365 protein-coding genes, 1 tRNA gene, 6 pseudogenes, 1 riboswitch and 1 other annotated feature (2 of these 374 cut by a window edge) are annotated in these 461,373 nt (G+C 40.3%); of the genes and pseudogenes, 80 read left to right on the top strand and 292 right to left on the bottom strand.

Annotated elements, in window-relative coordinates:
- The 24 genes from BrL25_RS16335 to BrL25_RS16220 form a co-directional block, all read right to left on the bottom strand.
- Positions 1-421, bottom strand: partial view of an ABC transporter substrate-binding protein gene (locus BrL25_RS16335; RefSeq protein WP_018671265.1) — the 5' end (the start) only. Its footprint begins 584 nt before the window's first position; 421 of the gene's 1,005 nt are visible here — the first part of the coding sequence; it begins with the start codon at positions 419-421; the stop codon falls past the left edge of the window.
- A gap of 228 nt (positions 422-649) precedes the next feature.
- The gene (locus BrL25_RS16330; RefSeq protein ID WP_018671266.1) at positions 650-2,206 is read right to left on the bottom strand and encodes a YcdB/YcdC domain-containing protein; all 1,557 of its coding nucleotides are present in this window, start codon (positions 2,204-2,206) and stop codon (positions 650-652) included.
- The gene (locus BrL25_RS16325; protein ID WP_018671267.1) at positions 2,187-2,732 is read right to left on the bottom strand and encodes an RNA polymerase sigma factor; all 546 of its coding nucleotides are present in this window, start codon (positions 2,730-2,732) and stop codon (positions 2,187-2,189) included. The genes BrL25_RS16330 and BrL25_RS16325 overlap by 20 nt, the downstream gene beginning before the upstream one ends.
- 194 nt (positions 2,733-2,926) lie before the next feature.
- Positions 2,927-4,120 carry a hypothetical protein gene (locus BrL25_RS16320; protein ID WP_018671268.1) on the bottom strand — a complete coding sequence of 398 codons (1,194 nt, stop codon included), beginning with the start codon at positions 4,118-4,120 and terminating at the stop codon, positions 2,927-2,929.
- Positions 4,121-4,717: 597 nt separating this feature from the next.
- Positions 4,718-5,236 (bottom strand): SecY-interacting protein Syd, encoded by a 519-nt coding sequence (locus tag BrL25_RS16315; protein ID WP_026315126.1) that lies wholly within the window; start codon positions 5,234-5,236, stop codon positions 4,718-4,720.
- Positions 5,237-5,368: 132 nt separating this feature from the next.
- Complete coding sequence (locus BrL25_RS16310; RefSeq protein ID WP_051088586.1) at positions 5,369-5,710, bottom strand: SMI1/KNR4 family protein; 342 nt, start codon at positions 5,708-5,710, stop codon at positions 5,369-5,371.
- 334 nt (positions 5,711-6,044) lie between these two features.
- Entirely contained in the window at positions 6,045-6,608 is a 564-nt protein-coding gene (locus BrL25_RS16305) for a hypothetical protein (RefSeq protein WP_018671270.1), read from the bottom strand.
- A gap of 27 nt (positions 6,609-6,635) precedes the next feature.
- On the bottom strand, positions 6,636-12,671 hold the full coding sequence (locus BrL25_RS16300; RefSeq protein ID WP_018671271.1) for an RHS repeat-associated core domain-containing protein: 6,036 nt from the start codon (positions 12,669-12,671) through the stop codon (positions 6,636-6,638).
- Between the two features lie 42 nt (positions 12,672-12,713).
- Positions 12,714-13,142, bottom strand: a complete 429-nt coding sequence (locus BrL25_RS16295; RefSeq protein WP_018671272.1) for a DUF4280 domain-containing protein — start codon at positions 13,140-13,142, stop codon at positions 12,714-12,716.
- Positions 13,130-13,687 carry a hypothetical protein gene (locus tag BrL25_RS16290; protein WP_018671273.1) on the bottom strand — a complete coding sequence of 186 codons (558 nt, stop codon included), beginning with the start codon at positions 13,685-13,687 and terminating at the stop codon, positions 13,130-13,132. The genes BrL25_RS16295 and BrL25_RS16290 overlap by 13 nt, the downstream gene beginning before the upstream one ends.
- Positions 13,659-14,933 carry a pentapeptide repeat-containing protein gene (locus BrL25_RS16285; protein ID WP_018671274.1) on the bottom strand — a complete coding sequence of 425 codons (1,275 nt, stop codon included), beginning with the start codon at positions 14,931-14,933 and terminating at the stop codon, positions 13,659-13,661. The genes BrL25_RS16290 and BrL25_RS16285 overlap by 29 nt, the downstream gene beginning before the upstream one ends.
- Positions 14,934-14,968: 35 nt before the next feature.
- Positions 14,969-16,393, bottom strand: coding sequence for a contractile injection system protein, VgrG/Pvc8 family (locus BrL25_RS16280; protein WP_018671275.1), 1,425 nt, complete (start codon positions 16,391-16,393; stop codon positions 14,969-14,971).
- Positions 16,390-17,082: a hypothetical protein gene (locus BrL25_RS16275; protein WP_236847702.1), complete on the bottom strand. Its 693-nt coding sequence runs from the start codon at positions 17,080-17,082 to the stop codon at positions 16,390-16,392. The genes BrL25_RS16280 and BrL25_RS16275 overlap by 4 nt, the downstream gene beginning before the upstream one ends.
- A 31-nt stretch (positions 17,083-17,113) precedes the next feature.
- On the bottom strand, positions 17,114-17,890 hold the full coding sequence (locus tag BrL25_RS16270) for a hypothetical protein (RefSeq protein ID WP_018671277.1): 777 nt from the start codon (positions 17,888-17,890) through the stop codon (positions 17,114-17,116).
- A gap of 89 nt (positions 17,891-17,979) precedes the next feature.
- Positions 17,980-20,628 (bottom strand): acetate and sugar kinases/Hsc70/actin family protein, encoded by a 2,649-nt coding sequence (locus BrL25_RS16265; protein ID WP_018671278.1) that lies wholly within the window; start codon positions 20,626-20,628, stop codon positions 17,980-17,982.
- Positions 20,629-20,654: 26 nt separating this feature from the next.
- Positions 20,655-21,350: a hypothetical protein gene (locus tag BrL25_RS16260; protein ID WP_035312038.1), complete on the bottom strand. Its 696-nt coding sequence runs from the start codon at positions 21,348-21,350 to the stop codon at positions 20,655-20,657.
- Positions 21,341-22,627: a hypothetical protein gene (locus BrL25_RS16255; RefSeq protein WP_018671280.1), complete on the bottom strand. Its 1,287-nt coding sequence runs from the start codon at positions 22,625-22,627 to the stop codon at positions 21,341-21,343. Before BrL25_RS16255 ends, BrL25_RS16260 begins: the two co-directional genes overlap by 10 nt.
- Positions 22,628-22,657: 30 nt before the next feature.
- On the bottom strand, positions 22,658-24,628 hold the full coding sequence (locus BrL25_RS16250) for a PP2C family protein-serine/threonine phosphatase (RefSeq protein WP_018671281.1): 1,971 nt from the start codon (positions 24,626-24,628) through the stop codon (positions 22,658-22,660).
- 51 nt (positions 24,629-24,679) lie between these two features.
- Positions 24,680-25,528 (bottom strand): PP2C family protein-serine/threonine phosphatase, encoded by an 849-nt coding sequence (locus BrL25_RS16245; protein WP_018671282.1) that lies wholly within the window; start codon positions 25,526-25,528, stop codon positions 24,680-24,682.
- Positions 25,529-25,538: 10 nt separating this feature from the next.
- Complete coding sequence (locus BrL25_RS16240) at positions 25,539-26,054, bottom strand: FHA domain-containing protein (RefSeq protein ID WP_018671283.1); 516 nt, start codon at positions 26,052-26,054, stop codon at positions 25,539-25,541.
- Positions 26,055-26,088: 34 nt separating this feature from the next.
- The gene (locus tag BrL25_RS16235; protein WP_018671284.1) at positions 26,089-26,649 is read right to left on the bottom strand and encodes an FHA domain-containing protein; all 561 of its coding nucleotides are present in this window, start codon (positions 26,647-26,649) and stop codon (positions 26,089-26,091) included.
- Positions 26,650-26,785: 136 nt separating this feature from the next.
- On the bottom strand, positions 26,786-27,232 hold the full coding sequence (locus tag BrL25_RS16230; RefSeq protein ID WP_018671285.1) for a DnaJ domain-containing protein: 447 nt from the start codon (positions 27,230-27,232) through the stop codon (positions 26,786-26,788).
- Positions 27,233-27,325: 93 nt separating this feature from the next.
- Entirely contained in the window at positions 27,326-27,751 is a 426-nt protein-coding gene (locus tag BrL25_RS16225) for a hypothetical protein (RefSeq protein ID WP_018671286.1), read from the bottom strand.
- Between the two features lie 125 nt (positions 27,752-27,876).
- Entirely contained in the window at positions 27,877-30,045 is a 2,169-nt protein-coding gene (locus BrL25_RS16220) for a hypothetical protein (RefSeq protein ID WP_018671287.1), read from the bottom strand.
- Positions 30,046-30,526: 481 nt separating this feature from the next.
- Here BrL25_RS16220 and BrL25_RS16215 point away from each other — a divergent pair, with 481 nt between their 5' ends.
- Positions 30,527-32,563: a vWA domain-containing protein gene (locus BrL25_RS16215; protein WP_018671288.1), complete on the top strand. Its 2,037-nt coding sequence runs from the start codon at positions 30,527-30,529 to the stop codon at positions 32,561-32,563.
- Here BrL25_RS16215 and BrL25_RS16210 read toward each other — a convergent pair.
- Positions 32,560-33,531 carry a serine/threonine protein kinase gene (locus BrL25_RS16210; RefSeq protein ID WP_018671289.1) on the bottom strand — a complete coding sequence of 324 codons (972 nt, stop codon included), beginning with the start codon at positions 33,529-33,531 and terminating at the stop codon, positions 32,560-32,562. The genes BrL25_RS16215 and BrL25_RS16210 overlap by 4 nt on opposite strands.
- Positions 33,532-33,571: 40 nt before the next feature.
- Positions 33,572-33,940 carry a thioredoxin family protein gene (locus BrL25_RS16205; RefSeq protein ID WP_018671290.1) on the bottom strand — a complete coding sequence of 123 codons (369 nt, stop codon included), beginning with the start codon at positions 33,938-33,940 and terminating at the stop codon, positions 33,572-33,574.
- Positions 33,941-34,289: 349 nt separating this feature from the next.
- Here BrL25_RS16205 and BrL25_RS16200 point away from each other — a divergent pair, with 349 nt between their 5' ends.
- Positions 34,290-35,666 (top strand): zinc ribbon domain-containing protein, encoded by a 1,377-nt coding sequence (locus BrL25_RS16200; protein WP_018671291.1) that lies wholly within the window; start codon positions 34,290-34,292, stop codon positions 35,664-35,666.
- 118 nt (positions 35,667-35,784) lie between these two features.
- On the opposite strand, the gene murJ is transcribed toward BrL25_RS16200, so the two are convergent.
- Positions 35,785-37,311: a murein biosynthesis integral membrane protein MurJ gene (gene murJ / locus BrL25_RS16195; protein WP_018671292.1), complete on the bottom strand. Its 1,527-nt coding sequence runs from the start codon at positions 37,309-37,311 to the stop codon at positions 35,785-35,787.
- A gap of 130 nt (positions 37,312-37,441) precedes the next feature.
- On the opposite strand from murJ, the gene BrL25_RS16190 reads away from it, so the two are divergent.
- The 3 genes from BrL25_RS16190 to BrL25_RS16180 are packed head-to-tail and all read left to right on the top strand — an operon-like array spanning position 37,442 to position 41,209.
- Positions 37,442-38,722, top strand: a complete 1,281-nt coding sequence (locus tag BrL25_RS16190; protein WP_018671293.1) for an O-antigen ligase family protein — start codon at positions 37,442-37,444, stop codon at positions 38,720-38,722.
- Between the two features lie 20 nt (positions 38,723-38,742).
- A complete protein-coding gene (locus BrL25_RS16185; protein WP_018671294.1) occupies positions 38,743-40,389 on the top strand; it encodes a hypothetical protein in 1,647 nt (548 codons plus the stop codon).
- On the top strand, positions 40,376-41,209 hold the full coding sequence (locus BrL25_RS16180) for a hypothetical protein (protein ID WP_018671295.1): 834 nt from the start codon (positions 40,376-40,378) through the stop codon (positions 41,207-41,209). The genes BrL25_RS16185 and BrL25_RS16180 overlap by 14 nt, the downstream gene beginning before the upstream one ends.
- 142 nt (positions 41,210-41,351) lie before the next feature.
- On the opposite strand, the gene BrL25_RS16175 is transcribed toward BrL25_RS16180, so the two are convergent.
- Positions 41,352-42,893 (bottom strand): glycosyltransferase family 4 protein, encoded by a 1,542-nt coding sequence (locus BrL25_RS16175; RefSeq protein ID WP_018671296.1) that lies wholly within the window; start codon positions 42,891-42,893, stop codon positions 41,352-41,354.
- 173 nt (positions 42,894-43,066) lie between these two features.
- On the opposite strand from BrL25_RS16175, the gene BrL25_RS16170 reads away from it, so the two are divergent.
- A complete protein-coding gene (locus BrL25_RS16170) occupies positions 43,067-44,209 on the top strand; it encodes a glycosyltransferase (protein WP_018671297.1) in 1,143 nt (380 codons plus the stop codon).
- A gap of 193 nt (positions 44,210-44,402) precedes the next feature.
- Entirely contained in the window at positions 44,403-45,230 is an 828-nt protein-coding gene (locus BrL25_RS16165) for a M55 family metallopeptidase (protein ID WP_026315130.1), read from the top strand.
- 111 nt (positions 45,231-45,341) lie between these two features.
- Here the strand turns inward: BrL25_RS16165 and BrL25_RS16160 are convergent, their stop codons facing one another.
- The 3 genes from BrL25_RS16160 to BrL25_RS16150 form a co-directional block, all read right to left on the bottom strand.
- Complete coding sequence (locus BrL25_RS16160; protein ID WP_018671299.1) at positions 45,342-46,640, bottom strand: nucleotide sugar dehydrogenase; 1,299 nt, start codon at positions 46,638-46,640, stop codon at positions 45,342-45,344.
- A gap of 296 nt (positions 46,641-46,936) precedes the next feature.
- Positions 46,937-47,347 carry a DUF350 domain-containing protein gene (locus tag BrL25_RS16155; RefSeq protein ID WP_018671300.1) on the bottom strand — a complete coding sequence of 137 codons (411 nt, stop codon included), beginning with the start codon at positions 47,345-47,347 and terminating at the stop codon, positions 46,937-46,939.
- 18 nt (positions 47,348-47,365) lie between these two features.
- Complete coding sequence (locus BrL25_RS16150; RefSeq protein WP_018671301.1) at positions 47,366-49,723, bottom strand: endonuclease MutS2; 2,358 nt, start codon at positions 49,721-49,723, stop codon at positions 47,366-47,368.
- A gap of 202 nt (positions 49,724-49,925) precedes the next feature.
- Between BrL25_RS16150 and BrL25_RS16145 the strand changes: the two genes are divergently transcribed.
- Complete coding sequence (locus tag BrL25_RS16145) at positions 49,926-50,279, top strand: phage holin family protein (protein ID WP_018671302.1); 354 nt, start codon at positions 49,926-49,928, stop codon at positions 50,277-50,279.
- Between the two features lie 170 nt (positions 50,280-50,449).
- Here BrL25_RS16145 and zapA read toward each other — a convergent pair whose 3' ends face one another.
- The 5 genes from zapA to BrL25_RS16120 all read right to left on the bottom strand — a co-directional run bounded on the left by zapA (position 50,450) and on the right by BrL25_RS16120 (position 56,273).
- Positions 50,450-50,740, bottom strand: a complete 291-nt coding sequence (gene zapA / locus BrL25_RS16140) for a cell division protein ZapA (RefSeq protein WP_003335012.1) — start codon at positions 50,738-50,740, stop codon at positions 50,450-50,452.
- A gap of 96 nt (positions 50,741-50,836) precedes the next feature.
- On the bottom strand, positions 50,837-53,278 hold the full coding sequence (gene pheT / locus BrL25_RS16135) for a phenylalanine--tRNA ligase subunit beta (protein WP_018671303.1): 2,442 nt from the start codon (positions 53,276-53,278) through the stop codon (positions 50,837-50,839).
- Between the two features lie 32 nt (positions 53,279-53,310).
- Positions 53,311-54,345 carry a phenylalanine--tRNA ligase subunit alpha gene (gene pheS, locus BrL25_RS16130; RefSeq protein WP_018671304.1) on the bottom strand — a complete coding sequence of 345 codons (1,035 nt, stop codon included), beginning with the start codon at positions 54,343-54,345 and terminating at the stop codon, positions 53,311-53,313.
- Positions 54,346-54,787: 442 nt separating this feature from the next.
- Positions 54,788-55,615: a TrmH family RNA methyltransferase gene (locus tag BrL25_RS16125; protein WP_018671305.1), complete on the bottom strand. Its 828-nt coding sequence runs from the start codon at positions 55,613-55,615 to the stop codon at positions 54,788-54,790.
- A gap of 4 nt (positions 55,616-55,619) precedes the next feature.
- Complete coding sequence (locus BrL25_RS16120) at positions 55,620-56,273, bottom strand: potassium channel family protein (RefSeq protein ID WP_003335016.1); 654 nt, start codon at positions 56,271-56,273, stop codon at positions 55,620-55,622.
- A 133-nt stretch (positions 56,274-56,406) separates the two neighbouring features.
- On the opposite strand from BrL25_RS16120, the gene sspI reads away from it, so the two are divergent.
- A complete protein-coding gene (gene sspI / locus BrL25_RS16115) occupies positions 56,407-56,643 on the top strand; it encodes a small acid-soluble spore protein SspI (RefSeq protein ID WP_018671306.1) in 237 nt (78 codons plus the stop codon).
- A gap of 134 nt (positions 56,644-56,777) precedes the next feature.
- On the opposite strand, the gene BrL25_RS16110 is transcribed toward sspI, so the two are convergent.
- From BrL25_RS16110 to BrL25_RS16085, 6 genes are all read right to left on the bottom strand, one after another.
- On the bottom strand, positions 56,778-57,860 hold the full coding sequence (locus tag BrL25_RS16110) for a M42 family metallopeptidase (RefSeq protein ID WP_018671307.1): 1,083 nt from the start codon (positions 57,858-57,860) through the stop codon (positions 56,778-56,780).
- 32 nt (positions 57,861-57,892) lie between these two features.
- Positions 57,893-58,273 carry a DUF1294 domain-containing protein gene (locus BrL25_RS16105; RefSeq protein ID WP_018671308.1) on the bottom strand — a complete coding sequence of 127 codons (381 nt, stop codon included), beginning with the start codon at positions 58,271-58,273 and terminating at the stop codon, positions 57,893-57,895.
- Positions 58,270-58,896 (bottom strand): DedA family protein, encoded by a 627-nt coding sequence (locus BrL25_RS16100; protein ID WP_018671309.1) that lies wholly within the window; start codon positions 58,894-58,896, stop codon positions 58,270-58,272. The genes BrL25_RS16105 and BrL25_RS16100 overlap by 4 nt, the downstream gene beginning before the upstream one ends.
- 231 nt (positions 58,897-59,127) lie before the next feature.
- Positions 59,128-60,903, bottom strand: coding sequence for a B12-binding domain-containing radical SAM protein (locus tag BrL25_RS16095; RefSeq protein WP_018671310.1), 1,776 nt, complete (start codon positions 60,901-60,903; stop codon positions 59,128-59,130).
- Between the two features lie 34 nt (positions 60,904-60,937).
- Positions 60,938-61,450: a MogA/MoaB family molybdenum cofactor biosynthesis protein gene (locus BrL25_RS16090; RefSeq protein ID WP_018671311.1), complete on the bottom strand. Its 513-nt coding sequence runs from the start codon at positions 61,448-61,450 to the stop codon at positions 60,938-60,940.
- Positions 61,451-61,663: 213 nt separating this feature from the next.
- Positions 61,664-62,365, bottom strand: a complete 702-nt coding sequence (locus BrL25_RS16085) for a pirin family protein (RefSeq protein WP_018671312.1) — start codon at positions 62,363-62,365, stop codon at positions 61,664-61,666.
- Positions 62,366-62,620: 255 nt separating this feature from the next.
- Between BrL25_RS16085 and BrL25_RS16080 the strand changes: the two genes are divergently transcribed.
- Positions 62,621-62,992, top strand: a complete 372-nt coding sequence (locus BrL25_RS16080) for a hypothetical protein (RefSeq protein WP_018671313.1) — start codon at positions 62,621-62,623, stop codon at positions 62,990-62,992.
- Here BrL25_RS16080 and BrL25_RS24870 read toward each other — a convergent pair.
- Complete coding sequence (locus tag BrL25_RS24870) at positions 62,989-63,147, bottom strand: hypothetical protein (RefSeq protein ID WP_018671314.1); 159 nt, start codon at positions 63,145-63,147, stop codon at positions 62,989-62,991. The two genes, BrL25_RS16080 and BrL25_RS24870, sit on opposite strands and share 4 nt — an antisense overlap.
- Before the next feature lie 125 nt (positions 63,148-63,272).
- Here BrL25_RS24870 and BrL25_RS16075 point away from each other — a divergent pair, with 125 nt between their 5' ends.
- The gene (locus tag BrL25_RS16075; protein WP_018671315.1) at positions 63,273-64,619 is read left to right on the top strand and encodes a TrkH family potassium uptake protein; all 1,347 of its coding nucleotides are present in this window, start codon (positions 63,273-63,275) and stop codon (positions 64,617-64,619) included.
- 67 nt (positions 64,620-64,686) lie between these two features.
- On the opposite strand, the gene leuB is transcribed toward BrL25_RS16075, so the two are convergent.
- The 7 genes from leuB to BrL25_RS16040 form a co-directional block, all read right to left on the bottom strand.
- The gene (gene leuB, locus BrL25_RS16070; protein ID WP_018671316.1) at positions 64,687-65,784 is read right to left on the bottom strand and encodes a 3-isopropylmalate dehydrogenase; all 1,098 of its coding nucleotides are present in this window, start codon (positions 65,782-65,784) and stop codon (positions 64,687-64,689) included.
- A 110-nt stretch (positions 65,785-65,894) separates the two neighbouring features.
- Entirely contained in the window at positions 65,895-67,430 is a 1,536-nt protein-coding gene (locus BrL25_RS16065) for a 2-isopropylmalate synthase (RefSeq protein WP_018671317.1), read from the bottom strand.
- Positions 67,431-67,510: 80 nt separating this feature from the next.
- On the bottom strand, positions 67,511-68,533 hold the full coding sequence (gene ilvC / locus BrL25_RS16060; protein ID WP_018671318.1) for a ketol-acid reductoisomerase: 1,023 nt from the start codon (positions 68,531-68,533) through the stop codon (positions 67,511-67,513).
- A gap of 73 nt (positions 68,534-68,606) precedes the next feature.
- Positions 68,607-69,107 carry an acetolactate synthase small subunit gene (gene ilvN, locus BrL25_RS16055; protein ID WP_018671319.1) on the bottom strand — a complete coding sequence of 167 codons (501 nt, stop codon included), beginning with the start codon at positions 69,105-69,107 and terminating at the stop codon, positions 68,607-68,609.
- A gap of 1 nt (position 69,108) precedes the next feature.
- A complete protein-coding gene (gene ilvB, locus BrL25_RS16050; RefSeq protein ID WP_018671320.1) occupies positions 69,109-70,833 on the bottom strand; it encodes a biosynthetic-type acetolactate synthase large subunit in 1,725 nt (574 codons plus the stop codon).
- A gap of 859 nt (positions 70,834-71,692) precedes the next feature.
- Positions 71,693-72,868, bottom strand: coding sequence for a sulfate adenylyltransferase (sat, locus tag BrL25_RS16045; RefSeq protein WP_035312042.1), 1,176 nt, complete (start codon positions 72,866-72,868; stop codon positions 71,693-71,695).
- 50 nt (positions 72,869-72,918) lie between these two features.
- Positions 72,919-73,611 (bottom strand): phosphoadenylyl-sulfate reductase, encoded by a 693-nt coding sequence (locus BrL25_RS16040; protein WP_018671323.1) that lies wholly within the window; start codon positions 73,609-73,611, stop codon positions 72,919-72,921.
- 300 nt (positions 73,612-73,911) lie between these two features.
- Between BrL25_RS16040 and BrL25_RS16035 the strand changes: the two genes are divergently transcribed.
- Both BrL25_RS16035 and BrL25_RS16030 read left to right on the top strand, forming a co-directional pair.
- Positions 73,912-75,537: a nitrite/sulfite reductase gene (locus BrL25_RS16035; RefSeq protein ID WP_018671324.1), complete on the top strand. Its 1,626-nt coding sequence runs from the start codon at positions 73,912-73,914 to the stop codon at positions 75,535-75,537.
- A 97-nt stretch (positions 75,538-75,634) separates the two neighbouring features.
- Positions 75,635-75,841 carry a DUF3906 family protein gene (locus BrL25_RS16030; protein WP_018671325.1) on the top strand — a complete coding sequence of 69 codons (207 nt, stop codon included), beginning with the start codon at positions 75,635-75,637 and terminating at the stop codon, positions 75,839-75,841.
- A 162-nt stretch (positions 75,842-76,003) separates the two neighbouring features.
- On the opposite strand, the gene BrL25_RS16025 is transcribed toward BrL25_RS16030, so the two are convergent.
- The 8 genes from BrL25_RS16025 to BrL25_RS15990 all read right to left on the bottom strand — a co-directional run bounded on the left by BrL25_RS16025 (position 76,004) and on the right by BrL25_RS15990 (position 84,604).
- Positions 76,004-77,170 carry an aminotransferase class I/II-fold pyridoxal phosphate-dependent enzyme gene (locus BrL25_RS16025; RefSeq protein WP_018671326.1) on the bottom strand — a complete coding sequence of 389 codons (1,167 nt, stop codon included), beginning with the start codon at positions 77,168-77,170 and terminating at the stop codon, positions 76,004-76,006.
- Positions 77,167-78,330, bottom strand: coding sequence for an aminotransferase class I/II-fold pyridoxal phosphate-dependent enzyme (locus tag BrL25_RS16020; RefSeq protein ID WP_018671327.1), 1,164 nt, complete (start codon positions 78,328-78,330; stop codon positions 77,167-77,169). The genes BrL25_RS16025 and BrL25_RS16020 overlap by 4 nt, the downstream gene beginning before the upstream one ends.
- Before the next feature lie 99 nt (positions 78,331-78,429).
- A riboswitch (SAM riboswitch) is annotated at positions 78,430-78,538 on the bottom strand.
- A gap of 128 nt (positions 78,539-78,666) precedes the next feature.
- On the bottom strand, positions 78,667-79,026 hold the full coding sequence (gene rplT, locus BrL25_RS16015; protein WP_018671328.1) for a 50S ribosomal protein L20: 360 nt from the start codon (positions 79,024-79,026) through the stop codon (positions 78,667-78,669).
- Between the two features lie 100 nt (positions 79,027-79,126).
- Positions 79,127-79,324, bottom strand: coding sequence for a 50S ribosomal protein L35 (rpmI, locus tag BrL25_RS16010; protein ID WP_003335042.1), 198 nt, complete (start codon positions 79,322-79,324; stop codon positions 79,127-79,129).
- Between the two features lie 24 nt (positions 79,325-79,348).
- Positions 79,349-79,858, bottom strand: a complete 510-nt coding sequence (gene infC, locus BrL25_RS16005; protein ID WP_003335043.1) for a translation initiation factor IF-3 — start codon at positions 79,856-79,858, stop codon at positions 79,349-79,351.
- Positions 79,859-80,203: 345 nt separating this feature from the next.
- Complete coding sequence (thrS, locus tag BrL25_RS16000; RefSeq protein ID WP_018671329.1) at positions 80,204-82,117, bottom strand: threonine--tRNA ligase; 1,914 nt, start codon at positions 82,115-82,117, stop codon at positions 80,204-80,206.
- Positions 82,118-82,196: 79 nt separating this feature from the next.
- Positions 82,197-82,441 (bottom strand) — a binding site (T-box leader).
- A 10-nt stretch (positions 82,442-82,451) separates the two neighbouring features.
- Positions 82,452-83,369 carry a putative sporulation protein YtxC gene (gene ytxC / locus BrL25_RS15995; RefSeq protein ID WP_018671330.1) on the bottom strand — a complete coding sequence of 306 codons (918 nt, stop codon included), beginning with the start codon at positions 83,367-83,369 and terminating at the stop codon, positions 82,452-82,454.
- 182 nt (positions 83,370-83,551) lie between these two features.
- Positions 83,552-84,604 (bottom strand): FAD:protein FMN transferase, encoded by a 1,053-nt coding sequence (locus tag BrL25_RS15990; RefSeq protein ID WP_018671331.1) that lies wholly within the window; start codon positions 84,602-84,604, stop codon positions 83,552-83,554.
- 255 nt (positions 84,605-84,859) lie between these two features.
- On the opposite strand from BrL25_RS15990, the gene BrL25_RS15985 reads away from it, so the two are divergent.
- Genes BrL25_RS15985 through BrL25_RS15945 form a run of 9 tightly spaced genes read left to right on the top strand, consistent with a single transcriptional unit; the run spans position 84,860 to position 93,908 of the window.
- Positions 84,860-85,246, top strand: coding sequence for a NusG domain II-containing protein (locus BrL25_RS15985; RefSeq protein WP_018671332.1), 387 nt, complete (start codon positions 84,860-84,862; stop codon positions 85,244-85,246).
- Complete coding sequence (locus BrL25_RS15980) at positions 85,230-85,796, top strand: Gx transporter family protein (RefSeq protein WP_018671333.1); 567 nt, start codon at positions 85,230-85,232, stop codon at positions 85,794-85,796. Before BrL25_RS15985 ends, BrL25_RS15980 begins: the two co-directional genes overlap by 17 nt.
- 30 nt (positions 85,797-85,826) lie before the next feature.
- The gene (locus tag BrL25_RS15975; protein ID WP_018671334.1) at positions 85,827-86,663 is read left to right on the top strand and encodes an ATP-binding cassette domain-containing protein; all 837 of its coding nucleotides are present in this window, start codon (positions 85,827-85,829) and stop codon (positions 86,661-86,663) included.
- Complete coding sequence (locus tag BrL25_RS15970) at positions 86,639-87,538, top strand: ATP-binding cassette domain-containing protein (RefSeq protein ID WP_018671335.1); 900 nt, start codon at positions 86,639-86,641, stop codon at positions 87,536-87,538. The genes BrL25_RS15975 and BrL25_RS15970 overlap by 25 nt, the downstream gene beginning before the upstream one ends.
- A complete protein-coding gene (locus BrL25_RS15965) occupies positions 87,532-88,362 on the top strand; it encodes an energy-coupling factor transporter transmembrane component T family protein (protein WP_018671336.1) in 831 nt (276 codons plus the stop codon). The genes BrL25_RS15970 and BrL25_RS15965 overlap by 7 nt, the downstream gene beginning before the upstream one ends.
- Entirely contained in the window at positions 88,346-90,277 is a 1,932-nt protein-coding gene (locus tag BrL25_RS15960; protein ID WP_018671337.1) for a peptidase U32 family protein, read from the top strand. The genes BrL25_RS15965 and BrL25_RS15960 overlap by 17 nt, the downstream gene beginning before the upstream one ends.
- Before the next feature lie 28 nt (positions 90,278-90,305).
- Complete coding sequence (locus BrL25_RS15955) at positions 90,306-91,580, top strand: aspartate aminotransferase family protein (protein ID WP_018671338.1); 1,275 nt, start codon at positions 90,306-90,308, stop codon at positions 91,578-91,580.
- Positions 91,581-91,606: 26 nt separating this feature from the next.
- The gene (locus BrL25_RS15950; protein WP_018671339.1) at positions 91,607-93,061 is read left to right on the top strand and encodes a menaquinone biosynthesis decarboxylase; all 1,455 of its coding nucleotides are present in this window, start codon (positions 91,607-91,609) and stop codon (positions 93,059-93,061) included.
- Positions 93,036-93,908 carry a UbiA-like polyprenyltransferase gene (locus BrL25_RS15945; RefSeq protein WP_018671340.1) on the top strand — a complete coding sequence of 291 codons (873 nt, stop codon included), beginning with the start codon at positions 93,036-93,038 and terminating at the stop codon, positions 93,906-93,908. The genes BrL25_RS15950 and BrL25_RS15945 overlap by 26 nt, the downstream gene beginning before the upstream one ends.
- 104 nt (positions 93,909-94,012) lie before the next feature.
- On the opposite strand, the gene BrL25_RS15940 is transcribed toward BrL25_RS15945, so the two are convergent.
- The 7 genes from BrL25_RS15940 to BrL25_RS15910 form a co-directional block, all read right to left on the bottom strand.
- Positions 94,013-94,273 carry a hypothetical protein gene (locus tag BrL25_RS15940; protein ID WP_018671341.1) on the bottom strand — a complete coding sequence of 87 codons (261 nt, stop codon included), beginning with the start codon at positions 94,271-94,273 and terminating at the stop codon, positions 94,013-94,015.
- Positions 94,270-95,250 carry a polyprenyl synthetase family protein gene (locus tag BrL25_RS15935; RefSeq protein WP_018671342.1) on the bottom strand — a complete coding sequence of 327 codons (981 nt, stop codon included), beginning with the start codon at positions 95,248-95,250 and terminating at the stop codon, positions 94,270-94,272. The genes BrL25_RS15940 and BrL25_RS15935 overlap by 4 nt, the downstream gene beginning before the upstream one ends.
- Positions 95,237-95,674, bottom strand: coding sequence for a hypothetical protein (locus BrL25_RS15930; RefSeq protein WP_018671343.1), 438 nt, complete (start codon positions 95,672-95,674; stop codon positions 95,237-95,239). Before BrL25_RS15930 ends, BrL25_RS15935 begins: the two co-directional genes overlap by 14 nt.
- Positions 95,675-95,803: 129 nt before the next feature.
- Entirely contained in the window at positions 95,804-97,684 is a 1,881-nt protein-coding gene (locus BrL25_RS15925) for an FAD-dependent oxidoreductase (protein WP_018671344.1), read from the bottom strand.
- Between the two features lie 79 nt (positions 97,685-97,763).
- Positions 97,764-98,636 (bottom strand): hypothetical protein, encoded by an 873-nt coding sequence (locus BrL25_RS15920; protein WP_018671345.1) that lies wholly within the window; start codon positions 98,634-98,636, stop codon positions 97,764-97,766.
- 362 nt (positions 98,637-98,998) lie between these two features.
- Positions 98,999-100,105, bottom strand: a complete 1,107-nt coding sequence (mqnC, locus tag BrL25_RS15915) for a cyclic dehypoxanthinyl futalosine synthase (RefSeq protein WP_018671346.1) — start codon at positions 100,103-100,105, stop codon at positions 98,999-99,001.
- A gap of 82 nt (positions 100,106-100,187) precedes the next feature.
- Entirely contained in the window at positions 100,188-100,406 is a 219-nt protein-coding gene (locus BrL25_RS15910; RefSeq protein ID WP_018671347.1) for a hypothetical protein, read from the bottom strand.
- 253 nt (positions 100,407-100,659) lie between these two features.
- Between BrL25_RS15910 and BrL25_RS15905 the strand changes: the two genes are divergently transcribed.
- Entirely contained in the window at positions 100,660-101,235 is a 576-nt protein-coding gene (locus BrL25_RS15905; protein WP_018671348.1) for a YqaA family protein, read from the top strand.
- 189 nt (positions 101,236-101,424) lie between these two features.
- Here the strand turns inward: BrL25_RS15905 and ald are convergent, their stop codons facing one another.
- Together ald and BrL25_RS15895 are read right to left on the bottom strand one after the other, a co-directional pair.
- The gene (gene ald, locus BrL25_RS15900) at positions 101,425-102,549 is read right to left on the bottom strand and encodes an alanine dehydrogenase (RefSeq protein ID WP_018671349.1); all 1,125 of its coding nucleotides are present in this window, start codon (positions 102,547-102,549) and stop codon (positions 101,425-101,427) included.
- Positions 102,550-102,805: 256 nt separating this feature from the next.
- Positions 102,806-104,215: an amino acid permease gene (locus BrL25_RS15895; protein WP_018671350.1), complete on the bottom strand. Its 1,410-nt coding sequence runs from the start codon at positions 104,213-104,215 to the stop codon at positions 102,806-102,808.
- A gap of 183 nt (positions 104,216-104,398) precedes the next feature.
- Here BrL25_RS15895 and BrL25_RS15890 point away from each other — a divergent pair, with 183 nt between their 5' ends.
- A complete protein-coding gene (locus BrL25_RS15890; RefSeq protein WP_018671351.1) occupies positions 104,399-104,821 on the top strand; it encodes a cell wall hydrolase in 423 nt (140 codons plus the stop codon).
- An 18-nt stretch (positions 104,822-104,839) separates the two neighbouring features.
- The gene (gene gerQ / locus BrL25_RS15885) at positions 104,840-105,313 is read left to right on the top strand and encodes a spore coat protein GerQ (protein ID WP_018671352.1); all 474 of its coding nucleotides are present in this window, start codon (positions 104,840-104,842) and stop codon (positions 105,311-105,313) included.
- A gap of 161 nt (positions 105,314-105,474) precedes the next feature.
- Here gerQ and BrL25_RS15880 read toward each other — a convergent pair whose 3' ends face one another.
- The 21 genes from BrL25_RS15880 to BrL25_RS15780 all read right to left on the bottom strand — a co-directional run bounded on the left by BrL25_RS15880 (position 105,475) and on the right by BrL25_RS15780 (position 130,597).
- Positions 105,475-105,933, bottom strand: a complete 459-nt coding sequence (locus BrL25_RS15880; RefSeq protein ID WP_018671353.1) for a DUF420 domain-containing protein — start codon at positions 105,931-105,933, stop codon at positions 105,475-105,477.
- 33 nt (positions 105,934-105,966) lie between these two features.
- Positions 105,967-106,872 carry a cytochrome c oxidase assembly protein gene (locus tag BrL25_RS15875; protein ID WP_018671354.1) on the bottom strand — a complete coding sequence of 302 codons (906 nt, stop codon included), beginning with the start codon at positions 106,870-106,872 and terminating at the stop codon, positions 105,967-105,969.
- 316 nt (positions 106,873-107,188) lie between these two features.
- On the bottom strand, positions 107,189-107,503 hold the full coding sequence (locus BrL25_RS15870; RefSeq protein ID WP_018671355.1) for a cytochrome C oxidase subunit IV family protein: 315 nt from the start codon (positions 107,501-107,503) through the stop codon (positions 107,189-107,191).
- A gap of 1 nt (position 107,504) precedes the next feature.
- The gene (locus BrL25_RS15865) at positions 107,505-108,131 is read right to left on the bottom strand and encodes a cytochrome (ubi)quinol oxidase subunit III (RefSeq protein ID WP_018671356.1); all 627 of its coding nucleotides are present in this window, start codon (positions 108,129-108,131) and stop codon (positions 107,505-107,507) included.
- Entirely contained in the window at positions 108,131-109,978 is a 1,848-nt protein-coding gene (ctaD, locus tag BrL25_RS15860; RefSeq protein ID WP_018671357.1) for a cytochrome c oxidase subunit I, read from the bottom strand. Before ctaD ends, BrL25_RS15865 begins: the two co-directional genes overlap by 1 nt.
- Before the next feature lie 36 nt (positions 109,979-110,014).
- Positions 110,015-111,034, bottom strand: a complete 1,020-nt coding sequence (gene coxB, locus BrL25_RS15855) for a cytochrome c oxidase subunit II (protein WP_018671358.1) — start codon at positions 111,032-111,034, stop codon at positions 110,015-110,017.
- 561 nt (positions 111,035-111,595) lie between these two features.
- Positions 111,596-112,123, bottom strand: a complete 528-nt coding sequence (locus tag BrL25_RS15850; protein ID WP_018671359.1) for an ACT domain-containing protein — start codon at positions 112,121-112,123, stop codon at positions 111,596-111,598.
- Positions 112,124-112,229: 106 nt separating this feature from the next.
- Positions 112,230-112,544 (bottom strand): hypothetical protein, encoded by a 315-nt coding sequence (locus BrL25_RS15845; RefSeq protein WP_099327268.1) that lies wholly within the window; start codon positions 112,542-112,544, stop codon positions 112,230-112,232.
- A gap of 124 nt (positions 112,545-112,668) precedes the next feature.
- A complete protein-coding gene (locus tag BrL25_RS15840; protein ID WP_018671361.1) occupies positions 112,669-113,133 on the bottom strand; it encodes a DUF1284 domain-containing protein in 465 nt (154 codons plus the stop codon).
- A 270-nt stretch (positions 113,134-113,403) separates the two neighbouring features.
- Positions 113,404-114,828 (bottom strand): aldehyde dehydrogenase family protein, encoded by a 1,425-nt coding sequence (locus BrL25_RS15835; RefSeq protein ID WP_018671362.1) that lies wholly within the window; start codon positions 114,826-114,828, stop codon positions 113,404-113,406.
- Position 114,829: 1 nt separating this feature from the next.
- A complete protein-coding gene (gene gabT, locus BrL25_RS15830; RefSeq protein WP_018671363.1) occupies positions 114,830-116,194 on the bottom strand; it encodes a 4-aminobutyrate--2-oxoglutarate transaminase in 1,365 nt (454 codons plus the stop codon).
- 203 nt (positions 116,195-116,397) lie between these two features.
- The gene (locus BrL25_RS15825; protein ID WP_018671364.1) at positions 116,398-117,813 is read right to left on the bottom strand and encodes a sigma-54 interaction domain-containing protein; all 1,416 of its coding nucleotides are present in this window, start codon (positions 117,811-117,813) and stop codon (positions 116,398-116,400) included.
- Positions 117,814-117,858: 45 nt separating this feature from the next.
- The gene (locus tag BrL25_RS15820) at positions 117,859-119,322 is read right to left on the bottom strand and encodes an aminoacyl-histidine dipeptidase (protein ID WP_018671365.1); all 1,464 of its coding nucleotides are present in this window, start codon (positions 119,320-119,322) and stop codon (positions 117,859-117,861) included.
- Between the two features lie 116 nt (positions 119,323-119,438).
- Positions 119,439-121,238: a M3 family oligoendopeptidase gene (locus BrL25_RS15815; RefSeq protein ID WP_018671366.1), complete on the bottom strand. Its 1,800-nt coding sequence runs from the start codon at positions 121,236-121,238 to the stop codon at positions 119,439-119,441.
- Positions 121,239-121,474: 236 nt separating this feature from the next.
- The gene (locus BrL25_RS15810; protein WP_018671367.1) at positions 121,475-122,719 is read right to left on the bottom strand and encodes an MFS transporter; all 1,245 of its coding nucleotides are present in this window, start codon (positions 122,717-122,719) and stop codon (positions 121,475-121,477) included.
- An 11-nt stretch (positions 122,720-122,730) separates the two neighbouring features.
- Entirely contained in the window at positions 122,731-124,095 is a 1,365-nt protein-coding gene (locus BrL25_RS15805; protein ID WP_018671368.1) for an ATP-grasp domain-containing protein, read from the bottom strand.
- Complete coding sequence (locus BrL25_RS15800; protein WP_018671369.1) at positions 124,092-125,228, bottom strand: KamA family radical SAM protein; 1,137 nt, start codon at positions 125,226-125,228, stop codon at positions 124,092-124,094. The genes BrL25_RS15805 and BrL25_RS15800 overlap by 4 nt, the downstream gene beginning before the upstream one ends.
- 139 nt (positions 125,229-125,367) lie before the next feature.
- The gene (locus BrL25_RS15795; RefSeq protein WP_018671370.1) at positions 125,368-126,513 is read right to left on the bottom strand and encodes a mannitol-1-phosphate 5-dehydrogenase; all 1,146 of its coding nucleotides are present in this window, start codon (positions 126,511-126,513) and stop codon (positions 125,368-125,370) included.
- Between the two features lies 1 nt (position 126,514).
- Positions 126,515-126,937, bottom strand: coding sequence for a PTS mannitol transporter subunit IIA (locus BrL25_RS15790; protein WP_018671371.1), 423 nt, complete (start codon positions 126,935-126,937; stop codon positions 126,515-126,517).
- The gene (locus BrL25_RS15785) at positions 126,934-129,102 is read right to left on the bottom strand and encodes a BglG family transcription antiterminator (RefSeq protein ID WP_018671372.1); all 2,169 of its coding nucleotides are present in this window, start codon (positions 129,100-129,102) and stop codon (positions 126,934-126,936) included. Before BrL25_RS15785 ends, BrL25_RS15790 begins: the two co-directional genes overlap by 4 nt.
- Positions 129,103-129,136: 34 nt before the next feature.
- Positions 129,137-130,597, bottom strand: a complete 1,461-nt coding sequence (locus tag BrL25_RS15780) for a PTS mannitol transporter subunit IIBC (RefSeq protein WP_018671373.1) — start codon at positions 130,595-130,597, stop codon at positions 129,137-129,139.
- Between the two features lie 441 nt (positions 130,598-131,038).
- On the opposite strand from BrL25_RS15780, the gene BrL25_RS15775 reads away from it, so the two are divergent.
- Positions 131,039-132,250 carry a GNAT family N-acetyltransferase gene (locus tag BrL25_RS15775; RefSeq protein ID WP_018671374.1) on the top strand — a complete coding sequence of 404 codons (1,212 nt, stop codon included), beginning with the start codon at positions 131,039-131,041 and terminating at the stop codon, positions 132,248-132,250.
- A 64-nt stretch (positions 132,251-132,314) separates the two neighbouring features.
- Here the strand turns inward: BrL25_RS15775 and pflA are convergent, their stop codons facing one another.
- The 5 genes from pflA to BrL25_RS15750 all read right to left on the bottom strand — a co-directional run bounded on the left by pflA (position 132,315) and on the right by BrL25_RS15750 (position 139,684).
- Positions 132,315-133,055, bottom strand: coding sequence for a pyruvate formate-lyase-activating protein (gene pflA, locus BrL25_RS15770; protein ID WP_018671375.1), 741 nt, complete (start codon positions 133,053-133,055; stop codon positions 132,315-132,317).
- 141 nt (positions 133,056-133,196) lie between these two features.
- Positions 133,197-135,461, bottom strand: a complete 2,265-nt coding sequence (pflB, locus tag BrL25_RS15765) for a formate C-acetyltransferase (protein WP_018671376.1) — start codon at positions 135,459-135,461, stop codon at positions 133,197-133,199.
- Between the two features lie 367 nt (positions 135,462-135,828).
- Complete coding sequence (locus BrL25_RS15760; protein ID WP_018671377.1) at positions 135,829-136,149, bottom strand: nitrite reductase (NAD(P)H) small subunit; 321 nt, start codon at positions 136,147-136,149, stop codon at positions 135,829-135,831.
- 49 nt (positions 136,150-136,198) lie between these two features.
- The gene (nirB, locus tag BrL25_RS15755) at positions 136,199-138,634 is read right to left on the bottom strand and encodes a nitrite reductase large subunit NirB (RefSeq protein WP_018671378.1); all 2,436 of its coding nucleotides are present in this window, start codon (positions 138,632-138,634) and stop codon (positions 136,199-136,201) included.
- A gap of 267 nt (positions 138,635-138,901) precedes the next feature.
- Positions 138,902-139,684, bottom strand: a complete 783-nt coding sequence (locus BrL25_RS15750) for a Cof-type HAD-IIB family hydrolase (RefSeq protein ID WP_018671379.1) — start codon at positions 139,682-139,684, stop codon at positions 138,902-138,904.
- A gap of 145 nt (positions 139,685-139,829) precedes the next feature.
- On the opposite strand from BrL25_RS15750, the gene yunB reads away from it, so the two are divergent.
- Positions 139,830-140,534, top strand: coding sequence for a sporulation protein YunB (yunB, locus tag BrL25_RS15745; protein ID WP_018671380.1), 705 nt, complete (start codon positions 139,830-139,832; stop codon positions 140,532-140,534).
- Positions 140,535-140,553: 19 nt separating this feature from the next.
- Here yunB and BrL25_RS15740 read toward each other — a convergent pair whose 3' ends face one another.
- Positions 140,554-141,117, bottom strand: coding sequence for a DUF402 domain-containing protein (locus BrL25_RS15740; RefSeq protein ID WP_018671381.1), 564 nt, complete (start codon positions 141,115-141,117; stop codon positions 140,554-140,556).
- Positions 141,118-141,486: 369 nt separating this feature from the next.
- Here BrL25_RS15740 and BrL25_RS15735 point away from each other — a divergent pair, with 369 nt between their 5' ends.
- The 8 genes from BrL25_RS15735 to BrL25_RS15700 all read left to right on the top strand — a co-directional run bounded on the left by BrL25_RS15735 (position 141,487) and on the right by BrL25_RS15700 (position 152,111).
- Positions 141,487-143,268: a flavocytochrome c gene (locus BrL25_RS15735; protein ID WP_018671382.1), complete on the top strand. Its 1,782-nt coding sequence runs from the start codon at positions 141,487-141,489 to the stop codon at positions 143,266-143,268.
- Positions 143,269-143,554: 286 nt separating this feature from the next.
- Positions 143,555-144,565, top strand: coding sequence for a FecCD family ABC transporter permease (locus BrL25_RS15730; RefSeq protein ID WP_018671383.1), 1,011 nt, complete (start codon positions 143,555-143,557; stop codon positions 144,563-144,565).
- Positions 144,558-145,616: a FecCD family ABC transporter permease gene (locus BrL25_RS15725; protein ID WP_018671384.1), complete on the top strand. Its 1,059-nt coding sequence runs from the start codon at positions 144,558-144,560 to the stop codon at positions 145,614-145,616. Before BrL25_RS15730 ends, BrL25_RS15725 begins: the two co-directional genes overlap by 8 nt.
- Positions 145,617-145,746: 130 nt before the next feature.
- On the top strand, positions 145,747-146,742 hold the full coding sequence (locus BrL25_RS15720; RefSeq protein ID WP_018671385.1) for an ABC transporter substrate-binding protein: 996 nt from the start codon (positions 145,747-145,749) through the stop codon (positions 146,740-146,742).
- A 408-nt stretch (positions 146,743-147,150) separates the two neighbouring features.
- Positions 147,151-148,725 carry a spore germination protein gene (locus BrL25_RS15715; protein WP_018671386.1) on the top strand — a complete coding sequence of 525 codons (1,575 nt, stop codon included), beginning with the start codon at positions 147,151-147,153 and terminating at the stop codon, positions 148,723-148,725.
- Positions 148,726-148,765: 40 nt separating this feature from the next.
- Entirely contained in the window at positions 148,766-149,878 is a 1,113-nt protein-coding gene (locus tag BrL25_RS15710; protein WP_018671387.1) for a GerAB/ArcD/ProY family transporter, read from the top strand.
- The gene (locus BrL25_RS15705) at positions 149,853-151,118 is read left to right on the top strand and encodes a Ger(x)C family spore germination protein (protein WP_018671388.1); all 1,266 of its coding nucleotides are present in this window, start codon (positions 149,853-149,855) and stop codon (positions 151,116-151,118) included. Before BrL25_RS15710 ends, BrL25_RS15705 begins: the two co-directional genes overlap by 26 nt.
- A 132-nt stretch (positions 151,119-151,250) precedes the next feature.
- Positions 151,251-152,111: a DUF2087 domain-containing protein gene (locus tag BrL25_RS15700; protein ID WP_018671389.1), complete on the top strand. Its 861-nt coding sequence runs from the start codon at positions 151,251-151,253 to the stop codon at positions 152,109-152,111.
- Positions 152,112-152,190: 79 nt separating this feature from the next.
- On the opposite strand, the gene BrL25_RS15695 is transcribed toward BrL25_RS15700, so the two are convergent.
- Together BrL25_RS15695 and BrL25_RS15690 are read right to left on the bottom strand one after the other, a co-directional pair.
- The gene (locus BrL25_RS15695) at positions 152,191-153,138 is read right to left on the bottom strand and encodes a nucleoside hydrolase (RefSeq protein WP_018671390.1); all 948 of its coding nucleotides are present in this window, start codon (positions 153,136-153,138) and stop codon (positions 152,191-152,193) included.
- Complete coding sequence (locus BrL25_RS15690; protein ID WP_018671391.1) at positions 153,135-154,112, bottom strand: nucleoside hydrolase; 978 nt, start codon at positions 154,110-154,112, stop codon at positions 153,135-153,137. The genes BrL25_RS15695 and BrL25_RS15690 overlap by 4 nt, the downstream gene beginning before the upstream one ends.
- Before the next feature lie 237 nt (positions 154,113-154,349).
- Between BrL25_RS15690 and BrL25_RS15685 the strand changes: the two genes are divergently transcribed.
- The gene (locus BrL25_RS15685; protein ID WP_018671392.1) at positions 154,350-154,931 is read left to right on the top strand and encodes a biotin transporter BioY; all 582 of its coding nucleotides are present in this window, start codon (positions 154,350-154,352) and stop codon (positions 154,929-154,931) included.
- A gap of 100 nt (positions 154,932-155,031) precedes the next feature.
- Here the strand turns inward: BrL25_RS15685 and BrL25_RS15680 are convergent, their stop codons facing one another.
- Both BrL25_RS15680 and BrL25_RS15675 read right to left on the bottom strand, forming a co-directional pair.
- Entirely contained in the window at positions 155,032-157,326 is a 2,295-nt protein-coding gene (locus BrL25_RS15680; protein WP_018671393.1) for a thiamine pyrophosphate-dependent enzyme, read from the bottom strand.
- Between the two features lie 17 nt (positions 157,327-157,343).
- A complete protein-coding gene (locus BrL25_RS15675; RefSeq protein WP_018671394.1) occupies positions 157,344-158,366 on the bottom strand; it encodes a 2-oxoacid:acceptor oxidoreductase family protein in 1,023 nt (340 codons plus the stop codon).
- A gap of 316 nt (positions 158,367-158,682) precedes the next feature.
- Between BrL25_RS15675 and BrL25_RS15670 the strand changes: the two genes are divergently transcribed.
- The gene (locus tag BrL25_RS15670; protein ID WP_026315135.1) at positions 158,683-159,792 is read left to right on the top strand and encodes an acyltransferase; all 1,110 of its coding nucleotides are present in this window, start codon (positions 158,683-158,685) and stop codon (positions 159,790-159,792) included.
- A 320-nt stretch (positions 159,793-160,112) separates the two neighbouring features.
- On the opposite strand, the gene cls is transcribed toward BrL25_RS15670, so the two are convergent.
- The gene (gene cls / locus BrL25_RS15665) at positions 160,113-161,558 is read right to left on the bottom strand and encodes a cardiolipin synthase (protein WP_018671397.1); all 1,446 of its coding nucleotides are present in this window, start codon (positions 161,556-161,558) and stop codon (positions 160,113-160,115) included.
- An 875-nt stretch (positions 161,559-162,433) separates the two neighbouring features.
- Positions 162,434-163,297: a LysR family transcriptional regulator gene (locus BrL25_RS15660; RefSeq protein ID WP_018671398.1), complete on the bottom strand. Its 864-nt coding sequence runs from the start codon at positions 163,295-163,297 to the stop codon at positions 162,434-162,436.
- Between the two features lie 145 nt (positions 163,298-163,442).
- Between BrL25_RS15660 and BrL25_RS15655 the strand changes: the two genes are divergently transcribed.
- Positions 163,443-164,399 (top strand): DMT family transporter, encoded by a 957-nt coding sequence (locus BrL25_RS15655; RefSeq protein WP_018671399.1) that lies wholly within the window; start codon positions 163,443-163,445, stop codon positions 164,397-164,399.
- A gap of 119 nt (positions 164,400-164,518) precedes the next feature.
- Here the strand turns inward: BrL25_RS15655 and BrL25_RS15650 are convergent, their stop codons facing one another.
- Entirely contained in the window at positions 164,519-165,460 is a 942-nt protein-coding gene (locus BrL25_RS15650; protein ID WP_018671400.1) for an alpha/beta hydrolase, read from the bottom strand.
- A gap of 154 nt (positions 165,461-165,614) precedes the next feature.
- Between BrL25_RS15650 and BrL25_RS15645 the strand changes: the two genes are divergently transcribed.
- The gene (locus BrL25_RS15645) at positions 165,615-166,010 is read left to right on the top strand and encodes a hypothetical protein (protein WP_018671401.1); all 396 of its coding nucleotides are present in this window, start codon (positions 165,615-165,617) and stop codon (positions 166,008-166,010) included.
- Between the two features lie 40 nt (positions 166,011-166,050).
- Here BrL25_RS15645 and BrL25_RS15640 read toward each other — a convergent pair whose 3' ends face one another.
- The 4 genes from BrL25_RS15640 to BrL25_RS15625 all read right to left on the bottom strand — a co-directional run bounded on the left by BrL25_RS15640 (position 166,051) and on the right by BrL25_RS15625 (position 168,862).
- The gene (locus BrL25_RS15640; RefSeq protein WP_018671402.1) at positions 166,051-166,812 is read right to left on the bottom strand and encodes a hypothetical protein; all 762 of its coding nucleotides are present in this window, start codon (positions 166,810-166,812) and stop codon (positions 166,051-166,053) included.
- Between the two features lie 131 nt (positions 166,813-166,943).
- Positions 166,944-167,147 (bottom strand): aspartyl-phosphate phosphatase Spo0E family protein, encoded by a 204-nt coding sequence (locus BrL25_RS15635; protein ID WP_018671403.1) that lies wholly within the window; start codon positions 167,145-167,147, stop codon positions 166,944-166,946.
- 177 nt (positions 167,148-167,324) lie between these two features.
- Positions 167,325-167,546 (bottom strand): hypothetical protein, encoded by a 222-nt coding sequence (locus BrL25_RS15630; protein ID WP_018671404.1) that lies wholly within the window; start codon positions 167,544-167,546, stop codon positions 167,325-167,327.
- Positions 167,543-168,862, bottom strand: coding sequence for a helix-turn-helix domain-containing protein (locus BrL25_RS15625; protein ID WP_018671405.1), 1,320 nt, complete (start codon positions 168,860-168,862; stop codon positions 167,543-167,545). Before BrL25_RS15625 ends, BrL25_RS15630 begins: the two co-directional genes overlap by 4 nt.
- Positions 168,863-169,076: 214 nt before the next feature.
- On the opposite strand from BrL25_RS15625, the gene BrL25_RS15620 reads away from it, so the two are divergent.
- Complete coding sequence (locus tag BrL25_RS15620) at positions 169,077-169,331, top strand: YciI family protein (protein ID WP_018671406.1); 255 nt, start codon at positions 169,077-169,079, stop codon at positions 169,329-169,331.
- 205 nt (positions 169,332-169,536) lie between these two features.
- Here the strand turns inward: BrL25_RS15620 and BrL25_RS15615 are convergent, their stop codons facing one another.
- Positions 169,537-170,016, bottom strand: coding sequence for a MarR family winged helix-turn-helix transcriptional regulator (locus BrL25_RS15615; RefSeq protein ID WP_018671407.1), 480 nt, complete (start codon positions 170,014-170,016; stop codon positions 169,537-169,539).
- A gap of 203 nt (positions 170,017-170,219) precedes the next feature.
- Between BrL25_RS15615 and BrL25_RS15610 the strand changes: the two genes are divergently transcribed.
- Positions 170,220-171,674, top strand: coding sequence for an NADP-dependent glyceraldehyde-3-phosphate dehydrogenase (locus tag BrL25_RS15610; RefSeq protein WP_018671408.1), 1,455 nt, complete (start codon positions 170,220-170,222; stop codon positions 171,672-171,674).
- A 116-nt stretch (positions 171,675-171,790) separates the two neighbouring features.
- Here BrL25_RS15610 and BrL25_RS15605 read toward each other — a convergent pair whose 3' ends face one another.
- The 18 genes and pseudogenes from BrL25_RS15605 to BrL25_RS15530 all read right to left on the bottom strand — a co-directional run bounded on the left by BrL25_RS15605 (position 171,791) and on the right by BrL25_RS15530 (position 187,988).
- Positions 171,791-172,621: an aldo/keto reductase gene (locus BrL25_RS15605; protein ID WP_018671409.1), complete on the bottom strand. Its 831-nt coding sequence runs from the start codon at positions 172,619-172,621 to the stop codon at positions 171,791-171,793.
- A 218-nt stretch (positions 172,622-172,839) separates the two neighbouring features.
- Positions 172,840-173,730, bottom strand: a pseudogene (locus BrL25_RS15600) (IS3 family transposase); the annotation flags it as partial.
- A 17-nt stretch (positions 173,731-173,747) separates the two neighbouring features.
- Entirely contained in the window at positions 173,748-174,185 is a 438-nt protein-coding gene (locus tag BrL25_RS25735; protein WP_104033844.1) for an HTH domain-containing protein, read from the bottom strand.
- A 143-nt stretch (positions 174,186-174,328) separates the two neighbouring features.
- Positions 174,329-174,925 carry a hypothetical protein gene (locus tag BrL25_RS15595; RefSeq protein WP_018673878.1) on the bottom strand — a complete coding sequence of 199 codons (597 nt, stop codon included), beginning with the start codon at positions 174,923-174,925 and terminating at the stop codon, positions 174,329-174,331.
- A gap of 263 nt (positions 174,926-175,188) precedes the next feature.
- A pseudogene (locus tag BrL25_RS15590) lies at positions 175,189-175,482 on the bottom strand (phage tail protein); the annotation flags it as partial.
- Between the two features lie 336 nt (positions 175,483-175,818).
- Positions 175,819-176,058 (bottom strand): hypothetical protein, encoded by a 240-nt coding sequence (locus BrL25_RS15585; protein WP_018673876.1) that lies wholly within the window; start codon positions 176,056-176,058, stop codon positions 175,819-175,821.
- Between the two features lie 256 nt (positions 176,059-176,314).
- Complete coding sequence (locus BrL25_RS15580) at positions 176,315-176,914, bottom strand: undecaprenyl-diphosphatase (protein ID WP_018673875.1); 600 nt, start codon at positions 176,912-176,914, stop codon at positions 176,315-176,317.
- Between the two features lie 89 nt (positions 176,915-177,003).
- On the bottom strand, positions 177,004-177,738 hold the full coding sequence (locus tag BrL25_RS15575) for an ABC transporter permease (RefSeq protein ID WP_018673874.1): 735 nt from the start codon (positions 177,736-177,738) through the stop codon (positions 177,004-177,006).
- Positions 177,731-178,651, bottom strand: a complete 921-nt coding sequence (locus BrL25_RS15570) for an ABC transporter ATP-binding protein (RefSeq protein WP_018673873.1) — start codon at positions 178,649-178,651, stop codon at positions 177,731-177,733. Before BrL25_RS15570 ends, BrL25_RS15575 begins: the two co-directional genes overlap by 8 nt.
- Before the next feature lie 90 nt (positions 178,652-178,741).
- A complete protein-coding gene (locus BrL25_RS15565; RefSeq protein WP_018673872.1) occupies positions 178,742-179,779 on the bottom strand; it encodes a sensor histidine kinase in 1,038 nt (345 codons plus the stop codon).
- Entirely contained in the window at positions 179,769-180,482 is a 714-nt protein-coding gene (locus BrL25_RS15560) for a response regulator transcription factor (RefSeq protein ID WP_018673871.1), read from the bottom strand. The genes BrL25_RS15565 and BrL25_RS15560 overlap by 11 nt, the downstream gene beginning before the upstream one ends.
- A 161-nt stretch (positions 180,483-180,643) precedes the next feature.
- Positions 180,644-180,781 (bottom strand): hypothetical protein, encoded by a 138-nt coding sequence (locus BrL25_RS25220; protein WP_018673870.1) that lies wholly within the window; start codon positions 180,779-180,781, stop codon positions 180,644-180,646.
- Positions 180,782-180,795: 14 nt separating this feature from the next.
- Positions 180,796-182,079, bottom strand: a complete 1,284-nt coding sequence (locus BrL25_RS15555) for a helix-turn-helix domain-containing protein (protein WP_018673869.1) — start codon at positions 182,077-182,079, stop codon at positions 180,796-180,798.
- A gap of 242 nt (positions 182,080-182,321) precedes the next feature.
- On the bottom strand, positions 182,322-183,068 hold the full coding sequence (locus BrL25_RS15550) for a hypothetical protein (protein ID WP_018673868.1): 747 nt from the start codon (positions 183,066-183,068) through the stop codon (positions 182,322-182,324).
- Between the two features lie 435 nt (positions 183,069-183,503).
- Positions 183,504-184,661: a hypothetical protein gene (locus BrL25_RS15545; protein WP_018673867.1), complete on the bottom strand. Its 1,158-nt coding sequence runs from the start codon at positions 184,659-184,661 to the stop codon at positions 183,504-183,506.
- A gap of 395 nt (positions 184,662-185,056) precedes the next feature.
- Positions 185,057-186,088 carry an acyltransferase family protein gene (locus tag BrL25_RS15540; protein WP_026315342.1) on the bottom strand — a complete coding sequence of 344 codons (1,032 nt, stop codon included), beginning with the start codon at positions 186,086-186,088 and terminating at the stop codon, positions 185,057-185,059.
- Between the two features lie 165 nt (positions 186,089-186,253).
- Positions 186,254-187,483: a cation:proton antiporter gene (locus BrL25_RS15535; protein ID WP_018673865.1), complete on the bottom strand. Its 1,230-nt coding sequence runs from the start codon at positions 187,481-187,483 to the stop codon at positions 186,254-186,256.
- A gap of 7 nt (positions 187,484-187,490) precedes the next feature.
- On the bottom strand, positions 187,491-187,988 hold the full coding sequence (locus tag BrL25_RS15530; RefSeq protein WP_018673864.1) for a cation:proton antiporter regulatory subunit: 498 nt from the start codon (positions 187,986-187,988) through the stop codon (positions 187,491-187,493).
- Positions 187,989-188,304: 316 nt separating this feature from the next.
- On the opposite strand from BrL25_RS15530, the gene BrL25_RS15525 reads away from it, so the two are divergent.
- Together BrL25_RS15525 and BrL25_RS15520 are read left to right on the top strand one after the other, a co-directional pair.
- The gene (locus BrL25_RS15525) at positions 188,305-190,323 is read left to right on the top strand and encodes a methyl-accepting chemotaxis protein (protein WP_018673863.1); all 2,019 of its coding nucleotides are present in this window, start codon (positions 188,305-188,307) and stop codon (positions 190,321-190,323) included.
- A 208-nt stretch (positions 190,324-190,531) separates the two neighbouring features.
- Positions 190,532-190,870: a TM2 domain-containing protein gene (locus BrL25_RS15520; protein WP_018673862.1), complete on the top strand. Its 339-nt coding sequence runs from the start codon at positions 190,532-190,534 to the stop codon at positions 190,868-190,870.
- Positions 190,871-191,016: 146 nt separating this feature from the next.
- Here BrL25_RS15520 and BrL25_RS15515 read toward each other — a convergent pair whose 3' ends face one another.
- Entirely contained in the window at positions 191,017-192,366 is a 1,350-nt protein-coding gene (locus BrL25_RS15515; RefSeq protein WP_018673861.1) for a methyl-accepting chemotaxis protein, read from the bottom strand.
- Positions 192,367-192,645: 279 nt separating this feature from the next.
- Between BrL25_RS15515 and BrL25_RS15510 the strand changes: the two genes are divergently transcribed.
- Together BrL25_RS15510 and BrL25_RS15505 are read left to right on the top strand one after the other, a co-directional pair.
- Positions 192,646-192,721 (top strand) — tRNA-Ala (locus BrL25_RS15510).
- A 756-nt stretch (positions 192,722-193,477) separates the two neighbouring features.
- Positions 193,478-194,203, top strand: a complete 726-nt coding sequence (locus tag BrL25_RS15505) for a copper amine oxidase N-terminal domain-containing protein (protein WP_018673860.1) — start codon at positions 193,478-193,480, stop codon at positions 194,201-194,203.
- Between the two features lie 177 nt (positions 194,204-194,380).
- On the opposite strand, the gene BrL25_RS15500 is transcribed toward BrL25_RS15505, so the two are convergent.
- Together BrL25_RS15500 and BrL25_RS15495 are read right to left on the bottom strand one after the other, a co-directional pair.
- A complete protein-coding gene (locus BrL25_RS15500) occupies positions 194,381-194,932 on the bottom strand; it encodes a GNAT family N-acetyltransferase (RefSeq protein WP_018673859.1) in 552 nt (183 codons plus the stop codon).
- A 313-nt stretch (positions 194,933-195,245) separates the two neighbouring features.
- Positions 195,246-197,267 (bottom strand): serine hydrolase domain-containing protein, encoded by a 2,022-nt coding sequence (locus BrL25_RS15495; RefSeq protein WP_018673858.1) that lies wholly within the window; start codon positions 197,265-197,267, stop codon positions 195,246-195,248.
- 542 nt (positions 197,268-197,809) lie between these two features.
- Here BrL25_RS15495 and BrL25_RS15490 point away from each other — a divergent pair.
- A complete protein-coding gene (locus BrL25_RS15490; RefSeq protein ID WP_018673857.1) occupies positions 197,810-198,160 on the top strand; it encodes a BLB8/JUQZ-1 family protein in 351 nt (116 codons plus the stop codon).
- A gap of 528 nt (positions 198,161-198,688) precedes the next feature.
- On the opposite strand, the gene BrL25_RS15480 is transcribed toward BrL25_RS15490, so the two are convergent.
- The 4 genes from BrL25_RS15480 to BrL25_RS15465 form a co-directional block, all read right to left on the bottom strand.
- Positions 198,689-199,084 carry a hypothetical protein gene (locus BrL25_RS15480; protein WP_018673855.1) on the bottom strand — a complete coding sequence of 132 codons (396 nt, stop codon included), beginning with the start codon at positions 199,082-199,084 and terminating at the stop codon, positions 198,689-198,691.
- A 29-nt stretch (positions 199,085-199,113) separates the two neighbouring features.
- A complete protein-coding gene (locus BrL25_RS15475) occupies positions 199,114-199,320 on the bottom strand; it encodes a helix-turn-helix transcriptional regulator (protein WP_018673854.1) in 207 nt (68 codons plus the stop codon).
- A gap of 222 nt (positions 199,321-199,542) precedes the next feature.
- The gene (locus tag BrL25_RS15470) at positions 199,543-200,580 is read right to left on the bottom strand and encodes a methyltransferase (RefSeq protein WP_018673853.1); all 1,038 of its coding nucleotides are present in this window, start codon (positions 200,578-200,580) and stop codon (positions 199,543-199,545) included.
- 211 nt (positions 200,581-200,791) lie between these two features.
- Positions 200,792-201,814 carry an aminoglycoside adenylyltransferase domain-containing protein gene (locus BrL25_RS15465; protein WP_099327336.1) on the bottom strand — a complete coding sequence of 341 codons (1,023 nt, stop codon included), beginning with the start codon at positions 201,812-201,814 and terminating at the stop codon, positions 200,792-200,794.
- Positions 201,815-201,856: 42 nt separating this feature from the next.
- Between BrL25_RS15465 and BrL25_RS15460 the strand changes: the two genes are divergently transcribed.
- Together BrL25_RS15460 and BrL25_RS15455 are read left to right on the top strand one after the other, a co-directional pair.
- A complete protein-coding gene (locus BrL25_RS15460; RefSeq protein WP_018673851.1) occupies positions 201,857-202,477 on the top strand; it encodes a YdcF family protein in 621 nt (206 codons plus the stop codon).
- A 493-nt stretch (positions 202,478-202,970) separates the two neighbouring features.
- Positions 202,971-203,690 (top strand): thioesterase II family protein, encoded by a 720-nt coding sequence (locus BrL25_RS15455; RefSeq protein WP_018673849.1) that lies wholly within the window; start codon positions 202,971-202,973, stop codon positions 203,688-203,690.
- A gap of 115 nt (positions 203,691-203,805) precedes the next feature.
- Here the strand turns inward: BrL25_RS15455 and BrL25_RS15450 are convergent, their stop codons facing one another.
- From BrL25_RS15450 to treR, 13 genes are all read right to left on the bottom strand, one after another.
- Positions 203,806-209,049 carry an SDR family NAD(P)-dependent oxidoreductase gene (locus tag BrL25_RS15450; protein ID WP_018673848.1) on the bottom strand — a complete coding sequence of 1,748 codons (5,244 nt, stop codon included), beginning with the start codon at positions 209,047-209,049 and terminating at the stop codon, positions 203,806-203,808.
- A gap of 87 nt (positions 209,050-209,136) precedes the next feature.
- The gene (locus BrL25_RS15445) at positions 209,137-210,150 is read right to left on the bottom strand and encodes an aldo/keto reductase (protein WP_018673847.1); all 1,014 of its coding nucleotides are present in this window, start codon (positions 210,148-210,150) and stop codon (positions 209,137-209,139) included.
- Positions 210,151-210,284: 134 nt separating this feature from the next.
- The gene (locus tag BrL25_RS15440; protein WP_018673846.1) at positions 210,285-211,766 is read right to left on the bottom strand and encodes a hypothetical protein; all 1,482 of its coding nucleotides are present in this window, start codon (positions 211,764-211,766) and stop codon (positions 210,285-210,287) included.
- Positions 211,767-211,785: 19 nt separating this feature from the next.
- Positions 211,786-212,508, bottom strand: a complete 723-nt coding sequence (locus BrL25_RS15435) for an ABC transporter ATP-binding protein (protein ID WP_018673845.1) — start codon at positions 212,506-212,508, stop codon at positions 211,786-211,788.
- 62 nt (positions 212,509-212,570) lie between these two features.
- The gene (locus BrL25_RS15430) at positions 212,571-220,046 is read right to left on the bottom strand and encodes a non-ribosomal peptide synthetase (protein ID WP_018673844.1); all 7,476 of its coding nucleotides are present in this window, start codon (positions 220,044-220,046) and stop codon (positions 212,571-212,573) included.
- 27 nt (positions 220,047-220,073) lie between these two features.
- Positions 220,074-233,861, bottom strand: coding sequence for a non-ribosomal peptide synthetase (locus BrL25_RS15425; protein WP_236848047.1), 13,788 nt, complete (start codon positions 233,859-233,861; stop codon positions 220,074-220,076).
- A gap of 29 nt (positions 233,862-233,890) precedes the next feature.
- On the bottom strand, positions 233,891-247,744 hold the full coding sequence (locus tag BrL25_RS15420) for a non-ribosomal peptide synthetase (protein WP_099327267.1): 13,854 nt from the start codon (positions 247,742-247,744) through the stop codon (positions 233,891-233,893).
- Between the two features lie 28 nt (positions 247,745-247,772).
- On the bottom strand, positions 247,773-255,365 hold the full coding sequence (locus BrL25_RS15415; protein WP_018674291.1) for a non-ribosomal peptide synthetase: 7,593 nt from the start codon (positions 255,363-255,365) through the stop codon (positions 247,773-247,775).
- Positions 255,366-255,367: 2 nt separating this feature from the next.
- The gene (locus tag BrL25_RS15410; RefSeq protein ID WP_018674292.1) at positions 255,368-257,293 is read right to left on the bottom strand and encodes a non-ribosomal peptide synthetase; all 1,926 of its coding nucleotides are present in this window, start codon (positions 257,291-257,293) and stop codon (positions 255,368-255,370) included.
- A gap of 684 nt (positions 257,294-257,977) precedes the next feature.
- Positions 257,978-260,176 carry a DNA topoisomerase III gene (locus tag BrL25_RS15405; RefSeq protein WP_018674293.1) on the bottom strand — a complete coding sequence of 733 codons (2,199 nt, stop codon included), beginning with the start codon at positions 260,174-260,176 and terminating at the stop codon, positions 257,978-257,980.
- Positions 260,177-260,356: 180 nt separating this feature from the next.
- On the bottom strand, positions 260,357-262,036 hold the full coding sequence (gene treC, locus BrL25_RS15400) for an alpha,alpha-phosphotrehalase (RefSeq protein ID WP_018674294.1): 1,680 nt from the start codon (positions 262,034-262,036) through the stop codon (positions 260,357-260,359).
- Between the two features lie 74 nt (positions 262,037-262,110).
- Entirely contained in the window at positions 262,111-263,553 is a 1,443-nt protein-coding gene (gene treP, locus BrL25_RS15395; protein ID WP_018674295.1) for a PTS system trehalose-specific EIIBC component, read from the bottom strand.
- Positions 263,554-263,996: 443 nt separating this feature from the next.
- Positions 263,997-264,707: a trehalose operon repressor gene (gene treR / locus BrL25_RS15390; protein ID WP_018674296.1), complete on the bottom strand. Its 711-nt coding sequence runs from the start codon at positions 264,705-264,707 to the stop codon at positions 263,997-263,999.
- 260 nt (positions 264,708-264,967) lie between these two features.
- Here treR and BrL25_RS15385 point away from each other — a divergent pair, with 260 nt between their 5' ends.
- Positions 264,968-265,276: a helix-turn-helix domain-containing protein gene (locus BrL25_RS15385; RefSeq protein WP_099327266.1), complete on the top strand. Its 309-nt coding sequence runs from the start codon at positions 264,968-264,970 to the stop codon at positions 265,274-265,276.
- Between the two features lie 760 nt (positions 265,277-266,036).
- On the opposite strand, the gene BrL25_RS26545 is transcribed toward BrL25_RS15385, so the two are convergent.
- The 16 genes and pseudogenes from BrL25_RS26545 to nrdR form a co-directional block, all read right to left on the bottom strand.
- Positions 266,037-266,381, bottom strand: coding sequence for a DUF1036 domain-containing protein (locus BrL25_RS26545; protein WP_018674425.1), 345 nt, complete (start codon positions 266,379-266,381; stop codon positions 266,037-266,039).
- Positions 266,382-266,792: 411 nt separating this feature from the next.
- Positions 266,793-268,217 carry an IS4 family transposase gene (locus tag BrL25_RS15375; protein WP_099327265.1) on the bottom strand — a complete coding sequence of 475 codons (1,425 nt, stop codon included), beginning with the start codon at positions 268,215-268,217 and terminating at the stop codon, positions 266,793-266,795.
- A gap of 128 nt (positions 268,218-268,345) precedes the next feature.
- Positions 268,346-269,535 (bottom strand): annotated as a pseudogene (locus BrL25_RS15370) (IS3 family transposase).
- Positions 269,536-269,720: 185 nt separating this feature from the next.
- The gene (locus tag BrL25_RS15365; RefSeq protein ID WP_236848046.1) at positions 269,721-271,214 is read right to left on the bottom strand and encodes a collagen-like protein; all 1,494 of its coding nucleotides are present in this window, start codon (positions 271,212-271,214) and stop codon (positions 269,721-269,723) included.
- A gap of 288 nt (positions 271,215-271,502) precedes the next feature.
- Positions 271,503-271,871: a GH25 family lysozyme gene (locus BrL25_RS26155; RefSeq protein ID WP_018671412.1), complete on the bottom strand. Its 369-nt coding sequence runs from the start codon at positions 271,869-271,871 to the stop codon at positions 271,503-271,505.
- Positions 271,837-272,491 (bottom strand): annotated as a pseudogene (locus BrL25_RS26400) (GH25 family lysozyme). Before BrL25_RS26400 ends, BrL25_RS26155 begins: the two are co-directional and overlap by 35 nt.
- Positions 272,492-272,716: 225 nt before the next feature.
- The gene (locus BrL25_RS15345) at positions 272,717-274,186 is read right to left on the bottom strand and encodes a lytic polysaccharide monooxygenase (protein WP_018671414.1); all 1,470 of its coding nucleotides are present in this window, start codon (positions 274,184-274,186) and stop codon (positions 272,717-272,719) included.
- 356 nt (positions 274,187-274,542) lie between these two features.
- Positions 274,543-275,271: a lytic polysaccharide monooxygenase gene (locus tag BrL25_RS15340; RefSeq protein WP_051088588.1), complete on the bottom strand. Its 729-nt coding sequence runs from the start codon at positions 275,269-275,271 to the stop codon at positions 274,543-274,545.
- A gap of 240 nt (positions 275,272-275,511) precedes the next feature.
- Positions 275,512-276,342, bottom strand: a complete 831-nt coding sequence (locus tag BrL25_RS15335) for a hypothetical protein (RefSeq protein WP_018671416.1) — start codon at positions 276,340-276,342, stop codon at positions 275,512-275,514.
- 45 nt (positions 276,343-276,387) lie between these two features.
- Positions 276,388-278,001: a helix-turn-helix domain-containing protein gene (locus tag BrL25_RS15330; protein WP_018671417.1), complete on the bottom strand. Its 1,614-nt coding sequence runs from the start codon at positions 277,999-278,001 to the stop codon at positions 276,388-276,390.
- A gap of 106 nt (positions 278,002-278,107) precedes the next feature.
- The gene (locus tag BrL25_RS15325) at positions 278,108-279,127 is read right to left on the bottom strand and encodes an ABC transporter substrate-binding protein (protein WP_018671418.1); all 1,020 of its coding nucleotides are present in this window, start codon (positions 279,125-279,127) and stop codon (positions 278,108-278,110) included.
- 306 nt (positions 279,128-279,433) lie between these two features.
- A complete protein-coding gene (locus BrL25_RS15320) occupies positions 279,434-280,387 on the bottom strand; it encodes an L-threonine 3-dehydrogenase (RefSeq protein ID WP_018671419.1) in 954 nt (317 codons plus the stop codon).
- A 45-nt stretch (positions 280,388-280,432) separates the two neighbouring features.
- Positions 280,433-281,623: a glycine C-acetyltransferase gene (locus BrL25_RS15315; RefSeq protein WP_018671420.1), complete on the bottom strand. Its 1,191-nt coding sequence runs from the start codon at positions 281,621-281,623 to the stop codon at positions 280,433-280,435.
- Positions 281,624-282,195: 572 nt separating this feature from the next.
- Entirely contained in the window at positions 282,196-283,137 is a 942-nt protein-coding gene (gene dnaI / locus BrL25_RS15310; protein WP_018671422.1) for a primosomal protein DnaI, read from the bottom strand.
- Positions 283,138-284,643 carry a DnaD domain protein gene (locus tag BrL25_RS15305; protein WP_018671423.1) on the bottom strand — a complete coding sequence of 502 codons (1,506 nt, stop codon included), beginning with the start codon at positions 284,641-284,643 and terminating at the stop codon, positions 283,138-283,140. It abuts the gene before it with no gap.
- 100 nt (positions 284,644-284,743) lie between these two features.
- Positions 284,744-285,232, bottom strand: coding sequence for a transcriptional regulator NrdR (gene nrdR / locus BrL25_RS15300; RefSeq protein ID WP_026315139.1), 489 nt, complete (start codon positions 285,230-285,232; stop codon positions 284,744-284,746).
- Positions 285,233-285,451: 219 nt separating this feature from the next.
- Between nrdR and BrL25_RS15290 the strand changes: the two genes are divergently transcribed.
- Positions 285,452-286,585 (top strand): HD-GYP domain-containing protein, encoded by a 1,134-nt coding sequence (locus BrL25_RS15290; RefSeq protein ID WP_018671426.1) that lies wholly within the window; start codon positions 285,452-285,454, stop codon positions 286,583-286,585.
- 83 nt (positions 286,586-286,668) lie between these two features.
- Here BrL25_RS15290 and BrL25_RS15285 read toward each other — a convergent pair whose 3' ends face one another.
- Entirely contained in the window at positions 286,669-288,912 is a 2,244-nt protein-coding gene (locus BrL25_RS15285) for an S-layer homology domain-containing protein (RefSeq protein WP_018671427.1), read from the bottom strand.
- Positions 288,913-289,140: 228 nt separating this feature from the next.
- Positions 289,141-290,184, bottom strand: a complete 1,044-nt coding sequence (locus BrL25_RS15280) for a glyceraldehyde-3-phosphate dehydrogenase (RefSeq protein ID WP_018671428.1) — start codon at positions 290,182-290,184, stop codon at positions 289,141-289,143.
- A 232-nt stretch (positions 290,185-290,416) separates the two neighbouring features.
- On the opposite strand from BrL25_RS15280, the pseudogene BrL25_RS25720 reads away from it, so the two are divergent.
- Positions 290,417-290,548: pseudogene (locus BrL25_RS25720) on the top strand (helix-turn-helix domain-containing protein); the annotation flags it as partial.
- Positions 290,549-290,860: 312 nt separating this feature from the next.
- Here BrL25_RS25720 and BrL25_RS15270 read toward each other — a convergent pair.
- The 5 genes from BrL25_RS15270 to polA are packed head-to-tail and all read right to left on the bottom strand — an operon-like array spanning position 290,861 to position 296,130.
- Positions 290,861-291,337, bottom strand: a complete 477-nt coding sequence (locus BrL25_RS15270; RefSeq protein ID WP_018671430.1) for a hypothetical protein — start codon at positions 291,335-291,337, stop codon at positions 290,861-290,863.
- Positions 291,338-291,397: 60 nt separating this feature from the next.
- Positions 291,398-291,973 carry a lytic transglycosylase domain-containing protein gene (locus BrL25_RS15265; RefSeq protein WP_018671431.1) on the bottom strand — a complete coding sequence of 192 codons (576 nt, stop codon included), beginning with the start codon at positions 291,971-291,973 and terminating at the stop codon, positions 291,398-291,400.
- Positions 291,970-292,572: a dephospho-CoA kinase gene (gene coaE / locus BrL25_RS15260; protein WP_018671432.1), complete on the bottom strand. Its 603-nt coding sequence runs from the start codon at positions 292,570-292,572 to the stop codon at positions 291,970-291,972. Before coaE ends, BrL25_RS15265 begins: the two co-directional genes overlap by 4 nt.
- A gap of 27 nt (positions 292,573-292,599) precedes the next feature.
- Entirely contained in the window at positions 292,600-293,424 is an 825-nt protein-coding gene (mutM, locus tag BrL25_RS15255) for a DNA-formamidopyrimidine glycosylase (RefSeq protein ID WP_018671433.1), read from the bottom strand.
- Between the two features lie 12 nt (positions 293,425-293,436).
- The gene (gene polA, locus BrL25_RS15250; protein WP_018671434.1) at positions 293,437-296,130 is read right to left on the bottom strand and encodes a DNA polymerase I; all 2,694 of its coding nucleotides are present in this window, start codon (positions 296,128-296,130) and stop codon (positions 293,437-293,439) included.
- A gap of 252 nt (positions 296,131-296,382) precedes the next feature.
- Here polA and BrL25_RS15245 point away from each other — a divergent pair, with 252 nt between their 5' ends.
- Together BrL25_RS15245 and BrL25_RS26270 are read left to right on the top strand one after the other, a co-directional pair.
- Positions 296,383-297,291: a DMT family transporter gene (locus tag BrL25_RS15245; RefSeq protein ID WP_018671435.1), complete on the top strand. Its 909-nt coding sequence runs from the start codon at positions 296,383-296,385 to the stop codon at positions 297,289-297,291.
- A complete protein-coding gene (locus BrL25_RS26270; protein WP_018671436.1) occupies positions 297,278-297,403 on the top strand; it encodes a hypothetical protein in 126 nt (41 codons plus the stop codon). The genes BrL25_RS15245 and BrL25_RS26270 overlap by 14 nt, the downstream gene beginning before the upstream one ends.
- 47 nt (positions 297,404-297,450) lie before the next feature.
- On the opposite strand, the gene BrL25_RS15240 is transcribed toward BrL25_RS26270, so the two are convergent.
- From BrL25_RS15240 to citZ, 7 genes are all read right to left on the bottom strand, one after another.
- Positions 297,451-298,317, bottom strand: coding sequence for a YitT family protein (locus BrL25_RS15240; RefSeq protein ID WP_018671437.1), 867 nt, complete (start codon positions 298,315-298,317; stop codon positions 297,451-297,453).
- Positions 298,318-298,468: 151 nt separating this feature from the next.
- Entirely contained in the window at positions 298,469-299,413 is a 945-nt protein-coding gene (locus BrL25_RS15235) for a VanW family protein (protein ID WP_026315140.1), read from the bottom strand.
- 161 nt (positions 299,414-299,574) lie between these two features.
- Positions 299,575-301,353 (bottom strand): two-component system histidine kinase PnpS, encoded by a 1,779-nt coding sequence (gene pnpS / locus BrL25_RS15230; protein ID WP_018671439.1) that lies wholly within the window; start codon positions 301,351-301,353, stop codon positions 299,575-299,577.
- 17 nt (positions 301,354-301,370) lie between these two features.
- Entirely contained in the window at positions 301,371-302,069 is a 699-nt protein-coding gene (locus BrL25_RS15225) for a response regulator transcription factor (RefSeq protein ID WP_018671440.1), read from the bottom strand.
- Between the two features lie 238 nt (positions 302,070-302,307).
- The gene (gene mdh / locus BrL25_RS15220; protein WP_018671441.1) at positions 302,308-303,246 is read right to left on the bottom strand and encodes a malate dehydrogenase; all 939 of its coding nucleotides are present in this window, start codon (positions 303,244-303,246) and stop codon (positions 302,308-302,310) included.
- Between the two features lie 28 nt (positions 303,247-303,274).
- Complete coding sequence (gene icd, locus BrL25_RS15215; protein ID WP_018671442.1) at positions 303,275-304,558, bottom strand: NADP-dependent isocitrate dehydrogenase; 1,284 nt, start codon at positions 304,556-304,558, stop codon at positions 303,275-303,277.
- Positions 304,559-304,684: 126 nt separating this feature from the next.
- Positions 304,685-305,797 carry a citrate synthase gene (gene citZ / locus BrL25_RS15210; RefSeq protein WP_018671443.1) on the bottom strand — a complete coding sequence of 371 codons (1,113 nt, stop codon included), beginning with the start codon at positions 305,795-305,797 and terminating at the stop codon, positions 304,685-304,687.
- Between the two features lie 333 nt (positions 305,798-306,130).
- Here citZ and ytvI point away from each other — a divergent pair, with 333 nt between their 5' ends.
- Complete coding sequence (gene ytvI, locus BrL25_RS15205; protein WP_026315141.1) at positions 306,131-307,285, top strand: sporulation integral membrane protein YtvI; 1,155 nt, start codon at positions 306,131-306,133, stop codon at positions 307,283-307,285.
- Positions 307,286-307,490: 205 nt separating this feature from the next.
- Here ytvI and BrL25_RS15200 read toward each other — a convergent pair whose 3' ends face one another.
- From BrL25_RS15200 to BrL25_RS15155, 10 genes are all read right to left on the bottom strand, one after another.
- Positions 307,491-307,895: an FxsA family protein gene (locus BrL25_RS15200; RefSeq protein WP_018671445.1), complete on the bottom strand. Its 405-nt coding sequence runs from the start codon at positions 307,893-307,895 to the stop codon at positions 307,491-307,493.
- A 39-nt stretch (positions 307,896-307,934) separates the two neighbouring features.
- Positions 307,935-308,375 carry an acyl-CoA thioesterase gene (locus BrL25_RS15195; RefSeq protein ID WP_018671446.1) on the bottom strand — a complete coding sequence of 147 codons (441 nt, stop codon included), beginning with the start codon at positions 308,373-308,375 and terminating at the stop codon, positions 307,935-307,937.
- A gap of 106 nt (positions 308,376-308,481) precedes the next feature.
- Positions 308,482-310,236 (bottom strand): pyruvate kinase, encoded by a 1,755-nt coding sequence (pyk, locus tag BrL25_RS15190; RefSeq protein ID WP_018671447.1) that lies wholly within the window; start codon positions 310,234-310,236, stop codon positions 308,482-308,484.
- A 119-nt stretch (positions 310,237-310,355) separates the two neighbouring features.
- Positions 310,356-311,315 carry a 6-phosphofructokinase gene (gene pfkA / locus BrL25_RS15185; protein ID WP_018671448.1) on the bottom strand — a complete coding sequence of 320 codons (960 nt, stop codon included), beginning with the start codon at positions 311,313-311,315 and terminating at the stop codon, positions 310,356-310,358.
- 393 nt (positions 311,316-311,708) lie between these two features.
- Positions 311,709-312,668 (bottom strand): acetyl-CoA carboxylase carboxyl transferase subunit alpha, encoded by a 960-nt coding sequence (gene accA / locus BrL25_RS15180; protein WP_018671449.1) that lies wholly within the window; start codon positions 312,666-312,668, stop codon positions 311,709-311,711.
- Positions 312,669-313,553 carry an acetyl-CoA carboxylase, carboxyltransferase subunit beta gene (gene accD, locus BrL25_RS15175; RefSeq protein WP_018671450.1) on the bottom strand — a complete coding sequence of 295 codons (885 nt, stop codon included), beginning with the start codon at positions 313,551-313,553 and terminating at the stop codon, positions 312,669-312,671.
- Between the two features lie 20 nt (positions 313,554-313,573).
- On the bottom strand, positions 313,574-313,756 hold the full coding sequence (locus BrL25_RS15170) for a hypothetical protein (RefSeq protein WP_003335246.1): 183 nt from the start codon (positions 313,754-313,756) through the stop codon (positions 313,574-313,576).
- 73 nt (positions 313,757-313,829) lie between these two features.
- Complete coding sequence (locus BrL25_RS15165) at positions 313,830-314,501, bottom strand: FadR/GntR family transcriptional regulator (protein WP_018671451.1); 672 nt, start codon at positions 314,499-314,501, stop codon at positions 313,830-313,832.
- A gap of 70 nt (positions 314,502-314,571) precedes the next feature.
- Positions 314,572-315,813 (bottom strand): NADP-dependent malic enzyme, encoded by a 1,242-nt coding sequence (gene ystJ, locus BrL25_RS15160; protein WP_018671452.1) that lies wholly within the window; start codon positions 315,811-315,813, stop codon positions 314,572-314,574.
- 147 nt (positions 315,814-315,960) lie between these two features.
- A complete protein-coding gene (locus BrL25_RS15155; protein ID WP_018671453.1) occupies positions 315,961-319,419 on the bottom strand; it encodes a DNA polymerase III subunit alpha in 3,459 nt (1,152 codons plus the stop codon).
- A gap of 190 nt (positions 319,420-319,609) precedes the next feature.
- On the opposite strand from BrL25_RS15155, the gene BrL25_RS15150 reads away from it, so the two are divergent.
- Together BrL25_RS15150 and BrL25_RS15145 are read left to right on the top strand one after the other, a co-directional pair.
- Positions 319,610-319,921, top strand: coding sequence for a YtpI family protein (locus BrL25_RS15150; RefSeq protein WP_018671454.1), 312 nt, complete (start codon positions 319,610-319,612; stop codon positions 319,919-319,921).
- 308 nt (positions 319,922-320,229) lie between these two features.
- Complete coding sequence (locus BrL25_RS15145; protein ID WP_018671455.1) at positions 320,230-320,604, top strand: helix-turn-helix domain-containing protein; 375 nt, start codon at positions 320,230-320,232, stop codon at positions 320,602-320,604.
- Between the two features lie 141 nt (positions 320,605-320,745).
- On the opposite strand, the gene BrL25_RS15140 is transcribed toward BrL25_RS15145, so the two are convergent.
- From BrL25_RS15140 to mscL, 3 genes are all read right to left on the bottom strand, one after another.
- Positions 320,746-322,056, bottom strand: coding sequence for a DRTGG domain-containing protein (locus BrL25_RS15140; RefSeq protein WP_018671456.1), 1,311 nt, complete (start codon positions 322,054-322,056; stop codon positions 320,746-320,748).
- Between the two features lie 292 nt (positions 322,057-322,348).
- A complete protein-coding gene (locus BrL25_RS15135) occupies positions 322,349-322,690 on the bottom strand; it encodes a YlbF/YmcA family competence regulator (RefSeq protein ID WP_018671457.1) in 342 nt (113 codons plus the stop codon).
- A 99-nt stretch (positions 322,691-322,789) separates the two neighbouring features.
- A complete protein-coding gene (gene mscL, locus BrL25_RS15130) occupies positions 322,790-323,251 on the bottom strand; it encodes a large conductance mechanosensitive channel protein MscL (RefSeq protein ID WP_018671458.1) in 462 nt (153 codons plus the stop codon).
- A 363-nt stretch (positions 323,252-323,614) separates the two neighbouring features.
- Between mscL and nhaC the strand changes: the two genes are divergently transcribed.
- Positions 323,615-325,030 carry a Na+/H+ antiporter NhaC gene (gene nhaC / locus BrL25_RS15125; protein WP_018671459.1) on the top strand — a complete coding sequence of 472 codons (1,416 nt, stop codon included), beginning with the start codon at positions 323,615-323,617 and terminating at the stop codon, positions 325,028-325,030.
- Positions 325,031-325,216: 186 nt separating this feature from the next.
- Here the strand turns inward: nhaC and BrL25_RS15120 are convergent, their stop codons facing one another.
- Entirely contained in the window at positions 325,217-326,374 is a 1,158-nt protein-coding gene (locus BrL25_RS15120; RefSeq protein ID WP_018671460.1) for a DUF445 domain-containing protein, read from the bottom strand.
- Between the two features lie 80 nt (positions 326,375-326,454).
- Here BrL25_RS15120 and BrL25_RS15115 point away from each other — a divergent pair, with 80 nt between their 5' ends.
- The 7 genes from BrL25_RS15115 to BrL25_RS15085 all read left to right on the top strand — a co-directional run bounded on the left by BrL25_RS15115 (position 326,455) and on the right by BrL25_RS15085 (position 335,255).
- Positions 326,455-327,876, top strand: a complete 1,422-nt coding sequence (locus BrL25_RS15115) for a YheC/YheD family endospore coat-associated protein (protein ID WP_018671461.1) — start codon at positions 326,455-326,457, stop codon at positions 327,874-327,876.
- Between the two features lie 19 nt (positions 327,877-327,895).
- Positions 327,896-328,996, top strand: a complete 1,101-nt coding sequence (locus tag BrL25_RS15110; RefSeq protein WP_018671462.1) for a YheC/YheD family endospore coat-associated protein — start codon at positions 327,896-327,898, stop codon at positions 328,994-328,996.
- A 6-nt stretch (positions 328,997-329,002) separates the two neighbouring features.
- On the top strand, positions 329,003-330,376 hold the full coding sequence (locus tag BrL25_RS15105) for a YheC/YheD family endospore coat-associated protein (RefSeq protein WP_018671463.1): 1,374 nt from the start codon (positions 329,003-329,005) through the stop codon (positions 330,374-330,376).
- Positions 330,377-330,404: 28 nt separating this feature from the next.
- Positions 330,405-331,688: a YheC/YheD family endospore coat-associated protein gene (locus BrL25_RS15100; RefSeq protein WP_018671464.1), complete on the top strand. Its 1,284-nt coding sequence runs from the start codon at positions 330,405-330,407 to the stop codon at positions 331,686-331,688.
- A gap of 341 nt (positions 331,689-332,029) precedes the next feature.
- The gene (locus BrL25_RS15095) at positions 332,030-333,529 is read left to right on the top strand and encodes a potassium/proton antiporter (RefSeq protein ID WP_018671465.1); all 1,500 of its coding nucleotides are present in this window, start codon (positions 332,030-332,032) and stop codon (positions 333,527-333,529) included.
- Positions 333,530-333,623: 94 nt separating this feature from the next.
- Positions 333,624-334,712, top strand: a complete 1,089-nt coding sequence (locus tag BrL25_RS15090) for a hypothetical protein (RefSeq protein WP_018671466.1) — start codon at positions 333,624-333,626, stop codon at positions 334,710-334,712.
- Positions 334,713-334,793: 81 nt separating this feature from the next.
- On the top strand, positions 334,794-335,255 hold the full coding sequence (locus BrL25_RS15085) for a hypothetical protein (RefSeq protein WP_018671467.1): 462 nt from the start codon (positions 334,794-334,796) through the stop codon (positions 335,253-335,255).
- Between the two features lie 8 nt (positions 335,256-335,263).
- On the opposite strand, the gene BrL25_RS15080 is transcribed toward BrL25_RS15085, so the two are convergent.
- From BrL25_RS15080 to trhA, 11 genes are all read right to left on the bottom strand, one after another.
- On the bottom strand, positions 335,264-335,653 hold the full coding sequence (locus BrL25_RS15080; RefSeq protein WP_018671468.1) for a hypothetical protein: 390 nt from the start codon (positions 335,651-335,653) through the stop codon (positions 335,264-335,266).
- Positions 335,650-336,204, bottom strand: a complete 555-nt coding sequence (locus tag BrL25_RS15075) for a hypothetical protein (RefSeq protein WP_018671469.1) — start codon at positions 336,202-336,204, stop codon at positions 335,650-335,652. Before BrL25_RS15075 ends, BrL25_RS15080 begins: the two co-directional genes overlap by 4 nt.
- Before the next feature lie 12 nt (positions 336,205-336,216).
- A complete protein-coding gene (locus tag BrL25_RS15070; RefSeq protein ID WP_018671470.1) occupies positions 336,217-336,543 on the bottom strand; it encodes a hypothetical protein in 327 nt (108 codons plus the stop codon).
- Positions 336,544-336,717: 174 nt separating this feature from the next.
- Positions 336,718-337,770 carry a YeiH family protein gene (locus BrL25_RS15065; protein WP_018671471.1) on the bottom strand — a complete coding sequence of 351 codons (1,053 nt, stop codon included), beginning with the start codon at positions 337,768-337,770 and terminating at the stop codon, positions 336,718-336,720.
- Positions 337,771-337,961: 191 nt separating this feature from the next.
- A complete protein-coding gene (locus BrL25_RS24865) occupies positions 337,962-338,153 on the bottom strand; it encodes a hypothetical protein (protein ID WP_018671472.1) in 192 nt (63 codons plus the stop codon).
- 377 nt (positions 338,154-338,530) lie between these two features.
- Positions 338,531-340,024 carry a sensor histidine kinase gene (locus BrL25_RS15055; protein WP_018671473.1) on the bottom strand — a complete coding sequence of 498 codons (1,494 nt, stop codon included), beginning with the start codon at positions 340,022-340,024 and terminating at the stop codon, positions 338,531-338,533.
- Complete coding sequence (locus tag BrL25_RS15050) at positions 340,005-340,709, bottom strand: response regulator transcription factor (RefSeq protein WP_018671474.1); 705 nt, start codon at positions 340,707-340,709, stop codon at positions 340,005-340,007. Before BrL25_RS15050 ends, BrL25_RS15055 begins: the two co-directional genes overlap by 20 nt.
- A gap of 65 nt (positions 340,710-340,774) precedes the next feature.
- Positions 340,775-341,380 carry a class I SAM-dependent methyltransferase gene (locus tag BrL25_RS15045; protein WP_018671475.1) on the bottom strand — a complete coding sequence of 202 codons (606 nt, stop codon included), beginning with the start codon at positions 341,378-341,380 and terminating at the stop codon, positions 340,775-340,777.
- Between the two features lie 108 nt (positions 341,381-341,488).
- Positions 341,489-342,634 (bottom strand): TolC family protein, encoded by a 1,146-nt coding sequence (locus BrL25_RS15040; protein ID WP_018671476.1) that lies wholly within the window; start codon positions 342,632-342,634, stop codon positions 341,489-341,491.
- A gap of 368 nt (positions 342,635-343,002) precedes the next feature.
- Positions 343,003-344,526 (bottom strand): degradosome RNA helicase CshA, encoded by a 1,524-nt coding sequence (cshA, locus tag BrL25_RS15035; RefSeq protein WP_018671477.1) that lies wholly within the window; start codon positions 344,524-344,526, stop codon positions 343,003-343,005.
- A gap of 395 nt (positions 344,527-344,921) precedes the next feature.
- The gene (trhA, locus tag BrL25_RS15030) at positions 344,922-345,572 is read right to left on the bottom strand and encodes a PAQR family membrane homeostasis protein TrhA (protein WP_018671478.1); all 651 of its coding nucleotides are present in this window, start codon (positions 345,570-345,572) and stop codon (positions 344,922-344,924) included.
- A gap of 216 nt (positions 345,573-345,788) precedes the next feature.
- Between trhA and BrL25_RS15025 the strand changes: the two genes are divergently transcribed.
- The gene (locus BrL25_RS15025; protein WP_018671479.1) at positions 345,789-346,166 is read left to right on the top strand and encodes a DUF423 domain-containing protein; all 378 of its coding nucleotides are present in this window, start codon (positions 345,789-345,791) and stop codon (positions 346,164-346,166) included.
- A gap of 58 nt (positions 346,167-346,224) precedes the next feature.
- Positions 346,225-346,512 carry an ArsR/SmtB family transcription factor gene (locus BrL25_RS15020; protein WP_026315144.1) on the top strand — a complete coding sequence of 96 codons (288 nt, stop codon included), beginning with the start codon at positions 346,225-346,227 and terminating at the stop codon, positions 346,510-346,512.
- A gap of 130 nt (positions 346,513-346,642) precedes the next feature.
- Here BrL25_RS15020 and BrL25_RS15015 read toward each other — a convergent pair whose 3' ends face one another.
- The 15 genes from BrL25_RS15015 to BrL25_RS14945 form a co-directional block, all read right to left on the bottom strand.
- A complete protein-coding gene (locus BrL25_RS15015) occupies positions 346,643-349,459 on the bottom strand; it encodes an S-layer homology domain-containing protein (protein WP_018671481.1) in 2,817 nt (938 codons plus the stop codon).
- Positions 349,460-349,662: 203 nt separating this feature from the next.
- Complete coding sequence (locus tag BrL25_RS15010) at positions 349,663-350,511, bottom strand: sugar phosphate isomerase/epimerase family protein (RefSeq protein WP_018671482.1); 849 nt, start codon at positions 350,509-350,511, stop codon at positions 349,663-349,665.
- 5 nt (positions 350,512-350,516) lie between these two features.
- Entirely contained in the window at positions 350,517-351,500 is a 984-nt protein-coding gene (locus BrL25_RS15005; RefSeq protein ID WP_018671483.1) for a DUF6005 family protein, read from the bottom strand.
- Positions 351,501-351,545: 45 nt separating this feature from the next.
- Entirely contained in the window at positions 351,546-351,833 is a 288-nt protein-coding gene (gene asbD / locus BrL25_RS15000; protein ID WP_018671484.1) for a petrobactin biosynthesis protein AsbD, read from the bottom strand.
- Positions 351,823-353,073: an AMP-binding protein gene (locus tag BrL25_RS14995; protein ID WP_018671485.1), complete on the bottom strand. Its 1,251-nt coding sequence runs from the start codon at positions 353,071-353,073 to the stop codon at positions 351,823-351,825. Before BrL25_RS14995 ends, asbD begins: the two co-directional genes overlap by 11 nt.
- Before the next feature lie 6 nt (positions 353,074-353,079).
- Positions 353,080-354,927, bottom strand: coding sequence for an IucA/IucC family protein (locus BrL25_RS14990; protein WP_018671486.1), 1,848 nt, complete (start codon positions 354,925-354,927; stop codon positions 353,080-353,082).
- A gap of 40 nt (positions 354,928-354,967) precedes the next feature.
- On the bottom strand, positions 354,968-356,767 hold the full coding sequence (locus tag BrL25_RS14985) for an IucA/IucC family protein (protein WP_018671487.1): 1,800 nt from the start codon (positions 356,765-356,767) through the stop codon (positions 354,968-354,970).
- 221 nt (positions 356,768-356,988) lie between these two features.
- Complete coding sequence (gene ptsP, locus BrL25_RS14980; RefSeq protein WP_018671488.1) at positions 356,989-358,716, bottom strand: phosphoenolpyruvate--protein phosphotransferase; 1,728 nt, start codon at positions 358,714-358,716, stop codon at positions 356,989-356,991.
- 17 nt (positions 358,717-358,733) lie between these two features.
- Positions 358,734-358,994: an HPr family phosphocarrier protein gene (locus BrL25_RS14975; RefSeq protein WP_018671489.1), complete on the bottom strand. Its 261-nt coding sequence runs from the start codon at positions 358,992-358,994 to the stop codon at positions 358,734-358,736.
- Between the two features lie 31 nt (positions 358,995-359,025).
- The gene (locus BrL25_RS14970; RefSeq protein WP_018671490.1) at positions 359,026-360,900 is read right to left on the bottom strand and encodes a PTS fructose transporter subunit IIABC; all 1,875 of its coding nucleotides are present in this window, start codon (positions 360,898-360,900) and stop codon (positions 359,026-359,028) included.
- Between the two features lie 18 nt (positions 360,901-360,918).
- Positions 360,919-361,830, bottom strand: coding sequence for a 1-phosphofructokinase (gene pfkB, locus BrL25_RS14965; RefSeq protein WP_018671491.1), 912 nt, complete (start codon positions 361,828-361,830; stop codon positions 360,919-360,921).
- A complete protein-coding gene (locus BrL25_RS14960; protein WP_018671492.1) occupies positions 361,827-362,582 on the bottom strand; it encodes a DeoR/GlpR family DNA-binding transcription regulator in 756 nt (251 codons plus the stop codon). The genes pfkB and BrL25_RS14960 overlap by 4 nt, the downstream gene beginning before the upstream one ends.
- Before the next feature lie 514 nt (positions 362,583-363,096).
- Positions 363,097-364,359, bottom strand: a complete 1,263-nt coding sequence (locus BrL25_RS14955) for a PTS ascorbate transporter subunit IIC (protein WP_018671493.1) — start codon at positions 364,357-364,359, stop codon at positions 363,097-363,099.
- Between the two features lie 63 nt (positions 364,360-364,422).
- Positions 364,423-364,689, bottom strand: a complete 267-nt coding sequence (locus BrL25_RS14950; protein ID WP_018671494.1) for a PTS sugar transporter subunit IIB — start codon at positions 364,687-364,689, stop codon at positions 364,423-364,425.
- A gap of 32 nt (positions 364,690-364,721) precedes the next feature.
- Entirely contained in the window at positions 364,722-365,174 is a 453-nt protein-coding gene (locus BrL25_RS14945) for a PTS sugar transporter subunit IIA (protein WP_018671495.1), read from the bottom strand.
- Between the two features lie 403 nt (positions 365,175-365,577).
- Here BrL25_RS14945 and BrL25_RS14940 point away from each other — a divergent pair, with 403 nt between their 5' ends.
- On the top strand, positions 365,578-368,151 hold the full coding sequence (locus BrL25_RS14940; RefSeq protein WP_018671496.1) for a glycosyl hydrolase family 18 protein: 2,574 nt from the start codon (positions 365,578-365,580) through the stop codon (positions 368,149-368,151).
- Positions 368,152-368,516: 365 nt separating this feature from the next.
- On the opposite strand, the gene BrL25_RS14935 is transcribed toward BrL25_RS14940, so the two are convergent.
- The 4 genes from BrL25_RS14935 to BrL25_RS14920 all read right to left on the bottom strand — a co-directional run bounded on the left by BrL25_RS14935 (position 368,517) and on the right by BrL25_RS14920 (position 373,237).
- The gene (locus BrL25_RS14935; RefSeq protein ID WP_018671497.1) at positions 368,517-369,575 is read right to left on the bottom strand and encodes a hypothetical protein; all 1,059 of its coding nucleotides are present in this window, start codon (positions 369,573-369,575) and stop codon (positions 368,517-368,519) included.
- A gap of 157 nt (positions 369,576-369,732) precedes the next feature.
- A complete protein-coding gene (locus BrL25_RS14930) occupies positions 369,733-370,260 on the bottom strand; it encodes a hypothetical protein (RefSeq protein ID WP_018671498.1) in 528 nt (175 codons plus the stop codon).
- 699 nt (positions 370,261-370,959) lie between these two features.
- On the bottom strand, positions 370,960-372,201 hold the full coding sequence (locus tag BrL25_RS14925) for a helix-turn-helix domain-containing protein (protein WP_236847718.1): 1,242 nt from the start codon (positions 372,199-372,201) through the stop codon (positions 370,960-370,962).
- Between the two features lie 376 nt (positions 372,202-372,577).
- Positions 372,578-373,237: a DJ-1/PfpI family protein gene (locus BrL25_RS14920; RefSeq protein ID WP_018671501.1), complete on the bottom strand. Its 660-nt coding sequence runs from the start codon at positions 373,235-373,237 to the stop codon at positions 372,578-372,580.
- A 149-nt stretch (positions 373,238-373,386) separates the two neighbouring features.
- On the opposite strand from BrL25_RS14920, the gene BrL25_RS14915 reads away from it, so the two are divergent.
- On the top strand, positions 373,387-374,283 hold the full coding sequence (locus BrL25_RS14915; protein WP_018671502.1) for a LysR family transcriptional regulator: 897 nt from the start codon (positions 373,387-373,389) through the stop codon (positions 374,281-374,283).
- Positions 374,284-374,423: 140 nt separating this feature from the next.
- Here BrL25_RS14915 and BrL25_RS14910 read toward each other — a convergent pair whose 3' ends face one another.
- From BrL25_RS14910 to BrL25_RS14850, 13 genes are all read right to left on the bottom strand, one after another.
- Positions 374,424-374,969, bottom strand: a complete 546-nt coding sequence (locus BrL25_RS14910; RefSeq protein ID WP_018671503.1) for a GNAT family N-acetyltransferase — start codon at positions 374,967-374,969, stop codon at positions 374,424-374,426.
- 131 nt (positions 374,970-375,100) lie between these two features.
- Positions 375,101-375,580: a DMT family transporter gene (locus BrL25_RS14905; protein WP_018671504.1), complete on the bottom strand. Its 480-nt coding sequence runs from the start codon at positions 375,578-375,580 to the stop codon at positions 375,101-375,103.
- A gap of 37 nt (positions 375,581-375,617) precedes the next feature.
- Positions 375,618-376,316 (bottom strand): Crp/Fnr family transcriptional regulator, encoded by a 699-nt coding sequence (locus BrL25_RS14900; protein ID WP_018671505.1) that lies wholly within the window; start codon positions 376,314-376,316, stop codon positions 375,618-375,620.
- A 53-nt stretch (positions 376,317-376,369) separates the two neighbouring features.
- Positions 376,370-376,795, bottom strand: coding sequence for a DMT family transporter (locus BrL25_RS14895; RefSeq protein WP_018671506.1), 426 nt, complete (start codon positions 376,793-376,795; stop codon positions 376,370-376,372).
- A 256-nt stretch (positions 376,796-377,051) separates the two neighbouring features.
- A complete protein-coding gene (locus BrL25_RS14890; RefSeq protein WP_018671507.1) occupies positions 377,052-378,413 on the bottom strand; it encodes an FAD-binding oxidoreductase in 1,362 nt (453 codons plus the stop codon).
- Between the two features lie 149 nt (positions 378,414-378,562).
- Entirely contained in the window at positions 378,563-379,636 is a 1,074-nt protein-coding gene (locus tag BrL25_RS14885) for an HD-GYP domain-containing protein (RefSeq protein ID WP_018671508.1), read from the bottom strand.
- A gap of 337 nt (positions 379,637-379,973) precedes the next feature.
- Positions 379,974-381,425 (bottom strand): BglG family transcription antiterminator, encoded by a 1,452-nt coding sequence (locus BrL25_RS14880; RefSeq protein ID WP_018671509.1) that lies wholly within the window; start codon positions 381,423-381,425, stop codon positions 379,974-379,976.
- 291 nt (positions 381,426-381,716) lie between these two features.
- Entirely contained in the window at positions 381,717-382,928 is a 1,212-nt protein-coding gene (locus tag BrL25_RS14875; RefSeq protein WP_018671510.1) for an ABC transporter permease, read from the bottom strand.
- Positions 382,925-383,647 (bottom strand): ABC transporter ATP-binding protein, encoded by a 723-nt coding sequence (locus tag BrL25_RS14870; RefSeq protein WP_026315147.1) that lies wholly within the window; start codon positions 383,645-383,647, stop codon positions 382,925-382,927. The genes BrL25_RS14875 and BrL25_RS14870 overlap by 4 nt, the downstream gene beginning before the upstream one ends.
- 1 nt (position 383,648) lies before the next feature.
- Positions 383,649-385,247 carry an RND family efflux transporter gene (locus BrL25_RS14865; protein ID WP_018671512.1) on the bottom strand — a complete coding sequence of 533 codons (1,599 nt, stop codon included), beginning with the start codon at positions 385,245-385,247 and terminating at the stop codon, positions 383,649-383,651.
- Positions 385,248-385,487: 240 nt separating this feature from the next.
- On the bottom strand, positions 385,488-386,912 hold the full coding sequence (locus BrL25_RS14860) for a HAMP domain-containing sensor histidine kinase (RefSeq protein ID WP_026315148.1): 1,425 nt from the start codon (positions 386,910-386,912) through the stop codon (positions 385,488-385,490).
- On the bottom strand, positions 386,902-387,588 hold the full coding sequence (locus tag BrL25_RS14855; protein WP_018671514.1) for a response regulator transcription factor: 687 nt from the start codon (positions 387,586-387,588) through the stop codon (positions 386,902-386,904). The genes BrL25_RS14860 and BrL25_RS14855 overlap by 11 nt, the downstream gene beginning before the upstream one ends.
- A gap of 338 nt (positions 387,589-387,926) precedes the next feature.
- On the bottom strand, positions 387,927-389,012 hold the full coding sequence (locus tag BrL25_RS14850; protein WP_018671515.1) for a hypothetical protein: 1,086 nt from the start codon (positions 389,010-389,012) through the stop codon (positions 387,927-387,929).
- Between the two features lie 333 nt (positions 389,013-389,345).
- Between BrL25_RS14850 and BrL25_RS14845 the strand changes: the two genes are divergently transcribed.
- The gene (locus tag BrL25_RS14845) at positions 389,346-389,687 is read left to right on the top strand and encodes a YxeA family protein (protein WP_018671516.1); all 342 of its coding nucleotides are present in this window, start codon (positions 389,346-389,348) and stop codon (positions 389,685-389,687) included.
- Positions 389,688-389,775: 88 nt separating this feature from the next.
- Here BrL25_RS14845 and BrL25_RS14840 read toward each other — a convergent pair whose 3' ends face one another.
- The 9 genes from BrL25_RS14840 to BrL25_RS14800 all read right to left on the bottom strand — a co-directional run bounded on the left by BrL25_RS14840 (position 389,776) and on the right by BrL25_RS14800 (position 400,081).
- The gene (locus tag BrL25_RS14840) at positions 389,776-390,777 is read right to left on the bottom strand and encodes a 2-hydroxyacid dehydrogenase (protein ID WP_018671517.1); all 1,002 of its coding nucleotides are present in this window, start codon (positions 390,775-390,777) and stop codon (positions 389,776-389,778) included.
- Between the two features lie 62 nt (positions 390,778-390,839).
- Positions 390,840-391,895, bottom strand: coding sequence for an AEC family transporter (locus tag BrL25_RS14835; protein WP_018671518.1), 1,056 nt, complete (start codon positions 391,893-391,895; stop codon positions 390,840-390,842).
- 249 nt (positions 391,896-392,144) lie between these two features.
- Positions 392,145-392,858, bottom strand: coding sequence for a response regulator (locus BrL25_RS14830; RefSeq protein ID WP_018671519.1), 714 nt, complete (start codon positions 392,856-392,858; stop codon positions 392,145-392,147).
- Positions 392,851-394,467: a DcuS/MalK family sensor histidine kinase gene (gene dcuS, locus BrL25_RS14825; RefSeq protein WP_018671520.1), complete on the bottom strand. Its 1,617-nt coding sequence runs from the start codon at positions 394,465-394,467 to the stop codon at positions 392,851-392,853. The genes BrL25_RS14830 and dcuS overlap by 8 nt, the downstream gene beginning before the upstream one ends.
- Positions 394,468-394,776: 309 nt before the next feature.
- Positions 394,777-396,201, bottom strand: coding sequence for a SpoVR family protein (locus BrL25_RS14820; protein WP_018671521.1), 1,425 nt, complete (start codon positions 396,199-396,201; stop codon positions 394,777-394,779).
- A gap of 170 nt (positions 396,202-396,371) precedes the next feature.
- Positions 396,372-397,391, bottom strand: a complete 1,020-nt coding sequence (sbnB, locus tag BrL25_RS14815; RefSeq protein WP_018671522.1) for a 2,3-diaminopropionate biosynthesis protein SbnB — start codon at positions 397,389-397,391, stop codon at positions 396,372-396,374.
- A 27-nt stretch (positions 397,392-397,418) separates the two neighbouring features.
- Positions 397,419-398,405 (bottom strand): 2,3-diaminopropionate biosynthesis protein SbnA, encoded by a 987-nt coding sequence (sbnA, locus tag BrL25_RS14810; RefSeq protein WP_018671523.1) that lies wholly within the window; start codon positions 398,403-398,405, stop codon positions 397,419-397,421.
- Entirely contained in the window at positions 398,402-399,283 is an 882-nt protein-coding gene (locus BrL25_RS14805) for a formyltransferase family protein (RefSeq protein WP_018671524.1), read from the bottom strand. The genes sbnA and BrL25_RS14805 overlap by 4 nt, the downstream gene beginning before the upstream one ends.
- A 36-nt stretch (positions 399,284-399,319) precedes the next feature.
- Positions 399,320-400,081 (bottom strand): ParB N-terminal domain-containing protein, encoded by a 762-nt coding sequence (locus BrL25_RS14800; protein WP_018671525.1) that lies wholly within the window; start codon positions 400,079-400,081, stop codon positions 399,320-399,322.
- Positions 400,082-400,284: 203 nt separating this feature from the next.
- Between BrL25_RS14800 and BrL25_RS14795 the strand changes: the two genes are divergently transcribed.
- Positions 400,285-401,217: a DMT family transporter gene (locus BrL25_RS14795; protein WP_035312060.1), complete on the top strand. Its 933-nt coding sequence runs from the start codon at positions 400,285-400,287 to the stop codon at positions 401,215-401,217.
- A 204-nt stretch (positions 401,218-401,421) separates the two neighbouring features.
- Here the strand turns inward: BrL25_RS14795 and BrL25_RS26265 are convergent, their stop codons facing one another.
- Positions 401,422-401,547 (bottom strand): hypothetical protein, encoded by a 126-nt coding sequence (locus BrL25_RS26265; RefSeq protein WP_018671527.1) that lies wholly within the window; start codon positions 401,545-401,547, stop codon positions 401,422-401,424.
- 190 nt (positions 401,548-401,737) lie between these two features.
- Between BrL25_RS26265 and BrL25_RS14790 the strand changes: the two genes are divergently transcribed.
- Complete coding sequence (locus BrL25_RS14790; protein ID WP_018671528.1) at positions 401,738-402,259, top strand: type 1 glutamine amidotransferase domain-containing protein; 522 nt, start codon at positions 401,738-401,740, stop codon at positions 402,257-402,259.
- Between the two features lie 144 nt (positions 402,260-402,403).
- Here the strand turns inward: BrL25_RS14790 and BrL25_RS14785 are convergent, their stop codons facing one another.
- The 10 genes from BrL25_RS14785 to BrL25_RS14740 form a co-directional block, all read right to left on the bottom strand.
- The gene (locus BrL25_RS14785; RefSeq protein WP_018671529.1) at positions 402,404-404,041 is read right to left on the bottom strand and encodes a putative polysaccharide biosynthesis protein; all 1,638 of its coding nucleotides are present in this window, start codon (positions 404,039-404,041) and stop codon (positions 402,404-402,406) included.
- A 114-nt stretch (positions 404,042-404,155) separates the two neighbouring features.
- Complete coding sequence (locus BrL25_RS14780) at positions 404,156-405,526, bottom strand: YjiH family protein (RefSeq protein WP_018671530.1); 1,371 nt, start codon at positions 405,524-405,526, stop codon at positions 404,156-404,158.
- A 100-nt stretch (positions 405,527-405,626) separates the two neighbouring features.
- Positions 405,627-406,436, bottom strand: a complete 810-nt coding sequence (locus BrL25_RS14775) for an alpha/beta fold hydrolase (protein WP_018671531.1) — start codon at positions 406,434-406,436, stop codon at positions 405,627-405,629.
- Positions 406,437-406,616: 180 nt separating this feature from the next.
- Entirely contained in the window at positions 406,617-408,311 is a 1,695-nt protein-coding gene (locus tag BrL25_RS14770; protein WP_018671532.1) for a M4 family metallopeptidase, read from the bottom strand.
- A gap of 296 nt (positions 408,312-408,607) precedes the next feature.
- Entirely contained in the window at positions 408,608-410,461 is a 1,854-nt protein-coding gene (locus BrL25_RS14765) for a bifunctional metallophosphatase/5'-nucleotidase (RefSeq protein WP_018671533.1), read from the bottom strand.
- Positions 410,462-410,569: 108 nt separating this feature from the next.
- Entirely contained in the window at positions 410,570-410,929 is a 360-nt protein-coding gene (locus tag BrL25_RS14760; protein ID WP_018671534.1) for a YhjD family protein, read from the bottom strand.
- A gap of 191 nt (positions 410,930-411,120) precedes the next feature.
- Entirely contained in the window at positions 411,121-411,840 is a 720-nt protein-coding gene (locus tag BrL25_RS14755) for a DUF8580 domain-containing lipoprotein (protein WP_018671535.1), read from the bottom strand.
- Between the two features lie 252 nt (positions 411,841-412,092).
- A complete protein-coding gene (locus BrL25_RS14750) occupies positions 412,093-413,928 on the bottom strand; it encodes a putative bifunctional diguanylate cyclase/phosphodiesterase (protein ID WP_236848045.1) in 1,836 nt (611 codons plus the stop codon).
- A gap of 221 nt (positions 413,929-414,149) precedes the next feature.
- Positions 414,150-415,580, bottom strand: a complete 1,431-nt coding sequence (locus tag BrL25_RS14745; RefSeq protein WP_018671537.1) for a hypothetical protein — start codon at positions 415,578-415,580, stop codon at positions 414,150-414,152.
- A gap of 246 nt (positions 415,581-415,826) precedes the next feature.
- Positions 415,827-419,423 carry a CheR family methyltransferase gene (locus tag BrL25_RS14740; RefSeq protein ID WP_018671538.1) on the bottom strand — a complete coding sequence of 1,199 codons (3,597 nt, stop codon included), beginning with the start codon at positions 419,421-419,423 and terminating at the stop codon, positions 415,827-415,829.
- Positions 419,424-419,992: 569 nt separating this feature from the next.
- Here BrL25_RS14740 and BrL25_RS14735 point away from each other — a divergent pair.
- Entirely contained in the window at positions 419,993-421,489 is a 1,497-nt protein-coding gene (locus BrL25_RS14735; RefSeq protein WP_018671539.1) for a hypothetical protein, read from the top strand.
- Between the two features lie 285 nt (positions 421,490-421,774).
- A complete protein-coding gene (locus tag BrL25_RS14730) occupies positions 421,775-423,745 on the top strand; it encodes a serine hydrolase domain-containing protein (RefSeq protein WP_236847720.1) in 1,971 nt (656 codons plus the stop codon).
- 269 nt (positions 423,746-424,014) lie between these two features.
- Here the strand turns inward: BrL25_RS14730 and BrL25_RS14725 are convergent, their stop codons facing one another.
- Together BrL25_RS14725 and BrL25_RS14720 are read right to left on the bottom strand one after the other, a co-directional pair.
- Positions 424,015-425,121: a DUF3626 domain-containing protein gene (locus BrL25_RS14725; RefSeq protein WP_018671541.1), complete on the bottom strand. Its 1,107-nt coding sequence runs from the start codon at positions 425,119-425,121 to the stop codon at positions 424,015-424,017.
- A 341-nt stretch (positions 425,122-425,462) separates the two neighbouring features.
- Positions 425,463-426,314 (bottom strand): alpha/beta fold hydrolase, encoded by an 852-nt coding sequence (locus tag BrL25_RS14720; RefSeq protein WP_018671542.1) that lies wholly within the window; start codon positions 426,312-426,314, stop codon positions 425,463-425,465.
- 808 nt (positions 426,315-427,122) lie between these two features.
- Here BrL25_RS14720 and BrL25_RS14715 point away from each other — a divergent pair.
- From BrL25_RS14715 to BrL25_RS14705, 3 genes are all read left to right on the top strand, one after another.
- Complete coding sequence (locus BrL25_RS14715; protein WP_018671543.1) at positions 427,123-428,472, top strand: helix-turn-helix domain-containing protein; 1,350 nt, start codon at positions 427,123-427,125, stop codon at positions 428,470-428,472.
- A gap of 573 nt (positions 428,473-429,045) precedes the next feature.
- A complete protein-coding gene (locus BrL25_RS26260; RefSeq protein WP_018671545.1) occupies positions 429,046-429,174 on the top strand; it encodes a hypothetical protein in 129 nt (42 codons plus the stop codon).
- A gap of 15 nt (positions 429,175-429,189) precedes the next feature.
- On the top strand, positions 429,190-429,825 hold the full coding sequence (locus BrL25_RS14705) for a YiiX/YebB-like N1pC/P60 family cysteine hydrolase (RefSeq protein WP_018671546.1): 636 nt from the start codon (positions 429,190-429,192) through the stop codon (positions 429,823-429,825).
- A 44-nt stretch (positions 429,826-429,869) separates the two neighbouring features.
- Here BrL25_RS14705 and BrL25_RS14700 read toward each other — a convergent pair whose 3' ends face one another.
- The 7 genes and pseudogenes from BrL25_RS14700 to BrL25_RS14665 form a co-directional block, all read right to left on the bottom strand.
- Positions 429,870-430,217 (bottom strand): DUF3139 domain-containing protein, encoded by a 348-nt coding sequence (locus BrL25_RS14700; RefSeq protein WP_018671547.1) that lies wholly within the window; start codon positions 430,215-430,217, stop codon positions 429,870-429,872.
- Positions 430,218-430,427: 210 nt separating this feature from the next.
- Complete coding sequence (locus tag BrL25_RS25215; protein WP_018671548.1) at positions 430,428-430,580, bottom strand: hypothetical protein; 153 nt, start codon at positions 430,578-430,580, stop codon at positions 430,428-430,430.
- 296 nt (positions 430,581-430,876) lie between these two features.
- Complete coding sequence (locus tag BrL25_RS14695) at positions 430,877-431,329, bottom strand: hypothetical protein (RefSeq protein WP_018671549.1); 453 nt, start codon at positions 431,327-431,329, stop codon at positions 430,877-430,879.
- A gap of 456 nt (positions 431,330-431,785) precedes the next feature.
- Positions 431,786-435,685, bottom strand: coding sequence for a hypothetical protein (locus tag BrL25_RS14690; protein ID WP_099327264.1), 3,900 nt, complete (start codon positions 435,683-435,685; stop codon positions 431,786-431,788).
- Positions 435,686-435,776: 91 nt separating this feature from the next.
- The gene (locus BrL25_RS14685) at positions 435,777-436,409 is read right to left on the bottom strand and encodes a pectate lyase-like adhesive domain-containing protein (RefSeq protein ID WP_018673196.1); all 633 of its coding nucleotides are present in this window, start codon (positions 436,407-436,409) and stop codon (positions 435,777-435,779) included.
- Between the two features lie 1,273 nt (positions 436,410-437,682).
- Positions 437,683-437,838 (bottom strand): annotated as a pseudogene (locus BrL25_RS25715) (sporulation protein YhbH); the annotation flags it as partial.
- A gap of 64 nt (positions 437,839-437,902) precedes the next feature.
- Positions 437,903-438,241, bottom strand: coding sequence for a YolD-like family protein (locus BrL25_RS14665; protein WP_018673198.1), 339 nt, complete (start codon positions 438,239-438,241; stop codon positions 437,903-437,905).
- Between the two features lie 58 nt (positions 438,242-438,299).
- Here BrL25_RS14665 and BrL25_RS14660 point away from each other — a divergent pair, with 58 nt between their 5' ends.
- From BrL25_RS14660 to BrL25_RS25710, 3 genes are all read left to right on the top strand, one after another.
- The gene (locus BrL25_RS14660) at positions 438,300-439,244 is read left to right on the top strand and encodes a hypothetical protein (RefSeq protein WP_236848044.1); all 945 of its coding nucleotides are present in this window, start codon (positions 438,300-438,302) and stop codon (positions 439,242-439,244) included.
- Between the two features lie 76 nt (positions 439,245-439,320).
- Positions 439,321-439,497 carry a hypothetical protein gene (locus BrL25_RS24860; protein ID WP_018673200.1) on the top strand — a complete coding sequence of 59 codons (177 nt, stop codon included), beginning with the start codon at positions 439,321-439,323 and terminating at the stop codon, positions 439,495-439,497.
- 104 nt (positions 439,498-439,601) lie between these two features.
- On the top strand, positions 439,602-439,805 hold the full coding sequence (locus BrL25_RS25710; RefSeq protein WP_018673201.1) for a hypothetical protein: 204 nt from the start codon (positions 439,602-439,604) through the stop codon (positions 439,803-439,805).
- 138 nt (positions 439,806-439,943) lie between these two features.
- On the opposite strand, the gene BrL25_RS14650 is transcribed toward BrL25_RS25710, so the two are convergent.
- From BrL25_RS14650 to BrL25_RS14575, 17 genes are all read right to left on the bottom strand, one after another.
- Positions 439,944-440,591 carry a peptidoglycan recognition protein family protein gene (locus BrL25_RS14650; RefSeq protein WP_018673202.1) on the bottom strand — a complete coding sequence of 216 codons (648 nt, stop codon included), beginning with the start codon at positions 440,589-440,591 and terminating at the stop codon, positions 439,944-439,946.
- Complete coding sequence (locus BrL25_RS14645; protein ID WP_018673203.1) at positions 440,591-440,842, bottom strand: hypothetical protein; 252 nt, start codon at positions 440,840-440,842, stop codon at positions 440,591-440,593. Before BrL25_RS14645 ends, BrL25_RS14650 begins: the two co-directional genes overlap by 1 nt.
- Before the next feature lie 2 nt (positions 440,843-440,844).
- On the bottom strand, positions 440,845-441,111 hold the full coding sequence (locus BrL25_RS14640; protein WP_018673204.1) for a BhlA/UviB family holin-like peptide: 267 nt from the start codon (positions 441,109-441,111) through the stop codon (positions 440,845-440,847).
- A 91-nt stretch (positions 441,112-441,202) separates the two neighbouring features.
- Positions 441,203-441,271 carry a hypothetical protein gene (locus BrL25_RS26185; protein ID WP_252120215.1) on the bottom strand — a complete coding sequence of 23 codons (69 nt, stop codon included), beginning with the start codon at positions 441,269-441,271 and terminating at the stop codon, positions 441,203-441,205.
- Between the two features lie 45 nt (positions 441,272-441,316).
- Positions 441,317-441,664: a hypothetical protein gene (locus BrL25_RS14635; RefSeq protein WP_018673205.1), complete on the bottom strand. Its 348-nt coding sequence runs from the start codon at positions 441,662-441,664 to the stop codon at positions 441,317-441,319.
- 14 nt (positions 441,665-441,678) lie between these two features.
- On the bottom strand, positions 441,679-442,785 hold the full coding sequence (locus tag BrL25_RS14630; protein WP_018673206.1) for an NHL repeat-containing protein: 1,107 nt from the start codon (positions 442,783-442,785) through the stop codon (positions 441,679-441,681).
- A gap of 9 nt (positions 442,786-442,794) precedes the next feature.
- The gene (locus tag BrL25_RS14625; protein ID WP_018673207.1) at positions 442,795-443,085 is read right to left on the bottom strand and encodes a hypothetical protein; all 291 of its coding nucleotides are present in this window, start codon (positions 443,083-443,085) and stop codon (positions 442,795-442,797) included.
- A 3-nt stretch (positions 443,086-443,088) separates the two neighbouring features.
- Complete coding sequence (locus tag BrL25_RS14620) at positions 443,089-443,367, bottom strand: hypothetical protein (RefSeq protein ID WP_018673208.1); 279 nt, start codon at positions 443,365-443,367, stop codon at positions 443,089-443,091.
- Complete coding sequence (locus tag BrL25_RS14615; RefSeq protein ID WP_018673209.1) at positions 443,354-444,028, bottom strand: putative phage tail protein; 675 nt, start codon at positions 444,026-444,028, stop codon at positions 443,354-443,356. The genes BrL25_RS14620 and BrL25_RS14615 overlap by 14 nt, the downstream gene beginning before the upstream one ends.
- Positions 444,021-445,094 carry a baseplate J/gp47 family protein gene (locus BrL25_RS14610; protein WP_018673210.1) on the bottom strand — a complete coding sequence of 358 codons (1,074 nt, stop codon included), beginning with the start codon at positions 445,092-445,094 and terminating at the stop codon, positions 444,021-444,023. Before BrL25_RS14610 ends, BrL25_RS14615 begins: the two co-directional genes overlap by 8 nt.
- Positions 445,091-445,489, bottom strand: a complete 399-nt coding sequence (locus BrL25_RS14605; protein WP_018673211.1) for a DUF2634 domain-containing protein — start codon at positions 445,487-445,489, stop codon at positions 445,091-445,093. Before BrL25_RS14605 ends, BrL25_RS14610 begins: the two co-directional genes overlap by 4 nt.
- Positions 445,486-445,845, bottom strand: coding sequence for a DUF2577 domain-containing protein (locus tag BrL25_RS14600; RefSeq protein ID WP_018673212.1), 360 nt, complete (start codon positions 445,843-445,845; stop codon positions 445,486-445,488). The genes BrL25_RS14605 and BrL25_RS14600 overlap by 4 nt, the downstream gene beginning before the upstream one ends.
- A 4-nt stretch (positions 445,846-445,849) precedes the next feature.
- The gene (locus BrL25_RS14595) at positions 445,850-446,818 is read right to left on the bottom strand and encodes an XkdQ/YqbQ family protein (protein WP_018673213.1); all 969 of its coding nucleotides are present in this window, start codon (positions 446,816-446,818) and stop codon (positions 445,850-445,852) included.
- Positions 446,819-446,832: 14 nt separating this feature from the next.
- On the bottom strand, positions 446,833-447,510 hold the full coding sequence (locus BrL25_RS14590; RefSeq protein WP_018673214.1) for a LysM peptidoglycan-binding domain-containing protein: 678 nt from the start codon (positions 447,508-447,510) through the stop codon (positions 446,833-446,835).
- The gene (locus BrL25_RS14585) at positions 447,503-449,557 is read right to left on the bottom strand and encodes a hypothetical protein (protein ID WP_018673215.1); all 2,055 of its coding nucleotides are present in this window, start codon (positions 449,555-449,557) and stop codon (positions 447,503-447,505) included. The genes BrL25_RS14590 and BrL25_RS14585 overlap by 8 nt, the downstream gene beginning before the upstream one ends.
- A gap of 40 nt (positions 449,558-449,597) precedes the next feature.
- The gene (locus BrL25_RS14580; protein WP_018673216.1) at positions 449,598-450,287 is read right to left on the bottom strand and encodes a hypothetical protein; all 690 of its coding nucleotides are present in this window, start codon (positions 450,285-450,287) and stop codon (positions 449,598-449,600) included.
- A gap of 254 nt (positions 450,288-450,541) precedes the next feature.
- Positions 450,542-450,952, bottom strand: a complete 411-nt coding sequence (locus tag BrL25_RS14575) for a phage tail assembly chaperone (RefSeq protein WP_018673218.1) — start codon at positions 450,950-450,952, stop codon at positions 450,542-450,544.
- 178 nt (positions 450,953-451,130) lie between these two features.
- Here BrL25_RS14575 and BrL25_RS26395 point away from each other — a divergent pair, with 178 nt between their 5' ends.
- On the top strand, positions 451,131-451,214 hold the full coding sequence (locus BrL25_RS26395) for a putative holin-like toxin (protein WP_018673219.1): 84 nt from the start codon (positions 451,131-451,133) through the stop codon (positions 451,212-451,214).
- 306 nt (positions 451,215-451,520) lie between these two features.
- Here the strand turns inward: BrL25_RS26395 and BrL25_RS14565 are convergent, their stop codons facing one another.
- The 15 genes from BrL25_RS14565 to terS all read right to left on the bottom strand — a co-directional run.
- Positions 451,521-451,985: a phage tail tube protein gene (locus BrL25_RS14565; RefSeq protein WP_018673220.1), complete on the bottom strand. Its 465-nt coding sequence runs from the start codon at positions 451,983-451,985 to the stop codon at positions 451,521-451,523.
- A complete protein-coding gene (locus tag BrL25_RS14560) occupies positions 451,986-453,299 on the bottom strand; it encodes a phage tail sheath subtilisin-like domain-containing protein (protein ID WP_018673221.1) in 1,314 nt (437 codons plus the stop codon).
- A gap of 1 nt (position 453,300) precedes the next feature.
- Positions 453,301-453,477, bottom strand: a complete 177-nt coding sequence (locus BrL25_RS25210) for a hypothetical protein (RefSeq protein WP_018673222.1) — start codon at positions 453,475-453,477, stop codon at positions 453,301-453,303.
- Complete coding sequence (locus BrL25_RS14555) at positions 453,470-453,925, bottom strand: phage tail terminator family protein (protein ID WP_099327262.1); 456 nt, start codon at positions 453,923-453,925, stop codon at positions 453,470-453,472. Before BrL25_RS14555 ends, BrL25_RS25210 begins: the two co-directional genes overlap by 8 nt.
- Positions 453,891-454,397 (bottom strand): HK97 gp10 family phage protein, encoded by a 507-nt coding sequence (locus tag BrL25_RS14550; protein WP_018673224.1) that lies wholly within the window; start codon positions 454,395-454,397, stop codon positions 453,891-453,893. Before BrL25_RS14550 ends, BrL25_RS14555 begins: the two co-directional genes overlap by 35 nt.
- On the bottom strand, positions 454,397-454,753 hold the full coding sequence (locus tag BrL25_RS14545) for a hypothetical protein (RefSeq protein WP_018673225.1): 357 nt from the start codon (positions 454,751-454,753) through the stop codon (positions 454,397-454,399). The genes BrL25_RS14550 and BrL25_RS14545 overlap by 1 nt, the downstream gene beginning before the upstream one ends.
- Positions 454,753-455,121, bottom strand: a complete 369-nt coding sequence (locus BrL25_RS14540; protein ID WP_018673226.1) for a phage head-tail connector protein — start codon at positions 455,119-455,121, stop codon at positions 454,753-454,755. The genes BrL25_RS14545 and BrL25_RS14540 overlap by 1 nt, the downstream gene beginning before the upstream one ends.
- Entirely contained in the window at positions 455,114-455,407 is a 294-nt protein-coding gene (locus BrL25_RS14535; RefSeq protein WP_018673227.1) for a hypothetical protein, read from the bottom strand. The genes BrL25_RS14540 and BrL25_RS14535 overlap by 8 nt, the downstream gene beginning before the upstream one ends.
- Positions 455,408-455,421: 14 nt before the next feature.
- On the bottom strand, positions 455,422-456,447 hold the full coding sequence (locus BrL25_RS14530) for a major capsid protein (protein ID WP_018673228.1): 1,026 nt from the start codon (positions 456,445-456,447) through the stop codon (positions 455,422-455,424).
- Between the two features lie 15 nt (positions 456,448-456,462).
- Positions 456,463-456,786, bottom strand: coding sequence for a hypothetical protein (locus BrL25_RS14525; protein ID WP_018673229.1), 324 nt, complete (start codon positions 456,784-456,786; stop codon positions 456,463-456,465).
- A 15-nt stretch (positions 456,787-456,801) separates the two neighbouring features.
- Positions 456,802-457,422: a phage scaffolding protein gene (locus tag BrL25_RS14520; protein WP_018673230.1), complete on the bottom strand. Its 621-nt coding sequence runs from the start codon at positions 457,420-457,422 to the stop codon at positions 456,802-456,804.
- An 88-nt stretch (positions 457,423-457,510) separates the two neighbouring features.
- Entirely contained in the window at positions 457,511-458,551 is a 1,041-nt protein-coding gene (locus BrL25_RS14515) for a minor capsid protein (RefSeq protein WP_018673231.1), read from the bottom strand.
- Entirely contained in the window at positions 458,548-459,996 is a 1,449-nt protein-coding gene (locus BrL25_RS14510) for a phage portal protein (RefSeq protein ID WP_018673232.1), read from the bottom strand. Before BrL25_RS14510 ends, BrL25_RS14515 begins: the two co-directional genes overlap by 4 nt.
- Positions 459,997-460,009: 13 nt before the next feature.
- Entirely contained in the window at positions 460,010-461,284 is a 1,275-nt protein-coding gene (locus tag BrL25_RS14505) for a PBSX family phage terminase large subunit (RefSeq protein WP_018673233.1), read from the bottom strand.
- On the bottom strand, positions 461,284-461,373 hold the 3' portion of the coding sequence (terS, locus tag BrL25_RS14500; protein WP_018673234.1) for a phage terminase small subunit. It continues 645 nt past the right edge of the window; only the last 90 of its 735 coding nucleotides appear in the window; the start codon falls outside the window, past its right edge — the gene reads right to left on this strand; its stop codon occupies positions 461,284-461,286. The genes BrL25_RS14505 and terS overlap by 1 nt, the downstream gene beginning before the upstream one ends.

Here is a 461,373-nt window from a genome sequence, read left to right as displayed (position 1 = left end):
TAAAGACAATATCCGGTTTGGCAGCCAAAATGGACTCAACGTTCGGCGCCATAATGCTCCCCATTTTCGGCTTATCCTTAGTAGATGCCGGGTAATCATCGTAGTCAGAAACTCCCATGATGTTTTGCTCAAGTCCTAGTGCAAATAACGTTTCCGTTTCAGCAGGCGATACTGATACAATACGCTCCGGGGCTTTTTCGAAGGTGAACTCTTCCCCCGTCACATCTTTTACTTTGAGCGGATAGATGGTTTTTAGTGTAGTATCTGTCGCTTGATTATCCGATGCCGAATCAGTCGCTTGGTTCTGATTTGGGGAAGATTGTGCTCCGTCCTTTGGTGTTGTTCCACCCGAACACGCGGTTAGCGAAACAGCTAAACATACTGTTAGCAATGCTGTTAGACTATGTTTCATTTTGTTCATGGAAATATCCTCTCTTCACTCGATTTTTATCGATCATATCTACCAAAAAATCCCTAATCCTTCAAACAGACGGATTAGGGATGGTGTCGCCTCTTGAACGGGAGGACTGCTCTCCTCCATCTAACTTAAAGAAATACAATTGTCTCGTAAAAGAAACTATCGTATTTAATTATAGGAGAAAGAAAGCGAACTTACAAGAAAACTGGTATATAAGATAAAATAACCTTTCTATCTAATCACTTCACCGGTAATCGCATCAACATACAGCCTAGGTGTGTCATGATAATATATCTGATAAACCAAGTGAGGAACTGCTATTTGTTGCTTCTTATCCATTAGCATGACATAGACTAAAGACAATGGGCGTTCCTTCAAGTAGATAGTAGCAGCTACGTCTGGTGTCATTGCTTTCGATTTGTCCGGGAGGCTAGTAGTTCCTTGTACTCCATAGCCCAGATCAAGTCCAATTACCTTTTCTGTTTTGGCATCAAGGGTCACAGAATAACTTCGATTAATGATGGGAATACCTTGATACGACCTTCTAAATCGATAGGTTTGAGTCAAACTTGTTTTTTCAACATCTATCAATAGAAGCTCTTTCGTATGAACATTCATATATCTTTCTATGATGCCCTTCGCTATTCCAGACAATTCCTTGTGAACTGCGATGGTAGAAGAATCCCTCTCTTTCACACCTGGAGTACTAATCCTAAATCCCATCAATTGTCCATCAAGGGTTTCTACCTTAATTATTTTTCCTTCTTCGATTTGCCAGGAATATTCTTTATAGGTATCGGTAGACAAAGTATCCTCTACCGCTCCAGGTCCATATACGACGATTCCAAATTCCTGTTGAAGGATTCTCACAACCTCTTCCGGAGTATGCGCAATCAGTTTTTTACCCTGAGCTACGATCGGAATAGGCTTACTATATCCTTGGCTTTGCTCCTCTTCCTTCGCTTCTCTTACTTGTCCACTGACCGCATCAATATAGCCTGAAAAGTTAAATTCATAGGTAAGCCGCGGTTGTTCATCCCCTTGGTAAACTAGCCTCATGTCTTTCATAAATAATTGTTTAGCAGTCGCTTTGGATATAGCTTGCTGCGGCAAAGGAAATTTCATATTTGTATCTGTGCTTTTTGTGATGGTTGATTGTTTTATTTGACCTGATTCATCTAATTCCACTTTATAGCTATCCGCTAAAAAGGGGATTCCATTTACCATACGATTCATGAAAATGTATCCGCGAGCAGGGGCAGAGAGTGCGGGATTTATTTGATATCCCTTTAAATCTTCACCTCCAAGCTGCTGCAAATAGGTATCTTTTGCTTTTGGTTTTGGGGTTACCACATCGTTCTTTTCTTTTTCTTTGGCTGTTTGCTTCTGTGAAAGTGACTCCTTTAGAGAAGTCTTTGGATTAGATACAAGCTTTTGCTGTTGATTTTGTTTTTGTTTTTGTTCCTGCTTTTGCTCTTGTTTTTGCTTTTCTGATACCTCAACAGGGGGTTTCGCAATAAACTCCTGTTTCGTAGGATAGCTGGACATAGGTGGGAAAGCCTCTTTATTCACTGAAGGTGCAAAAAGGTACAATATAAGTGCGAATACGCTTGCTAGTCCAAGCCCAAATTGAATTGGTCGATAAAATCTGTTTCTTCTGTGCACCACAATATTTGTCTGATACTCTAGCTGGGTACGTAAGGTTTCTACAAACTCTTTTCTTGGTTTATTCTTTGTATGTAATTTTCTTAATCGAACGAGCAATTCCTTATCTTTTTGCCAATCCATCGTACAGCTCCCCTCCTATCCGTCCTGCTAGTTCCTTTTCAAGCTTTTTCAATGCTCGATGCAAGGTCACTTTCACCTGTGATTCCGAATAATCCATGATGGAGGCTGTTTCCCTAACGCTGTATCCCTGAATTCCCCTTAGGATGACAACCATTCTATAATGCTGTGGTAGCTTTTGGATCGCTCGGATCAGCTCCTGCTCCTCTTCCCAGCTCTCTACTTCTTTTTCTGGTAACCCATCTGAAGACACATGTTTTTTTAGTACATCAATGGAAAACAGACTTTTCCATCTTTTCTTGCGATGATAATCAATAGCAATGTGCTTCGCTATCGCAAATAGCCACGTTTTCATATTTGCTCTATTTTCATAGCGTGCCAAAGAACGGATCACACGGACAAAAACCTCCTGTGTCAAATCCTCTGTGTCATTTTGATTGCCAGTATAGTACAGCAGAAAATGATAAACATCTAAATAATACTGCTCATAGATTAACAATACTTGCTGTTTTATATCTTCGTCATACAATGCAGTTCCTCCATTCACAAGCTCTTGTTGATACATATCTCAGATTACATAAGCAACATTTACTGCCAATATCCTGCTACTCTGTTTCTTGTTTAATTGTTTAATAAGGTCTCCTAACATACTAAACAAGCCTATATATGGCTGTATTCTTAACGCGTGGTTACCCTACCCTTGATTTACTTGTCATTTTACAATTAGCCATCAAAGCTATAGATTTTACCGTCTGCTCCCACCCCAAAGGCATAATGCTTTTTTTCAGGAGTTGTACCATCTAGGATGACTAGCGTTACCCCATTTGTTCCAGTCATGATCATATTCCCAACTGTGTAGCTTTTTGCATTGTCTCCTTGTACACGCTGTAAGAATTCGTATGCCTTTTGTTTGGCCAGCTCTGGGGATGCCCCTTTTCCTGATGGGCGTTTTTCAAAATGTATATATACAAGCTTGCCTGTTTCTTCCTCTATATGCATTCTGATCTCTTCTTTCTTGTCAGTCTTTGACTTTTTAAAATTAATATCGTAAAAAGTATTATACTTAGATAGGCTAATTTCTTTTACGTTATAATCTCTTAATTCCGGGTAAAGTACGTGCATCCGATCAAACATAGCCTGTGCCGGCTTTGTCAGCTCGTCATTTGGCATTTCCCGATTTTCGAGGTCAGCCGCAAACCATTTATCAAATAGAATTGGCTTTGTTACAGCATCCAAACTTTCAATTTTACCGTTTTCACCGAAACGCACTGAAACGTAATTTGCCACATTACTCTTATTTGGTAGGCTAATTCGGAAATTGACCACCGGAGGCAGGGTTTTAGCTGGGATTATCTTGCCTTCCACTTCTTTCTCTTTTTGTGTTTCTCTCCATACCGAAATAGGGGAGTCGTTCTTTGCCTTTCCTCCATATAATTTTTCTACTAAAAGAGCTGCTTGTTGTTTAGCAGTTTCATCCGTTATTTGTTTTTCCAATCCCTTTGGCGAAGCGTAAACACTTGTCCCATTTGGATATTCTGTGCGGTCTAAAAAGCCGAAATATAGCAGTTCTCCTGTTTGTTTGTCCAGTTGAATATTGACGAGTGGCGTGTTACCTGCACCATTTTTGCTTACTTCTACGTCGATTAATTTACTCCATCTTTTTTTAAGCTCAATCTTCTGATTGTTATACTCCTTGATTTCGGGAAAGGCTAGCGTCAGCTTTTCTATCACACTCTTTACCTGCCAATTGATATCAGCTTGCGGGGGAATTTGCCCTTGTGTAGAGGTAGTTTTTTTCCCATTCGTCTTCGTATCTATAGCCCAAACCGATGAAATCGGTACAGAAAGTAGCGTTATGACGGAAGCAGTTGCCATAAATCTGTGTAATGACATGGTTTTGTTTTTGGGGGTATTCATCTTATCTCTCCTCAATGTCTACCTTTTTTAACCTCTATTAGTCGAACCAAGCTTGAAATGGTTACAGTTTTTTCTTTTTTTATGGGTGATACGCACAAAATCGACTTGGTGAGGGATAAATGAGTTAGCTTTTCCCTTCATCAAAATAACCCCGAGTTCTTAAAAGTCACTCGGGGTTACAGATGTTATAGAGAGCTATCGGGGATACAGGCAGAAGGTATCCGTTAAAACTGCGTGCTATCTTTTTCTTCACAATAGATTACTTGCTGTAGTATCTGTACCGATAATTTGTAGGAGTTGCATTATGGGATGGAAATCCTCCCAAAGAAGGTAGTACGTACAATGTTGAAATGAGATTCCACAAATCCTCGGATAGAAAAAAAACTATAAAACGAATATGGATGAGACTTCAATCGAAATGCAAAATGGCATGGTTAATTTCATAGCGAAACTGGAATCCGTATCTGAAGATGACGGTTGCTGTGCTGTCTATCCGTCACGTCCCCAGATAAAATATCTTGATTTAGGGAACGCTTCATCCTGGGACGATAGTGCCTTGCCCATAACAAAAAGGTTGTCGATAAGCGTTCCTTATGGTTACTTTTGCAATCTTAAACTAGAGATTAGCTCCATTAAGCTATTGGATATTACATCAAAAGATCCCCTTCCAAAATCTCCTAATTCAATCCTCCCATTTTTATTATCTAGAACAACTATTAAGCCATTCCCTTCTATTCCTATAGGAATTTTATAAAGTCTATTGCCATGATTGTTTTTATATCCTTCTAACGTGCTTTCAAAAGAATCTAATTCGATATTTGGCAATACAGCTTCTAATCTAATATAATGACTATCAATAAACCCATCTAAATCAGCAAACCAATATGAATTAAAATATTCATTAACTGAAGAGTGGAATTTAATATCTAACCGTTCTTCGATTTCCTTTAAATGGTGATTAGTATTTTTCACAACCGGTTTCCACAAAATCTCTTCATCATCATCCATCTCACCTTGATAAATGAATGAGTCAATTTCTTCGTTGTATTCTGTTTTGAATAGAAAGTCCAATCCTTTGTCAAAGTATTCCTTTCTTAATTTGAAGTATTCGTTCATAACATCTTTTATTTTCAAAGAAATCAACTTCATCCATTTTTATTAGAAATTCTTCTAAAGAGTTAGCAATTAGCTCATCTTCATAATATATGGGGCATTGGCCATTACTATTTTCTTTGTATAAATCTATTGTTAAACAAGAAATTTCTGATATCTCAAAAAAACAAGCAAATTTTCTTGATCATAGTCATCTCGCCTGATATTATCAGTGTAAAACTCTTCTCCAAAAATAAAATCAACAATACCCTCTGGATCCATTAATCTGTTAAACCTTGATTGGAAACTATGACAAACAAACCCATATCCAATCTCACTAAAAAAATTTCTAAGTTCTTTTGGAAATTTTCGTCCCCATCTATCTTCAGCTTCCTTAATTTGTTCATCTGAAAGTCTATAAAATACATGCTTTTTAGAGGAATCAATTTTCATTTCTGGCTCAATAATATATTGTTTTAAAAAATCAAAATCACTCATACTTACTCCCCTTTCTGTTAATACTCATCAATTGCCTAGGTATATCTGTCTTGCAAGTCCACCATAATTATTTTGATATATTCATAAGCAACAAACTTTTGTTGATGCCATCATGGTTTTAGACACCTGTCAAACTGATAAAAATAATTTTGTCACAAAGATAGATAATCATCTATTTAAAATTGAGTTATATTCCTTGAATATCTGATATTTTAATCCTAATATTCAATCTCTAAAGTTTTTTCTTCCCTTATCACTAGAAAAGGAACAAATAAAATACCCCTGATGATCAATGATATCTTATCAGAGGTATTTCCATATAGAATCAATTATTTTAAGACATTAATACCACTTCTCCGTCACGATTTCGAACCAGATATAATGCCTCGACACCAAAATACAGTTCGTACTCTTCGGGAAGATTTTCAAATATACACCCAAGATATTCAAATTCTGTATCAATATACTCTTCTGGAACAGCTCCACCTATTTTAGAAGAAAAATACTCGACTGCTTCTTCTGAGTATACCTCTATACCAAGTTCTAGTACATCTGGCTCAATTCCTTCTTCATAATAAATAATACGTTCTCTTAATCTATTAATTGAAGTACCCTCATTTTCAGTATTTAATTCTGCCCCTAAGGGTACTTCTATGATTATTGGATCATCTTGTTCATTAATATCTTGATATATTTGCCAGCATAAAACTCCTTCAATGTCTGGAAACCTCTCCCTATCGCAATAAATTTGCATTAAAAAACCATACTCTATCTCCTCAAAATATAATGGAAATTTTTCAGGTCTATGAGTAGGCAAACCTCCAATTCTATCTATAAACATATTATTCTTATCTTGCACAGTGCGTTCTCTGGTTTTCATATAAAATACCTTTTTCATTAATTACCTCCAGAAAAGTAATTTGATTTATTTGAAGAAATCTTCGAGATGTACAAAACCATCTTTTGTATTTACTCCCGGAATTAAATTATGTTGTTTACCAGGTTGTATTTTTTGCCATCTATCCTTCCATAATCTTCCCACCATCTGATTAGCCCATCCATCACGTAGACCAATAAATTTATAAATATATCCTCCTGCTACTGAATCTAGAGCATGTGCGGCATCTAATCCATCCCCTTTTTTACCTCCTAACCATTTATTAGCCATTCTTCTAGCTGAATTTATTATAGCATTTCTAATTTTTTGTGGAGTATTATGGAAATTACTTAAATTCATAACCAAATCATTGGTTTTGTGCAAAGATAGGTAGTTTAGTTCTGTCATTTGTTCTGCTAAATGGTCAGCAAATTTTTTCATTTTATCATGGCCTGCTTTTCTTGCAGTCGCTTCATCAACCCCGAAATGAATATCTACAGGTTCTTTTTTCTCTCCATCCTTCTTACACTGCCCAGTCCCAAGCCCTGCCAATCCCAACGGATCAATAAAACCAACTGGATCGCCATTCACATAGGCAAATCGGTTAAAGGTCTGTCCTTCTGTCACGTCCCCTGGTAAAATATCTCGATTCAGGAAACGCTTCAGTCCGGGGTGATAATACCGCGCCCTCATGTAATACAAGCCATTGGGGTCGGTCATGACACCATCTCTACCATTATAACAAAACGGTTGGGAGGTTGTACCATCATGCTGTTCTAATTCGCCATACACGCCATAGCTGTAGCGGTCAGTGACGCGTCCGCTCCAATCACTCAGCATCGTGGTACTACCACGCATATCTGTATGATACGACAAGTAATTTCCCTGCGCATCCTCTCGACCGATCAGGCCTTGTCCATACACATAATAAGCTTTCGGACTACCGTCTTCCCCTAGCTCCATAAGTACACGGCTAAGCTCCTCGACTTGGTCGACTACATAGCGTGTCGTCTTTCCCTTCCACGTCATCGAGGTACGTAGGTGCTCGGCATCATAGGTGTAATGTGCTTGACCTGTGCGGACTAAACAATTGCGGGCGTCGTATGCATAGGTATGGGTTTTTTCATTCTCTGTCCATGTGAGTAGATTGCCGTCTGCATCCATCTCTACTGGATGCTCATTTACTTGGGAAAGTCGGTTGTCCTTTCCATACCCCATCGTTTTCTTCGGTGTGGTCTCTACCGTCCCGATTCCCGTGACGTTTCCACCTTGATCGTAGCTATACCAGACGCGTCCGCCCGGCCATTCACCGCTTACCAGTCGTTTTAGAGAGTCATAGGTGTACTGCTTTTCCTCTTCCTGCACAATTTGCCCTAGCTCATTGTACACGTAGCGGTATTTCTGAAGCATCACGCCTTGGCGACTTTGATCCCACAGACGCAGCATTTGTCCGGCGGCATCGTAGCTGCGCTGCTCGATGGTTCCATTTGGTCGAACTGTCTTGATCAGTCGCCCATTTTCATCGTAGGTGTAGGTAGTACGACGTCCTGCCCAGTCTTTTACCTCCGTGAGCTGTCCAGCTACATCGTAGGTATATTGAACAATCTTCCCATCTGGATAGATGAGATGGGTCAGTTGACTATTTTCGTCATATCGGTATTGAATGGTATTTCTGTAGCTATCTGTACAAGCAGTGACACGTCCTAACAGATCGTACTCCCGATGCTTCGTTCCTGCTCCTTCTTCCTGTACCTTGACGAGATTGCCGTCTGTATCGTATTCTCTACGAACTGTGCTAACCTCATCCTTTTGCTCGATCAGCTGACCGGCGGTATCGTAGCGATAGTGAGTTTCCTGTCCTCTGGCATTGGTACGTTTGTGCATCCAGCCTCGTTCATCATAGGCAAAATGGGTAGCTTCCCCGGTGGCATTTTGTTCCTCCACCACCAGCCCACTTTGATCGTACCGAAGCGTCGTTTCGTTTTCATTGGCATCGGTATAGCTGATGAGGCGCCCTTCCTTGTCATATTGCTGACGATAGATCGCGGCGTCGTTTTCCATAACCTCGGTTAGACGAGCAACAGCATCATAGGCGTAGGTTGTGGTTTGTCCGAGGGCATTTGTCTTTTTGGTGCATTGGTATAATTTATTAAAACCGTACAGCGTTGTATGACCTAAGGCATCTGTAGCGGAAACGAGATTGCCTCCTGCATCATAGCTGACGTCCTGTACCTTATTTCCCAGTGCATCCCAAACCTGAATGAGGCGTCCGTTTTCATCATAGGCGGCTTTCTCGGTTCGCCCTAATGGATCTGTAATGGAGATAATGCGCCCCATTTGATCCCGCTCATAGTGAATTTCCGCTTCATTTGGCTGGATAACAGCTATCAACTGGCCCTCTGCGTCATACCGATAGGTGGTTGTTTGTCCTAGCGCGTCCGTTATGCTCTCCACTTGTCCTAGCACATGATAGCGATAACGGGTGGTTGCTCCTGAAGGCATCGTTTCTTCCACACGATGATCGAAGGCATCATAGGCAAAGGAATACGGGCGTCCAAGCGGATCGATTACTTGTACGATGTTATCGTTAGCATCATAGGTGCGGCGTACTTTGCCACCCCGTCCATCTTGGAACGATGCAATACGACCAACCTCGTCGTAGCCTACCTGTATGACACGACCTTCTCCGTCATAGACAGCTGTGAGGTAGCCTTTGTCATCGTATTGATAACGGCTCGTCACATCATTCGAATCTGTATAGCTTACGCGTTGTCCGTGCTCGTTGTAGCCAATCTCTGAGCGACTTTCGTCGGGGCGGGTAATGCTTACCAAACGTCCTCTCTCATCATACGTGTAGCTCGTGATGCCACCCTCCGCATTGATTTCGGACAGCAGTAGATCGTCCTCGCTGTATACATAGCTGGTTTGATTCCCTAGTGGGTCGATTACTTGAATCAGATTGCCTCGTTGATCGTACTCGTAGGTGGTGGTCTCTTCTTTTCCTACTGTTTCGGAAATCATTTGACCTCGGTCATTATATTCATACGACACACGGATACCGTCTTTTTCTTGTTTCTCTACTAGTAGCATCCGCTCGTCATGAACCAAGACCTCGGTTACACCCAAGCTGTCTGTGAAAGTCGTAATCATGGAACCAGGCATGCTTTGTGTGTCGTAGCTAAAGTGAGAAGCTAGGCCCAAAGCATTCGTTTGTGCAATGACCCTTCCCTCATGGTCGTAGGTATTCTGGTACTGCATGATTCCGTTCACAGTAAGTGACTCGATCTGTCCTTGAGCGGTGTATATTAGTTCGCTGACCGTTCCATTCGGATCAATGAATTGGCTGAGGCGATGCGACTCGTTGTAGTCGAATTGTACACTGCGAGAGACATCATGAACACGGTATAATAACCCGTCTTGTCCATACTGCAAAGATAAAGAGTGACCTGTAATGGCATCTCTCATGTTGACAAGGCGATGATAAGAATCATAGTTGAATACAAGAGATTGTCCCAAAGCGTTCGTTTGTTTACTTAACTGCCCGTTTCGTTTAAAAAAGTACGTTTCCCGTGTGTTTCGACTGTATAGTTCGTAGCCATCTCCTGTTTGGAGCAGCTCATAAAACATCATATCAACATCTGTTGAACGGTACAGAGTAGGATCTGCTTTCGTCTGCATAAACACATTTCTTCTGCCCGTATTCCACCAGATGGTAATCTCACCTTGGTCTATACGCTCCATGTCGGCATGCATCTCATAATTATGCGTCCAAGCTTTTCCGAGCACGCCCTGCTGGAGAAGCATCGAATTGTAATGTAGCTCGAATGTCCATGTCTCAGCTCCATACAGCTTCAGGGTAGGATGAATGATAAATTGCGCACCAGAGCCAGCATGAATCGGATCACGTAGGCAGCTTTTTTCATTGGCGCTCTTCGGATTCTTTTGTTTTGCCTTTTCTGCATTCCTTGCTTTTTGAGCGGCTTTTTTACGCTCTTTTTTCGATAGCTTTTTCTTTCCTTTGTGTCGGTTCCTTTTACCACCCAGTAAGCCCGCAACAGTGGCAACCCCACTACCAGCCACTTCTTCTAGCACTTGGTATCCTGCTTCTGTCGCGACTTCTTTTGTAATGGCTTTTCCAATTTTACCAACACGACTGTTTGCCATTGCCTTGAGCTTCATACTGCTTTTCATCTTCTGAACAGCTGCTAATTGATTGACAGTGCTCTTTAGCTTACGCGAGGCGGTATAGACCTTTCCAACTACTACATCAGCTACCTTTGTGACCACTTTGGCTACATCGGCGGCTTTATCAGCTACTTTGGCTACTGTTTTTCCCATTTTTAACGCCTTCGCGGCTTTCATTCCAAGCTTAGCTCCGGTCGCGGCTGCTCCAGCAAATGGAATACACGCCACTAAGGAAAGAGCCGCTCCTGCATAATCTCCGCGAGCTACCGAGATCCCCGCATTAGCAACATCGGCAACGATCCCAACTACCGGAATCATCCCCACTACATCTAGCGCCAACTGCACGCCATCCAGTAAGCTTCCCCAGAAGCCCTTTTCTTCCTCCGGCGGCGGTGGTGGAGGAGCTGGGTCCTCTGGCTCTGGCTCCGGCTCTAGGTCAGCCACCGAAACGGGGGATTTAATCAGGCCATCTACTTTTAGCACCGTTCCCTGAATATCCGTCTCCCCATCTAACACAATACTGCTTTCCTTACACAGCAGATAAATCGCTTCCTGTGCTTTAATCTCAAACTTAGTATCTGTCTCAATCTCCAAGTCCTTTTCCGCGGAAAACATAATCGCCTTATCGCTATGTATTTCGATGCCGTCTTCTACATCCAGCTTAATAAACATCTTGCCTTCTTTTGTATCCTTTGCAGTGAGCACAAAATCAGAGCCGCCCAGCTTCATCTCCTTGCCAAAGTTAGTGCCCCAGTATTTTTCGCTTGGATTGCCCATCTTCGGTGAATCCTGTCCTGTTTTGCGCACGGAGCTCATCGCTACCGCCCCGTCCTCCTGGCTGGTTGCGAAATAAACCTGGACAGCATCTCCCTCCTGTGGCATACAGTGAAAGCCGTCGGCACCTTCTGTTGAATAGACAGAGGAATACGGAAACCACCAGGCCTTGCCCTTGTCTTGGGTTTTATCGATATCGAGGTGAACTTTGACAGTATCTCTGCGAATCTCCATAATTTTTCCTTCGAGTGAGACACCTGTTAGCTGTTCATTTCGAATCGGGTTCTGCAAAACGCCTTCCTCTTGGCAAAGGGTGTAGGCATATAACAAGCCGCCTTCGATAAAACGCGCTGTAGATGCCGCTACCGTCAGCTCCTTCTCTTGAAATACTACCTTGTCTCCCAATGCAAAATACTGTCCGCTTTCCGCCGTATAGTGAGTGAAGGCTGTCTCGTCTAGCTCGCTACCATGTCCCGTGGTGGCTTCCGTGTACCTGTCTAATGATCGTGCCACACCGTAGTGATAGTCGTGTAGTTGTCCTAATTTTCCATCTGGCACACCAAGTGAGAACTTCGGCGTCTTGGAGCTTGTTTCTGGTAACAAAACCGCACCAAAACGTGACGCCATTCGCTTGATAAACGCCCAATCTGTCTCTTTATATTGCAGCGTAAAGCCTTCTAATTTGGCACCGTTTGTAGCATAATCGAGATAGTCTGATCCTGGATAATCCTTTAGAATCAAATCTAGTAGAGCTGTGTACGTCATGTTCTTATCTTGAAAGGATCTAGTCTTCTCTTTTATATCTAGCTGGCTTGTCAGCGAGATGCCTTCTAGCTCGATATAGTAGATGCCACGGACAGCTCGAACGCCGATATTTTCTATGAGTCCCGTAAATAGATTCCGGACCACTCTTCCGTCCTCTACCTCGTTGACCTCGATGATATCGCTACTCGTGGCCATGGCGATGTAGCTATCCTTCTTCTCTTCCGGAATGATTCCGGTTAGATAGAGCTTGGCGTGGTCGTTTGCTTCTTTGACTAGCTGTAGCTCCTGCAATGTTTGTATATCGTAGGGAGATACGACTTGAAGGTTTCCGTATCCCGCTACTTTAGCTGTCGTTTTCACACACAATCCCCCCTCCCGATGGGTGGTATGGTTCATTCAGATTTAGTCCAATTCCTGTCCGTCGTCGATGATGCTTATCTGTCCGCCACAATGTAAGCACATGTTGGTGCAATCGTTGAGCAGTACGGGCGCGTCTTCGATCAGCTTGTCCTCTTTGCCCCCAATCCATGGCATGGTGACAATCGGCATGCATGGCATACGCTTTAAATAGCCGCCATTTGCTTCCGTCGCCGCTGCTACCTCTGGATTTGCTAGGTTACCGCATCTGCCAAAGGGCATGATGTTTACATTTGGCACGAAATCATTGATGTTCATTTGCGCCTTTTCTTTCACAAATACCCCATGGCTTAGTGGGGTTTTCAATCGACTTTTTTGGGTGCCAAAGGTGCATGTAAGAATGGCTCCTGCCACCACGTAGCTTTTCTTGGCTCCTTCTCCACCTTCTACTTCCACGTCTTCTATGAGGGCCATTTCATCTCATCCTCTCTTTGGACCTCCAGCTCTACTTTTTGAAGCTGGATGCCTATAAAATCCCGGCGCAGAATACTTTCCGCCAGTCCCAGATTGACTACAAGATGCTCTTCACGAATGCCGTTTATGCGAAAAAATGATCGTCTACCAATCTTGTTCTGATCTAAAATGAGTCGTTTCATTGTATTGTCCTGATAAAACTCGGTCTTATCTGATAGGCAGTCGATACGTGGGGGCACAAACACCCAGTACAAATCCTGTCTCATCTGCTCCCGATCTGCGAGTACCACAGCCTTGCACAGCATTTTTGGTACATATTTGACCACCAGCTGTTTGAGGCGATCAGACAACAAGGGAATCGGACGTTGAATAAAATCCACGTAGGTGACATGCTCTCGTTGCTGAATGGGAACCTGCAAGACCAATTCATCTAGAAGATGCACCTTTTCCTCGGTTAACATCTCTTTGGTTAGAAGGTTGGTAAGTCCCGCAGGCTCCACAGCGTCTAATATGCGATTATCTTGGGACAGAATAAAATAGCTCATCTAGGTACGCCCCCTCGCTCTCTGCTTCTATCCATATAACAGTGGCTTGTTGTCGCTCGTCTACGTTCAGCTTGCCTTGATCTCGTGCTGAAAAGGATGCACCTTCTACATCCGCTCCAGTAAAATCGACAGATGCCACACTAGCCCCAACAAACACTGCCCCACGTAAATTAGCATCTGTGAAGCTGGCGTCCGTCAAATCGGCTCCAGCAAAATTCACGCCCACGAGATTGGCTCTACTAAATTGGGCTCCCGCTAAGTGAGCACCGACAAAGCTGGCTCCTGGCAAATTAGCTTCTGTAAAGGAAATTTCCCAAAAGCCTGGCATTTCCCAACTATCTGGCTCCAACAATCCTTGAGAAGCTTGGATTCCATTGAAGTCTGCTCCTGATAGCTCACTCTGATAAAAATTAGCTCCGAACAGGAGGCTGTAGGAGAAATCTGCCTGAGCTAGTCGCGAATGATTCCACCTTGTGCCCATTAGTACACAACCGTTGAACCGAGCGTCGGATAGATCACTATGCTCGAAACGTGAATAGCGGAAATCCAGCTCCGAATAATCTCCTTTAGACAAATCTACACGGTCGAAAACTTCATAGGCATATTCCTGTTCGCTTCCTTCATCGATCCATTCCCTGACTGATTGGGCATCTCGTGCTCGCCGATCTATTTTATACACGACTTCGCTAACGTCCATGTATTCACCAACACGTATTTCAACAACATCCTCTGTGGATAACTCTACAAATTCCTGTGATTCAATCGCTGTCGGCAAGGCATATCTAGCTAACTGAATTACGTACTGATGAAAATGAACGGCTTCTCTTAAGATGATTTGCTCCACGTCTGGTAGTGTAATAGCACCCATATAGGCCTTACTACCGCTGTTGATTTCATCCTTCAACTGATCTAGATAGCGTAATGCCCAGCTAGCATCATATTCTGTTTGGCAAGGATTCCGATCAAAAAACCAAGAGCTATCGGTCGCCTCCACTAAATAAATGGCTCGCCCTACCGCTAACTCGGTTCGCAACAACGAAAAGGTAAGATGCCCAATCAACGGTTTGTCCTTTCGAATCTGTTCGCCACCTAGCTGCTTGCAAATCCGTTGAAAAGCGATCGTCCATTCTGTAGCTAAAGCAGTTTTATTGGTCTGAAAATCCTGCTCTAGGCGCATCAATGCTCGCAGTCGTGCAGGCTCCACTACATTTGTCAAAAAATGCGGCATCGCTTCTGTCCTGTCCATTCTCTCCCTCCTCTCTTTCATAGAAGCTTAGGCAATTAGTTTGTCTTAGTCTCATTCCCCATGATCATGGTATTGCCATCCATCTTGATATTGCTCTCCTTGCAGGTTATGTTGATCTCTTCCTTAGCAGAGATAATCACCTTTTTCTCTGAGTCCATCATGATGTCTTCCTCAGAGATGATCTTGATTTTTTTCTTACTCATGATCTGAATACCGTCCTGATCGTTTAGCCTGATAAAAATCTCACCGTCTTTAGCAGTGATCACGATCTCACTAGGGCTCATCATGAGCTCCTTGCCATTAGGTGTACGGAAATATTTAATATCCGGATTGCCTAGCTTATTATTCTGAGCCTCTCCCGCATCCTGACGAACGGAGCTACTAGCGACCCCATCCCCTTCTTTATTGCCAGGAAAATAGACACGCACGTGGTCATTAAGCTCTGGCATACAATACCAGCCGCTGTTTCCTTCTGCGGTATAAACCGAGGAATATGGGAACCAATGCGCTTCACTCTTGTTCTGGTTTTCGTCGATCGAGAGGTGCACCTTCACCGTATCCTTGGCAATCTCAATGACCTTTCCTTGCACGGAGGCTCCGACGATTTTCGAGTTAAAAAGCTTGTTTTGGCTCATTCCTTTTTTGGTGCAAAGCGTGTAAACATGCTTTAATAACCCCTTTTTCATTTCTGTATAGGCTTCCGCCACAAACAGCGTTTTGCCTAGGAATTGTACCCCGTGTCCTACCTCTAGCACTCTGTCCGATTCCACTTCATAGTAGATAAAATCATTCTCCTGAATACCTGGGATATGATTCTCTGAGGAGTGCCTGAAAGCAGACATGCGTTTTTTTACGCTATAGTGGAAATCCTCCAGTTTGCCCTTGGAACCACCCTCTGGCATTCCGAAATAAAACTTAGGCTTATCAAAAATGGAAGCTGGCGCGAGACCTGCATTGAATCGAGAGGCCATTCGCTTGAGGAACTGCCAATCCGTCTCGTCATATTGCATGGTAAATTCTCCGAGCTTACCACCTTTTGATACACTGTCCATTACATCTAGTCCAGGATAGTCGGCAGCAATCTGTTTGATCAGCGCGGAGTAGGTCATATTTTTATTTTGAAAGGAACGTTTTTTACGCTTAATATCCAGCTTGTAGGAATGTGAAACCGCTTCGACCTGCATATAATAGATGCCCCGCACTGCTTTAATTTCAATATGGAGTACGAGTCCGTTAAAGATAGGCGTACTTCCGCCCTTTTCGTCAATCTGGCTGATCGTAAGCGGTGTCTCGGCTTGCGTCATTTCCACGTAGCTATCTTTTAGCTCCTCTGGCACAATACCCGTAAAGGTTACTTTGGCATGCTCATTGATCGTTTTGGTCATGACTAGCTCTTGTAGGTTGACTAATTGATAAGGGGAAACCTGGAGATTGTGATACGCAATTACCGTTGAACTCACTCTTCCTCTCCTCCTTTTTGGTCACTATGGATGACTAACGCTTCCATCATGCCTCGGGCTACAAGCCGCCAGTCCTCCATCTCATCTTCTATGCAGTTGAACGTACACAGCAAAGCCTTACCATCTAGCTCCGTAAAAAACATAAAATTATAGAGATTAACATTGTAGGCTGGTGTCAAAAATTCGCAGTAGCCAATCGGTTTTCCATTCACTTCTTTTACACCATCTCCGTGCCATTGAAGAAGCTTCTGCGTCTTACGCAACAGCTGCACCATGGCAGCTGTAAACTCTTCCATTTCGGCATCCGTCAATCGAGTTGAGGTGTGATTAATCGCTACATTAATGGAACCATTGCTATTGGTAAAAATCAGGGTAGGCCTGCGTTCTGAAGGGTATTTTATTGCCGCCATCTCAGGCGTCATTGGGGTAAATGCTTTTGGCATAGGGATGCTTATTTTTTCCTCTAACAAATTACGCTCTGCAAATGAAATCATCTCACCGTCAATCTTTACTAACGATTTTCGCAGATCGTACGCCCATTTGTGATCTAGTTCCTGCGCCTTTTCCAACTGTGCATTTGGTCCTTGTTCGTCCTTTTTCTCATCCTGCTCCTGTAACATCGCGATAATCTTCTCGTCCATATGCTCCATAACAGTCACCATCCTTTCCTTGTCCATGCATGATTCCATGTACCTTCCCTACCTACCAGACTCTTTGTTGTTAGTCCACAATCATTCGGTGAAAACCACCCTGACGCAAATCGGCTCTTGCTTTGCCTCCACCTCGTACTTCATCTAAAATGCGCCCCAAATATTTATGAATCTGTCCATTGCTGTACTCCTTAAACCCCGTATCCAATCGGTTGGCGAGATAGGTAAGGATGACCTCCCGATTAACTGTCCCTTCGTTAAGACATAGCAGAGCAAAACTAATATCAAACGCTGTCAGATTCGTTCCTTTCACTAGCTCTCTAGCAAAATAGCGCATGATGGTCGGGGCAAGTGTACTTTGTGATTCACTTGCATAAGGAACATGAATTGTGATAAACGTATTGTATTCCGTAGCCAAATCTACAAAGCTCTGATATTCAGAGCGTAGCTTGGCGCCTTCCTTTAGCTTAAAACGACCTAATTCTAGTTCGTTCTGACCAAGCTCGACCTGTTCATCCAGCACAATTTCCGAACTGTTAATCGTGAAGTCGCTGTCTGTCATCTGTTCATGAAACCTGATTTTGACCACAGTTTCTCGATTGTTGGCTTGATACATAAGCTCATGCTCTTCCTTTAATACATACAAGCGCCCGGAATGCTTCACAATCCCCGGTGTGATGGTGATACTTAGCTCTCCAATACGTATTTCTGATCCAGTAATGACCCCATCTGAATACTCTTTGTATTGAATATCGAGAAAATCGCGAGGGTAATCTCGAAGATTGGCAAGCATGTCTGTTTTTAAGATGCGGCCTTTATTAAAATTGGGATACAGATGGGTAAACAAGTGGCGACCTCCTTTATGCATGCCGTGGTTGTTACTGCAAGCTGTCTGACAAGGACAAGCGATTTATACCTGTCCGATTCTTCCCCCACTTACTTTAGGCCATCAAAGAAATCCAGCTCAGACAGGTCGTTTTCAAACGCAAAAAACTGTTTCTTACCGAGATAAAGCTGTTCGTTTTGCCTTGCAACTGGCACTATATAGAAGCCCCAGCTCTTTTCATCTGTAAAAACAAAGAATTTAACTTCCCCATTAATGATTGAATCTGTATCATCCTGCGGGATTTTACCTGGATAGATGCTTGCGATCTGCTCGTAGACCATCTGTTTATAGCTCTCAGGCTGATTGATAAACACGTAGTGATGCCGTGGATTTCCCTTCGCATCCTTTAAAAAGAACTGAATCTCTCTAACAGCAATTGGGCGTGAAATGAAGCCCTGTACCTGATTGGCTCGCTCTAAGCTGTTGATTAACGTTTTTTCATGCTGATTATGGGTAAATGCGCTCACCGAATAAGGAATGATTGGTGCGTGGTTCGTGATGCTTGCCTCGATGAACCCAGATTTTTTAGCACTCAGATAACGAAGAGAGCCGCGTAAGCATGCCAGCTTGAGGTCAGAAACCTTGCCCGTTTCCTCTATTTTTTGCTTGAATTCAATACTGCGCCCCGGAACAAATTCTTTTAACGCTTCACGGAACACATCGATACGGCAGGATTGACCTGTTAATTTAATGATGGAAAAGTCTTGTAAGCGTCCATCTTGGTAATATTCATCCAAAAATTTACGCACAATCTCATAGATATCTGCACGGATCAGCTGGCTGATTTCCCTAATGGTAAATACCACATTGGGGAATTCGTACTCCTCTCGAAACACTCCCTGATGAAGGACAGAGAGGAACCAACGATCCATTTTTGTGATTTTTAAATCATTGTCCGAATCCTCGCTGGCGGCAGACTGGAATCGATTTCGTAGGATACCTGTCCTGCGGAAGAACTCTTTTTTCATGTTCTCAGCTAGCTCCCACAGGAAGTAAAAGTTGTTGCGCACGCGGTGATATTCTTCACGTGAGCGATTTTCGTACAGCTTAAATTGTGTCGGAATAAACCGATCTGCCTCCAGATAGCTTGCCTCGAAGTTTTCGTAGACAGCCCCTACACCATATTCATCCACATAGCGATATAGATCGGTGGCTGGGATAGGAATCAGTTCATCTATATCTGTGTTCATTCGTCTTTTCGTATAGTAATTGGCAAAAACAATCTTCATAAATTGCATAATACGATAGGTGATGTTATTGCCGCCAAAGTTGGTATCACCATTCTCATAGGTTGTATGTATATCAATCTTGTAGGAAATATGCCCATCTAAAATGGAAAACTGGCAGGAGGACAGATCAGTGGTACCTCCTCCACAATCGATGACCAATGCCCTATATTCCTCGCCATCCAGGAATCGATTTTTCTCAATCTGATCGGCAATGGTATTGTAGAGTACCGCCATGCCCTCATCCAATGCATCCTTTGATTCAATCTGGTACTGAGGTAAAATCTCATGGAACATTTCAATAAATTGCGTTTTTAATTTGACTGGACTTGAGATATGCAAGTGGGTGAAACGGCATTTAAACTGATGCTCGGCCATTTCCACAATATGGGTCAGGAAGCCGCGTAGGATGTCGCTTCGTTTGACATAAGCTGTGTTGCCTTCCATATCAACTATTTCTTCTGTCTTCGTGTAAGCATTTACCCATCTTTTTAGACCCTGGAATTGAGAGGATTGACTGCTGAAGCCATTCTTTTTGCGATGGGAGAGAGCTTCATATCCGAAATGGTATTGGATATTCTCTTGATCTCGACAGTCTGCTACACTAACGATCGTTGGCACAACCGCGACCCAATCGGTCGACTGCTCTGTCTCATCAGGAAATTTTACGTAATTAATCTCATTCAGGCGTATTTGTCCATTTAATAAATCATGGCTTGGGGGGGTAGAAATATATCCGCTATCCAGATAGGCTCCTGCGGTTGTATTAGATGTCCCAAAATCGATTGCCAGTACAGCACCTGTCTCTTCTAACTCGCAAATTTCCAAATCTGTCACAGGAACCTTGCAATAGTGGAGGTTGGCTGGTAGTAAAGGGGCATCCTGATAGTAGGCTCTATACAGGTATTCCGAATCCTGCTTTCTAAAGAACAACAGGCTATAATTTTGATTAGCCGTTCTCCGTAGCTCCGTGTTGCGATCCATCGCTAAGTAATAAAGCTCTGGTTGCGACTCATCCTTTTTCAGATGCAGGACCCCACATAATTCCATGCTGTCATTGATCAGTAACACATTAGACTCTTGCATACCGATCGCTTCTACTAGGTATTGATCCAATTTGTCTACCTTTAGTCCACGGTACAAAGAGATTTTGGCTGGAACTTTGATTCTTACCTGATTAGATAAGGGTGTTTTTAAATACGTATGGATCGCTTCCTCGATCCGCTGGAAGCCACCCTTGTGAAAGCCTCGAATCAATAAGCTGCCCACTGATCCACGGAATTTTAGGATCGTATCGATCAAAGCCTCCCGATCGAGTTTATTGGCAACCCCTTCGACTAATCGCTCCGTATAACAAATGTTACGCAATTGGAAGGTGGTCATATCCTCCAGCTCTTCTCGCGAGTATCTGATCAATAAGCGACTTCTATCTCGCCCTTTGTCCGTATGCAATCTATACGAATATCCGTTCATTGTTTTCTGTCCTCCTTGCTTGTCGGTCAGTAAAGAGCGATGTAGTCCACTTGCATCGTTTCTTCCACTTCCATAATGCCAAAATGATAGCTCCAGTATAGTTCCGTGGAAAAACGAACGGGCAAAAACAAATCCTTAATCAATTCAATCTTAGCCCGAGCGATCTGTGTTTCTGGTTGACCGATATAAAACAACAGCTCATCCTTCTCCTCGCAATTTGCGTATATCGTGGAGCGAGTAAATACCTTTTTGGTTGTGTCTTTTAATAAATAAACAGCTTCACCTGTCTCATATAAACGCAAAAGATTGCTAGCTATCATTTCCCGTTCCTCTCGGGTAAACAGGTATATGTTGTCTTTCACACTGCTCCCAAACACGCCTGCCTCTAAATCCTTCTGCAAAAACCGGATATAATACTCCCGCTTGTTCATGCCTTGCATTAAATCAATCTCTGCTAAAAAATGAATGAGAATATCAAACAAGCTATTGCGAAGCTCTACATCCGTCTCAATATTTGGGTCAAATAAATCCCTAAAAATTTCGTAAAAACGATAATAGGGATTGATTTCAATGGTTTGCTCGATCTCTTTTGCATTCAGATTTTCCAGACTCAGCTCCATGTAGGGCGAAAAGACCTTGGCCGGAGTAAACTGGACACGTTTTTTCTCTATACCGGATCGCTCCGCCTTTATTAGCAAATCCCAAATGTAATTCAAGCCCATTCTCCTTCACACTTGTATTCAGGAAAGCTCATCTGTACTTCTGAAACAAGAAAGCTCATGAGATCATGCAAAATAAAGGAGGTATTACTAAGGGTAGAGCGATGTCGGAAGCGCAAGCGCATGATTTTTTTATCTCGTTCCATCCTGACATTATCGCTAATAAACGGATTCATCTCATAGGTATGCCCTCTTGTCCTTTGATCCTCTTGAATATCAACCTCTACCAGCTCCAACTTATCCGACGCTTCAAATGAGTGAACAATTCGGATGATTTCTCCTTTTGCTCGTACAATCATTGCCTGCTTACGAGCATAACGAGCCAAGAAGCTATCGATGCGTTTATTTGAAACAAGTGGGTATTCCAGTTTGCCAATTTTAGATTCCACTGGTTGCATGATCTTAAGTACGTCCCATATCCCCGCCTTTTCTTGAGGTGAAACAATGGTCAGCTCGTCATGAGACCGTTTAATGTAGCGAATATTCTCTTCTTCCCCATCCACCAAATATCCGTGATCAGTACCCGTTTTCCGCAACGACAATACATGCTCAAAATTAACCCGATCCATAGCCGGGGTCGGAAATCCGCTATTTTTAAGCTGAAGTCGCTGTATATTCCACAACGGAATTTTGTCCAACTGTTTATAGCTCTCCCATTCCTCCAGATCGACCGTAATCTCCAGAATCTCTTCTGTTTCATCCAATTCCTCTTCACAGCCTGTTAAAATAACATCAAAAAATTTATAAGCAAAGGGATTGTTTACAGTCTTCCACGGTACACCATTCTTTTGAAATACCGTATAAAGCTGTTCAATCTGTTTCATATAAGTCCGGTTTTGCTCTAATCGAACATGGATTGACTTGGTCTTAGTTGCTGTAGTCAGCTTGCCTGAAAAAACGCGTTTATTATCCAATAGCGGTTTAATCGTAGGGTAATCACATTGCAAAAAAAGAGTAAACAGTCTTGCTTCTTCCTTGTTGTTCAATTGGGTAAGTAGACTGTTCATATCACAGGTTTTATTCAATGTATCTTCAGGTAGCATCGGGTATAAAAAATCATGGATTGGGTCCCAGTCATCTTTGGAGCAAATGGTGACGTACACATCATGCTTCTCCTGTTGATCTTCCAGCTCGCCAAACACCCGTTTCTCCAATTTACTGTTCATCTCTTCCTGGTATTCAACGAGATTCACGAACACGCCAGTCATAAGTTGCTTTAGCATGCGGCGTTGTTCTAAATCCTCCAGTTTGTTTAAGCGATCCAGAATAATATCTTTCATGTCGATGTGAAGCCTCCTTTCCGTCAGAAATTACTGGTGCAAATTGATCACAGCTGACGCTGGTTTTTGGTCATCGGCTGGTGGTATTGGTATATGCGATGCTTGAGCTTGCTTGGGAATTTGCTCTGCTTCAACCGTTTTTGGGGTTTGCTTCTGCGAAGACTGCTGTGCTTCGTTTGTTTGTTGCTCCAACGGTGGTGGTACAGACTCTGGCGATGTCTCAGCTGTTTTAAATACTGCTTGCTGTGGGGTCTGTGCCGGTTGTGACTGTTGTGTAGCTGGTGCAGGTGGTGGGGTAGTTGGTGCTTGTCCCGACTGTTGCCCCGCTGCTGGTGTAGAAGCTACTCCTGATCCTTGTTTCACAGGTGGTACTGGCGTCTGTCCAGATGCTTGTCCTGAGGCTGGTGCCAGAACCTGACCTCCAGCTGGTTGCTGGTCCCCTCCATTTGCAGCAGGAACAGGTAACGGATTTAATAACCCATCCACCTTGGTAATTTTACGCTCTATACCTAGAGCTTTTTCCATCATTCCAGCTTCCTGATAAATGGACTGCGCCTGCAAATAAGCACCTAATGCTCCTTCTAAATCCTTCTCCGCCAGCAGACGATCTCCATCCTTCTCCATTTTCTCGCCTTCTAATTGCTGTGTACCTTTTTCCACACCCATATGTTTAAGCTGAGTTTCATCTATCTTAGTCTTAATCTCTTTTTGTCCCTCCGTATAGGAGGCATTGATGGCCGCTAGCTTTGCCTGTTGATACATCTCCATGGCACCTGTATAATCCTCACTGCTAGCTCGCAAATCGCCTTCCTTGATCAAAAGCTGTACCTGGGCTATTTTCTCTGCTTGATCGATCTTTTCTTGAATCTCTTTCTTGTCAAACTCCTTATGATTTTTCGCTTCTTCCAAGGCTTTTTTATAGCTCTCCACCGCTTGTTTCAATTTCCCATCCTTTACAAACTTATCTCCATTCACGATTAGCTCGGTAATTTTCAATTTTTTGCTCAACAATTGTTTATATATCTTGTCATCTATCCGTTTCGATGCATTACGCGCCTCACTATATTCTAAGAGCGCTTTATCATAATCCTTTTCTGAAACATAGGCATCCGCATTTTTCTCATGCTCGTAAATACTAGCGACGTTTTCTGCAAAGCGTTCTGCTGCACGCACCTTCATATACACCAATCCACCTACAAGCAAAAGGACCGGTATGCCGATAAATAAGGCTGTTTTAATCCTTTTCCAACGTTTTTTTGGGTCTTCTTTAAACACTTTATTAGCATAAATAGACGCTATCGTATAATTATGAATCACTTGTTTTTGTTTACTTAATAACACTTCTTCCAGTTGATCAGCCATCTCTTCTGGGCCTTTTGCTTCTTCAAGGGTTTCTAGCATTTCCGAGCAGCTAACCTCTTCCCAAGCTCCAGGCGTGCACAGCATCATCACATCTCCATCAGATAGTAGAATCTTTTTGGACACATATGGTTCAAAAAAATCTGGCTTCCCTACATAAGAAAGGAGATTGTGTCGTTCTTCGTGTTTATCTATCGCTACCAAAGAGATTTGCTCCTCATCAGCCATCTGCTGGGCAAGTGACTGATCATGGCTTCTCGTTTGCAAGCGCCCATGCCGAAAGTGGTACAATCTCGCATTGCCTGCCACTGCCCAAATGATTTTGCTATAATCGGTGACAACAATCATAATGCTAGCTTTTAATCGGACTCTTGTACTTTCTTCCTTTAGCCAGTTATGGGCATTGAGTATGTATTTTTTTAGTCTGCGCCGAGACATTGTAGGCTTATCTAAAAAGCTTTGTAAAATACTTTGCACCGCCATCTCCGCACTTTTTACTTCTTTATCCGTGTCAATCCCATCGGCAATGACCCAGCAAGCTACATCATCTAGTTCTACAAAAGCAAAATAATCCCGATTCTCTATAAAAGTGCCTGCTTCGGAAACGAAACTGGTCTGAAAATTGCTGTTTTCCTTCCTCATCCGTACCTCCGCTTCTCCTTCGCTACCAAAGGCTTAACCAGTCGCTTTCGTTTACCAGCCTTGCTCTAAAATAATGACAGTAGCGTTATCTTGATTGCGTAATTGTTTGCGTTCAATCTCTGTCACCATCTCTTCTGCTGCGTCATATGGAGATGTGGCATTCATTAAAATCTGCTCCATTTCCACTTCGGAGAGCGTGTTGTATACACCGTCACTCAACAAAATGACCTTGTCTTTCTTTTTCAACAGAAACGGCTCGTGGCAAATCTCCATATTTTGAAACTGCTCATAGCCTAAATAATTGATCAGGCGCTTGCGCATCGGGTTACTTGTTGCTTGTTCCTTTGTAATCTCCCCTGACAGATAGCGTTCCTCTAGCACGGATTCCAAAATGTGCTTATGGTTCATTTTGATAAACTCCCCATCTCGAAACACCATGATACTGCTATCCCCTACAGCGCCCCAATAGAGCTTATCCTCTGTTACCACGGCTGCTACAAGCGTGGTACCACCATTTGATCCCCCGATTTGTTGCACGATTTCCGCGTTGCTTTTACGAGCAGCTTTTGTAAAAAAAGAAGTAATATTTTGTACATCATCTAGATTCAAAAATTCGCGCATAAAGAGCGTAACAGCCAGTGTGCTAGACATCCGTCCATGTGAAAGCCCACTAATCCCATCCGCTAAAACAGCCAATGTGCCAATAGGAGTCGTCGCCGTCGAAAAGTAGTCGTCTTGTTCATCTCGATTGCCGATCGTTTGACCGTTTCCGATCTGTATGCCCGTTTCTTTAACAGGAGCCATCAGATTCTGGCGTATCATAAAGAGCAATAGCATAAACGTAAAAGCTGCTAGCACAAAAAAATACGGCGTGAGTTCCTGTCCTTCCAGCATGTTCATCAACCTACCCTCAATTGGTTTCCCATTCAAAATGGACGCCGCACAACGGGATAAAGATAAATTTGCTTTGACCAAGCTGAATGACATCATACGCTGTTAGCTCCACTGGGGAAAAAACAGCCTCATTGTTGTGATAAGCAAGTCCAGACGCATCTCCTGGCAATAGAAAAAAGTTGCGCTTTTTCGGATCATAGACAATGACCGCATGATTGCGTCTAGAGATGGCGTTATCACCAATAATACGAATATGCATCTCTTCTGAGCGTCCAATGAAATTCTTTTCTGCCATAATTCGATAGTCCTGTCCCTGCTGTGGTCCTTCGATACAAACTAACCAGCCTGTCACGGGCTCAATGCCTGTTGTTTCTCCCAAATAAGGCATGGTCTTTTCTTCATCAGCTGGGCGCACTTGACTCTTGTTCTCTCCCCGTGCTGCTTGTTCTACAACGATATTGCAATAGGGGCATGTATTACCGTGCTTTCTTGTGCTAAACATATGGCCATTCGTACATCTCGTTAAACTCATTTTTGGTCATCCCCCATGTGATTAGTAGCAACCTTTATTTCACTAAGATACGTGTATTTGCTATGTAAATCAGATCGTTTATATCAATCTGTTGTTGCGTTTCGACCTCTACTTTATTCGTTCGTTTGCTATTCGCTTTTTTAATTCCGATCCCATTATGAGAATTATTGTCCTCAATGAACCAGGTCCCTCCAACGTGGTTAAGCACTGCATGGTGGGTACTGATAAGCGATGCATATTCCGTATCTGATAGATCTATATCAACCTCGCCATTGCGGGAGTTCTTTCCGATCACCAAAGAGGTTTCCCCCTGTATATACCACTCTTTCACTCTTTCTCCGTCTTCATCCAGTAGGACTAATTTTGTTATACCTGCTTGCTGCTTACTTGATTGTTTAGGCAGCCGCTTCTGATTTTTTTGTGTAGTAATTCCAAAAATAAGGAAAGCAATTCCTAACAGACTAACCAACCATTTCATTATCGGGTCTGATTGAATGCCAAACGTAAAATATAAAATATTAATTGCAATGACAAAGAGGAGCACATCAATGATTATGATCCAAATGGAACGGTACTTTTTTGCTTTTTCTTGCACATTCTCAACCTCCATTAACTGGTGTTTTCCACTCCATTCCGATCGTTACCTATAAAGAAAAAAGGCTCCATACCTTGAAAGTTGTATGTCCACTGACATCAAATCACCCACAAAGAGAGGAGCAAGCACTTCCACCTTATTTTTTTCGCGGTCCAAAATAGCTCTGAAAGATCGCTGAGGCATCCAGAGGATTTTTAGAAGATGATCCGTTTTTATGAAGATTCCCTTTTTTATCTTTTGGATTAAAACCAAAGAATTGTGAGAAATTACGCTCCATATCTCTTGGATCAAAACCCTGATATCCTTGTGTTGTCCTGCGTTCTGTAGATTTCTGGCCTGTTCCTTGGGTGGATGTAGCCCTCTTTTGTGTCCGCTGATCCAATTTCGCATCGTACGCTGCCCGTGATTCCTCGCTTTTTAACACCGTATAAGCTTCATGTACTTCCTTGAAACGTTGTTCCGCCTCACTACTCCCTGCATTCACATCGGGATGATATTTTTTTGCTAACTGTCGATACGCCTTTTTCAATTCCGCTTCAGAGGCATGTTTGGAAACACCAAGTATGTCATAGTAATTTTTCATTATCTCTTTCCCCCTAAAGGATGAGACAAAATTTTAAGAGGCTTTGAACCTCTTAAAATTTTATCCTCCTCCGATAGCCTACAAGACTATCAATTAAACGGCATAGCCGCCTTCAATTTTGGTAAGCTCGGTTTTGTCTTTTTTCTGTTTGATGTATAGAGTGAACTCCCCAACACCTTCTGTATCGCCAAAACGCTCTGTGTAATCTACTACAAAAGCATTTGGCATGTGGATTTTGCGCACTACTTGATCAGCCGCGATTACTTCTAGTGTTACTTTTCTGTAGCAATCCGCTTTTTCAGCAGGTACTAGAGACCACAGAGCTAGTTTCATTGTGTCATCAGCGCTATCACCATCGGTAGATGTAATGATTTTACCGGTTAGGCGTAGTGTAGCTCCTACATCTGTTGATCTAGCATTGGAATCATCCGGAGTGTCAGTGTCATACACAACTGTTTGGATGTTATCCAAACCTAGTTCAATTGTTTCTGCACCTTCAACTTTTAGTCGGAAACCCATAAATAAAACCTCCTTAGAATTAGAAAAAATGGCTCTCACGCCCGATTTAGATTTAGGACGCTGAGATTTATGTATAGAGGCAATCTTTTGTAAGACGGCCTCTACCATACGTTTTAGAAAGGACATCACGATTTCACAGGAGTTGTGCCCTTGGTAATCATCACTTCAAGGTTCTTCACGTTTCCGTTAAAGACCAAATCGATGTGGCACAGATTACTCTTATCATCGATGATGTAGCTAATATCATCTCCATCCTGAACGATGGAATTGACGTACCCGCGTCCACTCATCCATTTGCTCTTTTGGCTGCTTGGATTGTTACTGAAGAATTTCACGATATTTTCGTGTTTGAAATCTCCAGTTTGGAAACGAAGAATACGCTCGATATACGTACTCACGAGGGTTTTATAGATAGGATCAAAACCATCTTCGGCCAAAGCAAGACTTCTTGCTTTATAAACCGAAATGCGTTTAATATCCCTTTCTTGAAGCTGTGCATTCTCTGATGAGAAGACAAAGCCGAAATTTTTACGGTTAATTGAATCTTTAATGTTGTTAGTAAAACCTGAAATTTCTTTCGCCATCGTAGTGACTGCGCGTAAGCTGTTATCTCCAGCTTCAATATCAAAGCGTACGCCTGGATACTCTTTGTTGATATTTTTAAATAGTTCGCGCATGTAATCAGGGCATTGATAAGATGCCACCACACCTGCTGCCACGTAAGAAGAGCCAATATAGACTCCTTCAATCCAGAGCTTTAAGATGTCTTCTTTTTCTTTGGAAAGCTGTGCACCTGAATCAGTTTGCAGCATTCGACTATCAATGACTACCCCAGACTTATCCTTCGGAATGACTGTGAAATTAGGTACACAAGGTACCGCGAATTCACTGTAATCCTTACGAATAAGCGGATTACACTTGTCGATATATTTATCAATACCGGCTGTAGCCATGCTATTAAAGGTGGTCTCTTCTCCTGTTTCAAAGCTGAAGAAGATTTGTAGCTTGTATTCCTTCACCACATTTAGAAGCATCGAGAGTGATTCCAGAGTATTCCCGTCCTGCTTTACAACTTTCTCGTTTCCTTTGAAACGCTCGCGGCTTACTTTTACTCTGCCAGCAGTCTCTAATTCAACGGACGGTACAATACCGAACCAGATGGTATCTGTAAAGTCATTTTTAGAGTTAACTGTGTTCAGATAGGTTTCTAGGCGTGGAATATTGCTACTCTTAACCAACATATCTAGCTTTGTGTTCGTAATGAGAAGAGTAGGTACCATTCCTTTGTTCTTGGTAGCATATTGATCAAAGAACATTTTCACACCAAGAATCTTCTCTACAAGCGGTTTTACCGTTTTGACAAAGTCGTCTTTTGCGTTTTTGTAGAATTCAAGATATGTATTATAGTTTTGAATCTCTGTCTCAATATCCACTTCCGTCTGAACAGCTGGTAGTGGGCAGAAGGTACGTACTACTAAGTCTCTCACGTAAGAAGAAGGTGTCTCCGTAATAGATTCATAATCCTCTTCAAAAACCGTTACTAAACCAGTGCCGCTTGTATCGTCTAATAGCATAAGCTCATTGCTATCGTTTTTTGGAGCCTCGATGATCTTTAATTCACCGCTCTCCCCGATGGTAAGCATCCCGATTTGTATCGCCTCGGATTTATTCTCCTCAGAAGAAGCGCCTAATAAGAGTCTTGTTTTAATATCCTCGATCGCTAGAGGTAGCATCGCCATAACATTGTTATAGTTTTGACTTGCCTCTTCAAACATGCTATTGAGCTTGTCACCCATATCAAGTTTCTTTGGATCGCCATCATCTAATTTGTCGTATTCGTTATACATGTAATGAATCTCTTTGCGAACCTGTCTAATATCATCCATGACCTTTTTCGGAGAGATCATATCTAACAAATTTTCGAACTTAAAGTCTACATTGGTAATCCCCTGACTACGCTTCGTATCAATCAAGGTAAACAACATTTTCAGAAAATCATTATGTTGATTAACCTTGATTTCTGTGATGCAGTCCTCTGCGATTGATTCTGGTTTTTTAAGTGTGTACATCACTTTTTGATTCGCTGCATTGTAAAACGAATAAACAGTCGGTTCGAACTTGTCCAAAAATTCGTCAAAATTTTTAACAAGAAGATGCTGATTGATTTCTTTTACTTTCTCATCACTTAGACTATCTATGCCTTTAACATCGCCTACAATTGTGACGAGATCCAGTTTCTCTGGATTTATTTCTTCAAAAAGCATCGTTCGGTTGGTTTGATAAATAATGTCCATAATCTGCCCCTTTCTATGTTTCGCTGAGGTATTTACAAAAAGAAGACCTACATGTGAATAATGGTACGTGCATAAAAAGTCATAATTACAAGGGATATTCGGTCCCAAATAATCCCGGATTAATCTAACTTAAATGCTAAATTAACCCATTTTTTACCAGATTAATCTATTTTTTTACCATAATTCCCCTATCGCCTTTCGCAATTTATATTAATCAACTATTTTCGTCACTGTCAATCATTTAAAAAAATCAGGACTTTATGCCTTTATTTTCCGTTTTCAAAAAATTTGAATTGGTACTTATTGCCTTCACACCCTATTTTTCGTTGCGAAAATCAATTATTTCTACCTTTTTTTGGTTCTATTTTCCTGTTTTCTATTTTTTCTATTCACTTTTAGGACATTGTGACCGATTCTTATTTTAAGATCATATCTTGAAAAGCTTGAAAAGGATGTGTAAAAAGTCAAGATGAGGAAATCCATGCGTAATTCCACCATGTATCTTGCCATATGCGCTTTGCTTTTAGGGATCGCCTTCTCTTGCCTGCTAGAAGCTCCCCAAGCCTTAGCCAAGGCTGATCCTAATCGGGGTATTGATGCCATGTTTGTATTGGATGCCAGTTATTCCATGAGGGATACGGATAAAGAAGGCATAGCAGCAGAAGTAGTTAAACTATTTATGGATATGAGCAATGCAGATCGAACAAGGGTAGGTTTTGTCGCCTATAATCACAAAATTGTCAAAACAAAGCCTTTAACAACAATCTCAGTGAAAGATAAAAAGACTGAGATAAAAAAAGCTTTGTCCTCTTTACCACGTTCAGGTTACACAGATCTCGGACTCGGTCTATTAACAGGTACAGATCTCTTAGCCAAACGTACGGAGAGTGGAAATCGACCTTTCTTACTTCTGCTATCAGATGGGGGCACCGATTTTGGCCCTATGTCCAAAGGGAGAAGTGTAGCAGATTCAAACAGAGATGTTGAAAAAGCTATTAAGCAAGCCAAAGCAAAGGGCTTCCCCATTTATACAATTGGACTAAACCAAGACGGATCGGTTAATCAAGCAGAGTTAAAGCGGATTGCAACCGAAACAGGCGGTACTTCATTCATTACCGATAGTGCCGAGGATTTACCTGAAATTTTTAATAAGATTTTTGCAAAACAAATTCAATCTACACTGATCTCTGTTGCTGCCGTTACTGCGACTGGAGCCCTTCAAGAGGTATCCCTGTCCATTCCTAACGGGAGCATGAACGAGGCCAATATTATTCTGTTATCTGAGCACCCCGTCAAAGAAGCGCAATTATTCTCCCAAGCAAAAAATATCCAATTTATAGAATCAAATAAATACTCCCTCTTAAAAGTGGTACAACCACCAAAAGGGAACGTAACTCTGAAATTCCGCGGTACACCCGGTAACCTGGTAAAAATTAATTTATTAGGTACCTACAATCTGGATATACAAGCCCCAGTGCTATCCAATCAAACACAAAAAGGGCAGGCTACAAGCATCGTTGCCCACCTTATCGATTCTCAAAGCAAAAAATTTACTGATCAAGATGTCAATCAAACCTTAAAGGCTGAGTTCATAACTGTCCATTTAGCAACAAAACAAGAACAAAGAACTCCAATGAATTTAGTTGGGGATGAGTGGAAACTGGAGCATGTCTTCAAACAGTCAGGGGACTATACGTGGAAAATTAGAATGGAAGGGCCAGACTTTTATCGAGAAACCTCTGTAGAAAAGCTACATGTTGGGAATCTTGCGCCACAAGCTACAGCACAGCGCACAATTTCGATTTCCAAAGAGTCAGGGGAATCAGGGATTGATCTGGGCAAATATTTTACGGATGCTAATCAGGATACACTTACGTATAAAATCATAACTGCTCCTGATGAATCAGTATCAAGCTTATCCATTCAAGATCAAACGTTACATATTACGCCACTTACAACTGGAACAACCACTCTGACAATTACGGCTATTGATCCTGATGGTGAACAGGCTACATCGGAATTATCCCTGATCATTACATCAGTCTGGGACAAATATCTAGTAATCGGTGGCATCCTGTTAGCTACCGCTCTTATTGGTGGAATCATTTATCTTATCGTTCGTCCGAAACCTATGCTATCTGGAAAATTGGAAGGCTATTTTTTACAAACTGCTAGTGGTAATGACATTCCTGTTACCTACTGGCCTCTCAGCTCATTTCCTCAACGCAGGATAACGCTTCAGGAGTTATTTAGAAGTCTCAATGTAAATGAACCGTTACCAGAAGCTGCATACATTGTGTTTGAAGCAGGTAAAAATGGAACGCTATTGGTAAAAAACAATTCCAATTGCACATTAGTACGCGGTACCACACTACTTCGTATCAACAAAAAAGAAATCCTCACCTATAATGACAAATTGTACATTACATTTGAGGATGAAATCACAGAGATCGAACTTCGGTACAAAGCCGTTAAAGTAAGTTCCCACCTTTATTCGGACGTACCTACCAACCATTAATGTAGTTTTTGAGAGGATGAAGTAGAAGCGGCTGTTTTTTGCTTTGATGCAGGAAGCAGCCTCTCTCTACTTTTCCAAATAAACGCTTCTGCATACAGAGCATGCTTGAACCATTTTAACGTAGGGCATCTCTTATCAGCCTGAACGGCTAATCCCCAGTGAATGACTCGTGCCAACATGGGAGTCACGATAGAAGAAGCCAGATGTATTCCATCAAAACGATGCTCAAATAAGCGCTGAGTAACATCCGTAGGAGCACTCCTATTAATATAGAAGAAAAGCGTCGCCGCGAAGCTGTATAAATCAGAGCGTGCGTCTTGTTTTGCTTTCTCTGAATAAAATTCCAAGGGAGAGTAGCCTGCTGTGGTTACAATCGTTTGTTTATCTCCTTTTCCTTCTTGGCTCATCAGAATAGCTGAGCCAAAATCGATCAAGATAGGAGTCCCAGATGGGCTGATGATAATATTGCTAGGTTTAATATCCCGATGAATAACGCCTTGCTTATGTAGATGTTCGAGGGCATTAGCCAGAGGTAGCCATGTCTTTTCTATAACTTCCGCAGTATATAGCTGCTCCGTCTCCTGTATATAACGATCCAGTGTCATCCCTTCACAGTAATTCATTACTAAATAGGCTGTACCATTCTCCTCAAAAAAGTCCACATATGATACAAAATTAGGGTGATTCAGCCCTTTGATAATGTCTGCTTCTCGAAGAAATGCCTGCATCAAATCGTTATATTTATCCTGTAAAGAAGGTAGCCGACAAAAAACCGTCTTATTATCGAGATCACGCAAGGCAAGTGCTCTCGGAAAAAACTCTTTTATAATACGTGTATGTTTACTGCCAAGTTGACGTGCAGTATACACGATCGACAGTTCGCTTTGCGAAATCATTTTTTTAATTTGGTAATGTCCACGGAGGCGTATTCTTTTAGGCAATCCCTTCTCTTTGGTACCTGACTTCACGACCTTACCTCTCTCTTCATTTTTCACTATAACTTTTACTTTATCTTAATTCTATCATAACTTTGGCTTGCAGGAGCGCCTCACTCAGTTCTTGCATTTGAATAAATCTAGCTTGGCGATATATTTCTTTACCGTAGGCAAATACAAGTATGGTAGGTCCAGAAAACGCCAAAAATCTCCCTGACAGTTCAGGAAGCTTATCAATAGATGCTTTTATTATATGAAAGCATCCTAGTACATCCGACTGGAACTGATCATTATTTGACGGTTGATCGTTTGATTGCCAGATATGTAGCTTTTGTTCAACAGCCTCACAAACACCGCAATTCTTAGATGTAAGGAGGACGAGACAGAGTGGAAATGTTTGTAGCTCCTGTTCAATCTCTTCTAACGTCACGCATTCTTTCATCGTAAGTATACCTCCTAAGAATTGTAAGTTGATATATGTGCAAATATGTAATGTATAAATATTAGAACATAATGGTATACGCATTCATACACAATCATCTAACAGCAGGGACCTCTCTTTCAAGCAAGCATTCATCTACCTATGCTCGTCTCTTCCAGTCCCCTTTTGATTAATTTGTGTATAAACCAGTATACAGGATTATAGGATGCTATGCATCGCCCTTGCTACTCTCACGGCGTTCAGTCTTGTTTATATTTTATCAGCCTCTACAAATAGCCACTTCCTACATTGACGTGTGAAAATAATCACCTAGAATAAAGAAGAAGGTTTTTTTAGAAGGAGGGTTCCTATGAAATGGAAAATAATCATTCCTATCGCCATTTTACTTATAGTTGTTGCTGGCTTTCTCATTTTTAATCAACAACGCACGGCTGTGTTCAAAAATCCAGAAACAGTCGTCCAGCAGTTTCAACAGGCGGTAGAACAAAAGCAAGTGGATATCTTTTTACAAGTGACTACTGTTCCAACTGGTGTCAAAGCCGTGTTAACTGATAAAAATGCAGTTGGAATCATTGAGAGTTTATCCCAACACACAGAAACCTGGAAAACATACGTAAACTCTCTTACCGAACAAGCTGCGAGCTACCAAACTAATCCCACTTATAAGCCAGAGACGCTAGACGATGCTGAATCAGCAAATTCTATACTGGTATTAAAAAAGGAAGGTAGCTTATACAAGGTACAGGTACGTCCAATCTATATGCAATTAATTGGACCAAAAGGAACCAAACTAGCAACAGGAGAGCAAGGCGTAGAAATTGCTCCACAGACCCAACCAGCTCAGTCTGAAAAACAACAAAATAAGGAAATGACGACTGAACAAGATAACAAAGCTACTTTCAAAGTAGGCCCCTTTTTCCCAGGAGAACATTTTATGAATGGAAGTCTGCCTACCATGCTCGGCACAGTGAGTACCGAAATCAAATTTGATGTTGGTTATGGTCGTTCTCCACAAGTCATAGTGAATTTCCCTGTTCGTGACGTTAAAGTGTACACCAATGTTAATAAGGCTACATTATTCCATAACGGTCAAGCTATACCCGTCACCTTTGAAAAAAGCTTTACTGGCTACGACGCCTTAATCACAAACGCACCCAAAAAGGCTCTAGAATTTACGGTCAAAGCTTCTACACCGCTAGGCGAGGTAAGTAAGACGGGGACATTAGGAGAGCAAGATACATTCATTGATTTGCCAATCCAAATCTCTGAAGCAGGTAGTATAGAGGATGATATCTCCGCTTTCTTTACAAACTATAATAAAGCATGGCTGCAATATGCCAAGACTAAAACGAGCGTTGATCCTCTCCTCCCTTATCTCTCGCCAAATGGCGATGAGAAAAAGAGTTACGAACGTGAAGTAGAGCAATTTAAAACTACACCAGACATATTGAAGCAAGTCTTTGTAGGTGAATTACTTCACTTAGAAATTGATTTTGGTTCTTTAGAAATGGTAGATGATACCCATTTAAAAGTAATGGTAAGAGAAGTTTATCAGGATAAATGGAAGAATCTTGGCACCAAACAGATAAACGAGCATGGTCAAGATGAACAATGCTGGGAGTATGAGCTACACAAGACAAACGACAAGTGGCAGCTAGCATCTACTCGTGCCGAATCGCTGTCCCGCTTTGGTCTGAATCGAGATCAAGTGAAGATAATAAAATAGACAAAACGTTTAAGAAATAAAGAAAAGGCACTCACCGTGTACGATACAGTGAATGCCTTTTCTCTTATTATGAAGAAACCTTTTCTCGGGCTAATCGTCATTTGATAGAGGGTGCCTCTTACTTTTTCAGAAAGCGTCCCGCTACCTTGCCCACAATATCCTTCACAAGCGGTTCACGCAGAATTAACAATGTTGTAAAGTAAATGACTGTAGATACGGTACCGCCTACCAGTAAATCTATAAGCCTACCCGATTCCAGCATCAGAACCCGAAGAATCAAGGCGAAAACAGACATTACAGCGCAGGCAATCAAAACCTTTGCTACCGTCAATAAGAAATCCCAAGTAAGAAGCTGGCCAATGGAGCGCCATAGTAACAAAAACAGTAGAATAGACTGTACCATTGCTGATACAGAAGCACTTAATGCTACACCGCCATGCTCTAAAAGCGGGGTGAATATTTTGGCAGTCAACAAATAAACCCCGATTCCTATCACTCCTACAATCACAGGTGTGCGAGTGTTTTCTAAAGCATAAAAGGCACGTGTAATCAAATCGCGAGCCGCTAAGAAATAAAGACCCATGCCATAGAAGATAAGGCCAAAAGCAGTCCAGGATAATGCTTCTTCATTAAAAGCACCCGATTGGCGAACAAACAGGATGCTAATCAAATTTTCACCGTATAAAATGAAACCGATTGTCACTGGAAACAACAAAATCAATAAGTAAGACAAGCCTTTTTCTAATGTAGCTTTCATTAAATGCATTTCTTTACGCTTTACATAATTGGCTAAGAGTGGAAACAAAGGTAATGTAAATGCCCCAACAAAGATAGCCATCGGAAGCTGAGCAATCTGATTAGCATAAGAAAGGGCTGCTACTTTTCCATCCCCAAGCCCCGTAGTTAGTCCACGTTCCAGAAAGGTGGTGGTTTGCGAGATTACGGAACCAATGAGGATCGGAACAACCCGTTCACCCATACTGCGCAATTCAGCATCCTGACGATATTGCAGGTTAAACCGTTGACTATAGCCATATTTGCGCATGGCTGGCCACATCACGACTAAAGCAGCTACGTAACCAAGGGTGGTAGCTATTGACAAGCCATCCACTCCAACGATTGGTACCAGGGCAACCATGGCAAGGATAACAATAACACTATTCGCCACCGTACCTAATGTAGATGTAAAGAAATGATGATGTGCATTTAAGACGCTTGCCCATAACCCAGCCAGACCAATAAAGAAAACAGACGGCCACATCAGCTGTAATTGCCGAATGGTCAGTGCCGCTTTTTCACCGCTCACTCCATACATCAGAGCGATCTGAGGAGAGAGAAAATAACCCGCCACGGTCAGAGCAAAAAAACTGAAGGTTATTAGCGCCAGCATTTTATGGTAGAGAATAGAAGCCTTCTGCAACTGATTCTCTTCTAGTATTCCTCGCATGGTAGGGATCAGGACAGCATTGATTGCTCCTGGAATAATCATGAACAGGGTCATGGGAATTGTTAGGGCAAGAAAGTAGGCATCCGCCTCCATTCCTGTTCCATACAAATGTGAAACATAGAGTGTGCGAATAAAGCCTAGCATGCGTCCTATTAATGTAATTACTACTATCATGGATGCGGTTTTTAGTAAATTCACAGCTCGTAATCTCCTAATTCTTGCGCGCTACTTATCTGTTAGTTAACAACGCTAGATTTCTTTTCCTTGCTACCCTATCTTATGATTCATTATAATGGTAGGGTCGAACATATGTGTAGGGGGACTTCGCTTGAAAACGAATCTAAAAAAGTTGGTTATGAATCCAACCAACTGGATTTACTTATTACTCACCTATCCTATCATTGATTACGCAATGCGTAAATTTATCCCGATTGGATTTATTGTTTCTTTGTGGGATGAAGGCGTTCTTACTGTCCTCCTTCTGTTTACCTTTGCTGCGTATGCAAAAGGCCACCGCACCATGCCTGGCATTAAGCATGCGTTCCTTGCCTTTTTGATATTTGGCCTGGGACTTATGTTTATGGATATGACGAATTTTAATGCTAGCGTGGAAGGTTTTCGAGCTATATTCCAATATATGGTTGCATTATTAATCGGCTTCTATTTAATTGAGTCGAAAGAACAAATGCAGAGTTTCTTGAAAGCCTTCACCTTAGTCGGTCTATTCGTAGCCTTGATTGGCGTAATGCAGGTTGTACTTGGAGTGGAAGTAAACAGCTCGTGGACAGGAGAAAACGAATCAATGAAGAGACGTGCATTCTCCATTGTAACAAGCCCAAACGTTTTGGGTAGCTACATGATCTTTACCGTTCCCATTGCAATAAGTCTATTTTTGCAAGGGATAACCAAAAAACAAAAGCTTCTTTGGGGGCTGACATCCCTGATTATGCTGGTTTGTCTTATTGCGACAGGCTCGCGTGGAGCTTGGTTCGCTCTACTAGCCGTATTAGTTATTGGCTCTGTTTTTGTGAACCGGAAAGTTTTCTTATCTATTGTAGCTGTATCCATTCTAGGCGGCGTTGTTTTGTTGGCTGTACCAGAAACAACTCCTGTCATCGGTAAGGTACAAAACCGTATTACCACCCTGTTTACTGAGGACTATTGGGAAAAGAGTAGCCAAAGCGGTCGCGTAGCACGTTGGACGAATGCTTACCACCGTATGCGACTAGAACCATTATTTGGCGCTGGCCCTGGTCATTGGGGTGGAGCAGTAGGTTCCCGTTATTTTGGAACTATCTATACTGACAGCTACATGTTTAAAACATTGGCCGAAACAGGGATCATTGGCTTAACCCTATTGATTACCATGATGCTTGCCATTGTTAAATATGCGGCTCAGGCTACCCTGCGCTGGAAAAACTCGCCGTATTTCTATACCGGCTTGGGATTATTCTGCGGTTTTCTGGCAGTGTTCTTCCATAACTTTGTGGAAAACATCTTTGAAGTGCCGTTTATGTCTACCTTCTTCTGGCTATTAGGCGGAATGGTAGCGGCGCTAGCCACTCTTGACTTCCGGTACGCCAACCGCAAAATTGGCTCCAGATCATAAACGAGAAAAAGGTGAATTGTATGCGACAGCTGTTTAGGCTGCAAACCTTATACTGGGCAGTTTATGCCTTTGCCCTGTTTATCGCTTATAACTTGGTGGTCAAGGTCGCTTTTATTGATCTATCATGGATTGCATTCGTGATCTTTGTGCCACTACTTATTGGGACGTACTTCCTCATTCATAAAAAGGAACGTCGTCAGGTGATTATTTTTACAATTGGTTTTTTACTGTTAGATAAAGCATTAACAACATTAGATGATCGTATCATGGTCAAATATGTAATAGGCGCAATTGGAGCGATTATTGCCATTTCCTTACTGGTTAAGTTTTACGGTAAAGTAAAGTGGAACGCCGTGTTTGCACTTGTTGCAGTAGCTTGCTTGACTAATTTCACCTATGCGCGTGATAATCTGGCAGCAATTAATCATTTTGTGTTAAAAGCAGAAACAGACCGTTTGTATAAAGGGGAATGGGTCGATTACTTCCCCATCACCTTGTATGACATCGACGGTGATGGAACAATGGAAATTCTGACGTATGGTAACGCAGATGAAGTTGCGGATGTAGAAGAGGATAAAATTCCGGAAACACCGGAAGAAAAAAAGGCAACTGCTGAAAAGCTTCTTTATCTAAAAAATGAGCCTCTGTCACTTTACGTCTTAAAATGGCAAGACGGCAAGCTTGTGCGTTTAAAACAAGATCAGTTTACGCCACAACAGTGGAAAAAAGCTTTGGCACAAATGCCAACAGACTATCCTGGTTTCCCTTATTACACGCAACAAGGAGATCAATTAGTTCCTACCGTACAGCGCCAAAGCTATACAGAAGCAATGATGCAATCTGGTACAGCACCATTCCGCGCTTTATTGCTTGATCTAGCACAGGTAGATAAAAAACTGACCGATCAAGATGGTTATACGTATCAAACAAATCATTTTAATAAGCCAACCAAATTCCATGATGTAGAAATTAAAAATGGATTTTTGACTGGCTCCTATGGTCAAATCTCGTTCCAGTACAAGTCGCGTGGTACCAAGATTTTAGACACTATGCGCCTTCCTGGTGGAGAAGAGGGACTTCTTGTACTGGATGAAGATCTAGCTGTGATTACAGTGAAACCTGATGCAACTGTGGAAGAAAGCTATCGTTTAAATCGTAAATCCTTAAAGGGTGGACTTGCGATGAGCGATATTATGGTAGCAGACATCGACCATGATAATCAGGATGAGCTGTTGATTGGCGGTGTTCCTTCTTACATCTTACGCCCAACCGCTGACGGTAATTGGGACATGTTATTTGCAAGTAACGAAAAAGACACAAGCTTCCGCTTAACCAATTATGCAAGCATAGGTAAGAATGAGCACGCAGAACTGATTGCCCAAGCCAAAAGCTGGGTGAGCAGTTTCGATCGTCGTTATCTCTCCGGCTTTGACTATACGCAGGATGGGCTTAAGCAGAATTGGAAGATTTATTTACCATTAATTAAAATGCAAGTCGGAGATATTGACGGAGACCAGGAGAACGAGTTGGTTGCTACGATGTACGATAACCATCGTATCTTAGTATTCAAACGCCACCAATTCCCTGTCTTCCCAATCGCTGTTGGCATCACTATCGCACTGTTTGTTTTTGGTATCGTGAGGAGGGTTCGCTATGCTTCAAAATAAAGGAAAATGGTTACTTGCGGGCATAACTGCTCTCTCTCTCCTCTCTGGTTGTACGTATGAATCTGCTCCAAAAGAGTTTGTAAAGGTAGAGGACACGGCTCCTGCTGGCATTGCCCCTGCTGAAAATCCTGCTGCCGTTTTACGTGCTGCTTTGGAAAAGGGAAAATCTTCTTTTGAGATGATGAAAAACGGTGTCCAAACAGAGGTCGATCCTAATAAATACTGGTTTAGCGGCTATGTGAAAAATCGAATGATGTCACGTGAAACGACAAGTATGTTTGATGGTATCGTGGAAGGCCCAGATGCTTATCAAGTGACCGGTCGCATCGCTCGTCAGGAGTTTGTATACTACCGTAAAGGCGACGAACGCTATATTTTTAAGGGCGGTAACTGGATTACAGCGCGTGAGGAACCAATTCCTATCGATGTATTTCGTGGTTATGAAGCATGGTTGCCTTTCTTAGACAAAGCAGTGCAGATGCCTGATGAAAAAGTGATTAGTACGGAGACAATTCCGTATCAAATCAAAATTACCGGTAAAGAATGGGTAGAAAAGGCTGATAGCGATCTTTTTGCAACCTTTAAGGAACATTTGCAAGATCGTCCGGATATTAACGAAATTTTAGCTAACACCACCATTAAAATGACCGTGGGCATTGGTAAAGATGATGGATTGATTCATAGCTATCAAACATGGATTATCCTGCCGATCCCAGGTGGTGGCTACATGGATCAGGAAGTTAAGTTCACTTTCTTTAAATATGGGGAAAACATTCAAATGAAAGACCCAGAAGAAGTGAAGAAATATTTACTTGATTAATTTGTAGTATTGGCTCTCAAAAGTAAAAAAACTCTCTATTGATTGTCAGTTAATGACCGATAGAGAGTTTTTTTGTATTTATTCTGAGCCAACACAAAAAGCGTGCGAGTGTATAACACCCAAACACGCTTCTACTGTTCGTTTATTCTTGTACAAGGTCTGCCTTCTTACCTTTTCTAGTACCGCCTACTAGTTCATTCATTAGGTGTGCCAGTTGACCTGCCTGTTCACGTCGTTCGTACAGCTTAACACGATCATAGAAGCTCTCATCGCGTTCTGTGTGTGACCCGTTCTCCTTCTGCTGTTTCCATGCCTGATATAGATGTAGATAAGCTTGCTTCATCGCATCCTTATCAGTAGGGTTGGCTACCTCGCCTAAACCAAAGCGCTGGATGATCTCTGTTGCCTCTCCTGGCATGTTTAAAGCTAAAATGGGTTTACCTACCCCCATGTATTCATAAAGCTTACCAGGAATGTAGGCTCCAGCATCGGGAGTCACGTCTCCGATCATCAACAAGGCATCTGCACCACTCATCAAGCCTAGTGCTTCTTTATGAGGAAGATTACCAAGCACTCTCACTGCATTCTGCAAACCAAGCTGCTCTACACAATCTCGATTTTCTGAATAGCCCGGATAGTCAAAGACACCCGCAAATGAAAGACATATCTCCTGTTGATCAACCAAGCCTTCATCAATCAGTTCCTTGATAGCACTCAGTAATAATCGCGGATTGCGTTTCTGATATAAAATGCCTGCATAAGCTGCATGAAAACGATCAGGTACCGTATGTGCAGGAGTCAGCTTTGCAAAATCTGCTTTGTCAAAGCCATTATAGATTAGCTCCATTCGGTTTGTGGTAGCTGGATATTTAATCTGGAAGTTTTTAGCGAATGTAGCAGTCACTGTTGTAATAACATCAGCTTGCTTCATTACTTTCGCTTCCATCCGCTCCTCCAGACGCTCTCTCCAAGCAATACCTGATCGATGCATATTTTGAGTCCATGGATCTCGGAAGTCTGCAATCCATTTACAACCGAACTCTGCTGCTAACTTACGAGCAACAAGGTGGTTTGTTACAGGCCCTGATGTAGAGAAGATAACATCAATGCGGTGCTTGCGCATGATTTCACGTCCTACCTTCAATGCCTCAGGATACCACAATATTTGATCATCCGGGATGAGCAGGTACGGTTTTATTTTTTTGGCTGTTTGAAATAATGTGTTCTTTAGACGTGCAACCAAGGAGGGCTGAGCGATTACCTCAGTCACTTGACGTGAACTTGCTACAACATTCTGGGCGTTTGTAGCAGACTTCTTGTTTTCAGCTTCACCCTTTTCTCCTACATGATCAGGAGTTGAATCTGCCCCATTATCTCTTGTCGTTTGACTACTGGAGGCCTGCTTATCATCAGCTTGCTTACCAGACGAGACTTGTGTATCTTTTGTAGGTTTACGGAATCTTGCAGTCATCTCCTTTGCTCGATGAATTTGCACATCTGCAGGAACATCTGCCAGTAAGCTGGTGTCAAGGGTAGCATGGTAGCTCGGGTCCGCGGTAAGCACGTGCACACCCCATCCGAATTCCCCTAGATATTTAGCCATTTTAAGCGGGCGTGGAACACCACCGCCTCCAATTGGTGGAAATATATACGAAAGTATTAATACATTATGTCGCTTATCCATATCTATTTTCCTCATCCTTATTCACGTTTCTAACCCAGTTATTCACTTGTTTAATTAGACAAATCCACAAAAAAAATGTCACGTTTACCATACCATAAGTACGGTCATATTGCGAATCACGGCTTCATCTGGTATATTTGAAATGGTCTGTTGGAAAGGTTCGGGTGGATTACATGAAAAGCAAACTACGTGTCCTCCACGTAATCGGCGGTGGAGAATTTGGTGGAGCTGAACAGCATATTCTCAATCTGCTTACTTCTTTTTCTAAGAAGCAAGTAGATGCAGCCGTCGTATGCTTTTACGATGCATTATTTGCGAGAAAATTGCGTGAAGCTGGTATCAAAGTGACAACATTACATACATATGGACGCTTCGATTTCCGTATTTTGCAAGGATTAAAGCAGGAAATTATCGCTATGAATCCAGATATTGTGCATACACATGGAGTTAAAGCTAACTTTATGGGAAGATTGGCGACTCGTTCGTTGGACTGCGCGACATTTACCACAGTCCATAGTAATTTAAAATATGATTATGTGAGTCCACTAGCTTCTTTTGGGGCAACTCTAATGGAAAAACAAACACGCCGCTGGACTGATCACTTTATTACTGTGAGTCAGGCACTCCAAACGGTCTTAATAGAAGATGGAATTCCAAAAGAAAAAACAAGTGTAATTTTTAATGGAATGGATGTTACCCCTTTCCGTGTAGAAAATAAAGCAGAAGTGCGTGCCATGCTACGTGAAGAGTGGGAACTCCCTCCCGATGCTTTTGTATTTGGAAACGTCGGACGTATCGTGCAAATCAAGGGGCTTCCTTATTTACTTCAAGCTTTTGCTCAGGTCTTAGCTAGCACGCAAAACCATCCTAACCTTTATCTAGCAATAATCGGGGATGGTGTAGAGCGCCCAGCTCTTGAAGATCAAGCACGTCAGCTTGGAATTGCTGAGCGAGTTCGCTTCGTTGGCTTCCGTACCGATGTTCCTCGTTGTCTTCAAGCGTTAGATATGTATGTGCATGCTGCGTTGTATGAAGGATTAGGTTATACGATCGTTGAAGGAATGGCTGCTTTTCTACCTGTAATAGCTACAGATGTAGGGGGCGTAGGAGAATTTGTCATTTCAGAAGAAACTGGGTTGTTGGTCCCACCAGCCGAAGCAGGTCAATTAGCAAAAGCTATGCTCAGACTCTGGCAGGATAAAGACCTTCAGCTACGCTTGGTTACAAACAGTACTGTAATGATCGACCGTGATTTTACGATTGACCAAATGGCTGAACAAACGATTCAGCTTTACGAACAAAAACGAAAACCTTAACTTATGTATGGGTATCAATTATCTATACTGACTTGGAAATAGCCTAAGCGTTAATGCTTATACCCATAATCAATATGTACAAAAACGACTTTCTCCGCTTTCATCTAAGTGAGTAAAGTCGTTTTTTCTTTGTTTGATTGTCTGAATCCTTGTACAATAGTAGTGGAACTACATAGAAAGGTTGTGCGTAATCGTGAAAGTATTTATATCCTGCGATATGGAAGGAATTTCGGGTATTACTGATCCTACTTATATTAACCCCGAAACAGGTAGTAATTATCAAAGAGGTCGTTCCTATATGACTGGTGATGTGAATGCTGTCATTGAAGGGGCAATAGCGGCTGGCGCTACAGAAATCCTGGTAGCAGATAGCCACGAAAATCTTAATAACATTCATTTGGAAGATTTGCATCCGAAAGCTCGCCTGCTTCGTGGAACCCCACGCGATCACTCTATGATGCATGGGCTGGATGAAACATATGATGCCGTTTTTTTAATCGGCTACCATACCCGTCACGGCGTTCCAGGGGTTCTTAGCCATACCATGTCCCGTGTAATTAAGAATATGTATATAAATGATCGAGTTGTTGGCGAATTTGGTTTTAATGCTATCTATGCAGGTTTATATGGTGTACCAGTCTGCTTGGTATCCGGTGACAATCTCATTGCAGAGGAAGCACGTGAGCTCATTCCTGGCATCCAGACAGCAATCGTTAAATATGCGACGTCTCGCACTTCTGCAATCTGCCTTTCGCTACAAGAAAGCCGCGAAATTCTTCAAGAGCAAGCAGGCCTAGCTTTGCAGCGTTGTAAGGAGATCGTACCACTCACTACAGAACTGCCACTTGAATTAAAGATAGAGTTCTCTCATTACGGTCAAGCTGAGATGGCCGCTATCGTACCAGAAACAAAGATCATTCCTAATACAACTGAAGTTACATACTACGCAAAAAATCAGTCTGATATGTATAAAACCATGCGTGCAATGATGAATTTGGCTAGTTCAGTGCCGTTTTGTTAACACCATGCACATGCACAAAGGCAAAAAACGTCCTGCTTCCCTCCATCATTTTGGCTGGGGACAGGACGTTTTCATTTATGCTTTTTTCCTTATTTACAATCTATCTACATTCTAAATCCGCTTCACTTTCACTTGCTCATCAAGTGTACGCGGAATACGATTTTTCAAATCTAATACGACCGGAGATGACGCCATTTTCCCGGTAACTTCAGCCCAATTAAGTTCGGTGAACTCCTGTTGCATCGCAGCTAACACCAAAGCATCAGCGCCTGATACAGCAGCTTCTAAGCTGTCTTTTTTATGATCATATGGGGTATGAACAGCAGGATCGTAAGAGGTAACTTCTACCCCTTTCGCGAGCAATAGCTCAATAAAATCGTGCACGGGACTGATGCGATCATCATTGGAAAAATCCTTCATCGCTAAACCAAACACAGCTACCTTACTGTCAGCCAAACGTTTACCCACAGATTGTAGTGTTTGCTCCAGCATGTTTACCAGCACAGTAGGAATGCCATCGTTGGTCTTACGTGCAGTAGTCAAAAGTGGTAAGTCAACGTGTAACTCCTTCGCTTTTGGTGCCAAGTAATACAGCGCATTTGGCAAACAGTAACCACCTACACCAGGACCAGGTGTTAATAAATTGACGCGAGTATGCGTGTTAGCAACCTTGATTAATTCAAAAACATCGATATCTGCTGCTTCCGCAAATCTCGCAAATTCTTGAACCATCGCAATATTTACGTCACGCTGAATGTTCTCAATAACCTTAGAGGCCTCCACTACACGAATATCTGTAATCGTGATCTCTGTCTCACTAATAAAGGAAAGCAATTCTTTTCCTTTGGCAGCACTCGCCTCGTTAATACCGCCTAACGCTAGAGGCATATGAATAAACTCTTCAAAAGCCCGTCCTTCTGCAATACGTTCAGAGCAGTAGCTTAGATAGAAGTCCTCGCCTGCCTTCATACCGCTCGCTTCTTCAAGGAATGGCTTCACGACTTCTTCCGTTGTACCAGGAATAACGGTACTGCGAATCATGACGTGATCACCTTTTTTAAGTTGGCTTCCTAATGATTGAGCAGCGCTTTTCAAATATTGCAACTCAGGATCACCATTTTTAACAGGGATACCCACTGTTACGATATAATGATCAACCTGCTGTTTTGCTTCCTCATAGGAAGTGGTGGCATGAAAACGACCTGCCTCCACCTGTTCTTTTAAAATTTCTGGCAATGTTTTGCCTTTATATGCTTCCAGATGGTGAGATTTTCCTTCGTTTGTTTCCTTCACAAGTTGTTCAGAAACATCGATTCCGACTACTTTTGCACCTTTCATCGCGTAGGTTAATGCGAGTGGCAAACCTACAAAACCAAGGCCTACAACCGCGACACGAATAGGATGTGTCATAATAATCTCCTCTTTCCTTTGTTTCTCCACGTATATATGCTACGTATGTAGTAACTACGATAGATAGTAAATTCCTAACCCCAGAAAAACAAGGCCGCAAATAAACAACGCTTTGTACAGTTTATCCAAATTGCTGCCCCCTCACTATGAGAGATTCTTTCTACCCTTCTCAAAGCCATATTATACCCTGCCAAACGTAAAAAGGACAGCCATTCACAAAAATTGCCGTCCTGATTACGCTTTGAAATATCTTCATGAATTTCTTACCTGTCCATTTTTACATGTAAGAATTACACTTACACCACCAAACTAGCTCCAATGATGTATGAAAAACCGATGGATAGAAACATGGAAATCAGCCCGATTGCGCGGTTATCCTGCTCGATTTCATGATCGATTTTTAGACTTGGCGTCATGAATTCAAAGATAAAGTAGGCAAGTAGCATCAATAGAAATCCGTAGCTAGCATGTAGTAGGGACGCCCCTAGCTTTTCATGCTGCTGAATGGAAAATCGGAAAATATTAGCAATCCCAAATATCTTCCCCCCTGTTGCCATTGCTACAGCAAGATTTCCCTTTTTTAATTCGACCCAGACTCGGTACTTTGTAACCAATTCAAAAATAGAGATAAACAGGATCATTGCAAGACCTGTCACAGCAAAATAGGTAGCCGTGGCTAGATACGTATTTTGAAATAAGATCGCCATAAGAGGCTCTCCTCCCCGCTATTTCAATTCTACAATGGTAGCACCCACGCCACCCTCGCCTTGACCACCTAGACGGAACGACTTCACGCTACGATGGCGGCGCAAAAATTCATGCACACCTTTGCGCAAAACCCCTGTACCATTCCCATGAATAATGGATACCTTATGGAAGCCTGACAATACTGCATCATCCAGATAACGATCTATTTCTTGAATGCTATCCTCTACATTATAGCCGCGTAGATCCAGATCTAATTTAACGCTATGAGCTTCTCTCTTAATGGTCGTGTACTGCACCGGTTTCTTCGGCTGTACTGATTCCTTCACCACATGCATATCATCTTTTTTGACTTTCATTTTAATAATTCCAAGCTGAACTAAATATTCAGAGCTAGATACCTTATCCAAGACGGTTCCCTTTTGTCCAAAGCTATCTACCATTACTTCGTCACCGATCTTGATCTGAGTAGCACGAACTGCTTTGGCTGGTTTTTTCACCTTTTCCTTTTCCAGCTCTAACACAGCATTTCCTAACCGCTGTTTGGCATCAATTAGGCGGTGTTCTTTAAAATCAACACCTTCTTTACGCATTTGACGCAACTCACGAATGATTTCTTCTGCTTCGTCACGGGCTAATTGTACAGCGATGCGTGCCTCTTCTTCCGCTTTTTCTAGCAATCGATTTTTTGTCTCAGCGAATTGACGGCGCTCCTCGTCTAATTGCTGACGTAATTCTTCCGCTTGTTTGCGGATATTCTCAGCGTCTTCGCGTTCTTTTTCTGCTGTCTTCTTGTTTGATTCCAAGGAGGCAATCATTTTCTCAACCTGATTCTCCTCTTTAGACACAGAGCGGCGAGCCTGATCGATGATTTGCTCGTTTAAGCCAAGACGCGCTGCAATTGCAAATGCATTAGAACGCCCCGGAACTCCAACCAGCAGTCGGTAGGTTGGACGTAGCGTCTGTACATCGAACTCTACACTGGCGTTAACTACTTCTGGCGTATCGTATGCATAGGCTTTTAACTCACTATAGTGCGTAGTAGCTACTAGTCTAGCCCCTTTGTCTAACACATAATCCAAAATGGACATTGCAAGCGCTGCACCCTCTGTAGGATCCGTACCTGCTCCTAATTCGTCAAACAGCACCAGACTCTTTTCATCCATTTGATCTAATATGCGAATGATGTTAGTTAAATGACTAGAAAATGTCGATAAACTCTGCTCAATGGATTGTTCATCACCAATATCTGCAAAAATAGATGAAAATATCGCCATCTCAGTTTCTTCTTGTGCTGGTATATGAAGGCCTGCCATCGTCATTAAGGATAATAAACCCAATGTTTTAATGGATACAGTCTTACCGCCAGTATTAGGACCAGTGACTACAATACCTGAATACTCTTTACCTAATTCTACATCTAGTGGTACGACTACCTTTGGATCAATCAGCGGATGACGTCCCTTTTTAAGTAAAATATAGCCTTCTTCATTTAATTTCGGGCTGATGGCTTTCATGCTGTATGCTAATTGCGCTTTTGCAAAGATAAAATCAAGCTCAGCTAGAACGGAAAGGTTCTCCAATAACATATCCACATGATCCGCTACTAGTACGGTTAACGTATAAAGAATGCGTTCTACTTCATGCTCTTCTTTTAATCTAGCCTCACGTAGCTTATTGTTCATCGAAACAATCACTTCCGGTTCAATAAACAACGTGGCACCTGACGCAGATTGATCGTGTACAATACCGCCAAAATGCGAACGATATTCCTGTTTTACTGGAATAACAAAGCGGTCTCCACGTATTGTTACAATGTTTTCCATCAACATTTTTTGTGTAGAGGAAGAACGGGTCATCTGGTCAAGCTTTTCGCGAATTCGTGCTTCAGAGCTTCTAATCTCCTGACGAATCTGACGCAATTCAAGGCTAGCGCTATCCACTACTTCACCGTTATCATCAATACAGCGCTTTATTTCAGTTTCTAATTCACGTAGCCCTTCAATTCTATCTACCAAGCTTTGCAATATGGAAAGCTCATGTTCCTCAGAAATATCATTAATAAACTGTTTAAGACGACGTCCCGCATGCAAAGTAGTAGCAATATCAAGAAGTTCCAGTGGTGCTAAGATCGAGTTCAGCCGAGCACGTTGGATCGGTCCACGGATATTGCGAATACCGCCCAAAGGCACGCTTCCTTTGACACGTAATACCGTGCTTGCTTCCTCTGTTTGTCTTTGTGCATGACGAACAACATCTATATGATTAAAAGGCTCAAGTGACTCAGCCAGTTCTCGTCCGAGTTCTGATGTGGTTTTCTCCATCAGCATGGCGATGATTTTGTTAAATTCCAGTGTTCGTAAAATCCTTCGCTCCACGTATGCTGCCCCCTTCTTATCTAATCATTTTATTATACCATGTAGTGCTATTAAATTTACAAAAACCATTTCATGAAAAATCAATGCCTATTTGGATAAGTTGCCCATTGAAATAATTACATGCTATTTGTTTTACATACTTTATTTCCTGGTAAGCCAAAATGAAAACGTACACCTACCCTACTACAAGGAGGACTCGTTTATGAGTTTCATGCGTCACGTTATTCGTTTTATCGTTGCCGCAATTGTTCTGATGTTCGTCGGCTTCCTAGTACCGGGCTTTGCCGTAAACGGTTTTTGGACTGCCCTGATTGCAGCAGTTGTTATTGCCCTCATTGGTTGGGGTGTCGAAAGCATTTTTGGTGATAAAATCTCTCCCTATAATCGTGGGATTGTCGGTTTCGTCGTAAGTGCTATCGTCATTTACCTAACACAATTTTTGGTACCAGGCTTCCGCGTTACTGTACTTGGCGCCTTACTTGCTTCCTTGGTCATTGGGATTATTGACTTGTTTATCCCAATGAAAAGTAAGATGGATATGCGCAACGGAGACTAAAGTAGCTTGCGTTAAGCGATACCTGCTAGGAATACAACACATACTCGCATGTATTCATTAAGTGCAAAACAGACTGCCTATGGCGGTCTTTTTGCTGATGCTTCTCGCTCCTACGGTATATGAAAGGGCTGTTGAGATAATTTCTCAACAGCCCTTTAACCTCATACGGTCTATGTTGTATGTTTATCATTTGAAGGCATTTTACTGGCATCTTCTTGCAACAGTCTGAGCAACTCCTCATACTCCTGCCGCAACCGGAAATACTCGTCAGCAATGTTTACCGAGCTTAGTACAGCAATTTTAGCCGTATCTAGCCGAAAGTTCCCCTGCGCGATTTCTTTCATTTTATCGTCAACATATCTGGCTACCATCCGCATATGGCTACTACTAGCCTTTCCGCTCAGGCGATACTGCTGACCATAGATTTCGACTGACAAACGATTTTTCCCATCTTCCTGCACGGAGTCTTCCTCCTTGAAATAGCCCGACTATACGCTCATTACTACTAGGTTACTGAAAATGACTGTATTCGTCAAGGAATTTGATGGAGGTATTTACTAGGAGCGTAATTCTGCTCCTACCTTAGTTAATGCTTCAATAACTTTTCCTGTTATCTCTTGCACTTCTTCATCCTGCAAGGTTCTCTCTGGATGACGATATACAATGGAGTACGCTACACTCTTTTTATCAGAGGCAATGCGCTCTCCCATATAAATATCAAACAAGGTAACCGACTCCAGCAATTCACCTGACTCTTCACGAATGATTGCTTCTAACTGTGCCACCGGCAAGTTACGTTCTACCACTAACGCTAGGTCACGAGTTATAGCAGGGAATTTGGGCAATGGTTTGTAATCAGTGAGATCGGCCGCAAAGCTGAACAAATGCTGTAGATCAAATTGGAATACATAGGTTTCATCTAAATCATGATCCTTCTCCGTCTTAGGATGAAGCTGTCCTACATAACCAATCACTTCACCCTCAACCATTACATCAGCTGTACGTCCAGGATGCATTCCTTTGCGATTTTTATTTGCAGTATAGGTTACGGCAAGTGAGTTTATTCCCAAACGGCTAAACAAGGATTCAACCAAGCCTTTCACCGTGTAAAAATCAACAGGAGCTTTTACGCCCATCCAATTTACGGGCATCCATTGACCTGTCACAAGACCACCTAGATACAATCGTTGTTCTGGTTGTTCTGTCAGTTCTTCTTGTTCGGATAAGAAGACATGACCTAATTCAAAGAAAGCTAAATCTTGGTTTTGTCTATTCTTGTTATACGTAGCCGTCTCTACAAGGCTTGCTAGCAAATTCGTACGTAATACACTATGCTCTTCGCTAATTGGCATAGCTAGTGGCACAGGATGCAACTTGCGTTCGTCTTGTAATCCGCTAAATTGTGCCAGCTTATCAGGGTGTAATAATGCATAAGAGATGGTCTCAGATAACCCTGTTCCGATTAGGTGATGACGCGTAATACGGCGCAATTGTTGTTCTTTAGTTAACTTACCTTGGATTGATTCTCCACCTGGTAGTGTTACCGGGATACGATCATAACCATAGAGGCGTGCTACTTCTTCAATTAGGTCCTCAGATAGTGTAATGTCGCCACGACGAGTAGGAACCGTCACTGTGAACAATGCTCCTTCTGCCTGTTCTGTCTGGTCAAATGTAAACTGCAAGCGAGTAAAGATATCTGCTACTTGTTCTTTTGTAATACTAGTCCCTAGATGCTCATTAATTTTTGTAAGTGAGACTGGAACCACAGCAGGTTGGTTTACTGTGATGGTTTGTTCAGCTACCCCTTTAGATACCTTGGCATGAGCTAGTTTTTGAATTAAGTGTGCAGCGCGATCAGATGCTACAGAGATACGGGATTGATCAACACCCTTTTCCCACCGAACACATCCTTCTGTACGCAAATTCAACATTTTAGACGTGCGACGGATAGAAGCCGGCGTGAAGTAAGCAGATTCTAAAATGATCTCCTTCGTATTATCGACGATCTCAGAGTTAGCTCCCCCCATTACGCCAGCAATGCCCAAGCCTTTTTCTTTGTCAGCAATTACTAACGCTTCTGGATCGAGAGCACGTTCTTGATCATCTAGCGTAGTCAGTTTTTCATTTTCTTGTGCCAAGCGAACAATAATTTGTTGATCTGCTACTTCTTTTGCATCAAAAGCATGCAGCGGTTGTCCGTATTCTAATAAGACATAGTTGGTGATATCTACCACATTATTAATTGGACGTGTTCCAGCCGCTATCAGACGATTCTTCATCCATTGTGGTGCACTTGTGATCACCGCATCAGTAAAGTGTCTACCTACGTACTGATAACAATGCTCGCTAGCTTCAATAGCAACCGTAACAGGATTTGCTTCTCCATCCTCCGTTACCGATGTATCTGGTAATTTAACCTCACGTCCATAAAGCGCTGCTACCTCATAAGCCACTCCTAGCATGCTTAAACAGTCGGAACGATTCGGAGTCAAGCCCAACTCCAACACATAATCATTTAATCCCAAAAACTCAGTCGCATCCGCACCCAGCTCTGCGTCTTCTGGTAAAACGAGAATACCTTCTTGCTGGTCCTTTGGAAGTAATTTATCGTTTAATCCTAGTTCTTTCGCCGAACAAATCATCCCTTGAGATTCTACACCGCGAAGCTTGGATTTTTTAATTTTAAAGTTCTCAGGTAACACAGCACCGATCATTGCTACTGGAACTTTTTGTCCTTGTGCCACATTTTGAGCACCACAAACGATTTGTAATAGCTCCTCTTGACCTACATCTACCTTTAATACGCTTAGACGGTCTGCATCTGGATGCTTTTCACGTTCCTGAACATAACCGATGACAACACCTGTTACGCCTTTGTTTAGAGATTCGACACCCTCTACCTCGATCCCACTGCGAGTCATTTTTTCCGCTAAATCCTGTGGTGTTATATCTGTTAAATCAACATATTCTTTTAACCATTGATATGATACTTTCATTGCTTACATAATCCCCTTTCTTTCCGAACCGACTAGGAGCGGTTAAATTGACGTAGGAAACGTACATCGTTTGTATAGAAATTACGAATATCCTCAATGCCATACTTCAGCATTGCAATGCGCTCTACTCCCATACCAAATGCAAAACCGCTTACTTCCTGCGGATTATAGCCTGCCATTTCAAGGACGCGAGGATGAACCATTCCAGCACCTAGAATTTCAATCCAACCAGTTTGTTTACAAATGCGGCAACCCTCACCGTGACAGATTACGCACTGAATATCTACCTCAACGCTCGGCTCTGTGAATGGGAAGAAACTAGGGCGAAGACGAATTTGCTGGTCTTCTCCAAACATTTGCTTAGCAAACGTCAGCAAGGTTCCTTTCAAATCACTCATGCTAATGCCTTTTCCAACCACAAGACCTTCAATTTGAGTAAATTGATGGGAATGTGTCGCATCGTCATCATCACGGCGATACACTTTTCCAGGGCAAATGATTTTAACTGGCGTTTTTCCTTCTTTTTTTAACATGGTACGAGCCTGTACAGGTGAGGTATGCGTACGTAATAACAGTTCCTCTGTAATGTAGAAAGAATCCTGCATATCACGTGCTGGATGTCCTTTTGGTAAGTTGAGCATTTCAAAGTTGAAGTGATCTAACTCCACTTCAGGTCCTTCTGCTACTTCATAGCCTAGACCAATAAAGATATCTTCCAATTCTTCAATAATACGAGACAAAGGATGCATCGTTCCTGTCGGTACAGGACGACCTGGCAGTGTCACATCAATGCTTTGCTTGCTTAACTTCGCTTCTAGTACACGTGCTTCAAATTCCTGCTGTTTAGAAAGAATCGCTTCTTCAATCACTTGACGAACATCATTAACTAGCTGGCCTACTTTTGGGCGCTCTTCAGCAGACAATCCACCCATACCACGTAGAATTTCTGTTAATTCGCCTTTTTTGCCTAAGTATTTGACACGAAGGTCCTGAAGCTCCTGTCCTTCGCCTACTTGCTTCAATAAAGCAAGTGCATTTTCTTTTAACTGTTGTAAACGCGTTTGCACAAACAATCTCTCCTTTGTTTACAAATAAAAATACAACAAAAAAACTTCCTCCCTAAAAACAGGGACGAAGTTTAATTTCCGCGGTACCACCCTGGTTAGACATCTCATTATGTCTCACCTTCGCATCCGTAACGTGGATGAACCGGTGCCTCCTACTATAAGATACGATTGAAACTTTTGATCTTAGCCAGTTAATCACAAGCATTTGATCGCAGTCTTTCAATCTCGGGTTCAGAGGTCTGCTCATGAGGGAATTCCATAGAGATCACGTAAAAGTGCTTCCAGTCGCTTAATAAGCGGCACCTTTTCCCTGAACACGTCATCTGTTCTATGTACTAGTCTCAATCCTAGCATTTATGACAATTATTTTAGAATTTGCGATTAATTATACCTCACAATGAGGGTGACTTGCAAAAGAAAAGCTGATAATATCCAAAAAATCTTAGCCGCAATCACAATCAGCTTTGCGCTGACGTACCGCTTCATACAACATCACGCCAGTAGCAACAGCTGCATTTAACGATTCTGTTCGTCCATAGATCGGAATGTGAATCAGTTCGTCTGCTTGGGAAAGTACGGAATCTGACACTCCTCGTGCCTCATTACCAATTACTATGGCAACCTTTCCGCTATATACTGGTTCGTCATACTCTCGACTTTGTTGCCCAAGGGCTGTCACCAGTATACGTCCACCTGCCATTTTTATTTGCTCTGATACGGCTTTTACATCACAAGTAAATACGGGCATGCGGAAGAATGAACCCATCGTTGAACGCAATACCTTCCCATTATAAAGGTCGACACTGCCTCGTCCCATCAAAACAGCATCTACACCAGCCGCCTCTGCTGTCCGCATAATTGTACCTACATTACCAGGGTCTTGTAATTCGTCAAGAATGAGTATGAGAAAGTCGTATTTTTGCAAACACTTCCACTCAGTAGCCCAATCATTAGAACGCATTTTCACTTCTGCTACGATTCCCTGCGGTGTTTTTGTTTCTGATAACTTACTTAACACGGCATCCGTTGTAGACAAGCATTTGACAGGGTATGGGAATGCTTCAAGCGCTCGGTTTACTGTAGCTGGTAAACCTTTGCCCTCATCATACAAGAGCGTTACTACTTCCATCTTAGACAATAGAGCTTCTTCCACAAGATGCTCTCCTTCTATAAGGAAACGTCCTGCTGATTCTCGGCCCTTTTTGGTTTGCAATTCCTTCAAGCGCTTTACTAAAGGGTTTTGCAGAGATTGTATATGTTCTACTTTCATGTATTTATGCCTTCTCCTCAAATTCTTTCAAATCCATATTATGACCAATGACAACCAATACATCATCATGTTGCAAAACAATGTCTGGGCCTGGGGAAATGTTAAACGATTGGTTACTCTTAATAGCAATAACGTTAACTCCATACTTAGCACGAACATCGATGTCCCGTAAAGATTGTCCAACCATCGAATGAGATACTACCACCTCAGCCACACTATAATCTTCAGCAAGCTCGATAAAATCCAGTACATTAGCTGAAATTAAATTATGCGCAACGCGTATTCCCATATCTCGCTCTGGAAATACCACTCGATCCGCTCCGACCTTATAAAGAACTTGCCCATGGCGCTCATTTTGTGCTTTAGCTACGATTTTTTTAACGCCCATTTCTTTTAGAATCAAAACAGTCAAGATACTGGCTTGAATATCAGCTCCAATGGATACAACCACAACATCAAAGTTACGGATTCCAATTTCTCGCAATGCCATCTCATCTGTAGAATCGGCAGCAACCGAATGTGTTACATTTTGGATATTTTCATTAATACGCTCTTCATCTTCATCGATTCCCATCACTTCATAACCCATTTCATACAAAGCATGGGCCACACTGGAACCAAAGCGTCCCATTCCAATAACGGCAAATTGTTTTGACATGATTCAACCTCCCATTTGTCCTACTAGATTATAACATAGCGCTTGAACAGTACAAAAGGAATGTAAATGTAGCGTTCAACGAATACTAACGGTGATCATCTTTATTTTTGATGTAAAAAGGAGTGTTATACAGGTGAACATTAATGCATTAAATCTTCGTCAAGCTATTATGTATAAAATGCAAGGCTCTAGTCCTACCTCTGTACAAGAAACAATCAACGATGCTATTTCAAGTCGTATGGAGAAAACATTACCTGGACTTGGTGTATTATTTGAGGTGTTATGGCAAAACAGCAACTCAGATCTGCAACAACAAATGGTCACTACCATCTCCGAGCATATTCCAACGAATACAGACTCTCCTGTATAAGTAAGAACTCACTCTACTTTGTTACTTCTTTTTTATCAAAAGACAATGGGAACTTGCAAGTTAAGTTACCGTTGTCTTTTTTGCATAGAAAAAGGCGAACACTGGTTTACAACCAAAGTCCGCCTTGTTATTGATTATTCAAAAGAAGTTAATTCTGCTACCTTTTCTTTATCCAAGCGCTTCACCAAAGCAATCAATAATTTTACCAGGTTCTCATAATCATCATAATGAAGTACAGACGCATGACTATGAATATAGCGTGTTGCTACAGAGAGTGCAATAGATGGTATACCACTACCTGTTAGAGTAAACGCCGCCGCATCTGTAGCTCCACCTGGAATGGAAGTTAATTGATACGGTATCTTTTCCATTTCAGCTGTCTCAATAACAAAATCACGCAATTTTTGCGGAGCAATCATTCGAGCGTCATATAGCCCAATTTCTACCCCTGCACCTGCTTTTGATGGAGCATCATTTTTGCTAACACCTGGTGTATCACCAGCGATACCCACATCTACCGCGATACCGATATCAGGTTTTACTACATTAGCCACAGTGAAAGCTCCACGAGTTCCTACTTCTTCCATTACAGTTCCTGCCGCATACAAGGTATTTGGGTGCTCAACACCTTGTAGGCCCTTCATTAAATCAATAGCAGCAGCACAACCCATACGATTATCCCATGCTTTTGCCATCAGCATTTTTGGATTTTTTAACACAGTAAATGGACACACCGGAATAACCGGATCACCCAAACGAACTCCGAACTCCTCTGCCTCTTTTTTACTAGAAGCCCCAATATCCACAAACATATCTTTGATTTCAACCATTTTACGGCGCTTTTCCATTGGCATAACATGTGGTGGGATGGAACCAATTACTCCATCTAAGAAGCCTTCCTTGGTTTGAATATGCACACGCTGTGCCAGCATTACCTGTGGCCACCATCCACCCAACGGTTGAAATTTCAGAAAACCTTCCTCTGTAATACGCGTTACCATGAAACCAACTTCGTCCAAGTGTCCCGCGATCAACACTTTAGGCCCGTTAGCATCTCCTGTTTTTTTAGCGATCAAGCTCCCTAAATTATCATAAGTAATTTCATCTGCGTACGGTTCTATGTATGATTTCATAACCTGACGGACTTCTTGTTCAAAGCCTGGTACACCATGAGCCTCTGTTAGATCACGTAGCATTTGTTCTGTTTTTTGATCCATATCTTTCATTCCCTTCTGTGTTGCGTGTTGTATCATACGAAATATGGTAACACATAATACCACATGACATAAAAAGCCCCACCATTCCATAATAAACAAAGTGGTATCAGAACACAAAAAGACGGATGCTTGGTTTTATGACGCCATAAAAGCATCCCTAGGCCTACGCCCACAGCACCTCCAAGCGCAGCTAACAAAAAAAACGTAGCCTCTGGTATTCTCCAAGAGTTATGCTTGCGAGCAAGACGTTTGTCCCATCCCATTGCACACAACGCATAAAGATTAATGAACCCAATAGCTACTGAAATAAGCAGAAGCCGATGTAATACCACTCCAGTTAACAGCATAACCCAGGTTACTAGAAAAATACTATTTCTCTGTCGTTTATGAGCATGTAGTTTTTTCGGGATCACTTCCGATCCCCCTCTGGTCTTTTATTCGCACGTTTTTTTAAGCAGCAAAAGCGATAAATAATCAAGCCTATAATTAGGGCTAGTATCACCCACAATGTTATAAAACCGTAATGACGACTCACAGCGATAATATGATCCACATGGTTGCCAAAAAAATAACCGAGAAAGTAGAATGCCAACGCCCAAACCAGACCAGTGGTGTAGGAATATAGCGCATATTTACGAAAAGTCATACCTCCGACTGCTACAACATATGGCACTAAATGACGTACAACTGGCAGCAAATAGCTGATAAACAGTGAAAACGTACCATATTTTTTGATGAGTGCGGTCGATCGATCGATATAAGGTCCAAATTTCTTTTTCTTAGCTAACCGAGTTAGTATAGGTGGACCCACCCAACGTCCTAAAAAGAAGCCGATAGACAGACCCGAAACCACTCCGAAGTAGCCAGCAAGAAAAGCATAGTACGGATTTAAATAACCAAGAGCAGCAACTAATCCACCTGTCGCTACTACCAGTTCATCAGGAACAGGCAGACCTACAATGCCCAGCCATAAGAGAAAAAAGATGGCCAGATATCCATATTGTTCAATAAATTGAAGTAACACATCCACACTCATGTCCAAAGAAGCTCCCCTTTTGTCTTATCTGAGATCCAAACGTCTTTGTCGTTGGTATTACGATTTACTTATCATTTTCGTTACATTCCTGATCGAATTCGCAGGAAAAGTTTAGGCTAAAAAGGTTTTCGTCGGGTGTAGGAACCTACTTTGGGCATGGTGCAAAAATAGCAGTGTGGATCGCGTACCTAGGTCACTTTATACTACTGTCTGTTTACTTTTGGGTATCGTCTAGGCAACTGTTTGTGGTACAGGGACACAGATGAACGTATTGGATTGTCCTTCCACAAACGGATAATACATCACCAAAGCAAAATTACCTTCAACCATTTCACCCGTTTTTATATAGTGTTCTACATTAAATGAGACATGCGCTACTGTAGTATGTTTGGCATACTCTTTTTCCGTTTCAGCGTGTAGGGCAAAATCTGCACGTAAGTCAGCACGTTTATTTGCTACATTTTGATAAATCGCTTGTAATTCCGATTTGTTGACCGTATCGTCCCACCAGATTTTACGCGGTCGATATTTCTGATGTAATAAGTAATCAAATTTTAACATACTTAAGGAATGGCCTGTTTTATATGGAACTTTACTTTCAAGAAAACGTTGGAGACGAGTAAATAAATCTTCTAACTGATGCCCAAAACGTCCCCAGCCTTGCTCTTCCCAATAATCCCCAAACTCTTGAAAGAAATCAAATGGCGTCTCAAAATGATGAGTTAAAATCCATTCAAACGCCTTGTCCATCCTATGAGCATTCCAATATTTTTCTAGAATATCTTCCGTACGCTTAATACGCTGCATATCATTAAAGGAAAGTACGTTATTTCCCAAGATTTCATAGGGTGACTGATCCATATATATGTATCCATGTTCTGCAGCACGTGCCCTCACACCTGTACCTCGCAACATTTTTAAAAAGCCTAATTGTAACTCTTCTGGACGCAAAGCAAATACATCATTAAACGTTTTGCGGAAGGATGCGTAATCTTCCTCTGGTAATCCCGCGATTAAGTCTAAGTGCTGATCAATTTTACCAGATTCTTTGATTTTCAGCACGGTATAACTTAATTTTTCAAAGTTTTGTCGACGTTGTACAAGACGATTCGTTTCGTCATTTGTTGATTGAACCCCAATTTCAAAGCGGAAAATACCTGGTGGTGCATTCTCAGCTAGAAAGTCAACAACATCTGGCTTTAGGATATCGGCCGTTATCTCAAATTGAAAAATGGTTCCATTATGGTTATCAATTAAAAATTGAAAGATTTCCATGGCATATTGCTTATTAATATTAAAAGTCCGATCCACAAATTTAATGGTTTTAACTCCATGATCTATTAAACGCTTTAAATCACGCTTCACACGATCTAGATCAAAATAGCGAACCCCATTTTCAATGGAGGACAAACAGTATTGACAGCGAAAAGGACAACCACGAGACGCTTCAAAATAAACGACACGGTTATTCAATTCATCTAAATCCTCTTCAAATGGAGAAGGTAAGTGGTTTAAATCTTTCGTTTGTATACGCTGCATTGAAAAACGGACACGTTCTCCATCTCGGTAAGCGATACCTGGCACTTCTTTTAATAAAGGAGCTTCTCCGGTTTGTTTTGCCCGTTCATAGGTTTGACATAATTCTAGGAATGCTTCTTCACCTTCACCCATCACGATCACATCGATTGCAGGATATTTTTTCATCCACTCGTCTGTATCGTAGGAGACTTCTGGGCCTCCTAAAATGATCTGCACATTTGGACAAATCTTTTTTACATTATTAATTACGTCCAGCGTCTCGCGAATATTCCAGATATAACAGGAAAATGCAATGATATCGGGCTGACGTTTATGAATATCCCCTACAATATTAATTAGAACATCATTAATGGTATATTCTACCAGTTCAATATCTGGATAGTAGGGCTTGGCATAGCTACGCAAATACCTTAAAGCCAAAGAAGAATGAATAAATTTGGCGTTAAGTGTTGCAAGTAAAATTTTCATTATGTATGATTCACTCCTTTTTCTACGCCCTTCATTATACTGTTCTGCGCAATTCTCTGACAACATGTCCTAATTCGGGCAGAATTAATTTGACCATTGCTAGTTTAACCGCTCCTGTAGAACCTGGTGTGGAAAAAATCGCTGTTCCTTTATAGGTGCCCGCTATCGCTCTCGATAATATGGATGCGGAACCAATATCCTCGGTATAACTTAGCATGCGGAAAATCTCGCCAAACCCGGGCATTTCTTTATCAAGCAATCCTTTTACCGACTCATATGTATGATCACGGGGAGCAATACCTGTTCCTCCGTTAAGCAAAATCACATCTACCTCTGGGTGTTGTACCCCTTGTTCAATTACAGCCTGTATCTGCAATGGTTCATCTTTAACAATAGAATAGAGAAGAGTAGTATGACCCGCTTCTTCTAAAAGATTTTTCATTAGCTTTCCACTTTTATCTGTCTCTTCGTCCCTTGTATCAGAGACGGTGACAACCATTACCCCCACACTTTTAGGTGCAGTCGCTTTATGTTCGGTTGTGCTCATTCATGATTCCTCCTCAGATACCTCTTTCTTCAAAAACACCACAACTTCCATTGTACTCGATCATAAGATAGATTACAGAGACAAGCAACGAAAAAACAAGATTGTAATTCCTAGCATACCCTTCTTTTTTCAAGCGCAAAAGCCCGAGACTTCTGTGGCAATCTAGACCACAAAGTCCGGGCTAATGGGGGTAAACAAAATGAAATGGCACACTTACGGCAGATCAATCAGCATAAAATAGGAATCTTGCCCTGCTACTAGCTCCAATGTATCCAGATCGGTAATACGAGCCGAGTCACGTCGTTCTAATACTTGGCCGTTAACTTGTAATTGACCCTCCATGATGAATAAGAACGTCCGTCTATTCGTATGTTGGGAGAAAGAAATACTCTTACCAGCTTCTAATCGTGACAAATAAATGGTCATATCTTGGTGTACATGTGCGACACGTTGCTCATGTGGATTGGCTGATACGACAGGCAATAAAGCATTTATCATCGCTTGTTGATCATAAGCAAATTGTTCATATGACGGCGTTAAGCCATACTGATTCGGTTCAAACCATAATTGAAGTAGCTTAGCTTCTTCCGTAGTAGAGCCATTATACTCAGAGTGCATAATACCAGTACCAGCAGACATACGTTGAATCTCCCCTGGTTTTAGTTCCTCTTCATTTCCTGTACTGTCTTTATGACGCAAGACACCTTCTAACATGATCGTAACAATCTCCATCTCCTTGTGAGGATGGGTTCCAAAACCATATCCAGCTTGGATTGTATCGTCATTTAACACTCTCATAGGACCAAAGTTCATATTTTCTGGATCATAATATTCTGCAAAGGAAAAACTAAATTGTGATTTCAACCAGCCATGATTAGCTTGAAAACGAGAATCTGATGGAAAAATTTTTATCATAGTAGCTCACCTCATAGCTTTATTGTGTAGGTATTGTTACGATATATTCTTGTCTTCATCATAACAAAGTAACTAACTTTTGTAAAGTAACTAATTATTTTATTTTAAAAACAATAATCCTTTTTGAAACTTATATCAACCATTTCCGTATATAGAAGAAATCGAATTTGTATGTCGATTATTTTTTCATGCAAAAACAATACTTCTTATTCATATAGATCAAGGAAATCGAGAAAGGAGGCATCCCATTTCCTCATGTCTTTATTACTAAAAATTCTTTTACCCATTGGTTGCTTCTTTCTTTGTTGGTATTTTATGAGTCGTTTATTTCATCCCTTACGTGCATTTAGGCAAGCTAGACGAAAAGGTACGTTTCATTTATTAGATACACCTAGTAATATCAGACAAAATCTTCTTTTAACGTATAAAAAAGCGGTTTATGAAGGAGAAAAATACTCCGAACCGGGTAAGCATTCCCATGTAAATTGGATTGTTTTAACCCTAATCAAGCCTACTACGGAAGAACTTTTACCAATAGACTATGATCTAATGGAAAGCCGCTTACAAAAGCATTACCCACAAGCCCAAATACAATGGCCACCTTGCACGAAAAGACACTCTCTTTAGGCCTTGGTTGGGCCTTTTTTTGTATTGTGCTGTTTTTTGAGCAAATTATCATTTTCTTTCATATATTTATGTTCTTCTGTTGCTGTTTCAGGCTCTTTTTCTGCTGTTATATTCATTAGGATTTCAGTATTTTTGCTTATTGATGAACGGTTCATTTTCTGCTACGCTTGTGAGCAAGTTTCCACTACAAACCAAAGAAGGACCTGACTTTTAACGGTTATACTATAAAATAACGACGTATTTCCTTGAAAGGTACTATCAGGTAAAGGAAGGGGTTGCGATGCTAGAAAAATTAATTAAAAAATTTCATTTAAGCCCACCCAAGGTACTGGTATTAGGTTTTGCGCTTATCATTGCAATTGGTACCATCTTATTAACCCTTCCTATCGCAACGAATGACGGTCAAGGGCTGTCTTGGATCAATGCCTTTTTTACCTCTACGTCTGCTACCTGCGTGACAGGGCTAGTCGTGACGGATACTGGGACAACATTTACGATGTTCGGGCAACTGGTGATTTTAGCACTTATTCAAGTAGGTGGTTTGGGATTCATGACCCTAGCTACTTTTTTTGCTCTTCTTATGGGGAAAAAAATATCGTTAAAACAACGGCTCTTGTTGCAGGAATCACTTAATCAAATTTCTATCGAAGGTGTAGTCAGGCTTGCCAAGATGCTTCTGATCTTTACAGGCTTGATTGAATTGACTGGAGGAATTTTGCTTACGCTTCGCTTTGCCTTTGATATGCCATTTGCTAAGGCTTTGTATTACGGTATGTTTCATTCCATTTCTAACTTTAACAATGCAGGATTCGACCTCATGGGGGAATTCAGTAGCTTAACGAAGTATGTGAGTGATCCCATCGTCAATCTAACAGTCTGTGCGCTGATTATTTTAGGCGGGATTGGATTTATTGTAATGGCAGAGGTGTACGGGTATCGCGAGACAAAACGATTGTCACTACATACAAAGGTGGTTCTAACAACAACAGCCATTTTGATTGTGGTAGGAACTTTAGCCATTTTGATTCTAGAATTTACGAATGCCAAGACTCTACAACCATTGTCTCCCATTGGTAAGTTTTTTGGGGCGCTGTATCAATCTGTTACAGCTAGAACGGCTGGCTCCAACACGATAAGTATTGGAGACATGCGTCAGTCCAGTTTGTTCTTTATTATTGTGTTAATGTTCATCGGGGCTTCACCTGGATCTACAGGTGGCGGTATTAAGACCACCACCTTTGCCACTCTATTAGGAGCCGTATGGGCGCAGATAAAGGGGCGAGAAGACGTTATTTTCTATCGCCAACGTATTCTGCCTCATATGATTTATAAATCGCTAACCGTAACGATGATTGCCTTATTTATCGTAATTGTTGTAAGTATGATTTTAACGATTACTGAACCAGGTAAAGATTTTTTAATGATTCTCTTTGAGAGTGTCTCTGCCTTTGCAACGGTGGGTTTATCAATGGGACTGACCCCTGATTTATCTGATATCGGAAAAATCGTCATCTCCTTAACTATGTTTGCCGGACGGGTAGGACCGTTAACTATCGCTTTTGCACTAGCTCAACGAAATCGAAAAGAGTACTTCCGCTATCCTAAGGGAAAAATTATGATCGGGTAATGAAAGAAAAAACGAAAAAGACCACTCAGAAAAATTTATTCTTCTGTAGTGGTCTTTTTACTTATCTTTATTTGGAAATAACTGCTTTCTTCAGTTCAGCAACAACCAACTGCCCCATTTCTATCGTACCAAGTGCCTCTGCTTTATTGACTGCTAGATCACCTGTACGATGACCTGCTTCTAATACAGCCCATACCGCTTGCTCGACTCGGTCTGCATGTTCATCCAAATGAAGTGAATATCGTAGTAGCATCGCTATAGACAAAATCGTGGCTAGCGGATTAGCAATACCCTTACCCGCTATATCTGGTGCTGAACCATGTACTGGCTCATACAATCCAAAGCTGCCTGAAGCAAGACTCGCTGAAGCCAGCATTCCGATAGAACCAGTCAGCATGGCAGCTTCATCACTTAAAATATCGCCAAACATATTTTCAGTCACAATCACGTCAAACTGCTTTGGTGCTCGCACTAGCTGCATGGCGCAGGAGTCAACTAGCATGTGTGAGAGTTCTACATCTGGGTACTCGGTAGCAACCCGATCAGCAACCTTTCGCCACAAGCGTGAGCTTTCCAATACGTTTGCCTTATCCACCGATACGAGCCTCTTTTGCCGTTTCCGGGCGATGTCAAAAGCGGTTCGTATGATGCGCTCTACTTCTTCCTCCCGGTACACTAACAAATCCTCTGCTGTATCCTGACCATCTTCTCCGATATAACGCTTCTTGTCACCGAAGTAGATACCACCCGTCAATTCACGTACTACCACTAAATCTACGCCTGCTACAACCTCAGGTTTTAAAGAAGATGCTTCTACTAGGCTTTCATGCATTGTCGCAGGTCGCAGATTAGCAAATAGACCTAAGGCTTTACGAATCCCCAACAAGCCTGTTTCTGGTCGTAAATGCCCCGGGTTTTGATCCCATTTTGGTCCGCCAACTGCACCTAGCAATACCGCATCCGCTTCTTTACATATGCGTACTGTCTCCTCTGGTAACGGTGTCCCCTCTTCATCAATAGCACAACCACCGATTTTACCATAAGTAAACTGAAAGGTATGGCCTGTTTGTTGTGCTACTACATCTAAAACTTTCACCGCTTCCGCAACAATTTCAGCGCCAATTCCATCTCCTGGAAGAACGGCCACATTAAAGGTTTTTGTCATATCTCGATCTCTCTCTTTCGCTTCTCAACTAACTGGTACGTCCCGACCTTGATGTTTCTCTCTATTTTCCCTCTATCCGAATCGTTGGACTTTTGGCTGTAAACTGGTCATTATACTGGCTGTACGTCCAGTACTTCTCCGCGTGTTTGAATCAACTTGTTAATTGCTCGCACATAGGCGATCGCACTCGCTTCCATGACATCGGTACTTAGCCCTCTTCCTTGAGAAATTTCATCTCCCTGCTGTAGACGAACATACACTTCTCCCAGAGCATCTTTCCCATGTGTAACCGAGATAATTTTATAATCGATCAATGTGACCTCTTCACCGATCGCTCTGTCGATTGCCTTGTAGATAGAATCGACAGAACCATTGCCACAAGCGGCTTCTTCACGAATCTCACCATCTGCACGAATAATGCGTACGCTAGCTGTAGGGGTGCTTTGATTGCCATAGGAAAGCTGAATGGAATCAAGCTGATACATTTCTTCGCTATCCGCCATTTTCGCATCAATCAATGCTAAAATATCGTCGTCACTTACTTCTTTCTTTTTATCACATAGCACTTTAAATGCCTGAAAAGCCGTATCAATTTGTTCTGCTTCCAAATGATAGCCAAGCTCTGCTAGCTTATCCTTAAAGGCATGTCGCCCCGAATGCTTACCTAGTACCAATAGATTCGACTTGTACCCCACCGTTTCTGGACGGATAATTTCATAGGTTTCCGAATTTTTTAATACGCCATCTTGGTGTATACCTGATTCGTGCGCATACGCGTTTGCACCTACAATGGCCTTGTTACCAGGCACAATCATTCCCGTTAGACGACTGACCAATTGGCTAGTACGTGCAATTTCTTTCAATTGCCATTTCGTTTGAACTTGATAGAAGCTTTTCCTTGTTTCCAGTGCCATCACAACTTCTTCCAGCGAGGTATTACCTGCTCGCTCACCGATTCCATTGATAGTACCTTCCACTTGCGTTACTCCTGCTTCAATCGCTGCCAAGCTATTAGCAACCGCCATTCCCAAATCGTCATGACAATGACAGCTCAGCTTAATATTCGCCGTTTCAGGGACACGAATAATCATTTCGCGAAAAATATTTCCGTATTCCTGTGGTGTCAAATAACCAACTGTGTCAGGCAGATTAATAACATTAGCCCCAGCCTCAATAGCAGCCCTCACAACCTCTGCTAAATAAGTGATCTCCGTACGACCGGCATCTTCAGCGGAAAACTGTACGTTAGGGACGTACTTTTTCGCATGTTTGATCGCTGCCACCGCTCGCTCAATCACTTGCTCCTTTGACATGTTTAATTTATGCTCGCGATGAATCGGAGACGTAGCCAGGAACACATGAATGCACGGATTTTGAGCATCACGTAGTGCTTCATAAGCCTTATCAATATCTCCTGATACAGACCGAGCTAAGCTGACAACTGTTGCATTTTTTACTCGTTTAGCGACTTCAGCAACCGACCGAAGATCACCGGGGGAGGCGGCGGCAAAACCAGCCTCCATTCGTGAAACACCCAAACGTTCGAGTTGGAGGGCAATCTCCACCTTTTCATTCATGCTTAAATTCACTCCTGGAGATTGTTCTCCATCGCGCAATGTGGTATCAAAAATCTCGATAGTACGCATTACACTTCCTCCTCCCAGCTCTCATTTTGTTTATGACTCCATACATATACTGCGATTGCTATTTGAACTTGTATGATTTCTTAGGCTTTTACTGGAGCTTGCTCTTCTTTCTTTTCTTTTTGAATCCAAGCCATCATATTGCGTAATTTTTCACCCACTTGCTCAATACCATGCTCACTTTCCAAACGGCGACGAGCATTAAAACCTGGGCGATTAGCTTGATTTTCCAAAATCCAATTACGTGCAAATGTGCCATCCTGGATTTCAGCAAGCACTTTTTTCATCTCTTGACGTGTTTCATCTGTTACGATGCGACGACCTGTGTTGTAGTCACCGTACTCTGCTGTATCACTGATCGAGTAGCGCATACGAGCTAAACCACCTTCATACATCAAATCAACGATCAGCTTCAATTCATGCAAACATTCAAAGTAAGCAATTTCAGGCTGGTACCCTGCATCTACCAACGTATCAAATCCTGCTTTTACTAGCTCAGATACGCCACCACACAATACGGCTTGCTCACCAAACAGATCCGTTTCTGTCTCTTCACGGAACGTGGTTTCGATAACCCCCGCTTTGGTGCTACCAATTCCACTTGCATAAGCAAGAGCTGTTTCTAATGCTTTTCCGCTATGATCCTGATGAATAGCTACCAAGCTAGGTACACCGAACCCTTCTACATATACACGGCGAACGAGATGACCAGGGCTTTTCGGAGCTACCATAATGACATCTACATTGTCAGGCGCAACAATTTGACCAAAATGGATATTGAAACCATGTGAGAAAGAAAGAGTTGCTCCCGCTTTTAGATTTGGTTGAATCTCTTGTTTGTACACATTCCCCTGATGTTCATCTGGAAGTAGAATTTGAATGACATCTGCCTGACTAGTAGCATCTGCTACTGTGTACACTTCAAAACCATCATTCTCAGCTTGTTTCCACGATTTCCCTGGACGTAGACCAATGATTACTCGGTATCCACTATCACGTAGGTTTTGGGCTTGTGCATGACCTTGACTACCGTATCCAACGATCGCGATTGTTTTTCCGTATAGAGCAGCTTGATTAGCATCTTGTTCATAATAAATTTTCATCATGGGTAAATTCCTCCTAGTTTTTGGGTGTTTTATTTGTAAATTTTAAAAATTCAATTTTTATTAAAATAAATGATTAAACTTGCATTAATTCCAGACTTAAACCGCGTGCCATTGCTACGCTTCCTGTTCGTGTTAATTCTTCAATCCCATATGGAGATAGCAAAGCTAGCAGGGCGTCGATTTTTTCACTATCACCTGTTGCCTGAATAATAATGGATGTGGGACCAATATCGACAATGGAGGCACGAAATGGTTCAACAATACCAGTTAACTCCGTCCGTTGAGCTGCTTCAGCATGGACCCGAATTAAGGCAATTTCTCTTGCTACCATTGGATCCTTGCTTAGATGAGTTACTGAGATAACATCGATAAGCTTACATAATTGTTTCATCAATTGATCAAGTTGATGCTCATCTCCGTTTGTTGTAATAATCATTCGAGACAAGCCTGCTTCTTCTGTTGAACCTACAGTTATACTGTCGATATTAAAATTACGTTGACCAAAGAGAATGGCTACTCGGGTTAAAACACCGGGATGGTCGTTTACCAAAAGTGCTAATGTATGTCGTTGCATGTCACTCATCCCCCAACATCATTTGATCTAGCGTGCTTCCAGCTGCCACCATTGGGTATACATTTTCCCCAGCTGCTACTCTAAAATCAATAACCACAGGACCATTGAATTCCAATGCTTCCTTCCAGACAGACTGAGCTTCTGCTGAAGTAGTCGCCCGCATTCCTTTAATACCATAGGCTTCTGCTAATTTAACAAAATCAGGGCTACACGTTAAATCAATTGAACTATAACGCTGATCGTAGAATATCTCCTGCCATTGCCGTACCATTCCTAGACATTGATTATTTATGATAACCACTTTAACAGGAAGCTTATGTTGGGCTAAAATCGCTAGCTCCTGATTGGTCATCTGGAATCCGCCATCTCCTACAATGCTGATTACAGTACGGTCAGGATAAGCAATCTGTGCACCGATTGCGGCTGGGAAACCAAAGCCCATCGTTCCTAGACCACCGGATGAAATAAATGAACGCGGTTTTTTTACCTTGTAATATTGCGCACTCCACATCTGATGCTGACCTACATCCGTTGTCACAATTGCCTCACCATTTGTTGTTTCATAAAGCATTTCGATTACTTCTTGCGGCTTTAATTGACCATCTTTTTTATAGCTGTACGGGTGTGCTTTCTGCCATCCATGCAATTGTTTCATCCATGCACTGGTTTCGAGCGGCTTAGCTAGCAATAACGCTTTTTCTAACGTACTCTTTATGTCTCCTGCTACACATACCGCTGTTTCAACATTTTTTCCTAATTCAGCCGGATCGATATCTACATGGACAATCGTGGCGTTTGGTGCAAATTCTTTGGTGCGCCCCATCGTAATTCTGTCATCAAACCGTGCTCCTAAACCAATCACACAGTCCGCATTCATTAAAGCTTGATTAGCTGCATAATTACCATGCATGCCCGGCATACCAAGTGCTAATTCATGTGTTCCAGGAAAGTTCCCTAGTCCCATAAATGTGCTGATAACAGGGATTCGCGTCAATTCTGAAAAGGCAAGCAATTCCTGATGAGCGTTAGCAGCTAAAATGCCCCCTCCAGCCATTATAACTGGGCGTGTGGACTGATTAATCGCTGTAATAAACTGCTTCATCTCATCATCTGAGGGTACCAGAGTAGGGTGATAACCGCGAACACTAATACTCTCAAGTGCTTGAAATGGTGCTACACTATTGCAAACATCCTTGGGAATATCAATAAGTACCGGTCCTGGACGACCTGTTGTTGCAATATAAAAGGCCTCTTTTATGATGCGTGGAATATCACGGATATCACGAATAAAATAGTTATGCTTCGTTATCGGCATGGTAATTCCTGTAATGTTTGCCTCCTGAAAAGCATCTGTTCCAATCATGTTCTGTGCGACGTTACCGGTAATACAGACAAGCGGTACGGAATCCATTTGTGCCGTAGCAATGCCTGTGACTAGATTTGTAGCCCCTGGTCCTGATGTAGCAACTACTACACCAGCTTTTCCACTCGCTCTTGCGTACCCATCAGCTGCGTGAATGGCCCCCTGTTCGTGCCGTGCCAAAATATGCTTTAGACGACTGCCATAGAGTGAGTCATAAATTGGTAGAACGGCTCCTCCAGGATAACCAAAAATGTGCTCAACATCTTCTAACAACAGGCAACGTAGTAAGGTTTCTGCCCCAGTCAATTCTTCGCCAAATCTCATTTCAGGTAACATCCGCGTCTGTTCTGCGGTCTCGATCATCTTCTCTCCTCCCTATCCCTTTTATCAAAGTAAAAGTCTTTTTTTCCATAAAAAAATCCCATCACCCCGACATACGAAAGATGTCTTATTGGGGCGAAGGGATTCGCGGTACCACCCAAATTTGCTGACTCCTCGCGGAGATTCAGCCTTGGACAGGTCAGTGGTTAATCTGACTGTCAGCGCGATAACGGGCGCTAAGCGGTTACACCTACTAGACCTAAATCGTTCAGCTAACAGCTCAGAGGCGAGTAATTCATTACGTTCCTATCCGGTTCTCAGCAACCCGGACTCTCTGTGAAAGAATGAGTAATCAATCATGTCCTCATCAAAGCCATCGAAATATTCTCTCAAATCAAAATAAAGTTTAAAATGTCATGTGAATTGTCTGAAAATAATTGTTATGACTGATTATAGCCAGCCCAAAAATGCGTGTCAATGAAATCAAATTCTTTTTATTAAACTTTTTCCCGAACGATTGCTCACTAGAATTGAGCAGGCTCTTACGGCTCATAAATGAAAGCGCATACACAAATTTATGTTCACATACCTGTTTTTTTCAAAAGAATTTTTTCTGGTTATTTGTCCCTCTTACGTGTTCTTCAAAAAACGGAATCGACCAAAACCTTAACATTCCGCATTCAAAATACATATAATATTCGTTTTATTCTGGGTACCTATTCGTTCATGGTCCACTTGGTTATCTGCTGTTTCATTCTCCGTACGTCTATGTATACTACACATAAAAAAATCGCAGAGAAGCTAGTACGTCTCTGCGCATTGTCTATTTTTCTCTGTATTTATCCACTTTTTCACTCTAAATTCACATTTTTTATTTCTGTGTTCTTACAGACTATCCTTTTCATTTCACTCGTTCTCGAAGACCTTGAATTAACACTTTCGCTACTTCTGGACGTGAGAATTCTGGTGGAGGAGTAATACCGTTCCTGAGCAATTCCCGTACTTTAGTACCTGATAATGCAACGCGATGAGCTTTGTCATGTGGGCAGGTTTTCGTCGTAGCCATTCCTTGGCATGCTTGACAGAAAAAGCTATGCTCAAAAAACAAGAGCGTAATTCCCAGCTCTTCTTGGGTAAATTCTGAAAAAATATGTTGTGCATCATATGTGCCATAATAATCGCCAACGCCTGCATGATCTCGTCCAACGATAAAGTGCGTACACCCATAATTCTTTCTTACCATGGCATGAAAGACTGCTTCTCTTGGCCCCGCATAACGCATTGCTGCAGGAAATGCCCCCAAAAAAATACGATTTTTAGGATAGTATTTTTCCAGTAAGACGAAATAACTTTTCATTCTCACATGCGCAGGTATATCATCCGATTTTGTTTGACCTACTAGTGGATTTAAAAAGAGCCCATCCACAATTTCTAAAGCCGCCTTCTGGATATACTCATGGGCACGATGTACCGGATTTCTCGTTTGAAAACCTACGATGCTTTTCCAGCCCAGTTGTCTGAAAAAATCTCGTGTTTCACTTGGAGTATAATAATAATTGGCAAACAGCTCTGGTTGTGGGCGTTGGATCACCTGTATGCTTCCACCTACATAGAAAGGGGGGCGCTGATACAGCTTAGCCACTCCAGGGTGAGCTAGATCAGTCGTTTTGTATACTTGAATAGCTTCTCTCTTTTTGTCAGGTTGATAGACATCCTGTACGGTAAGTACGGCATAATTCTTACCATCCTCTCCACGCAATACCAGCTTTTCACCAATAGCTAAATTGCTAAACTCTTTAGATACTGCCAGTGTGATCGGTACCGGCCAAACTGTTCCATCAGGTAAGCGCATGTGCTCTACCACCGAATCATACTCGCTTTCTGTCAGAAAACCCTTTAGCGGAGAAAAGGCTCCTATCCCTATGCAATCAATATCAGACAAAGTCCATTCATCTACGGTAACGAAACGATAGGGAAGTAAACGTTGATTATTCTCTTCTACAAATACAGGGGATAACAACCGATTTACTAGAGCCCCACCATGAGCTAGATATTGTTCTGCCACGATTCTCTTCATCCTTTCTACGCGTTCCTCACTATACCTCACTGTAGTCTTTATGCATGTAATTATTTGTGTAAACCACACTCCGTTTTTTCAAAACCTGACCAACGCCCCGCACGAGGGTCTTCTCCGGGGAGCACCACACGAGTACAGACAGAACAACCAACGCTAGGATAATACCGGTCGTGTAGTGGATTGTAAATAACCTCATGTTTGCGGATATATGTCCATACATCCTCACTCGTCCATGCTGCTAGCGGATTACATTTTACAAGACCAAATTTCTCATCCCACTCTATCTTTTTGCTGTTGGCACGCGTTGGAGCCTGATCACGACGAATTCCTGTAATCCACGCATCATAGTTGCTCAAAATACGTTTTAGTGGCTCTACCTTCCGAATGTTACAACAGGCTGTAGGATTGCTTTTCCATAGTTCGTCTCCATACTGTGTACTCTGTTCTTCTAAGGTTAGTAACGGTGAAACCCTAATAAAAGAGGTAGAGTAATGCTCCTCAAGTCGATCGCGAGTTTCGTACGTCTCTTTAAAGTGTTTATTTGTATCCAGATAAAATACAGGCGTTTCTGGTGCCATTGTTTGCAGCATATCAATTAGCACCACATCCTCAGCCCCGAAGCTAGATGCAAGTACAATTTTGGCACCATAGATTTCTGTTGCCCAAGCGAGCAATTCTTCTGCTTCCGCATGCTCAAACCGATTGGCCAACAGTTCAATCTCATGCAATGTCAATTTGTTCATTTCTCTACCTCTCCTCCTCAGCATTCACCTACTCATCTTATGTCGCACGCTCCCTCAAGGATACTTGCCTACTCAGATTGCACAGATCACTTACACCAGAGGATAGACAAGTTCCTGAGACTTAAAACCAAGTTGTAAAGTAGGATTTATAAGCATTTGCCCTACATCATAGTCATTTATTTTTGTTGTGTCAATTCAAACTATTTTGTTTTTTCTCGTTGACCTTGTTGTATCCAGCGGTTATACTCAGTTCAAAGTATTCCGACAAAAATAATATGAATTAAGGGAGGATCATTGAAAATGAGCGATCAACAATCTCGCCCTTGGGAAGCAGATAAGAGTAAATTACATGCATTTGAACTAACAAAATTAGAACGAGATGGCTTAGATATTATCGAGATCATACGAAGACTCGGCTCAAAAGGATATCAGGCGTTTTCCGCTGACGACCTCGCCTTTTTTAAATGGGCAGGAATCTACGAACAAAAACCTAAAGGAAACGGTTTTTTTATGATGAGAGTCCGTATTCCAGGAGGGATTTTACGTGCAGATCAAGCAAGAGCTCTCGCAGACATCAGTCGGGAATACGGTCGAAATTTAGTTGATATCACAACACGACAAGCGGTGCAATTTCATTGGCTGACAACTCCTGACCTTCCAGATATATTTGATCGCTTAGAGCATGTAGGGTTATTCTCTTATGAGGCTTGCGGAGATGTTCCACGTACGATTGTCGGAAATCCACTCTCAGGTATTGACCCTTACGAACTTATGGATACCGAACCCCTTGTACAACAACTAGAAGAGCACTTTTTATTAAATCCTGAATTCTCAAACCTCCCACGAAAATATAAATTATCCATTTCAGCAAACATCTATAATACCGGACATGCAGAAATAAATGACCTCGCTTTTACTCCTGCGTCTAAAATCATAAATGGTCAAGAACAGGCTGGCTTTCATGTCTGGGTAGGCGGCGGTTTGTCTGCCAAGCCTTATCTAGCAAAGCAGTTACCTATCTTTGTTTTGCCTACAGAAGTCGTACAGGTAGCAGATGCTGTGACACGTATTTTTCGAGATTATGGGTATCGTGAGAAGAGACATCAGGCTCGTCTTAAATTTTTAATTGCTGATTGGGGTCCTGAAAAATTTACTGAGAAATTATTAGAATTGACTGGACCATTAGAAGAACGTGGAGAAGATCGGACAGTTGGCTGGAATGCAGGCTACTTTACTGGTGTTCATAAGCAAAAACAGCCAGGTTTACATTATGTAGGACTACTATTGCCTGTGGGACGACTCACTGCTGAGGATTTAGCCGAGTTGGCCGATTTAGCCGACCGTTATGGAAATGGCTCTATACGGACTACGAATTCTCAAAATATAATCCTGCCAAACATTCCCCACAAACATTTGGATTCCTTACTTGCAGAAACCTTGCTCACACGTTATTCCCCTACACCACGAACATTTATTGGGCATGCTGTTTCCTGTACGGGCAATGAATTTTGCAATTTGGCAATCGTTGAGACAAAAGCACGGATGGCTTCTATCGCTCACTGGCTAGATGAACATGTGGAAATTGATACACCAATAAGAATCCACATGATTGGATGTCCCAATTCCTGTGGTCAGCAGCAAATAGCCGATATTGGACTGCAAGGCTCTTTGGTTAAAACGGCAGAAGGAACGGTAGACGCCTATGATTTTTTCGTTGGGGGCAGTCTTGGGCCAGATGCCCAATTTAACAGTCGTCTAAAGGGGCGTGTTGTCGCAGATCGAGTAGCTCCTGTTATCGCTCAACTAGTGGAATTATTTAAAACCAATCGGGAATCTGGAGAAAAGTTCCACCAGTTCGCTCGTAGGTTCGGAACCGCCAACATCCAGGAGCATTTTACACAAATTATTGCAAGTGTAAGTGTGTAAAGAATACTAGGTTGATTTGCTAGAAAGTGGCAGTCTAACACGGCTGACTGTTTGGCAACGCTTTTGAACTCAGCAAGTAAGAAAAGAGGGGACATTCATGTTTTTATACCATGTCGAGATCGTCACAACCGAGGACAAAAGTCTGGTAGCTGCTGTTATTGCGGAAACGGAAGAGGCAGCCTTTCACACCGCTCATGCACTTACCAAGCGTCAATATCACCCAGCTCCCACGATAAAAACAAGTACCTTACTCGAAAAAAAATATGTAGAAAAAGGTAAGGGGTACGTGTTCGCTATTTCCTAACACTATAAAGAAATCCAGCTAAGTCTGATAGCATGTCAGAGAGGGGCTGGATTTCCTTATGTTCTCGTTTATTTTTTTAATCCATTGCTTAAAACCCCCTTTTATTAAAAAAGAGGGTTCCTTTCAAACCATCAAGACAGCATTTACATAGTTCTATCAATCCTACACGTTCACTTGCTCCTCTACTTTCTCCCCCGCTTTCAATCCTCTCTCTAAATCAGCCAACACGTCCGTTACATCCTCTATTCCAAGCGATAGCCTTACTAATCCATCCGTAATGCCCCGCTTTTCTCGCTCGGCTTTCGGCATAGCTGCATGTGACATCTGCGCTGGGTAGGATAAAATACTCTCTACTCCGCCAAGGCTAACTCCTACAAGAGCATATTGTACATTTTCAAATAAAGCTTTCACACGTGCTCGGCTCCCCAAGTCAAACGAAAGAACTGCTCCGTGTCCATTTGCTTGAGTCTCTTGTACTTTATGTCCAACATGGGTGGACAAACCAGTATAATAAACATTTTTGACCAAAGGATGCTCTGCTAAATGATCGGCTACAACCGCTGCGTTTCGGGTTGAAATATCCAAACGTGCCTTTAATGTTTTTAAGCCCCGCATCACTAGCCAGCTATCCTGCACGCCAAGAATGGCGCCAAATCCATTTTGAATGGCATATAATTTTTGTCCTAGTTCCTTTGTTTTCGTCACCGCCAGACCTGCTACCACATCACTATGTCCGCCGATAAACTTGGTAGCACTATGCAGTACAATATCAGCTCCTAACTCCAGTGGTCGTTGGTAGTATGGAGTCAAAAAAGTATTGTCCACGATGGTTAGTAGCCCATGACGTTTAGCAATGGCAATTACTCCTCGCAAATCAGTCACCTTTAACGTCGGATTTGAGGGTGTTTCTAAAAATATTGCCCTCGTGTTAGATTGAATCGCTGCCTTTACCAAAGGCAATTGAGTCGTATCCACAAAGGTCACTTCTATTTGCATCCGTTCGAGCACGGTTGTTAAAAAGCGAAATGTCCCACCATAGACATCTTCTGCTACTACTAAGTGATCGCCACTTGAAAATAACAGAAATACGCTGGAAATAGCAGCCATTCCTGATGAAAAAGCAAATCCCCGCTCTCCCCCTTCTAACGCGGCAATCGTTTCCTCTAACGCCTGCCGTGTGGGGTTTCCTGATCTTGCGTAATCGTAGGTACCAGGCTGGTCAATATCATATTGATGAAAAGTAGAGGCTTGGTAGATTGGGATACTTGATGCTCCCGTCACACGATCCATTCCACACGTACCATGAAGGATTTTGGTTGCAAAATTCATCGGATACACTCCTCTATTTGTAAACATTTATCCAAGGCAAATTTTAAATCAGCGATCAAATCATCAGGATGCTCAATTCCCACTGATAGGCGTAGTAATCGGTTGCAAACTCCTACCTGTTCTCGTACTTCTACTGGAATATCTGCATGTGTCTGTGTAGCCGGATAGGTGCATAAGGATTCTACACCGCCTAGACTTTCCGCAAATGAAACGATTTGTAATTGCTTTAAAAAGATAGCGACCAAAGATTGTTCCTTGATGCGAAAGGAAACCATTCCACTGTAACCACTTGCTTGCTCCGTCTGACTGTCATACCCCGGATGGGTGGGTAATCCAGGGTAAAAGACTTCTGACACCGCTGGATGAGCTTGCAAAAATTCAACGACAGCAATAGCATTTGATTGATGACGATCCATACGCAATGCCAAGGTTTTTAATCCACGCATCACCAACCAGCAATCCTGTGGACCAAGTACCGCTCCAATGGAATTATGCAAAAAACCGATCTTTTCGGTCAGCTCAGTGCCCTTCGTCACGATCAATCCAGATAGCACATCATTATGTCCAGCTAAATACTTCGTAGCACTGTGAAAGACGATATCTGCTCCTAACTCCAACGGTCGCTGATAATAGGGAGTCATAAATGTATTGTCAACAATAGACAACAATTGATAGCGTTTGGCAATATCAAGCATGCATCTCAAATCGGTGATTTGCATAAGGGGATTGGTAGGGGTTTCTATGAACAACGCTCGTGTTTGACTAGTAATAGCAGCTTCCACTAGCTCCGGCTGACACATATCAACATACATGCAAGTAACACCGTATCGTTTCATAATTTGCTCAAATAATCGATACGTCCCACCATATAGATCGAGTGAGACAACTAAATGGTCGCCATAAGAAAACAAACCCAAAATTGTCTGTATCGCTGCCATTCCTGAAGAGCAGGCAAAGCCACCGTCTCCTCCCTCTAAATTAGCGATTGCCTCCTCAAGTACCGTGCGTGTTGGATTAGCCGTCCTTGTATAATCAAATCCTGTGCTTTCACCCAACGCTGGATGTCGGTAAGCTGTTGCATGATAGATCGGAAAACTGAGCGATCCCGTTGTTTTGTCCTTCCCTACCCCAATCTGTGCCAAACGTGTGTCAATATGCATCCTGATTCCACTCCTCTATCTCGCCTTTATTTCCAAACAAAAAAGCCCTCTTTCGATGAAAGAAGGCTTTGGCTACGCAAAGAAATCCGTAAGCAAACCTTCTCATCTTTCAGAACATAAATGTCCTGCAGGAATTAGCACCATCTTGCAATTTACAAGTGGTTGCCGGGCATCAACGGGCCAGTCCCTCCGCCTCTCTGGATAAGAAGTCATGCTATTCAATTTGTGTTGATTCTAAAATTATCAGACACTTTAAACGATGTCAAGTGGTTTTCTTTCGCATCAATCAAAAAAGGCTGCCGAGTAAACTCGACAACCTTTTCTAAAAGAACGTTATTACGCGTTCAATTTGCTTTTAGCAACTGTAGCAATGTCGTTGAAAGCAGCTTTATCGTTAACAGCTAGATCAGCCAACATTTTGCGGTTTACTTCAACACCAGCTAGTTTCAAACCGTGCATTAAACGGCTGTAAGAAAGACCATTCATGCGAGCTTGTGCGTTGATACGAGTGATCCACAATTTGCGGAAGTCACGTTTTTTCTGACGACGGTCACGATACGCGTACATCAGGGACTTCATTACTTGTGCATTAGCGGATTTAAACAGACGGTGTTTAGAACCAAAGTAACCTTTGGCTAATTTCAAGATTTTCTTATGACGACGACGTGTCACAATGCCACCTTTTACTCTTGGCATAATCAATTCCTCCTGATCTGTAGCATGGCGGTCTATATAAGACGCTTATGGGGCTCATGCTAGAAAATTTTTCGTTGCGGAAAATGAGCAGAAATGAATCTTACAAGTAAGTGATCATTTGCTCAATGCGTTTTTGGTCCCCTTTAGAAACCATTCCACCTTTGCGAAGATGACGCTTCGCTTTAGTGCTCTTGTTAGCAAACAAATGGCTCGTGTAAGCAGAATCACGTTTCAAACGACCGCTTCCAGTCTTTTTGAAGCGTTTTGCTGCTCCACTGTGAGTTTTCATTTTAGGCATTGGGAAATCCTCCTGTCTCGTATCCTATTTTTCCGATTTCGGAGTTGGAGCTAAGATCATAATCATGCTACGACCTTCGATTTTTGGTTTGCGTTCAACCGTTGCTACTTGTTCACAAGCGGCTGCTACACGTTCCAGCACCTGTTGTCCGATTTCAGAGTGGGTAATTTCACGACCGCGAAAACGAATCGTACATTTCACTTTGTGTTCTTCACCCAGAAACTTTAGCACATTGCGAAGTTTCGTTTGGAAATCGTGTTCCTCAATGTTAGAGGAAAAACGAACTTCCTTCAGCTCAACAATTTTTTGGTTCTTGCGAGCTTCTTTCTCCTTTTTCGATTGCTCATACTTGAACTTACCAAAGTCCATGATACGGCAAACGGGAGGTTTTGCTGTAGGAGCTACGTTGACAAGATCTAAATCAGATTCTTGTGCAATACGTAATGCTTCTCTCAGTGGTACTACACCTAGTTGGTCACCGTTAGCACCAATTAAGCGTACTTCTCGAGCACGAATCGCCTCATTCACCAACATTTGATCCTTGCTAATGATTTGCCACCTCCATAGTCTTTCGAGAGCAAAAACGGATAATAGAAAAGCTGGTCATGCATAGTTGAAAGCTTTTCATAAGCATGTGGCGATCAATAGTCATCAACCGCCACATACATAAAAATGCGGACGCTATAGCGCCCGCATTTAATCTCACCTTTAGCAAAACAACGAATGAATCGGAGGCTTTGCATACGTTAGACCCGTCAACTGTCCAGCTAGACGTCGATTCAGGTGAGAAGCTGGGCGCTTCTGCTTCAATCTCGAAATGTGAAGTTATCACACCCAGTAATTTTACATAACAACTAGGTGTTTGTCAAGCTTTGTACCTTATTTTCTTTCTAAAATCTCGTTCTGAAGATGAGCCAATACCTCAGCAACCGGCTTACTACCTAGATCGCCTTCTCCACGTTTACGTACGGATAGAGCTCCCTCTTCCATCTCTTTTTCCCCGATAACCAGCATGTAAGGAATTTTTTGCATTTGAGCTTCGCGGATTTTGTAACCAATTTTTTCGTTACGAGAATCTAATTCGACACGAATACCTGCTTGTAGCAATTGCTTGCGTACTTCTTCTGCATAAGGAACATGCACTTCATTAATCGTCATCAAACGAGCTTGCATTGGTGCAAGCCAAGTAGGGAACGCTCCACCATAGTGCTCTACCAGGATACCGATAAAGCGATCAAGTGAACCATACATAGCACGGTGCAAGACAACCGGACGATGCTTCTCATTATCTTGACCAATGTAGCTTAGATCGAACTTTTCAGGTAATTGGAAGTCTAGCTGAATCGTTCCGCATTGGTGACTACGCTTCAGAGCATCTGTAATTTGGAAGTCAATTTTAGGACCGTAGAATGCTCCATCGCCTTCATTGATTTCATATTCCATTCCTAGCTCATCTAATACGTTTTTCAAAGAGCTTTCTGCGATATCCCACAGTTCATCAGAACCCATGGAATCCTCTGGACGAGTAGATAGCTCTACACTGTATTTAAAGCCAAATACGCTGTAGATTTTATCAATAAGTTGGATCATACCTTTGATTTCTGCCTCAATTTGATCAGGACGCACGAAGACATGTGCATCATCCTGACAGAACGTACGAACACGTAACATACCATTTAATGCTCCAGAGAACTCATGACGATGCACCTGTCCAAATTCGGAATAGCGAATTGGTAGATCGCGATAAGAATGCATCTCGTTTTTATAAATCAGCATGTGCCCTGGACAGTTCATCGGTTTAAGAGCAAAAGTTGTATTGTCTACTTCAGAGAAATACATATTCTCATGGTAGTGATCCCAGTGACCGGATTGCTCCCACAGACGTTGGTTCATCATGAATGGTGTACGAACTTCCTCGTATAGAGCTAAGTCTTGCAAACGACGGGAGAATTGCTCCAGTTCGTTGCGGATCGTCATACCGTTTGGTAGATAGAAAGGCATACCTGGTGCTTCTTCAGAGAACATGTACAAGCTTAGTTCTTTTCCCAATTTACGATGGTCACGTTTTTTCGCTTCTTCTAAGAAGTGCAAGTGTTCATCCATATCTGCTTTTTTCGGGAACGCTGTGCCATATACGCGTTGTAATACTTGGTTATCAGAGTTACCGCGCCAGTAAGCACCTGCCACACTCATCAATTTGAATGCTTTAATTACTCCAGTGGAAGGCAAATGAGGTCCACGGCATAGGTCAAAGAATTCGCCCTGATGGTACATCGTGATAACGGAACCCTCTGGTAAGTCACGAATTAATTCCAGCTTCAAATGGTCGTTTAATTCACCAAAGATGCGTAATGCTTCTTCACGACTTACTTCTTTACGCTCGATCTTCAGGTTTTCCTTGATGATCTTGTTCATTTCAGCTTCCAATTTGATTAGATCTTCAGGTGTTAAGCTAACAGGAATATCCATGTCGTAGTAAAAACCGTCTTCAATAACAGGACCAATGCCCAATTTAACATCGTTTCCAAATACGCGTTTCACTGCCTGAGCTAGCAAATGAGCTGTACTGTGACGGTATACTTCCAAGCCGTCTTTTGTATCTAGCGTTACTATTTCCACGTTTGTATCTTCATGAATAGGTGTGGTTACATCGACAACTTTTCCATTTACTTTTCCTGCTACCGCTTTTTTCTTCAAGCTGGTGCTAATGGAACCTGCGATATCTTCAATTGTTACGCCCGCTTCGTACTCACGAATAGAGCCGTCTGGCAGAGTTACTTTTACTTGCGCCATTTTCATAACTTCCCTTCCGTATGTGTATCATCACCCAAGTAAACTTGGGCCTGTGAAAAATAAAAAAACGCTCAATCCCAAAAGGGACGAGCGCTATTTTCTCGTGGTACCACCCTAGTTCAGACTTATCCCCTGTTGCTTAGGATAAATCCCTCTACGTAAACGATAACGGTTTCACACCGGCTGACCGATACTAGGCAAAACGCCGTTCCCAGTCGCTACTCGAAGGTGGTAAATCATTGTTCGCTGCGTGGTGAGCTTTCAGCCAGGGCTCTCCTCTCTATAACGCTAAAACAAGATTCTTGTCCTTCTCACTGTATTTGACTCTTATTACTTATGTATTATAGTGACTGGAGAATTGGAAGTCAAGATTTCCAGGAGTCGTTAAACAATGAGCACAACTCACACACGCTAATACACGATCTCCAAATACAGCTCGCATAGTCTGCATCAAGACGTTACTATCTTCCACCCCATGAATAACAATCTTTTCTGGAGCAAGCGCAATTAATGCACTCATAATATAATCCTCTTGTCGATCCGGTCTAAATCCCAAAATGGTATCTAATTGACTCAGGTCTATTTTGGCATCGTCTTGATCGTACATGATAAATTCTTGCGTCTCTCGCAACACGACATGAACAAGTGGATAACGATGCTCCTGTTTGGATACAAAGAAGCGCAGTAATTCGACAAACTCTTGATATTCCTTGTCCTGTTGATATTGCTGCAACCCCATTTCAAAGGCCTTGTCCAACAGGATACGGTAGTTTTTCAAGCGGAATTTCACAAAACCTTCCAAATATAGGTGCGGTTCATCCTCCATATATTGCAAAACCTGTTCGTAAATTGCCGCTTTGCGTGTTGAACGATTCATATTTTCACGCACTTCATCTAACTCATGGAACACAAATTGAATATAAGGATAGATTTCGTCAAACTTATGAATAAGTGCCCCTCGTTCTTTTCGCTTTAAAAAGGTGCGCAACAACTCTACTTCCATAACCTGCACAGTCCATTCAGTAACCAGTAAAGCAACAAAGGAAGCCATGTATTCCAAAGTCTCACAGGTATACTCTTCCCGTGACCAACTAACAAAGCGAAATTGCGTATGACTTTCATTCTCCTCTACTCGGCATTCGATGCGAACAGGGGATGTGTCTATCTTCTCCTGCATGCTTTGGAGAATATGGCAGAACCGCTCAATGTAATGTTGATTTGTTGTGTGTAGGAATACGGATACTGTTTGCACGTGGTTCACCCCCACCCGTTTATACAATCAGTATATGCCCAAGCCTTGGCGATATACTTTTAAACCATTGGAAAAACCATCAAACGAACGCTACGTTCATCTGACGGTTTTATCGAGTAAAAAGGGTGCTAGCAAACTGCATTTATTTTATTTTTGTTACTCAGGAAAGTCTCAGGCTTTGTTTAGTTAGCCATCTTATATTGTTCATTGGTCAATTCCCAATTACCTTTCAAGCCACTGGTAATATAAACATTTTTGTCTTTTGTGATAAAGATCGCCTCTACATTTGGCAGGCTTTCCATAAAAGGCATACCTTTTTCAAGCCCTAATGCGAAACCGGTTGTAGACAGTGCATCCGCATCAGCCGATTCATTCGTAATGATGCTAACACTAAACAAATTATTTTCCACAGGATATCCTGTATCTGGATTTAATATATGATGATAATGCTTACCATTCTCCTCAAAATAACGCTCATAAATCCCTGACGTAACTACTGTCTTATTTGTAACTTTCAGCTTTCCTAATTGATTACCGCGGTTACGATCTGGATCTTGAATACCAATAATCCAGTCATTTCCATTCGGTTTCTTACCTAGTGCCAAAATATTTCCACCTAAATCAATAATGGCACTGTTAAAGCCTTTTTCCGTTAAATAGACAGCAATTTGGTCAGCAGCATATCCTTTGCCTATCCCGCCTAAATCAATCGCCATGTTTGGCTGCTTCAAAAACACCGTTCTCTTAGCATCATCTAAGACAATTTGATGGTAATCAATCACCTGTAAGGCTTCTGTAAGCTTTTCTTCGGATGGTACCTTAGCATTATCTTGCCCAATATTCCATAAGCTCACTAATGGACCAATCGCTGGGTCAAACCGACCTTCTGATAACTTTGCAAATTGTATCGATTTTTTGATTACTTCATACGTTTCTCGAGATACAGGCACCGCTTGCTTGCCCGCTTGTTCATTGATTCGATAGACCTCACTGCCTTGCAGGGTACGACTTAAATGGGATTCAATTTCTTTCATACGGGCTTCCAGCTCTTTAAAATGCTTGTCTGTCATTCGGTCATCATATACACGTACGGTCACAATCGTGTCATAGATAAAGAAGCTTTCAGACTGTGGTTGAATCGCCGTTTTCACACTTTCTTCATGAGTTTTAGAGACACAGCCATTTAATATGAGACTCAATAGCAAAAAAAACAGAAGCGAAAATTTGTGGTTCATGTTGCCAGTCCTCCGCTGTTTTTTTCCCGTCTCAGGCCAAAAATAAGGTCACAACGGGAGTTTTACCCGCTCTTATCCAAAGAACCACCCTTGTAGGCTTAGACTTTCGGACAAAAGTGAACGTGGCGCATTATACCACTAGAAAATTATTTTGGAAAGGAAGAGCGTCACACCTCCATATTTCAGATCGTGTATAATACGTATTGACATTGCATTATTTGTAAATCAGAAAAAATGATAACAGGAGAAAAAAACATGAAACGAGCAGATTTTATTTTAATTGGCATCGTACTCGTCGTGGCTCTAGCTTTTCTTGTGCCTCGTTACTATAGTGCAGATACAAGTGAAAATTTGCACAATGTCCATAAAGTAGCAAAAATTACCGTTAATAACCAATTATACAAGACCATTGAACTTACCAAAGAAGAACAAACAATCAAGGTTGATACCGAGCATGGCCAAAATATCCTCAAGGTACATGACTATGGCATAGAAATGGTTGAAGCTGATTGCGACGATAAGGTTTGTCTATCCTTTGGGTTTATCACCGATCCTAGTCAAACCATCGTTTGCTTGCCTCATCGCGTATTGGTGGAAATCGTTTCAGACGAAGGAGCTGACGTAGATGGCCTTGCCCAATAATTCTTCACAGCTGGAAACGCAATCACAGGTATTGAAAAAAGTAGTGATTATCGCCATCTTTGCCGCCGTATCTGTGGTACTTGGATTAATCGAATCAACTCTTCCCATTAACTTGCAATTACCTGGGGCCAAGCTTGGACTAGCCAACATCATGGTACTAGCCTGCCTATATTTTTTATCTGGTAAGGACGCCTTTACCCTTGTCATCTTAAAAACCTTGCTAACAGCCATGATTTTAGGTACGTTCTCCAGTTTTTTATTTAGTTTTTTTGGCGCTTTGTTTAGTTTCATCGTTATGTTCGGACTAATGAAGCTAACCGGAAAATCCTTTAGTTTAATCGGGATTAGTATTCTAGGTGGCGTAGCACATAACATTGGGCAATTAACTGCAGCTGTACTTATTTTTCAGACAAGCAAAATTTTTTACTATCTACCAGCCTTGCTGATAACAGGAATTCTTACCGGAATCTTTATTGGCATTGCGGTACGTTATCTTGTACGTTCCCTATCCAAGATGACTTTATTTCAACCTTTCGTTTCAGTCGACTAAGCCCAAGTACTTAGAAAGCAGGTGAAGGCGATGTCTCAGCGACCATTGATTCAGCTTGATTCGGTCTCTTTTCAATTTCCAAATCAGCCCCCTCTTCTCACGGATATTTCTTTTGAGATCAATCAAGGGGAACGCATCGCCATCGTAGGTCACAATGGGTGCGGAAAATCCACTCTAGTTAAATTGTTGAATGGTCTGCTTCGACATATACAAGGAGACATTTGCGTGGCAGGTCAAGTGTTGTTGGATGACAGCTTGCCGATTATCCGCAAGCAGATTGGCATGGTTTTTCAAAATCCTGAAAATCAATTTGTTGGAACAACCGTTGCTGATGATATCCTGTTTGGCCTTGAAAATATGTGTTTGGAACGATCTGTCATGCATGATAGATTGACCCACTATGCTACAAAATTACATATTACGAATTTTTTACATAAACATCCTGATGAACTGTCTGGGGGACAAAAACAACGAGTGGCAATCGCCTCCGTACTCGCCATGCAGCCAAGTATCATCATTTTTGACGAGGCAACCTCCATGCTTGATGAAACAGCGAAAAACGAGATAGGAAAACTAATTGATGGGTTACATTTGGAAGGCGCTTACACAAGCTTGTCCATTACCCATGACGCAGAAGAAATCTTAGCGGCTGATCGAGTGATAGCTCTATCTGGAGGTAAATTACTGGCTGATACTACTCCATCTGAACTGTTTTCCCGTCCAGATTGGGTTGCTGCTTGCCATCTTCATCTGCCTTTTACCTTGGCAGTTAGTCAGATGGTTCATGATTTACATCCAGAAATACCTGTTCATTCAGACGAACAAGATTTGATGGAGGACTTATGGCGATTCACTTTCAAGAAGTAACCTACTCGTATCAATTTGGCCATTTGTTTCAAGAAACTGCTTTGGACAATATCAATGTAGGGTTTACTACAGGCTCGTTTACAGCCATTATCGGGCCGAGCGGCTGTGGAAAATCAACCTTATTACAGCATATGAATGGCATTTTATTACCCACAAAGGGTCAAGTTCATGTTCTCGATCATGTCATCACACCTCACCATTCAAAAAAGGGGATTCGCCAGCTTCGACAGCGGGTTGGACTTATTTTTCAATTTCCAGAGCATCAAATGTTTGCTGATACGGTGGAGCATGAGATTGCGTTTGGTCCGAAAAACTATGGTGCTTCACCCGCGCAAGCGAAAGAATTAGCCCTCAAAGCTCTACAACAAGTGAAATTAGATGCAGACCTTTTAGATAAGAACCCTTTTCAATTAAGCGGTGGTCAAATGCGCAAAGTAGCAATCGCTTCAATACTCGCTATGGACCCAGACATCCTCGTGTTAGATGAACCAACCGCTACCTTGGATTGTAAAAGCCGGCACGAGCTTCTACAGCTTTTACATCATTTGTGTAAACAGGAACAAAAGACAGTTCTCATGGTAACTCATCGGTTGGAGGAAGTCCTGCCTTACTGCGATCAGGTGGTCATTATGCAGAAAGGTAAGGTTGCCTTTCAAGGTGGAGTACATGAGCTGAGTGAGCAAAGAGAAATTTGGGCTACACTCGGGATTACTGTCCCCGCTCAGCTTCGATTCCAGCAGGCTTTTCGTCGGAGATTTCCCACTCTCCCTCTTCCTACAGATCAATCTGTACAGGGCTGGGCCAGATATCTCGGAGAACTGAAAATACATCTGAACAAATCCGAGAAACAGCAAGCAGGTGATCACCCATGTTAAACAAAGTGATGTTTGGACGCTACATTGACACAAATAGCTGGTTGCATCACTTAGACCCGCGTTCCAAATTACTTGGGATGTTCCTGTTTGTTCTATTAATTATGTTGACCCATTCCTTACTTGCATGCGTTGTTGTCTTTTTAGTTGCTACGGGCATCATGGCGAGTAGTCGAATCCCTTTTTCTTTCTTCGTGAAAGCCGTTAAACCATTACGTTTTCTTATTCTATTCTTATTTCTGTTTCAGCTTTTCTTTATAAATGAAGGGCACTCCTTGCTATCCATTGGCCCATTTTCTTTTTATTCAGAAGGAGTACGCCTTGCCTGTTTAACAGCTTGGCGCATGATCCTATTACTCTCATTCACCTCTTTGTTAACCTTTACAACCAAGCCTTTATCACTAGCAAAAGGGGTAGAAGGAATTTTACAGCCATTCCGTTTTACTGGCATCTCACCTGAAAAACTAGGGCTAATGATCAGCATTTCCCTACGTTTCATTCCAACTATTTTTGAAGAAACGCAGAAAATCACGAAAGCCCAAGCTTCCCGTGGTGCCGATTTGGCTGACTTACCCTGGCGTGAAAAAGGCAAAATGCTGTTGTCACTGTTAGTTCCAGTAACCGTAAGCGCATTTCGGAGAGCAGAAGACCTGGTATATTCCATGGAAGCTCGTGGCTATGTACTAGGCGCACCTCGAACTCCGTATGAAACGTTGAAGTGGAAACGCAATGATTCGATCTTTTTAGGTTTGTTGCTTGCAATAAATATCCTTGTAGGATTCATTTTAAATGATTGTGGAGGTCTTACCTATGGCTCGATATTTTAATGGAAAAGAAATTGAATTATTAGCACCTGCTGGAACATTTGAGATTTTTACAACTATCGTAGAGACCAATTGCGATGCGATATATTGCGGTGGGCCCGTTCTTAATATGCGGATGATGCGTAAAGGCTATAACCTGACCCATGAGGAATTGGAGCAAGCCATCCAAATCGCTCATGAAAAAGATAAGCGAGTTTATATTACGGTAAATAATTTATTTGACGAAGCCGATGTGGAAGAAGCGAAAACCTACCTACGCTTTTTAGATAGCATTCGTCCAGATGCTCTCATTGTTCAGGACATGGCGATTTTCCCATTGATTCAAGAGCAAAAACTAACAGTACCTCTTCACTCCTCTGTCATGATGAACGTGCACAATTTAGAAATGATTGAAGCCTTACAAACATTGGGTGTAACACGTGTAGTTGCATCTCGTGAAATGGATCTACAAACAGCAAAACAGCTACAAGCCTTGACTAAGATGGAGTTTGAATACTTTGTTCATGGTGACATGTGCACGGTACACGGTGCGAACTGCTTATATAGCTCGATGTTATTTGGTAACAGCAGTAACCGTGGACGGTGTATGAAACCTTGCCGTTGGGACTATCGCGTGAAGAAGGACGGGTATGTCTTCCCAACCGAATATCCTCTAGCAGCTAAGGATATGTACATGTACGAGCATATTCCAGAGTTAATTGAGTCTGGAATTACCTCATTTAAAATTGAAGGTCGTATGCGTGACAAAGAATTCCTAGTTACGCTGATCAATAGCTACGGTGATGCAATTGACCGTTATATGCAAGATCCTATCGGGTTTGATCGTTGTAAAGATCGACAAGCCTTATTGGAAAATCGTAAACGCGACTTTAGTACAGGATATGCCTTTGGTAAGCCTGGACTTGACTATATTAATCGACGTTACGAGGGTACGGGTAAATTTTATAGTACAGGTAAAGTCTTTAGTACACCAACAGAAGAACGCGATATTCGTGAACAACGTATAGAAGACTTACAAAACACTTTCCAAGAACATCAGCACACTTCTAGCGCTAAAACAAAAGGTGAGCTATGTGTACGAGTTAATAATCAGGAGCAAGCTGAACTGGCGATCGCAGAGGGAGTAGAACACATCTATTTAGCCGGCGATGTATTCTTGCCTGATCTGCCATTTACCAAGGAACAGATAAAACACCTTGTAGCCATGAAAGGAGACAGCAGGATTTACTTGGGGATGCCACGCATGATGTTTGGGCTGCAATTTGATCAATACAATCATTTCTTATCTACATTGGACGTAGAAATAGACGGGCTGGTAGCTACGAATATTGGAGCTATGTACAAATTTAAGCAATATGGCCTGCCAATGATTGGCGATTTATCACTAAACTTGTATAACCACAAAGCGATTGAGCTCTATCAACAATTCGGGATGACACGCGCTTTCGCATCCGTGGAGCTGAAGCAGAAAAATCTAGTTGAGTTCATTCAGCATTCTCCATTACCTACTGAAGTATTAGTACATGGCTCTCCTGTTGTGATGTACCTAGAGCACGACCTGTATGCAAATACCCGTGTGATGGAACCAATCGCCGAAGAAGATAACAAGTATGTGGATAACAAATATCTAGTTTTATTAACGGATAAAGGCGAAAATCCTGTGTATTGCGATCAATTTGGACGAAATCATTTGACCACAGCGAAGGAGCTTTGTCTCCTACCATTAGTAAAAGACTTGCTGGCTGTTGGTGTTAGCCACTTCCGTATTGAGGGAGCTATCTATACGACCGAGCAATTACGAACCATTATCCGTATGTATCAGAAAGCCCTGCAAGAGCCTGAACGTTCTATAGAGCTTTATGAGAAGGCAGTTCCTGTCCATGCAGGGTATACCCTGGGCACATTATCCTTTGACTAAACTATTTTTTAAAAGGAGCAAGGTAGATATGACTTCTTACTTAGGGCCAACTGGCATTTTAGATAAGCGCAAAGAATATTTTTATCCGTGCACAGCTCATTTCTATAAAAACCCTCCACAGCTTGTGCGAGGTGATATGCAATATTTGTATGACAACACCGGTAAAGCGTATACAGACTTTTTCTCTGGCGTGTCCGTAATAGCATGCGGGCATTGCAATCCAGCGATTACAGCGGCAACGATCAAGCAATTGGAAACGCTGCAACATACTTGCACAATCTATTTAACAGAACCAAATGTGCAATTGGCTGAAAAAATGGCTGATATACTGCCTGGAAATTTGAAACGAACCTTCTTTGTAAATAGTGGTTCGGAAGCAAATGAAGCTGCCTTGACACTTGCTCGTCTTGCTACCGGTAAAAAGGAATTTATCGCGTTTGAATATGGTTTACATGGTCGGACCTTCTTGACCATGAGCGTAACAGGCATTCCAATGTGGCGTTCTGACAACTTTTTAGAAGAAGGGGTCAGTTTCATTCCACGTCCTTACGACCCTGACTTGAATGAACAAGAAGCAGTAGAACGCTCCCTATCAGCCCTACGAAAAGTACTTGAGGAAAAAGGCGATCGCATCGCTGCTATGATAGTAGAACCAATGCAAGGCAATGGTGGTATTGTTCCTGCACCGCTCTCTTACTTCAAAGAGGCAAAGAAGCTATTAGAGCAGCATCATGTCCTATTGATCGCAGATGAGATTCAGACTGGGTTTGGACGTACAGGAAAAATGTTTGCCATTGATCATTACGGCATTGTTCCAGATATCATGACTATGGCAAAAGCATTAGGTAATGGCGTTCCAATTGCCGCTTTTGCTACAACTGACGAAATTGCTACACATTATAACCGCCCTTCTGCTTCTACACTTGGAGGTAATCCTGTTTCGTCTATGACGGCTCTCGCTGTCCTCTCCTATATTGAGAGCGAACAACTAACAGCTCGTGCAGAACAGCTCGGTAAGCAGCTAAAAGAAGGATTGCTTTCGCTTCAGACCATTTATCCAGCTATTTCGGATGTGCGCGGTCTTGGCTTGATGATCGGTATGGAGCTTTATGCGAATGAGCCAAAGAAAGCAGTTCCTCTTGTTGATACCATTTTAGAAGAAATGAAAGATCGTGGTTTTATCATTGGAAAGAATGGTGTTAATCGCAACGTAATCGCCTTCCAGCCCCCACTCGTCATCACTTGGCAAGATCTAACAAACATGCTGGAGGCACTAGCAGACACTTTCAAACAACTACTCTAATATCCGACTTGCAGGAGGAGCATACTGTGGCATACGATAATTTACGAGCGTTTATGAAAGACTTACAGGATCAGGGTGAACTTCACACAATTGATATTGAAGTGGACAGTTATTTAGAAATTACGGAGATTACTGATCGTATTTCCAAACAATATGGTAAGGCTTTGTTGTTCACCAACGTAAAAAATTCCCCTTACCCAGTGCTCATTAATAGCATGGGGACAGATAAACGCATGAGCATGGCTTTAGGTGTACAAGACTACGATCAAGTCGCAGAAGAAATGCAAAATTTTATGGATTTAGCGAATTATAAAGGCTTATGGAATCAGCTTAAAATGGCCCCAGACCTATACAAGCTATCCAAGATTTTTCCCAAAAAAGTAGCATCTGCTCCCTGCCAGGAGGTCATAGAAGAACCTGATTTAACACAGCTTCCTGTACTGCATTGCTGGCCAAAGGATGCGGGTCCATTCGTTACCCTGCCATTGGTGATCACCAAAGATCCTGAAACAGGACAACAAAATATGGGGATGTACCGTCTTCAAGTTTACGATAAAAAAACGACAGGCATGCATTGGCATATGCACAAGGACGGTAAGGAAATCTACGAAAAATATCGGAAATTAGGATATAAACGCATGCCTGTATCAGTCGCACTCGGTGGTGACCCGTCATTAATCTATTCTGCCACGGCTCCTTTGCCAAAAATGATTGATGAAATGCTGTTTGCTGGCTATCTACGTAAGAAACCGATCGAGGTTGTGAAATGCGTAACAAATGAATTATATGTTCCTGCTGAGGCTGAATTTATTTTGGAAGGCTATGTGGAATTAGATGAATTGCGTTTGGAAGGTCCCTTTGGCGATCACACAGGCTACTATTCGCTAGCTGACATGTACCCAGTCTTCCATGTAGAGAAGGTGACACGCCGTACGTCGCCGATCTATCCCACCACAATTGTAGGTCAACCACCAATGGAAGATTGCTATATTGGAAAAGCTACAGAGCGTGTTTTTTTGCCACTAATGAAATTGATGCTACCAGAAATCGTAGATATGCATTTACCATTTGAGGGAGTGTTCCATAACTGTGCCATTGTTTCCATAAAAAAAGCCTTTCCGAAACACGCTCAAAAGGTCATGTATGGTTTGTGGGGCATGGGACAGATGATGTATACCAAAATGATTATTATTGTAGATGAAAACGTGAGTCCTCACGACGTTTCGAAAGTAATGTGGAAAGTATTTAACAATATTGATCCGAAAAGAGACCTTGTCATAACCGAAGGCCCTCTGGATGCGTTGGATCACTCTTCTCCGACCGCTTACTTTGGTCACCGACTTGGTATCGACGCTACTAAGAAATGGCCAAGTGAGGGTCATACACGTGAATGGCCCGACGATATAGAGATGTCTGATGAGGTTAAGAGCATGGTCGATGCGAAATGGAGGGAGTATGGTTTTGAAAACGATCCTTCATAAAACCCGCATGTTCGGGGAACTCGTTATGTTTTCCCACACATTGTTCTCGCTCCCCTTTGCCATTATTGCAATGGTTTGGGCAGCCGGGGGACTTGCTTCCTCTCATGTACTAATCTGGTCATTGGTGGCATTAGTAGCAGCTCGTAATGGTGCTAATGCCTTTAATCGTCTCGTGGATCGAGAATTTGATGGCAAAAATCCACGAACAAGCAATCGCCATCTACCACAACGCTTGTTACATGAAAAAGAAGTCGTTGCTTTTATTATCATAAACTATACAGTCTTTATTTTTGCTTCCTATATGTTAAATCCGTTGTGTCTGATCCTGTCGCCAGTAGCAATTTTGCTGATCTCTTCTTATTCTTATACGAAACGCTTTACATGGTTGAGCCACTTGTATTTAGGCTTTACTATCGCTTCTGCTCCCATTGGAGCCTGGTTTGCTGTAACCGGGGAGTTTGCATTTGTACCATTTGTACTTGGAACTATTGTGATGCTATGGATTGCTGGCTTTGACATCATTTATGCTACACAAGATATTGAATTTGATCGCAAGGAAGGACTATGGTCTATCCCCAGTTATTTTGGACTGCAAATGGCGCTTTGGATCGCACGAGGCTTACATTTCATCATGATTCTGTTGCTGTTATTCCTATATTTCTATCAGGATCTGGGCTTCGTTTACCTAGTTGGATTAACAATCTCAACCGTGTTGCTTCTAGCAGAACATAAAATTATCAAGCCTGCTAATCGAAGCTTAATGAAAGTGGCCTCCTATAAGCTGAATCAAGTGATTAGTATGGTTATTTTGACCTGCACCCTAGTTGATTTCTTCTTAATGAGCTAATCTATCAAAAACTCTCAGGGGAATTGTGATACTCTTTTCAAATGTACGTGTAGGAAAGAGAAAAACTCACTGATCCCCAGAGAGTTTTTACTTGTAACTGTTCTCTACTCCCCTACCTCTCCTATCTCCTCTCTATTTAAAGCCTCAGGATAATATCGCTTTATAACACGAACAACTTTCCCTGATCTAATGGTCAGTAGCAACAAAAAAACCATAGATGATTCACAGCAATAATGAAGTCCACCAAACCTCACATTACCTAGAAAAGAATCAGCCATGGATAATCGTATTGTTACCTGAACCTCGCAACCTAATAAATTAACTACATTCGTTAATAGTAGCTCAATTATATTTTTAGTCTTCACATTTTTCGTTTCCCAAAATACGTAATAAGCACACCCAAATCCTTATGTGCTGGAAACTCAGTTAATTCCTCGACAATTTTCATCGCGTTTTGCAAATACTCCTCTGCTAGTTGGTCTGCTCTATCTAAAATATCGCTATTGCGAATTAGCTGCACCACACTTTGAATTTCTCTGGGTGTAGAATACTCATGTATCTGGCGCACGGACACGCTCAGACGCTCATCCTGCAACGCATACATAACTGGTAACGTAATATTACCGTTAGCTAAATCGCTACCTGCTGGCTTTCCTAGCGCTTCTGATGTCCCTGTAAAATCTAGCACATCATCACGAATCTGAAAGGCCATACCCAAATAATCTCCGAATTGCGCCAATTTAGCCGTTACCTCTGGGGTCGCACGTCCTAGCTTTGCTCCGACTTCTAAACAGGTTGACATCAATACAGCTGTTTTATTACGCGTTTTGCTTAAATAGGTATCCATTGATAAATCAAAATTAAACCGGTTTGCCATCTGCTGATATTCACCTAAACAAAGTCGCGAGGTTAATAGACCTGTAATCTCTTCCCGATATGGATTTCTGTCATCCTCCATTTTGCTCAACAACTCAGCCACTCTCGCCATCATATAATTAGCCGTATGGATAGCTGTGGGTATGTCAGTAAGCACATGCAATGTTGGTTTTCCACGTCGAGTATCCGCTTGATCAATCACATCATCATGTATTAAAGAAGCAACATGTATAAATTCTGTTACAGCCGCCATTTGTAATACTTTTTTCGGGTCTGCCATTCTGCCAAATCGGCTACCGACCATTACCATCATCGGGCGTAGTCGTTTCCCCCCTGCTAAAATCATATGACGTATATTACTAGCAATTGTTGATAGCATCGGTAAACTCATATCCGTACGAACAATGCGTAACATCTCTTTGTCCATAATGTCTAGGTCAATGTGTAACTGGTCAGCTAACTTCATAAGTCACCTGCTGGTCTGTTTTTGCCAGAAATTTTTCTATACGTTGAAAGAGAATACGTTCTATTGATTTTCCTTGGATTAAACGAATTTGAATTTGCTTTAAAATAGGAGCCAAAAAATTCACTAATTCCTTTTCTCCATGCTTACATGCATATTCATAATAAAAGCTTTGCAGATAATCACCATCTAAAATATCCTTTGTCAAAAAAGGATTTTCGAATGTCAGCTTTTTATGCTTACGAAAAGCAGCCTGCAACAGGACATAGCACCCAAATATATGTTCTTTGCGTGCAGATGAAAGCTCAAATGAATCAAGCAGATGTCTCATCTCCTCCAACAGCCGCCTATCTACGTCAAGCGTGATACAAGCTTGTGGTGACATTTGCTTCTCTAGCTTCTGCAATGATTCCCGAATTCCATTCATCTCTCTCATCCCCTACTCACGCTCTTCTTTCTATACACTTCTATTTCATAGCCTTTATGTGGAAAGAAGGGGAATGTACAATTCACAGCACATTCCCCCATTCCATGTTCTAGCTATCTTGTTATACAATTAGTCCACGTATAAATACCAACGTTTGACGAACGGGATTTTTTTCCACACTTTTTTTAATTGTGGTAATACATAGTAGTCCAGACCCAATGTGCTTCCAGAACCACCAATGAGAGCAATACCTCCTCCAAGGTACCAAAGCATCTCATATGGAGCCATACCGGAAGACCAGATCATCAGACCCATACCAACTGTAGCGATGGAAGAGACAGCTGTAAATAGCCCGATGATCAACAATACACCAAATATAACTTCAGCAAAAACCATCATCGTTTGGAACACAGAGGCCAATGCTGTATAGCTTCCATCTGCATTGTAGAAGAACATATCCATTGAACCTTTTACCATGCTATCAATAAAACCAGGGACTGGAAGTGCTTGTACCGCTTCCTTCGCTGTAGCAACAGCTGAAGCTGCCGAAGATGTGTCTACGGTTTGCGCTACATCTTGTACGGCTTGTGAAGCAGACGTAATTCCGTCAACCGCTTTTGGAGATGGCGGTATTAAGAAAATATTGGTTGGGTCCTTTAACACTTTGTCCATTTTCGCTAAACCCTCTGACAACCACATAGAGCCGACTAAAACACGTAAAGGTACCAACCAGAAATTAGGTGATCTCTTGCTAAAATGTCCACCTAAGAAACTGCGTCTATTATTAACATGGAAAATTTCATGCATGAGATAAGACCAAACTTTATTAAATCCACAGATTTGAACGAGATATACCATGTTGATAAAGTGCTTAACAAACATCGCCATGAAACCGCTCATTAAGAACATTTTCCCTGGCACACCTACACTAGCTACACCATAGCGGCTACCGATACATACCATACAGCCATGGAACGTTGGCTTGTAGGACTTGTGCGTACCACCTTTCACATCTACATAGATGTTATGGGCAACGATTGGAGCTGAATGCTCAGCATTCTCAACCATTTGTGGTACAGGGCGCTCTTCACCTTCTGGAATAAAGAAAATGTTATCCCCTACAACATATACATTGTTATGCTCAGGGCTCTGTAGCTTATCGTTAACCACGATACGCTTGCGACCCTTTTGTTCTAATTCAACATTTTCTAATAGGTCAGAACCTTCTACACCTGCTGTCCAGACAACTGTTTTAGAACGAAGCAATCCTCTCTCGCCCAATTCAACTCCGTCTGGGGAAACACCAGTAATTTTACTGTTTGTAATAATGTTGATGTTTAATTTATGTAAATGTCTCTCTGCCTTCTGAATTAGCTTATCAGGCAGAATGGGTAAGATTTTTGGCGCCATATCAGCAACGTGTAATTGTACTTCAGATGGCTCTATTGCGTAGGTTTTGCACAATTCATCACGGAATTCCGCCAATTCCCCTACCATCTCAATTCCTGTAAAACCAGCACCTACTACCACAAAGCTCAACATATCCTGACGCTTTTGCTTGTTGGTTTCTTTTGAAGCTTTAATAAACATACTGCGAATTTGCTCACGTAGGTTAACAGCATCTTCAAAGGACCAAAGGGAAAACGCATTCTCTTCTGCACCAGGGATTCCAAAGAAGGATGGCTTACAGCCTGTTCCCATTACTAGGTAATCATATTCGTAGGTGCTGTTCTCGGACACTAATTTTTTGCTGGCAAAGTCGATTGTGGAAATTTCATCAAGCACCACATCCACGTTACGTTTTGCAAAAATCTTTTTCAAGTCAACTTTTATGGAGTCCTCTTCTACGCGATTAGCAGCTACTTCATGTAATTCGGTTAGAAGAGTATGGAACGGCTTACGGTCTATTAATGTGATTTGTACGTCAGTATCTTTTTTAAATTTGTTTGCCAGCTTTTTCGCCGTCAAAACACCACCGTAACCTCCGCCTAGTACAATTATTTTTTTCATAACATGTCCTCTCATTTCCATAGATAATTACCCTTTGACGAGTTTACCTGCAACGGCAATCCCCTTTTGTATAATTACCTTACTTTTTCGCGTCTTTTAGAGCCTCTTCAGCCAATTTCACGAAATCGTTCACCTTAATGGAAACGCCAGAAACTGCATCTGTTTTGCCCTCATTATCCACTGTAATAGCAGCTGGGTCTTGTTTTTCAATTAGGGCTTGTTCTACTTTTGCTGCTTGCTCATGCCATTCAGCCTGAGCTTTTGCTTTTTCTTTCATGCCATACTTGCCTTCTTTAGACTGCGTTTTCTTGTCTGCCTCACCTTTTTCATTGATCGCATTCCAATTGGCAGCAACAATTTTGCCGTTTAACACAGTAAAGTCAGCAGTATATTTCCAATCTTTTTCAAATTCTGGCTGTTCTGCATGGTATGCGCCGTCTTTATAAGGACCAGGTTGTTGTGGACCTGCAGCTAATGCTTCCGTTACCAAAGCAGCAAAATCATTCACCTTAATAGATACACCGGAAACTGCATCTGTTTTGCCCTCGTTATCCATTGTAATAGCAGCTGGGTCTTGTTTTTCTATCAAGAATTTTTCTACTTTTTCAGCTTGCTCATGCCACTCAGCTTGGGCTTTTGCTTTTTCCTTCATGCCATATTTGCCATCTTTAGAAAATGTTTTTTTATCCGGTCCCGCATCCTTACTGATCCCAGTCCAGTTCACATTCGTAATTTTTCCATCTTTTACATCTAGGACAACAGCGGAGTTCCAATCAGCATCAGCATTTTTTTGTTGCGCATAATACACGCCATCCGCCATTTTTTTGTCCGTTGCATTAGCTGGGGTAGCTGTTTCTGTTTTCTTTTCAGGAGCAGGTTGTGAAGCAGCACCGCATCCTGCTAGCATAGAAACCGCTAATACACTTGCCATCATAAGTGAAAGTTTTTTCATTTTCTTTCTCCTCCCTTTTTCTCCACACGCATGTGAAAAAAAACACAAATATCATTACGCCATCATTCTAACATTCCTAACTAAATAATCAAGACCTTTTATTTCCATTTTTATGTTAAATTAGGTTAAAAAACGGGGCTTTTTTTGACAATCTGGAGAACGATTTTGTTTATTCTAATCTACGAGATAAATGAATGAAAAATATGAATATTCCTAGCATGAAAACGCTTTAAAATGTCATACAATCTTCATACAAAACAAAAAACCCGTCCTGTAAAAGACGGGTTTTCTCTATCATTTTCTATCAATCAAGTAGACGACTAACCATCAATAACCAGCTTCGTTATATTCATCTACACTTATTAATTTTGCATAACAAAATCCGTCTGTGCCCATTCCCCCTCCTGAAACACATGTAGCGTTTCATAGGCGGTATTACGCTGAGCTGGGATCTTTCCTGCTTCACGAATTAATTCTAAGATTTTGTTCGTATTTACCTTATAGGCACATTTCGCTGCTGATACAACATTCTCTTCCATCATAGTCGAACCAAAATCATTGGCTCCATAAGACAAGGATAGCTTACCAATCTCAGGTCCCATTGTTACCCAAGAGGATTGGAAGTTAGGAATATTATCCAGCATCAAACGGCTAATCGCCAATGTTTTCAGGTACTCTTCTGGAGTGTTTTTCGTAGCTTTCATGTTGGTATTATCAGGTTGGAATGTCCAAACAATAAAAGCCTTAAATCCATTCGTCTCATCTTGAGCATCACGAATGCGCATCAAAGACAACACTCGCTCTTCCATTTCTTCACCAAAACCGATAACCATTGTAGCCGTGCCAGGCAGACCTGCTCGGTGGGCCGCTTTTTGGATATCCACCCACTGCTCCCAGGTTCCTTTTAAACGAGAAATCTTTTTACGTGTCCGATTATCCAGAATTTCTCCACCTGCTCCTGGCAAAGAATCTAGCCCCGCTTCTTTTAGCTGTCTCAATGCCTCTTCAATTGAAACATCGGAAACCTCAGCCATTTTAGCCACTTCCGCTGTAGATAAAGAGTGCATCGTGATGGAAGGAAAGCGCTGTTTAATCTCGTGTAACAAATCCGTAAAATAGGACAGTTTCAAATCAGGATTCGTACCACCCTGCATTAAAATTTCTGTTCCACCCACATCAACTGTTTCTTGAATCTTTTCGAAAATTGTTTCTTTTGGAAGAACATAGCCTTCCTTCGAACCAGGCGGGCGATAAAAGGCGCAAAAACGGCAATAGGTATCACAGACATTGGAATAGTTAATATTCCGTCCGATGACAAAGGTCGTGATCGGTTCAGGATGCCACTTTTGCATGATCTGATTCGCTGCATGACCTATTTTCTCAATTTCATCAGAAGCAAAAAGGGCTAAACCATCCTCTAATTGAAGTCGCTCGCCACGAAGAGCTTTGTCCAATATATGATCAATCAAGAGGAATTCCTCCTATCCTGTGCATATTCCACCTTTCATCCTATCATAAAATCAAATTCCTGCCTATGCTAGAAGTATAGTGCTATTCATAGCCAATCTCTTCATAAACTTCCGGTTCCCAATAAATGACACAGTTTGCTAACGGTAGATTAATTTCACGGGCACCATTTGGCTGACCATTGAAGCGAATGATTTCAGTTACGGAGACACGATCGCCTCGTACTACAATCTCTCCTTTAAGGTCTTGACGCTTTCCATCTGGTGAATAAAAGGTTATGACTCCAGAACCAATATCTTTCATATACAATCCCTCTGAATTCTCAAAATTTTTATCTTAATAGTAGTAGAGAAGTTTGAGAACGTCAACTATCTATGTAGAATGAGAAAAAACTGAATCCTTTTTATCCAAGTGTTCGTATAACCTTGTAGCATGCTATAATATTGGTCAGACTTGTCATATCCTAGACTGGATGACCATACATCTAATTAAGTACAAATTTTGTCCGATCCTTGACTACAAAAAAGAATCGACTTTATACATAAAGGAGACTACGATGCTTGACCAAATCAATGAAATTTTTCAGCAATACGGAGCGTGGGGACTATTTACACTCTCCTTTCTAGATTCAATCATCTTGCCGTTCCCCCCCTTCTTTTTACAGATTGCAATGAGTTTATTGGAGCCTTCACTTGCTATTGAATATGCTCTCTTTGCTTTCATTGGTTCTCTACTTGGAGCACCTTGTGGATTTATTCTGGGAAAACTGTTTGGTAAACCGCTGATGAACAAAATCGTCCCGGAAAAATGGATCGGTCTAGCAACAGAACAAATGACCAAAAACGGTGATGCTGCCATTATCATCGGCTCGTTTACGCCTATTCCCTTTAAAGTATTCACCATCCTATCTGGTGTACTCGGCTTCTCTTTCAAAAAACTAATGGTTTATGCCGTTATTGGTCGAGGTTTTAAATTTTTTCTCATCGGTCTTATCTTCCATCTATATGGGCAACAAGCAAAAATGCTAATTGATGAGTATATGGATGTTACTCTTTTGCTTGTAGCTGTTCTACTTGGCGTAGGTTGGCTTATCTTCATGCAAGTAAGAAAACGACGTGCTACTAAAAAGTAAACGCTCAGATCACTATCTAGACCATTGAGCTCCTACATATTACGAAGTAGAACCCCATGGTCTAGATTGCTTGTCTGTTAAAACTACGACAGTAGAATAACAATCTCTCGGACTTTGAGTGTCACAACAGAAAAAGGGCTATCCATCTTCTTAGATATTGGATAGCCCTTTTTTTGTCACTCTATGCTTTTAGCTTTGATTTTCTAGCAATTCCTTCGCATCTACAGACTCATAGCCCAATGCTTGTGCAACCGCCTGATATGTCACATGCCCATTCAGTGTATTTACACCTTTTAGCAATGCAGGGTTATCTAAGCATGCCTTTTGGTAGCCTTTATTTGCGATTTGTACTGCATATGGAACCGTCACGTTTGTCAAAGCAAATGTAGATGTACGTGGAACCGCACCAGGCATATTAGCTACCGCATAATGTACAACACCATGTTTCTCATAGGTTGGGTTATCATGAGTAGTAATACGATCTGTTGTTTCAAAAATACCGCCTTGGTCAATTGCTATATCAACTAGAACGGAACCTGGTTGCATGGATGTAACCATTTCTTCGGTAACCAATTTTGGTGCCTTTGCTCCTGGAATTAGAACAGCACCAATAACTAGGTCAGATTCCTGTACAGCATGTGCAATATTAAACGGATTAGACATCAATGTTTTTACGCTATGACCAAAAATATCTTCTATTTGGCGTAAGCGATCAGGGTTCAAGTCAATAATGGTAACATCGGCACCTAGACCTACCGCCATCTTCGCCGCATTAGTACCTGCTACTCCCCCACCAACAATGGTAACTTTACCACGTTGTACCCCTGGCACACCGCCGAGAAGGATACCTTTACCGCCTTCCTGTTTTTCAAGGAACTGAGCACCAATTTGTGTAGACATGCGACCAGCAACTTCTGACATAGGTGTCAAGAGAGGTAGTGAGCCATTGCTCAGTTGAACGGTTTCATAAGCAATCCCTATAACTTTATTATCAACTAACGCTTTCGTTAATTCTGGTTCTGGAGCTAAATGTAAGTATGTGAATAGAATAAGTCCTTCACGGAAATATTGATATTCGGAAGGCAATGGTTCCTTAACTTTCATTACCATCTCCATTCCCCAAGCTTCTTGTGCAGTCTGGACGATTTTAGCCCCAGCTGCTACAAATTGTTCATCAGTAAAACCAGAGCCAAGTCCTGCCAATGTCTCGATGAAGATCTCATGTCCATTCTTCACCAAATTCATTGCTCCTGCTGGTGTCATAGCTACTCGATTTTCGTTGTTTTTAATTTCCTTTGGAATACCGATGCGCATGTTTCGACCTCCTCAGTAACTTAAACATTAATAGTGTCAAACAGTTCTGATGATTATTACAAAGTAGAAGCTTTATCCACGCATTGATTGTAACATGTACGATTTGAAAATGAAAGCGCTTACAAAAAATCTATAAATTCACATTCGCCTAAGTTGTTTGATAGTTTTGAAGTATATAAAAAGAAAGAATCACCAGCTATCCCTACTGGTGACTCTTTCTTACTAGATGAAAGCAACATATAATTTTACCTACCAATTACCTTCTCTTCTTAGATCCATCAGAAGGTCCCATGCTCTCCAAAATGCTATGCTTCTTGGAGTAACCAAAATAGACAACTGTTCCGATGGCAATCCAGATTGCAAAGTACATCCAAGTTGTTGCCGGTAGGTTAAAAATAAGGAACCCACAGAAAACCATTGTTAAGATAGGTAGAAACGGAACTAATGGAACCTTAAAGCCACGCTCTAAATTCGGGTGAGTTTTACGAAGTACGATAACTGATAACGCAACCATTGCAAACGTAAGTAATGCACCGATATTTGCTAAATTAGATAGTTCCTTAATTTCTACAAATCCAGCAATTCCCCCGCTGATAATACCTGTTAGCCATGTGGAAAATACAGGTGTTTCCGCTTTATCAACACGTGAGAATCGTTTTGGAAGCAAACCATCACGACTCATTGCAAAGATAACACGAGTACCAGCAAATACATAGGCAAAAATTACTGCCATAATACCAATAACTGCTCCTATCGCAACGATTCCCGCTATAGTATCCTGACCTACAAGCTCCAAGACAAATGCCATTGCTTCAGGTACATTTAAATTCTCATAGGAGGTGATACCTGTCATAATAAGACAAACAATAATATAAAGAATCGTACAAACGACAAGTGATGAGATAATCCCCACAGGCAGTGCCTTTTGCGGGTTCTTACATTCTTCAGCAGAGGTTGATACTGCATCAAAGCCTAAGAACGCAAAGAATACAGCTGCTGCCCCAGCAAAAACTCCTTCAACGCCATATGGCATGAATGGACTCCAATTTTCAGGTTTCACATAAAATACACCTACAGCAATAAACAGTAAGATAACAATTAGCTTTACTAATACCATGAAGTTGTTAAACTTCTTACTTTCTCTTGTTCCACGAGACAATACAAAAGTAATTAGTAATACAATGATAACCGCAGGGAGATTAATGATTCCGCCACTCATTGGCGTACTGACCAACTGTTCAGGTAAACCCCAGCCAAAACCAGTTAGCAGGTTATTAAAATAAGCAGACCACCCAACAGCTACAGCTGAAGTGGTAAGAAAATAGACGGATAATAGTGTCCATCCCATCAGATGCGCTACAAATTCACCTAGTGTTGCATACGTATAGGTGTAAGCGCTTCCAGAAACCGGGATGGTGGAAGCAAATTCTGAATAACAAAATGCTGCAAAACCACAAACAAGTGCAGCGATCATAAACGAAAGAATAACAGCAGGACCAGCATCTCTAGCTGCTACAATACCTGTAAGTACCATTACACCTGTTCCAAGTACTGCTCCAATTCCTAGTAATGAAAGGTCAAAGGATGTTAGTGTTTTGTTTATTGATTTTTTTTGACCCTGTTGCAGCAAGTCAGTAACTGATTTTTTTCTCAAAAGATTGCTCATATTGCCCCCCCTTGATTGATAAGCTTGTTTCCTTCACATAAGTATCCTACCACACAATATTCATTTTGTTCTATTTATAGATTTTTCTTAAAAATGCAAAAAACCGTTTTTTTATAACGTACAATCACCTATCTGTGAGAACACAATATATTGAGATAGAAGAGAAGATGGGGAGGTGAATGAATGGCCGTTATTAAGTACAACTCCAGAGAACTTGACATGCTGGCTAGGCTGCTGCGAGCAGAAGCTGAGGGAGAAGGGAATCTTGGAATGTTAATGGTTGGCAATGTTTCTGTAAACCGCGTTCTTGCCAACTGCTTAGATTTTAAAAACATACGATCCATCCCTCAAATGGTATACCAAAGTCCCGGAGGTTACGAATCCGTTCACAAACCGTATTTCTATCAAAAAGCTAGAGAATCAGAAAAACGTTTAGCAAAGCGCTCAATAAATGGGGAGAGAACACATCCAGCAAGTAATGGATTATGGTTCTTTAGACCTCAAGGAAGCTGCCCTCCTACATGGTTTAACCAGCGAAACACCGGGCGTTTTAAAGCACATTGTTTTTTTGCACCAACCGCACAAGATTGCCCTGACGTTTATTAAAGAGGAGAGAAAAATCAGATGTATTATAATACCTACGCTCAGCAAGGATGCGAGCCCTGCGGCACTCCAGCCTATCCACAATGCTACATGTATCCATATTACCCTACTCCACAGCAGCAGGCACCCACCACACAGGTAAGTCCCGCACAACAATTCCAGCAACAACCCCAGCAAGTCGTGCCTCCGAATGCCAATGGTAGCATGATTCCAGGTGGTCCCCTTCCTGTGGTCGAAGAATCCTACGTAGAAAATATTTTACGTTTCAATCGAGGAAAAGTCCGTACCTTCTATATGACCTATGAAAACAACAGCGAATGGAATGCTAAAATTTTCCGTGGGGTCATAGAAACCGCTGGTCGAGATCATATCATCATCAGCGACCCTCAAACAGGTATGCGCTATTTGCTTCTGACACTAAACCTCAATTATGTTACCTTTGATGAAGAAATTAACTACATTCCACCAGTTAATCCATTTGCTCGTACCCGCTAGCTATTAGCTATTACAAAGAGAGACAACTCGTCGATGTACCATACTATCTAGTTCCACATCATGCTTAGCGGAACAAACATACCAAATAAGCCTCCAAGTACACTAGAAAGTGAATTTGGAGGCTTATTGCTTACTTTTTGGATGTGTATGTTATTCCTTACTTAGAAGCCCAAAATTGTTCGGAGTAAACTAGACGTCTCTCCACCTGGATAAATGACAAACAATAAGAAATAGACAGCTATACCAGTAATCGCTGTGCCGAACCAGATGATAGAAGTGACTGGTCCCCACTTGCGGTGCTTAGCAAATTGCTTGGTAAAACCTAAATATAGCGTTACTAATCCAAAAACAGCTGCTGTGGTAGCCAAGGTGATATGGAATATCAAAAAGATTTGGTAGTATAAGCGCAATTCATCCGGTCCACCAAAATTCATATTTCCCACGAAAATCGTTCGAGACATATAAATAATGAAAAATGCTAAGGCAAACACGGATGCAACAATCATCGTTTTCTTATGAGCCTCAAAATTACGTTTGGCTACTTGAACCCAACCGATTGCTACAAGGATTGCACTGATGGCAATAAAACTTGTACTAAGTGCAGGCAACAACGTTAGCACTCGATCACTTCCTCTTATACTTTTTTAGAAATTTTATAATCGTCCACTAGTGGGAACGATAGTGAGTTCTTTTCGCTGTTCCATGGGTTCAAAGGATTCGAGCGGATCAATTTCATCAATACCCGTCGTCGGATTCTCCTCACGGTACCATTTAGAAAAAACATGCCATAGCCCAACCCCATATGCTGTTTCCTGTACCATCTTCATCACGACACCACCCAATTGCTGATCATCGAGTATCGGCAGGATGGCAAACAATTGAGGTCCATAGCTATAAGATTCATATACCAATTGGGAAGCAAAAATGATTAATGCACAGGCTGGTGTCATCAGCACACCTGCTGCAAAGATATACCCCATTAGCTTGACGTTTTTAATCCGTTGCAACTCTGGAATTGGACAGATAATATGCCACCATATCATGAAGGCTGTAACTAATAACAATAGCTTGTAAGCAATATGAACTCCATGGTACTGCATCACGAAATCGAGTACAAGCGGAATATGATAAACAGAAAAAAATAAATTAAACATAAATAAGGAAATCAACGGTTTTGTTAGATGATCAAACCATTTTCTTACAGCAGCTGGTTCTAGGATTGCTCGTAAAAACCATGCTGGTAAGCCCAGCACAAAAAGTGGTGGGAAAATCATTAATAACAAGGATTGCTGGGTCATATGCAAGGTAAACGACACATGCCCGTAAAAGTAGAGTGGACTCCCCATAGCTACATATAAAGTAAGAAGAGCAGTTATAAATGTAATTTGCTTTCCTACTGAGACAGATTCTGCATTAACAAAACGCTTACGCCATGGACCAATTAACAAGAAATATGCCACACCAAGTAATACAACAAAAGCTAAAAATTCAGGATTCCATAACTCCGCAAACTTCGGTTGATAGCCATGTAAAAGTAAATGTTGTTCATGGGTACCCATCCGTATCCCCCTCTCATGCGGAAGGTAGCTATTTTCTGATAAGTGGAAACATACATGTATATTATACTGAACCGACCTAAGACAAGCTAGCGACCAACATGCTTTTTATGAAGCAAGAATGGGAATGCACTCTCCCTGTTCACCTGTTTGCCATAATTTCTATAAAAGTACTAAAACAAGCCAATTTCTCAGTCTTGAAAAAACAGAAGCTATCTTCTGCGAAAAAAAGCGAGCTACTGAAGTAGCCCGCTTTAATCAGGTTCGGGGCTTAGTCTTCACCTTTGTATAATCAAAGCTGGACCTTTTCCCTTACCCTTTATACCCAATACAGCGCCATGACAACGCATGTAACCATGATAAACGCCCCAGTGAAAATTCCTACCACTGGAAATAGATGGCCTTTATCCTTTAAGTGCATCCAAATGTATAGTTGCACCAAAGCTTGCACGGTACCTAAAAAGAGAATATAAGGATAAACAAAACCCTTTTTATCCGGCATGTAGATAACGGCTGCAAACGCTAATGCTGTTAATACAATGGACAAAACAAAAGAAACGATATGTGGTTTCATGCTAGTGCTATGGGCATGGGAATGTTTTGAAGGTTGAGATGAATGATTATGTTGATCCATCTTATGCTCCTCCTTGTCCAGACATGATACCCATCAGGTACACGACTGTGAAAATGAATACCCATACAACGTCAACGAAGTGCCAGTACAAGCTTGCAATATAGAACTTCGGTGCATTAACCACGGTCAGCCCTTTTTTCATAGCAGAAGCCATCAACGTTGCTATCCAAGTAACCCCGAACACCACGTGCGCTCCATGGAATCCAACCAATGTATAGAAGGCCGAACCATATGCACTACTAGTCATCGTATGACCTTCATGATAGTAGTGATAAAACTCGTAAATCTCTAGTCCTAAGAACGCAAATCCGAGTATAACGGTTACAGCAAACCAGAACATCATCATTTTGAAGTTATGGCGGTGCATTCCGATGATAGCAAATACACTAGTTAAGGAACTGGTTAATAGTAAAATTGTCGCCATTGCAACCAGTTCAATTTTAAAGATTTCATGTGGAGCTGGTCCTGATACGTATTGTTCTCGCAGAGCCAAATACGTGGCAAATAACGAACCGAACAATACCATTTCTCCACCTAGAAAAAGCCAAAAGCCAAGTATTTTATTTCTGCCTTCAAGGGTTGCCTTTTCAGGCTCAGCAGGTAGAACACCATGATCCGTGTGTTGCATTACAGCCTACCCCCTTTTTCTGTTTCCTTGATCTCTTCTACTTCGATATGGAAGCCATGGTCATCCTTAATGGAACGGGCAAACATACAAAGTAAAAACAGCCCCATTCCTACGAAAACCAACACATATTTGTGATAAATAAAACCAAATCCTGCAATAAACAATCCTACAGACATCAGGAACGGTAAAACAGATGGAGATGGCATATGAATCGGGCCTAGTGGTTCAGCCGGAGTCATTGCTTTGTTACCTGCCATTTTCTCAACCCAGAAAGCATCGAGACCACGTACACGAGGTGTTTGAGCAAAGTTATATTCAGGTGCTGGAGAAGGAATTGACCACTCAAGCGTGCGACCATCCCATGGATCTGCCACAGCTTTTTTACCTTTCGCATTCGTGTAAATCACGTTAACAATGAACAACACGGTACCGACAGTCATAATGATTGCACCAATAGTGGAAATCAAGTTCCCTAATTCCAATTCTTGACCTGGTAAGAAGGTGTATACACGACGTGGCATACCCATCAAGCCAAGGAAATGCTGAGGGAAGAATGTCAAATGGAAACCGATAAAGAATAACCAGAAATTCCATTTACCAATTGCTTCATTGAGCATTTTACCAAACATTTTTGGCCACCAGTAGTAGAAAGCTGCAAACAGCCCCAGCACCATACCACCAACGAGAACATAGTGGAAGTGAGCTACTACAAAGTAAGAATCCTGATATTGATAGTCAGCTGGTGCTACAGAAAGCATAACCCCTGTCATACCACCAATCGTAAACGTTGGAATGAAGCCTGTAGCGAACAGGTTAGCTGTGGTAAAGCGAATTTGACCGCCCCATAGAGTAAACAGCCAGTTAAAGATTTTAATACCGGTAGGAACGGCAATCAGCATCGTCGCAATCGAGAAGAGCGAGTTAGCTACCGGACCCAAACCTACTGTAAACATATGGTGCACCCACACCATGAAGCCTAAGAAACCGATAACCATGGTCGCAAATACCATAGCGGAGTAACCAAACAGACGTTTCTTGGCAAACGTACTAATAACGTCAGAAATCATACCAAACGCTGGAAGAATCAAAATGTAAACCTCTGGGTGACCAAAGATCCAGAACAAGTGTTGCCACAGCAGTACGTTACCGCCGCCAGCTACTTCAAAGAACTGTGCTCCGAAAATTCGGTCAAACATCAATAGAACTAAGCCTACGGTGATCGCAGGGAAAGCGAATAAGATCAATGCAGAAGTAATAAATGCTGTCCAAGTAAACATCGGCATACGCATAAAGGTCATCCCTGGTGCACGCATGTTAATGATTGTAACTAGGAAGTTAATCCCCCCGATTAATGTCCCCAAACCAGCTATCTGCAAACCGAGTACATAGAAGCTGACCCCAGCAGTTTGACTATATGTGTTTGAAGATAATGGTACATACGCTGTCCAACCTGCATCAGGTGCACCACCCATGAACCAACTTACGTTAAGCAACAACCCACCAAAGAAGAACAGCCAGAAGCCTAGTGAGTTTACAAATGGAAATGCTACGTCACGCGCACCGATTTGTAACGGTACGATTGCGTTCATCACAGCAAAAAGCAATGGCATGGCAGCTAGGAAGATCATAGTGGTACCATGCATCGTTAACAATTCATTAAACGTGGAACCAATGAACAGTTTACTATTTGGGTACATGAGCTGAATACGCATCAGCAATGCTTCAAGTCCACCAAGCAAGAAAAAGAATCCACCGGCTAATAGATACAGAACGCCGATTTTTTTATGGTCCACGGTTGTGATCCAATCCCACAAGCCCTTATTTCTTGGACGAACATGTTGAGCCACGGTTTTGCCCCCTCTTTTAGATTCAAAATTCAGGTATTATTGACGTTTCAAGCCGGACAGGTATTCAACAAGAGCATCCACCTGATCATCATTTAACTTCAGGTTAGGCATCAAGTTACCAGGCTTCACTGATTCTGGATCTTTCAACCATTCAGCAACGTGTTTTTTATCATTAGGCAACACACCTGCTACGGTTTGACGATTACCAAAATTAGTTAAGTCTGGACCGATTTTACCACCATTACCATCAACGGCATGGCAGGAAACACAGCTTTGTTTAAAAATTTCTTCCCCTTGAGCTGCAAAAGCTTTATTTTCAGCAGGTGCATTTTTACCTTTTGTCATTTCTACTACCCATTTATCAAACTCTTCTTGTGATACAACCTTTACTTTGAAGTCCATCAAAGCATGGGACGGACCACAGAGCTCCGCACATCGCCCTTGGAAGGTACCTTCAACTGTACTTTCTAGCCACATATGGTTAGTCATACCAGGGTTAGTATCTTTTTTACCGCCTAGTGCTGGTACCCAGAAGGAGTGAATAACATCAGCAGCTTCTAAAGAAAGATACGCTTTTTTATTGACAGGGATGTATAATTCCTGAGCAGTGTTAATTTTTAAATCAGGATATTCAAACTCCCACCAGAACTGGTGACCTGTTACTTTGACTTGAATAGCATCCTTGTCGTTTGAATAGTCCTTTGCCAATGTAAATGTTGTCGAAACCATCGGAATCGCAAGAACAATCAAAAGAATAAAAGGGATAACCGTCCAAATAATTTCTAACTTGTGGTTTCCTTCGATTTGTTCTGGAATACTGTTATCTCCCTTACGTTTACGGTATCGGATCAAAACATAGGTAAAAATAACGACAACCACAGTAAAGACGCCTAACATGATAATAACACTAAGCTTAATCAAGTCATATTGCATGCCTGCTACAGTCCCTTTAGGCTGCAGAGCAGACAGATAAGGGTCGCCACAACCGGTTAGTAAAAGCGCTACCATTACTAACATAGGAAGCATACGCCCGACTTGCTGCAATCGTCTCATCATTGCGATCTAGCCTCACTTTCTCTCCTTTTTACCTTTAATAGACTTACTAATAGTAATCACACTAAGTCTACTAATGCAATCATGTTTGTTATCTAGAATGTGCTCCATGTATTTACCACTAGAGGCAATAGAAATTATGTAAATTTGGTAAAGCGAACAAATCATGATAACAAATCTTTCTTCTTACTAAATGAGAACTTTTACAACTGCGTTATCTGTTCCATTATAGCCCCCTTCTCATTCATATGTAGCGCCGTTTTGCCGCAATTGTAAATAAACAATCAATTGAGGCTAGACTGACAAAAGCTAATTTTAAAAACAGATACATCCATTGTAAACAATTTCCGGCTGTTTTAGGAAAAGAGTGTTAATAATTCACAAATTGTTCATACAAATGTAACTCTTTTGACTCTGGTGACTCTTTTCTTTGTGATTTTTTTCATTGATTCACAAAATAATCATACCACGTTATGCAAGCGCTATCAAAGAGCGGAAAACCAATGTTTTCCGCTCTAGTTCACGTTTTCGCCATTTTTCATGCTTTTTTGATTCCCTTTGAAGCTACGGCAATGAAATCGCTTTCGTAACATTAGACAATGTTTCAATCTGTTCATTTGCTCTAACTGGTATCTCCTCATCAGTTAGCGAAACCAGTAAGGCCAATTTTCCCTTTTGTTCACGAGAGACATTCAATTTGGAAATGTTAATTTCATGTTGCGCCAAAATACGCGAAACATCGTGAATAACACCAGGGTAATCATGGTGATACACCAAAACACCATGGGTATCCGCTGTTATACGGCACGCGTATACATTAATCTCACTTATATAGGTTTCTCTATAATCCTTGGAGAACACATACTTGTTGGCCCCCACTACAAGCTGGGCAACATGACTTGCGTATTCTCCTGTACTATTTTCCATTTTTATTTGCATATTTGGATTTACTTCACGCAATCCCGCAAGTAACAAATTAACAATTTCTTCTCGGTCGTCTGCAGTCATGATGGTTAGTGTTACTTGTTCCATATTTGGCTCAAAACGCTCCACTAATGTAACCAATGAGCGTAGCCCAGAGTAGTCTGTCATACTGTTTCCCCTCTCATACTTTCAATGTATCATATATATACATCGTCGGAGGATAATAAGCAATGCTTATAGAAGGGAAAACTCTATTTTTTACAGATTCACAACGTCATCTTTGGTCTTCGCCATGTATACCAATGGTCTCTAATCTACTCCGAGTATCTGAACTACCTAAGTGGTAAATGAGTTGATAAATTTTATCAAGGGCTTCATCGTATTCATCTGGTTCCCCACCTAGGTCTTCGTCGTAGGCCATCTCAAACAACTCCTGAAGCTGCCTAATCTCGCCAGGTGTAGCTAATACTTCATAATCAAAAGACGTATCTGTAGGATTGTCAATAATATCTCCCTTTACTGAATGAGGGTGAATGGATAAATAGTACGGTTTTTTATCAGGAGCTGGTGTTGTTGACAAGTAATTCATCCCTTCCTATACCTGCTTTTTTCTTTCTTTATGCCCTTCTCCCCTCTTTTCCATACCTTCCAATACATATCCTTAATAAAAACGAATAAACAATAGAAAAAGCTTAGAAAATGAGCTCAAGCTATCAAATAGCATCTATCTCTACATATTTGTTTTCCTTTAGCAACGCAATTCCTTTTTTGCAAATCCCGTAAGATAACCAAGAACATCCTGCACAAATTCGGTCTAAATCAGAAGGTTCCACCATGTTTTTTGTCCGCTCAACCAACTCCGACTTGCGGTATACATGGTCTGGCTTGAGACCAAGTTGTTCAAGAGCAGCCATATCCATTGTCTGGACATGCTCCTCTGAAGCTGGGTCAGCTACACAAATCCCCTCACCTTTATTCGGACAATATTGACAGGTATCGTCTAGAGCGTGAACCACTCGAATAGAAAAGTCATCTTGATTATCCCTAATTCTTTCAACAATCTCCTTCATTTTGACCGCAAAGGCTGGGCTGTATCCCATTCCCCTAAATCCATGTACACACAATAAATGATGTCCGCGTAATGTAATAACATTTTTGTTATCTCGATCTATTACCACCCAACCACCTCCCTTATCATTTCGACTATAGCATGTAATCTCAAAAAACCACATCCAAAAAACGAATAAAAAAATACCCTATCCAAGCAAGCTGCTCGAACAGGGTATATATTTGGATTGGGTAGTAAGTGAACTTTGTCTATGAAAAAACATCTTAACAAAGATCCTTGAGTTAATAATAGCATCTCTTCATATTTTTGAACAAATGTAATTATTTCTTCAGAGGGATAAATATTCCCTGCTTTATAACACCTGCCAAATTTATCCTGATTATAATTTGATACTAATCAGTTTTAATTCAGTCATTTCTTCAACAGCATATTTAATACCCTCACGACCAAAACCGCTTTCCTTAACGCCCCCATATGGCATGTTATCTACACGGAATGTTGGAAAATCATTAATCATGACACCACCGACTTCAAGCTCTTCAGCTGCTTTCATCGCTACATGAATATTGTTCGTATAGATACCTGCCTGTAAACCATAACGAGAATCATTAACCATCGCAATCGCCTCGTCTAATGTTGAAAATGGAGCTATCATTACTAGTGGTCCAAACACTTCCTGACAAGATACATTGGCATGAGTAGGTACATTTGTTAGGATAGTTGGTGCATACAAACGCTCAGCCAGTTTTTCCCCCCCTGTCACCACGTTGGCACCTAAGCTTTGTGCCTGACTAACCCATTCTTCCATTCGATCAATCTCTTTTGGAGCAATCAAGGAAGACAGATCAGTTGCTTCATCAAGTGGATCTCCAACTACCATCTTCTCTGCGGCTAGCTTCAGCTTCTCAACAAAGTCTGCAAACTTGCTTTCGTGCACAAATATACGTTGTACAGAAATACAAACCTGGCCCGCAAATGTGAATGCACCAAATGCACAACGATCAATTAGCTCTTGAGTAAGCTCTACATCATCATTGATAATCAGGGCCGCATTGGAGCCCAATTCTAAAGTAACACGTTTTAATCCTGCTTTTCCCTTTAGAGAAATCCCTACTTCTGGGCTACCGGTAAAGGTAATAGCAGCAATACGTGGGTCTGTAACCAGTAACTCTCCAACTACACTTCCTTTACCTGGCAACACATTGAGTGCCCCTGCTGGTAAGCCAGCTTCTTCAAAAATCTCAGCCAACACCAATGATGCGAGCGGTGTCTGACCGGCAGGTTTTAGTACAACTGTATTGCCAGCAGCAATAGCAGGGCCTACTTTATGTGCTACGAGATTATATGGGAAATTAAATGGGGTAATTGCCCCTACAACCCCGATTGGTTTTCGTACAGTAAAAGCAAGTCGTCCTTCTCCACCAGGAGCGGCATCTAACGGAACCGTTTCCCCGTGAATGCTACGGGCTTCTGACGCAGCAAATTTATAGGTTTGAATGGTACGGGCTAGTTCTGCTCGCCCAGTCTTCAGTGGTTTAGCTGCTTCCAATGCTAAAAGTCGGGCTAATTCTTCCTTGCGACTTTCCATAATAGCTGCTGCTTTTTCAAGAATAGTAGCCCTTTGATGAGCAGGCATTTTGGCCATGATCGTTGTGGCCTGTTTTGCCGCCTCAATCGCTTCTTCTACATCGTCTCGATCGGCCTGAGCGATTTGTGCAATTACTTCTTGAGAAAATGGAGATGTGAGCGTTTGGTATTCCTTTGCTTCTTTCCAAGCACCGTTGATATATAAATGCTTTTTCATGTTATTTTACCTCCGTCGCTACTGTTGATTGATACATGCTGACTAAAAGACGGTTCATAATGCTTAGGCCTTCTTGCAATTGCTCATCAGTAATAACAAGTGGTGTCAAAAAGCGTAAAACATTCCCATGCACACCAGCAGCTAACACAATGACACCTTGTTCACATAAAGCTTTTGTGTAAGTAGCCGTAAATTCTTTCATCGGCTGTTTGGTAGAAGGATGAATGAGTTCAATGGCACACATCGCCCCTAAACCACGAACCTCCGCAATAATAGGTACTTCTTTTTGTAAAGCAATAAAATGCTGCATGATTTGTTCACCAATCTGGCGCGAACGTTCCACTAAATTCTCTTTTTCCATCTTCTCAATAACAGCTAGAGCGGCTACGCATCCAAGTGGACTTCCTCCATACGTTCCACCAATTTCTCCAGGTGATGGGGCGTCCATAATTTCCGCACGTCCCAGGACCGCACTGATCGGTAAACCAGCGGCAAGTGATTTAGACATGGTAATCAAATCTGGCTCAATATCAAAATGCGTGGACGCAAACATCTCACCGGTACGCCCAAAGCCTGTTTGTACCTCATCAGCAATAAATAAAATGTCATGTTTACGGCAGATGTTATATACGCCTTGCACGAATTTTTTATGTGGAATAATAAAGCCACCTTCTCCTTGGACTGGCTCCATAATCACTGCAGCCAATTCTTCCGGAGCTACTTCTGTGTACAAGAAATCCTCAAATTGCCCAACACAGAACTCAGCATACTCTTCCTCCGTCATACCAACTGGACGATGTAAGGAATAGGGAAACATCGCTTTATAGGTGGCTGGCGCGAACGGTCCCATTTGGAATTTATATGGCTTCACTTTACTAGTCAAGGACATGCCGAGCAGTGTACGTCCATGAAATCCACGTGTAAATGAAACGATACCTGATCGACCTGTATATTTACGAGCAATTTTTACAGCATTCTCAACCGCTTCTGCTCCACTATTTAACAAGATCGTTTTTTTCTCAAAAGAGCCTGGCGTAATTTCTGCCAATTTTTCGGCAAGAGCAAGATATGGCTCATACATCGCTACATGAAAGCATGTATGAATATATTTATCTAACTGGACCTTGATTGCTTCGACGACTTCCTCTGGACGATGTCCCACATTTAATGTTCCAATTGCACCTGCAAAGTCGAGCAACACGTTACCATCTACATCATGAACAAGTGCCCCATCTGCCTTTTCTACAAAAATAGGTGCATTATTGCCTACCCCTTTTGGTATATAGGCCTTACGTTTCTCGATTAGCTCCATTGATTTTGGTCCAGGAATGCTGGTCTTTATGGATACACATGTAGTAGTTGACATGTTATACTCCCCCTTCATATTTTGCCTACGCTTTTAAACATTTCTACTTAGCTGTTTTTCTACTATTTTATCACTAGCAATTATCGTGCCAAAGTATAGAAAGCGGAGAAAATAACATGCAATACAAAGCATCCTATCTAAGAACTAGTTTATTTATTCATTTTCAAATAAAATCAGTTTCAATTTTATTCATTTATAAATAATTATTCATTTTTGAATCGTATAATCTGATACTTTTTTAACTTCCTCACTACAGAAGGCTGACTAATCCCTAACATCTGTGCCATTTCTACAGTCGTTTGACAAATGTTAGCTGCCTGTTCTATCATACTTTGCTCTAATTTCTCCATTGCTTCTTTCAAGGGGACAGTTGGAGTTAAAGGGAGTTCACCTGAGAGAATCGTAGGAAGACGTAACGAACTGATTTCCGCTGGTAGATGCTCGGCTGTTACCTTATCCTCGTCAGCGATGACCACCATTCTTTCTAATACATTCTCAAGCTCTCGAACATTACCCGGCCATTCATATTGTAGGAGTAATTGAGTAGCTTGAGAGGAAAGTCGTTTCTGTAAACCATATCGATCATTTAAAGCACGCAAGGTCCATTTTAAATGGGCAGCGATATCTTCCTTTCGCTCACGTAGAGGTGGTATTCGCAACGGAATCACATGTAAGCGAAAATACAGGTCTTGGCGGAACGATCCGTTCCTTACCATTTCCTCCAAATCTCGATTCGTAGCTGCAATCAGGCGAAAATCCACTTCTCGATATGTAGTACTTCCAATTCGTTGTAGCCGCTTTTCCTGAATAACTTTTAACAGCTTGGCTTGCAAGGGCAAGGGTAGCTCTCCCAGTTCATCCAAGAACAAAGTCCCCTGATTGGCCCGTTCGATTATTCCTATCTTCCCCGCTTTAGCAGCCCCAGTAAAAGAACCTGCCTCATAACCAAATAGCTCAGACTCCAATAATCCATCTGGAATGGACCCGCAATTAATTTCTACCATTTCTCCGTGTGAACGACGGCTACGCTGATGTATTTCCCGGGCGATAACGTTTTTCCCCACTCCTGATTCCCCTAAAATAAGGACCGTTGAATCTACCCCCGCTACTTTTTCTACTAAGCGATAAATCTCTTTCATAGCTGGGCTAACTGCTACAACTTGATCTGAACCACTATTTTTCTCTCGCAATTCCTCAATCTCATTCTCGAATTGTTTCAATTGCTGTGTTAGATGCTCATAACGGCGCTTTAATTCCAGAATCTCAGTCAAATCATGTGAAAAACTAATGACACCTTCCAATTCATTAGGCGTTTTCCAAATGGGAAAGGCAGACACCATCAGCTTTTGCTTGTAGATCGTCTCCTGCATCATTGTCTGGGCCTCCCCTGATTCTAGAACCAAACGAGTAGCGGAAGGAGAGAAGATTTTGGCCTCCTCTAATTCTCTTACATTTCGTCCAAGCAATTCCTGTTGTTTTTTACCATAAATTGCTTCGCACGTAGGTCCGACTAACCGAACAACACCATCTCCATCGGTAATAAGTAGATGCTCATGCGAAAAGTGGACGATCTGTTCTAAAATGCGGCCCATCCATTTGTCAGTGTCTGCCTTATCCATGTTTATCCTCCGTATCTCTTTTCCTTCATCATAACACGCTTGCTATTAAGTCTCTTTCATTGCAACTAAAATAGCTACTACATATTCCCAAATGCGAATCACGGAATCAATTTCAACATGCTCTTGTGGTGTATGTGCTCCATAAATATTTGGCCCAAGCGATATCATATCTAAATCGGGATTTTTCTCTGCAAATACACCACATTCTAAACCAGCATGGACAGCTGTAATTTCTGGCTTATGACCATTCATCTTTTCATATACCTGCTCACAAATCCCACGAATCACAGAATCAGGACGATAAGCCCACTCTGGATAATCAGAATCGGTGAGAAGTACTGAACCTGTTAAGGAAGCGAGCATTTCCAACTGTTTCACAATGGCTCCCTTCAAACTAGCAACAGAGCTTCTCACCTCATTCTCTAAATACAGATAGGCTTCATCTGTTCTTACAACACCTAAATTAGTGGAGCTCTCCACGAGTCCTTCAATTTCTTGGCTAATGCTTTGAGCTCCATTTGGTGTGAGAATAAAGGAGGCAAGCAAATATTCAGCTGTCTGGGCCGAAAATACACGCTTTTCATGTCCCTGTGCTTCTGTTAGTTCTACACAAACCTCAGGATCACTCGCCCGTAATTCTGTAACAAATCGCTCTTGGAATTGGCTCACTAGTTGCTTCGCTTTTTCTATGTCTCCATCTTTTATATACAAAATTGCCTCTGCTTCTCGGGGAATAGCATTGGTTTTCATTCCACCCTGTACATGTTGGATCTGATAGGGAATCTCTTGTTGCAGACCATGCAGCACACGACCTAGTAATTTATTAGCATTGCCACGCCCTTTATGAATCTCTGCACCCGAATGTCCCCCTTGTAGGCCATGTACAGACAATCGAAATGCCTTACTTTGGTCATCCACTTCAGCCCATTCTATCTCCAGTCGTTGTCTCGCAGTGACACCACCTGCACAACTTACCAGCAAACGTCCTTCCTCTTCCGAATCAATATTAAGCAGAATGGAACCCTTTAATTGGCTAAAATCAAGATGCATAGCACCACCCATTGATGATTCCTCTTCTGTGGTTATAAGTGCTTCTATAGCGGGATGCATGAGTGTAGGATCAGCTAGTAAAGCAAGCATGTAGGCTACGGCTATACCATTATCAGCACCTAATGTAGTATCCGTTGCATATAGCATATTATCTACTACCCGTAACTGGATGGGGTCTGTTAGAAAATGATGTACGGTTCCTTGATTTTTTTCACAAACCATATCCATATGTCCTTGTAAAATAATCGTAGGCAATGCCTCATATCCAGCAGAAGCAGGCTTACGAATAATTACATTTAATGCCTCATCCCGTGTAGCATCTAATCCATGCTGTGCGGCAAAATCTAATAGATATGTACTGATTGCTTGTTCATTGCCAGATCCCCGTGGAATTTTTGATATTTCTGCAAAGTAATGAAATACGGGGTGTTGCAAGACTTCCTTGAGTGTTTTAGCCATATATGTCCCTCGCTTCTATAATAATAGATAAAATGATAGCTTTAGATGCAGGAAAAAGCCCTCTTTATATGAGAGCTTTTCCCTTTTCTTCCTACTTGTTACGTTAGATAGAATTTTTACGCTTTTTTCTCTGTGAGCGTCATAAATTCATCAATGTTTGCCAAAGCAGCATCTACGGCACTTTGCCAGAAATCTGGTTGAGTCAAGTCTACATTCAGATGAGCTTTCGCCAGATCTTCAACTGTCATGCGACCCGTGTCTTTTAAGAAATCAATATACTTATCTTCAAAGGAAGCCCCTTCTTTTTGTGCCTGTGCAAATAAACCTGCACTCAGCATGTATCCGAATGTATATGGGAAGTTATAGAAAGGAACATCACTAATATAGAAGTGAAGCTTAGCGGACCAGAAGTTAGGGAAGTATTCATCTAAAGCCCCTGCAAAAGCAAACTTCTGCGCCTCTTCCATTAATTGATTAATTTCTTCAGCACTTAGCATTCCATTCTTGCGCTGTTCGTAGAATTTTTTCTCAAATGTAAAGCGGGTAAAGATATCCATAAAGAAGGAAACTGCATCACCAAGCTTATCATCAATCATAGAAATACGTTCTGCGTCGGATTTCGCATTTTTTAATGCGGCATCTTTCACGATTAATTCTGCAAAGGTAGAAGCGGTTTCTGCTACGTTCATTGCATAATCCTTCGCTAGCTCAGGCAAATCCTTCATTACATAAGTGTGATAGGAATGTCCCAATTCATGAGCTAGTGTAGAGGTGCTTGACATGCTTCCATCAAACGTCATGAAAATACGCGTTTCTTTACTAGATTGTAGATCTGTGCAGAAGCCACCTGGTCGCTTACCAGGACGATCTTCAGCTTCAATCCAATGTTTTTCAAACGCCATTGTTGCGAATTCAGCCATTTTAGGACTAAATTTCTCAAATTGCTCTGTAATGAATTGTGCTGCCTCATCATAGCTCATTTTGCTGGTGCTACCAGGCAATGGTGCCGTCCAATCGTAGAATGACAAGGAATCAATACCAAGTAATTCCTTTTTCCGCTTTAAATAAGGAACGAGACGCTCACGATTCTTCTCAACAACCTCCCACATGACATTCAACGTCTTCTCGCTCATACGGCAAATTTCAACCGGCTCTTTCAAAAAGTCATCCCACTTGCGCTCTTTATATAATGCTAAACGGAACCCACTCAAATGATTCAATGCTTTTGCACATAGGTCTTCGTTTTCAGACCAAGATTTTTTCCAATTTGCAAACATCTGTTTACGAACTGTAGGGTCCGTATCAGATAGTAGGTTAAAAGCTTGTCCTACCGATAAATTTTCAATTTTCCCATCTTTCTCACTCGGAACATGCATGCGACCAACAATCACGTCATATAACTGCGACCATGCATGATACCCATCTACTGCTAAATTTCCTGCCAATATTTCTTGCTCCGTAGGGAGTTTAGCTGCCCCTAATTGACGGCGCTCGTCTAAAATGAAAGCAATTGGCTTCATGCTATCTAATTCAAGAAATTGCTTCCATAGATCCTCAGGTACTTCTAAAATATACTGATCAAACAACGTTCCTGTTTCTGCATTTGCCGCTCCTAATTGTGTTACACGATCACGTAGAAAATGAGCTTTTCCATCATGTACGTTCTGTGCCTCTAAGCATGAGACGAATGAGCTTGCCTGCATCCAATCAGAGCGTACTTGTTCAAAACGTGTTACAATCGATTCTAATTTTTTTAGCTGCTCTAGCGATGTAGGAGCTTCTAATGCTTTTAAATCAGCGGTTAAAGAAGCCGTCTGTTCCTTTAATTTATCCAAAAATGCAGCAAATTCCTTTGATTCACTTCCTCCAGGAAAGATGCTATCTAAGTCCCACACGGGTTTCAGGTTTTGTAGCATGTAATATCCTCCTTTGTCTTGGCAAAACTCGCCTGTTATGTATAAGTCTTAGCTCTCATTGTACTCGTTTCCTGCTAGATTGGTATGCTTTTTTTACCGAAAAAAATTTTTTGACTGTAAACGATAACGGAAAAATTGTTGGAGGTTAAAAGCATGGAATTGGAATATGATCTGACTCCTCTACACAAAAGGCACCGCTGCAATTGGCGGTGCCAAGCTACTATTTCCATTTTTCATTATGAAGTCAATTCAGTTGGTGCTTTCCATTTCCGATAAAAGTAAATTGTGAATATCAGCGCCATGACCATAGGTACACCATGTAGAATACCTACGACCCAAATAGGCAGCATGATTTCAAATAAAGGAGAGCAAATCAGCATACCAAATGCAAATCCAATCGTTTGTAAGGTGGAGGATACTCCAAAAACACGTCCACGCTTGTCATCAGATACTTGCTGTAAGCGTGAGTTATAGCAAATAGCTGAAATACCATCAGAAATTCCCGCAAAGAAAGCACATAGAAGTAGCAGGTATGTTGTAGAGAACGCAAACAGTAAAATAAAGAAGAACGACATTAAAATCGTGGATATGCCAAATGCTTTTTCGGTGAATACTTCCTTAGCATTTTTGGAATGTTTACTCATAAAGCGAGAACCGACTAGATTACCAATTGCCCAGATTCCCCATATGAAACCCATAATCATAGAGGGATTGTCTGGCTTAATCATAGATGAATAGATAGGTATCCCTACATTATGTGCAGCGGAACCAAAGGTATCAAATAATCGAATCGTCATTAAAGATAATAAAACGGGGATGACACGTAAATAACGATAGATAAACGAAAACTCTGAAAAAAACGAGACTTTTTGATCTGGTTGGGTTCGAGTTTCATTCGTTTTAATAGGCAGACTAATTAAGTTCACAGCCGAAAGCAAGTAGGTTAGGGAGTCAATGAAGAAAATGTTTTGATAGCTTAACAAATTAATGAGAATTCCACTCGATAGCATCCCGACAACCATTGCCATTGCTTGCCATGACTGTAATAAAGCATTGGCTCTTACTCTATTTTCTGGTGAAACAAGCATAGGAATACTTGATTGCATGGACACATTAAACATCGAGCTAAACATTCCCATACCAAAGATCACAAAATATAACATATAAAAATGATATTCTTGTGGTGTAATGAATAGAGAGAATAGGAGACAAAACCGCACGACATCACTAATAATCATTAACTTTTTACGGTTAAATTTATCTGCTAGCATACCAGAATAGAAACCTGCTAAAAAGCTTCCTAATAAACGAACAGCCATAAATAATCCCATATAGACAGCACTGCCCGTTAATAGGTACACATACAGATTTAGGGCAATCATATCTAAATAACTGCCTATATCTGAAATGGTTCTTCCAGCAATCAACTGGTAAATGTACCGCATTTTATTATTCTGTCCTGCTGGAATTGTTGTTGTCATGTTTTTTCCTCCTACACCTTAACCAATTTCTCGATTTCAAATGTGACTAGCTCACATGCTTTTTCATATACTTGTTGAATATGTTCATAGCTTTCTCCACGCATCCAGCACATAACTAGAAATACTTCTTCTTCATCCCCTCTTACCTCTGCTCCTATCGGATAAACTTGTGTTGCTCTTAATACCCCAGGAATTTTTTCAAGCTCCTCTAATCCGTTTACCGCTCGGAGAATTCCGCTTTCCTTTGGATATAAAGTAAACATTGCATGAGGGGTTTGCTCTTGGTTCAGTAAAGTAGGTAATTCAAATGTTCCTAATGCAATCCCCAATTGGGCTTTTACAGAATCAAATCCAAGCATTGTTTCTAAACTATCCTTGACACACATACCACCTATACGCGGATTAATCTCTAATACTTGCGGTCCTAATTTTTCGTCATAGCGTAATTCAACGTGAGATAATGAATTTTTTAAGCCTACAGCACGAACCGCTTCCACTGCATAATTTTTGAGTTCCTCAACTTCTTTCTCCGTAAAACGTAGAGGAGGAACAACTAGAAGATGCTCATAGAACACCTGCTTTTCTTCTGTTACTTTTACCTTGTCATGCACAAGTAGAGGAACGATCTCCTTCTCTGTGATCACCATCTCTACACTAGCTTCCCGACCATTCATATATTTTTCCACTAGCATGCAACCCATGGGATCAAAATCAATGAGATTTCCATCCCTTGTTGCATAGGTGTGACAGGATGCATAAAGATTTGAATAATTACAGTTAGGTAGCTTTTGAAGGGCGTATGTAAAATTATCCCTTACCTCTTGTTGATTGTGGGATTTTAAAATTAAATGAGAGGCGACTCCATTGATCGGCTTTAATATAACAGGATAGCCAATTCGTTCAGCATGAGCGACTGCTGAATCCACATCTACAGCTAGTCCATAATCAACAGTTAGCACTCCAGCATGTCGTAGTGCATCACGCATAAGATATTTGTTATTTGTACGATACAATGCATCGGATTCTTGAGAAGGTAGTCCTCTTTTTTCCGCTACCTTAGCTACATCTGCTCCTAGTAAACCAGCACTTGAAAATAGTCCCAAAATACTAAGTACAGCAGAAATTTTATATGTTTCCTCAAGCATACACGTGTTTTTTTCTAATTCCTCATAGCTAAAATCATCCGTCTCAATAATCTCTGCAAATAAAGCAGGAATCTGATTTTCTGCTTCTAATTGAGAGATTTTAGATCTTTCATGGTCTGTGAGCGGACGAGTAATAATTGCACACTTATACCCCATTTTATTAACATGGACAGCACGATTTATGGTAGGAACTACGGAGAGATTTTCAATAAATACGATTAATTCATTCATACCAATTCCTCCATTGGATTATCATCACCATCAAGATAATGAGACACAATGTATCCGTTTTCATTTATCTCGTGAAGAGGTGGCAACATAGTGTTATCAGAGAAATGCAAGAAATCAGCTGCTTTATATGGCGTAGTGGAACGAATATATCGTTGACCATCAATTTCTACATAATCAAGCTGAGAATTCGTACCTACTCGATGCTTACCAATAGGGGTTACATAAACATAATGAGGAGCAATACTGCCAGAGAAAGCAGATAATTCACGTATAATATCAATTCCCTTCTGGACGGATGTACGGAAATGCTTAGCTCCTACTACAGCCATACAGTGGAAAAGATAATAAGGCACAATCCCATTACAGAGAAACAGCTCTATTAATTCTCTCATCGTTTTGGTATTATCATTAATATCTTTCATTAAAACAATTTGTCCTCTTATTGTAATACCTCTAGAAATGATCTTTTGGGCAGCGCGAATAACTTCTGGGGTAAGTTCATCTGGATGATTAAGTGATAAACCAATGGAAAGGTTCTTGGATAAACGTGGATTCTCGTAGTTAATTTGATTAAATTCCGTTAACATTTCTGCTGTTTCATCTGTGATGTTTTCGGGAGCAAATAAAATGTTTCTGGTACCTACCCGAACGTTTCGTACATGATCAATTTCTTTGATTTGTTGTAGCACCTTATGCAGCAAATTTACATCTAAGAACGGGTCCCCACCGGTAATTAATACAGTTTTTATCCGTTCATCATTACTAATATAATTGATAGCATCTGCAATGTTTTCATCTGACATGCGCTTAGCTTCTCCCGCTAGTGTACGGGTTTTCTTAAAACAGTACCTACAATATGCAGAACATTCAAAATAAGGAGTCAATACAGCTCGATCCTCATAAATTCTTTCAAGTCCATATATTCCTTTATTATTTTTTCCCTCTTCAAATGGCTTTTCTGTACCGTATTCTAATGCTTCATAGGGACTTGGTACAAATTGTTTGGCTACACCCTGAGATTGTTTCACAATCTTTGCTAGAGAAGGACTAATTTTGGAGCGGAATTTTTGCATTACCTGCTTCTGCATCTCTCTTGCTCTATCAGAAACGATTGTTTCAGTCGTTCTTGCCATTTTGTTACCTCCTTTAAAAAAATTTGATTTTTCCATATAAACCTTATATTTAATTTACATTTTTGTCAATAATAGGTTTTTCAATCATTCACAATAAAAAGACCGGGGAACCCCCGATCCTTCTAGGTAAAATTTACTATTATTTTTGAAATACCTTGTATTTCTCCAAAATCCATTCTATCAATGGACTCTCTTCCGTCAATTCACAATATTTCATAATAGTTGCCTTCAAGCCTTGCTGCCTAATACTATTTTGTAGCTCTGTTGCTTCCGAATCTTGTTCGTAATCAAATGAAAGAGCCGCTGCAATCCCCAAGCAAAGTGCCTTTGGCTCTATCTGATAAAACAATGCTTGACGGGCTGGGTTAATAAAACGATCGTTAAAACCGAGCTTACGAATTGGTGAACGTGCAATACGTGTCACTTCATCTTGTAAATGTTTATTCTCAAAACGACGAAGGATCTTAGTAATATAAGTTGCATGCTCTTTTGCATGAAAACCATATTTTTTCTGCAACACGTTACCTGTCTCTTGCAATGCTTCTTCTGTTAAGTGACGAATCTGCGGATCTTTGATCGCTTCTTCTATATAGGAATAGCCTTTTAGATAGCCAAGATATGCTGCCGTAGCATGCCCTGTGTTCACGGTATATAGTTTACGCTCAATATATGGTTCAAGATTATCCACATATAAAATATCAGAAGATTCTGGTAATTTACCTTTTGCCTGTGATTGATCAATCACCCATTCAAAATAAGCTTCCACCATAACCATTAGCTGATCATCATTCTTTTGCATCGGAACAATTCGGTCTACAGCAGAATCCGGAAATCCAAATTGCTGATCTGCTTTTGCATGATCTGCCTCATGTAAGTGACTATACACATATTGTTTTAACAGTGTGCTTCCACCTATCGCATTTTCACAAGCAATGATGTTAAGTGGCTCTTTGGTTTGATTCATACGTTCCTTCATGCCCAGAGCAATTGATTTAGAAATGTATGGAAGAATATGGGGTCCGACTGCTGTGGTGACGAGATCGGCAGTAGCAATGGCTTGTACTACTGCCTGATCGTCTGCCCCATGTAAAGCACTTACTTTTCGGACTGTAAATTCTTGAGTTTCTTCATCAGCGATCTGTACCGTATAAGATTTACGTCGGTTTATTTCATTAACAAGCTCTTCGTTAACATCCACAAAGCATACTTCAAAACCTGCCTGTTCTAGTAACAGTCCAATGAATCCTCGTCCAATGTTACCTGCTCCAAAGTGAATGGCACGCATCCTACATACCTCCCTTGATGATATCCATGATCTCTTCATCGGTAGTAGCATGAACCAATTTCTCAACATTTTCTTCCTCAGATACCACAATCGCTAAATCAGACAAGATATCCAGATGCTCATCACCCACACCTGCAATACCGATCAATAAGCGGGCTTTATTTCCATCCCCAAAATCTACGCCTTCTGGAAGCTGTACAATTGAAATTCCTGTACTTTTAATCAATGTCTTTGCCTCATTTGTTCCATGAGGGATTGCCACACCATTGCCAAGATAAGTGGTTAACATCTCTTCGCGCTCTTGCATTTTATTAATATAGTCCGCTTCAACATGACCTGCTTGCACTAATAGCTTACCTGCTAGTTCAATCGCTTCTTGTTTGTTGTTTGCTTTTTGATTTCGAGCAATTACGATGTTTGTCATAGGTGGTTTCCTCTCTCTCCAACTTTTCTGAAACAGAACTGTTTCAATTTTTCTATAAAGTAGGTTTTTATCGTGATAGGCTGACTGCTTTCTATTACATTCATTGTCTCTTCTTCAATTAAAAGAGAACTGATTTCACTCAGAATTTCTGTTCCTTCACTCCGCATGTCTTGTGGACTTACCAAAATGAGTAATTTGGTAATGTTCATCTCTTCCCCATCCATCGACCGGCGTATAATCGGCTCTTGTAAAAATCCAATTGAAAAGGAGGGTTGTACGATTTCGGCACTTTTAACATGATAGAGAACCTGTGTGGTACCTGGTATACCAAGACCGCTTTTCTCTTCGCGTTCTAGTAATGTACGAACTACCTTTCGATAGTCACTCATGACCCCAAGATTCTCCAATTGCTCACACATCGCTTCCAATGTTTCCTTAATATCCTGGTTCTGGTTATTTAGTTGGACATCATACCAACCCTTACAGATGGTCAGCGTATACCTAAAGTAGGATTCGCCTGCCTCCAAATGATCCATGATTTTTTCTATCGTTTGCGGTTGACTAGGCTTAGCGTCTGTCAAGGGCTCTATTTGTACCTGACTGAGGAAATTTCGTATACTAACAATTTCTTCACGTGATAATAAAGGGCTTACTGTAATGTAAGGCTTCTGATCAAATGGGACAGGAATCGTTGAGATAATCAAGTCGTACTCCGTAAAATCAATTTGATTCACCTCAAAGATAGAAGCGTGTTTAAAAACTTCTATTTCCGGAATCTCTGCTTCGATCCGGTCTGCCAACATACGAGAAGATCCAATCCCACTTGAGCAAACGATTAACGCTCTATATTTGATACGTGTTCTTTTTAATCGCTCCATCGAAGAGCCAAAATGTAGAACAAGATAAGCAATTTCTTCCTCTGGAACCTGAACATTAGGAAACGCTTCCTTGACTGTTTCCGCTATCACTTGGAACACTTGCCCATAATCTTGTTTGATTTTAGTGAGCAACGGATTGCGAATGTGCATCCCTCGCCTCATTCGATTCATTGCCGGCTCCAAATGAGTTAAGAGTCCTGATAATAATGATCGATCTTCATAAAAATTGACCATTAATCTTTTCCCAGCACCCTCCATCAGCTTTTGTGCTACAGCGGTTACTTCCACATTATTGATCTCTAACAGATCGTGCTGACTCATTCGTAGCTTGGAACCTTGGAGATGCATGGTAATATAAGCAACTTCTGCTTCAGGAAATGGAATGCTAAAGGTACTTTCTAATTCGCTAATGATTTGCTTAGCAATTTTATATTCCGCCTGCATTTTCAAATCTTCAAGGTAATGCTGATCAATCTCGATGTGCTCACCTTTCATGAGTCGTTCAATCACGAGGGACAAATGAACTACTAAAGCAATATAGGAGCTATCAGCCAATGGATAAGGTAGGTCATTTCGTACACGTTGCAGCGTATTTTCCACAGCAATCAATCTGTCTTTTTGAATCAGACCTAATAACTGTTCGGAAGCACTATCTACCCTTTGAGACGTTTTCTGTTGGATATTTTCTTTTAATAAACCAATTAGCTGTGTTTCATCTAAGTTTTCTGAGAGTAAGGACGTCATGGCTTTTCGCTTAGCTGCCTCCGTGCCCTTCAACTCAATTCCATATCCTCTGCGACGTACTAAATGTAACTGAAAGCCCTTAACCCAATCTTCCAATTGATCTAGATCATGACTAATGGTAGGAACAGCCACCTTCAGATTATGTGCCAGCAAAAATAGCTTAATGGGTTCATTCGCCGCTAGCAAAGTACACAAAATAATAATGCGTCGCTCATCTGGGGTAAACTCTCTTTGGGTCAATTGAACTGTCCCTTGATGTTGTCCCTGATTGTATTCATGCTCGGAGGAATGCGGCATGGCCCGCTCCAGTGCTCGACGTAAGCTCTCTTTATCTTGTTCAGCCCCTTGGAGAATCAAGCCAACCCCCGACCGTTTCATTAAATGAAGTTCGTATTGCTCCATCAATGGTTCTATCTCAGGTAATTCACGGTGTACAGTGCGTGCACTCGTTTGGATTTCATCAGCAATTTTAGCAATGGTAATCCCATTGTGCTCCCGTAGTAGTATCATGATCATTTGTTGTTGTCTCGCTGATATCTGCACATGTACACCGCCTTTCTCCTGTATTTCCTATCAATTATTCACTTAGATAGGTGGTTAACTCATCATATTTAGGACTACTTAGGAAGTTTTCTACCGAGATATGATGTGCTTGGGGTACAGTTTGTTGAGCACGTTGTGTTAAAGATTTGTGCGTAACAACAATGTCTACATTCTTCGGCAAATCATTAATTGCCTTATTTGTTACCTCCACATCAATGCCAGCTTTTTGAAACTTCTTACGTAGAATAGAAGCACCCATAGCACTTGAACCCATTCCAGCATCACAAGCAAAGATTACTTTTTTCACCTGTTCTTTTGCAGGTAATCCATTGCTAGCAACAGCCTGATCTGTTGCGTTAGCGCTTACAACAGCGCTTTCTGTTTTGGTACTTTTCATTGCTTTCATTTGTGCAGTTGCTTTGTGTAGCTCATCCTCTTCATCCGATGCTGCTGAAGCTTTTAAGAATACAGATGCAATAAGGAAAGAAACGATCGTACTAATTACTACCCCAGCAACTACTGGGAATAATCCACCTTTTGGCGCCATAGCAGCTATGGCAAAGATACTACCTGGAGATGCAGTTGCTACTAGACCAGCACCTAACAGTTTGAAAACAAACACCCCACTGATTCCACCGCCAATTGCTGCTAGAATTAACTTTGGTTTCATCAAAATGTAAGGGAAATAAATTTCGTGAATCCCACCTAAGAAGTGAATAATTGCTGCACCCGGAGCGGATTGCTTAGCTGCACCACGCCCTACCAGCCAATAAGCTAGCAGAATTCCAAATCCAGGACCTGGGTTTGCTTCAAGCAAGAAGAATATTGACTTACCAGTTTCCGCCGCTTCTTTTAATCCAATCGGACCTAATATCCCATGATTGATTGCATTATTTAAAAATAAAACCTTTGCCGGTTCAATGAAAATGCTGACTAAAGGTAAAAGACCCATATCAACAATCGCTTGAACACCTGCCGCCAAAGCATTTGTAAGAGCGGAAACAACAGGACCTACACCTGTGTAGGCAATAATGGCCAAAATTGCTCCAAGAATACCCGCTGAGAAGTTGTTAACCAACATCTCAAAACCTGCTTTGATCTTTCCTTGAAATAGCCCGTCCACCTTTTTCATAGCGTATCCGCCAAGTGGGCCCATGACCATTGCACCAAGGAACATCGGAATTTCTGCACCAACGATAATTCCCATGGTAGCTATCGCTCCAAGTACGCCACCGCGTACATCGTAGATCATTTTACCGCCAGTGTAGCCAATCAATAACGGTAGAAGATAGGTGATCATCGGACCTACCATTTTACCCAACTCTTCATTGGGAATCCAGCCGGTCGGTATAAACAGAGCAGTGATCAGTCCCCAAGCAATAAAGGCACCAATATTTGGCATCACCATCCCACTTAGAAAACGACCAAATTTTTGAACCTTTACTCGTAGGCCCGTATCTTGAGACTGCTGTGTTGCTACAGATGTCTGATTCATAGTCATGCTCCTTTCAAACACAAGCTCCATATGAGAAACAATCATGTTTTGTTCATGACTTAATAGTAGAATGGTCTCGTTTCTTATTCAACAAAATGAAAATCTAGTTCCGTCATGAAGAATGTTGACAAAAGTTAAATTAATGACGGAGAAAGGCTTTGTTACAGGGTATTTCCAAGCTCCATTTCGGTAATGACAGCCATGTTGTATAAAAATGCAGGTTTACATACAACTGTAAATAACCAATCATGATAAAAATTTTTATTGCTTAGGCGTTCTCATCTCTAATGGATAAAAAAACACGAACAAGGGAAGTTAGATGATATGAACTGAAATGTCATGTGGAACACGATACATACGTTGTTCGTAATCGTTCATGATTCTATTTTGTATACATAACAAATCTTTTTAGTAAGGTTTCATATAGAAGGGGTAATAAAGATGTTAAAAAACCAACTTAAAGATAGATTAGAAATAAGAAACGTGACTGAGGAACATTTGGATCAATGTAACGAACTAATTAAATATGTGTTTCAGGTAACCAACACAGAAATAAGAGATTTAGACGAGGAATTCTGGGTAGAACAAAAAAGACCTATTCTTCGTTCCTGCACTACTATCGGTTGGTTTGATCAAGATAAGCTTGTCTCACAAATCATGGTTTATCCATTTATGGTTAACATTCACGGCACCCCTTACGAAATGGGTGGCGTAACTGGAGTTGGAACCTACCCCGAATATGCCGGATTCGGACTAATCCAAGCACTAATTAAAAAAAGCTTGACCATTATGAAGGAGAAAGGCCAAACCATTTCTTATCTATATCCATATTCCATTCCTTTCTATCGCAAGAAAGGCTGGGAAATTATATCCGACATGATTGATTACCAAATAAAGGATACCCAGCTTCCCAAGATGTATGAAGTTAGTGGACGTATGATTCGAGCTGAATTTACACATCCCGATCTTCAACATGTCTATGCTACATTCGCCGAACAAACAAACGGTGCGATGCTTCGAAATTCAATTGCCTGGAATGAACGTTTTCGTTGGGAGAAGGATGAATTGTCTGTTGCTATCTACTACAACGCAGAGGATCAACCTACTGGTTATCTTTATTACAGGGTGGAGGATGAGACATTTTATGTGGCTGAAAAAGTCTACTTGGATGAAGACGCACGTCAAGGTCTTTGGAACTTCATCAGGGCTCATATCTCAATGGTCTATGCTGTAAAAGGAAAAATTTTCACAAATGATCCTATTGCCTTTCTACTGGAAGATGGAGAAATCGTGCAGAAAATTTCTCCTTACTATATGGGCCGCATTGTTGATGTCAAAGGATTTTTAGAACGCTTTCCTTTTATTCGAACCAATTGTAGTGAAATCATTTTGCATATAGAAGATCCCCTGCTTGATTGGAATAATGGTACCTTTGTACTGACATGGGACGAGGAAAATCGCATACAAATTACGAATGAAGCAAAAGAAGGTGGACTATCGCTAACGATTCAAACCCTAACGACTATGATGATGAGCTATAAACGTCCTACCTATCTATACAAGATTAAAAGATTACATGGTTCAATAGAAGCAGTTGGCTGGTTAGAAAAAATGATCCCAAATGAAACCCCTTGGTTTGCGGATTATTTTTAACAATACAATTAGAAAAACCCTCCTGCTCATCTAGAGTGGAGGGTTTGGCTTTATTAACCATCTATTACTTAATCACTTGAAGCTGTTGCGTTCTACCTTTAGTAATTAATTCATAAGCACGCTTAACTTCTTCATCTGAGGGAGAGCGCTGTCCTTTTAGTGGATACTCTTTGCCCAGCTCTTCCCATTTATATATACCCATTTCATGATAGGGTAGAATTTCAATTTTTTCCACGCCATGCAGGGAACCAATAAATTCTCCCATTTCAAGCAAATGACTAGCTGAATCCGTAATACCTGGAATCAACACGTGACGAATCCACATTTTTTTACCGTGATCAGATAAAAATTTGGCAAATGCCAATGTCCGGTCATTTGGTTGGCTAGTGAGCCAGATATGCTTTTCCCGATCCATTTGTTTTAGATCAAGAAGAACCAAGTCGGTCACTTCCAGTAATTTATCCGCTTTAGCTGTGTCACAGAATCCTGAAGAATCCAGGGTTGTATGAAGACCCCATTTTTCTTTAACAGCTGTAAATACCTCTGTTACAAATGGTGCTTGTAAGGTTGGCTCTCCACCCGTTACTGTCAAGCCACCACCAGAGTTACGATAATAATTCAGGTAAGGTTCAATTTCAGCCAAAACCTCGTCTACCGTCATCTCTGTTCCACCACTGGTATCCCATGTATCTGCATTATGACAAAATTTACATTTTAAAGCACAGCCTTGCAAAAATAGTACAAATCGAATACCTGGACCATCTACAGTACCAAATGTTTCAAGAGAGTGAATTCGACCTTTCATGTTGATCAATCCTTTCTACACAACAGCAAGAGAAGGAAAGCTGTTCTAAGTTAGTGTGTCATTCTCCGTCACTTTCCTTCCCTTGCTGTTGCCCGAAGTAGCCAAATGGCTACCTCGGAAACAGTCGGGATACTTATAAGCCTAGATTTTGCCGTGGAAAGTACGGTTGATAACATCCAATTGTTGTTCACGAGTCAATTTGATGAAGTTAACCGCATAACCGGATACGCGAATTGTTAATTGTGGATATTCTTCAGGGCGTTCCATTGCATCCAACAATTGTTCACGGTCAAATACGTTCACATTTAGGTGATGACCGCCATCTGGAGTCATGTAACCGTCCATCATGGCAACCATATTATTGACACGGGATTCTATATCTTTACCCAATGCTTTTGGCACGATTGAGAATGTATTAGAGATACCATCCAAGCTATGCTCATAAGGAAGCTTAGCTACGGAAGACAAGGATGCCAAAGCACCTTTTTTATCGCGTCCATGCATTGGGTTTGCACCCGGTGCAAATGGTTCACCAGCCTGACGTCCATCTGGAGTCGTACCTGTCTTTTTACCATAAACCACGTTCGAGGTGATTGTAAGTACTGACATCGTTGGTAACGCATTACGATAAGCTTTATGCTTACGGATTTTGTTCATGAAGCGCTCCATGATATCAATCGCAATGGAGTCAACACGATCATCATTATTACCATATTGCGGGTAATCGCCTTCTGTTTCGAAGTCGACCGCAATACCTTGCTCATTACGGATTGGTTTTACTTTCGCATACTTAATTGCAGATAAGGAGTCTGCCACTACGGATAAACCAGCGATACCGCAAGCCATCGTGCGTAGGATTTCACGATCGTGCAGTGCCATTTCAATACGCTCATAGGAGTATTTATCATGCATGAAATGAATTACGTTCAACGTATTCATGTATAGCTTCGCAAGCCACTCCATAACATTATCGAACTTCGCCAACACTTCATCAAAGTCAAGTACTTCGGAAGTGATTGGAGCAAATTGTGGTCCCACTTGCATGCCTGATTTTTCGTCTACACCACCATTGATTGTATAAAGCAATGCTTTTGCAAGGTTAGCACGAGCGCCAAAGAATTGCATTTGCTTACCAATTCGCATAGCAGATACGCAGCAGGCGATACCGTAATCATCACCAAAGTATGGACGCATCAAGTCATCGTTTTCGTATTGGATAGAGCTTGTTTCAATGGATACTTTCGAGCAGAACTTTTTGAAGTTCTCAGGAAGATCTTTTGACCAAAGAACAGTCAAGTTTGGCTCTGGAGCTGGACCAAGATTATAAAGTGTATGCAAGAAACGGAAAGAGTTTTTCGTTGTGCGAGTCTTACCACTTAGGGACATACCAGCGATAGATTCAGTTACCCAAGTTGGGTCGCCAGAGAATAACTCATTGTAATCAGGAGTACGCAAGAATTTAACAATGCGCAGTTTCATTACGAAATGATCAACTAATTCTTGTGCCGCTTCTTCTGTCAATGTGCCTTCAGCAAGGTCACGCTCAATGTAAGCATCTAAGAAAGATGAAACACGTCCTAAGCTCATTGCCGCCCCATTTTGTTCTTTAATAGCAGCAAGGTAGGCAAAGTATAACCACTGGAATGCTTCATGTGCGTTCTTCGCAGGCACAGAGATATCAAAGCCATGTTCTTTTGCCATCATTTTTAATTCTTGAAGGGAACGAATTTGTTCGGAGATTTCTTCCCGTAAACGAATAACATCTTCTGTCAAAGAATCTACTTCTAATTGAAGCAGGTCGCCTTTTTTCTCAGCGATTAGACGATCAACACCGTATAAAGCTACACGACGGTAGTCACCAATGATGCGTCCACGACCGTAGGCATCTGGAAGACCTGTAATGATACCTGCACGACGAGCCTTTTTCATATCTTCTGTATAGGCATCGAAAACACCTTGGTTATGTGTTTTACGAATATTGGTAAACAAGTTAATGATAGATTCTGGTACTTCAAAGCCGTACGCTTTGCAAGCATCAATCATCATGCGGATACCACCGAAAGGTTGAAGTGAACGTTTAAATGGTTCGTCTGTTTGTAAACCTACAACCTTTTCTTTATCTTTATCCAAGTAACCTGGTTTATGGGATGTAATGGTAGAAGGAGTGTTAACATCTACATCAAGCACACCACCATTTTCACGTTCTTTTTTTGTTAAGTCAGAGATGATATCCCAAAGTGCTTTTGTATTAGCTGTAGCACCGGCCAAGAATTTGTCATCGCCATGATATGGAGTGATGTTTTCTTCAATGAAGTCACGAGTATCAATCGTTTTTGTCCATTTCCCTGGCTTAAAACCTCTCCATGCGTGTTCAAATGTCTGTAGGTCTTTTTCTTGAATCGCCATCTTACATACCTCCTCAAGTATTGGCTCGTTGTTCTGTACTCGGCAGCACAACTCTTTACATGAGGTGTCTCTGCCTGTAACGAAGGCCATTCTATATTGTTAAAAAGCTATTGAAGGATCTGTTGCGTAAGAGAGCTTGTTTGGATTCTGAACAGCTGCTCTTTACAACTTCATCATACAAGAGAGATTGTGTGATGGTGTGTGAAAAAGATCACATATGTACCTATTTTGTGATATGGTTCACAAATTTGTTTCATTTATCTACTAAAACTGTTTTAATACCAAAAACCATTGATATATAACACATTTCAGATCATCAAAAAAGAAAAATGATACAGGTTATATCCCTGTATCATTCATTTCTTCCTTACTCCATATTCACGGTAACAATATCCCCGATCACCTGTAATTGATAGATTTTTACTTGGCCTGTGTCCGGTTCCTGAACCTGACCGCTTTCTAAGCAAATCTTCCAATCGTAGAGAGGATCATACACATATTTACCAGAGACAATCCCTTCCGATATAGGCCCTCCTCGATGCGGACTTATATCTTCAAGCGCACACATACTCCCATCTGATAGTCGAAAAACGCAAATTCGTTCCTCTCCTACCTGTACCACTCTTCCCAGTTGAACAGGGAACTCTTCCACTTGTCCAATGGTTATTGTTTTAGTGAACTCCCCCATGCTGTTTTCCCCCTTTTCGCTTGACATTGGTCCGTTTCGCTTCTCTGTACTATGACAGACTTTCCACCTTAATTGGTTCAAACAGCTGTGTTCTTGTTTCTTGATCTTGCAGTACTTTTTTCCATGGGTCTTGGACTTGTCCAAGTGCCAATTCGATACGAGTAAAAAGCTCCTGGCGATTCTTCACATCTTCGACCACATTTTTAGTGATATCTTCAAGCCCCATTCGCTCAACCCACTCAGAAGTACGTTCTAGATACTTTCCTGTTTCACGATAGTACTGGATAACTGCGCCGCAAATTTCAACTAGCTCCTCATCATTTTTTACTTTGCACAATAAGTCTGCGACACGTGCCTTTATACCACCATTACCGCCAACATAGATTTCCCAACCGCCATCGTTACCTACAATCCCGATATCTTTCGTGCAGGACTCGGCACAGTTACGCGGACAACCATTTACCGCCATTTTAAATTTAGCTGGCATATCGAGACGCTCGAATTTTTTTTCCAAAGCAATCCCCATACCAATCGAATCAACTGTCCCAAATCGACAGAAACGAGAACCAACGCAGGTTTTTACTGTACGCAAAGCTTTGGCATAGGCATAACCGGATGGCATATCAAGCTCTGCCCAGACTTTTGGCAGGTCTTCCTTCTGTACACCTACCAAATCGATCCGCTGCCCACCTGTCATTTTCACCATTTTCACATCATATTTCACAGCAACATCAGCGATTTTCTTTAAATCTTCTGCTGTTGTTACTCCACCGTACATACGTGGTACCACCGTATAAGTACCGTCTTTATTAATGTTAGCGTTCAAACGTTCATTCACAAAACGAGAAGCCTTTTCATCCTGATACGTTGTCGGATGAATCATTCCCAAGTAATAGTTCAATGCAGGACGACATTTGGAGCAGCCTTCTGGGTTTTTCCATGCTAATACATGCATCACTTCTTTAATCGTAGTTAGACCCATCTCTTGTATCTGTGCTACGATTTCATCACGGCTCAACGTGGTACATCCACAGATGCCTTGTTTGTTCGCATTGACATCAAAATGATCACCGAGTACATACTGTAGCACTTGTTCCACCATTGGCTTACATCCCCCACAGGACCGTGCTGCACCTGTGCAAGCTTTTATTTCATCAACCGTTGAGCAACCTTGTTCCTTTATCGCTGTCACAATACTGCCTTTCGTTACTCCGTTACATCCACAGATAATCTCTTCGTCAGACATCTCCGCTACTAAAGCTGCTTGGTTGCCCCCACCACAACATGTTCCTGAGCCCATTATGGAAGCGTACACCTCGTCAGTCATTTCTGTTTGAGTGTTGACCAGCTTTTGTAAGCGAACGGATTCACTCACATCGCCGAATAGAATCCCTCCAACGATTTTGTTATCTCGAATCAAGATCTTCTTATAGATTTTCTTCCAATCATCCTGCATACGTACGATGGTCATATCTGCTTGATCCTGAAATTCACCTGCTGAAAATACGTCTACGCCAGAAATTTTTAATTTAGTGGATACGACTGAGCCTTCATAGCCTTTCGTCTCAATCTCACATAACTGCTTAGCTAAAATAGCCCCCTGCTCAAATAACGGAGCTACCAATCCATAACAAAGTCCTCGATGCTGACTACATTCCCCAACCGCATACACATCTGGTGCAGACGTTTGTAGCAGGTCATTTACAACAATCCCTCTTGCTACCTCAATATTACTTGCTTTGGCCACGCTGGTATTCGGCACTATTCCTACGGCCATCACAACAAAATCTGCCTCCAGTATGCTTCCATCGGAAAAACGTAGCCCCGTAACACGTTCATCCCCAAGTAGCTCTACGGTTTGTTTGCCCATCGCAAATTGGATGCCCTGACGCTCTAGTTCTTCTTTTAGCATGTTTGCTGCTATGTCATCCAATTGACGTTCCATCAAAACATTACCTAAGTGAACAACCGTTGCTTCCATACCTAAATGAACCAAGCCCTTAGCCGCTTCCAATCCCAACAATCCGCCACCAATTACGGCAGCTTTTTTACAGGTCTTAGCCGCTTCCATCATTTGATTACAATCATGAATGTCTCTAAAGCCAATTACTCCTTGTTTATCCGCACCAGGTACTGGTAAAACAAATGCTTGAGAGCCAGTAGCAATAATTGCTTTATCGTAAGAATATACCGATCCATTATCCGTATACACCTTTTTCGCTTCGGTATCAATCCGAGTCACCGCTGTACCCGTCTGGAGTTCAATCTGATTTTCTTTATACCAGCTATAGTTGTTTAACACGATATCATCAATCGTTTTACTACCTTCCAGCACATAAGATAGCATAATGCGGTTGTAGTTAGGATGAGGTTCGTTTCCTATGATCGTGATGTGATACCTCTCTTTGCTGTGCTTCAAGATTTGTTCAATTACGTTGACACCAGCCATTCCATTTCCAATTAATACGAGACGTTGTTTTTTCATAGACAATCCTCCCAAAATCTTCTATATATGTTTGTGAAATAATGCACAAAAATAACTTTACAAGATTCTACGTGAGTTACGTAATCTACTTTTACTCCATTTAAAACGCTGCTATATCAAGGATTTACTAATCCTTTTATCTGTGTACAGACCGAGTATAGTATAGAAAAAGACCAGCAGATGTGTGGTAGATCACAGGTATAACGACAATTTATCTAGCCGATAAAATAAAGCCGATCGGCTCCTAACAAGACGATCGGCTTTCCTCTATAACAAAATGTTCAATTCCCTTAAAGCATGGCTAATACCGCCCTCATCCACATGCTTCGTCACATAGTTCGCATGCGGAAATACCTCTGGATGCGCATTTCCCATCGCTACTCCCATCCCTACATAACCGATCATCTCAATATCATTCTTACCATCACCAAATGCTACCGCTTCAGATTTGTCTACGGTAAGGTGCTGTAGCAAGGCTTCGATGCCTTTTGCCTTGGAACCATCCTTTGGCATCACATCTAGGGACACGTTATGCCAACGGAAAAAGCGCACATTTGTCAGAGCATCGTCTTGCTCGTAGACCTCCTCTTCTCCTTCTGCGCAATGAAGCCAGCATTGGTAAATCGGCTTGTCACGGAATACCTCTGCATTCATACCAGGTGGTTCAAATAAAATAGAAGAAACAGCACTATTCACCATCTCATTTTCCTCATGTGTCGCATAAAAGGAATCGCCACTTAAATATACGAGTGCATGATTGCGTTCCATTACAAGCTGGTATAGCTTCTCGATACTTTCGACATCAATAGGGGTAGAATAAACCACATCCCCTTTGTGCTCTACATACGCACCATTAAAGCACACCAGTGTCTCAATTCCTAAATCCTCCGCGAGTTCACGAACATGAAAGGGGGAACGCCCCGTAGCAATAACCGTATGAATCCCGCTATCCTGTAACTGACGAAGGGCTTCTCGAGTATCCTCTGGAATTTGCTTCTGTTCATTTAATAGCGTGCCATCCATATCAAAAAAGATAACCTTATAGGACATTCGCTTCTCTCCTTTTTTCTGACTTATTCTTCATTATAAACGAAATATTCCTACTCATTAAGTGAAGTTCTTTGCACGAACCCTAAGCAAGCTGGCATGTTTCTCCCTCTTTGTAACATATAGTCTACAGATGGGGTGATCCAAGATGGCTATTCGCATGAGACGACGGCGTATTCGAGCGTCAAAAAAGAAAATTTTCTTTATTGCTTTCATTGTCTTTCTCGCAATAATCATCCAGAGTATCGTTTTAGTGGAGCAAAAAATTAAGCCTACCTTATTAGTGATCGCCAAACAAAAATCAGAGCAAATTGCCAAAGAAGCCATAGCAGACGCGGTGACCAAAAAGATTGCTCAAATTGATATGAATACGGCTGAGGTTCTAGACATTGAAAAGGATAAAGATAATAAAATACGTGCTATTAATTTTAATTTTCAAGGGTATTCAAAAATCATGGGGGAAGCCAATCAACGCATTAAAAACAGGCTAAAAGAGTTTGAAAGTGAAAAAATTGTAGCGGGTGTCCCTCTCGGATTAGCCTCAGGTAGCTCCTTTTTATCAGATACGGGGCCTAAATTACCTGTCACCTTTGTACCTGTTGGTTCTGCGAAAACATGGCTTGACCCTAAGCTATCGGAAGCTGGCATCAACATGGTAATGGTAACGGTCTATCTTCAAGTCGAAGTACGTTTGCAAGTGATTATACCTTTTGCAACCGATCAAACCGTCGTAACAACCTCCATCCCCATAACCAACTCTCTTGTCGTGGGAGAAGTGCCAGACTATCTGTACAACAATCCACTAGGAAAGCCAGAGGTTCCTAGAATGCAGGTAGAGCCACAAGCTAAATAACGCAAAAAGAATCCTCTCTTTATTGGGAGGATTCTTTCACTTGAAGAACGATATCTCGCCACTCGCTAGCATGAGCTAGTACCATCTGCGGCAAGGTACATGTATCATTTGCTACTTCCAGAAGTAACCGTTCCATTTCCAAAACTGCCAAATCACGCTCCCACTCACTAATCGTTTTGTTTCGTAAGGCCTCCTCCAATTCATCCTCATCCAATACTTCACTTATCCCAGTAGGAGTCATCGCTAAATCCAGATATAAATCATCGTACCAAGGAACACCATTTTCCCCCATACCATGTCGCAGGATCATATCAAAATAAAAATAGACCACGTTACCTGACTGATCCATCATTGCAGTCATAACATAATGTCGACCCGCTGGAAAACATTGAATCCAGACATACCCATCATCTGCTATACAGATTTTTTGTCCCTTAATGGTTACCCAGTATGGTTCTGCCATTTTTGTTAGAACTAGTCCAGTAATGATCCCGTCAAAGTACTCTCCCCGTTTAGCCAGTGGTACAAAATGCTTGTCTAACACTGTTGTCCAACCTGTTACATCTGCATATTTCCGTTTCATGAATAAGTCTCCTTTATATCCTGTAGCAATCATTAGCTCTTATCATTGTAACAGATAGAAGTTTAGTTGGAATTTTGGAACTTATAACATAATTTTTTATCTGAAAATATCGTCAATGGCACTTCACAGATTAAACACAATCCCTTAAAACGCTTGATATGAAAGCGCTTTACGATCATAGCTAAAAATTATAGGATGGTATTATCGGTAAATTGTGATTTTTTTCACTTAAGCTTTTATGAATGGTTATTACAATCATGGTGAACCGATCATGAGTAATCCTGATTGCTATCACGCATTTATGACGTAGATTTTTTTCTAATGCCCCCCCTTCTCATTACTATACATATATCCAAGGAGGTTATCATCTTGAAGGGTTTATCAAAGATTTTTATGCTTTTCTTAAGTATGGCAATCATAATAGCCATGGTTGGATGTAGTGGCCAAGGCACCACTCCAGCTAAAGGTGACTCTGTGACAGCTATCGGTCAAGCTGATGGTAAACACGGACCAATCAAGGTTGAAGTAACGTTTACAAACAAAGAGCTTTCAGATATCAAAGTTCTCGAACAAAAAGAAAACGAAGTATTATCCGAACCAGTATATAAGAAATTGCGAGACCAAATCATTGCAAAAAATAGCACGGAAGTAGACGCGATCAGTGGTTCTACCCTTACAAGCCAAGGCTACATCGGTGCTGTAAAGGACGCAGTGAGTAAGGCAGGTGTGACATTAACTGCCAAAGGTACAGATGCAAAGGCAACAGCTAAAGAAGAGGCTGTGCAGGATTACGATGTAGTAGTCATTGGTGCAGGTGGTGCGGGCTTCGCGGCTGCTATGGAAGCGAAAAAAGCAGGAGCCTCCGTAGTCCTGTTGGAAAAAATGCCATCAATCGGTGGTAATACTCTGATCTCCGGCGCAGAAATGAACGCTGCTAACAACTGGGTACAAGCAAAAAAAGGAATCAAAGATAGCAAGGAATCTCACTACCAAGATACCTTAAAAGGTGGAGACAACGTTGGTGATCCTGCTATGGTGCGTGTGTTGACAGATAATGCAACAAACGCGGCTGAATGGTTAAGAGATGAAATAAAGGTGGAATTCTTACCAGATCACTTATTCCAGTTCGGTGGTCATTCAGTTCCTCGTGCCCTCATTCCTAAAGGTCACACTGGGGCAGAAGTAGTCACAAAATTAAAAGCAAAAGCAGATCAAATGCAAATTCCTGTGAAAACAGAAACAAAAGCGGAAGAATTATTGAAAAATAGCGAAGGACGTGTCATTGGCGTCAAAGCAAAAACCGCTGCTGGTCAAGAAATCACTTTTAACGCAAGTAAAGGTGTCATCGTCGCAACAGGTGGATTCGGCTCTAACGTAGAAATGCGGAAGAAATACAACCCGATTTTGGATGAAAGCTATATGTCTACCGATACCCCTGGTACAACGGGTGACGGTATCGTAATGAGTGAAAAAATCGGAGCAGCAATCACTAATATGGAAAGTATTCAAACATACCCAATCTGTAATCCTAAGACAGGGGTTATTTCTCTGGTAGCGGATACACGTTTTGATGGAGCTCTTTTAGTGAACCAAAGTGGTAAACGCTTTGTAGAGGAATTAGAGCGCCGAGACGTGATTTCTCAAGCGATTCTGGCTCAGGAGGGTAAATATGCCTATCAGGTGTGGAATCAAGCTGTAGGCGATATTGGTAAAACAGTAGACGTGCATAAAGATGAGTATGACATGCTTGTAAAAGAAGGCTTACTAATTAAAGCTGATACATTGGAAGAGGCAGCAAAACATTTTAACATCCCAGTAACAGAGCTACAAAAAACAATTGACCGTGTAAATGGATTTGCAAAGAATGGTAAAGACTTAGATTTCAATCATCGTGGAAAATTAATCGAAATGAAACAAGGTCCTTGGTACATTGAAAAAGCGGTTCCTTCTGTTCATCATACCATGGGTGGACTAGTCATCGACCCAGAAACTCATGTATTAGATAACAACGGAAAAACAATTGCTGGTCTTTATGCAGCAGGCGAAGTAACCGGTGTAGTTCACGGTAAAAACCGACTAGGTGGTAACGCAATCACTGATATTTTCGTTTTCGGCCGTATTGCTGGTCAGAATGCAGCAGCACAGAAATAATACAGTTTTTTTTACCAGATAGAAAGAACACCAGAAGGCTACCGGAGATTTTTCGGTAGCTTTTTCTTTTTCCATGCACGATATATAAGAAACTCTGCTCTTATCATATGCTTCAGATTGTTGATAGTAACAGATCTAGCCCCATCCCATGTAGACAACCATCATCATAGAGAAAAATAAAAGTTTTCCGCATATAATTGATAACGATTTTCATTGACATTATATTCTGATTTTTTTACAATCAAAATGCCAATATGTACTATTTTTCAAGAGAGGGGTCTCTGTCATGTCCTGTTTATTGCAGAGCCGCCGAGCCAAAGTCTGGGCATTATTGACCGGTATCTTGTTGCTATTAGTCTCTATGCTGATGAGTATCTTGTTCGGCTATCATATGTTTACCTTCCACATGTTATTCGACATGCTATACCAATTTGACGGATCAAAAGAGCATCTGCTCCTCAGAGATGTTCGATTACCAGCAGCTTTTATTGCAGCCAGTGTGGGGGCGAGTTTAGCTATTGCTGGAGTTTTGATGCAAAATCTTACAAAAAATCCGTTAGCTTCACCCTCTTTGTTCGGTATTAATGCCGGTGCAGTGCTTTTTATCGTGCTGACTTTATTTTTCTTTGACTCAGACTTAACTCTCACACAGATGGTCTGGATCGCTTTTGTTGGAGCTGGTGTGACCGCAGTGCTGGTATTGATCCTGGGCACGATGGGTAAAGATGGCTTTTTACCCATCAAAGTTACACTGGCAGGAGCGGCTGCTTCGGTATTTGCTTCCTCATTTACTTCAGGGATTATGCTCATAAATAATGAATCACTAAATCAAGCGTTGTTTTGGCTAGTAGGCTCCGTAACTGGACGAAAAATGGAGCATCTCACCACGGTCTTGCCTTATATGGTGCTCGGCTGGATTATTGCTCTGTGTCTCTCTCACGCTCTCAATTTAATGGCGATGGGAGATGATATGGCAAAAGGCTTAGGTTTACACACTGCTTTTGCTAAATTTCTCATCATTCTTGTGGTCATTTTATTAGCTGGTGGCTCTGTTTCCTTAGCTGGTCCAATTGCTTTTGTGGGACTTATTATCCCCCATATCTGTCGCTATATTGTTGGAGTTGATCATAAATGGCTGATTCCATTTAGCGGAGTATTCGGGGCTATTCTATTGGTTGCTGCTGATACGGCCTCTCGATTCTTATTGATGCCAAAAGAGGTCCCCGTCGGCGTAGCCACCGCTTTATTAGGTGTTCCATTCCTTATTTATATCGCTAGAAGGAGTAGCTATGAGTAAACCATCTCTTGTGCATAAATTTATAACCATTCGGAGCAACAAACCAGCCCTGTCCGCCCAGCTTTCTATTCGGGACTTGCTTGTATTCGTTATCTTATTTTTGCTATTGATTGCCTGCACGATTATCAGCATTGCCTTTGGCACGACTCGAATCCCTATCCCTGACATCCTAGCCACGTTTGTGGGTGGAGATGTGACGAATCGAATCGTCATCCTGGAATTACGAATGCCAAGAACGTTAATGGCCATTATGATTGGGGCTGCTTTAGGTGTAGCCGGTGCCATCACACAAGGAGTCTTCCGCAATCCCCTAGCTTCACCCGATTTATTAGGTGTGACAGGTGGAGGTTCGGTTGCAGCTGTAGCCTTTATGACATTTAGTAATGGCCAAGCTAGCATTCATTGGCTACCACTTCTTGCGATTGGAGGTGCTTTTGCGACAGCATTAATAAACTATACGTTCGCTTGGAGAGGTGGGGTTTCCCCTTATCGACTAGTATTGATTGGCATCGGAATTTCTACTGCCATGTCTGCATTGACCACTTTTTTATTAATAAGTGGCCCAGCTCATCTAGCCTCTCAGATTCTTGGATGGTTAACTGGCACGATTTACGGTACATCCATGAAACATGTTATAGCTATTTTTCCATGGATCGTCATTTTTGTACCGCTCACTTGGTTGCTTGCTCGCAGACTGAATGTGTTAACGCTAGGTGATGGAATCGCAACCGGATTGGGTAATCCTGTACAGATAACCCGCTTTCTACTACTTATAATCAGTGTAGCCCTCGCTGGAGCTGCTGTAGGACTAGCTGGCAATATCTCATTTATTGGACTAACTGCACCCCATATTGCTCGACGTTTAGTCAGCTCGCTTTATGGAGTATTAATTCCAGCCTCTGCGTTATTAGGTGCTATTATTTTGGTGTTGGCTGATCTTGCAGGCAGAATGCTATTTTCCCCGCTCGATATACCTGCTGGTGTATTTACTGCGATTATTGGAGCACCATTTTTTCTCTACCTGCTCTATCGTGGATACGGGAAAAAGTAATAATATACAATCTGTTCTGGAAATTTTCATTGACATGTACCATTTATTGTATATAAAATATATTTGATAATGATTATTGTTATCATTTGGTGATTGCCAAATTTAAAAAAATTAAGGGGAGAATCAATTCATGATTCAAAAAAAATGGTTTCAAATTCCTGTATTGATGCTACTTTGCATGGTATTTTCTCTTCTTGTAACCGGTTGTGGTGGCTCGGCTAACAATGCAACATCAGCTCCTGCAAGTCCTACAACAGAACCAGCAACAACACCAGCAGGTGATTCTTACACCATAGAACACGCCATGGGGAAGACAGAGATAAAAGGTACCCCCCAACGAGTAGTTATTTTAACAAATGAAGGAACCGAAGCACTATTGGAGCTTGGGGTAAAACCAGCAGGTGCTGTTAAATCAGGTGTAGGCGATGGTTGGTATCCGCATATTAAAAGTGAAATGGATGGAGTAACCGAGCTAGGTGACGAATCGCAGCCAAACATTGAACTAATCGCTTCTTTAAAGCCTGATTTGATCATTGGGAACAAGGGACGTCATGAAAAAATCTACGATCAATTGAAAAGCATTGCACCTACTGTCTTCTCTACAGATTTAGCAGGTCAATGGAAAGAAAACTTCAAATTGTATGCAAAAGCTTTGAATAAAGAAGAAGAGGGCAAAAAATCCATGGCTGCTTATGATAAGCACGTGGAAGAGATTAAAACAAAACTGGGCGATAAAGCTAATATAAAAGTGTCCGTTGTTCGTTTCTTGCCAAATGCAGTACGTATCTATCAAAAAGACACGTTCTCTGGCGTAATGCTGAAAGATTTAGGTGTAGCTCGTCCTGCAGCCCAGGATAAAGATAACTTTATGGAGGTCGTTACCAAAGAACGTATTAATGATTTAGATGGTGACGTCATGTTCTTCTTTAACGCAGACTATGATGAGAAAAAAGGCGGCACAAAGAATCAGCAGGAATGGATGAACGATCCACTCTTTCAAAACCTTCATGTAGCTAAGAAAAATACGGCTTTCCAAGTAAACGAGATTATTTGGAACACGTCTGGTGGTATCAAAGCTGCGAATAAAATGCTAGATGAGTTTGTAACCTTCATTGAAAAATTGTAAGTTCGAAATAAGTGAATAGGTAGCGTTTAACTAGATACCGTTTCTAAACCAGGTGTATCCCTGTAGCTCCTAAAAATAGGAGGACAGTGGAGGCACCCTTTTTTTATTGGTACCCTTTTATTTATAACGCTATTCGTCTTCAAACTGTATATATGACAACCGTACATGGAGTTTTGCTACATCCCAGGTTTCTGATAAGTGGAGCCCATTTAGGATTGTGTGGAGTGGTTTTTATTATTTCGCTCTATCAATTCGGACTGAGCGCTTTGTTGCTTCTACAACCTATGTGTATATTTCCGAGTTAGCCTGCATGTTTTACCTATAAAATACAAATACTTCCTACTAACTACAAGTAAACTAGGTATCTGACTACTCTTTTGTTCATTACTGATATACAAGGAGTTAATTATGTCCACTTTTTTTCAACGTGCAAAACAGTTACGCCAGAACCATTTGTCTGCAAAGAACAATTCAAAAGAGAATATTCCCTTTTCATCAGATTTATCGATATCTCTAGCTCAATTACAAGATGTTTTTGGAAAAAGCTTCGATGTCACTACACGCGAAATTTACCTGAATCAATTACAAAAAAAAGCGGCTATTCTCTATGTAGAAGGAATTATTGATAAACAACAATGGAAAGAATTTTTATCGCCATTTACCTCAAATCAAAAAGAATCGAAAGACCAATCTGCGCAGACAAACGCGGAAACAAAGTCAGCTCCTTCCATTGAACAGCTGGTTACTACTCTCGCTGTTTGTCGGAAAGTCAAAACACATGAACGGCCCGCTGATTGCGTAGAGGACATTCTTCTGGGATATACGGCACTGCTGATCGACTCGTATGCTAGTGTTTTTCTACTGGATACAGCCTATTTTCCCTCACGTCCAATGGATGAGCCGGTCACAGAGTCGGTTATTCGGGGACCACGGATTGGCTTTGTCGAAACGATCGCCGATAACGTTGCCCTATTGCGCCATCGTATACGAAATCGCAAATTAACCTTCCTCTCTCAACAAATTGGGGAGCTTGCTCCTAAAAAGGTCGTTATCTCTTATTTAGAAGATATTGCAAACCCTGCCTTAGTGGACGAGTTAATACATCGTGTGAGCAACATCAAGATTGATGATCTACAGGAATCCAGTTATTTGGAACATTTGATTGAAGATGATCCTTGGTCACCTTTTCCGTTGATTCAAAGTACGGAACGACCAGATCGTGTGGAAGCTGCCTTATTAGAAGGACGAGTAGCAATTTTGATCGATGGTTCACCATTTATCTTAATTGCTCCCGTTACCTATCCCATGCTGCTACAGTCCCCTGATGACTACTATCAAAAGTGGTATATCGGATCGATCCTACGATTTCTTCGCTTTATTTGCGTACTAATCTCGCTGTTCCTACCTTCTCTCTATGTGTCACTAGTCTCTTATCATCAAGGGCTGATTCCAATGCGGCTCGCCTTTACGATTGCTGGGACACGGGAAGGCGTACCATTTCCAACCATTATTGAGGCATTAATCATGGAGATTACTATTGAAATTTTGCGTGAAGCAGGATTGCGCCTCCCTAAACCTTTGGGGCAAACGATCGGAATTGTTGGTGGGCTAGTTATTGGACAATCTGCTGTAGAGGCAGGGATTGTAAGTCCAATTATGGTCGTGGTGGTAGCTCTTACTGCCATCGCTTCATTTACTATCCCCCAATATGAAGCAGGGATTGTCATTCGTATTTTACGTTTTGCAATGATGTTATCTGCTGCTTTTTTAGGTTTGTATGGAGTTATTTTGTTCTTTATTATTCTTACTTCTCATTTGGTAAAGCTAAAAAGCTTCGGTGTCGATTATCTAGCACCGTTAACACCGATCATGCTAAAGGATTGGAAAGATTTTATTTTACGCCTGCCTCATAAATTGCTAGTAAGGCGCCCTCAAATTCTACACCCGCTTGATACGAAAAGAATAAAGAAAAAAACTCAATAAAATTCTACCAAGAAATGAACAAGAAGGAGGTACGAGAAGAATGTCACTTAATTTCCAGCCTAAATTCTCTGGTCTTGATGTGTCCTCTTTTATTGCATCTATGGTCATAGGAGTATCTATTCTGACTCTGCCACGCGTTGCTGTAGAAGCAGTAGGGACAGCCGATGTTTGGATTGATGCACTGGCTGGGGGAATTTTAGCAATGATAGCTGGTTATTTTTGCGCCAAATTAAGCCAACAATATCCCTCGTATCACTTTTATAAAATAGTGCAAATTCTAGCAGGGAAATGGATAGGCTCACTGCTAATCCTAATCTATTCCCTCTTTTACTTTTTTTTATGTGTCTATGAAGCACGGGTACAAGCTGAGGTCATTCGTCATTTTTTGTTAGACCAAACACCTATTCATGTGACGATCATCTGTTTTTTACTTGCGGGTTTATACTTAGTAATGGGTGGTGCCCATCCTATTGTACGTCTGTTTCTTCTCTTTTTCCCTGTTACGATCCTTATTTTATTTTCGATAACTCTACTTAATTATCAAAACTTCCAAATTGATAATTTATTGCCAGTTCTAAAGCATGGCTGGACACCATTAATTAATGGCTTGGCAGCCACTTCTCCCTCCTTCATGGGCTTTGAGGTGATAATGTTTTTGACTTATATGATGAAATCTCCAGATGATGCCTCGAAAAGTGTGGTAATTGGTCTTGGCTTTGCTACCCTGATCTACACTACCATTACCCTGATGGTTGTCGGGACCTTAACTGCCCATGAAGTCAAAACGCTTACTTGGCCCACTATGGAGTTCGTAAAGCAGATCGAATTCCCCGGTGCCTTCTTTGAGCACTATGAATTGTTTTTTATGGTCATCTGGGTATTTAGCATTTTTACTACTTTTGTCTTTTGCTTTTATTTGGTCAGTCTAGGATTAAGTCTACTTGTACCGATACGACTACGTTTACTACAAATTTTGTTGACCCCACTTCTATATGCTTTCGCCATGGTACCTCAAAATTTAGACCAAGCATTTTCAATAGGTACACAGCTTGGTTATGTATCAATAATGACATCCGCTGTCATCCCGATTTTACTGTTACTCTTGTCAAAATGGAGGAAATCTGCCAATGCCCAACAAGACAAACAAACATAATTGGTTGGCATGTGCGCTCACTCTGTCGTTAACCCTATTGATATCGGGGTGTTGGGATCGTCAGGAGATTGAAGATTTAGCTATGGTCATTGGTATTGGGATTGATTCTCCAAAGAAGGAAAACGATTCTGATTCGGAACAAAAGGAAGACGCAGAGGGAGCTGGTTCATCTGATGCTGACTCCGAATCAACACAGCAAAAAGTACCCATTCTCTTAACTCATCAAAATGTTGTTCCAAAGGTTCTTACTGGTACTGCTAAAGTAACCGGTACACAGAAACAGGCCTATTTCAATATTTCAGGTGAAGGTGACTCGTTTTTTGAAATAATCCGCAATTTTGCTACTAAAAGCTCCCGGCCCCCGTTCTTTCTGCATGTCAAAACGATGGTAATTGGAGAAGCTATCGCTAAAAAACTAAGCTTGAACAAAATGCTAGAGTACTTTTTACGCGACACAGAACTACGGAGAACTGTACTAGTTGTGGTAGCCAAAGGTCGAGCTATTGATGTACTGAATAAAAAACCACTTAATGAAACACTTCCTGCAATTGAAATCCTTAGCATTCTAGATAATGTGAGAAAAAGTTTAGACATCGCCACCCCTACCCCACTTGGGCATATTTCAGAAAATATGACAACTAAAAGTAGCTTTATGATTCCTCGCATAGAAGTATTAAAAAAAACAATAAAGATATCGGGAGCTTCACTTATTAAAGGTGATACAGGGAGGATGATCGGTTGGTTAGGCGATGAAGAGGTACGCGGTGCCAATCTAATCATTGGAAGTGGAAAATCGAAATGGGAAAAGCACGCAGGTCTTATTAAAACTACCTTGCCACCAAGTAACACCTTGATTATCTATGAAGTACGTACCCTTACAAGTAAAATAATCCCTAAAGTTCAAAATGGACAAGTTTCTTTTTCTGTAGAGATAAAATTAAATGGGCGAATCGGCGAAGACTGGTCTCCAACGGAAAATAGCTTTGAAGACAGCTATCTTGAGAAAGCTGGAGAAGCATTTGAGAAAAAGATCAAGGAATTAACTAGAAACACTCTTAACAAGCTCCAAAAAAAATGGAAAATCGATGTTTTGGGATTTCAAAAGGCTCTGTCTGTTCATTATCCCGATGTTTTGGAAAAAATGAAGGACAATTGGGATGAGGAATTTAGCAAGATCCCTATTGACGTTCAAGTAAAGGTGCATGTAAGAGAATTTGGTTTAAAAGGATCGAAACACTAACCCATGCTCCATCATAAAAAATCCAAACCCACAGGATGCCTACCCCTGTGGGTTTTTATACATTAGCCTTGACTATAATCAAACAAAGAATTAATATGTCTATAAATAAACAAACGAATGGAGAATTCATCTATGGATATTTTAGCTGATATGTTTTGGAAGGCATCTATGGAAGAAATAAAAAACGGCTATGTATACAATGAAAAACAAGAGTGTTTTACATGTCTAATTTGTGGTCAGTCCTATGAGGCAGGGATCATATACCCAATTGGTGAAAATTGGTGTGAGGCAAAAAAAGCCATGAAGCATCATATTCATGCTACTCACACCTCGATGTTTCACTTTCTTCTATCGCTGGATAAAAAAATGACGGGTTTAACCGATGTTCAGCGTCAACTCCTTGCCCTGTTTTATGAAGGACAAACCGATGCCCAAATTGTACAAAATGGCGAAGGGCGTAGCAATTCTACTATCCGTAACCATCGATTTATGTTGAGGGAGAAAGAAAAACAGGCCAAGATTTTTCTAGCCATCATGGAATTGCTGGGAGAAGCTAGCCAGTCTACTTCTAAATCACACATTGCTTCTGAACATTCAGCCCAATCCACATCAAATAAGAAAAAAATACGTGAAACGAAAAGCCCTTTTCTTGCTGTTCCCCCTACTGTTCGATTTCAAGACGAGCGTTTTGCTATGACGGAAGAAGAATATCAAGAAATTTTACGTACGTACTTTCCTAATGGATTAGATGGAATGATAAAGGAATTTCCACTCAAAGAGAAGCGTAAAGCAGCAATCTTGCATCATATCGTTGGTCGTTTTGAGCGCAATAAGCTCTATACGGAAAAAGAAGTAAATGCCATACTTACAACCGTGTATAACGATTACGCCATTTTACGTCGCTATCTAATTGAATACGGCTATATGGACCGCAAAGCAGATGGTAGCTCGTACTGGCTCATTCCATTTACAGCGAAATCGACAACAGAGTAACAGCAAATCAGATGCTACTACCTGCTCCGACCTGCTGACGAAATAAAAGGTAATCGGTATCGTTTCTCTCGCCTGTTTATTACATTTTCGTTTGCATAATCACCTGCTGCAAGAAATGGGAAACAAAGCGATTAACATCTACGTCCAAGCATACATCCACATTTGGCGACTGCTTTGGAGGATTCCGTCTGTCACCAATGGTTCTACCGATGGAGGCAGAGCCTTCCGTGTCCACTTGTACGTACATTGGTGTTGTTTTGACAAAGGACGGATCAATAACCACCCCTACTGCTAGTGGATCATGTAAAGCGCATCCTCCGAGGTAGGGGTTAATTTTAGCGTAGGCATCCATATAGAATTCACAACAAGAAGCTAGAAACGCGCCTACTGCTGTACCCGACTCTCTCCACATCTGTGTATGTACCTTGGTCAGCAAGGTTTGCATGGTCACATCAAGTCCTACTAAGGTAATCGGTATTCCTGATTGAAACACAAGCTCTGCCGCCTCTGGGTCGGTATAAATATTAGCTTCGGCTACCGGAGTTACATTTCCTGGAACCGTTACTGCACCGCCCATAATGACAACTTTCTCTACGAGTGAAACAATCTCAGGGTCCTTCATAATAGCCAATGCCAAATTGGTTTGGCTGGCAACAGTAATGAGCGTCACTTGCTTCGGGTATTTACGAACTTGTTCAATGATAAAATCAGCGGCATGCTGTTCGATTGCCTTCGCTTTTGGTTTGGGTAAATGGGTATTACCAATTCCATCCTCCCCATGTATATGTGTAGCATTCGCTTTTAGAGGGGAACGTAGTAACGGTTTGCCTGCTCCTTTTGCCACAGGGATATCCGTTGCCTCTAAAATCTCTAGCACTTTTAATGTATTTTCTGTCGTGATATCCACAACATGATTTCCAAAGCTGGTGGTTAGACCTAGTACGTGTAAAACAGGCGATTGTATCGCATAAGCAATCGCAAGCGCATCATCAATTCCCGTATCAACGTCTAAAATAACGTATTTCATCGATTAATTCCCCCGCTCGCATCCATCGTTAAGGTAGCGATCCAATGTTGTATGAAGCGCTCACTATCTACCTCTACACCAGTCAGCACTTTCTGTCCGACGCTTGCTGTTTGTCGCAGATCAGCGATAAGCGCTCCACGTGAGACCTCTCCCTTACATTCCACTTGAACAAAAGTCTCTTTGGTACGAATCAAAGTACTATCTAGTGCTATCCCCACAGCTAATGGACCTTGCATAGCAAATGAGTGCTTGTTTTGCTCGCTATCTTCACATTGCCCAAACTGAAAAAGCGCCATCTCTTTTATAAAAGAAAGCATGCTCTCTGTCTGTTCTGTTTTCTTGTTTAACAACTCGGCTAGGTGACTAGACGTAAACATCGTTGGTTGAGTTATATCTAAGCTAACTAACGTGATGGGCAAACCGGCTTCTAACACAAATAAGGCAGCCTCGGGATCTCCCCAAAAATTACATTCTGCCGCGGCCGTTACATTTCCAGCTTCACGAATCGCACCACCTGCAATAATTACCTTCTTTATTTTTTTTCCAAGCGAGGGATCCTTGGCGACTGCATTCGCTAGATTTGTGAGGCGTCCCATGGTTATAATGATCAGCTCATTTTCGCATTCTTTCGCTTTCAAAAGGATAAAATCACTGGCTGACATGGCCAAAGCTGTGAGCTTAGGTACAGGTAAATTAGCATTCCCCAGACCATTGGCATCATAATTTTGCCCATATTCAATCTCTTTTCGAATCAACGGCTTGCTGGCTCCCTTTACCACTGGTACCTCATACCCTGCTTGTACTGCTTCGACTACCTGTAAGGTATTATAAGTTGCTTGCTCTAGGCTAACCTGTCCTGCTCCAGTAATAATGCCTTCTACACGAGCCTCCCTAGATTGCAACGCATATAAAATAGCAAGTGCATCATCAATGCCGGTATCTACATCTAGTAACAACCGTTTTTGGTCTGCCATTGTCCCACTCCTGTCGTTAGAAAAAAGCTATTTTGTCCATGATTGTAAAGCCTCGTTAACTCCAAGTGTACCATATTTTCTCTCTGGCATGATCAGTGAAGAAATTGCATTTGGACTTCCTCAAGCATTCAAACTTTTCTTCTATTACATCCCATTATTTACAGCGAAATATTCTTTTGATACAATTTTAGTAAACCTAACTATACTATTCGTTTACATTAAGAATTGAGGTGCCTCATGCAACATCGCAACGAAAATTTACGAACTTATATGGTAATTGCTATTTTCACTGCTATTAGTGCTGTATTTGCACAGATTACAATCCCGTTGCCAATCGTGCCTATTACAGGCCAAACTCTAGCTGTAGGCTTGGTGGCAACTGTACTTGGAAGTCGCTATGGTACCATTTCCATGATACTTTATGCCGTGCTAGGAGCGATTGGTGTACCAGTATTTGCAGGCTTCTCCGGCGGTCCACAAGTATTAATAGGACCTACCGGCGGATTTATCTTTGGCTTTATTGCTACTGCCTTTATAATGGGTTATCTTCTTGAAAAAACAAAGTATACCTTCACTATGGCACTACTTGCTAACCTACTTGGTATGGTCGTCACTTTCCTCTTTGGCGTCACCCAACTAAAGCTAGTCTTGAACCTAAGCTGGGCTGGTGCAATGGCTGCGGGGGTAACTCCCTTCATCGCTGGTGGGGTGATTAAGGCAGTCCTAGCTGCTTACGTAGGAATCATTTTGCGGAAACGTTTAATTTCAATTGGAATGCTAAAAGATAAATCTTCAGCCAATCGTCTGGTAACGAACTAAATGATTTCGATCATGTTTGTCATAAACGATAAGAAATCCCGTCTCTGGTATCAGAACCAAAGACGGGATTTCTCTATTTATCGCAATGATGAGCTCACTTTTATAAATAAGGGCTCTCGTGCTTCGCTTTCAGCATATTCCAGCGACGCTCCACCTCTTGTTCAAATTGCTTGAGAGAGGATTCATTCTCAGGACGCAACAGGTGTCTCGTCTTACCCAATAATTGAAGCCACTCCGTCACTGGTACACGTTTGTTTTTCTCTTCCGGATTGAACGTAATCTTAGTTATACCCTTCTCTACTTCATATAACGGGAAGAAGCAACTAGTAACGGCTGTTTCCACGATAGATTTCCCCTTATCCTCTGGGGCTTTCCAGTTTAGTGGACAACTAATTAAAATTTTTCCGTAAACCATACCGACATGCTGTGCATACCATTGTGCTTTTGCTGCCTTTTTAATTAAATCCTGTGGAAAAGCCTCCGTTCCTGTAAAAACGTAGGGAATGTTGGTTGCCGCCATGATTTGTACCGTATCTTTATGGTGGAAGGACTTACCTTGTCGCCCTTCTCCAAGATTGGAGGTAGATGTCATATGCCCCATTGGCGTGGAGTACGACATTTGCGATCCTGTATTCATATAGCCTTCGTTATCATATTCCAGGATGATTAGCTTATGATTGCGTAAAGCTGTACCTATCGCAGGTCCCATTCCAATGTCCATGCCACCGTCACCAGAAATCATAATGAAGGTCACGTTGTTCTGATCTACCTCAATTTCTCCACGACGGATGCGTTCCCAGAACATCTCCACGACACCTGAGAGCGTAGCAGAGCCATTCTGGAATAGATTATGGATATAATTGACCTTATGAGCGGAATAGGGATAACCCGTCGTTACAACCATCGCACAGCCTGTGTGGAAAAGAACGACAATGTCACCTTCAATTCCTTTAAAGAACATTTCTAGTCCAGAAAAAATTCCACAGCCTGGGCAGGCACCGTGACCTGGGGCGATACGTTTCGCTTTTTTGGTCAGCATGCGCATTGGTGGTACTTTAACTTTCAAGTCACCACTCTCTTCATCTTGAGTAACTGTAATAAACCCACTAGTTTGCTCTTTAGTCAAAGGTTCAATCACGCGTATTGGACGATCTTGATCTTCGCCAGGCGTAATGCCATGATAGTCAAAAGAAGCAACTTCTTCTCCCTGTAATTTTTGTAAGCACAGTGTAAAGAACGCTTCTGCATCTGTAGCATAAAAATCTTTGCCTCCCAAGCCAAAAATCCGCGTTAGGATAGTCGTATCAGCCTTGGCGTCCAGCATAGCTGCTTTAATTTCATGACTTAGATTACCACCATGAGCTCCGTAGGAATCAGCACGCTCCCCTACTAACACTACTTTTACATGTCGCAACGCTTCCTGCACAGCCTTTTTCGGAAAAGGACGGATGATATTAGGAGAGACAACGCCTGCTTTAATTCCCTTTTTACGTAGGCTATCTACTACATCACGGGCGGTATCAGAGGCGGAGTTTAGTAGAAATAAGGCTATCTCTGCATCCTCCATCATGTATTCATCCAGCAAGCCATAGCTTCGGCCTGTTAGCTCCTCAAATTCTTTAGCCACATCAAGGAACACCTGCTCTGCCTGATACATGGCTTGAGACTGCTGAAATTTGTTATTAATATAATCAGGATCATTCATATATGGACCGATGGTAGTCGGATTTTTAACATCAGTGGAGTCAATATAGACCGTATTCTCTCCGACAAATTGGGAAACAGTTTCACGATCCGTAAAATACTGCACGCGACGCTTCTGATGCGAAGTAAAAAATCCATCCGAAGCCACTATTACTGGTAACCGAACCTCTTGATGTTCGGCTACACGCAGAGCTAATAGATTCATATCATACACAGCTTGTGGGTCCTTAGCTAAGAGAATTGGCCAGCCTGTGTTCAGTGCATAGTATAAATCGGAGTGATCCCCACGTATATCCAATGGTCCTGACACAGATCGTGTTACTAGATTTAAGACCATTGGGAAACGAGTACCGGATTGAACGGGTAACTGCTCCAGCATATATAATAATCCATTTGCTGAAGTAGCATTGAATACGCGTCCACCCGCCGTAGAAGCTCCATAGCAGATCCCAGCTGAACCATGCTCTCCATCTGCCGGAATCATTACGATATCGTGCTCTCCATTTGCTTTCATCTCATCTAGATATTCAGCAATTTCTGTCGATGGAGTAATCGGAAAATAACCCATTACATGATAATTGATCTGAGCAGCTGCTTTAGCAGCCATTTCATTTCCAGACCTAAAATCAACGGTCTGTGCTACACAGGCTTGGGGTTTTCGTTCTGGTGACGCTGTTGTATTTACACTCATGTCCCTAGCTCCTCCCTTTACGCTCTTACCATTGCAAATGAATGTTTAACGGCATGCTCACGTGCATATTGTTCTTCTTCTCGTTCACGAGTTAGCGATCCAGTTGGACAAACCTCCACGCATTTCATACAGCCCTTACAATATTGATAGTCGATACCACGTAAAAACTGTTGAGCACGACCACGTTTATCTTCGCCCTCTTCCCAAACAAAACAGTAATCAGGGCAGTGCATTTCACAGGCTGCACAATGAATACATGTCTCTTCGTTAAAATGCGGTAGATAGCCTTGACGAGAGGTACTCAGATCTTTTAACACCGAGTTACCTGGATTTGTAATAACGCCCCCGATCGGCTGTGTTAGATAGCCAAGCACGGTTCCCACGCTTCTTTGAATAGATGGCTTGCTTTCTTGAAGATTTGCTGATGGTGCAAAGGTTGTGATGGTACCTTCCGCATACCCTGCATCAAATGTGCGTAGATTAGACTCGACTAACTTAGGATACTTGGCCTCGAACGTTTCTCGAATCATCTGTTTGACAGCCTCTGGACGTAGAAAATCCACAACTCGGCATAAGGCGCCCATCATCGCTGTATTAATACGGGTTTTTTCACGCAAAGAAATCCCCAAAGCATCCACACATAAGATAGTTCCAGAGATTAGCCCTGTTCGTTCTTTGATTTCTTCAGGTGTCTTAGTGGTATTAACGATCAGAATATCGTCTGATCCTAGTCCAGAGATACAATTTTGTGTCGTCAGCATTGCTTCATGAAATACACCCACTACGTGTGGCTCATCGATAGGAGAAGTGGCACGTAATTTAGTTTCAGGGTTGGCAAAACGGACGAAAGCTTTTACTGGGGAACCTTTTTTCTCTGACCCGTAGGAAGAAAAATTGGAACCATTCAGCCCTAAATGAATGACGCCAGCTTCTGCCAGCATTTTACCAGCTAAATTTGCCCCTAGTCCTCCTATTGATTCCAAACGGATTTCGTATAAGCCCAACTCATTCATCTTCGTTAGCCTTGTTTGTGCATTCAATTCTTACACCCTCCCATTGTCCCTATGTAAAAATCCTCATCTATCATTTCCTTGTCTTTCCTGATCTAACGTCGGTTTGGAAACTGTTTTTGTAAACACTACTTTTTATCTTTCTATCTTTCGTCATTTTAAGTTTTATTGCTAGGAAACATTGTGAAAAACATCACACAAAATACAGTTAAGCTCCCTCTCCTTTTACATATAGAAGCTAATTGGCCTTTTCTCATATCTTTATTTCCATTAGGTAGATATTGAATTGTGATAGGGGATTTATGTAAAATAGAAAAGTATGACATTTATGAAAGAGGAAACTATTGTGGAGAATCGTTTAAGAGAATATGATTTTATTCGGGTCTTGTGCGTGTTAGGCGTAATTGCCATCCATGTGACATCGCATTTTGTCACTCGAACCGATTTTGCATTTATTTGGAATCAATTGTCACGCTTTGCTGTTCCCATGTTTATGCTTTTATCCGGATTCTTTCTTTTTTATCAAGATCGGCAACTAAAGCTTCACCAACGACCTTCTATGAAAAAGCGCATAAAAAGACTGATTATTCCTTACATCTTATGGACAATCATCTATGCGCTCTATACTCAAAGTGGTTTACTTCAAAATCAAAATTATCTCATGTGGACCGATTATTTATTCAAAACGTTATGGCAAGGAAAAGGCTATGTCCATCTGTATTTCATGTTAATTGTATTTCAATTTTATTTGTTGTATCCATGGCTACGCTCTTGGTACTACCGATCACCTAACAGCATGCTCTTCGTTTGCTTTATCTTGACTGTAGGCATTCAATCGTTAATCTATCTCTCACAGCATGCTAATGTAGGATTTAACTTACCAAAATTATGGTGGTCCTATAGCATTCCCATACCGGTCTGGATTTTCTTTTTCTCAGCTGGCATGTTTTTAGCCCAATCTAGAGAACGCTGGGAAAACTGGTTCAAAGGGAAAACCTTTTGGCTGATTCTTGCCTGGATCCTTGCATCAGGCTTGATTGTGTTAGATACCATATGGTCTCGTACCTATACCCTGTCAATTAAACCCAGTATTATTTTGTACTGCTTCATCTGTTTTTTCCTTTTTTATAATCTGGGACGCTTGTTTTATCAGAAAAAAAATCCACTTCATTCCATCTTCAATTGGATTTCAGAGCAATCGTTTTTGATCTTTCTGTTGCATCCCTTATTACTATCCTATTTGTCCTCACTGGCTGTTGCTAATAAGCTAGAATTTTTATGGAAAGGGAACCTAGGGATTGTAAATCAATATCTGATTACTGTCATTGCCACTCTGCTAATTACCTACCTATTATCCCGTTTTTCTTGGATACATCTTTTGGGTGGAGTTCCCCCAAAAAGAAGAGCGAAAAGCATATCTACAAATGTGACGACTAAGTCAGAACAAACAACCTGAACAAAACATATACGTTAGATATCAAAGAAAGATGCTTGAAAATGACTACTCTGCATTTTCAAGCATCTGTGTATTATTCTAACTAGCATGATTAGTTATGAATCGCATTGTATTCCCCAATCAGCGGATTTGAATCATAATCACGAGATATCTTCCATTGCTCGCCCTCTTTTACTACATCCATCTGTCCATTCGTTTTAATCACTTTATTCTGTTTTCCATCTGCATAAGATCTTTATTTCGACAATCTTTTGTATATTTTTCCATTTTTTACACAAAAAGCGTGTCCCTTTTATCAGGTGACACGCTCATACATTTGTCTATAAAATAGGAGATAATAGCCGTCCAATCGACTCTTGAAAACGGAGTATACGTGGACGATTATGATATTCTTCTAGCGTAAGCTCAGTACAATGAGGAATATCCTGTAGAAAAAATTCCTCTAGTTTCATCGCCGTTTGACTGTCATAGATAATCGCATTAACTTCAAAATTAAGTTTGAGACTGCGAATATCTAGGTTAGCTGTACCAACAGTTGCTAAACTGCCATCCACCATCATCGTTTTCGCATGCAAAAAACCCTTCTCATATAGATAACAACGTGCTCCTGCCCCTAATAATTCACCTATGTATGAAGAAGATGCCCATTGAACCAATCGATTATCTGAGCGCTTCGGAATCATAATCCTTACATCAATCCCCGAAAGTACCGCTATCTTCAAATCGTTTAATAAGCTTTCGTCTGGTACAAAATAAGGTGTTTGTAAGTATAAGCTCTTTTTAGCAGAATGAATCATTTTTAAATAATTATATTGAATACGCTGATATCTGGACGTGGGTCCACTTGTGACTACCTGCAAGGCAACCTTTCCAGACCCCCTCCACTTAGGAAAATGCTCTTCTGTGTAGAGAATGTTTTGACCTGATGCCAAATTCCAGTCAAGTAAAAAAGTGATTTGTAAAGACGATACTGCTAACCCCTCTATTCTAAGATGTGTGTCTCGCCAATCGCCTAGCACTTGGTCTAAACCAAGATACTCATTACCTACATTAAAACCACCAACAAAACCAATTTTACCATCAACAACAGCGATTTTTCGGTGATTACGATAATTCAAGCGAAAATTAAGATAAGGTATAGGTGAGGAGAAGAAGACTGCTACTTCGCCTCCTGCTTGCTTTAACTCAGCAAAAAAGTTCTTCTTGATGCCAAGCGAGCCAATGTCATCATATAGTACACGGACTTTGACCCCTTGTTTTGCTTTTTTCACCAGTAGGTCAACTAATTGAGCTCCTAAAGTATCCTGACGAAAAATATAGTACTGCAAATGGATGTGATCTGTAGCCTGTTCCAAGCTGGCAAATAACGCTTCAAACTTCTCCTTTCCACTCGTGTAAATCTCTACTTCATTATCTTGAGTTAGTAACGTCTTATTGGTAGTCACATTCATATAGACGAAATCACGATATGTCTCTACCGATACATCTTGATAAACAAGTTTATCCTGCTGGATCTGCTGTTTTTGCCATCTGACCATATCATTGAGGGTTTTATTTTCTCGCTGATTGATACGATACAATTTGCGACCACTTAAATTGCGTCCCAAAATAACGTATATGAAAAAGCCTAAACCAGGAATAAAAAATAGAACCAAAATCCAAGCCCATGTGGCCGTGGCATTCCGTCGCTCTAGGAAGATGAGTGCCATCGCAAGGAAAATGTTAATGACGGATAAAACGAGATAAATTTGGCTGATGAGCCCCATGTATAGGTAACACCCCGCTGACTCTTACATTCCTTTATGTTGCTACTTAATAAGGGTTTATGTATGACTATTTTACCATGTCCTTATACAGCATGTATGGAAAAAAGAAGCGCCCATTCAATGAGCGCCTCTCTCTTTCTTTTTAGCAGACAATTTTGCAACGACGTCTGCATCTTCTTCTGTGGTGTCTGTGGTGGCGTCTGTGGTGTTTATGATGATGTCTACGATGATGTCTATGATGTCTTCTGTGTCTTCTACGTCTTCTTCTCAAATCGCGAAGAGCGCGTCTTAGGAAGCGTTTCGCTTTACGGATATTTCTTCTTGCTCTACGGACATCTCTGTTACTGACACATCTGCGTCTGCGTCTTCTTCGTCTGTGACATGATGACATACTTGATCACCTCTACTTGTAGTTTTGGGGAACGTTGGAGATGATTACAATCTCCTAGACACTTCCAAAACTTAAACATTATCCCCAATAACATACAATGCAAGATGTATGAGCTTCGATACAGACAGATATGCTGAGTCAAACGCCTATTTTTATTTCTACCTACTTATTTTTCAATGGTGCTCGCTAAAAAGAAAATAGGCATAGTCAAAAGCATAGATTTATAGGCTAGACGAATGAAGATACATATGTTTATATACATAGCAAAATTCTATTTACCACTAGAAATAGAAAATTGTGGTGTAAACCTTAAAATAACCTTAATAACATAAATCTATTCTTAATTATTACGTTTTTTTATTGTTTTTATCTGATTTCCTTATATAATTTGCCTTAGGTTGCAATTCTGTCAAAATAAAATTTTGCATTTCTTCTCACAAATAACGTTCGCCATACGTTATTTTTTTTTATACATACATACTTGCTACCGATGCTGCTCGTGGAACTGATCAATTTGATGTAAGAAACAGCGCATGGTATTTGTCAGAAAGGAATCCTTTCTACGAATGAATACTGTTGATACCTGATTATATCCTTCAGGTAATGTAAAATGACGGATGTTTCCTTCTGAATGTAGTCGTAACACCGTTGATTTTGGCACTAGCGAAACGCCGAGTCCTGATTCCACTACTGCTAAGATTGTTTCCAACGTGCCAAACTCCATTATTTTAGTGGGAGTGATCCCCTGTGTTGATAGCCACTGAGTCAATCTCGCCCGATACCCGCATCCTGATCGGAATACAAGAAGTGGCTTGCTTTTACATTCTTCTAATGAGAGGATACCCTTTGCAGCCACTAACACAAGCTCTTCCTCCATGACATGCTCCTGTACAATATCTGGATGTTGTACAGGGCCGCTTACAAAAGCCCCGTCTAGCTGATATTGCAATACATCGCTTACTAGATGCTGTGTAACACCTGATACTAAGGATAAATCTACCCGCGGGAATTTTTTGTGATACGACGACAAGATAATAGGCAGTGCCGAAACCGTCTCAACCGAGCCAATCAGCAATGGTCCAGATGGGTCCTCGCTGGTTTGAAACGACTGTTGCATTTCCTCCATTAGCGCCAACATTTTTTGCGTATAGCCTAAAAGCTTACGACCATCTTCATTTAAGGTCACCCCTCGACGGTGTCGATAAAACAGTGATGTTCCTAGTTCCTTTTCTAGTTGTTGAATTCGAGCGGTGACATTTGATTGGACATAATTTAAGCGTTTAGCTGCCTGACTCACACTACCTTCCTCCGCTACTGTTTGAAAAATACGCAGATCACTTATCTCCATTCCCTATCTTCCTCTTTCTCCATCTCACATTTGATATCAATTATAATGATGGTTAATATCAAATTCAATCATTTTACATGATATCCATTTCGACATATGATGTTCAACGTAAGATTTTTTAGAGAGAGAAAGGTAGAGAGAGAAAATGAAAACAGACAACATCATGAGGGGAGCCTTCCTTTGCTTGGTAGCAAGTGTGGCTTGGGGAGCTATGTTTCCAGTCGCAGAAAGTGCATTTGAATTTATTGATCCGTTTTACTTCTCTGTTATTCGCTATTCTGTTGTTTCCCTCATTTTAATTGGTTTATTAGTCTGGAAAGAGGGCTTCAAAGCGTTACGTTTAGAAGGTCGTGGATGGTCCTTGTGGTTTTTTGGGACAATGGCCTTCACCTGCTATAATCTATTAGTATTCTGGGGACAAAATCAATTAGGAACCTCAGGGGTCATACTGGCCTCCGTCATGGAAGCATTAATGCCGATGCTGTCTGTACTGGTTCTATGGATTTATAAATCAAATAAACCAAAACCGTTTACGATTGGTTGTATCGCAGTGGCTTTAGTTGGAGTCTTTATGGTAATTACAAAAGGAGATGTAAAAGCCTTTTTAATTGGTGGCAGTAGTATATTCGCTGTTCTACTCATCTTTATAGGAGTTTTAGGATGGGTGATCTACACAATCGGAGGCAATCAATTTACTACATGGTCCGTTTTACGCTATTCCACACTAAGTTGCGTCCTAGGCACATTCACCTCGGGACTAGTGGTTCTATTTCTAACTATGCTAAACATTTTACATGTTCCTACTATGACCTCAATATTGGCTGCTGGCAATGAACTTGCTTTTATGATTATTTTTGCAGGTGTGATTGCTTTGATTAGTTGGAACGCTGGAATTAAGCTGTTATCACCAATTAACGGAACATTGTTTATCAACTTTGTACCTGTTACGACATTTATCATTTCCGTCCTGCAAGGGTATAACATGACAATTTATGATGTGGGTGGAACAATGCTAATCATCATAGCCTTAGTATGTAACAACATGTATCAACGTAAGCAAACAAAAGGGGTAGTACCTACTCGTGCGTCTGTAGTAAAATAACCGGGCTGTTCTGCTATCATCTTTTAATCCATCTACATCTAAAAAATCCCCTCGACTGTTTTGCTGAGAATGCAAATGATGATCGGGGGGATTTGTGTATAACCAGAAGTAATAACTGTTTAATCAAGAGTACGCTCCACCTGATTATTGAGCCATTCTAAACAATCCTGCATGACTTCCTCGCGATTTGTATCATTTAACAACTCATGTCTACCTTGTGGATACAATTTATAGGACATTTGTTGCAATTGTAGCTCCTCATACCTTTTTACAAGCTTGTGAATTCCCTTACCACGTATTCCTACTGGGTCCTGGTCACCTGCAATAATGAAGACAGGTAGGTTTTTAGGTATTCGTTGCAAGTATGGCTCCTGTTGAATCTCACGTAGCATTTTAAAAAAGTCACGGTAAAAACTGGTGGTAGATACCCCACCACAGAAAGGATCATCAATGAATTTATCCACTTCAATTGCGTCTCTGCTCAGCCAATCAAATTGTGTACGTGGTGACTTGATATGGCGATTAAAGCTACCAAAAGCTAGGGAATCTATCCATGTACTTCGGTATTGTTCACCACGAATAGCTGTAATTATTTTAGTTACACCTAATCCAGCAAGTAATTCTATTCCGCGACTCCCATTACTTCCTGACAAAATAATACCGTCTATCAACTGGGAAAATTCATACATATATTTTTGTCCCAAAAATGAACCCATACTGTGAGCAAACAAAAACAACGGCTGATCTGGTTGTTCATCATGAATGATCTGACTAAGCTGGGCCATATTGTTAACCATCCATACAAATCCATCTCGTCCCACATACCCCAATTTCTCTATACTACCTGCTGTTTTACCATGTCCTCGATGATCATTTGCATACACTATATAACCTGCATCTGTTAAAAATCGAGCAAATCGCTCATAACGTTCTGCTGTTTCTGTCATACCATGAGCAATTTGCACGACTCCCTTTACTTCTTCCTGATTGTCAGGAGACCAATGATAAACAAATAGGGTAAAACCTTGTTTATCTGTAAAGGTAAATGTCCTTGAATTCATATCTGATCCTCCATCCCATGTATGCCTCACTACAAGTAGTGTATCAGTTTTTTCCAGTAAGCGTAAATGAATGAGGTATAGGCAATAAGCTGTTATGATACGTTCAAATTTTGACCATACTGAAAAGCAAAACGGTTAAAAGGAGCTTTCCGCCATGGCACATTTTCAATTTGTCTGGGATGATCCACTTGTGAAGACCCATTCGCAAATCTGGCAGGGAAATCGCTACCAAATCACCATCGATCCTTATGAAGATCACTCCTATTTATCACTGTGGGAAAACGGACAAATCGTTCGTTGGATTGATCCATCTGGTCCTGCTTTTCATTATCAAACATTACATTTTTTGCCCTTTTCATCACAAGTATTAGCGTGGGGAGAACAAACGGTTACTAAGAGTGTTAAGCGCTGTCTCCATTGCCGTAAGTATCATTTATTAGATTCACTTGCAGCGAGAAAAATGCATCCTTATCCACCACTCTGTCGTAGCTGTCGTAGTGCCTCTCTTGCAACAAAATCCTACTCTACTTATCATTACCCTTACCAATAAAGTAGAAAAAGAGAGGATGTGATCTCCTCTCTTTTTCGTTTTACTTCGTTCCTTCATGCTTATGTCCATTCTTATCTTCCCATTTTTTATTCAACATCTTTTCGATCTTACCGCTAACCTTGATTTTAATTTCATCTGCTTTTTCCTGAGAAAGATGACCATCTTCTACGGCCTTTTCAATTCGCTCCATATATGCTTTTTGCAAGAGAGCAGCCACCGCTTGTTTAGAAACTCCTTGACTTTGAGCAATCTCATTTAGAGATTTTCCACTTGTCCAAGTCATTCTTAATTGTTCCCTATCCATTTTTAACAATGTGAGGAGCTCCTGATTCTCCCACGGTGCAAGCTTTCCTCTCCTAGTATGTTTTCTTTCATGATCACGCAGGGTACCTTCTACAAGGTAAGTCGCTCTTTTCGTAGCATGTTCCTTTACTTTTTCCGCTCGTTCTTTCGTCATACTACCATTCTTAACTGCTTCGTCGAGCTTAGCTATGTGTTGCCTTTTAATTAGTTCGATCACTTTTGTTTTCTCGACACCTCGACTATTGGCGATGTCTGCCAGACTTTTTCCTTTATCTAATTCAGTGCGTAATTGTTCTCTAGATAGATGTAATAGGGATTGAAGTGCAGGGTTATCTATGAAGTGGTTTCGGTGCATGATCTTATTATGAAGGGGGACAGGAGCAGTAACAGAATAAATCGTACTAGATGGTAGCATATTTTGCCTTGCATCAGCTGAGCTTGTACTAAACAAGATCGCAGTAGCAGTAAAAATTAAACCCCATGAAGCTTTATATGGCATAAACAAAAACATCCTCTCTAAGAATAAATAATGGTAATGAGAACAGTCCCATCATCTGGGTTCTTAGTTAGGAATGTGGAATTATCAACAAAAATATACGATATTTCAGTTTTGGTTTTTCATGGATGGTATCAACAATGCTCTCTCTCTTGCATTTGTCTACTCTTCTTATACTGCTGAAAGCGTTGACTCTGTAGTTGGAGGACATATTCATCCAGCTCCTTGCTTAGGGCCACAACCATTGGATGAGAAAAACTACCTTTCTCTTGAACTAGAGCAACCAACTGTTGTTGCAATGTGATGACCATATCTTTGATGGGAGGGGCATGCTTCAATATTCCGCTCACCTTATCTCACAAACCTTTCTCCAGCAATTTATAATTTTATATAATGATAAAGTAACGTGATAAGTTACAGGTATTTTCCATTTTTTTATCACTTTTTCTTAGAATAGAAGAAAAAGTGCTGCCACCCAATTTCAAGAGCGACAGCGACACCTATTTTTTACTATTCTATTTTGGTCTAGCTCCGTTATCACAAATGCTTCCCTGATCTGTACCATTATTTTCTTGCTCTGTCTTGCTCTCTGTACAGTTGTTATCTTTCTCTGTACCGTTGTTTCCAAGCTCTGTACCGCTACTGTAATCAATCGGCTTAGCACCATTGTCGGCTAGTGCCGCTGTAGGGGTTGTAAACGCCATTACTAGTCCAATAACGATCAACACTTTTTTCATGCGAATTCACCCTCCTTCCACTCTTTTAACAGATTCCAATAGAGATGTTGTTGTTCTTGAGTTGCATGAATTCTATGTGTTTCAAACATGTAAAGCAGCTCTCCTAGTTCTTGTTGCTTTTGAAGAGCGAGCGCTTTATTTATTGCCTGTAGCAATTGATCGATTCCCTCTTTATACAATGCTAGCTCGAAATACATCTGAGAGGCAACCTGAAAAAGATTAAAGCGATATTTGTTAATTAATATATTTTCTTCTGGGGCTAAACGCTTGGCAAACATCTCAAAAATATAGCGTGCTAACAGTGCTCTATTAGCATCTAGTAACTTCCTGATTACAATCGACAGACCTGATTCTCGCTGATCCTGCTGAGATAACCAACTTACATAAGTCAGAAGATTGTCCAAATCACCTGAGGTAATTTCAATCATCATCCGATTTCCATATCCGACATTTTGAAACGGCTTATACTTAGAGTACAGATCGGTTAGACGCATAGCCTCCTGATAGTCCTCTGTTTCCTTTAAAGCAAAGCTTTTAATCATCAGGCAGTGATTATAGATGTCAATGTTCTGCCCCTTCGCTAGCTTCTCTAGGATATCTGCGTAATGTAATACCTTTTCCCAATCGCTTGCAATATAAAAATACATCATTACTCGATCATATGCTTTGATCTTTTCTTGTTGGGGCAATCGATTAATGACAGATAGCAACATTACTAATTTTTCATAAGATTCTTTCACGTCAAACCGCATGATATAAAAGATTCGAAAATAGCATATGGCTAATTGTTCCGAATGATAGTCGGCCTCATTGTTTACATAGTAATTATAGAGAAAAAGAGCTTGCTGATATTCTGACTCATTATAAGTCGGAATTCCGGGGTATTTTAGCTCAGCTTGTTCAAAAATAGACTCAGCAATCGTGTAAATAACATCGAGCTTTTTACTATCCTGCTCCAGCAACATTTCTAATAGTTGGAAGGCTATATCATACTTACCAACCTCTAGGCAACGCCGTAGAAACTTTTCGTATTTGTCCTTAATAAATACCAAATGAACACTTTTGAGCCGCTGTTCAATGCACTCTCCAAAAAACAGATGATAAAAAGCCCCTTCTTCCAATTCAAACACCATGGTCAATTTGTCTAAGCTCTCCAGTGTAAACGAATGATTGCCATTAATAGCCTTGGTAAATCCGCTTCTTTCAATGGAAATCAGCTGGGCTGTTTCCGCTTGCGTCAAGCTTTTTTGTTTCATATGCTTGCGGATCGTATCGCGTAATTCCTCACGCGTCCATTCCAGTTCGGAACGAAACACTGTTCATCCCCCCCAGCTCTCTTTTCCTCCAACATAAATCTACTAACCTAGCCTTAATTTTACAATATTTTACATGGTTTTGCTACCTTTTTTGATACTTCGTGCCTGTATTACACACTTTCCTGTATATGCGAAAATAAAGGGCTTCGCATCGCCAACTCTACTGAAATTTGATACAATAGAAAGAAACCTGTTAGCTAAAGGAGATCTCAAAATGGCTCACTTCGCTGCAATTTTGCATATGAAAAATCCAGAGAAAAATCAGGAGTTTCGCCCTCACCATCTTGAATTTCTGGAAAAGCTAAAAGCAGAAGGCAAAATCTTCGCCAAAGGCCCCTTTGCCGATGGTTCAGGCGGAATGGTAATCTATATTGCTGATTCGCTAGAAGAAGCCACTCAGATAGCTGAATCTGATCCTTATGTAGTGGAAGGCGTTCGTCGTCTAGAATTGCATCAATGGAATATATAGGGAAAGATAAAAAAGAAAACCGCTCAGCAGTCGCTTGAGCGGTTTTTGTGTATGTAAATAAATAATCGGAAAATGCATAAATGCATGTACACATGATTGGATTACTTTTTGAATGGCATGCATAAGAAAAGAGCACAAAAAAGGAACAACTGTTACCAACCCAGTCGCTTCTTCTTCGTGCTTCTTAGCATGTTTTCTAAACCGTTTATTCTTTGTCAGCTTCAATACAGCAGTACGTTTTGTTCTTATTTAATTCATGGATGCGTTCTAACATCGCTTGCATCTGTTCTAGTAGCGGTCCAAATTCCTCCATAGAGATCGCAGTACTTTCCACTAAGGCATTTTTAATCCCATCAGCCCTGCTTTGAAGCTGTGTCCCCTTATCGGTAATTGTAATATTGACGGTTCGCTCATCAGCGGTAGAGCGCTCCCTTTTGACTAACTCCATGGCTTCCAATCTTTTTAGCATTGGCGTCAACGTACCTGAATCCAAATAAAGAAGCTGTCCCAGCTGCTTCACCGTACAGGAGTGCTTGTCCCATAAAATTAAAAGCACTAAATATTGTGGATAGGTAAGTCCCATTTCTTCTAAATGCGGGCGATACAACCGACAAATCTCACGAGAACAGGCATAAATCGAAAAACATAGCTGTTGATCTAGCTCTAGCATTTTCTTGTTATTCATGATTTGTCTCCCCTCTTTTTACACTTCCAATTCAATTGTACACAATTTAGTTTTTGACAAATTAATCTTATGTCAAATATAATGAACATGTCAATTGATTAACAAGCAATCGATCATGTTAATAAAGTGGTTCATTTTGTACATTAACACATTCTTGGTACCTATGTACCATATTATTCAATACATCATGGAGGGCACAGACTATGACTACAACTACAGCACCTAAACATATGCAATTACCTTATTATATCAACGGTGAGTGGAGAACAAGCTCCTCGAATGAAACCGTCAAAATATATTCCCCATATAAAGACGGAGTCGTTGGCGAGGTACAAGCCATCACTCGTGCGGAGGTAGACGAAGCCATCCAATTAGCAACTGAAGCACAAAAAGCTTGGGCTGAGTTAAGCATTCGTGAACGTGCTTCCTATCTCTATAAATGGATTGACGAGCTTTTGGCTATGAAGGATGAAATTGCCGACATCATGATGCAAGAAGTAGGTAAAACTTTTGCTGATGCTCAAAAAGAAGTGGAACGCTCTGCCGATCTCATTCGCTACAACATTGAAGAAGCTATTCATATGTACAACGAAAGCATGAATGGTGAGAATTTTCCTGGTGGTTCAAAACAGAAAATCGCCATTGTTGAACGTGTTCCTCTTGGTGTCATTTTGGCTATTTCGCCATTCAACTATCCGGTTAACCTGTCTTCCGCTAAAATTGCACCAGCATTGATGATGGGTAATACCGTAATCTTCAAACCAGCAACACAAGGAGCTTTGAGCGGTATCAAGATGATTGAGGCCTTACACAAAGCCGGAATTCCAAAAAATATTGTAAATGTAGTAACTGGACGTGGTTCTGTGATTGGCGATTATTTGGTCGAGCATAAGGGTATCAACATGATTACCTTTACAGGTGGAACAGAGACTGGTTATCACATTGCAGGTAAAGCAAAAATGGTACCACTTGTGATGGAGCTTGGTGGTAAAGACCCTGCTATCGTACTTCCAGATGCTGATTTGAAATTGGCAACGGGTCAAATTATCTCAGGTGCCTTCTCTTATTCCGGTCAACGTTGCACAGCAATCAAACGCGTGCTCGTTCAAGATGAAGTAGCTGATCAACTAACTGAAATGCTAGCAGCAGAAGTGGCAAAGCTCTCTATCGGCTCACCTGAAGACAAAGCAACTGTAGTACCCGTGATCGACACTAAATCAGCTGATTACATTCAAGGCCTAATTGATGATGCGATCGATAAAGGTGCCAAAGTCCTGACTGGTAACAAGCGTGAGGGCAATCTGATTCATCCAACCTTATTAGCTGACGTAACACTTGATATGCGTGTAGCATGGGAAGAGCCATTCGGTCCTGTCTTGCCAATCATCCGGATTAAAGACGCAGCAGAAGCGATTGAGATTGCGAACAAATCTGAGTTTGGACTTCAAGCAAGTGTCTTCACGAATGACATTAACAAAGCATTCCATCTGGCGAAAAAGCTAGAAACTGGCTCTGTGCAAATCAATGGACGTACAGAACGTGGTCCAGATCACTTCCCATTCATTGGTGTAAAAGGCTCTGGTGTAGGCGTACAAGGTGTTCCAAAAAGCTTGCAATCCATGACGCGTGATAAAGTTACGGTTTTAAATTTACAGTAATATTCACTACGTTTTTGCAAAAGAGTTCATATTATGTAGCATTCAAAAAAACGCCTCTTTTTGATGAAACCTTCTCATCATAAGAGGCGTTTTTCCTTTACCTAATACTGATTACATCAGACTAAAAAGAACTCGTCTGGGTTGGGACCAAAACGTTGGTTTTGATTCAGATCATTGATTCTGCCCATATCTTCAGCTGTCAGTTCAAAACCAAACAAAGCTGCATTTTCCTTAATACGATTCTCATTAACCGACTTTGGAATAATAACAACACCGTTTTGCAAATGCCAACGTAGCACGATCTGGGCCGGTGTTTTTTCATATTTTTGTGCCAATTTAGCCAAAACAGGATGGTCTAAATTTCCTTGCATCAACGGACTCCAAGCTTCGACTTGGATGTTGTGCTGTTTGCAATATGTAAGCAAATCTTTCTGGGTTAAGAGCGGATGCAATTCAATCTGGTTCACCATCGGCTTCACTTCCGCTGCTTTTATCAATTCTTCCAGATGATGCTTGTGGAAATTGCAGACACCAATTGCACGGACTTTTCCATCTTTGTATAGTTTCTCTAATGCCTTCCACGTATCCACATATTTGTCGGTACCCGGCCAATGAATCAAATACAAGTCAAGGTACTCCAAACCAAGTTTTTTCAAGCTTTCATCAAAAGCAGCTAGCGTCGTATCGTAGCCCTGATCGCTATTCCATACCTTAGTAGTAATAAATAATTCTTCACGGGGAACCCCAGCTTCAGCAATTGCTTGGCCAACCCCTTCTTCATTCTTGTAGATCATAGCAGTATCAATACTTCTATATCCGTGCTGAATTGCTGTTTTCACTGCGTGAACAACCTGATCTCCATCATCTACTCTCCAAACACCAAGACCAATCCAAGGCATTTTCACTCCATTTTGGAGTACTGTACAATCTGCGAGATGTTTTACCACTGCTGTTCCCCTCCTCAGCTTTTTTAAAAGTGCTGTATGTAACAGCAACAGTTTCATTGTAGCATGTAGAGAAACCGTTTATCACCTATTGTATGTGTTATCTTCTATATTTTTCATACCTCGCAACGTTTTTAGCATATTTTCATAGAAAAAAAGAACCCATATGTCATGCAATGAACTGTGACCCTATTTGTAGACAGTTTTAAAAGAATACCTAACTAGGCAGCTAAAAGATGACTTCTGAATTCATCAGGGGTCATCTTTTTTAATGACCACTGGTAACGTTCAGAATTGTAATAATCAATGTAACTGTCTACTCGATCCCTCAACTCTTGTATCGTTTGACATGTCTTATATTCCAAATCGTCTTTCATATGACCAAAAAAAGTTTCCATGGAAGCATTATCCCAACAGTTTCCCTTACGGGACATGGACTGCCTAAAGCCTGCTTTCCTGATTAAGCGACGGGTTTTAAAGTGGGTATAATGCAGACCTTGGTCTGAGTGTAGAATGGCTTCGGGGTGAATGTTGCCATCTAGACGTTGGAACAGTCGTTTCAAAGTAATCCTCACCAATGGAAGCTTTAAAGAAGAAGAAAGATAGTGAGCTAAAATCTGTTTTGTTGCCCCATCCTTGACTACCGACAGGTAGGCACATTGACCATTACCGTAATACATATACGTAATATCGGTGAGCAGTACTTTTTCAGGTTCTCCCTGATCAAACTGACGCTGCAACAGGTTGGGACATGTTTGGTGCTCTTGCGTTGCCTTAGCTAATTTTCTATAGGGATTGGCTTGGCGAATGGTAGCAACAAGTTTATACTTTCGCATCAATCGACGAATCTTTTTATGATTCATGATCACTCCACTTTCACGCTCAAGTCGCATCTTAATAACTAATGCTCCTGCTTTACCACGAAGAGCGTCAAAGTGCTTCTTGATAAGTTTAATGTCATGCTCGTCCGCATCCTCTCGTAGCTGTCTAGTTTTCTCCGCACGAAGCCAACGGTAGTAGCCACTCGCACTAACACATGCAAGTTTACAAAGATATCGTGTTACATCACGCAAATTGTACTGACGTATGGTGCGATTAATGATTTGATAGCGCTCGGAGGGGGATAACGTTACCTCTGCAACTTCTGCTTTTCGAGCGCGTCGAGCTTTTTTAAAAAGTCGTTCTCCGCCTCTAAAAACTTGATACGCGCCTCAGCTCGTTTAAGCTTTTCCTCTACGGACAACTCCGTTGTCGAGGGTCTACCCGTACTTTTCTTTCCTCGTTGTTCTTCTAAAAGGCCGATCTCTCCATGAATTTGATACACATTACGCCAACGTTTTAAGCATGTTTTTGGTTTGTCATGACCAATAACGTCTATGTCAAAACCAGCACCACAAAAAATTTCCATAGGTGTTTGTCCCTCTTGATACGCTTTGACAGCTGCTACCTTAAATGCTGGTGCATAAGTAATACTTTTGTACGTTACATGCTGAACATAAGGGTTAGCTTCAAGATGTTTCATTTCTTGTTCCGTGAAAACCTTTGAATTAGCTCTTGTTTTTCCCACAATTCTTTCCTCGCTTTATTTTAATAAGTTGATTAAAACACAAAAGACCCGTAAGAAGGTCACTTTTTTCAAAATGTCCATCTTACGGGTCACAGTTCACAAATGGGTTCCATTGATTTGTTTTTTTCGTCTAAACGATTCTATTATTTAGAAATTAATTTGGTTAATTCCTTCGTTTCAGTTAGACGAATAGGCTTGTCTGTATAGGTTTTACCATCTTCGCTATAATACATTCTGTCACTTTCGTTGCCAGAAAAGATAAAGATGTCGCTCTTAGAAGTAACCGTAACAGTAGTGTTTACTTTCTTATCGCCCTGTTTTTCTTTCGCCACAATTTGATGCTCCACTGGCTGATCATATACGTATTCAATCGCTAGACCTAATTTAGTTGCTTTCTCAATACTTAGCTCCGTTTCCTGAGTAGGAACGATTTCTCCCACGATACCCATACGTTTGTTTGTCAGTTCAACAATTTTTTTAAAATCAGCATCCGTAGATTTTAATGTCTTCTTGTTCCCGTAGTTATAAACGTTAATTTGACTTGGGTCCGGTAAACCTTTACTATCCTTTATTGGTTCACCTTTAAAATCATTATTAGCTTTTGTATCAACAGCTGCTGGTGCTGGTGTTCCTTCTGGGTTTACTTTAGTAGGCTGAGCTTGTTCTCCTGAGTTATTGGAGCAAGCTGTCAACATAGCACATGCGAGTAGGACAAGCAGAGTCCCCTTCATTTTTTTCATCTTCCTCATCACCTTTCTTTGGACTGCAACTTCTACAAGAAAGCTGCTGAATGAAACATGCCTTCTATTTTAACATTATTCGCCTGTAATGTGTAACCATCCAAAAACTGCCTTCCACTTTACATACTGAAACGTCTTCCACCTTACTGGCTTGTCGATCACATTTGTCCTATTTACCACAAAAATAATCCCTTTGAATCAAAAAAGGGCTTGTTCTATAACGAAGGGTAACAACAAATTATTTTTATTTCAGGGGCAGATAGACTGCCCAAGGCTTGATGCGTGTGGGTAGGCATCTCAGCAACAGTTAAAGTATGAGTCACTTCTCCACCAGACAGCCCAATCGGAAAGCTGTCTGACCTATGAATGGCTACTCTTCCTCTTAAATCAGGCAGTGCAAAAGTTGTACTTCCATTACCACCGTATGTTGTCCCTAGCAAAGAAAACAACGCTTGATTCTGTACAATTGGGAGTAATTGTCCATCACAAAATGCCCAACCCTGAGGAGCAAATGTAAATCCAAACAAACGGATTTCACCCAAAAACGGCTCAGACATGTTTTTTTCCTTTCCGCCTGTTGGCATTTTTCTATAATCTATTCAGACAATGTGCTATTCGTAATGACCTATAGCCTATTCTTTCATGAGAAATACGAGTCTAAAATCATGTACAAAAAAGGCCGCTTTTAGGCGGCCCGCTACTCTCTCTATTAAATTGTTCTCGTTGCCGTTTCACAAACCGACCTGTGCCGCTTTTTTTCCCATACATCCCTTTACTCTTACTACCTGTATGCATTTTTGTGCTTTACCTTCCCATGCTTGTCTTTCCTTATAGTAACTAGGAGCAACATTTTGCTTTTTGAGGAAATCTTACTGTATGCTCTTTGTTTCGGTTTAAAAGTATGCCGAAATGCTACCAACGATACTTTTACCTTTTTCAGGAAATTTCGTGTTACTTTGATGCCTTGAAGCTTGTCTGTCCCTTACACTAAGATAAGAAAGCGTTTTTGGTTTAAAACGAAGAGATGTTCCTTGGCTTTGGTCGGCGGAAGGGACCTCTCTTTTTTCATGTTCATTTGATTTCTGGGAATTCTTGTTCCTTACTGTAGGTTCATCTGCCCAAACGAGTGCCATCCTAAAATCCTCCTTCTGTCTTGTGAGTTTCGCATTCCGTTACTTTTACATACATGCTACCCATTACTTCCTGTGATAAATAAGGTATTTTCTATTTTATCTTTTTATTCTAAAGAATGTTCCGCTAAGAATATATCAATTGAAAATGTTGAAACGTATGACAAATTGTGCCATTTTTCGACAATACATCAAAATAACATGCAAACTGTCTTCTTTATACATAAGAAAAACCGCGGGATTATCTCCGCGGTTTTTCTTACAGGTTCTTGGACTTGTTTTTGGACGGTACTATTTTTTGTTCTATCTTTTCATAAAGAGCAAGTATTTGTTGTATAAAAGAGACCTTTGGCACTGCCCAATACACAAACAAGGCTGAGATAAAACCTAAAAGTGCCCCTGTTATGACATCAACTGGATAATGAACACCTACCCAAACACGGGAGAGTCCTACAAATACAGCGAGGACAAGCCATAGCCAGCCTTCTTTTTTGCGCATAAGCCAGAATGAAGCACAAATGGAAAAAAACAAGATTGAATGATCACTTGGAAACGAGTTATCTATGGCATGTTCAACAAGCTGATTGACGTCTTGCAGTACCGCAAATGGCTGGTAGTGGGAATAAAAAAGACCGGCCAATTTGCCCAAAATTTCGGCAAGGATGAAGGTAATCACCGCTTGAATGACCATCATTCTATTTCTGTGGTTACGAGTAAACCAATAGACGACAAGGCCCAAACCTAAAAAATACACCATATATTCTGCAATAAAAACCACACCTGGATTTAATGCAGCATATTGTTTACCCAAATCATTAATTGATCGAAATACATCAATGTTTAACTCAGAAAAACTCATTTTTTACATTCCTCCTATTTAAAAAAACTATAATAACACAGTACCATTACCTTTTAGTCTCCTTATTTCGTTGAAAGAAGGGGCAAAAATCAATGAATATCCGCCTTGTTGAAATAAATCGTGGTTACAATGAATCCAACTATCGATGTAATCAAAATAGATAGATAAGAGTACACTGGTGCATATTCAGGAACAAACCCATTAGTAGCTATTACATGTACAGCTGAATAAGGAAACAATACCCGATATTCAGAATTTGCAAGCGCTACGTTTGTCATCGTGATCATTGCAGTAAATATGATCGTTGGGACATAATTTTTAAACAGAAATGTTACAAGCATAGTTGGAGTTGACAAAAGAAAAAGTAGGAAACCACCTATGATATATTGTGTAAAGGATTGTATTAATAAAGTGGAACTCAGACCCTCAAACTGTCCAATAAGTCCTAAAATCAAGGTCAGTCCCCAAACCATTATCGTTAATAGTAAAATCCAAACGAGTAGTAAAACTAATTTACTTACAATAAAGCTAGCTCTCGACACAGGAATGGTTAGCAGGTTCTTTAATGTATCTTCCACATACTCACGATTAAAGAGATAAGCTGTAATTACTCCATACAGAAGTGTTCCTATTAGCAAAAGCGTATACAAATTCGTATTGTAAAAAGCAGCATGAAATTGAACTGATACATCAGGAGTTTTCATCTTCATATTTAAAAATCCGATAAATACCATGATTGGGGCCGAAGCTGCTCCTATCATGCTGACAAAAAACATCTTCGCTCGCTTCAGTTTTAAAAGCTCAATACAAAACAAATTAACCAATAGTCCCACCTCCAATTAAGTTAGTGAAGTAATCCTCTAGCTTATCTTCGCTCATCGTAATCTTACTTACTTCAATATCATTCTCTACAAACAGCTTGTTAAGCTTTCCCTGTTGACCAAGGTGTGAATACACACGAATAATTCCTTCTTCATGAACTTCGTAATCTGATATTTGAAACTGATCCTCCATGAGCATAGCTGCTTTATTATCGTTCGATACCTGAAACTCAAGATATTTACGATTTCTGACTCTAAGCTCCTCTAAGGAGATTTCCTCAAGTAGCTTCCCCTCATGAATAATTCCTATCTGATCTGCCAGTTGCTCTACTTCCGATAAAATATGACTAGAAATTAAAATCGTAATATTTCTTTCTTGTGCTAGAGATTTAATCAGTCTTCGTATTTCTTTAATGCCAATCGGATCTAAACCATTGGTTGGTTCGTCTAATAGTAACAGCTCAGGGTGATGCAAAATGGCTCTGGCTATACCTAGGCGCTGCTTCATTCCCAATGAGTATTTTCCGACCAGCTTTTTCGTCTCATTTTGAAGTCCGACGATCTCTAAGGCTTCTTCTATTGCATTTTTCTTATGAACACCCATGAGTTTTGCATTAATGAAGAGATTTTCTCTAGCTGTTAAGTTTTCATAGAATCCTGAGGACTCCACAATCGAACCAATTCTTCTTAAGATCTCTTTCCTTTTTTTAAGCAAATTTTCTCCGAATATTTCAATCTTCCCTTGGGTGGGTTTTATTAAGCCTAACAACATACGAATAGTTGTCGTCTTTCCTGCACCATTCTGACCGAGAAAACCGTAAATTTGTCCTTGCCCTACGTTCATCTGAAGGTTATTTACTGCTATCTGAGTACCATAAGTCTTAGTTACATGCGTTGTTTTAATGATTATACTCATGTTGTCCCCCTGCTATAAAAACATTGTCACTAGCCTTTCATAGTTACATGATAAGCAGACGAATTTAATTGCCTCTTAATTTGTTCTTAATTAATTCTTAAATTCCATTTCATGCCTTTGCTTGGGAATAGAAAAGCCAAAAATCGTTTTTATTTCTGGCTCGCTTTCCACCCATATTCTTCCTGAATGCTTTTCTACAAGGCTCTTAGCTATAGCAAGACCCAACCCGCTACCTCCAAGTAAAGAGTTCCTTGCGCGATCTGTGCGATACATCCTATCAAATACATGAGGTACATCTTCTTTGGAAATCCCTGCACCCTTGTCCCATATACACAGTTGGTACTCTTTTTCGTTCTCAGTCAATTCAATGCCTAGCACTTTCCCCTGTTTCCCATACTGCACAGCATTTTTGATCATATTATTCATAATTCGTAACAGACTCAGGCGATCAGCCACGATTAGACATTTATCTTCAGGAATACAGACCTTCAGCTCCATCTGATATTTTTTTAGCTCAGGCAAAAATTCGATCAACGATTCCCTAGCCATCTCCGCAAAATCAAGCCATTCTAGCTGTAAGGGGATTTCATCCGCATCTAATTTTGCCATATGAAATATTTCATCAATTAATTGTTTCAAACCGCCCGATTTTTTCGAGATAATCTCTAAATATTCCCGTCTCTCACCTTCTGAAGTAGCCACATCATCCTTTAGAGCATCAACATATCCAATCATAGATGTAAGAGGAGTACGAATATCATGGGAAATACTAGATAAAAGACTTCTTCTGGCTGTCTTTGACTTTATCGTCTGGACTTGAACTCTTTCTAGCTGGTCAATTAATTCATTAATAGAAAAAATCACTTCATTAAATAAGTGATCGTTTTTAGCCAATAATCTTGTATGAAAGTTTCCATGAATGGCACGTCTTAGCTCTACAACCATACTCTTTACTTTCCTCACGAATTCGAGCCTTGTTACAAAAAGAGTTCCGGTTATAACAAATAAAACAGTAAATAACGCGCCTCTCATGAAACCTTCGGGTCGCCCATTTCCATCCATAAATAGTAAGCATACCAAGATTATGAACTGAAGGAGAAGCAGGAAGCTTATTTTGTCATACCTCATTTTTTTCACCTACAAACTTATACCCAATTCCCCATACTGTCTGAATATACTTTGGTTCGGATGGATTAGCTTCGATTTTCATTCTGAGCTTTCTGATATGTACCATCACTGTATTATCGTCTTCTAAGTATTCACTATTCCAAACATTACGAAAGAGTTGTGTCTTCGTAAAAACCTGCTCGGGATGGGAAGCAAAAAATTTCAGTAGTTCAAATTCTTTCGCTGTTAAGCTTATCTCTTCTCCAGCTAGATGTACGGTATATTTTTTAAGATCAATCGTAATACCTCTAAATGTTATCAGTGTGTTCTCATGAGAACTACTATCGCTACCTAGTAATAGAAATCTCCTCATGATTGCCTTAACTCTAGCAACCACTTCATTAATACTAAAGGGCTTGGTAATATAATCATCTGCTCCAATGCCGAGACCCAGAATTTTATCTATCTCATGATCCTTAGCAGTGAGCATTAGGATAGGAATGTTCGTTTTATTTCTAAGCCTTCTACATACCTCTATACCATCAACCTTAGGCATCATGACATCTAAGATCATGAGGTTATATTTATTTTTTTCAAACATCTGAAGAGCTTCTTCTCCATTTACTGCCACATCTACCTGATACAGCTCTCGTTCAAGATATTTTCGTAGCAAATCTCTAATTTCTTTTTCATCATCGACAATAAGTACTCGAATATCTTCCATATTTTCACCCGTTTCTTATCTCTTCTAACGCATTATACCATCTTCAAAGGCATAGACCTTCGCTTTTGGGTGGGAAAGAAGCTACTACGTGATTACTCTAGTTTTTCGGCACTAAAAAAGAGCGCATCAATGTGATAGCGCTCTTATCGAAAACTATGAAATTAATGACCAGGATCAACTACAGTTGGATAAGCTTTTAAAGCAGTTATGTTTGAACTTGTTGTTTTGTTTAGAGGAACTACATTCATCGCTACTAATAAAGATAAGGATAATACCGTTGCGGCAACAGCTTTTTTCACTCCATTTTCCCCCTCTAGTTACATTTTCTTCTTACAGCACCATTATACACTTCATTTAATCTTTTGACATATTCAATATCTACTGACATTAAATTTTTTGAAAAATATTCAAAGATATGTTTCATACACTCTGTTAACTCTTGGTAGGCATTGACTTTTTTAAAAGTACCTAAACTCAACAGATAGCTCTCTTTTCCTTGTTCAAGGGAACCGGTTTCCATCATGAAATCCCCTTTGAATTGGTAGAATGTTCCGATAGAAATATGCTGATAGGGTGTTTGAGGATTACTAATCATACATTCCTCTTCTAAGGTCAGCAGTTCTGCAATTGAGTTCATGTCTCTTGTTTGAAAAAATACATCAAATAGTTCATTCGCCACGTGTATTTTCAGATCCTTACTTACCTCATCTAGACACTCTTGTAACATTGGAATAGCTACATCAAACTGCTTCGTTTTCGCTTTTACAATAGCACGAGTAATTTTCGTAGCATCCGGTACAAAATGATACGGATACTGTTCGAAAACATCTAAATGATACTCTACTTCATCATAATTTTCTAAAAATAACAGGGAGTTAATCATAGCTAAGTGAGCTCTAGCCTTTAACTCGGTTCCTGGAGTTTCTTTTCTCAGGCCCATCTTACATAACTCGATGCACTCAGCAAATTTCTTCGTGTTATGGGCATGCAATGTCATTCTAAAATAAAAAGTAATTTTTTCTTCATCAGATAAAAAATCAACATAATATAATGATTCTTCTCCTACTTTAAACGATTCTTCCAAACGTTTCAAATCTTCTCTCTCAATTAAGTATTTTTGATATAACCCTTTAGCAATATACATCGGTACTCCATGAACTCTGGCGTATGTAATAATGATATTATATAGGGTTAACCGGATCGCTGTATTGGTGTTCTTATTCGCAAGTTTATACAAATGTTCTAATAATGTATATGTATCCTCCTGAGGAGACTCAAGGAGCTTGTTCGCCACTTTTGTGATTAAGGAAAGGTTGGAAATTTCAATGGATTCTGATAAAAATACATCCAAAATACCAACTCGTTGTTCCATTTCAATACAACATTCAATGATCTCTTCGCAAGGGATTTCTAAAACATCTGCGATTGGTTTTAAAGTTCGTAACTCTGGGCGCTTAGTCTCACCACTTTCTACTTTGGAAATAACCCCCTTACTAACCCCAGTCACTCTGGATACCTCTGATAAACTGATGCCTAACTCTGTTCTTTTTGCTCTTATCAGTTCCCCGATTGTTTGGGTAGTTTTACTGTCGACCATATGAATCCCCTTCCTATATTTATAGAACGTAGCATTTTTTATTAATTTTAACCCTTCTGTATATTTATGTAAATAACAATAAAAAATAATGGATTGATTCATAGTATTTTATAGCATTTAGAGGGTTAAAAATAATAAAGACTGCCGATGTCCTCGACAGCCTTTATTTTGGTAACACATTCCCACATTCGAATACATAATACGTAAGGTTACATTCGTGTTTCCTCTATGCAAGCTATTTCTCACGTATACTCAAAACAAACCACTGCTTTTTTCAAATCTCGATCATAAAACAAATACAAGCTATCTGCTCCATAAGCTTGGAAAAAATAACCTGTCAGAGAACCAACATAAGTAAAAGTACGGCCATCTGGTCTTGTAGGAATATTGATGAGATTAGTATTTTCAAAGCTTTCCATCTCTTCCATACTCACGTCATACTCTTTCATAAATTTTTGCGTTTCTTCAGATTTAAACGCTATATCATCCAAAAACCCATTGATAGCTGGATATTCCAGTCCCCAGCCCTCTTCCTGTTTATCCTGAATATCCTGAACTAATTCCTCTACATTCTGAATCTCCTCCCCCAAACTGGAGTACGGGTAAATCGAACCCACTCGTTCGTAGTATTCCTTTCTTATTTGGAAATTTTTTCTATTCTCTAGGTAAGCATTGGTCTCTTCTTCTTGTTGATCCGTTCCAAAATAGTCCCAATCCGCTTCAAACATATATTTTCCATCTATCACCGTAAAGCCAAGCATGTCCTCTTTCGTATATTCTGTATGAAAATCTGGGGTATCCTCCCCTACACAACCCTCATAGATAGCTTTAGCCGATACAAAATGCACCCACTCATCTAGTTCCGGAAACACACACTGTAAATTAATCGAACAAATAGGCAGGAAATGCTTGCGGTGTTGTTCTATCTCATCATAAAATACATCTTCATACGCTGGAAATGCTTTAAAAAATTTTTGAGGAATGTTCATTTGATAACGTAGCCTCCTTTAATAAAGTTTGATCCTATAATCCGAGATGTACATAAACACTAAACATTTCATTTATTATAAATTCACTAGAAACCAACTAGCAATATTACTATCTAACTAAATTGTTTACAAAAAAAGAGGCTTGCTCTTCCCGCAAAAAAATATCCTAAACCTGTCACAAAATCGTTCCTGGCCCTATCCTTATTCGCAACAGTTGGACGACACTTGACAAACAACTACATTTCCTTAGCGTTCCTAAAAAAGTCCTATCAAATGAATGTATTTCGCCATTTTGAAGAGGAACATAAATATAACGGTTCTATTCCAATCATACAGTAGTGACAAAAATGACAGATCAAAAGCCAGATGACTCCGTATAAGGGGGCCTCTGGCTTTTGATTCATTATAGCTATTTCCTTTTTCCTCCTACTACTTCTATTCTGGTAGCAGCTTATACAATTGGTATAAAATTTCTGTTCTCGCCTTAACTAGTTCAGGATAAGCATACAGGGATTTCATTTTCGCGAACTTCTGCTGACTTTCTGATGTCGTTTCATTTTGACTAAAATCATGTAGCGTAAACATGGTAAATGTCTCTGCCCAGTCCTCTACTACGTTGGTTATGGCATATTCGGATACAAATTCTTGGTGGTAGGTATCGTAGAAAACCCGTTTAGCCGCTTCATCGGTCTCTACATTCTTCTGTTCCCATTCTTTTTCATACGTCGACCAGAATTGTTGATAAAATTTATGTAGATAGGAATCCTTTTTCGTACAGCCTTCGTTTACATGCAGGCTTTCACACTTCACTTTATTGGCTTCTTGATTCGCCTTTGCTTTCGTATTACTATGCTCGATGTAGCTATGTTCACTGCTTATCTGATCTTCGCCTAGTGAGATTAGATGAGCAGTCTCATGTATCAGTGCTTTTACTAGCTTTGGATTGTCTCTATGTACATCTAGCACATCCATCTCTAGATTCCAGTTTTTGGATTCAACCTCTGATTGAACCATATTAGCAAGGATATGTTGTCTCCCATCGGTCATAACCGTGAAATCTGTAAGCTGTTTGCGTTGGGCCTTAGGAATTAACGCCTTATAGTAGTTCCACATCTTTTGATGTAACATGGCATCGTTTTGTAATTTTTCAATCTCATCGCTATTCATGCCAGTGTCTGCATAAAACTTTTTCCATTTTTTAGTATCCAGTTTTTGTAAATGTGGATCTATTAACTCATCTTTTTCATCAATTTTGTATTTTATCAGCACGTTTGATTCAAGATCGTTTGGTTTCTTAGCGTCAATAGATAATCCTTTCGCTCTGGCTCCCGACTCTGTATTACCATCCTTTACATACTCTTCCATCGAAAAAAGCTCAGGGATTTTTACACTGATTTCCTGAACCAGTCTATTCCCTAGCTCTATACAAGCTTGCTCATCGGTACAAATATTTTGTATGTCTGTTTTATTCAAAGACTCTAGCTGTTTGGGTTCAGAGTGGGCTTGTTGGGCTTGGTGTTCAACAGACTGACAGCCCAGTAACAATAGGAGCAAGAACGCGGACAGACAAGCTGCCACCTCTTTTTTATTCATGAAAACCTCCATGTTTTTGTCTATGTTTTTGTCTTAGATGATGCCCCGTCTATCACAAGCTGAATGTATTGAGATACGATCCACTAGTAAAGGGGAAAACAAAAATCACTTATCTATTATAAACGTAACTAATGAAACAAAAAAGAGACTATGAGTTTCTGATTGACATAATCGTATAAGTGAATATAAAGTCTGAATATGCATAATAAAACAACAATTAGATTTACATACCTTGAATCCTATTTAAATGAACTAACTACGAAGAGAAACTATGACAAAGAAAGTCTGGAATCAAGGAAAAGCTGTGCTTGCAGACTGGGATTCAGAACCAAACAACAACTAATGTATTATCAAAAAATGGTTGATGCAGTATGAATACATGCATCAACCATTTTTTACATTTGGCCTTCTATTTGCTTAATCTTCCTCCGTTTATATGCCTCCATCAGATTCATCATTTTAGACAAAATCATAGAAATTCCAAAAGTAATGCAATAAATAATGACTAAATAAATGAGCGTATACCACGTACTTTCAAAAATCCAAGCGATATCACCTAGATAACCAATCAATGTCTTATTTACTAAAATAGTAACAGCTGAATGTGTAAGGTATATGAAAAAGGTCAAGCCTTTACGAAAGGTCACAGGAATATATTCTGCCCAATCGAACAGAAAAAGTAAGCCTGTTAGCAACGTAACAAGCGTCGCTAATACAAACCGCATATGAACCGCTACGTAGGTTGTTTCAGATAATACAAACAGTACTGCACTAAATAAGGAAATTCCAACAAAACCTACAACAACAGGCTGATTATTCTTCAATAACAGAATGATTTTTTCACGGTACCAATAAATGATATGTCCCAAGTAAAATGTGAAAATCCAGGTAGGTAACACATGCCGTGTGCTCAACCCAAGCCAAGGCTGGTGTAAGTAATTAATATACACGTATTGGAATACCATAAACACCCAGATCAACACAAGAATATTCTTTTTGTTAATAATATTCCTAAAAATGTAAGCGAATACATAATATTGGCAAAGCATGAAAATAAAATAAAGCTGCCCACCCGTTTTACCAAGTATGATGTTAAGATAATCAATTCTGTGCGAAGGGAGCTGTTCCGTTAATAAATAGTGGTACAAAACACCAAATAATAGGAACGGTATAACGATATAAGTAATCTTTCCCGAGAAAAAGCTCCAACCACTCCCTTTTAATCGTTCCAGGGATCTGGCAGTAAAAAATCCCGTAATAATTGCTAAAAAAACAGTTCCATAACGGCTGATTTGATTTAAAGCGATAATCCAAAATGGATCTGTATAGTTGAGCACTAATGCGGTGTAATGTCCAGCAAACACTAGAAATGATGAGAGCAATTGTAGAATAAACAACGATTTTACTATTCTCGAATCCATGTACATATTAGTCTCCGATTTCTGTTTTTGTCTTCGTTTTTATCATTTTATCAAACAAACGTGGAATTCCTGTGGAAAATGAATAAAAAAATGACTTAGTCCAATATTTACTGAACTAAGTCCCAATTTTATCCTTCTATATATTATAAGCCTAAGCCTATATTCTCTTCGTTATGACTTCTCTATCTTCTTCTCTGCCCTTTTTTCTGTTTTTTGACTCCAGCCAAAAATTTTGTTCATAAACTGATAAACGAGCTTAGATTCTTTGGTGAGCAAAGGTCCGAGAATCGCAAGAATCAACACGTATAAGGCAGAAAATGGTTTTAATATAGGCATAAGCCCACCTGCAATACCAAGATTCGCTACAATAATGGTAAACTCACCGCGAGCCATTATCGTTAGCCCGATGTTACTAGACGCTTTATGAGACAATCCTGAGCGTCTGCCTGCAATCATACCGGCAACGTAATTACTCACTATGGTTAAAATAACAACACCTAACGCAAGCCAAATGGCACCGCCTAGTGTTAATGGATCAATACTGAGCCCAAAACTAAAGAAAAATATGGCTCCAAAAAAATCTCGGAATGGAATAACGAGCTTTTCAATTCGTTTACTGTGCTCTGTCTCTGATAATGCTAAGCCAAATAGTAAGGCACCGATTGCCTCTGCTACGTGAATGGTTTCAGAAAAACCAGCAACAAAGAACAAAGCTGCAAACACTACAATAATAAAAATTTCATCTGAAGCAATATTTAGTAGTTTATTTAAGATAGGGGTTCCTTTACGCGCAATCACAAAAAACAGTAACATATATCCGATTGAAATGAGAACAGATAGAATGCTTCCTCCAATCGATGTTGCTCCACCTAACAACAATCCTGACATAATAGAAAGGAATACTGCGAGGAAAATATCGTCAAAGAGAATAATTCCCAGGATAAGTTCTGTTTCTGAGTTTCCCGTCCGCCTCAAATCTACTAAGATTTTGGCTACAATCGCACTGGAGGACACCGACACAAAACCAGCAATAATCAAAGTTTCTAGCAATGGGAATCCCGTCATGTAACCGTAGATAAGTCCCAATACAAAGTTAAGAGCTACATATATGGTCCCACTAACGGCGATAGATTTCCCTGATTTGATGAGCTTACCGACTGAGAATTCTAGCCCAAGATAGAACAGTAAAAACAAAACGCCAATCCTACCCATAAAATCAATGATTTTCTGGGATTCAATAAATGTAAAATCCAAAATCCCAATCGTAGGAGCATGTGGACCTACTATCATTCCCAAGACAATTAAAAACGGAATAATCGAGAATTTTAATTTTCCCGCAATCAATGCTGCAATCGCCACCAACAAAAGCGCAGTTCCAACCTCAAATACCAAATGATCCATCTATATTTTAGTCCCCCTCGTTAGATAATAATTCACGAATCGCCGCCTTTAAATGTGTTCTTTCCCCACTTAGAACTAACGTATCCCCAGCTTCTATGATCGCTTCTGGTCCCGGATTCAGAACATTTTTCAAATTCTTCTTCATGATCGCAATCACAGTTACACTGTACTTATTGCGAATATCCACCTCTAGGATCGACCGATTAACTGCCAAAGCATTTGGTGATACCTTAAACCATTCAATTACTAAATCATGAAAAGCCATTTCAACTGTCTCAAGCGCTTTCGGCTTATAGACAACTCCACCTAGAATTTCAGCCACTTTTCTAGCTTCGGCATCGTTAAAAAGCACACTAGAGATGCTTTCGTCGTGATCTTCTGCATCGAATTGATAAATCTCTCTTCGACCATCATCGTGAATAACGATAACCACCTTCTCATTATTTCTTGTAATCATTTCGAATTTTCGACCGATCCCAGGTAGTTCAATTTCTCGAATATCCATTGTTGTAATGCCCTCCTCACTACATAAAAGTGAATTAGAATATGTAATCAGTGTACCCTTTTTCTTGCTAAACATTACTATTGGTCACTTCTTGGACTGATCACTTTTTTTGTATACGAATCAAGCACGAAAAAGTTTCATAATTCCTATAGGTTTACTTATTTATAAAATAAAAGCACTTACATAGCTTTCGTATATTTTTATTTCTGCTGTTTTTACACATCCGTAACAAATTGTCCATAAATTTTTTAATGTTAAAGTACGAAAAATGTAAAGACATGCTTGTTTTAACAAGTGTAAAAATGGAGGGATTATTTTGAAATTGAAAGGAATCTTTCAGTTTAAATCAATTAAAGGGCAGCTATTATTTATTATTTGTGGCTTGCTGATCATAACCTGCTTAGGACTTACAAGCCTTGCTTTCTTTGAAGCACAAAAGCAAATGGTCACAAGTGCAGAGGAAATGCTTTTGCCTCTTGCCCAACAAGCAGCTGGAAATTATCAAGCTCAATTGACAGATGACATAACATTTGTAGAAAGTTTAGCAGCTAGAGAAGCAGTTAAAAAATATCAAACAGATTCAGAAACAATTAAAAAGAATCTTGATACCCTAGTAAAAGAGCATGGTGTAATAGATTGGGGTATTGCAGACGCTACAGGTAAGACCGTGATTGGTAGTAATGAAGGGAAAGATATTAGTAAAAAGGTCTATTTCCAAAAAGCATTGACCGGAGCTTCAAATACATCAGACGTATTTATCGCCAGCCAAACGAAAGAACCTATTATCGTGTTTGCTGCACCTATCCGTACGGGAAATCAGATTATTGGTGTTGTATACGTCGTTCAATCTGCTGATGAATTGGTAAAGTTTTTGTCTACGCTTAGTTTCAGTGAAACAGGACAAGGCTTTGTTGTAGATAAAACCGGAACGATTGTCGTCACTGATGATATTCCAAAAATGAAAACACAAGAAAACTTGATTGTGATGTCTCAGACCGATGACAGCTTTAAACAGCTCGCTACCATTTTGTCCGATTTGATTACGGGAAATGCTGGTTCTGGCTCTTATCATTATCAAGGAATAAAAAAATATGTTGGGTACGCCCCGATCCCTCTTACAGGCGGTGGAATTGTGATCTATATCAATTCCGATGATCTACTTGGCGGCGTTGATAGCATGCGAAATTTTTTAATACTAATCTCTGTTTTCTTCTTGTTAGCATCTATTGGTATTGCCTATTGGTATGCTTATACGCTAAGTCGTTCCATCCACTCCTTTAAAGACATTCTAGGAAGAATGGCACAAGGCGAGCTAAACACATCAATCGATGACAAGCTACTCAAGCGTAAAGACGAGCTTGGTGAGCTGTCTCACATGCTACAAAATATGAAAAACTCCTTTAGTAATTTAATTGGTGTTGTACAAAAGCAATCGACGGAAATCGATCAATCTTCTCAGAGCCTAAGTAACGTTTCCAATGAAATGAGCACCGCTACGGAAAGTGTATCTATCTCCATTCAAGATGTAGCAACGGGTGTTACTTCCCAAACAGAAGATTTGATTGAGATTGGTGAGACACTTAGCTCGTATGGCACACAATTAGATGAGATGGTCCGTGCAATTGAAGAAGTAGACTCTAACGGAAAAAATATTCATACCTTAGCAAATGAAAGTAACCAAAACCTGAATCAGCTCATCACATCGGTCGATGAAGTAAATCAGGTATTCCAGGATTTCATCGGAAATATTGTCACAGCCAACGATAACCTAAAAGATGTTCATCATATCACTACTGTCATTAATCAGATTGCTGAACAAACAAACCTGTTAGCCCTAAACGCAGCTATTGAAGCAGCCAGAGCAGGAGAATCAGGTAGAGGCTTCGCTGTCGTAGCTGATGAAGTACGTAAATTAGCAGAGCAATCCCGACAATCTTCCCAAATGATCGCAGACATGATTAGCGCTGTGTCCGCAGATTCAGATCAAATGTTGATGAATGCAACATCAATGAAAGAAGCTATCTCTGGGCAAAAATCAGAAGTGGATATAGCCACTACCTCTTTCCGTAACATCATGGCAGAAATTGATGGCATTAATCCAAAATTGGAGCAGCTTAGCCTCTCTGCCCAGCACATGCAGCAGCAAAAGGAAGATATTATAGCAAAAGTGGAATCCAGCTCCAGCATTTCGCAGGAAGTTGCTGCCTCTTCAGAGGAAATTGCAGCCACATCCGAGCAAGCCTCCGCTTCTGCTCAGGAAGTACACGCTACCGCTAGCACATTAGCTAACATGACTAAGCAGATGCAGGACGAGCTGAAGCGATTTAAAATTTAGGTGTAAAGAAATACTACTCCTTATGTAAACATGTAGTTCATTTTGCGATTTTGAATATTTTTAGACATAAACAGCAAACAAGCAAATTTGATTATCCCCCCTCATACAATAGATGCATATGCCCAAAGAATTTGACAGCCACCAGCTGTCAATTCTTTTTGATGTTATAAATGCTTGGGTATGTGCTCATCTTGTTGGGAGGAATGTCATGGATAATTTGACTGCAAGACGAAACTTAACCACCAATCAACAACTCATGGTAAACGTAGAATTTGACAAACGAAAAAAGTCAAAGGTAATTGCCTATCTTCTGTTGATTTTTTTAGGTACCATAGGAGGTCACCGATTTTATAGTGGTGACACGGGGATTGCTATTGGTATGATTGTCGTCGGGATCATCAGTTGGTTTCTCTTGTTCATTCCAATTGCTGTTTGGGCAATTATTGACGTATTTCTCATCGGAAAACGCATCGATAAGCTTAATGAACAGTTGGAAACAACTATTATTCAAAAGGTAAAAATGATCAACATAGTAACAACTACATAAGGATGTGCAGGTAATGTATAGTAAATGAAAGTAAATAATCAGTATAGCTGATAAACGAAAAGCTCTCTGGACGTTTTATAGGTCTAGAGAGCTTTTTTGATGGGTCATCACCATGTATGATAGTAGAAAATATGAAATTTTTGCTGTTACATCATTTTTTCAATAAATCGTACGACTTCACTAGAAGCGCGTTCTAGTTCCGCTTGGTAAGCTTTAGCTCGATGCTTATCCCCATTCTGAAGGGCGACAGCAATTTCTTTTGCTAAACGATGAACATTATGGTGCGCTTTCTCAAAACCAGGCTTTAACGCTACTGGTACACGATCTTGTTCTAGCTTATACCAATTCCCTAAACGACATGCCGTATGATCTATGACTTCAGAGGGATTTAATACTTCAAACCCATAAATAGCATTGTACACCTTCCACACCCACCAAAGATGATCTTGAATTACGACCCGTTTTAACAAATCCGGATGATCATGCCATTCATGTTGCTTGCCATGCGCCTCAATGTTGTACAATCTTGTCTTGTTTATCTCTCTCGAAAGCGCATTCACTTCTATTCCCATATTACGTAAAGAGTCACTAGATTCCGAAATTTGTTCCACGATATTATGTATATGCTCATCAATTTCCCGAGTAGCTGCGGCTTGTTCCTCCGTAATTGATGCGATATTACTAGTCTGTGTCTCGATGCTACGCATTTCGTCAATCATATGCCGCAAAGAAACCTCCGCCTCCGTAGCCTGATGAGCTCCCACTGCAACCTGCTGTTGTGTTACTTGCACCTGTTCGCGCATTGTCAGAGATGTTTTCATTACTTCTTCCATATGAATAGAAATATCCGCCAGAGCACGCTTGGTATCCTCCGCAAGCTTCCTCACCTCTTGAGCTACGACTGCAAACCCTCGCCCATGCTCGCCTGATCTTGCTGCCTCAATCGAAGCGTTCAGCGCTAGTAAATGGGTTTGGTTAGAGATACTCTGAATGGTATCGACAATTTTATGTGTAGAAGTAATCCCTTGTTGCAAGCTATCGAAGGTATCGTTCATAGAAGAAACGGAATGTTCTACTTCACGGAAAATAGCTAGGGATTCACTGATACTCTTTCCACTTTTGTATGCCTTACTTGTTGTCTCTTCGGTAAATTGGGCCATTTTACTTGTACTTTCGGCCACGTCTACTACTGAACAAGCTAATTCTTCTGATGACTTACTCACATGTATGGCCCGTTTGGTCGTCTCTTGTAGATCATCCAAAAGCTTGCCGCTTTGACTTAGCTTCATATTCTGCTCGTAGAGATTAATGCTTGAGAGCAAGTGATGGTATGTATCATTGTTTATAAGTGAACCTGTATGGGATGCAGAACTTATTTTTGTAGATGCTATAGCTTGTGAAGCCTTGGAAGACAGGAGACTGTCCATCTGCTTTTTATCTACTCTTGATGATTCAAGTGTTGGTGATGGGTCTTTTTTATTCCAGATTTTAAACAAGGTAATTCCTCCTTAGACTTGGGGATGATCATTTATTCGATCGTAACTCGTTTATTTTTTACTTTGGATTGGAAGCCGGAATTTTATGGTTGATTATAACAATTAAGTTAGTAAGAGGTATATTTCCGTTCCTTTCCAGTTGTCATCAATGTTATCGGAATATTTGGGTCTTATATTTATCATATGTACATGTTTGGATGAAATGGCATAATTTTAAGTTTTTTAGTTGCATAGAGGGGACACGCTATGCTATACTTTTTCCATAACTTCACAAAATATGGGCCCTTAGCTCAGCTGGGAGAGCGCTTGACTGGCAGTCAAGAGGTCGTCGGTTCGATCCCGATAGGGTCCACCATTTTTGATTTCTGCGTCAAACAATGTAGTACACCTGATAGAAGCGATAGTAAACCGTCTTTGATCCGTTAACTTTACGGAAAGGAGACGGTTTTTATTTTAGGTAAACAAACTGGACGACGTATTAAAAACAATCTAACCCACGCGAAGAACTCAGTTATTTCTAATGGAGCTATGTATACATGATCCACATATCGTGGGCAGCATTGAAACAAATGATAGCTATTTGGATGAGAAGCTAGATTTCTTCAAGCCACTCTCGTTCTAACTACTAGCCAAAATAGAAGATTCCCATTTGCCCATCACCGTGTACGCAGATTCCATTACTAGTAAAGTGAGATCGGATACAGGGTAGGAATATGAAAAGAAACTTGTAAATGGAACTAAAAATCACTGGGCTTGCTAGACTTATCTAGCAGCCCATTTTTTTATCTACCTAGCTGAGTTTGCTTACTAATCAATAAAAATACTGTTTTTCATAGGAAAAAGTGTAGCCCAAATTCACATACCAATCAATGATCGCTCGATCTCGAAATAGTTAATTGGCATACATTTCCTAAAAAACATTTCTTTTTGACATCTACATGACTTCTTTCTTTTGTAAAATGACAGAGGTTAGCCAAGGAGTTGAAATTCTAAATTGTGAGAACCGGAAAGAATTTCAGCATTTTTCTGTTCTTAAAACAGACAGACTTCTTGCTTTGGTAAAAAGACAAAAATTCAGCATTAGAAAGAACGATAACTTGGAGGGATCCTGATGTTTAAAAAGAAGGCAATTCTAGTATTATCCTCTGCTCTATTAATTGGAGCTCTACCTGCGACAACTGATGCAGCGGTTATGAAAAAAAATGTGCAAGCTACGTACAATAATGTGAAGGTAAAACATAATGGCTATGAGATTTCAACCCCTACCGAACCATTTATTGTGAATGGCACAACTTACATTCCAATTCGTATGATGGCAGATGTGTTCAACAAAAATGTTGATTGGGATCAAGCAACTTACACCGTATCTGTAACAGATCGTGATGACCCAACCTTCTCTTCATTGAAATCTCAAATAGCTACCAAAGACGCTAAAATTGCTGATTTGGAAAGAGAATTACGGGATGCTCAAGATGAATTGGATAAAAAAAGCAGCAAAAGTAGCTATAGCGACGATTTAGACGATCTTGAAGATGATATCCAGGAAAAATATGGCGATTGGGAAGATATTGACTGGGATATTACCTTATATGGTGATGAAGATGATATCGAGATCACGATTGAGTTCGATAGGGACGAAGACGGAGACCTGTACGATGATCTAGATGAGGATGACCTCAAGGATTTTGTAACAAAAATTTGTAAGATGGTCTGGAAAGATTCTACCTTTGAAGATGCAGACATTGAAGGTACCATTACTGATACCGATGAAGATGAAGATTTGTATGATTTCAAAGGAAAAGCATCTACTGGAAAGATTACGCTTACGGAAAACTAATAAAGCTAACATGTTTTATGGCGACCTATTGGGGTCGCCCTTTCTCATTTTAATTTCTTCTCCCCATAAAAAATTCCCCTTTAAGTAACAGGAAGGTACTTCTCTTCCTGGTTACTTAAAGGGGATCATATTAATTATTTAGGATACTTTCTATATGCTAATCTCAATAGAAATCCTTTATTCCTTTTCAAGATACTCTTTTTTCAGTAACGAAAATATGTGTAAATCAACATACTTTCCTTTGGATTTTTGGTGTTCTCGTAGCAGTCCTTCGTGAACAAAGGAGAGCTTATTTAGAACCATCTTTGAGTTGACATTCTCGGGTTCGACCTTTGCCTCAATTCGATTAAGCTCATGTGCATCAAATCCATAACGAACTAGCGCCTCCAAGCCTTCTCTAGCATAGCCCTTCTTCCAAAATGGTCTACCCAAATCAAAGCCAATCTCAGCTCGATTATCTTCTCGATCTATATAATTAAACCCGCAAGTTCCAATTACCTCGTTTGTTTCCTTCAATACAATAGAATAACGGCATGCTTTGTCTTCCTTCCCTAAATCAAGTAAGAGTTGTATCATTTCCTTAGCTTGATCAACACTAGTAAAAGAAGAGACATTCATATGCTTCGTTACTTCATCATCTGACCAATAGCTGTATAAAACCTCTGCATCTTCAAGGGTCATTTCTCTTAGTAATAATCTCTCTGTTACAATACTTGTTTCTGTTTTCATGGTCTTACCTCCAATGTTTTATACGGTTAGTAAGAAAAGACCATCAGCTACCTGGCATAATTCATTCCCTTCGTAACAAAAAATGTAAAGCTACAGAAATTATTACTTATTTCTACTCCTATATCAAGATATTTTTTTCCGAATTATATGAATTTTTTCTGGTTTTTCTTATAACCCCACTATAATTTAAACTCCACAGAGAGTCCGTCTGCTCTCTGTGGAGTAATGTCTATCCTCTGAAAGTAACGGCTCCTTATTACATACCGTCCTAAGCATATAACATCGCCAAAGTGACAAAAGAGAATATTCTCGTTTACTGTTCGTTCGAGATAAATCGTTGTGAAAATAAACTTAACAGTGCAGCCGCCTCCTGGCGAAGCATTGGCTGCTTGGATTTATAATCGATTTCTCCTCGACTATTAGGTTTCACTTCTGGACCGTACAGACCTTTTGAGACCACATACTGAACTCCATCCACAGCCCAGGGATTTGTTTGGCCAATCAAAGCCACTTTTGAAGAGACAGGCACTTGTTTTTTATTGGCAACTCGCCATATGAGCATTGCCGCCTCTTCTCGGGTAATTGCTTTATTCGGCTCAATTCGTTGATTATTGGGTTTTTCCACAAGGCCAAAATCGAGAGCACTTTGAATGTCTCCAGCGTATTGGTTACCAGTTAGATCCATAGACGCAGTCATTTTTTTTGAGGGTGGAACTCCTAAGACTCGTATTAATTGAGCAATAAATTCTCCACGAGTAATTGGCTCCTCTGGATGAAACTTATTGTCGGCGGTTTCTATTAGATACCCAAGCTGTTTTACATCGTAAATATATTTAGCATATTTGTGATCTTTATCGACATCACTATATCGTTCTGGCTCCAGTCTCTTTTGCGCCCAACTATCTACTTTATGGTAGTAAAAATAGTCGATCGAGCCATTCGGATTTGCTTTAAACGCTGCCTTCATTCCCTGTTCATCTTCAAACAAAAGCGGGTCCTTTTGCAGAAGCTTATGTTTGCCTAAAGGATCTTTAATCATTAGTTGTCCGTCGTCCAATACGGTTACTCGAAACACCCAATAAGGGGATCGTAAGTCTTGATAAACACCTACAAATCTATTCAGCTGTTTTTTGGTGCTTTTTACATTTACTTTATCTTCCACTGGTTTTGGATAGTAATGATCCATGAACGCTTTGAACAGCTCTTCACGAAAATTTGCTCCATCTCCATTAAAAACGACAAATCCGCCTATCTTCTTTTCTGGTAAAAGCCACATCCAAGAATGGTATCCAGGCAAATCTCCGCCCTTGCCAATTACAACTTGATGATTATAATTGTTTTGGAAAAAAGTTTCGAATCCATATGCGCCATTTTGAATTTTTGGATGTAGGTTATGGCGAATTTGATGCATGGTTTTCGCCGTTTTTTCTTGCAAAATCTGTTTTCCTTCAAACTTACCACCATTAAGATGAGCAATCATGAACTTAGCCATGTCACTTGCAGTCGACAACATACTCCCATCTGGTGCATTCGTCGGAATTAATCCATACTCAGGAATTGGCTTTTTCTTGCTATCATACGGTGTAGCCAAATTAGCATGTATTTCTGGTTTCATTATGAAACTACTACTGTTCATACCTAAAGGTTTAAAAATATTATTTTCCACATACTGATGAAACGGTATACCGGTTATATTTTGGACAATGTATCCTAGCAAGACGAAAGCATAATTGTCATATCGATACACTTCTCCGGGATTGTGTACAACACTCGGCGCATTCTGTTTAACAAATTCATCCAATGGATAATATTTTTCCGGGGAACTGTTATCCATAGAAGGGAGATCGACATAATCAAAACCAGTCATATGTGCCATTAAATGATCCAAGGTGAGTTTTTTGCCTGTCTTATTGTTGATGTTGAAATCCTTCAGGTACGCTTGAACGTCCTTATTTATGTCTAATTTGTTTTGTTCCACGAGTTGCATAGCTGCTGTGGACGTGAAGACTTTGGAAATAGAAGCTATACGAAATACCGTAGAATCTGGATCTACCGGTCGTTTCTTCTCCACATCAGCGTAACCATAGCCTTTCTTGAACAATACTTGGTCATCCTTTACCACTACAAATGCAGCACCTGAGAGCTTATCTTTGATTTGTGGAAGGTTGAAAAACTGATCAGCAAACTTCTCCACTTCTTTTGAATTTGTTGGTCCAAGTGGTTTTACTTTCGTTTCTGCTGCATAAGACATCGGTGTAGCAATAAGAGAAAAAATAAGCAGGGTCCAACCTAGTACCTTAAACATTTTTATCCGAAGTAGTACATGGATAGGCATCATAGATACTCTCCTTTTGGTTATGTCTTCATGTACATGGCCGTATCGTCCGACATTCAATTCATTGTGAGTTCGCCCTAGAAGATCACTCCTTTTGTAAGAACTGGAATGCGATACCATTTTGTGGGTTGTGAGATTTCTATCACGAAGCTACCAAAACAGCTTTCGTAATCCCGAGTGACAAAGCGTCATAACCATACAGTTCCAAGATATTGAGCTACTCTAGGCAATAAATAGTCCCGTTCATAGTATGCTGATCAAAGTCGTAAAAATGTGTTTTTTCCTAAATCAATGGGTTATTTACTAGCTGACGGTGTATGGCTTTTTCTGGGCTATCATATGGGGTATAGTCGGGGTCAAATACATTGTTTTTTGCTCCTTGCTCTGTATTATTAATCTGTTTGAGTTCGAATGAATCAGTTTCCTGCAATTGTACGTTTGGTTATAGTGGGGTTTTACAATTTGCATGTATATATTTACATTATTTGGTTTTAAAGGTAATCTATTGTTGTAACATTCCAAATGATAGGAGGGCTTCGTTGATGAAAAAAGTTGTCTCAACATTATTCGCTTTATCTTTAGCTTTTGGAATAACAGTCACACCACTTCTACCAGTATCGAGTGCAAGTGCAACACCAGCCAAACATCCTGATAACGTCTCAGCATCACTCCGCACCTCTAATGAAACATGGAATATCGGTTCGCATATAAGAATAAGTACGAAGGATGGATGGTCACAAAAAGTGTTTCAAAGTCGTGAGGTTATAAAAGTTGAATACGACAGTAGTACCCAGTTTAATAAATTTACCGCAGTTCAACCTGGATCTGCATCCATTTATGTCTACAAATACGGTACCTTAAATTATATAAGGAATATAACTGTGCCTTATTAAATACCGTTGCCATAATGGTATCCTGATATAAGAAATTTCTGATTCTGATAGCTAGATTTCCAGTTTTCGACTTTTAAATCCGCTTTCATAAATTTTTCTCTGTCAAACGTTTCGTTATGTGGACTTATTTTTTCTCCATTTGGCTCCGGGCTTAGTCCATTAATGGGAAATAGGTGTTCATCCAAACCCGATTACAAAGTTCAGCATATCCTTTAAGTGTAAGAGATAAGGGAGGTATGTGAAATGAGGCGGCGTAAGTCGGAGTGTTGTGAATGTTACTGTCCCCCTAGGCATAGAAAATATGATTATCCTATGCGTTGGGACGACATGGAAGATGATCCCCCACCAAGGGGCGGTAGAGGCTTTGGTGGAAGAGAATTTGGCCGCAGGGGGTTCCGCGAATCACCTTTCTTCCGTAGAGAGTCACCATTTTTCCGACGGGAATCACCTTTCTTTGGTTCGCCATTTTTCTTCTGGTAAGAATCAAATATGTAGAGTCCTCTTTCGCAAATGGAGGACTCTACATGATTAACGAAATCTTCTATAAACAATATATTCAACGGCCGGTAAAATAACTGTTGATGCACAAAGTACAAGAAATAATGGCATATTTTTTATTGGTTGATTAGAGTAAAACGGAACTTCTACGAATAGGAATACAAGCAGAATAATCAACATCAAAACAAAATAACTAATCTTTGCACTTTTGAATGTGATGAACTGACCTAGCTCGTCCCGTTGCTCTTCAGCTGAATTCCAAGAAATCGTATTGAAAAAAAACATCAAAACAATCGGTATGCTGATCAGGTCACTGAACCCCAGCTGCTGACCCTGTACGTACTTAAAAAGGTTATAACACACGATAGCAAGCACTGCGATCCCCGAAATAATTTCCCCAATAAGTTTCTTATTTTCAATTGGCATATTCCATTCCTCCTCATCACTTGATGGTGTCATAGCTCTTCATTTTTTCTAAACATAAAAATTGTATCCACAGTCCCACCTAATACATAAGAAAGCTGGAAAGCAAGAACAAGGCTGGGGTCATACTTATTATTTTCAATTGCATTTATCGTCTGCCTTGATACACCACAAGCTTTAGCTAAATCATCTTGTGACAGCCCTAGCGATTTCCGATATTCTTTTATTCTATTCTCCATGAAATCCCCTCTCAAAAATGTAAAACACATTTGACATAATCTTACAAGGAGAGGTGCATAATGTCAAATATATTTTACATTTTTTCAGCTTTGTCTGAATACTATCCAATTATAAGATAATGAAAGATGAGTAGACAAAATAAAACTGCCTGAGAACGAAAAATCCTTCGTTTCAGACAGTAGCATTAGCACCTCAACTCATACTATTCTATTTTGAACATTCTACGTCCGATAAATCTCCAGTAAAGACATCCCCATCGATGGTTGAATCACCCTATGCAAAAACAATCCGCTTGCCTCACATAAATGAGAGTACTCTTCCTGCGTCCGTTCCTTCCCACTCAGTAAAAGTAGCATCTGTAGATCAAGGAATTTCATCATATCTCTAGTGTTTCCTTCTTCAATGACTGGTTCAATAACTAGGAGTTTTCCACTATCACCCATTGCTTCTCTACATTGCTTGAGAATCTCAATAGCTTTATCATCATTCCAATTGTGTAGAATATGCTTCAAAATATAGAGATCTCCACCTTTTGTAATCTCTTTGAAAAAATCACCTATTACAAATTCACAGCGATCAGATACTTGTTCCTTATCTAGATTAGCTAGAGCCATTTCACGCGCATAAGACTGGTCAAATATGATCCCTTTACTATCTGGGTTTTTCTTTAAAATCGCAGTAAGCAGTTGTCCGTGATTACCCGCTACATCAATTATTTTATGATAGGAAGCAAAATCATAATTGGCTAGGATTTGCTCAATCTGTCGTTGTGTATTATGATACATTGCTAGATTAAAGATATCTCCAGCTTTTTTGTTTTCTGATTGACTTAAATATTCGTAAAATGGTAGCTTGAAAGTTTTCTCGAAGGATGATTCGCCTGTTTTTACACTCGTTAGTAAGTCAGGTAAAATGTTCCACATCGGTTGTCCACCTAGCATCAATACCATGGAATGTAGTGAACCCTCCACATCGCTTATCAACCATTCAGCCATTGGTGTCAGCTCGAAGATTCCCTTCTCGCCTTCATTGAAAATTTCCATGCTAGATAAGGCACGTAGTACACGATAAAGAGCTGCTTCATCTGTCTGTGTTACACGAGCTAGTTCACCAACACTTTTTGACCCATCTTTTAGATGATCGGCAAGTTGTAAATCCGCGGCTACATAGATCGCTTGAAACATGAAGGGCATAAATAGTTTCTCAAGAAGAGCCACATTTGCCGGCATTTCGGCTGTATCCTTTTCTTTTAAAAACATGAACAAGCACCTCCTATTTATTTGGATGAAACATATCATAATTATAACTATATTGGGATTAAATGTATATTTATAAAAACAAAAAAAGACGAACAAGAATGAGAATAGGTATCTTCTTCATGTAAAATCCATGTTACATGTTTTTTTACATAAAGACGTTACGTTCATCATCTCTGTTACGTCTTATTATTTGTCAGATGTTTTGTTACTTTTAGTCCAATGCAAGCTTCTTCATAATCGAAACAAACTCTAGTAATTTGTCCTTTGGAGCGAGATCCGTACCAGCTTTTGCTAACTTAACAGCATCTGGTCGCTTTTCCCATACGCGTAGCGCCCTCTTGATTATGACTTTTCCAAGAGCTGGCACCCTAGACAATACAGATTCAGCAGCAGCTTGCTTGCTAACAATTTCACCGGTATGCATCGTGTGTAAAATCCGACACAGCGTTAGCACTACAAAAACCTGGTCATTCAGACCTTTATGAAAATAATGCTCCATATTTAATTCAAAATAAAGCAAGTTTCCCATCATGTTATTGGCTAACTCCTGAGATGAGACCTCTGGTATTATTTCAGATGCATCTGGTCCCAATAAAGGAATTCCACGACTACGTAATAATAGTAATGTAATGGCGTTCCAATCTCGTGGCGATTTTAGTAAATAAGCCTCCTCAAAACATTGAGCGCATTCGCATCGATTATGTAATGTTAACCGATGAGATGCGAGGAAATTCCCTTCTAGCTTAGCGAGAATGGGATGTATAGCCATCTGTTCGAAAAATAGCTTTTCGATCAACCACATATCTACCTCTTGTAAATCGCCATCTGTAACACAGAGGAAATCAATGTCACTCTCACCTGGAATATATGCATCTAAGGCGATAGAGCCATATAGATAAAAACCGACGAGCTGTGAGCCAATAAGATTTTGTAGCCCATTCAGAAAGCTTTGCAGAGGACGCTCAATTTCGTTGGGTAGCTTTTTTACCTTTCCAGTAGAGTAAGATGTAACAAGCTGATCATGAGAATGTGACAGACCAAATGAATGGTCAGCATTTCGATAGGCCGCTGAAGACGAAAATCCTTTTCTTTTGTTTCCACGCCTCAGTGTATTGGGAACGAAATGAGTGGAAACCAAAGAAGTATTTAAATCATCTGGTGTCAGCTGATCGGACAAGTCCCCGAGTACGTTTGTGGTTACATATGCAGTTTTACCAGGTTTTGACCAAGTCATTTCCATCACCCTATAATCCTTTTGAATAGTGAGGCGAGCAATTTGTTACTTTTCCTTAAAAAAGGGATGCTACGCGTGGGAGTTCCCGTTATTGTATTAATCATCCTATGGTTTAGCTTTATCTTTTACAGGATGGCTCAAGTAGAACGCTCGGCTGTGCCACAATCTGCCGATGTTGCGATTGTCCTTGGTGCTGCCGTCCGTGGTGATCAACCCAGTCCAGCCCTGGCAGAACGTTTAGAAAAAGCATACGAACTTTATCAACAAAAATACATAAAGTCCATTATTGTTAGTGGCGGAATTGGAAAAGGGAAAGAACATAGTGAAGCTGACGTTATGAAAGGATATCTTATAAAAAAAGGAGTCCCTGCATCCAGCATCTACCTTGAAAAAAGGGCGGTAAATACGTTAGAAAATCTCAGCTTTAGCCAGCAAATCATGCAGGAGCATGGATATCACACAGCACTGATCGTAAGCCATAATTACCACTTAATGCGTGCTATGGAGATGGCGAATATATTAGCTATGGATGCGCACCCGGTTGGAACCGACTCAGTAAATATATTTATCCCTTACTATCGTGTAAAAGAAGGTTTCGCGTATACAAAATGGACATATCATAAGCTTTTTGTACTACCTACCCAAGAAAGCGAAGGGAAATAAACAATTTCCCTTCTTTCATTTTCGGTCAGATTTCTTTTCAACAACAGAGACTGAATTCCCATGAATACATACAAAAACAGCTATGTAAAAACTGCCAACTTATCATATTCTTTTAGAATATCGTACTTTTTTTACATTAGCCGCTATTTTTTTCACTAAAAGTGTATTTTAACTAGTTCTTTACTCATATTAACTACCCACCGAACTAAAAAAAAATCGTAGTTCTTTTGAATTAGAATGAACCCTTGTATTTCAACACTAAGCCATCCCCTTCTCCGATATTTATTCACATTTTATTTTTCCTCTTGAAATGAAATTCCTACCCGTAATTTTCACTACACTCCCTCAACTTCGGTGTTGATTCATATTTCAAGGCACAAAAATGAGCAAAAAAGTAAAAATTACCCTTCATTTATTGTATAATGTAAAAATACTGATTTATCAAAACATACATCCTGCAACTAGTACTGGTAGGAAAACAAGGAGGTTACAAGTGTCAACCAAAATGAAATTATTTTGTATCCCTTATGCCGGGGGATCTGCTAGCGTATACTCCAGTTGGAAAAAAGCTTTTCTCCCAAATATAGAGCTCATCCCTATTGAACTTGCTGGAAAAGGAAGTCGTTTTAACCAACCTCTGTACGAAAATATAGAGCAAGCGGTATCTGATATTCTTTCGATCCTGCAAAGTAAATTAGATTCTAGCCCGTATGCATTGTTTGGTCATAGCATGGGGGCCTTACTCAGTTTTGAATTGCTCCATGCTCTAAAAGAACAAAATGCGCCTATGCCAATCACCACATTTTTGTCTGGAAAGAATCCTCCTCATATCACTCCCACTACGAATCGTCACAAGCTTGATGGCAGAGAGTTTTGGGAAGAGGTTAGATCAATGGGGGGAACTCCAGCCGAACTGATGACAAGCACAGAGTTAATGGAGCTATTTACACCTATACTTAAAAGAGATTTTAAATTAGTAGAAACGTATGTACCTAATCTGAATAGAGAGCTTATAACCTCACCCGTTACAGTGCTCTATGGCACAAAGGATCAAACAGTATCTGTAGATAGAATGGCAGAATGGAATAGATATACAAGTGAAGAGATCAGCTTTTACAACTTTGATGGTGGACACTTCTTCATCCAAGAGCATGAACAGGCTGTTATCACCCGAGTAAATCAAGGCTTACTGTCAACTACGATCAAGGCATAAAACCACTTCGCTTCTTAGCTGCTCAATCATACCTATAAAAAAGGCATTTCCTGCTCTATCTCAGGAAATGCCTTTTACGTATATATGATATTGATGATCGTTTTTCTAGCTGGGATTATCCTGTGTGTACCTTATCGTTGGTGATTACTTGAAGAAAATTCAGGTAATGCCCTAAGAATGTTTTCATTGTCTCCTCTTCAAATAAGTCTGTATTGAACTCCAGCTTTAATCGTAATTGATGCTCTTCTTCATAGACATGTAAGCTTACATCGTACTTAGAGGTCTTATTAGAAACAATGTCCAAGTAGGTTTTCATTTGTTCGTTCTGGTATAGATGCTGTACAGCGTTTTGCATCGTGAATACAATTTGGAACAAAGGCGCCATATCCGCAGTATGCCTTACTTGTAACTCACGTAAAAGGGTTTCTAATGGGACATTCTGATTATCATGCGCCTCTAGCGCCATTCCCCTTACCTTATCTAGTAATTGGTCAAAGGTGAGCTCTTCTTTAAAATCAAAGGATAGAGTGACCGTATTAGCCAGATAGCCGATTATTTTCTCTGTTTGCGGCATATTCCGATTTGCTAGAACGGTTCCCAGACGGAAAGTTTCCTGTCCAGAATAGCGGAATAGTAGGGCGGCAAATGTAGACAGCAAAAACATATAAGGTGTAGACTTCATGCTTTTACTCACTACTATGATATTTTCCGTTAACTCCTGGTTCACTATTTGTTCAATGGTCATTCCTTGGTAGCTTTGAATAGCTGGACGTGAGAGTTGGATAGGTAGGGATAATGGTGCTGTTTCATTTGCAAGAATTTCTTTCCAATAATATAGTTGATCAGCATATTCTGGGTTCTCTTTTGTCAGCCATTCTTTTTGGTCTAGCAGATAGTTTGCATAGGTATAATCCAACTCTTTAATATCGACAACACCGTTTTCTTGTAGTTCCTTGTAAAAACGTAATAACTCTTTGGTAAATACATGTATCGACCAGCCGTCTGAGATAATATGATGCATACTTCCCAATAAAATGTGAGCATTGTCACCAACATGGATAAGAGTAAATCTCGACAGAGACTCATTCATAATCTGAAAAGGAGTATTCGCTTCCGTATCTATCAAAGCTGCCAGCCTTTGTTCTTTTTGTTCCAAAGGATAGGATGATAGGTCTATAATCGGTATCCCCACTACATAGGTATCGTGGGTAAATAGCTTTGGATCATCCTCGATCATTCTAATTTCGGATCGTAATGCTTCCTGCGATTGAATAACTGCCTGTATACTTTTTAACAAAGATTGTCTATTTACATTTTCCTCGAAGGTAAGAGTAAATGTGATGTTATAAAAAGGACTGTCTGGACGCGTTTGATATAAGTACCATTGACCTCTTTGCGATGGAGATAAGTCGATGATCTTTTCCCTCTTTTTAGCTGGCTCATACATTCGCGTGACGTTACTCTTGCTCTCAGCTACGTTCCCCATGCGATGAATTAATCCTTTGATTGTAGGATTTTCAAAGAATACCTTTAGTGGAATGGTCACACCAAAACGTGACTGTACAGCGGATAGTAGTTGAGTTGCCTTTAAGGAACTTCCTCCTAAATCAAAGAAACTATCAAAAGCTTGAATCTGGTCTACCTGTAAAATTTCAGACCATAGCTGTTTAATTTCCTCTTCCATTCGTCGGTTATTATTTACAAGGTGGTCCTCAGCCTGATCTGAATGAAGCTGATCGACCTGTCTAAAGATAAGCTTTGTGTAATCGCCTTTCTCATCAATGGTGTGCTCTCTGATGGTACTGTACATTTCGGACAAGGAGAATTGATTATGGGTAGTGGAGAAATAAACAGTAGTTACTATCTCCTTTTCAATCACTTCAGAACATAGCGTGGCAATCTCGGAAACTCCTTTATTTAACCCCACATACAGCATATTATGTTCAAGCATCAAACCTAATTCGAATGAGAAGAGACCTTTTTGTGGAGAAATCGGTTGATGCCCTCGTCTCATCAATAAATCTTTCATATCTGTAAATTGTTGCCCCAAACCGATATCGTTCCATAAACTCCATGCGAAACACTGTACTCCACCACGTTTTTGTGCCAAATAATCCGTAAATGTCTCCACAAACATATTGGCTGAAGTATAGGCGCCTACCCCATAGCCTGATAACAAGCCACTTGAGGAAGAGGAGGTAACAAGAATAGCTTCTGGATATTTTTCCACCAGTTTCCCCAATAGATAGGTTCCAGCTACTTTGGATTCAAACATATTCTCCAGTGATTCAATAGATTCTTCCAATAGTGGTTTCTCATAGTAAATGCCAGCTAAATGAATAATTCCATCCACTTTTTGAGCATTCATGCATAGCATTGACTCATGTACTGCCTTTTCTATTACCGCTAAATCAGATAAATCAGTGCTTTTATAGATAATTTGATCCTTCCGAGTAGCCAGCTTCTCTAATTCCTGTAGTACTCGATATCGTTCATTCTGTGTACCAGCATCCTTGTTATTTTCGCTAGGAAGCGAGGTCTTTCCGAGTAGTAAAACATTTGCATCAAACTGTTGAATTAGGTATTGAGTAATTTGCTTGCCGACTCCGCCAAGACCACCTGTAACTACATAAAACCCTTTTTGTACCAATGGTAATGGTTTTTTGTTTGCTTCTTGAAGATTTACCTGTTGCAGTTTCGGGACAAATCGTTTCCCTTTCGAATAAATAACCACACTTTCTTCATCCGGTAGCCCCTGCTCCGCTTGTAGTGCTAGTAATGGATGATAAGGGCGATGATTGGTATCTATATCTACAAATTTAGCAATCGTATTAGGAAATTCGTGCTTCATTGTCTTGATGATTCCTGGAATCGTTGCTTTTTCGTAAGCTGAATCTTCGGTATTTTCTAACGAGAATACATTGGAAGAAACGAACGTTAAGGTTTTTGGCATACCCAATTGTTTATGTAAAGCTTGTAACAGGAATATAAGGCTAAAGCTACCTAAAAATTGACTTTCTTTTACATACGACAGTTCTTTTTTCACCTTGTCCAAGTCTTCCTGATACGTCCATAAATGGAGGACATGATGAATAGTTATTGATTCGCTTTTTAGCTCCTCACACAATAACTGATAATCCTTTTGCTCATGTTGGTTTATTTCGTAGTGGAACCGTCCGCGTTTTTTAAAGCTTTCTCCTTGATCAACTATAATCATCGTGCTAGCACCGTGTTGGGACAAGGACGACCATTGATCTCCCAGCCCTAGTTTGTCTCGAAAAATTAGATACGTCTCTTGAGGAAGCGGGGAGGCTAGCACTGAAATGGGACGCTCTTCCCACTTTCTTACATACATCCATTCTGGAAAAGTTTGATGCACATCCTCATTTTGCGTCTCTATTTGTTTAATAACGTCATCAAATTCGCCAGCATATAGTCTCTCAGTGAACTTATTTCGTTGAATTTTACCAGATTCCGTTTTGGAAAATGTTTCTTTCTGAATCGGAATGATATGCTTCGGTGTTATGCCTAAATTCCTACTTACTGTTCGTCTAATCTCCGTAATGATAAATCCTAAGAATTTTTCATCTATATCATTTATAGGAGTAAAGAAGATAGCTAACTCCTCTACACTTTTGGAGGTATCAATAAACGCTGCGGCAGCCACAAACGTAGATTGAACTCCATAGACGCTTTCTACTAATGATTCTATCTCGTAGTTATAATAATTTTTACCATTCATAATAATAATATCTTTTTGACGACCCGTAACTGTTAATCGTCCTTCATTGAGGAACCCCAAGTCCCCTGTAAAGAACCAACCATCTCCAATAAAAGCTTCCTGATTGGCTTCTTGATTTTGATAATAACCAGCCATAATCGTAGGGCCTGTAACTTGCACTCTACCAATATGATTTTCTTGTAGCAACTGATTACTATCATCAACGATTCGAACACTTACACCCGGAATAGGTCCTCCTACCTCCGTAAAGCAAATATGTTCTTTTTCCGTATCATCAACAAATCGAAGTTGGGTTTCAAATGAAATTTTATCTACATAATGAACGCCAGATTGAGGCTCGCTGCGGAACGTTTTAGAAAATACGATACCGGAAGAGGTTTCAGACATTCCAAAAGAGGGATACATGCAATCGTCACGGAGTTGATGTTTACGCAATATGGATAAAAATCGCTTGGCTGTTTTAGCAACAATCGCTTCTCCACCATTTAAGATGTGTTTTACACTGGATAAATCCCAGCTTCCTTCCTCAATAACCTTTTCTTGGTCATTTACTAGAGAAAATGCGAAATTCGGAGCCCATGTTAATGTAGCTTTATACTTGTCCATCCAATGCAACCAGTTCAATGGTTGAGAAATAAATGAATCTACTCTTGGTAAAATTTGTTGGCAGGCTAAATAAACGCCTAAGATATGATACATGACCAATCCACCAACATGCTCTAATGGCATCCAGCATAACAGAACCTCTTCGCTATCAAATTGGTTAAATTGTGCCGTAGCCATTGTGCGTGCGACCAGACTGGCATTTCTATGCTGCACGCATTTAGGTAAACCCGTACTACCCGATGTTAACAAATATAAGACGAAATCTTCCTCTTGGTACGCATAGAATTCCTGTTCCTCATCATTCTCCATTAATTGCTCAGCAGTGCTGATGACAAACTCATCTGTTTCCCATACTCCCGATAGCTTGTTAACTTCTTTCACCAAATCCTCATCAGTTATGATGACTGGCTTATCTAGCATGTTCCAAATATTATATAGCTTGGTGGTATCGGCATTCTTTTCTGCATACGAGGTAGACGTAGCAATCGGTACAGTAATATAACCACCTAACACGCAAGCCCAAAACATAGGGACGTAGTTTTGATTTTTTTGAAACTGGAAAATCACTGGATCTTGAGGCTTGATTCCCATTTTTCGCAGTCCCTTTAATAGACGCTTAGCTTGCCCAAATAATTGTCGATAGCTAGATTCTATTTCATCTCCGTTGTCCAAAACATAGATGATTCCCCTATCTTCCAACTTGGCAGCGTTGATTATTACATCAATCAACGTAGTAGGACTACTAGCCGTTCTCTCTAATTCAGCTCCATGACTGATTGCTAAGGGTAGGGAGCTTTCTATCCGTTCCGTTTGTCGAAGCAACTCCGATTTTGGTGTATTTACTTTTACTCTGTCGGTTTTCATCATGGTTGGGATTAAATCTTTTGCATGCAATGTTCTGTTGCCTTTATTTTTTTCTTCCCGTACCACACGAACTTCATCGATGTATTCTAGACCCTTGAGACCCTTCTCCATATCCAAAATGATCTGAGATTGCTTTTGTATACTCATTGTCTCCTCCTGCTCTATGTTCGTATCATGAAAATTCTATACAGAAATACCTTAGTCCATGAAGAAGAACTAAGGTATTTTCTTTTTTTACAGAACTCCCATCTCCTGCCACTCTTCCTTCGTAGGTGGTCCCATTGTCGGATCATGGAATGGATCATGAAGGGATTCTTTTATGATTTGATCAATTTGGTCTAAATCCTGTGCAGAGAGAGTCCATCCCATTACTCCAGATACCTCATCTAACTGAGCCGGCTTCCTTGCTCCCCAAAGAGATACGCTAACTCCAGGGTGATCTAACGTCCAGCGTACAGCGAGTTGTGCCATCGTTTTTCCTTTTTCTTGTGCTATTACTTTTAAACGATCCACTGCCTGTAGATACTGATCAAAATATTCTGCCGCAAACAAAGGATATCCATGTCGTAAATCGTCTTCAGCAAACGTGGAGTCTTTCGTGAATTTTCCTGTCAATAAGCCTTGTGCCAATGTTCCCCACGTCAGTGTATTAATATTATTCTCAAAGCAATAACGGAAGGTATCCTTATGCTCGGTTTGAAGTACATTAAGTCTTGTTTGGCTACTGTGAAGTGGAGCAACTTTTCTCCACTGCTCGATTTGTTCAATGGAAAAATTACTTACACCAATCGCTCTAATTTTCCCCTCTTTATACAGTTGTGCAAAAATATCTGCTGTTTCTTCAACCGGCAATCCAGGATCAGGCCAATGAAGCTGATACAGATCAATATAGTCTACTTGCAAACGTCGCAAGCTATCCTCGAACTCTTGAAGAACACGCTCTTTAGAAGCATTGCACCAGTATACGCCTTCTTCTCCAACCCACTCTATACCAGCCTTGGTGGCGATATGAATTTTGTCTCTTTGGCCATATTCTTTAATTGCCTTACCGCATATTTCTTCAGATAAGCCAAAGCCATAAACAGGAGCTGTATCTAGCGTATTTATCCCTATATCGAAAGCACGATGGGTCGCTTGAATGGCATCTTTTTCATTTGTACCTCCCCAAGCCCAACCACCAATGGCCCAGGTTCCTAATCCAATACGTGAGCACTTTAACTCAGATGAACCTAATTGTACGTAATCCATAAAACGACCTCCACTATCATATTTTTCACTCTCAAATGATAATTAGACAAATACAGTAGAAAACAACTTGTTTTAATATTTACATTTTTGTACTTAAAAGTCAATTTATGACACAAAAATACATTATTCTCTTTTTATCTCGCGCTATAGCGAACTCCAATCAGGCTTACTAGCATTGTAAGAAGCACAATTGTTACTAGAATGGGAATTCCAATATTTATCCAGGATAACCAAAGACACACACTTAGATAAATCAATCCCATAATAGACGACACAATTGCAATTGGCTTTCTAGGAGATTGTTTAAGCATTTCTTCTTCTTCCGATCCCTCTTTAAGATTAACTCCACCTCTGCCCTTCTTATCAAGTGAAGCTATACTTAATTGAACAATTACAGTACCAAAGGTAAAGCTAAGAATCAGTAATCCTCCTAGTAGCCACTCCATGAAGGAGAATTGCATGACAATGGATAACACGAGATGACCAATGACCGCTGGCGCTACCACCAAGAGTGAGGCTGTCATTGTTTTTGCCCAGAAAATCGTGCTTCCTTTTACAGCCGCTACATAATAAAGAATGTAGTTTTGTTCTTCTAATTGGTAGAGGGCTGATACAATCTCACCAAAAATGAGCGCTGTGAGTAGGGACACGAACAACAACACATAAAAGGATTGATTTGCTTCAGTCAAAAAGGTGCTTGCCATTCCTGACCTACCTACCACTGCTCCACAGATAATCGCAATCACCCAGAACCAGAATCGGATTTTTGTGATTGGATTTCTTATCAGCAGCGTTACATCTTTAAAAACGATGGCATCATAAGCACTTTTAACCAAATTTGATAGATTTTCTTGGGTTTCCGGTTTTGTTCTATCAAGCGACTCCGCATGGTTCAGCCAGCTTTCATAGTAAAATTTCCCGATTTGTTCAGAGAATAGAAACAACGTTCCAAGACCTACCAAGAAAATACACACAACATATATCATAAAACGCTCTAAATTTTGCCAAGCCTCTGGAGAGATTGTTTCAACCTGAATCAAAGCCCACACCAATAAACCAATCAGAGCAACATAGGCAAGTGAGGAGATGCCTACGAACATCTTTACAATAATAGGGAAGAATCTCATGGTAAGAACCATTAAAAATCGACTCATGATGTCTGTTAACCAAATCATTAATAGGGAAACGATTAGGAATAACAAAACATACAGAACTCTTTCCGTAGCAGAATAGCCAATCGTTAATGGAATAGCAATCATAATTGATGACCACGTGTATAGAGGTAGACTTGAAGTAGATTGGCCAAGAATCATACGAAACGGAGAAACTCCTGATACATGGAACAAAGTCAGTAATCGATCAGAGTACATCTGTTGTGTCAAAGTGTTCATGCCTCGAAGCAGACCGACGAAAATACATTCCCCTATGAGAAGCATCAGTCTCGCACTAAGACTAGCATGTAAAAGAAGCTGTCCAAAATTCTCCGAAAAGTACATAGCGATAGCAATGGTTGCCAAGACCACATAAATGATCCATTTAGAAGGGCTATGGATAAAAAAGCGATTAAAGAAGGGTCTTGTGTAAAAGAAACTGATCCATTTCGTTTGTATCCACATACAATTCTGTCACCTCCTGTTACTCAATAGCAGATAAAAAGATATCTTCCAATCGACCTTCTTCATTGCCTGCCACTTGACGCAATTCTTCCATGCTTCCCGTCACCTTGATTTTCCCTTTATGCAGAATGGAGATCGTATCGGCTAATTCTTCAACAATATCCAAAATATGGGTCGTTATAAAGACAGTACCGCCCTCTTCTTTGGCAAAGTGTCGAATATAATTTTTCACTTCACGGGTCGCCTTTGGATCTAATCCATTGGTTACTTCATCTAATAACAAGATCCTTGGGCGATGAATCAATGCGCAAGCGATCGAAACCTTTCGTTTCATTCCTAATGAATATTCTTTGATGAGTTGGTCTGCCTTATCTGCTAGATCAAAATGTTCTAACAACGTATCTACACGTTTATTAATGTCTTCATTACTATCATAAAGAGCACCCACAAAGCGTATCATCTCTCTAGCTGTCAATCCTTCATGAAGAAGTGGAACGTCTGGAGCATAACCTGCTATTCTTCTTGCCTCACGATCTTGCCAGATATTGCGCCCTAGAAACCGGACCTCCCCCTCTGATGGGTTCAATTGGCCCGTCATCATTTTAATTGTGGTTGTCTTTCCAGCTCCATTGCTACCTAAAAACGCATAAATATGCCCTTGAGGTACTTCTATATTCAAATGATCAACAGCATAGACCTCATTATACTTTTTCGTAAGGTTTTTTAGTTCAATGACTGCCATGGGTTCCCTCTCCTTCCTTTAGCTATTCATATTTAGGTTGGGAAGCAGTCGTTAGCATAGCGCTAACGACTAGTTCCTATCTTTTCATCAACAGTATGATTAGGAGTAACAAACCCAACTTTGATCATATGCATAGCCAGCTTGCGCATATACTCACCATCAGGAACAGGATAGGTAAATGAAGAATCCTCTAATAGTTGCAAGGTCCTACTAGAATCGACTGCAACATTAAATTGTTCGGCTCGCTTAGCATCCTTCAGCATTATGGTCATAAGTCCAGCCAAAAACTGCTTATCATTACCCTGAGACATCATTACACCTAGCTCACGTGTAACATCCTCACGACTCTGTATTCGTCTTGAAAAACCAAGCTCTTCAAATACACGATACATATCGTCGTATGTTACGAAATGTGGATTTTGTAAATGGAACACTCTTTCCTGAATTCCTTTACTGGTGATCACGTGTATAATGGCTTCTGCACATATATCAATAGGGGTTAAATCAACCATACCCTGCATAATCTCCTGATCAAAACCTCCAAGCTCAAGAAAAGCTTTTGATAGGAGATAAAACATATTTTCATTAATGTTTTCTTGGAACCATCCGTCTTGAAAACGTCCTGTTAAGTTACCAACCCGATAGATACGTGCATCTAGGCCGTTTTCCAATCCATTGACAATCACGGCTTCCGCTTCAAATTTACTTCTCAGATATACATTTGACTCATAGTTTTGACCAACATAAAAATCTCTTTCGGTAAATTCCACAAGCTCCGTTGCACCTTCAACGCTGGTTCCCGAAACGCTTAGGGTAGAAACATAATGCAGTGGTAATGTATTATTCAAGCAAAAGGTAACTACATGCTGAGTTCCATGTACATTCGCTCTTTCAAACTCTTCATAGTATCCGTAGTGCTTCACCAATGCAGCTGTGTGGATTACAGTGTCAACCTTAGTTCCTAACGACTCGTAATATTTTGCCTCTAACCCAAATTTGGCTTGCGTAATATCACCGTGAATAATCTGGATGCGATTAAACCATTCATCAATTTGTGAGCTACTGTATTGGGATGTAAAGTAAAAATCTATTTTTTTGCGTAGACGCTGCATAGCAGTCTCATCATCTTTTGCACGAATCACGCAATGAATTGTTGCTTCTGTTTTTTGTAGTAGCTCATGTAGCAAATGAATACCCAAGAAGCCTGTAGAACCTAGCAATAAAACATGCTCCATCTCTTTTTGTCTATCGTGGACTGGCACTACCGGGATCGGTTTCTTCTCACCCTGTTTAAAGATCGAGCCATTACTAGACAGTTCTTGATTGTCCTGCATATCAGATACTTTGCTTGCTACTTCCTCGAAATTTTTACAATTATAGAAGTCTTTCATTTCAAGCTTCCAATGTAATGTATGAACCTTAGCTAGAATTCGTAAAATAGTCAGTGAGTGTCCACCTAGTTCAAAAAGATTATCGGTAATACTTATTTCACTGGCTTCTAATCCCAACACTTCAGCAACTATATTAACTAACTGCCTTTCAGATTCATTCTTTGGAGCAACAATTTCTCTTGTCAGGTGCAGATTGCCTTCTGGTTCTGGCAATGCTCGTTTGTCGACTTTACTATTTGAAGTAAGTGGCAATTTGTCTAAGCCAATAAAATAAGAAGGTACCATGTGTTCTGGCAAAGCATCTCTTACATGTTTACGTAATTCCCCCACATTCCATTGGTCATGTGCAACAATATAAGCGCACAGGTAAGAGCTTCCCTGCTCATTTTGCTTAGCTATAAGGACCGTTTCACTGATAGCAGGATGCTCCAATATTCTTGTTTCAATTTCACTAAGCTCAATTCGATGTCCTCGGATCTTCACTTGTTCATCCTTGCGCCCTACATATTCAAGGACTCCATCTGGTAACCAACGAGCCAAATCCCCTGTGCGGTACATTCTTTCTCCTGGTACAAATGGGTTTTCAACAAAGCGTTCCATCGTTAGATCTGGGAGATTAAGATAACCGCGTGCCAATCCTTCACCGCTGACACATAGCTCTCCAATGACTCCAATTGGTTGCAACTTGTCTTCAGAACTTAAAATATGGACCGTTGTATTATGTAGCGGTCGGCCAATTGGTATAATCCCCCACTCCTTAATGCGTTCATCCACTGTGTAGGTTGTAGCAAAGACCGTCGTTTCTGTCGGACCATATCCATTCACTAATCGTCCATTTCCTAGGAAATCCAACGCTTTTTCCACATGCTTAAACGAGGCTTTCTCTCCTCCAAATGCTATTTTGCGCATGTTTTTGAGACTACTTAAATCCAGTTCCACTAAAGCATTAAACAATGAGGTAGTCATAAAAGATACAGTAATATGCTTTTGACGTATCAATGTAACCAGGTCTACTGGATTCAAGATCACTTCTTTTGGTACTAGTACCAGCGTAGCCCCATGTAATAACGAACTAAATATATCAAAGGTAGAGCCGTCAAATGCGTAGTTAGATAACTGCAAAAAGCGATCCTCAGCGTTTATCTCGATATATCCGTTATTGCATACGGTTTTGACAATGTTTCGATGAGTAGTCAGGTTCCCCTTAGGTTTACCTGTAGAGCCAGATGTGTACATGACATAGGCCAAGTCTTGCGGCTGATTAATTAATTCTATGTTAGATACGGGTTCATCTCGCCATATATCATCCTCTACTATCAAAACCTCCCCCTGATAGCCCGCTGGAACCATGTCTTTTTGTTGTACCAACAAGAGGTGGGTTTGACTGTCTTCGAGCATGTATTGAATTCTTTCCTCAGGATAAGTCGGATCGATTGGCAGATAACTGCCACCTGCTTTTAAAATTCCAAAAATACCTACAATCATCGCCAAAGATCGATCCGTAATTAGCCCAATTACCTGATTTGGTTGAACGCCTTCTCTTCTTAATACGTGAGCTAACTGGTTAAATTTCACATTTAATTGTGTGTAGGTAAACTGTTCCTCTCCACATATAAGAGCGATTTGATCAGGATTTTTAACCACTTGTTCTTCAAACAGTTCTTGAATTGTTTTTTCTCTAGGATAGTCGACTTTTGTCAGATTAAATTCTTCAAGTAAGATATTCTTTTCAGCATCTGTCACTAATTCTAGATGACCAATGTTCTCTTCTGGATGCGCAACAATTTGTGCTAGTAATTGTTCAAAATGACTTGCCATGCGTTGAATGGTTTCTTGTTTAAAGCATTTTGTGCTGTACTCAATGGTTATATAAAGGGATTCTCCTTCTGATATTAACCAACTTAGGGAGAATTTTGCATTCCTTTGCCCAGTTTCATAAGGGAAAATTTCTACATTACTCATTTGGAACTCAGACATTTCTATATTTTGCAAAGAGAACAAGGTATCAAATAGCGGATGGCGACTCATGTCTCGTTCTAAATTGAGTTTTTCAATCAGCTCTTCAAATGGATATTCTGCGTTTGCATATGCTTGAAAAACAGTCTCTTTTACCTCATTTAAATAGGAAAGGAATGATTGGTCTGCTTTTGGTTGACCGCGTAAAGCTAATGTATTTACAAACATTCCTATAATGTTTTCCAAATCGGCATGAGAACGCCCAGCAATTGGAGAACCCACAATGATATCTTCCTGTCCAGTATATCTAGCTAAGAAGACCTGATAGGCTGCAAGAAGCGTCATATATAACGTGGTACCTCGACTCGAGCATATTTGTTTCACCTTTGCTAGAAGATCAGCATTAATTTCAAACGTCCATTCATCTCCGTCAAACTGCTGAATAGCCGGGCGTGGATAATCTGTTGGTAATTCTAAGGTAGGAAGCTCGTCAGAAAAACGATGTAACCAGTAATTTTCCTGCTCTTTTAATCTAGATCGCTGCTCGTCTGATTGTTGCCATAACGCGTAGTCTTTGTATTGGATAGCGAGCGCTGGCAATGCTTCTCCCTGATATAGTGTCATGAATTCCTGTAAGAACAGGTTCATAGATACCCCATCTGAAATAATATGATGCATATCCAGGCTCAGCAGATAATGATGTGGATTCAAGCAAAATAAACGAGCTCTGAAAAGCGGTGCCTCGCTTAAATTGAACGGTCTGATAAATTCCTCTAGCTTTGACTGAAGCTCTGACTCCCGAGCTTCTATTACTTCTAATTCCCATGAAATATCTTTATTTATTTTTTGAACTAGATTTTCATCAATCATATGAAACGATGTACGGAGACTTTCATGTCGTAGAACTAGAATCTGCAACGTTTCTCTTAGCTTGTCCAGATGTAGTTTTCCTTTTAGTTCAAACGAAAAAGGCATGTTATAGCTAGTCGTTTCACTATCTCTCATTTGTTGCACAACATACATTCTTCTTTGTGCAAAAGAAACAGGATAGTAGGGCTGTTCTTCCGCTGGTTGAATCGCTGTGTAAGCTGAACCATTCATCTGATCTATGTATGCAGCTAGATCTTTAACCGTTGGACGAGCAAACATCTCATTTAACTGCACATCCACACCTAGCTCTTTGTGCATACGAGACACAAGCATCATCGCCTTCAACGAATGTCCACCTAATTCAAAGAAATGATCCTTAGTACCAACACGCTCAAGTCCTAAAATTTCTTGGAATAGTTGAACTAGCTTTTCTTCCGTCTCTGTCGAAGGTGGCTCATACTCGTTCATTCTTTGTCGATCAGGTACCGGTAGCGCTCGCTTATCTACTTTTCCATTTGCAGTAAGCGGCATTTTTTCCACTTCCATCATGTAAGCTGGAACCATGTATTCGGGCAGTGTTTCTATCAAATGCTCGCGTAATGAAGATACACTCCAAGTACCCGATGCTACCACATAAGCACATAGATACGTATACCCTTGCTCATCATTTCGAGCCACGACGAGTGCCTCACTAATAGAAGGATGGTCAAGTAGCTTTGCCTCGATCTCACCTAACTCAATTCTGTATCCTCGGATCTTGACTTGTTCGTCTATCCTCCCCAGATATTCGATGCTACCATCAGATTTCCAACGAACTAAGTCGCCTGTGCGATACATTCTTTCTCCAGGTACAAACGGATTATCGACAAATCGTTCTACTGTAAGTTCAGGCTGGTTGAGATATCCTCGTGCAAGCCCTGTACCACTGACACATAACTCACCGGGTACTCCTATCGGCTGAAGGTGTCCCTTCTGATCCAAAATATAGACACTGTGATTTGTAATCGGCTTTCCAATAGGGAAGACATCTTGCTCCATATGGAGTTGGCCACTCGTTGTTACTACTGCATTTTCGGTTGGCCCATAGTTGTTTATGATCTGATAAGCTGTCTTTTTTATTTTTTGAGCTCGGTCACCGCCAATGAGTAACACTCGCAATGTACTACTTGTAAGCTCCATAAATTGTTCAGCTAATTGAGTAGGTAAGAAGCTAATCGTAATTGCATTTTTTTCGAAGTATTCATGTAGAGCATAAATATCGCCACGTCTCGATTCATCTAATACATGTAGAGTAGCTCCCTGTATGAGGGGAGGAAATGTTTCCCATACCGATGCATCAAATCCAAAACCCGCCAATTTCGTGCATTGATCATTCTGCGTTACACTAAATGCATCGTTATGCCACATGACTAAATTAACCAAAGAATGATGTTCAACCATAACTCCTTTAGGTAGTCCTGTTGAACCTGAGGTATAGATAATGTAGGCTAAATCATTAGCGCCCGTAACAAGCGGTAAATCGTTCGTACTTTCCTTTGCCCAACTCTCTTCTGCTAGCCATAAGGTACTTCCCTTATATTCCTGTGGCATATTTAAATGCGGCTGGATAAGCAATTGCTCTGCTTTGCTATCCTGTAACATATGGGCGATTCTTTTTTCTGGATAGGATGGATCAATAGGAAGATAGGCCGCACCCGCCTTTAAAATCCCAATTACTCCCGCCACCATCTCAAGTGAGTGCTCTGCCATGATCGCAACGATATCATTCGGCTTTACTTCCCGTTTTCTTAGCATCCATGCCAATTGATTGGCCTTCTCATTCAACTGACGATAGGTTAATGACTGCCCTTTAAAAACGATAGCAGTCCGCTCTGGATTACGTAATACCTGCTCCTCAAATAGCTGATGGATGGTTTTATCCATTGGAAACTCTGACTTGGCTGGATTGGAATAGCTTACGAGCTGATCCTTTTCTTCCTTAGAAACAATGGCTATCTCATCCACCTGGATATCTAGGTCATGGATGATAGACTGAGCAATCTGTTGTAGGTGATTAAAAATATTATCAATAAAGCTTTTATTATAAAGATTTTGATTATAAGAGATTTTTACTAGTAATTCTGTATCCATCTGTACCTGAACATTAAAATCAAAGTTGGTTTTCTCATGATCGTCAATGACATTCACAACTTTCAATTCTTGTGAATCGGACTCGCGAGAATCAACGAAGCTATCCGAGGCAACAGGAAAATTTTCGAACGCCACAATATGATGGATAAGTGCATGATTTGATCCTGTAACAGCTTGTATATCAGCCAGTGTTTGATAGTTATACTTTTCAGAGTTTACAGATGCCTCCTGAACCTGCATCAGCAATTCTTTAAAGGTTTGCTTGTCCAGCGTCCGAATTCGAACAGGAATGGTATTGATAAAGATTCCCACTATTTTCTCCACATCGGGAATCTCTGGTGATCTTCCTGAAATGACAGATCCAAATATGGCTTCCTGGGAGTTATTATACTTTTGTAGCAAGATCCCCCACATTGTTTGAAACAAGGTACTTATCGTCACTTGGGAAGCTTTTGCTACTTGAACCAATTCCTCCGACAGCTTTTTATCGAAGTGAAAGGTTACCTTATCAATGATGCATACTTCCTTCTCTCCCTTAGAATTTTCCTTAGGGATTACAGATGCACCCTCGAAATCTTGAAGATAATTACTCCAATAGGTTTTTGCTTCCTCTTCATCCTGCTCTTCTAACCAGCGAATATATCTGCTGTACGGAATCGCTTTTTCAGTTGGGATAGGTTTATTTGCTACAAAACATTGATAGAAATAAAACAGATCCTGATACAGAATGCCCGTGCACCATCCATCAATGATAATATGGTGGCTACTGATCACTAGTTCGTATTGTTTAGGAGCTACTTTTAGTAAAGACAACCGCATGAGGATGTCCCGGGAGAGGTCAAAGCCCTCGTCCCGGTCCCTCTGTTTAGCTGCACGAAGAGACTTTGTTTTATCCAACTCGCTCTTCTTAGAGAAATCCTCATAATAAATACTTGCTGTTCGTTCTTTTAGCACAACTTGCATCGGCTCTTTTAATTTCTGATACAAGAAGATCGTACGTAGGACATCATACTTGCGAATCAGCTCGTTAAAACTTTTCTCAAGGGATTCGACACATATTTCACCTTCAATTTGAAAAGTTGTTTGATCAAAATAAGCAAGGTTTTCTTTATCTTTTAATGTATGGAACAACATGCCTCGTTGCATGGGCGATAAGCTATAAATGTCTTTGACGTCTGAGGTATTAATCAAGTTAATCTTCTCCTCCTCAGGATACCTTTATAGATTTTTAAGTGTTGCAAACACGTCGTCTAAATCCTCTAATGAAAGTTTCTTTGTACTAAAATCACTTGGTGTTCGCTCTGTCTGCTCACGTTGAACACAATGATCGATCACTGCTTTTAAATTGCTCTTATAACGATCTGCCAGACGCTCCATTGTCTCTTGTTCATAACGTTGCGGATTATAATCAAAAGTAACAAGCAACGTATTATTCATTACAAGGCAAGTCATATTAAGCGAACTCGGATTTGCGTTCATTGGGCTTATCTGGTCTCCTGTATTGATAAGGACTCCATTATCCGTCTCAGACTGACTAGCGGAATCTTCTCCCATCTGACCTAGGTAGTTGAAGCTTATGTGATGAGAACTTAATTGGCTCTGGCTTACATCAGAATGAGACATGTGTTGTAAGATCCCAAAACCAATACCATTATTCGGTACATTGCGCAGCGTTTCTTTTACATGTTTAATCACGCTGGAAAGTTGATGGTTCTCTACTTCAAACAGAACTGGATAAATTGTAGTAAACCAGCCAATTGTACGGCTCAAATCAATGCCTTCGACGATCGTCTCACGGCCATGACCTTCCAAATTCACTATGATATCGCTTTGCTTCGTCCACTCATTTATGCTAAGAACCAACGCTGCCAGCAATAAATCATCCGCTTTTGTCTTATAAGCATGGTGGGCATTCGCAAGCAGGTCTTGGGTTTCATTTATATCAAAGGTAAGCTGTACTTCTTTTGTATCTCCAAAAAGGAATGTATCGCTTGATTCCTTATCCGCAGGCAGCACTCTTACCGATTTATTCAACAACCCTTTCCAATAGCTTGCCTCGTCTTGTAGCTTTTTGCTGCGAGCATACCCCTCCAGTTGTACGGCCCACGTCTTAAAGGAAGTGGTTTTCGCCGGCAGCTCACCCTTTTGCTCATAAAGCGTCTGGAAATCCTCCAGCAGGATGCGCCATGAGACACCATCAATTAAGAGATGATGTACGACAATCAGAAGATAATCGCCATATGCCGTATGGTATAAGCCAAGCTTTACAAAAGGGCCTGTTGTCAAATCAAATCTTGCTTGGAGTTGATTCGCTTCTTGTTCGATGCGGCTTTGCCAGTCTCTTTCCTTGGTTACATCCACCTCATGCAGGGTAAAAAACTCTCCCTCGATACCCTGATTTTCTTGAATGATCTTCTCTCTAAACTGGTACTTCATTCTTAAGGCATCATGGTGTTTAACAATGGTTGTAAATGCTTGTTCTATTCGTTGACGATCCCAGCCTTGTTCATTCGGCAGAAGCATAGATTGATTAAAGTGGTGTGGATGCACAAAAGGTTGTTCAAAGAACCAGGATTGAATCGGTGTAAGCGGCACTTCGCCTTCAATTGAATCTTGTTCAATCAAAGCACCTCTTTGTTCAAGGTAAGGAGCCAGCATGGAAATCGTTGGATTTTTAAAAATATGTCTACTATCCAATTTCCGATTATATTTGCTAAGTCTAGCTACGATTTGCAATGCCTTAATGGAGTCTCCGCCTCGTTCAAAGAAGTTGTCCTCTACCCCAATCGGTTTGAACTGCAGGACTTCCTCCCATACCTGAACAAGTATTTCCTCGTCCTGAGAAGAAGGGGCAACGATTTCATGGCCTGTTTGTGCTGAAATGAATTCGGAAGGGTCAGGTAATGCTTGTTTATTTACCTTTCCGTTTCCTGTCAATGGGATATGATCTACTTTAATAAAGTAAGCAGGAATCATAAACTCAGGTAGAGCTTTAGCCAAATGATGGCGCAAATCGTTGACTTTCACTTCTTTATCCTCGATGAAATAGGCGCATAGTGTCGTTGCTCCATGTGTATCGACTATTGGTACAACAACAGCTTCTGTAATCGAAGGATGCGTAAGTAATTGGCTGGTAACCTCCCCAAGCTCGACCCGATTTCCGCGTACTTTAACCTGATCATCCATACGACCGACATATTCGATATTGCCATCAGGCAACCAGCGAGCTACGTCTCCTGTTTTATACATACGCTCACCAGGTGCAAAGGGGTTGTTTACAAATTTTTCTTGTGTCAGCTCTGGACGATTCAAGTACCCACGGCTTAATCCAGCCCCTGCTATGCAAAGCTCACCTGGAACCCCGATTGGTTGTATCTGTTGATTTTCATTGATGATATAGGCCTTTTGATTAGGGAACGGCTTACCAATCGTGATACGCTTGTCCTCTGCTGTAACCACACCAAAGGCACTGCAAACAGTTGATTCTGTAGGGCCGTATCCGTTTATAAAGGTGCGGTTTTGCCCCCAAGTTTGCACAATGTCAAATGTGCAAGCTTCTCCGACACTAACTATGCACTCTAAAGCTGGCAGTTCCCTATAAGGAACGGATCTTAATAAAGATGGCGGCAATGCTACTGTTGTTATTTGATTTTCAAGTAAGTAGGGAACTAAATTGGTTAATAGCTCCTCTTTCTCTTCTATATATAAAGTTGATCCAGTTAGAAGAGCTGGAAAGATCTCTGCTACCGAGGCATCAAAGCTGCTAGAGGCAAATTGAAGGACTCTGCTTCCTGCTCCCATTTTATAGGGGTGAGAAATATGAATCAGATTATGTAATGAACGATGCTCGATCATTACTCCCTTGGACTTTCCAGTAGAGCCTGATGTGTAAATAATATAGGCCAAATCTGCAGGCTGATTCATACTAGATAAATCCGTAGCATCCTCATGATAAATATCAGCTTGATCAACGAAGAGAACTTCCCCCGAATATCCTGTAGGTATTTGGATTTCTTTTTGAGTTAACAGCATTGCAGTCTGGCTATCCTCTAGCATGTGTTCAATACGATCAAGCGGGTACGTTGGATCAATTGGCAGGTATGCTCCTCCTGCCTTTAATACGGCTAGGATACTAATGATCAGCTCATGTGAACGATTAATCATGACCGCAATTATTTGATCACGCCCGACCCCATGCTCTCTTAATGTACGAGCCATCTGATTTGATCTTTGGTTAAGCTCACGATAGGTTAACTCCTGACCTTTAAATACAAGTGCCACTGCATCAGGTGTCTTCATAGCCTGTTCTTCAAATCTGTTTTGGATTGCCTGATCGTAGGTTATTTTGGTTGGTTGATGATTGAATTCCTCTAAGATTTGGACCTTCTCATCTTCTGTTGCCAACTGAATATCAGCTAAACGAATTTGAGGATTTTCCATAATCTGCTCGATGATATGTTCAAAGTGTCCGATCATTCGCTGAATCGTGTTGCGCTCAAATAGATTTGTACTATACTCCACGCCAATTTCTAGACCGTCTGCTTCAAATACCATCCAGCTCATATCAAACTTGGAGCTAGTCCAGTTGATATCCAATGCTTCTATACCCCAATCGGGTAGCTCCGCGTGAGATGTCTCCAGATTTTGTACACCAAACATTGTGTCAAATAGCGGATGTCTGCTTGTATCCCTTTGAACCTTTACTTTTTCAATTACATCTTCAAATGGATACTCCTGATGACCATAGACCTCTAGCATTTTATTTTTCACATTTGCTAAAAATTCTTCGAAGGTTTGCTCAGACTCCAACTGATTTCGGACTGCCAGCGTATTTACAAACATACCGACAGTGGACATGACATCTGGATGCGGTCGGTCTGAAACAGGCGTACCAACAATAATGTCGCGCTGATTCGTGTATTTGTGCAGAAGAACGTTGTATGTCGCAAGCAGTACCATATATAGCGTTACTTCGCGATTTTTCATGAAGGCTTTTACGCTTGCATGGAGATCACCACGTAGGCTTTGGCTTACATAATCTCCTTCCAATCGGCGAATTGGTGGACGAGAATAATCAGTAGGTAGCTCCAACACCGGCAACTCTCCAGAAAATTGCTGCATCCAGAAATTTTCACTTTCTTTTAAACGATCCTGCTGGGACAATTGCCACACGGCGTAATCTTTATAGTGTATCTTCACTTCAGGTAACGCTTGCCCTTGATACAACTGGATAAGCTCCTGGAACAAGATCATAGTCGATACGCCGTCTCCTACAATATGGTGTACATCCATCATAAGAATGTGCTCATCTTTATTAATCGTAAGAAGACCCACTCGGAACAAAGGAGCTGTACTGATGTCAAACGGTTGGATAAACGAATCCTTTAATCTTGAAACATCATTGGCGCTGACGGTTTTCATGTCCATTTTCCATGAAACCTGTTCGTGAACCTTTTGAACTAGCTGCTCCTCGATCATATGAAAGGAGGTTCGTAATGATTCGTGCCGATCAATTAATGTTTGGAAGACCTTCTCTAATTTCTTAGCATCTACAGAGCCTTTCATTTTATAGAAAGACGGCATATTGTAGCTCGTACCCTGAGCCTTATCTTCCAATGATTGAATGACATACATCCTTTTTTGTGCAGAAGAGACAGGGTAGTATTCCTGTTTTGCTGCGGGCTGAATTCCGACGTATTCTTCTTCATCCCGACCATCGATAAATCGCGCCATTTCTTTTACTGTCGTATGCTTAAAAATCTCACGCAAAGGCAGATCAATCTTTAATTCCTTATAAATGTTGGAAGCAAGTATCATCGCCTTGATAGAGTGACCACCTAGCTCAAAGAAGTTATCCACTATCCCTACTCGCTCCATGCCCAGCACCTTTTGCCAAATCTGTACAAGAATCTCCTCAGTTGGGTTCGTTGGAGCAACATATTCGGTTTGCAGCTGTACTTCTTTTTCTGGTTTTGGCAAGGCTTTCTTGTCTATCTTGCCGTTTACTGTGACTGGAATCTTATCGACTTTTATAAAAAACGATGGAATCATATAGTCTGGTAACGTTTGACTTAATTCCTTACGTAAGGCTGAAACCTGCAAATCGTTGTCCGTCACCAAATATGCGCATAGGTATCCCTGCTTTTGTTCTCCTGAACGAGCTAGAACCACAGCTTGCTTTACAGATGGGACTTGGTTTAGCCGAGCTTCAATTTCTCCAAGCTCAATCCTAAATCCACGAATTTTTACTTGGCCATCCATACGGCCTAAAAATTCGATTGTCCCATCCGGCAACCATCTAGCTAAGTCTCCCGTCTTATACATTCTTTCGCCTGGGGCAAATGGATTATCCACAAATTTCTCTCTAGTTAATTCAGGGCGGTTCCAATATCCAGGAGCAATCCCTACTCCACCGATGCATAACTCACCCGGTACCCCAATTGGCTGTAATTGATAATTTGGATTAATAATGTAGGCTTTTTTATTCAACACAGGCTTACCAATATGCGGCTTATCCTCTGGCGTACATAAGCCAATCGTTGCATCTACTGTTGTTTCAGTCGGACCATATGCATTTAAGAAGATTCGATCAGTTCCCCATAATCTGACTAAATCTACAGGTAATGCTTCCCCACCTGTACTGATATATTCCAATGCTGGTAAATCCTCGTACGGCAATGCACTCAATGCAGAAGGCGAGATAAACGGAATGGAAGTTATCTCGTTTACTCGTAACCATTCAACAAATTCAACGCCAGCCATAAGCAGGTTGCGATCCATCAGGTAAAGAGTGGCTCCATTTGTAAGGGTATGGAAAACCTCTCCTACAGAAGCGTCAAAGCTAAAGGAGGCAAACTGCAGAACGCGACTATTCGCAAAGATTCCATAGGTTTGGGCCATTAAGCATAGGTTACATACTGCTTGATGATCAATTATTACCCCTTTTGGTTGACCTGTAGAACCTGAGGTATAGATCATATACGCCAAATCTTGAGCTGTATTGACGATCCCCACATTCGTATCAGCCGCTTGGTACCACTGCATCTGCTCAATTAATATCCGATCACCTGTGAATTCTGATGGGACCTTATGCTTTTGCTGGAACAATAATAGTGATGCATGACTGTCTTCAAGAATATACAGCTTTCGATCTAAGGGGTAATCAGGATCAATTGGAACATAAGCTCCTCCGGCTTTGAGAATTCCCATCATTCCAATAACGGTTTCTATAGAACGATCCACCATGATTGCAACAAATTGATTTCTCTGTATTCCTTTGTCGATCAAGCAACGTGCCAATCTATTTGCACGTTCATTAAGCTCACGATACGTGATGGGTTGATCCTGATAGACAACAGCTATCTGTTCTGGTGTAAGCTCAACTTGTTGCTCGAATAGACTATGAATGGTTTGGTTATCAGGGTAATTGGCCCTAGTATCATTAAATTGCGTTAAAATCTGTTCAATCTCCAGCAGAGTAGCAATTTTGATTTCAGCCAAACGAATGGCTGGATGTTCAATAATTTGTTGTAAAACATAGGTGAAATGTTGAGCCATTCTGCTAATGGTTTCTTTTGTATACAGGCTTGTACTGTATTCAATAGCTACCTTGAGTGTTTCTTCCTCAAACATTGTCCAATCCATGTCAAACTTGGCATTTTTCCATTCAAAATCAAATGGCTTGAAGGTCAAGCCTGCCAAATCAATATCAGACATCTCCATGTTTTGCAAAGTAAACATCGTATCGAAGAGTGGATGGCGACTCATATCTCTTTGTAGATCGAGCTTCTCAACCAATTTCTCAAATGGATACTCTGCATTGGCATAAGCTTGTAAAACCTGTTCCTTAACTTGTGCCAGATAGGAAATAAAAGTCTGCTCTCCTGCAGGCTGTCCACGTAAAGCTAGCGTGTTGACGAACATACCGACGATGCTCTCTACATCCGCATGAGGGCGTCCGGCAATTGGTGAACCGACAATAATATCATCTTGACCGGTATACTTAGCCAGCAACACCTGATAAGCCGCCAATAGAGTCATGTATAGAGTAGAACCCTGACTCACTGATAATTTTTTCAACTGGCTGAGAATGTCAGCATCAATCTCAAAGGTCCATTCATCCCCTTCGAACTGCTGGACTGCAGGACGCGGGAAATCTGTCGGCATTTCTAAGACAGGAGCTTCCCCAGCAAATTGATGTAACCAGTAGCTTTCCTGATCTTGTAAGCGAGTCACTTGAGCATCGGTTTGTTGCCACACAGCGTAGTCTTTGTACTGTATCGTAAGAGGAGGCAGATCCTTTCCTTGATAGAGCTGCGTTATATCCTGAAACAATACATTGGTAGAAACTCCGTCTGAAATGATATGGTGCATATCTAGCATGAAAAGGAATCTCTCAGGGCTAATCCGCACGATGCCCGCACGGAACAATGGAGCTTGGCTGAGATCAAACGGACGTATAAATCCTGCTGTGATGCTTGCAAGGTCTCCTTCCGTTCCATCCATTATCTCTAAATCCCATACCACATCCTCATGTACCTGCTGCATCAGCTCTTCGTCAACCATATGAAATGAGGTTCGTAGCGACTCGTGTCTTTCGACCAATCTCTCAAGTGCTAGATGAAGCTTATCAATTTCTAAAGCTCCCTCCACTTCAAAGAAAAGCGGCATATTGTAGCTTGTTGTTTGGACATTTCCTAAATGCTGTACCACGTACATCCGTCTCTGCGCGGAGGATACAGGATAGAACTCCTGCTTTGGAGCAGGCTCAATCTCTGAGTGGTCTGATCGATCAAGTAGGTCGATCGTTGCTGCCAATTCCTTGACAGTAGGATGTGCGAATACCTCTTTCAAAGGCACCTCGATGCCCAGTTCTTTATTCATTCGTAAAACTAGCATCATCGCTTTTAGCGAATGACCACCCAGCTCAAAGAACATGTCCTGTGTACCAACTCTCTCGACACCCAAAATCTCTTGGAATAACGCTACTACTTTTGCTTCTGTCTCCGTTTCTGGGGCCACATATACACTAGTAATTTGTCCTTCCGGCTCTGGTAAAGCGCGTTTGTTCACCTTTCCATTAGAAGTGAACGGTATCTGCTCTAGTTCTACAAAATAAGTAGGCACCATGTATTCTGGCAAAGCCTCACTTAGATGCTTACGTAGTTCCGCAACCGTCCATACCCCATTTGCAACGATGTAAGCACATAGGTACGAATGCCCTTGCTCATCTTGCTTTGCTAGTAAAACCGCTGCGCTTATAGCAGGATGCTCCAATAATCTTGTCTCTATTTCACCCAGCTCAATTCGGTAGCCGCGTACCTTAACCTGCTCATCCATCCGTCCTAAATACTCAATGCTTCCATCCGGCAACCAACGTGCTAAATCACCGGTACGATACATTCTATCTCCTGACACGAAAGGATTTTCCACAAAGCGCTCTGCTGTCAGCTCTGGTCGGTTTAAATATCCACGTGCAATTGCTGCTCCGCCAACGCACAATTCCCCTGGTACTCCAACCGGCTGAAGCTGATTATTCTCATTTAAGACATAGACACTCGTATTGTTTAACGGACGTCCAATCGGTACGATTCCCGTTTCCTTGATGCTAGAATCCACGGTGTATGTGGTAGCAAAAACGGTTGTTTCTGTAGGGCCGTATCCATTTACTAAACGGCCTTCTCCGAGATAATCCAGAGCCTTTTCTACATGCTTGTATGAAGCCTTTTCCCCGCCAAATACAACCTTGCGCATGGATTTCATACTAGTCACGTCAAGCTCCACTAGCGTATGGAATAGAGACGTGGTCATAAACGAAACCGTAATATCCTGCTCGCGGACGATCTTCGCCAGCTCCATTGGATTTAGCATGACCTCTTTTGGCACCAGTACAAGAGTGGCTCCATTTAATAGCGCACTGTAGATATCGAAGGTAGAGCCATCAAAAGCATAGTTAGATAGCTGTAATAGACGGTCTGTTGGCGCGATCTCGATATAGCCATTGTTGATGATGGTGGTCAAAATGTTTTGGTGAGTCGTCAGGTTGCCCTTTGGTTTACCGGTAGAACCTGAGGTATACATGACATATGCCAAATCCTGTGTTTTATTGATCAGCTCCAAATTCGATGAATCTTCATGCATCCAGCACTCTTCCGCTAGGAGTAATACCTCCCCCTGATAGCTAGCAGGGATCATTTCTGTTTTTTGCACTAATAACAACTTAGTTCGGCTGTCCTCTAGCATGTGCTCGATCCGATCGATTGGATAGGAAGGATCAATTGGCATATAAGCTCCGCCTGCTTTTAGGATGGCGAAAATCCCTATCATCATCTCAATGGAACGATCAGTGATTAATCCAACCGCTTGATCCGGCTGCACACCTTTCTTTCTGAGTACCCGGGCTAATTGATTTACTTTTGCATGGAACTCACTGTATGTGAGCTGCTTTTCTTTAAACACAAGTGCCGGTCGATCTGAAAAACGCTGTACTTGTTGTTCGAATAGATGGCAAATGGATAAATCCTGTAAATCATCAGTAGCAGTATCGTTAAATACCGTCAGTATGTGCTGTTTTTCTTCGTCCGTTGTGAGTTCTAAATCGCTGAGTAAGCAATCCGGATGCTTAGCCACTTGTTCTACTAAATAAGTGAAATGCTTTTCTAGCCTTTGAATGGTTTCATGTTTAAACAGGCTGGTGCTGTACTCAACCGAAATCAATAGATTATTTTGTTCGGCAATCATCCAGGTCATATCAAATTTTGCATTTTTCCAGTTTAAATCACGCGAATGAAGCTTTAGACCAGAAATATTTATCTCGGACATATCCATGTTTTGTAAAACAAACATCGTATCAAACAAGGGATGACGACTCATATCTCTTTGTAAATGTAGCTTCTCTACCAACTCTTCAAATGGATGATCAGCGTTGTCATAGGCTTGTAGTACGTTTTCTTTCACTTCTGATAAGTAGGAGATGAAAGATTGCTCTTCTTTTGGTTGACCACGTAAAGCTAGTGTATTAACAAACATCCCCACAATACTCTCTGTGTCTGCATGCGGTCTTCCTGCAATCGGAGTTCCGACAATGATATCGTTTTGACGGGTATACTTAGCCAACAGGATTTGATAAATCGCCAACAGAGTCATATACAACGTAGTTCCTTGCTTAGCTGACAATTGCTTTATGCTGTCCAATATTTTGGCATCAATTTCAAATGACCAGGAATCTCCGTCAAACTGCTGTATGGCTGGTCGTGGATAATCAGTTACCATTTCCAAAATTGGTAGGTCACCAGAGAATTGGTTTAACCAATACCTTTCCTGCTCCTGAAAACGGACAACCTGAGCCATGCCTTGTTGCCACACCGCAAAATCCTTGTATTGAATCTTGAGAGGACTCAGCTCTATACCTTGATACAACTGCGTTATATCCTGAAACAATACATTCATCGATACCCCATCTGAGATGATATGATGCATATCCAGCATCAATAAATGTCGCTTAGGATTGATTTGAATGAGTCCCGCTCGGAATAATGGCGCCTTAGCAAGATCGAAAGGACGCATAAAGGAATCGGTAAGTTGTTGAACTTCTTCCTCTACGGCATGAATCATTTCCATCTCCCATGCAACTTCTGCATGTACCTTTTGCATCAGTTCATCCTCAACCATATGGAAGGAGGTTCGTAATGACTCATGACGCTCAATTAGTTGTTTCAAAGCTAGAGATAGCTTTTCTACCTCAAGAGCACCCTCCATTTCTAAATAGAACGGCATATTGTAGCCTGTTGTTTCTACATCTCTCATTTGTTGAACCACATACATCCGTCGCTGTGCATTAGATACCGGGTAGTATTCTTGCTCCATGGCCGGTTGGATTTCGCTGTAATCCGAATGTTCAGCCTGTCTGATATAGGATGCTAATTCTTTAACGGTTTGTCTGGCGAATACTTCTTTTAACGGAACTTCTATTTCTAATTCCTTGTGTATTCTTGAAACCAGCATCATTGCTTTTAGGGAATGACCACCCAATTCAAAAAATGTATCCTGCGTTCCCACTCGTTCTACAGCTAAGATTTCTTGGAAAAACTGAACTAGCTTCTCCTCTGTCTCATTCACTGCCGCAACATATTCATTGGTAATCACTCGGTCTGGTTCAGGCAATGCACGCTTGTCTACCTTGCCATTTGAAGTTAGCGGCATTTTTTCTATCTCGATAAAATAAGATGGCACCATAGAATCCGGCAATGTTTCCTTGATATGCTTGCGAAGCTCTGCGACTGACCAGGCACCATTTGTCACCAGATAGGCACATAAGAAGGAATGCCCCTGCTCATCCTGCTTCGCCAGCAAAACGGTCTCGCTAATAGCAGGATGCTCTAGTAATCTAGCTTCAATTTCACCTAATTCGATCCGATGTCCCCGAATCTTAACTTGTTCATCTATTCTACCTACGTACTCAATGCTTCCATCCGGTAACCAACGCGCTAAATCCCCTGTGCGATACATTCTCTCTCCCTGCACAAAAGGATTTTCAACGAAACGATCAGCAGTCAGCTCTGGAAGATTGAGATACCCGCGGGCAATCCCTTCCCCGCTCACACATAGCTCGCCTAATGCACCTATCGGCTGTAATTGATTGTCTGCTCCTAAAATAAACACCTTCGTATTGTTCAACGGGCGACCTATCGGCATAATCCCCGTCTCCTTGATCGTATGGTCCACCGTATAGGTAGTGGCAAAAACAGTAGTTTCTGTTGGTCCATACCCGTTGACCAAACGCCCATCTCCCAAGTAATCCAGCGCTTTTTCTACGTGCTTGATCGAAGCTTTTTCTCCTCCAAACACCACCTTGCGCATGTGTTTGAGACTTGTCACATCCAGCTCAACCAGAGTGTTAAACAGAGATGTTGTCATAAAGGACACGGTAATATGCTGGTCTTGAATGACCGATGCCAAATCAGTCGGATTCATCAGTACATGCGTTGGTACTAAAACAAGGGAAGCTCCGTTTAACAGTGCGCTGTATATATCAAAGGTAGAGCCATCAAAAGCGTAGTTGGACAACTGGAGAAGACGATCATTGGGCGTAATCTCTATGTAGCCATTGTTAATGATGGTCTTGACGATATTTTGATGTGTTGTCAGATTCCCCTTTGGTTTACCTGTTGAACCTGAGGTGTACATGACATAGGCCAGGTCTTGTGCTTGGTTGACCAAATCTAAATTGTCTGTATTCTCATCCATCCAGCTATCTTCTGTTAACAGCAGTACTTCACCCTGATAATTGGCTGGGATCATTTCAGCTTTTTGCACCAATAACAAATGGGTGCGACTATCTGCTAGCATGTATTGAATGCGTTCACTCGGATAAGATGGATCGATAGGCATATAAGCGCCACCAGCTTTAAAGATGGCTAGAATGGCTATGATCATTTCTAAGGAACGATCCGTAAGTAACCCTATCACCTGATCAGGTAAAATCCCTTGTTTGCGTAAACCACGGGCCATTTGATTCGCCTTTTCGTTCAGCTCGCCGTATGTTAGTTGAGCCTCGCCAAATACGAGTGCCACTTGATCAGGGTTCTTGTCAACCTGCTCTTGAAACAGCTCATGAATCGTTTTCTCTCTTGGATACTTTGCATCAGTACAATTAAAAATGGTTAAAAGCTTATCCTTTTCCAGATCGGATACAAACTCGGTAGCTGGGTCAAAGATATCTTGCTGCGCAATAACCAAAGAAACCAGCTTTTTCATATTCAGCTCTAAAAGATTGAGATACTCTTTTGAATAAACACTTTCGTTATACATAAACTTAAAGATTAATTCCTTGCCAGGAATGACTAGTACGGTCAGATCATAGTGCGTCTGCTCAAAAGTGTGGGCATCCTTCACGGCAAACCCGAGTACGTTTTCTTGATTAAATGTTTCTTGATCCATCGGGAAATTTTCAAACGCTAAAATATGATCAAGCAATTGATGCGTATAAGCTGCGTTCGCCTGAATATCGGCTAAAGAAAGATATCCGTATTTTTCTGCCTCCAGCGCTGTTTGCTGTACGTTTTTCAGCACTTCCCCAAACGTTTTTCCCGCTTCCTTTTTAATACGGATTGGAATCGTATTACTGAATAACCCCACCATTTGTTCAACATGGGGCACCTCGGCGGGTCGTCCGGAGACAACCACACCGTAAGTCGCGTCATTCGTATTATTGTATTTTTGCAATAACGCTCCCCAAATTGTTTGCACAACTGTATTTAAGGTTACCTGATACTTTTGAGCCGTTTGCGTTAGTTTTTGTGTAGCTTCCTCTCCCAAGGAGAAAATGAATTCCTCTTGCTTGAAGGGATGATTGCCAGACCTTAGACGCGGGATACCCGTAAGGTTTTCAAATCCCTGTAGATACTCTTTCCAAAATGCCAATGCTTGATGGTCATCTTGTTTCTTTAACCAACGTATATATTCGCTATATTGAGGGGCCACCTCTGGAAGCAAGGCCTGTCCTGACAAGCGACGTTGGTACATTTGAAATAAATCCTGAAAAACGATACCCGTGCACCAGCCATCCATCAGGATATGATGATGACTCCACAGTAATTCATACCGATTGGCGGCTGTTTGAAACAATGTAAAACGTAGCAGGATATCCCGGGAAAGATCAAAGCCTCTTTCCCGGTCTTTTTTTCTATATTCCTCGATGAATTTCCGTTGCTCTTCTTCATTGATTTGAGTAAGGTCCTCAATCTGTAAATCTATTTTGCGTTCACTAAGCACAACCTGAACAGGGTCTACTTTTTTATAGCGGAACACACTTCGGAACATGTCGTATTTTTGTACGAGTCCCTGAATACTTTCAGCCAAATAGGTTGGGTTTACACCCCCCTCCAGCAAAAGGGTAACCTGCTCGAAATAGGCATCGCTTTGCGGGTCTTTAATAGAATGAAATAGCATACCCTTTTGTAACGGAGAAAGTGAATAGATATCTTTGATCTTGTCTTTTTTTTGCACGATATATGGCACCACCTATCTCATTGTGATTACAGATCATCTATGTCTTCAAATAAATCATCTAATAGATCGTCTAGCTGTTCTTGGCTTAATTCCTTTTCTGTAAAATCAGTAGGTGTAAATTCTACAGTATCCTTTTCCAAGCAATGCTTACTAATTAGAAGTAAATTGTGCTTGAAGCGCTCCATCAAAATTTCAACAATCGCCCGATCAACGGCTACAGGAGCAAATCGGCAATTTACATGTAGCTGGTTATTCGAGACCGCTCCATTAAACTCCAGCAGATGCGTGTCATAATATTGCGGGCTAATCGGCTGACCAGTAGGAATCCCAGCAGATTCGCTCTCCTCCTCTTGTTGATCAAATACCCCCAGATAGTTAAAGCTGATCTCTGGGCGAATCGAGAAGGTAATATCCTGTTTGTTCGCATCGCTTGTCAGATGCTTGAGTATGCCGTAGCCCATGCCTTTATTAGGAACTCGGCGCAGGGTTTCTTTTACCGATTTAATGATGAGAGGCAATTCGTCATTTTCTAAATCAATAACGACTGGGAACAGTGAGGTAAACCATCCAACAGTGCGGTTGACATCTACCCCTTCACCTATTTCCTCACGACCATGACCTTCTAAGTGGATAGCCACTCGATTCTCTTTTGTCCATTCCTTACTGGCTAATCCTAATGCAGCAAGCAACAGATCATTAATCTCCGTTCGATAAGCTCGATGTACACGAGTAAGAAGATTCTGGGTTTCCTCTTCTGTTAGACTCATCGTGGCATATTCGCTGTCCTTCACATAGTATCTACCGTCATTGTTTCCTTTTTTAGGAAGAGAGGCGATCGATATTTCTTCCATCTGCTTCCAATATGGAATCTCGTGTAAAAGAACATGACTATTTGCATATTCATTCAAGCGCTCACTCCATGTTTTAAAGGAGGTCGTTTTTTCAGGAAGTGCAATTGCTTGACCTTGAATAACTTGCTGATAAGCAGTATGAAAATCCTCAAGCAAAATACGCCAAGAGACGCCGTCAATCACCAGGTGATGGATCACGATCAGTAAATAATCCCCAGCCTTGGTGGTAAATAAGCCAAGTCGTACCAGAGGTCCCTTTTCTAAATCAAAGCCTGCTTGCAATTGAGTAGCGATTTGCTCGATTTTCGTTGTCTGCGTATCAGTTGGTTCTTGGGTAAAATCGAACACCTGCAATGTGAACGCCTTCTCCTCAAGTCCCCTGTTGATCTGAGTCACCTTGTCCTCGGTATGCGGATACACCATTCGCAGGGCATCGTGATGCTCCGTTATTTTTTCAAATACCTTCTCGATCGCATCTTGGTTCCAGCCATTCGAGCTGTACAGTAACGAATCCTGATTAAAATGATGCGGCTGTTCCTGATTTTCTTCAAAGAATGCTTTTTGAATTGGCGTGAGCATAACTTCGCCTTCGACAGTTCCTTGTTCAATCAGTGCCTGACTGGTTTGAATCCATGGTGCAAGCTCTGCAATCGTTGGATGCTTAAACAAATGACTGATCTCCAGTTTACGGTGGTAGCGACGCAGTCTTGCTGTAATTTGAATAGCCTTGATCGAGTCTCCACCCAGTTCAAAGAAGTTGTCATAGATACCAATCCGTTCTACACGTAAAACTTCTTGCCAAACCTCAACAAGGATTTTTTGGACCTCGGTAGTAGCCTCTACATACTCCACTCCCGTTTGTATCTGTCCGTCTGGCTCTGGCAAAGCCTTTTTATTCACCTTACCGCTTGGTGTCAAAGGAAATTCCTCAAGCTCAATAAAATAAGCAGGAATCATATAGTCAGGTAATGCTTTTCCTATATGTTTGCGCAGTTCTGCTACCGTCCAGTCATCTGTTACTACTAGATAAGCACACAGATAAGATTGACCTTGCTCATCTTGACGAGCCAGCACAACTGCCTCTGTTACCTGCTCATGTTCAAGAAGACGAGCTTCAATTTCACCTAATTCAATTCGATGTCCACGGACTTTCACCTGATCGTCAATTCGTCCTAAAAACTCAATGTTTCCATCAGGAAGCCAACGTACTAAATCCCCTGTCTTGTACATTCTTTCGCCTTGGGCAAATGGATTATTCACGAATTTCTCAGCTGTTAATTCAGGCCGGTTCCAATATCCAGGAGCAATCCCTACTCCACCGATGCATAGCTCGCCCGGTACCCCTATCGGCTGTAACTGATAATCCTGATTAATAATGTAGGCTTTTTTATTTAACACTGGCTTTCCGATATGCGGCTTATCTTCAGGGGTGCATAAGCCAATCGTAGCATCTACCGTTGTTTCTGTCGGACCATATGCATTTAAGAAAATTCGATTGGCTCCCCATAGTTTGACTAAATCAACAGGTAATGCTTCTCCACCTGTACTGATATATTTCAATGCAGGTAGCTCCTCATACGGCAATGCCCGTAATGCAGAAGGCGAGATAAACGGAATGGAAGTTATTTCGTTTTCTCTTAACCATTCAACAAATTCAATCCCTGCCATGAGAAGATTGCGATCTACAAGGTAGAGAGTAGCTCCATTTGTAAGAGTATGGAAAACCTCCCCTACGGAAGCATCAAAGCTATAGGAAGCAAACTGTAGAACGCGACTATTAGCAAAGATTCCATAGGTTTGGGCCATTAAACATAAATTACATACTGCTTGATGATCAATCATTACCCCTTTTGGTTGACCTGTCGAACCTGAGGTATAAATCATATAAGCCAAATCATCAGCTGTATTGACTATCCCTACATTCGTATCAGCCGCTTGATACCATTGCATCTGTTCAATCAATATGCGATCACCTGTGAATTCTGATGGTACCTCATGCTTGTGCTGGAGCAATAATAGCGATGCATGACTGTCTTCCAGAATATATAGCTTTCGATCTAGAGGATAATCAGGATCAATCGGAACATAAGCCCCTCCTGCTTTGAGAATTCCCATCATTCCAATGACTGTTTCTATAGAACGATCCGCCATGATTGCAACAAATTGATTTCTCTCTATGCCTTTGTCGATCAAGCAACGTGCCAATCTATTTGCACGTTCATTAAGCTCACGATACGTAATAGATTGATTTTGATATACAACCGCGATCTGTTCTGGTGAGCGTTCGACTTGTTGCTCGAATAGGCTATGAATGGTTTGGTTATCAGGGTAATTGGACCTAGTATCATTAAATTGCGTCAAGATCTGTTCGATTTCCGGCAAGGTAGCAATTTTGATTTCTGCCAACTGTATTGCTGGATGCTCAATGATTTGTTGTAAAACATAGGTGAAATGCTGAGCCATCCGGCTAATTGTTTCTTCCGCATATAAGCTAGTGCTATATTCAATAGCAACCTTGAGTGTTTCTTCCTCAAGCATCGTCCAATCCATGTCAAACTTAGCATTTTTCCATTCAAAATCAAATGGTTTGAAGGTCAAGCCAGCCAAATCAATATCAGATATCTCCATGTTTTGCAAAGTAAACATCGTATCGAAGAGAGGATGGCGACTCATGTCTCTCTGTAAATCAAGCTTCTCAACTAATTTCTCAAATGGATATTCTGCATTAGCATAAGCTTGTAAAACCTGTTCCTTAACTTGTGCAAGATAGGAAATAAAAGTCTGCTCTCCTGTAGGCTGTCCACGTAAAGCTAACGTGTTGACGAACATACCAACAATACTTTCTACATCCGAATGAGCTCGTCCAGCAATTGGTGAACCGACGATAATATCATCTTGACCGGTATACTTGGCTAACAAGACCTGATACGCTGCTAGCAATGTCATATATAGAGTAGAACTCTGACTTGCCGATAATTTTTTCAGTTGTCTGAGAATGTCAGCATCAATCTCGAAAGTCCATAAATCTCCTTCAAACTGTTGGACTGCTGGACGTGGAAAATCTGTCGGCATCTCTAGTACAGGAGCTTCTCCAGCAAATTGGCTTAACCAATATCCTTCCTGATCTTGCAGGCGAGCCACTTGAGCATCGGTTTGTTGCCACACAGCGTAGTCTTTGTACTGTACCTTGAGAGGAGACAGCTCTTTTCCTTGATAGAGCTGGGTTATATCTTGGAACAATACATTGGTAGAAACTCCGTCTGAGATGATATGGTGCATATCCAGCATGAATAGGAATTTCTCTTGGCTAACACGCACTACGCCTGCACGGAACAATGGAGCCTGGCTGAGATCAAACGGACGAATGAAACCTGCTGTGATGCTTGCAAGGTCTTCTTCCTCTCCATCCATTATCTCTAAATCCCATACCACATCCTCATGTACCTGCTGCATCAGTTCTTCGTCAATCATATGAAATGATGTTCGCAGAGATTCGTGCCTTTTAACCAATTGTTCAAGAGCCTGATGAAGCTTTTCAATTTCTAAAGCTCCTTCCACTTCAAGAAAAAGTGGCATATTGTAGCTTGTTGTTTGGATATTTCCTAAATGCTGGACCACGTACATCCGTCTTTGTGCAGAGGATACAGGATAGAAATCTTGCTTTGGAGCTGGTTCAATCTCCATGTGGCCTGATCGATCAAGAAGGTCGATCGTTGCTGCCAATTCTTTGACAGTAGGATGTGTGAATACCTCTTTTAAAGGCACTTCCATTCCTAGTTCTTTATTCATTCGTAAAACTAGCATCATCGCTTTTAGCGAATGACCTCCTAGTTCAAAGAACATATCTTGTGTACCGACTTTCTCTACACCCAAAATCTCTTGGAATAACTCTACTAATTTTGCTTCTGTCTCCGTTTCTGGTGCCACATAAACGCTGGTAATTTGTCCTTCCGGCTCTGGTAAAGCACGTTTGTTCACCTTACCATTGGAAGTGAACGGTAACTGCTCCAGTTCCACGAAATAAGTAGGGACCATATATTCTGGTAAAGCTTCACTGACATGCTTACGTAATTCCGCAGCTGTCCATACCCCGTTTGTAACCACATACGCACATAGGTACGAATGACCTTGCTCATCTTGTTTTGCCAGTAAAACCGCTGCACTTATCGAGGCATGCTCCAGTAATCTTGTCTCTATTTCACCCAGCTCAATTCGGTAACCGCGTACCTTCACCTGCTCATCCATCCGACCTAAATACTCAATGTTTCCATTCGGCAACCAGCGAACTAGGTCACCGGTGCGATACATTCTATCTCCTGAAACGAAAGGATTATCCACAAAGCGTTCTTCTGTCAGCTCTGGACGGTTTAAATATCCACGAGCAATTCCTGTTCCACCCACGCAAAGTTCCCCTGGTACTCCAATCGGCTGTAGCTGATTATTCTCATTTAAGACATAGACACTCGTATTGTTTAGAGGACGCCCAATCGGTACAATTCCTGTATCTTTAATGCTAGAATCCACCGTATAGGTGGTAGCAAATACCGTTGTTTCTGTAGGACCATACCCATTTACCAAGCGACCTTCACCTAGATAATCCAGAGCTTTTTCTATATGCTTGAATGAAGCCTTCTCCCCACCAAATACAACCTTGCGCATGGATTTCATACTGGTCACGTCTAACTCCACCAAAGTATGGAACAGAGAAGTAGTCATAAACGAAACTGTAATATCCTGTTCTCGTATAATCTTCGCCAGCTCCATTGGATTGAGCATGACCTCTTTTGGCACCAGCACAAGAGTTGCCCCATTTAATAGAGCGCTATAGATATCAAAGGTAGAACCATCAAAAGCGTAGTTAGATAACTGTAATAGTCGATCTGTTGGTGCAATCTCGATATAGCCATTGTTGATGATGGTTTGCATAATGTTCTGATGAGTCGTCAGGTTGCCCTTCGGCTTACCGGTTGAACCAGAGGTATACATCACATACGCCAAATCTTGTGCTTGATTGATTACCTCCAAATTAGACGCTTCTTCATGCATCCAGCTTTCTTCGGCTAAGAGTAGTACTTCGCCCTGATAGCTAGTAGAGACCATTTCCGTTTTTTGCACCAATAACAACTTAGTCCGGCTGTCCTCTAGCATGTGTTCAATCCGTTCTAGTGGATAAGAAGGATCAATTGGCATATAGGCTCCGCCTGCTTTTAAAATAGCAAGAATTCCTATCATCATCTCAATAGAACGATCAGTGATTAATCCAATGGCTTGATCAGGCTGTACACCATGCTTTCTTAGTACCCGAGCTAATTGGTTCACTTTTGCATGTAACTCACTGTATGTGAGGTGCTCTTCGCCAAACACAAGAGCCAGATTATCTGGAAACTGCTGTACTTGTTGTTCGAATAAATGGCAAATGGATGAATCCTGTAAATCATCAGTAGCAGTATCGTTAAATACCGTCAGTATTTGCTGTTTTTCTTCGTCTGTTGTGAGTTCAAAATCCTTTAGTAAAAAATCCGGATGTTTAGCCACTTGTTCCACTAAATAAGTGAAATGCTTTTCTAATCTTTGAATGGTTTCTCGTTTAAACAGGTTCGTACTATACTCTACCGAAATATACAGATTAGTCTGTTCGGCTATCATCCAGGTCATATCGAATTTTGCATTTTTCCAGTTCAAATCACGCGAATGAAGCTTTAGACCAGAAATATTTATGTCAGACATATCCATATTTTGCAAAACAAACATCGTATCAAATAATGGATGACGACTCATATCTCTTTGTAAATGTAGCTTCTCCACCAACTCTTCAAATGGATAATCAGCGTTGGCATATGCTTGTAGTACGTTTTCTTTTACCTCTGATAAATAAGAGAGGAAGGATTGCTCTTCTTTTGGTTGACTACGTAAAGCTAGCGTGTTAACAAACATCCCAACAATACTCTCTGTATCTGCATGAGGTCTTCCTGCAATCGGAGTTCCGACAATGATGTCGTCTTGGCGGGTATACTTAGATAACAGGATTTGATAAATCGCCAACAGAGTCATATACAAAGTAGTTCCTTGCTCGGCTGACAATTGCTTTATGCTTTCTAATACTTTGGCGTCAATTTCAAACGACCAGGAATCTCCGTCAAACTGCTGTATGGCTGGTCGTGGATAATCAGTTACCATTTCCAAAATTGGTAGGTCACCAGAGAATTGATTTAACCAATACCTTTCCTGCTCCTGAAAACGGACAACCTGAGCCATGCCTTGTTGCCACACCGCAAAATCCTTGTATTGTATCTTGAGAGGACTCAGCTCTATACCTTGATACAACTGCGTTATATCCTGAAACAATACATTCATCGATACCCCATCTGAGATGATATGATGCATATCCAGCATCAATAAATGTCGCTTCGGATTGATTTGAATGAGTCCCGCACGGAATAATGGCGCCTTAGCAAGATCGAAAGGACGCATAAAGGAATCGGTAAGTTGTTGAACTTCTTCCTCTACGGCATGAATCATTTCCATTTCCCATGCAACTTCTGCATGTACCTTTTGCATCAGTTCATCATCAACCATATGAAAGGAGGTTCGTAATGATTCATGACGCTCAATTAGTTGTTTTAAAGCTAGAGATAGCTTTTCTACCTCTAGAGCACCCTCCATATCTAAATAGAACGGCATATTGTAGCCTGTTGTTTCCACATCTCTCATTTGTTGAACAACATACATCCGTCGCTGTGCATTAGATACTGGGTAGTATTCTTGCTCCATGGCCGGTTGGATTTCGCTGTAATCCGACTGTTCAGCCTGTCTGATATAGGCTGCTAATTCTTTAACGGTTTGTCTGGCGAATACTTCTTTTAACGGAACCTCTATTTTTAATTCCTTGTGTATTCTTGAAACAAGCATCATTGCTTTTAGGGAATGACCACCCAATTCAAAAAATGTATCCTGCGTTCCCACTCGTTCTACAGCTAAGATCTCTTGGAAAAACTGAACTAGCTTCTCCTCTGTCTCATTGACTGCCGCAACATATTCATTGGTAATCACTCGGTCTGGTTCAGGCAATGCACGCTTGTCTACCTTGCCATTGGAAGTAAGAGGTAGCTTTTCAAGCTCAACGAAATAGGATGGTACCATGTACTCCGGCAGAGCTTCCAGTAGGTGTTGACGTACCTGACCCACCGTCCATTGATCCTTACTTACGACATAAGCGCACAGATAGGAATGACCTTGTTCATCACGTTTTGCGACAAGTACCGCTTCACTGATAGGAGGATACTCCAGGAGACTTTTTTCAATTTCGCCCAGTTCAATTCGATGGCCGCGAATCTTCACCTGTTCATCCATTCGTCCGATGTACTCAATGTTGCCATCTGGTAAGAATCTAGCCATGTCTCCCGTACGATACATTCTTTCTCCGACAAGAAACGGGTTATCCACAAAGCGCTCTGCTGTCAGCTCTGGACGGTTTAGATAACCACGAGCTAATCCCTCCCCACCAATGCATAGCTCACCTACTACTCCAATTGGCTGAGGCTGTCCATCTTTATTTAAGATGTACGCCTTCGTGTTATTAATCGGTCTACCAATGGGAACAGCTGCTTTCGTCAACATGGAGTGATCTACAGAGTAATACGTAGCATACACTGTAGATTCCGTTGGTCCATATACATTGATAATCCGGTGCTCGCCCAAATAATCAAGGGCTTTTAGGACGTGCTTGACCGAAGCAAGCTCTCCACCGAATAATACCTTTCGTACCGATTGAAAGCATGTGATGTCCAAATCAACCAGTGTATTAAAGAGAGCGGTCGTCATAAAGGAAACCGTCACTTGTTCCTTCTTGATAAGACGTGCTAGCTCATTCATATTTAGAACTGTCTCTTTTGGTGCCAAAACTAATGTAGTTCCATGTAATAACGCCCCATAGATTTCAAAGGTAGAGCCGTCAAAGGCATAATTAGAGAGCTGTAGCAAACAATCTCCTGGCGTAATCTCAATATATCCATTATTAATGACTGTCTTAATAATGTTTTGATGTGTTGTCAAAATTCCCTTAGGCTCTCCTGTAGAACCAGAGGTATACATCACATACGCCAAATCCTGAGCATCATTAATCAACTCTAAGTTGGACGCTTCCTCCTGCATCCAGCACTCTTCTGCTAGAAGCAATACTTCGCCCTGATACCCCTCTGGAATCATAGCGGCTTCCTGCACAATCAAAAGCTGTGCCTGACTATCCTCTAGCATGTAGGTAATCCGTTCTAATGGATAAGAAGGATCAATTGGCAAATAGGCTCCGCCAGCTTTTAAGATTGCCAAAATTCCTATCATCATTTCAATGGAACGATCAGTGATTAGTCCAACCGCTTGATCCGGCTGCACCCCATGCTTTCTTAATACGCGAGCAAATTGATTTGCTTTTGCATTCAACTGTCCGTAAGTAATTTCCTTATCTTTAAATAACAACGCTATCTGATCAGGGTTTTCCTCTACCTTCTGCTCAAACTGCTGGTGGATCGTTTTATCACTCGGATAATCAGCTTCTGTATTATTAAACTCCTCCAAAAGCTGGTACACTTCTTCATCCGTTGCCAATTCCATATCTGTAAGGCTCAAGTCAGGATTTTTTGCCACTTGATTTAGCAGATGGGCAAAATGCTTCGCCATCCGCTCGATTGTTTCTTTCTTAAATAAGCGGGTACTATATTCAACTGAAAAATGTAAGGATTCTTTCTCTACAGCCGCCCATGTAAGATCAAATTTTGAATGCTTCCATTCCATGTCTTTCGTTATGATTGAAAGACCTTGTATCGCAACCTCGGTAATATCCATGTTTTGCATGACAAAGATTGTGTCAAATAAAGGCTGGCGACTTAGATCGCGACTTGGATTTACCTTATCAACCAGCTCTTCAAATGGATAATCTGCATTGGATTGAGCTTGAAGAACCAGTTGTTTGATCGTAGAGAGAAACTCGCGGAATGTCTGAGTTCCCTCTGATTTAGTGCGGATAGCCAGCGTGTTAACAAACATCCCAATAATCGATTGCAAATCAGCATTTGTGCGCCCTGCTATTGGAGAACCTATCACAATATCGTTTTGCGACGAATACTTGGAAAGCAAGACATGATAAGCCGCCAGCAATATCATGTAAGCCGTGCAGCCCTCTTTAACAATGAGCTGTTGTAATTCCTTCCATACTTGCTGATTTAATGCAAAGTCCAATACGTCACCATCAAACTGCTGTATCGCTGGACGTGGAAAATCAGTAGGAAGCTCTAGTACAGGCACACTCTCTGAAAATTGTTTCAGCCAGTATTCCTCTTGTTCGTGCAGACGAGCAAGCTGAGCCTCTCCTTGTTGCCAGATGGCGAAATCCTTGTATTGAATTCGCAGGGCAGGCAGCTCTCGTCCACGATATAATTGCGTAAAATCTTGAAAGAGTATGTTAGTAGATACGCCATCTGAGATAATGTGATGCGTATCTAGTAGCAGCAAATGACGCTCAGAATTAACACGAATTAATCCTGCTCTAAACAATGGAGCTTGACCGAGATCAAAAGGACGAATGAAAGATTTTGTCAAAGCATAAACCTCTTCCTCGGACGCTTCCATCTCCTCCATTTCCCATGCCACATCATCATGCACCTTTTGCAGCAAGGTCTCGTCAATCATGTGGAATGACGTTCTCATTGATTCATGACGCTCTATCAATTTCTTCAGAGTTTGTCTTACATTTTCCCTATCAAGAGCCCCTTCTATTTCTAGCAAAAACGGCATATTATAGCTGGTTGTATTCGTATCTCTGATCTGTTGCACAACAAACATTCGTCTTTGAGCAAAGGAGACTGGATAATACTCTTGTTTGGCGGTTGGTTCAATCATGCTATATGTAGAGCGATCTGTCTTATGAATATACGCTGCTAATTCTTTGATGGTAGGACGTGTAAATATCTCTTTTAACGGGACTTCGATTCCCATCTCTTTATGAATCTGTAAGACCAGCATCATTGCCTTAAGTGAGTGACCACCAAGCTCAAAAAATGTATCCTGCGTGCCAACCCGCTCGACACCCAAAATTTCTTGGAAAAATTGAACCAGCTTCTCTTCTGTTTCGTTCTCTGGAGCAACGTAAGCACTCCCCATTTTTCTGTCTGGTGCAGGCAACGCTCGCTTATCTACCTTACCGTTTGCAGTAAGCGGTAGTTTTTCAATCTCGATGAAGTAGGAGGGTACCATGTATTCAGGCAGTGATTCCATTACGTGTTGACGTAGCTCTGTAACGGTCCAAAATGCCTGACCTACTACATAAGCGCACAGATAGGAATGACCTTGCTCGTCTCGTTTTGCTAGAAGGACTGTTTCACTGATAGCAGGGTGCTGTAAGAGAACTTTTTCAATCTCGCCCAGTTCAATCCGATGACCACGAATCTTTACCTGTTCATCCACCCGTCCGATGTATTCAATGTTGCCATCTGGTAAAAAGCGGGCTAAATCTCCAGTACGGTACATTCGCTCACCTGAGACGAATGCATTATCCACGAAATGTTTCTGTGTTAGCTCTGGACGGTTTAGATAACCACGAGCTAATCCCTCCCCACCAATGCATAGCTCACCTACTACTCCAATAGGCTGAGGCTGTCCATCTTTATTTAAGATGTACGCCTTCGTGTTATTAATCGGTCTACCAATGGGAACAGCTGCTTTCGTCAACATGGAGTGATCTACAGAGTAATACGTAGCATACACTGTAGATTCCGTTGGTCCATATACATTGATAATCCGGTGCTCGCCCAAATAATCAAGGGCTTTTAGGACGTGCTTGACCGAAGCAAGCTCTCCACCGAATAATACCTTTCGTACCGATTGAAAGCATGTGATGTCCAAATCAACCAGTGTATTAAAGAGAGCGGTCGTCATAAAGGAAACTGTCACTTGTTCCTTCTTGATAAGACGTGCCAGCTCATTCATATTTAGAACTGTCTCTTTTGGTGCCAAAACTAATGTAGCTCCATGTAATAAAGCCCCATAGATTTCAAAGGTAGAGCCGTCAAAGGCATAATTAGAGAGCTGAAGCAAACAATCTGCTGGCGTAATCTCAATATATCCATTATTAATGACTGTCTTAATAATGTTTTGATGTGTTGTCAAAATGCCCTTAGGCTCTCCTGTAGAACCAGAGGTATACATCATATAAGCTAAAGCTTGCGCTTGATTAGTAGGAGGCAGGTTGGATACTTCCTCGTCCATACAGCTCTCCTGTGTTAAAAACAATACCTCTCCCTGATAACTGGCTGGTAGCATTTCCTGTTTTTGTACCAATAAAAACTGCGTTTGATTATCCTGAAGCATATATTGAACGCGTTCAGTTGGATAAGTAGGATCAATAGGCATATAAGCCCCACCTGCTTTATAAATCGCCAAAATGCCTATTATCATTTCTAAAGAGCGTTCGGTGATTAGTCCAATTACATCATCAGGTTGTACACCTTTCTTTCTTAACACATGTGCCAACTGATTTGCTTTCGCATTTACCTCACCGTAAGTAAGCTTCTCTTCTTTAAACACAAGTGCAACCTGATTAGGGTTTTTCTCAACTTGTTCCTCAAACAACTGATGTATGGTTTTCTCTCTCGGATAATCTGCATAGGTATTATTAAAACCATGAAGGATTTGATCTTTTGTATCAGTTGTTAAAATATCGATTTCTTTTACGAGTATGCTAGGATTAGCAGCAACCGTTTCAGCGACAGTGACAAAATGGTCAATCACATTTGCTATGTATTCTGATGAATAAAGCTTGGAATTATATAAAATTTTAATGGATGATTCATCACCGATCTGAGCTTGCACACTTAGATCATAATTTGTTTGTTCATGATGGTCTGTGGCGAATGCAAGCGAGAATCCCAGCTCTTTTTTATCTGCCAACTGATTAAAGCTGTCCATATCGATATAAAAATTTTCAAAAGCAATAATATGATTGATGAAATCCCCAGCTTCTGGATGAATATCTGCCAACGAAAGATAATCATATGATTCTGAAGCCAAGGCCATTTCTTGTACTTTGGTTACTAACGTCTCAAATCGTTCTTGTTGATCTGCCTTTATTCGTACTGGGATTGTATTAATAAATAAGCCAACCATTTTTTCAACATCAGGAATCTCTGCTGGTCTACCTGAAACAACTGAACCAAATACTACGTCGTCCGTATTGTTGTATTTTTGTAATAAAATTCCCCAAATCGTTTGGAAAACAGTATTAACTGTAACCTGATAGGCTTTGGCTATTGCAATCAATCGATCAGCTGTTTCCTGATGTAATTTCACAATACTTTGCCCATGAGCATATTCTTCATGGTTTGCCCGAACCAGTTGCTGTGGAACACCTGTTACTTTGTCGTATCCTTCTAATAGCTGTTGATAAAAATCCTTTGCTTCTTGATGATCCTGTTTTTCTAGCCATTGAATATGCTTGCTGTAAGGTGTCACATGCTCGAATGGAACAGGAGTATGATTCACGATCCCTTTATACATACGTAGGAAATCATTAAGTATGATTCCAAGGCACCAACCATCCATAATGATATGGTGATTACTCATAATTAACTGATATTGTTCCTTGTCGAGTTTAAACAATGACAGTCGAATGAGAAGGTCACGGGAGAGGTCAAACCCATTCTCCCGATCCCTCATTTTAAATTGATTAATGTAATTATCTTTTTCATCCGCCTCAAGATGAGAAATATCTTCAAAATAAATAGTGGATTTTCTTTCCTTTAATACCATTTGTACGGGTTCTTTTACTTTTTTGTAGCGGAAAACAGTTCGTAAAATATCATGCTTTTTGATTAATTGATTAAAAGCTTCTTCCAAATATTCAAGCTCTACCTTGCCTTCCAAAGTAAAGATCAATTGATCAAAATAGGCATGATTTTCTTTATCTTTTAAGGAATGAAATAAGATCCCTTTTTGCATAGGAGATAAGCGATACAAATTTTGCACATTACTTCTGCTAAACATATCTAAATCACTCCATATTTTTGCCTAGTTATTTGTAAACCTCTTCTTCCAGGTCATCAAAAATATCATCTAGCTCTTCCATGGTGAGATCATTGATATCAAAATCGCTTGGTGTATGCTCTACTCCATCTTTCGTCAAGCAATGACTAATAATCTCAAGCAAATAGGATTTGAAGTTTTGAACAAGGGATGCGATCGTTTCTGGATAGTAAGCGCTGGCGTTGTAACTAAAGTGCATTTGTAATCTGTCAGCCTCTATACTTCCATTGATATCTAGGGAAAGCTCACTAGTATTCTCTCGACTAATCAGATCACCCATCAAAGAAGAGTTCCCCTCTTCCTTATCTGTAAATTGACCTAAGTAGTTGAAGCTGATTTCTGGCTTAACCTCGAATGTCTCTTTTGCCAAATATTTGAGAACACCAAAGCCAAACCCTTTGTTAGGTACACGACGCAACGTTTCCTTCACCTGCTTAATTGCAAACGAAATATCTGTTTTCGTAAGGTGAATGGCAACTGGATACTCCGATGTAAACCAACCAATTGTACGGGAAATATCTACGTTTTCTAGAATCTCTTCGCGTCCATGCCCCTCCATGCTAACTAGCAGTTGTTCTTTATTCGTCCATTCTTTCAAAGCCAAAGTGAGTGCAGTGAGTAAAAGATCGTTCATTTCAGTCTGGTATGCCTTATGAGCTTCAGTTACCAGCTGTTGGGTTTCTTCTGTTGATAAAGACATCGATACAGTTAAAAATTCCTCATAGGTTGCCTTACTTGAGCTTGCTGTTTCTATATCTTTGATTAATGTATAGTCCATGATAGTCTCATCCAGATTGCGCCAATATGGAAGCTCCTTTTCTAGCTCTTTACTCTGGACATACTCTTGGAGCTTTTGAGACCATGCTTGGAACGAAGTAGTTTTTAATGGTAGAGAATCGTTTCCTCTATACAAATGATAGAAGTCTTCTAATAGGATGCGCCAGGACACTCCATCCACTACTAAATGGTGAATAGCAATTAACAAATAATCTCCTTCATTTGTACGGAACAATCCGATTTGTACCAAAGGCCCCTGAGCTATATCCATATTTGCCTGTATCCGATTGGCCTCTGTTTTCCATTTCGACTGATCGTCCCCATCTTGTCTTACATCAATAATTTCGAAGTGATAATTCGAGCCGTCCAATCCCCGGTTGCGCTGTACGACCTCTTGACCGTCTAAGCTATATACCATTCGCAGTGCATCATGATGCTGCGTTAGAATCTCAAAGGCTTTGTCTACTTTCTGATCATCCCAGCCTTCAGCATTATAGAGAAGAATCGATTGATTATAATGATTGACCTGTGGGAATGTTTGGCTAAAGAACCAATGCTGGATCGGTGTAAGCGGAATATTCCCTTCTACTACTCCTTGGTCTATCTCCTGTACAATCTCTTGTACAAGCAGGCTTAGCTCAGCAATCGTTGGGTTCTTAAACAATTCCCGCATTTTAACCTTTAGATTATGCTTATTGAGTCGAGCTGAAATTTGGATAGCTTTAATCGAATCTCCACCAAGTTCAAAGAAATTATCATGAATACCTATATTTTCATCACCAAGGACATCAGACCAAATCTGAGATAAAATGGATTGCACAAGGTTAGTAGGGGCTACATAATCCTGCCCTCTGTGCATTTGCTTTTCTGGTTTTGGTAATGCTTTTTTATCAATTTTTCCGTTAGGTGTCAGCGGTAACTCCTGCAACTCCACAAAATATGACGGTATCATGTAATCCGGCAAAGAAGCCTTCAAGTACTTACGCATATCAGCAGCATTCCATAATCCTTCTACAATCAAATAACTACATAGATATGTGGCTTCAGATTCATCAGAACGTGGAATGACAATCGCTTCTTTAATTGATGGATGCTCTAATAGCCTTGTTTCAATCTCTCCTAGCTCAATACGGTGCCCTCTAATTTTTACCTGATCATCTAATCTTCCGTAATATTCAATCGTTCCATCAGGTAGCCATCTGACTAAGTCACCAGAGCGATACATTCTTTCGCCTGGGATAAACGGATTGGAAACGAATTTTTCTTGAGTTAAATCAGGTCTGTTTAGATAGCCAAGTGCAACCCCTTCGCCGCCAATGCAAAGCTCACCAGGAACACCAATCGGTTGTAATTGATTGCTACTATTCACTACGTACACCTTTTTATTCTTAACGGGTCTTCCAATATGCGGTTTCCCCTCTGGTGTACATATTCCTACGGTGGCATCTACAGTGGTTTCCGTCGGACCATATGCATTTAAAAAGATACGATTTTCTCCCCAAGCTTTAACTAGATCGGCCGGCAATGCCTCACCACCCGTACTTATATACGCGAGATCAGGTAAATGTTCATAAGGGAGCATTCGTAGGGCAGATGGTGAAATAAAAGGAATCGAGCTAATCTTATTTTTCTTTAACCACAAAACAAACTCGTTACCTGATAAAAGCAAGTCTTTTTCTACCAAATACAAGCAGGCTCCATTTAATAATGTATAAAAAATTTCACCCACAGATGAATCAAAACTAAAAGAAGCAAACTGTAGGACACGACTCGAAGGAGATATACCAAAGGTTTCAGCAGTAAGCTGCATGTTTATGACGCATCGATGGTTAATCAATACTCCTTTTGGTTTTCCTGTTGATCCGGATGTATAAATGATATAAGCCAAGTCAGATGAGCTATTGACCCTGGATACATTTTCTACGTCCATCTCAAGCAATTCCGGAGTATCAATAGAAATTACTTTACCCTCAAAGGAAGCAGGTGCTGTTTGTTCACTTTGCTTTAAGAGAATCTTAGCTTTGCTATCAGATAACATATAATCGATTCGATCCTCGGGATAATCAGGATCAATAGGTAAGTAGGCTCCGCCCGCCTTCAAAATACCTAGCATACTAATAATCATCTCAAGCGATCGATCTACCATTAAACCAATAAAATCATTAGCTGAAATCCCGTTGGCACGTAACAAATGCGCTACTTGGTTAGCACGTTGGTTTAATTCCTGATAGGTCAATTGTTTGTCTTTAAAAACTAGAGCCATGCTATCCGGGGTTTTGTCTACCCATTCTTCAAATTGTTCCTGAATCGTTTTTTGTCGGTCAAAGTATTTATCTGATTGATTAAATTCAATCAAAATTTGTTGTTTTTCTGCTTCGGTCAGTAATTCAATATCAGAAATAGACAGTTTTGGATGCTCTATTATTTGCTCCAAAATATGCTCGAAATGTTTAGACATTCGTTCTACAGTCAATCGATCGAACAGGCTCGTGCTATACTCAACCAAAACTTGAAGTGATTCACCTTCCACCACTGTCCAATCCAAGTCAAATTTCGCTTTCTTCCAATCAAACAAACGTGGACAGAATCGTAATTCATCGAATTGTACAGCAGATGGCAATTTCTCTACGGAGAACATAACATCGAATAAAGGATTACGGCTTATGTCTCGCTGAACCAGCGTCTTTTCAACCAGTTCTTCAAATGGATAGTCTGGATTTTGATAAGCACCTAGTACCGTTTCTTTGACTTCAGAAAGATACTCTAAGAAGGAATAGTCTACTTTTGGAGTTGTTCTGATTGCTAACGTGTTTACAAACATACCAAATACCCGGTCTAAATCTGCATGTGGACGACCAGCAATCGGTGTCCCTACGATTATGTCCTCTTGACTTGTATATTTGGTCAATAGAACGTTATAGACGGTCAGCAATACTGTATATAGCGTCGTTTTTTCTCTAATCGCTAATTTTCTCAGTTTCTCCGTTATATCAACAGATAACTCGTATGTGAACAATGCTCCAGCAAACTGTTTATCAACGGGACGTTGGTAATCTGTGGGCAATTCCAGAACAGGAATTTCACTTTGGAATTGACGTAACCAGTATTCCTCTTGCTGTTGCAAACGCTTTCGTTGCTCTTCGGAATGCTGCCAAACTGCATAATCCTTATATTGTATCTTGAGAGGTGGTAATTCCTCGCCCTGATACAGCTTAGTCAGTTCCTCAAAAAAGATTTGGTATGAGAATCCATCAGAAATAATATGATGCATATCTAGTAGCAAAACATGCTGATTAGCATTGACACGAAGTAGCTTAGCTCTAAAAAGAGAAGCTTCACTCAAATCAAATTTGCGGAGGAACTGAAACATTTTATCTTCAATTTCTTGCTCCACAGCCACAACTGGCTCTACATCTATATCTAAATCCCACAATACATCTGCATGTATCTTTTGCATCAATACTTCATCGATCATATGAAATGATGTCCGTAAGGCCTCATGCCTTTCAACAAGACTCTTTAGTATCTGTTGTAGCTTGTCTACTTGAAGAGGTCCTGTAATTTCCATCATAAACGGCATGTGATAACTGCTGGTTGCTTCGTCAGCTTCCCATTGTTGCGCGATATACATCCTTTTTTGGGCAGCTGTAACTGGATAGTATGTTTTCTTTTCCGCTGCTTCAATTTCTATATAATTTGCTTCTTCTGACTGAGTCAGGTACGCAGCCAATTCCTTCACAGTCGGACGACTGAACACTTCCTTCAGTGGTACCTTTACGCCAAAATCCTTATGAATTCGAGAAACCAGCATCATTGCTTTTAAGGAATGGCCACCTAGTTCATAAAAGCTATCTTGTGTACCAACAAGTTCTACATCCATAACCTCCTGGAATAGCTGAACCAATTTTTCTTCTGTCTCATTCTCCGGCATGGCATATGCTTGTAAAGTCTGGGATTCCGGTTCAGGCAAGGCTCGCTTGTCCACTTTCCCATTAGAAGTAAGTGGTAGGCTATCTAGCTCTATGAAGTAGGAAGGAACCATATACTCTGGCAAGGTTTCCATCAGATAATTGCGTAATTCCGTTACAGGGCAGAAGTTGTCTGTAACAAGATATGCACCTAAGAAGGAATGGCCTCTTGCATCCTGTTTTGCAACTAGCACTGTTTCGCGAATAGAAGGATGTTCGAGCAGCTTTGCCTCAATCTCCCCTAACTCGATGCGATGCCCACGAATCTTGACTTGTTCATCAATCCGCCCCATGTACTCCATTACACCTTCAGGCAACCAACGTACTAGGTCACCTGTACGGTACATTCTCTCATCTGGTTTAAGTGGATTTTCAACAAATTTTTCTGCTGTTAAGTCTGGTCGATTGAGATACCCTAGTGAAATACTTTCCCCAGCTACACATAACTCACCTGGTACTCCAAGTGGTTGTAATTGGTCATCTAGTCCAAAAATATATACCGAAGTGTTGCTCAAAGGACGACCGATCGGGACACTTCTCAGCTTTTTAATCGTATGATCGACTGTATAGCTAGTGGCGCACACCGTCGTTTCTGTCGGACCATATTCATTTACCAGACGTCCCTCACCCAAATAATCTAGTGCTTTTTCTACATGGTAAAATGAGGCCTTTTCCCCACCAAATAAAACCTTACGCATGTTTTTGAAGCTGGTTATATCCAGATCAACCAACGTATTAAACAGAGAGGTTGTCAGTAAACATACCGTAATGCTGCTATCTCTCATGATTGCTAACAGGTCGGCTGGATTCATTAGTGTTGGCATTGGAACTAACACAAGAGTAGCTCCGTTTAATAAAGCACTGTATATATCAAAGGTTGACCCATCAAAAGCATAATTAGATACTTGCAGGATTCGATCTGTTGAAAAGATATCGATATAGCCATTGTTGATTATCGTAGTCATAATGTTTCGATGGGTTATCAGGATACCTTTTGGTTTTCCTGTTGTTCCCGATGTATACATGACATTAGCAACATCCTGCGATTGATTGACAAGCTCCAGGTTCTCTGTCGTCTCACCTTCCCACAGTGCCTCTGTCAGAATAAATACTTCCCCTTGATAATCGACTGGAATCATATCTGCTTTTTGTACGAGTAAGAGATATGTTCGGCTATCTTCGAGCATATAGTTGATACGCTCAGAAGGATACGTGGGATCAATAGGCATATAAGCTCCACCTGCTTTTAATATCCCAAGTACACCTATTATCATTTCTAGTGAACGCTCTGTAATTAGACCAATTACCTGATTAGGAAGCGTATTATGTTTTTGTAATACACGTGCCAGTTGATTCGCTTTAGCATTCAATTCTCCATAGGTAAGCTGCTTTTCCTCAAACACCAGTGCCACATGATCTGCATACTTTTCCACTTGCTCTTCAAATCGTTTATGCAGCGTTTGCTTGTCTGGATAATCAATAATTGTTTGATTCCATTCCTCTACCAACAAGTGGCTTTCCTGTTCATCAAGAATAGATCGTTTATCTATTTTTTCGTCAATTTGAAGAGCGATCTTTTCTAAAATCCTTTGATAATATTTGATTAGTTTTATAGTATCTTCTTCTGGCAGTGCTGATACAACTCGAACAAAATAATCATCCATTGTGGTGGAAACAGAAAAATCAAACATGGTGTTCGTCTTCTCATATCCGTCTAACCAGAACTTAACTTTATGATCTTTTATCCCTTTAAATACATGGAAATCGACAAAGTTGAAAAGACAATCAAAAACCGGATTACGCTCGCTTCCTGTCTCACCAATTACTTCAATAATCTTTGCAAAAGAAAGCCTTCCATATGTTTTAATCTCAACAAGCTTTTGCTGTGTCTGCTCTAAAAGCTCTTTCCAGCTCATATCTTTTTTGATAATGGCGCGAAACGGAACGGAGTTGAGAAAACATCCCAGCACCTTTTCAGCATCTTCCGTAATCGGTCGATTATTCTCAATGAGTCCCACAGTCAAATCTCTCTCATAGGAAATCATATGCATCATAGAGAGAAAGGCTGTTAGGCATACGGTCTTTAAAGGAATGTGATGAGCTTGTGCAATCTCCCTGCATTTATTTATGATATCGGGGTCTAATTTCTCAACAACCGTAACGTGAGTACCGCCATTTTCATCCATCTTTACTGGTAGTTGTAGCCGTTTGTAATCTTTTAGTTCGTCTATCCAAAATTCACGGAGCTCATTTTGCTCAGATAGTAGCATCTGATCGATAACATAATCCTTATAAGTAGTCTGTAATGGCTCTAAAATTAATTTTTTTTGCTTCAATTTGAAATAAACATCAATTAACTCCGTAATAAAAGATGCAACGCTCCATCCATCCAAAATTGCATGATGAAAAATCCAGACAAGAGCAACTTGTTTTGAATTTAGTTTAAAAACTCGCATTCTCCATAAAGGAGCTGTTGTTACATCAAAAGGCGATAGCCGATCCTCTGCCAAATAGCGATGGATATGTTCTTTTTGTTGCTCTTCCAAATGTGTAATGTCTATTTCATCAATCTGAACAGGTACATCCTGGTGCACTACCTGTACCGGTGTAGAAAATTCCTCAATATGAAAGCTTGTTTTTAAGATGTCATGCTTATCAACCATCATTCTCATCGCTTGTTCTAGCACATGAACATCAAATGAATCATCATCTACTTGATAAACAAATTGATCATGGTATACAGCTTCATGTACATGTTTTAATGAATGGTAGACCATTCCTAGCTGTATATCGCTCATTGGAAATAGGTCTTTAGCATTGCTTAGCTTTTCCGACATGACTATTTATCACTTCCCAAAATTTTCTCTTTTAGACGGTCCAATTCTTGAAGTTTCAACAGTTTTTGATTATTAGATTGCTTACCTTTTTCGCCAATTTGCTGACCCATTTCTCTAATGGTTCCATGCTTATACAAATCTCCAATTTGAAAGCTAATCTGAAACTCTTTGTTTATAGCGTGCAATAGCTTAATTGCTTTGATGGAGTCGCCACCTAAAGCAAAATAATTATCATCTATGCTGATAGGTTCCATTCCGATATTTTCTTCCCATATAAGGACTAATTGTTGTTCTGTAGGTGTTTGTGGAGCTACATATGTTCCTGTAGAGCTTTCTTGAAGTGATGGTTCTATTCTACGAAGTGATTCTTTATCGATTTTTCCATTTGGCGTAATAGGCATATGCGACACAAATATAAAATGAGCTGGAATCATGTACGAGGGTAATGTTGTAGTAAGTTGATTACGAAGATCTGCTGGTGCCCAATCTTCAGTAGATGTTAAATAGGCATGTAATTGTGGTTGTTCATTTTTATCATTTGTAACTAAAACTACTGCTTCCTTCATCCCTTTTTGCTTCAAAAGCTCGGCTTCTATTTCTCCTAGTTCAATGCGATAGCCCCTGATTTTTACCTGTTGGTCAATCCTGCCTAGGTATTCGAGCTCTCCTTCAGGTAGCCATCTAGCTAAGTCACCCGTACGATACATTCTTTCTCCGGGAACAAAGGGATTATCCATAAATCGTTCTTCCGTCAATTCAGGTTTGTTTAAATAACCGCGAGCTACTCCTTTTCCGCTCACATACAGTTCACCTTTCACCCCTATTGGAGCTAGGTTTCTCCTAGAATCTAAAACATAGGTTTTTAACGTAGGGATAGGCTTTCCAATATTACTAATTGTGCTGTCCATATCATGTAAGTCAAATTCCTTATAAGTCACATGAACAGTTGTTTCTGTAATGCCGTACATATTAATCAAGGCTGTGTTTGGATATTTTTGCTTCCATGCTAGTAACTGTGACGGTGTTAACGCTTCTCCACCAAAGATGATTTTACGAATCGATAAATTACTATCAGAATGTTGCATCTCTTCAGAGGAGAGTTGATAAAAAGCTGTAGGGGTTTGATTCAAAATCGTAACCTTTTGCTCTTGAAGTAAATTCCGGAACGCATGTGGATCTCTCGCTATCTCAAAGGAAACGAGGATGATTTTTCCTCCATACAGTAAAGCCCCATACATCTCCCAAACTGAGAAGTCAAAACAGAACGAATGGAAAACGGTCCAGACATCGTCACTAGTAAAATCAAATAGATTTCTGTCATTAAATAACAAGCGAATCACATTGCGATGTTCAATCATAACCCCTTTTGGTTTACCAGTGGAGCCAGATGTGTAGATAATATAGGCCAAATCCTCAGGCTTATTTACATGTACTAAATTGGAGATTTCCTCGTTTAATAGAGCCGTATCATGCAAGAAGATCAGCTCTGCATTGCAGCCTTCTGGAACCATCTCTCTATCTTCGGCAAGTACAATCTTAGTTTGGCTGTCATTGATCATATAATGAATACGTTCTGTAGGATATGTAGGATCAATAGGCATATAAGCGGCCCCAGCCTTTAATACACCGAGAATTGAAATGAGCATGTCAGTATTGCGATCTGCTAGAATCCCAACAATTTCGTCTGGAACAACTCCATGCTTCCGTAAGCTATGTGCCACTTGATTTGCTCGTTCATTAATTTGTTTATAGGTCATACTTTGTTCATTAAAAATTACCGCAGTTTGATCCGGTCTTTCTTGTACCTGCTTTTCAAACAATGCATGAATGGTCATCTCCTGAGGAAAATTAGCGTCCGTATCATTGAATTGATTCAATAACTTATGCTTTTCTGTTTCATCCAAAAAATTTAATGTAGATAAATCCATCAGGACCACCTCTTTGTCTTATAAAATGAAAAACGAAAAATTCTGAACCATCTTTTGTTTATCTTCCTTATTAAAAGATAACAATTTGTTCACATCACCACTAACATTTACGCTACTAATTATGCGACAAAAAATCGCATTATAATACATAAAATTACAGGGTTATTTTTCAATACTACCAATAATGGTCATTTTCTTCAATATTTTTCTAGCACATTTTATTATTATGTTTTTATTATGTAAAAATAATGATTTTGTTTCTTGTAGATTAGTAACAATGTTATTTATTGATCATATTATTGTTATTTATTTTGATATATTGCTGTTTTTTATTAGACTAAAAAAAGAATTCGCTTTCAAATTGCGAATATAGACGTAAAACCTCGTGTCTATAGTCTTCCTGTATAGTGAACAGCGTTCTCTACCATAAATATGCCAACATATAAAAACGTTTACATTTTATGAAACATACTAATCTATCCACCAATTTACTTTATGAATAAAATATATGTATGTACTTCTCTCAAGGGTCATTAACATAAAAATAATAAATTCTAAAAATACCTCTCTACTTTGTTACTGTCTTTTTTCCGAGTAAACATAGACACTAAAATAGGCGCCCTTTCTCACGGATAAACGAAGAGAGGGGCGCCTATACATACAAGCACATTTTTTATTATAAAATTACTGATCTAGCTTAAAATTCTTCAATGCCTCCATCAAAGCTGGATTACCTATGTCTTCTTGGTCGTGTTGCTGTTTTTTCATATATTGCGCTACATCTCGCTTGGAAACATTCGTCTGTTTCTCTTTGCCACGTCGGTCGTTAAACGCGGACAATTTTTCACGATGACCGCATTTGCATACGAAGATCTTGCCTTCTCCTTCACCACGCATCTCCATCTTTTTCCGACATTGTGGGCATCTCGCGTTTGTAACCTTGGATACATTCTTACGATGACCGCACTCTCGATCCTGACAAACCAGCATTTTTCCTTTTTTACCATTCACCTCGAGCATCAGCTTTCCACAATCCGGACATTTGGAGCGAGTCAGATTGTCATGACGGAATTTTTGCTCACTATATTTAATTTGTTGAACGATTTGCTCGGCATACTTCTTCATTTCCTGTATGAAGCTGTTTTTAGCTAAGCTTCCTTTCGAGATAGCCCCTAGCTTCATTTCCCATTCGGCAGTAAGAGCAGGAGAGCGGAGTTCTTCTGGTACAAGCTCCAACAACTGCTTTCCTTTAGATGTGATATGAATATGCTTGCCACGCTTTTCAATCAAGAAGCTATTAAACAATTTTTCAATAATATCTGCGCGAGTAGCAACTGTTCCTAATCCACCTGTGTCACCCAATGTTTTGGCTACCTGCTTATCAACCTGTCCCATATAGCGGACAGGATTCTCCATAGCGGAAAGTAGTGTAGCCTCTGTAAATGGCTCTGGAGGTTTTGTTTCCCCTTTCGTAAGAGAAACGGTTTGTACAGGCATTTGCTCACCTTGTTGTAGCTTTGGTAAAAGCTGCTCCTTTAATCCATCTCCATTTTCCTCTTCATCAAAATGGTTGTCGTAGATTTCTTTCCAGCCTTGATTCGTGATCGTCTTCCCTTTTGCTAAGAATTCGCCATCGCCAATGCGAGCACGAATACTAATTTGTTCATATTCAAAAGGTGTATATAGCACAGCCAGAAAGCGTTTAACAACAAGGTCATATATTTTACGTTCCTTGTCGCTAAGCTTATTCATCAGCACAGATTGCTCAGTTGGAATAATCGCATGATGATCAGATACCTTGCTATCATCCACTACATGTTTACCCGCTCGAATCGGTTGCTTTAACAGCTTAGCAGCAAACGGAGTGTATGGTTTAACCGAAATAGCCCTCAATCGATCAGGTATTGTTTCGACAATATCTGATGTCAGATAGCGAGAATCCGTGCGCGGGTACGTGAGCACCTTATGTGTTTCGTACAATCCTTGCATAACGGAGAGGGTTTCCTTTGCTGAAAAGCCAAACCGCTTATTCGCATCACGTTGCAGCTCGGTTAGGTCGTATAAAGCTGGAGCAAAGCTTTTCTTGTTAGCCTTTTGGATATCAATAATTTCCGCTTGTTTATTTTTACTGCTTTCGACAATTTTCTCGGCCTTCTCTTTGGTAAACGTCTTCATATCTTTTGTCTGCTGATCCTGCCACGTAAGTTTTAAACCATTGCCTGTTATCGCTTGTACGCCATAATAAGGACGAGGAACGAATTTTTGAATCTCCTCCTCACGTTTAGCAATCATAGCCACAGTAGGAGTTTGAACACGTCCACAAGAGAGCTGAGCATTATGCTTTGTTGTAAGAGCACGGGTGGCATTGATACCGACAAACCAGTCGGCTTCAGAACGAGCTACAGCAGAAGCATAAAGATTTTCGTACTCCTTGCCATCTCGTAGCTTTCTGAAGCCATCCGTGATTGCTTTATCAGTCACAGAGGATATCCACAAGCGCTTCACAGGCTTTTTCACGTGCGCTTTTTCTAAAATCCACCTCGCCACCAGCTCACCTTCACGTCCAGCATCCGTAGCAATAATCACTTCTGTAACATCCTGACGACCTAACAATTTTTTAACAATCTGATATTGCTTAGAGCTCTGTCTGATGACTGTCAATTGCAGGCGAGATGGCAACAGCGGTAAATCCTCCAGCTTCCATGATTTATAGGTCTCTCCATAGACTTCAGGATCAGCTAACGTAACAAGATGACCAAATGCCCAAGTTACTACATATTTGTCGCCTTCAAGGTACCCATTCCCCTGCTTGGTACATTTCAAGACTCTGGCGATATCTTTACCCACTGAGGGTTTCTCTGCTAAAACAATCTTTTTACTCATGTTGTCATCCTCTCAAAACCGGATTCTATCGGTTGAATATGACGATCTCATTATGTCAACCATTCTCCTTCTTATGATACCGCTGTCTGGCTGTGAGTACAAATAGAAACAAAAAAACAAAATGCCCATTTCCCATTTCAATCTGGAACTGGGATGTGAGCATTTTGTTTCAAAGCTACCTTACTTTATTAAAATCGCAAGCGACTCATATGGACGCAATGTAAATTCATCCAGTGTTGCCGGCACATCTGGATAGTTGGTCAGAATAACCTCCCTATGTGCTTTTCTATCGATATCCTTCGGCAGTACAAATTCTGTTGGTTCAGCATAAAAATTACTAATCACCACTACCTGCTCAGAACCATACTGGCGAACATAGGCATATATCTGGGGATGCTCTGGATACAGCATGGTAAAATCACCATATGCAATGACATCATGTTTTTTGCGTAGCTGGATCAATTTTTGATAGTGATACCAGATGGAATTCTGATCCTCCTGTGCTCGCTGTGCATTGATTGACAGATAATTATTAGCTACGTTAATCCAAGGAGTACCTGCCGTGAATCCACCGTTGGAAGCATCCGACCATTGCATTGGTGTACGTGAATTATCTCTGGATTTTTGTTTGATCGCCTTCATTATCTCCTGCTCAGAAATGCCTGTCTCACGGAGCAAATGGTAAGCGTTAATTGTTTCTACATCACGGTAATCCTCGATATTAGCAAACCCAGGATCAGTCATGCCAAACTCTTCACCCTGATAGATGTAGGGAGTACCTTGCATAAAATGAAGAGCGGTCCCCAGCATTTTCGCAGATTCATTATGATATTTCTGATCATCACCAAAACGAGTAGCTACACGCGGCTGATCGTGATTGCACCAGAACAATGCATTCCATCCTTCACCTGCTTGCATTCCAACCTGCCATTCATTGAGAATGCTCTTTAATTTTGCAAAGTCAAACTCACCTGTAGCCCACTTTTGTCCGTTCGGATAGTCGACCTTCAAATGATGAAAATTAAAGACCATACTTAGTTCCCTCTCGTCTGGATTGGTATAACGGATGCAATTATCAATCGTTGTAGACGACATTTCTCCTACTGTCAATATCTCTGGATAATGAGCAAAAACCTGCTCATTCATTTCTTTTAAATATTCGTGGATGCGAGGACCATCAGTATAAAAGCGTCGTCCATCCTCCATTGGGCTTTGTAGCGTATCGTTTTGGAAAGTCTGATCCTTGGAGATAACATTAATTACATCTAAGCGGAAACCATCAACGCCTTTTTTCAGCCAAAAGTGCATCATATCATAAATTTCGCGTCGTAGAGTAGGGTTCTCCCAATTCAAATCAGCTTGCGTCACGTCGTACAAATGCAGATAGTATTGCTCTGTTTGTTCATCCCATTCCCAAGCATTCCCACCAAATTTGGATTGCCAGTTCGTTGGCGGATTGCCATCTACACCATCTTTCCAAATATAATAGTCACGATACGGGTTATCTTTGGAAGACCTTGCTTGTTTAAACCATTCATGTTCAATAGACGTATGGTTCACTACGATATCCATAATCAGCTTGATCTTCCGTTGATGAGCTTCATGTAACAGCTGTTCAAACGATTCCATTGTTCCGTACTCAGGATTGATCGTATAATAATCGCTGATGTCGTAGCCATTATCTTTTTGTGGAGATGCATAAATAGGAGTTAACCAGATCACATCCACACCTAATTGCTGTAAATAATCTAATTGTCGAGTAATTCCTTCCAAATCTCCGATACCATTCCCTGTTGTATCAAGAAAGCTTTTCGGATAAATCTGATACACAACGGCCTTCTTCCACCATGTTTCTTGCATTGCTTACACCACCATTTTCGTAAAGCTTAGTCTAGTTGTATGTGCATCACTTATGTGTCATATTAAATTACTTGTTACGCTACCGCCTTTGTCCCCTTCTCTTCTACCTTTTTGCTACGCATTTTGCCAAAAATAATAGTAAGGACAAAAGGTACAACTAAAGCGACTGCCATTCCGACAAAGAACGGTCCCCAGTTTTGTGGGAAGATGGACAAGAAGCCAGGCAAACCACCTACACCAATCGAAGCTGCTTTTACCTTATTTATCGTAATGTATACGGCACCGAGTGCAGATCCAATCATCGCAGCGATAAATGGATAGCGTAACCGTAGATTTACCCCGAACATAGCTGGTTCCGTAATTCCTAGGAAAGCAGAAATCGCTGATGTAAGTGACAAGCCCTTGCCCTTTTCGTCACGGATCAAAAGCATCGTAGCTAATGAAGCAGAGCCCTGAGCAATATTAGAAAGTACTAGAATCGGCCATAAGAAGGTTCCGCCTACACTTGCGATCAATTGCAAATCTACAGCAAGGAAGGTATGATGCATGCCTGTTACAACCAGCAAGGCATAGAATCCACCATAAATGAGACCACCAACCCCTGCAAAATTATCAAAAATGCTCACAAAAGCATTAGTAATTACATTTCCAATTGAAAAGGTTAACGGACCAATCACGATGAAAGACAGGAAGCCTGTTACTAATAACGTCACAGGAGCTACTAATAATAGCTTGAAGGCGTCTGGTACACGCTTATTCATGAATTGTTCTATCTTCGCTAAACAAAACGCTGAAACAAGAACAGGTAACACTTGACCTTGATACCCAATTTTTTCAATACTTAACCCAAATAAATTCCAATATGGCACCGTTCCTTTTGCAACCGCATCTCCGTATCCCCAAGCATTTAATAAATCGGGGTGAATGAGCATTAATCCAAGCACCATCCCAAGAAGCTCACTACCACCAAAGCGTTTTGCAGCAGACCAGCCGATTAAAGCCGGCAAGAATACGAAGGACGTATTGGCGATGAGATTAATGATGTCCGCCAAATCCTTCCATTGGGCATATACCTGAATCAGTGATTGATCTGGGAAAAAGATCCCTTTTCCTGTCAAAACATTATTAATCCCCATTAGCAAACCAGCGGTCACAATTGCAGGTAGGATTGGAATGAAAATATCAGCTAATGTTTTAATTGCTCTTTGTATCGGATTTAAATTTTTTTCCGTAGCATCCTTGAGCTCCTGCTTAGAAGCCTTTTCTAAACTAGTAAGCTCTAATAAATGAGCATAAGCTTTGTCAACCAGACCAGGACCAATTACGACCTGAAACTGTCCATTGGCAGAAAAGGACCCTTTTACCAGATCAAGAGTATCTAGCTCTTCCTTCTGGACCTTCCCCTCATCTAGCAAAGCAAGACGTAAGCGCGTTACACAATGTGAAGCGGTTACAATATTTTCTTTACCGCCAAGTGCTTCAATGATCTCCTCTACGGACTTTTTGCTAACACTCATAGATGTACCTCCCTTTGGAATCGCTTTCATCCTTGTTTATTGACCTTAGTATAACTTGTATAAACAAGTTTGTAAACACTTGTTTATACAAGTTATACTAAATAAATTAATCTTAGGATACCGCTAGTCAATGTTCTTCATTTCATTATAAAGACACCAATACGGCTAGAATGCAGACTAAAAACAGCCGGTTCACTATAACGTGGTGATAACCAGCTGTTTGGTTGACCCATTATCTTACAATTTATACTGACTGATACTTCCCTGAAAGTAACACTGAAGCATTTTCATTTCATTTGAAAAAAACAGGATGGAATATGTTGATTAGCGAAATCGGTAATCTTACAATCGAGATCGTTTTATAAAGAAGGTCATATTTGATGTGTGGGGTGATCGCGACTTCAGCGTACTAGACCCGGACAATAACCTCATTTAACTATGATTTATCGCCTCCGTGCGAAATCAGTAAACACAAACCGATCTGGACGATGGCGCGACTCTGTGTACTCAAATATCGAACCGTCATACAAATGCACATAGTTGCGTACCACTACGACAAATCCAAATGCTTTCATATCCAGATATTCTCTGTCTTTTCCTGTCGCTTGCTCTACTTGAATCACTCTTTGTGCAAACCCAATTTTTAATTCCAAATCACGCTCGATATACTCATAAATGGACTTCTCAGCTATTTCAGGAGTCAAGCCTTCACATTTTTCTTTGCTAAAATAGTTAATATCTAATATGACTCTTTCCCCATCCAGCTTTCTTACACGATATAAATGATAAACGTGTATACCATTTGGAAGATGAGTTTTTTGCTCCAATTTTTCATCAATAACAAGCTCCGTAAAGAAAGGAACAGTTGTAGAAAAGACCTGTCCACTATTTTCATTAGCTTCTTTAAAACTGACCAATCCACCAAAGGAAAAGCTAATCGTATTTTGATCTAAAACAAAGACACCTTTCCCATGCATGCTGTTGACAAGTCCTTCTTCTGCTAGCATATCCAAAGCACGGCGAATCGTACCTCTACTAGTCTCAAACTTTTTGCAAAAATCATTTTCAGAAGGTAATTTTTCCCCTGGTGGATACACTCCTTCAATAATTCCCTGTCTAATCTCCTCGTAGATAGCAAGATATCTCCTATTCATTATTCGTTCCTCCGTGTATCTGTAGCCCTATCAGTGCTTTTTTCTATACTCTCTTATCCATACTACCAGAAGTTGTTAGGGATGAAAAAGAAATGGATGTAAATGACAAAATGGTATTATCCCCTTACGGTAGACAGTAAAAAAAGAGTTCATGATATCATGGATTCATTCCTGTTGAAGTGACCCAGTAAATTGAGACAAGGAAAAAGCACCTCCTGAATCGTATTAAACAATATGATTTGATGGGAGGTGCTTCTTTCATGGGTACAAGAGTTTCTTATCCAGAAGAGATGAAGTGGCAAGTCGTAAAGATGAAGCAAGAGGGTTATACGAATAAACAGATTATGGATGAACTTGGTATCAAGGATAAATCTCAGATAAAGACATGGATGAAGTGGTTTCGTAATGGAGAAACGTATCGGTTTGCTCAACAGGTAGGTAAACAATATACGTATGGAAAATACGGACAAGATCAGCTAGACGAGATAGCTACCAAAGACCTGAGAATTCGTCAATTAGAGTTGCAGATAGAAGTCCTAAAAAAGTATCAGGAATTTCAAAGGAGGTGAAAAAATCGAGCCTAATTGACGTTGTAGAGAGCTTTAGTAGACCCAATGATACTGATCTTATTAGGGATATCAGCTTTAGTAAATGTGTATCGTGGGTTTAAAGAATTAAAGAAAAAATCGTAGTATTTAAAATACGATTTACAGATCGTGTCCCGATAATAACTTTTAAATAGACAAACGTCAGAGTCTCTTGTATTCTGACGTTTGTCTTATTATTTAGATTTAAAATACTATGAAGCCGATAGAGTACGTTATGAATAAAAATTAACTATAGGAGGGGCGAGATGATGAATATTCCTCTTAACCCTCCTACGTATGAAAGGGATGAACATTTATTAAAGTAGATAGATATTCATCGTGTTCCTATTTCATTGTTTTGGGTATAGTCGTTTTTATTGATCGTTTACTACGGAATTCGTTCGACAATATTTATGTTCTCTTGCTTATTGATTTAGTTTTGATATATTTATTGTTCAAATTAGCGGATAAATTCATCGCCCCATTCATACAAAAAATTTGTACTAGATATCATATTCATGTGCTAGTCATATACATCGTTTATTTCCTGTTTTTTATTTTTGTTATGGCATAAAATCTAGTTATTGTAAGAGCGAACGTCCGAATCCCTTATATTTGGACATTTCTTTGTTTGGATTCACCCCTTTCTAACTTTTATTCTGCGGCTCCTGCCCACTAGCAACCCTTACCCGATCGGCAAGCTTCCCAAGGGATTGACCATAGAAAAGGATATTCACGAAATTTAATGCGCGGAGGCTATATCGAATATAAATACGGGCGAGTTGTCGGTATCTACTTGCCTAAACCCTATTTCTCTACAAGGAGGAGGGCATCCATCTTGCCAGCACATATAGAACGACACTTGAGGTACGGTGGTTCGCAAATCACCATTCCACACATTTCCAAAAGCGTCCTCTGCGTAGAAGAAGAACCTTAGCCCCCGGGTATCACCCTCCTTGATCGCCCTTCGCCTGCCAGGCTCAAAAGTCCACCAGCCAAACTTATTCCAACCATTACAGTTAGGATCAAAAAGGCTGAAGCAAGCAAATACAGTTCTTGAGGTATTGTTGCCAAAAACAATAGACATCGTCTTCGCTCCTTTCCTTTGTTAAACTAATTCACGATATATTATTATGAAAAATTTAACAACGGGTGTCTTACATCAAGTAAAGATAAAGTTATTTCCCCATGACGAAAAAATGATTTTAGCCAAAAGTAACATTTTTTCTTGGCGGAACCTTTTAAGAGTTATATGTTTTGAGGTGCTTGGCCACTTGCAACCCTTAGCTCATCTGCCAATTGCCCAATCCTCACAGCCTCATCCTTCATTCCCATTTGATTATAAAAAGCCCATTGCCTGGTCTTACCCCATCGCCATCAACTTAAGAATCCACTATAGTCCACCATAGATGGATAGTAGTTATTTTTTATCAGGCTAACCCATACATGATAAAAGTGTGCATGACAAATAGACCCTAGCGGGTCTAAATTTTTGATACTATGCAGCTCGATCTTGAGACATGGTATAATTGTATACGACACCCAGTATATCAAAGACTGTCTTTTTCTCGTATCGATGAGATTTCCGCCCGTTACGCTGTAGGAGGTTGAACAGGCGAAGGAGAATCTTTGACATTTCTGTGGTGTCTTTTTCTATGGACCTATGTAGAAGTGGAAAGTAATCTTGAATCATATGTATGGCCTTGTACTCACTCAGTTCCTTTTTTCGTTTTCTTAGTAGAAGGTCCCGCATTCGAAACATGGTGGAGGAACAAATAAGAATACTGATAAGTTGCCCGTACAGGTGACATTCTAAGCGTTCTTGTTTGATTTCTTTACAATGATCAATACCAAAGAAAGACTTCCATGTTTTAAAGAGAATTTCGACTTGCCAGCGTAATGAATACAAAGGATGAACATTTTCGGTAGGAACCTCTGTCGAGGGGGCATTCGTAATATAAATATTGATAGCACTTAATCGTTTACTTCTCTCCGAGTACACGATTCCTTTCTTTTTTTCTTTAATAGCTTGATCCCTCCGTCGCTTTTGAATCTGTTCTTCTGTCAGCCGATGAATAATAACCCGGGTTGGTAGCTTTTGATACTGACCTATGTAAACATTGGATATCTCATGCGTCTCGCCTGGTTGGATTTGATTCATAAGGTCTTCCATATTTAACTGGATATACTCAGATTGCTTCTTTATTTTTCCATCTTTGAAGCATTCTGGGTGAGGATTTTTTTGGTATACACGATTATTTAGCTTTAAACGAGAAATATAATAAGCTCCTCTCATATCCATATGTTCGAAATCCTGTAAATCGAAGTAGCCTAAATCACGAATACATAAGTCATTTTTCTGAACAGTCTCTAGACAAATAGAACCGTAGGTTCGGTCGTTTTGTTTTCCTGGTCCCGCCTCAACGTGTAGGAACTGTCCACTAAGAAGGTCATATTCTAACTGAATTTTAACACCGGCTGTATGGCTACTTCCCCCAAATCCTTTATAAGCAGAAGCAAAGATATCCGGAAGCTGAAAAGTAGTGGAATCTAGTATGCGGATTCTATGAAACAAAGTTGCGTAACCATGAGGTAATGTATCGGCAGCGTATAGCTTTTGAATAAGAAGGTGTGAAAATAGTCGTTGAAGAAATTGTACGGCTTGCCTATTAAATCGCTTATTTAGTCCTTCCGGACTCATTAATATCCCAGTGTATGCCTCTAAACGACTACATAATTTCATTAAAGATGTGCTCGCAACCTTTTGACTTAACCATACACAAAGTGCAACTAACTCCTGAGACTGATACTTACTTTTCCGTTTGGTAAAACCAGCTTCTCTGGCAAGCTCTTCAAGAGCTTCAGGCACTAAGCAACGCTGGAGCTCTTGAGAAAAAAGCTGCAGCTCGTCTAAGATTTCCATAAAAAACGCCATCCTCTCCTATGAATCTACGGAAAGAATAGCGTATTTTTCGTTTTGGGGGTACTAAATTATTTTAAGTTGATGGCGATGTGGTCTTACCCCTGTCAAGTAGACAGTATTAAAAAAGCCTAAGCAGCCAGTGTGTTTCGGTATTCCACCGGAGCACACTGGTTTAATTTTTTCTGGAATCGTTCATGGTTATAAAACCATATGTATTTTTTAATGGCTTGAAAGAGTTCTTCTTCTGTTTTACACTCAGAAAAGTACAATGTCTCGGTTTTGAGATGCGAAAAAAAGGATTCAATGCAGGCGTTATCGAGGCAGTTTCCTTTGCGAGAGTGGCTGCCTTTTATGCCAAGTTCCTTTATTAGCTTATTGTACTGCTTAGACGTGTACTGGAAGCCCTGATCAGAATGCAGGATCGCTTCCTGCACGTCTCTTTTTTTGCTCAGTTGTTCCACAGTATCTAGTACGAGCTGTAAGTCATTTCGATGAGAAACCTTCCAACTAACAACTTCGTTGTTATAGAGATCCTGGATGACTGAGAGGTAGTAAAAGCGACTTTGAAACGATACAAAGGTGATATCTGTTACATACAAATGATTTGGCTTGTCCGTATTAAACTTACGGTTAAGTAAATTAGGATTAATAACAGATACTGTTTTACCAAAATAACGTCTCTTCTTTCGGATAATAGACCGAAGGTTTAGCTCCTTCATCAACCGGTATACTCGTTTGTGATTCACATTCCATCCTTTCTTTCTTAATGCAATTTGCATTCTTGGATATCCGAAGTATGGATGAGCTTGGTGGATCGCTATTAGATGTTCCTTCAGATTTTGATTCTGCTCTTGTCTGAATGATGATTTTCCTTTTGCGTTGAGCCATTTGTATTAACCGGATCGAGACACTCTCGCAATTTCCACTAACCAAGTAAGGGGATATTTTTTACGCAGCTCATTTATGATTAAAAACCGATTTACTTTCCATACCTTCCCCCCAGATGCAGATTCGGATTGCGCTTTTTTAGGTATTCTACCTGCGCTTTAAGATAATCTCTTTCTTCTTCCACAGTAGCAAATTTGGTGCGTGGACGACCAATAAAAGGGTGGTCACAAGAACGGCTCTTCCCTCGTTTATCCATAACCCCTTCTCCGCTATTGAACTTTCGAACCCACTGCTTAACCTGAGTTGAACTTGGTATTCCTAATGCTTTAGTTATCGCTTTATAGGACATCCCTCTTTCTTGATACAAAATTACAGCCTTCAGCTTAAACTCCTCGGAATAACGTTTGAATTTTTGACCTTTTTTAGCCATAGGAAAATCCCCTCCAAGTAGAGTGTACCACCCACCGTCAGGTGGGCGGGCTTTTTACACTGTCTACTCAAAGGGGATAATACCATTATTGAGGTTCTTTTTGTTCAATGGACAATCTAACAAAACCAACTGTGGTGGCGGCGCTCATGGATATTAACTCAAATATGCCATTCTATTTCTCTCTATTATGCGATTTGCGTGATAACAAGGTGTGCTGAAACAGGCCTTGTTCCTCCAGCGATAGGAGTGATGGTTAGTGCCGTGGCATTTCCAGCAGGATTTCGTACAGTGAGTATTGAATTGATGACTGTCGTTTGCACAAGAGCCATCCCTACTATCTGAGAAGTACCTGTTGCTCGCCCGACCACCGTATAGGCTAGGTCAGCGCCATTGAGAGTTAGAATCAGTTGGCCCGGTTCGGTCACACTCACCTGAAACAATACCTCATAAATGCCAATTGCAGTCAAGTTAAATGTACTGGGACCAGTACGGGCAATAGTAGTCCCACTAGTAGGTCCATTTTGTGGAAAACTTACGTCTGTACCGGGAGCAACTGTTGCTGCATTATCAGGAGGCATCAACGCAAAAAAATCTGCAAAGCTTAATATTCCGGTGGCTCCAGTCGAGCCGGTTGCTCCTGTGGCTCCCGTTGAACCTGCTGCTCCGGGCGAACCTGTTGCTCCCGTTGAACCTGCTGCTCCGGGCGAACCTGTTGCTCCCGTGGCTCCCGTTGAACCTGCTGCTCCGGGCGAACCTGTTGCTCCTGTGGCTCCCGTTGAACCTGCTGCTCCGGGCGAACCTGTTGCTCCTGTGGCTCCCGTTGAACCTGCTGCTCCGGGCGAACCTGTTGCTCCTGTGGCTCCCGTTGAACCTGTCGAGCCAGTGGATCCTGTGGCCCCCGTTGAACCTGCTGCTCCGGGCAAGCCAGTGGATCCCGTTGAACCTGCTGCTCCGGGCGAACCTGTTGCTCCTGTGGCTCCCGTTGAACCTGTCGAGCCGGGCGAGCCAGTGGATCCCGTTGAACCTGTCGGGCCGGTTGCTCCTGTGGCTCCCGTTGAACCTGTCGAGCCAGTGGCTCCTGTGGCCCCCGTTGAACCTGCTGCTCCGGGCAAGCCAGTGGATCCCGTTGAACCTGTCGAGCCGGTCGAGCCAGTGGCTCCCGTTGAACCTGTCGGGCCGGTTGCTCCTGTGGCTCCCGTTGAACCTGTCGGGCCGGTTGCTCCTGTGGCTCCCGTTGAACCTGTCGAGCCAGTGGCTCCTGTGGCTCCCGTTGAACCTGTCGAGCCGGTCGAGCCAGTGGCTCCCGTTGAACCTGTCGGGCCGGTTGCTCCTGTGGCTCCCGTTGAACCTGTCGGGCCGGTTGCTCCTGTGGCTCCCGTTGAACCTGTCGAGCCGGTCGAGCCAGTGGCTCCCGTTGAACCTGTCGGGCCGGTTGTTCCTGTGGCTCCCGTTGAACCTGTCGAGCCGGTCGAGCCAGTGGCTCCCGTTGGACAAGGTATACATGTAATCGGTGAACAAGTAGTGAAGTTCCTGCAAAAAGATGAACTTGAAGAAGAACTTTTACAACGTGCAAAAATTTTTTTGTTACTAAAGGGGTCGCGTCGCATAAAACCTGACAAATCAGGGTCATTTATTTTATCTAGAATATCCCTAATGTCCTCATAATTGTAATTTGGCAAAAAAACACCTCCAAATTTAAATATTACACATTATGCAAAATCGTACTATTTGTTATCATGCTTCTTAAATATTAACTTCCTACCCTTAGAAACTTTTTAGAATGGCCATTTAATCCGGAAAATTTATAAATATAAAAACGTATCAAAACAAACCTGTTCCTCATACCTTTTTAACCCTACTAAACCATAGGAGCGAGGTGTTAGCATGCACCTCTCTGTTTAGCCCCGTTTATGAATTCCATGTTATAGATCATCGTCCAAACTGATAACTGACACTCTCTTGATGAATTAATTTTGATTCTGTGGCACTTGTCCACTAGCAATCCTTACCCGATCAGCAAGCTCCCCAAGGTATTTCTCCTGTTCCTTCATCCCCATTGCGTCACTAACTTTCCATTGTGTTTTCAATACCAAAATAATTTCATCTGCTAGTACTCTACCCATAGTTGTTTCCCCCTTCAAAATTACATTCCAAAATTCTTTCTCCATACAGTTCATGTCCACGTTACCTTTAATACCAGCCACTTTCCCACAATCGGAATACTGGAAAACCGCCCAACGACTCCATGTAGGGTTTAGCATAGGTTGGTTTGTATTGTAATGGGCCACCCACAAAGGAAAGCTAGCAAGAGATTTCCCAAGGTTTTTTTTTTGCAAAATAAGCTCCTGTATAGATCATAGGCGTTTTTCCCGTGTTTTCTTTAACATGGGTAAGAAACGCAAGACAAAACGTTGTAATCTGTTCAGCTGTTAACCCCTTGTCCGTCTCGATATCAAGCACTAGCGGCATATTACACGGTAGCCCTTTGACAGTTTTGTACAAAATGTTCTGCTTGTGATTGAACAGATAAATCAGGGTGGGCAAAATGATAATAACCTACCTTAATTCCTGCTCTATTAGCTCCCTGAGCGTTTTCTTTCAACTTCCTATCAACTAGGCTCGTCCCTTCTGTTGCCTTGATAAAAGCGTACTTCACACCGTCAGATTCAACTTGATTCCGATTGATTTCCCCTTGCCATTTAGACACGTCTGGTACTGGTAAGCCGATACGTCCAGCGTTCTCTAAAATGGACAGCAGCTCATTAGCCATATAGAAAAAGATCGTTGCGCTACGGATCACATGTTGATCCCCTAAAGCAGTCTCTAGCATGTGATCAATAGCGATAATCCCAAAAATAAAAAGCTTTCTTGCTATCCCGATGAGTCCAATTTTGCTTTTTAGTTTCCCTTCTGCCGCACCTCCGACGGCTGAAAGAACTTTGAGTAAGTTTTCCATATATCTATCCCTTTCAAATAGGGAGCTGAGGCTCCCCAAATAAAATACGCCCTCTCTTTAATTAAGATGGGCGCTTACTTTCTTGGTGTTGCCATTATTGTTATTTCTCCTTATCGTGTAAACATTCTGTCCTAGCACGCCTCGGCAAATACAAAAAGGACCATTCAAAGCAAGCTATTGAATGGTCCCTTTTTCTTATCCTATTCTGTTACTGCCCAAGGTTACTTACTGTACAAGTGTCCATACAGATGATGTACTAGGTTCTTCCCCTTTTGTCCACCATTTCGCTTGATAGGTTTTACCCTCGTAGGAGACTTTTGCTCCACCTTGGTAGGCTTTCTCGCTGTTCCATTTTTGTACGACATCGCCCACTTGCTTCCATACATCAGAGTTATCGGGACGATCACCGCTAGTCCACCATTGCGCTTCATATTCTACGCCTTCATATATAACTCGATCGCCATTATTATAAACATTGTCTTTGTTCCATGTATCACCGGTGTTCCCATCCTGCTCTTTTTCAGTACGCACTGTTACTTTTTGAGAGAAAGCAGATTTATTACCAGCATGGTCAACAGCTACTACCATATAAGAATATGTTGTGTCTGCTTTTAAATCCTTGTCTGTAAACGTTGTTTCTCTAGTCGTTCCTACAAGTCGGCCATCACGATACACTTCATAGGCATGAATCCCATGAGGAGCTGTGGAAGCTGTCCAACTCAAATCAATTGTAGATTTGGTTTTTGCAGGCGAAACAAGATTACCTGGTGCTGTTGGCAATTCTACTTGTTCGTCTTCTTTACTTGTTTTCACTGTGAACGGCTTGGACAGTTCAGATTTATTTCCAGCAAAATCAACGGAACGAACTGTGTATGTGTAAGCTGTATCAAGAGTCAATTCTTTATCTTCAAAATACGCTTGGCTAGTTGTACCTACTAGACGACCATTACGATATACTTCATATTCTTTGATCCCCTCAGAAGCTGTCGAGGCTGACCAACGCAACTCGATACTTGTTGTTGTCTGTCCTGGAGAGGTCAAGTTGCTAGGAATTGTCGGTAATTGTACCTCTGGCTCTGTTGGGTTACCATCGTTTTTCAAATTTACGTCGATGGCTTGATAAAAAGCATTCCCTGTGTCAGCGATTTCCCATACACCAAGAATGATATGGTAGCCACTTCGATCGGTCGGTACATTAACGTTGTGAGAAACTGATTTAGGCGGAACTTTTCCACCATCGTTAAATTTTGCAATGAGCTCAAGATCATCGCGGCCTAATGGTTTGTTCGGATTCCAATCTTTTTTCGTTATATAATATTTCCAGTCACCTGTAGAATGTGGAGCAGTCAAATACCATGTAAAAGTGTTTTTTCCGCCCTTCATGTCTACTTTTTTCCATCTACTATCTGTTTGAGCGAAGAGTTCCGTATATTTTCCTGCCCCTGTGATCTCACCATCCTTAGGTCCAGATTGTGGAAAATTACCTTTCCCTTCTACACTTTGCGGTTCATATTGAACTTGACCGCAACCAACATTTTGTCCTTGCTTACACAGCAAAGCTCTACTCGTTGGTGATTCAATGTACCCATGTGCTGACGCGCTACTTGCAAATACCATCGTACCAGCCATAGCTGCCAGCGTTATTCCAAAAGCTACAGAGCTCTTTCCAAAAACCGTTTTCCATTGCAAAGCCATTCTGTCTACCTCCTAGTATGTGATGTTCTAGGTTATACGAAATACTTTGTAACATTTGTTATTTTATTAAAATTGGTAGCATTTTAGATAGATTCTTTACGACTGAATTATCACACTACAATAGTCACATTTTTAAACTGGCTCATTTCTTAAAGAGGAGACAAATTTTTGAACAAAAGGTAGTAAAAAGATGGAAACTCTCAATATTTCCTGTATGCGTTTTCTATGTACACTACTTTAGGCTGAAAGAACTACATTTATGTTATTACTAAACTATTTTTTTTGCATAGGTTTTTTGACTCAAAAAACCGAATAATAGGCGTTTTAGTGACACCCATTATTCGGTCTATACCTAATCAGTATAGTGTGCGCAGATCATCAGCAAACCATTGATCACGCAGCAGAATACTTCCCTGTGTAATTTGTTGTACCGTAGAAAAGATAGGACTTACCTTTCCCATTTGAGGAGCTTGTTGTTCTACAGTAGCCTTGCTCAAATCAATAGAGACTTGCTCAGTAGCAGCGCTTTTGACCAGATTAACGTCTATCACTTGATAAAAAGCATTCGTGGTATCCGCAATCTCCCACACGGCCAGAATAAGATGATAACCACTGTGATCAGTTGGTACATTGCATGTATGAGTCACCGTAGTACCAGATCTGTTCCCACCATCGTAATAGTAACAAAACGGAACTATGTCTAAGTCGGAGCGAGCAAGTGGTTTATTGGGATTCCAGCCATTTTTCGTAATGTAATACTTCCACTCCTTCGTGCTATGCGATGCTGTCAATCTCCACTTAAACGTATTGGCTCCACCATGCATCGTTACCTTCTTCCAACGATCAGCGGTTTGTGTATACAGATCGGGATAGCGTCCAGCTCCTGTGATTTGTCCATCTGGTGGGCCAGATTGTGGAAAGGACCCTTCCCCTTCTACGCTCTGAGGCTCATACTGAATGGGACCACAATTAATGTTTTTGCCTTGTTTACACATATACGCTCGGCTTGTAGGTGATTCAACATAGCCGTGAGCTGATACACGTTCAGCAATGAACATAGCCCCTGCTATCATTAATACTAGCATCCCAAAAGCAACACATACCTTGATTGCCATCCTGCTCATAACGCTCTGTTCTGTCATTTAATGACCTCCCATGATGTGGTAAAGCAAAGTTCTGACACGGCCGAAATGCTCACCTCCGTTTATAACATTAGTAATATTATAAAAATGAAAGTCATTGTTTAGAACGTATACAAACTATTTTTTGACAATTTATTAGCGTTTTGATATTTTTTGCTACATTTATGAGGTGTAATTACCTAATTATTCTGACAACCACCAATTGCCTGAAGCTGTGATCATGGTCAATAATCGGATACTATTGTCAAAATACTCATTTGACTTGGTGGAAGAGCTAGCCATATGTGTCCATAATTTGTTTATCCAATCCTGATTTTTGGAATCAATCATAGCACTAACAGCAAAAGGAGCCGTATAGGCCATAGAATTAAAATCAGCTTTTGGCAATACTTTTCCATCTAAGCTGTAGCCTGACATAACTTTGTTAGGTTTTTTTGATGTAGTTTTCTGAATCCATGCATTTAAGGTTGTAATTGGGGTATGATAGTGCTCTTGTATGTAAAATAGTGCTTTTTCAATAGACGGGATCCCCTGATGTTTTCGAATATCCCGCTTTTGCGAAAAGACAATGTGCAATAGTTCGTCTAATAGAAAGCGACATTGACTGTTCTGCGCTGATTGTACCGGCTGATATTGCTCTACGATTTTCTGTATTAATACATAAGCCTGGTAAGGAAGAAATTCAGTCATCCAGCCGCTTGGAGGCAAGTGATCATGATTCTTGCCATATCGTATATTTTCTTCCGTATATTCGACAAGCTCATAATACTCAAAACCAACTTGATAAACCAGAGGAGCAGTATCCTCATTATACTCCACTGTTATTGCATCATTCGGACGTAAGAACATGACGTTTCCCTTTGATAGTTGATAAAGGGTTGTGTCAATTACGATTTGAATCTGCCCTAACGTAGTAAGTAAAGTCGGTGTTTCAGCCGTAAACGTGATAGAAGATGCGCCATCCTCCCATAAAAATACCTGTGATTTCTTTACGATCTGTATAGAAGAATCCAAGATGCATCTCCTCCATCACTTCCGGTGTTTAGTATCCATGTAAAATTAATAAGCAAGCACCCTCATCACATCATCAATCTTCCTGCTATTGGCAATAACTCCATGGCTCATCCATGTCATGAAATCCACCTCATACACACGTTTTTTCTGAACAGCCGGAATGGATTGCCAAGTGGGATGATATAGTTGCTTTTTTTCTGCATCTTCACCTTCATCATGCCATTTGTCAAATGTGTAGAATAGATGATCTGCGTCCAACTCAGAAAGGTCTTCCCATGACAAGCATCTTCTTTCAGATACTCCTCTTAATTGGCTAACGAGTGGATGTGGTTTCATCCCCAAATCTCGATATAATACAGGACCCGTATAAAGGTAATCTATGCTGATATAATTAGCTGATACTCGCAGGAAAGCAAATGTCTGTCCTTTTACAGATCGAGACAATACTTCTTTAGCCTTTGCGACTTTATTCTCATACTGCATAATTACTTGCTCTGCCATATTGGTCCGCCCTAGCATATCCGCCACGGTACGCAATGTGGAACGCCAATCATCCACAGGGTGATGAATGACACTAGTACGTGCAATCTGCCGACATTGATCGTAGATACCTGCTAAGCTTTGAACCCCTTGTCTGACCATAATAAAGTCTGGGTTGTAGTGGGATAATTGATGAATGTCCTCTGTCAGGACATCATGCGTCGGGATATGCTGTAAACCCAGATAATCCAGCTTCCCCCATCCCCCATGCGACCACTGTACAATCGGAGTTACACCTAATGCCAGTAAATAATCCTCCAAAAACAATGATACGATCCGAAGGTCGCTACGCTGATTATCCCGGTATTGTCCTGGGGCTACACCAACCATTTGTTTAAAACGACGATTAAAATAGAATTCATTGTTGAATCCAACCTGCTCTGCTATTTCATGAATCCGATCGTCCGTCCTACTAAGTAATTGTTTAGCTCTGTCTATCCGCAATTTATTTACAAAATCAAGTGGAATATGCCCCGTCATTTCCTTAAAAATACGCGTATATTTATAACGAGCGACGTTAGCATCAGCCGCCAATTGATCCACTGTCATCGGTTCATAATAATGTTTTCGCACATGTTCAACAGAGCGCTCCACCGCACGGCGTATGTCCAAATGACTCTGAGAAGTATTTTGTTGAAAAACGAAACGGAGTAATTCCTCAAAGCGTACGTGGTTATAAAATCTTTCCATGTCATCAGCATCATTTCGATGACAATATATCGCTTCCACCAAATCAAGACATTTGGAAAAAGGAGAGCAAGTTACAGCTCCAAGGAAAGGAAATGAATCACTTCTCTCCTCCTTCTTCTTTGTTAAAAGAGAAGCTGTAGCTTGAATAGACAGCTTATTGAAAGTTAATTGATAGAAACATAGAGACGGCTCTACAGCTTGAATGAACAGAGATTGCTCTGGTCCAATTAAGAAGCAGCTTTCCCGATCCATATGAAAGTGCTCTTCTTCTATTTTCAGCTTTCCCTTCCCATCAGTCACAACAATCAAGCTATAATTGCTTGTCTCATTATCTTTCTGGTGATGACCAGTAGGGAGCGTGCAATATTGGATATCTACTAAGAGAAAGAGGGCACTTGGACTACTTATCAAGCTTGCTACCTGGCTCATCATACCACTCCATTGATAATAATTCTCATTCAAAATATTATAAAACAAAAAAGAAAGTTCTTCAACATAAGCTGAAGTCCTCTCTTCTTTAACGCAAATAGACCTACTATTTGGTTTTAATAGGAAATATTTTCAATAAATCATCAATCTTAATCGTATTCGCTTTAATCGAGCCTGATTGCCAGTGTGTTCTTTCCATTTGATAAACATGCCCATTCTTAACCGCAGGCAGAGCCTTCCATAATGGGTCCTCCAATAATGCAACAGCTTGTTTATTTTCTTGCGATGTCCATGTGCCATTGGATGGGAATATGATAATGTGATCAGCAGTAAACTCTGGTATCTTCTCTAGTGACACAATTTCGTGAGTTACAATCTTTTTCACAGGCTCATATGGCTCTAATCCTAAATCTTCATAGATCATTCTTGTATAGGCGTTTTTGAGTCCAAAAAGAGCCAATGAAGGCTTTTCACCAACATTTAAACGAATAACCGCTACTGTCTCCCTACCTATTGACGAATTCAGCTTCTCTTTAGCATCAGTAACTTGTTTCTGGTACTCTTTTAATACACTTTCAGCCTTTTCAGGCATGCCTACTATATCTGCTACTCTTTTAAACGTTTCTACAGCATTTTTATTAAAGGAATCTGGTATTCGATATGTAGGAGCTACCTTGGAGTATGCTTCATATTTGGTCGCATCTACTCCTCCATCAACAATGATTAAATCAGGATTAGCTTCAATTAAAGCTTCTATACTGCCCGTTATATCGAATGTTGGTACATCTAATCCGAGATAATCCTGCTTACCCCACGCTGGATGGTACCATTGCACAATTGGTGTAATTCCTAATGCGACTAAAGGATCTTCCAAATAAATGGCGGCTATTCGTTTTGGATGGACCGGAATCTCCACTTCTCCAAACTCGTCCTTAACCACACGTGTTTGTGATTGCTTCGTTGTTTCCTTGTCATTGGCCTGACTCTCACTTTGCTGTCCATTCTCCACGCTCTTCTGAGTCTGTGTAACTGCTTCCTGTGGTTGTTTTCCGCACCCAGCTACAAGGTACATCACGACAAGCAAAACAGCCACCCAAGCAGTCATGTTCCAACGTGACCTTATCATAATCCTTACCCTCTCCCATACAATTACGATTTGCCGAAAAAGCTTCTGTATGATAGTGATTATCATTATTATCCAAGCAAATTTTAAATGATCATCTATGCTTTTCACAATGCACGTTCGCTACTATTTTTTATACAAACTCTTGTGAACGTATCCTGTAAGCTTATATGCATAGCTCTTTTTTCTCGTTCTACATGAAAATATAAAAAAAGCAGAGGATTATCTCCCCTGCTTTCTTTCATCCACACAATAGACGATAGCACACTATATCTGCTGTTCAGCTACTCCAGCTCTAGCTACTATCGCTTAGATGCCAGCCGCTACTTGCAATTTATCCCGAAGCTTAGCCAGCATATCAGTTGTCATTTTTTCTAAATCATATTCCGCCTTAAAGCCCCACTCCACTTTAGCCGCTGTGGCATCAATTGAATTTGGCCAACTGTCTGCAATACCTTGTCTAATTGGATCAACTTGGTAATTCATCTCAAATGTCGGAATATGCTTCTTGATCTCCTGTGCAATTTGCTCTGGCTCAAAGCTCATTGCTGTGACGTTAAAGGCGTTACGGTGTTGTAATGTAGACGCATCTGCTTCCATCAAATTAATGATAGCGTTGAGTGCATCTGGCATGTACATCATATCCATATAAGTACCTTTTTGAATGTATGAGGTGTAACGTCCATTTTTAATTGCCTCATAATAAATTTCCACAGCATAGTCGGTTGTTCCCCCACCTGGAGGTGTTACGTAGGAAATCAGCCCTGGGAAGCGTACACCGCGTGTATCTACTCCGAATTTTTGGTAGTAGTAATCACACAACAATTCTCCAGAAACCTTATTCACCCCATACATGGTAACAGGACGCTGAATTGTGTCCTGAGGTGTATTATCTTTTGGTGTTGTTGGCCCGAATGCACCGATTGAACTTGGTGTAAAAAATTGGCAATTAAGTTCTCTTGCTATTTCTAGTGCATTCACCAGTCCGCCCATGTTTAAATTCCAAGCGAGCAATGGCTTTGCTTCCGCTGTCGCAGACAACAGAGCTGCCAAATGCATAATGGTATCCACCTTGTACTTTGTAGCAATATCGTGCATAGCCTTTGCATCTGTTACATCTAAAATCTCAAATGGTCCCTCTTGCCCCTCAACCTGGCGAATATCAGTGGCAATCACGGATTCTGTTCCGTATACACTCCGTAATTTTGTGACCAATTCTGAGCCAATTTGTCCAAGCGCTCCTGTTACCATTATTCTTTTCATATGGGTTGACCCCTTTCGTCCTGTTGTTCCTTTTGCTCAGTAGGGTTAAATGATTCCCATTTCCTTACCTACTTTTTTGTAAGTGGCCAACGCTTGATCTAACATTTCTTTCGTATGCGCCGCAGTTGGCATATTGCGGACACGTCCCGTTCCTTTAGCAACCGTTGGGAATACAATAGCTTTTGCATAAACGCCTTCTTCATACAATCGCTTACTAAATTCCTGTGTTTTTATTTCATCCCCAATAATGCAAGGTGTGATTGGAGTCTCGCTCTCTCCGATATTAAAACCGAGCTCTTTCAAACCCTTTTTCAGGTAATTACCATTCTCCCAGAGGCGATCATGTAATTCGGTGCTTTCTGTCAAAATGTTAATTGCTTTGGTAATCGCTGCGACATCTCCTGGTGTAAGTGCAGTGGAGAATAGGAAAGGTCTACTACGTACTTTAAGCCAATCAATTAGCTCTTGTTTACCAGCTACATAACCACCTACTACCCCAATCGCTTTTGACAGCGTTCCGATCTGGAAGTCTACCTTGTCAGATAAGCCAAAATGCTTAACGGTTCCCGCCCCTTTACCAAGAACGCCAGATCCATGAGCATCATCCACATACGTGATTAAATCGAATTCCTCAGCAATTTCTACAATTTCTGGTAGCTTGGCAATATCTCCATCCATAGAGAAAACACCATCTGTAATCACCATGATTTTATTGTACAGACCAGATTCCTTCGCCTCTTTTGCTTTTTGACGAAGATCATCCATGTCAGAATGGTTATAACGGATCGTTTTGGCTTTAGATAGACGGCATCCATCGATAATGGATGCATGGTTTAATTCATCTGATAGAATTGCATCATTTTTATCCATCACGGCTGAAATGGCAGCCATATTACAGTTAAACCCAGACTGGTAAGCAATAGCCGCCTCGGTATGTTTAAATTCTGCTAATGTGTTTTCTAAAGTAATATGGATATCCAATGTCCCGTTAATTGTACGAACGGCACCTGCTCCAACACCATACTTTGCAATCGCTTGGTATGCTGCTTCCTTCAAGCGTTCATCTGTTGCCAAACCCAGATAGTTGTTGGAAGAAAGGTTAACCAGTTTTTTGCCTTTAATGGTAATAACAGCCCCGTTGGCACTCTCCAAAGGATCAATAACGTTATATAGGCCCTTGCTTTTAAGTTCTGCTAAATTTCCTTGTAAAAACTCTTGCAACCCTCTGCTGGACATCCTTTTATCCCTCCATAGGTATCTTGGTTTTTTATCTTTTCATAAATACGATACTACCCATTACATTTGGTAAGGAAGACAGGATTACCACTCTTCCCAGAGAAAACAAATGTCCTCTCTGTACGTACATAATGATGTTGTTTTAACCGCGTAATCATCTTCCTATTCTAGTTTTAAAAGTACCACATGATCCCCATAATGTCCACACACCAAACACAATATTTTTCAGTATCATCAGTTAATTCACAGTAATCAGTCACTATAACCCTTTGATAGCAAGAGTTTCACTCCACAGACATGTTTTCTGAATAATCAAACATCATTATCGCTATGTATTTCTAGGGAATACATTTGTCTTTTTTATTTTATGCCGTCCCGTTTTCAATATAAGCTTTGTATGTCTTTTTCAAAAGGACATTTTTGACAAGACAACTAGGCAACCAATCACTAAAATATTTCCATAAACTGACCCTAATCCAGACAAAAGAACCCAAGTAAAGGACTTATCTGCTTGTCCAATACTTGGGTTGCCTGCCAAACAATATGCTCCTAGGCACTTACCCCGGCATAGGCTATCTTTTTCGACGGTTCATTCCTTCAATCTCTACAACCTCTACATAATGACGAATCCGTTCCAGAATTCGGCGCGCCTTCGTTACTTCGATACGTGAACCATTACTGATGGCAAAATGCTCTTCCAATTCTTCGAGAGAATAGTTAGAAGCAAATAAAGTTGGTAGATGATTGTTAATTCGCTGATTTAAAATGACCCCAATCACTTCATCACGAATCCACGGAGTTACATTCTCCGCTCCTAGATCATCTAGGATCAAAACAGGAATCTCTTTTAGTAGTTCCAGTTTACCAACATAGGATTGATCGGAGAGGGATTCTTTCAACTCTCTAATGAAGTCTGGGACATAGACCATTAAGGAAGAAATGTTACTCTCCGATAGTTCACGTGCGATAGCAGCCATCAGATAGCTCTTGCCAACCCCAAAGCCCCCGTGAACATACAGGCCTCGTGCTGCTTGCTTCTTATCGCCTTTCATTTCTCGACAGAAACGCATCGCCTGACGAATCGCTTCTTTATTGGAATCATTCATATCCATATGATGAAAACTAGCTTGAAGTGTTTCTTCAGACACATAGTAGCTTCGCATCATTTTACGTGTACGAAGTGTCTCATCGTAAGCTAATTGCTTTTCACAGGGACTTAGAGCGGACACAATGTGTTTGTTTTGCACCTGCAGCTTATTCGTATGCCCCTTTACCAAATTAGGACATTCAGACAGCCCAGGACAATTCTCACAATAATAGTGCTCCTTCACCGATTCATACACTGCTGAAAGAGAGCGAAACAAATCTTCCCTAGTTAATTCAGGATGCTTCTGCTGAAAGGATTTTAGATAGAGAGACGAACGCATCATTTTATCCAATTGTTCATCTGGACTTAAAATATGACGTGGAGTTCGTTTCGCCAACTCCTCCATAAACTGACGCAAAGGTTCCATCTAATGTTCGTCCCCCTTCTTCGGCTGTCGTAGTGATTCGTACAATTCTTTCAGCTCTGGATCATCCATAATGGTTTTTTTCACTTGTTTGACGCGTTTTTTCCGATCAGTATCAACTGCCTCTGCTTCCTCACGATCCAACTGTCGCTGTACAGCAGCAGGTAGCTTATCCTGCAACAATGCTCGCGAATTACTGCGCCGACCCCGGTTAGAGGATAATCCACCTTTAGACGACCCCACTGGAGATTGAGCCGTTTGATTCTCCATAGCCTGATTCTTGGCTTCTGCCCGCTCTAAAATGACCCTCACTGCTTCATCCACGGTGGAAATCGCTTTAGCTTTCCAGCTATCTCGAATGGTTTCTACGTAAGCTTTTGGTAGTTCCATTTTCGTTTCACGCATCGCGTATAACAACAAAGCATTTACGACCTCTGCCGGCATTGAATCTCCGAAGACCAAGCTCTCCGCCCGTTCTAAATACGCACGCGAAATTCTACCTCCCACCGCTTGTTCTAATATGATCAGCGGTGAAAGCTCTCGACAGACTCGTAGAAAGACTTCCGTTCCCGGAGCTGGTATTTTCCCAGGGCAGAGATGTTCCAAATAGCCATCAGCTAATGAACGTCGCTCACGCGTCAGCTGGTTATCTACATATCGCTCGCGTAGTCGTTTACGCAATAGTTCTGTGCTCAGAGCTCCTTTTGAATCAAAAAGATTCCAATCCCGTAGCTCTTGACTTAATAAATAGCTGTCCACTTGATAAAAAGAGAGTAACTGATAAAAAAACGGAATGGTTTCCTGTGTTACTACCTTAGAGGCTTGTACATGACTAGGTAGGCTAGCTCGTAAAAAGGATAAATCCAACTGTTTATCTGGCTCCGCTTCATAATGATTAGCGAGGGAGGCTGTAGGGTGCTTTTCTTGCATGTGAGCAAAAAATCGATCTGTTTCCGACCCAGGACGTATTTCCAGCTCAGAGGCTGACAAATTGTGATATACCTCATAAAAACGCTTGGTTACATCTTCTTCATACGGATACTCCTCCGCTAGATTACTCCATAGCTGGTCAGCATAGGTACGACGAAGCTGTTCGTATTTGACTTTTCCAACTTGATTGAGCAACATAACAGGAAGGATATCTTCCTGAAAAAATTGAGCGGGAGTTAGCGGTGGCAAGACGATATACTCATAAAAAAAGTCATGTTCGCGATTCTCACGACGACGGACCTTTAATAAATCCATCGCTTCTAGACGTTCTCTGGCTTGCAATAGGCGATCCAACGGCAAGGATGTCATCATCATCAGACTCCGGTGCGTCCCTTCGCTTGCTGCTCCACTCTTTTCATCCACCTCGTGCATTAATAATTGATACAACGAATAGGATGATACCCCTAGTAAGGGCAAATAAAGATGGGTAACGAATCCCATCTCTATCATACTCAGCGGCCTTATGAATCTCACTAAATAGCGATCGTTGGGCGCAAGTTCGTTCCACATGACACGCATCGACCAAAACCCTTCCTTACGTTCATAGTTTCTCTATTATATCATTTCTTCTGTCGTGTTACGTAGGAGAGGTTTGGAAGCTTAGAGAAAAAAATGTTTTTTATTCTGGTTTATTCATTTTAGGCGGCTGATTCCGCGCTTGTTCCAAAAGCTCTTCCAATTCTCGCATAAATACGTTAATATCTTTAAATTGACGATAAACGGAAGCAAAACGAACATAAGCTACCTCATCCACATGGTAGAGGCGCTCCATGACCATTTCTCCTACTTCTTTGCTAGGAACCTCAGCTTTTCCCTGGCTACGTAGTTCTCGTTCGATTTCATTTACAATATTCTCTAATATCTCCAATGTCACAGGCCGCTTTTCGCAAGCACGAATCAACCCACGTAAAATTTTATCACGGCTATACTCTTCTCTTGTTCCATCCTTTTTAATAATTAACAGTGGTGTTTCTTCCACCATTTCAAATGTAGTGAATCTTCTGCCGCAGTCTTCGCACTCTCGACGGCGTCTGATTGATTTGTTGTTATTAAATGGGCGGGAATCCAATACCCTTGTCCCATTGAATTCACAAAATGGGCAACGCATTAGCCATCATCTCCAAAATGATTACTCAGTTAGATCAACATCATTCTAAAAAAGAAAGACTTGATTTTATTCAATAAATTTGCGTGTAAATTATTGAAGTTTTTCTTTAGAGTCCCATATCCAGTAAGGTTAGTCAAGGGAAAAGCGAATATCCTATTCCCATTTGTCCATAATTTTTTTAAAATGAGATAGTATCTAACAGCAAGGGAGGGTTCTTGCATGCGCCTAGTCTCGTTGCGACATGTTCAACCTGGGATGAAATTGGGAAGGACCGTTTTTACAGATGATGGAAAAGTCCTGCTTGGGGCAGGTATGCAGCTGAGTGAAAGATTGGTAAGTGGTCTACAACGCATGGGAATTGATTCCGTCTATATTGATGACCCGCACACATCAGATATTGAGGTAGAAGATGTTATACGACCAGAGACAAGGCAAGATGCTTTGGAAGTCATACATAAAACCGTGCAACAACTGCGTAATACCAATAAAGTTGCTCGTCGGGTCTCTGTCAAAGATATGGGTATGCATTTCCAGCAGGTCTTTCATAAGATTTTAAATGATCTATCTGGTGCAAAAGATGTCATGATTCATCTAGCTAACATCTCCTCTCACTCGGGAGCAATGTATCATCACAGCGTTAACGTCGCCGTCATGGCTACAGCTGTTGGCATGTCACTTGGCTACAACACGACCCAATTACGTGATTTGGGGATCGGGGCCTTGTTACACGACATCGGAAAAACAGCTTTGCCAAAAGAATTGTTGGACAAGACCGACCGTTGGAACGAAGCTGAAATGGAGCAGGCCAAAGAGCATACGCGTCTTGGATTTGATATCATTCGAAAACAACACGATATTTCGTTATTGTCTGCTCACGTTGCTTTTCAGCATCATGAACGGATGGATGGAAGTGGCTATCCGCAACAACTGCAGGGTGACAAGTTCCATGAGTATGCGCAAATCGTAGCTATTTGTGACGTGTATGATTCTCTAACTACCCCAAGACGTTGGAGAAAACGCTATATGCCACAAGATGCCCTTGAATACCTGCTTGGTTCAGGTGGCTATTTGTTCCAACATCACTTGGTGGATGCCTTTCGCAAGCATATCGCTGTCTTTCCACTGGGTAGCGGCGTCGTACTCAATAACGGAGAAAGCGGCGTAGTCTGTAAAGTAGATCCAGAATGCTGTCATCGTCCAACGATACGCATTTTGCGGGATGGGCGTGGCAATGACTTGCTTACCCCGTACGAAGTTAATTTGAAATATAATTTAAAATTATTTATTACGCAATTTGAAGATGAAACATTATTTACTTTTATGGAATCTAAGCATATTGCACCGGAATTTTAAATCATCTAGTTAATTTTACAATCAGCAAAACTCCCTCCTAATTGATAATGAGAGGGAGTTTTGTTTTGTTTGACTTAGATCAATTATCGTTGGTTTTGCTGATAAAACTGATACATTAGCTCTGCCGCTTCTGCGCGCGTTATGATTTTATTTGGCCCTACATTTGTTCCTTTTGGTGTTTTCAGATAACCTAACGCATACGCTAGTGTATAAGCAGGTACTTGTTCTGCTGTTACGTCTGGATAAGGGGATTGAAAGACATCAGGCTTGGATAGTAGCGGTCCAAATCGTAATGCTTTCATGAAAATTTCTAGCGCTTCATTACGTGTAATGGCTCGATCAGGCTCAAAGCGAGCTGTGGGTGGAATGATTTTAAGTTGAGAGGCCTGGGAAATAGCACTGTAATATGGATGGGTTGTAGGTACATCCGAGTACGTATAAGGTTTCTCATCATCATCATCATCATCATCTAACATATGCGCCCGAACCAACTCATTTGATATTCCAAGCATCCATCCCACAAATTGAGCTCTAGAAACTTCTTTATCTGGCTCTAGCTTTCCATCTTCCAAGATGAATAAACCTCTATTTAGCATATCTTGCAAGGCTTCCTCACTTTTGTGTCCCTCGATATCACTAGCCGATTCATCTCTACTAAATCCCCATGGTTCTACTAATTCTCCAGTTACTCCGTTTACATGTTTTTCCTCCCCTACATAACGATAGACGAGCTGTATAGGAATCTCTTCAGTTGACTCCTTCTCGGACGCCTCTACCTTTGCAATATAGAAAGGAGCTTTATAATACGTAAGCATTAGTTTTTTCTCTTTGATCTCTTTCTCTATCGCTTTTTCCTTGGATAACGTATTCTCTTCGAAAGCATCACCGTTTCGCCAAGGTGCAACATTCTCTTCCCCATTTAGCCAAATAGAACTTACTTCGTTATGATATTTATCTACTTCAACCTCAATCCCTAGGTCATCAATCGGGGTACCTTTATATAAATAACCAAATCTGAACGAGTAGGCTCGATCCTCGTCGCTTATACCAAAACGCTCTTCATCTGTTCTTAAATAAAGCTGCCCAGTATGATCAGGATAGATGCTTTTGACCAGTTCGATAGCGACCTTTTCTGCTGCTTGTTTATCAACTGCTCTTTTCTCTGACTCTTGAGAATTTCTGCTATTTCCACGTGAACTATTCCGTTTTGAATAATTAATTAATTGAGCATTGTCATTTATTTTAATTCTAATCTCATCACTTTGATCAGTAGAAATGAACCTGAATCCCCAGTCCTGTGTTTTAGCACCAGTAGAGTCTACACTGGAGCCCCCCCCACTCGAACCATTAAATATCCAACCGTTAGCTAGTTTTTTTCCCCATTCGATAGCAATTTTTTCTGCTTGCTCTTTGCTGATTTTTGAAGGTGCTTGATTTTTTTCATAAGTGATTTGATCGCCTAATGGGATTATTTTATTGCTAGCTTCCGCTTTAGCACCATTTGGACTAATCGCCTCTCCGCTATTTGCATCTAAGAATCTGGCACTATTGTTACCATATTTATAAACAGGAGTATACGTTATGTGTCCGCTCTTCCTGCTTTGATACCTGTCCAATTCCATGTATCGTACCTGTGGGTCTAGTAGACTCTTTAGTTTTTTCTCTGCTTGTTCTATGGAAATAGATGACTTGGAAGAAGGAATTTTTCCGTCATCCCACGTAAGTTCATAGGACGTGATTTCACCATTAGCATCCATTTTAATCGTTACTCCATTTTCAATGAATGGAATTCCATCAGACATACGTGTATAGACAAATGTGAAACTTTTGTTGTTTGTCAATGGAACAATTTCATTTGCTTTACTCAAAGAGTCTTTTTTCGCTTTAGCCACCTTTTCAATAAAAGCCCCTGCCGTTTTTTCTGCTTCTTTCTCACTAACTGTCTTTTTAGCTGGTTTATTGTTGCGTTCATATTTATGAAATCTAATTAGTTCTCCTGTTTGAGCATCTACTGTTGTATAAATGAATTTGTCGCTTCTTTTATCACTTGTCTCCCAGCTTATCGACCAGTATGGTGAGTTTGTCAGCTCGTCATCTTTTTCAAATCGAGAATTTCTGATTTTGTACTCCGCAGGAATGGTAATCCATTGTTGCACACGTTCTTCCACTTCTTTTTGCGTTAAAAGCTTGCTATAAGACACTTTCTTCTCTTTTGCATATAAAACCGAAGCGCTTCCAGAAATCTCAAATGGAGCCACCAACGTACCCGCAACTAACACACATCCACTACTGGCTGCTATCCACTTACGTAATGATAACCTACTCATCTAATCCATCCTCCCTTTCTTGTACATCACATTGCAACTATTTAATTATAACAATATTTTACAATATAAGGACAAATCAAATTCTGCAAAATCAATCACCAGAATGATTTTGCAAGATTTTTGGGAAAGGACATGAAAAAGCTGATTTCAGCACTTATGAAATCAGCTTTTTTCTAAATTCAAATAACAATTATTTTTCAGAATTAAAATGCCAAATGAAGCCAAAGATTATCCGTGTGTACTACCTGTCAAAATACGTTTCGATTGATTTACATGCTCTGACACATGCTTTACCAAATCAAGCACACGGCAGGAATACCCCCACTCATTATCGTACCAAGCAATGACTTTCACATGCTTATCACTCATCACCATGGTAGACAGGCCATCGATGATTGAGGAATTTTCATTGCCATTAAAATCAGTAGAAACAAGAGGTGCATCTGTATAGCCTAGATAGCCTTTTAAAGCCCCTTCGCTTGCTTCGCGCAATACCCGATTGACCTCTTGTGTAGTGACATTTTTAGAGATTTGTACCACCAAATCGACCACGGAAACATTTGGTGTGGGCACACGTAAAGCAAAACCATTTAGTTTACCATTTAGTTCTGGCAATACTTTACCTACCGCTCTCGCTGCTCCAGTTGTTGTTGGAATGATGGATTGGGCACAAGCACGTGCACGGCGTAAATCCTTATGTGGATTATCTAGATTCACCTGATCATTCGTATAGGAATGAATGGTAGTCATAAGCCCTGATTGGATCTGAAAGGCCTCATGCAACACTTTAGCTACAGGCGCTAGACAATTGGTCGTGCAGGATGCATTTGAAACAATATGGTGTTGTTCATGATCGTATTGATCTTCATTGACACCCATTACAATAGTCGCATCCTCGTCTTTGCCTGGTGCAGTAATAACTACTTTTTTGGCACCGCTTTTTATATGCTTCTCAGCACCTTTACGATCTGTGAATTTTCCGGTTGCTTCCACAACCACCTCCACTCCAAGCTTTCCCCATGGCAGGTTCAAAGGATCACGATCGGATAATACCAGAGTGTTTTTTCCATTAATGACAATGCGATTACCATCTACAGTAACGTCATGAGCTAAGGTCCCATGAACGGAATCATATTTTAATAAATGAGCCAGAGTTTCGGGAGGATAGCTAGCGTTAATAGCCACAACCTCGATGGATGGATCTTGGATCGCTTTGCGAAAAACCATGCGCCCAATACGTCCAAACCCATTTATCCCGATTTTAATTGTCATTATGTTGCCCCTCCCTGAAATAAGTTACTCTAATCACTATTAATAATATATTAAGTATGTCATATTTGACAATGTGTTTTACTTAAAAACAACAAATTTGGGCAGTTGGTTATTTTATCTGCCCAAGTAACGATAATAAGCTACTCTAAAAAAGAATGAAATCACGGTTTCCAGCTTAGCGGGACAAGCCGGCTACTCAGTCGCTCATTTTCATGCTTTATTTCTTAAACATGTGGGATTTCCACCCTATGAGTACATAAAAAGACGCCGGTTAGCAAAAGCAGTCTCTCTACTTTGTACCTCTACTCTAGGCATTTTAGATATTGCAGTTACTTTAGGCTTTGAATCACAGGAGTCCTTTACTCGTGCCTTCAAAAAGGAATATCTCATGACACCTGCTGTCTATCGCCGCTATATGCAAGCACTTCTTTTCAAACAGGAGGAGTTTTCTATGAATTCAATCTCTACAAATCCAAAACCCACTGGCTGGATGTTACAAGGTGCCAATCCCTGGGCCTATGAGATGGGAGTGGATATAATATAATATCATTCACCACGGTACATGTTCAGACTATCTTCGTTCTAAACAACCTCATCCAGAAGGATTTGGCACGATGATGCAGATGTTTCAGCCACACAAATATCGAGGTAAGCGCATGCAATTAACAGGATTTATTCAAACGGAGTCTGTGACAGGCTGGGCAGGCTTTTGGATGAGAGTGGATGGAAGTGAAGAGGAGATATTACAGTGTAAAAGGGGATAAATAAGTTTTTCAACATCAGCTAAATGAGCTAGCCAAAAAGGAAGGTTATGACTACAGCCAAATAGCCTCTCTACTGGATTATCATTATTTATTTGAAGCTCTGTTACATTTATTTGGTGAAATGCCGAGAAAAAATCTGCAAGTTGTTTAGCTAGATTCTTTTTTTCAGTAGCTGATAATGTGTCAAAATGCTCTCTATCCAAAGGCTGCAAGCTTTTTAGTAGTCTTTCTTCCTTCTTGATCTGTACGCGAAGCTTCTTTTCTTTAGCAAATCGAAATACTAGCTGTTCGTTAACGATACATGGTGTATTATCCCAACCGCATTCTTCTCGATAGGTGCTGATAATCAATTGGGGCATTTCTTGTTGAATCCATGTATAGAAGTCCATTTATAACACCCCTCCCAACTACTCGGTTCCATAATAAAACAGCTCCCTGACCGATTACCATCAGGGAGCAAGATTAGGAAAGCTATTCTTGTACACTTCTTTATATCGATCTTCATAATACAAAACACGTTGGACATAGTGACGTGTCTCCCCAAACGGGATATCTGAGATCGTTTCACGTGTCCCTTCCCACCGCTTATTTTGTATCCAATTTTTCACATTCCCTTGCCCTGCGTTATAAGCAGCTAATGCAACTACTTCATTACCTTTAAACATTTGTAACAAATAAGCTAGGTACCAGGTTCCTAAATTAATGTTAGTCGCAGGATGTTCTAAATCAGCAGGATACAACATTTCCAGCTTGCCCTGAGACTGTATCCACTCTGCTGTGTTTGGCATCAATTGCATTAAACCGACTGCTCCTTTTTTCGAAACCAGGTCCGGCTTAAATTTCGATTCAGATCGAATAACCGCAAGCACAAGGTATGGATTTACTTCGTATTTCTTACTAACTAATTTTATTTGTTCCTCATATTTGATCGGGTACATCAATTTCCAAACAAAGGAGGAGTTTAGTAACAGATAGATGATAATAAAAACGGAAAACAAGAGAATAGCAGAGCGTAGCGTTTTCATGGGATTATCTCCGAAAGCAAGCTAGTCACCAAATCATCAACCTGCTTCTGAGTGTCTGAGCGGCTCCCTTGGTTGTCGATTACATAATGAGCTATTTTACGCTTTTCTTCAATATTCATCTGAGCACGCAAGCGCTTTGTCGCCTGTTCCTCGTCAAATTCATCACGTTCCATTAATCGTGTAAACTGTACGGATTCCGGTACGTAAACAACCACAACTCTGTCTACCATATAGGTAAGCTTGCTCTCATACAATAGCGGAATGTCCATAAAGACAAGCCGCTCCCCACGTTCTTGTGCTAGAGTAGCTTGTAGACGCATCTCTTTGCGTACTTCTGGATGAACGATTTCATTTAAAATCATTCGTTTTTCTCTATCGCTAAAGATAATTTCCCCTAGTACCGCACGATCTAAAGCACCCGTCTCATCCAAAACACTAGTGCCAAAGTGCTTGACGATGCCTTTATAAGCGGGCTTGCCCACCTCTACCACTTCTCGGGCAATAAGATCCGCGTCGATAACGGTGACTCCCCGTTCACGCAACATGGCTGCAACAGTGCTTTTTCCGCTCGCAATTCCTCCTGTTAGACCCAAAATCACGCTATCTCCTCCTTCCCGATAAGCGGTCTATTTTTGACAGGATGGGCAAAAGTGCGTTCCGCGTCCTCCTACAACAATTTTAACAATCTCTGTGGAGCAACTCGGACACAACTCTCCTTTTTTCCCGTAAACCTTTAATACTTGTTGGAACATCCCCATTTCGCCTTGTCCATTTACATAGGATTTAATGGAGCTACCCCCAGCATCAATCGCTTCTTGTAGGGTCTGTACAATACTTTTATGCAAATTCTCTATTTGATCATCAGTCAATGTATTTGCTATCCGCTCTGGATGTATATTAGCTCGGAAAAGAGCCTCGTCCACATAGATATTCCCCAAGCCCACCATAAATTCCTGATTTAATAACAACGGTTTGATTTTAGTAGTCTTACGTTTTAACATGCTTGTAAGTAAAGTAGGCGTAAAGGCTTCATCTAAAGGCTCGGGTCCCAGCTTTTTAAGTGGCTCCACCTCTTGTTCCTTACCTAATGGAATAACATCCATCGTACCAAATTGACGCACATCCCGATAGCGTAGCTCCGTTCCATCCGTGAAATGAAAAATCACATGCGTATGCTTTTCGATCTCTTCGGAGGCTTGATAAACTCCATATCTTCCTTCCATACGCAAATGTGAAATCAACACATCCTGATCGAGAATAAATTTAATAAATTTGGCTCGCCGTTCAACAGCATGAATGGTTTGTCCGACCAAAACCGATTTAAATTGTTCCACATCGGCAGGACGCCGAATAATCCGTGGTAATAATACACTCACCCGTTCAATCGTCTTGTCCAACACCAGTGTTCTTAGTGTGCGAACGACGGTTTCTACCTCTGGTAGTTCTGGCATCAGATGTCCCTCCTACTTGGCGTCATACCAGGTTTCCCCATAATTTACATCTACTCTAAGTGGAACGTCCAGTTGAAGAGCGTTCTCCATTACGTTAGCTACCAGCTTTTGCATCGTTTCTAATTCATCCTCTGGGACTTCAAACACCAATTCATCGTGTACCTGAAGAAGCATGCGACTTTTTAGCTGATTCTCGGCAAGGGCCTCTTGCATCCGGATCATCGCAAGTTTAATAATATCAGCAGCCGTTCCTTGAATAGGAGTGTTCATAGCGGTACGCTCTGCAAAAGAACGTAGATTAAAGTTTTTACTTGCAATATCCGGTAGATAACGACGGCGGTGCAGTAGTGTCGTCACGTAACCATCCTTTTTTGCCTGATGCTTAATCTCTTCCATGTAATTCTGAACACCTGAAAAAACATCAAAATAGCGGGCTATAAATTCAGCCGCTTCCTTACGCGATATATTTAAATTCTGCGATAAACCAAAATCACTAATTCCGTAAACAATTCCAAAGTTAACAGCCTTCGCTTGACGACGCATCATGGAGGTTACTTCGTCTTCACTTACTCCGAATACATCCATCGCTGTGCGAGTATGAATGTCCATGTTATTTACGAAAGCGTCAATCAGGTTTGGATCCTTCGAAATATGCGCTAAAATTCGTAGCTCGATCTGTGAATAATCAGCAGCGAGGATATAGCAGTTTTCGTTTGTTGGTACAAATGCTTTTCTGATTTTACGCCCCTCTTCCAAACGGATCGGGATGTTTTGGAGGTTCGGCTCCGTGCTGCTTAGCCGTCCGGTAGCAGTTGTGGCTTGATTAAAGCGAGTATGCACTCTACCCGTTTTGCCATGAATCTCTTTTAATAGCCCTTCAATATACGTAGAACGTAGCTTGCCTAATTGACGATACGTAAGAATATCTATAACGATCGGATATCTTTGAGCCAGCTTCTCTAGTACATCTGCGCTGGTAGAATAACCTGTCTTGGTTTTCTTCTCAGGTGGAATTCCCATGCGTTCAAACAGTATTTCACCTAGTTGCTTCGGAGAATTTATGTTAAACGTAGTACCCGCTTGCTCATAAATTTTTTCAGTCAAAGCCTCTAATTGTCTATCTAGCTCTTCGCCCATCTGATGCAGCTGCTCCCGATTAACCAGAACACCGATCTCTTCCATATCGGCAAGTACGAGACTAAGAGGCTGCTCAATATTTGTGTAAAGCTCTGTTAATTGGTTAATCGTTAGCTCTTCTTTTGCTTGAAGGACGCTTTGCCACAAAGCTTGCGCCTTACGTGCTACGTGTTCACTAATGAGTTCCATGGACGGCAGGCTTCGCTTTGCCCCTTTACCATAGATATCCTCATCAGATGCTACCTTTACAGACGAGAATTTGGCAGTAGCATCTGACAGAGTAGGATTGCTCTCACTTGCATTAATTAAATAGGAAGCAAGGAATAAATCAAAATCAATTCCCTTTATATCCATTTCATGCCAGCAAAGACCTACCGTTTCACGCTTTCCATCGAAGACCCATTTTTGTTTTGAAGCATCTTGTAACCATTCTGTAAAGGCTGTCCAGCTTTTAGCCGTTTCATAAGGAATGAATAAAGCTTGTTCTTCTGTAGCTAAACCAAATCCAACAATTGGCGCATAATGATAGTTCTCTCCGTCCATCTCTACCACCAAGCTCATTGGAGATGTCAATAGAGGCTCATAATCGGCCAGATTAGCTTCTTCGACCATGGTATAAGTAAAAGGCTTATCTGATAATGAAGTGTTCGCTGTAGAGCCTTCAGCCGCTTCTGCGCTACCTTGTCCATAGCTATCAGCAATGCTGCTACCACCTTTTACCTTAGACAGTAGCGATTTAAATTCCATCTTTTTGAAGAACTCAATTAGCTCATCAGGCTGGTATCCTGTGTATTGTGAATCAGCAATACTCATGGCAACCGGAGTATCTCGCATAATGGTTGCTAGTGATTTACTCATTTTTGCTTGCTCTACATTGTTGCGTAGATTTTCCTGCAATTTTTTGCCAGACACCTGATCGATGTTAGATAGAACCTCTTCAACAGAACCAAATTGGTGCAATAATTTAAGTGCCGTTTTCTCTCCTACACCTGGGACACCTGGAATATTGTCGGAGCTATCACCCATTAACCCTTTCAAGTCAATGATCTGTTCAGGCTTTAAACCATATTTTTCAAAGATTTCTTCTGTAGAATATAGCTCGATTTCGCTTATACCCTTTCGAGTAATAGCTGTAGATACATGCGGAGACACCAGCTGTAGCATATCTTTATCCCCGGTGATTACAGTTGTTTTTATCTGTTCATCTTCCGCACGCAATGTTAGCGTTCCAATGATATCATCAGCTTCATAGCCTTCTAATTCAAATCTCTTTATCGAAAACGCGTCTAATAACTCTCGAATTAATGGAAATTGCTCAGATAATTCAGAGGGCGTCTTAGCGCGACCTCCCTTGTACTCTGTATATTCAGAGTGGCGAAATACCACTTTACCTGCATCAAAAGCTACTAGAATATGAGTCGGTTTCATTTCATCTATTACTTTTAGCAACATGGTCGTAAAACCAAGTACTGCATTCGTGTGAAGTCCTTGTGAGGTGGACAGTAGCGGCAACGCATAAAAGGCACGGTTGGCGATACTATTCCCATCAATCAGCACAAAATGGCTCATGTACGTCCGACCCCTTTCTGTTAATTCATTACCTTTCATCTTACCACAGGTAGACCTAAAAGAAAAAAGGAAACTGGGTAATCACGTAACCAAGGAGAGTCCGTTACATATCAGCTTTTCAACATAGTTGTGAGTTGGTCTTTCCTCTTGTAAAATAAGGGCAGACTACATATGGTCTGACCACTGATTCCAGCTTGTTTTTTTCATTTTTTACATAACTATAACCGTCGTGACTGAGAGGATATTACAATCATGGAGAGACCCATCATACCGCCTTATTTTGCCTTATTTTTAGCTGTTTTAGCCATTTCAACTTCTGCTATCTTCGTTAAACTATCATCGGCGCCTGCACCAGTCATTGCTACCTATCGCCTGTTGTTTTCCGTTGTATTGACCGTACCCTTTATGTTTATAAACAAAGGTACTTGGCGCGAAATCATTCAATTTACCAGAAAGCAATGGATATTAAGTATTCTATCTGGAGGTTTCCTTGCCGCTCATTTCCTGCTCTGGTTTGATTCGCTGAATTATACTTCCATCGCTAGTTCTACAGTACTCGTTACGCTCCAACCTCTATTTGCCTTTATCGGTGGCTATTTTCTATTTAAAGAACGCCTGAGTAAACTAGCTATGGCTGGTGGCATTTTTGCTATCGTGGGTAGCTTCGTAATTGGTTGGGGAGATTTTCGTGTAGGAGGAATGGCCCTATACGGAGATCTGCTAGCATTACTTGCAGCATTTATTGTGACACTTTACTGGCTGATTGGACAGTACCTTCGACGTGGTGTTTCATCAACAGCGTATAGCTTTGCTGTCTACCTCATTAGTTCTGTCTTTTTACTTGGACACAGTTTATTTTATGGTCATCCACTTACAGGATATCCACTCGCGGACTGGGGATGGTTTATCTGTTTAGCTTTCTTCCCTACTCTGCTTGGCCATTCTATTTTGAATTGGGTCATTAAATGGTTAAATACAACCACGGTTTCCGTAGGGATTCTTTTTGAACCGATTGGTACCTGCATTCTTGCTTATATCATATTTGGTGATATTGTTACCTTGCCACAATGGATTGGCGGCTTCATCATTCTGTTCGGGATTTTCCTTTTTATCCGCTTTAACAAGCCAAAGGAGGAACTGAATCAAAATGAAACGACGTAATTTTAGTAAAGGAATGGGTGAATATATAGCTAACCTTCCCAGATGGGGAAAAGTGATTTGGACAATTGTGCTTGGATATATGGTCGCCCGAGTGATTCATTTTTTATGGTGAAAATAGTAAAAATCCCTTGTTTTTTGACAAGGGATTTTTGTTTTTGTCTAATGAATATCTTTTTTGGCAAAATTACCACCAGTTACATCAGAAACATGCTCAATGGCGATGAAGGCATTGTCGTCAATCTCTTGAATAATGGCACGAAGCTTAGCCACTTCCAAACGCGTCACCACACAATAGATCATTTGTGTCTCTTCCTTGCTGTATCCACCTCGTGCGTAGACATAAGTTGTACTACGCCCCAAACGTGCATTGATCGCCTCAGAAATCTCTTCATATTCTTTCGAAATAATCGTTACTGATTTGGATTCGTTTAAACCCTCTACGACAACATCAATCAGTTTAAAGGCTATGTAATACGTAAAAATAGAATACATAGCAGAATCCCATTCAAATACAAAACCAGCCATGATAAAGATAAATACGTTAATAAACATGATGAGCTGCCCAACAGGGACTCTCGTTTTTCTAGATAGGAGAATCGCGACGATTTCTGTTCCATCTAATGTACCCCCAAAACGGATAACAAGACCTACACCCACCCCGAGAATAACTCCACCAAACATAACGGCGAGCATTTTTTCATTCGTAAATGCGGGTACATGATGGAGCATGGAAGTCGTCAATGACATGATTGCGATTCCATACAAAGTAGAAATAGCAAAGGTTTTACCGATTTGCTTGAAGCCTACAATCAAGAATGGCAAGTTGAAGAAGAAGAGAAATAATCCCAATGGTAAATTGGTAATGGAAGACATCATAATGGAGATACCAGCAATTCCTCCGTCAATCACTTTGTTAGGAACAAGGAATAGCTCCAGTGATACAGCCATCATAATGGCTCCAATGGTAATAAAAATAAACTTTAGTAAAAACGAAGATAGGGTCGTTTTTTTGTGCTGCTTAGCCATAGGTTTTCATCGCACTCCCTCTTTCTTTTGAATCGTCTCTAGTAGAAACCTAGTAATAATGATAGAAACATTTATAGTTGATTGCAACTTTTTTCAATTATTAATTATACTTTGCTTATAACCTATGCCTTATGAGAGAGTGGAGGTTTACTTAGTGTATTGGCAGTTTTTGGTGTAATTTACTACTTTCATTATCCAGCGGTTGATCGGTTTCTTCAGGCAATCGCTTACGAACAGTAGGTACTTCGCGCGGATCATAATCTAAATCAGAAAAAGAAAATACCCGCACAACCATCATGCCATGAATAGCTTTTGCTCGTATAAGGATTGGGTATGCGTAGCGATTTTGAAAACGAAAATCGGGACCATCCCAGCTAACTGTCGCGTCTCTACCTGGAGGTACATAAGCAACATTACGACTATGGGCATAACGCTGTAAAATTTTTAACCCCGACTTGTCCACTGCATTATATAAAGTAGAAGAAACCTGACAAATTCCTCCACCAATTCCTTCCGATAATTCCCCACGAACAATTACTGGAGCAGGTAAGTATCCCCTTTTTTTTGTTCTTTCTCCGACTGTTTGGTTAAAAGAGAATGTTTCTCCTGAGAACAACACCACATTGTCGATGGCTTTACTAGAGAGGGCAATATTACTAGCTCGATTCTTATTGCGAGGATTATAATAAGTAACATAAGCCCCAATCTGTTTTTGTGAAACCTCTTTCAATAATGAAGTATCTACTTTAGGTAGGACCGTACGAGTGGGGATTTGTAATTGAGTTTGTTCATTGGAATAAAAATAGGAAATAAATGATTCCATAAAAGCTTGACGATCTAAACGTTGTCCACGTTTTTCTGGGATGATTTTCCCATGTTCATCCCATCTAGCATTCACTGGAGCACGATACACTTGTCCCTCAAGCCTCGACATATGCGCTTCCAGTTTATAAATATCCAAAATAGGCAACTGTGTAAACGGAAGCATAAACGCTTTTCGGTCTATCGAGACGACATCCTGATTCATACTATGAGTAACTGGTACATTTCCTTGCAATTGTAAAACCAGCATCAAGCCTGCCATCAAACTAATCACAGAATCCAGCACCTCCCTCCTGTAGTATTAACAAGAGGTGATTATTTCACTCGATAGCTGATTACTCAGGAAATCTTTTTAACGTACAGGAAATCTTTTCAGTCAAAAATAGAGTGCTATAACTGTACTGGCAGTTTGGCACTCTATTTTTACTTTCATCATTATGAGATTGGATTGTCCAACGGTAACGTAACAGAAAACACAGAGCCAACACCCTCAGTACTGCTTACTGTAATTGATCCATGTAAAGACTCACATATGTGCTTCACAATAGCTAAGCCTAAGCCGGTTCCACCAGAGTCACGTGATCGTGCTTTGTCGACACGATAAAATCGCTCAAAAATACGCCCAAGATCACCTTCTGGAATTCCTATACCCGTATCAGCCACATCTAAGTAAAGATAATCCTCGTCTCTTTTTAGTTCAATCGTGATCTTGCCGCCCTCTGGTGTATAAGCAATCGCATTAGCCAGCAGGTTGAGTAAAATCTGTTGCAAGCAATCCTTATCAGCCCTTAGCATAATTCCTTGATCGGAAGGTAAAACGAGCTGAAGCTCTTTTCGTTGTAGTTGTTCCCGAAGTAAGACTGCTGTTTCTTGTATTAGCGGGTGCATCTCCACCTCGGTGTACGTCAGTGTTATTCGTTTCTGCTCAATTTTTGATAAATCTAGAATGTCACTAATTAATCGAAATAGACGCTCACTCTCATCGTAAATAATTTGCAAAAAATGCCTGCTAATCTCTTCATCTTTAAGCGCTCCGTCTAATAGCGTTTCCGTGAAACCTTTAATAGAAGTAATAGGTGTTCGTAACTCATGTGAAACATTGGCAACAAAATCACTGCGCATCTTTTCTAATCGGCGGATATCTGTAATGTCATTTAACACAGCCAGGACGCCTTTAATTTCTCCACGGTAATTCACATAAGACGAAAAATCAGCGTAGATTATCCGCTCTGTTGGGTAAAAAATATGAATCTCATCCCGCTTCCGTTCCCCCGTGCGCATTACGTCATCAATATGCTTACTAAAACCGTAATTATGCCCTGCTTCAAAATGTAATTTTCCTACTAATTCAGAACTAGATATGTTCAACATTTTTTCAACTGCATTATTAATAAGCTCAATTCGCCTATTCTCCGCGATTAAAATTACGCCGCTTGGCATCGTCGCCAGCACCCCTGTTAAGCGTTGCTGATTCTCCGATATCTGATACATCTGTTGCTCCAAGCTAGATGCCATAAAATTAATCGCTGTTGCCAATTGACCTAATTCATCACGTGGTTTAATTTTGACGCGACTCTCATATTGACGCTGCGTAATATTTCTCGCTACACGGATAATCTCCTCGATTGGTTTTGTAATACCATGAGAGATATGTGAACTGACAATACTCCCGATAATCAGAGTAATTACAAGTCCCATGACCAAACTAAACCACATCTGATGGACAGATTGAGTAATGGCTTGCATTGACATAGCTGAACGGACAGCCCCAACAACTTGTCCTGTTTTATTATCCTTTAATGGCACAGCCACATAGATCATCTGTTGATGCAACGTATCACTTTCCCGATGTGCGATTCCTACTTGCCCACGGAGGGCCGCTTCAATCTCTGACCGATGTGCATGATTTTTCAGTTTTTGGTCTACACCTGAGGTATCCGCCATTACTACTCCCAAAGGATTAACTACAGTGATACGTACCTCCATAGATTCAGTAAAATGCTGGATTTGGGCTTCTAAACGCTCTTGCTGAGTTAATATTTTTGGATCAATGATCGTTTCCGAGATAAATAAAGCTTCTTTTCTCAAAAGATCATATTGCATCTGTAAATAAGATTGTTCCATAACTTTTCCAATAAATATCCCAATCACAATAAGAACAAGCGAAATTAAACTTAGTATTGTAAAGGTAAGCTTCAGGCGAAATCGATTCACTGTACCCTCCCTGTGGCCTAGCCTTCTAATTTATATCCGAGACCACGTACCGTTTTAATATAACGTGGGTTTTTGGTATCATGCTCCAATTTTTCTCGCAAATGGCTGACATGTACGTCTACAATGCGAGAATCACCTACAAAATCATAATTCCATACTGCATTAAGCAATTGGTCACGTGTTAAGACGCGTCCAACGTTACTTGCAAGGTATTGAAGCAATTCAAATTCTTTAGGTGTCAATTCCACCTTCTCGTCACGGAGGAAGACCTCATATTTTTCTGGATAGATGATAATTTCTCCAAATGAGTACTGACGTTCTTCTTGTTTTTCCTGATCTGGTTCTGGCTTAGCATTGAAACGACGCAGAATAGCTTTGACTCGAGCGACTACTTCTCTAGGGCTAAAGGGCTTTGTGATATAATCATCTGCTCCCAATTCAAGCCCTAAAATTTTGTCTAGCTCATCTTCTTTTGCCGTCAAGATAAGGATAGGCGTATTAATTCGTTCCTGGCGAAGTGTTTTGCAGACATCTAGACCATCCATATACGGAAGCATTAGGTCTAAGATGATAAAATCTGGCTTCTCTTCACGCGCCATTGTTAACGCCTGTCTGCCATCAAAAGCGGTAATAACCTCATAACCCGCCTTTTCCAAATTAAATTGAATCAATTTAGAAATAGATACCTCATCTTCTACTACCAAAATCTTCGTCACTATGCTTCCCCCTACATGAAAGTCTCAACTTATCTCTTCTATAGTATTACCTTTATGTTTGGTATTCTAGGCTTGTAATCTCAGTCTGACAGATGACATTTAGCGGTGCAAGTAATTTTCTTGTAAAGAATTGGTTTTCTTCCTGTAAGGATTTAAGGATGGCTTAGTTGAGGGGGAGATAGCGGTTACAAACAAAAAGGAGAGCAACGATGGCTCTCCTTTTTGTTGACTCTTTTTTCTATTGAAGAACTTTGATGACATTACGAACAGCGTCAGCAGATTTTTCCAAAGCTGCTTTTTCGTCTTCTGTCAGTTCTAGTTCATAGATTTTTTCGATACCATCTTTACCAAGCAAGGTTGGAACACCTAGGTATAGATCTTGGTAGCCATATTCACCTTGCAATAAAGCGATAGATGGAAGAATGCGTTTTTTGTCTTTTAAGATTGCTTCTGCCATTTGTACTAAAGAAGCAGCCGGTGCATAGTAAGCGGAACCATTACCTAGCAAGCTAACGATTTCACCGCCACCTTTACGAGTGCGTTCCACGATTGCATCAAGGCGATCTTTTGGAATTAATGTTTCTAGTGGGATACCACCAGCATAGGAGTAACGAACAAGTGGAACCATGTCGTCACCGTGTCCACCTAGTACGAAGCCTGTTACGTCTTCTACAGATACGTTTAACTCTTCAGCCACGAATGTACGGAAACGAGCTGTATCTAGTACACCTGATTGACCAATAACGCGCTCTTTAGGGAAACCAGATGCTTTATAGAATGTGTAAGTCATTGCATCAACTGGGTTAGACAATATGATAATTGTTGAGTTTGGGGCATAGATTTTTACGTTTTCTGCTACTGATTTCATGATACCAGCATTGGTGTTTACCAAGTCATCACGGGACATACCAGGTTTACGAGCGATACCAGCAGTAATGATAACCATATCAGCACCTTGGATATCCGCATAGTTAGAAGTACCTGTGATTTTAGAATCAAAGCCTAGCACAGGGGAAGATTCCATCATGTCTAATGCTTTTCCTTTTGTAGGATTCTCTAGTTGAGGGATATCAACAAGAACAACATCGCCCAATTCCTTTTGAGCTAGGATAAAAGCTGTTGTTGCACCTGTGAAACCACTACCGATGACTGCGATTTTTTTGCGTTGGAAAGACATGTAATAGACCTCCTCAAGTTTTCGATTCCTATAGATTTTTGATTAAGGCATCTGCAAATTCAGATGTTTTCAGTTCTTTTGCACCATCCATCAGACGGGCAAAATCATACGTTACTTCTTTTAATGAAATTGTTTTTTCCATTGCTGCTATCAACATATCAGCTGCTTCATTCCAACCTAAATGACGAAGCATCATTTCACCAGACAAGATTACAGAAGATGGATTTACTTTATCAAGACCAGCATATTTTGGAGCTGTACCATGGGTTGCTTCAAAAATAGCATGACCAGTCAAATAGTTGATGTTGGCACCAGGGGCGATACCAATACCTCCAACTTGTGCAGCTAATGCGTCGGAAATGTAGTCACCATTTAAGTTCAATGTAGCTACTACATCATATTCTGCCGGACGAGTCAAGATTTGTTGCAAGAAAGCGTCTGCAATAACATCTTTTACGATTAGCTTGCCTGCTGCTTCTGCTTCTTTTTGAGCTTGATCGGCATCTTTACCTTCCGCTTTTAAACGGTCGTACTGTGCCCATGTAAATACTTTATCACCATATTCCGCTTCAGCAACAGCATAACCCCAGTTTTTGAATGCGCCTTCGGTAAATTTCATGATATTACCTTTGTGAACAAGTGTTAAAGATTTACGGTTGTTTTCCAAAGCATAATCAAGTGCAGCGCGAACTAAACGCTCTGTACCATCTTTGGAAACAGGCTTAATACCAATACCAGAAGTTTCTGGGAAGCGAATTTTCTTTACGCCCATTTCACTTTGTAAGAATTGAATAACTTTTTTAACTTCATCGGACCCCTCTGCCCATTCTACACCAGCATAAATGTCTTCTGTATTTTCACGGAAGATCACCATGTCAGTAAGCTCTGGATGTTTAACAGGAGATGGTACTCCGTCGAAATATTGAACAGGGCGTACGCACGCATACAGATCAAGCTCTTGACGCAATGCTACGTTGATAGACCGAATTCCACCCCCAACTGGAGTTGTCAAAGGTCCTTTAATTGCGATCAGATATTCACGAACAGCTGTTAATGTATCTTCAGGCAACCACTCACCATATTGATTAAATGCTTTTTCACCAGCAAATACTTCAAACCACGCGATTTTTTTCTCGCCCTTATATGCTTTTTCCACTACTGCATCTAAAACGCGAACAGATGCATTCCAAATATCAGGTCCAGTTCCGTCCCCTTCAATAAAAGGAATAATTGGATTGTTAGGTACAACCATTTTGCCATTATCTACGGTGATTTTTTCTCCATGTGTTGGTGCAGAAAGATTTTTAAACAAAGGAACCCCTCCATGTTTTTATAATCTGATCTATTTTTATAATACATGAAAATCCTGCCAAAGGACATGCCCAGAACCACCAAATCTACAACGATTGGCAGTTCCAGAATTTTCATTACGAGTCAACTATCTTTGATCGATCGGTACAAAGTTCTGATTTACTGGCCCAATATAGTCCGCACGTGGACGAATTAAGCGATTATTTTCATATTGCTCCATGATGTGAGCTGTCCAGCCGGACATACGGCTGATCGCAAAAATAGGAGTAAATAGGTCAATAGCTAGACCTAGTGATACGTAAACCGAAGCAGAATAGAAGTCTACGTTTGGTTTTAATCCTTTTTCACCTGTAACCAATTCTTCAATCTTCACTGACATTTCATACAATTCCGTTTTGCCTTGTTGTTCAGTCAATTCTTTAGACATACGACGCAACCATTTTGCACGCGGATCGCCATCTTTATAAACACGATGACCAAAGCCCATGATTTTTTCCTTATTATTCAAAGCCTGACGAATAAAAGGAACGACCTCGTCTACAGATCCGATTTTTTTCAGCATGGTAGCCACAGCTTCATTAGCTCCTCCATGCAATGGTCCTTTCAAGGTTCCGATCGCTGATACCACCCCAGAATAAATGTCTGTCAAAGTAGCGACTGTGACACGTGCTGCAAAAGTAGAAGCATTAAATTCATGGTCGGCATGTAGAATTAACGCCGTATCAAATGCTTTCACTGCCGTATCCGATGGTTCTTCTCCGCTAAGCATGTACAGGAAATTTTTCGCAATGGAATACTCCTCTCTCGGTGCAATCGGTTCCAATCCCTTACGAATACGGTCATATGCCGCAACGATAGTGGGCGTCTGAGCGGTTAGTCGGATTGACTTACGATAGTTCGCTTCCTTTGACATTTCCTGTGCCTCTTTGTCGTAGAGCGCTAGCGAAGAGACAGCTGTGCGCAATGCCGCCATAGAGTGAACGCCTTCTGGAAATTTACGAATGCTTTCAATTAGCTCTTGAGGGATTTGGGCGCTTGCTCCTAATTCCTTTTGGAAGGCTTCCAGCTGATCGCGCTTCGGTAGGGCTCCATGCCAAAGTAGATATACCACTTCTTCAAAGGTAGCGTTTTCAGCTAATTCATCAACATTAATACCTCTGTAGCACAATACGCCATCAATGATTGAACAGACTGCTGATTGAGCAGCAACAACACCTTCTAAACCTTTAGTAGCTGTCATATGCGTCTCTCCTTTTCTGTATAGGTTAATTGCTATTTTTCTTGATAAATCTTCTCCCCCTATAACTCTTTTGCGAAAAAAGCGAAAAAAATGAATTTTCTTTTTGCATAAAGTAAAAGGCAGGAAAGTAAGACATAAGATATATAACGGGTAAACTAGAAAAGAAAGAGTAAAAACAACATTTCGACACCAATTATAAAAGATATTGACGATTTTGTGAATGATAAAAATTCAAACAGTTATACTTTAGGGTCAAAATGTCTTAAAACTTGCGTAAAATGTATCTCTTCCTGCATAATAATACGTGACAGAAAAATCAACAGTTTTGATGAATTGATAGATCGGGAGGGAACTACACTGACCCCAGAAACTTGGCTAACGCGCCTTTTTCAAGGCATTCGTTTTTTATGGGTGATTCTTTGCATCGTTGCCTTGTATTTTGCAGTCACAAAGATCACTCCTCTTATTTACCCGTTTATTATCTCTTTAATCATTGCGCTCATTGTAAACCGTCCCGTCAATAATTTAACTGAACGGCTTCGATTTCCCCGTTGGCTCTCCGTAACAGTAGTTTTGCTACTCTTGTTACTTATTGTCACTGGGGTTATTACATTGGTGATCAATACGACCGTAAATGAAATCGGAAATTTGGTCAAGTTATTACCTAGACTTTCCGTAGAGTTTACTGGATATATCCAAAATTTTCTAACCCATGATTTTATCGCAAATTTATATCAGCGTTTCCAGTTTTTCTATACACAACTGGATTTAAACTCTCAGACCACTATTGATTCTAACTTGAAAGAAGCACTTCATACGATTAGTAATAGCTTTCAAACGATTATCGTTGGAGCATTATCTGGCATCAATGCCTTCCTTTTGTCACTGCCAAGCTTAGGTACGGTATTTGTCATTTCTTTGTTAGGTGCATTTTTCTTGAGTAAGGATTTTTATCTGTGGAAGTCACGCATGCTCAGGATTTTACCCACAGGTGTTAATCACCGAATGGATCAAATCATTCTAGACTTGCGTTCCGCATTAGTAGGCTTTTTAAAAGCGCAGCTCACTCTTATCTCAATTACCGCAGCCGTTGTAATTATCGGTCTTTTAGTCTTACGAGTGGAGTATGCTGTTACGATAGGGTTATTAACCGGTTTAGTTGATTTACTGCCATATTTGGGCACAGGTACAGTATTTGTCCCATGGATCATTTTCTTATTCTTTAAGGGGCAATATGGGCTGGTTGTAGGCCTTTCTGTTTTGTATGGCATAGTTGTGATTTTCCGTCAGATTATTGAACCAAAGATTGTTGCTGAAAATGTAGGACTAGACCCCTTGCTCACATTGGTAGCCTTATTTGCGGGATTAGAATTGTTTGGTGTGTTAGGTTTGATCATTGGACCCGTTAGTCTAGTGATTATCAACGCTTTAGTTAAGGCGAAAATCTTTGAAGATTTATGGATGTATGTGGTAAAGGGTAAGTTATAAATCATTTGATTTGTAGTATGTGTTTATCCCAGCTTCCTAGAGTTGAAGGCGCCTCCTACATATGGACTTGGCGCCTTTTTCATGTTTCAAACAACGCAGTAAGTACGCTACCTACTTCTTTAGCAACTCCAGCTAGTCACCCCACAATTTTCTATTCAACAAAAATAGAGGCCCGTCTCCCATCAGGTTGCTGGCCCCTATCCCATTATCTTCTAAAATGAATAAACTTTATCATTTTCCCAGAAGCAATCATCGACATAATCCAAGCTTTTAGGAAATAACGTCCTATCATTCTCGTGTATGGTATTAAAAAGATAATACCAATTATATCGGTGAAAAACCCAGGAAACACAAGTAAAAAACCACCAAATAAGATAAACAATCCATCCAACAATGCGTCGGTTGGCATTTGCCCTCGTGATAGCTGTAATTGTAACAATTTTAAAGTCTGCGTTCCTTGTTTTTTAGCAAGATATGCCCCTACCACCGATGTTAAAATAACCAAAAGGATCGTCCATGGTCCTCCAATCATTTTTCCTACTGCAATGACTCCCCAAATTTCCAAAATCGGTATGATTAAAAAAAGCACAAACAAAATTCGTAACCACATGGGCATATCACTTCCTCTGCCTGATAATCAAACCAACTATTACGTAAGACATTTTTCATACTCAGATTGTAAACAGGAATACAGTTCTGGAATCACTTTAGGAAGACGAATTGGTTTTATTTGTGGATTCGTAAAAACATGCTCCGTTTTCCCTGTCACCAATAATTTATTGTCATTTACTCGATAAATCTCATAACCAAGATTCATACGAATGGGGGTTAGATACTCAATAAACGTACGAATCTCAATCTCATCGTCGTATCGAGCTGGTGAATGAAAAGACAGCGTAGCGTTGGTTACTGGTAATAGTACTCCTTTTTCCTCTACCCCTTTATAGGATATTCCAGCTATTTCTCTAATATATTCAGTTCGTCCAAGTTCAAACCATGTTAGATAGTTTGTATGATACACGATTTTCATTTGATCTGTTTCGCTGTAGCGAACCCGAAGATGATAGGTATGATAAAAAGCTGGATTCATTTCATTATAGCCTCCTATCTTTATAAAACCTTTTCTCATATAGTAGCACAAAAAGGACCATCGAATAATCTCGATAGTCCTTTTCTTCATAAGAAACGAACGTTTGTTACAGTACAGGAGCCATGCCAGTAAAGATTTTTCCACGTTCTGAATCAACAGTTACTTCCATGCCATCCTTAAAGATAGCTGTAGCATTGTTTACACCGATTACAACAGGTGTATTTAAGTTCAAGCCAACAATAGCTGCATGAGAAGTTAGTCCGCCTTCTTCTGTGATAACAGCGGCTGCACGTTCAAATGCAGGAATCATATCAGAATCAGTACCTAGACATACCAAGATGGAGCCTTTTTGTACTTTTTTCATTGCCTCTTCTGCTGTGCGAGCAACTACAACATTACCAGTTACTACTTTTTGCCCAATTCCTTGTCCTTTGGCAAGTACATCGCCAATCACATGGATTTTCAATAGGTTTGTTGTACCTGTTTCGCGAACAGGAACACCTGCTGTGATTACAACCAGATCACCATATTTAACCATACCTGTTGTCAAAGCTTCACGTACAGCGATGTCAAACATTTCATCTGTTGTTTCTGCTTGCTTCGTTACAACTGGATACACTCCATACATTAGAGAGAGGCGACGAGCAACACCTTGATGTGGAGTTACTGCGATAATTGGTGCCTTTGGACGGTACTTAGAAACAAGACGAGCTGTATGTCCACTTTCTGTAGAAGAGATAACAGCCGCTGCATTTAGGTCAAGAGCGGATTTTACTACTGCTTGAGAAATTGCGTCTGTTACTGTTACACGGTTGCAGGAAGCATGAGCTTTCATTACTTCACGATAGTTCAAGCTTTGCTCTGCACGAAGAGCGATGCTGTTCATTGTTTGAACAGATTCTACTGGATATTTACCTGCTGCTGTTTCTCCAGATAGCATGATAGCATCTGTACCATCATAAATTGCATTCGCTACGTCACTTGCTTCCGCACGAGTTGGGCGTGGGTTGCGTTGCATAGAATCCAACATTTGTGTTGCTGTGATAACTGGTTTACCAAGCAAGTTACATTTTTGAATCATCATTTTTTGGCAAACAGGAACTTCCTCAACTGGAATTTCAACACCAAGGTCTCCACGAGCTACCATTAAACCATCGGATACTGCCAAAATTTCATCGATGTTGTCAACACCCTCTTGGTTTTCGATCTTGGAGATGATGTCAATTTTCGCCCCATGTTTATCAAGAATTTCACGGATTTCCAATACATCAGAACCCTTACGAACAAAGGAAGCCGCGATAAAGTCAACGCCTTGCTCGATACCAAATTTGATATCTGCTGCGTCCTTCTCTGTAATACCTGGCAAGTTGATCGAAACTCCAGGAACGTTTACACCTTTTTTACTTTTTAATGTACCACCGTTTTTGATAACACAAATGATTTCAGTACCTTCAATTTTTGTAACTTCCAAACCGATCAGACCATCATCGATTAGAATTTGGCTACCTACTTTTACATCGTTAGGAAGCTCAGGATATGTGATTGATACACGCTCAGCTGTTCCAGCCATCTCTTTTGTTGTTAGGGTGAAGGTATTGCCTTCTACTAGCTCTACGGAGTCTACAGACATGCTACCTGTACGAATTTCAGGTCCTTTCGTATCCAACAGGATAGCTACCAATTTCCCTGTTTCTTTTGCTGCCTGACGAATATTTCTAATACGAGCGCCATGCTCTTCAAAGTCACCGTGAGAAAAGTTTAAACGCGCTACGTTCATTCCCGCGTTAATTAGTTTTTTTAGTGTTTCCACCGATTCTGATGCCGGTCCAATAGTACATACGATTTTAGCCTTGCGTAACAAAATAATCCCTCCAAAAATTGCTTAGTAATTCTTGTTTTACAAAAGAACAGGGCGTTCCTAACCTAAATAGTTCCATTAGAACGCCACTGAAATTTTTATGCTTCTTGAAAAGTTACCAATTAAATGGATAGAGAACGCGCTAATTGGTAAACGGACAAGTCAAGTTGATGTTTTTGATCAAGCGCTTCATCAATGTCAACGTCTACGATGTTATTGTTCTTAATTCCAACCATACGATCCGCTTTGCCTTCAAGTAGCAAATCGACAGCAGCTGCACCTAAACGACTTGCTAACATACGGTCGAAAGCAGTTGGAGAGCCACCACGTTGAATATGTCCCAGAACAGTTACACGTGTTTCCCAGCCTGTTTCTGCCTTAATCACATCAGCGAACTGTGAAGCTTGACCTACCCCTTCTGCAACAATGATGATGGAATGCTTTTTACCACGGCGATGACCTGAACGTAGACGCTCCAGAATATCTTTCATATCCGTATCTGCCTCAGGAATGATGATGGATTCTGCTCCGGCAGCCAAACCAGCCCACAGAGCCAAGTCACCTGCATCACGTCCCATAACCTCAACAATGTACGTACGCTCATGGGAAGTAGCCGTATCGCGGATTTTGTCAATGCATTCTACTACAGTGTTTAATGCTGTGTCAAAGCCAATTGTAAAGTCAGTGCATGGGATATCATTATCAATTGTACCTGGAACACCAATGGTTGGGAATCCAAGTTGGGTTAGTTTTTGCGCACCGCGGAACGAACCATCTCCCCCGACAACAATTAGCCCTTCGATTCCATGTTTCTTTAATTGTTCAACCGCTTTTGCTCGTCCCTCTTCCGTTCTGAACTCGTCACTACGAGCTGTGAAAAGCATTGTACCACCACGATGAATAATGTCACCTACAGAACCAAGGGTTAATTCCTTGATGTTACCGCTAATAAGACCATTATATCCATTGTAAACTCCAAAAATCTGAACGCCTTTGTAAATAGCTCGACGTACCGCAGCACGGACAGCCGCGTTCATACCTGGAGCATCGCCACCACTAGTTAAAACAGCAATTTTTTTCATAGTACTCACCTCTTCATTTTCTCCTTTCCTTAGGATGGCTCTCTGCATCATTTTCTATTGGTAACGAAAATGAGAAACCTGGGGAAAGTTTTGTAAACAAAAAACCTGCCTACATGTTACAAAACACCATATTCATACGATCGAAACAATAAATATTTACCCAATAATTTGGTAAACATGATGGTGTTATACCAATTCGGTAAATTAGTCACGCAGTATGTATAAATGGCGTATATTAATAGGCTGTTATACAACAAACTTCCGGTTTTAGCCATTCCATTTTGGAATTTGTGACATACTTTTTGTTAGTTTTTCTTTTTTTGCCAAGTTCGTCTTCCGAATACTGATTCTAACAGATTTTCAGCGTCTAAAAAAGCAAAAAACTCCCCTTTTTTATGAAAGGGAAGTAAATGTGCCAATTTGTTTAAATTTGTTATAACGATGCTGTACTAATTCATTAGGAGACAGTTTTTCAAGCTCAGCCAAACCATTAAGCAATGACTGTTTAATAAAGCCAGCTTGTTGGATTAAATCACGATGTGCCCCACCAAATGGTTCCGGAATAATTTGATCGATAATACCTAATTCTAATAAATCTGGGGCAGAAATTTTCATGGTTTCTGCTGCTCGCATAGCAAGACTAGAATCTTTCCATAAAAGAGCTGCAGCTCCCTCTGGAGAAATAACCGAATAAACGGAGTTCTCTAGCATATAGATATGGTTACCGACACTAATACCTAGAGCCCCTCCACTACCGCCTTCTCCGATGACCACACAAATAATAGGAACCGTAAAGTTAGCCATTTCAAGCAAATTCCGAGCAATCGCTTCACTCTGTCCGCGCTCTTCTGCTGCTTTACCTGGATAAGCTCCTTGCGTATTAATAAACGTAATGATCGGTCGACCAAATTTCTCGGCCTGCTTCATTAACCGCAACGCTTTACGATAGCCCTCTGGATGAGCCATACCAAAATTACGACTAATATTTTCTTTGGTATCTTTCCCCTTTTGATGACCGATAACAGTGACAGGTCGACCTTCCAGACGTGCAATACCACCAACAATCGCCATATCATCTCCATAGGAACGATCCCCATGTAGTTCCATAAAATCAGTAAAAATATGCTTGATATAATCAAATGTTGTGGGACGCTCTGGATGACGAGAAATCTGTACGCGTTGCCACGGGGTTAAGTTCCCGTAAATTTGCTCAGCCAAATCTTTCGCTTTTGCCTCCAGACGCTTTACTTCATCTGTAAAATCAATCCCTTTTTCTTCTGTAAACTTACGTAGTTCTTTAATTTTATCGTGCAGCTCTACTAATGGTTTTTCAAATGAGAGATCTGTTGCCATTTATTCTACCTCCCTATTTGTGTGCAAAGCGACCAACGTACCTAAAGTCTCACGCATATCCTTGCGATGCACCACCATGTCAAGCTGTCCATGCTTTAATAGAAACTCCGCAGTCTGAAAATCCTTAGGAAGCTCCTGACGAATCGTTTGCTCAATAATACGACGACCGGCAAAACCAATCTGTGCGCCTGGCTCGGCAATATTAAAATCACCAAGAGACGCAAAACTAGCAGATACACCACCGGTAGTTGGATGAGTTAATACAGAGATATATAACAATCGTTCATTCGCCAATTGAGCCAATGCAGAGCTTGTTTTAGCCATCTGCATTAGACTGATCATTCCTTCCTGCATACGTGCTCCACCAGAAGCAGAGAACAGGATAAATGGCAGCTTACGCTCAATAGCGCGTTCAATCGCCCGTGTAATCTTTTCACCAACAACTGCACCCATGCTTCCCATTCGAAAACGTGAATCCATGACACCTAATACAACAGGTATCCCCTGAAGCAGACCCTCTCCCGTAATAACCGCTTCATTCAAATTTGTTTTGGTACGATCTTGTTCTAATTTATCTTCATAACCCGGAAATTGAAGAGGGTTATCTGAAATTAACTCAGCATCAAATTCTTCTGTAAAACTACCATTATCCAGTAGCGATTGAACACGCTCTGGAGAAGACATAGGAAAATGATGCTGACAGCCTTTACAGACTTTTAAATTCTTCTCCAAATCCTTGGAATAATGGATCGATCCACAATGGGAACATTTATGCATAAGACCTTCTGGAACCTCTTTCGGTTCAACAGTCGGGACTTGTTGCGTCATTGACACGCTAGGTACAGTCGCAAATTTGCGCTTTTTCCCAAAAAGATCTTTGAGCACACTATCACCTCACATTTGTTTCAGTGAAGAACCGTGCCGAGAACCTCTTGCACTTCGGACAGTTCGCCCTCTGGCACCAGTATCTCATATTGTTTGGATACTTTAGCCTCACGAACCTTCACCAGAAATCCTTCACTTGTTAAACGGTGTTGAATACGTTCGGCAATCTTGGCGCTAGGAGCGATGTAGATGACAGTCCACATGATAATCCTCCTTACTGCTGTAAATCTGACAATCTGTGCCTCATCATATCACAGCCCCTACAGCACCTGCAATTTATAACATGCTGTTGTCAAGATGTACCTTCATATATTCCATCGCCTTTAATTCATTACCTTCGCGGATTGCCTCCATAACTTGCACATGTTCCTGATGAGCAATACGCGCTCTTCCCTCACGCGCTAAAGAGTCTTTGCGAATTCCGCCACTATATTCCACGAGTGGAGCCCATATTCGGTGTAAGACAGAATTGCGGCTCGATCTACATATGACCCGATGAAATAAGTAATCTTCCTCCCATGGAATGTCTCCTTGCTCCAACTTATCCCAAGCAGAATCCAGAATGCGTTCCATTTCCTCAAAGTGCTTACTACCTGCTCGGGTGCACGCAAGACGTACAGCATCCAGTTCTAGAATCTTGCGCATTTCTACGAGATCTTTTTTTGTTTTTGCGTCCCGTAGAATGTAAGAACCTAATAAATCGATCAACCGGTTATGCCGATAATGCTTCAAAAAGGTGCCTTCCCCACGTCTCGTCTCTATTAGACCCAACAGCTCTAAAGCTCGGAGCGCCTCACGTACAGAGGAACGCCCAACACTTAATCGCTCGGAAAGCTCTCGCTCTGAGGGAAGTTTATCCCCAGGACGTAAATTCTCTTCTGCAATAATTTCGTTCAATTGCATGAGAATTCCTTCATACACTTTCCGATTGGTGGAGGAGTCTGTCATAGTACTCCACTCCTTCGGCTAAAAATCAGTAGAAGGCGATTTCTATCGCCTTCTCTTATACAGCTACTTGCTATTCTTGATATGAGAAAGCAGAAAGTTTTACTGTTTTTGCTTTTATTTCTTCTAGATCAACAGTTAGACGAGCTACACCGCTATCCATCGCAGCTTTAGCAACTGCAGCTGCTACGTTCGAAGCAACACGAGCATCAAACGGAGCTGGGATAACAAAATCAGCATGTAACTGATCTCCATCGATTAAATCAGCGATAGCATAAACAGCCGCTAATTTCATTTCTTCATTGATTTGAGTCGCCCTTGTATCCAACGCACCGCGGAAAATACCTGGGAACGCCAGTACATTATTAACCTGATTTGGGAAATCTGAACGTCCTGTTCCTACCACTGCCGCTCCTGCCTTTTTAGCCTCTTCCGGCATGATCTCAGGTGTAGGGTTAGCCATTGCAAAAATAATAGCATCACGGTTCATAGATGTAACCATCTCAGGAGTTACAGCTCCTGCTGCAGAAACACCAATGAATACGTCAGCGCCAACCATTGCATCTGCTAACTCGCCTTGCATTTTTTCACGATTCGTAAGCAAAGCAATTTCTTCTTTTACTGGATTCATACCAAATTGGCGACCTTCATACACAATTCCTTTTGTATCGCACATAATTACTTCTTTTACACCCATGCTAATTAAAAGTTTAATAATTGCGATACCAGCGGCACCAGCACCGTTGGCAACTACACGAATATCTTGTATTTTTTTATTCACTAATTTTAAAGCATTGATGAGACCCGCAGCTGTTACAATTGCTGTTCCGTGCTGGTCATCGTGGAACACGGGAATATTGGTTTCTTTTTTTAGACGTTCCTCGATTTCAAAGCACGCAGGTGCTGCGATATCTTCTAGATTCACGCCTCCAAAAGTCGGCTCTAGAAGTTTTACTGTTTCAATAATCTTCTCTTTGTCCGTTGTATTTAAGCAGATCGGAAACGCATCTACACCAGCAAAAGATTTAAATAATACAGCTTTCCCTTCCATAACAGGCATAGCTGCTTCTGGACCGATATTACCAAGTCCTAGCACGGCTGTCCCATCGCTAACTACGGCAACCAGATTGCCTTTCATGGTATATTCGTAAACTTTGCTAGGATCGTTAAAAATCTCTTTGCAAGGTTCGGCTACACCAGGCGAGTATGCTAGGCTTAAATCATGTGCATCGCGCACTGGCACCTTCGTAACTGATTCTAGCTTTCCTTGATGTACTCTGTGAAGTTCAAGAGCTTCTTCTCTTAAATTCGACACCTAAATCACTCCATTCTCGCCTGAGTAAATTACCCATATTGTTGTATGTCGAAGTGGTCAGACCACCCAAACGCCGTTACTGTTCATTATATCAAATCATTTCCAACTGTAAACCTGCTATAAAGCGCAAAAAAGGGAGGACTTCGTTCATCCTCCCCCATTTATGGGCAATTCTTTCTGAATTACACACTCATCTCCCACTATTTCTTTCATTTTCTCCAGTATTTCCGTATTTGCTTCTACTCGATATTCGTTTGGTAGGCGTAAAATTTGTTTTTTCTGTTCGTAATAAAGGAGAACTGGGGTCAGCCCATTGTGTTTAGTAAACAATTCTTTTAAACGAACCAGAGCATCGTCTCTTTCATGTTCTGGAGAGATTTTAATAAATAATACACTTTCCATCTGTGGCTTGGGCAATGTTTTTCCGTCCCAGATTCTGTTAGCGATCAATTTAGGTGTATCTCCCTGACGATCTATTCGTCCTTCAATAACAACGATTGACTCCTTGTATAAAAAGGTTTGAGCCAATTGAAATATTTTCGGAAAAACAACAACCTCTACTTGAGCCATTTTATCTTCTACCTGTAGAAATGCCATCGGGTCGCCTTTTTTTGTTTGGATTCGCTTAGCTTCTGTAATCATCCCTACAATTTTTACCACATGCTGATGGGGTAAATCATCCAGACTGGGAATCATGCTTACTTCCTTATGCTGTGTTAGATAAGAATAGGGATCGAGTGGATGACCAGACAGATAGACACCTAACAGCTCTTTTTCCTCTTGTAAGCTTTGGATATGAGAGAAGGGAGGTACCTCTGGATATTCTAGCTTCTCTCGATGATTGCCTTCATCATCACGGCTGGCTTCACTTGTAAATGCAAACAAATTTAACTGAGCAGCCTCTTTTTCTTTTCGACGTGTACCACCCTTCTCCATCGCTTCATCAAGCATCAATAAAAGCTGAGCCCTATGACCTGGCAATGAATCCAACGCACCACAAATAATCAAAGACTCAATCACACGGCGGTTAACTAATCTACTGTCTACTCTTGAACAAAAATCAATCAGATCCGAAAACGGAGCTTTTACCCGTTCTTTGACAATTGACTCGATAGCACCGTAACCTACATTTTTAACACCAGCCAATCCAAAGCGGATCGCCTGTTTATCAGGCTCTACGCTAAATAACGCTTCGCTAGCATTTACGCAAGGAGGGAGCACTGGTAGACGTAGGCGCTTTGCTTCTTCTACATATTCGGCAATCCTCCCTTGGCTACCAATCGACATCGATAGTAAAGAAGCCATAAAAGCTAATGAATGATTCGCTTTTAAATACGCCATCTGGTAGGCAATAATCGCATACGCGACTGAATGGGCTTTGTTAAAACCGTAATCAGCAAATTTAACAATCAGATCATAGACTTCATTGGCAAGCTGTTCCTCATATCCTTGAGCAATGCTCCCTGCCACAAATTTCTCACGTTGTTCCATCAATAGCTCACGTTTCTTTTTCCCTACGGCCCGCCGTAAAATATCAGCCTCACCTAGAGTAAATCCAGCCATTTTCGAAGAGATCTGCATGATTTGCTCCTGATAAATAATAAAGCCGTGCGTCTCTTGCAAAATCGCCTCTAAATCGGGATGAGGGTAGTGCACTGGAGTTTTACCATGCTTGGCTTTGATATAATCCGGGATAATTTCCATAGGACCTGGACGATATAAGGCAAGAACAGCGACGATATCGCCTAGACAGGTTGGCTTTAAATCTCGAAGCACATTGCGAATTCCCGCCGATTCCAATTGAAACACCCCTGTTGTTTCACCACGAGTTAACATCGCAAAGCTTTTGGCATCCTCTATCGGCAATGAGTCTAATGACAATGGAACGCCCTGACGGTTCATTTCCTTTAACGTTTCCTGAATAATGGTCAGGTTGCGTAGCCCTAAAAAATCCATTTTCAACAAACCGACCTGTTCTAAAATATCCATTGGAAACTGTGTAAGTAATAGCCCCTCACTGCCTTCTTGCAAGGGAACATATTCTGTTAAAGGTTCACGTGAAATGACCACACCAGCCGCATGGGTAGAAGCATGACGCGGTAATCCCTCCAGCCCGCGCCCTAACCGGATGAGCTTAGCTACATCCCGATTCTCCTCCGTTAATCGCTCTAAGTCAGGGTTAAGCTTGAATGCTTTATCAAAAGTCATAGACGGAGATTGTGGTATCATTTTCGCTACGCGATCTACCAAAGCAAGTGACAATCCCAAGGCCCGGCCAACATCGCGAACAGCAGCCCTTGCAGCAAGTGTACCAAAAGTAATAATCTGCGCTACCCGATCATGACCATATCTGTCAGCTACATAATGAATAACCTCATCACGACGCTCCACCGCAAAGTCAATATCGATATCAGGCATAGTAATGCGCTCTGGATTGAGAAAGCGCTCAAATAGCAGATTATGAGCAAGCGGATCTACATTGGTAATGGAAAGAGCGTAGGCGACCAAGCTGCCTGCCGCTGATCCTCGACCCGGACCAGTTGCTATTCCTTGCTCATGAGCATATTTCATAAAATCCCAAACGATTAAAAAGTAATCTGTAAAGCCAGTCCCTGTTATAACAGATAGTTCATAATCAAGGCGTTCCAGCACCTCAGCATGTAGGGCACCGTAGCGCTTGACACATCCTTCTTCACATATTTTGCGCAAATATTGCTCCGCCTCCACTCCCTCTGGTAACGGAAACCGTGGCAAAATGTGCTGATCTAATTGAATCTCCACCCGACAGCGCTCTGCTATACGAAGAGTGTTTTGTAGTCCCTCTTTAGCGTAGACAAACAGACTAGCCATTTCTTCAGCTGATTTAAGATAATATTCTTCCGTCTCGTAGCGAGCTCGGTTAGCATCTGTAATTGTTACACCTTGGCCAATAGCCAGCAGAACGTCGTGTAGCTCTGCCTCCTGCTTTTCCACATAATGCACGTTATTTGTGACTACTAGTGGAATTTGTGTCGCCTCATGCAATCTTAATACACGTTGATTCAGACGACGTTCTTGTTCTGTTCCATGATCTTGAAGTTCCAAGTAAAAGTGCTGTGGGCCAAAAATATCTGTATACCAGCCGGCAGCTTGTTTCGCTGCCTCTAAATCGCCCGCTAGTAATAGCTGGTTAATCTCTCCTTCTGTGCAACCACTTAGAGCAATCAGTCCATTTGTGTACCGTTTCAGTCTTTCCCGATTTATGCGTGGTAGCACTTGCGCTCCCTCTGTATGAGCAATCGTAGATAACTGAATTAAATTTTTATAGCCTTGCTCGTTCTCTGCTAGTAAGGTCAAATGATAGGGAGCCTTGGTATGTCGTGTTACCCGATCACGCAAATCTCCGTCAATTAGGTAAATTTCCATGCCAATAATGGGTTTAATGCCTTTATCTAGACATGCTTTATAAAAAGGAATGACTCCGTATAGATTAGCATGGTCTGTAATTGCTAAGGCTGGCATCTTAAGCTCAGCAGCCTTTTCCACCAATTGATCAATCCGTGCGGCCCCATCTAATAGACTAAATTCGCTATGCACATGTAAATGAACGAAGGATGCTGTCATCATCTTGCTCCTTCCTATTCTACTGATCTTCGTATATCCCTATTATACCCGAAGGAGCTATTGAGGCGAACCTTTATTCGTGTAATAGAAAGCTACAACTTGTAAGAACATGCAGATTTTTCCGTCAATAACTATGCTATAATACAGAGGTCTTGATTTTTTAATTTTAAAAAATAAGGGTAGGTGTTACATTATGTGGTTTGCTATTTATTTTACCGGCATGATTGCCTCCCTCATCATGGGAGTCTACTATAGCATTAACGCTCGTCGCCGTGGTCTTCATCCATTGCAATCCCGTATGACACTTGGAAAAATGAATATCTCCTTAGGCTGCCTGCTCATCTTATTTGGTCTCAATCAATTTTCCTTTCAAGATTTGGATGCCGTTCGAATAGGTGTTGCTTTGGTAATGTTGTTGGTAGGTATTATTAATCTCGTGCTTGGTGCGAAACACTATATCCGAAATAAACAAGAATGGCTACGAGTATCGGAGACACTAAAATAAAAAGCTATATAAAGTAACGAAAACCTGACACTCCTTCCAAGTTGAGAAGAATGTCGGGTTTTTTACTATTGTTATTACGAATTAAATGTAGTAACGTTTATTAATATTTACAATTAATATACTTAACATAAATATAAAAATCTTCTACCTCTTTTACTCATAAAACAATATAATGGAGAATGTTTGAATTTTTTTTAGGACATATGTAACAGGAGGTTTGATTCACTCGTCATATAATGAGTAGAAAATCAGGCCTGTGCATAAGTATGTATGCAAACATGCGAGAATTTTGTTTAGGAGCAATTTGTATGGAGAGAATTGGGTTCGTTATGAAAGAAGCACGGATTTCAAAAGGGATTAGCCTAGAAGATATTCATAAAAAAACAAATATCCCTTTGTCTTATTTGGAGGCAATCGAACAAGAAGAATTTTCTAAAATTCCTCATCAAGTGTATGTCCAAGGATTTGTGAAAAGTTACGCTAGCGTTTTAAAACTAGATGTCACAGCTTATATGGACCAGTTACCAAAGCCGGAGCCCTCCGCTCCGCCAAACTATATTACGCATCAACGAAAATGGAAATTGGGTAGTTTTTTCCTTTCTGGTACAGGATTTTGCCAATTACTTGTAGTGATCTTTATGTTATTCATCGCAGGTGTAACGTATATGGGTTTTCGTATGTAAGAGATTCTTGGCACATGCTCATTTGATTTTAGCAAGAACGATAGTTCCTACTTCTATTAATCCCAAAAATTTCATGTTTCCACAGCGCAAAAAACCGGAGAAGGATATGAATTCCTTGCTCCGGTTTTGCTATAATCTGCACTATCTTTCTAGAACCTGCGCTGTAACCATTGCTTTTCCTACCATTTGATCACGGTGGAACACTTCTACTTCTACCTTCCCAAAGCGACGACTAACATCTAGCAAACGCGGTTTTATCTTTAACTGGCTTTCAATCTGAACTGGTTTTAAGAAATATACGGTAATGTTCTCTGGCACCATATCTCCACGTCGATGACGGCGCAATTCATTACAGGCTACTTCTGTCATGACTGTGGTCAATACACCACTTGCAATCGTTCCCAGATGATTGGTCATCTGAGGAGTTACTTCGCCGATATAGGTTACTTCATCCCGATCCTTTTCTTCACGGAACTGACTCATGATCATATTGGGAAAGGTTTCGCTTAATTGCGGTTGTTTTTGCATATATTGCAAGGCTTTCAGAACTTCTTGGCGTGTGATGACTCCCAGTAGCTTTTTGAAATTATCCACAACCGGTAACAATTCGATGCCTTCCCACGCCATCAGATGAGCGGCGGAAGCAACAGATATCCTTGGTGACGTTGTAATTGGGCTACGTGTCATCACTTTATCCACAGTAACATCGTCTTCATTACCTATGATATCTTTAGATGTAAGAATACCAACTAGCCGGCGAAATTCATCCACTACAGCGAAGCGTGTCTCTTTATATTTTTCTGTGTACAAATGCCATTTTTTCACTTGATCTGTAGGCAATAATACGGGAACCTCATCCAAGGGTTTTACAATATCCTCTACCATGACAATCTCTTTTTTGATGAGACGGTCATAAATAGCGCGATTTAATAAAGAAGCCACACTAAATGTGTCGTACGTCGTAGAAATAATCGGTAATTCCAATTCGTCTGCTAGCGCTTTAACTTCCTCACTCGTATCAAATCCACCTGTCACTAATACAGCAGCACCGTTTTGTAAGGAAAGTCGATGAGCCTGCTCTCGGTTTCCGACAATTAATAAACTACCAGGTTGAATATATTTGACCATGTTTTCTAACTTCATGGCACCTATCAAGAATTTATGTAAAGTCTTATGTAAACCTTCTTTACCACCCAACACACTACCATCCACAATATTTACTACTTCGGCAAAAGTTAAACGATCAAAGTTTTCCTTATGCTTTTTCTCGATCCGGACGGTTCCTACCCGTTCAATGGTACTAACATATCCTTGTACTTCCGCCTCTTTGATCGCTCGATAAGCCGTACCTTCGCTTACTTCGAGATCCTTGGCGATCTGTCGGACAGAAATCTTAGTTCCGATGGGAAGGCGATCAATATGTTGTATGATTTGTTCATGCTTTGTTGCCAAGTTAGCCACCTGCCCTTTTTTTACCGTTTTTACCAATGAAAAATGCTATATGATCATCATACGAGTCGTATCGTGTATGCACTTCATTAACTTAAAAAGGCTCCTTGCAACAATTTTACCCCATGCCTAGACAAAAAAAAAGGGTGTAACGGCGCCCGTTACACCAAATCACGTATATAATTTAAGGGGGTTTTCATCATGTTTTTATCATATCCCCTTAATATTACAGGAATGTTACAAACCAATTACAAATGCATTTCATTTCAGTTAGTTCTTCGTTTACAAACAGAAATTACTTTTCAATACCGTATAAAACCTGTAGAGGCTCAGCAATGATGCGATTAACATCTTCCATAATTTGCCCAAGAACACGCTCTGCTTCAAGCACCTTACGGATATCTTGATGAATCTGAACCGTTTCATACAATTTTTGAATTTGTTCAATATCTTCTTGTCCCACTTCTTGTCCGCTCATTTGTTTCATTTGCAATTCAAATTGTTTTTGACGGAAATCAGCTAACATGCGACTAGCATCTGGGTCTGCACTCACGTTTTGTTGAGCTGTAAGAAATGTTTTGTACTCGTCGCTATCTTTAATGGCACGTGCCAATTCATGTGCTTTATCGTAATTCACAGTATTCCCTCGCTTTTTTAATAGAATGTATTGTAAGTAGTGTAACAGATTTGCTTTTAAACTGACAATCTTTGGTTACTTACATGTTCCTCTTAGCTTTTACGCTGATGGATGTCCATCCACTAATTGAGAGGTGCATGCTGGACAACGCTTTGCCTCTAAAGGAATGCTAGAAATGCAATATGGGCACTCTTTGGTTGTAACTGCTTCTTCTTTTTTTACTTCTTCCTTGTTCTTACGCAGTTTATTTAACTGTCTAATTACAATAAAAATACTAAAGGCTACAATGAGAAAATCTAAAACAGAATTCAGGAACATACCGTAGTTAAGCGTTGCTGCACCTGCTTTTTTTGCCTCTGCTATCGTATTATAATGATCCCCCGATAAATTTATAAATAGATTAGAAAAGTCGATACGTCCTAAGAGTAAACCAACTAATGGCATAATTAAATCATTAACAAGAGAGGTAACGATTTTACCAAAAGCTCCTCCTATCACAACACCGATTGCCAAATCTACGACGTTGCCTTTCATCGCGAATTCACGAAATTCTTTCCACATATTCATCACCCTTCTTCTGCATTATACATTGTAGTATTATGACTAAAACCAAAGGATGAAACAACTACCAAACTCTCGATTTCCTCCATCTATGTACTAATTATAAATAAAATGACGAATCAAAAAAGTCTGACCGATGTTTTTTTGACTTTAACTGTTTCGCCCCATTAGTTGTAAGAAATGAAAAAGAGGTTACAACCCTTACAATTTACAGAAAACAAAAATTATTTTAACCTAATTGTAAACTTTCTATTTTTCAGGTAAAATAATTTTATAAACAGTTAACTTTAGTGCTTGAAAGCGTATAAGCGTTAAAGTGACACTAAACATTTTTTACCAATAACAGAAAAAGGAGGTACTCAGATGCAGCATCAACCATCATCTACTTGGACAAAAATTCCAGATTCACTCGCCCTTATTCTCATTTTATTGGTGGTGATTGGTTATCTAGTGCTCAATCTGCAGGCTCCTCCACAAATCGCTATCTTATTGTGCATCATGATCTCCGTTGCCTTTGGGTTTTGTAGAAAAATACCTTGGAAGGTAATGGATAAAGGAATTCGGGAAGGAATTATTTCTGGTATTCCTTCTATAGTAATTTTTTTGCTGATCGGGGTATTAATTGCGGTTTGGATTGCCTGCGGTACGATTCCAACCATGATCTTATACGGATTCTCTCTTATTTCCGCTAACTACTTTCTGGTTACAGTCTTTATTATGTGTTCACTCGTTGGAACTAGTATTGGGAGTGCCTTTACGACAGTAGCTACTATCGGTGTTGCCTTTCTTGGAATGGGAAAATTGTTAGGAATTGATCTGGCATTGATTTCAGGTGCGATTATTTCTGGAGCATTCTTCGGAGATAAAATGTCTCCGTTGTCAGATACAACCAATCTGGCTCCTGGGGTCGCAAAAGTAGATTTATTTGAACATATTCGTCATTTGCTGTGGACAACCATTCCTGCTTTTATCATTTCTTTAGTACTCTATTTTTACCTAGGAAGCACTGTTACTAGCCAAGTTCCACTAGATTTTGAAACCATGCGTAAAGGTTTGGAAATGAGTTCGTTTATTCACTGGAGCACGTTCCTGCCACCATTACTTTTATTTATTATGGCTTACAAACGGATTCCAGCTATACCTGCTCTATTTGTAGGTATTGTATCCTCTTTATTATTGATCATGATTACTCAACCAAATCAATCGTTGGTCTCTCTATTAACGATTATGCAAAGTGGCTTTGTTTCAACAACAGGACAAGCTGCAGTGGATTCTCTACTATCACGTGGGGGCCTTCAAAGCATGCTCTCTTCTGTCTCGCTTATTTTATTAGCGTTAGGCTTGGGCGGGATCCTATATGAAATCGGTGTGATTTCTAATTTGGTTTCCTGTATCCAGCAATTTGTGAAAACTCGTGGGCGATTGATTCTTTCTACCGCCATGTCAAGCCTCAGTATCAATGTGTTAGTTGGGGAGCAATATCTCTCCATTATTTTACCGGGAAGAGCCTTTCTACCAAGCTTCGAAAAGTTAGGGTTAGCCCGTAAAAATTTGTCCCGTGTGCTAGAAGATGCAGGAACCGTAGTTAATCCACTAGTTCCCTGGAGCGTGTGTGGGGTCTTCTTAACTGGAGTGCTAGGAGTAGGGACCTTGGAATATTTGCCCTATACCTTCTTCTGTCTACTGTGTCCAGTTATTACTGTCATTCTCGGCTTTACTGGAATTGGAGTTCCTTACGAGGTACCTACATCCAAGACACAAGAGCCATCAGGAATGTAAAAATAATGAAATATTGATTTTAAGAGAAAACAAGCGATTTGTCATTAATTTGGCAAATCGCTTGTTTTCAAAATAAGTATTCTCTACCATAACGAAAGAGGAAGATGTCCCAGCAAAATTTTATTTCTTCCATTGGTAAAGGTTACTCTCTTTATTCCTTGCCCCTCTTACATACCTTCCAGTAGTTTACGTTAAAAAGTTAAGTAAACCTTGCACAAGTCCAATAATTGCTCCCAGTACAAAACCGAGTACTGTAATCATGCGGAACTCCCTACCCGAAATACCAATTATCATTTCCTCTAAACGCTCTAACGGAAATCCCTCTACTTGTTTCGTAACAATTTCCTTGATATGAAGCGAGTCGAACAATCTATCAACATTTTCCTCTAATTTCACTGTAAACCAATGGGCGATTCTTGGTAACCAGTATGTTGATATTTTTTCCTCGAAGTTACTCAGCACCTCTCCCACACGCTTGTCCAACAAACCAATTCCTAGCTCTTCACCTTTAGCGAACAGCTTCTCTTTCCACTTGTCCAATTCTTCTTGGCTCAGCATGTCAAAGAAATCACCTATCGGGCGCTCCAATTGCTTATTCGTTTCTACATGAAGCGTCGATTTTAATTTATCAATAAGCTGTGGATTGCTTAGAATGGATTCTAAGTGTGGCATAATCTTGGCAACTAGCTTCTCGTCCCCTAAGAACATGCCCACTAAGCCACCAAACATACCCCCGCTTCCCCCAATAAATTGACGAATCAACGCTTGAATCTGAGCTTGACCTTCTGGTGCTTGTAGATAGTCCTTTAATCGGCTAATCAACATCTCTCCAAATTGATCTACAAGTACCTCCACTTTATCCAAAATTTCAGTGGGTAGTAATGACTCTACGGTCCTGTCTTCTATGCCTTTTAGCCAATTTGTTACACGAGCATCGTAGGCTGAATATATGCCTTTTCTCATTTGCGGAGCTAGCTTGTCTCCATCTAATAATGCACCTGGCATAGCTTTTTCGATTAGCTCACGAAAGGTTATATCACTTGCTATCCATTTTTGCATGAAACTCTCTGCTATTTGAATAAGCTTCTGTTCCATTCCTGCTGCTCGTAGTCCCTGTCTAACCCCTTCTCTCGTTAGCAAGTGATTCTCCACTAATTTTCCCATTTCAATTGAGATTTGCTGATGCCGTCTTGGGATAAGTCCTGGAGTAAATGGAACCCGAAATCTGCCTATTTTTATTTCACGATGTGGGCGAAACAGCATACGGATAGCCAGATCATTCGTGATGCCACCAATAGCTGAGCCAATCCCTACATTGAGAAGTAATGTTATCCAAGCATTCATGTTTCTACTCCTATCTGGAACCAATTATTTTTAAAACTCATAAGATAGACTAACCTAACGCCTATGGAAAGGGGATCATCATGTCATATGTTCGCACTATCATTGAAGCATCTATACCCATAGAAGCACGGTCTGATCTACAGCTCCCCCTTCATGTCATGAAGAGTCTAGACATTCCCTCAGGTGTCTCCATCACCGTTTGCTTTGGCGTATTAAAGGCGCAAGCAAGCGTTACAGGAGTAGATCAGGCTTCACATGTCACTATGTGTCCTTCCCTTGTTCGTGCTCTCCATATTCCTACCGGAACCAAATTTCTCATGCGATATGATTCTCAACAGCAAACGCTTTATTTCGGCCCCTATTTGGGGATTTTGCTCACTAGCTATCAACAGGGTCATAAACATGAGCCTTTTGGTTCCCTCTCTTCTTTTATTAATGAAGTGGTTGATACGTTCAATCAGAAAGGTGGCTTCGCTTGTATCTTTTCCATAGATGACGTTGATTGGGAGAATAAAACGGTTTCCGCATTCGTTAGGCAGAAAAATCTCTGGCAGAACCTTACTCTTCCGCTCCCCCATTCAATCTACAATCGACTATCTTCTCGACAACGAGAGCAGAGTGGAAAGGTAGTAGATTTTGTGGAACGCTGTAAATTATTGAAGATCCCCTTTTTTAATGAGCGTTTCTTGAACAAATGGCAGGTCCATAAAGCCCTACGCAATGATGTAGCCGTTTCCACTTATTTGCCAAAAACCACGTTATTTAGCCCAAACGGCGAGCTATCAACTATGCTACAAACCCATCGTATCGTGTACGCCAAACCGGCTAATGGCAGTTTGGGAAAGGGTATTTTTCGCCTGATAAAAGCAAATGGTGAATACGGTGTTCGATTTGTATCAAAAGACAAGGTAGTCTCCTTAAGGCAAAAAAATCTCTACTCTTTGCAAAAATTCCTACGTAAGCGTTGTAAAGGAAAACCTTATGTTTTACAACAAGGCTTAAACCTTATTGGTATCGACTCCAATCCAACCGATTTTCGCGTTTTGGTACAAAAGAACAATCGAGGCATTTGGGCAACCACCTCCATCGTTGCTCGAACGGGTCAAAATTCTATTGTCTCAAACGTCGCACGCGGTGGTAGTATCATGACTGCTAAACAGGCCCTGCGAACATGTGGCCCATGGAACCGTAATAAAAAGCCAACTATTCCCAAACTCAAGAGAGTAGCTCTGCTCATCGCTGAACGGTTAGAATACGCTTTACAAGGTGAATTCGCAGAGTTCGGTATTGATCTAGGTATTGATACAAACGGAAAGGTTTGGCTATTAGAGGTTAACAGCAAACCATCCAAATGTATTACCAGTTTACGATTACGCGAAAACGAAACTGTTCCCCGACAGGCAAGACCTTCCGTTCGACATTTAGTAAACTACACCGCTTTTTTACATGGCTTTACCCAACCAATCTGTCAAACAACACCTTATAGAAAGAAGAACAGATAAGACAGCGTAGGTGATCAGAATGAGAAATCAAGAAAAAACATTAGGAATTATGGCCATTTTCAAAGGATCGCCAAACCAGCCAACCTTCCGGGAAAAGTCTTATTATACCACCTTAACACGTATTGGAAGCAAGCTAGGTATACGCATAGTCGTCTTTTCTCCTCGTCAGGTTGATTTTACCTCACGTACCATAATAGGTTTTGAACTCATCGAACAAATTTGGAAGCGCATAGAAATTCCCTTTCCACAATTAATTTATGATCGGTATTTTATGGGACCCCATGTGGCTAAATATAGACCGATCATCGAACGCTTGCAAAATGATCCAAAAATCACTTTCTTAGGTCGTGGATTATCGGGAAAATGGCAAGTGTACAACATGCTGATAAAATCAAACGATTTACAAAAATGGTTACCACAGACACAACTCTTTAACCCTACTCTTCTTGAAACAAGTCTGGCTGAACAAGGGGCTGTCATTATAAAACCCATGGCCGGGACCCATGGTAGTGGAGTAATTCGTATCTCTTCTGTAAAAAAAGGGTATGAACTGATAGGTAGAACTCGGGATAATAAACCCTTTACACGAACCCTGCGCACTAAAAAAAGTCTTCTCACCTGTATTAAAAAGATAACAACGGGACGTAAGTACATCTTGCAACCCTATTTGAGCCTACACACCACAGATGGATTACCCTTTGACATACGTATTTTAGTCCAGAAAAACGGGAGAGGCAATTGGACAACAACCGGAAAGGCTGTACGAGTAGGGAAGAAAAAAAGCATTACCTCTAATCTACACGGTGGGGGAATCGCCGTACCATTAGAAGATTTCCTTCTGAAACATTATCCACATGACTTATGTAATCAAATCATAGAGGAAGTGGGTATGCTTGCTCAACTCCTTCCCCCTTTTTTAGAAAAAAATCATGGTCGTTTGGTAGAGCTGGGAATAGATGTAGGGGTCGATACGCAAGGGCATGTATGGATTATTGAAGTAAATTCACGACCAGGTCGCACGGTATTCCGCCAAATTGAAGATGGGAATGCCAGATTACATTCGGTCGCACAGCCAGTAAAATACGCTGAATATCTCTTGAATAAGCGTATAGGAGGTTAGGAGTACATGGAAACCATCTCAGTACGGTTACGATTTCTTACCTACTCCCGTATCAAAGGCATCGTGCTCCCTTCCCATCTATGCCGGGACTGGGGATTTAAGAATCGACAACGAGTTGCTTTCTCGCACGGGCAAATAACGGTACATGGAATCATTATTGAAGATAAAAAGCAAAAATCCGGTAATCAAGTCAAAGTAACATCACCACTAAAAGAAGCCTTATCCATCCCTCATACCGGTATGATCCATTTAAAATACGAAGATGGAACAATTCGCGTTGGCCCATCCATCGGTATCATCACCACAGGTATACGCGATGGAGGTAGAGCACCTATTGGGCCTAGATCTGGCTTTTTCCAAAAATTATTGTCTGCTCAGAAAGGAAAAGGGGTCTATTATTTTATCTTTTCACCCAATGATGTAGATTGGTCATCTAATCGAGTATACGGCTGGTTCTTGCGCTCTTCTAATAAGGGGCAGTACGTATGGAAAAGATTTTGGACTGCCATGCCAGATGTATTGTATGATCGCGTTCCCTCTCGTGCAGCGGAGCGCCAGGAGTCCGTCAAGGATTTTAAATCTCGCGTAGCCAATGAAAATTTTGTTCCCATGTTTAATATTGGATTCTTTGACAAATGGGGCGTTCATCAACGCTTGTATCCTATGCCGGAAATAAATGAGTTCATTCCAGAAACTCAAGTAGCTCCTACACTCACCATGTTAAAAAGCATGCTTGACAAATATTCTATGGTCTATCTAAAACCGAAAGATGGTAGTCTCGGGTATGGAATATTAAAAATAAAGCAACTTACAAAGGGATACCAGCTCTCTTACCATAGCGGAGCAGGTAACGTCACCCGACGCTTTCAGAAATTACCCAAATTGTATCAGCATGTGTTTCAAACACGCCGAGCAAGTAACTACTTGATTCAGCAAGGCATTGATTTATGCACCTATTCAGGTCGTCCACTTGACTTCCGAGTTCATTTGCATAAAAACGTGGAAAATAGTTGGGTCGTCTCCTGTATAGCTGCCAAAGTAGCTGGTGTTGGAAGTGTCACTACCCACGTTCGCACTGGAGGAAGGATCATTCCAGGTAAAGAACTACTAGAGACTCTATTCCCAGAACAGCATCACACTTTAGAAAAACGCGTTCGTGAAGCTTCTATTCGCTTAGCCAATGCGATTGAGTTTGCTTATGGCACGAATCTAGGTGAACTCGGTCTAGATATAGGTATCGATAAGGAAGGGAATATTTGGATGTTCGAAGCTAACTCTAAACCAGGACGTTCTATTTTTAAACATGCCCGTCTAAAACAAGCAGATGAAATGTCGCGTAGTTTACTCGTTGATTACAGTCGCTATTTAGCTAATTTTTAACACGGGCTGAAGGAAGGAGGAGTTTCTAATGTCCCACTGGCAATCCGGTTGGCTGACCATACTCCCCTCAGGACAATGGTATGTAGAGGGTACCCGCTTTCCCATCCCGCTTAGTACCACACAACGTATCACCGTGCCATTGGGTCCGCTCCACGTCGAGCAAACATTAAACCTAGGATTAGTTCCTACTGTAACAGGTCGCTATCGTACCCGCATCAGATGGAGCATGTATAACAATGTGTTGCAGATTGCTCCTCTTATCGGCATTCTTACTTCTGGCAAAGGCGAGTCATTTAAAGGAAATAGGGAAAATTTTCAGGAGATAAGTAAAACGGGACAAAAGCTAGGAGCACTCGTGTTTGTATTCACTCCAGACGGTATAGACTGGGAAACTTATAGAATACGAGGTTACTTATACGATCAACGTAGAGAATACTGGCAAAGGTTTGAAACTCCCTTTCCTCATGTTATATATAATCGAATTCCAACACGAGCAGTGGAGGAAAAAGAGCACATGCAAGAAACTCTCAAACGCATCTCACAACTGAAGAACGTGACACTCTTCAACCGTCAGTTTTTCGATAAGGAAAGCTTATTTACCATCCTACAATCCAGGAAGGAAATCGTTCCTTTCTTGCCCGATACTTATACATTAGATTCATGTGAGCGATTGAAGTCCTTTGCTAAAAAACATGATGTACTTTACCTAAAACCTATACGTGGAAAAGCTGGGCGAGGAATCATGCGTCTTGAAAAACACGATAATATCTGGATTTTACGCCGTGTTCATCAACAAAAATCACTATACAGATCATTTTACGATCTAGATGAACTATGGACATATCTTTGGCCAATTCTGCAGCGGAAACCCTATATCATTCAGCAGGGCATCATGCTTGCTACCTATAATAATCGACCATTTGATGTGCGTGTCCTTACACAAAAAAATGGTCAGGGGCATTGGGATATAACTGGAGTAGGCATTCGCCAAGCAGGGGCCCGAAGCATTACCACCCATGTCCCACGTGGGGGTACTATTCTTTCGCCAGATAAAATCCTTCCCAAAATTTTTGGGGAAGAGTGGGCCATTTTCATCCAACAAAACATTCGAAATATTGTACTCGTTATAGCTAAGGCCCTACAGCAGAATATGAGAGATCTTGCTGAGATGTCTATGGATTTAGGAATAACATCTGAGGGTGATATCTGGTTTTTCGAAGCAAATTCCAAGCCAGAAAAATTTGATGAACCAGATATTCGCCGTGCCTCACTACGCAACATTATTTATTACTCGCAACACATGTGTAAGTGAAAAAGGCTCCTTACATGAATTCAGCCCTTCCCTTCCTATTAGGAGGGGTATTTTTCTATACCTACTCTACTACCATTATAATAATGAAATTATCTTTACATAAGCTTTACGTTTTTCATCAAAAACAAGGCGTAATGTTACGCTTAATTCAGAGATCACAACAAAAACCAAGATATAAACGTTCTTTTTTATGAGATTTATTATAAAAAAGCACAAAAGTCCATCTAAAATGTTGCATCTCCCTCAGTTTCGTGTACATTTAAAAGAAAGGCTATCATGTAACAAATATCACACAGAACATTTTTCTTACTTATATGTTATCTAAAGGAGTTGGTGTATGGTTGATTTTCACAACGGATAATATCATTTTGCTCCTCGCTGTTCTATTGGTTACTGGCGTTGTTACGGCCAAATTTTCATCACGGATCGGCCTTCCTTCCCTTGTTTTTTTCGTTGGAGTCGGAATGGTCCTGAGTAAATTCATTTATTACGATAATGCCTCGTTAACACAACTCTTCGGTATTCTCGCCCTTATCATTATTTTGTTCGATGGTGGCATGCAGACGAAATGGACTGACATTCGTGCTGTGGCCAAACCCTCTCTCTCCTTAGCAACCATAGGTGTTGTTCTTACCACTTTTCTGATTGGTGCATGTGCCAAGTTTATTTTAGGTTTGTCTTGGACTGAAGGTCTATTATTTGGAGCAATTGTTGGTTCTACAGATGCCGCTGCCGTCTTTGCTGTATTAGGCAATAAAAATATAAAAAAGCGACTGACTTCTGTACTGGAAGCAGAATCAGGCACAAATGATCCGATGGCCATGTTTTTGACCATCGCCCTTATAGAATTAATGCAGCATCCAGAAGTTAATTTATTCTCAATGATAGTAGAATTCTTATGGGAAATGGGTTTAGGTCTGATAATGGGTTATTTGTTAGGCAAAATCTCCACTATGCTCATTAAAAATATTAATCTGGATTCATCCGGTCTCTATCCCGTACTGTCTATTGCACTGGCAGTTCTAGCTTACGGTGCCACCTCCATATTGGGTGGAAGTGGATTACTCGCTGTTTATGTGATGGCTGTCTTTGTAGGAAATGTAGAAATTCCCTATCGACACTCTATCTTACGCTTTAACGAAGCTTTTGCCTGGATGATGCAAATCCTGATGTTTATCCTGTTAGGTTTGTTAGTTTTTCCATCAGATTTATTACAAGTGATTTGGCAAGGCATTGCACTTTCTTTTCTACTAATGTTTATAGCACGACCTATCGGGGTTTATGTAAGCACGCTTGGTATGAAGTTCACTAGTAAAGAACGAGCCTTTATTGCTTGGTCAGGTTTACGCGGTGCTGTCCCGATCGTATTAGCTACTTATCCATTGATTGCTGGGCTAGCGAATGCTCAGTTAATCTTTAATGTGGTCTTTTTCGTTGTCTTAACCTCTGCTCTCATTCAAGGGGCAACTATTTCGCCTCTCGCTAAATGGTTTGGTTTTTCTAAAGGAGAAAAGAAAGTAACTCCCTATAGCCTAGAGCTGGTTTCTCTTGCAAAAACAAACGCTGAAATGATTGAAGTTCACATTCGGGAAAACAGCAACGTAGTGGGTACCAATCTACTCGATCTACAATTATCTGATCAGGCATTGGTAAACGCGATTATCAGAGGTAAAAAATTGCTAATCCCTAAGGGAGATACCATTTTAAAATCAGGCGATATCTTGTACGTACTTGGGCCTAAAACGGAGCAGGAGAGGATTAAGCAGCTATTTTCAGAAGAGCGTTCTGATCGAGAAGAACAGCTTACAAAACAAGAAGAAGAAAAAATTGATATATCCTAGAACAACTGGAATGTAAGATAAAAACGAAAATTTTTTCCTTTGTATGCATTGAGTTTCCTCTGTTGGTAAAAACTGAAGGTAGGAGGTGGTCAACATGACCTACAATCAAAATTATAATGCTTCTGCTTACAACCAAATCTCTGGACCTGCAAGCTCGATCTTCAACCCAAATTTCGCTGGTACAAATGTGCAGGAAGTAAAAGCTTTGAACAATAGCTTTTATCCAACAAACCAATCCTTTAGCCAAGTATCGAATCCAGCATTTGGGACACAAAGCGGTTTTGGATCCGCTAACAGTGTCTATAACCCCGGTTTTGCTGGTACAGATGTTCAAGAGGTTCGAGCTCTGAATGCAGGTCAACCTGCTCCAACTTTAGCAAATCAAGCTTACGGACAATTCTCTTCTTATGGTAATCAAAATTATGGAACACAAGGTGGATATGCTGGTGCAAATAGCGTATTCCAACCTGGTTTTGCTGGTACCAATGTTCAAGAGGTTCGAGCTCTCAACGCAGGTCAACCTACACCAGGTGTTGCAAACCTAGCAAACCTAGCCTATGGACAATTCTCTTCAGGTAACCAAAACTATGGAGTACAAGGCGGATATACTGGTGCGAACAGCGTATTCCAACCTGGTTTTGCTGGTACCAATACTCAGGAAGTACGTCAATTAAACGCAACTCATGCAGGAACCGCATTATCTCAAGGCTTGAACAGTAACATTAACAGTGTGTTTAATCAAGGTTTTGCAGGTACGAATGCAAATGAGGTACAAGCGCTTAATGCCGGTTATTCCCTGCCTGCTGTAGCTCAACAGCCGTACCAATCCTACACGCCACAAACACAATCATATCAATTTCAGACTCCTTCCTATAGCAGTCCAGTGAGCTATGCTGGAGCCAACAGTGTATTCCAACCTGGTTTCGCTGGCACAAATGTTCAAGAAGTACGTCAATTGAATGCAAGTCTACCTGCTTCTGCTGTTACTCAAAGCATGGGCAGCGGTATTAACAGCGGATATGCAACCCCAGCTTTTTCTCAGCAAGCTCAACAAAGCTATCAAAACTATAGTTCTCCTGCTCAAAACATTTTCCAAAATGGATTCGCAGGTACCAATGCTCAAGAAGTAAGAGCTCAAAACGCTGGTGGATACGGTACACTACACTCTTATAGCGGCTTGTAATTCTTACCCTATTACCTAGTCGTAAACAAAAAGACCGCTCTCGACAGGCGGTCTTTTTTATACTTAGGAAGGAGGCTGAATATGAAGCCGTATGGAGACTTTCGCAAACTATATAAATCTCTTAGGCGCTACGATTCACAACAGATTGCTGTTCAATGTAGTGAGGATCTGTTAGAAATTGAAGAAATCTGGCACTTTTATGAGACACTCACCGTTCATGAACTGCGCATTCTCTGTGCTGCTATCAAAAAAACAGAAGCTCAGCTCGGATACATACCGTTTTGTTTTTCTACCGTACCTATCGTCTTCATCATATTTTCCAGCAAGCTAACACATTACATTGCTAATAGCATCCCTTTGCTCTCTGTCCTTATTGTTGGTTTTGTCACGTTGTTAGTCTTTTTGATTTTCCGGCATTTCCGTAACAAATCATATAATGCTCTGCACTTATATATCGTGGAAAATCTATTGCAAGTTAAATCGAAAGAAAAGAGCTCTGAAGACGAGCAAACCTGTCCGATTGCAGCTTCACCATTGATATAGAGATGGGTCTATCCTTCCCTCTCCTTTTCGAGAGGGTTCGCCGTCTTCAAGATAACATACTTGCCAGTCCACATGTTACTTGTAATCACCTGTTTTTGGCCATTACGTTCAAAAAAGTACCCTCCCCCTTGTTGCTCTATAAATTGGTATCCTCTTTGAGCCATTTGCTGTTTTAATCTTTCTGCCGCCTCTTTTTGAGTTCCTTCCATCATATAATACTCATATCCACCTTCTTTTCCGAGGCTGACCAGCTGCTTAGGATGTTCCTTTACCATAGCCATTGCTTGTTCGACCGGCATGGATGCAATGGGTAACGGAGGATACGGTAAATGAATGATCCACAGATAAACAACGAAAATACCTAATAGTACACTGCTCACTTTCCAGCCCATTTTCATACGTTTCCTCTTTTCTCCATAATGGAACGATATAGCTCATTAAGTGTATGTAGACTAGTCGTATCAACAGTAAACAGTTGGCCATCAAACCAGTAGATATCATTTGCAAGCTGACTTAAATCGCCCTCAGTGTGTTCCATTTGAGCCAAAACACACGCTTGCGTATCATCTACACAATGCCGTACAGCAAGATGCCTTTCTATGTCATCGGAAAAACGCTGCTTCAATCGACAAAACACAGATCCATTCTGGTGGTTACATAAGCGATGTAGCGCTAGGTCAATTTGCAACCAACATGTCACGTAAAAGTGAAACTCAAGAAACAAAGTAGTAAGCGCTTTTTGAACCAACTCCTCCGCTTCTAATTCGTCGTTACTTCTTGTCTCTATACAAGCCTCCCATTCAAATACAGCTAAACGTAGTTGTTCTTTAGCTAGCTCAATGACCGGATAATGACTTACAGCCCCACGGTAAAATTTTTGAACAATCTGAAATAATAAAGCAGGGGGCCGCGGAGGTAGGTTTCCGTATCGGCTATTTGTATCACGCATACACTCATCCCCTTACTCGATGGCTGTTCCTTGTTCTTTCAAGCGGTTGATAATCTCATCAGCCCACTCTTTAAAAACACGAAGAGCTGATTCAATATCGGTATGTATCTCCATTTGTAAACATGTGAAATCAGGAAAATCTGTAATTTGATTCTTCTGGACACGAACCCCATCTTGTATAATCTGTATCTCCAAAAAGACGGGTACATTCTCATCCACACCATACGTATTTTCTACATATTCATAGGTACGAACCCATTCAAGAACCCTAATTTCATTTGGTTTTAAATGAATGGCTTGCGTTATCGACATAATCGTTTCATTTCCGTAGTAATGCATACCTTATACTCCCCTTTAATACTTCCGATATTTGAAGCATACAGCAAACTAATCTTGTTCACAAGCTTGTAACAGCTAGAATTGCTGTGAAATAATGTTGGGAGAAAAATCCCGTTCAATTTACGTCCTCCTAGATAAAAAAACTCCACTCCCAATGGGAATGGAGACACTTTATTAAGCTAAATGAAAAGCAAACGTCATTACAAAACCAAATAAGGAAAGTAATATCGATCCAACTAAACCTGCTGAAAACGATTTTAGTCCCATTCGTTTGAAGGCAACCAAATCTACATTTAACCCTAATCCTGCCATGGCCATCGCGATTAACAAATATGCGATGTTGACGATTTGTGTAGCAATTTCTTGAGGAATAATTCCTAGTGAGTTAACAGCGCTCATTGCCAAAAATCCAAAGATAAACCACGGAATAGGTAGCGACCTCCAGGAAAACTGTTTATTTGTTTCCCCATTCATTTTTTGTTCCAAACGACTGCTCCATATTCCTATGCCAATCGCAATAGGGACAAGGAGAGCAACTCGAGTTAATTTGACAATGACAGCAATATCTACAGCACTATTTCCGCCAGATGCCGCTGCTGCAATCACGTGTGCTATCTCATGTAGGGTAGCACCAGAGAAAACACCATAACCATTTGGTGTAAAGCCAAGAAAAGGATAGAGAAGTGTATACAGAAGCGTGAAAATAGTACCTAAAATAGCAACGGTAGCCGCTCCAATCGCTGTTTCCTCATCGTTAGCTTTGATTTGCGGAGCAATTGCTACGACCGCTGCCGCACCACAAATAGCCGTTCCACATGCCGTTAAAATCCCTAATTTCTTTTCTACTTTAAACCAGCGTGTAAATAGATAGACTACACTTAATCCAAAAACAATGGCTAATACTGCCATAGCAAACACTTTAGGACCTGCATATAAAATATCCATCAAATTTAATCGCATACCAAGTAAAATAATACCGAACCGAAGCAATTTTTTGCTAGAAAAATTGGTACCTGCAATCGTTTGTTGTGGAACACCAGCCACTGCACGCCATGTAATCCCGATCAAGATCGCAATTACCAATTGCCCCATTATACTTAAAAAAGGAAATTGAGCTAGATATCTAGCTACTAAAGCGATAAGTAAGGTAATCACTAATCCAATGATAAAACCAACTGTCCGCTTCTCTTGTTTGACAAGCCCTTTGGTTTTTGTTTTGACTTCCATTGTATCTCTCCATTCTGTCTATCAAGGAACTTCCCTTATCTGCTTCCACTATAAGTTCTTTTGATTGACAAGTGAAATACAGATATACAATGCTTATCATTAGAAAAACTTATCATTAGAAACAAATCACTTTCATAAAAAACGCATGCCCCCCTTTCTAAAAGGAATTACATGCGTTTTTTATCATACGATTAGTCTGTAGATGACGATTCATGGCCCTTCAAGCGTTGGGCTATTTTTCTTTGTAAAGGTATAGTAGCTCGACATAGGAGCTCGATTAAATGCTTGCTCGACTGCATCGCACACCGCATCCATGCTGGTAGCTTCATTATGTAAGTAGCTGTAGGCAATCCGATAAGAGCGATCAACGTCTTCTGCTCCATGTTGTCTCCTCCTTATTTATCTCACCATAAGTGAGATGCACAAAGAGCCGATTTAGTTTTTTATTTCTTTCCGTATTCATAAATAAATGTTTAAAACTTCCTTTGATCATGGATTTACTCTCTCTAGGGTCGGAGCACTAGTCGTATTTATTGCCCTATATCGTAATCCTCCCTCTAGCTCCTTCCCTTTTCGTTAGATAGTTTCTCTGATTGTATTGTGTTTCGAGCAAGGGGGAACATTTTTTGCCGTGCTGTTTTTTACCTTTTTTATCCCCATATCAATTAGCCCCTCCCTATATAGGAAGGAGCTTACATGTATAAACTATCTTAACTCATCGGCTATCTTTACTAGCGTTTTTCCAGCATTAACAGATATTTTACTCCGGCAATTCTACGTAAAAAAAGATCATATTGTCACGTGATTCAGCCCAAATTTTCCCACAATGCAACTCAACGATGCTCTTAGCAATAGCTAGACCTAATCCAGAGCCTTCCTTTGCCATACTCCGTGATTCATCAACCTTATAAAAACGTTCAAATAAACGATCTAATTCCATCGGAGTCAGATTGGGGCCTTTATTACCAATTGAGATACGAATAGAACTTCCTAGTTGTTCTGCGCTTATTAAAATTTCACCTGGTTTTTCACTATATTTAATAGCATTTATTAGTAAATTATCAAACACACGTACTATTTTATCTGCATCTACATGTACTAACAGATGGTCTACAGCATAGTTTTTCCGAAAGAGCAAACCTTCTTCTTCCGCTTGAGGTACAAGCTCCTCCATTAACTGTTCTAACATTTCTAATATATCAACTCTCTGCATTTGCATTCTTACACCATTATTAGATAGCTTGGTATAATCAAATAAGTCCTCAATTAAACGCTTTAATTGTTCCGACTTATTAACAGCAATTCCGGCATACTCTTCCAATTGTCCCTCACTATGATAACGCTTATCCTGAATCAGTCGTAAATAACCCATAATAGAAGTAAGTGGAGTACGTAAATCATGTGAAACATTGGTGATTAGCTCATGCTTGGTTCGCTCTGCCTTACGTTCTTCCTCTCTAGTATGATGTAATTGCATCGCCATGACATTAATATTATTAGCCAACTGTCCCAATTCATCGTTACTGTTAACTGGTACACGAATGTCAAGATTCCCCAGTGCCATTTCTTGAATACCTTGTGAAATACTTTGAATTTGGTACATTTTTCGCTTTGTTAGATAGTAAAAGGAAAAAATAAATACGCCAAAACCAATTAGTCCTGGTAACTGACTATAGCCTGTTTGATAGACGATAGACGGTTCTGGCATACCTCGTACTATTAAATAAAGTTTTTTATCCCCTACATCCACAGGATAGAAGGAAACAAACTCTTTTGCCTCATTCTGATAATCCTGACGATAAATACGCAGATCCATTGCATTTTGGATAACAGAATGAATATCAATCGTAGCCTCGGAGGTTTGTTTACTTTTATATAAGACTTTTCCTTGTTCATCAACCAATAAAATGTGATACTTCCCGCTATTCGAACGGTCATCGATTATTTCTTGCAACTCAAACCGATATGAGGGATTTTGTTGTTTATTTTCATTTTCTATTCGGAGAGTGCTTATCAAATTACGAGCATGATTATCAATGCTTTCCATCCCTGACGTATAATCAATATATGCCCGTTTCGTTAGCATATAGGGATTAAGAACACTGGCTACAAAAAATCCAGCCAGTACACATATCCCAAAAGCAGCAATCAATTGTATACGTAAACTTGATTTACCCTGAGCAATCATTTTTTTCGAAAGCTTATAACACGTATAAAACGTATATGGTATTAGCCTAAATGGATTCCATTTCAACTTTATAACCTACTCCCCAAACGGTTTTGATATAGCGAGGTTTACGTGGGTTTTGCTCAATTTTCTCCCTGATTTTACGAATATGTACCATGACTGTATTATCAGATTGATAAAAAGGCTCATTCCAAATTCGTTCGTAAATTTTTTCTGCACTAAACACAATTCCTTTATGGCGAGCCAATAATTCTAAAATAGCAAATTCTCGTGGAGTTAGTTTCACTTCTCGCCCATCTATCTTCACTTCATGCGTCGCAACATTGATCGTTAAGTCATCGACTACGAGTTCGTCAGTCTTTACTTCTGAAAAACCGCTTAACCGCATGTAACGTCTTAACTGCGACTTTACTCGCGCCAACAGTTCCATCGGGTTAAACGGCTTTGTCACATAATCGTCGGCTCCAGTAGCTAACCCAATAATCTTGTCCATATCCTCCGCTTTGGCGGACAGCATGATGATCGGGACATTTTGCTTTTCCCTGATCCTCATGCAGGCAGCCAATCCATCCAATCTGGGCATCATAATATCTAAAATAATTACGTGTACTTGATTTTCCTCCAGGATTTGTAACCCTTCTAATCCATCAGCCGCCTTCAAAACACGGAAGTCCTCGTTACTCAAATAGATATCAATTAAATCGCGTATTTCTTTTTCATCATCAATGATTAAAATCGTTTCTTTCATCATCGGATTCCTCCCGTGAACAAATAGCATCTTATGTTCATTCTATTTATTTCTCATCGGATTGTCTGTTACTTACGACACCGATAGACAAATGCAGGAGGGATGTTTAACGGCTCAAAAGAAATAGATACCTCACGAAAGGTCTCTTTCAACTGTTTTCTCATTTGTAGGGAATATTGGAAAGCGACAAAAGCACCGCCTGGTTTTAACGATTGCATAATCTCCGCTACGATCTGTTCACGTAATTCCTGTGGAAAGTTCATAAACGGTAATCCACTAATGATGACATCTACCTGTTCTACACCTGCTTGATTTAAGTCTGCTGACAAACACTGAGCATCGCAATGATGGTGAAAAGAAGGAAATCTCTCTTGTAAATCAGCTCGAAGTTTTACATCTTGTTCATATACAAACACTTTTGTATGAGATGAAATTTTATGTTTCAGTTTTTGCGTAAACACACCAGTACCTGCACCTAGTTCAACCACTGACGTAACTTCTGCCCAGTCGATTCCATCTAGCATTCTTTTAGATAAGCGTGCTGAGCTAGGAGTAACACTCCCTACCTCACGAGGTGATTTAACAAATGTAGTAAAAAACCGAACTTTATCTCTAACATATCGTTGCATAGCTAGACAAGTGGTCGTTTCTACAGCGCTTTTATTCGCTTTCATTTATGCTCTTCCTTTCTTGTCTGATCCTTTGTCTTATTTTATAAGACGGATCTTAAAAAGAAAGGGTACAAGTTCTTAAAAAAAACTTAAAATTTATACACTTCTTTATTAAGAAACAGGTCTTCCTATTGAGTTTTTATAGGTGAGATAGGCTAACCGATAATTGTGAGTAGCTGTTTCATATTCGTTTTCTCGCTGTGCTAGCTCCTCCTCAGCAGACATAAGATCCAGGGTAGTTGCAAGACCATTTTCATAGCGTAATTGTGTTAAACGATAATTCTCTTTGGAAGCTTCTCTGGCTTTTTCAAATGCCTCTATACTTTGTTTAGCGGAAGTCAAAGTTTCATAATTTCGAGTAACTTCTAACAAAATATCGTTTTTGGTTTGTTCTTTATTCACTTCTGCTGTTTCCAAATCATTTTTGGCAAGCTGTCCTTGGAAGGAGGACAAGATTGAATATTTCTCTATCGTTTCAACATTCTTTTTCGCCGCTTTTACTTCTTCGTCAATTTTTAGAATCTCAGCACGTTGGGCAACAGCTAAACGCTTGGCTTCTTCCAATGGAGTAATCTCTTTGTCGCGTATATCCTCTTCAGGTATAGATAGCTCCCATTCTTTAGTCAAATCTTCCGCCAAAAATTGATTTAGTGAAAGCGTAGAAATGCTAACCTGATTACGGGCTGCTTCATAATTAGCTTTTGCTTGGGCTAATCCTGTTTCTGCTTGCATCACATCATTTTTGGATTTTACTCCTGCTTTATATAACGTATTTGCCGTATCTACCTGTTTTTGTGCACGAGTTAAGCTTTGCTCCTTCAACTGCAACTCTTGCTTGGCATGCCACAGCTCATAAAAAGCTTTCTCTGCACCTAGCTTGGTCTTATCCTCCATTGCTTGTAACATATATTTGTGGCTGTTTCTGGCGGCTTCCGCTTTAGCTGTTTGCACATATTTCTGCTGAGCTTCACCGAGCGATGAAATATTTGATTCTTTCATCTTTACTGAACTATATATGGCTTGGTTAGCATTAATATCAGCTGTATCGACATCAAGGCGGAATTTCTTTAGATCGATATTTTGTTTCAATGCCAACTCAGCAACTTTTTCAGGAGTTAGTTCACGTTTTTCTTCACTAGTTTGGGAATGTATAGCCTTCTCATCTGTTGCATGAACCATTGCTGGATAACTAGAAAACATTAGCGAACCTATAATCACTATCAATAACCGGATTTGTTTGGTATCGGAAACACTCATTACTTGCTGGTTCCTCCTTTATTTCTTTTGCTACGCTACATAAGCTATTAAATTCATAAGCAAATTCGAATATTCTCTGCTTATTATCCACCCGTATTATGTAACCTTTCAATCAGTAAATGTTTCATTTCCTACCAAGACAAACCCAGAAAACCCAGCTTATAGCATGATTGTTATTAAAAAATAGCTTACTTGTTAAACTTCCTTTTCATTTCCTCTGTCTTTTGATAAGTTAAAATCATATTCTGAAAAATCTACCTTTAAAAGCATACAAAAAAGACGTGTAGATAGCCTTTGCTCCTTTCGGAGTCGGGCAATCATACACGTCTTGTACACCTATTATTAGCTGTTTAGAGTTGAATCAACTACTATACGCGAGGCTTTCTACCTTCAGATGATGGTTTGCTAGGTGCTCTACCACCACTGCTACGACGACGGTCATCACCGCTACTGCGACGACCACCTTCTGAACGGCCACCACGATAGTTGCTACTACCGCTACGACGCTCGCCATAGCCACGGCGTGGACCACTACCGCGTTTATCATCGCCAAAAGGACGGCGTTTTTTAGAACGTAGAGGTGCCTCTTCAGTTAAACGAACTGGAGTTACATCCGGCTCTTTGGTCAGCATTTTCAGAGCAGCTGCCACCAATGTAACAGAATCATTTTCTTGAAGTAGAGTTTCTGCCAAGCTATGGTAATCACGGTAGTTTTCTTCACCAATTACAGACAATAATTTGTCAACTGTAATACGTTGTGCACCTTCAATCGCTTCCGTTAATGTTGGTACAGGACGACGACTCATTTTACGTTTTGTAACCTGTTCAATCATGCGCAAGTGATCAATCTCGCGAGATGTTACAAATGTAGTCGCAACACCTGTCTTACCTGCACGACCTGTACGACCAATACGGTGAACATAGCTTTCAGGGTCTTGTGGAATATCAAAGTTATATACGTGTGTAACACCACTGATATCCAAACCGCGAGCTGCTACATCTGTTGCAACCAGAATGTCGATGGTGCCTTCTTTAAATTGACGAAGAACACTGTCGCGCTTTGCTTGTGTTAAGTCACCATGGATACCTTCCGCAGAATAACCACGTTTGTTCAGGGCTTCGCTCAATTCATCAACGCGACGCTTCGTACGGCCAAACACGATAGCTAATTCTGGGGACTGTATATCTAATAAGCGAGTCATTACATCAAACTTCAATTTTTCCTGAACTTCCATGTATACTTGCTCAATGTTTGGAACCGTTACTTCTTTTGCTTTCACGGTGATTTTTTCTGGGTTTTTAAGGTAGCGTTGTGCCAAAGATTCGATTTGGCGTGGCATTGTTGCTGAGAACAACAAAGTCTGACGCTCATCTGGAATTTGCTCTAAAATGCTTTCGATTTCTTCAATGAAACCCATGTTTAGCATTTCATCAGCTTCATCCAATACCAAGGTTTGAATGTTTTGTAGACGGATTGTGCGACGGTTGATGTGGTCAATTAGACGGCCAGGAGTTGCAACGATAACGTGAGGGTTCTTTTTCAATGCGCGCATTTGACGCATGATATCCTGTCCACCATAGATTGGCAAGGTTTTAATACCTGTGTATTGACCTAGTTTGATCAATTCCTCAGATACCTGTACAGCCAACTCACGAGTTGGAGCCAATACAATACCTTGAATGTGGTTAGAAGAGGTATCAATCTTTTCAATCATTGGGATACCGAATGCTACGGTTTTCCCTGTTCCTGTTTGAGCCTGACCAATCAGGTCTCTTCCTGTTAATGCAACTGGAATGGTTAAAGCTTGGATTGGAGTCGCTTCTTCAAAACCCATGTTACTGATGGATCGAAGTACGGATGGACTCAATCCTAGTTCATTAAATGTAGCCAAATTTTTTCAATCTCCTTTATTTACGGATGAAATCCTACATGCTTTATACACGATAAGTGCCAGAAAACGTAACATCTATAGTCTGCCACTTTATTGTGTATATAAGCCTCTAATATTTTATTTGCTTCTGATAAACCTATCAGTGGAATGATCGTCTGTAAGCACTCGTTTTTCACAAAAAAAAGCATTAAGCAGAATTCACACTTAATGCCTGCACATTCTCGTGTTTTATAAAAAAATGGCAATCATTAAAGATGGAACAACAAGTCCATCGCCATTGGTTACTCGCGAATTTCCCACGGATATAGGCGTTTCATCGCAACGTATTAACAATATCATGTCTTTTGATGAAAAGCAACTAATTACAACCAATGGAACCCTTATAAAAAGCTTTATTAGATGGGAACAATGTACTTTACTACCATGATAAAATGAAGCGTGGTTCCTGCCATCACGAACAAATGAAATATCTCATGAAACCCAAAACGATTGGGGAAAAAATCAAATATTTTGGTCGCATAAATGATGGCTCCTATCGTATACATTACGCCACCAATGATAATGAGAGCAATCGCTCCAATCGGTAAGTGATTGATTAGTTGGACAAACGGAACGACCGCAATCCAGCCTAATGTCACATAAAAAGCCGTAGATACATAGCGCGGAGCGTGAATATAGAAAATTTTCAGGAACATTCCGATCAATGCTAATGCCCACACAGCACCGAGCATACTCCATTTCCAGCCACCCGATAAACCATAGTAAAACACGGGCGTATACGAGCCTGCAATGAGGAAATAAATAGCGATGTGGTCAAATTTCTTGAGCATCATTTCTTTTGCTGGCGTTGTCCTCACCCAATGATATAAGGAGCTTGCACCGTATAACAAGATGATACTAACACCAAAGACTGTTAATGTAATCAGCTTGGAAACACTGTGACGGGACAAAACGATCAAAAACACAAGACCAACAATACCAGCCAGGAACGTAATAAAATGCGTCCATGTATTAACCGGTTCTTTCATTTTCCAAAAACGCTTCATCTTTCCTCTCTCCCTTCCTTCGTACCGGACTTGCATAATAATAAGCCCTATTGTATCACTCCATAAGCACATCGAATAGAAATACTTTCATTTTTAACAAAACATTCATCTTAATCAATAAGATACTTCTTGTGATGTGCTTGCATTGCTGTGGTTTCCCTTGTTATTGATGTACAATATTTGTAAAACAACGGTTTAGAGAAAGGAAGACTAAAAATGGCTCAAACCTTCATGATACTAGGCGGCATAGGCGGTTTTCTCTCTGTGGCGCTAGGGGCATTTGCAGCTCACGGTTTAAAAGGAAAACGAAGCGATAACATGCTGGCCAATTTTCAAACCGGTGCACAATATCAGATGTACCATTCTCTCGCTTTAGTGATGACAGCGATTTTGATCAAAGTCCTAGGGACGAGTGCGCTACTTACTGCTGCTGGATGGTTGTTTGTTGTGGGGATTGTCCTCTTTTCGGGAAGTTTATATGCGCTGAGTTTATCAGGTATTCGTAAGCTTGGTGCTATTACACCACTCGGTGGGCTTGCTTTTCTAGCAGGATGGGCTTGCCTATTCATCTGTGGGTTTACTTGGTCCGCGTAATTGTTTTTTGCTAAATAAAAAACTTGCAGATAATACCTATTTTTTGTATTATTTTTCCATGTCTAATATTTTAATTAAAGATAAACAGCGAATAAAAATTTTAAAAGCATTGGCGGATGAAACACGCCTGCAGATCATTCGGGTTCTTTTTCAAAAAGAACAAGAGGCAAAGTGCGGGGAGGTCGGTGAACTTTGTCACATGTCAAAATCTAATGCCTCTTATCATTTTCGAACCTTACGAGAAGCAGGGCTCATCCATATGCGCAATGAAGGCCAGTCTAAATTTTTACGTATTAATCGAGAAACCTTTGAACAATATTTACCTACATTCCTCCAAACCTTATAGGGTAAGAGCATTTTTTGTCCAGGCTATGCTACCGAGAAATTAATTCGGCATACTCGATAAAAAAGCATACGAACCGGGCGACGTTTACTAATTCCCGATCCGTATGCTTGTCTTTTATCCCTACTTATCTCTACAACAAGTTAAGTTTTCCTATCATTCGTTTGATCATTACGGCACAATGAGATCGTGTTGCATTTGCCTGTGGTTGTAAATACCCGTAGCTGACACCTTGAATGAGTCCAGCATAATAAGCCTCTGCTAGATCGCGTTTTCCCCAAGCAAGCTGGCCTAGATCATGGAATAAAGTGCTAAAAGTAGCTTGTTGACCGGTAGTAATCTTTACACGAAGCCCCCGTTTTTCTAATATGCGTTTCATAATAACTGCCATTTCCTGACGAGTAATGGTTTTATTTGGTCCAAACATCCGATTTTCGTAACCAAGAACATAACCTCTGCTCCTTGCTGTCTCTACAGCACCAGCATACCATGCGGATGAATAAACATCGCTAAAGCGTGAACCACTTCCTTCTTGTTCTCCAAGCGCTCTTATTACCATCGCTACAAATTCAGCACGGGTAATTGGTTGTTCTGGTACGAAATAATTACTTGACTGACCATAGATCATTAGTTTGTTTGCTAACAATTCCACATCATGACGTGCCCAGTGTCCATACATATCTCGGAATGTCTTTTTGAAGGTAGCAAGGGCAAAGGTTCCAGTCATACGCTGATCCCGTATTTTGACTCTAGTTTCGCCACGTACATACTCAAAATCAGCCGGTACATAAGACAAGCGATTCTGTTTGTCATCATAGTGAAACACAGCCGTTGTGCTTGTATCTATTCTCCCATCTACTGTATAAGAAAAGTTATCTTTTTTATCAAAATGAACAACTTTTGAAATAACCCTACCGCCTTTTTTTTCAACGGCTCTTATCATTTCACGTTGCCACTCTTTATTGTTCTCTTTGTCTTTACGAGAATTTGCTCCTGAACCTGATGAAGAATCATCCTCTACAATTACTTTAACTCTATCCTCCTTATCTCCATCATCGGAAATAACATAAACATAAGTGGTCCCTTCTCGCTTTCCTTTAATTTCGGCTTTACCCTTCCCTCGGTCTTTTACAGTCGCAATCCGTTTATTTTTACTTTTCCATTCTACGTTTTGATTGGTCGCATCCTTAGGAGAAACAGTAGCTCGAACCGTAACAGTATCCCCCTTATCCAGTTTGATTCTTGATTTATTTATCCGAATACTCTTAACCTTCACATCTTTACCGAATACATCTCGTGGTACTTTTGCAGCGAAAACAGTTGGCTTGTTCAGCTTTAGAGCTTCTACGATGACCGCTGCCGTATCCATTGCGGAAATAGAATTTGGATTGTTGCCTGTCTTTATGTCCGGTCCTGATACTGCCCACGTCAGTTTGTTAAACTTGTTCGTAGAAGTAGGGTAATCAACATCAGCTCCTTCATCTGTTACCAAAAGAATTAAGGATTTATTTTTCTGTTTCTGTATCTCTAGCGCCTTTAGTATAAGTCCCACTTCCTGATCCACTTTCCGCACAGCTTCTGTATATTTTGCGGAATGATAGCCATATTGATTCGCTGCTAGCTTCGGGCCTTGTAATTGAACAAACGTTAATCTATTTTTATTCCCTTGATGTAAAATATACGATGCCGCTTGCTTGGCTACTTCTGCATCAGATAGATTTTGACTACCAGTGTTCATGGTGATTTGGTCGACTTTTGCTAACTCTTCTTCTAAAATCCCTCGACGGATATCTGCGTTAGCTGTAAAAGCCCCGATATGAGCTTCCGGTCTTTCTTCATGTAGCCACCGAATCACAGAAGCATGTGGACTATATGTCGTACGCGAATTAGTATCTACATTACTGCTAGTAATACCATGTTCCTCAGGAGGTACACCAAGTAGGATGCTTGCCCAGTTTTCTGCACTTTTTTGTTCAGCTACGGGCTTGGCTACATACGTATAGGTCCCGTTCTTAATCAAGCTATCCATATTTGGAGTAAAAATCTTTTTGTTAGCGTTACCAAGTCCACTAATACCAATCAAAATCACACGTTCATACGACTGTAAATGTTTGTACTGATCAAGCTGCTGTTGCACCAATTTTTTATCATGACTATCAATCCTGCCATCCCGATTGACATCAGCATTTTTAATTTTTGCCCAGGTAGGATCTTTCTTATCTTTGCCCATATGTTTTTGGACGAACGCTACATCCTCAGAAGTTAGCAGCCCATCTTGGTTTACATCCGTATTTGCATATACTTGCACTTCACCGATATATGTGGGAGCCATTTTATCTATGAAAACATAAAAGCGGGCTTTACCAGGGGAGTTCCCTTGAATACGAAATCGATTATCAGCTTGTTTGGTAATAGTAGCAATGTCTGGGTTATCGCTCATTACTTTATAGTCTAACTCTATAGTAGGAGCTACCAAAGTCACATCCACACAGTGGTCTACGTGAACATTAAGCTTTTCATGTGTTAGGGAAAACTGTGATAGAAGCTTCTTTGCATTTTTCAATGTGACCATATCAGTTGTGGAAGCGTTACTCTTTGCGGGGAGTAGTGGGGCTAAGTGTATATCCTTAGATTGATCCTTGGACTTTTCTTCCGATTCAGTAAAATCTACTGGGATCGTAATGTCTGGTTTTTGTTGTCCTGTCTTTGACTTTGTTTTTGTTTCGTTAGATGGATCTGGTTCTTTTTTTGAAGTAGACGTGTTTTGATCAGCTGTAGTTATGTCTTGGTCATCTTTGGTATCTGTGGTCGGGTGATTTTTACGTTTGACTTCGTTAACCGATACAGTCACCTGTGTCTTAGATACTGCCAATACGTCTACGGGTACTGTGGATAAAAATAAAGCGAAGGCTGATCCAGCAGAAATCCATTTTAAAACGCAGTTAAACATGGTATCCTCCTTTTACTTTGTTGTTTCATCACATTTCATTAGAGATAGCGATACAACAGTTGTTAACCTCAAAGGTTCTTAACCATGTTATGCGTTTACTGAAACGGATTATGCTTTAATCAAGTTTTTACATGCAAAAAGATAGCCTGGATGGCTATCTTTTTATGTTATAGTACTACCTATTTTCGTTTTATATTTACTTGCTATAAAAGACTTAATGACTGAGCTGGTACTTGTTGGCGCAACCATTTCATTTCTTCACCTAATACCTTAGCTGGGTTAGGACCAAACCACTCGATTGATGCAAAATGATCTGTCTTAGCAATAACTTCAAGAATAGAACGATAGTCTACTGCTCCATATGCTAATGGGACAATCCCTTCGCGGCTTCCACTTGGCGAGTAAACATTATTTGGCAGAAAAACTCCCAAATGCTCAGTAGAAACGATATTTTTCAGGTGATAATGGTGCACCCATGGCTGTAGCTTTTCAAAGCTGTCAATTGGATCAGCACCGGATTCCCAGATATGCAAAAAGTCCAGATTGATTGCTATCGATGGATGGTTAATTTCTTCTAATAGGGTCAGCGTAGATGTGAGATCATCAGTCAATGTGTTGGGATGTGTCTCTAAGAGCAGTTCCATCCCATTCTCCCCACATAGATCGCACAGTTCGCGCAAATGCTTTACATATAACGCTCGCTCGTTTGCCGATACCTCAGCACTTGCCTTCTGCCCAGCAAACGTCCGAATGCGATTGCCCCCTAACCACTTCGCTAAGGAGATTAATCGTTTCCCTTTATCGAGCGTTTTGGAGAATGATTGATGAGAGGATATATCTAAATAGTCGCTTAGCATCGATATCTGCATTTCATGCTTTGTTAAGATACGAAGCTGTTCTTCTCCTTTTTCTCGATCCCCATCATACAAGTGCTGAGCATGAATCCCCCATAATTCGATACCGTCAAAATCATGTTTTCTGGCAAATTCAACCATATCTGCAAAAGAGATTAGCTGATGGCGAAAAGAAATCGTGCATAGTGAAAATTTCATCAACCCTACCTCCATTCCTCTTCATTAAGAGTCACAGCTGCTCTATCCATCAACGTCCATTGTACAAACTGTCTCTCTAGCTCTTCTTTAATCTGTAATTCAATCGTATCGGCTTCCTCAAGGGCCTCAATGATCGGAGGTAGCAGTGCTAAATTCTTAGTCATAGACATTTTTACCGCCAGATATTGGGCCGTGGTGAAGGCTTGTACAACATCTTCAATCTGATAAGCTAGCCGTAAAAATTCATCACGGGAATATTGAAGATAATCTTTAAAAAACATGAACGCATACTCGTAACTATATTTTCGGATCGCAATCACTTTCACCTGTTTCACAGCAGGTAGTAGCATATCGAGAGTATATCCATTCCTCTCCTCTGCCATATCTGAGATCAATGCTTTCAGACTACTAGTAAATTCATTATGACTCCGTTGAAAAGTAGCATGAAAGTATTGCTCCGTTTTTTCATAGGAGGGTGCTACGATATTCCTAGCATCAAATAAATAGCCGCCTCCGAATGGATTTTGTAGGAATGCTTCTATGACTGTTGCCTTTTTTACATTTCCCTCCCAGCGAAAGTCTGGGTCGAACATAAACCATTCGTCCTCGTTCTCTGTTTTAGAAATCATCAAAAAATGAGGAAACGGCTTTAAAGCGAATTTATTATCACGTTCAGGAATAAGTGACATATCAATCTGTACAAGCACAAACTGATGCTCGTTGCGAGAATCAAGTAGCTCTAAAAAGGTTTGCAAATTACTCTCTTTATCTTTATTAGAATCGTACCATTCCTGTACGTTAGCACTAAAAAGGTGTTCAAATCCATTTATAATTGGCTCATGATTGTCTGTGTAGTAGGTTAGAACTCCGTCTTCTTTTTTGACAAAATCAGCATCCCAAACCCCAAAATAATAGGGACGGTAATCCACATGTGTATATCGTTTGATTACTTCACAAAAGCAACTAATTAAGCAATGAACCTTAACCATGAAATCCCCCTGAGCTGTACGTATTGGTACAAAATCGTTAAAAATCTATTGCGTAGGAGTAGACGATAGAGCAGTAGTATTAACTGGCTGTAACTGCTCGATAAAGTCAAGCAAAGATCCTACTGTAAGAAAAGTACGTGGGTCCAATTCTTTTGCTGGGACCATCAATTGCAATTCTTCCTCAATATAAACAATCAACTGAAGAAGCATGATTGAATCAATCAATAAATCCTCCTGTAATCGCATGGATTCATCTAGGGTGACGACGTGAGTCAATTTTAGCTTCTTCGTCACTATTTCTTTTATCTGTTCCATTCGTTCCTCACGCTTCATGAACAACTTCCTCCGTTTCTAACAAGCGACGACTTACTTTACCATTTGGTGTTTTCGGGATCCTTTGTACACATGTAATTTCAAAAGGAACCTTGTAGGCTGGCAATCTGGGTAAGCACCAATCTCGAATGCTAGAAGGGGTGATACTCTCATCAGCTACGATCATCGCCTTAACTACCTCACCCATTACAGGATGCTGACCTCTATAAACAACAACCTCTTTCATCCCGTCCATTTTTAAAATCATTTCCTCTACTTCCATAGGAAACACCTTCAAACCTGATACATTAATTACATCATCCATTCGGGCAACAAATTGAATATGGCCTGCTTGCCAATACCCTAAATCCTGTGTATAGATTGTCTTATTATTGATCGTAGCCGTAATCTCCGCCGGGCTATCCGTTTCCACTCCTGCTGTAAGCGTCACATGTGATAGAGGCTTTCCTAGATCAACATGAGAGGTCATCTGTTCACTGATACTTATACATCCCGTCTCTGAGCAACCATACTGTTGCATCATCGTATCTGTCATGCCTTGTAGCCTCGTAAATAATTGCTCCGGCATAGGAGCACCAGAGGTCATGATTCGATGAAAACGAACCGCTTCACTCGTAAAACTGGATAAGACGTGGAATAGCAACGGTACCCCATAAACGATGTGCTGTGGTGTCTTTTTAATAACCTCCCAAGCAAATTTGGGATTCTTATGAGTAACCACCAATGGCTTACTTCCTCGTTCCAAAGTAGCCAATACCCCGCAAATCAATCCATAGGAATGAGTAACGGGCGCCATTACTATCGGAACTAAGTCCTCATATGCACGAAATACCTGGTTATATGCTGACATTTCTACGTTGATTTCTTTCCAGCTACGTCTTACCAGCTTTGGTTGACCAGTCGTTCCCGAGCTGTATTGATAAACAGAAGGTTCCTGCTCTGTCGCCCCTTCTTGTGGGACCAACACAAAGTTTTCTGGAACATGGTAGATAAGCCCATAGCATTGACCGTCCACTGCCATTTGATAAGCTGTCTCTTCTGGCGTTTCACCATGAATAAGCAGAACCGAAGCACCATGGTCACGTAAATAAAGGACGAGACTAATAATGTCTAACGCATTCGACAAGCATAAAGCGAATCTTTTTCCCTCTGGTTGTTGAAAATGGGGCATTCCTAAATAGCTCAGCAGTCGAGAATCAAATTGATTTGAACCGATTTCATTTTCATTGATGATCAACATGGTTTATCACCTCCTACAAAGGATAGCTCGCAAGCTTTCTCTAGCTTGATATAGAGCATTGGGTACTTGGTGTACATGCGTCACGTTATCAGAATAAAGGCGTCGCTTAGTTAATTGCTCTGCCATGATGCTTGGAACAAATAATTGAAAAAGCTCAAACCGTTCCTTCAGCTCAGGAAAACGACTTTGGTGCTGCTCGATCATTTGAGCTATTAGCATCCAAAATCTACTTTCTGCAAAATCATAATGTTCAGCCAACATAAGCGACAATTGGCCTAAATTAATTAAAAATAGTGTTTCTAATGTTAAGTCTCGTACAAGCGAAGGATCATCCATGTGGAACATGACATTAGGCTCCACAGTTGCATAAAATTCATGTACATTCGCAAAATCCGGACATGCCTCTGGATCGTTCAGATATGGTTTACAGTATATCAAGTCCTCATGAAAATCTTTTAATGCAACTCGTACGGGAACCCCTTTGCGATGGATCAGTATCATGTTTTGAGCGTGAGACTCCAGCGCAATCCCATGCTTAACCAGTAAATGGACAACTGGTAGTACACTTTTTTCAACCAATTGTCTCAGCCAATTCTCAATACCATACTCACGTATCCATGGATCAATAAACGGGACTCCATCTAACTCTCTTGCAGATAAAGCATTGAAGGGAACAGCTTCTTCATCAGGCTCCAGGTATTGATGCAGGCTTTCTCTCCACATGCATCCAATCACACCAAACGTCACCATCTCAACCAAATCTGCTGGAGGTGGTGGATCATAGCAAACCGTCGCAAATTCTCCAAGCATAACTAATTTGATCTCATCTTTGAGATATGGGTCTGTATCTCGCATTCCCTTTAACCAACGGGAAATGAGTGGCGCACTAGCAAGCGAATGCGGGGTTAAGTGACGAGCTGCGGAAGTGTTGACTACATTTATCGCTAGCTTCACATAAGGTTTGATTCGATTGCTGCTGTTGGCAAACGTCCGAATTGATTGCTGTGGTCGATAACGATCGTTGGAGAGCCCCAGCTCCACGATTCTTTTGGCATGCAAATCAGCCTGAAAAGCGGGAACGATATGTTTGCGCCACTGCCACGGATGCACCGGTAACATATCATACTCCTCAGGATCGCATCCTTGTTGTACGAAAACCGAACGAAAAGCTTCTCTCTGTTCTACTCCCAATTCATCCAAAAATAACTGCTGAGTCTCCATATCCTGATCTGTTTTTACATGCGCATACTGTTTATGTATGCCTATCCATAATAGCTGCACTTCCTGTTTAAACTCTGGTCCATATGCGTAATGATCAAGGTAATCGAATCCTAGCCGGGATTTGTAGCTAGGGTGATATGGGTGACCGTCCATCAGGTCGCCCTCCAGTTCGTCGTAGCTCTTTCCCCTTAGCCATACTTTCCGTTCTGCCCGACTATACTGTGAAAGTGTATCTTTAAGCAGCGTTTGTTCCAATTCCTGGGCAAACGAGGCTAGCATTTGCTCGTCTACGTCTCTTTTGCGGAATATATCCATTAAAAAGCGCGTAATCGACTCTGCCTCTTGCTCCGTCTTACCATCAACACGCATGAGCGGTTTAGATGGTAAAAGCCGGATCATTCCAAATGTAATGGTCCGCCGCGCCCAGCATTGGTAAGCTACTGGTTGGTCGTGTTCGTCCCACCCCGTGATGGTGATACGTGTAGACGTTTCTTCTAGCTGTGTTTCAGGAGTCAAAATTCCTTCGTAGATCATGGATTCAATACACTGACGAAATACTCTTCTTCGCACCTGCAAGTATTGTTCGGAGCGAATGGCTTCCCCAATGTTCACATCGCAGTCAGTTACTTGCATTACCAAAGCCTCCATTATCAACAGTCATTTTTCCGTTTTGTTAACGTAGCGCCAGTTGGTTTTCAGTTTCGAGTTCTATTTGACGCTTACTTGCTTTTGCAAGCGGATTATCGATCTGAACAAAGATAGCAGAGTTGCTCTCTTCACCCTCTAGTTCGTCTACATCATGAAAACGAGTAAGTAAATTCGCCTTGCAAGCAAGCTTTTCTGACGTCAGCAGACTATGTAAAAATCGAGATGGTTCTCTATTTAACGGCAAAAACTCTTGTAACACAGTGCGCATCTCATCTAATAACTGCTGTTCATCTATTAATCCTGCGGTACCAAAGCCATTAATAAGACCAAGCATATGATTAAAAATCAGATAATAACGTAACCGTTCGTCCACCAAGCTGTCTTCGGTTACGTTTTTGCTCGTTTCACCAAGATTGGGAAAATTTCGAGATAACAATTCCTTCATTGATTGACAGTAATAATATCCTTGATTATCCCTGTAGTAAAATTGGCTGGGATATCCGTCCTGAAGCTTAACAATACTATTCTGCTGATGAGCTTCTAAGCCAATTCCCCACTTGAGATAGAGCCATACCATTGGCTTGAGTGAAATTTCCAGATAACGCCGGAACCACTCAAGACTCACCTCTGATGGCGTCCGCCCCTCCTGCCTCGCAAGCTGTAAAATAATCACAGCCAGTCTACTTTGTTGTCCAGGTAATGGGTCCTGAATTAGAGCAGCGAGCACTGTAATATTGTTAGCCTCACTACCCTGAAAGGGATTATGGCGTAAGATGACCTCAAATCCTGACTCATCCTGCTCGTCCAGCTTGAGTGTGATATAAGCGGGATCGTGTATAAAAGCAAATCCTGGATATTTTTTGCTCATATCCTCCGTAATTGTATCCAGTACCTTTTTTGCCTCTACTCCACTTTCTAACTCTGAGTGTTTGTTAACACGTAAAGAATTAGTCACTTTAACAGGAATAGAAAGCTTTATCATAAAGCTTTTATCTGGATGGTAGACCGTTCGCAATGAAGAAGTAGCTTGATAAAATTCACCTAGAGGGCCTAGATTGTGCAACAAACCACGCTTGATATACTTCTGAACTGAGTGTTGATCCAACATCCATTCCGCTTGTAGCGGATGCAGAGGGATAAGTGAGTAATTTTCATTCCTTGCATATTGCCTAATCCCGTCTCGATCTAGCACTTCCTGCCCTAGCTCTGCTTTGATAATCTCGGTAGCAGATTGTTCGAATCCCGATCCTTCTAAGACTAAAGAGTGATGGGCCGCAAAATAGTGTAAAGGGAAAGCTCCTTTTTGCTCTGGCGAAAAAATAGCCTGCTTTGTATCAGGAATTCCTTGCCGACTCTTTGGTGTAGGATGGAAAAGGTGTCCAAAGAGTAAAGCTTGCTCAGCCGTAATGAAATCCATTTCAAAGCCATATAGCTCTTCCCCGTCGTCATAGCGAGCTGCTAAGTATCTCTCCATATTTTGACAGCTTTGAATAACTCGCAATACCAGCTCGTCTGGTACTGCCTTCGTTCCATGCTGTAACGACAGTTCCTTAACCAATAATACAGTCATCGTGACATAATCAGCTTCAACTACTGGTGCCTCTTCTCTACTCTGATAAAAGGCAGGATAGTCAAATAGATGCCTTCCTGTCGGCGATTGATAGCTGGCCTTGACGTATAAATCCATTTTCTGAGACACCAACGGCACATGAAGATAATTTTCTCCATTTGTCGTCATCCACCTACCGTTTCCTGTTTCCCGGAGATAGCAGTTCAGAAAGCTTTGCATAGCTGCGTGTTCGGCAATATCTTTAACATGCTTCATATTGCATCTCCTTTTGCTTGCTACGCTTTTTTTACCAAAGAAGTAGATATTTAGGTTTTTTAATAAAAATTGAAAGTACTCACATATAAATGTAAACGATTATCATTATCAATACAAGAGAAAAAAGGGATATTTTTCATTTTTTATGTAAAATATCTACAAAAATTTCTATAAAAAAACAGGCCATTGAGAGTTATCTCAACAGCCTGCTTACGTTTTTCTTATAACTTGTCCAATACATTAGTCTTGATGTAATCACGAATTTCTTCGCCACCCTCCAAGCTAAGTACGTGCTCAGAAACTGCTTGAAGTTCCTTATAGCTTAGTTGTTTTAGCATATGACGTGCACGCAATACAGAAGGTGCGCTCATACTAAATTCATCAAGTCCAAAACCAAGAAGGATTGGCAATGCATATTCCTCTCCTGCCATCTCTCCGCACATACCAGCCCATTTGCCTTCTTTATGAGCAGCATCAATCACGTTTTTAATCAAACGCAATACTGCTGGATTATACGGATCATACAGGTAAGAAATTTGTTGATTCATACGGTCGCATGCCATGGTATATTGAATTAAATCATTTGTACCAATACTGAAGAAGTCAGCCTCTTTTGCCAATTGATCAGCGATGACAGCTGCTGCAGGAATTTCAATCATCATTCCCACTTCAATCTCCTCGTTAAAGGCAATACCTTTACCGCGAAGCTCTACTTTTACTTCTTCTAAGATTGCGTTTGCTTGACGCAGCTCTTTTAAAGTAGCGATCATTGGATACATAATTTTAATGTTACCAAATGCGCTTGCTCGTAAAAGGGCACGCAATTGCGTTTTAAACAAGTCCACTTGATCTAAGCAAATGCGAATCGCACGGTAGCCTAGGAACGGGTTCATTTCATGCGGCAATTGCAAGTATGGAAGCTCTTTATCTCCACCGATATCCAACGTACGAATAACTACAGGACGGTTTTTGTCCATCGTAAGTGCTACGGCTTTATATGATTCAAATTGTTCTTCCTCAGTCGGGAAGTTATCACGGCCCATGTACAAGAATTCTGTACGGAACAGACCAATACCTTCAGCGCCTGCTTTATCAGCTACTTCAGCGTCATGAGGGTTACCGATGTTCGCAACTAATTCAACATGATGACCGTCTTTTGATACAGATGGTTCATTGACTAATTGTGCCCATGCAGCTTTTTGTGCCTCGTACTCTTCTAATTTTTTCTGGTACGTAGCAATGAGCTCTTGCTCAGGATTTACGTATACATCACCTGTCTCACCGTCAACAATCAACATATCACCGGTTTGAACTTTCTCTGTGATATCGTTAAGACCAGTAATCGCAGGAATTTCCATCGTGCGTGCCATAATTGCAGAGTGAGAAGTACGACCACCAATATTGGTTACAAACGCTTTCACTTTGCTCTTATCAAGTTGTGCGGTATCGGATGGTGTCAGGTCATGAACAACCAGAATTACTGGTTCTTTGGAATCACCAACCAAAGTGTCTTCCACACCAAGCAAGTTCTTTAGAATTCGTTGGCTTACGTCACGCAGGTCTGCTGCACGCTCGCGCATATATTCGTTGTCCATGCTCTCAAACATACCTACGAACATGTCACGAACATCTTCTAAAGCTGCTTCAGCGTTCACTTTATCATTCTCGATGTTACCTTCCATTGCTCCAACGAATTCTGGATCTTCCAGAAACAGTTGGTGAGCTTCGAAGATTTTTGCTTCTGCTTCCCCAATGTCACGAAGTGCTTTTTGTTTAATCACTTCTAATTGGGAGTTGGTTTTGTTCAAAGCCTCTTTCAAACGTGCCACTTCCGCAGCTATTTCATCCGCTGCAAGTGTTTTACGTGTATAAGAGAGGGTTTCTTCTACCTTTACCAAAGCTCGACCAAGAGCGATCCCTTGGGCTGCTGCAATACCTTTACAAAGCAAGACGGATCATCTCCTAACTATTCTTTTGCACTTTCTAGGATCGCGCCCAATTCCTCAAGAGCTTGAGCTTCGTTTTCGCCACTTACTTCAAGTACGATTTCATCGCCTTTTTTCGCTGCAAGTGTCATAACACCCATGATGCTTTTGCCGTTAATTTTTTTTGTGCCTTTAATTAAATTTACATCGCAAGAGAAAGAAGTTGCCTTTTGTACGAACATTGTTGCTGGACGAGCATGCAAGCCAGCAGGGTTTTGAATTACGCAAGTTTTTGTTAACATGGAATATTTCTCCTTTTTCTCGTTAATTTAGTTATTCATGAACTTCTTTTTTTAGTATATTGATCATCAAGGCAGTAATCAATGTTCCTACCAAAATTGACACAATATACATCCCAAGATTACCTACAACTGGAAGAACAAACATTCCTCCATGAGGTGCTGGTAGTGTACATCCAAAGAACATCGACAAGCCACCTGCTACAGCGGAGCCCAGAACTGTTGCCGGAATTATGCGTGTTGGGTCAGCTGCTGCAAACGGAATTGCACCCTCCGTGATGAAGGAAGCTCCTAAAATATATGCGGTTTTACCTGCTTCTCTTTCCTGTGCAGTAAATTTCTTTTTGAACAAAGTCGTTGCCAATGCAATTCCTAATGGAGGTGTCATCCCAGCAGCCATAATTGCTGCGTGTGGACCATAGTTTCCTGCTGCAATCATAGCGATACCGAATGTAAATGCTGCTTTATTCACAGGACCGCCCATATCAACAGCCATCATGGCACCGATTACAATACCAAGAATGACAGCATTTCCTTGTCCCATATTACTTAACCAATCTGTTAACCAGTTATTAAGTGCTGCGACCGGTTGTGAAACAACGCCAAGCATGACTAGACCTGTTAGCAAAATACCAAACAACGGGTACAACAGAGTTGGTTTAATACCTTCAAGAGACTGAGGCAAACCAGAAAACACTTTTTTCAATCCTACCACCAAATAACCTGCAAGGAAACCAGCAATTAATCCACCTAAAAATCCAGAGCCTGTTTCCGCGGCTAGCCATCCACCAACTAAACCAGGGGCTAAACCTGGTCGATCAGCAATACTCATGGCAATATAACCCGCTAATACAGGGATCATCAGTTTGAAAGCGGAACCACCACCGATGTCACTCAGCAGCTTGGCAATCGGGCTAAAAGTGGGATCATCCGGATTGGCTGCATTAATCCCAAACATAAAGCTAATAGCGATGATGATACCTCCACCAACCACCAATGGTAGCATGTTGGATACACCGCTCATCAAATGCTTGTAAAAACCTGATCTGCCTGACTTATCTTCAGAGGAATCTGCGGAAGACGTGCTACCTTGGTAGACTGGGCCATCTTGATTTATTGCTCGTTTAATCAAGTCCTCTGCCTTACGAATTCCATCAGCTACCGGCACTTCAATCACTACCTTGCCCTTAAACCTGTCCATATCGACCTGTTTGTCAGCAGCAACGATTACCGCATCTGCCTGTTCAATCTCTTCAGATGTCAATTTATTCTTTGCACCACCGGAACCATTTGTCTCTACACGGATGGCTATGCCCATTTCTTCTGCCTTCTTTTTCAAAGCATCGGCTGCCATATATGTGTGAGCGATCCCTGTTGGACAAGCTGTCACGGCGACAACTTTTACTCCTCCTGTTTCACCTGGTAAAACAGAGGGCTCCTCTACATTATGACTTTCCTTTTCTTTTCTCGCAATCATTTTTAATAATTCTTCCTTGATCGTAGCCTGAGTCAATTCTTGTCGGAAGGACTCGTCCATGAGCATTTCAGACAGGTGTGCCAAGGTTTCTAAGTGCGCCTGGTTAGCATCGGCAGTAGCTGCAATCATGAAAAATAAATGCGATTTTTGTCCGTCCAATGCATCGTAATCTATTCCTTCACGGGAGTAGCCAAACGCAATACTTGGTTTTTTTACCGCTTCGGTTTTGGCATGGGGAATAGCAATTCCTTCACCAATTCCTGTTGAAGCATGAGCTTCACGAGCTAATATTGCTTCTCTCATTCCTTCTTTGTCGTTCAGGCAATCTGCTTGGTCCAATTGGTCAATCAGTTCTTGAATGACCTCTGCCTTGGAGGTTGCAGATAGGTGCATAACAATAGTATCTGCTCGCAGCATGTCTAAGATACGCATTTCCTTATCCCCCTGGTTCTATATTTTTGCCACTTGGATGGTTGGCAAGTATTTAGCAATAGTCGTTGGTGTACAAAAACCTTCGGACAAAGCTGTTGCTGTACCACAAGCAATCGCAAATTGAAAGGCTTCTGCCTCTTGCATCTGCTCGCTTTTAGCGTATAAAAATCCTGCAACTACAGAATCTCCGGCTCCAATCGAATTAACAGGCTTACTCTCGGGAAATTGGGCAACATAAGCGCCTTCCTGATTTACAAAGACCGCTCCTTTGCCTGCCAAAGAAACAATAACGTTCTCCACTCCCTGATCAACTATTCGCTTGGCATGCTGATAGGCTTCTATCGGTGTGGCAATGGTTACTCCACACAATTCGCCTAGTTCATGATGGTTGGGTTTGATAAAAAATGGCTTCTTGGTAATGCCCCTTTTTAGAGCATCTCCACTAGCATCTAGTGCAATTTGCAAACCTTTATTTGCAAGAACGTCCATCATTGTTTCGTAAGTGTCACTGTTAAGGCTCTTAGGTACACTACCTGCTAACACTAAATAATCATCTTTGTGCAAACTCTGGATTTGGTCCATCAATTGCGCAAACGCTGCGGCAGGAATCTCTGGGGAAACACCACTGATATCTGTTTCTGTCTCCGCTTTCATCTTGACGTTAATTCGTGAATCTCCCTCTACTTTGATGAAAGAAGTTGATATATCAAGCGCTTCCATTTCCTGAGCAATAAATTCACCTGTAAATCCACCAATAAATCCGAGAGCCACCGATTCTTTTCCTACATTCTTTAATACTTTAGAGACATTAATTCCCTTGCCTCCAGCCATCTTTATTTCTTTTGTTGCTCCGGTAATTCTTCCTACTTGCAAGCTTGGCAACCAGATGTGATAGTCTATCGAAGGATTAAGACTTACCGTATAAATCATAATTTCACCACTTTGCATCTTGTTAGTTTTCTTACTTTCTCTGCTTCTGCCGGATTTATGCGATCATCTGTAATAATCATCGCTTCGTTTATATCCGCTACTTTGGCAAATGTCACCTCTCCATACTTTTGTGAATCGCACAGCACATACTTCTCATCTGAATAAGAAAGCGCCAATTGCTTGATATAGGCCTCCTCTGGATCAGGAGTAGTAAAGCCATGTGTGAGATCAAAGGCATTCATACCAAGGAAGCATTTATCAAAACGATATTGCCCCATCCCGGTTGCAGCCCCTCTACCAATCACGGCCATCGTACCTGCTTTTAACTCACCACCGATTAAAATGGTCTTACAATCATATTGTCGAGCAGTCAGGGCAATATTAAGACCGTTCGTAACAATTACGATCTGCTTAGCTGTGATGTGGGGAATCATCTGTTCTGTTGTCGTACCTGCATCTAAATAAATGGAATCCTTATCCTTGATAAGAGAAGCGGCATAAGCAGCAATCGCTACTTTTTCCTGTTCACTTTTCTTTACTTTTTCTAGCACAGTCGGTTCTTCGAGTTTGCGATGCAAGATAGAAGCTCCACCATGAACACGTTTTAAATAACGTTTTTCTTCTAACTCACTTAAATCCCGACGAATAGTTGATTCAGATGCATTCGTGGTATCTACCAATTCATGAACAGTAACCACTTCTTTTTCTTTGAGCAAAGCCAAAATGAGTTGATGTCGTTCTGGAGTTAACATTCAATTGTCGCTCCTTTAGTAAAAATCACACATTTGATCGATTATGATTAATTTACGATCGTTTTTAATTGTTTGTGATTGTTTTTGATTATATACATAATTCTTCTACAAATCAACGGTAAGCTCTTACAAATATCGTCCATTTCTTGACAGCCTATCATTTGCTTGCAAAACTTGGATGTCTGTCATTTTTCATTTGCAAAGAGAAATATGCTTTTGCACAATTTGCACGGTCATTTTTATAGCCCTTGCACAGTTGCCATTATAATAGGAAGAAACTCGTTTTTTTAATTCAAAAAACAGCTTTAATCATCTAGGAATAAAGCTGTTTCTCTTGTATGTTCACCCTATTTTTATACCTGTATTTCACTTAAATGTTGCAAACTTCCCCCAATAAATACCTGCGCGGTCTCAAACATATATTTTTTATTTGAAATTTTGGTCCTTCAATTATCAAAAAAGCTAGTTTCACATAACGTGAAACTAGCCTACTAGTATTTGTTACCTTTTTTATCTATTGAAACAACGTAATCATTTTTCCAAGAATAATCCCTACAATTCCAAAGTCAGCATCACCAAACGTAGAACCTTCAAAACCTAGTCCACCCAGTACCGGTAATAATAGAGCTGGCAAGATAGAGATCAATAACCCATTTACAAAAGCACCGATGATCGCACCTCGTCGTCCACCTGTAGCATTTCCGTAAACACCTGCGGCGGCACCTGTGAAGAAGTGACCTACAACACCAGGAACGATAACCTTAAGACCAATCACTGGCAAGATAAACATGGCGATTAGACCTGCCACAAAACTAGCTAGGAAACCAATAATAACGGCGTTTGGTGCAAATGGAAATATAGTTGGGCAATCGAGCGCTGGTTTTGCATTTGGTACAATTTTATCGGCAATCCCTTTAAAGGCAGGAATAATTTCTGCAATCAACATCCGTACCCCAGCTAGAACAATATACACACCAGCTGCAAAAGTGATTGCTTGAATAAAGGAGTATACAATGAAGTTTTGTCCGTTAGAAAGTTGGGTCTCGATAAAGCTTTGCCCAGCAAATGGTGCAATAATCAAATACAAGAGCGCCATCGTCAAAGAGATAGAAATCGATGTATCACGTAGGAAACCAAGAGATTTTGGAACTTTAATATCTTCTGTGGATTTTGCTTTATTGCCAAACTTTGCTCCAATAAAGCCCGCTGTTACGTATCCAAATGATCCAAAGTGACCCATGGCGAAATCGTCAGAACCGGTTACTTTACGTGTATATGGTTGTGTAATTGCTGGAGATAAAACCATCAAAGCTCCCAATAAAACCGATCCAATCATAACTAACGGTGCACCAGTAAAACCACCTGTGGATAATACTGCGGATAACAAACAAGCCATGAACAGCGTATGATGACCCGTTAAGAAAATATATTTAAACGGGGTAAAACGTGCAAACAAAATATTAGCTACCATTCCAAAGAACATGATCATCGCTGTTTCTTTCCCAAACGTTTGTTGAGCAATGGCTACAATCGCCTCGTTGTTTGGAATAACCCCGTTAATATGAAAAGCTTCTGTAAATATTTTGCTAAAAGCGTCTAAAGAGCCAATTAAAATGCTAGCTCCACCACCTAGGATAATAAAACCCATAGTGGTTTTCAAAGTACCTGCGATGATGTCAGCAATATTTTTCTTTTGGAGCAACAAGCCGAATAAAGCGAAGAGTCCGACCAAGATCGCAGGTGTTCCTAAAATATCGTTCATCAGAAAATCTAGCATGGGCAATCCCTCCACTTTTCTTTTTTCATGGTGCAATAAAGAGGAATCCAAACACTTCTAGCGTTAGAAGTGTTTTTTCAGGACTTCACGAATTTCGTTTTGATCCAAAATGTTTGTTAATCCTTCAACAACACGTGAACCATCTTCAAGATTTCCCACGATATCTTTAGAGCCTAGATATAGATCAGCTCTCTCTGTTTTGCTAGAAGCCAAATCGGTATGTGATACTTCCGCTTCAATGCCTAACTCACCTAGAATCTTTTTCACGTTCATTTCCACAATAAAACTACTTCCTAGACCGTTTCCGCATACCACCAAAATCTTTTTCATAAATGATTCCTCCTCAAATGTAATTGTTATATTTACTGATTATTTTTTACCTGAATAAGCTGAAAAACCTCTTCGATAGAATCTGTTGTTAACAGGGTTTGTAAAGAATTTGGATCAGATAATACTTCTGTTAATTGAGATAGTGCACCTAAATGGGAGTCATTATCCGTAGCTGCCAGCACAAAGAATAATCTGACCTGATGCTCTGCTTTTTCTGAAAAGGAAACCGGTTTATGACATTTCAGAAAGCTCATGCCTACTTTGTTCACGCCATTCTCAGGACGCGAATGAGGAATCGCAATGTCTGGAGCAATCACTATATACGGCCCCAGCTCCTTCACATTATGAATCATAGCCTGAATGTAGGAGTCCTGAATGCTTCCATCATCTAGTAATGGCTGAGCAGCTAATCGTATAGCCTCCTCCCAAGTAGGGATTTCTTCAATAACTTGAATGTGGTCTCTGGTTAATAGTTCACTTAGCATGGTGATCCTTTAACCTCCTTCTCCATGTCCCAGTGTTTCTTAGTGCTTCATTCTTGTTGGCACTATATCTACATCTTAATAACAAAATTAATGTTAGCGCTTTCTATACATATTTTATAATTATATCAATAGCTTTATGGCTTTATTATATCGCCTAGCTAGTGAAAGTTTTAGTCCAAATGTTCGTTATGCATTTGTGCAAGAATTAGACTGGAAGTTTTCGAATCATTGCACGAAACTTTACTCAGGTCTCTACTATCTTTTTCTCACAAACTGTTTCATTTCACAAAAATACACTTTTCATTTAATTCAGTCTATTGTATATTTAAACGAACCAATCTAAAATAAACAACAATGACATGAACTGAACTAAGTAAAAAATGAAAGTTAGGAGATGAAAAAGATGTATCTACGTATTCCTGCTATTCATTCAGTCGGAAAATTCAGTTTTTTGTTGTTAGCCTTCGTGCTTTTTGCAAGTATCTTCCCGGCAATTCTATCAGCTAAGGCATCTGGAGCAACGATTTGCTCTGCTGCATGGGACAGTAAAATGATTTACACAGATGGAAAACAATCTTCTTACAACGGCCATGAATGGAAGGCAAAATGGTGGACACAAGGTGAAACGCCAGGTACCAGTGATGTGTGGCAGGACCTTGGTGCCTGCTCTACAGATCCCAGTACTCCACCTGATCCTTCTAACACTCCCCCTACCATACCTACCAATGTAGCTGTAACAGCAAAAACCTCCACAAGTGTTTCTCTCACATGGAATGCTTCTACCGATGACAAACAAGTGATAGGCTATACGGTTTATTATAACGGTGGTTTGCAAGCGGTTACAGAAACCAAAGCTACAATCACGAATCTGACCCCCCGTACCACATACACGTTCACAGTAAAGGCAAAAGATAATCAAGGATTGGAATCTGAGGCTAGTCAAGGAATCGAGGTCACTACAGATAAAGACACTTTACCACCTGATCCAGCAGTGCCCTGCCGGCCAGCAGGTCTATATGATTCTGGCGTAAAAAACATTCCTTATTGCCAAGCATATGACCAAGATGGACGTGAAAAGCTAGCTAATGATTCGAAGCGACGTATAATTGGTTACTTTACTAGCTGGAGAACAGGAAAAAATGGACAATCTAAATATTTAGCTTCCGATATCCCATGGAAAAATATAACGCATATTAACTACGCCTTTGCCCATGTTGACAGTAGTAACCGCATATCTGTTGGTTCTCCTACTGATACAACGAATCCAGCGTTAGGCATGACTTGGCCGGAGTATCCGGATGCATCTATGGACCCTTCCCTACCCTATAAAGGTCACTTCAATTTGCTAACACAATTGAAGAAAAAAAATCCTGGCGTAAAAACCCTTGTTTCCGTTGGTGGATGGGCTGAATCAGGTGGTTACATTGATGAGAGTGGAAAGCGAATTGCTTCTGGAGGCTTTTACACGATGACAACGAATGCAGATGGTTCTGTTAATCAGTCTGCAATTGACACATTCGCTACCTCTGCTGTTGAATTTTTACGCAAATATAATTTTGAAGGAGTAGACATCGACTACGAATACCCAACTACAATGAACCAAGCGGGCAATCCATTAGATTGGCAGTTTTCCACACCACGCTTAAAAGGGCTAATGGCAGGCTATGACTCCTTATTAAAAACCTTGCGAGTCAAGCTGGATCAGGCATCCGCTGAGGACGGAAAATATTATATGCTAACCGTGGCATCCCCCTCTTCTGCTTATTTATTACGTGGAATGGAATCCTTCCAAGCCTTGCAGTATCTCGATTATGTGAATGTAATGTCCTATGATCTTCACGGAGCATGGAATGAATTCGTTGGCCCTAACGCTGCGTTATTTGATGATGGAAAAGATGGAGAGTTAATCAAATATAACATCTATAATACACCTCAATATGGAGGTATTGGCTATCTCAATACAGATTGGGCTTACCATTACATGCGTGGGATGATGCAGGCAGGACGAATAAACATCGGGGTTCCCTACTATACTCGTGGCTTCCAAAATGTTGTGGGAGGAACAGATGGATTATGGGGAAAAGCTGTAGGCAAAAATTGTCCAACTGGACAAACCACTTGCGGTGATGGTGCTACAGGTGTTGATAACATCTGGCATGATAAAGATGAGAATGGCAAAGAAGAAGGGGCAGGTTCAAATCCAATGTGGCATGCCAAAAATCTTGAAAAAGGGATTGCTGGCTCCTATCTGAGGGATCACGGAATTCCAAATCCAGTATTGACAGGTACCTATAAGCGTAACTATGATTCGACTCTTGTTGCACCTTGGCTATGGAATGCCCAGAAGAAAGTTTTTCTATCTACTGAGGATGAACAATCTATTAGTGCCAAAGCAGATTATGTAATGAAAAATGGGATTGGTGGAATCTTGATTTGGGAAATGGCAGGTGACTATGACTGGTACAAGGATCGTAATGACGGTAAGGGAGAATACTACATGGGTTCTACTTTAACGAAATTGATGCATAGCAAATTTGTGGCAGCAACGCCGTACGATACTTCGAACAGCAAGACCCCTCTTCCAGCCGATAAACTAGCCCTACAGATAAAGGTCACTGGATTTCAACAAGGCGATCAAAATTACCCAATCAATCCTACGCTAAAAATAACCAATAACAGTAATCTAACGATCACAGGTGGCTCTGTCATTGAGTTCGATGTGCCTACTTCTACCTCAGCCCAATTTAGTAGCTACAGTGGGGATAGTGTAAAACTGATTTCTGCTGGTCATACGGGGCCAAACATTGGTGGATTAAAGGGTGATTTTCACCGTGTGGCAGTAACCATTCCTACCTGGAAATCAGTAGCTCCTGGCCAAAGTATAGATATGAGCATCGTCTATTACGTGCCAATAAGCGGGCCTACCAATTATACCATTACAATTGATGGAAAAAAATATACCATTACTGATAAGTAAGAACATAGTGCTTTCCGCTGATATGACTGAGTTTGGAAATGGATGAGGTGAATAGCACTTAGTCTGAATTGGCGCCCATAAAGCCGGTATCCTTATATGGATTACCGGCTTTTTTATACTAAACTCCTATTCTTGTTAATAAGCCATAAAATCTTTCCTTATTAAAGTTAGAGAAAACCGAGCTGCAAGCATGTCCCAGCATAGCCTTATTGTGTTGTTGAGGCATTGCTTTATGATTATTTTTAATTGTACTTAGCTCCATTTCCCCTAAGAACTTCCATTAAGCTTCATTGAATAGGTCAGCGAAGTTCCAAAATTTCCTTCTCATCTCAGAAGGAAATTTATAGTCTTTTCAACCTAGTAAGCTAGTTTTTCTCTATGGTTGGATATATCTCAATAATCCCTTGAAAGGTAGTCATATATGGTTTTTTAAATTGATCAAGGGCAAGCACATCAGCCAATATTTCTTCATTTCTGTTAGCAAAAACAAATAAGAATTGACGTTGTTCGTTTTGATAGATGTCAGATAATATCTGATCTTCAATATTAATGGAGGTAGCTTGATTTTTAGTTACAGGAACATCTTTTGCAAGTAGGGTAGTATTCCCAAATTCATCTGCCCAAATAATATCGAGCTTTGTATCATATGGTAATGGCTTTACTTGTAACCCTTTCACTTTCTTTGTAGTATATAGCTTATTATTCCTATTAATGTATTTCGGTTCAGCGAACTTATCCCCCATCCAAGACAACGTAGGGAGTAAAGAAATATTTTGTGTGTCATAATTTTCAGGTAAAGAAAACGCTTGCTTAGCAATTGTCTCTTTCGTTATTTGAGTATCCATTCCATTAGAGACAAAAAATCGCACTAAGCCAAGATTTCCACCGTTATATCTTTCTAATTGGTTAGAAATAGTTATTGGAAAAATGGTTAATTCCTTATCGCCTGTTGCTGAAAATGGAATCGATACAGGTAGTTTTACTGTGGTATTGCTCTTTACCGTTACTTCAATTCCAATTTTTTTGTCATAACCATCAATATTAATTGGTATGTTTTGGTTACCTTGATAAGCAAGTATCTTGTATCTAATATCTTTTTTTGAATTATTATCAAGAATGAATGTACCTGTTATTACATTAGATGAATGTATATCAAGAAACGTATATTTTTCATCCTGTACCTTTATTTGACTTTTCCATCTTTCATCTGGAACAAACCCCGTTGCAGAAGTAAAAGAAGAGGATTCAACAGGGCTATTATGTAGTAAAGTATGTTCACTTTTGGAAAATTTTTCACCCTGAATAACCAAAATATCATCTTGTTTATATTTAACATGTAAATACCCTTCATTTGAGCAAGCTGTAAGCATCAAATTTAACATTAACACTACCGATAGGAGCATCCAATAATGCTTTATTTTCATTCGTACAGAATACCTCCCTTTTAAAAAAGTTATTTAGCTTACACAGAAGTTTTTCTAAACGTCATCAAGTGGTACTTTCTAGCGCTTAGAATATACACCATAACTTCATTTTCAATAAATGTTAAAAAGGTATGATAAAATCATACCTTTTTAACATTTATTTTAGAAATTTATCTGCGGAAGCATCATCGTATAAAACCCCATCATAAGTTGCAGTATGAACAGTTACACCTTCAAACTTGTTCTTTTTCCACTTATTTGAGAAATAACTTTTCTCAGCCGTTGCAGTCAACTTACCTATTGCAATCGCTTTATCACTTTCACCTAAGCTTTCACCATCTTTAAATAAACCTGTTGTTGCTGAAACAACTGTACTTAAAGTTTTACCTTTAGTTGTCCCTGTTGATTTCACTTCACTGTCAGATGATGATAGTTTTGTTTTTCCTGTGGCAAGACTTTTAAAGTCAAACCCTTGACTACTAAAACTATTTGTAGGAACGTTTAGCGACAATTCAATTTCACTAGATAAATCACTAGTAGGCCATTTTTCGAAGTCAACTTCATAATTTTCAGTCACATTTCTTTCTAAAGATAGTTCATCCGATTCTGATGCTATAACATTTCCCCCCATAGTAGGGATCACGAGCAAAGCAGAAAGACTTAAGACTGTCATAATCCTTTTCATGTTAATCCTCCCAAAAATTTATTTTATCCCTTTCACCCATAACCATTAATAGTTAAGCTAAACCTTTTAAAACCATTGCATTAAGTATTTTTTCCTGTGACATTGTACTTTCGCCACTACTTCAAAAATGGTAAAATTAGTATGAGTAATATTAGCCTATTACTCATGTTGGATGGGACGTTCAGGCTTACCTATTACTTGAAGAACGTCCCTATTTAAGAATAAAATTTCTTATAACAATTCCCCCTTCCAAATGCTTACTATAAGTATATCAGCCGTCGCTAGAAATTTTCAAAATTTTTACATTTGCAACACTATAAAATTACCGACAATATATTACATTTAATGTCGAAACTATTTTTCCTAATCTCTCAAGAAACGCCCTTCTTGCCTCATTTATTATTTTCTATCTATAAACTTCTCGTATTAGAGACATACAGAATCCTCTTTTAGCTAAAAACTCTATTTGTCGTAGAATATCTTAAAACTAGCTGTAAAATCATTAACAACAAAAAAACGCTAAATCCATAGCGTTTTTTCCTAAAAAGGTTTAAGTTGATTAATGCCCTAGGTCTTCGTTATAAACTTTGGAAGCGGAATATTTTTCTGAGCAAGCTTCCATAAATTTATCATAAACAATAAATGTAAGTGAGAAGAAGGTTGAAAAGATAATAGTAGAAATTACAATTTTCTTCATCATTATTCCCTCTTTTCTCCCATGGTAACTTCATTATACAATTCATTCAATTTTCCTGCAATTTCAAATTTGGTTTGTCTTTTGAAGAATGCATGATAATAAAAAATCTCCTTGGAACATTCAATAATATCCTTATACGAACCTATCATAGCATAATAGGATATACTTTGAAGAAGTTGTTCTATACCTAAATCGAATTGCCCATTTTCAATAAGAAAAGTTCCTTTAAATTTATAGTACATACCTGCCTGAGCATATTGGTGTGGCGTAACTGGATTAAATGAAAAATCGTTTTCCTCAGACTGTATTAGTTTTCTGATTAGATCGACATTTTTTGATTTAGATAGAGCTTCTAGCAGCCTGTTTAATCGATACAAGCGTCTAATACCTATAACTTCTTCTAAACATTCCTGCAATAAAGGAATAGCTTTTTCATAATCACCTCTTTGTGAAAGAATTATGGCTCGATAATAGTTTATACATCTAATAATGAAATGATATTTCTTTTTTTCACATTCATCTAAATGTAAATGAAGACTGACATGGTCTTCGAGTTCTACATAAGAATTACACATTGCCAATGCTACACTTTCTTTAAGATCATTTTTTGTTTTGTCTTTTTCCATCCCCATTTGACCAAATTTAATACACTTTTCATACTTTTTAATGTTATGTGCGTGAAGTGCCATACGATAATAAAAAGTTATTTGTTCGTCAAGGGATAAAAAGTCAACATAGTAAGCTATTTCTTCTCCATCTTTATATGACTCTTCAAGTCTCTTAAAATCCTCTCTATCAATCAAATATTTTTGCAATAATCCTTTAGCTATATACTTTGGTACTCCATGTTGCCTGGCATATGTGATTATTTCACCATAAAGTAATAGCTTAATTTCGTTGTTTACAATAGTGTCAACAAAATTATACAGACGCTCTAATGATATATATGTATCCTCATTGGGAGATGCAAGCACTTTTTGAGCCACATTAGGGATTAATTGAAACTGAGAAACTTCAATCGCTTCTAAAATTAGTTCCTGTAAAACCTCGGCACGTTGTTCTATTTTCATATAATGTTCAACAATTTCTTTATAAGGAAGTTCTAGAACGTCCGCTATAGCCTTGATTGTTTGTAATTTAGGTTGCTTGGTTTCACCATTTTCAATTCTCGCCAAAGCACTTTTGTGAACTCCCGATAGTCTTCCCAACTCAGATAAACTTATTTCCATGTCTTCTCGTTTCATTTTTATTAGTTCCCCCAGAGATGTATAATGTAAAGTTTGATTTCCTCCCATTTATACCCTTGCCTTCACCTATTTGGATTAACAATATAGAATTATTTATTACTCCAGTTGTCATATTAATAATCATATACATATCTTCACATATTTGAATAATAGTAACTTACTTGTATATTAATGTAAATCATTATAAAGAAAATTGTTCTTCATAATGATTTGAAAGCAATAAATTAATTCCCCCTCTTATAATCAAAAATAAAAGCCACCTCGCTTTTTATGCTTGGTGGCTTCATAATGGAAACTCGGTATTACTTTACTTGTAGATTATTCGAATGAACTTTGGCAATAAAATGTACCTCTCTACTCTAACTAAATTACCCTAACAATCAAAATATTCAATATCACCCTTGTAGTTGTCATATGCTACTTTATACTCCATAACGCGAGCTACTTCAGAAATAAAGTTTTCATCATAGCCTGCTCTTTTTAACAAATGAAAGCCCATTTCCATACCAGAAGCAATCCCGCCTGCGGTTATAATTCTGCCAGTATCAACTATACGAGCACGACTGATTTTGCAAGCTGGTGCAATTTCAGCTAATCGATCGATTGGTACCTTGCCCATGTCCGTAGCCTCCAAATGATCTGGCTCTTTACGATTTGTTGCAGGGATACCATCGAGAAGCCCCATTCTGCCGTAAATCCATGAGCCTGTACATACACTTGTAAGCAGAGTTGTTTCAGGAAGAGATCGAATGTATTGGTGTAGTCGCTTATTATTCGTTTCCTGCCGAGTACCAAAGCCACCAGGAATTAAAAAGGCATCCAAATCGGGCATGTCATTGAAGCTATAGTTGGGGTGTACAGTTAATCCCGCTTGAGTTTGAATTGGTTTCATCGCGTCTGCTACAAGAAAAACATCCAATTCAGGGTCAAATCTTCGAGCTACCGAAAATACACCGTAGGGAGCTGCGTAATCAATAACCTCTGCGTCTTTAAAAATGTACACGCCTAATCTAAATCCTTGTTTTTTGTTCATGTTTTGTTTCCTCCTTTTGGATCGTCCTGCTTTTGAAAGAGTACTTTCTTCTGTACGAGAGTTACTATATCATTGAATTACCGATTTTACTTATGAATGTTTACGATACAATCCATTTCGATTCCCGATACCATGGAGGTAGATATACAATGATTGAATTACTGGAAGGGAAGTTCTTTCAGACATTTATTGCAGTAATAGAAGAAAAGAGCTTTAGTCGAGCCGCAGAGAAATTAGGCTATGTTCAATCTACTGTAACTACTCATATTCAGTTATTGGAGCAAGCCTGCAATCAAAAATTGTTTCATCGATTATCCAGAGGTGTAAAACCTACAGAAGCGGGTGTTAGACTTGCTACATTTGCGTATCAATTTATACATTTAGGTATGTCCTTAGAGCATGCAATGAACGAATTGGATCAGCCGCAGGGAACGATACATATTCGTATGCAAGAATCCTTTTTCTTAACACGTATGTCCTCCTTTATCCAACAATTTATGAATCAATATCCACGGATAAAAGTAAGACTAGAAGCGGGATTTCAGCCGGATATTCTGAAGAGGGTTTTAGATCACGCTGTAGATTTTGGCATTGTTCCGCAAAATCCCCATCGCAATGACCTGATTTTCCACCCACTTTTAGAGGAAAAACTTGTTTTTATTGCCTCGGATGCCTTAGTACAAAGAGTTGAATCTAGTGGATTGGATATGTTACACGATGAAATCGTAATAAGCTTTGGACCCAGTTGCCTATACCACACTCAAGCTAGTAGGATTTTGCAGGAGGCTGGAATTGAAGGAAATAGTGCATTAGAGTTTCCAAGCATAGAAATGATTAAGCAAGCTGTGAAATGTGGCATTGGCTTTGCATTACTTCCAGAAATATGCGTAAAAAAAGAACTAGAAGAAAAAGAGTTCCAAACGCTACCACTATGCCCGCCCATTTACTCAACACACGGGCTTATTGTCCATAAGGATAGGGAGCTGCATTTTCCTGCAAAATTATTTAAGTCCCAAGTCATTGAGCATTTTTCTATGGAACGGTAGACCGTCTAACTTAAGTATGATACAAAGATATACAAATAAGGGGATAAAAAAATAGAGTGCCTCCAGTAGCTCCGACTGGTTATGCACTCTATTACGACTGACTGAAGTGAATTAGTGTACCTAGCAATTTTAGCTTGTTCTTATTCATGGCATCTCCCCATGATAATGGTGTTATAATATTTACCGTCAGACAGGATTTTGTCTTTTTTTAGTATGCCTTCTATTTCAAAGCCAAGCTTTCTATAAAGGGCAATGGCTTTATCATTCGTTTCTAAAACATTCAATGTAATTTTTTTAATATCATTCGAGTCAGCCCAAGCAATAGATTCTTTTAACAGATTTTTGCCTATGCCAAATCCCCAAAATTCCTTTAAAACGCACACACCAAATTCTATTTTATGTGAGAATCTTTTCAACTGATTTCCTTCACATCTGGAAAACCCGACTATCTGATCATGAACGACCGCAACTAAAAATAAGTTCCTTTTATTTTCAGTATCAGCTTTAATTAATTGTTCAAAACCTAATGGATCTATGAACGCCTCTCCTTTTTCCCTGTCTAAATTTTCAGTCTCTCCATCTATCTGTAATCTAAGCTCAGACAAAGCTTTCGCATCTGTTTCGGTTGCAGATCGAATCGTATAGCTTAGCCCTTTTACACCAAATTCTTGTTTGTTAATGATCATGATATGCTCCATTCGTACTCGATATGGTAAATATTTATAATCTTAGTCTATCATATGTCACCATACTTGCGAATAACCATCTATCCACACCTTCTTACTATTGTTTGACAGCATCTAACATGTAAAATCACTTATCTGACAGAATGCTGTGAATCACCCGCCACCTGCTTCTCGCATCCATTTCCTAATTTAAATAGAAAAACACCGCAAACGATAACGAGTACGCCTATCAACTGCCTAAAAGTAAAAGGAACCTTATCCAGTCCAAACCAGCCTAGCGAGTCCCACAATAAAGCAAACCCGAGCTGTGATGTTACAACGATAGAGACGGCATACGTAGGACCAAGCAGTCTTATCCCCTGCACCAGACAGATTACCACCCCTACTCCGATCAAACCGCTAAACCAATACCAGGTCTTCATATTTTGTAATGTAAATATGTGCTTCCCTTCAAAGATGAAACCCATCGTAAGCAAAGCCACAAAACCCATTCCTAATACTAATGTAGTCGTTGTCCAAGAGCCAACATGCTCATTTACCTTACCATTGAAAATATTTTGTAAGCCAACTAGCGAGCCTGCGATCAAAGCCAATACTATCCCTAGAATCATTGCATTTTCTCCCTTTACTGATGTTATCCCTGCTTAACTACTCGTAAATATTATGACTGGTCAGCGCACTTAATCCAGCTCTGTCCTTCACAAGAATGAAACCTTTGTTTCGCTCTATTAGCCCCTCTGTACAGAATTGTCGAATTACCCGATTTAGATGCCTATAGCTGGTTCCAATTAAGTTCGCTACATCCCTTAGACTGACTGTGCTTAGTTGCCCTTTAAAGAGAGAATTAGACTCGTCATAGGAGACAGACAATAGATAACTTGCCAACCGCACTTCCACGGGATGCATCAGATTGAAGCTTAAAGAATTGGATTTAATATAAAATTTTCGAGTAATGATCTCCAGTAAAAATTGGAGAAACGGTGAGTAATCTCTTCCGTATTTTTTCAGCCAACGATGGTGAACACCAATCAGATAGACAGGCGATACTGCCTCAACCGTATTGAGAATATCAGTACCACGTACGTATTCGATATCCCCAATCGCCTCAAGAGGTGTTTTAAAAGAGAGGATCAGTGTTCTCCCCTCCATCAAGGTAGTATAGATCTTAACCTTTCCCTTAACAAGAAGGTACAAATACTGTGCAGATTCTCCTTGAGAGCAGATAATCTCTCCCTGCTTAAAGCTGTACAGTGCCAAATGAGGTAGTACCTGTTCATTAAATACGGATTCTATTTGATGAGCATGTAGATAATGATTCAACTGCTCACGATCTGAGATTTCCTTCATTACTCGTTTTACCCCCAGTCTATCATCTGTCGCATTCTAAAATATTTATACGATCAAAATCTTAGTATCACCACACCAGCTATCATCATTGCTATGCCGATGAACTGTGGCAGTCTCATCTTCTGTTTCAACACGCCGAACCATCCATTACTATCAATGATAAAGGTCAGGCTCAACTGAGCAATCAGCAGTGTAGATATCGAAAGGGTAACACCGATCTGTTGGATAGCGGTGATATTACTGAAAATGATGAACGCCCCTAAAGCACCACCAGTCAAATATAACGGCTTTACTTGCCTAATCCTTTGCCATTTTCCATCTCTGACGAACATCAGAATAAGCAAAGCTAGAACAAATCCAGTTAATTGGGTGATAGTCGCCGTTTGCCAAGTTCCAATATCTCGACTTATCCTAGAATTCGCTACTCCTTGCAAGGTAATACAAGCCCCGCCTAAAAACGCGAATAAGCTCCCTCTCATTATCTCTCTCCCCCAATCTGATTCTCTATTATTAAATGATAATCCGTATTTTTTGGGAAGGACATATGTCCCTCCCAGCTTGCGGTTATTGCTCATAGGAGGGAGGATTCCATCTAGGGCTTATAGCTATGGTAGCTCTTCACAGCAAAAAATAGGACTCCTCTCAAAGAAAATCGAGATGAGTCCTTCACGTATTCGAACTATAAACAGCACATGCCACCAGAGGTTCCTACCAGTATCCCTCCATAGTTGGCTACTAGCTGAAAATTTTTCCTGGATTTAATATTCCTTTAGGATCAAAGGCTTTTTTTACAGCTAACATGGCATGAAATGCTTCACCATGCTCTGTTTGCTGGTATTTTCGTTTACCCAGCCCTACTCCATGCTCTCCCGTACATGTACCACCTCGTGCCAAGGCGTATTCAACTATACGGGTATTCGCCTCCTCCGCACGTGCCAGTTCTTCAGAATCAAGTGGATGTAATAAAATCAACGTATGGTAATTACCATCACCGATATGTCCAACCACTCCGCCCTCTAATTTTAAATCCTGTACGATTTGTTGGGCATTGTGTACTGCACCAGTCAGCTCGGATAACGGCACACATACATCCGTCGTCATCACACGCTTACCTGGTACGGAATGGGCAAAGGCGTAGTACAAATGATGCCTAGCCTCCCATAATTGCGCCCGAGCTTTTGAATCTATCTCCTGCTGAAACTGAAGGCATCCTTTATCTAAAGCTAGCTCTCTAGCAAATTGTGCATCCTGCACCAATCCTGCTGTATTTCCATGGAACTCAATGAATAACGTAGGTGTTACTTCGTATGATGTATTCTTGTGACTATTAATTTTTTGAATGGATAATTGATCTACTAGCTCAATTTTAGCAACAGGTATCCCTACGGAAAGAATGGTCACCGCTGTCTGGACAGCACTTTTTACATCAGGAAAAGTAGCTCGAACAGCCATGATTTCTTCAGGAATTCCGTAAACACGTAAGGTCAGCTCAGTAAATATACCCAATGTCCCTTCTGAACCAACAAATAGACCATTTAGATGGTACCCAGACGATGATTTTGCTGCTAAACCACCGGTATGAATGATGCTTCCATCAGCTAACACTACCTCTAAGTCACGTACCTGATCACGCATAACACCATATCGAACCGCAGTAGTCCCACTGGCATTTGTCGCTGTCATTCCACCAAGCGTAGCATCTGCCCCTGGATCAACAGAGAAAAACAAACCGTATTTTTTGAGTTCTTTATTTACTTCGGTTCTGGTTACACCTGGTTGGACACGTATCAACAAATCATCTGGTCGAATCTCTAGGATCTGATTCATTCGTTGAAAATCTAAAGATATTCCTTTGTGTACAGGGATCGCATGTCCTTCTAAGCTACTTCCGATACCAAATGGGACCACAGGTATCTCACGGTCATTCGCAAAAGCAAGCAAACGTGATACATCCTCCCTGGATTCAGGAAACACCACTACATCAGGTAAGACAGGCATGTGATATGATTCATCCTTACTATGTAATTCTAAAACGCTCTCACTTACAGAAACTTGATCATCTCGAAACAGTTGCCGCAAATCATTTAGGTAATTCATTTGAATTCCTCCTAATTGCTTTTGACAAGTAGCACTAGATGTTAGTTCTATTATAAGGGATAGAGGAATGTTTCAGATATACTTTTCGAAATATTATTTCATATATATAGTTAACTAAATTGATTTATTATTTCCTCGCTTTTCAATCCTTATCCAATTGCTTTGCAATCAGAAATAACCAAGTTCAATTCGCTGGACAAATCGATTTCATATGGGGGTAATGTAACGTGGGCTTCATTTTCCAATCTGCGAACAATAGGCCGTGATGGCATGCCTGGGTTATTCTTGACAATAACACCTGAGTATCCTGAGCTTAAGGTTACAAACATGCCTACAGGATATAAATAGATGGAATTACGAAAAGCCTGCAATACCTTCTGACAAAACTGAGTACCCGAGCCTGCAAACAGAAATTCCATGGCATCGTGTGGTAACATTGGCTTTCGATATACACGCTTGCTGGTCAAAGCCTCGAAGACGTCACACACCCCAATTATTTTCGCAAATAAGTGAATATCTGCTTCCTGTAAGCTACGCGGATACCCCTTTCCATCCATGCGTTCGTGATGCTGATAGGCGCATTGCGCAACCACCTCTGGAATTGCCGGCATTTGCTGTAATAGTGCAAATCCCTTACTTGCGTGCGACTTCATCAAGTCATATTCTTCATCTGTTAATTTCTCAGGTTTATTCATAATCTGAGTTGGAATCATCAATTTCCCTACATCGTGTAAGAGCGCACCTAAGCCTGCATCTGTGAGTTGCTCCTTATTCAAGCCCATTCTCAATCCAACTAATACACTATAGATCATTACATTGAAGGAATGGACAAATATACTTTTATCAAAAACACAAATCCTTCCTAGCAAATCCATGACCATGGAGTTATTCTTGCATGTATAAATTAAATTCGCCAGCATATCCTGAGCGCTCGAGCCCATTTGTTCTCCTGCAATAGCTTTAGAGTGGGAATTATCAAATGTGGTATGCACAAAATCTATGGCTTCCTTCCTTGCTTGTTCAGATATAACATCCTTAGCAGGAGTATCCGCTATATCTTTATCTTGAACATGGATGGAATTGATATTTAATTCATTTAGTCGTTCAATCATACTTTGAGTTAAAGTTACCCCATTACCCACTAAAACCGAACCATTGCTACTATAAATATTGCGTGAAAGCTTCATACCAGACTCACAGTGATTAATAGAAAGTAACTGCATGTATATTTATAAATCCTCCCTAAAAGCTGACATTACATAAGACTTTATACCTAAGTCGTAATACATATATTACATATGAACTGATTTTCCTATCAAGTGCATTAATTACCGTTACTAAAGGTAATTTTTTACCTCCTTGATAAAGTCATCTCCAGCTATCCATTTTCACGATGCCTTTTCTGTATGTAAGATACTACTTTTCCACTTTTTTTAGCATTCTGATCATTGTCTCTAACAGAAATAAAAAAGACGCTTCCTCTCATTTTATTGAAAGAGAACATCTTTTTCGTGTTGAATCCAACCTGCTAAACAGACTGATTACTTGGCAATCATAAATTTAATTATCGTTAATAAATTGCTGGAGGGTATGAAGGTTACGCTGAGATAAAATGGATTGAACTCGAATAACCGGGATGGATTGTATATCAATAGGAATGGTAGTAATGATTATATCAATATCTAACGTTTTGATTTGCTCCTCTGTTATATCATACAAATACTGATCCGATACTTGTAATTTTTCTCCAAACCTTTCTCTTAGAATAGCCTCCATATATCGTTTCCAGCTTGTTCCTTCTCCAGATATAATAAGAGCCTTTTTCGATTGAGATTTAAATGAGATCGTAGCTTCTAATTGCATCGTTACATTAGCAATTTCATCATCAATGATATGATCAGCTATACCGTATTTTTTTGCCCATTCGTTATATACTTCTTTAACTAGTAGAAACGTTTCCCGATGTTTCTCTTTAATATATTTGGTAATATTTTTTTCTCTTACTTTTATTGTAGAGAAATACTTTAGGGTATATATGGTTCGCTTAAAATAATCAATCAAGGTAAAAACAAATTCCTCATCATGGATCAATGATTTTTTGATTCGGTTCTCCAGCATGTGAATGAAATCCTTCATATATATGAATACTTGTATTTTTCCTTCTTGAAAATATTGAAGTGCTTCCTTTTTTACTTTATCGATATCCTTATACGCATGCTTAGAAGCCTTAATAACAATCGTTATAACAACCTTGTCCTCTGGTGTTAAAGAGATATTATAATCCGATGTTAACTGATCCAGTATCGTTGATATTGTATGGTAATAAGGTGTTCCAATATTATATTGTGAAAATTGATTGCCTAAATTGATCTGATAGCCTTGTTTTTTCCTAATTAATAAAATAGCTATATAATAAGATAGCTTATGCCTATCACATACATCAAAAGTGATACCTAATGCTTCTTCAACCTCATCTAGGTACTGCAAGCATAATTCCTCGTATTCTACAAACGGCCATTCTTTATTGGTATAGGAGCTAGTATATAGTTCAAAAAACATCATGATGATTTGAAGTTCATTTCCTACAATTTGGAGGGGATTTCTCTGAAGCTGTAATTTATACGTCTTTAAATGTTTCCCAACACTTCTTAGAACGTTTTGAAGAGAAGGCCCTTGGATAAATAAATTCTCGGCTAATTGGGAAACGGTTTTACTATTCCCTTCGAGCAATTGCTGAAACACTTGAAAAGTGAACGAATCTCTCACAAATAAAGATATCACTTCATTTATAGAGGAACTGTCCGGTAAAAATAATTGGACTCCCTTACCTTTTACAGAACAAATCTCCCAGCCAGATGGCAAAAAATCTTTCATTATGGAAATTTCCTTGGCAACAGTTTTATATGAACAACCTATTTTTTCGGATAATTCCTTAACTGTAAACCATCTATTTTCTCCACCGAGGAGCTTCATAATTTGAATTTGGCGATGCTTCTCTTTTCTCATATCCATCTATCCCTAAAAGATCTCCTTTCTTATGGTAAAATTAGCTTCTACCAAATGAATCAAATATAATCTGTAATTTATCTTGTACGTAATAAATTCTTACTAACTTAATACAGAATAAATAAGAAAAGGTTTCAGTTTTATTTAACTAAATCATTATATAAGAAAAAAAGCCCCTTTTTCTTGTTTACAAAACAAGGAAAAGGGCTTACCTAATTCTTCATACATTTGCATGAGTAGTATATATTCTTCTTTACGATTCAATTCTAAGATATGTAGTAGGTCACAAATGTATTTTTATTCATATCTCAATGCGTCAATTGGCTTCATCTCTGCAGCCTTTTTAGCAGGATACACGCCAAACACCACACCAACAAATAAAGATGATAAAAAGGCATACAGCATGGGAGTTATTGTAATTGCAATCTCCACCCCACCGAGCTTGTTCACGATCCAAGCAGCTCCAATTCCCAGCAGAATTCCGATCATTCCCCCTAAGAAGCTCAGAGTAACTGATTCAATCAAAAATTGTTGCATAATCGCTACCTTGGTTGCTCCGATGGCTTTGCGAATCCCAATTTCACGAGTACGCTCCGTGACTGAGACCAGCATGATGTTCATAATGCCGATACCACCCACTACTAAAGAAATTCCAGCAATTCCTGATAACAATGTTGTCATTACGCTGGTTACGCTTTGTGCAGTTTCCAAAATATCTGATTGCGAACTTATGGTAAAATCATTTTCTTGACTAGGCATTAACTTGTGCTGAGCTCGCAAGGTTTGTTGAATATCAAACTGTGCCTGAAGCATTTCATCTGCTGAAGTAGCCGAAGCATAGATTGTCCGAATGCTGCTTTGTCCTAGACGCTCCATCGCCGTTGTAATTGGAATGATTACCTTATCATCATTATTGGTCATGCCTGAGCTACCTTGGCTTTTTAAAATGCCCACCACTGTAAATGGAATTCGATTAATTTCAATCGTTTTGCCAATTGGACTTTCATTGGAGCTGGCAAAAAGATTTGTGACAACCTCTGAACCGATCACCACCACATTTGCCTGCTCGCTTACCTCAAAGCTAGTAAAAAATCTTCCCTCTTGTAAGCTAACATTACGTACTTCTGGAAAAGCTTCTGTCGTGCCTTCCAGACTGGACAAATAGTTGTCACTCTGATACACCAACTGCGCTCGCGTGCTAACGGCAGGGGTAACATCTGCTATGGAATCCTTTTGTTGAAGGGCTTTAGCATCCTCTAACCGGAGTGAAAGCGAACCTGCCCCCAAACTAATGCCACCTTGCTTTGCTTGCCCTGCCGAGATAATTAACAGATTACTCCCTAAGCCGTTAATTTGATTGGCTACACTAGCTTTTGCCCCTTCCCCGATCGCTACCATTGTGATCACAGCAGATACACCGATCATGATACCTAACATGGTTAGAAAAGACCTAAGTTTATTAGCTGTTACACTTCGTAGCGATACGCGCATAGCTTCCCAATAATTCATAATACCACTTCCTCAGAATTCGCTATTCTTCGCTCTTGGACCACATCATTAGCTATTATCTGTCCGTCACGGAAATGGATGACTCGCTTCGCATATTCAGCAATATCTGGTTCGTGAGTGACTAGAATAACCGTTTTTCCTTCATCATTTAATCGTTGGAAAATCCCCATAATCTCTTGACTCGTCTTGGTATCAAGAGCACCTGTAGGCTCATCTGCCAAAATAATTACAGGTTGATTAACCAAGGCACGGGCAATGGAAACACGTTGCTGTTGCCCACCTGATAATTCATTTGGTTTGTTGTATAACCGATTGCCAAGTCCGACACTGTGTAGGGAATCAATAGCTCTCTTTCGTCTCTCCCTGGCATCTACACCTGCATATAAAAGTGGTAGTTCCACATTTTCTACGGCAGGTGTACGCGGAATCAAATTAAAATTTTGGAAAACAAAGCCTATTTTCTGGTTCCGAATCTTAGCTAACTCCTCATCCTCTGCCTCTGAAACAGGATAGTCATCAAGATAAAAGGTTCCACTTGAAGGTTGATCCAAGCAACCAATCATATTCATCATGGTAGACTTACCAGAGCCTGAGGGCCCCATGATGGCTACAAAATCCCCTTCTTCAATAACAAGATTTACTCCTCGCAGGGCATGTATCTCTTGATCTCCAATAACATACTTCTTTTTCACATCCGAAATGCGAATAACTGCTCTCACATTATCTTGCTCTTGCCCCGCCTTGGAAACCACCTCCACCACTTGGCATACCTCCTCCCATTACGGGCATACCACCCATACCTGGTGACATCGTGCCTTGACCCATTTGACGATTACTGGATGAGCTAGATACCTGCATGGTTAAAAGGATTTGATCTCCTTCTTCAAGACCAGAAGTAATCTCAACGCGATCAGAGCCTATCAGTCCAGTCGTTACTTCCTTAAATTGATAACCTGATACATTTTGTCCACCGTTACGCGATTTATCTTTTGAATCGGTTGTTGCTTTCATTTCTTTCCCTGTAGTAGCGCCATCTTTTCCTTTTACCAAAACACCTGTTTTTCCACCTTGTTCACGCAAACCAGCAATTGGGACATAGAGCACATTCTTTTGTGTTCCTACATGAATTGTTGTCTGGAGCGTCATGCCTGGTTTTAACAATCCTTCTTTATTGCCGACGGTAAGGAGTACTTTGTAGGTTGTCACACCTGATTCTGTACTGCCCTCTGGGTACACTGTTTCCACTTTTCCTTGAAACTTTTTACCATTGTAGGTTCCGATGGTAAAAGTAGCTTCCATGCCTTCCTTGATTTTACCAATATCACTCTGACTGATCTGAGCCATCACTCCCAATTGTTCGGCATTCGAGTTGTCCATAATCAAAAAGGGAGAACTTGCCACTTCACCTACCTGCCCATTCACCTGTAAAATGACACCATCCATTGGTGCTTTTAACGTTAGCTTTTCTAAATACTGCTGCTGTTGTTGTAGCTGTACCTCAGCTTGGGCAACTGATGCTTTTGCAGCTTGTAAGGAAGACTCTTGGGCTGGAGTTTTTGCTTGATTAAATTGAGCTAATGCCGAATCGTAAGCAGCTTGTGCCTGAGCAACATTATTATTACTTTGATCGATTGTCTGACTGTACTGCATGCTAGCCGTTTTGTATTCTGCTTCAGCCTGATTGAGACTATTTTGTGCCTGATCTAATTCACTTTTGGAGATAGCACCCGCTTCATATAATCTTTTTTGGGTTTCAACATTTTTTTGAGCCTCTTGCAAGTTACTGCTTGCTTTGTCTTGTTGGATTAACGCTTTTTGATTGTCGAAATTTTTCTTAGCAGATTCCAATGATGCTTTTGCTTTCGTCACATTAGACTGTAATACTAAAATTTCATTCTCATCTTTTGTTTGCATTTTTTCCGCTAAGCCAGCCTTAGCGGATAACAGGTTGGCTTCTGCAATTTTTACCTGCATCAAAGCAGTAGACTGATCCATGGTAGCGAGTACCTGTCCTGCTTTTACAGAATCACCTATTTTTACATGTATTGCCGAAATGACATCATCACCACTCGGAAATGTTAAAGTCATTTGTTGAGCGGCTTGCACCGTTCCCGAAGCAGCAACGATCTCCGAAACATCCCCTCTCTGGACATTCACTGTCTGCATAATCGTAGCGGCACGTGAAGGAGTGACAAACTTACTATAGACAAAAATGCCCGTTCCACACAGTAAGGCTAAAGCTACTGTTCCCATGATGATCCGTCTCTTCTTCTTTTCCATTCCACTAAAAAATGATTTCTTCGTTGTACTTCCAATCATTAGGATTTCCCCCAAAAAATCGTTTATTTTTTTTCAAACAAACTTTGTGATGAACTAACTATAAGTTCGCTGTATGTCAACTAGATGTCTGTCCTGTGGGAAATCTGATGAATTCTGGAGGTAAAAGAATGGAATCCTCACCTGAGATCAATAAGGGCATCATAAAAAAAGTTGTCCACAGTTACCTTTGTAATCAGTAATTGTGGACAACCTATATGAATGACTTTGTCTATCTATGGATTATGGTTTTAGATTTAACTCATTTTTTACAGTCAATGTAAAAATGGTCTTCTCCTTAACACTCTCAGTCAATTCAAGATCGCCACCAAGCGCTTTTGCCATCATTTTGCTAAAAGGTAATCCTAGCCCAAGTCCTCTTACCCTATGCTTCTTCTCTTCTCCGCGATAAAATCGTTCAAAAATGTTTGCCTTTTCTGATTCCAAAATTCCGACACCATTATCTTGAACACAAATCTGAAAAACGTCAGCTTGATGTAATAGAGTTACCTGTATAATTCCGTTTAGTCCTGTCGCTTGTTTTGCGTTATTTAATAGATTATATAAAATTTGCTGTATACGTAGTGGGTCGGTGTCAATCCATACTTCCTGTTCGGGAATATTCGTCTGAAGAACAAGCGTGTTCTCCTCTTGTCCTATCAACCATTGATGTGTAATTTCTTGCACGAGATGATTCATGTTCTGCGATTGTTTATTAACTTTAATATCTCCTACCGCAAATGAGTTAAAATCTAATAAATCTTCCACCATTTTTTGTAAGCGAAAAATCTCTTTTGAGCAAATATCCAGAAACTCTTTGGCTACTTCACCGGTTACCACATCATCTTTAACCGCTTGTAACAGCCCGCTGATGGAGGTAACTGGTGTTTTCAGCTCATGGGTAACTCCAGCCAATAGCTCCGTTCGCATCAATTCTAACTGACGGAGTCGATCAGCCATATCTTTAAACGATTGAATAAGTTCATAGATTTCTTTTTCTTTGATGTCCTTTTTCAGTTCAATATCGTAGCGTCCCGTCACAATCTGTTTAGCCGCATCCGCAACTTCCTTCACGGGTTCCGATAATTTTTTTGTTAAATAATAAATAACAATCCAACCTAACAGTCCAAGACTTGTTAGCATAATACATAATTGTTGCAACGTCTCTATGCTACGATCCATCTCTTTTTTAGGAGAAAAGAGAAATACCCATCCTAGTGTTTGACCATTTTCCTCTATCTTCTGGGTAAGACAAATAGCAGTATCTCCTGAGCGCGTCTGTATTTCTTGCACGGCTTGATCTTCTTCCCAATTAGGAGACATTCGGCGGAGTATATCGTCAACAAATCGATTTGATTTTCCAAAGACAATCTGCCGGTGTTCATCTAATATCATAACCATGGGCTTAAATCCTCCCATGAAGCGGTGTCGATTCTCTACTAATCGCGACAGGAAGACAGGTAATACAATCCCAGTCCCGTTCGCTGATACAATTTGTTCAGAAATCTCCACAGCCATATATCTCATGACATCTAACCGTTTTTGCGTTTCATTGTAACTTATCCACATGCTAGAGAAAAGTCCAATGACGACAAGACCAACACATAAGGTTAATACATAACGAGTTGTCCAATAAGTTAATAGCGTCTTCCGCTCTCTATTTTTCATTGACACAGAACTGATACCCCAATCCTCGTAGTGTACGAATCTCTCCTTCATCGGTTGGCCAATTTTGCAAGGTTCTACGGATACGCTTCACCGCAAGATCAACAGCACGATCACTGCCCTCATAATCCATCCCCCAAACCTGCTCGATTAATTGCTCTCTAGTAAAGGTCTGATTGGGATGCTGTGCTAAAAATAGAAACACTGAAAGATCACGTGGTGTAAAAGTAAGCTCAATACCATGTAATGTGACAGAATGAGCCCGATAATCTACTTTTAAACTTCCAAAAATTCGAGTTTGGTAGTCACCCATGACCAGTAAGGAGCGTCGCATAACAGCATTAACACGTGCTACTACCTCCTCACCAATAAAAGGCTTGGTAATATAATCGTCTGCACCCTGATTTAACCCGTTTATCTTCTGATCCAGTTGCCCCAACGCTGTCAGCATGATAACTGGACAACTGCTTTTGGTACGAATATACTCCAGCACCTTCCACCCACTCTGCCCTGGTAGCATGACGTCTAATAAAACCAGAGAAGGTGCCACACGATCAAATGTATGTACGGCTTCTTCACCATCAAAGGCAAGCTCTACTTGATACCCTGCTTTTTCTAAATAAACTTGTAGAACCCGAGAGATCGGTCCTTCATCTTCTACTATTACAATTGTTTGCATAATTTGCTCCCTTCCAGTATATGAGGTTAGGGCTCTATCAACAGAATACGAAAAACATACCTAAAGGAAAAGGGGGAATATTTTGGCAGTTAATACAAAAAAACTAAACACAAGCATGGCCTTCCTGAAGATCAGGAAAACCATGCCAATTGACATCACACATTATATCGGGAGTGGGAGGATACTTTAAACATGAGGATACTACTTTTTGCCGCATTACTACTGCTATTTTGCCGGATACTACTGCCGTTTTTTTACATTGCCTATAACTTACTAGTAGCTTAATTGCCGTAATTGTTAGCCACTAGCTTTCATTTTTTACTACTTATCTATTTCAATTACTCAGCCTCTTCTTCAGAGTCAGCCTCTGCTTTTGGATTTTTCTTGTTTTGCATTTTTTCTAACCAATCTTGTAGCAGTTTGTTCACGGTATCAGCATCATCCGCGTCAGCGGCTTCTTTGATCTGTTCCATGATATTTTCTTTTCCTTCACGAACAAAATGCTTGATACCTAGTTTTTCCATCTCTTCTTTTGCTTGTTCTTCAGTTAGTGTTCCAGCTTTTACTTGCTCCTGGATTTCATCCAGTTTTTTCATTGTTTCTTCGTCAAGTTTGATACCTTCATGGATTGCATGCTTGACACCCAGCTTTTCCATCTCTTCTTTTGCTTGTTCTTTGGTTAGCGTTCCAGCTTTCACTTGCTCCTGGATTTCATCGAGTTTCTTTTTCGTTTCTTCGTCAAATTTGATGATTTTGCGAACAGGTTGCTCGATTCCTAATTTTTCCATCTCTTCTTTTGCTTGTTCTTCGGTTAATGTTCCAGCTTTCACTTGGTCTTTAATTTCATCCAGTTTCTTCTTTGTTTCTTCGTCAAGTTTAACCATTTTAAGAACAGGTTGTTTGATACCTAGCTTTTCCATTTCCTCTTTTGCTTGTTCTTCAGTTAGTGTTCCATCTTTCACTTGGTCTTTAATTTCATCCAGTTTCTTTTTCGTTTCCTCATCTAGGTTTTTAGATACTTTGACTTTGACCTTATTCTGATCAAAACCCTTCAGTCCAAGCTTTTCCATTTCTTCTTTTGCTTGCTCTTGCGTCAACGTGCCATCCTTTACTTGCTCACGAATTTCATCTAGCTTTTTCTTCGTTTCTTCATCCATTTGAGGAAGTTTTTCTTTCATTTTTTCCTGCTGATCAAACAGCTTTTGGAAATCGTCAGCTAGATCAGGATTGTATTTATTAATGATCTTCATTAATTCCTCCTGATTGGCTTGTCTATCCTCTAGAGAAAAATGTCCACGTTTTTGAAAGGTTTGTTCTACTTTTGTTGTCTCTACATTTGAAGTAGTTGCCGCAAAAGCAGCAGTTGGTGCAAACACTGCAAGAGCTAATGCTCCGATCATCCATTTCGATGCTTTTTTATTCATTCGAATCAAACTCCTTCATAGTTGATTTGCAAGAAGAACTTCTTACAAGTAACAATTTACTAATGGAGTATGTCAGGTGAATGTCCACCATAAGGAAAAGTTGTGGGAAAGCTGAGGATGGCTTTTCTATTTTAGAACTCCCAAAAACATTGACAATTAAATGAATATTTCGTATGTTTTGTATAACTTTAGTGATTGTAAGAAGGGGAACCTATTGACTTGGTGAACTACTTATCGCTTAGCTAGCGCTTGAAGTGGAAGACTTCTCAGCTGAACGGTTACATAGTAAAAGGAATCCATACCCACTATGACTGTAGAAAGGACGTTTTTGTATTGAAAAAGAATCTAAGCCTTATCATTGCTCTTTTACTAGGAAGTGTGGCTTTGGCGGGTTGTGAGCGGGATCAATACAATGTTTTAGGTAATGAAACAGAGTTTTATGCTGCCATGTTAAGTGAAGGTAAAGATGTAACCAATCAAGGCAAGAAATATACTCTCCCCACCTATGATAAAGATGGAAATAAAAAAATCCTTACTTACATCGCGGATTCTAAAATACCAGAAGGTTCTTTAGTTAAATTCACAATAAATCATCAAGGCGATGTGACAAATCTTGATAACGTAGCCATTAAAGACATTCCAGAACCAGCTCAGAAACAATTACATATTCAATAGAGCTAATTGGTCAAATAAAAACAGCCACCTTTCTCTACCCAGATGAAAGGTGGCTACTTGCAAAGAGACTATTACTTTTACAAAATTGTTATGCTACTTCGTTATCACATCTTCCCGCAGTAAGGAAGCTATACAGGTTCTCATAAGAGATTTCTACCATGTTTGTGAGCGCTTCATCTGTGTAAGAACCGATATGTGGTGTTACCAGAACTCGCGGGAACATGTTGATTAGCTTTTCAATTGTTTCATTAGGCAAAGCCTGATCCTTCAAGTTTTTGAAGAAGAAAGTAGATTCATTTTCAAATACGTCGGTACCGAAACCAGCTAGTTTATTTGTTTCTAAAGCTCGTAGAATTGCTTCATTATCTTGCAACTCACCGCGAGATGTGTTGATCAGCACAGCTTGATCTTTCATTTTCGCTAGGAACTCGTCGTTAATCATTTTGTAATTCTGATCTTTGAAGAACGGAACATGGACAGAAATTAAGTCAGATTTTGCTAATACTTCATCTAGAGGCAGATAATCTACAATTATTTTGGCTGTTTCATTTTCAAAAACGTCGTATGCTACTACATGAGCTCCCAAGCCTTTGAATAATTTAGCAGTTGTTAAGCCAATTTTACCAGTACCCAAGATACCTACTGTGCAATTGCGAATTTCCTTACTAAACATAGAAGCATCTACTGTGAAGTCTTTATCTTTTGTTTTATTAGCTGTATAAGAAGCATTGCGCATCAACATCATGCCAAGTGTAAGTGCTAATTCAGAAATCGCATTTGGAGAATAAGCTGGTACGCGAGCTGCTTTCATACCACAATCCTTCACTGCTTGTAGATCAATATGGTTAAAACCTACCGTTCTAGTGAGTAAATATTTCACTCCGTAGCTAGCTAATTTTTCGATATTCGTGCGAGTCGCCTTACAATTACCGCGAACCATAACCGCATCTGCACCTTTAGCCATCTCAACATTCGTATCATTCATTAAATCTGTTACTAGTGTTAAATTATAATTGAATTTGTTTAGTTTTTGAAAGAATTCAACCTCTACATCGCGTACACCATAGCAAACTAAATTAACTGTTTTCATTTGAAATCCTCCCTCTCTTTTGTGAACCTACTTGCCATTTTCTCTAGTTTTCGTTATTTCTTTTATACAAACAGTCCCAAAGATTTAATCATTTCTAGGACAACAATCCATAAAGGCATTGCTAGCACACCAAGTATTGTGGATAACAAGGAGCAGTTAGATGTTAATACTGCCTCTTTATCAAAGCTGATGGCATAAGCTGCTGCCACTGTTGCTGTTGGTGTAGCCATCATGATTACTACCGTTGCCAAAGCTACATGAGAGATTGGCAATAGACCAGTCATTGTTAGGACAGTCAAGATCACGATATTAACAATCGGAACGATGACAACTTTATTTAAGCTGTAGTACCAAGCATCTTTTACTCGTACAGCATCTTTTAAAGAAATCTCAGCAAGAGTAGCACCGATAGACAACCAAGCAAGCGGAGAAGCTAATTTAGCTAGATAATCCATTGGTTTAAATAACCACAAGGCTGTTTGGTCTATACGAAGGAATGCGTAGCTTACTTCTTTTCCATCTGCCATCATGTGAACCTGTGGAATATAATTTTGGAACATCCAGATAAATAATCCAGCAAAGGTAGCCAATACGATTGGATTTAAAAACATTGTTTTGATGTTTTTCGCTTCCATTTTTAAACCAGACATCTTGATATAGCCGTAAGAGTAAAGGAAGATACGATATCCAATGTTAAAGATAGAAGCATACATAACACCAACTGCACCATACATAACTTGTACGATTGGAATTCCGAAGAAGGTAGTTGAACCAAAGATCGTTAGAACACGTAGTACATCTTGTTTATCACCTGCAAATTTCGCAAACAGTGGTTTAGTAACAATAATGAGTACGATGTAGACCAAGATTCCCCAAATCAGAAGGTTAATCCCTTGTTTCAAGGATTCTGTATTGATGTCGGTCATAAAAGCCGTAAATGCTAGTGCTGGAAGAGCTACAGATAAGATAACGTTACTTAAAATCTTAGCTGTTTGCTTTGATAGCACTTCTTTCTTACGTAAAAAGAATCCTAAGAAAATAATGAAGACAGAAGAACTAATGGCACTAACAATCTTGCTATCTGTTAATGTGCTAATAAAAATTTCCCCGATATTCATCGAGCACTCCCCCTTGTATTGCAAATGTGAATACTTTCACATCATGGCTCAAAAAAATAAGTAAGTTATTTGTTTTACCCTTGTGAATCAATTCACATTCTTTATGGTTCTATCATAATCTTACTTTTCTATTCTGCCTACCTTATCTAACTTATTAAACTGATTATGTAACTAATGTAACCAAACAAAGAAAATGTCTGCTTTTAAAAATAAAAAAAGGCGACCAGTCAAATGCTAGTCGCCTGTTTCTTACATATATTGTTTAATGCGCTCGCTACTATCTTCGACAGTCCGGTGCTTACACACTGGACGTCCTACGGTCCCATACATAATTTCAGCCTTTAACACTCCGATTTCGCTTAAAAAGTTCAGGTATTTCCGCATAGATACACGCGATATACCTACTTCGTGAGCCATTTCTTCCGTGGAAAATGCTTGCCCTCTTCTTTCGGTAATATGATCCCAAATCAATTGTAATGTCGTACGCGTCAATCCTTTTGGAAGGTCCAATAACATATGGACATGGTCTTTATCCTTGGCTAACAATAATTTATCCAAATCGGTTTGACTTAATTTTTTTTGACGTTTCATCACGCTAGCTTTCTCTTTATAACCTTGAAGGGCCTCCTGTAAGCGTTCAAACTCAAATGGCTTAATTAAATAATCAACAGCACCAAATTGCAACGCCTTATTAATGCTTTTCGTATCACACGCTGCTGTGATCATAATGACATCAATACTTCTTTCTCTTTGACGGATTTGTGTGAGAAAGTCAAATCCACTCTTGCCAGGCAAATAAACATCAAGAAGTACAAGATCAACCTCTATCTCGTCAATCATCTCTAAAGCCTTGTTAACATCATTGGCCACTGCTTGAACGGTGAAGCCTTCCACCATCTCTAAGTATCTTTTATTAAATTCTGCAACCATTGGGTCATCTTCTACGATTAGCACCTTAATCATCATACTCATCCTTCATTTTGTAAGGCAGGGCTATTACAAAGCTCGTTCCTTTTCCCTCAACAGAATGGATAGCAATCTCACCTTTCCACTTATCCACATGCTGAGTAACAAAATACAGCCCCAATCCTCTATTTTCTCCTTTAGTCGAAAAACCCTTAACAAAGATTTCTCGTCTAAATGTTGGTGGAATTCCTTGTCCGCTATCGGTTAGTTCAATTAAAATCTGTTCTTCTGTTTGTTCAATTTTGAGCTCTACTTTTTTAACCTCTGCATGTATAGAAGCTTCCATAGCGTTATTAATCAGATTTCCGACAATGGTAATGAGAGAATGAATCAGCTCTGAATCTTCAGTTTCAGCTAAATAACTCTCTTCGTTTAAGATCAGCTCTACATCATCTTCTCTAGCATCGCTTATTTTTCCCAATAGAAATCCAGCGAAAACTGAACTCTTAATCCTTCTCACAATAAACCCAATTTCTTTTTGGTGTTGGATTGAAATTTGTTTAATATATTCATTGAGCTGGTCATAATAGCCCATGTGTATCATGCCTTGAATAACATGCAATTTATTTTTAAATTCGTGCGATTTGGCCCGAAGCGCATCGGCGTAGAGCTGGATTCCTGTAATTTGTTCTACCAGTTGTTGTATTTCTGTCTTATCTCGGAAAGTAGCCACAACTCCTACTACATAATCATCAACTACTACTGGTACACAGTTAATCACAAGTGAGATTCCATTGATACTATAATGCTCATCCAACTGTGCCTTGCCCGTACGCAAGGTTTCCTCCAATATCCACATGTGATCACTCGCATACTTGCCTACGATTTCCTCAGAGCTATCTGCTAGTTGTAATAACCGGCGCGCCTCCGAATTGACCAAGGTAATGATCCCTTCCCGATCCACAGCTATAACACCTTCACGCACGGATTGAAGCATCGCACTTTGTTCTTCTAGCACTTTCGCAATAGCAAAAGGCTCTAGTCCAAACAAAATCTTTTTAATATGTCTGGCAAACAGCAACGCTCCAATAATACCAATCGCAATTCCAAGTATCATGCTTAGGTAAATCACCGACCGGCTCTGCTTAACTGCTTTTCCTACATCATCTAATGCGATGCCGACAGTCACAACACCAATCTGTTTGCCATTATTATCATATACAGGCGTAAATACTCGTAATGCCTCGCCCAGCACCCCTACTGCGATGGAGATGTATTCCTTGCCAGATAATGAAGCATTCGCATCTTCCCGATCCATAAAGGATTGTCCTACTCTGGAAGGAAGAGGGTGAGATTTTCTAATTAAATTCATATCAAGCACGACCACAAAGCTCACATTCGTCAAATCTTTGATCCGATTAGAATAGGTCTGAATTTCTGCTTGATCTCGCTTGCCTGTTAATCCCTCAATAACAACGACCGAATTAGCTACAATCCGCCCAATATCGGTCAGCTTCTCAGACAAGCTATCCTTGGTTTGACTAGCAATATCCCTGCTAATCAGCATATTTGTAACCAATAGAGAACTAATAACGACAATTCCAATAAGCAAAATAATTTTTGTGTGTAAGCTAAGCTGCAACTTCCTTTTGCCAGGTTTGTTCATGAACAGGCTAAGCTCCTTCTGCTCGAGATGTCTAGTTACTTATGAATAGGCTAAGGTGCTATACCCCCTAAGTCGCTATGTTTCTCTATGCAACTGACAGATTACTCCTTAGTTTTTTACGCTGTTTTACCCATTATACTAAACTTCATAGATATGTACTATTGTTATCAAAAAAGATTTGTAAATTGTCGATAATAGAGAGGATTTTATGAATAGTCAAGAAAACAAAAAACATCCCGTCTCATCCTCACAGATGATTCGAGATGTAAACATACAGACATGGATCTAACCACACTAACTTCCTACATCCTATAAAAACCGCCGATGAACCTTTTTTCCATCGTAGCTAAAAACCACAGACCGACCATCTAATGTAGTCTCAATGTGTACATTTTTACCCCATATCGTGAAGACGTACGGTAAGGTTTTCTCAACGTATTTCACATCTAGCTCTAATCCTTCATATAGATGCTTGATATACAATTCTCCGCTACGGAGGTAGTCACCATCTTGTACGATCAAGTACGGGAAGCCTCCATTTACACGAGAAAGTGCTAATTGATCACGCACCAGCTCCCACTGTTTTTGTGTGATCACCCAATCGTTCCCCTGCTTTCCGAATGTATACATATCCAATTGCCTTACGAGGTCTTCTGTCAGATAGTTACGGATAAACGAAATATCTCCATCCAGTTCACGCACCTCAAAGATTTTTTCCAGTCCTTGATTTGGCTTGCGACCGAAACGCTCCTGTTCTTCTTTCGTAGGATTATTAAAACGCATCTCAATATCCTCAAACATTTTCAGGCCTAAATGATACGGATTAATGCTGGTAGTAGATGGCTGTATCACTGAAGAGTGTAGCTTAGCAAATTCGATTGTTTCAGCTTCGGTCAAATCCATCTCCCGAAGAATCCGACAATGCCAAAAGGAAGCCCAGCCTTCATTCATAATCTTCGTTTCCATTTGTGGCCAAAAATAGAGCATTTCATCGCGTATAATAGTCATGATATCGCGTTGCCATGGTGCCAAATATGGGCTATATTCCTGGATAAACCAGAGCAGATCTTTCTCCGGTTGCGCAGGAAACCGTTGTGGTTGATTAGAAGCAACATCTGTTTGTAGGTCTGCTTGATCTAACTTCCATAAATCATCATAGGGCGAACTAGGCTTAGAAATCTTAGGGGCATCCGTCTCATTTCCATATGGTTTTGCTCTTTCTTTGTTGGGCTGGATCAGTCTTGGATCAATATGCTCCTGAATTCCGATGCAAGCATCCAATAGCTCCTCCACTTTCTCTTTTCCATAGGCAATCTCGTATTCCCGAATACGATCAGCACTAGCTGCCATGCTCTCTACCATATTGCGATTGGTATTGCTAAAGCGTACGTTATTCTTGAAAAAATCGCAGTGAGCCAGTACATGGGCCACGATTAATTTATTTTGGATCAAGCTATTTCCGTCTAATAAAAAAGCATAGCATGGATTAGAGTTAATCACTAATTCATAAATTTTGCTGAGATTTAAATCATACTGAAGCTTCATTTTATAGAAGCTTTTTCCAAATGACCAATGCGAATATCTGGTCGGCATACCATAGGCCCCAAATGTATAAATAATCTCTGCTGGGCATATCTCATACCGCATGGGATAAAAATCTAAGCCAAACCCTTTGGCAATTTCCGTTATTTCATCAATCGCATACTCCAGTTGACGTTGTTCCTCCTGGTTCATCCAAGATCCCTCCTTTTCCCCTCTACACCATGTATATGTAAAGCGTGGAAAAGAAATAAGGTAAATAAAAAAAAGCACATTGTTTGACTACTAGCGTCAAAAATGTGCTTCTTTGTCCATTACAAAATCGTTTCCATCCAGCCTAGCCCATTACTTAATTTTCATTCCATTTAGTACAGGCTCAATGTTGTGCCGATTTTTTCTTGCCGTGCTTTTTTATATATTTCATAGGCGCAAGAGATATCCTCTATAGCCATCCCCATCGGATTTAGAATGATGATCTCGTCATCGGTTTCTCGGCCTGCTTTTTTATTAGTAATAATATCCCCTAGCTCTGCATGTAGCATTTCTTTTGAAAACTTTCCTTCTAATACTAATTGATTAATAATTTTTTTCTCTCGATTGGATTGATCCCAGTCATCAACAACCACTTTATCCGCCCGTAAGAAAGCTTTCTTCTCTATATCCATAATAGAAATGTTACTTACAAATGTCCCTTTTTGAATCCACTCTGCTTTAATATAAGGCTGGTCTGTTACTGTGCAAGTGACTAAAACTTCAGCATTCTCTACCGCACTTTGAGCTGATTGATGAATTTGGAATACAACATGACTAAAGCGCTGTTGCATCTCCTTACCAAACATCTCAGCCTTTTGTAAATCTAAATCAAACAAATGTACGTTCTTTATATGGTCAAACTGTTCCAATAAAGAATTTATTTGCATCTTAGCAATTAATCCACAACCTATAACGGATAAATGTTGGAACCCTTTTTTAGCCAAATATTCCGTTGCTACTACTGTTACTGCCGCAGTTCTCATGGCACTGATAACACTGCCCTCTAAAATCGCAATGGGGAAGTTCGTTTCAGGATCATTTAAAATGATCAAAGCACTAGCTCTTTCCATGTTTTTTTTCGTTGGATTTGAAAACTTACTTCCAATCCACTTGATTCCTGAAATAGAAGGTTCTCCCAAGTAGGCCGGCATAGCTATGATTCGATCTGCGATATGCTCATCTTTTTTATTTGTCTTCAAATACGGTTTTAATGGCTGACTAAAGTTCTTTTCTGAATGTAGTGCAAGAGCTTGTTTTATAGCTTGAACGTATATCTCAGACTTATAGCCACCTACATTAATAATATCTTGCTTGTTCAGATAGATTAATTCTGGCTTTGTTTCCACTAACATCATAACCACTCCTTTATCACTATCGCTTTATTTAATCGAAACAGATTTATAAATGGATGTAGGCAATGTAATTTCATGTTCGCTCATCCATTCATCTGAAAAAATGGTGCTATAGTATCTATCTCCTCTATCAGGCAGGATTGCTAATACTCTTTGTCCTTTAGGTAAATCCTCCAGTAAGCGTAAAGCAGCACAAACAGTTGCCCCTGATGACCCACCAACAAGTAGTCCTTCCTGTAATACTAGTTGCCTTGTGATATAAAACGCATCTGCATCATTTACATAGCTTAATTGATCATACAAACTTTTATCTAAATTGCCGGGAACGATTGCATTTCCAATACCAAGCAATCTTCGAGGACCTGGTTGCCCACCAAAAATCACCGATCCTACAGCGTCTACAGCTAAAATTTTCACAGAAGGGCTTAGTTTTTTCATTTCCGTTGCTACTCCTGTTATTAATCCTGCTGTACCAACCGGGCATACAATCCAATCTAATGTATCCTGAAAATCACTATGGATTTCACGGGCTAATGACTGCATATACGCTTTAGGATTTTCTGGATTGTTATATTGATTTGGCCAATAAGCCCCCTCTATCGAGCTCTCTAATAGTTGTGCCGTAGCCAATCTTGTTTTCAAATAATTACCATGCTCATCTGACTTATCTACCATATGAACCTGTGCTCCAAATGCTTTAATCAGGTTCAAATTGACCTTGCTAATCTTAGGATCTACTACACAAATCATTTGATAGCCTTTCATCTTAGCCACCATAGCTAGTCCTATAGCCAGATTGCCTGATGAGGACTCAACAATTGTTCCATTTGGTTTCAAATGTCCATTTTTTTCAGCAAACTCAATGATACGTTTGGCAACCCTATCTTTTGAGCTACCACCAGGATTAAAGCCCTCTAGTTTTACGAACAATTCGCTATTTTCACGCTGTACTAAATGTTTAAGCTTAACAACCGGTGTATTCCCTATTAGTTCTAGAGCACTTTCATAAATCATGTTCTCGCCTCCCATGCTTTTTTGAATGACATTTGAGACTTTTTCATTGATAGAAATTGTTCCTGGGCTATCTTCTTTTTATCCTCATCAAAATTTTTACTTAAAAAATTTTCTCCCAAGCTACTTACATCACATTTGATCCCTACATATTGCAAATCAGGGTTTTCAAATTCTACTCTCGCCTGATTGACCAAAAGCTCAAAAGCTAATTGATAGCAAGTAGCTTTAACTTCCCAAATAGATTCATAACGAAAAGGTTCCTTTATCCTTACCGCTCTAATAATTGGACCTGTATCTATTCCGTTATCCACATAATGTATGGAAGCTCCAGTAGCTCTTTGAAAGTCTTTCTCATTACCTTTTACAGCCATATTTTCGATGGCATACATTCCTCTCGCATAGGGGAGAACGGCCGAATGGGCATTAATAATGTTGCCATCTGTATACTCAATCCACCAAGGTTTTAAAATTTGATCCAAAAAAATGTATACAGTGAGATCATACTTTTTGGCCAAATTAGCTATGAACACTTCCATATCAGCATGATTCAAATTGGGTCCACTATAATGGACATGTGGAATGACCTCAGCGGGATAGGAGGGGATTCCGTATAATGTCATCATGCTTTTTTCTGCTTCACTGATGGTTCCATATAACAAAAGAAGCTCATTGTATTCACTCTCTGTGAGTTGCTTTTTACCAGAGTAGGTACTGTGAAATTGTACCTTTTGCCCGCTGGTATCTTGCGTGTCTCTAATAACAATGCCCTTGAATGAAGTTGTATCTTTAAAGCTTTCATACCAATCCCTAATTAAATAGACAGCGTGAAAACTTCCCTCTGTCAGTAATAGATGAGCTTTTGCCTTTTTGGTCTCCACCTAAAGTCCCCTCCTCTTTTTTTACATTTCCCTCTCTTAAATTTCACACAAAAAAACTGGGTCAGTATAAAGCCTTATAGAAGTCCTCCATAATTCCAGCAATTCGAACCAATCCTCTTCTACGTAATCTTCTCGAATTAAAAAACTGAGCGGAATGTTTAAATTCAAAATCCGCCCACAAGTAAGGGTAAATTTTGTTACACCTGCTGGTAAAAGGAGGTTTTCATCCACTATATTTTTAATTTGATCAATATGAAAAGCAGGATATTGAAAAATAATGCCTCTATCAACAGGCGATTGCCCTGCTGTTATACGATCAAATTTATATTTACTGGAATAAGAATTAACGATCTCCTTCCAAATCTTAATCCTCTTTTTTACATCTATGTGAAAATCTGAAGCAGTGTATACATAGTGCTTCTCATTCCTAACGAAAAGGGTCGCAATCGGATCTACAGCATATTTTTCCTTTCTCCACAATAAATCTGGGTTCTGTAGTAATTCCTCAATGAGATTATCCGCATCTAAAATGTGATGAGCCCAAGCTTCTATGGAGAGGTATTCCAAATCAACCACCTGTATCACAATTCGTTTGCAATTTAATTTTTGTAAAGATAATGTGCGATGAGCTCCATCAAGAATCAAATATTTGTCATGTTCAAGTTGCAAAGCGATAGGAGGATTTTTTACTTTTTGCTCATTTTTAATTTTGCTGCAAAGTTTTTCTAACCTTTCTACTTCGTATTCTTCATGTAAAAATACTTGACTAATTGGTACTACTTTTAGCTCAGATAACACATCAATTCCTCCTTTACAGCTAAATTGAAATGATCAGCTACCTATATATACGAAACCTATCTGTAAAAAATTTAAAATATTTATAATCTTTTTAACCCATTTTATTTTAACATCACTCATGATATATTTCATTATATATTTGTAGTTTTTTGGATTTTTTGTAAAAAGGAGGTTTTCACTTGAAAGTAGTAGCTAGGAATCGAATGAAAGGAATGATAATGGTAGTTACAGGTGCTGGTTTATGGGGAATATCAGGTACCGTTGCTCAACAGCTTTTCCAACAAGTAAACATTTCTACAGAGTGGCTAGTTACGGTCCGACTATTGATTTCAGGCATGATCTTGTTGCTTCTGTCATCATGTAGTCCAAATAGATATCAAATATTTGGGATTTGGAAGCAAAAAAACGAATCAATAAAAATTCTTTTGTTCGGAGTATTAGGCATGCTAGGAGTTCAGTACACATATTTTGCCTCGATTAACGAAGGAAATGCCGCTGTAGCAACTTTATTACAGTACTTAGCACCTATTTTTATTACTTTCTATCTTATTATAAAATGTAAAAATATTCCAACCAAAAAAGATGCTGTTTCTATTTTGTTAGCCTTATTAGGAACCTTTTTATTACTTACAAATGGATCAACAGATAATTTAACAGTATCGAAGCCAGCAATCATATGGGGCATTTTATCTGGTTTGTCTTTGGCGTTCTATACACTTTATTCAAAGGGCTTATTGGAAAAATGGGCCTCCTCTATAGTGGTTGGCTGGGGCATGATTATCGGGGGAATTGGATTAACAATCTTACACTTTATCTCCACAAAAAAATTCGTATTGCTAGCTCGTATTGAGAATGTAACATTAGAAGCCTTTTTATTAATTGGATTCGTAGTTATTTTTGGTACCTTAATTGCGTTCTATCTCTATCTTGAAAGTATTAGATATATTACTCCAAAAGAAACAAGTTTGCTAGGTTGTACAGAGCCGCTGGCAGCTATTATTACGTCCGTCCTGTTTTTACATGTACCGTTTGGATTTTTCCAATCTGTAGGAACTCTATCTGTTCTCATCATGGTTTTCTTGTTAAGCCAAAAACCATCTCCATCAGAAAAACAATCTAATATAATTGATAGCTAAAAAAGCCTACTGCTATATGAAAAAGGTTTCATCAAACCCCACGTCATTTCCAGTTATTTTCGAAATATAAATAGCACATCTTCTCGTTATACGCCAAGAACATGTGCTGTTCGAATTTAAAAGACCATTAGATTAGTAACTGATCGCATTTTATTCGAACATAGACAAATAAAATGGTGCTGTGAAAAGAGTGTTGGTTGTTGGTTATTGTTGATGTTTCTTTTTCTGTTTTTCTCTTTTCTGGTCACTCGTTATGATAAAAAATGCTCCTACTACAAAAATCACAGTTCCAAGTAAAATCACATCCACAATAAATTCCGTGTAAAGCATCTTTTCATCCTTTCTTTTGTCACTAGCTGGGGCTTTCCTTATCCAGATTTATACGACTTGTTTAAAAAGATTAGAACGATGATTTATCTTTGACATCACGTAAGGCAAGAGCACATTAAAACGAGTCTCATCGACCAGAAACGGTTACAATAGGAAAGGTAATGATGTAGGAAATACAAGGAGGGCAATCATGCGCTTACAGGGTAAACAAGTAGTATGTTATGTGGAAGATGAATTTGAAGACTTGGAACTATGGTATCCAGTTTATCGATTGCGTGAAGAAGGGGCTACTGTTCATTTGGTAGGACCAGAAGCGAATAAAACATATATGGGTAAATACGGTGTTCCTTGCACCTCCGATAAATCAATCTCCGAGGTGAAGGCATCAGACTATGATGCTGTACTTGTGCCAGGAGGATGGGCACCAGATAAATTGCGTCGTTATCCAGAAATTATTTCCTTCATCCAACAGATGGATCAGGCCAAAAAGCCAATTGGTCACATTTGCCATGCGGGATGGGTACTAATCTCGGCCAAAATTCTCAAAGGTGTAACTACGACTTCTACACCAGGGATTAAGGATGATATTGAAAATGCCGGAGCGATTTGGGTTGATGAAGAGGTAGTTGTAGATGGACACATCGTAGGCTCGCGTCGACCACCCGACCTACCTGCCTATGCTAAAGCATTTGCTGATCTACTAGCAAAATAGAAGGTAGTTCAAGCGGAAATAGGATCTAACTCCTATCTTCGCTTTTTTGAGTTATTGTTGGAAGCTACATCTCTACTGTCACAAAAAAACCAGCAAGGAATTGGTCTTTGCTGGTTTTTTATTTATCTAGTTTTTAGCTATTTACTACTTTTTCTCTAGCAATCTCATCTTCTGCAATAAAGCCAAAATCTTACCTGACTTGGGTAGGAATTGAATATCGTCTCTAGTAACCCCGCCAAACTTTATCAGTGAAATTCCATACACAAGAACTCCTAATCCTACAGAAGCAAGAGAGACAATGGTATATAACAGACGCCCCTTCCCAATTGCAGCAGGTAATACCGCCATCAGTCCAAAGGCAACAACAGCTACAATGATCCCCATCATCACTACAGCCAGCACCGAGCGACCATATTTCTGTTTGTCCTGCTGAGTCACCTGTGTTAGTCGTCCAATGGCTCGTAGGTTTAAAACCGTTGATACTAGGTAAGCAAGCACTGTGCCGATCGCTGCACCTGCAATGCCAAGAAGAGGCAATAAAATCAAGTTCGCTGCAAATTTTACAAGTACCCCAATTAATAAATACTTAGGTGGCAGGTTCACTTTCCCCATCCCTTGCAAGATACCTGAGGATACTATACCAAGTGTTGAGAAAAGAATAGCGAAAGCATTGATGGCAAGTGCCAGCGTTCCATTTTCGTCTCCAAATAACATGATATTAATTGGTTTTGCTAAGATAGCCAATCCTATTGTAGCAGCCGCTCCCAAGAGGAAGGTCAACCGAATCGCTGTTTGTGTACGATAGTGAATAAGATCATCTTGTTTTCGGACAATGGCTTCACTTATCGATGGAACAATGGCAAGCGATAGAGATGTAGCAAAGAATGTTCCAAACTGCAATAAAGGCTGAGAACGGTCAAAAGCACCTTTTAATAAGATGGCCGCCTCGTTATCTATTCCTTTGTACACCAACATATTAATTATGGTAAAGCTATCGGCAAGTGGTATTAACGGCAACACCAGTGAAGCTAAACAGATCGGAATCGCATACGTGATAATCCGTTTAAAAACCGCTCCATCTGATAGGCTTACCGCCTGTTCTCCCGCTTGATTTGGCAGAGCAATTAATTCTCGTTTTTGTTTTCGATAGAAATAGCCTAATACCAACAGAGCAATAATGGCTCCTGGGGTTGCTGCAAACACGGCAATCGTACCAGCAAAATAAGGATCACCATAGAGCTTCATCACAAAATAAGCTCCCACAATGATAATAATTACCCGGAAGAATTGCTCTGTCACCTGTGATACAGCCGTCGGAAGCATGTTTTGATGACCTTGGAAATATCCGCGTGTGTTGGCTATTAGTGGTACCAGTACTAGTGAGACTGAAATAGCTCGAAGCGGATTGGTCAAATTAGGGTCGCCGATCAAATTCGCAATCATTGGTGCAGTGATAAAGGTTAGTAAAAAGAAAACAACGCCTAATATCCCCAATGTAAACGATGAAATTCGAAAGATTTGTTGTACACCCTTGCTATCTCCCACTGCATGACGATCTGCAATCATTTTGGAAATAGCTAGAGGGAACCCAGCTGTAGCCAAGGCAATTAAGGTGGTGTAGAGCGGATACACGGTACCGTACACATGCATACCGATATCTCCTGTAATGTTTTGATAAGGAATTTTATAAGCTGCGCCTAGAACCTTAGAAATTAATCCTGCAATCGCCAGGATAGCTGCTGCTTTTATAAAATGATTGGCTCCTTTAGCCGTATTGTTCATATGCTTTATCCTTTCTATCTAAATAGCAAGTCTATTTGGTATTATATCAAATTCTCAACAAGGAGCAGTAAAAAAGCGATGATTCTTATGGAACCATCGCTAACTTATCATAATTTAAAACAACAAATGTGCTATACCAGCTATAATTGGTAATGTAATTAAGGTCCGTAATAGAAAAATCAGTAGAAGATCTTTGATCGTAACAGGCAATCTGGAGCCTAATAACAGGCCACCTACTTCAGACATATAGATTAGCTGAGTAACTGAAATACAAGCAATGACAAATCTAGTCAACTCACTCTGAATCCCGCTGGCAAGTACAGTTGGCAAGAACATATCAGCAAAACCAGCAACTAATGTTTGCGAAGCCGCTTGTGCTTCAGGTATTTGTAATAACTCTAGCAAAGGAGTAAACGGCAAGCCTAGCCAAGCAAAAATAGGAGTTTGATCCGCAATGATCAGCGCAACGGTTCCGACTGCCATAATGATTGGCGTAACACCAAGCCACAGATCCAATACATTGTGTGAGCCTTCTCGCAGAAAAGCAAACATGCTTTTATTTTGCCCCGCCCTCGCCACCGCTAGTTTCAATCCTTTTTTTACTAACGATAGTTCGTTTTCTCCATCCTCCTGATGTGGAATTACACCTTCATGGTACGTATCTGCTTTACGTGATAATGGCGGTATACGCGGCATAATAATAGCCGAAATCAGCCCTGCAAAAGTAACAGTCAGATAAAACGGTACAAACATATGCGCAAGATTTACTTGGGACAGCACAACAAAGCAAAACGTAATAGATACAGCCGAAAATGTCGTACTAATAACCGCAGCCTCACGCTTCGTGTAAAACCCCTGCTCATATTGCTTGCTAGTAAGCAATACGCCGATCGTCCCGTCCCCAAGCCAAGATGTAATGCAATTGACAGAGGATCGCCCCGGCAGTTTGAATAAAGGACGCATTACTTTTATACATAACGTACCGCAAAATTCTAATAGCCCAAAATTCATTAAAAGAGGCATGAATAGACCAGCGAATAAAAAAACGGTAAATAGTAACGGCAACAAATTGTATAAAAGCATACCACCAGTACTTTCAGACCAAATCCATTCTGGGCCTATTTGGAACAATGTGCAAATAGCCAAAAGCATTCCAACCACCCGCATTACCAGCCAAAAAGGCGAAACCCGGCATAAGGTCGTCCAGAAAGAGGTTTTGGTAGTCAGAGCCGCTGGGCGAAATAGCTTGGCCCACAAACTCAATAGAGCTGTAATACTAATAAAGATTGTTACGAGCTGCGGTAGAATATTAGCGAATTGCTCCTGCAACAATCGGGACAATAATGCTATTGGAATAGTAACTTGTCCACCCATAGAAACCGGGGTAATAAATAATAACACCCCGATGATAGATGGGATCAGAAAACGCATAAGCTGCTTAGATGTAGTTATATGAAAATAGTTGTCTTTTTTAACTGTCTGCATAAGTCTCCTCAGAAGTTTGTCATATTGCATACAAACAAATAATTATTCAACGATATACATTTTAATACATTCGTTCTCTCTACTCAATCTATAAAAAATGTTAGGACTCTAAAAAAGATAAAAATCTGTGTTGAAAAAGAGCTAATTCCTCATAAAATACCCCATGCCCACTCTGCTCAAACGGAAACAATTGCGATCCGTATATTCCTTGATGCATCACCAAAGCAAATTCAAATGGGCATACCATATCATGTTTTCCATGAAAAATTCCCGTAGGTACATGTATCTGAGCTAAGTCGGAACGTAAATCCTCATCTCGCAACGACATTGCTGTCATGGCTGTAGCATGGTTAGAAGCTGCCATACCAAGCCCCCAAAACCATAAACGAAGCTCTTCACTAACAGGAAGGTGGAAAAAGATATTTCCAAAGTCACGCATCATAGCTGGTCGGTCTGTGTACGTCTTATGGATTAATTCATCTACTTGCCGTTTCGTCATTCCATACGGATAATCCTTTCGTTGAACAAACGATGGTGCTGCTGCTGCTAACAAAGCCAATTTTCCCACCTGGTATCCTTTATGTCGGGCCATATATCGAATGGAAATAGCTCCTCCCATCGAATGTCCGACCAACGTAACATTTTCCAAACAAAGCGTCTCAATTATGACGTGAATGTCGTCTGCTAGTCGATCATAACAGTATCCTTGCCAAGGACGATCCGAATCACCAAATCCGCGCAGATCCACTCCGACACAACGGTATCCATAGCTTGGCAACCAAGTGGTCTGATATTCATACATCTGATGATTCACTGGCCATCCATGAATAAACACCACTGTTTTATCGCCCTCTGGATACAAATCCTCCACGTAGATGTGTACACCCTCTTCTACCTCTATGAAAGCCATCCCGTTCCCTCCCTTTTATTCCGTCATTTATTTGTATGTCTAGTGTAAAGAGTTAAGAAGAAGGTCAACTTTATCCTCTCTAAAACTTTTCATGTAGCTCGACACACTCAAAAAACCTCGACCGCAATCATTTGGTCGAGGTTTTTGGTATATGTCGTTTCAGAGAAAGAAAATAATAGCTTAGTTGATACCAACCGCTTTGTAAGCATCTTTTACTGCTTCTACTTCAGCGGAATCAGCACCGAACAAATCTGTTGCTGCGTTGATTGCTGCCTGACGCATTTGAGCAAAGGTAGAAGTTGAAGTTAAATAAACAGTTAATGCACGATAGTAAATTTTTTCAGTTGCTTCACGTCCTACTCCTTCAACGGTAACTCCATAATGCGTGCCACCTTCAGAAATAAGGTAGGCTGCTTTATTATTGATACCGCTATTGGTGTGAACGCCACCATTATCTCCAGTTCCTGTATATTTTTTGCTCAAATGATCAGGATGGTTATATTTAGCTGGGTCAGATAGTGAGCGTAAAGCATCACCAGGGATATCAGGAGTGAAAATATCTTCACCGATTTCCCAATCATCACGGTCTACCATTGCACCAAAAATGTCAGAAATAGATTCATTCAATGCACCCGACTCATTTCTATAAATCAAACCTGCTGTTCTTTCTGTTACAGCATGAGTTAATTCATGAGCGATTACATCAAGCCCACCAGATAGGCTGATGAATCTTTTGCCATCTCCATCGCCATACACCATCTCAGCGCCATCCCAGAAGGCATTGTTATAGTTCGTAGAATAATGAACGATAGAATTTAGTTTGGCACCAGCATTATCAAAGCTATCACGATTAAACGTATTTTTATAATAGTCGTACACTTTACCCGCATAAGCGTGAGCATCAACTGCCGCTGGATCGTTAAAAGTGTTATTTGTACTTGTTACTGGGTACATATAGGAGGTACCATTACGTGCAGTATAGGTTTCTACCCCTTTACCACGAGTAGTATCTTTTAAAGAATAGGTACCATTCGCATATGTGGTTTGGAATGTTTTTGTATCTCCTAAAACTCCTTTACCTGTACCTAATGCATTTGGGTCCTCTGAACCAGCTTCATCTGCTTGTCCATCCAAGGAACGAGCATCCACAGTTGAATCTACTGCCTCTCCTACTTTGATATTAGACTTATGCGCCTTTGTAACATGCTCCATAATGTTATATTTGTCTAATACTTTTCCATTTTGAGCATCAATTGCGTAGAACCAACGACCTGGTTCTGGTTCAAGGAAGGTTACTTCTGTTACATAGGCCAACGAAACTTTATTCTCTTGAGGATAGATGAATAGATCTGCCTCTGGCTCAACGCTAAACTCCTCTACTTCTCCTACTTCTTTCTTCAAATCCTTTTTGATAGCTTTAATCGCATCTTTTTCTTTTAATTTGGGTGTTGTTTTTACTTTTTCCAAAGACTCTGTAGGAACTACTTGTCCAAAGAAGGACGTTACATCCCCATCTTCATTTAAATGCACAGTTTGATCTGAACCGTACACTGGAACTCCTTTATATACCTCACGTAGACGATAATGAGTTGTGTCAGTCTCTTCATCCTCTATTTCGTTTAGCAACTCAAACTGATTCTCTACCTCGCCTTGTACTTTAAGGACATCACTCTTGTCGGATAAATACTTCCATACAATCTCTTGTTTTTTGACTTTCTTAGGTGCTTTCCATTTCTCACTCATGTACGAAGGAGTTTCCCAGTCACTGTTATACATGACATCACTCTTTGCGAATGCTGGAAGTCCACCTCCCAATAAGCTAGACCCTAACAAAACAGTAGCAATAATACTAGATGAGACCTGACGTTTTTTCAAAATAATTCCTCCATTCCCAATAAAATTTTTTGAATACATTCCCATTTTTAAATATTTCGAAAATATTGTCAACTTATTTTTTTACATTTTTCATCATTTTTTTATTTTGTTCTTTATATACAGACATAAAGTAACACTATAAATAATAATCCATAAATGTGATGAACAATTCAAGAATAGCCAAACCTAGTCACATTGGATAAAAATAACTATTACTGGATTCATGAGCAACAAAAAAAGCAACTCTCCAGTCTCATGACCAGAAAGTTGCCCGTTTTATTATCTATTCACTTTACTTATTTTACTTCTACAATGCGACCTTCAACTTTAGGTGCAATCATCTTGCGCTCTTTTAATGCATCTTCCATGATGCTGTAAAGAGTGAAGCCGGTATCAAACGCTGGTTTTTTCAGTGTTGAGTAGCCGTCGCCACCAGTCGCAATGAAGTCATTCGTTGCGATGCGATATGTTTTCTTCAGATCGATTGGTTTACCTGCTACCTTAACTTCCACAAGGCGCTGACCTGCAGGTTTTGTCGGATTGTAGGAGAAGGACATGCCGCTGATGTGCGGGAATCGACCTGCACCTTTCTCTACTTCACTCACACCTACTTCCAATGCTTTAACGATCTCATCCCCAGTTGCCTCGATCGTTACGAGCGTGTTCGGGAATGGTAGCAACGTATACAAATCTTTCTTAGAGATATCACCCGCTGGCAATTGAGTACGGATTCCACCGCCATTTGTAATGGCAATATCCGCTTCATGTCCTTTGATGGATTGCGTTTTTTCACGCATAACATCCGCAATTAAGTTACCGATATTTGTTTCTTTTTTACGAACTAATTCACGGTCACCATCAAGCGGTACTTCAGCTTTTGCGATTACTACTTTCATAGCGTCATCTACTTTATTTACTACTTCTTTTACCAGTTTTTCTACTTCTGGATCAGCTTTTACATTTTTATCATATTCAACTAAACCACCGCTAAAGCCTACGAGCTTGTTCTTGTAGTAGAAAAGATCAGCACGACCTAGTGATTTACCATATTCCCAGTCCTGAACGATGTACGTATTATTTACTTTTTCAGGTTGTTGTAATGGTGTATGCGAATGACCGCCTACGATAAGGTCAATACCATCAACCGCTTTTGCTACTTCACGGTCAACATCCACACCAATGTGAGAAACGACTACAACATGATCTACTTCTTTCTTCAACTCAGGTACCATTTTCTTAGCCACTTCTACTGGCGATTTAAAAGTTAAAGCCTTTACATTGTCAGGATGCGTCAGGATTGGCGTATCTTCAGCTACAAAGCCGAGGAAAGCAAACTTTTTGCCATTAATTTCTGTTTTGTATACCGGAACTAGAAGGTTAGTACCATCCTCTTTGATTACATTCGCATTAATGACTGGGTATTTCAATTGATCACGCAATTTCAACAGTTGCTCATATCCAAAGTCAAATTCATGGTTACCTGCTGCCATCGTATTATAATTTAAGTAGTTAAGGATCGGAAGAATAGACTCACCTTTAAACTGGTTTACAAATACTGTTCCTTGGAACGTATCTCCAGCATCTAACAATAAGAAGTTTTTGTTTTCTTCACGCCATTCTTTGATTAAGGTAGACATTTTGGCATAACCAAATTCTTTACCGCTCTCATTTTCATCGATATGACCATGTACATCATTTGTATGTGCGATTGTTATATGAGTCGTGATAGCATTACCTAGTGCTTGTAAGAAATCACCACGAGTTAGCGTAGCTTTTTTGTCTACTTTCAAGTCATAGCCTAGTTTTTTGGCAATTGCGATCGCTTTGTCAGAAGAAACATTCACTACTGGTGTTTTTACTTCTGCTGCTGTTAGTGCACCTTGTTTTTCCAACCATTGCAATGCAGGGGTAGCCCAATGTGCTTTACCTTGCGCTGCACCCAAGGTAACACCTTTCACTTTTACCATTGTTGCTGCTACTTCCGCCAATGTAATATTTCTTTCCAAGGACAAATCAGAGATAATGTTTTGTTCTTTCATCCAGTTTGCATGTGTAACTGGTTGAAGAGGTGCTGCAAATGCGCTTGTTGCAAATAAAGAAGAAGCAAGTAAGCCTGTTAAGAGGGAATATCCGGTAATACTCTTTTTCATGTATTGAGTCTCCTCTCAAAAATAGATATAATGTCGTAGCTATTATACCAAGTTTTTTTGGATTCCCCCATCTTTTTGTCGCAAAATTGGTAATGTAAGCGGATATATTTAAAGTTTTTCCGTACGTTTATGTAAAGACTCAATCATATCTTCCATTTTTTCTTGAATCTGTCTTTTTATTCGTACAAAAGGAATTCTCATTAACCGATTTTCTCCTCTATGCTTCCATAGTACAAATGTCTCCCCATGATCCTCCTCGATGGCAAGCATTCTTACATCTATTTTTCGTAAGTCTTTCGCGGCTGCCTTCTCCATCGCATACGCTACTTCGCAAAGGAAGGTGAGCAATTGCCCATATGCCTTCCCAAGTTTTAAGGAAGAATTGATTAGTAGCTCTGTATCCCTTTTTAAATGTTTTCCTGCCTCTTTCCAAATGACATAAGCAAAAATTTGTTCTTGAATTTCCATTTATTATCACCTATTATAATATAAGATCATATGTTCTTACATTATGAAGGATAGAGGTATTTTCATGCAACAAAAAACCAATACATCGAAATCCACAAGGCTCAATTGTATTGGTCATATATCCACTATTTTAACTTCATCTTATTTAGTTGATTCTTTGAGACTTACCCTCATCTATGGTTTGTTGTCGATTATTCTTTTACCATAATGGTTTTCAGCATAGCGAAGAGTTGCGGGAGAATAACAGCATTCTCCTTTTCTTTAGGAGCAAATAGCGTAAACCTGAACCACCTTTTATCTATTTTTGTAACGATAATTTCCTTATGATCGTCTTTCGTATCTACACCGAGATGAAGAGCTGTTTTTTGCAAAAAAGGATCTGTTTCCTGCTCTTTTTTCAGGTTCTGTACATTTCCTAAATCACTTAATTCAACTTCCATTAGCTTCTTTTGAGCAGTTAGATCTATTTTATCCGGCATTTGCTCAATACGGACAGCGTAGCGGTCATTCTTCTCAGAAAAGAGCATATCTTTCCCTGGCTCTTCACCTGTGGCTTTAAAGTCAGGTAAATAATAAAGATAATACCCTAAGTGGCTTTCAAAGAGCTGCCCCTGCTCACTTACTTGCTTTCCATCAATCGTGTAAGTCAATTCCTTTGTTTGAGCTGGCGGTTGTCCCTTACTACTAGCTGGATTGCTAGAATTTTGATTTGTAGATGGTTGAAGTGTCTTACTTGACTGATCGTTGCTTTTGTTTTCTTCCGAGACAGTAGCTGTAATACCTGAATTGACTATCTGATCTGTTTTTTCAGAGTCAGGAGTGGCTTGAACACCATTACCGCATCCAGCCAACAATATTCCAATGATAGGTAAGACGATCATTCGTTTTGGCAATCGTTCATGGTTTAACATATTACACTCCCCCTTATTCGGAAATCATTTGTTTGTCTATTGATAAACTAGACAAAATGGTTTCGTTCACATCAAAAGCTGTACATCCTCTCTTCTACTATATGAATGAAGGGGATAGAGTATTCATAGTTTTGAGAAAAAGTTGAGAGAATGTGGATAAATATCTTTTCTTCCTTATAAAAGAAAAGACCGAACAATTAGCCTATTGCTCAGTCTTTACCATTTTTCAGCTATTTTGAAAATAAAGGGGCTTTATCTTTCATTCATTCTATTTAAAAGCACCAGGTTTTGACGTAGTAATGCTTTGACTTTGTCAGAAGAGACAGGCTTTTGAAACAGGTATCCTTGATATTCATCACAGCGATGTTTGCTTAAATAATCTAATTCTTCCTGAGTTTCTACCCCTTTTGCCAATATTGTCCAATCTAGCTTTTGAGCTAATGCAATCACAGATAATACAACAGCCTGATTTTTATCCTCATACGGTAACTCATAGATAAACCGGCGATCGATATTAATTCGATCAATTGGCAATTCGATTAGGTGACGTAAACTGTGCAAATCACTGCCAAATTGCTCAAGACTTACTTGTACGCCTAGCTCTTTTAGCTGGTAGACAAGCTCGTATCCTCGCTTGTTATTTAATAGCATATTTTCAGTAAGCTCGAGCTCCAGATATTCTGCCTGTAGACCTGTCTCTTTTAAAATTGTAGCTACCATATCAATAAAATTATGTTTCCAAATTTGACGATTCGCAAGATTAATTGAAATTCGTACTGGAGGATATCCCTGTTGGTGCCATTCTACTGCCTGTGTGCAAGCAGTACGTAATACCCATTCACCGATAGGTATAATAAGGCCTGTCTGTTCAGCTAATGGTAGAAATTCATCTAGTAAAATAAGTCCCTTAAAAGGATGTTCCCAACGTATCAAGGCCTCCATGGCTACAATTCGTTGTGTCTCTAAAGAGACCTTTGGTTGATAATATAACCGTAATTCGCGATTTTCCAACGCTCGTTGTAATTCGCTTTCTACATGTAGCCGTTCAAAATCTATATCATTCATTATGGGAGAAAAAAGTTTATAATGGCTGCCATTTCGGCTTTTTGCGTGGAACATTGCAGTATCAGCTTGTTTAATAAGAGCTTGTACATCTTGCCCATCATCTGGGTAAAGAGCAATTCCAATACTCGCTGTTACATGCACTTTATGCCCTTTAATTAAACAAGGCTGTTCAATGGCTTGAATAATTTTATCTGAGATAAGGTAAAGCTCATCTTGCATAATGCTAGGTAGTAATAAAATAAATTCATCTCCATCTAACCGCGATACGGTATCGCATTCACGTACACACGCTTTTAAACGGTTAGCGACCGTGATAAGTGCCAAATCACCAAATTGGTGACCTAGAGAATGATTAATTCCTTGAAGGCTATCTATATCTAAAAATAGTACAGCTAGTTTATCTATTTGTTCTGGATTACTCATCGTTTGCAGTGCTTTTTGAAATCTCACTTCTAGCAAACGTCGATTAGGTAAGTCGGTTATGGCATCGTAATATGCCATATGGTAAAGCTGCTCCTCCACATTCTTTTGATCAGTATAATCACGTATCATTAGAAGACCTCCTAAGACGCGTTTTCGCCTGATCAACGGCAGAAATGTTACATTGACGTGTAAGGAAAGATGGCTCTTTTTAACTAATGTAACATTAGCATTCAGGGTTTCACCTTGGAACATTCGGTGTAAATGCTTTCGTATAGCTGGTACTTCTTCTTGGCCTACATAGTCCATAAATGCTATGCTTGAACATCCAGCTTCTGTAGAATCTTCATGCTCTATCAGTTTTCTCCAGGCAGGATTTACTTCTAAAATCTCTCTATTTGTGTTAAGAAGTAGGCAAGCATCACTATTTGTTTCCCAAAACGTTTGGCTACGATTCGCTTTTTTCCAAATAGTTCTTTTCTCGATGTCTAATTTCCCCTGTTTGCGTAACAGTCCGGCGGTCCCCACAATGAGTAGGGTTACCCCCATCCCGACAAGAAAAGAGAGGATGAGCGAATTCATCATTTCTGAAACGTCATTCATTGCAACTTCTCCTTCTGTCGTAACCTTCATTTTTTCTCCATCCATCCTGCTTTCCACAATACCCCATCTTGTCTCAATATAAAAGGGTCGGAGTGACTATGATTTAAAAATGTTAATAGGCTTTTCCCCTTCTTTGTTACTAGTACCGTTCTATCTGGTTTAAGCATAAAAAAGCCTGAAGCAATGCCCCAGGTTGTCAAGCTCTTCCGTTTTTTCTAAACCTACCTTTTCCAGGCAATCTGTATCCAGCTTGGTAGGTAACTTCCATAATAACCACTGGAAAGTGTTACACCTTTAAGAAGCTCATGCTCTTTACCCGTACGTAAATCTTTTACAAATAACGAACCAGTAGTAGGAGTTTGCAAGCGAACATATGCTACTTGACGACCTGTTGGTGCCAAAGAATAAGAACTGTCCGCTGTTGCTGATGAACCAGTGGTGATAGGTTTTGCTTGATCTGCCTGATTTAGCTGCCAGATACGTTGACCCGGCACTAAGGGGTGATTTTCCATTTCGGTTGGCCACGGAGCTTCCTGTCCACGTAAAAATAGAAGTGGAGCATCTTCTTTTGAACCAAAAGTGGGCAAGGAATCCACTTTATCCGTTTGACCTTTGTTATATACCTGTTTATTTAGCACCTCCCATATTCTTAAATTTTTTCCATAGGTGGCCATGCGATCTCCCCCATTTATAAAGGCAAGTCGAGTACTATCCTTGGACCAGGTCAGCCACTCTGGATAAGCTAACCCCACACCTATTTGAAAAATTTTTTGTGAGTGAATTTGTAACACTTTAATGGGTACTCCATCTGCTGATATCGAACCGGAATTAGGTTTTTCGAAATAGGCAAGATAGGCCCCATTTGGCGACCATACTAGTCCGGTAGCATCACGAGCATAGATTCCTTCAGTAATAGTAGAGGTCATTTGGCGGTATAGCGTTCGTGAGGTACCATCTAAGAAAACTTGATTAATATGCAAATTTTCAATTTGAGTTTGTGGGAAGGATACTGCAAGACTTTTTCCGTCTGGATACCATGAGTAATCAGATACTTCATTTACCTCATTCTGTTGAAAAATAGTCTGTATTCTCTCTATGCCATTTGGAGTAATTCGAACGACTATGCCTTCTTCTCGTGAACCTTCTCTTGTCTGATAAACCAACATATTTTCTGTAGGTGACCATTTGGGAGTACCCGTAATTTCTCTTGAGTCTACTTGATATTTCTTGCTCCCATCCGCCTTCGATATCCATAAATACCACGGACCTGAGTAGCTTTTTCTATCAGGACTACGTAAATAGGCAATCCACTCTTTGTTAGCTGACCAATCTATAATCTGAACCTTGCCATCTGTCGCTACAGGTATCAGCTGACTATCTTGCTTGGATGCATCCCATAACAAGACCGTTTGTTCATTCTGCATGGCCACATAGAAAGGAAAGGTTTGTTTAGACACTCTAGTTGGAATTTCTTCACCAGAAGTCTGTTGATCGAGTACTTGCTTTCTTACAGATTCGTTTGTTTGCTTGTCTACGAATGTACTTGATTGAAATCTGCTTGCTTCTGTAGTAATTCCTCCCATGCTAACACCAGCCAGTAGTAAGCAGCCTATAAGTAGCAACACTCCTGAATATCTCCCTTTTTTCTGCATGTTCTTTCTCCTTTCGTGATTTTTATCCAAACTCATTCTTTCTCATTTATACCATTATTTTACTTCGCCTCACAATTTATTATCCTACATTCAAGTCCCTTATTTTTCAACCAACAATTTCCACACTTTTTTCAAATACTCCCTACCCCAACCACTAATTATCGAGGAGATATAAAAACATCCTGAATGTAATCAACCCCCTTTTTTTCGGGATGTCACGAAAAAAAGGAGGTTACACTGAACTTTTTATATGGAAACAGTTGGCAAAATAATCCGGACTGTCGTTCCCTTACCTAGCTCGCTTTCAATCTGTATTTCACCATTATGGTTTTCAATAATTTTGTAGCTAACCATTAATCCCAATCCCGTTCCTTTTTCTTTAGTGGTAAAGAATGGCTCACCTACTCTTGCTAATTTATCCTGAGGAATTCCCTTGCCTTGATCTGTAATCTCTATAGCAATTTTTCCTCCTGCCTTTTTACGAACATGTACGTCAACACTGCCACCAGCTGGCATAGATTCGATGGCATTTTTCAGCACGTTAATCAATACTTGTTTTAGTTGATTTTCCACACAATGAATCTTAGGTAAAGGCGTTGGAATTACTGGGATCATATTTACTTGGTTCATTAATGCATGAGTTTCGATTAGCATTAATACATCATTGAGAATAATTCCAATATCCTCTGTCTGGAAGCTAAGGGCATGTGGTTTAGATAATAACAGTAATTCTGTAATAATTAACTCAATACGATCAAACTCGCCCATCATAATCTGAAAATACTTCTCGTTTCCCTGCCCATCTGCCATCATTAACTGTATGAATCCCTTTAATGCTGTTAATGGATTTCGTATCTCATGAGCAATTCCCGCAGCTAGTTGACCAACAGCAGATAACATTTCAGATTTACGCAACATCTCTTCTGCTTTTTTCTGTTGGGTAATATCCTCTCCAATTTTAAGGAAATGAATGGTTTCCCCTTCCTCATTTTTAATTGGTAAGAATGCCGTTCGTTCCCAAAAGGCCTCATCGTTTTTGCGTTTGCTTTGCAATTCACCATACCAATTCCTCCCCTTGGCTAGGGTTTGAATTATTTCCTCTTGAATATTCCCTTCATAATCCTCGTGATCTTCAATAAGATTAAGCTTTTGACCGATCACTTCTTCTCCTGTGTAGCCTGTCTTTTCTGTAAAAGAAGGATTTATATACTGAATTTTACCGTCAAGACCTGTAATGATAATGCTATTGGGTATTTGATGAATAGCGTATGAAAGTTTCTGTAGCTCTTTGTTTGCCATTTTCAGTTCCGTAATATCTACAAACGTAATGACTACACCCTTAATAAAATTATCCTGTGTCCGATAGGGCAAAATCTCCATGCTATACCATTGTCCATTCAGGCTTTGAATTTCTTTTTCCAACGGCATTATGCTATGTAAGACGTGCTCTGCATCTTCTACCAAATTGTTATATTTCAATTGATGGGTAATATGACTAATCGGACGATTAATATCCATATCCATTAGATTAATAAGGGTGGTTACCGCTGGTGTAAATCGGCGTACGCACATATCTCTGTCCAAAAATATCGTCCCGATTTTCGTGCTTAACAGGAAATTATCTATGTCATTATTTAAGTCTAGTAATTCTTGGATTTTTGCTTGATGTTCAGCATTGACTGTAATTAATTCTTCGTTAATAGATTGGAGTTCTTCGTTAGTGGATTGGAGTTCCTCATTTGCAGCAATTAATTCTTCATTAGTAGATTGTAGTTCTTCATTCGAGGTTTCTAGTTCTTCGATGGTTGCATGTAGACTTTCCTGCGCATATTGTAATTCTTGCTCCAGCTCACGGATTCGTTGTGTTGTCGTACTTTGGGCATTAAAATTTTGCTGCGTATCTTCTGGGTGTATGACAGGTTTTGCTTCATCCCTAAATGTAATCATCATATATTGCCCGCTATATTTATGTGGAGCAAAATTGGTAATGCTAAGTGTTATTAGCTCAGAAACGTCATCCTCCCCCTTTACTTTGACATTGGTAAAAGTAATCTCTTTATTTTCCTTCCTGACTTTATGCATAGCCGATCCAATGGCTACTGATAGGGTTGGAGAAACTAACTTAAAAATATTGAGTGTAATTTTGCCACGTGGTAAGGTTAGATACTTATTGACAGAACCTGAAGTATGAACGATGTCATAGTTTCGGTCGACAATAACACATGCTGGTAAATACTCCTCTATGATTGTTGCATATATATCGTCCATCTTACTGGTTCCAGAAATCATTTCTCTTTCCCCTATTTTCATCGGGTTGGTCTGGAGGATTGGACGTCCACTTTCTTTATCAATACGTATAGAATGGTTGGGAATGATCTGATTCGATTTCCGAATGGTGAAAATATTCCATTTGCGATTGAGTGGAACATACAAATTCGCTAGCTTACCTATACTCTCACTTGGTCCTAAAAATAAATATCCCTTGGGATGCAAAGAAAAATGAAACAAGCTCAGTACCCTTTTCTGCACGTCTGGTTGAAAATAAATCATCATGTTTCGGCATGTGATAAAATCCATATTGACAAACGGTGGATCTTTTATGATATTATGTGGGGCAAAAACGATCATTCTACGGATATTTTTAATAATTTGATATACATCACCCTGTTTCTTAAAATACCTATCTAACAAATCTTTGGAAATATCCTTTTCAATTGATGCTGGGTAAATACCCTGAGCAGCATAGTTTATGACTTCTTTATCTAAATCGGTAGCAAAAATTCGCACATCAAGTGTGATTTCCTTTTTACATAAATATTCATCAAACAGCATAGCAAGAGAATAAGCTTCTTCTCCTGTGGAACATCCGGCTACCCAAATACGTACATGTTGTTCACCATTTGCTTGTTTATTTTCGATAATATTTGGTATTACATTTGTTTTTACAATGTGAAACGCTTCTTGATCTCGAAAAAAATGGGTGACATTAATAAGCATATCTTTTTGTAGAGCTCCTTGCTCCTCTTGTGTTTCCTCTAAAAACTGAAGGTACTCTTCCAAAGATTCCTTGTTATTTATTTTCATTCGTCGTTCAATTCTCCGGATGATACCATCACGTTTATATCCAGTAAAATCTATTCCGTTGTACCTTGTAAGTAGGGTGAGTATTTCTGTTACCTGATCTTCCGCATTATTTTGTACCTCTTCCATTTCACCAAGCACATAGCGTTTTACATAATGTACTAAAAGCTCTCCTAGTTGAAATGGCGCACAAATAAAATCTACTACTCCCGTAGATAGGGCGCTTCTTGGCATCCCATCAAACTTGGCCGAATCGCAATCTTGTGCCATAACCATTCCTCCATATGCATGGATGGCCTTTATTCCATTGGACCCATCTGTCCCTGTTCCCGAGAGAATAATGGCGATAGCACGTTGTTTTTTCTCAGTAGCCAAGGATGCCAAAAATGCATCTATAGGTAAATGGATCCCTGATACTTCAGGATACGTAGTTAAAGAAAAATGACCATTAATGAGTTGTATATATCTCTTAGGTGGATGTAAATAGATTGAGTCGGGCTCAATTTGCATGCCGTCAGTCACTTGCTTTATCCTAAGTGATGTATGTTTTTCCAACAGTTCAGCCATAAAGCTTTTATAATGTGGCGATAAATGTTGGACAATAACAAATGCCATGTTTGTCGTCTCTGGTACATGCTCAAAAAATTCCTGTAACGCTTCTAATCCCCCAGCAGATGCACCAATCCCTACTACTACAATTTCTTCCGTATTCTGCTTGTTCGTTTCATTTCTTTGGATAGAATCTTCTTCTCGATTGGACATCTAGAATCACCTTTCCTTGCAATAATACTGTGACAAACGTTTTCCATCGGCTACTTCCTAATGAGAAGGAAAACGTAGTCGAGCCTAAAAACGAGGGAGACACTTCCAAAGTTTTTTATAAAAATTACCAAAAAGCACTACTACAAGTTTAGCAGAACATCTAAAAACATAATATATTGTTTTCAAATTCTGGAATACGTAATACCCTTCCCGTCTGCAAATTGGAATGAGAAGGTTTTAAAAAAATAGCAATGAATTTTTGTATATAAAATCTATTGACTGTAACCAAATATTACCATATACTACATAAACAAACACTAATTTACTTTATATTTGTAATGTTTGTTATATATTATCTAAGAAAGGAGATTTACCCACAAAAAAGTAGAAAAGTAAACTATCATTTCTACTGCTATTCAAAAATGAAAAGCTGTCACTTTTCTCATTTATCTATAACCCAAAATAGTTTGTAAGAAATCGTACTCTGTTAGATAGGCACACCTACTTAGAGTGCTCTTCTTTGTGGAATTAGTTCCTAATCTATCGAAAAATAAAAAGGAGGTCATTTCGTGCAATACAGCCAACTATTTGAAAAATATCAAGAGATTCGTTCTCTTACTCAGGATCATGAAGCATGGATGAATTCCTCTATTGGTGGGGACCTGTGGATTGATGGCTTACAAGTTTTTTTGACGATAGAACCTGCTGATTTCGAAGCTACCTATAAACAATTTGTTGAAAATTATACATATGATTCACATTCTTTTATGCGATGTTTAACTTCCCTACACCAATTCACTGTTGATTGTGCTAAAGAAAGTGAATTTGAATTATACAAAGCACTCGCTTTGGGGATGACTTGGCTGTCTTTCTATCCTCATTTTCAGAGTGATTTTTTTAATCTTCCTGGTCGTATTACTAACCATTCGATTGCACTGTTGCTAAGCCCTACTTATCAAGCTATTTGGATTACTAGTTACAACGAGGGACTTACTCTGTACATCGCAGATAAAGCCAACTCCCATCTTTCTCTTTTCCGTCCTGAGTATGGACTGATTTATCAGAATCATCAATATTTTCTCCAAACGGACTACGTCAATTTTCCTTATCAAAGCTATTTTCATGAAATGGCTCACATTCTGTTGTGTTATAACCTTTATTCACATGTCTTAGCCGATGAAAATGGAGCGAACAATTATCGTTCCTACGTGGAAGAAGGTATTGTTACTCTTGAAGAAACCGTTCTTTCCGAGCTTGTTTCTGTAAGAGATAACCTGCATGTGATTCATGATGGGTTTAATGGATCTAACTCCCCTGAATTCAGAGAATATAGTCTTAGCGTCATACGTGGAGACATTTCCACAGTATCTGCTCGCTCTTTGCAATGGTTCACCAAGGCTTACATGCAAGTAGGAACAGAAAATAATCACACACCACATCACTCAAACTCAGCTAGCCAGCTGATTGTAGCTAATCATCCACTCACAGAGGAGAAGATGTTCTCTATCATACCTCCTTGTCAACCGCATATAGAAAATACCAAGCAGCATTGTCTATGGACAATTCGGAGTGGAGCCTATAATCATATCGCAGCCTATCGAGAAGTAATTGAATTAATGGCTCCTGATTTGTATGGGTTTACAAAAGTACAAGAAATTCTACATCCAGACACATGTACTACTTCAGTAGCTCGGGTGTCCAAAACAACGTTACCAGAACCAAATCCACACCATCGAGAACAGAAAAAACAATTATGGAGATGGCGAGAAGCATATGCTCGGCTGGCTGAGATTCGCGGGTATATTGAAATGGAAGCTCCCCTCACAGATGCCATCCCAGATATTTTGGATCGATTACTGATCGTCGCTAAACGACATGCTCATCATTTGAACAATCATTCTGCAGAGGGGACAATATATAAAAATCACACAGGTGAAATTATTCCTGTTGAAAATATGCTAAGAGAGATTCGGATCATTCTTTGTGGATTACGCCATACAGCCACTCGTGAGCTGTTGCTCCCCATGTTTGATGAGCCATTTATGCATGTGCTAGAACCAAGGTAATATTTCTCTTAGCACTATGCTATGTAAAAGGACTTTTTCCCTTACTAGAGAAAAAGTTCTTTTACATGACAATGCTAAATTGCGTTTGTCTTTGTATCCTTTGCTGAAATTTTTATATAAAAAGGAGTACATAGGATGATCCAAGCAAGCGAGACATCCATTATTATTCCGATACTAGGCGATTCTCGTACTTTTGGGCAAGTTGAATTCATATGCATCTAATACACTTATAGAATGGAGAGATGCATTATGTTTAGAGGGTATAGAAAGACATGCAGTATATGTATGTTTGTCGTAATTCTGTTTGTATCCATTATTTTCCCTACAGCTTATACCTATAGTTCACTTGTAAAAGGAGTACCCTTGGGCCCTACCGATCCTAAAGAAGTAGAAAATTTTGCAGATCAATTTTTTAATCAATCACATATTAAAGATCAGATGGCGGGGGCAGTTTTTGTTGTTGTCCGAGATGGCAAGATATTGCTAAATAAAGGGTACGGTTACTCCGATTTAGAGAAAAAAATCGCGGTTAATCCAAATCATACTGTTTTTCCGCTAGCTTCTATTTCTAAGGTATTTACGTCAACAGGAATTATGCAGCTAGTAGAACAAGGAAAGCTCAACCTTGATGAAGATATACAGAACTACCTTGAGGACATAAAGATAAACAATAAAACAAAATATAAATTAACAATGAAGCATTTATTAACCAACACAACAGGTTTTGACTTTACAGATAGATTGGAATCTATTCATAACCGTAGTATTCAACCCATTTCTTTAGAGAAATATGTTAAAGAGAACATGCCTAGCGTTGTCCGTAAACCAGGCGAAGTATTTCGCTACGATAACTTTGGCTTTACTCTTCAAGGGTATATTTTGGAGAAGCTGTCTGGAAAATCCTTCAATCGCTACATAACAGAACATATTTATAAACCTTTGAAAATGGAAAATAGCAGTTTCTTACTTACACCGAAATTAAAAGCTAATTTAGCCACTGGATACAATGCTAGCAACCAGCCCTTTCCTATTTTTCTGTCCAATCCAATTGAACTACCTGAAGGAGGAATGGTTTCAACTGGTTATGACATGGCCCAATTTATGATGGCTCACCTCAATAAAGGCTCGTTTGAAGGTAAGACTATCCTGAAGCAGGATACGGCTGAAAAGATGCATACTATTCACTATTCTGTCCATCCGAAGATTCCTAATATGGCTTACGGTTTTGAAACATACTACCATTCGAGTCACAACAAGCAGTTTGTGATTGGTAAAGGTGGAGATATACCTGGTTTCCACTCTTGGATGTGGCTGTTGCCAGAGCATAAAGTTGGTGGCTTTATTGTTGTTAATAAAGATAAAGAGTTTCGTGAGGAGTTATTTAGAGCATTCATGAATCGGTATTATCCTCTACCAAAGATAGAACAATCCTATATGACATCGTCCCCCCAGCAATTGAAACGCTTTGAAGGTACTTATCGGGATTTACGAATAAATCCATGGATAACAAAAATTACAGCAACTTCACAGGGACAGCTCATAGCAGAAGATCCGATGGGTAAAAATATCTTGCGCCAAATCGATCCATTGCTGTTCAAGGATGAAAAAGGCGCTTTTTTAGCCTTTAAGAAATCCGATGATGGTAACATTGGCTATTTACAATATCATAATACGGTCAGTATGGCTCAAAAAATTTCTCCTTCTAAACATTTTTCTGATGTTTCTGACTCACATCCATATGCCACATATATCTATGGTGTTCAAGACTTTGGAGTGCTACAAGGAGATTCGAATCATGCCTTCCGTCCCTTAGCCCCCATTACAAGAGCTGAGTTTGCAAGTGATTTCATACGACTTATTGGGGTTCATACCTCTACGAATCCTGTAGCATTTACAGACTCCAAAAATAGTCCATACGGAAAAGAAATTCAAGCTCTTGTAGAGGCAGATGCTTTAAAAGGAACCACGACTACTACATTTGAACCCAATCGCCCCATTACAAGACAGGAGGCAGCTGTGATTATTTTTGAAGTGTCCAAATCATTACTCAATGCTCAGCCTGCAAATGCTAGCCTTAAAGGCTCCGTCGATCCTTGGGCTAATCAAGCCGTTCAGTATGTAGTATCCAAAGGTCTATATGGTCCTGAAGTTATTTCCTCCAAAAACCTCATTGATTACAAGGCAAAGGAACCACTACTTCGTCAGGAAGCGGCTGCTTTACTATATAACTATGCCCAGCTTATATTCAAAAAATAGTCTCTATTTATCAACCGTGCCGTAAAATCCCTTGCTTTAGCTATGAGGATATAAGGCACTTTGCTCTGCATCTTTCAGAAGATGGTGTTAAGAACAAAAAAAGAGTTCTTTTTCTCGCTGATAGCCGTTAGATATGCTAAATGTATCTAACGGCGTAAAAACTATATCCCTGCGAAAAGTTGCGCGTATGGATAAAAAATAAAAAAACTCCAGCCGGAGAGGTTTTTATAAAGTGACAGTACAAGCTCAATAGCTCAAAGATAAGTCCTTCATTCCCGTGCAAACGAGTTACCAAATCGAACTAAGACATGCCACATGTATTTTAATTCTTGAAGTACCTTTTCATAGCCCCCTCTGTCGCTCCATAGTTCTGGATTACGTTTCAAATCGTTGGCGGCAACCCCGATCACACTGGCGTCGATATAATTATTCCGTGCTATCCGCTGGGCTAAGGAGGGCATGGTTGGCCCCCTAAAATCCTCGGGTATTTCTTCCACTCGCATAGAAAATCCCATATGCCAATAAAGTTCGATAGAATACTTTACGCACATTTTCTCTAAAAATCCTCCTATGTACGTTCCTTTGAACGAAGGATCCGCAACAAGCACTTCTACGTCATCTTTTAAGGCAATATCACCATGAACCTGGGCCTCGATATAGTGGTTAAGGTTTCGACTGGGCTCACACTTTGAAGAATCCTTGAATGGCCATTCAAGATTATACAAGAGATGATCGATCAATTTCCGTGGTGTCAGATCTTTTTCACCGATCGCATAATCTTGAAAAAATGCATCTTTAAAAATCGCTGCTAAAATGTCATCAAACTCCGCATAGGTACCCTTTTCCTTCGGATCTTGATACGAATCCAAATAAGTGTACGTGCAGCGATAGGAGACCTTTGGTGAGAGAAGGAAGTAGCATGATCCAAACCGTGGAGCCGGTCCATCCGGGTGTAACATTACATGTAGTGCCCCGTACTTTGGGCGCTGATTATTGGTCACGCCATCCAACTGATAAGCACCTCCAAACATCTTTTTCTCCCAAAGATCCCGTGCGCCACCTGGATAAGCCGATACGCTACCATTGGAAATGTGAGTTTCGAACTGACTCTTATAGATTCCCTGCTCAAGCAATGACTGAGCTACACTTTTCATGTCCGCCATTGGCCGATCAGGATGAAAATGCAGCGCTACCCTCGCGTGCGACAACAGCTTAGCGACGGCATCTTCAAATGTATTCCAAGAGATATTTGACATCTGAAGAACTTCCTTAATTGACTTTTGAGCCTCGTGTTTTCGGATTCTGGCGTACTGTGTAATATGCTCAATAGCCAAGTGTTGTGAACTAGATAACTCTTTCTTACCTGACACTTGCATCACCTTCACATCTTAAATTTAAGTATGAAGTACTTGTTTAGCTATAGTAGAATGAACTTAAAACGCTAATTCTACGAACATCAACAGGGGGAACCATCTTTTCACCACTTATCATCATAACAACGTTGCGTAGATGATCCACGCTATCGATATGATACCAGCTTGATTATTATGCAATGAACATTAGGTTCTCCTACATTCATTGGAGTCAGGTAGTCAAAAAGGCCGTTTTCTTTGAAGTGAAGGAAACGGCCTTTTCATGGTCTTGATTAAATAACTGGACTCACTACTTCCTCAAAAGGAAAGATTTAATTTTCCTTATGCAAAAAGAACAATGGAGCCTACTTGTCCTCATTCATCCATTCAATCAAGCTTTTATTAAATTGCTGTGGTTCTTCAAACATAGGATTATGCCCACTATATTCAAAAATTACTTTCTTCACATTCCCATATGTGTCATCAATAGATTCCCACAACGAAACAGGGGCAACCAAATAATCATATCTTCCTAAGCCAATGAATACTGGTTTTTTGAAATTAGCCAACGATTGTATCAAATTACGTTTTCCAAACGCTTCTCCCCACAAATGATCAATAATTGGCATATGGGTATATACATCCTCCCACATATACGCTGCATCAAATATATAATCGTAAAAACTTTGGGCTCCCATACGAATGCACATGTGGACAAATCGTCTTTCAGGATCTTTTTTGATGTCACTTTCTAAAAAAGCAATATCTTTTTCAAACTGGCGCTTTCTCTCTAAGCTTGCAGTCTTATAAAAAAACGCGGAGCTTTGTTGTTGTCTTTCTTGACTATTTGTAGGTGCTGAATTAAGTAGAACAACTTTCTGAACAGATTCTGGATATTTTTTGGCATATTCTAAGGCCATAAAGGCATGTCCTGAATGTCCCAATATAATAAAATCCTTTAGATCGAGGGCCTGTCTTGCCGTTTCTATATCATCTAAAACTTTATCCAATCTATAATCTTCTGGTTCTAAAGCACGCGGTGGCTTAACAAATCCCCTATGATCCAAGAAGATAAATTGAAATTTTTTATACAAATCTTCTGAGAATAGCCGAGGATAATATATACTACTCCCTACCACCAGCACTGGCTTTCCGAACCCTTTTATACAATAATTCAATTCAAATCCATCACTGCTTACACTTTTATATTCGTTCATTTTAATAGTCCTCTTTTCCTTTTTTTAAGAAGAGCTATTAAAAAACAAGCTCTCCTTCAAATCACTCCCTTTCCTTTTTCTACTCCCCTTACATTTTCCATTGAACGCTCTAACAATTTACATCACCTCAGTCAATGGTATCGTTCACATATTAGTAACGGTTTTAGGATACGGAAACATTGTATCCTTATCTATTAAGCGTAGCATATAATTATACCTAAAAATAGGTTGCTTTTATTGAAATTATCTATCTTATTACACGCACGATATTCTATTCGCACCAAAAAGCTCTCCTCCGGATTTGTCCAAAAGAGAGAAGTTAAAAGCACTATTCTTCAGTAAATTGGAATGGATAGAAAAGTGGAATTGGATTATCGCATGGCGACTGTCTAGCTAATGCTTTATACAAAGTATATTCCTCCTGTTATCCATTCAGTTTTCCTTATTATATTTGACTATAGAGTTTTAGATCATTGTCCAAATGCAATCGGGTGAATACCTAGTCTAAAGGAGAAAGCAGCGGAACCAGTAAAAAAGAAGTAGAGGTTTACTAGAAGAAATAAAAAATCACAACAAAATTCCCTATGGCATCTTACTTACACCTCTATGAATGGGAACGGGAACAATAGACATTAATGAGTAGAGTTTCTACTCTCTACCTACAACAATAAAGAACCTATAGGTACTTAATATTTTTAAAAATATTACTTATTTACTTTCATTTTTATTTACAATATTATCTAATTAAAGTATGATGTGGTAATTATATCTTTACTTATTTTTCCAAAAATAAAAGAGGGATAGGTTAATGCAAGTCTTGGAATACAATTATCAAGTTGCGCAAATAGAATTGCGCCAGCGTTTACAAGATACACTTGATAAAAAAGGATGGAAGCAAAAAGACCTTGTTTTAGCAACTGAAATTGATTCAGTAACCATCAGTCAAATACTTAACAACAAGCAAAAAATAACGCTTTCTCAATTAGTGGCTGTTACTAAAGCTTTGGACTTACAAGAAGATACTTTTTATGAGGAATTTTTAGGGGATTGTTTTAATGAATCGGGAAAAATGTCCCCTATTAAAACAGCAGAATTTTTCATAAGTTGTATCAAAGCTGAACGATATGATATTACAAAAAAGATCATGGCATTAATCAATGAGGATACTGATAGAAAAAGACTCCTTGATAATACTTTTAAGATGGCAGAATACATATTTTCCTCCGATAAAAGAAACTACAGTCTGCCCCTATACGATATCGTGATCGCGAACAGTACAACACGTAATGAACGAGTAGCCATTTGTTATTTTAAACGATTTGTAATAGCTAGAGATGTCGACCTTACTGTCTCTGGATATAAAATGCTTCACCAACTTTTAGAATACCTTCCTCTACTTCCAAAGGAATACAAACTAGAAGCGTATTATAAAATATTAACTTTTTATAATGCTGTAGAAAAATGGGGGGAACTATTAAAATATGCTGCAGAATTAAAGGAACTAGCTATCACGTTTAACGATAGCAAATTCATAGCGGAAGCCTTACTATATGAATCCTTTAGTTATCGAGAAATGAAAGATTATGATAAAGCATTACTTATAACTAAAGAATATGCTAACTATGAAGGCTATCAGCAAATTTCCAAATTAAACGAATTATTATTTTCAATAGAAATGGGCTATGTCGAATACGTTGACAACTTTGCTAGTTTAGCTACTGATGTTGAAATATTTATGTTATTGCCAGTTGCTATTGAAACATATTTACAGAAGAAAGATATAGAAAGCATTCAAAAACTGATCTGTACCTTTGAAGAACAAATCAAAAAAATTGCTTGTCAAACGAGTATTCCTACCAAAAGACATAAGTTAAAACTTTATCAAGCATTAGCCTCATACTATTTTATAATTGAGAATAGCAACAAAGGGTTTGCATACATCTTTGAAGCTCTGGAGCTAGCTATCATGTTTAAAAATGTAGAAAGAGTCCGTAGCATTATTTTGAAATATTATGAATATGATTATCTTGCAACACCAGAGCAAAAAGAAAAATTTGTCGATGTTATGACAGAAAGGGACGGTGATTTACATGAAGCGAGGAATAATTTTCTTACTAGCGATTCTTTCCTTGTACGGCTTTACAGAAACGAATTTTAAGGTAAAGGAATTTGAAGCAACAGCTTCTTCAAAAAGTGTAGGTGAAGGCTGGTAGAAGGGAGGGTATCCTCTCTTTTTTTTGAAAAAAAATTAAACAAAATTTTTTTTAGGGAATTTTGTCTATCTTGATATATAATTAAGCTAATAACTGGTAATATGTGTAAAATATAGAAAATTACATCATTTTTATCATTTTTATGGTTACCAGAGAAAGGAGGATAGCAAACAAGAAATACTCATAGAAAGGAGTTGAAAGATGTTAGCATGGGACGACGATAGACTTCGAGAGAAGGAGTCCAAAAAGGCAATAAAAACGGGATGTTCCCACATGCCCTCAGAAAGCTTAGGAACACCCCATAACAAGCATTTAAAAAATGCTCCATTCAAGTTTATCATGCCCTTGCGTTCAAAGGGGAAAAAATATTTTTTATTGGAAAAGTAGTTGTCTCACATATGAATAAACTGTACGGAAAACTTGTTGAACAAAATAAAGCCGTGGTTCGACTATTCTTTGAAGACAGCTAGAATGTTTCATTATGTTGATATGGGGTGACTCCTATTAAGAAATTGAAATTGAAAGAGCCAGATGAAATATTGCGAAGCCAAGAATTAAAAGAAGAATGGTCTAAACGCCAACTTGAGTTGAAAGTTCAGGCTAAAAATATTTTGTTTATAAAGATAGCAGAAGAAAAATACAAATAATTCGGAGGTTTAAATATGGTTAAGAAAAGATTACTTATGTTTTTGATGTCAGTCTCACTCATATTTACTGGGGCTTTAGGTGTGTCAGCTTCTGAAACAGAAGGTCAGAAAATCAATAAGCCAGAGGATGTTCCAGTCGAAGCAACATATCCAAATTCAAGAGTTGAGATTAAGCCAGGGGATATTCTTATAACAAGCAATACCATTTCCAAAGGACTTACTGGTCATGCTGCCATTGTTGTAGATACAGAAAATGTTGTTGAAATACTAGGAACAGGGTATAATCCGGAAAAAAATTCAATTAAGAGTTTTTTCAGAAAAAATGTAGGTAAAAAATATGGGACGAAAGTAGTTCGGCATAATCGAACCAAGATTCGGAACCAGGCAGCAGATTGGGCAGACTGGTATGTAAGAAAATATTCAGATGTAGAATATGCCATCTCTGATTTATACAATTATAAGTACAAAACATATTGCTCAAAAATTGTATGGAATGCATACTATTTTGGTGCGGATGTTCGATTGAATACATCTACGACATATGTACCTGGGCCAGGGGGTACATCTCCAATTAAACTAGAAATCGCTGCTCCTTACGATCTGGAAGACAGTTCAGATGTGACCACTGTACTTACTCAAGGCAATTTCTAAAAAAGAGTACAAAAAAGTTACCTGCCATTTGACAGGTAACTTTTTTATGGTTCCTTATGTTTTGTTTCATCACTTAAATCATCTTTTTTATACTTAGAAGCTCCATAACCTGTTTGCATGACCTCTCCATCAATAACTCTATAGCCATAGGTTTTATCTTTCTCATCGCTAAAAATGACTCTAGCACCATACGTACCGAACTTACTTAGATAATCAACCCTAATTTCTGTAATATCACTTTTTTTGTACTTTTTTTCATTTATAAGGTAGGCTTCTATTTGACTTTTCATTTCTTCTTTCTTGTATGAGTAACCGCCAATAAGCCACTCAAAATTATAAATAACTAAAAATGCAATCACTAAGGTTATAACAGACAAAAATATTTTTTTCAAACTCCACCCTCCTTCTTACACTACAACATCACTTGCTTATTATACCATTAAAGATAATTTTATCCAAATATTCTTTCAACTCAAATTACATCCATTAATGAACAACATGAATCATGATACTATGGTATAGACCATTCTATACAACTTCCTCATATTGTGACGGTTTTGTTGTTATTAGCCATTATTTATTCTTTTTTTCTCAAAGCTAGATTACTTATTCTGCGGCTTCTGTCCGCTTACAATCCTTACCCGATCGGCAAGCTCACCAAGATATTTCACCTGTTCCTTCATCCCCATTGCGTCACTAACTTTCCATTGTGTTTTCAATACCAACATAAGTTCATCTGCTAACATTTTATCCACAGTTGTTTCCCCCTACGTAATTGCATTCCAAAAGTCTTTCTCCATACAGTTCATGTCAACGTTGTCTTGATAAAAGCGTACTTCACGATGTCAGATGCAACCTTCCCCTTTTTATTTTCGAATCTCTTGAATGTGCAGGATCGAATATATGTCATTCCTTGTCTGTAGCTTCAACTGTAAGAGTATGTTCGATCAAGCTGTTTATGTAATTCCTAGGTTTTGTCTGCATGTTTAAGTACCTCATCTAACTTGCCTGATTCTCTCGCTCCGTGTGCTTCCTAAACAATCCTTGCTAGTTATTGGATTCTATTTATAGGCAATGTTGTACTAAAGCCTATCCCTAAATAGGAATAATCAATCGTCACTGTGGTGATTGGTTCTTCTTGTTTCAACATTAAAGCATATCTCGCACCTTTATACTCATCATCATATGAAATAGGTGTGTGTTTACTTATAATAGCGTTTTGAATATTGATTGAATCGAATTTTTTACTATCAAAATTTTCAGATTCCAGATGAAATTCTTTTTTATCCGTTTTTAGTTGAATTTTTGCTTTTAAAGGTTGTTTCTGATTTACCTCAACATTTTTGATTTTTATGTCCGCAATCCCATCATTTCCAAGTGCCAGCAATAAAAATGTTTTATCCTCATTTGTTGCTTGTGTTCCAAATTCTAACTTCGGCTTTATAAAAAACACAATAGCAGACACAGTTATTAGAATCATTACTACAACAATATATTTTTTCATATGAATCACCTCCCTTTTAAGAATATAGATTACTTAATTACTATATTACATTAAAATCATAAATATCTATAAAGCACTCCAATGAATTTATTTGACGCTTGTTGTATTCCAATCTTTTCTGGGATTACTGAATGAAATAGGAGAAAGTCCTTTTAATCCTGTCTTACTAATAGCCTTTAAATGTAGTAAATCAAACCACGGAATTTTACGTTGTTCTCTATTTGGCAAGGTTGTTATTTACCACACTTCATGTGATTTCAGATCGGTAGTTACCTCCATCAATCCCCAATTAATCAAAGCATAGGCGTTTCCCCATAACATAACATGTACCTGTAGCAACACTTTGAACGTGTATTTCCCATGCTGGGCGCATATAGAATTATCCGCTCAGGACAAACTCTGAGCGGATAAACTTAATCTTCTTTAATCTTTAGTTTACAATTTTATTGCTATCGTCTACTCCGAAATATTCCCAGATTCCAACTGAATAGATACGAACTTCACAATGTTATTCGATCCATCTACTTCATAAAGACCAAGATGCTTGTTTGCTTCAGCCGTGATGTTTTCACCAGAGGTGTAGTCTTGCTCGCCACCAGGAAGAACATCACCTACATTTGGTGGCGTGAATGCATTATCTGCTAGTTTATATTTCAAGCTGTTTCCTGTGCCTACCGTATAGGTTACTTTTGTTGTCCCAGAAGCACTACCTTCTGCTACCTTATGGCCACTGATGGCAACAACCGGCGTAGCTTTGATATCCTTAGCTTTCAACTGAACAGATACGAACTTCACAATGTTATTCGATCCATCTACTTCATAAAGACCAAGATACTTGTTTGCTTCAGCCGGGATGTTTTCACCAGAGATGTAGCCAGTTCCTCCACTAAGAACATCACCTACATTTGGTATCGTGAATGCATTATCTGCTAGTTTATATTTCAAGCTGTTTCCTTCGCCTGTAGTATAGGTTACTTTTGTTGTCCCAGGAGCACTACCTGCCTCTACCTTATGACCACTTATAGTCGGAACAGCAATCGGAGCAACTTTGATATCCTTAGCTTTCAACTGAACAGATACGAACTTCACAATGTGATTGGATCCGTCTACTTCATACAGACCTAGATACTTGTTTGCTTCAGCCGGGATGTCGTTACCAGAAGTGTAGTCTTGCTCGCCACCAGGAAGTGCTTCTCCTACATTTGGTGTCGTGAATGCATGATCTGCTAGTTTGTATTTCAAGCTGTTTCCATTGCCTACCGTATAGGTTACTTTTGTTGTCCCAGTAGCACTACCTTCTGCTACTACTTGACCACTGATAGTCGGAGCAACAACCGGCGCAGCTTTGATATCCTTAGCTTTCAACTGAACAGATACGAACTTCACAATGTGATTGGATCCGTCTACTTCATAAAGACCTAGATACTTGTTTGCTTCAGCCGGGATGTCGTTACCAGAAGTGTAGTCTTGCTCGCCACCAGGAAGCGCTTCTCCTACATTTGGTGGCGTGAATGTATGATCTTCTAGTTTGTATTTCAAGCTGTTTCCATTGCCTACCGTATAGGTTACTTTTGTTGTCTCAGGAGCACTACCTGCCTCTACCTTATGACCACTTATAGTCGGTGCAACAACCGGCGCAGCTTTGATATCCTTAGCTTCCAACTGAACAGATACGAACTTCACAATGTGATTGGATCCGTCTACTTCATAAAGACCTAGATACTTGTTTGCTTCAGCCGGGATGTCGTTACCAGAAGTGTAGTCTTGCTCGCCACCTGAAAGGGCTTCACCTACATTTGGTGGCGTGAATGCATCATCTTCTAGTTTATATTTCAGGCTGTTTCCATTGCCTACCGTATAGGTTACTTTTGTTGTCCCAGAAGCACTACCTGCCTCTACCTTATGACCACTTATAGTCGGAACAACAATCGGAGCAACTTTGATATCCTTAGCTTTCAACTGAACAGATACGAACTTCACAATGTTATCAGCCCCGTCTACTTCATAAAGACCTAGATACTTGTTTGCTTCAGCCGGGATGTCGTTACCAGAGGTGTAGTCTTGCTCGCCATCAGGAAGAACATCACCTACATTTGGTATCGTGAATGTCTTATCTGCTAGTTTATATTTCAAGCTGTTTCCATTGCCTACCGTATAGGTTACTTTTGTTGTCCCAGAAGCACTACCTGCCTCTACGTTATGACCGCTTATAGTCGGAGCAACAACCGGCGCAGCTTTAATATCCTTAGCTTCCAACTGAACAGATACGAACTTCACAATGTTATCAGATCCGTCTACTTCATAAAGACCAAGATACTTGTTTGCTTCAGCCTTGATGTCACCACCAGAAGTGTAGTCTTGCTCACCACCAGAAAGGGCTTCTCCTACATTTGGTGTCGTGAATGCATGAACTTCTAGTTTGTATTTCAGGCTGTTTCCATTGCCTACCGTATAGGTTACTTTTGTTGTTCCAGTAGCACTACCTGCCTCTACCTTATGACCACTTATAGTCGGAGCAACAACCGGCGCAGCTTTAATATCCTTAGCTTCCAACTGAACAGATACGAACTTCACAATGTTATCAGATCCGTCTACTTCATAAAGACCAAGATACTTGTTTGCTTCAGCCTTGATGTCACCACCAGAAGTGTAGTCTTGCTCACCACCAGAAAGGGCTTCTCCTACATTTGGTGTCGTGAATGCATGAACTTCTAGTTTGTATTTCAGGCTGTTTCCATTGCCTACCGTATAGGTTACTTTTGTTGTTCCAGTAGCACTACCTGCCTCTACCTTATGACCACTTATAGTCGGAGCAACAACCGGCGCAGCTTTAATATCCTTAGCTTCCAACTGAACAGATACGAACTTCACAATGTTATCAGATCCGTCTACTTCATAAAGACCAAGATACTTGTTTGCTTCAGCCTTGATGTCACCACCAGAAGTGTAGTCTTGCTCACCACCAGAAAGGGCTTCTCCTACATTTGGTGTCGTGAATGCATGAACTTCTAGTTTGTATTTCAGGCTGTTTCCATTGCCTACCGTATAGGTTACTTTTGTTGTTCCAGTAGCACTACCTGCCTCTACCTTATGACCACTTATAATTGGAGCAACAACCGGCGCAGCTTTAATATCCTTAGCTTCCAACTGAACAGATACGAACTTCACAATGTTATCAGATCCGTCTACTTCATAAAGACCAAGATGCTGGCCTGCTTTAGCCGTGATGTCACCACCAGAAGTGTAGTCTTGCTCACCACCAGAAAGGGCTTCTCCTACATTTGGTATCGTGAATGCCTTATCTTCTAGCTTGTATTTCAGGCTGTTTCCATTGCCTACCGTATAGGTTACTTTTGTTGTTCCAGTAGCACTACCTGCCTCTACCTTATGACCACTTATAGTTGGGGCAACAACCGGCGCAGCTTTAATATCCTTAGCTTCCAACTGAACAGATACGAACTTCACAATGTGATTAGATCCGTCTACTTCATAAAGACCAAGATACTTGTTTGCTTCAGCCGTGATGTCTTGACCGGAGGTGTAGCCTGTCCCTCCACTAAGAACATCACCTACATTTGGTATCGTGAATGCCTTATCTTCTAGCTTGTATTTCAGGCTGTTTCCATTGCCTACCGTATAGGTTACTTTTGTTGTTCCAGTAGCACTACCTGCCTCTACCTTATGACCACTTATAATTGGAGCAACAACCGGCGCAGCTTTAATATCCTTAGCTTCCAACTGAACAGATACGAACTTCACAATGTTATCAGATCCGTCTACTTCATAGACACCAACATACTCATTAGCTTGTGCATCTGTGATATCATTTCCAGAAATATAAGCTACTGCCTTAATAGGGGCCTTAGCACCTTTATTTGGTGTATCAAATACCTGATTTTGTTTTAAAATTTTATAGCTATTTCCACCAGCATTTGGCAAATCTAATTTTACACTCTTAGCAACACTACCTTTTGCTTTGCTAGTGATCGTAATTTTTTCAACTTTACTGATGACAGGGGCTACTACTTGATTAGTGATAGCAGGGACTACTCGTTTTGCTTTGTCTTTCTGCTCTTTTGATAAACCACCTATCTTTTCAGTATCCACATTCTCTCCTACTTGAATATTTGTAGTAGAAGGTAATCCTATGACCGTTACATCAGATGTATTAAATAGTATTTTAGAAACGTTAACTTTATTATCAAATTCAATTTCGGTAGCTTTATTTACAACTACCTCATTGAATGTAGAATTCGTTACCGTAACTTTTGCAAATGCAGGTGTTACAATCATGCTAAATGCAGCAGTAGAAAGAACAGCTAATACAGATAATTTTTTGAAATTAAACTTACTCATTACTATTCACTCCCTCATATATGTAAGGAGAGGACGATAAAAAAATTTATCGATCTCCCTAATATTCCAAAAAAGCATTGTGGATCTATACCTACCCTACAATTGTTTTTCCTTCAACAGTAACATCGCTTAACTCCACATTATTTTTGTCCACATTCGTAATCTTCAGATCGCCAATAATCTTTTTGCCTGAACCTTTAATGATGATGCTACGAGCTACAGTAATATCTCCTTGAATATCTGTTCCCAAAATGATGGTTTTCACATTTGGATTTTGTAATGCGATATTAAACTCAGTAGCATTAGTAACAATAACTTCTGTAGTAAGTGATTTTTGCTCAGGTTGCATTTCTTTTACAGTAGAAACGTTACCTTTAGCATCTACAGCGTAGAAACCTTTTTCTCCACCGATTTTTTCGAAATCTTTGCTAGTTACTGTTTTGTATTCAACTTCTTTTCCCGCTAATTTAGCAACCATCATTTCTTGTAAAGTAGCTACTTCCCCATCCCAGTTTACATAAAGAACATTGTTTTCAACATTCTTTAAACCAGAATCATATAAATCTGCTACAAATTTATGAGTTTGTTTAATTAGTGCTTTGTCAGAATAGTATCTGTCTACGTTTCCACCAATATATACACCGCCATCTGCTGCATAAGCAGAAGTAGCCATACTAGTTACTAGTGCTGTAGATAGCACTGATAGGATTACTTTTTTATTCACTTACAACCCCTCCAAATATCGTATATTGAAGTATCTCATTCCCTTGTTTACATAACATATATGTTTTAGACAGATAAGAGACTTTGACCTCTAAGCTATCCATACATTTACTTATATAATTAAGCGATGTTATAACCATAAACACCTGGAAGTACTTCTAAAGCTGTTTGTTTCATGATGTCTAGATCATTCAGTAGATGCTTCCGCGTATGTTACTGTTTTGGTTGGACGGAATGCTTTGTCTAGCTCCCCTTTTGCTAGGTCTCCACTAACCGCAATGCTACTCCAACCTTTAAATCAGTCACTAGCAGTAAGGTCTTTAAAGAATACTTTGAAAGTTGCCATGTTTGTTGCTTGCTTTAGTCCACTAGGCATGGGAATGGTATCAGGAGCTTCAGGAAAAGCTACGAATGATACAACATCAAATTGATCACTTAACCCACAAAATGTGAAAACCCCAAACTTGGTTTAAATTCTATATTGCTCCCACCACTTTGACGAATCTGCTAATACTGGATGAAATCGGGCAATTTATCGGATTCCGCCGTAAAACTGTAAATAGATTCTTACGAGTTCAGTCTTCTTCTAGATTCGTTCTACAAGCTACCAGCAGGGCCAAAAATAAATATCTGCTTTAACGTAAGTGTCAAATAATCACCATTTGAGATGGATTATTTGACACTTTAAAACAATACAAATACCCCGGATCCACGTCCGGGTTTCAGCTTATAGACAAAGTTCCAAAGATCCTAATATCTTCACGCTTGAGAAGTTTCTCTCTTTCATGACTATAGAAGCTGTTATTCCAAGTAAGGTTCCCAGTCCTTGAGGGTAATTGAAATTGTATGATAGATGGTACAAAATAGAAATAGAAAAAATTACTGTTGTCAAAAGTATTTTTATACCTAATCCTCTTGTATCATATGGAAATAAACCTCATTTCAAAAAGAATGTTTGGGTTGTCACATGCACCGAGGATGTAATCATCCTTACTTTCTTCAAACTAAAACTCCCCTTTTGTCAAATCAGTTACAAGCTATTTTCAGTGGAGTAGGTAATGTTTCATTTTTAACCTTTAGAATTTCCATTCTGTTCACATGATAAAATTGTATGAGTATGATTAAAGTTGGATAGGGAAGTAAGTTACATAAAAACGTACTAACCATTTATTCACAAAAAATCCCCTTTTGGTTGATTATGTCTGTTTCCTTTAAAATAAGGATTCATACCTATAATTAACCACGGGGGATTTTATTGTGAATTTTTATTTTTTCTAGTAAACCTCTACTTCTTTTTTACCAAAAAACTGCTTCAAAGCCTTGTAAACCTCACCTTTTTCTCGAATGATTGAGTACATGAATTTCGGATCTTTAATGTGACGATAGGCCGACATGAGAGTACTGTGGCGATTATACTGGTTGAACTCCCCAACATATATACGAATTAACCCCAAAATAACTTATTTCTTCATTATTATATGCATTACATACTTATTATGTAGTTATATCCACTACATCTTCTACAGGTATCCACCAGAAATCTTCATCGTTCTTTAACTTGATCTGTTTAAACGTTGAATCAAACTTATCTACCCATCCCCAAGCGGATTCTATCACGCCTCTGCCCTCTTTTGTCTCTTTCCACCAGCTAATTGTAAGGACATAGTCATGCTGACGCGAGTCAGATATCCTGTAGCAAAACTCGGCTAGCTCATCCTCTTCAATGATCGGCTTCTCGATCAGTTTCTTATCCTCGTGAAGCTGGCGTAAAATCTCTGCATGCTCTGGCAAAATAAATTTCGTTACAAGTGGATCAAGAATTTTGCTAGCCATCAAAACATCTCCTTGAATACGAATGTATGTTCTTATTTTATTTTATGATGAGGAAAATATGCAATGGTTAGAAATGGTATTTAAAGTTCGACCAGCAAAACGAGTTCTACATGATTTATCAATATTTGACATTTTTTCCATATATAATTATTCTATTCTTAAATATAAGAAAAGGAGAAATATTATGAAGAGATTACTGTTTTCTGCTCTTACTGTTTTTCTATCTTTAAGTTTATGTTTTAGCGCTTATGCCGAAACAACTCAAACAGAATTGAAAGAAAATGAACGAGAAGCCCTTGTTTCAGACATTGGTTTGGATGAAGAGGAACTGGAAGATATGCCTCCTCATATCTTGCAAGCATTGATTGATCAAGGCGCTAAAAAAATTGGTTCGAAAACGGTTACTCATAAATTTGATGAAGGTCAATCTGAGATGAATAAATCATTGGCCAAAAAGAAGGATGAAGAAGATGATTTTAGCGAAATAGAGTTAAAGGCAAAAGCTTTCGAAGTCAAAAGTGATAGAAGTGGTTATCGAAAATACTATTTATACGGTAAATTCGAGTGGTCAGAACCCCCGATTTGGACGTTAACTGATAAAATGTCAATTGGATACCCTGCAACCTCCAAATTCTTTATGCCTATGACCTCAAAAGGTAAACCAGATGATCATGAAAATCGCTATTGTACTAAACCAGCTTTTAAAAAGAAATGGGAATGCGAAGATTCTTCAAAAGCATCTGATTGGGATCCGGGTATTGGTGTAGCAGCAGAGTATGACTTACAAATGGGTAATAGACAACTACACTCTGGATACATTTCTCAATATGTTTACGCTGATAAACATGAAAGAGGTACGATTAATATTAAGTTCCAATACGGGCATGCAATTATAGGCGGTTCTATATCAGTTTCTTATAAGCCCGTGGGACTTTCCATTCAACCCGAAAAAACTACCCAAGTGGCAGATTTTGGTATAGAATTTAAGTATCCAGAACTTTAATTTATCCAACCTTATTGCTGGTTTTTCCGCTAATGTTAGACACTATAAACTATTGATTTGAAGGAGAGAAGCTTCTGTGGTATTACGCGTTATACTATACTGGTTACTCACGATGGCAATAATGTTTTTAGTGTTTTTAGTTATCGGAAGTACCAAAGGTTCTTTTATTGAGAATATGGTGATATTACTTGCAATCGCTCAATCATTCACTATTGCTTTATTAGTGGCTCTTTTGCGAAAAAATAATAAATGAAAACACCACAACCTAATAATCGAAAACCCTCTAGCGGTTTAAATTTCGTCAGAGGGTTTTCGTATTATCTTCGTCTCGCTAAATCAAAATAAAGGGTGGTTGCTATGAAGTTTGGAATACGTAAGCCGAGTTTCAAAAAGCGTGTAGCAGCTAGGACAAGCCTAAAAAGACAGTTAGTACATCGAGCTGGATTGAAGATGCCTAGAGGTTGGGGATGGCTCAGAAATCCTAAGAAGTATGCTTATAATAAAGTTTACAACAGGACTACGTTTGATATATTTAAGGTGATTGGTAAGTTGTTTAAATAACTATGACGAGTGGAGTTAAACTCCGTTCGTCGATTCATGAACGTTGGTTGCAAAATTTCATGAAAATAAGCAAAATGGTTGCAGAGATGATTGTCAAGAAAAGAATGAAACCCTCCCGATTAGAGGAGGGTTTTGTGCTTATTTATTTTGTACTTTCTGTCCACTAGCAACCCTCAACTCATCTGCCAGTTGCCCGATCCTCACAGCATCATCCTTCATACCCATTTGATTGTAAAAAGCCCATTGTCCTTGTAAATGGCTGATAATTTCATTCGCTACCTCTGGTTTCATTTGAACCTCTCCTTTTGATTTAATTAATGCTACAAAGTCTCTCCAGCCATTGGGACGCGCTCTTAAAACGTGAGGGCAGTTCTTCCCACTCCAATCCCAATGTTGCTTAACTCTATCAATTCCAAGATTGAACTGCTTTAGTAGATCAGCAGCCAGTTGAGCAGCTAAGTCCTCTGCTTTTCGGATATCTCCGTCAATGTTCTCACAAATTTCAATTCCAATAGATGATGAGTTACCAGGGCCATTACCATCACCGCAATGCCATGCCATTTCATCTAACGGCAGATGCTGAATGATGCGTTTATCATCTACAGTGAAATGCCAAGATGCTTGTCTTTGTTCAGCCGCATCACCTTTGATGTATTTAGCATGAGAAAGAGCATCAGCGCCTTTTCCTGCATTGCCTGTATTATGAATCGTGATGTATTTCGGAATCATTTTACGCCCCGGACGGTTCTTTTGCCCTGCTGGAACAAAATCTTGTATAGTCTGCATTACTCCACTTCTCCCTTCTGAAACGAATTCTTAACTCCCGAATGAATTCCGATAGCAGCCGTCGCCTCAATAAAAGCCATCTTGCCAGCTTCGAGTAAATCTCCCCCGAACAGCAAAGCATTGATCGCATTATAAGCAACTGCCATGACAACAATAGCAAGAGGAATGTAATCATTTGGGAACCAACTCCGCGTTTTAAGCCATGCTCCTGACGCCATTACTACTGCAATTACTAAACCAATCTCTATCATCATTAGCCCACCTTTTCTTTTAGTTCTTGTAATTCGTTTTCTAAGCCGTTTAGACTGCGTTCAATCTGCTGTAATGTACCTGTATTTCGTTCCAGTTGGATTACCATTCGTTCGTTATGGTCCATAAGCTTTGTTTCGCGTTCCTCGGCCTGTTTTACCAATCTTGTTTCCCGTTCCCTTCCCTCTTTTTTTGTAGAAAACAATAGCCATACAAATAAAAGCGCAAATGGTCCTTGTGTTAATAAAGAATTAAAAATTTGCTCCTCCATGCTTCCCTCTCCTTATCACCCCCTTGGGGCAAATAAAATAGGGAGCCAAAGCTCCCATTAAAAAACGCCCTCTCCAGATCGGAAAAGGCGCTTACTTTTCAGTTAGTAGTTGTTCGACTTCGGGGCGTATACAACTAGGTACTTCTTCCAGCGCCTTCACCCCATCGTTTATTAAATCACAGTAGATTTTTGCAATATATTTCAATTATTCCACGTCCTTTCCTGTAGTAGATTGTGCAAGGAATTGCTCATATAAATCAGTGATCGCAAGCTGTAACATCTGTTTGTCCTGTTTTAACTGTAATATCTCTTCATCTTGTGTAAGTGGTCGATCAACGTATTCCCAGAATTGCTCCTTAGTTTTCGGATTTACACAATGTACTTCCCTTTTTCCAATTTGTTTTTCTGCTGAGGGTACAAGCAGATCACTAACTATTACGGAATTCTCAAAGCTATCAGGTGTTATTCCTGTGTTATCAGGATGATCTAGGTTATAAATTTCCTGTACAGTCAACTTTTCTTCTGATTGTTTACTACCAACAAGTAAATACAAATAAATTCCCTCCTTTATACTTCTCCAAATGCTCCATATCGTCCCGGTGTACAAGCGCACTTACCGCCGTTTAAAGAGCCTATGTTAAGATTCTTTTCCAAAATAAGTGAAAGATCATTCTTAGAGTTTTTTCGAACTTTTCCTACTCCTACCGTATAAACTCCATTCTCTCGGTCACAATATATAGAATCACCAAATGACGGGTCGCTACCTGTTTTAAATCTTTCGCCATTTATCCTTTGAACAACTTCAAGGTTCTTGGTGAGTTTAATCAATGAATCTTCCACTTCTCCCATTGTACCTGTTGAAAAGTAGTTTGCTATAGCTACAAAAACAAAATCCTTATCAACGTAAAGACACCCCCTAACATCTCGTTTATCAGATAATTTCACATTCTTTATTAACTTCCCTGTTTTATCATATTTTTCTATAGTTTCATCCCTCAAACGATATAAATTCCCGTCATTATCAATATCAATACTCCCGTAAGAATAACCATAAGATGTTGTTGGTACTTGGAAGGATAAAAGCTTGTTACCAGCAACATCAAATTTAGTCAATTCTCCCGGATTTATATGTGTGTAGATATTACCTTCATTGTCGTAACACATACCTCTGTTGACCATATATGGATTTCTTTTTGGAATCTCTACTATTTTTTTTGTTTCTCCGTTTTTAGACATAAAAAATAGCGCTACATTATCATATGCTCCGTAGTTAGATATAAAAGCGTAATCTCCGTTTTTACTTACAGCAATATCCGTAACATAAGAATTACTACTTCTAATAATCCCAAGGCTTTTATCGAAGATAGCATATCCTTTTGTATGTCCGTAATAAACATTTCCGTTAGGATCAGTTTCGAGGGTATTGCAAATTCCGTTTATATTAAAATTATAACGATTCTTTTCTGCACCATCGTAACTGAATTGCACCATCTCAAGGGGATAATTACTATTCCCCCCCCATCCTAGACCAGTATATAAATACTTTTCATAGTAAGAAATAAAATCTAACCACTTATCGGTGTAGACTCGTCCAATCCGATCCGTCCACTTCACTCCATCCCAAACACGAATTGCCTTAACTGTTTGTCCGTTAGCCAGTTGAATTTTAGCCATAGTCTCACCTCAAATTACGATCCAAATGTCATTTTTATTTGGGTTAGATGGAGCTGTTGTTGATACTGTAATACGCATATTGCCTTTCACGTGGTCAGCGTGTGGCGCACCTTTCGCTTCGTGTACGGAAACTTTATTTTGCGCTCCTGCTGGAGTTTCTGCCCCTATACCTTCTGGTGTGAGCTTCTTTTGTATATTGTCTACAGCCGTGTGAGCATCCCCGATTCCCTTTTCTATTCGGTTCATGTCCTTCTCTGTAACGATCTCATCGTATTTCCAATCTGTTTTTGCATTAAACATGTATCACCCCTCCTTAATCGTAATTGTGTGTTTAATAATCGTTTCTGAATTGATAGGAACATAGACTACGCTGGAACTAACTACGGTTGATTCGGAATCGCGAATCTCAATTAGATTGATCAATTGAACATCAGAAGGGCTTACTGAAAACTCTACGAACAAAAGGTTTTTATCTTGCGTTACCGTAAAGCCTGTAACTTCAAATGAACCATTAAGCGTTATTTTCTTTAGCTTGCCCTTTACAAAATTCGTTGTATCTAGTATCAAATCATTGGTTATCATCTCTTATCGCCTCCGCAAATGGAGTGGAACCTACTTGCCATTTTGTTGAAAGTTTTGTGAGTCGGTTTAGAGGAAGCTGAATCACTTCTTTTTCATCTAGTGCCTCTGCAAACGGTGTCCGGCCTAGCCTCCATGTAGTAGAAAGTCTTGTTTGACGAACAATCGTTTGTTTAATGATCTTTTCTGAAAGAGTGATACTTTCTCTAATTTGTGTTCGCTGCTGATACACTAGATTAGCTGGAATCGTTGTCCGAACTGTATGCTCCACTTCTCGGAAAGCTGGTGCATTTTCGATTTCAGCGTTAACACTAAGAATGAAATTGAGGATATCAATCTCAACCGTTACCCTTCCTTTGCCGAGTAAACGGTCTAATTGATGCTGTAGCCAACTCTCTGTAAATGGCGGTTTGATAGATTTTCGATTCTTTAGCCTCATCCTACGGAACTCCAGTGTCTCATCACTTCTTGGTTTAATCCGTAGCATTCTCTCACGGCGAGCTATGCCCTTTTCGCTTGCTGTTTCGATGAATTGGTCTGCTAACTCTTGTTCAACAGCTTTGGCTACCATATCGACAGCAAGAGAGGCTGCACGTGTATATTCTTGCATTTCGAGAATGTCATGATAGTACGGGGGAAGATATTTCATTAATTCATTAGACAATCGTCACCGCCCCCATATACGGCGCTTCTTCCGTGTCTAACTCCAGATTTCCAGAGGAACCGTTTAATGTAGAATCCATTACGTCTAATACCCCTGCAATAGAAAGAAACCGTGACTCGATCTGACTGATACGAACAACGGTTTTCTTTGTATTTTTCCATGCCTTACGTAGCTCTAGGAGATAATCGGAATAGACCTTTTCGACATCGCCTTTTATTTGATCTGGATGCATGTCAGCCTCCAAGATTAGTTTAGTACGTAGGTCTATCGTTTTCTTTTTGTTGCCCACTATCGTAACCCGATGCCCCATAGGAGCTAATCCTAAGCCAAGACCACTATTCACTACTGGATCAACAAAGGTTTGGACATCATCCACCAACTTTTGTGACGGCGGATTGTAGTCACTACCTATAATGGTACATTTGACTGTGCCTCCACCTTTCCAAGCAGGCGTGACTTGTACACCCCCAACACCTGGTATGTTTCCTACCTTTTCTTTGTAATCTGCAATGTTGCCTCCGAACGGCTTACTTTCTTGTGCATCAAAATATCTTTTTCGTAGCGATTCATTGTCTTCCTCATCGGCCCCAGGTATTAAAACATCTGTGATTTCTCCTTTTCCTAGTCCCTCAATGTATTCGATTGGAATAAGGGAACCAAATACCATGTTTCCAGCCGAACCAGATGTCTCACACTCTAAGAGAAATTCACCTGCTGCTAGTCGTTCTAATGCAATAAAATTCAAGTCTTCATGCGAATATCTACTTCTGAGTGGAATATCAAACAATCTGCCTTCTTGGTCGTAGAATACACCCTTACGCTTTGCATTCGTTGCCAGACGCCTTTCAATTCCATCTTCTTCTGTCCTTCGATCCAAATATTCTCCTGTCGCGGTGTCAGCATAGTACAGATTTTCGTTTATCTCTTGTTCAGTTTGTATCTTGATAATAGCTAAAGCTACAGAAGAAAGCGCATCATAGATCACACTACTATCAGGTCTTTTGTCTACATCATCACGTACCTGATCAAGCATGAATTGGAATAAAGACTCAAATGTCCATTTCATCGCGCCACCTGCTTTGTCTCTTTAAAATCACCATACTTAGATACGACAACAAACTCAGTTAAAGACGTGTCTCCTTCTATCGTGATTTTAAAGTCTGTCACATCAAGGATACGGTCATCTTGCAAAAGAGCCTCCCTGACACACCGTTGTATCTCAGAACGAAAAATAGCCTCATCCTCCATGCTTTGGGACTCGAATCCGTAGTCATGAGAGTAAATGAGGTATTCAAAGCGAATGGTAGAAAGTATTTTAAATACAGCCTGTTTAACCGCGTCCAGACCGTCTACAAAGCCGACTATGCGTTTATTTACAAGGTCTAGCTTATATGTTTTACTCGGTTGTTCCACCTCTTCCAAAGTGACTGAATCAATTGTAGAGCCTTGTGGCAGAATCATGTGGCCACCACCCGATCCAGTACAACATAACTGTTTCCACCTTGTACACGCATGAGTAAGACCGTATCACCGACTTTAAAAGCACGCCGAATAATTAATTTCTCTGGTAAAGCTACACCTGTGTTCTTATTGACCGTACCAGTTGGTGTTACATCGGTGTAGGTATGGGTGTGGCTTAGATCAACTTCATATAAGGTAAGCCGTTCTGGAATGACTAGAAACTCCTCTGTCAGTGTGAATCGTTGATCGACGTTGACCTCTAAAGGTTTATCGCTGGTCACGGTCCCGTAAAAAATAGCCACCCGATTACTTGCTTCATCAACCCCTACGACTATTTGTTTAATTGCTTCTAGCATGCTTTTACACCACCTTTAGATCGACTGTCATCGTGTGTTCTGAGCCATCAAATTTATGAGTACATTCGTCCACAAGAAAAGGCTGGTTAATCCCTAGTCTCTCAATGGAAACTGGAACAAAACAGCCTGCTCTTACTCGGATATCGCCAATAGCAGTAAGCGATAATCTCTGTGTCTCTTTGTTTTTTACAGCAATTAATGTATCAAGTAGTTGCTTGATCTGTGCTTTCGTCATGCCCTCATCCACTTTTTCAAACAACTGCAAACGTCCCCATTTGGCGATATTTGCTGAGTCTTGGGCAATGTATACATCTCGCTTCTTTGTTTTCTTATTGTCCTGCACAATCTTTACTCTGTTATACGTGTCCGAATCAATATTCCGATCTATGGCATAATCGGTCATTAAGCTATCATCACCTAAGTAAAAATCAAGCAGCATCTTAGTGGAGTCTTTCAGGACCAACTTGCCAAAATCATCATAGAACACAAGGTTTCTTCCGTTGGCAACGATAGATAAATCCAACGCTTTCCAAATGATATCTAGTAGTTTTTGGTTATCCTCAATCATAGTAGGTATCTTGTGACCACTGTTTTCAAGCTCCCCTACTTTTAGGCCCACATCTTCTGTAATCTGCTTAATAATTTCTGTTGCTGTTTTCTTTGCAAATACATAGGTATCATTCGTTAGCAAATACCTGAGCTGGTCATAAGCAGTTACCTTTACATCCTCATCCATTCCACCAATGACAGAGAAAACATAACCGTAAAAAACGTTCGTTCCATCTTTCATAAAGCGTACGATATCGCCATTCTGTACAGTGAATGAAGTTTTATCCTGATAGATACCTCGATCGACAAAAGAAAAAGACAAGCTAGAGGGTTTCCCGATTCTACTTGTCTTCCATGTGATATCAGTTGTAATGTCTGTTATGTCCCAAACATTTCCCTTCTTGTTATCAATTAATAATTCCAATCGGTACTCCCCTCCTATTTAGGCATTTTAAGTACTGTTCCAACTTTTAATTTCTTTACCTGTGCATCAGTTAACCCATTTAGTTTTTGGATTTCCTTGTATCTAGCGCCATTACCGTATGTCTTCTTTGCAATGGACCATAAATCATCACCAGCGACTATTTTGTGTGTCTTAGGTGGCTGTCGATCAGAAGGACGTGGAGCAGATTTCTTTTGTACAACTTTCTTTTTAGGATCTGCTAGATCGCTTAATACCTTTGCTTGCTTGGCTCCATAGAACAGGTACTTTTTTAATGTGATACTAAATTCTATGTCTCCACCTGTGCCAGCTACCTCTTTCCAATCAAATGATTCAATTGAAACGGCCTCGTTAATGTCAAAGCTTTCTCCAGTGTATATAAATCGGACTGGTTTTTTCGTTTTGCTCCACGTCTCAATGTACTTTACATATTGAGCTGGCGATAACAAATTATCCGGATAGACAACCCACGGATAGGCTTGATTCGGAAACTCGCTGCTAAATTTATAAACGGTGAGCTTAGGGTCTTTAATCACGTTGATTTCACCTAATCCCACCGTCGTATAAGTTTTGCTGTTATTACCATCGCTAATCTCTATGCTCTCAGGAAGTATAGGGAAAGCAATTACTTCTGCCCGATTATTGAAGCTAAGGCTCATCAGTTCTTTAGGCATGGTTATATACTCCTTTCGCTGAGTTAGCTACATCCGTTTGTAGTTTCTTAGTGATCTCAGCGACAACCGTATCAATGTCAGCGCCTTTGTTGATGTCTCCTGTCTGAACCTGCACGGTAGGTGTCAGAGTAACGAAATTCTGTATATTCTTCATCTCAGCTAATTCACGCATCATTTTCAGGTCTTCATTTGAGATGTCTACTTTGTCTTTGATTTTCCCTACTTCATCGACTCTACCAATATTATTGATTTTCCCGTTTACGTTTGGATTGAATGGATTATTAGTTTTAGCCGTTAAGTTAAATCCTTTGTAATAACCTTCTCCGAAAGCTTGGTTTAAGTTTTTCTCTGCCATACGATACTTGGATAGATCAACAACATTTCTATCAGTAGTAGGTCGTTCTATCATATCCATCATAGATTTGATGTTGTTGCTAACGGCATGAATGTTGTTTTCATCAAACAACTTGGCCCCTTTAAAATCGGTCCCAAACATTTCATTTGTTTTTTGAGCAAGCCAGTTGAACCCTTCAAGCGTTTTGTTTATTGATCGAAGAATGGCCTTCATAAAGTTTCCTGCAAAATCTTCTGCTGCACGCGACATATTGTACATATGCCCCCCGAAGAGGACAGCCATATCATAGAACAACTTTTGAACGGCATACACAGGATCAATAAACACGTTCACAAAGAATTCAGCAAAGGCTAAAACTCGATTCCACAGGAAAGCAATACCGTTATAAACCGAAGCGAAGAAAGTATAAAAGAGACCTACCGCAAAACCTACAACCTCTTCAGTAGTCACACCAAAATATCTAAGTGTACCAATTAATGACACTACTGCGATTGCTACCAATACAATAGGCCAGTGAGCTATAGCCCACGCTGCTCCTGAGGCTAATATAGGTGCCACCATACCCCATAAAGCCATCGTTAACGAACCTACCTTAACAAGTAGTGCTGGTAAATAAGCTGTTGATAAAATTAAGAAGAAAGCAAGTATCTCAGGGTAATACCTATCAATCACACTCCACAGCCATAAGGCTCCATCTACTACAGCCGCAAAAGCTGTAGCAACAACCGTCAAGCCTTTACTAAGCAACACAAAAAAGCTCATGAACTTCTCTGATTCAAAAGCTTTGTTTAGTGTAGTAATCATTGGCATTAGAGCTGTTACGGCTCCTTTACCAGCATCCGCAAACAAAGACTTCATTCGATTCAACATAATCTCCCATTGTTTTAAGGGAGAATTGAGCATCTCCTCAAAGGCTTTTTTACCCATGTTCTGTTTGTCTAACAGTAATTTGAACGCTTTAATAAATCCCTGAACATCACCTTTTTTACCTAGTTCATCAATCTTAAAATCTCTTATATTCTTTTTACCAATATTAAATCGTTCAGAAAGGCTGACAATATCACCACTTAAAGCCTCTTTTAACGAGAAGAACGCCCCTTGAATGCCTTGTCCTGTATTATCAAAAGCAGCCAATTGTTTAGCCATCATATTCAGGTCTTTTAATTGCCCTATATCAGTAGTTACAGAGATATTACCTAAAGCTCCTTGCATATACTCCGCAACATCCGCGCCAGCTCTTAAAGCATCAGCTTTAAACTCTTCAAACATCCTTGTTCCTAATGCATGATTACCTGTACGAGCCTTAAACATATCAAGGTATGTTTGTTGCTTCATAGCCTCACCAACAGTAACTCCACCCAATTGAGCTAGAGCGTGAATACCTAAATAAGCTGACGCAACACCTTTTAAGGTAGTAATTAACCTATTTCCTATTCCTGCTGTGCCTCCTAATGAATTTCTCAAATGTTCTTGATCTGATACAGCGCGTCTTGTAGCACTTGCTAATTCCACTTCTGCGCTTGCTAGTTTTCTTGTAACCGCATCAAGCGTTTTGATAGCAGAGGTATCTGCATTTGTAGTTACAGCCATTTGTCGCATTACACCAATAGTCATGTTCATGGCTTGAGTTATTTGTCGTAGGGGACCTGAAAAGCCATCGAATAATTTTAAGCTAGAACTTATTGTAGCCATGTTATCTCCCCAATCAAAAAAGCACCCAAAAGGGTGCTAGTTAAGGTACAAAAAATTCATCTATTGTTTTTTCTGCTTTCAAATCCCATATATAAATACTGGAATCACCTGGAGCATATCCACCACTTGGATCAATCTTCCCTAAATTAGGCTTGGTTCCCTTTTTGACATTTTGATCTTTATTAAAGAAATGAACCACACCAAGCTTGTCTCCATATTTTGATTTTAGTTCTTTAATAATTGCAGTTGTGCTTGCTTTGTCTACTACATCAGTTTGGATAAACAACATATTTTGTTTTTCTAGGTTGTAAATCACTTCATACTTAACATCTGACTTTTCGACATTTACATCAGAAAGTTTACCGACAGCCTTTATGTTCAGGTCTAACTTGTCTTCGTGTATCTGTTTTGTGACTTGAATCCGTCTTTCCGTTGCGTCTTTTCTCAAATCGGATACTTCATATTCATAGACCTCAGGAGACCCCTCAAAATTACCCGATATTTGTACTTTACCAGTAAAAGCCTTATCACTTTCGTTTCGAATTACCCATTCTATCTGGCCAACGTTATTCACTTTATCGTTGTTTAAAATCTTTGCTTCCACCTTGATAGCATGTGTTGCATCAACTTCCCCCTCAGCATTAACGCAAGCTGTTGTGAGAGCTGAGACACCTGCAACAATTAGAGACAACACAAGTTTTTTTGTTGTACTCTCCCTTTTAATAGACATGAAGAAACCCCTTTCATGTGTTTTATACAAGTTTAACACGACTAAAAGGGGTTTGGCAGGATATGGGCGATTTATTTATTAATTCATATTTTCCATTGCCTTTTTTGCCTTTTTCTCTTCTTCTAGTCGAATCTTAACAAAAGCATATATAGCAGCTTTCCATTTTGGCGGATATTCCGATAATTCCCAAGGCATTATCCTATGTTTGTGGAAGACGTAGTAGGCTATATTCCACCATGCATCGCCTTCCTCGACTAGTTTTTTATTTCTTCTGCCATCTCGTCTACTTCTTTATCGTAGCCATTGATATCTGTTACTACAGCCGCAAGCTGATTGTACTCACCATCACCCATTTTAGTTTTCATAGCTACTAAAAGATTATCCGCCCCTATTACTCCCCAATTGTCCTGTAACTCCTTATTCTTGAAATCAGGATTCACCGTTGACTCAATGATCATCTTAGCCACAAAAGCATTATGATCTGTATAGACCTGTTTAGATCCTTTATAGTGGGTAACTTTACGACAACTTTTACGGAGTTCCTCCCCTTTTGCCGCGCTGATTGGTTTGAACTGCATTTTCTTTTCTTTCCCTGCAATTTTCACCACACGTTCAACTACTTCTGCATCCTCGAACTCATCCATAAAGAAATCTTGAAAACTCATATTATATTCCCCTCTCAAATTGCTTATTTAAAATGCATACAAAAAAGACGCTCTAAATTAAAAGGGCGCCTTTTTGTAAAATCATGTTATAATTTTCCACAAGTACATAGACTCGACTCTCTCAAGGGTGGTCGACTCACCTCGCTTTACCCCAGCAATAGGGAAAGGGGGTGAGAACATGGAGGTATATCAAGCTTTGACTTTAATGCTCATGTTTGGCATGTTCATTTTAGCTCTGCTTACCTACCTAAAAAAGAAATGACCTCCCTTGAGCCTAGACAACTCGGGAAGTCACCCTTGCAACATTAGATGAGTCGCCCCTTTGAGGGGACAGTCTCTTGTACACAAACCGTAGGTGTTACCAGCACCTGCGGTCTTTTTATTGTATGCGTATCCTGACGATTATAAACATGTTTAAAACAATTTAAAATAATTTAAAACATTTTTAAACATTCCTTGTTATCCCTATGATACACTACCCTTTTTAGCAACAGCAAGAGTTTAAAACATTTTTAAATAGAATTTTTATGATTAGACAAATACAATATAGTTCATTTCTTATATTTGTCTAACCTAATGTTGGTTTTGCGAAACTATCCAAAATGTCGGCACCTTGCCACGTGAAGCTTACTTCCTCGTCTAACTCCTCTGAATCAATATCAAGTTGTGCCATCGTAATAGAATCGATATTTACCCCTTTGATAACCACTGTTTGTTTACCGATAGAAGATGTTGAATCTTCATTAACAATCTGTACATCAAAGTACATATCTTTGCCCGTTTTCATATAGTCCAGCATCATCTGTCGGAAAAGGCTAGTGACGTAGTAGATCGTCATCGAACCCGTTCCCTTCCATCCTGTTGCCTTATGTTGTGTACCAAGATTTCCAAGTGTTTTGCCTTCTTTTTTTGTTTTCTCCATCTTGGCTTCAAACTTTTTGAGATAGAACATCTCTTCCACACGTCCATTGATAGTGGCGTAGGCACGACCACCTGCACCTGAAATAGTATCTTCGAATTTTAAGAATGACATTTATCGTACCACCGCCTCTAAGTAGTTTTTCTCCATAGCATCAACAGGTTGGATATATCCACTAGTTAGCAATGAGTCACTATCTTCACCCGGCAAAACAATAACGTCCTTTTGAGCATCAAAATTCTGGATAGCTCCCATTGCTTGATACTCCTCTGCTATCTTGATGCATTCTTTCTTGTAAAGATTGCGTCCATCATCGCTGCTATCGAACTTCCCTAAGTAATCACTATCAAAAGCACGGTTCCAATCCTTTACAACGCCATTTGTAGCACGAATAACACGGTTTTTACTGAAATGCTTACGTTTATCTGGGCTAAAGCTAGTAAACGTATTGATATCCTGTTCTACAACCACTTTGCTGTTGTGCAATTCAAATAAAAACTCCCCATTAAGGAGAGCTTTGGTGATCTGTGAATCATTCAGGCGACCATGTACGGCTACTGCATCATCGTAGGCCGTATGTGTAAGAGATTGGTTAGCGTTGGCTCCTGCTGTTGCACCTGCCACCCAAGCTGTTGCTTTTACTGCATCAATTACAGTGCCATTTGATAGTACAACGCCGTTCGATACGCTAATAACTGTTGGATCGTCAGCTAGTGTGTAGTTAGGGACCACGATTTGTATAAATCTGTTTTGTTGATTTGCCAAGCGTTTAGCAAAGGCAACGTAGACTGATTTAACCGTTGGATCATCGTAAGGAACAGCCATTGCATCAAAGTCATGTAGCTCAATAGCTTCTCGGTAGGACGTGTGGTTTACTCCTGTTTCTGTTCCGTCTGTACCGCCTGTTAATGGGATACCAGCGCTTGCGACAAGGGTGCCTGTACCGGAAAATGTTACAAATTTATTAGCTTTCAAGTCCTCAATTTTCTTAGCAAGCTGATTATCTACGATAGAACCAGCTACCAGAGTTTTTACAATGAAAGTTGTCTCATCATCAATGTTTTGCTCTACCACAACAGTGATGTCATTACCTCTAACCCCACCATATAGAGCTGTAACCGTTAAGTTATCACTTGTGGCCTGCGCTTTTGATCCTGTGTTAAGTCGGTACAACAGCAAGGTTTTAGCTCGCTTTAGAGCTTCCTGAACTAAAAGGATCTGAGGTTCGGAAATATCGTAACCTAACTTGTCTAGCGTGTTCTCTCCTGCCTGTATCTCAATAACTTCGCCGGATGGTCCCCAACTCAATGAAAGGGCCATTGTAACTGTTCCTCGGTCACTAATAGCACCTTGTGGTTTTGCCTCACTGACAACATTAACGTACGTATCAGGACGCACTTTGTTCTGAGCTATCCAATTTTGCATCATATCAACCAAACTCCTTTCTCGAAAAATCTAAGAGAATGTTGTCTACTTCTTCCCTCGTATAGGTGTTCTCTTTGTCTAATAGAGCAGAAATGATATCTTTCTGAACCTCTGTATACCGATCAGAACCGATAAACTGTTCTTTCTTAAACCGTGGTGCTTCGCTATTTTTCTTACTCATACTTTAACCCCCTTTCAATCCAGTTCCTTTGCATCTTAGGAACCGTAGGTTTTGGGCGTACAACATGAAAGTTGTAATCAACAAAAAAATGCAACACATCATCTACAATCGTGTGTCGCATCTTAATCCCTCGAATGGGCTTGCCTTTTAGATCAATCAATTCCAATACCTCTATCAGCCTCTCAGCGATCTCGTAGCGCTCTGAATTAGATGAGGTAAAGTAATGGATGTCAAACGGGTGAAAACGCTTGTAACGCCTGTCTAGCTCTTTATCCTGACTACCTTCTAACATGAGTACAAAAAAACAAGGCTCCTTAAAACCTTGTGGTAGTTGTTCTCCGTATACTTTAGCTGTTGGGTACGCTTTTTTGATTGCTGACATAACAGCGTTGCGGACATCATTAATCGTTATTTCAATTGGAATCACCTCTTCTAACTGGCCGTCCATTCATGATGTCGTTTATTAACTCAGCTTGGCGTTTTTCAAGATAGCGTGGTAACTCTTTTTCAATCTCTTTCATGGAAATGGTCATCATGAATCGACCTTCTACCCATCCGCCTTTTTCACCAACCTGCATTCCAGTCTTGGCTGCTGGATCATAGACAAATTGGTTACCTTCCCATCTACCAGGTACCCAGTGTGAGCGAAAACCATATTCCACGAATGATGCATAATCAAGGTTAGAAAAGATTTCAACCATATAATTATTACCATGCTTTTCAATCTTCCCTACTCTCCAGCTTTTTTTCAAATCACCAGTAGGCCCAACTATTGTGCGTTTTTTTATCTTCCGTTCAGCTCTATACGCCATTTCCATAAGAAATTCTCGGATGAATCGTTCTATTACCCGTTCATCATTCGCCTTTTGAAAAGCCTTTGCCAAACGCTCAAAACCCCCCATATCAAAGCTTCCTGCCATTATGCTTTCTCCTTGCGTTGAATGCTAATCTCTTGATGAGTAGGATAAGGGAATGGTTCGCCTGCTGTATAAGTTCGTGTAACTCCTCTGCCTGTAACCTCTATCTCGTCACCTTGCAAAATTACAACATCTGGTGAGATAAAGAGTTTTGTTTCATACACAACTTGGTTTACTGTGGCTGTCTGTCCATTTGTTCCAAGGGCTTTCTGGGAGAGTCGGCAAGGCTGATCTTCATAGATGGTAGTGGGTTCAACTTTTGTCTCACCCCAAGGCGTTTCGGTTTCTATTACCCGTTTAACAGTAGCCTTGTCCTCATACATACGTTCTAACGCCATTCGATGCTTTGCGTAGTTCATTACCACACCAACTTTCGATATCGGTTCAGATCCACTCGATAATTTAAAACTACTGACTCTATTACATTTTTTGAGGTACTTGTTACCCCCTCACTTTTACCTGGAGAGTTTGAAGTATCGCCAATCTTGATTGACTCACTAATAGCAGTTGCGGCATCCACTTCACTGACTGTTGCTTGTTCAATCCTCAATGCGTCAATGACCATAGAAGCCCATACAAACTGTAGAGCTTCTGGTACCTCAGAAATGTGACAGTAATGAAGAATACGCTTTTCTATCTCATGGATATAAGATTTAATCAGTAAATCAAGATTATCGTTCGATAGGTTCATTCTAAGTTTTATTAGAGCTAGTACATCATCATTCATTAGATTCAGCACCTTTGATAACAGCAAGGATATCGTCTTTTTTAGTTGCTTCGCCTAGATCAATATCATGTTGTATCGCGTATTCTTTCAACTCAGCTACAGTCATTTTGTCTATAGATTTCTCTTCTAAAGGGTACGTCTCTGGTTCTTGTGATTCCTCACTTATTTGTGGGACAACTAACTCTTCAATCCCCCTCAAATGTTCTTCTTCTATTTCAAACACTTCCCCCACCCGATATGTGTTATGGTTGTATCGGATGGGGATATCCAAAACTTTTACTTTCACCTTGAAACACCACCTTATCCTGTAATTGGTTGTGCTTGGAACACCTCATCAGCAGCAGGAAATGAAGGTAAAGCAGTTGCAACAGCTTTTGTCCAAGTGCTCACAGGGTCACGTCCTTCTTCATAAACCATCGCTAAGACATTGCCGATGGTGCTGATTTGTATACTAGGATCACGGGTAAGGCGAATCTCTTCTGCTGTTGGACCATAAATCGTTTCACCAAGCATGCCATCACCAAACATAACAAAACTGTTGTTCGGGAAGTAACGCAAGCGCTCATATGTGCCATCGGCTTTTTGTTTTCGGTAAACTTGGTCATACGTAGCAATAACCGGAAGTTCGTGTTGAGTCATGAATGCATTCAGGTCTGCCCGTGTTGGTACGCGCATAGAGTCACGTCCATATAGCGCACCAATGATCTTCGGATGACGCAATAAAGCATTCAATATGGCACGAGATGTTAAAGCGCGAGTTGGTTTCGTATCTAAAGTATCTGACCAACGTTCTAAGTCACCGATTGGATCGCTGTTAGCATTTGTCCACACGTTGTCACCTGCTAAAGCTTCCTTGTGTTCCGATGGTACCCCGTACTTTATTACTCCGTTGAGGTTGTTCTCTGTAAGTGTAACTGTGCCTTTCGCTAAAACCTCCATTCGCATAGCTTCAACTCTGGCTTTTACACCTTGTACTAAAACATCAATGTCGTTGAAAACCTCTTGCATCAAGTATTGTTGCTCGGCGGTATTACGTGGGCTTTCCAATGCAATGATGTCTTTTTCTTTTAACGGTAGCTTACGTTTAATTAGCGCAAGTTCTAACGCCTGTTTACTTGCTTCACGGCTACCAATTTCAGCCTCAGAATCAAACGCATGCACACTTGCTACAACTGGGATTTTCCCTGCTCCTTTGATCTGATCAAACTCCAAACTTTGACGTTTCACTTCTGGAAAGAGCGTTTCACCTAGTAAGGCTGGATACTCTCGATTTTGAAGGTAATTCAGAATATCGCGTTGATTAAATAATTCAAGTACATTTGCCATAATTTATATTCCTCCCTAAACGATTGTTTTAAATGAGATATTTTTCATTGCTGTTTTTGCTTCTGCTGTAGGAGCATTTGGTAAGCGAGCCTCCAGAATCCAAGCATCCACCAGAATAGGCGCTGGCTGTGGACCTTCCGTAACATCAGCATCTACCAAGAGAATACCGATGGCTTTATCATCATTGCTCGGATAAACCGTTCCAGCAGGCACAATTTTTCGACCTTCTTTATTCGGAGCAACATCTTTATCTGAAACTTGATAGGTGAAACTGGTATATTTCTGGCTTGCAAGGAAGTTGATTTCCTCTCTTTTTCCGTAATCCTTAACATATGGCATTTAAAACTCCCCTTTCTAACCCCAAATATTGTTTTCTGATGGTTTGCCAGCTTGGTTCGCTTGTTTAGCAAAATTGGCTCCAACGCTATTTGTAGTACGGTCTGTTTGTCGACCACTACCGTCTACTGGTGTAGCTCCTTTGAAAGTCGTTTTGGATTCCCTTTCCTGTTTTTCGACAAACAAAAAAGCCTTGCTCTCACGCAACGCCTTAACTTGATCATCAAGACCGCCTTTTAAGGTTCCATCTTCATTGATCTCAATTTTTGATTTGTCCAATAAACTAGCAATTAGGTCAGGGTCGTGTGCTTCTCCTGTAAGAGCCAGCTTGATAGCCGTAGACACCTGCATATCCTTGAGTTTAGTTTCGTATTCTTCCCCTTTCGTCTTATTCTCTGCTTGCAACGTCTCAATCTGCTTCTTCAAGTCCTCATTGTCACCTGTGTTCTTCTTCAGTTCTGTAAGTTGCTTGTCACGATCCTTGATCTGGCCTTCTAATTCTTTCTTAGTATCGTTGATCTCATCAAACCGATGTTTTGGTACATATCCCTTGTAATTTTCCTCTACACTCCCTGTAATCTTCTCGATACGTTCCTCTGGAGCACCTAACTCTTGAAGCAACTTTTTCAACCAATCCATGATATTCACCCTTTCATCTTCGCTTTGTAACCCGGTCGCGTCCGGTGATGTCCTGTTTTTTTACGCCGACAGTACCGAAACGGCTTATTTATGCAACGTATTTTTCTTCCCACTGTCCATATGTCATATCAGCAGGAACATAATACACATTGCCTTTGTTATCTCTTGCGATACGTTCACCTACGTCAATTTCATCCTCAAAGTAAGGAACAACAGTTGTTCGACAGTTCGGATGGAACGGGGGGTAAGTAACCCCAACCTCTTGTTCACTCAGTTTGAACACTTTTCCATCAAGACTCCGGCAAATTCTACTTGTTCTCCCATCTAAAGAGGCTAAAATCTCATACTTTCTAACCACTCCACTTGCCTTATAACCATCCATAGTAGCTTGATGGGTGATATAGCTGCTCTCGGTTCTCATAATTCTTGCTGCATGGGAATAGGAAACGTTCATTCGTTCTGACAATGCTTTTGCTGTTTTATCGGAACTATCTCCACGGATGAACGATTGAGAAAGCAGTGTTTGAACCTCAGATAGCAATTTATCTCGATTGCTCCAGATACGTTCGCTGTAGTTGCCATCTTTCCAATTTATTTGTAGCGTTTTCTCTAGTGATTCTTTGTCCACTCGAGCAAAAGAAACACCTACACCTGTACCTTTTTGAATCTCGAATACAGTTCGATAATAAGTGTCCGTGTAGTTGCTCATCAGGAGTCCTTTGGTACCCCTCTCTTGCTTTGCAGTCAACTCCTCGACTGATTGCCTTATCTGAACTAAAAGTGCCTCTAAACGGCTTACACGAGTTTTGTAGTAGACGTTATTTAGTTCCTTTGTCCAACGACCATCTAAGTTTCCCTTAGCTCTTGCTGTAAACTCTTCTAGCGTCATTTTGAACTCTTTCATTTCACTACCTGTAAGTAATTTACGGGCATCTGCTAGATCAATTTCATTGTTGTTTGCAAAGCGTTGATAGAATACCTCAATCTCTCGCTTAATACTTGCTATAGCTCGGTCATACTCTTTTCTAAGTTGCTCGGCATATTTGTCAGCCTCATCAAAGGACATCTGTGCTACCTGCTCACTACGCTTTTGCCAATAGTTACGTGGTGGCTGTTTACACTTTTTCATTCAGGCTCTTCCTTAGGATCGAAACCAGCGTATGGATCTGATTGTGAAACCATGTCCTCACGCTCTTTCTTTTTCCTCGCAATCTCGTCTTGTGCATTGGTTGTCCACGGGTGGTTAGCGACAATTGTCTCGTCAGATATGATGCCCACACTATCCTTTGCATTTGTAATCGCATCCGTTTCGTTGATTAAAATGTCTCGGTTGAAAATAAACTCAACTGTTTCATTGCTAAAATCTTGTTGAGTTGTGTTAACTATGTGTTGATCAATGAACCAGCGTAGATGCTCCATTGAAGCTTGGAACTCTGTTTCAATCATGTTGGCATCCATATCCAAATCAGCATAAAGAAACTTTAATGCGATACCTGAAGGGTCATTTCCAAAGTTACTAGCCTGCGTATCAACCCCACGTCCGAACTCATAGATATCCTTTCTGTTCATCTCTACATGAGTTTTAAAGGCTTCTGTATCAATCGGCAAGCTAATGGTATCTACTCCACCTTCTCCTGTTACTTTAACGGCGCGGTAAGCAGCTAGATTGTATCGGAACTCTCCTAAGTTGGTACCATCATAGTCTTTTAACACATAAATACTGTTCGGCATATCTTCTAAGTTGTTAGCGTTATCCGATTTACGATAGTCATAGTCGTTAATGAGCGATTGAATAAACTTGATTAAAGGTATTTCCTCATCGTTATACTTGAAGCAGATGAACGGTACTCGCTCCCAGTTCAGGCCTTGTTCCTTGCCTGCTACATCCATAACAGCAAAATGACTACCTTCGTCACCTATTTCTACATCTGGTATGAGTTGTCCATCATGCACATAGCGTTTAACACCCTGAGTGTCCCAGTATTCAACTTTTTTGATAGTCTTCTTCTCTCTACCCTTATACGTTTCAACCTCGTATACACGGATAACAGCGTCCAACTCAGTGTGTGCGCTATCTTTCCACATAGGAATGACTTCTTCACTAGGAATACGTTTGAATGATAACTCTCCTGCCTCGTTGTAATAGACCTGGAGCCACGCTTTTCCCTTGTTGATTGATTCCTTACCAACGTTTTTGAGAGTGCGCAAAAAAGCCTTGCCGATGTAATCACCTAGCAAGGTTTGGTATCTGTCGTTATTCGTTTGTACACTCATAGGTTTAGAAAGCAGATAGCCAACCTTTTGATCTGCTAGTTTCCTTGCGAAGTTGTGTACAAGCTTATTGTTAGCTAGGTTCTTATCTTCTACCTTACCACCATCGCCAATTACTTCACGTTTCCTGTTTAAAATCTCACTGTCACCGCGATAGTATTTATCGCCCTTGATCATAAGCTCACGGACTTCTGATGCTTCCCATTCATCAACTTCACGTTGGATAAACTCTTCTAATGTCATGCCTGACTTAGCTCCATCGGCAATTATTTTGTTAATCCGATCTGTTTCGGTGAAAATCATATGGCCCTCCTTTCTAGTCAAATGAAACCGATCCACCTTTTAAGTCTGATACCTCGTAATCATCTAGCGCATACCAAATAGCCGATAACGTATGAGGGTCAATCGTGAACTCATCTTCAAGTAGTTCCCCTTGTTTATCGACTGCAAATGTTAGCTCCTTCAATTCCTCTATGGTGTTTGGGCATTGATCAGAACAAACGATCTTTTTAAAACGTTTGATCTTCTTTGTGTACTGTTCACGGGAGCCTTGGAACTTTTTAGCTGCCCTCATGTTGAACCCTTTTTGACGGAAGAAACTAATGGTTTTTGGCTCGGCGCTATCAGCCTTGATAAGCTCACCAGAACGTCTAAACTCATCTATTTCCTCTGCTGTCTTATCATCTGTCATTTTATTTTTGTAATACTCCCAGTAGATATAAAGAATCTTCTCTCCATGATCCACTGCAAGCCGTAGCAGGGCATTGTAGGATGTTTGAAATCCAAAGTCCATCCCTGCACGCATAATCGGTCTTCTGATCCTCTCTATAGCTTGCATAACTTCGCCGTGTGGACGTGATTGGAACTGAGGGAATACAACTACACCGTTAACTCCAAACTGTCCTTTACGAGCGACTCTGTACAAATCAGGGTCATGTATTTTTAACTCTTCTAGCTGTTCAATATAACTGGCTGGCAGAAATAAGTTATCATCAGCAGTTGAGTGATGATAATACGTGTTTTTTATCATGAGAATACGATCTCTGTACAAATCCTGGTCATCAAGTATAAAATACTTTTTCTTGGCATCTTTGAAAAAATACTTATAGCACCAATTCGCTGTACTCACTGGATTAGTAGATAACAACATATGCAGCGGAAGAGTTGGATGGCGCATACGTCCAGTCAATTCTTTAAAACCTTCATACTTGACCTCTGAGCACTCCTCTATCCAAATGATTGAAATATTGTTAATCGACTTCAGTTTAACTGGTTTATCCATTCCCTTGAATATTATCTTACTACCATTCGGGAATTTAACTTGCATCGGGGAACTCATCGGCTTTACTTTACCCTCTAACCCCAAATCCCCAACGATCTCTTCCAATAGCGAATATGTGGAATCTCGATGAGTGTCGTATACTTCCCGAACTACTAAGGCAGTCCGTTTCTCGTCCAACAATTTGAGTATCAATTTTAAAGCAACATGATAGCTCTTTGACGATCCATAGCCGCCTACAAGAAAGTAAAACTTATAATCCCAATCAAACAGAAAATCTTCAAAGTGTGGATTAACCTCTTTTTCTACCATTAACCCTCACCCTTTCGCTTGATGAGGATTTCAATAGGTTTATCATCATCTTTAGAAGTCTTTTGTTCCAGAACAGCTATTTCACCTTT

This window comes from Brevibacillus laterosporus DSM 25, from assembly GCF_002706795.1.
In the GTDB taxonomy this organism is placed as follows: Bacteria; Bacillota; Bacilli; order Brevibacillales; family Brevibacillaceae; genus Brevibacillus_B; species Brevibacillus_B laterosporus.
Note: the sequence above shows the minus strand (reverse complement) of the source record. Positions and strands in the feature narration are given on the sequence as shown.

Excerpts from the sequence above, each read along its gene's own strand:
- BrL25_RS15730 (WP_018671383.1), top strand. The coding sequence starts at position 143,555 with ATGTCCTGTTTATTGCAGAGCCGCCGAGCCAAAGTCTGGGCATTATTG.
- BrL25_RS15075 (WP_018671469.1), bottom strand. The coding sequence starts at position 336,204 with ATGCGTGATACAAATAGCCGATACGGAAACCTACCTCCGCGGCCCCCT.
- BrL25_RS14880 (WP_018671509.1), bottom strand. The coding sequence starts at position 381,425 with ATGGATATGAGAAAAGAGAAGCATCGCCAAATTCAAATTATGAAGCTC.
- BrL25_RS15375 (WP_099327265.1), bottom strand. The coding sequence starts at position 268,217 with ATGGAAATCTTAGACGAGCTGCAGCTTTTTTCTCAAGAGCTCCAGCGT.
- treR (WP_018674296.1), bottom strand. The coding sequence starts at position 264,707 with ATGAATAGGAGATATCTTGCTATCTACGAGGAGATTAGACAGGGAATT.
- BrL25_RS15845 (WP_099327268.1), bottom strand. The coding sequence starts at position 112,544 with ATGAATTACTTGTCAACAACACCAGCTCCTGATAAAAAACCGTACTAT.
- BrL25_RS16175 (WP_018671296.1), bottom strand. The coding sequence starts at position 42,893 with ATGGATAAGCGACATAATGTATTAATACTTTCGTATATATTTCCACCA.
- BrL25_RS24870 (WP_018671314.1), bottom strand. The coding sequence starts at position 63,147 with ATGAACCGTTCATCAATAAGCAAAAATACTGAAATCCTAATGAATATA.
- BrL25_RS14855 (WP_018671514.1), bottom strand. The coding sequence starts at position 387,588 with ATGCAAACAATTGTAATAGTAGAAGATGAAGGACCGATCTCTCGGGTT.
- BrL25_RS14525 (WP_018673229.1), bottom strand. The coding sequence starts at position 456,786 with ATGCCATATGTTAAGGATTACGGAAAAAGAGAGGAAATCAACTTCCTT.
- BrL25_RS16170 (WP_018671297.1), top strand. The coding sequence starts at position 43,067 with ATGAAAAGCAAACTACGTGTCCTCCACGTAATCGGCGGTGGAGAATTT.
- BrL25_RS14510 (WP_018673232.1), bottom strand. The coding sequence starts at position 459,996 with ATGATTTTCACCGAAACAGATCGGATTAACAAAATAATTGCCGATGGA.
- mdh (WP_018671441.1), bottom strand. The coding sequence starts at position 303,246 with ATGTCTTTCCAACGCAAAAAAATCGCAGTCATCGGTAGTGGTTTCACA.
- BrL25_RS14740 (WP_018671538.1), bottom strand. The coding sequence starts at position 419,423 with ATGTCCAATCGAGAAGAAGATTCTATCCAAAGAAATGAAACGAACAAG.
- BrL25_RS15555 (WP_018673869.1), bottom strand. The coding sequence starts at position 182,079 with ATGGTCGACAGTAAAACTACCCAAACAATCGGGGAACTGATAAGAGCA.
- BrL25_RS16330 (WP_018671266.1), bottom strand. The coding sequence starts at position 2,206 with ATGGATTGGCAAAAAGATAAGGAATTGCTCGTTCGATTAAGAAAATTA.
- BrL25_RS15420 (WP_099327267.1), bottom strand. The coding sequence starts at position 247,744 with ATGTTTAGCAGAAGTAATGTGCAAAATTTGTATCGCTTATCTCCTATG.
- BrL25_RS14545 (WP_018673225.1), bottom strand. The coding sequence starts at position 454,753 with ATGAACTACGCAAAGCATCGAATGGCGTTAGAACGTATGTATGAGGAC.
- BrL25_RS15595 (WP_018673878.1), bottom strand. The coding sequence starts at position 174,925 with ATGAAAAAAATGAAGGGGACTCTGCTTGTCCTACTCGCATGTGCTATG.
- BrL25_RS15700 (WP_018671389.1), top strand. The coding sequence starts at position 151,251 with ATGGATATTTTAGCTGATATGTTTTGGAAGGCATCTATGGAAGAAATA.
- BrL25_RS16020 (WP_018671327.1), bottom strand. The coding sequence starts at position 78,330 with ATGCATATTGACACACGTTTGGCACAGATTGGGGTAGGGAAGGACAAA.
- BrL25_RS15520 (WP_018673862.1), top strand. The coding sequence starts at position 190,532 with ATGGATAATTTGACTGCAAGACGAAACTTAACCACCAATCAACAACTC.
- BrL25_RS16035 (WP_018671324.1), top strand. The coding sequence starts at position 73,912 with ATGAGCGATCAACAATCTCGCCCTTGGGAAGCAGATAAGAGTAAATTA.
- BrL25_RS14950 (WP_018671494.1), bottom strand. The coding sequence starts at position 364,689 with ATGAAAAAGATTTTGGTGGTATGCGGAAACGGTCTAGGAAGTAGTTTT.
- BrL25_RS15820 (WP_018671365.1), bottom strand. The coding sequence starts at position 119,322 with ATGGCTAAAACACTCAAGGAAGTCTTGCAACACCCCGTATTTCATTAC.
- BrL25_RS15080 (WP_018671468.1), bottom strand. The coding sequence starts at position 335,653 with ATGAAAATGGGCTGGAAAGTGAGCAGTGTACTATTAGGTATTTTCGTT.
- BrL25_RS16090 (WP_018671311.1), bottom strand. The coding sequence starts at position 61,450 with ATGAGCACAACCGAACATAAAGCGACTGCACCTAAAAGTGTGGGGGTA.
- BrL25_RS15910 (WP_018671347.1), bottom strand. The coding sequence starts at position 100,406 with ATGAAAGATATTGGTTCTGGAGTCATAACCTTTTATTCACCAGATGGA.
- BrL25_RS14930 (WP_018671498.1), bottom strand. The coding sequence starts at position 370,260 with ATGAAAAGGATTATGACAGTCTTAAGTCTTTCTGCTTTGCTCGTGATC.
- BrL25_RS14790 (WP_018671528.1), top strand. The coding sequence starts at position 401,738 with ATGCGCTTACAGGGTAAACAAGTAGTATGTTATGTGGAAGATGAATTT.
- BrL25_RS15865 (WP_018671356.1), bottom strand. The coding sequence starts at position 108,131 with ATGCAACACACGGATCATGGTGTTCTACCTGCTGAGCCTGAAAAGGCA.
- BrL25_RS15935 (WP_018671342.1), bottom strand. The coding sequence starts at position 95,250 with ATGAAGTTAGCTGACCAGTTACACATTGACCTAGACATTATGGACAAA.
- BrL25_RS14820 (WP_018671521.1), bottom strand. The coding sequence starts at position 396,201 with ATGAACCAGGAGGAACAACGTCAACTGGAGTATGCGATTGATGAAATA.
- polA (WP_018671434.1), bottom strand. The coding sequence starts at position 296,130 with ATGAGCCATTTTGTGCTGATTGATGGGAATAGTATCGCCAACCGTGCC.
- BrL25_RS15345 (WP_018671414.1), bottom strand. The coding sequence starts at position 274,186 with ATGGCTTTGCAATGGAAAACGGTTTTTGGAAAGAGCTCTGTAGCTTTT.
- BrL25_RS14780 (WP_018671530.1), bottom strand. The coding sequence starts at position 405,526 with ATGCAGACAGTTAAAAAAGACAACTATTTTCATATAACTACATCTAAG.
- BrL25_RS14925 (WP_236847718.1), bottom strand. The coding sequence starts at position 372,201 with ATGAAACGAGAAGACATGGAAATAAGTTTATCTGAGTTGGGAAGACTA.
- BrL25_RS14895 (WP_018671506.1), bottom strand. The coding sequence starts at position 376,795 with ATGAGAGGGAGCTTATTCGCGTTTTTAGGCGGGGCTTGTATTACCTTG.
- BrL25_RS25710 (WP_018673201.1), top strand. The coding sequence starts at position 439,602 with ATGAAGTTTGGAATACGTAAGCCGAGTTTCAAAAAGCGTGTAGCAGCT.
- BrL25_RS15815 (WP_018671366.1), bottom strand. The coding sequence starts at position 121,238 with ATGCTACAAAACCTGAAACCCGTGTGGGACTTAGATAGCATCTTTCCT.
- BrL25_RS14705 (WP_018671546.1), top strand. The coding sequence starts at position 429,190 with ATGGTTAAGAAAAGATTACTTATGTTTTTGATGTCAGTCTCACTCATA.
- BrL25_RS15740 (WP_018671381.1), bottom strand. The coding sequence starts at position 141,117 with ATGAAACGGAAATATGCAGATGTAACAGGTTGGACAACAGTGTTAGAC.
- BrL25_RS15610 (WP_018671408.1), top strand. The coding sequence starts at position 170,220 with ATGACTACAACTACAGCACCTAAACATATGCAATTACCTTATTATATC.
- BrL25_RS14830 (WP_018671519.1), bottom strand. The coding sequence starts at position 392,858 with ATGATTAAGGTGCTAATCGTAGAAGATGACCCAATGGTTGCAGAATTT.
- BrL25_RS14860 (WP_026315148.1), bottom strand. The coding sequence starts at position 386,912 with ATGAAAAATAGAGAGCGGAAGACGCTATTAACTTATTGGACAACTCGT.
- BrL25_RS25210 (WP_018673222.1), bottom strand. The coding sequence starts at position 453,477 with ATGAGTAAGAAAAATAGCGAAGCACCACGGTTTAAGAAAGAACAGTTT.
- BrL25_RS16240 (WP_018671283.1), bottom strand. The coding sequence starts at position 26,054 with ATGAGTTTAACGAGATGTACGAATGGCCATATGTTTAGCACAAGAAAG.
- BrL25_RS14900 (WP_018671505.1), bottom strand. The coding sequence starts at position 376,316 with ATGAAGGAAATCTCAGATCGTGAGCAGTTGAATCATTATCTACATGCT.
- BrL25_RS14865 (WP_018671512.1), bottom strand. The coding sequence starts at position 385,247 with ATGATTGGAAGTACAACGAAGAAATCATTTTTTAGTGGAATGGAAAAG.
- BrL25_RS15120 (WP_018671460.1), bottom strand. The coding sequence starts at position 326,374 with ATGAATGCTTGGATAACATTACTTCTCAATGTAGGGATTGGCTCAGCT.
- gerQ (WP_018671352.1), top strand. The coding sequence starts at position 104,840 with ATGTATTATAATACCTACGCTCAGCAAGGATGCGAGCCCTGCGGCACT.
- BrL25_RS15695 (WP_018671390.1), bottom strand. The coding sequence starts at position 153,138 with ATGAAATACGTTATTTTAGACGTTGATACGGGAATTGATGATGCGCTT.
- BrL25_RS15825 (WP_018671364.1), bottom strand. The coding sequence starts at position 117,813 with ATGGATAAGGCAGACACTGACAAATGGATGGGCCGCATTTTAGAACAG.
- BrL25_RS15565 (WP_018673872.1), bottom strand. The coding sequence starts at position 179,779 with ATGAGGTATGACAAAATAAGCTTCCTGCTTCTCCTTCAGTTCATAATC.
- BrL25_RS15710 (WP_018671387.1), top strand. The coding sequence starts at position 148,766 with ATGTCACTTAATTTCCAGCCTAAATTCTCTGGTCTTGATGTGTCCTCT.
- BrL25_RS15050 (WP_018671474.1), bottom strand. The coding sequence starts at position 340,709 with ATGATGAAAGAAACGATTTTAATCATTGATGATGAAAAAGAAATACGC.
- BrL25_RS15435 (WP_018673845.1), bottom strand. The coding sequence starts at position 212,508 with ATGGCAGTCATTGAACTAAAAAACCTTACGAAAAAGTATAATGAGGTC.
- BrL25_RS15655 (WP_018671399.1), top strand. The coding sequence starts at position 163,443 with ATGAAAACAGACAACATCATGAGGGGAGCCTTCCTTTGCTTGGTAGCA.
- ald (WP_018671349.1), bottom strand. The coding sequence starts at position 102,549 with ATGCGCATCGGTATTCCAAAGGAAATTAAAAACAACGAAAATCGAGTA.
- BrL25_RS14985 (WP_018671487.1), bottom strand. The coding sequence starts at position 356,767 with ATGAAGCATGTTAAAGATATTGCCGAACACGCAGCTATGCAAAGCTTT.
- BrL25_RS14725 (WP_018671541.1), bottom strand. The coding sequence starts at position 425,121 with ATGCAAGTGTCAGGTAAGAAAGAGTTATCTAGTTCACAACACTTGGCT.
- BrL25_RS15640 (WP_018671402.1), bottom strand. The coding sequence starts at position 166,812 with ATGCCATATAAAGCTTCATGGGGTTTAATTTTTACTGCTACTGCGATC.
- sat (WP_035312042.1), bottom strand. The coding sequence starts at position 72,868 with ATGAAGAGAATCGTGGCAGAACAATATCTAGCTCATGGTGGGGCTCTA.
- BrL25_RS15040 (WP_018671476.1), bottom strand. The coding sequence starts at position 342,634 with ATGAGTGTTTCCGATACCAAACAAATCCGGTTATTGATAGTGATTATA.
- trhA (WP_018671478.1), bottom strand. The coding sequence starts at position 345,572 with ATGAAGCGTTTTTGGAAAATGAAAGAACCGGTTAATACATGGACGCAT.
- BrL25_RS15505 (WP_018673860.1), top strand. The coding sequence starts at position 193,478 with ATGTTTAAAAAGAAGGCAATTCTAGTATTATCCTCTGCTCTATTAATT.
- BrL25_RS14795 (WP_035312060.1), top strand. The coding sequence starts at position 400,285 with ATGAAAGGAATGATAATGGTAGTTACAGGTGCTGGTTTATGGGGAATA.
- accA (WP_018671449.1), bottom strand. The coding sequence starts at position 312,668 with ATGGCAACAGATCTCTCATTTGAAAAACCATTAGTAGAGCTGCACGAT.
- BrL25_RS14910 (WP_018671503.1), bottom strand. The coding sequence starts at position 374,969 with ATGATCATTAACAAACAAGAATTTGGTGTAAAAGGGCTAAGCTATACG.
- BrL25_RS16265 (WP_018671278.1), bottom strand. The coding sequence starts at position 20,628 with ATGAACGGATATTCGTATAGATTGCATACGGACAAAGGGCGAGATAGA.
- BrL25_RS16310 (WP_051088586.1), bottom strand. The coding sequence starts at position 5,710 with ATGAGTGATTTTGATTTTTTAAAACAATATATTATTGAGCCAGAAATG.
- BrL25_RS16030 (WP_018671325.1), top strand. The coding sequence starts at position 75,635 with ATGTTTTTATACCATGTCGAGATCGTCACAACCGAGGACAAAAGTCTG.
- treC (WP_018674294.1), bottom strand. The coding sequence starts at position 262,036 with ATGCAAGAAACATGGTGGAAGAAGGCCGTTGTGTATCAGATTTATCCG.
- BrL25_RS26265 (WP_018671527.1), bottom strand. The coding sequence starts at position 401,547 with ATGCTTTACACGGAATTTATTGTGGATGTGATTTTACTTGGAACTGTG.
- BrL25_RS15545 (WP_018673867.1), bottom strand. The coding sequence starts at position 184,661 with ATGAATAAAAAAGAGGTGGCAGCTTGTCTGTCCGCGTTCTTGCTCCTA.
- BrL25_RS15960 (WP_018671337.1), top strand. The coding sequence starts at position 88,346 with ATGGCTCGATATTTTAATGGAAAAGAAATTGAATTATTAGCACCTGCT.
- BrL25_RS14540 (WP_018673226.1), bottom strand. The coding sequence starts at position 455,121 with ATGAATGATGATGTACTAGCTCTAATAAAACTTAGAATGAACCTATCG.
- BrL25_RS14575 (WP_018673218.1), bottom strand. The coding sequence starts at position 450,952 with ATGAGTTTTCAAGATTTCTTTATGGATGAGTTCGAGGATGCAGAAGTA.
- BrL25_RS15945 (WP_018671340.1), top strand. The coding sequence starts at position 93,036 with ATGGTTTTGAAAACGATCCTTCATAAAACCCGCATGTTCGGGGAACTC.
- BrL25_RS15305 (WP_018671423.1), bottom strand. The coding sequence starts at position 284,643 with ATGCGTGTCATGTGGAACGAACTTGCGCCCAACGATCGCTATTTAGTG.
- BrL25_RS15720 (WP_018671385.1), top strand. The coding sequence starts at position 145,747 with ATGATTCAAAAAAAATGGTTTCAAATTCCTGTATTGATGCTACTTTGC.
- BrL25_RS15415 (WP_018674291.1), bottom strand. The coding sequence starts at position 255,365 with ATGTCGGAAAAGCTAAGCAATGCTAAAGACCTATTTCCAATGAGCGAT.
- BrL25_RS16250 (WP_018671281.1), bottom strand. The coding sequence starts at position 24,628 with ATGAGGAAGGAAAACAGCAATTTTCAGACCAGTTTCGTTTCCGAAGCA.
- BrL25_RS15280 (WP_018671428.1), bottom strand. The coding sequence starts at position 290,184 with ATGACAATTAAAATCGGGATAAATGGGTTTGGACGTATTGGGCGCATG.
- BrL25_RS15570 (WP_018673873.1), bottom strand. The coding sequence starts at position 178,651 with ATGAGTATAATCATTAAAACAACGCATGTAACTAAGACTTATGGTACT.
- pheT (WP_018671303.1), bottom strand. The coding sequence starts at position 53,278 with ATGAAAGTATCATATCAATGGTTAAAAGAATATGTTGATTTAACAGAT.
- BrL25_RS15780 (WP_018671373.1), bottom strand. The coding sequence starts at position 130,597 with ATGAATCAGACATCTGTAGCAACACAGCAGTCTCAAGATACGGGCCTA.
- BrL25_RS16160 (WP_018671299.1), bottom strand. The coding sequence starts at position 46,640 with ATGACACATCCTATTCGTGTCGCGGTTGTAGGCCTTGGTTTTGTAGGT.
- BrL25_RS15440 (WP_018673846.1), bottom strand. The coding sequence starts at position 211,766 with ATGTGGATACAAACGAAATGGATCAGTTTCTTTTACACAAGACCCTTC.
- BrL25_RS14555 (WP_099327262.1), bottom strand. The coding sequence starts at position 453,925 with ATGGACGGCCAGTTAGAAGAGGTGATTCCAATTGAAATAACGATTAAT.
- BrL25_RS14560 (WP_018673221.1), bottom strand. The coding sequence starts at position 453,299 with ATGATGCAAAATTGGATAGCTCAGAACAAAGTGCGTCCTGATACGTAC.
- BrL25_RS16215 (WP_018671288.1), top strand. The coding sequence starts at position 30,527 with ATGCGTAATTCCACCATGTATCTTGCCATATGCGCTTTGCTTTTAGGG.
- BrL25_RS14600 (WP_018673212.1), bottom strand. The coding sequence starts at position 445,845 with ATGCTAGAAGCAATTAAACAAATAGTCGTAGGGGTTGATGAAGCAAGT.
- BrL25_RS15990 (WP_018671331.1), bottom strand. The coding sequence starts at position 84,604 with ATGAACCACAAATTTTCGCTTCTGTTTTTTTTGCTATTGAGTCTCATA.
- coxB (WP_018671358.1), bottom strand. The coding sequence starts at position 111,034 with ATGATGAGACGATTGCAGCAAGTCGGGCGTATGCTTCCTATGTTAGTA.
- BrL25_RS15535 (WP_018673865.1), bottom strand. The coding sequence starts at position 187,483 with ATGGATCATTTGGTATTTGAGGTTGGAACTGCGCTTTTGTTGGTGGCG.
- BrL25_RS16315 (WP_026315126.1), bottom strand. The coding sequence starts at position 5,236 with ATGAACGAATACTTCAAATTAAGAAAGGAATACTTTGACAAAGGATTG.
- BrL25_RS15265 (WP_018671431.1), bottom strand. The coding sequence starts at position 291,973 with ATGAAAACGCTACGCTCTGCTATTCTCTTGTTTTCCGTTTTTATTATC.
- BrL25_RS15105 (WP_018671463.1), top strand. The coding sequence starts at position 329,003 with ATGGAAACCATCTCAGTACGGTTACGATTTCTTACCTACTCCCGTATC.
- BrL25_RS16220 (WP_018671287.1), bottom strand. The coding sequence starts at position 30,045 with ATGGACATTATTTATCAAACCAACCGAACGATGCTTTTTGAAGAAATA.
- BrL25_RS15645 (WP_018671401.1), top strand. The coding sequence starts at position 165,615 with ATGGCACATTTTCAATTTGTCTGGGATGATCCACTTGTGAAGACCCAT.
- BrL25_RS15025 (WP_018671479.1), top strand. The coding sequence starts at position 345,789 with ATGGCTCAAACCTTCATGATACTAGGCGGCATAGGCGGTTTTCTCTCT.
- BrL25_RS14945 (WP_018671495.1), bottom strand. The coding sequence starts at position 365,174 with ATGCTAAGTGAACTATTAACCAGAGACCACATTCAAGTTATTGAAGAA.
- BrL25_RS14875 (WP_018671510.1), bottom strand. The coding sequence starts at position 382,928 with ATGAATTATTGGGAAGCTATGCGCGTATCGCTACGAAGTGTAACAGCT.
- BrL25_RS15480 (WP_018673855.1), bottom strand. The coding sequence starts at position 199,084 with ATGCCAATTGAAAATAAGAAACTTATTGGGGAAATTATTTCGGGGATC.
- BrL25_RS14530 (WP_018673228.1), bottom strand. The coding sequence starts at position 456,447 with ATGGCAAATGTACTTGAATTATTTAATCAACGCGATATTCTGAATTAC.
- BrL25_RS15895 (WP_018671350.1), bottom strand. The coding sequence starts at position 104,215 with ATGAGCAATCTTTTGAGAAAAAAATCAGTTACTGACTTGCTGCAACAG.
- BrL25_RS15550 (WP_018673868.1), bottom strand. The coding sequence starts at position 183,068 with ATGAACATTCCTCAAAAATTTTTTAAAGCATTTCCAGCGTATGAAGAT.
- BrL25_RS26545 (WP_018674425.1), bottom strand. The coding sequence starts at position 266,381 with ATGTCTATTGTTTTTGGCAACAATACCTCAAGAACTGTATTTGCTTGC.
- BrL25_RS16100 (WP_018671309.1), bottom strand. The coding sequence starts at position 58,896 with ATGAGTGTGGATGTGTTACTTCAATTTATTGAACAATATGGATATCTG.
- mutM (WP_018671433.1), bottom strand. The coding sequence starts at position 293,424 with ATGCCAGAACTACCAGAGGTAGAAACCGTCGTTCGCACACTAAGAACA.
- BrL25_RS14955 (WP_018671493.1), bottom strand. The coding sequence starts at position 364,359 with ATGCTAGATTTTCTGATGAACGATATTTTAGGAACACCTGCGATCTTG.
- BrL25_RS14610 (WP_018673210.1), bottom strand. The coding sequence starts at position 445,094 with ATGAAATGGACATTTGAGTCTTTATTCCAATTCATGCTTGATCAGGTA.
- gabT (WP_018671363.1), bottom strand. The coding sequence starts at position 116,194 with ATGTCAACTACTACATGTGTATCCATAAAGACCAGCATTCCTGGACCA.
- BrL25_RS14580 (WP_018673216.1), bottom strand. The coding sequence starts at position 450,287 with ATGTCTATTAAAAGGGAGAGTACAACAAAAAAACTTGTGTTGTCTCTA.
- BrL25_RS15165 (WP_018671451.1), bottom strand. The coding sequence starts at position 314,501 with ATGACAGACTCCTCCACCAATCGGAAAGTGTATGAAGGAATTCTCATG.
- BrL25_RS14550 (WP_018673224.1), bottom strand. The coding sequence starts at position 454,397 with ATGGCAGGAAGCTTTGATATGGGGGGTTTTGAGCGTTTGGCAAAGGCT.
- BrL25_RS15800 (WP_018671369.1), bottom strand. The coding sequence starts at position 125,228 with ATGGCAAGAACGACTGAAACAATCGTTTCTGATAGAGCAAGAGAGATG.
- BrL25_RS15580 (WP_018673875.1), bottom strand. The coding sequence starts at position 176,914 with ATGAGTTTTTCTGAGTTAAACATTGATGTATTTCGATCAATTAATGAT.
- BrL25_RS16255 (WP_018671280.1), bottom strand. The coding sequence starts at position 22,627 with ATGAAAGATATTATTCTGGATCGCTTAAACAAACTGGAGGATTTAGAA.
- BrL25_RS14840 (WP_018671517.1), bottom strand. The coding sequence starts at position 390,777 with ATGAAAACAGTTAATTTAGTTTGCTATGGTGTACGCGATGTAGAGGTT.
- BrL25_RS15110 (WP_018671462.1), top strand. The coding sequence starts at position 327,896 with ATGAGAAATCAAGAAAAAACATTAGGAATTATGGCCATTTTCAAAGGA.
- BrL25_RS24865 (WP_018671472.1), bottom strand. The coding sequence starts at position 338,153 with ATGGAGCAGAAGACGTTGATCGCTCTTATCGGATTGCCTACAGCTACT.
- BrL25_RS15070 (WP_018671470.1), bottom strand. The coding sequence starts at position 336,543 with ATGCATTACTACGGAAATGAAACGATTATGTCGATAACGCAAGCCATT.
- BrL25_RS14745 (WP_018671537.1), bottom strand. The coding sequence starts at position 415,580 with ATGCAGAAAAAAGGGAGATATTCAGGAGTGTTGCTACTTATAGGCTGC.
- BrL25_RS14785 (WP_018671529.1), bottom strand. The coding sequence starts at position 404,041 with ATGAACAATACGGCTAAAGGAGCCAATCATTTTATAAAAGCAGCAGCT.
- BrL25_RS15930 (WP_018671343.1), bottom strand. The coding sequence starts at position 95,674 with ATGAATGGAATTCGGGAATCATTGCAGAAGCTAGAGAAGCAAATGTCA.
- BrL25_RS14935 (WP_018671497.1), bottom strand. The coding sequence starts at position 369,575 with ATGAAAATAAAGCATTATTGGATGCTCCTATCGGTAGTGTTAATGTTA.
- BrL25_RS15810 (WP_018671367.1), bottom strand. The coding sequence starts at position 122,719 with ATGACAACAACAATTCCAGCAGGACAGAATAATAAAATGCGGTACATT.
- BrL25_RS15495 (WP_018673858.1), bottom strand. The coding sequence starts at position 197,267 with ATGCCTATCCATGTACTACTTCGGATAAAAATGTTTAAGGTACTAGGT.
- BrL25_RS15920 (WP_018671345.1), bottom strand. The coding sequence starts at position 98,636 with ATGAAAAAACTTTCACTTATGATGGCAAGTGTATTAGCGGTTTCTATG.
- BrL25_RS15685 (WP_018671392.1), top strand. The coding sequence starts at position 154,350 with ATGCAACATCGCAACGAAAATTTACGAACTTATATGGTAATTGCTATT.
- BrL25_RS14690 (WP_099327264.1), bottom strand. The coding sequence starts at position 435,685 with ATGAGTAAGTTTAATTTCAAAAAATTATCTGTATTAGCTGTTCTTTCT.
- BrL25_RS16145 (WP_018671302.1), top strand. The coding sequence starts at position 49,926 with ATGAGTTTCATGCGTCACGTTATTCGTTTTATCGTTGCCGCAATTGTT.
- BrL25_RS15200 (WP_018671445.1), bottom strand. The coding sequence starts at position 307,895 with ATGTGGTTACGAATTTTGTTTGTGCTTTTTTTAATCATACCGATTTTG.
- BrL25_RS16085 (WP_018671312.1), bottom strand. The coding sequence starts at position 62,365 with ATGATAAAAATTTTTCCATCAGATTCTCGTTTTCAAGCTAATCATGGC.
- BrL25_RS15065 (WP_018671471.1), bottom strand. The coding sequence starts at position 337,770 with ATGGAAGTCAAAACAAAAACCAAAGGGCTTGTCAAACAAGAGAAGCGG.
- BrL25_RS14520 (WP_018673230.1), bottom strand. The coding sequence starts at position 457,422 with ATGGATTGGTTGAAAAAGTTGCTTCAAGAGTTAGGTGCTCCAGAGGAA.
- BrL25_RS14625 (WP_018673207.1), bottom strand. The coding sequence starts at position 443,085 with ATGTTTAATGCAAAAACAGATTGGAAATACGATGAGATCGTTACAGAG.
- BrL25_RS16095 (WP_018671310.1), bottom strand. The coding sequence starts at position 60,903 with ATGAAAATTTTACTTGCAACACTTAACGCCAAATTTATTCATTCTTCT.
- BrL25_RS16155 (WP_018671300.1), bottom strand. The coding sequence starts at position 47,347 with ATGGCGATCTTATTTCAAAATACGTATCTAGCCACGGCTACCTATTTT.
- nirB (WP_018671378.1), bottom strand. The coding sequence starts at position 138,634 with ATGAAAAAACAACGTCTCGTATTAATTGGAAATGGAATGGCTGGTGTC.
- BrL25_RS16180 (WP_018671295.1), top strand. The coding sequence starts at position 40,376 with ATGCTTCAAAATAAAGGAAAATGGTTACTTGCGGGCATAACTGCTCTC.
- BrL25_RS16245 (WP_018671282.1), bottom strand. The coding sequence starts at position 25,528 with ATGAACATGCTGGAAGGACAGGAACTCACGCCGTATTTTTTTGTGCTA.
- BrL25_RS14940 (WP_018671496.1), top strand. The coding sequence starts at position 365,578 with ATGTATCTACGTATTCCTGCTATTCATTCAGTCGGAAAATTCAGTTTT.
- BrL25_RS14665 (WP_018673198.1), bottom strand. The coding sequence starts at position 438,241 with ATGGCTAGCAAAATTCTTGATCCACTTGTAACGAAATTTATTTTGCCA.
- dcuS (WP_018671520.1), bottom strand. The coding sequence starts at position 394,467 with ATGAACAAACCTGGCAAAAGGAAGTTGCAGCTTAGCTTACACACAAAA.
- BrL25_RS15410 (WP_018674292.1), bottom strand. The coding sequence starts at position 257,293 with ATGGATTTATCTACATTAAATTTTTTGGATGAAACAGAAAAGCATAAG.
- BrL25_RS15090 (WP_018671466.1), top strand. The coding sequence starts at position 333,624 with ATGACCTACAATCAAAATTATAATGCTTCTGCTTACAACCAAATCTCT.
- BrL25_RS15245 (WP_018671435.1), top strand. The coding sequence starts at position 296,383 with ATGGAGAGACCCATCATACCGCCTTATTTTGCCTTATTTTTAGCTGTT.
- BrL25_RS16200 (WP_018671291.1), top strand. The coding sequence starts at position 34,290 with ATGAAATGGAAAATAATCATTCCTATCGCCATTTTACTTATAGTTGTT.
- BrL25_RS15115 (WP_018671461.1), top strand. The coding sequence starts at position 326,455 with ATGTCATATGTTCGCACTATCATTGAAGCATCTATACCCATAGAAGCA.
- BrL25_RS16260 (WP_035312038.1), bottom strand. The coding sequence starts at position 21,350 with ATGGGCTTGAATTACATTTGGGATTTGCTAATAAAGGCGGAGCGATCC.
- BrL25_RS15560 (WP_018673871.1), bottom strand. The coding sequence starts at position 180,482 with ATGGAAGATATTCGAGTACTTATTGTCGATGATGAAAAAGAAATTAGA.
- BrL25_RS15475 (WP_018673854.1), bottom strand. The coding sequence starts at position 199,320 with ATGGAGAATAGAATAAAAGAATATCGGAAATCGCTAGGGCTGTCACAA.
- BrL25_RS14960 (WP_018671492.1), bottom strand. The coding sequence starts at position 362,582 with ATGTTAACTCCAGAACGACATCAACTCATTTTGGCTTTGCTCAAAGAA.
- BrL25_RS15240 (WP_018671437.1), bottom strand. The coding sequence starts at position 298,317 with ATGGCTAAGCAGCACAAAAAAACGACCCTATCTTCGTTTTTACTAAAG.
- BrL25_RS15470 (WP_018673853.1), bottom strand. The coding sequence starts at position 200,580 with ATGTTTTTAAAAGAAAAGGATACAGCCGAAATGCCGGCAAATGTGGCT.
- mscL (WP_018671458.1), bottom strand. The coding sequence starts at position 323,251 with ATGTGGAAAGAATTTCGTGAATTCGCGATGAAAGGCAACGTCGTAGAT.
- BrL25_RS15500 (WP_018673859.1), bottom strand. The coding sequence starts at position 194,932 with ATGAAAACAGAAACAAGTATTGTAACAGAGAGATTATTACTAAGAGAA.
- BrL25_RS15680 (WP_018671393.1), bottom strand. The coding sequence starts at position 157,326 with ATGAGTGTAAATACAACAGCGTCACCAGAACGAAAACCCCAAGCCTGT.
- BrL25_RS14565 (WP_018673220.1), bottom strand. The coding sequence starts at position 451,985 with ATGTCATTCTTAAAATTCGAAGATACTATTTCAGGTGCAGGTGGTCGT.
- BrL25_RS14750 (WP_236848045.1), bottom strand. The coding sequence starts at position 413,928 with ATGAATGACGTTTCAGAAATGATGAATTCGCTCATCCTCTCTTTTCTT.
- ilvN (WP_018671319.1), bottom strand. The coding sequence starts at position 69,107 with ATGCAACGACATACATTAGCACTTTTGGTAAACGACCATCCCGGTGTT.
- BrL25_RS15870 (WP_018671355.1), bottom strand. The coding sequence starts at position 107,503 with ATGGATCAACATAATCATTCATCTCAACCTTCAAAACATTCCCATGCC.
- dnaI (WP_018671422.1), bottom strand. The coding sequence starts at position 283,137 with ATGGAACCTTTGCGTCAGTTTATGGAGGAGTTGGCGAAACGAACTCCA.
- BrL25_RS15585 (WP_018673876.1), bottom strand. The coding sequence starts at position 176,058 with ATGGCACTCGTTTGGGCAGATGAACCTACAGTAAGGAACAAGAATTCC.
- BrL25_RS15145 (WP_018671455.1), top strand. The coding sequence starts at position 320,230 with ATGGAGAGAATTGGGTTCGTTATGAAAGAAGCACGGATTTCAAAAGGG.
- pfkA (WP_018671448.1), bottom strand. The coding sequence starts at position 311,315 with ATGAAAAAAATTGCTGTTTTAACTAGTGGTGGCGATGCTCCAGGTATG.
- BrL25_RS15705 (WP_018671388.1), top strand. The coding sequence starts at position 149,853 with ATGCCCAACAAGACAAACAAACATAATTGGTTGGCATGTGCGCTCACT.
- BrL25_RS15385 (WP_099327266.1), top strand. The coding sequence starts at position 264,968 with ATGGGTACAAGAGTTTCTTATCCAGAAGAGATGAAGTGGCAAGTCGTA.
- BrL25_RS15750 (WP_018671379.1), bottom strand. The coding sequence starts at position 139,684 with ATGTCCTATAAGGTTATCTTTTTTGATATGGATGGCACGCTATTAAAT.
- BrL25_RS14620 (WP_018673208.1), bottom strand. The coding sequence starts at position 443,367 with ATGATAACCAATGATTTGATACTAGATACAACGAATTTTGTAAAGGGC.
- BrL25_RS15150 (WP_018671454.1), top strand. The coding sequence starts at position 319,610 with ATGTGGTTTGCTATTTATTTTACCGGCATGATTGCCTCCCTCATCATG.
- BrL25_RS14730 (WP_236847720.1), top strand. The coding sequence starts at position 421,775 with ATGTTTGTCGTAATTCTGTTTGTATCCATTATTTTCCCTACAGCTTAT.
- treP (WP_018674295.1), bottom strand. The coding sequence starts at position 263,553 with ATGAGTGTTAGCAAAAAGTCCGTAGAGGAGATCATTGAAGCACTTGGC.
- BrL25_RS15005 (WP_018671483.1), bottom strand. The coding sequence starts at position 351,500 with ATGGTTAAGGTTCATTGCTTAATTAGTTGCTTTTGTGAAGTAATCAAA.
- BrL25_RS14915 (WP_018671502.1), top strand. The coding sequence starts at position 373,387 with ATGATTGAATTACTGGAAGGGAAGTTCTTTCAGACATTTATTGCAGTA.
- BrL25_RS15690 (WP_018671391.1), bottom strand. The coding sequence starts at position 154,112 with ATGGCAGACCAAAAACGGTTGTTACTAGATGTAGATACCGGCATTGAT.
- BrL25_RS15660 (WP_018671398.1), bottom strand. The coding sequence starts at position 163,297 with ATGGAGATAAGTGATCTGCGTATTTTTCAAACAGTAGCGGAGGAAGGT.
- ilvB (WP_018671320.1), bottom strand. The coding sequence starts at position 70,833 with ATGATCGAGACCGCAGAACAGACGCGGATGTTACCTGAAATGAGATTT.
- BrL25_RS16025 (WP_018671326.1), bottom strand. The coding sequence starts at position 77,170 with ATGAATTTTGCAACCAAAATCCTTCATGGTACGTGTGGAATGGATCGT.
- nhaC (WP_018671459.1), top strand. The coding sequence starts at position 323,615 with ATGCAGCATCAACCATCATCTACTTGGACAAAAATTCCAGATTCACTC.
- BrL25_RS15170 (WP_003335246.1), bottom strand. The coding sequence starts at position 313,756 with ATGTGGACTGTCATCTACATCGCTCCTAGCGCCAAGATTGCCGAACGT.
- BrL25_RS14650 (WP_018673202.1), bottom strand. The coding sequence starts at position 440,591 with ATGCAGACTATACAAGATTTTGTTCCAGCAGGGCAAAAGAACCGTCCG.
- BrL25_RS16285 (WP_018671274.1), bottom strand. The coding sequence starts at position 14,933 with ATGGACAGGACAGAAGCGATGCCGCATTTTTTGACAAATGTAGTGGAG.
- BrL25_RS14715 (WP_018671543.1), top strand. The coding sequence starts at position 427,123 with ATGCAAGTCTTGGAATACAATTATCAAGTTGCGCAAATAGAATTGCGC.
- yunB (WP_018671380.1), top strand. The coding sequence starts at position 139,830 with ATGGCTATTCGCATGAGACGACGGCGTATTCGAGCGTCAAAAAAGAAA.
- BrL25_RS16290 (WP_018671273.1), bottom strand. The coding sequence starts at position 13,687 with ATGAGCTATTTTATTCTGTCCCAAGATAATCGCATATTAGACGCTGTG.
- BrL25_RS15015 (WP_018671481.1), bottom strand. The coding sequence starts at position 349,459 with ATGTTTAACTGCGTTTTAAAATGGATTTCTGCTGGATCAGCCTTCGCT.
- BrL25_RS15955 (WP_018671338.1), top strand. The coding sequence starts at position 90,306 with ATGACTTCTTACTTAGGGCCAACTGGCATTTTAGATAAGCGCAAAGAA.
- nrdR (WP_026315139.1), bottom strand. The coding sequence starts at position 285,232 with ATGCGTTGCCCATTTTGTGAATTCAATGGGACAAGGGTATTGGATTCC.
- BrL25_RS16305 (WP_018671270.1), bottom strand. The coding sequence starts at position 6,608 with ATGAAAAAGGTATTTTATATGAAAACCAGAGAACGCACTGTGCAAGAT.
- ilvC (WP_018671318.1), bottom strand. The coding sequence starts at position 68,533 with ATGATGAAAATTTATTATGAACAAGATGCTAATCAAGCTGCTCTATAC.
- BrL25_RS16110 (WP_018671307.1), bottom strand. The coding sequence starts at position 57,860 with ATGGATCAAAAAACAGAACAAATGCTACGTGATCTAACAGAGGCTCAT.
- BrL25_RS15155 (WP_018671453.1), bottom strand. The coding sequence starts at position 319,419 with ATGATGACAGCATCCTTCGTTCATTTACATGTGCATAGCGAATTTAGT.
- BrL25_RS14775 (WP_018671531.1), bottom strand. The coding sequence starts at position 406,436 with ATGGCTTTCATAGAGGTAGAAGAGGGTGTACACATCTACGTGGAGGAT.
- BrL25_RS15615 (WP_018671407.1), bottom strand. The coding sequence starts at position 170,016 with ATGAATAACAAGAAAATGCTAGAGCTAGATCAACAGCTATGTTTTTCG.
- BrL25_RS15795 (WP_018671370.1), bottom strand. The coding sequence starts at position 126,513 with ATGCGTGCCATTCACTTTGGAGCAGGTAACATTGGACGAGGATTCATT.
- BrL25_RS15320 (WP_018671419.1), bottom strand. The coding sequence starts at position 280,387 with ATGAAAAGAATAATGGTAACAGGAGCGCTTGGACAAATTGGCTCAGAA.
- BrL25_RS16120 (WP_003335016.1), bottom strand. The coding sequence starts at position 56,273 with ATGTCAAAACAATTTGCCGTTATTGGAATGGGACGCTTTGGTTCCAGT.
- BrL25_RS14660 (WP_236848044.1), top strand. The coding sequence starts at position 438,300 with ATGCAATGGTTAGAAATGGTATTTAAAGTTCGACCAGCAAAACGAGTT.
- BrL25_RS16205 (WP_018671290.1), bottom strand. The coding sequence starts at position 33,940 with ATGAAAGAATGCGTGACGTTAGAAGAGATTGAACAGGAGCTACAAACA.
- BrL25_RS14590 (WP_018673214.1), bottom strand. The coding sequence starts at position 447,510 with ATGCCTAAAGAACTGATGAGCCTTAGCTTCAATAATCGGGCAGAAGTA.
- BrL25_RS15620 (WP_018671406.1), top strand. The coding sequence starts at position 169,077 with ATGGCTCACTTCGCTGCAATTTTGCATATGAAAAATCCAGAGAAAAAT.
- thrS (WP_018671329.1), bottom strand. The coding sequence starts at position 82,117 with ATGGCGCAAGTAAAAGTAACTCTGCCAGACGGCTCTATTCGTGAGTAC.
- BrL25_RS15325 (WP_018671418.1), bottom strand. The coding sequence starts at position 279,127 with ATGATAAGGTCACGTTGGAACATGACTGCTTGGGTGGCTGTTTTGCTT.
- BrL25_RS14605 (WP_018673211.1), bottom strand. The coding sequence starts at position 445,489 with ATGATTCTGCCACAAGGCTCTACAATTGATTCAGTCACTTTGGAAGAG.
- BrL25_RS15085 (WP_018671467.1), top strand. The coding sequence starts at position 334,794 with ATGAAGCCGTATGGAGACTTTCGCAAACTATATAAATCTCTTAGGCGC.
- BrL25_RS16225 (WP_018671286.1), bottom strand. The coding sequence starts at position 27,751 with ATGGGTTTCCGACTAAAAGTTGAAGGTGCAGAAACAATTGAACTAGGT.
- rpmI (WP_003335042.1), bottom strand. The coding sequence starts at position 79,324 with ATGCCTAAAATGAAAACTCACAGTGGAGCAGCAAAACGCTTCAAAAAG.
- BrL25_RS14760 (WP_018671534.1), bottom strand. The coding sequence starts at position 410,929 with ATGGAAATTCAAGAACAAATTTTTGCTTATGTCATTTGGAAAGAGGCA.
- citZ (WP_018671443.1), bottom strand. The coding sequence starts at position 305,797 with ATGACAGCTACTAAAGGTTTAGAAGGTGTTGTTGCTGCTCAATCAGCA.
- BrL25_RS14695 (WP_018671549.1), bottom strand. The coding sequence starts at position 431,329 with ATGAAAAAATATATTGTTGTAGTAATGATTCTAATAACTGTGTCTGCT.
- asbD (WP_018671484.1), bottom strand. The coding sequence starts at position 351,833 with ATGAAGCGTGAGGAACGAATGGAACAGATAAAAGAAATAGTGACGAAG.
- BrL25_RS15980 (WP_018671333.1), top strand. The coding sequence starts at position 85,230 with ATGGCCTTGCCCAATAATTCTTCACAGCTGGAAACGCAATCACAGGTA.
- leuB (WP_018671316.1), bottom strand. The coding sequence starts at position 65,784 with ATGACAAAAACCTTTAATGTGGCCGTTCTTCCAGGAGATGGAATTGGC.
- BrL25_RS14920 (WP_018671501.1), bottom strand. The coding sequence starts at position 373,237 with ATGAACAAAAAACAAGGATTTAGATTAGGCGTGTACATTTTTAAAGAC.
- BrL25_RS14885 (WP_018671508.1), bottom strand. The coding sequence starts at position 379,636 with ATGCAGTTACTTTCTATTAATCACTGTGAGTCTGGTATGAAGCTTTCA.
- BrL25_RS14505 (WP_018673233.1), bottom strand. The coding sequence starts at position 461,284 with ATGGTAGAAAAAGAGGTTAATCCACACTTTGAAGATTTTCTGTTTGAT.
- BrL25_RS14890 (WP_018671507.1), bottom strand. The coding sequence starts at position 378,413 with ATGAATTACCTAAATGATTTGCGGCAACTGTTTCGAGATGATCAAGTT.
- BrL25_RS14995 (WP_018671485.1), bottom strand. The coding sequence starts at position 353,073 with ATGTTGATCATCAATGAAAATGAAATCGGTTCAAATCAATTTGATTCT.
- BrL25_RS14515 (WP_018673231.1), bottom strand. The coding sequence starts at position 458,551 with ATGAAAAAGTGTAAACAGCCACCACGTAACTATTGGCAAAAGCGTAGT.
- BrL25_RS14765 (WP_018671533.1), bottom strand. The coding sequence starts at position 410,461 with ATGAAAAAGAGTATTACCGGATATTCCCTCTTAACAGGCTTACTTGCT.
- infC (WP_003335043.1), bottom strand. The coding sequence starts at position 79,858 with ATGTTGGTGAATGAGGCGATTCGTGCTCGAGAAGTACGCTTAATTGGT.
- BrL25_RS15875 (WP_018671354.1), bottom strand. The coding sequence starts at position 106,872 with ATGGGTACCCATGAACAACATTTACTTTTACATGGCTATCAACCGAAG.
- pflA (WP_018671375.1), bottom strand. The coding sequence starts at position 133,055 with ATGAAAGGTCGAATTCACTCTCTTGAAACATTTGGTACTGTAGATGGT.
- BrL25_RS15890 (WP_018671351.1), top strand. The coding sequence starts at position 104,399 with ATGGCCGTTATTAAGTACAACTCCAGAGAACTTGACATGCTGGCTAGG.
- BrL25_RS15315 (WP_018671420.1), bottom strand. The coding sequence starts at position 281,623 with ATGTCCAGCAGAGGGTTGCAAGAGTTTTTACAAGGAAATTTAGCAGAA.
- sbnB (WP_018671522.1), bottom strand. The coding sequence starts at position 397,391 with ATGTTAGTGGAAACAAAGCCAGAATTAATCTATCTGAACAAGCAAGAT.
- BrL25_RS14850 (WP_018671515.1), bottom strand. The coding sequence starts at position 389,012 with ATGAATAAAAAAGCATCGAAATGGATGATCGGAGCATTAGCTCTTGCA.
- BrL25_RS15270 (WP_018671430.1), bottom strand. The coding sequence starts at position 291,337 with ATGGACTTCTATACATGGATTCAACAAGAAATGCCCCAATTGATTATC.
- BrL25_RS14630 (WP_018673206.1), bottom strand. The coding sequence starts at position 442,785 with ATGGCTAAAATTCAACTGGCTAACGGACAAACAGTTAAGGCAATTCGT.
- BrL25_RS15905 (WP_018671348.1), top strand. The coding sequence starts at position 100,660 with ATGCTTGACCAAATCAATGAAATTTTTCAGCAATACGGAGCGTGGGGA.
- BrL25_RS15465 (WP_099327336.1), bottom strand. The coding sequence starts at position 201,814 with ATGACTTGGTCAAAACCTGGTAAAACTGCATATGTAACCACAAACGTA.
- BrL25_RS15970 (WP_018671335.1), top strand. The coding sequence starts at position 86,639 with ATGGCGATTCACTTTCAAGAAGTAACCTACTCGTATCAATTTGGCCAT.
- BrL25_RS15835 (WP_018671362.1), bottom strand. The coding sequence starts at position 114,828 with ATGAAAAAGCATTTATATATCAACGGTGCTTGGAAAGAAGCAAAGGAA.
- BrL25_RS14990 (WP_018671486.1), bottom strand. The coding sequence starts at position 354,927 with ATGCAAGTAACTGACTGCGATGTGAACATTGGGGAAGCCATTCGCTCC.
- BrL25_RS15010 (WP_018671482.1), bottom strand. The coding sequence starts at position 350,511 with ATGAAATTTTCACTATGCACGATTTCTTTTCGCCATCAGCTAATCTCT.
- BrL25_RS15540 (WP_026315342.1), bottom strand. The coding sequence starts at position 186,088 with ATGTACATGGATTCGAGAATAGTAAAATCGTTGTTTATTCTACAATTG.
- BrL25_RS15330 (WP_018671417.1), bottom strand. The coding sequence starts at position 278,001 with ATGAGCCAGGTAGCAAGCTTGATAAGTAGTCCAAGTGCCCTCTTTCTC.
- BrL25_RS16230 (WP_018671285.1), bottom strand. The coding sequence starts at position 27,232 with ATGAAAAATTACTATGACATACTTGGTGTTTCCAAACATGCCTCTGAA.
- BrL25_RS16295 (WP_018671272.1), bottom strand. The coding sequence starts at position 13,142 with ATGGCCCTCATAGAAGACGTGGAAGTAGAAGGTGGAGAAGGAGCCAAG.
- BrL25_RS15450 (WP_018673848.1), bottom strand. The coding sequence starts at position 209,049 with ATGAGTATACAAAAGCAATCTCAGATCATTTTGGATATGGAGAAGGGT.
- BrL25_RS16065 (WP_018671317.1), bottom strand. The coding sequence starts at position 67,430 with ATGCGTACTATCGAGATTTTTGATACCACATTGCGCGATGGAGAACAA.
- BrL25_RS14640 (WP_018673204.1), bottom strand. The coding sequence starts at position 441,111 with ATGGAGGAGCAAATTTTTAATTCTTTATTAACACAAGGACCATTTGCG.
- BrL25_RS15020 (WP_026315144.1), top strand. The coding sequence starts at position 346,225 with ATGTCTAATATTTTAATTAAAGATAAACAGCGAATAAAAATTTTAAAA.
- BrL25_RS16125 (WP_018671305.1), bottom strand. The coding sequence starts at position 55,615 with ATGAAAGTAGAACATATACAATCTCTGCAAAACCCTTTAGTAAAGCGC.
- BrL25_RS16075 (WP_018671315.1), top strand. The coding sequence starts at position 63,273 with ATGCTAGAAAAATTAATTAAAAAATTTCATTTAAGCCCACCCAAGGTA.
- pfkB (WP_018671491.1), bottom strand. The coding sequence starts at position 361,830 with ATGATTTATACGGTAAGTCTTAATCCTTCGATAGACTATCACATCTGG.
- BrL25_RS16185 (WP_018671294.1), top strand. The coding sequence starts at position 38,743 with ATGCGACAGCTGTTTAGGCTGCAAACCTTATACTGGGCAGTTTATGCC.
- BrL25_RS16320 (WP_018671268.1), bottom strand. The coding sequence starts at position 4,120 with ATGAATACCCCCAAAAACAAAACCATGTCATTACACAGATTTATGGCA.
- BrL25_RS15975 (WP_018671334.1), top strand. The coding sequence starts at position 85,827 with ATGTCTCAGCGACCATTGATTCAGCTTGATTCGGTCTCTTTTCAATTT.
- BrL25_RS14720 (WP_018671542.1), bottom strand. The coding sequence starts at position 426,314 with ATGAACGAATATAAAAGTGTAAGCAGTGATGGATTTGAATTGAATTAT.
- BrL25_RS15965 (WP_018671336.1), top strand. The coding sequence starts at position 87,532 with ATGTTAAACAAAGTGATGTTTGGACGCTACATTGACACAAATAGCTGG.
- BrL25_RS15760 (WP_018671377.1), bottom strand. The coding sequence starts at position 136,149 with ATGGGGGAGTTCACTAAAACAATAACCATTGGACAAGTGGAAGAGTTC.
- BrL25_RS15490 (WP_018673857.1), top strand. The coding sequence starts at position 197,810 with ATGAAAAAAGTTGTCTCAACATTATTCGCTTTATCTTTAGCTTTTGGA.
- BrL25_RS15445 (WP_018673847.1), bottom strand. The coding sequence starts at position 210,150 with ATGGATTACGTACAATTAGGTTCATCTGAGTTAAAGTGCTCACGTATT.
- BrL25_RS14835 (WP_018671518.1), bottom strand. The coding sequence starts at position 391,895 with ATGAATATCGGGGAAATTTTTATTAGCACATTAACAGATAGCAAGATT.
- BrL25_RS26270 (WP_018671436.1), top strand. The coding sequence starts at position 297,278 with ATGAAACGACGTAATTTTAGTAAAGGAATGGGTGAATATATAGCTAAC.
- BrL25_RS15715 (WP_018671386.1), top strand. The coding sequence starts at position 147,151 with ATGTCCACTTTTTTTCAACGTGCAAAACAGTTACGCCAGAACCATTTG.
- cls (WP_018671397.1), bottom strand. The coding sequence starts at position 161,558 with ATGGGGCTCATCAGCCAAATTTATCTCGTTTTATCCGTCATTAACATT.
- BrL25_RS16080 (WP_018671313.1), top strand. The coding sequence starts at position 62,621 with ATGTCTTTATTACTAAAAATTCTTTTACCCATTGGTTGCTTCTTTCTT.
- BrL25_RS15985 (WP_018671332.1), top strand. The coding sequence starts at position 84,860 with ATGAAACGAGCAGATTTTATTTTAATTGGCATCGTACTCGTCGTGGCT.
- BrL25_RS14975 (WP_018671489.1), bottom strand. The coding sequence starts at position 358,994 with ATGTTAACAAAAACTTGCGTAATTCAAAACCCTGCTGGCTTGCATGCT.
- BrL25_RS15725 (WP_018671384.1), top strand. The coding sequence starts at position 144,558 with ATGAGTAAACCATCTCTTGTGCATAAATTTATAACCATTCGGAGCAAC.
- pflB (WP_018671376.1), bottom strand. The coding sequence starts at position 135,461 with ATGGCGATTCAAGAAAAAGACCTACAGACATTTGAACACGCATGGAGA.
- BrL25_RS15290 (WP_018671426.1), top strand. The coding sequence starts at position 285,452 with ATGCGCCTAGTCTCGTTGCGACATGTTCAACCTGGGATGAAATTGGGA.
- BrL25_RS16040 (WP_018671323.1), bottom strand. The coding sequence starts at position 73,611 with ATGAACAAATTGACATTGCATGAGATTGAACTGTTGGCCAATCGGTTT.
- BrL25_RS15340 (WP_051088588.1), bottom strand. The coding sequence starts at position 275,271 with ATGCTAGTATTAATGATAGCAGGGGCTATGTTCATTGCTGAACGTGTA.
- BrL25_RS14755 (WP_018671535.1), bottom strand. The coding sequence starts at position 411,840 with ATGTTAAACCATGAACGATTGCCAAAACGAATGATCGTCTTACCTATC.
- BrL25_RS14905 (WP_018671504.1), bottom strand. The coding sequence starts at position 375,580 with ATGATTCTAGGGATAGTATTGGCTTTGATCGCAGGCTCGCTAGTTGGC.
- BrL25_RS26395 (WP_018673219.1), top strand. The coding sequence starts at position 451,131 with ATGGAGGTATATCAAGCTTTGACTTTAATGCTCATGTTTGGCATGTTC.
- BrL25_RS15790 (WP_018671371.1), bottom strand. The coding sequence starts at position 126,937 with ATGACAAACATCGTAATTGCTCGAAATCAAAAAGCAAACAACAAACAA.
- BrL25_RS16275 (WP_236847702.1), bottom strand. The coding sequence starts at position 17,082 with ATGGAATCATGCATGGACAAGGAAAGGATGGTGACTGTTATGGAGCAT.
- BrL25_RS15925 (WP_018671344.1), bottom strand. The coding sequence starts at position 97,684 with ATGAAAAAAATAATTGTACTAGGCGGAGGTTACGGTGGTGTTTTGACG.
- BrL25_RS14970 (WP_018671490.1), bottom strand. The coding sequence starts at position 360,900 with ATGCGTATCTTAGACATGCTGCGAGCAGATACTATTGTTATGCACCTA.
- sbnA (WP_018671523.1), bottom strand. The coding sequence starts at position 398,405 with ATGATTTATGAAAGTGCTCTAGAACTAATAGGGAATACACCGGTTGTT.
- BrL25_RS15805 (WP_018671368.1), bottom strand. The coding sequence starts at position 124,095 with ATGAATGAATTAATCGTATTTATTGAAAATCTCTCCGTAGTTCCTACC.
- BrL25_RS15850 (WP_018671359.1), bottom strand. The coding sequence starts at position 112,123 with ATGACAGACTACTCTGGGCTACGCTCATTGGTTACATTAGTGGAGCGT.
- BrL25_RS15775 (WP_018671374.1), top strand. The coding sequence starts at position 131,039 with ATGTTAAAAAACCAACTTAAAGATAGATTAGAAATAAGAAACGTGACT.
- BrL25_RS14645 (WP_018673203.1), bottom strand. The coding sequence starts at position 440,842 with ATGATAGAGATTGGTTTAGTAATTGCAGTAGTAATGGCGTCAGGAGCA.
- BrL25_RS15405 (WP_018674293.1), bottom strand. The coding sequence starts at position 260,176 with ATGAGTAAAAAGATTGTTTTAGCAGAGAAACCCTCAGTGGGTAAAGAT.
- BrL25_RS15530 (WP_018673864.1), bottom strand. The coding sequence starts at position 187,988 with ATGGATATTCGAGAAATTGAACTACCTGGGATCGGTCGAAAATTCGAA.
- BrL25_RS14585 (WP_018673215.1), bottom strand. The coding sequence starts at position 449,557 with ATGGCTACAATAAGTTCTAGCTTAAAATTATTCGATGGCTTTTCAGGT.
- BrL25_RS15630 (WP_018671404.1), bottom strand. The coding sequence starts at position 167,546 with ATGAAAAAAGTGTTGATCGTTATTGGACTAGTAATGGCGTTTACAACC.
- BrL25_RS15650 (WP_018671400.1), bottom strand. The coding sequence starts at position 165,460 with ATGAATTCAAGGACATTTACCTTTACAGATAAACAAGGTTTTACCCTA.
- BrL25_RS15285 (WP_018671427.1), bottom strand. The coding sequence starts at position 288,912 with ATGAGTAGGTTATCATTACGTAAGTGGATAGCAGCCAGTAGTGGATGT.
- rplT (WP_018671328.1), bottom strand. The coding sequence starts at position 79,026 with ATGCCAAGAGTAAAAGGTGGCATTGTGACACGTCGTCGTCATAAGAAA.
- BrL25_RS15100 (WP_018671464.1), top strand. The coding sequence starts at position 330,405 with ATGTCCCACTGGCAATCCGGTTGGCTGACCATACTCCCCTCAGGACAA.
- BrL25_RS15045 (WP_018671475.1), bottom strand. The coding sequence starts at position 341,380 with ATGAAAGCGAATAAAAGCGCTGTAGAAACGACCACTTGTCTAGCTATG.
- BrL25_RS15195 (WP_018671446.1), bottom strand. The coding sequence starts at position 308,375 with ATGAATCCAGCTTTTTATCATACCTATCATCTTCGGGTTCGCTACAGC.